At 64.0% G+C, this 461,373-nt stretch carries 354 protein-coding genes, 15 other RNA genes, 11 pseudogenes and 1 riboswitch (2 of these 381 only partly in view); of the genes and pseudogenes, 199 read left to right on the top strand and 181 right to left on the bottom strand.

The window, feature by feature from the left end; all coding sequences use genetic code 11:
- From atpG to ACCQ06_RS19160, 4 genes are all read left to right on the top strand, one after another.
- A protein-coding gene (atpG, locus tag ACCQ06_RS19175) for a F0F1 ATP synthase subunit gamma (RefSeq protein ID WP_005992067.1) crosses the window boundary here: on the top strand, positions 1-215 show its end. Its footprint begins 649 nt before the window's first position; 215 of the gene's 864 nt are visible here — the last part of the coding sequence; its start codon lies beyond the left edge, outside the window; its stop codon occupies positions 213-215.
- Positions 216-339: 124 nt separating this feature from the next.
- Positions 340-1,746 (top strand): F0F1 ATP synthase subunit beta, encoded by a 1,407-nt coding sequence (atpD, locus tag ACCQ06_RS19170; protein ID WP_104615069.1) that lies wholly within the window; start codon positions 340-342, stop codon positions 1,744-1,746.
- Positions 1,747-1,915: 169 nt separating this feature from the next.
- On the top strand, positions 1,916-2,338 hold the full coding sequence (locus ACCQ06_RS19165) for a F0F1 ATP synthase subunit epsilon (protein ID WP_002814084.1): 423 nt from the start codon (positions 1,916-1,918) through the stop codon (positions 2,336-2,338).
- Positions 2,339-2,564: 226 nt separating this feature from the next.
- On the top strand, positions 2,565-3,152 hold the full coding sequence (locus ACCQ06_RS19160; RefSeq protein ID WP_228323580.1) for a chorismate mutase: 588 nt from the start codon (positions 2,565-2,567) through the stop codon (positions 3,150-3,152).
- A 407-nt stretch (positions 3,153-3,559) separates the two neighbouring features.
- On the opposite strand, the gene ACCQ06_RS19155 is transcribed toward ACCQ06_RS19160, so the two are convergent.
- A complete protein-coding gene (locus ACCQ06_RS19155; RefSeq protein ID WP_104615071.1) occupies positions 3,560-3,946 on the bottom strand; it encodes a GtrA family protein in 387 nt (128 codons plus the stop codon).
- Between the two features lie 134 nt (positions 3,947-4,080).
- Between ACCQ06_RS19155 and ACCQ06_RS19150 the strand changes: the two genes are divergently transcribed.
- The 4 genes from ACCQ06_RS19150 to ACCQ06_RS19135 all read left to right on the top strand — a co-directional run bounded on the left by ACCQ06_RS19150 (position 4,081) and on the right by ACCQ06_RS19135 (position 6,808).
- Positions 4,081-4,156: non-coding RNA, sX9 sRNA (locus tag ACCQ06_RS19150), on the top strand.
- An 80-nt stretch (positions 4,157-4,236) separates the two neighbouring features.
- Positions 4,237-5,601, top strand: a complete 1,365-nt coding sequence (gene glmU / locus ACCQ06_RS19145) for a bifunctional UDP-N-acetylglucosamine diphosphorylase/glucosamine-1-phosphate N-acetyltransferase GlmU (protein WP_104615116.1) — start codon at positions 4,237-4,239, stop codon at positions 5,599-5,601.
- A gap of 195 nt (positions 5,602-5,796) precedes the next feature.
- A non-coding RNA gene (locus tag ACCQ06_RS19140) (sX9 sRNA) lies at positions 5,797-5,872 on the top strand.
- A gap of 15 nt (positions 5,873-5,887) precedes the next feature.
- Entirely contained in the window at positions 5,888-6,808 is a 921-nt protein-coding gene (locus ACCQ06_RS19135) for a right-handed parallel beta-helix repeat-containing protein (protein WP_228323644.1), read from the top strand.
- Between the two features lie 133 nt (positions 6,809-6,941).
- Here the strand turns inward: ACCQ06_RS19135 and ACCQ06_RS19130 are convergent, their stop codons facing one another.
- The 7 genes from ACCQ06_RS19130 to ACCQ06_RS19100 form a co-directional block, all read right to left on the bottom strand.
- Entirely contained in the window at positions 6,942-8,294 is a 1,353-nt protein-coding gene (locus tag ACCQ06_RS19130; RefSeq protein ID WP_104615117.1) for a sensor histidine kinase, read from the bottom strand.
- A gap of 8 nt (positions 8,295-8,302) precedes the next feature.
- Complete coding sequence (locus tag ACCQ06_RS19125; protein WP_316688741.1) at positions 8,303-9,646, bottom strand: sigma-54-dependent transcriptional regulator; 1,344 nt, start codon at positions 9,644-9,646, stop codon at positions 8,303-8,305.
- A 161-nt stretch (positions 9,647-9,807) separates the two neighbouring features.
- A complete protein-coding gene (locus ACCQ06_RS19120; protein ID WP_228323578.1) occupies positions 9,808-10,278 on the bottom strand; it encodes a PDZ domain-containing protein in 471 nt (156 codons plus the stop codon).
- Positions 10,279-10,398: 120 nt separating this feature from the next.
- Positions 10,399-11,607 (bottom strand): ABC transporter permease, encoded by a 1,209-nt coding sequence (locus tag ACCQ06_RS19115; RefSeq protein WP_316688740.1) that lies wholly within the window; start codon positions 11,605-11,607, stop codon positions 10,399-10,401.
- A 65-nt stretch (positions 11,608-11,672) separates the two neighbouring features.
- Complete coding sequence (locus ACCQ06_RS19110) at positions 11,673-12,968, bottom strand: ABC transporter permease (RefSeq protein WP_104615075.1); 1,296 nt, start codon at positions 12,966-12,968, stop codon at positions 11,673-11,675.
- 11 nt (positions 12,969-12,979) lie between these two features.
- On the bottom strand, positions 12,980-13,699 hold the full coding sequence (locus ACCQ06_RS19105) for an ABC transporter ATP-binding protein (RefSeq protein ID WP_104615076.1): 720 nt from the start codon (positions 13,697-13,699) through the stop codon (positions 12,980-12,982).
- A gap of 47 nt (positions 13,700-13,746) precedes the next feature.
- Positions 13,747-15,018 carry an efflux RND transporter periplasmic adaptor subunit gene (locus ACCQ06_RS19100; protein WP_104615077.1) on the bottom strand — a complete coding sequence of 424 codons (1,272 nt, stop codon included), beginning with the start codon at positions 15,016-15,018 and terminating at the stop codon, positions 13,747-13,749.
- Between the two features lie 206 nt (positions 15,019-15,224).
- On the opposite strand from ACCQ06_RS19100, the gene glmS reads away from it, so the two are divergent.
- From glmS to ACCQ06_RS19085, 3 genes are all read left to right on the top strand, one after another.
- The gene (gene glmS, locus ACCQ06_RS19095) at positions 15,225-17,054 is read left to right on the top strand and encodes a glutamine--fructose-6-phosphate transaminase (isomerizing) (RefSeq protein WP_228323576.1); all 1,830 of its coding nucleotides are present in this window, start codon (positions 15,225-15,227) and stop codon (positions 17,052-17,054) included.
- A 3,180-nt stretch (positions 17,055-20,234) separates the two neighbouring features.
- Positions 20,235-20,708 (top strand): hypothetical protein, encoded by a 474-nt coding sequence (locus ACCQ06_RS19090; protein WP_104615080.1) that lies wholly within the window; start codon positions 20,235-20,237, stop codon positions 20,706-20,708.
- A gap of 234 nt (positions 20,709-20,942) precedes the next feature.
- Positions 20,943-22,085, top strand: a complete 1,143-nt coding sequence (locus tag ACCQ06_RS19085; RefSeq protein ID WP_316688739.1) for a hypothetical protein — start codon at positions 20,943-20,945, stop codon at positions 22,083-22,085.
- Between the two features lie 134 nt (positions 22,086-22,219).
- On the opposite strand, the gene ACCQ06_RS19080 is transcribed toward ACCQ06_RS19085, so the two are convergent.
- From ACCQ06_RS19080 to ACCQ06_RS19055, 6 genes are all read right to left on the bottom strand, one after another.
- Positions 22,220-24,085, bottom strand: coding sequence for an XVIPCD domain-containing protein (locus ACCQ06_RS19080; protein WP_316688738.1), 1,866 nt, complete (start codon positions 24,083-24,085; stop codon positions 22,220-22,222).
- A 106-nt stretch (positions 24,086-24,191) separates the two neighbouring features.
- On the bottom strand, positions 24,192-24,950 hold the full coding sequence (locus tag ACCQ06_RS19075; RefSeq protein WP_104615083.1) for a hypothetical protein: 759 nt from the start codon (positions 24,948-24,950) through the stop codon (positions 24,192-24,194).
- Positions 24,951-25,297: 347 nt separating this feature from the next.
- Positions 25,298-25,822: a lactoylglutathione lyase gene (gene gloA, locus ACCQ06_RS19070; protein ID WP_228323572.1), complete on the bottom strand. Its 525-nt coding sequence runs from the start codon at positions 25,820-25,822 to the stop codon at positions 25,298-25,300.
- 225 nt (positions 25,823-26,047) lie between these two features.
- Entirely contained in the window at positions 26,048-27,085 is a 1,038-nt protein-coding gene (locus ACCQ06_RS19065; RefSeq protein WP_228323642.1) for a copper resistance protein B, read from the bottom strand.
- A 233-nt stretch (positions 27,086-27,318) separates the two neighbouring features.
- Positions 27,319-29,133, bottom strand: coding sequence for a copper resistance system multicopper oxidase (locus ACCQ06_RS19060; RefSeq protein WP_228323571.1), 1,815 nt, complete (start codon positions 29,131-29,133; stop codon positions 27,319-27,321).
- 225 nt (positions 29,134-29,358) lie between these two features.
- Positions 29,359-29,754: a CopL family metal-binding regulatory protein gene (locus ACCQ06_RS19055; RefSeq protein ID WP_228323570.1), complete on the bottom strand. Its 396-nt coding sequence runs from the start codon at positions 29,752-29,754 to the stop codon at positions 29,359-29,361.
- A 132-nt stretch (positions 29,755-29,886) separates the two neighbouring features.
- On the opposite strand from ACCQ06_RS19055, the gene ACCQ06_RS19050 reads away from it, so the two are divergent.
- From ACCQ06_RS19050 to ACCQ06_RS19040, 3 genes are all read left to right on the top strand, one after another.
- Positions 29,887-30,990, top strand: coding sequence for a PLP-dependent cysteine synthase family protein (locus ACCQ06_RS19050; protein WP_228323569.1), 1,104 nt, complete (start codon positions 29,887-29,889; stop codon positions 30,988-30,990).
- Positions 30,991-31,087: 97 nt separating this feature from the next.
- A complete protein-coding gene (locus ACCQ06_RS19045; protein ID WP_228323568.1) occupies positions 31,088-33,112 on the top strand; it encodes a M3 family metallopeptidase in 2,025 nt (674 codons plus the stop codon).
- Positions 33,113-33,264: 152 nt separating this feature from the next.
- A complete protein-coding gene (locus ACCQ06_RS19040) occupies positions 33,265-33,936 on the top strand; it encodes an SH3 domain-containing protein (RefSeq protein WP_104615119.1) in 672 nt (223 codons plus the stop codon).
- Positions 33,937-34,168: 232 nt separating this feature from the next.
- On the opposite strand, the gene fabB is transcribed toward ACCQ06_RS19040, so the two are convergent.
- Positions 34,169-35,377 carry a beta-ketoacyl-ACP synthase I gene (gene fabB / locus ACCQ06_RS19035; RefSeq protein WP_104615090.1) on the bottom strand — a complete coding sequence of 403 codons (1,209 nt, stop codon included), beginning with the start codon at positions 35,375-35,377 and terminating at the stop codon, positions 34,169-34,171.
- The gene (fabA, locus tag ACCQ06_RS19030; RefSeq protein WP_228323567.1) at positions 35,377-35,892 is read right to left on the bottom strand and encodes a 3-hydroxyacyl-[acyl-carrier-protein] dehydratase FabA; all 516 of its coding nucleotides are present in this window, start codon (positions 35,890-35,892) and stop codon (positions 35,377-35,379) included. The genes fabB and fabA overlap by 1 nt, the downstream gene beginning before the upstream one ends.
- 342 nt (positions 35,893-36,234) lie before the next feature.
- Between fabA and dinB the strand changes: the two genes are divergently transcribed.
- From dinB to gph, 3 genes are all read left to right on the top strand, one after another.
- The gene (dinB, locus tag ACCQ06_RS19025) at positions 36,235-37,314 is read left to right on the top strand and encodes a DNA polymerase IV (protein ID WP_228323566.1); all 1,080 of its coding nucleotides are present in this window, start codon (positions 36,235-36,237) and stop codon (positions 37,312-37,314) included.
- A gap of 93 nt (positions 37,315-37,407) precedes the next feature.
- Positions 37,408-37,483: non-coding RNA, sX9 sRNA (locus ACCQ06_RS19020), on the top strand.
- A 125-nt stretch (positions 37,484-37,608) separates the two neighbouring features.
- Entirely contained in the window at positions 37,609-38,259 is a 651-nt protein-coding gene (gene gph, locus ACCQ06_RS19015; protein ID WP_228323565.1) for a phosphoglycolate phosphatase, read from the top strand.
- 339 nt (positions 38,260-38,598) lie between these two features.
- Here the strand turns inward: gph and ACCQ06_RS19010 are convergent, their stop codons facing one another.
- Complete coding sequence (locus tag ACCQ06_RS19010) at positions 38,599-38,991, bottom strand: TfoX/Sxy family protein (protein ID WP_228323564.1); 393 nt, start codon at positions 38,989-38,991, stop codon at positions 38,599-38,601.
- Positions 38,988-39,470, bottom strand: coding sequence for a free L-methionine (R)-S-oxide reductase MsrC (gene msrC, locus ACCQ06_RS19005; protein ID WP_104615095.1), 483 nt, complete (start codon positions 39,468-39,470; stop codon positions 38,988-38,990). The genes ACCQ06_RS19010 and msrC overlap by 4 nt, the downstream gene beginning before the upstream one ends.
- 117 nt (positions 39,471-39,587) lie before the next feature.
- Between msrC and bioD the strand changes: the two genes are divergently transcribed.
- The gene (gene bioD / locus ACCQ06_RS19000) at positions 39,588-40,262 is read left to right on the top strand and encodes a dethiobiotin synthase (RefSeq protein ID WP_228323563.1); all 675 of its coding nucleotides are present in this window, start codon (positions 39,588-39,590) and stop codon (positions 40,260-40,262) included.
- Between the two features lie 163 nt (positions 40,263-40,425).
- On the opposite strand, the gene ACCQ06_RS18995 is transcribed toward bioD, so the two are convergent.
- The 3 genes from ACCQ06_RS18995 to ACCQ06_RS18985 all read right to left on the bottom strand — a co-directional run bounded on the left by ACCQ06_RS18995 (position 40,426) and on the right by ACCQ06_RS18985 (position 42,844).
- Positions 40,426-40,761, bottom strand: coding sequence for a phasin family protein (locus tag ACCQ06_RS18995; protein WP_228323562.1), 336 nt, complete (start codon positions 40,759-40,761; stop codon positions 40,426-40,428).
- 191 nt (positions 40,762-40,952) lie between these two features.
- Positions 40,953-41,306 (bottom strand): 6-carboxytetrahydropterin synthase QueD, encoded by a 354-nt coding sequence (gene queD / locus ACCQ06_RS18990; protein WP_228323561.1) that lies wholly within the window; start codon positions 41,304-41,306, stop codon positions 40,953-40,955.
- A 152-nt stretch (positions 41,307-41,458) separates the two neighbouring features.
- Positions 41,459-42,844: a DEAD/DEAH box helicase gene (locus tag ACCQ06_RS18985; RefSeq protein WP_055848080.1), complete on the bottom strand. Its 1,386-nt coding sequence runs from the start codon at positions 42,842-42,844 to the stop codon at positions 41,459-41,461.
- 306 nt (positions 42,845-43,150) lie between these two features.
- Between ACCQ06_RS18985 and ACCQ06_RS18980 the strand changes: the two genes are divergently transcribed.
- Positions 43,151-44,209: a fumarylacetoacetate hydrolase family protein gene (locus ACCQ06_RS18980; RefSeq protein ID WP_316692687.1), complete on the top strand. Its 1,059-nt coding sequence runs from the start codon at positions 43,151-43,153 to the stop codon at positions 44,207-44,209.
- A 43-nt stretch (positions 44,210-44,252) separates the two neighbouring features.
- A complete protein-coding gene (gene maiA / locus ACCQ06_RS18975) occupies positions 44,253-44,915 on the top strand; it encodes a maleylacetoacetate isomerase (protein ID WP_316688737.1) in 663 nt (220 codons plus the stop codon).
- Between the two features lie 281 nt (positions 44,916-45,196).
- On the opposite strand, the gene ACCQ06_RS18970 is transcribed toward maiA, so the two are convergent.
- The gene (locus ACCQ06_RS18970; RefSeq protein WP_104615100.1) at positions 45,197-46,330 is read right to left on the bottom strand and encodes a PilT/PilU family type 4a pilus ATPase; all 1,134 of its coding nucleotides are present in this window, start codon (positions 46,328-46,330) and stop codon (positions 45,197-45,199) included.
- A gap of 99 nt (positions 46,331-46,429) precedes the next feature.
- Here ACCQ06_RS18970 and ACCQ06_RS18965 point away from each other — a divergent pair, with 99 nt between their 5' ends.
- The 13 genes from ACCQ06_RS18965 (at position 46,430) to ACCQ06_RS18905 (ending at position 60,462) form a co-directional block, all read left to right on the top strand.
- Positions 46,430-46,813 (top strand): DUF4398 domain-containing protein, encoded by a 384-nt coding sequence (locus ACCQ06_RS18965; protein ID WP_104615101.1) that lies wholly within the window; start codon positions 46,430-46,432, stop codon positions 46,811-46,813.
- Complete coding sequence (locus tag ACCQ06_RS18960) at positions 46,810-47,700, top strand: coiled-coil domain-containing protein (RefSeq protein ID WP_316688734.1); 891 nt, start codon at positions 46,810-46,812, stop codon at positions 47,698-47,700. The genes ACCQ06_RS18965 and ACCQ06_RS18960 overlap by 4 nt, the downstream gene beginning before the upstream one ends.
- Before the next feature lie 353 nt (positions 47,701-48,053).
- Positions 48,054-48,272 carry an HP1242/YdcH family protein gene (locus tag ACCQ06_RS18955; protein WP_005991804.1) on the top strand — a complete coding sequence of 73 codons (219 nt, stop codon included), beginning with the start codon at positions 48,054-48,056 and terminating at the stop codon, positions 48,270-48,272.
- Between the two features lie 238 nt (positions 48,273-48,510).
- Positions 48,511-49,881: a pyridoxal-phosphate dependent enzyme gene (locus ACCQ06_RS18950; RefSeq protein ID WP_316688731.1), complete on the top strand. Its 1,371-nt coding sequence runs from the start codon at positions 48,511-48,513 to the stop codon at positions 49,879-49,881.
- Between the two features lie 89 nt (positions 49,882-49,970).
- Positions 49,971-51,167 (top strand): cystathionine gamma-synthase, encoded by a 1,197-nt coding sequence (locus ACCQ06_RS18945; RefSeq protein WP_316688729.1) that lies wholly within the window; start codon positions 49,971-49,973, stop codon positions 51,165-51,167.
- On the top strand, positions 51,164-52,003 hold the full coding sequence (locus tag ACCQ06_RS18940; RefSeq protein ID WP_316688727.1) for an ABC transporter permease: 840 nt from the start codon (positions 51,164-51,166) through the stop codon (positions 52,001-52,003). Before ACCQ06_RS18945 ends, ACCQ06_RS18940 begins: the two co-directional genes overlap by 4 nt.
- Positions 51,993-53,357 (top strand): ABC transporter ATP-binding protein, encoded by a 1,365-nt coding sequence (locus ACCQ06_RS18935; RefSeq protein WP_316688726.1) that lies wholly within the window; start codon positions 51,993-51,995, stop codon positions 53,355-53,357. The genes ACCQ06_RS18940 and ACCQ06_RS18935 overlap by 11 nt, the downstream gene beginning before the upstream one ends.
- Positions 53,354-53,986, top strand: a complete 633-nt coding sequence (locus tag ACCQ06_RS18930) for a CatB-related O-acetyltransferase (RefSeq protein WP_316688725.1) — start codon at positions 53,354-53,356, stop codon at positions 53,984-53,986. The genes ACCQ06_RS18935 and ACCQ06_RS18930 overlap by 4 nt, the downstream gene beginning before the upstream one ends.
- Positions 53,983-55,041, top strand: a complete 1,059-nt coding sequence (locus tag ACCQ06_RS18925) for a class I SAM-dependent methyltransferase (RefSeq protein WP_316688724.1) — start codon at positions 53,983-53,985, stop codon at positions 55,039-55,041. The genes ACCQ06_RS18930 and ACCQ06_RS18925 overlap by 4 nt, the downstream gene beginning before the upstream one ends.
- A gap of 171 nt (positions 55,042-55,212) precedes the next feature.
- Entirely contained in the window at positions 55,213-56,526 is a 1,314-nt protein-coding gene (locus ACCQ06_RS18920) for a glycosyltransferase WbsX family protein (protein WP_316688722.1), read from the top strand.
- Positions 56,514-58,220 (top strand): rhamnan synthesis F family protein, encoded by a 1,707-nt coding sequence (locus ACCQ06_RS18915; protein ID WP_316688720.1) that lies wholly within the window; start codon positions 56,514-56,516, stop codon positions 58,218-58,220. The genes ACCQ06_RS18920 and ACCQ06_RS18915 overlap by 13 nt, the downstream gene beginning before the upstream one ends.
- Before the next feature lie 25 nt (positions 58,221-58,245).
- Positions 58,246-59,091 (top strand): class I SAM-dependent methyltransferase, encoded by an 846-nt coding sequence (locus tag ACCQ06_RS18910; protein WP_316688719.1) that lies wholly within the window; start codon positions 58,246-58,248, stop codon positions 59,089-59,091.
- 390 nt (positions 59,092-59,481) lie between these two features.
- Positions 59,482-60,462 carry an IS5 family transposase gene (locus ACCQ06_RS18905; RefSeq protein WP_316688718.1) on the top strand — a complete coding sequence of 327 codons (981 nt, stop codon included), beginning with the start codon at positions 59,482-59,484 and terminating at the stop codon, positions 60,460-60,462.
- Between the two features lie 184 nt (positions 60,463-60,646).
- On the opposite strand, the gene ACCQ06_RS18900 is transcribed toward ACCQ06_RS18905, so the two are convergent.
- From ACCQ06_RS18900 to ACCQ06_RS18850, 11 genes and pseudogenes are all read right to left on the bottom strand, one after another.
- Complete coding sequence (locus tag ACCQ06_RS18900) at positions 60,647-62,374, bottom strand: hypothetical protein (RefSeq protein ID WP_316688717.1); 1,728 nt, start codon at positions 62,372-62,374, stop codon at positions 60,647-60,649.
- A 184-nt stretch (positions 62,375-62,558) separates the two neighbouring features.
- A complete protein-coding gene (locus ACCQ06_RS18895; protein ID WP_316688715.1) occupies positions 62,559-62,963 on the bottom strand; it encodes a GtrA family protein in 405 nt (134 codons plus the stop codon).
- A complete protein-coding gene (locus ACCQ06_RS18890) occupies positions 62,960-64,267 on the bottom strand; it encodes an NAD(P)/FAD-dependent oxidoreductase (RefSeq protein WP_316688714.1) in 1,308 nt (435 codons plus the stop codon). Before ACCQ06_RS18890 ends, ACCQ06_RS18895 begins: the two co-directional genes overlap by 4 nt.
- A 29-nt stretch (positions 64,268-64,296) precedes the next feature.
- The gene (locus tag ACCQ06_RS18885; RefSeq protein WP_316688713.1) at positions 64,297-65,238 is read right to left on the bottom strand and encodes an NAD-dependent epimerase/dehydratase family protein; all 942 of its coding nucleotides are present in this window, start codon (positions 65,236-65,238) and stop codon (positions 64,297-64,299) included.
- 280 nt (positions 65,239-65,518) lie between these two features.
- A pseudogene (locus tag ACCQ06_RS18880) lies at positions 65,519-67,654 on the bottom strand (hypothetical protein).
- Between the two features lie 106 nt (positions 67,655-67,760).
- On the bottom strand, positions 67,761-68,489 hold the full coding sequence (locus ACCQ06_RS18875) for an SDR family oxidoreductase (RefSeq protein ID WP_316688712.1): 729 nt from the start codon (positions 68,487-68,489) through the stop codon (positions 67,761-67,763).
- A gap of 2 nt (positions 68,490-68,491) precedes the next feature.
- Positions 68,492-69,793, bottom strand: coding sequence for an FAD-binding oxidoreductase (locus tag ACCQ06_RS18870; RefSeq protein ID WP_316688711.1), 1,302 nt, complete (start codon positions 69,791-69,793; stop codon positions 68,492-68,494).
- Positions 69,793-71,181, bottom strand: coding sequence for a UbiA family prenyltransferase (locus ACCQ06_RS18865; protein ID WP_316692686.1), 1,389 nt, complete (start codon positions 71,179-71,181; stop codon positions 69,793-69,795). Before ACCQ06_RS18865 ends, ACCQ06_RS18870 begins: the two co-directional genes overlap by 1 nt.
- A gap of 95 nt (positions 71,182-71,276) precedes the next feature.
- Entirely contained in the window at positions 71,277-72,272 is a 996-nt protein-coding gene (locus tag ACCQ06_RS18860; protein WP_316688710.1) for a lysylphosphatidylglycerol synthase transmembrane domain-containing protein, read from the bottom strand.
- A 159-nt stretch (positions 72,273-72,431) separates the two neighbouring features.
- Positions 72,432-73,376, bottom strand: coding sequence for an electron transfer flavoprotein subunit alpha/FixB family protein (locus ACCQ06_RS18855; protein ID WP_316688709.1), 945 nt, complete (start codon positions 73,374-73,376; stop codon positions 72,432-72,434).
- Positions 73,376-74,122 carry an electron transfer flavoprotein subunit beta/FixA family protein gene (locus ACCQ06_RS18850; RefSeq protein ID WP_104615412.1) on the bottom strand — a complete coding sequence of 249 codons (747 nt, stop codon included), beginning with the start codon at positions 74,120-74,122 and terminating at the stop codon, positions 73,376-73,378. Before ACCQ06_RS18850 ends, ACCQ06_RS18855 begins: the two co-directional genes overlap by 1 nt.
- A 230-nt stretch (positions 74,123-74,352) precedes the next feature.
- Here ACCQ06_RS18850 and rfbB point away from each other — a divergent pair, with 230 nt between their 5' ends.
- Genes rfbB through rfbD form a run of 4 tightly spaced genes read left to right on the top strand, consistent with a single transcriptional unit; the run spans position 74,353 to position 77,806 of the window.
- Positions 74,353-75,408, top strand: a complete 1,056-nt coding sequence (gene rfbB, locus ACCQ06_RS18845) for a dTDP-glucose 4,6-dehydratase (protein WP_316688708.1) — start codon at positions 74,353-74,355, stop codon at positions 75,406-75,408.
- A 51-nt stretch (positions 75,409-75,459) separates the two neighbouring features.
- Positions 75,460-76,347: a glucose-1-phosphate thymidylyltransferase RfbA gene (rfbA, locus tag ACCQ06_RS18840; RefSeq protein WP_316688707.1), complete on the top strand. Its 888-nt coding sequence runs from the start codon at positions 75,460-75,462 to the stop codon at positions 76,345-76,347.
- Complete coding sequence (rfbC, locus tag ACCQ06_RS18835; RefSeq protein ID WP_316688706.1) at positions 76,344-76,901, top strand: dTDP-4-dehydrorhamnose 3,5-epimerase; 558 nt, start codon at positions 76,344-76,346, stop codon at positions 76,899-76,901. The genes rfbA and rfbC overlap by 4 nt, the downstream gene beginning before the upstream one ends.
- Complete coding sequence (gene rfbD / locus ACCQ06_RS18830) at positions 76,898-77,806, top strand: dTDP-4-dehydrorhamnose reductase (RefSeq protein ID WP_316688705.1); 909 nt, start codon at positions 76,898-76,900, stop codon at positions 77,804-77,806. Before rfbC ends, rfbD begins: the two co-directional genes overlap by 4 nt.
- Before the next feature lie 104 nt (positions 77,807-77,910).
- On the opposite strand, the gene ACCQ06_RS18825 is transcribed toward rfbD, so the two are convergent.
- Positions 77,911-79,314: a mannose-1-phosphate guanylyltransferase/mannose-6-phosphate isomerase gene (locus tag ACCQ06_RS18825; RefSeq protein WP_316688704.1), complete on the bottom strand. Its 1,404-nt coding sequence runs from the start codon at positions 79,312-79,314 to the stop codon at positions 77,911-77,913.
- A gap of 49 nt (positions 79,315-79,363) precedes the next feature.
- Positions 79,364-80,710, bottom strand: a complete 1,347-nt coding sequence (locus ACCQ06_RS18820; protein ID WP_104615406.1) for a phosphohexomutase domain-containing protein — start codon at positions 80,708-80,710, stop codon at positions 79,364-79,366.
- A 134-nt stretch (positions 80,711-80,844) separates the two neighbouring features.
- Here ACCQ06_RS18820 and ACCQ06_RS18815 point away from each other — a divergent pair, with 134 nt between their 5' ends.
- Both ACCQ06_RS18815 and ACCQ06_RS18810 read left to right on the top strand, forming a co-directional pair.
- On the top strand, positions 80,845-81,576 hold the full coding sequence (locus ACCQ06_RS18815; RefSeq protein WP_104615405.1) for a CoA transferase subunit A: 732 nt from the start codon (positions 80,845-80,847) through the stop codon (positions 81,574-81,576).
- Positions 81,576-82,211, top strand: coding sequence for a CoA transferase subunit B (locus ACCQ06_RS18810; protein WP_316688702.1), 636 nt, complete (start codon positions 81,576-81,578; stop codon positions 82,209-82,211). Before ACCQ06_RS18815 ends, ACCQ06_RS18810 begins: the two co-directional genes overlap by 1 nt.
- 32 nt (positions 82,212-82,243) lie before the next feature.
- On the opposite strand, the gene ACCQ06_RS18805 is transcribed toward ACCQ06_RS18810, so the two are convergent.
- Both ACCQ06_RS18805 and ACCQ06_RS18800 read right to left on the bottom strand, forming a co-directional pair.
- A complete protein-coding gene (locus tag ACCQ06_RS18805; RefSeq protein WP_316688700.1) occupies positions 82,244-84,331 on the bottom strand; it encodes a glycoside hydrolase family 99-like domain-containing protein in 2,088 nt (695 codons plus the stop codon).
- On the bottom strand, positions 84,328-85,977 hold the full coding sequence (locus ACCQ06_RS18800; RefSeq protein WP_316688698.1) for an electron transfer flavoprotein-ubiquinone oxidoreductase: 1,650 nt from the start codon (positions 85,975-85,977) through the stop codon (positions 84,328-84,330). Before ACCQ06_RS18800 ends, ACCQ06_RS18805 begins: the two co-directional genes overlap by 4 nt.
- A 125-nt stretch (positions 85,978-86,102) precedes the next feature.
- Between ACCQ06_RS18800 and ACCQ06_RS18795 the strand changes: the two genes are divergently transcribed.
- Together ACCQ06_RS18795 and ACCQ06_RS18790 are read left to right on the top strand one after the other, a co-directional pair.
- Positions 86,103-86,702, top strand: coding sequence for an alpha-ketoglutarate-dependent dioxygenase AlkB family protein (locus ACCQ06_RS18795; RefSeq protein ID WP_170068590.1), 600 nt, complete (start codon positions 86,103-86,105; stop codon positions 86,700-86,702).
- Positions 86,703-87,201: 499 nt separating this feature from the next.
- Positions 87,202-87,276: non-coding RNA, sX9 sRNA (locus ACCQ06_RS18790), on the top strand.
- 22 nt (positions 87,277-87,298) lie between these two features.
- Here the strand turns inward: ACCQ06_RS18790 and ACCQ06_RS18785 are convergent.
- The 4 genes from ACCQ06_RS18785 to ACCQ06_RS18770 form a co-directional block, all read right to left on the bottom strand.
- Positions 87,299-87,943, bottom strand: a complete 645-nt coding sequence (locus ACCQ06_RS18785) for an ABC-type transport auxiliary lipoprotein family protein (protein WP_228323534.1) — start codon at positions 87,941-87,943, stop codon at positions 87,299-87,301.
- Entirely contained in the window at positions 87,940-88,866 is a 927-nt protein-coding gene (locus ACCQ06_RS18780; protein WP_005991785.1) for an MlaD family protein, read from the bottom strand. The genes ACCQ06_RS18785 and ACCQ06_RS18780 overlap by 4 nt, the downstream gene beginning before the upstream one ends.
- Before the next feature lie 2 nt (positions 88,867-88,868).
- Positions 88,869-89,720 carry an ABC transporter ATP-binding protein gene (locus ACCQ06_RS18775; protein ID WP_228323533.1) on the bottom strand — a complete coding sequence of 284 codons (852 nt, stop codon included), beginning with the start codon at positions 89,718-89,720 and terminating at the stop codon, positions 88,869-88,871.
- Between the two features lie 67 nt (positions 89,721-89,787).
- Positions 89,788-91,017, bottom strand: a complete 1,230-nt coding sequence (locus ACCQ06_RS18770; protein ID WP_228323532.1) for an ABC transporter permease — start codon at positions 91,015-91,017, stop codon at positions 89,788-89,790.
- A 49-nt stretch (positions 91,018-91,066) separates the two neighbouring features.
- Between ACCQ06_RS18770 and ACCQ06_RS18765 the strand changes: the two genes are divergently transcribed.
- Positions 91,067-92,326 carry a threonine/serine exporter family protein gene (locus ACCQ06_RS18765; RefSeq protein ID WP_104615397.1) on the top strand — a complete coding sequence of 420 codons (1,260 nt, stop codon included), beginning with the start codon at positions 91,067-91,069 and terminating at the stop codon, positions 92,324-92,326.
- Between the two features lie 58 nt (positions 92,327-92,384).
- On the opposite strand, the gene ACCQ06_RS18760 is transcribed toward ACCQ06_RS18765, so the two are convergent.
- From ACCQ06_RS18760 to ACCQ06_RS18750, 3 genes are all read right to left on the bottom strand, one after another.
- Positions 92,385-92,849 carry an H-NS histone family protein gene (locus ACCQ06_RS18760; RefSeq protein WP_228323531.1) on the bottom strand — a complete coding sequence of 155 codons (465 nt, stop codon included), beginning with the start codon at positions 92,847-92,849 and terminating at the stop codon, positions 92,385-92,387.
- Positions 92,850-92,993: 144 nt separating this feature from the next.
- Positions 92,994-94,688, bottom strand: a complete 1,695-nt coding sequence (locus ACCQ06_RS18755) for a proline--tRNA ligase (RefSeq protein ID WP_316688695.1) — start codon at positions 94,686-94,688, stop codon at positions 92,994-92,996.
- Between the two features lie 276 nt (positions 94,689-94,964).
- Positions 94,965-95,366, bottom strand: a complete 402-nt coding sequence (locus tag ACCQ06_RS18750; protein WP_316688693.1) for a DUF4124 domain-containing protein — start codon at positions 95,364-95,366, stop codon at positions 94,965-94,967.
- 123 nt (positions 95,367-95,489) lie between these two features.
- On the opposite strand from ACCQ06_RS18750, the gene pssA reads away from it, so the two are divergent.
- The 5 genes from pssA (at position 95,490) to ACCQ06_RS18725 (ending at position 100,568) form a co-directional block, all read left to right on the top strand.
- Positions 95,490-96,263 (top strand): CDP-diacylglycerol--serine O-phosphatidyltransferase, encoded by a 774-nt coding sequence (pssA, locus tag ACCQ06_RS18745; RefSeq protein WP_104615394.1) that lies wholly within the window; start codon positions 95,490-95,492, stop codon positions 96,261-96,263.
- Between the two features lie 22 nt (positions 96,264-96,285).
- Complete coding sequence (locus ACCQ06_RS18740) at positions 96,286-96,738, top strand: alanine acetyltransferase (protein ID WP_211287667.1); 453 nt, start codon at positions 96,286-96,288, stop codon at positions 96,736-96,738.
- Positions 96,735-97,217 carry a ribosomal protein S18-alanine N-acetyltransferase gene (gene rimI, locus ACCQ06_RS18735; RefSeq protein ID WP_170068587.1) on the top strand — a complete coding sequence of 161 codons (483 nt, stop codon included), beginning with the start codon at positions 96,735-96,737 and terminating at the stop codon, positions 97,215-97,217. Before ACCQ06_RS18740 ends, rimI begins: the two co-directional genes overlap by 4 nt.
- A gap of 833 nt (positions 97,218-98,050) precedes the next feature.
- The gene (locus tag ACCQ06_RS18730; RefSeq protein WP_228323528.1) at positions 98,051-99,184 is read left to right on the top strand and encodes a pectate lyase family protein; all 1,134 of its coding nucleotides are present in this window, start codon (positions 98,051-98,053) and stop codon (positions 99,182-99,184) included.
- A gap of 286 nt (positions 99,185-99,470) precedes the next feature.
- A complete protein-coding gene (locus tag ACCQ06_RS18725; protein WP_316692685.1) occupies positions 99,471-100,568 on the top strand; it encodes a pectate lyase family protein in 1,098 nt (365 codons plus the stop codon).
- A 301-nt stretch (positions 100,569-100,869) separates the two neighbouring features.
- Here ACCQ06_RS18725 and ACCQ06_RS18720 read toward each other — a convergent pair whose 3' ends face one another.
- The gene (locus tag ACCQ06_RS18720) at positions 100,870-102,843 is read right to left on the bottom strand and encodes a transglycosylase SLT domain-containing protein (RefSeq protein ID WP_316688692.1); all 1,974 of its coding nucleotides are present in this window, start codon (positions 102,841-102,843) and stop codon (positions 100,870-100,872) included.
- 271 nt (positions 102,844-103,114) lie between these two features.
- On the opposite strand from ACCQ06_RS18720, the gene ACCQ06_RS18715 reads away from it, so the two are divergent.
- Positions 103,115-105,994, top strand: coding sequence for a TonB-dependent receptor (locus ACCQ06_RS18715; protein WP_316688691.1), 2,880 nt, complete (start codon positions 103,115-103,117; stop codon positions 105,992-105,994).
- 196 nt (positions 105,995-106,190) lie between these two features.
- Here the strand turns inward: ACCQ06_RS18715 and ACCQ06_RS18710 are convergent, their stop codons facing one another.
- From ACCQ06_RS18710 to ACCQ06_RS18670, 9 genes are all read right to left on the bottom strand, one after another.
- The gene (locus ACCQ06_RS18710; protein WP_316688690.1) at positions 106,191-107,393 is read right to left on the bottom strand and encodes an FAD-dependent monooxygenase; all 1,203 of its coding nucleotides are present in this window, start codon (positions 107,391-107,393) and stop codon (positions 106,191-106,193) included.
- 58 nt (positions 107,394-107,451) lie between these two features.
- Positions 107,452-107,904 (bottom strand): MarR family winged helix-turn-helix transcriptional regulator, encoded by a 453-nt coding sequence (locus tag ACCQ06_RS18705; RefSeq protein ID WP_104615386.1) that lies wholly within the window; start codon positions 107,902-107,904, stop codon positions 107,452-107,454.
- Positions 107,905-108,096: 192 nt separating this feature from the next.
- A complete protein-coding gene (gene betA / locus ACCQ06_RS18700) occupies positions 108,097-109,767 on the bottom strand; it encodes a choline dehydrogenase (protein ID WP_316688689.1) in 1,671 nt (556 codons plus the stop codon).
- A gap of 148 nt (positions 109,768-109,915) precedes the next feature.
- Positions 109,916-111,388, bottom strand: a complete 1,473-nt coding sequence (betB, locus tag ACCQ06_RS18695) for a betaine-aldehyde dehydrogenase (protein ID WP_316688688.1) — start codon at positions 111,386-111,388, stop codon at positions 109,916-109,918.
- A gap of 38 nt (positions 111,389-111,426) precedes the next feature.
- Positions 111,427-113,406, bottom strand: a complete 1,980-nt coding sequence (betT, locus tag ACCQ06_RS18690) for a choline BCCT transporter BetT (protein ID WP_316688687.1) — start codon at positions 113,404-113,406, stop codon at positions 111,427-111,429.
- A gap of 134 nt (positions 113,407-113,540) precedes the next feature.
- Positions 113,541-114,278: an endonuclease/exonuclease/phosphatase family protein gene (locus tag ACCQ06_RS18685; RefSeq protein ID WP_228323638.1), complete on the bottom strand. Its 738-nt coding sequence runs from the start codon at positions 114,276-114,278 to the stop codon at positions 113,541-113,543.
- Positions 114,279-114,327: 49 nt separating this feature from the next.
- Positions 114,328-115,140 carry a thiol:disulfide interchange protein DsbA/DsbL gene (locus ACCQ06_RS18680; RefSeq protein WP_228323521.1) on the bottom strand — a complete coding sequence of 271 codons (813 nt, stop codon included), beginning with the start codon at positions 115,138-115,140 and terminating at the stop codon, positions 114,328-114,330.
- Between the two features lie 90 nt (positions 115,141-115,230).
- A complete protein-coding gene (locus ACCQ06_RS18675; RefSeq protein WP_104615382.1) occupies positions 115,231-115,881 on the bottom strand; it encodes a thiol:disulfide interchange protein DsbA/DsbL in 651 nt (216 codons plus the stop codon).
- Between the two features lie 96 nt (positions 115,882-115,977).
- Complete coding sequence (locus ACCQ06_RS18670; RefSeq protein WP_170068586.1) at positions 115,978-116,775, bottom strand: c-type cytochrome; 798 nt, start codon at positions 116,773-116,775, stop codon at positions 115,978-115,980.
- A 143-nt stretch (positions 116,776-116,918) separates the two neighbouring features.
- Here ACCQ06_RS18670 and yihA point away from each other — a divergent pair, with 143 nt between their 5' ends.
- Together yihA and ACCQ06_RS18660 are read left to right on the top strand one after the other, a co-directional pair.
- Positions 116,919-117,542, top strand: a complete 624-nt coding sequence (gene yihA / locus ACCQ06_RS18665; protein WP_104615381.1) for a ribosome biogenesis GTP-binding protein YihA/YsxC — start codon at positions 116,919-116,921, stop codon at positions 117,540-117,542.
- Positions 117,543-117,878: 336 nt separating this feature from the next.
- Positions 117,879-119,243, top strand: a complete 1,365-nt coding sequence (locus ACCQ06_RS18660) for a glutamate--cysteine ligase (protein WP_104615380.1) — start codon at positions 117,879-117,881, stop codon at positions 119,241-119,243.
- A gap of 288 nt (positions 119,244-119,531) precedes the next feature.
- Here ACCQ06_RS18660 and ACCQ06_RS18655 read toward each other — a convergent pair.
- The 3 genes and pseudogenes from ACCQ06_RS18655 to ACCQ06_RS18645 form a co-directional block, all read right to left on the bottom strand.
- Positions 119,532-120,548, bottom strand: a pseudogene (locus ACCQ06_RS18655) (ATP-binding protein); the annotation flags it as partial.
- Positions 120,549-120,676: 128 nt separating this feature from the next.
- Positions 120,677-121,016 (bottom strand): annotated as a pseudogene (locus ACCQ06_RS18650) (two-component sensor histidine kinase); the annotation flags it as partial.
- The gene (locus ACCQ06_RS18645; RefSeq protein ID WP_104615378.1) at positions 121,013-121,732 is read right to left on the bottom strand and encodes a response regulator; all 720 of its coding nucleotides are present in this window, start codon (positions 121,730-121,732) and stop codon (positions 121,013-121,015) included. The gene ACCQ06_RS18645 and the pseudogene ACCQ06_RS18650, both read right to left, overlap by 4 nt.
- A gap of 137 nt (positions 121,733-121,869) precedes the next feature.
- Here ACCQ06_RS18645 and ACCQ06_RS18640 point away from each other — a divergent pair, with 137 nt between their 5' ends.
- Entirely contained in the window at positions 121,870-122,970 is a 1,101-nt protein-coding gene (locus ACCQ06_RS18640; protein WP_316688686.1) for a glycosyltransferase, read from the top strand.
- Positions 122,971-123,280: 310 nt separating this feature from the next.
- Here the strand turns inward: ACCQ06_RS18640 and ACCQ06_RS18635 are convergent, their stop codons facing one another.
- Positions 123,281-124,453 carry a TDT family transporter gene (locus ACCQ06_RS18635; RefSeq protein ID WP_316688685.1) on the bottom strand — a complete coding sequence of 391 codons (1,173 nt, stop codon included), beginning with the start codon at positions 124,451-124,453 and terminating at the stop codon, positions 123,281-123,283.
- 107 nt (positions 124,454-124,560) lie between these two features.
- Here ACCQ06_RS18635 and ACCQ06_RS18630 point away from each other — a divergent pair, with 107 nt between their 5' ends.
- The 5 genes from ACCQ06_RS18630 to fghA all read left to right on the top strand — a co-directional run bounded on the left by ACCQ06_RS18630 (position 124,561) and on the right by fghA (position 128,676).
- Complete coding sequence (locus ACCQ06_RS18630; RefSeq protein ID WP_316688684.1) at positions 124,561-125,475, top strand: LysR family transcriptional regulator; 915 nt, start codon at positions 124,561-124,563, stop codon at positions 125,473-125,475.
- A gap of 219 nt (positions 125,476-125,694) precedes the next feature.
- Positions 125,695-125,970: a metal/formaldehyde-sensitive transcriptional repressor gene (locus tag ACCQ06_RS18625; RefSeq protein WP_046963271.1), complete on the top strand. Its 276-nt coding sequence runs from the start codon at positions 125,695-125,697 to the stop codon at positions 125,968-125,970.
- A gap of 64 nt (positions 125,971-126,034) precedes the next feature.
- Positions 126,035-127,144, top strand: coding sequence for an S-(hydroxymethyl)glutathione dehydrogenase/class III alcohol dehydrogenase (locus ACCQ06_RS18620; protein WP_104615373.1), 1,110 nt, complete (start codon positions 126,035-126,037; stop codon positions 127,142-127,144).
- Between the two features lie 67 nt (positions 127,145-127,211).
- Positions 127,212-127,787 carry an S-(hydroxymethyl)glutathione synthase gene (gene gfa / locus ACCQ06_RS18615; RefSeq protein WP_316692681.1) on the top strand — a complete coding sequence of 192 codons (576 nt, stop codon included), beginning with the start codon at positions 127,212-127,214 and terminating at the stop codon, positions 127,785-127,787.
- Positions 127,788-127,845: 58 nt separating this feature from the next.
- Positions 127,846-128,676 (top strand): S-formylglutathione hydrolase, encoded by an 831-nt coding sequence (gene fghA, locus ACCQ06_RS18610; protein WP_316688681.1) that lies wholly within the window; start codon positions 127,846-127,848, stop codon positions 128,674-128,676.
- 332 nt (positions 128,677-129,008) lie between these two features.
- On the opposite strand, the pseudogene ACCQ06_RS18605 reads toward fghA, so the two are convergent.
- Positions 129,009-129,134 (bottom strand): annotated as a pseudogene (locus ACCQ06_RS18605) (PLP-dependent aminotransferase family protein); the annotation flags it as partial.
- Here ACCQ06_RS18605 and ACCQ06_RS18600 point away from each other — a divergent pair.
- Positions 129,102-129,425 (top strand): annotated as a pseudogene (locus tag ACCQ06_RS18600) (EamA/RhaT family transporter); the annotation flags it as partial. The pseudogenes ACCQ06_RS18605 and ACCQ06_RS18600 overlap by 33 nt on opposite strands.
- 66 nt (positions 129,426-129,491) lie before the next feature.
- Here the strand turns inward: ACCQ06_RS18600 and ACCQ06_RS18595 are convergent.
- Both ACCQ06_RS18595 and ACCQ06_RS18590 read right to left on the bottom strand, forming a co-directional pair.
- Positions 129,492-129,830 carry a hypothetical protein gene (locus ACCQ06_RS18595; RefSeq protein WP_170068584.1) on the bottom strand — a complete coding sequence of 113 codons (339 nt, stop codon included), beginning with the start codon at positions 129,828-129,830 and terminating at the stop codon, positions 129,492-129,494.
- Between the two features lie 86 nt (positions 129,831-129,916).
- Entirely contained in the window at positions 129,917-130,861 is a 945-nt protein-coding gene (locus tag ACCQ06_RS18590; RefSeq protein WP_228323512.1) for a DegV family protein, read from the bottom strand.
- Positions 130,862-131,438: 577 nt separating this feature from the next.
- Here ACCQ06_RS18590 and ACCQ06_RS18585 point away from each other — a divergent pair.
- The gene (locus ACCQ06_RS18585; RefSeq protein ID WP_104615369.1) at positions 131,439-132,254 is read left to right on the top strand and encodes a GH12 family glycosyl hydrolase domain-containing protein; all 816 of its coding nucleotides are present in this window, start codon (positions 131,439-131,441) and stop codon (positions 132,252-132,254) included.
- A gap of 362 nt (positions 132,255-132,616) precedes the next feature.
- Positions 132,617-133,408, top strand: a complete 792-nt coding sequence (locus tag ACCQ06_RS18580; RefSeq protein ID WP_425611859.1) for a GH12 family glycosyl hydrolase domain-containing protein — start codon at positions 132,617-132,619, stop codon at positions 133,406-133,408.
- Between the two features lie 193 nt (positions 133,409-133,601).
- Here the strand turns inward: ACCQ06_RS18580 and ACCQ06_RS18575 are convergent, their stop codons facing one another.
- On the bottom strand, positions 133,602-135,203 hold the full coding sequence (locus ACCQ06_RS18575) for a rhamnogalacturonan lyase B N-terminal domain-containing protein (RefSeq protein WP_228323509.1): 1,602 nt from the start codon (positions 135,201-135,203) through the stop codon (positions 133,602-133,604).
- Between the two features lie 74 nt (positions 135,204-135,277).
- On the opposite strand from ACCQ06_RS18575, the gene ACCQ06_RS18570 reads away from it, so the two are divergent.
- A non-coding RNA gene (locus tag ACCQ06_RS18570) (sX9 sRNA) lies at positions 135,278-135,353 on the top strand.
- Between the two features lie 214 nt (positions 135,354-135,567).
- Here ACCQ06_RS18570 and ACCQ06_RS18565 read toward each other — a convergent pair.
- The 6 genes from ACCQ06_RS18565 to ACCQ06_RS18540 all read right to left on the bottom strand — a co-directional run bounded on the left by ACCQ06_RS18565 (position 135,568) and on the right by ACCQ06_RS18540 (position 140,643).
- Positions 135,568-135,909 carry a hypothetical protein gene (locus ACCQ06_RS18565; protein ID WP_104615426.1) on the bottom strand — a complete coding sequence of 114 codons (342 nt, stop codon included), beginning with the start codon at positions 135,907-135,909 and terminating at the stop codon, positions 135,568-135,570.
- Between the two features lie 22 nt (positions 135,910-135,931).
- Positions 135,932-136,687 carry a hypothetical protein gene (locus ACCQ06_RS18560; RefSeq protein ID WP_316688680.1) on the bottom strand — a complete coding sequence of 252 codons (756 nt, stop codon included), beginning with the start codon at positions 136,685-136,687 and terminating at the stop codon, positions 135,932-135,934.
- A gap of 19 nt (positions 136,688-136,706) precedes the next feature.
- Complete coding sequence (locus ACCQ06_RS18555) at positions 136,707-137,126, bottom strand: ribosomal maturation YjgA family protein (RefSeq protein ID WP_228324973.1); 420 nt, start codon at positions 137,124-137,126, stop codon at positions 136,707-136,709.
- On the bottom strand, positions 137,123-137,704 hold the full coding sequence (locus ACCQ06_RS18550) for a hypothetical protein (RefSeq protein WP_104615365.1): 582 nt from the start codon (positions 137,702-137,704) through the stop codon (positions 137,123-137,125). Before ACCQ06_RS18550 ends, ACCQ06_RS18555 begins: the two co-directional genes overlap by 4 nt.
- 264 nt (positions 137,705-137,968) lie before the next feature.
- Positions 137,969-139,249, bottom strand: coding sequence for an amidohydrolase family protein (locus tag ACCQ06_RS18545; protein ID WP_316688679.1), 1,281 nt, complete (start codon positions 139,247-139,249; stop codon positions 137,969-137,971).
- Positions 139,246-140,643, bottom strand: a complete 1,398-nt coding sequence (locus ACCQ06_RS18540) for an amidohydrolase (RefSeq protein WP_316688678.1) — start codon at positions 140,641-140,643, stop codon at positions 139,246-139,248. Before ACCQ06_RS18540 ends, ACCQ06_RS18545 begins: the two co-directional genes overlap by 4 nt.
- 140 nt (positions 140,644-140,783) lie before the next feature.
- Here ACCQ06_RS18540 and ACCQ06_RS18535 point away from each other — a divergent pair, with 140 nt between their 5' ends.
- A complete protein-coding gene (locus ACCQ06_RS18535) occupies positions 140,784-141,344 on the top strand; it encodes a DUF924 family protein (protein WP_316688677.1) in 561 nt (186 codons plus the stop codon).
- A 96-nt stretch (positions 141,345-141,440) separates the two neighbouring features.
- Here ACCQ06_RS18535 and ACCQ06_RS18530 read toward each other — a convergent pair whose 3' ends face one another.
- Positions 141,441-142,310, bottom strand: coding sequence for a hypothetical protein (locus ACCQ06_RS18530; protein ID WP_316688676.1), 870 nt, complete (start codon positions 142,308-142,310; stop codon positions 141,441-141,443).
- 97 nt (positions 142,311-142,407) lie between these two features.
- Positions 142,408-143,334: a Grx4 family monothiol glutaredoxin gene (grxD, locus tag ACCQ06_RS18525; RefSeq protein ID WP_104615360.1), complete on the bottom strand. Its 927-nt coding sequence runs from the start codon at positions 143,332-143,334 to the stop codon at positions 142,408-142,410.
- A 60-nt stretch (positions 143,335-143,394) separates the two neighbouring features.
- On the opposite strand from grxD, the gene ACCQ06_RS18520 reads away from it, so the two are divergent.
- The gene (locus ACCQ06_RS18520; protein WP_228324978.1) at positions 143,395-144,171 is read left to right on the top strand and encodes a polysaccharide deacetylase family protein; all 777 of its coding nucleotides are present in this window, start codon (positions 143,395-143,397) and stop codon (positions 144,169-144,171) included.
- Positions 144,172-144,596: 425 nt separating this feature from the next.
- Complete coding sequence (locus tag ACCQ06_RS18515) at positions 144,597-146,780, top strand: TonB-dependent siderophore receptor (RefSeq protein WP_316688675.1); 2,184 nt, start codon at positions 144,597-144,599, stop codon at positions 146,778-146,780.
- Positions 146,781-146,877: 97 nt separating this feature from the next.
- Here ACCQ06_RS18515 and ACCQ06_RS18510 read toward each other — a convergent pair whose 3' ends face one another.
- The 3 genes from ACCQ06_RS18510 to ACCQ06_RS18500 all read right to left on the bottom strand — a co-directional run bounded on the left by ACCQ06_RS18510 (position 146,878) and on the right by ACCQ06_RS18500 (position 149,606).
- Positions 146,878-147,549 carry a methyltransferase gene (locus tag ACCQ06_RS18510; RefSeq protein WP_316692676.1) on the bottom strand — a complete coding sequence of 224 codons (672 nt, stop codon included), beginning with the start codon at positions 147,547-147,549 and terminating at the stop codon, positions 146,878-146,880.
- 135 nt (positions 147,550-147,684) lie between these two features.
- Positions 147,685-148,335 (bottom strand): SGNH/GDSL hydrolase family protein, encoded by a 651-nt coding sequence (locus tag ACCQ06_RS18505; RefSeq protein ID WP_316688674.1) that lies wholly within the window; start codon positions 148,333-148,335, stop codon positions 147,685-147,687.
- The gene (locus ACCQ06_RS18500) at positions 148,335-149,606 is read right to left on the bottom strand and encodes a pyridoxal phosphate-dependent aminotransferase (protein ID WP_316688672.1); all 1,272 of its coding nucleotides are present in this window, start codon (positions 149,604-149,606) and stop codon (positions 148,335-148,337) included. Before ACCQ06_RS18500 ends, ACCQ06_RS18505 begins: the two co-directional genes overlap by 1 nt.
- A gap of 288 nt (positions 149,607-149,894) precedes the next feature.
- On the opposite strand from ACCQ06_RS18500, the gene ACCQ06_RS18495 reads away from it, so the two are divergent.
- From ACCQ06_RS18495 to ACCQ06_RS18460, 8 genes are all read left to right on the top strand, one after another.
- Positions 149,895-152,060: a type I secretion system permease/ATPase gene (locus ACCQ06_RS18495; protein WP_316688671.1), complete on the top strand. Its 2,166-nt coding sequence runs from the start codon at positions 149,895-149,897 to the stop codon at positions 152,058-152,060.
- Positions 152,057-153,478, top strand: a complete 1,422-nt coding sequence (locus ACCQ06_RS18490; RefSeq protein WP_316688669.1) for an HlyD family type I secretion periplasmic adaptor subunit — start codon at positions 152,057-152,059, stop codon at positions 153,476-153,478. Before ACCQ06_RS18495 ends, ACCQ06_RS18490 begins: the two co-directional genes overlap by 4 nt.
- A 52-nt stretch (positions 153,479-153,530) precedes the next feature.
- Positions 153,531-153,959, top strand: a complete 429-nt coding sequence (locus tag ACCQ06_RS18485; RefSeq protein WP_316688668.1) for a hypothetical protein — start codon at positions 153,531-153,533, stop codon at positions 153,957-153,959.
- Positions 153,960-154,032: 73 nt separating this feature from the next.
- Positions 154,033-154,359 carry a hypothetical protein gene (locus ACCQ06_RS18480; protein WP_316688667.1) on the top strand — a complete coding sequence of 109 codons (327 nt, stop codon included), beginning with the start codon at positions 154,033-154,035 and terminating at the stop codon, positions 154,357-154,359.
- A 171-nt stretch (positions 154,360-154,530) separates the two neighbouring features.
- Positions 154,531-159,474: a calcium-binding protein gene (locus tag ACCQ06_RS18475; protein ID WP_316688666.1), complete on the top strand. Its 4,944-nt coding sequence runs from the start codon at positions 154,531-154,533 to the stop codon at positions 159,472-159,474.
- A gap of 224 nt (positions 159,475-159,698) precedes the next feature.
- Positions 159,699-160,790 carry a ribosome small subunit-dependent GTPase A gene (gene rsgA / locus ACCQ06_RS18470; protein ID WP_228324987.1) on the top strand — a complete coding sequence of 364 codons (1,092 nt, stop codon included), beginning with the start codon at positions 159,699-159,701 and terminating at the stop codon, positions 160,788-160,790.
- Entirely contained in the window at positions 160,790-162,052 is a 1,263-nt protein-coding gene (locus tag ACCQ06_RS18465) for a flavohemoglobin expression-modulating QEGLA motif protein (RefSeq protein ID WP_228324988.1), read from the top strand. Before rsgA ends, ACCQ06_RS18465 begins: the two co-directional genes overlap by 1 nt.
- 160 nt (positions 162,053-162,212) lie before the next feature.
- Positions 162,213-162,893, top strand: a complete 681-nt coding sequence (locus tag ACCQ06_RS18460; RefSeq protein ID WP_055848341.1) for a type 1 glutamine amidotransferase domain-containing protein — start codon at positions 162,213-162,215, stop codon at positions 162,891-162,893.
- 756 nt (positions 162,894-163,649) lie between these two features.
- Here the strand turns inward: ACCQ06_RS18460 and ACCQ06_RS18455 are convergent.
- Entirely contained in the window at positions 163,650-165,569 is a 1,920-nt protein-coding gene (locus ACCQ06_RS18455) for an alpha-amylase family protein (protein WP_316688665.1), read from the bottom strand.
- 35 nt (positions 165,570-165,604) lie between these two features.
- Positions 165,605-168,058 (bottom strand): TonB-dependent receptor, encoded by a 2,454-nt coding sequence (locus ACCQ06_RS18450; protein WP_228324990.1) that lies wholly within the window; start codon positions 168,056-168,058, stop codon positions 165,605-165,607.
- A 266-nt stretch (positions 168,059-168,324) separates the two neighbouring features.
- Between ACCQ06_RS18450 and ACCQ06_RS18445 the strand changes: the two genes are divergently transcribed.
- Positions 168,325-169,644 (top strand): MFS transporter, encoded by a 1,320-nt coding sequence (locus ACCQ06_RS18445; protein WP_316688664.1) that lies wholly within the window; start codon positions 168,325-168,327, stop codon positions 169,642-169,644.
- Positions 169,645-169,759: 115 nt separating this feature from the next.
- On the opposite strand, the gene ACCQ06_RS18440 is transcribed toward ACCQ06_RS18445, so the two are convergent.
- The 5 genes from ACCQ06_RS18440 to ACCQ06_RS18420 all read right to left on the bottom strand — a co-directional run bounded on the left by ACCQ06_RS18440 (position 169,760) and on the right by ACCQ06_RS18420 (position 174,849).
- Positions 169,760-170,791: a LacI family DNA-binding transcriptional regulator gene (locus tag ACCQ06_RS18440; protein WP_104615347.1), complete on the bottom strand. Its 1,032-nt coding sequence runs from the start codon at positions 170,789-170,791 to the stop codon at positions 169,760-169,762.
- 204 nt (positions 170,792-170,995) lie between these two features.
- Positions 170,996-171,072: non-coding RNA, sX9 sRNA (locus ACCQ06_RS18435), on the bottom strand.
- Positions 171,073-171,196: 124 nt separating this feature from the next.
- Positions 171,197-171,937, bottom strand: coding sequence for an acetoacetyl-CoA reductase (gene phbB, locus ACCQ06_RS18430; RefSeq protein WP_055848354.1), 741 nt, complete (start codon positions 171,935-171,937; stop codon positions 171,197-171,199).
- A 169-nt stretch (positions 171,938-172,106) separates the two neighbouring features.
- On the bottom strand, positions 172,107-173,435 hold the full coding sequence (locus ACCQ06_RS18425; RefSeq protein ID WP_104615346.1) for a CitMHS family transporter: 1,329 nt from the start codon (positions 173,433-173,435) through the stop codon (positions 172,107-172,109).
- A 220-nt stretch (positions 173,436-173,655) separates the two neighbouring features.
- Positions 173,656-174,849 carry an OprO/OprP family phosphate-selective porin gene (locus ACCQ06_RS18420; protein ID WP_104615345.1) on the bottom strand — a complete coding sequence of 398 codons (1,194 nt, stop codon included), beginning with the start codon at positions 174,847-174,849 and terminating at the stop codon, positions 173,656-173,658.
- A gap of 256 nt (positions 174,850-175,105) precedes the next feature.
- Between ACCQ06_RS18420 and ACCQ06_RS18415 the strand changes: the two genes are divergently transcribed.
- The 9 genes from ACCQ06_RS18415 (at position 175,106) to ACCQ06_RS18375 (ending at position 184,625) form a co-directional block, all read left to right on the top strand.
- A complete protein-coding gene (locus ACCQ06_RS18415; protein WP_115528876.1) occupies positions 175,106-175,807 on the top strand; it encodes a response regulator transcription factor in 702 nt (233 codons plus the stop codon).
- On the top strand, positions 175,800-177,185 hold the full coding sequence (locus ACCQ06_RS18410) for a sensor histidine kinase N-terminal domain-containing protein (protein ID WP_316688659.1): 1,386 nt from the start codon (positions 175,800-175,802) through the stop codon (positions 177,183-177,185). The genes ACCQ06_RS18415 and ACCQ06_RS18410 overlap by 8 nt, the downstream gene beginning before the upstream one ends.
- Complete coding sequence (locus ACCQ06_RS18405) at positions 177,185-178,234, top strand: ABC transporter substrate-binding protein (protein WP_316692674.1); 1,050 nt, start codon at positions 177,185-177,187, stop codon at positions 178,232-178,234. Before ACCQ06_RS18410 ends, ACCQ06_RS18405 begins: the two co-directional genes overlap by 1 nt.
- A gap of 40 nt (positions 178,235-178,274) precedes the next feature.
- Complete coding sequence (locus ACCQ06_RS18400; protein ID WP_055850273.1) at positions 178,275-178,913, top strand: response regulator; 639 nt, start codon at positions 178,275-178,277, stop codon at positions 178,911-178,913.
- Between the two features lie 111 nt (positions 178,914-179,024).
- Positions 179,025-180,323, top strand: coding sequence for an HlyD family secretion protein (locus ACCQ06_RS18395; protein ID WP_316688655.1), 1,299 nt, complete (start codon positions 179,025-179,027; stop codon positions 180,321-180,323).
- Entirely contained in the window at positions 180,320-182,533 is a 2,214-nt protein-coding gene (locus tag ACCQ06_RS18390; RefSeq protein ID WP_316688653.1) for a peptidase domain-containing ABC transporter, read from the top strand. The genes ACCQ06_RS18395 and ACCQ06_RS18390 overlap by 4 nt, the downstream gene beginning before the upstream one ends.
- A 108-nt stretch (positions 182,534-182,641) precedes the next feature.
- On the top strand, positions 182,642-183,376 hold the full coding sequence (locus ACCQ06_RS18385; RefSeq protein WP_316688651.1) for a hypothetical protein: 735 nt from the start codon (positions 182,642-182,644) through the stop codon (positions 183,374-183,376).
- Positions 183,377-183,384: 8 nt separating this feature from the next.
- Positions 183,385-183,975 carry a hypothetical protein gene (locus ACCQ06_RS18380; RefSeq protein ID WP_316688650.1) on the top strand — a complete coding sequence of 197 codons (591 nt, stop codon included), beginning with the start codon at positions 183,385-183,387 and terminating at the stop codon, positions 183,973-183,975.
- Between the two features lie 32 nt (positions 183,976-184,007).
- The gene (locus ACCQ06_RS18375) at positions 184,008-184,625 is read left to right on the top strand and encodes a hypothetical protein (RefSeq protein WP_316688649.1); all 618 of its coding nucleotides are present in this window, start codon (positions 184,008-184,010) and stop codon (positions 184,623-184,625) included.
- Between the two features lie 149 nt (positions 184,626-184,774).
- Here the strand turns inward: ACCQ06_RS18375 and ACCQ06_RS18370 are convergent, their stop codons facing one another.
- The 3 genes from ACCQ06_RS18370 to ACCQ06_RS18360 form a co-directional block, all read right to left on the bottom strand.
- Positions 184,775-186,052, bottom strand: a complete 1,278-nt coding sequence (locus ACCQ06_RS18370) for an MFS transporter (RefSeq protein ID WP_316688648.1) — start codon at positions 186,050-186,052, stop codon at positions 184,775-184,777.
- 62 nt (positions 186,053-186,114) lie between these two features.
- Positions 186,115-186,546 (bottom strand): toxin-activating lysine-acyltransferase, encoded by a 432-nt coding sequence (locus ACCQ06_RS18365; RefSeq protein ID WP_316688646.1) that lies wholly within the window; start codon positions 186,544-186,546, stop codon positions 186,115-186,117.
- Positions 186,536-188,350, bottom strand: a complete 1,815-nt coding sequence (locus ACCQ06_RS18360) for a protein adenylyltransferase SelO family protein (RefSeq protein ID WP_372364406.1) — start codon at positions 188,348-188,350, stop codon at positions 186,536-186,538. The genes ACCQ06_RS18365 and ACCQ06_RS18360 overlap by 11 nt, the downstream gene beginning before the upstream one ends.
- 356 nt (positions 188,351-188,706) lie before the next feature.
- Here ACCQ06_RS18360 and ACCQ06_RS18355 point away from each other — a divergent pair, with 356 nt between their 5' ends.
- Positions 188,707-189,687: an IS5 family transposase gene (locus ACCQ06_RS18355; protein ID WP_316688643.1), complete on the top strand. Its 981-nt coding sequence runs from the start codon at positions 188,707-188,709 to the stop codon at positions 189,685-189,687.
- Between the two features lie 222 nt (positions 189,688-189,909).
- Here the strand turns inward: ACCQ06_RS18355 and ACCQ06_RS18350 are convergent, their stop codons facing one another.
- The 3 genes from ACCQ06_RS18350 to ACCQ06_RS18340 form a co-directional block, all read right to left on the bottom strand.
- Positions 189,910-190,980 (bottom strand): aldo/keto reductase, encoded by a 1,071-nt coding sequence (locus ACCQ06_RS18350; RefSeq protein ID WP_316688640.1) that lies wholly within the window; start codon positions 190,978-190,980, stop codon positions 189,910-189,912.
- Positions 190,981-191,371: 391 nt separating this feature from the next.
- A complete protein-coding gene (locus ACCQ06_RS18345) occupies positions 191,372-194,023 on the bottom strand; it encodes a hybrid sensor histidine kinase/response regulator (RefSeq protein ID WP_316688638.1) in 2,652 nt (883 codons plus the stop codon).
- Between the two features lie 205 nt (positions 194,024-194,228).
- Positions 194,229-195,401 carry an OprO/OprP family phosphate-selective porin gene (locus ACCQ06_RS18340; RefSeq protein ID WP_316688636.1) on the bottom strand — a complete coding sequence of 391 codons (1,173 nt, stop codon included), beginning with the start codon at positions 195,399-195,401 and terminating at the stop codon, positions 194,229-194,231.
- A gap of 285 nt (positions 195,402-195,686) precedes the next feature.
- Here ACCQ06_RS18340 and ACCQ06_RS18335 point away from each other — a divergent pair, with 285 nt between their 5' ends.
- Together ACCQ06_RS18335 and ACCQ06_RS18330 are read left to right on the top strand one after the other, a co-directional pair.
- Complete coding sequence (locus ACCQ06_RS18335) at positions 195,687-197,060, top strand: dicarboxylate/amino acid:cation symporter (protein WP_104615337.1); 1,374 nt, start codon at positions 195,687-195,689, stop codon at positions 197,058-197,060.
- A gap of 198 nt (positions 197,061-197,258) precedes the next feature.
- Positions 197,259-199,568 carry an NADP-dependent malic enzyme gene (locus ACCQ06_RS18330; protein WP_104615336.1) on the top strand — a complete coding sequence of 770 codons (2,310 nt, stop codon included), beginning with the start codon at positions 197,259-197,261 and terminating at the stop codon, positions 199,566-199,568.
- 515 nt (positions 199,569-200,083) lie between these two features.
- Here ACCQ06_RS18330 and ACCQ06_RS18325 read toward each other — a convergent pair.
- Positions 200,084-203,372, bottom strand: a pseudogene (locus ACCQ06_RS18325) (GH92 family glycosyl hydrolase).
- Between the two features lie 444 nt (positions 203,373-203,816).
- On the opposite strand from ACCQ06_RS18325, the gene ACCQ06_RS18320 reads away from it, so the two are divergent.
- The 4 genes from ACCQ06_RS18320 (at position 203,817) to ACCQ06_RS18305 (ending at position 206,793) form a co-directional block, all read left to right on the top strand.
- The gene (locus ACCQ06_RS18320; RefSeq protein WP_146091664.1) at positions 203,817-204,053 is read left to right on the top strand and encodes a hypothetical protein; all 237 of its coding nucleotides are present in this window, start codon (positions 203,817-203,819) and stop codon (positions 204,051-204,053) included.
- A gap of 104 nt (positions 204,054-204,157) precedes the next feature.
- A complete protein-coding gene (locus ACCQ06_RS18315) occupies positions 204,158-204,355 on the top strand; it encodes a zinc-finger domain-containing protein (protein ID WP_055848389.1) in 198 nt (65 codons plus the stop codon).
- Between the two features lie 10 nt (positions 204,356-204,365).
- Positions 204,366-205,478, top strand: a complete 1,113-nt coding sequence (locus ACCQ06_RS18310) for a glycosyltransferase (RefSeq protein ID WP_316688630.1) — start codon at positions 204,366-204,368, stop codon at positions 205,476-205,478.
- The gene (locus ACCQ06_RS18305) at positions 205,459-206,793 is read left to right on the top strand and encodes an O-antigen ligase family protein (RefSeq protein WP_316688629.1); all 1,335 of its coding nucleotides are present in this window, start codon (positions 205,459-205,461) and stop codon (positions 206,791-206,793) included. Before ACCQ06_RS18310 ends, ACCQ06_RS18305 begins: the two co-directional genes overlap by 20 nt.
- A gap of 85 nt (positions 206,794-206,878) precedes the next feature.
- Here ACCQ06_RS18305 and ACCQ06_RS18300 read toward each other — a convergent pair whose 3' ends face one another.
- Positions 206,879-207,799 carry an LpxL/LpxP family Kdo(2)-lipid IV(A) lauroyl/palmitoleoyl acyltransferase gene (locus tag ACCQ06_RS18300; RefSeq protein ID WP_316688628.1) on the bottom strand — a complete coding sequence of 307 codons (921 nt, stop codon included), beginning with the start codon at positions 207,797-207,799 and terminating at the stop codon, positions 206,879-206,881.
- A 76-nt stretch (positions 207,800-207,875) separates the two neighbouring features.
- Here ACCQ06_RS18300 and waaA point away from each other — a divergent pair, with 76 nt between their 5' ends.
- Positions 207,876-209,192, top strand: a complete 1,317-nt coding sequence (gene waaA / locus ACCQ06_RS18295) for a lipid IV(A) 3-deoxy-D-manno-octulosonic acid transferase (RefSeq protein WP_228324999.1) — start codon at positions 207,876-207,878, stop codon at positions 209,190-209,192.
- Between the two features lie 408 nt (positions 209,193-209,600).
- Here waaA and ACCQ06_RS18290 read toward each other — a convergent pair whose 3' ends face one another.
- The 3 genes from ACCQ06_RS18290 to ACCQ06_RS18280 form a co-directional block, all read right to left on the bottom strand.
- Positions 209,601-210,983 carry a TolC family outer membrane protein gene (locus ACCQ06_RS18290; RefSeq protein WP_104615331.1) on the bottom strand — a complete coding sequence of 461 codons (1,383 nt, stop codon included), beginning with the start codon at positions 210,981-210,983 and terminating at the stop codon, positions 209,601-209,603.
- 20 nt (positions 210,984-211,003) lie between these two features.
- Positions 211,004-211,660, bottom strand: coding sequence for a protein-L-isoaspartate O-methyltransferase family protein (locus tag ACCQ06_RS18285; RefSeq protein ID WP_104615420.1), 657 nt, complete (start codon positions 211,658-211,660; stop codon positions 211,004-211,006).
- A gap of 128 nt (positions 211,661-211,788) precedes the next feature.
- Positions 211,789-212,442 carry a TetR/AcrR family transcriptional regulator gene (locus ACCQ06_RS18280; protein ID WP_104615330.1) on the bottom strand — a complete coding sequence of 218 codons (654 nt, stop codon included), beginning with the start codon at positions 212,440-212,442 and terminating at the stop codon, positions 211,789-211,791.
- A 332-nt stretch (positions 212,443-212,774) separates the two neighbouring features.
- Here ACCQ06_RS18280 and ACCQ06_RS18275 point away from each other — a divergent pair, with 332 nt between their 5' ends.
- Positions 212,775-215,777 (top strand): two-component regulator propeller domain-containing protein, encoded by a 3,003-nt coding sequence (locus ACCQ06_RS18275; protein WP_316688625.1) that lies wholly within the window; start codon positions 212,775-212,777, stop codon positions 215,775-215,777.
- 87 nt (positions 215,778-215,864) lie between these two features.
- Here the strand turns inward: ACCQ06_RS18275 and ACCQ06_RS18270 are convergent, their stop codons facing one another.
- The gene (locus ACCQ06_RS18270; protein ID WP_228325002.1) at positions 215,865-216,749 is read right to left on the bottom strand and encodes a LysR family transcriptional regulator; all 885 of its coding nucleotides are present in this window, start codon (positions 216,747-216,749) and stop codon (positions 215,865-215,867) included.
- A 122-nt stretch (positions 216,750-216,871) separates the two neighbouring features.
- Between ACCQ06_RS18270 and leuC the strand changes: the two genes are divergently transcribed.
- From leuC to ACCQ06_RS18245, 5 genes are all read left to right on the top strand, one after another.
- Positions 216,872-218,317 carry a 3-isopropylmalate dehydratase large subunit gene (gene leuC, locus ACCQ06_RS18265; RefSeq protein ID WP_316688622.1) on the top strand — a complete coding sequence of 482 codons (1,446 nt, stop codon included), beginning with the start codon at positions 216,872-216,874 and terminating at the stop codon, positions 218,315-218,317.
- 66 nt (positions 218,318-218,383) lie between these two features.
- Positions 218,384-219,031: a 3-isopropylmalate dehydratase small subunit gene (gene leuD / locus ACCQ06_RS18260; RefSeq protein WP_316688620.1), complete on the top strand. Its 648-nt coding sequence runs from the start codon at positions 218,384-218,386 to the stop codon at positions 219,029-219,031.
- Entirely contained in the window at positions 219,028-219,813 is a 786-nt protein-coding gene (locus tag ACCQ06_RS18255; RefSeq protein WP_316688618.1) for a class I SAM-dependent methyltransferase, read from the top strand. The genes leuD and ACCQ06_RS18255 overlap by 4 nt, the downstream gene beginning before the upstream one ends.
- Positions 219,814-219,850: 37 nt before the next feature.
- A complete protein-coding gene (gene leuB, locus ACCQ06_RS18250) occupies positions 219,851-220,924 on the top strand; it encodes a 3-isopropylmalate dehydrogenase (protein WP_316688615.1) in 1,074 nt (357 codons plus the stop codon).
- 726 nt (positions 220,925-221,650) lie between these two features.
- Entirely contained in the window at positions 221,651-222,574 is a 924-nt protein-coding gene (locus ACCQ06_RS18245) for an IS110 family RNA-guided transposase (protein WP_323706598.1), read from the top strand.
- Between the two features lie 377 nt (positions 222,575-222,951).
- Here the strand turns inward: ACCQ06_RS18245 and ACCQ06_RS18240 are convergent, their stop codons facing one another.
- The 5 genes from ACCQ06_RS18240 to ilvC form a co-directional block, all read right to left on the bottom strand.
- Positions 222,952-224,514, bottom strand: a complete 1,563-nt coding sequence (locus ACCQ06_RS18240) for a 2-isopropylmalate synthase (RefSeq protein ID WP_228324650.1) — start codon at positions 224,512-224,514, stop codon at positions 222,952-222,954.
- Positions 224,511-225,629 carry a threonine dehydratase gene (locus ACCQ06_RS18235; protein ID WP_228324649.1) on the bottom strand — a complete coding sequence of 373 codons (1,119 nt, stop codon included), beginning with the start codon at positions 225,627-225,629 and terminating at the stop codon, positions 224,511-224,513. The genes ACCQ06_RS18240 and ACCQ06_RS18235 overlap by 4 nt, the downstream gene beginning before the upstream one ends.
- Before the next feature lie 75 nt (positions 225,630-225,704).
- Positions 225,705-225,962 carry an ACT domain-containing protein gene (locus tag ACCQ06_RS18230; protein WP_104617298.1) on the bottom strand — a complete coding sequence of 86 codons (258 nt, stop codon included), beginning with the start codon at positions 225,960-225,962 and terminating at the stop codon, positions 225,705-225,707.
- Positions 225,946-227,667, bottom strand: a complete 1,722-nt coding sequence (gene ilvG, locus ACCQ06_RS18225) for an acetolactate synthase 2 catalytic subunit (RefSeq protein WP_316688611.1) — start codon at positions 227,665-227,667, stop codon at positions 225,946-225,948. Before ilvG ends, ACCQ06_RS18230 begins: the two co-directional genes overlap by 17 nt.
- Before the next feature lie 44 nt (positions 227,668-227,711).
- Complete coding sequence (gene ilvC / locus ACCQ06_RS18220) at positions 227,712-228,713, bottom strand: ketol-acid reductoisomerase (RefSeq protein ID WP_104617296.1); 1,002 nt, start codon at positions 228,711-228,713, stop codon at positions 227,712-227,714.
- Positions 228,714-229,357: 644 nt separating this feature from the next.
- Here ilvC and ggt point away from each other — a divergent pair.
- Positions 229,358-231,068: pseudogene (ggt, locus tag ACCQ06_RS18215) on the top strand (gamma-glutamyltransferase).
- 79 nt (positions 231,069-231,147) lie between these two features.
- Positions 231,148-232,986 (top strand): methyl-accepting chemotaxis protein, encoded by a 1,839-nt coding sequence (locus ACCQ06_RS18210; protein ID WP_316688607.1) that lies wholly within the window; start codon positions 231,148-231,150, stop codon positions 232,984-232,986.
- 12 nt (positions 232,987-232,998) lie between these two features.
- Here the strand turns inward: ACCQ06_RS18210 and ACCQ06_RS18205 are convergent.
- Positions 232,999-234,969, bottom strand: a pseudogene (locus ACCQ06_RS18205) (S9 family peptidase).
- Positions 234,970-235,219: 250 nt separating this feature from the next.
- Positions 235,220-235,317: riboswitch (TPP riboswitch) on the top strand.
- 112 nt (positions 235,318-235,429) lie between these two features.
- Here ACCQ06_RS18205 and thiC point away from each other — a divergent pair.
- From thiC to ACCQ06_RS18180, 5 genes are all read left to right on the top strand, one after another.
- A complete protein-coding gene (thiC, locus tag ACCQ06_RS18200) occupies positions 235,430-237,307 on the top strand; it encodes a phosphomethylpyrimidine synthase ThiC (RefSeq protein WP_316688605.1) in 1,878 nt (625 codons plus the stop codon).
- A gap of 58 nt (positions 237,308-237,365) precedes the next feature.
- A non-coding RNA gene (locus ACCQ06_RS18195) (sX9 sRNA) lies at positions 237,366-237,442 on the top strand.
- 425 nt (positions 237,443-237,867) lie between these two features.
- On the top strand, positions 237,868-240,207 hold the full coding sequence (locus ACCQ06_RS18190; protein ID WP_316692668.1) for a winged helix-turn-helix domain-containing protein: 2,340 nt from the start codon (positions 237,868-237,870) through the stop codon (positions 240,205-240,207).
- Positions 240,208-240,317: 110 nt separating this feature from the next.
- Positions 240,318-241,211, top strand: coding sequence for a helix-turn-helix domain-containing protein (locus ACCQ06_RS18185; RefSeq protein ID WP_104617293.1), 894 nt, complete (start codon positions 240,318-240,320; stop codon positions 241,209-241,211).
- Positions 241,212-241,259: 48 nt separating this feature from the next.
- Positions 241,260-244,148, top strand: a complete 2,889-nt coding sequence (locus ACCQ06_RS18180; protein ID WP_316688600.1) for a TonB-dependent receptor plug domain-containing protein — start codon at positions 241,260-241,262, stop codon at positions 244,146-244,148.
- A 295-nt stretch (positions 244,149-244,443) separates the two neighbouring features.
- On the opposite strand, the gene ACCQ06_RS18175 is transcribed toward ACCQ06_RS18180, so the two are convergent.
- Together ACCQ06_RS18175 and ppa are read right to left on the bottom strand one after the other, a co-directional pair.
- The gene (locus ACCQ06_RS18175; protein ID WP_104617291.1) at positions 244,444-245,559 is read right to left on the bottom strand and encodes an HDOD domain-containing protein; all 1,116 of its coding nucleotides are present in this window, start codon (positions 245,557-245,559) and stop codon (positions 244,444-244,446) included.
- A gap of 147 nt (positions 245,560-245,706) precedes the next feature.
- Complete coding sequence (ppa, locus tag ACCQ06_RS18170) at positions 245,707-246,243, bottom strand: inorganic diphosphatase (protein WP_005990841.1); 537 nt, start codon at positions 246,241-246,243, stop codon at positions 245,707-245,709.
- Between the two features lie 196 nt (positions 246,244-246,439).
- Between ppa and ACCQ06_RS18165 the strand changes: the two genes are divergently transcribed.
- Entirely contained in the window at positions 246,440-246,922 is a 483-nt protein-coding gene (locus ACCQ06_RS18165) for a hypothetical protein (protein WP_316688585.1), read from the top strand.
- 206 nt (positions 246,923-247,128) lie between these two features.
- On the opposite strand, the gene ACCQ06_RS18160 is transcribed toward ACCQ06_RS18165, so the two are convergent.
- The gene (locus tag ACCQ06_RS18160) at positions 247,129-249,156 is read right to left on the bottom strand and encodes a sodium-translocating pyrophosphatase (protein WP_316688583.1); all 2,028 of its coding nucleotides are present in this window, start codon (positions 249,154-249,156) and stop codon (positions 247,129-247,131) included.
- Positions 249,157-249,404: 248 nt separating this feature from the next.
- Between ACCQ06_RS18160 and ACCQ06_RS18155 the strand changes: the two genes are divergently transcribed.
- The gene (locus ACCQ06_RS18155; protein ID WP_316692667.1) at positions 249,405-249,929 is read left to right on the top strand and encodes a hypothetical protein; all 525 of its coding nucleotides are present in this window, start codon (positions 249,405-249,407) and stop codon (positions 249,927-249,929) included.
- Positions 249,930-250,314: 385 nt separating this feature from the next.
- Positions 250,315-251,049 carry a PA4824 family protein gene (locus ACCQ06_RS18150; protein ID WP_374153109.1) on the top strand — a complete coding sequence of 245 codons (735 nt, stop codon included), beginning with the start codon at positions 250,315-250,317 and terminating at the stop codon, positions 251,047-251,049.
- A gap of 393 nt (positions 251,050-251,442) precedes the next feature.
- Here ACCQ06_RS18150 and ACCQ06_RS18145 read toward each other — a convergent pair whose 3' ends face one another.
- Complete coding sequence (locus ACCQ06_RS18145) at positions 251,443-252,240, bottom strand: hypothetical protein (protein ID WP_228324636.1); 798 nt, start codon at positions 252,238-252,240, stop codon at positions 251,443-251,445.
- A 270-nt stretch (positions 252,241-252,510) separates the two neighbouring features.
- A complete protein-coding gene (locus ACCQ06_RS18140; protein ID WP_316688577.1) occupies positions 252,511-253,767 on the bottom strand; it encodes a 6-phosphofructokinase in 1,257 nt (418 codons plus the stop codon).
- A 159-nt stretch (positions 253,768-253,926) separates the two neighbouring features.
- Between ACCQ06_RS18140 and ACCQ06_RS18135 the strand changes: the two genes are divergently transcribed.
- The 4 genes from ACCQ06_RS18135 (at position 253,927) to ACCQ06_RS18120 (ending at position 257,963) form a co-directional block, all read left to right on the top strand.
- A complete protein-coding gene (locus ACCQ06_RS18135) occupies positions 253,927-254,490 on the top strand; it encodes an adenylate kinase (RefSeq protein WP_316688575.1) in 564 nt (187 codons plus the stop codon).
- Positions 254,491-254,831: 341 nt separating this feature from the next.
- Positions 254,832-256,199, top strand: coding sequence for a UDP-N-acetylmuramate:L-alanyl-gamma-D-glutamyl-meso-diaminopimelate ligase (gene mpl / locus ACCQ06_RS18130; protein ID WP_228324633.1), 1,368 nt, complete (start codon positions 254,832-254,834; stop codon positions 256,197-256,199).
- Positions 256,199-256,795: an LON peptidase substrate-binding domain-containing protein gene (locus tag ACCQ06_RS18125; RefSeq protein WP_228324632.1), complete on the top strand. Its 597-nt coding sequence runs from the start codon at positions 256,199-256,201 to the stop codon at positions 256,793-256,795. The genes mpl and ACCQ06_RS18125 overlap by 1 nt, the downstream gene beginning before the upstream one ends.
- Positions 256,796-257,078: 283 nt before the next feature.
- Positions 257,079-257,963 carry a bestrophin family protein gene (locus tag ACCQ06_RS18120; RefSeq protein WP_228324631.1) on the top strand — a complete coding sequence of 295 codons (885 nt, stop codon included), beginning with the start codon at positions 257,079-257,081 and terminating at the stop codon, positions 257,961-257,963.
- 554 nt (positions 257,964-258,517) lie between these two features.
- On the opposite strand, the gene ACCQ06_RS18115 is transcribed toward ACCQ06_RS18120, so the two are convergent.
- Positions 258,518-260,605: a bifunctional DedA family/phosphatase PAP2 family protein gene (locus tag ACCQ06_RS18115; RefSeq protein ID WP_228324630.1), complete on the bottom strand. Its 2,088-nt coding sequence runs from the start codon at positions 260,603-260,605 to the stop codon at positions 258,518-258,520.
- A gap of 162 nt (positions 260,606-260,767) precedes the next feature.
- Between ACCQ06_RS18115 and ACCQ06_RS18110 the strand changes: the two genes are divergently transcribed.
- From ACCQ06_RS18110 to ACCQ06_RS18090, 5 genes are all read left to right on the top strand, one after another.
- Positions 260,768-261,427, top strand: coding sequence for a serine/threonine-protein kinase (locus ACCQ06_RS18110; RefSeq protein WP_228324629.1), 660 nt, complete (start codon positions 260,768-260,770; stop codon positions 261,425-261,427).
- A gap of 128 nt (positions 261,428-261,555) precedes the next feature.
- Positions 261,556-262,371, top strand: coding sequence for an SDR family oxidoreductase (locus tag ACCQ06_RS18105; RefSeq protein WP_228324628.1), 816 nt, complete (start codon positions 261,556-261,558; stop codon positions 262,369-262,371).
- 166 nt (positions 262,372-262,537) lie between these two features.
- Positions 262,538-262,681: a hypothetical protein gene (locus ACCQ06_RS18100; protein ID WP_228324627.1), complete on the top strand. Its 144-nt coding sequence runs from the start codon at positions 262,538-262,540 to the stop codon at positions 262,679-262,681.
- A gap of 21 nt (positions 262,682-262,702) precedes the next feature.
- A complete protein-coding gene (locus tag ACCQ06_RS18095; RefSeq protein ID WP_228324626.1) occupies positions 262,703-263,689 on the top strand; it encodes a YiiG family protein in 987 nt (328 codons plus the stop codon).
- Positions 263,690-263,809: 120 nt separating this feature from the next.
- Positions 263,810-264,751 (top strand): YiiG family protein, encoded by a 942-nt coding sequence (locus tag ACCQ06_RS18090; protein WP_228324625.1) that lies wholly within the window; start codon positions 263,810-263,812, stop codon positions 264,749-264,751.
- Positions 264,752-265,022: 271 nt separating this feature from the next.
- On the opposite strand, the gene ACCQ06_RS18085 is transcribed toward ACCQ06_RS18090, so the two are convergent.
- Positions 265,023-265,895, bottom strand: coding sequence for an ion transporter (locus tag ACCQ06_RS18085; protein WP_316692665.1), 873 nt, complete (start codon positions 265,893-265,895; stop codon positions 265,023-265,025).
- 72 nt (positions 265,896-265,967) lie between these two features.
- Here ACCQ06_RS18085 and ACCQ06_RS18080 point away from each other — a divergent pair, with 72 nt between their 5' ends.
- Complete coding sequence (locus ACCQ06_RS18080; RefSeq protein WP_316688564.1) at positions 265,968-267,194, top strand: acetylornithine transaminase; 1,227 nt, start codon at positions 265,968-265,970, stop codon at positions 267,192-267,194.
- A gap of 486 nt (positions 267,195-267,680) precedes the next feature.
- Here ACCQ06_RS18080 and ACCQ06_RS18075 read toward each other — a convergent pair whose 3' ends face one another.
- Complete coding sequence (locus ACCQ06_RS18075) at positions 267,681-268,298, bottom strand: HAD-IA family hydrolase (RefSeq protein WP_316688562.1); 618 nt, start codon at positions 268,296-268,298, stop codon at positions 267,681-267,683.
- Positions 268,299-268,691: 393 nt separating this feature from the next.
- Here ACCQ06_RS18075 and ACCQ06_RS18070 point away from each other — a divergent pair, with 393 nt between their 5' ends.
- The 6 genes from ACCQ06_RS18070 to azu all read left to right on the top strand — a co-directional run bounded on the left by ACCQ06_RS18070 (position 268,692) and on the right by azu (position 275,500).
- Entirely contained in the window at positions 268,692-270,974 is a 2,283-nt protein-coding gene (locus ACCQ06_RS18070; RefSeq protein WP_316692663.1) for a TonB-dependent receptor, read from the top strand.
- Between the two features lie 67 nt (positions 270,975-271,041).
- Positions 271,042-272,649 carry a flavin monoamine oxidase family protein gene (locus tag ACCQ06_RS18065; protein ID WP_316688561.1) on the top strand — a complete coding sequence of 536 codons (1,608 nt, stop codon included), beginning with the start codon at positions 271,042-271,044 and terminating at the stop codon, positions 272,647-272,649.
- Positions 272,646-273,071: a c-type cytochrome gene (locus ACCQ06_RS18060; protein WP_316688559.1), complete on the top strand. Its 426-nt coding sequence runs from the start codon at positions 272,646-272,648 to the stop codon at positions 273,069-273,071. Before ACCQ06_RS18065 ends, ACCQ06_RS18060 begins: the two co-directional genes overlap by 4 nt.
- Positions 273,072-273,093: 22 nt before the next feature.
- Positions 273,094-273,597, top strand: a complete 504-nt coding sequence (locus tag ACCQ06_RS18055; protein ID WP_228324620.1) for a RidA family protein — start codon at positions 273,094-273,096, stop codon at positions 273,595-273,597.
- A gap of 30 nt (positions 273,598-273,627) precedes the next feature.
- Positions 273,628-274,830 carry a pyridoxal phosphate-dependent aminotransferase gene (locus ACCQ06_RS18050; protein ID WP_316688557.1) on the top strand — a complete coding sequence of 401 codons (1,203 nt, stop codon included), beginning with the start codon at positions 273,628-273,630 and terminating at the stop codon, positions 274,828-274,830.
- Between the two features lie 220 nt (positions 274,831-275,050).
- The gene (azu, locus tag ACCQ06_RS18045) at positions 275,051-275,500 is read left to right on the top strand and encodes an azurin (protein ID WP_316688555.1); all 450 of its coding nucleotides are present in this window, start codon (positions 275,051-275,053) and stop codon (positions 275,498-275,500) included.
- A gap of 153 nt (positions 275,501-275,653) precedes the next feature.
- Here azu and ACCQ06_RS18040 read toward each other — a convergent pair whose 3' ends face one another.
- Together ACCQ06_RS18040 and hemL are read right to left on the bottom strand one after the other, a co-directional pair.
- Positions 275,654-278,422 carry a winged helix-turn-helix domain-containing protein gene (locus tag ACCQ06_RS18040; RefSeq protein WP_316688553.1) on the bottom strand — a complete coding sequence of 923 codons (2,769 nt, stop codon included), beginning with the start codon at positions 278,420-278,422 and terminating at the stop codon, positions 275,654-275,656.
- Positions 278,423-279,083: 661 nt separating this feature from the next.
- The gene (gene hemL, locus ACCQ06_RS18035) at positions 279,084-280,373 is read right to left on the bottom strand and encodes a glutamate-1-semialdehyde 2,1-aminomutase (RefSeq protein WP_316688552.1); all 1,290 of its coding nucleotides are present in this window, start codon (positions 280,371-280,373) and stop codon (positions 279,084-279,086) included.
- Positions 280,374-280,679: 306 nt separating this feature from the next.
- Between hemL and ACCQ06_RS18030 the strand changes: the two genes are divergently transcribed.
- Entirely contained in the window at positions 280,680-283,862 is a 3,183-nt protein-coding gene (locus tag ACCQ06_RS18030) for an outer membrane beta-barrel protein (protein WP_316688551.1), read from the top strand.
- Between the two features lie 736 nt (positions 283,863-284,598).
- Here ACCQ06_RS18030 and thiE read toward each other — a convergent pair.
- Positions 284,599-285,222, bottom strand: a complete 624-nt coding sequence (thiE, locus tag ACCQ06_RS18025) for a thiamine phosphate synthase (RefSeq protein ID WP_104616645.1) — start codon at positions 285,220-285,222, stop codon at positions 284,599-284,601.
- A gap of 51 nt (positions 285,223-285,273) precedes the next feature.
- Here thiE and ACCQ06_RS18020 point away from each other — a divergent pair, with 51 nt between their 5' ends.
- Positions 285,274-285,486, top strand: coding sequence for a rubredoxin (locus tag ACCQ06_RS18020; protein WP_372365861.1), 213 nt, complete (start codon positions 285,274-285,276; stop codon positions 285,484-285,486).
- A gap of 213 nt (positions 285,487-285,699) precedes the next feature.
- Entirely contained in the window at positions 285,700-286,155 is a 456-nt protein-coding gene (locus ACCQ06_RS18015; protein ID WP_316688548.1) for a hypothetical protein, read from the top strand.
- Between the two features lie 29 nt (positions 286,156-286,184).
- Here the strand turns inward: ACCQ06_RS18015 and ACCQ06_RS18010 are convergent, their stop codons facing one another.
- The 8 genes from ACCQ06_RS18010 to ACCQ06_RS17975 form a co-directional block, all read right to left on the bottom strand.
- A complete protein-coding gene (locus tag ACCQ06_RS18010) occupies positions 286,185-287,066 on the bottom strand; it encodes a SirB1 family protein (protein ID WP_316688546.1) in 882 nt (293 codons plus the stop codon).
- A gap of 40 nt (positions 287,067-287,106) precedes the next feature.
- Positions 287,107-287,553, bottom strand: a complete 447-nt coding sequence (locus ACCQ06_RS18005) for a DUF192 domain-containing protein (RefSeq protein ID WP_316688543.1) — start codon at positions 287,551-287,553, stop codon at positions 287,107-287,109.
- A gap of 252 nt (positions 287,554-287,805) precedes the next feature.
- On the bottom strand, positions 287,806-288,453 hold the full coding sequence (gene rpiA / locus ACCQ06_RS18000) for a ribose-5-phosphate isomerase RpiA (protein ID WP_316688541.1): 648 nt from the start codon (positions 288,451-288,453) through the stop codon (positions 287,806-287,808).
- Between the two features lie 99 nt (positions 288,454-288,552).
- Positions 288,553-289,023: an EVE domain-containing protein gene (locus ACCQ06_RS17995; protein WP_170068685.1), complete on the bottom strand. Its 471-nt coding sequence runs from the start codon at positions 289,021-289,023 to the stop codon at positions 288,553-288,555.
- Positions 289,020-289,610 (bottom strand): 5-formyltetrahydrofolate cyclo-ligase, encoded by a 591-nt coding sequence (locus ACCQ06_RS17990; protein ID WP_316688540.1) that lies wholly within the window; start codon positions 289,608-289,610, stop codon positions 289,020-289,022. The genes ACCQ06_RS17995 and ACCQ06_RS17990 overlap by 4 nt, the downstream gene beginning before the upstream one ends.
- A gap of 705 nt (positions 289,611-290,315) precedes the next feature.
- Positions 290,316-290,499, bottom strand: a non-coding RNA gene (gene ssrS, locus ACCQ06_RS17985) — 6S RNA.
- A gap of 96 nt (positions 290,500-290,595) precedes the next feature.
- The gene (locus ACCQ06_RS17980) at positions 290,596-290,895 is read right to left on the bottom strand and encodes a cell division protein ZapA (protein WP_104616637.1); all 300 of its coding nucleotides are present in this window, start codon (positions 290,893-290,895) and stop codon (positions 290,596-290,598) included.
- Positions 290,892-291,113 (bottom strand): TIGR02449 family protein, encoded by a 222-nt coding sequence (locus ACCQ06_RS17975; RefSeq protein WP_055850286.1) that lies wholly within the window; start codon positions 291,111-291,113, stop codon positions 290,892-290,894. The genes ACCQ06_RS17980 and ACCQ06_RS17975 overlap by 4 nt, the downstream gene beginning before the upstream one ends.
- 235 nt (positions 291,114-291,348) lie before the next feature.
- Between ACCQ06_RS17975 and ACCQ06_RS17970 the strand changes: the two genes are divergently transcribed.
- The 3 genes from ACCQ06_RS17970 to ACCQ06_RS17960 all read left to right on the top strand — a co-directional run bounded on the left by ACCQ06_RS17970 (position 291,349) and on the right by ACCQ06_RS17960 (position 293,523).
- Positions 291,349-291,891 (top strand): YecA/YgfB family protein, encoded by a 543-nt coding sequence (locus ACCQ06_RS17970; RefSeq protein WP_316688538.1) that lies wholly within the window; start codon positions 291,349-291,351, stop codon positions 291,889-291,891.
- A gap of 13 nt (positions 291,892-291,904) precedes the next feature.
- The gene (locus ACCQ06_RS17965) at positions 291,905-293,236 is read left to right on the top strand and encodes an aminopeptidase P N-terminal domain-containing protein (protein WP_316688536.1); all 1,332 of its coding nucleotides are present in this window, start codon (positions 291,905-291,907) and stop codon (positions 293,234-293,236) included.
- Between the two features lie 210 nt (positions 293,237-293,446).
- Positions 293,447-293,523: non-coding RNA, sX9 sRNA (locus ACCQ06_RS17960), on the top strand.
- 99 nt (positions 293,524-293,622) lie between these two features.
- Here the strand turns inward: ACCQ06_RS17960 and ACCQ06_RS17955 are convergent.
- The 8 genes from ACCQ06_RS17955 to rph form a co-directional block, all read right to left on the bottom strand.
- Entirely contained in the window at positions 293,623-294,018 is a 396-nt protein-coding gene (locus ACCQ06_RS17955) for an XVIPCD domain-containing protein (RefSeq protein WP_228324611.1), read from the bottom strand.
- A 23-nt stretch (positions 294,019-294,041) separates the two neighbouring features.
- On the bottom strand, positions 294,042-295,367 hold the full coding sequence (gene pepQ, locus ACCQ06_RS17950) for a Xaa-Pro dipeptidase (RefSeq protein ID WP_316688534.1): 1,326 nt from the start codon (positions 295,365-295,367) through the stop codon (positions 294,042-294,044).
- A gap of 60 nt (positions 295,368-295,427) precedes the next feature.
- Positions 295,428-295,775 carry a PilZ domain-containing protein gene (locus tag ACCQ06_RS17945; protein ID WP_104616633.1) on the bottom strand — a complete coding sequence of 116 codons (348 nt, stop codon included), beginning with the start codon at positions 295,773-295,775 and terminating at the stop codon, positions 295,428-295,430.
- Positions 295,772-298,198 carry a DUF1631 domain-containing protein gene (locus ACCQ06_RS17940; RefSeq protein WP_316688531.1) on the bottom strand — a complete coding sequence of 809 codons (2,427 nt, stop codon included), beginning with the start codon at positions 298,196-298,198 and terminating at the stop codon, positions 295,772-295,774. Before ACCQ06_RS17940 ends, ACCQ06_RS17945 begins: the two co-directional genes overlap by 4 nt.
- A 196-nt stretch (positions 298,199-298,394) precedes the next feature.
- Positions 298,395-299,552 (bottom strand): radical SAM family heme chaperone HemW, encoded by a 1,158-nt coding sequence (gene hemW / locus ACCQ06_RS17935; protein ID WP_104616631.1) that lies wholly within the window; start codon positions 299,550-299,552, stop codon positions 298,395-298,397.
- 16 nt (positions 299,553-299,568) lie between these two features.
- Positions 299,569-300,168 (bottom strand): RdgB/HAM1 family non-canonical purine NTP pyrophosphatase, encoded by a 600-nt coding sequence (gene rdgB / locus ACCQ06_RS17930; RefSeq protein ID WP_228324608.1) that lies wholly within the window; start codon positions 300,166-300,168, stop codon positions 299,569-299,571.
- Positions 300,165-300,557: a VOC family protein gene (locus ACCQ06_RS17925; protein WP_316688527.1), complete on the bottom strand. Its 393-nt coding sequence runs from the start codon at positions 300,555-300,557 to the stop codon at positions 300,165-300,167. Before ACCQ06_RS17925 ends, rdgB begins: the two co-directional genes overlap by 4 nt.
- The gene (rph, locus tag ACCQ06_RS17920; protein WP_316688524.1) at positions 300,554-301,279 is read right to left on the bottom strand and encodes a ribonuclease PH; all 726 of its coding nucleotides are present in this window, start codon (positions 301,277-301,279) and stop codon (positions 300,554-300,556) included. The genes ACCQ06_RS17925 and rph overlap by 4 nt, the downstream gene beginning before the upstream one ends.
- A 113-nt stretch (positions 301,280-301,392) precedes the next feature.
- Between rph and ACCQ06_RS17915 the strand changes: the two genes are divergently transcribed.
- The 3 genes from ACCQ06_RS17915 (at position 301,393) to rpoZ (ending at position 303,585) form a co-directional block, all read left to right on the top strand.
- Positions 301,393-302,253, top strand: a complete 861-nt coding sequence (locus ACCQ06_RS17915) for a YicC/YloC family endoribonuclease (RefSeq protein ID WP_055848598.1) — start codon at positions 301,393-301,395, stop codon at positions 302,251-302,253.
- 111 nt (positions 302,254-302,364) lie between these two features.
- On the top strand, positions 302,365-302,976 hold the full coding sequence (gmk, locus tag ACCQ06_RS17910) for a guanylate kinase (protein ID WP_055848600.1): 612 nt from the start codon (positions 302,365-302,367) through the stop codon (positions 302,974-302,976).
- A gap of 309 nt (positions 302,977-303,285) precedes the next feature.
- Positions 303,286-303,585, top strand: a complete 300-nt coding sequence (rpoZ, locus tag ACCQ06_RS17905; protein ID WP_002812428.1) for a DNA-directed RNA polymerase subunit omega — start codon at positions 303,286-303,288, stop codon at positions 303,583-303,585.
- A gap of 525 nt (positions 303,586-304,110) precedes the next feature.
- Here rpoZ and ACCQ06_RS17900 read toward each other — a convergent pair.
- From ACCQ06_RS17900 to ACCQ06_RS17860, 9 genes are all read right to left on the bottom strand, one after another.
- Positions 304,111-305,772, bottom strand: coding sequence for an FGGY-family carbohydrate kinase (locus ACCQ06_RS17900; RefSeq protein WP_316688266.1), 1,662 nt, complete (start codon positions 305,770-305,772; stop codon positions 304,111-304,113).
- Between the two features lie 3 nt (positions 305,773-305,775).
- Entirely contained in the window at positions 305,776-306,549 is a 774-nt protein-coding gene (locus ACCQ06_RS17895; protein WP_316688263.1) for an SDR family NAD(P)-dependent oxidoreductase, read from the bottom strand.
- 76 nt (positions 306,550-306,625) lie between these two features.
- Positions 306,626-307,645, bottom strand: coding sequence for an ABC transporter ATP-binding protein (locus ACCQ06_RS17890; RefSeq protein ID WP_316688262.1), 1,020 nt, complete (start codon positions 307,643-307,645; stop codon positions 306,626-306,628).
- A gap of 25 nt (positions 307,646-307,670) precedes the next feature.
- Positions 307,671-308,501: a carbohydrate ABC transporter permease gene (locus ACCQ06_RS17885; protein WP_316688260.1), complete on the bottom strand. Its 831-nt coding sequence runs from the start codon at positions 308,499-308,501 to the stop codon at positions 307,671-307,673.
- Between the two features lies 1 nt (position 308,502).
- Complete coding sequence (locus tag ACCQ06_RS17880; protein WP_316688255.1) at positions 308,503-309,372, bottom strand: carbohydrate ABC transporter permease; 870 nt, start codon at positions 309,370-309,372, stop codon at positions 308,503-308,505.
- A 102-nt stretch (positions 309,373-309,474) separates the two neighbouring features.
- Positions 309,475-310,770 carry a carbohydrate porin gene (locus tag ACCQ06_RS17875; protein WP_228324604.1) on the bottom strand — a complete coding sequence of 432 codons (1,296 nt, stop codon included), beginning with the start codon at positions 310,768-310,770 and terminating at the stop codon, positions 309,475-309,477.
- 130 nt (positions 310,771-310,900) lie between these two features.
- The gene (locus tag ACCQ06_RS17870; RefSeq protein ID WP_228324603.1) at positions 310,901-312,244 is read right to left on the bottom strand and encodes an ABC transporter substrate-binding protein; all 1,344 of its coding nucleotides are present in this window, start codon (positions 312,242-312,244) and stop codon (positions 310,901-310,903) included.
- A gap of 184 nt (positions 312,245-312,428) precedes the next feature.
- A complete protein-coding gene (locus ACCQ06_RS17865) occupies positions 312,429-313,382 on the bottom strand; it encodes a sugar-binding transcriptional regulator (RefSeq protein WP_104616620.1) in 954 nt (317 codons plus the stop codon).
- Positions 313,383-313,407: 25 nt separating this feature from the next.
- Complete coding sequence (locus ACCQ06_RS17860; protein WP_104616619.1) at positions 313,408-314,106, bottom strand: HAD family hydrolase; 699 nt, start codon at positions 314,104-314,106, stop codon at positions 313,408-313,410.
- A gap of 199 nt (positions 314,107-314,305) precedes the next feature.
- On the opposite strand from ACCQ06_RS17860, the gene ACCQ06_RS17855 reads away from it, so the two are divergent.
- On the top strand, positions 314,306-316,477 hold the full coding sequence (locus tag ACCQ06_RS17855; protein ID WP_104616618.1) for a RelA/SpoT family protein: 2,172 nt from the start codon (positions 314,306-314,308) through the stop codon (positions 316,475-316,477).
- 61 nt (positions 316,478-316,538) lie between these two features.
- Positions 316,539-316,615: non-coding RNA, sX9 sRNA (locus tag ACCQ06_RS17850), on the top strand.
- An 84-nt stretch (positions 316,616-316,699) separates the two neighbouring features.
- Here the strand turns inward: ACCQ06_RS17850 and ACCQ06_RS17845 are convergent.
- Complete coding sequence (locus ACCQ06_RS17845; RefSeq protein ID WP_055848622.1) at positions 316,700-317,569, bottom strand: LysR family transcriptional regulator; 870 nt, start codon at positions 317,567-317,569, stop codon at positions 316,700-316,702.
- Between the two features lie 297 nt (positions 317,570-317,866).
- Here ACCQ06_RS17845 and kdgD point away from each other — a divergent pair, with 297 nt between their 5' ends.
- The 12 genes from kdgD (at position 317,867) to ACCQ06_RS17785 (ending at position 332,370) form a co-directional block, all read left to right on the top strand.
- Positions 317,867-318,784, top strand: a complete 918-nt coding sequence (kdgD, locus tag ACCQ06_RS17840; protein WP_316688244.1) for a 5-dehydro-4-deoxyglucarate dehydratase — start codon at positions 317,867-317,869, stop codon at positions 318,782-318,784.
- Positions 318,784-320,364 carry an aldehyde dehydrogenase (NADP(+)) gene (locus ACCQ06_RS17835; RefSeq protein WP_316688242.1) on the top strand — a complete coding sequence of 527 codons (1,581 nt, stop codon included), beginning with the start codon at positions 318,784-318,786 and terminating at the stop codon, positions 320,362-320,364. Before kdgD ends, ACCQ06_RS17835 begins: the two co-directional genes overlap by 1 nt.
- Before the next feature lie 116 nt (positions 320,365-320,480).
- Positions 320,481-321,860 (top strand): MFS transporter, encoded by a 1,380-nt coding sequence (locus ACCQ06_RS17830; RefSeq protein ID WP_104617244.1) that lies wholly within the window; start codon positions 320,481-320,483, stop codon positions 321,858-321,860.
- Between the two features lie 19 nt (positions 321,861-321,879).
- Positions 321,880-323,235 (top strand): glucarate dehydratase, encoded by a 1,356-nt coding sequence (gene gudD / locus ACCQ06_RS17825; protein ID WP_316688239.1) that lies wholly within the window; start codon positions 321,880-321,882, stop codon positions 323,233-323,235.
- Between the two features lie 76 nt (positions 323,236-323,311).
- Positions 323,312-324,583: an OprD family porin gene (locus ACCQ06_RS17820; protein ID WP_316688236.1), complete on the top strand. Its 1,272-nt coding sequence runs from the start codon at positions 323,312-323,314 to the stop codon at positions 324,581-324,583.
- 35 nt (positions 324,584-324,618) lie between these two features.
- Positions 324,619-326,160, top strand: a complete 1,542-nt coding sequence (garD, locus tag ACCQ06_RS17815) for a galactarate dehydratase (RefSeq protein WP_316688234.1) — start codon at positions 324,619-324,621, stop codon at positions 326,158-326,160.
- Positions 326,161-326,613: 453 nt separating this feature from the next.
- Positions 326,614-326,877, top strand: a complete 264-nt coding sequence (locus ACCQ06_RS17810; RefSeq protein ID WP_316688232.1) for a hypothetical protein — start codon at positions 326,614-326,616, stop codon at positions 326,875-326,877.
- A 10-nt stretch (positions 326,878-326,887) separates the two neighbouring features.
- Positions 326,888-327,268: a RidA family protein gene (locus ACCQ06_RS17805; RefSeq protein ID WP_022972872.1), complete on the top strand. Its 381-nt coding sequence runs from the start codon at positions 326,888-326,890 to the stop codon at positions 327,266-327,268.
- 39 nt (positions 327,269-327,307) lie between these two features.
- Positions 327,308-329,452 carry an ATP-dependent DNA helicase RecG gene (gene recG / locus ACCQ06_RS17800; RefSeq protein ID WP_316688226.1) on the top strand — a complete coding sequence of 715 codons (2,145 nt, stop codon included), beginning with the start codon at positions 327,308-327,310 and terminating at the stop codon, positions 329,450-329,452.
- A gap of 146 nt (positions 329,453-329,598) precedes the next feature.
- Positions 329,599-330,537, top strand: coding sequence for a nucleoside hydrolase (locus tag ACCQ06_RS17795; RefSeq protein ID WP_316688224.1), 939 nt, complete (start codon positions 329,599-329,601; stop codon positions 330,535-330,537).
- Positions 330,538-330,608: 71 nt separating this feature from the next.
- On the top strand, positions 330,609-330,851 hold the full coding sequence (locus ACCQ06_RS17790) for a type B 50S ribosomal protein L31 (protein WP_104617249.1): 243 nt from the start codon (positions 330,609-330,611) through the stop codon (positions 330,849-330,851).
- Positions 330,852-331,080: 229 nt separating this feature from the next.
- Positions 331,081-332,370, top strand: a complete 1,290-nt coding sequence (locus ACCQ06_RS17785; protein WP_039409911.1) for a citrate synthase — start codon at positions 331,081-331,083, stop codon at positions 332,368-332,370.
- Between the two features lie 210 nt (positions 332,371-332,580).
- Here ACCQ06_RS17785 and ACCQ06_RS17780 read toward each other — a convergent pair whose 3' ends face one another.
- Both ACCQ06_RS17780 and ACCQ06_RS17775 read right to left on the bottom strand, forming a co-directional pair.
- Positions 332,581-333,228 carry a hypothetical protein gene (locus ACCQ06_RS17780; protein WP_228324595.1) on the bottom strand — a complete coding sequence of 216 codons (648 nt, stop codon included), beginning with the start codon at positions 333,226-333,228 and terminating at the stop codon, positions 332,581-332,583.
- A gap of 498 nt (positions 333,229-333,726) precedes the next feature.
- Positions 333,727-336,156, bottom strand: a complete 2,430-nt coding sequence (locus tag ACCQ06_RS17775; RefSeq protein WP_445206138.1) for a penicillin-binding protein 1A — start codon at positions 336,154-336,156, stop codon at positions 333,727-333,729.
- Between the two features lie 215 nt (positions 336,157-336,371).
- On the opposite strand from ACCQ06_RS17775, the gene ACCQ06_RS17770 reads away from it, so the two are divergent.
- From ACCQ06_RS17770 to ACCQ06_RS17720, 11 genes are all read left to right on the top strand, one after another.
- Positions 336,372-337,430, top strand: coding sequence for a pilus assembly protein PilM (locus ACCQ06_RS17770; RefSeq protein WP_039423791.1), 1,059 nt, complete (start codon positions 336,372-336,374; stop codon positions 337,428-337,430).
- Entirely contained in the window at positions 337,430-338,215 is a 786-nt protein-coding gene (locus ACCQ06_RS17765; protein WP_316688206.1) for a PilN domain-containing protein, read from the top strand. The genes ACCQ06_RS17770 and ACCQ06_RS17765 overlap by 1 nt, the downstream gene beginning before the upstream one ends.
- The gene (locus ACCQ06_RS17760) at positions 338,212-338,877 is read left to right on the top strand and encodes a type IV pilus inner membrane component PilO (protein ID WP_316688203.1); all 666 of its coding nucleotides are present in this window, start codon (positions 338,212-338,214) and stop codon (positions 338,875-338,877) included. The genes ACCQ06_RS17765 and ACCQ06_RS17760 overlap by 4 nt, the downstream gene beginning before the upstream one ends.
- Positions 338,874-339,407, top strand: a complete 534-nt coding sequence (locus ACCQ06_RS17755) for a pilus assembly protein PilP (protein ID WP_316688200.1) — start codon at positions 338,874-338,876, stop codon at positions 339,405-339,407. The genes ACCQ06_RS17760 and ACCQ06_RS17755 overlap by 4 nt, the downstream gene beginning before the upstream one ends.
- 19 nt (positions 339,408-339,426) lie before the next feature.
- A complete protein-coding gene (locus ACCQ06_RS17750) occupies positions 339,427-341,313 on the top strand; it encodes a type IV pilus secretin PilQ (RefSeq protein WP_228324494.1) in 1,887 nt (628 codons plus the stop codon).
- Positions 341,314-341,485: 172 nt separating this feature from the next.
- Complete coding sequence (locus ACCQ06_RS17745; RefSeq protein WP_104617256.1) at positions 341,486-342,505, top strand: AAA family ATPase; 1,020 nt, start codon at positions 341,486-341,488, stop codon at positions 342,503-342,505.
- Between the two features lie 22 nt (positions 342,506-342,527).
- Positions 342,528-343,490, top strand: a complete 963-nt coding sequence (locus tag ACCQ06_RS17740) for a DUF58 domain-containing protein (RefSeq protein WP_316688196.1) — start codon at positions 342,528-342,530, stop codon at positions 343,488-343,490.
- Positions 343,491-343,492: 2 nt separating this feature from the next.
- Positions 343,493-343,954, top strand: a complete 462-nt coding sequence (locus ACCQ06_RS17735) for a DUF4381 domain-containing protein (protein WP_104617258.1) — start codon at positions 343,493-343,495, stop codon at positions 343,952-343,954.
- A complete protein-coding gene (locus tag ACCQ06_RS17730; protein ID WP_316688195.1) occupies positions 343,951-344,958 on the top strand; it encodes a vWA domain-containing protein in 1,008 nt (335 codons plus the stop codon). Before ACCQ06_RS17735 ends, ACCQ06_RS17730 begins: the two co-directional genes overlap by 4 nt.
- Positions 344,955-346,781, top strand: a complete 1,827-nt coding sequence (locus tag ACCQ06_RS17725) for a VWA domain-containing protein (RefSeq protein ID WP_316688194.1) — start codon at positions 344,955-344,957, stop codon at positions 346,779-346,781. Before ACCQ06_RS17730 ends, ACCQ06_RS17725 begins: the two co-directional genes overlap by 4 nt.
- Positions 346,778-348,556, top strand: coding sequence for a BatD family protein (locus ACCQ06_RS17720; protein WP_316688192.1), 1,779 nt, complete (start codon positions 346,778-346,780; stop codon positions 348,554-348,556). Before ACCQ06_RS17725 ends, ACCQ06_RS17720 begins: the two co-directional genes overlap by 4 nt.
- 667 nt (positions 348,557-349,223) lie before the next feature.
- Here the strand turns inward: ACCQ06_RS17720 and ACCQ06_RS17715 are convergent.
- Positions 349,224-350,147, bottom strand: coding sequence for an IS110 family RNA-guided transposase (locus tag ACCQ06_RS17715; RefSeq protein WP_316688190.1), 924 nt, complete (start codon positions 350,145-350,147; stop codon positions 349,224-349,226).
- Between the two features lie 979 nt (positions 350,148-351,126).
- Between ACCQ06_RS17715 and ACCQ06_RS17710 the strand changes: the two genes are divergently transcribed.
- The 3 genes from ACCQ06_RS17710 (at position 351,127) to fhuE (ending at position 357,219) form a co-directional block, all read left to right on the top strand.
- Positions 351,127-352,407, top strand: a complete 1,281-nt coding sequence (locus ACCQ06_RS17710; protein WP_115513753.1) for a dicarboxylate/amino acid:cation symporter — start codon at positions 351,127-351,129, stop codon at positions 352,405-352,407.
- Between the two features lie 235 nt (positions 352,408-352,642).
- Positions 352,643-354,643, top strand: coding sequence for a transketolase (tkt, locus tag ACCQ06_RS17705; RefSeq protein ID WP_104616565.1), 2,001 nt, complete (start codon positions 352,643-352,645; stop codon positions 354,641-354,643).
- Positions 354,644-355,035: 392 nt separating this feature from the next.
- Entirely contained in the window at positions 355,036-357,219 is a 2,184-nt protein-coding gene (gene fhuE / locus ACCQ06_RS17700; RefSeq protein ID WP_316688188.1) for a ferric-rhodotorulic acid/ferric-coprogen receptor FhuE, read from the top strand.
- A gap of 279 nt (positions 357,220-357,498) precedes the next feature.
- Here the strand turns inward: fhuE and ACCQ06_RS17695 are convergent, their stop codons facing one another.
- On the bottom strand, positions 357,499-358,476 hold the full coding sequence (locus tag ACCQ06_RS17695; RefSeq protein WP_170068676.1) for a LysR family transcriptional regulator: 978 nt from the start codon (positions 358,474-358,476) through the stop codon (positions 357,499-357,501).
- A 33-nt stretch (positions 358,477-358,509) separates the two neighbouring features.
- On the opposite strand from ACCQ06_RS17695, the gene ACCQ06_RS17690 reads away from it, so the two are divergent.
- Entirely contained in the window at positions 358,510-359,274 is a 765-nt protein-coding gene (locus ACCQ06_RS17690) for an SDR family NAD(P)-dependent oxidoreductase (protein ID WP_316688183.1), read from the top strand.
- A gap of 119 nt (positions 359,275-359,393) precedes the next feature.
- Here ACCQ06_RS17690 and ACCQ06_RS17685 read toward each other — a convergent pair whose 3' ends face one another.
- The 6 genes from ACCQ06_RS17685 to ACCQ06_RS17660 form a co-directional block, all read right to left on the bottom strand.
- Positions 359,394-360,116 (bottom strand): M23 family metallopeptidase, encoded by a 723-nt coding sequence (locus ACCQ06_RS17685; protein ID WP_316688181.1) that lies wholly within the window; start codon positions 360,114-360,116, stop codon positions 359,394-359,396.
- 2 nt (positions 360,117-360,118) lie between these two features.
- Positions 360,119-361,105, bottom strand: coding sequence for a L,D-transpeptidase family protein (locus ACCQ06_RS17680; RefSeq protein ID WP_316688178.1), 987 nt, complete (start codon positions 361,103-361,105; stop codon positions 360,119-360,121).
- Positions 361,106-361,422: 317 nt separating this feature from the next.
- Positions 361,423-364,137: a TonB-dependent receptor gene (locus ACCQ06_RS17675; protein WP_316688176.1), complete on the bottom strand. Its 2,715-nt coding sequence runs from the start codon at positions 364,135-364,137 to the stop codon at positions 361,423-361,425.
- 130 nt (positions 364,138-364,267) lie between these two features.
- A complete protein-coding gene (locus ACCQ06_RS17670) occupies positions 364,268-365,443 on the bottom strand; it encodes a phosphatidylinositol-specific phospholipase C1-like protein (protein WP_372364403.1) in 1,176 nt (391 codons plus the stop codon).
- A gap of 129 nt (positions 365,444-365,572) precedes the next feature.
- A non-coding RNA gene (locus tag ACCQ06_RS17665) (sX9 sRNA) lies at positions 365,573-365,649 on the bottom strand.
- Between the two features lie 80 nt (positions 365,650-365,729).
- A complete protein-coding gene (locus tag ACCQ06_RS17660) occupies positions 365,730-367,688 on the bottom strand; it encodes an acetyl-CoA hydrolase/transferase C-terminal domain-containing protein (protein WP_316692656.1) in 1,959 nt (652 codons plus the stop codon).
- Positions 367,689-367,830: 142 nt separating this feature from the next.
- Between ACCQ06_RS17660 and ACCQ06_RS17655 the strand changes: the two genes are divergently transcribed.
- The 10 genes from ACCQ06_RS17655 (at position 367,831) to ACCQ06_RS17610 (ending at position 376,753) form a co-directional block, all read left to right on the top strand.
- Positions 367,831-368,514, top strand: coding sequence for a thermostable hemolysin (locus ACCQ06_RS17655; RefSeq protein WP_372364402.1), 684 nt, complete (start codon positions 367,831-367,833; stop codon positions 368,512-368,514).
- On the top strand, positions 368,511-370,007 hold the full coding sequence (locus ACCQ06_RS17650; protein ID WP_316688173.1) for an AMP-binding protein: 1,497 nt from the start codon (positions 368,511-368,513) through the stop codon (positions 370,005-370,007). Before ACCQ06_RS17655 ends, ACCQ06_RS17650 begins: the two co-directional genes overlap by 4 nt.
- A complete protein-coding gene (locus ACCQ06_RS17645; RefSeq protein ID WP_316688170.1) occupies positions 370,004-370,678 on the top strand; it encodes an iron-containing redox enzyme family protein in 675 nt (224 codons plus the stop codon). Before ACCQ06_RS17650 ends, ACCQ06_RS17645 begins: the two co-directional genes overlap by 4 nt.
- Entirely contained in the window at positions 370,678-371,511 is an 834-nt protein-coding gene (locus tag ACCQ06_RS17640; RefSeq protein WP_316688168.1) for an SDR family oxidoreductase, read from the top strand. The genes ACCQ06_RS17645 and ACCQ06_RS17640 overlap by 1 nt, the downstream gene beginning before the upstream one ends.
- Entirely contained in the window at positions 371,498-372,160 is a 663-nt protein-coding gene (locus ACCQ06_RS17635; RefSeq protein ID WP_228324481.1) for a hypothetical protein, read from the top strand. The genes ACCQ06_RS17640 and ACCQ06_RS17635 overlap by 14 nt, the downstream gene beginning before the upstream one ends.
- A 22-nt stretch (positions 372,161-372,182) precedes the next feature.
- Positions 372,183-372,872 carry a response regulator transcription factor gene (locus ACCQ06_RS17630; RefSeq protein ID WP_104616555.1) on the top strand — a complete coding sequence of 230 codons (690 nt, stop codon included), beginning with the start codon at positions 372,183-372,185 and terminating at the stop codon, positions 372,870-372,872.
- 17 nt (positions 372,873-372,889) lie between these two features.
- Positions 372,890-374,251, top strand: coding sequence for an ATP-binding protein (locus tag ACCQ06_RS17625; protein WP_228324502.1), 1,362 nt, complete (start codon positions 372,890-372,892; stop codon positions 374,249-374,251).
- Positions 374,252-374,527: 276 nt separating this feature from the next.
- Positions 374,528-374,893: a BlaI/MecI/CopY family transcriptional regulator gene (locus ACCQ06_RS17620; RefSeq protein ID WP_228324480.1), complete on the top strand. Its 366-nt coding sequence runs from the start codon at positions 374,528-374,530 to the stop codon at positions 374,891-374,893.
- Entirely contained in the window at positions 374,883-376,160 is a 1,278-nt protein-coding gene (locus ACCQ06_RS17615; RefSeq protein WP_228324479.1) for a TonB family protein, read from the top strand. The genes ACCQ06_RS17620 and ACCQ06_RS17615 overlap by 11 nt, the downstream gene beginning before the upstream one ends.
- 8 nt (positions 376,161-376,168) lie before the next feature.
- Positions 376,169-376,753, top strand: coding sequence for a hypothetical protein (locus tag ACCQ06_RS17610; RefSeq protein ID WP_316692654.1), 585 nt, complete (start codon positions 376,169-376,171; stop codon positions 376,751-376,753).
- A gap of 230 nt (positions 376,754-376,983) precedes the next feature.
- Here the strand turns inward: ACCQ06_RS17610 and modC are convergent, their stop codons facing one another.
- The 9 genes from modC to ACCQ06_RS17565 form a co-directional block, all read right to left on the bottom strand.
- Positions 376,984-377,598 carry a molybdenum ABC transporter ATP-binding protein gene (gene modC / locus ACCQ06_RS17605; RefSeq protein WP_316688158.1) on the bottom strand — a complete coding sequence of 205 codons (615 nt, stop codon included), beginning with the start codon at positions 377,596-377,598 and terminating at the stop codon, positions 376,984-376,986.
- Positions 377,598-378,284: a molybdate ABC transporter permease subunit gene (gene modB, locus ACCQ06_RS17600; protein WP_316688156.1), complete on the bottom strand. Its 687-nt coding sequence runs from the start codon at positions 378,282-378,284 to the stop codon at positions 377,598-377,600. Before modB ends, modC begins: the two co-directional genes overlap by 1 nt.
- A gap of 16 nt (positions 378,285-378,300) precedes the next feature.
- Complete coding sequence (gene modA / locus ACCQ06_RS17595; RefSeq protein ID WP_228324475.1) at positions 378,301-379,077, bottom strand: molybdate ABC transporter substrate-binding protein; 777 nt, start codon at positions 379,075-379,077, stop codon at positions 378,301-378,303.
- 73 nt (positions 379,078-379,150) lie between these two features.
- Entirely contained in the window at positions 379,151-379,975 is an 825-nt protein-coding gene (locus tag ACCQ06_RS17590) for an MBL fold metallo-hydrolase (protein ID WP_228324474.1), read from the bottom strand.
- A gap of 14 nt (positions 379,976-379,989) precedes the next feature.
- Complete coding sequence (locus tag ACCQ06_RS17585; RefSeq protein WP_228324473.1) at positions 379,990-380,805, bottom strand: S1/P1 nuclease; 816 nt, start codon at positions 380,803-380,805, stop codon at positions 379,990-379,992.
- A 77-nt stretch (positions 380,806-380,882) separates the two neighbouring features.
- Positions 380,883-381,497, bottom strand: a complete 615-nt coding sequence (locus ACCQ06_RS17580) for an OmpW/AlkL family protein (protein WP_228324472.1) — start codon at positions 381,495-381,497, stop codon at positions 380,883-380,885.
- 126 nt (positions 381,498-381,623) lie between these two features.
- Positions 381,624-381,700, bottom strand: a non-coding RNA gene (locus ACCQ06_RS17575) — sX9 sRNA.
- A gap of 61 nt (positions 381,701-381,761) precedes the next feature.
- A complete protein-coding gene (locus ACCQ06_RS17570) occupies positions 381,762-382,385 on the bottom strand; it encodes an OmpW/AlkL family protein (RefSeq protein WP_104616545.1) in 624 nt (207 codons plus the stop codon).
- A gap of 302 nt (positions 382,386-382,687) precedes the next feature.
- The gene (locus ACCQ06_RS17565; RefSeq protein WP_104616544.1) at positions 382,688-383,200 is read right to left on the bottom strand and encodes an SgcJ/EcaC family oxidoreductase; all 513 of its coding nucleotides are present in this window, start codon (positions 383,198-383,200) and stop codon (positions 382,688-382,690) included.
- A gap of 454 nt (positions 383,201-383,654) precedes the next feature.
- Between ACCQ06_RS17565 and gap the strand changes: the two genes are divergently transcribed.
- Positions 383,655-384,656: a type I glyceraldehyde-3-phosphate dehydrogenase gene (gene gap, locus ACCQ06_RS17560; RefSeq protein WP_005988872.1), complete on the top strand. Its 1,002-nt coding sequence runs from the start codon at positions 383,655-383,657 to the stop codon at positions 384,654-384,656.
- A 74-nt stretch (positions 384,657-384,730) separates the two neighbouring features.
- On the opposite strand, the gene ACCQ06_RS17555 is transcribed toward gap, so the two are convergent.
- Both ACCQ06_RS17555 and ACCQ06_RS17550 read right to left on the bottom strand, forming a co-directional pair.
- A complete protein-coding gene (locus ACCQ06_RS17555) occupies positions 384,731-385,111 on the bottom strand; it encodes a hypothetical protein (RefSeq protein ID WP_228324501.1) in 381 nt (126 codons plus the stop codon).
- 125 nt (positions 385,112-385,236) lie between these two features.
- Complete coding sequence (locus ACCQ06_RS17550; RefSeq protein ID WP_228324471.1) at positions 385,237-385,719, bottom strand: hypothetical protein; 483 nt, start codon at positions 385,717-385,719, stop codon at positions 385,237-385,239.
- 333 nt (positions 385,720-386,052) lie between these two features.
- Here ACCQ06_RS17550 and ACCQ06_RS17545 point away from each other — a divergent pair, with 333 nt between their 5' ends.
- The 8 genes from ACCQ06_RS17545 to ACCQ06_RS17510 all read left to right on the top strand — a co-directional run bounded on the left by ACCQ06_RS17545 (position 386,053) and on the right by ACCQ06_RS17510 (position 396,161).
- A complete protein-coding gene (locus ACCQ06_RS17545) occupies positions 386,053-388,857 on the top strand; it encodes a DUF2339 domain-containing protein (protein WP_316688146.1) in 2,805 nt (934 codons plus the stop codon).
- Entirely contained in the window at positions 388,854-390,200 is a 1,347-nt protein-coding gene (locus ACCQ06_RS17540; RefSeq protein WP_316688144.1) for a DUF3999 domain-containing protein, read from the top strand. Before ACCQ06_RS17545 ends, ACCQ06_RS17540 begins: the two co-directional genes overlap by 4 nt.
- 449 nt (positions 390,201-390,649) lie before the next feature.
- Positions 390,650-391,825 (top strand): phosphoglycerate kinase, encoded by a 1,176-nt coding sequence (locus ACCQ06_RS17535; RefSeq protein ID WP_104616541.1) that lies wholly within the window; start codon positions 390,650-390,652, stop codon positions 391,823-391,825.
- Entirely contained in the window at positions 391,822-392,469 is a 648-nt protein-coding gene (locus ACCQ06_RS17530; RefSeq protein WP_228324468.1) for an HAD family hydrolase, read from the top strand. Before ACCQ06_RS17535 ends, ACCQ06_RS17530 begins: the two co-directional genes overlap by 4 nt.
- A gap of 256 nt (positions 392,470-392,725) precedes the next feature.
- A complete protein-coding gene (gene pyk, locus ACCQ06_RS17525; RefSeq protein ID WP_104616539.1) occupies positions 392,726-394,192 on the top strand; it encodes a pyruvate kinase in 1,467 nt (488 codons plus the stop codon).
- A gap of 219 nt (positions 394,193-394,411) precedes the next feature.
- Positions 394,412-394,549, top strand: a complete 138-nt coding sequence (locus tag ACCQ06_RS17520; protein ID WP_316688140.1) for a hypothetical protein — start codon at positions 394,412-394,414, stop codon at positions 394,547-394,549.
- A gap of 342 nt (positions 394,550-394,891) precedes the next feature.
- Positions 394,892-395,896: a class I fructose-bisphosphate aldolase gene (locus ACCQ06_RS17515; RefSeq protein WP_104616537.1), complete on the top strand. Its 1,005-nt coding sequence runs from the start codon at positions 394,892-394,894 to the stop codon at positions 395,894-395,896.
- A gap of 193 nt (positions 395,897-396,089) precedes the next feature.
- Positions 396,090-396,161: non-coding RNA, sX9 sRNA (locus ACCQ06_RS17510), on the top strand.
- 148 nt (positions 396,162-396,309) lie between these two features.
- Here ACCQ06_RS17510 and ACCQ06_RS17505 read toward each other — a convergent pair.
- The 4 genes from ACCQ06_RS17505 to cobA all read right to left on the bottom strand — a co-directional run bounded on the left by ACCQ06_RS17505 (position 396,310) and on the right by cobA (position 400,493).
- A complete protein-coding gene (locus ACCQ06_RS17505) occupies positions 396,310-396,849 on the bottom strand; it encodes an O-acetyl-ADP-ribose deacetylase (RefSeq protein ID WP_228324467.1) in 540 nt (179 codons plus the stop codon).
- Between the two features lie 267 nt (positions 396,850-397,116).
- Positions 397,117-397,623 carry a methyltransferase family protein gene (locus ACCQ06_RS17500; RefSeq protein ID WP_104616571.1) on the bottom strand — a complete coding sequence of 169 codons (507 nt, stop codon included), beginning with the start codon at positions 397,621-397,623 and terminating at the stop codon, positions 397,117-397,119.
- A gap of 692 nt (positions 397,624-398,315) precedes the next feature.
- Entirely contained in the window at positions 398,316-399,275 is a 960-nt protein-coding gene (gene cysK / locus ACCQ06_RS17495) for a cysteine synthase A (RefSeq protein WP_228324466.1), read from the bottom strand.
- 15 nt (positions 399,276-399,290) lie between these two features.
- Positions 399,291-400,493 carry a uroporphyrinogen-III C-methyltransferase gene (cobA, locus tag ACCQ06_RS17490; RefSeq protein ID WP_316688134.1) on the bottom strand — a complete coding sequence of 401 codons (1,203 nt, stop codon included), beginning with the start codon at positions 400,491-400,493 and terminating at the stop codon, positions 399,291-399,293.
- Between the two features lie 163 nt (positions 400,494-400,656).
- Here cobA and ACCQ06_RS17485 point away from each other — a divergent pair, with 163 nt between their 5' ends.
- A complete protein-coding gene (locus tag ACCQ06_RS17485) occupies positions 400,657-401,637 on the top strand; it encodes a LysR family transcriptional regulator (protein WP_104616533.1) in 981 nt (326 codons plus the stop codon).
- A 10-nt stretch (positions 401,638-401,647) separates the two neighbouring features.
- Complete coding sequence (locus ACCQ06_RS17480) at positions 401,648-401,932, top strand: hypothetical protein (protein WP_316688131.1); 285 nt, start codon at positions 401,648-401,650, stop codon at positions 401,930-401,932.
- A gap of 658 nt (positions 401,933-402,590) precedes the next feature.
- Here the strand turns inward: ACCQ06_RS17480 and ACCQ06_RS17475 are convergent.
- Positions 402,591-403,787, bottom strand: coding sequence for a GAF domain-containing sensor histidine kinase (locus ACCQ06_RS17475; RefSeq protein WP_316688129.1), 1,197 nt, complete (start codon positions 403,785-403,787; stop codon positions 402,591-402,593).
- Positions 403,788-404,091: 304 nt separating this feature from the next.
- On the opposite strand from ACCQ06_RS17475, the gene ACCQ06_RS17470 reads away from it, so the two are divergent.
- The 3 genes from ACCQ06_RS17470 to ACCQ06_RS17460 all read left to right on the top strand — a co-directional run bounded on the left by ACCQ06_RS17470 (position 404,092) and on the right by ACCQ06_RS17460 (position 408,137).
- Complete coding sequence (locus ACCQ06_RS17470; RefSeq protein ID WP_104616569.1) at positions 404,092-404,526, top strand: DUF2946 family protein; 435 nt, start codon at positions 404,092-404,094, stop codon at positions 404,524-404,526.
- Between the two features lie 192 nt (positions 404,527-404,718).
- Positions 404,719-406,722 carry a TonB-dependent receptor gene (locus ACCQ06_RS17465; protein ID WP_228324500.1) on the top strand — a complete coding sequence of 668 codons (2,004 nt, stop codon included), beginning with the start codon at positions 404,719-404,721 and terminating at the stop codon, positions 406,720-406,722.
- A complete protein-coding gene (locus tag ACCQ06_RS17460) occupies positions 406,722-408,137 on the top strand; it encodes a PepSY-associated TM helix domain-containing protein (protein WP_316688128.1) in 1,416 nt (471 codons plus the stop codon). Before ACCQ06_RS17465 ends, ACCQ06_RS17460 begins: the two co-directional genes overlap by 1 nt.
- A gap of 27 nt (positions 408,138-408,164) precedes the next feature.
- Here the strand turns inward: ACCQ06_RS17460 and ACCQ06_RS17455 are convergent, their stop codons facing one another.
- The 3 genes from ACCQ06_RS17455 to ACCQ06_RS17445 form a co-directional block, all read right to left on the bottom strand.
- On the bottom strand, positions 408,165-408,890 hold the full coding sequence (locus ACCQ06_RS17455) for a phosphoadenylyl-sulfate reductase (protein WP_316688127.1): 726 nt from the start codon (positions 408,888-408,890) through the stop codon (positions 408,165-408,167).
- Positions 408,887-410,593: an assimilatory sulfite reductase (NADPH) hemoprotein subunit gene (gene cysI, locus ACCQ06_RS17450; RefSeq protein ID WP_316688125.1), complete on the bottom strand. Its 1,707-nt coding sequence runs from the start codon at positions 410,591-410,593 to the stop codon at positions 408,887-408,889. Before cysI ends, ACCQ06_RS17455 begins: the two co-directional genes overlap by 4 nt.
- A 108-nt stretch (positions 410,594-410,701) precedes the next feature.
- Complete coding sequence (locus ACCQ06_RS17445) at positions 410,702-412,549, bottom strand: assimilatory sulfite reductase (NADPH) flavoprotein subunit (RefSeq protein WP_316688123.1); 1,848 nt, start codon at positions 412,547-412,549, stop codon at positions 410,702-410,704.
- 182 nt (positions 412,550-412,731) lie between these two features.
- Between ACCQ06_RS17445 and cysD the strand changes: the two genes are divergently transcribed.
- From cysD to ACCQ06_RS17425, 4 genes are all read left to right on the top strand, one after another.
- On the top strand, positions 412,732-413,640 hold the full coding sequence (cysD, locus tag ACCQ06_RS17440) for a sulfate adenylyltransferase subunit CysD (RefSeq protein ID WP_104616568.1): 909 nt from the start codon (positions 412,732-412,734) through the stop codon (positions 413,638-413,640).
- A gap of 92 nt (positions 413,641-413,732) precedes the next feature.
- Complete coding sequence (gene cysN, locus ACCQ06_RS17435; protein ID WP_372365856.1) at positions 413,733-415,652, top strand: sulfate adenylyltransferase subunit CysN; 1,920 nt, start codon at positions 413,733-413,735, stop codon at positions 415,650-415,652.
- A 253-nt stretch (positions 415,653-415,905) separates the two neighbouring features.
- Positions 415,906-416,976 carry an efflux RND transporter periplasmic adaptor subunit gene (locus ACCQ06_RS17430; RefSeq protein ID WP_104616524.1) on the top strand — a complete coding sequence of 357 codons (1,071 nt, stop codon included), beginning with the start codon at positions 415,906-415,908 and terminating at the stop codon, positions 416,974-416,976.
- Positions 416,973-420,098 (top strand): efflux RND transporter permease subunit, encoded by a 3,126-nt coding sequence (locus ACCQ06_RS17425; protein WP_316688118.1) that lies wholly within the window; start codon positions 416,973-416,975, stop codon positions 420,096-420,098. The genes ACCQ06_RS17430 and ACCQ06_RS17425 overlap by 4 nt, the downstream gene beginning before the upstream one ends.
- A gap of 124 nt (positions 420,099-420,222) precedes the next feature.
- Here the strand turns inward: ACCQ06_RS17425 and ACCQ06_RS17420 are convergent, their stop codons facing one another.
- The 6 genes and pseudogenes from ACCQ06_RS17420 to ACCQ06_RS17395 form a co-directional block, all read right to left on the bottom strand.
- Positions 420,223-420,948 (bottom strand): hypothetical protein, encoded by a 726-nt coding sequence (locus tag ACCQ06_RS17420; RefSeq protein ID WP_316692651.1) that lies wholly within the window; start codon positions 420,946-420,948, stop codon positions 420,223-420,225.
- Positions 420,902-424,615, bottom strand: coding sequence for a hypothetical protein (locus ACCQ06_RS17415; protein ID WP_316692649.1), 3,714 nt, complete (start codon positions 424,613-424,615; stop codon positions 420,902-420,904). The genes ACCQ06_RS17420 and ACCQ06_RS17415 overlap by 47 nt, the downstream gene beginning before the upstream one ends.
- Before the next feature lie 319 nt (positions 424,616-424,934).
- Positions 424,935-425,567 carry an imm11 family protein gene (locus ACCQ06_RS17410; RefSeq protein WP_228324458.1) on the bottom strand — a complete coding sequence of 211 codons (633 nt, stop codon included), beginning with the start codon at positions 425,565-425,567 and terminating at the stop codon, positions 424,935-424,937.
- A gap of 43 nt (positions 425,568-425,610) precedes the next feature.
- Positions 425,611-426,861, bottom strand: a pseudogene (locus ACCQ06_RS17405) (hypothetical protein); the annotation flags it as partial.
- Between the two features lie 741 nt (positions 426,862-427,602).
- Positions 427,603-428,247 carry a DUF1629 domain-containing protein gene (locus tag ACCQ06_RS17400; RefSeq protein ID WP_316688116.1) on the bottom strand — a complete coding sequence of 215 codons (645 nt, stop codon included), beginning with the start codon at positions 428,245-428,247 and terminating at the stop codon, positions 427,603-427,605.
- Positions 428,248-428,335: 88 nt separating this feature from the next.
- Positions 428,336-429,215 (bottom strand): annotated as a pseudogene (locus ACCQ06_RS17395) (hypothetical protein); the annotation flags it as partial.
- 99 nt (positions 429,216-429,314) lie between these two features.
- Between ACCQ06_RS17395 and ACCQ06_RS17390 the strand changes: the two are divergent.
- The 5 genes from ACCQ06_RS17390 (at position 429,315) to ACCQ06_RS17370 (ending at position 436,264) form a co-directional block, all read left to right on the top strand.
- Positions 429,315-431,990 carry a M1 family metallopeptidase gene (locus tag ACCQ06_RS17390; RefSeq protein ID WP_316688114.1) on the top strand — a complete coding sequence of 892 codons (2,676 nt, stop codon included), beginning with the start codon at positions 429,315-429,317 and terminating at the stop codon, positions 431,988-431,990.
- A 68-nt stretch (positions 431,991-432,058) separates the two neighbouring features.
- Positions 432,059-432,141: non-coding RNA, sX9 sRNA (locus ACCQ06_RS17385), on the top strand.
- Positions 432,142-432,357: 216 nt separating this feature from the next.
- Positions 432,358-433,851, top strand: a complete 1,494-nt coding sequence (locus ACCQ06_RS17380; RefSeq protein WP_228324456.1) for an alanine/glycine:cation symporter family protein — start codon at positions 432,358-432,360, stop codon at positions 433,849-433,851.
- Positions 433,848-434,753, top strand: a complete 906-nt coding sequence (locus tag ACCQ06_RS17375) for a TrmH family RNA methyltransferase (protein ID WP_316688112.1) — start codon at positions 433,848-433,850, stop codon at positions 434,751-434,753. Before ACCQ06_RS17380 ends, ACCQ06_RS17375 begins: the two co-directional genes overlap by 4 nt.
- Complete coding sequence (locus tag ACCQ06_RS17370) at positions 434,753-436,264, top strand: carboxylesterase/lipase family protein (protein WP_372364401.1); 1,512 nt, start codon at positions 434,753-434,755, stop codon at positions 436,262-436,264. The genes ACCQ06_RS17375 and ACCQ06_RS17370 overlap by 1 nt, the downstream gene beginning before the upstream one ends.
- Before the next feature lie 270 nt (positions 436,265-436,534).
- Here ACCQ06_RS17370 and ACCQ06_RS17365 read toward each other — a convergent pair whose 3' ends face one another.
- A complete protein-coding gene (locus ACCQ06_RS17365) occupies positions 436,535-438,025 on the bottom strand; it encodes a neprosin family prolyl endopeptidase (protein ID WP_316688110.1) in 1,491 nt (496 codons plus the stop codon).
- Between the two features lie 446 nt (positions 438,026-438,471).
- Positions 438,472-440,436: a glycoside hydrolase family 97 protein gene (locus ACCQ06_RS17360; RefSeq protein ID WP_316688108.1), complete on the bottom strand. Its 1,965-nt coding sequence runs from the start codon at positions 440,434-440,436 to the stop codon at positions 438,472-438,474.
- Between the two features lie 217 nt (positions 440,437-440,653).
- Here ACCQ06_RS17360 and ACCQ06_RS17355 point away from each other — a divergent pair, with 217 nt between their 5' ends.
- The 4 genes and pseudogenes from ACCQ06_RS17355 to ACCQ06_RS17340 form a co-directional block, all read left to right on the top strand.
- The gene (locus ACCQ06_RS17355) at positions 440,654-444,124 is read left to right on the top strand and encodes a glycosyl hydrolase 2 galactose-binding domain-containing protein (protein WP_316688106.1); all 3,471 of its coding nucleotides are present in this window, start codon (positions 440,654-440,656) and stop codon (positions 444,122-444,124) included.
- Between the two features lie 141 nt (positions 444,125-444,265).
- Complete coding sequence (locus tag ACCQ06_RS17350) at positions 444,266-447,202, top strand: TonB-dependent receptor (RefSeq protein WP_316688105.1); 2,937 nt, start codon at positions 444,266-444,268, stop codon at positions 447,200-447,202.
- A 746-nt stretch (positions 447,203-447,948) separates the two neighbouring features.
- Positions 447,949-449,592 carry a glycoside hydrolase family 6 protein gene (locus ACCQ06_RS17345; protein WP_316692648.1) on the top strand — a complete coding sequence of 548 codons (1,644 nt, stop codon included), beginning with the start codon at positions 447,949-447,951 and terminating at the stop codon, positions 449,590-449,592.
- A gap of 268 nt (positions 449,593-449,860) precedes the next feature.
- Positions 449,861-450,436, top strand: a pseudogene (locus tag ACCQ06_RS17340) (cytochrome P450); the annotation flags it as partial.
- 165 nt (positions 450,437-450,601) lie between these two features.
- On the opposite strand, the gene ACCQ06_RS17335 reads toward ACCQ06_RS17340, so the two are convergent.
- A complete protein-coding gene (locus ACCQ06_RS17335; protein WP_316688104.1) occupies positions 450,602-451,654 on the bottom strand; it encodes a LacI family DNA-binding transcriptional regulator in 1,053 nt (350 codons plus the stop codon).
- An 83-nt stretch (positions 451,655-451,737) separates the two neighbouring features.
- On the opposite strand from ACCQ06_RS17335, the gene ACCQ06_RS17330 reads away from it, so the two are divergent.
- A non-coding RNA gene (locus tag ACCQ06_RS17330) (sX9 sRNA) lies at positions 451,738-451,813 on the top strand.
- Between the two features lie 37 nt (positions 451,814-451,850).
- On the opposite strand, the gene ACCQ06_RS17325 is transcribed toward ACCQ06_RS17330, so the two are convergent.
- From ACCQ06_RS17325 to ACCQ06_RS17310, 4 genes are all read right to left on the bottom strand, one after another.
- Positions 451,851-453,269 carry a M20/M25/M40 family metallo-hydrolase gene (locus ACCQ06_RS17325; protein WP_316688103.1) on the bottom strand — a complete coding sequence of 473 codons (1,419 nt, stop codon included), beginning with the start codon at positions 453,267-453,269 and terminating at the stop codon, positions 451,851-451,853.
- 109 nt (positions 453,270-453,378) lie between these two features.
- Positions 453,379-453,810 carry a large-conductance mechanosensitive channel protein MscL gene (mscL, locus tag ACCQ06_RS17320; RefSeq protein ID WP_115562733.1) on the bottom strand — a complete coding sequence of 144 codons (432 nt, stop codon included), beginning with the start codon at positions 453,808-453,810 and terminating at the stop codon, positions 453,379-453,381.
- A gap of 61 nt (positions 453,811-453,871) precedes the next feature.
- Complete coding sequence (locus tag ACCQ06_RS17315; protein WP_228324447.1) at positions 453,872-454,585, bottom strand: fumarylacetoacetate hydrolase family protein; 714 nt, start codon at positions 454,583-454,585, stop codon at positions 453,872-453,874.
- 224 nt (positions 454,586-454,809) lie between these two features.
- Positions 454,810-455,085: a hypothetical protein gene (locus ACCQ06_RS17310; protein ID WP_104617508.1), complete on the bottom strand. Its 276-nt coding sequence runs from the start codon at positions 455,083-455,085 to the stop codon at positions 454,810-454,812.
- A gap of 263 nt (positions 455,086-455,348) precedes the next feature.
- Here ACCQ06_RS17310 and ACCQ06_RS17305 point away from each other — a divergent pair, with 263 nt between their 5' ends.
- Complete coding sequence (locus tag ACCQ06_RS17305; protein WP_104617509.1) at positions 455,349-455,690, top strand: Rieske (2Fe-2S) protein; 342 nt, start codon at positions 455,349-455,351, stop codon at positions 455,688-455,690.
- Between the two features lie 158 nt (positions 455,691-455,848).
- Here ACCQ06_RS17305 and ACCQ06_RS17300 read toward each other — a convergent pair whose 3' ends face one another.
- From ACCQ06_RS17300 to thiS, 4 genes are all read right to left on the bottom strand, one after another.
- Entirely contained in the window at positions 455,849-457,711 is a 1,863-nt protein-coding gene (locus ACCQ06_RS17300; protein WP_104617510.1) for an SLC13 family permease, read from the bottom strand.
- A gap of 65 nt (positions 457,712-457,776) precedes the next feature.
- Complete coding sequence (gene trmB, locus ACCQ06_RS17295) at positions 457,777-458,562, bottom strand: tRNA (guanosine(46)-N7)-methyltransferase TrmB (RefSeq protein WP_316688095.1); 786 nt, start codon at positions 458,560-458,562, stop codon at positions 457,777-457,779.
- A gap of 260 nt (positions 458,563-458,822) precedes the next feature.
- On the bottom strand, positions 458,823-459,617 hold the full coding sequence (locus ACCQ06_RS17290) for a thiazole synthase (protein ID WP_104617513.1): 795 nt from the start codon (positions 459,615-459,617) through the stop codon (positions 458,823-458,825).
- Positions 459,618-459,665: 48 nt separating this feature from the next.
- On the bottom strand, positions 459,666-459,866 hold the full coding sequence (gene thiS / locus ACCQ06_RS17285) for a sulfur carrier protein ThiS (protein WP_104617514.1): 201 nt from the start codon (positions 459,864-459,866) through the stop codon (positions 459,666-459,668).
- 187 nt (positions 459,867-460,053) lie between these two features.
- Here thiS and ACCQ06_RS17280 point away from each other — a divergent pair, with 187 nt between their 5' ends.
- Positions 460,054-461,373, top strand: partial view of an autotransporter outer membrane beta-barrel domain-containing protein gene (locus ACCQ06_RS17280; protein ID WP_316692647.1) — the 5' portion only. Its footprint extends 465 nt past the window's final position; the window shows 1,320 of its 1,785 coding nt (coding positions 1-1,320); its start codon is at positions 460,054-460,056; its stop codon lies beyond the right edge, outside the window.

Here is a 461,373-nt window from a genome sequence, read left to right as displayed (position 1 = left end):
AGCACGTGATGACGCGTTACATCGAGTCGCTGGTGTACCAGGCCGTGCTGGAAAACGTGGCATCCGAACATGCCGCGCGGATGGTGGCGATGAAGGCCGCCAGCGACAACGCCAACAAGATGATCGGCACCTTGCAACTGGTCTACAACAAGGCACGTCAGGCGGCGATCACCCAGGAAATTTCGGAAATCGTCAGCGGCGCGGCCGCTGTCTAGCCGGGAATGGAGAATCGTGAAACGGGAATAGGCAAGGCTTCGGTGCTCTTGATCTTCCCATTCCCCATTCTCGATTTCCCATTCCCGACACAAGAATCGAACAGACATGAGTGGAGTTATCCAAATGAGTCAGGGCAAGATCGTTCAGATCATCGGCGCGGTCGTCGACGTCGAGTTCCAGCGCAATGAAGTACCCAAGGTCTATCACGCGCTGAAGGTCGAGGGCACCGCCATCACCCTGGAAGTGCAGCAGCAGCTCGGCGACGGCGTGGTGCGCACCATTGCGCTCGGCTCCACCGACGGCCTGAAGCGCAACCTGTTGGCGACCAACACCGAGCGTGCCATTTCGGTGCCGGTCGGTGCGGGTACGCTGGGTCGCATCATGGACGTGCTGGGTCGTCCGATCGACGAAGCTGGCGAGGTGCAGGCATCGGACCATTGGGAAATCCACCGCGCCGCACCGTCGTACGAAGACCAGTCGTCCAGCACCGAACTGCTGGAAACCGGCATCAAGGTCATCGACCTGATGTGTCCGTTCGCCAAGGGCGGCAAGGTCGGCCTGTTCGGCGGCGCCGGCGTCGGCAAGACCGTCAACATGATGGAACTGATCAACAACATCGCCAAGGCGCACTCGGGTCTGTCCGTGTTTGCCGGCGTGGGCGAGCGTACCCGCGAGGGCAACGACTTCTACCACGAGATGAAGGACTCCAACGTTCTGGACAAGGTCGCGATGGTGTACGGCCAGATGAACGAGCCGCCGGGCAACCGTCTGCGCGTGGCGCTGACCGGTCTGACCATGGCCGAGTACTTCCGCGACGAGAAGGACGAGAACGGCAAGGGCAAGGACGTGTTGTTGTTCGTCGACAACATCTACCGCTACACGCTGGCCGGTACCGAAGTGTCCGCGCTGCTCGGCCGTATGCCGTCGGCGGTGGGTTACCAGCCGACCCTGGCCGAAGAAATGGGCGTGTTGCAGGAGCGCATCACCTCGACCAAGAGCGGTTCGATCACCTCGATCCAGGCCGTGTACGTGCCTGCGGACGACCTGACCGACCCGTCGCCAGCGACCACCTTCGCCCACTTGGATTCCACCGTCACGCTGAGCCGTAACATCGCCTCGCTGGGCATCTACCCGGCCGTGGATCCGCTGGATTCCACCAGCCGCCAGATGGACCCGCTGGTGATCGGCCACGAGCATTACGACACCGCCCAGCGCGTCCAGCAGACCTTGCAGAAGTACAAGGAACTGAAGGACATCATCGCGATCCTGGGTATGGACGAGCTGAGCGAAGAAGACAAGCAGTCGGTGTCGCGCGCACGCAAGATCGAGCGCTTCTTCAGCCAGCCGTTCCACGTGGCCGAAGTGTTCACCGGCTCGCCGGGCAAGTACGTGTCGCTGAAGGACACCATCCGTGGCTTCAAGGCGATCTGCGATGGCGAGTACGATCACCTGCCGGAGCAGGCGTTCTACATGGTCGGCAGCATCGAAGAAGCCGTCGAGAAAGCCAACAAGATGAGCACCAAGGCCTGATTGATCCCAGCCGCCATGCGGCTGGAATCGGGAATCGGGAATCGGGAATCGTAAAGGCGGGTTTTAGGTGAGTTGGAAGTCACGAGAATCTGGAAGTGCGCGCAGTCAGGCGCTCTTCCGATTCCCGACTCCCGATTCCCGATTCCCCGCCTCACTACAGTGAGGCACCATGAGCACTATTCGTTGCGACATCGTCAGCGCCGAGAAGGAAATCTTCCACGGTGAGGCGACGCTGGTCGTGGCCACCGGCGAACTGGGCGAGCTGGGCATTGCGCCCAAGCACGCGCCGCTGATCACCCGCCTGAAGCCGGGCAAGGTGGTGGTCACCACCGCCAGTGGCGAACAGCTGGATTTCGCCATCTCCGGCGGCATCCTGGAAGTGCAGCCGCAGGTGGTGACCGTGCTGGTCGACACCGCGGTGCGTGCGCAGGACATCGATGAGGCTGCAGTTCGCAAGGTCAAGGAAGAAGCCGAGCGTCTGCTGGCCAACCGTGGCGACACGGTGGACGTGGCGCAGGCGCAGCGTCAGCTGGCCGAGGCGACGGTGCAGTTGCAGGCGCTGGAGCGGTTGCGACGCACCCTCAAGCACTGATCGATCGCCTGGCCCATTGCGTGGGCAAGCGACTTGCTTCAGCTGTAATGCCGGATGCAGATGTGGATTGAAAACGCCGACCTTCGTGTCGGCGTTTTCGTTTTTGGAGATGCGCCTGCGTGGCACAAGGCCGCGTGTTGCCGACAGCGCGCACACTGCGTGGCTGGTTGCCATGCAGCGCTTCATTGCGCCATGGCATGATCACCCCCGACATTGAGGACACCCCATGACTCGCTCGATCGATGGCTTCCGCGGTTATGCACTGACTTGCACGCTTGCGGTTGCACTGCTGGGCTGCGCGCTTCCGGCACGCAGCCAGCCGCCGCTGGATCCGCTGCTGGATCGCATCGTGCAACGCAATGCGATCGGCGATGCGGTGGCGCTGAGCAAGTGGGATAGCGGCAAGCCGGTACTGGACCAGACGCGCGAAGCGGCGGTGCTGCAGAGCGTGCGCGATCAGGCGCCGGCGCATGGACTGGATGCCGACGATGCAGCGCGCTTCTTTGCGGCGCAGATCGAGGCCAATAAATCGGTGCAGTACGCGCTGCTGAACCATTGGCACGAACGTGGGCGTGCGCCGGACACCGCACGCCCGGATCTGGCCGCACTGCGCGCGCGCCTGGACCAACTGCAGGGCGAGTTGCTCGATGCGCTGGCCGATGCCGCAGCGGCGCGCTCGGCACCGCAATGCGCCGCCAACACGGCACGGTCCGCGTCGCACTACGCGGCGCAATGGCAGCTGGATGCCTTGCACCGTGCGGCACTGGTGCGTGGCCTGGGCGACTTTTGCCAGCAGGCACCCGCCAAGAGCTAGCGCGGCGTTGTTGCTGCAGTGCGTGGCGAGGCAACGCGCTTGCGGTGATGATGTATCGGCAAGGTCGACGCACCTTCTAAGCGACCACGCCGCTGCATCGTGCCGCGCGGCTTCCACCTCGATCGCAATCGGGCTGGAACACGTAATCGGGTGATGAAGTCGCCAGCGGGGCAAGGTGCCCCGCGTGGTGGCTGCCCGGTTCCCGCAGCAGATTGGGTGTGCTGTCGCCGGGGTACCCAAGGGCGGTACATGGGCTTGAGCCTCGATCACGTCGCATGTGCGCAGCTCAAGCTTGGCAAGCGCCAGCAGTGCGCGCGTTGCTTGGCAGCATGAAACGGTAAACAGCCGGCCACCTTGGTTTGACGACGCATGCTGGCGCGCGCTCCAACCTCGCTTGCCGCGCGCCCTCAGCGATACACCACATGCCGGCCGAGAAAGAACGACACGATCGCCAGCCCGCCCTCGACCAGTGGCTTGGCCAGCCAGGCCTGGCGCAGGCCGACCAGATCCACCGTTGCCGACAGCAGCCAGGTGCTGATCAGCGTCAGCGCCAGCCACATCACCGCAAAGCGGCGGAAGCGCTGCCAGCCCAGCCGCGCGCCGCCGCCCTGCTGGGCGAAGGTGTAGCGGCCGTTGAGCCAGAAACCCAGCACCGCGCCGCTGATGCGCCCGAGCAGATTGGCCGGCACCGTCGGCATGCCGGCGGCGGTGGCGGCGATAAAGATGCCGCAATCCACGGCCAATTGCAGGCCGCCAATCAGGGTGAACTGGCTGCCTTGGCGAAACAGGCTCATGCGTGACGGGGACGAAGAAAGGGCGCCCATCCTAGCGGCCGCAGTGCTAAAAAAGTTGTCATCGCGTGTTTAAGAGCAGCTAACAAAATGACTGTGCTCACCGCCAGGCGGGCGCGGCCGGTGCTCGGTGCGGCATGTACCACTTGTCCACTCCGGTTCCTCCGCGCCGCCCGCACCCACCTGACGACTGCTCGCTACGTGTTGTTAGCCGCTCTAAGACATCGATCGAGCACGCGGTTTTGCATGGCTGCGACTAGAATTTGGCCTATCTCCCGCCTTTGGAATTCTTGATGACCCTGCCCCTGCACGTCGTGATCCTGGCTGCGGGCGAGGGCAAGCGCATGCGCTCGTCCCTGCCCAAGGTGCTGCAGCCGTTGGCGGGCCAGCCGATGTTGGCGCATGTCATCGCCACCGCACGGCAGCTGCAGCCGGCCGCGATCCATATCGTCTACGGGCACGGCGGCGATCAGGTGCGCGCGGCATTTGCCGGGCAGGCCGATCTGCAGTGGGCCGAGCAACAGCAGCAACTGGGCACCGGCCACGCCGTGCAGCAGGCGATGGATGCGATTCCGGATGCGGCCACCGTGCTGGTGCTGTACGGCGATGTGCCGCTGATCCAGAGCGAGAGCCTGCTGCAGTTGCTGCATGCGCCCGGCCGGATGGCGGTGCTGGTGGCCGAGCTTGCCAACCCCACCGGCTACGGACGCATCCTGCGCGATGCCGAAGGCAAGGTGGCGGCGATCGTCGAGCAGAAGGACGCCAACGACGAGCAGCGACGCATCCGCACCATCAACACTGGCATCCTCACCGCCGAATCCACTGCACTGCGGCGTTGGCTGGGTGGCTTGTCCAACAACAATGCGCAGGGCGAGTTCTATCTCACCGACGTGTTTGCCAGCGCCGCCGGCGACTTCACCCCGGCCGACATGGTGCATGTGGGCGACCCACAGGATGTGGAAGGTGCCAACGACCCCTGGCAACTCGCTCAGCTCGAACGCGCCTGGCAGCTGCGTGCGGCGCGTGCGTTATGCCTGCAGGGCGTGCGCATGGCCGACCCGGCGCGCGTGGAGCAGCGCGGCACGGTGCAGGTGGGGCGCGATGTACAACTGGACATCGATGTGATTCTGGAAGGCGATGTGACGCTGGGCGATGACGTGGTGATTGGCCCGTTCGTACGCTTGCGCGATGTGACGCTGGGTGCCGGCACGCAAGTACGTGCGCACTGCGATCTGGAAGGCGTGGTGACCGAGGGTGCGGTAATGATCGGCCCGTTCGCGCGGTTGCGTCCGGGCACGCTGTTGGCCGATGGGGTGCATATCGGCAACTTCGTCGAGACCAAGAAGGTCACGATGGGGGTGGGCAGCAAGGCCAACCACCTCACTTACCTGGGCGATGCAACGATCGGCAGCAAGGTCAACATCGGCGCCGGGACCATCACCTGCAACTACGATGGCGTGAACAAGTCGCAGACCACCATCGGCGATAACGCGTTCGTCGGCTCCAACAGCGCGTTGGTGGCGCCGATCGAGATCGGCGCCAATGCCACCATCGGTGCCGGCTCTGTGATCACCCGCGACGCGCCGGCCGGCCAGCTCAGCGTGGCGCGGCCGCGTCAGACCGTGATCGAAGGCTGGGAGCGGCCGACCAAGAAGTAGCATGGAGTGGTGTCGTGGTGCGCGGGTGGGTGACGCTACGCAGCCGCAGCACGGCGATGCTTGGCTGTGCCGCGGGTAACGACTGAAGGTGCACGATGCAGCGACGACCAGACACGTTATTGATCCTGCTCCTGAGAGCGGCCAACACCCGACTGTGCAGCCGTCAGGCGGGCGTGGCCTTTTCTCGGAAGCGGCATGGACCACGCCTGCACTCCGGCTCCTGTGCGCTGTCCGTAACCACATGACGATTCCTCGCTACGTGTTGTTGGCCGCTCTTGGCGTGCTGATGCTGCAGCCGGGTACTGCAGCGGCGTCCAGTTACCGGCTGTATCTGGCGCCCGATGGCAACGATGCGGCGGCAGGTACCGAACCTTCGACCGCATTGCGCAGTCTCGGTGCTGCCCAGCAACGCCTGGTCGAACGACGACCGGCAGGGGAGGTGGAAGTGGTTATCGCCCCGGGCACCTATCTTCAACAGTCGGTGCAATGGACCTTTGCCAATGGCGCGCCCATCCGTTTTATCGCCGCTCCCGGCGCTGCCACGCCGCCGCTCTTCGACGGACGCGGCGGCGCGACCTGGTTCGCCTTGAAAGGCGGTCGGAATGTACCGACGCGCCTGACCTTCGATGGGCTGAAGGTCAGCAATTACTGGATGGCGCTGGATCTGGGCAGCAGCAAGACCGATGAAGACGGCAATGGTGGCAACACGATCCGCAACATGCAGTTCGAGCGGATCGGCGGGCGCTACGGCCGCAGTGACGAGGCCGCGTATTCGTTTGCAGCGATCCGGCTGCAACAGTCGCGCGACAACCGCATCGAACACAATCGCTTTGTGTCGATCGAAAACGATACCGACACCTCGGGTTTCATCCATGCGCTGTATCTGGCGCGGCACTCGTCCGGTAACCGGATCGAGGGCAATACGTTTGTGGACGTCAACGGCGACGCAATACGCACGCGCGATGCCTCGGACCGGACCTATGTCGGCGGTAACCACTTTCTCAGGGCCGGCAAGTACGCCGCGTTTTCGGATTGGTTCAAAGCCGATGGCGAGTGCCCGTCGCAGGGCGGTGAGTTTGTTGGCAATACCGTGGGTATCGGGTATTACCGCGCCATCGAGGCGACACGTACCACCGGTGCAGACGATGCATGTGGTGCGCTCAAACGGCCGCGCATCGCTGAACGCGGTACGTCGAACCCCGATTGACGACGCTGTGATCGCAACGCGATTGTGCGCGTTTGTTGCAGCGACTACCTGCGCATTGGGTGGCCCGCCGGACCCGGCAAACGATCAGTACGCTGCGCTAGAAGGCGCGTTCGATCGTGTCGAATGTGGTTGACTAGGCAGCCGATGCCGAGGGCAGCAACAAGGTCACGCACAGGCCGCCGTGCTCGCGGTTGTGCAGCGAAATACGCCCGCCATGCGCTTCGGCAATCTCGCGGGTGAGCGCAAGCCCCAGCCCGGTTCCATTGCGTTTGGTCGAGTAGAACGGCATCAGGGCATTGTGCAAGACCGCTTCGTTCATGCCATTACCGCGATCAAGCACTTCGATCCGCAGCCACTGCGATACGCGTGTCACGCGCACGGCGACGTCGCTATTGGGCGGCTGCGCTTCGCTGCAGGCCTCATGTGCGTTCTTGAGCAGATTGAGCATGGCCTGTTCGATCTGCGCTGCATCGATGCGGCTGCTGACATCGCTGATCTCGCCCTGCATCTGGAACGGGATCTGCTGTTGCAGGCGTTCGAGAAATGGCGCCCAGGCGATGGTCTGCAATTGCGGCTGCGGCAGCTTGGCAAAGCGCGCATAGCCGCGAATAAAGCCTTCCAGATGACGCGCGCGTTCTTCGATGGTTTCGAAAACCGTGCCCAGGCGGTCGGTGCGTTCGCGCCGTAGCAGCTCGGCGCCGGAATGCGCCAGCGAGGCGATCGGTGCGAGCGAGTTATTCAATTCGTGGCTGATCACGCGGATGACCTTCTTCCAGGTCTGCACTTCCTGCCGTCGCAATTCGGTGGTCAGGGTGCGGATCAACAGCAATTCATGGCCGCGACCATTGAGGTGGAAGCTGCGCCGCGACAGGTGATAGATCTGCTCATCGTCTTCGTCATCGCCATCCTCGCGCACAGCGAACAGGCAGTCGCCGCCGCGTGCCAATGCGTCGCGCAGCTCGCCAGGCATGCGTTCGAGCACATCGTCCAGATGCTGGCCTTCGAGCTTGCGTCCCCCGTAGAGAAGTTTGCGCGCGGCGTTGTTGGAAAAGCCGATGCGGCGCAGCCCATCGCCGCCGGCCACCACCAACAGCATCGCGACAGGCGTGTTCTGCAGCATGGTGTCGAGCATCAATTCGCGCTGCACCAGATCGCGCCGCTGCGCGCGTAGCACGTCGCCGAGTTCGGCATGTGCCTGCACCAACTGCGCCAGTTCGTCGGTGCCGCGCCAATACACGCCGAAGTTGTATTCGCCATCGCGGTAACTGCTGGTGGTGCCGGCCAGCGCGCGGAACAACGAGCGCATCGGTGCGGTGGCGCGGTTGAGGCTGAACCACATCGCGGCCAGCAAAACGACGACCGAAATCGCAGCCACCTGCCAGCCGCGATCCAGCCAGTACGCGATGAACCAGGGCAGCGCGGCGGCCAGTGCCAGCACCGGCAACAGCCGTAAGAACAGGGTGAGTGTGAAGGAACGATGCCGCATGCGGAGATTCATTCCGATTTGATGCCGTAACGGTCCATGCGCCGATATAGCGCCTGCCGGCTCAGTCCCAGGTCGGCGGCGGCCTGGGCGATCACGCCTTGCGCGCGCGCCAACGCCTGTTCGATGCGCGCGCGATCGGGCTCGCCGGCGACTGCCGCCACCGGCCGCGCCGCTGCGGCGCGTGGCAGGTTCAGATCGCTGGCTTCGATGCGCGCACCTTGCGCGAGCAGCGACGCACGTTGCAGCACGTTGCGCAGCTCGCGCACATTGCCCGGCCACGCGTGCCGTTGCAGCGCATCGCGCGCCTGTGCAGACAACGGCTTGCCGCCCGCCAGGAAATGCTCGGCCAGTGGCGCGATGTCGCCCGGACGCTCGGCCAGTGCGGGCAGCGCGATCTCCACGGTGTTGAGGCGGTAGTAGAGATCCTCGCGGAAGCTGCCATCGCGGATCATCGACTGCAGGTCGGCATTGGTGGCGCTGATCACGCGCACCTTGGCATGCCGCTCGCGATTGGAACCCAGCCGCTCATAGCGCCCGGTTTCCAGTACGCGCAGCAGTTTCATCTGGCCCGCCAGCGGCAGGTTGCCGATTTCGTCCAGGAACAGCGTGCCGCCATCGGCCGCTTCGAACTTGCCTTCGCGCGCCTTGTTGGCACCGGTATAGGCGCCGGCGTCGGCACCGAACAATTCTGCCTCGATCAAGTCGCCCGGCAGGGCGCCGCAATTGAGCGCGATGAAGGGGCCATGTTTGGTCGCCGAGTTGGCCTGGATGATCTCGGCGATCTTTTCCTTGCCGCTGCCATTGGGGCCGGTGATCAGCACAGGGAGTTCCGAGCGTGCGACCTGACAGGCGAGCGCGATGGCCCGCTCGCTGGCGGGGTCGGCGAAGACCGCGCCGCGCAAATCGTAGCGCTGGGTCAGTTGCTCGCGGCCGCGGTGCTCGCGTTCGCGACGGCGTGCGAGTTCGCGCCGCGCTTCGGAGAGTTCGAGCAGATTGTTGACCGTGGTCAGCAGCTTGGTGTCGTCCCACGGTTTGGCGATGTAGTCGGCGGCGCCGGCCTTGACCAGGCCTACCGCACTGCCCAGATGGGTCCAGGCGGTGAGCAAAATCACCGGCAGATCCGGATGACGCTGGCGGATCTGGGTAAACAGCGCCTCGCCTTCTTCACCGGAGGTGGTGTCGGCGGTGAAGTTCATGTCCTGGATCACCAGATCGAACGCCTGCTCGTCCAGCAGCGCCAATCCGGCTTGCGGCGATGACGCATGCCGCGCTTCGATGTCGTGCAACGAAAACAGCACCTCCAGCGCGGTGGCCACGGCGGTGTTGTCGTCGATGATCAGGATCTGCGGCATTGCGCGCTCGAGAGGCGAAAGGTATCGGGGGAGGTGCTCGCCACAGCATACGGCGCAAGCCGGTGTCGATGGCAACGGACGTTGCGACGGGGCAATGCGCCGGAGTAGTTGACGCTGGACTTGCGACAGGCTGGCGCGCATGCCCCGGCTGCAAGCGATGGCTACCGCAGCGCTTGTGGTGGTGCCGGTGGCGCAGGCGGCAATGGTGGCAGCAGCGATGCATACATCTGCGCGGTCCAGGTAAGGCTCAAGGGTGCCTGACCGCGTGCCACCTGGACCTGCACTGGACGGCCGGCTGCAGCGCGTAATGCGTGCAGCAGTTCTTCCACGGTGGCGATGCCGCGGCCATCGGCTGCGCGCAGGGTATCGCCCTTGCGCAGCTGCAGTGCCAGCGACTCGCTGGCCTGCGTGACCAGCAGGCCGGCGTCTGTGGCGGTCAGCACCAGCGTCTGTGCGTTGTGGCGCCAGCGCAGCTGATGATCGTCGATGCGCAGTGCGGTGCGCTCAGTCACTTGGCTACGCGTCTGCGCAGTGGGGCGTACGGAGGCGTCACTGCCGGCATGCAGCGCGCCGCTCATCGCAGCGATGGCGAGTACAGCGGCGACGCTGCGGGGATAGACGATCTGACGCATAGGGAGAGAGTCCTTGGGAGGGAAGTATCGCGGTTTGTCGGCATGCGCAGTTGACCTGCGGCCGGCATCGCCGGGCGCCAGGGTGTGGTGATGGGCTTGAGGCAGCGTCCCATGGCCTGCTCAGGCGCTGCGCGTAGCGACTGCCGGCGGCACCAGCGCCGCGCGACGTGCCGGCCAGAACACGGCGATCTGGCCCAGCAGCCACAATGTGAGCGCGCCGATCGGCAGGTAGATCAACGGCAGGCGTGGCAATTCGTAGCGCGCCATCAACCACAGGTTGATCGAGTAGGCCATCAACATGCCGAGCACGATCCCGATCGAGGCCAACAGGAAATTCTCGATCTGGAAGTAGCGCAGGATCTGCCCGCGCGTGGCGCCCAGTGCACGGCGAATGCCGATCTGCTTGGTGCGCTGCTGCACCCAGAAGCTGGCAAGACCGACGATGCCCAGCGCGGTGACGATCAGCAGGGCGATGCTCATGGTGACCAGTAGCCAGGACATGGAGCGATCCTGGCGATAGAAGTCGCGACGCATTTCTTCCAGCGTCTTTTTCTTCTGGATGATGCGACTGTTGCTGTTCTTCTCCAGGATCGCGACCGCTTGACGCAATACCTCCTGGCGTCGGTCCGGATCGGTCCTCAGCAGGTAACGATGTCCCTCGCTGTAGGCAATTTTGACAGGGGACAGCATCGAGTCGTCGTAGACAGTCGCCCCACCGTAGTCGTTGACACGCGCCAGGTGCTCCACGATGCCGACGATCTTGCTCGGCGTGTCTCCGGTGTAGATGGATTTACCCAATGCCGATTGCCCGGGAAACAATTTTTCCGCTGCGCTCTTGGTCAGGATGACGCTGGGAACCGTGGCCTTCTTGTCATTGCTCCAGCTGAATTCGCCTTCGGTGAAACGCCGCCCCTGCACCAGCCGCAGGCCGAGCGTATCGAGCATTTGGGAATCGCCGGTGTAGGCGTTGAGGTCAGCGGTCGGGACCCGTTGATCAGCGGTCAGGTTGATACCGGTGACCCACATGTTATCGCCGAACGGGACCTGGCTGACCGAGGAGGCAAACTTCACTCCCGGGATGTTGCGTAGCGCAGCCAGGTCGGTTTCGGTCAGTGCATTGGCGTTTTGATCTTCGCCGATGCCAGCGATGCTGATGCTCACGATTTCGTTTTCGGCCAGGCCGCTGGGGCGCTGTATACGCTCTATCCGGTTGCCGATGAGGAACAACGCGTTGGAGATGATGGCGCAGCTTAGTGCGATCTCAAGCACGATCAACGCAGCAGCGGTCTTGTGCCGTTGCAGCGTGGACAGGATGGGGCGGATTTCCATGAGAGTGTCCTTTCTGGTTGCTGGCTGCGTCCGATGCGACGAAGGTCGCACCGGACGCCAAGGCGTCACTGGGACTTGAGTTGAATGGCCGGCGCGACCTGGCAGGCTCGCCATGCCGGCAGCATTCCAGCCAGGATGCTGGCGAGCAGAGCCATCACAAAGGTGCTCAGCAGCATGGCTGGATCCAGATACGCGAGATCGGCGTAGCTGCTGGGCTGTTGTCGTACGGCCCAGAGCCCCAGGCCGGCCAGGCCGAGACCCAGCAGGCCGCCGGTCAATCCGATCGTCCCGGCCTCCACCAGCGCTTGCGCAAAGATGCTGCGTTTGGTCGCGCCAAGCGCCCTGCGCACACCGATCTCCCCGCTGCGCCGCAAAAATTTGGCCAGCATCAGGCCGATGGTGTTGACCAGGCAGACCAGCAGAAACCCGAATGCAAGCCAGGTCTGCAGGCGGACATCGCTGGGCACCACTTTCATGAAGTCCAGCCATTCCATCAGGCTACGCAGCTCTACATTGTTGGGTCGCTCGAAGCGACCGGCACGCCGTTGCAGATCCGAATAGTTTTCCAGGTATTGGCGGTAAGCGATGGCCTTCTGGGGAGTGTCCAGCTGGACCCAATACTGGACCCATACACAGGGCTCATCGATGCCTTTTTTCTCCGCGCTGCTCGACCCCCAGCAGGAACGCGAGCCACTGGTGGCAAATTTCAACTCCATCGCGGTGCTGAAGGGAATGAAGATCTGTTCGAGCTTGGCATAGCTCCCTTTGTTGAGGTCGTAAAATTTCGGAGTCGGACGCCAGTCCTTGAGGACACCGACGACGCGCAACGCGTTGCGATTCACGCGCACGGTGCGGCCCACGCTGTTTTCGCCGTTGAAGAGCTTCTTGTTCAGCGTTTCTGACAGCACTGCCACGCGCGCGCGGCTGCCGTCATCGCTGGTCGACCAGGCGCCGCCATAGAGAAAAGGCGCGTCGAACATCGGGAAAAAATCGGTAGAGGTGTAGCGCGCGTCAAGCGAAAACGGTCGCAGGGATGCATTGTCCGGTTCCACAGCAACGTCACCGCCGCTCATCATCGCCTGTCGATCGGCGCGTTTCTCGCGGAGCAAGGCTTCTGCGTCGAACCGTGTGAACTGCTCGAGTGCTTCCGTACTCCGGTGATCAAGCGAGCGTGCATCCAGTTGCGGAATGAAGATGGTCTGGCTCTTGCCGGGCAGTGGATCGCCAGACAGGATGTAGAACACCGTCAAGGTGGTCATGCTGGCGCCGATGCCCAGCGCGATCGCCAGCACCATCAGCGCGGTGAGCACCTTGTTGCGGCGGAAGCTGCGCAGCGCGAGATTGAAGTAATAGCCGAACATGGGGGCGCTCCTCATTCGGCCAGGCTTGCAGTGGCGGCGGGCGCGCGCATGAGGCTGGGATTGCGTTCCAGATCGGTGGCCTGGCCGTCGACGATGTGCACGTTGCGCTGCGCGCGTGCGGCCAGTTCCGGGTCGTGGGTGACCATCACGATGGTGGTGCCCTGGCTGTTGATTTCTTCCAACAGCTCCATCACCCCGCGTGCCATTTGCGAGTCGAGGTTGCCGGTGGGTTCGTCGGCCAGCAGCAGACGCGGGCTGCCGGCCAGCGCGCGTGCAATGGCGGCGCGCTGCTGCTGGCCGCCCGACAGTTCGGTGGGGTAATGCTTCAGGCGCGAACCCAACCCGACCTTGGTCAAGGCTTCTTCGATGCGCTGCTTGCGCTCGGACGCGGGCATGCCGCGATAGCGCAGCGGCACGTCGACGTTGTCGAACAGGTTGAGGTCGGGGATCAGATTGAAGCCCTGGAAGATGAAACCGATCTTCTGATTGCGCAACCGCGAACGCGCGTCGTCGGAGAGATGGCTGACGTCTTCGCCATCCAGCAGATACTGCCCGCTGGTAAAGGTCTCCAGCAGTCCCGCCAGGTTGAGGAAGGTGGTCTTGCCCGAACCCGACGGCCCGGTCACCGCGACGAATTCGCCTTCGCGCACATGCAGGTCCAACGAGCGCAGCGCGTGCGTTTCCACCTGTTCGGTGCGGAAGACCTTGGAGACCGCTTGCATCTTGAGCATTGCCGATTCCTTTGCGAAAGAGAGTGCGACGAAGAGGATTGAACGAATCAGTGAACGGTGACGCGCGGCGCGTCGCCAAAATTATCTGCACCGGACACCACCACGCGGTCGCCGACCTGCAGCCCGGACAGCACCTGCACTTCGCCCAGGCTGCTGACGCCGATGCGCACGGGGCGGCGCACCGCGGTATTGCCCTCCATCACGTAGGCGTAGCTGCCGCCGGATTGCTCGACAAACGGGCCGCGCTCGACCTTGAGCACATTGCGACGCGTATCCATCACCACACGCGCGCTCATGCGCTGGCTCTGGCGCAGCCCCGGCGGCTGCTTGTCGGCAAAGCGGATGCGTGCGGTGACTTCGCCGTTGACCACTTCCGGCGACACCGCCGAGATGGCGCCGGGGAACGGTTCGCCGCTGCCGCTGGTGAGCTGGGCCGGCATGCCGATCGCCAGATCGCGCGCGAAGCTTTCCGGCACCTTGATCTCCACTTCGAACTTGGACAGATCCACCACCCCCAGGATCGGTGCGTTCGCCGCCACCTGGGTGTGTTGCACCGCCTGCACCTGGCCGACCTGACCATCGAACGGCGACAGCAGCGTGAGTGCGTCGACCTGGCGTTGCACTTCGGCCACCACGGCGCGTTGGCGGTCGGCCAGCAAACGTTTGTTGCGCGAATCCAGATCCGCACCCTGGCTCTTCAACGACGCATCCCGCTCGGCGTGCTGCAAATCGATGTCGGTTTTCTTCAAGGTGTCCTGCGCCTTGGCCAGCTCCACCTGCGGCACCGCGCCGCCATCGAAGCCGCGCTGATAGCGCTCCAGGTCGCGTGCGGCGGCCTGCTTGTCGATCTTGGCCTGGTCGGTGAGCTTGCTGGCGTTGGCACGGGCGAGCGTGGCGTCCAGCCCTGCGCGGCTGGACTCGGCTTCCAGTCCGGCCAACGTGGCTTGTTCCTGCGCCAGCTTGCTGCGTAGCTCGGGGCTGTCGATGCGCGCCAGCTCCTGGCCCTGCTTGACCACATCGCCGGCCACCACGCTCAGCGTTACTGTGCCGGCCGAGATGGCGTACAGCACCGGGCTGTTGGCGGCGATCACCCGGCCGTCGGCGGCGATGTCGCGCACCAGATCGCCCTGGCTCACCGTGGCGATCCGCACCCGGCTGGCATCGAACGAACTGCTGCCCGCGCTCCACGCGCTGATCGCCCAACCGATACCGGCCAGCACCGCCACGGTGGCGACGCCGGGCCACAGCCAACGACGCCACGGCGCGTTGCCGGCGTGGGTACGGAGAACCTGGTCCTGGGCAGAAGTATCACGAATCATGGTCGGCGTGCTCGGTGGCGTCGGGTTGACAAAGCAGGGTGCGTGCCAACTTCCAAGTGATTGATATAAAAGAAATTCGGGGCGGTCAGGTAAGTGTCCGCAGTGTCCGCGGACACCGGCGCGGACACGCTGTCCGGGCACGGTCATGCAGTGGACAACAGCGGACACGCTAAAATGTCGGCCTTCTTTCCTCATGAGCTGTCCCTATGTGCGGCATTGTCGGAGCGATCGCCGGGCGCGATGTGGTCCCGGTCCTGATCGAAGGACTCAAGCGCCTGGAATACCGGGGCTACGATTCTTCCGGCATTGCGGTGCTCGATGGCGCGCAGGTGCGCCGGGTGCGGCGGACCGGGCGGGTGGTCGAGATGGCGCAGGCGGCGCAGGCCGAACAGTTCGGCGCAACGCTGGGTATCGGCCATACGCGCTGGGCCACCCATGGCGGCGTCACCGAAGCCAACGCGCACCCGCACATCAGTGCCGGCGTGGCGCTGGTGCATAACGGCATCATCGAAAACCACGAAGAACAGCGCGAAAAGCTGCGTGCGCTCGGCTACAGCTTCGAGTCGCAGACCGACACCGAAGTCATCGCGCATCTGATCCATCACCACCTGGCCGGCGCGGGCGATTTGCTCAGCGCGCTGCAGCGCACGGTCAAGGAACTTACCGGCGCCTACGCGTTGGCGGTGATGAGCCAGGCCGAGCCGGAACGGTTCGTCTGTGCGCGCATGGGCTGCCCGTTGTTGATCGGCGTGGGCGAGGGCGAAAACTTCGTCGCCTCCGATGTCTCGGCCATCGTGCAGGCCACCCGCCAGGTGATCTTCCTGGAAGAAGGTGATACCGCCGAGCTGCGTCGCGAGGGCGTGCGCATCTTCGATGCCAACGACGCGCCGGTCGAGCGCTCGCTGCATCTGTCCGATGTGTCGCTGGCATCGCTGGAGCTGGGGCCGTTCCGCCATTTCATGCAGAAGGAAATCCACGAGCAGCCGCGCGCGCTGGCCGATACCATCGAAGCGGCGATCGATGCGAAGGGCTTCCCGGCGTCGCTGTTCGGCGCCAACGCCGAAGCGGTGTTGCGCGATGTCGAAGGCGTGCAGATCCTGGCCTGCGGCACCAGCTATTACGCCGGCATGACCGCGCGCTACTGGATCGAAGCCATTGCCGGGCTGCCGTGCAGCGTGGAGATCGCCAGCGAATACCGTTACCGCGCCGCGTACGCCAATCCCAAGCATCTGATCGTCACCATTTCGCAGTCGGGCGAAACGCTGGATACGATGGAGGCGCTGAAATACGCAAAATCGCTGGGCCATCTGCATACGTTGTCGATCTGCAACGTGCCCGAGAGCGCGATCCCGCGCGCCAGCGAACTGGTTTGCTACACACGCGCAGGCGCCGAAATCGGGGTGGCCTCGACCAAGGCCTTCACCACCCAGCTGGCGGTGCTGTTCCAGCTCACCATGGTGCTGGGCAAGCTGCAGGGCCGCATCAGCGAGGCTGAAGAGGCCGATTATCTGGAGCAGCTGCGCTTCCTGCCCGGCAGCGTGCAACACGCCTTGAATCTGGAACCGCAGATCATGGCCTGGGCCGAGCGCTTCTCACCGAAGGAAAATGCGCTGTTTCTCGGCCGTGGCCTGCATTACCCGATCGCGCTGGAAGGCGCGCTCAAGCTCAAGGAAATCTCCTATATCCACGCCGAAGCGTATCCGGCCGGCGAGTTGAAGCACGGCCCGCTGGCGCTGGTGGATGCGGCGATGCCGGTGGTGGTGATCGCACCGAACGACCGGCTGCTGGAAAAGGTCAAATCCAATATGCAGGAAGTGCGCGCACGCGGCGGCGAGCTGTTCGTGTTCGCCGACCAGGACAGCCACTTCAGCGAGTCCGAAGGCGTGCACGTGATCCGCACCCCGCGCCACGCCGGCGTGCTGTCGCCGGTGATCCACACCATCCCGGTGCAGCTGCTGGCGTATCACACCGCACTGGCGCGCGGCACCGACGTGGACAAGCCGCGTAACCTGGCCAAGTCGGTGACGGTGGAGTAACGCCAGCGCTGCGTGCGTGCAGCGCCGGCGTCCATCCGGGAGTGCGCGCCAGCGGTTCAGTACCGCGCAGGTGCTGGCGTCAGTGCTTGTGCAAAGCATGTTGCCGTTGCCAGGGCGGGGCTCATTGATCAAGCGCTGCGGTTCGCCTCCGCCTGCAGTGCGATTGGCGCGGATCAGCGAGTCTTTGACGTTTTCATTCTGAATTCGAAACGCCGGGACGATGTTGTTCTCCAGCAGCGAATTGCTCACCCGATCCCACAGCCCAACGCTGCCGCTCGCACCGGTGGCAAACCGGTTGTTGCGGATGATGGCGGTACTGAGAACGGAGCCTGTGTACGTGCGGTTCTGCAGATCTTCGCCTTGGGTGATCATCCAATTGCTGCCTTGTACGTTGAATGTTGCGGTCGAGTCTTGCGAGGACAATGGATTCGTCGCCGCCTCGGCGGTGACCTCATTGTTGAGCATTTGCGAATGCCAACCGGGTAGCAGCGCTTGGGCATCGGTGTAAAAACCGTTCGCCTGCACCAGGCTCCCGCCGAAGCGATTAAAACGGTTGTACGCATGGATCACATCAGCGGATGGATAGAAGTTGGTGACAGGGCCGGACCCGTTGTAATCGTTGTTGACGAACAGCATCCTGCCATTGGTCGTCACGATGCTCAGATCCGATTGCTGATCAGGGGGGATCTGCCAGGCGCTGTCTAGGGTGACGGTGTTGCCGAGAGTCAGCGGGTTGCCTGTCAGGTAGCGCTGCTGTCCGGTGCCTCTTCCAGCAACGATCATCGCTGAGTTGCCGTCGGCATCGCAGCGGTACGCCACATCGATGGCTTGCCTTGCCAATGTCAGTTGCTTCCCCGAGACCGCAGCAGCCTTCCCGAAGTAGTTGCCCGTGCCTTCGTCCATCGTGAGCTGCCACGGTGGGGGCTCGGCGTCGACTGGGTATTGATTGGCGTTGTTGGCGTAATACACATCCCGGCTTGGCGCGCTGAATTGCAGTTCCGACGGTGTACCGTAATAGGGCGCCCCTGCGGAAATGTTCCTGTTGTGGGTGATGAGCGCGTTCTGCGCGTCGTGGTTGAACGCCAGCGCCGTCTCGTGCCAACGCAAGGTATTGCCCTGCACTGTCACGCCATACACATTGCCGTCCATGAAAATCGGTTTGCTACTGGTGATGTCGTTGCCGGCGATCTGCAAGTTGGACGTATCGCTGGCCTTGATGCCGGTCGTGTGCGGATCGGTTCTTGTCCGATCTGACGGCTTGCCGAGTGTGATGATTGAGTCGCGTACGAACGGAATCGAGTGCAGGTCTTCGACGGACATGTGTTCGAACAGGATTGCACTGCCTTCGCGCAGGTTCGGCGCGTTGATGGAGAGATCGCGTACGCCATACACGCCAGCGGCATAATTGATCGGGCGGCCACATTTAGGTTGTTTGGCCTGGTTGTAGGCAGTGGAGCCACCCTTGAAGATCACCGCCTGTGCATCCTTGCTGCCGACCACCTGCGGAAAGTTCAGCACGGTTGCCTGTTTGCCCGCACCTGCGATGACGGTGTGGTTGGGGATGTTGTCGAAGCCTCGGCCGGACAAGGTGTAGCTGCCCGCAGGAATGGACACCACGCCACCCTTTGCATTGGCCGCGCAGGCGAATGCGGCCGCAAAGCTGGCGTCGTCCGAAGCGCCGTTGCCGATGGGCGGCGCGACGTTGCATCGGGTTTGCGGCCAATTGGTGGCAGACCCGATGTTGATGCTGGTGATGGTAGTGCGCGGCGCCGTGCGATCCGGTCCGCTGCCGAAATTCTGATAACGGCTCCACGCGCTTGGGCCACCGGAGCCATTGTGTAGATACAGCTCATAATCGCCTTGCGGCACGTCGGCGGGAATGGCAAAACTCTGCACATACATGCCTTCCTTCGGATTGGAGGGATCTGCGCTCAGGATTCGCTGCACGCTTCCGTTTCTGACCAATGCGATCCGTACCGGTTGGCTCGATGCCGACATCCTGCCCAGTGCCGTGCCGAAGACGTTGAGTCTGCCGCCCGGAGACGCACCACCGCCGACGTTGCCTTGCACGAACCAGATATCCGGCGCATTCACCAGCGTTGTCGCACCGGTCCCGCTGCCGGTGACGATCCGATACGCGTAGACGCCGCGCGCACGATCAGGTAGCTGAAACTTGAGTGATTGCTCGGTGGCCTGGCTCGGCACCACGTCGATCCAACCGCTATTGCTGCTGTCGGCGACATCCAACGGGCTGCCTACTGCGCCATCGTCGAGCCGGGTAAGGTGCACTGTGGCGGTTGGGCTGAGATTGCCGCCGCTCACGACGACCGTCTCGTTGCGATCGACCGGCTGCGATGCCCAGAACGTCATTGCGGTACCTGGCGGCACCTCGTCATGCCGTGGATAGGCAAGCGATGCAGGAGAAGCCGCGCGTCCGGCGCGTGCTTGGTCAGTGCCCAGATCAGGCCGTTGGGATGCGCTGCCATCAGTGCTGGCAACGCAAAGGGTCACTGCGATAAAGGTCGTAAGTTTGGAGGTTTTTACACCCATGTCGGATCACTCCTGATGCGGAAGCGAAGGGCTTCCGGAACGTGCGACCACCACGCGATGCGTTGCGCAAGGATCGTGCAAGACGGTTCAACGGTTGTTGCTGGATGACGACAGCGGTGCATCGCACACGCGCATGCACCTGCTAGAACCGCAGAACCATGATGCTCAGTGGCGTGGGGCTCGCCGAGCAGCGGCCATCCTAGAGATGCATAGCTGTTTGAATGCGAACAGATGTCACACAGTTGTGCTCGCTTGGTTCCAATGTCTCGCTGCGGGAGCCAAGTCACTCTTTGAGGAATGTGGTGGCGATGTGGGGTGGTCGCGCGCTGCCGCATCGCGCTGAGAAATCGTTCGCTTCCATCCGCCCTCGCGACGGAATCATTCTGCGATGCGATGCGATGCGATCGGCAAGGCAGCGATCGCGAGTGGCGCGTGCATCGCCGTGGTTGTGCCGTGGTCGCAAGGCGCAGACGTCTCTGCTGTTGCGAGTAGCGCAGGTCGATATACGTGCCTGACGGCCGGCAGCAGCTTGGTCAGCGGTTTCTGGCGCTCGACCACAGCCTCTGCCAACGCTTTGGCCCAGGTTATGCGTAAGCTTCTTGCGAGGGTCAACACCACGCAGGAGGACGTATGCACGAGTCTTTCAAACAGGGGGCGCCGGCCGAATTGTGGCAGGCGTTGGTGCGCGAGGCGGGGCAGCGGATCGCACGTCCGCTGGACGAGTCGCGCGAGCATTATCTGGTCTTCGTGTTGCTGCGCTTTCAGCGCGATGCGCATCTGTTGTCGCGCACGCAGGCATTGGCGTGGTTGCACGCGCAGGAGCAGGTCGGCAGTGTGCGTGCCGATTTGTTGCGGGATGTGGGCGATGGCTGTCTGCTGATTGCCGGGCTGTTTCCCGGCCTGGCACAACGCCGCCGGGTCAGCGTGGATTACTTCATCGATCTCGGGCGCGGCGCCTATTCCGACGTCGCCGACACCCGCTGCAGCGATGCAAGCCTGTTCGCGCAACTGGCCGACAGTTATCGCGAGTTGGTTCGCATCCTTGCTGCGTTACGCACGCCACCCAATTGGCAACCTGGAGCGGGCGGGATCTTGCATGCCTGAGCAGTGAGCCTGGGCAGGGGTGGTCCCGACACACGCGTCGGGCCCGCCCCGACTGCGATTGCCCGCGTCTGCGCGCACACTACCCCGGCAGGCAGATCCGCCGGGTAAGTGCCATTACCCCATGATCAATGCCCTGCAGTGTTGATCGTCGTAGCGTCGATGCGCTGCGGCGCATCGTGCGCGCAGCATGGGGGACATGCTGCGCGCCGCAATCATCCAGAGGGACGTGGATTCATGAAGACGTGTATCGCGGCGGTGCTGTTGGCACTGTCCGGGCTTGCTGTTGCACAAGACCTGCCGCCGGGCTATGCCGGTGAGGGCGGAATGACGCTGCAGGAAATCGACCCTGCCATCTATGCGTATCACTACGACCACGGCTTCGTTGGCGAAGATGCGATGGGCTGGGATCCTGCACTGCAGTTCGTCTGGTCGCGCATCGCCGCTGCCGAGGTCTGTGCACAGCAACCGCCATCGGATGTTGTGATCGGCAAGCTGGTGGAGCAGTACGGCAAGGATGCCGTGGTGCACCAGATCAACGGTGTCGGTTTCCATGCAGCGCAGATGCGTGCTTCCAGTACGTTCTGTACCCCGACGCGTCATGCAGAAGCTGTCGCGGTAGTGCCCGCGTTTGCTGCCGGGGACCTTTCTACCTCAATCGCGTATGTCGCTGCTGCAAAGGCGGGGACGCTAGTGGTGGTAGCAGACGGACAATCCTCGTCACAGGCGCAGGCCGATGCAGCCGCGGTCGTTGCACCGTCGGCAGATTGGGCGTTGCTGCTGCCGTTGCATGCCACCATGCGGGTCGGCTCGAACGGTCTGCCTAACGGCGATGAAATGCTGCGCGTGGTGCGCCGCGGTCATACCGGCGCGATGGTGGGATTGCAGGTCGCCACCAGTCTGTTCGCGCGCGGCGTTGTAGCGTCTTCCTTCGGCAAGGACCAGCTGAAAGGCGAGAAGATGGAAGGCGTCGGCAATCCCGGCTATCAATTGCAGCGCGATGCGGTCAATGCACATCTGAAGAGCTACTTCACCGGTCATCCTGCAGCACTGCCAGTGGATCCGTTCCCGCTGCAGGTGTTGATGTCCGACTGGCTGCTTGTTTACCAGAGCCTGGCCGACACCAAATCGCCTTACGAACTGCGCTACGCAGTGACGATCGGCGGCGAGCGCAGCGGCTTTTTGAAGCGCAATGCAAGCCCGGTTTCGATGGACTGCATACCAACCCCGCGCACCGCATCGCTGGAAGAGTGGGAAGCAAACGATTACGCGATGGTCAAAGAAGCCGCGCAGGCTTATAGCGACGAATGCGCTGCAAAATTCGCCGAGCAGTTGCCGCAGTGGTTTCCCGACAGAGCGACTGTGACTGCCTCGAACTGATCTTCAGATCGGGTGAGGTCGGACATGCGGCCGCTACGGTGATCTGTAAAAATCGGCATCAGCGCATCCTTAAACCAAAACGGGCACTGATCCATCGATCAGTGCCCGTTCCGCCTTTCGGAATTGCAGATGCATCAGCCTACATTGCGTGCCTGGCTGCGTTGCTGCTCTTGCTGATCCTGGACCTGCGTTTGCGTCTGCGCGTCCTGCCGCACGGCATTGCTGCTTTGCTCCAACGGGCGCTCTGCAGCGGCTGCCTTGTCCGCATAGATCCGCTGGTGCGCCGGGTCGCTCGGCTGACCCTGCACTGCGAACAGTCCGGTGCCGTCCTTGCTTGGCATCACCGCGTCGATGCGCTGCAGACCGCTCACCTTGGCTTCGAAGGCCAATGAACCCGCTGCATTCTCCAAGGCGCGACGGTCGGCGAATGCATTCGGACCCAGCTGTTCCAGCTTGCTCACGGCCTGGTTGTAGAGCGGATGATCGGGATTGGTCTTTTCCGACAGCAGTGGCGTCTTCTCGGCCTGCTTCAGTGCCTTGAGCGTATCGCCACCCACTACGCCATCATCCTGCAGCCCGTGTGCACGCTGAAAGGCCTTGACCGCTTCACCCGTTCGCTGACCATAGGCGCCGTCGGCATCGAGCGCATTGCCCTTTGCGTCCTTGTAGCCCAACTGCTGCAAGGTCTGCTGCACTTTCAAAACCTCAGTGCCGTGCGCCTTGTCGCGCAGCACCCCGGATGTTTCTGCCACAGCCTGCGCATGCGCCGGTTTGGGTGCGTTACCGTCGTGAGACTGCTGCTTGCTCTGGCTGCGGTCCTGTAGCAACTCGCGCGCCTCGGACAGCGGGTCGCTGGCATAGAGCTTGACGCCCTTGGCATGCTTACGCTCAAGGTAAGAATCCAGCGAGCTGAGCTCGACGCCCTCACCACCACGCGACTGGCTGATCTTGAGCTCGCCATCCTTGGGATCACGTACCACCATGGTGATGTGGTCAATGCCCTTGTAGCGCCCCTTGTCCCAACTCTGGGGGCCATTGTCCTCCCCGATGATCATGCCTTCTTTGAGGTTCTGGGCAGTGACGTCTTTGCCTTGGATCAGGACACCAGAGCGTTGTTCGGCCTTGCGCAGCAGTTCGGATGCACTATCGAAACCAGGGCTGAACTTCTCGTCCTTAGTGAAGATGACCTTGCCGGCGCCCTCGTTGATTTCACCCATGGTCGCGTTCTGCATCTCGACCACCCAGCCAGAACAATCGACCCTGCCTTTGTCCGGATCTTTTGCTCCCAGGCCGTACTTGACGTTGTCGTATTTGTTGGTGAGGTCATAGGCAGCGTGTAGCGCGATGCCGTGCGCTGCAGCTTTCTCCGGCTGTGCAGGTGCGGACTGCGATGGCGCAGCTTGCGACGGCGCCTGCTGCGTGGCAGAAATCGGCTCAATGCCTTTTTCAGGGATACGGATACGGTCCATCTTCGTATCCCAGTACTGCACAAACGTCTGTGCCATGTCCTTGTCCGACATGCGCTGGAACGTCGCCGAATCGACGCCCGTCAGAGACTTCAGTTCTTTCTCGCCGACATTGTTGAGGATGTTGGCGCGAGTGCTCTCAAGCCCGAAAGATCCTGTGGCAATCGCGGTCTGAAGTGAGCGGTAACCGCTAGCGCCTTGTTGATGGGCCATGTACATGTCCAGGCCATCAGGCGTCGGCTTGCCCGACAGGTAAGGCCGGCCGTCGCGCTCGTGCCGGTCGACCAGGCTCGTCCGGTTATCCAGATACAGCCGCGCTGCTGCGTCGGTGTTGGCCACTGCGTCCAACTCGCGCCCAGCGATGCCGTATTGCTCGGCGGTGCGGGGAGTGAACTGAAATAGCCCTTTCGCACCACCGGCTCCGCGACTGGCCAACTCGTCGAAGTTGCCGCCAGTCTCCACGTGCGCAAACCGCAGGAAGTCGTCACGCGGAATATTCCGCTCGGTTGCTTCGCGTTCGATGATGTCGAGCACTTGGGCTCGTGAGTAGTTCGTCGGCATCGCTCAAGGTCCTTGATTGAGTGCTGCAGCCACGTGGCTGCAGCGGTACGCCGCCCGAACCAATTCCTTTGGTTCTGTATTAAGGGGTCGGCAAATACGATTTCTGGGCTGCATCGTAGCGGTATTCAACCGTTTCGTCACCCCCGCTCGTCGGCGAGTCTGCAGACACCGTCACCCGCAGCATGGGTAGGCCGGGCTGCTGGACAAACGCAAGCGTACTGCTGTTTTTGACGCAAGGAATCTTCCCAGGCGCCTCCTCGCCACAATTTGCACTGTTGTCCTCACCAGCCGGGATGTTGCCGATATACGTCCAATGCTTGTCGTTGACGTCATCTGTTTCCTTCGGGTTGAACACGAGTGCGTCGTAGGAAAGGATCCGTACGCCCGACTGCAGGCTCCACGTCGGCACGGCCAGGACCAGCCGGCCGTCGTCGGTGACGAGGGTCTGTGGCTTACGTGTCGTGTCGACGGTGTTGCCTTGTTCCATTCCTCCGAATTCGCCGATGTAGGGCTCTGCGCCAAGAAGCTTCCATGGCGACTTGCTACCCGGTTCGCTGGTGACGAAGGTGGCGTGTGCCAAGGTCACCTTGGTGCCAGGCGCGGGATAGTGGTTTTCGCGCTCTGCGCCGAAGAGCTCGGGCGTTTCCCAGGCGAAGCCGGTGTAATAACGCGTACCGCCAAGTTCGAACTGAAAGCCGTACCAGTAATTAATCCAGCTGCCGTTGGCCACTTCGTAGGAAAGTGCGCCGTCGCCATCCACATTGCTGATGAAGTACAGCACGCTGTCGGGACGGGGCGGCTGTAGTTGCTGGGTGGATCCCTGGGTTGCGTCCTGCATGGGAGAAGCATCCTTGTCTGAAGGTTTTGGGGCGGTAATGGCTGCGGGGGGAGTCGCCTTCGAAGCCGCGGCATCCGGTGGCGCCGGCTTGCAGGCGGCGATCATCGCTAACGCAAGGATCAGTGGGATCTTCCTGACGAGCATGGGTGTGCATCCATTGCGGAGGGCGGCGAAAGTCTACTCCAGCGCGGCGAGGTGTCCAGTCGTCGCGCCGAGTATCGCCAGGCCAGGGGGCCTGATGGGCGTCGCGCTTCCAAGCGAGGTAGTGCGTGGGTGCTCAGGTCTGCATCCCGTCAGTTGCATCGCTCGTCCGCAGAAACCTCAGGAGGGCTCAGTATCAGTCGTACTTACGCCAGCGGTGTATTGGAAATGATCTCCACCCAATAGCCGTCCGGGTCCTTGATGAAAGCCAGGTGCTTCATACGGCCGTCTTCCAGGCGTTTTTGGTATGCCACGCCGAGGCTGTCGAAGCGTGCGCAGGCGGCGTGGATGTCCGGTACCGAGACGCAAATGTGGCCGAAGCCGCGTGGGTCGCTGTTGCCGTCGTGATAGACCGGGCCGTCCTGGGTTTCGGTGCCGTGGTTGTGGGTGAGTTCCAGCACGCCGGGGATGCCGGCCATCCACAGACGGCGCGCTGCGTCGTCGTCGGGAATCGATGTGCCTTCCGGGGTTAATGCGAGAAAGTACAGGCTGAACTGCGCTTCGGCGAAGTGGCGCGCATCCAGCAGGCGGAAGCCGAGCACGCGCGTGTAGAAGTCCAGCGAGCGTTGCGCATCCTTGATGCGCAGCATGGTGTGGTTGAACACGAAACCGCTGGTTTCGGGGGGCGCGGCGCTAGCGCCGGGAACGTGTTGCAGATCGGTCAGAGGCATTGTTGGGTTCCTTGTTGAAATCGGGGCACAGGTCAGTGCTGCAGTGTGGGCCGATGTTAGCGAGGCAAGGGTTGTCGGCGTGTCTGCATTACGCGCGTCGGTGATCTGGCCGCCACGCGCTGTAGTCGATCATTGCTTTATATCTGCGTTTGCCTGCGTTTGCCTGCGTACAGGCCGTGCGCATGGGCCGGAGCGTCCAGGTCCATGCGCACGGCTGTGGCCATCTCAAAACCAGATGCGCACGCCGGCGATGAAGCGGCTGTCGCGTGCCGGTTCGTCGTCCATCGTGGCGCGCTGGGCCCGGTTGCCGAAGCTGCGCTGATGCACCCAGCCGATGTAGGGCGCAAACCGGCGCGTGAATTCGTAGCGGAGGCGCACACCCGCTTCGAGCTGCTCCAGTCCACTGTCGATGCCGCGCTGCGTATCCTCGCTCAGTGCGATGTTTGCTTCCACGCGCGGCTGCAGGATCAGGCGGTTGGTGAGCAGGACGTCGTATTCGCCTTCCAGTCGCAGGGCCGCGCGACCGCCGCTGGCCACGAAGAGGGTGGCCTCGGTTCCGAACTTGTACGGCGCCAGGCCTTGCACGCCGAACGCTGCCCAACTGCGATGATCGGTGCCGATGTCCTGACGCACGCCCACCAGCACGTCCCACCAGGGCGAGACGGCATGGCCGTAGAACGCTTCGACCGACGCGTCTTGCGTGCGCCCCTGTTGTCGCTCGCCTTCGCTGCGTAGCCACAGACGGTTGATATCGCCGCCGATCCACGCGCGCGCCTCCCATTCCTGGCCGCTGCCGCGATCGGTGTCGAACGCCTCCAGTCGATCGAGCAGCACATACCGGTTGACTCCTGTCCCATGCATCGCATGGCTCTGCAACGGGGCGAAGGCCGCTGCGATGTCCTCGGCGGTCGGCTCCGGAATCGGCTCGCGTGGCAATGCTGTGCTGTGGGTGGAGGCCTGCGTTTGCATCGGCACGTTGGCTTGTGCGTCGTGCTGCATCTGCGCATGGTCCATGGTTGTGTGATCCATTGGCGTCTGCTGCGCGGGGGCTTCATCCATCGATGCGTGATTCATCGCCGCGTGATCCATGGAGCCATGCTCCATGCCTGCGTGCGACATGTGACTGTCACCTGCAGGCGGCTTCACTGCGGTTTCCTGCATCTGAGCATGCTGCAACACCGATGCATCGGTGCGTGCCACAGACGTTGCGGCGTCGCGAGTAGATGCCTTTGCAGGCTTTGGCATCTCGTCGGTGTGCTGCATGTGCGCGTGTGACATCTCCATGGCAGGCAGCATGTCCTGTGCAGTTGCCGACTCCGCATGAAGCGGTTTTGCCGTTTGCAAATCGGTATCGTCAGCCTCGGCCGTCATCTGCATCGCATGCACAGGCGGGTCGTGCGCTGTGTCGTTGCTCGGCGCATCCGCGTGCTGCTGTGCGGCCAACGATGCACTGAACAACCACGTGCTCACGAACAGTGGGCGTAGACGTAACGCGCTCATGCGTCCACCCGCACTTCGCGCATCATGCCCGCTTCCATGTGGTACAGCAGATGGCAGTGGTAAGCCCAGCGGCCGAGCGCATCTGCACGCACCCGGTAGGTGCGGCGCGTACCGGGCGGCATGTCGATGGTGTGCTTGCGCACCTGGAAATTGCCGTCGGCATCTTCCAGGTCGCTCCACATGCCGTGCAGGTGAATCGGGTGTTGCATCATGGTGTCGTTGACCAGCACGATGCGTAGCCGCTCGCCGTAACGCAGCCGCAGCGGGTCGGCCGAGGCGAAGGCGATGCCGTCGAAGGACCATGCGAATTTTTCCATGTGGCCGGTCAGATGCAGCTCGATCTCGCGGCCGGGTTCGCGGCCATCCGGGTCGTCGAACAGGCTATGCAGATCGCCGTAACACAGCACGCGACGGCCGTTATCGCGCAGGCCTATGCCAGGGTCGTCCAGGCGCGATGCAGTGGCATTGCTGCGCATGTCGATCAACGGATTGCCTGTTTCGCTGGCGGAGTGGTGCGGTGCCTTGTCCGACGCGCTGTCCGGCGTGTGCGCATGCTGGGCCGGCATCGGCATCGGCATCGGCATGGCGTGTGAGGCATGCGGGTCGCTTTGCATGGCATCGCCAGCGTGCATGGAGTGATCGGCGTGCCCCGTGCCACCGCCATGCGCCATGTCCTGCATGGTTAGGATCGCGCGTGGGTCCAGTGGGGGAATTGGCGCCCGCAGGCCATGCCGTACCGCCAGCGTGCCGCAGGCGAATCCGGTGCGGCCCATGTCCTGCGCAAACAACGTAAACGCGTCCTGGCCGGTCGGCTCGATGAGCACATCGAAGGTTTCGGCTGCGGCAATGCGCAGCTCGTCCACGCTGACCGGATGCACGTATTGGCCGTCGGCCGCGACCACGGTCATGCGCAGGCCGGGGATGCGGATGTCGAAGTAGGTCATCGACGAGCCATTGATGAAACGCAGCAACACCTTTTCGCCGGGGGTGAACAAGCCGGTCCAGTTGCCGGCCGGCGCCACGCCGTTGAGCAGATAGGTGTAGGTGTTGGCGTTGACGTCCGACAGGTCGGTGGGGGTCATGCGCATGCGCCCCCACATGCCGCGGTCGGCCAGTGTCGCGCGCAAGCCATCTTCGCGCGCATCGCGCACAAAATCGCCCACCGTGCGCTGCGCGTAATTGTCGTGGCTGGGCATCTGTTTCAAACGACGGAACAGCGCCGCCGGGTCCAGATCGGTCCAGTCCGACAACAGCACCACATGTTCGCGATCAAAGCGGTACGGCGGCGGCGTCAGCGGGTCGATGACGATGGCGCCGTACAGGCCGGCCTGCTCCTGGAACATCGAGTGGCTGTGGTACCAGTAGGTGCCGGATTGGCGCAGCGCGAAGCGGTAGTGATACTCCTGGCCCGGCGCGATGCCATCGAAGCTCATGCCCGGCACGCCGTCCATGTTGGCGGGCAGCAGCAGGCCATGCCAATGCACCGAGGTGGGCTGGTCGGTCAGCGCATTACGCACACGCACGCTCACCGTGTCGCCCTCGCGCCAGCGCAGCGTTGGCGCAGGCAGGCTCTGATTGACGGTGATGGCAGGGCGCGTGCGCCCGGTGAAATTGACCGGCAGGCGGCCGATCTGCAGCGACTGGCTACTGCCGCGCAGGACCGGCGTGGAGACCGTGCCGGCCGCACGCGCATCGGTGCGCCACAGCCCGGCGCCTGCGGCAAGCCCGCCCAGGGCCAGGCCTTGCACAAAACGGCGCCGGCTGATGGCGGGCGTGGATGTTGGATCGAACACAGGGGAATCGGAAGACATGTCACCTCCGGCGCGTCTGCAACAGCAGGCAGACGTAGCGCATCGCTGAGAAATCCCGCGTGCAAGGACGCGGGGCGAAGCATGCGTGGAATGGCCGATGGACGCGGCGCGCGATCGTCAGATCAGACGGACGACGCACGGATCGTCGAAGCGTTCGCGCAGCCCCTGCCGATGCTGAGCAGCGGCGACGCAGCGCTGATGAAGCGCGTCGTGTCGTATCGGCCGTTAGCCGATGGGAGGTCGAACCGGTTGTTCGTACGCCGGGCTGGCACGGCCTTCGTCCAGGGCGGCAGGCACGGCGGAATGACCGAGCAGCCCCGCCGGGACCGCAGGCAGGGTCAGCAAGGCCAGACTGCAGTGCTGCAGGCAGTCGCAGCTGCCCAGCTTGCAGCAGTCGCTTGCGTGCGCGTGTTGGGTCTTGTCGGGCAACGGCGCCATATCGGGCGCTGGCATGGCGTCATGGCAAGGCATTGCTGCTGCCATGCGCGCCGGCATCGCGTGCGTTGCCGCCTGCGGTATGGCCGTGTCCGGCATCGCCATGCCCACCGACGCCCACGCGCCGGTGGCCGTATTGGCGACCAGGCACAGGCACAGCAGCAGGCGGAGCAGGCAACGCAGCACGGGCGGTCGGGGCTGGCAAAGGACGTTGCGAGCATACCACCGGCCCGCAACTGTCCGCCCGATGACTGCCTGCCCCGGGTGCGCGCCAGGCGGCGGTAGAATCGACGTCTCTTTCGCATCACGTCCGTGCCCATGTCGCAGCGCCAGTGGGTGGCCGCCGCCATCCAGAAGATCGAGGCCGATTTCAATCGTTCGGCCGACACCCATCTGATTCCGATGGGCCTGCCGGGCTATCCGGGCATCGACCTGTATTTCAAGGACGAGTCCAGCCACCCCACCGGCAGCCTCAAGCACCGCTTGGCGCGCTCGCTGTTTCTGTATGCGCTGACCAATGGCTGGTTGCGTGCAGGGCGCCCGGTGATCGAGGCGTCCAGCGGGTCGACTGCGATTTCCGAAGCCTATTTCGCGCGCTTGCTGGGGGTGCCCTTCATCGCGGTGATGCCGGCCTCGACCTCGCCGGAGAAGATCGCCGCGATCGAATTCCAGGGCGGCCGCTGCCATCTGGTGGAGCGTGCCTGCGACCTGGACAGCGCCTCTCATCAGCTCGCGCGCGAGACCGGCGGGCATTTCATGGACCAGTTCACCTACGCCGAGCGCGCTACCGACTGGCGCGCCAACAACAACATCGCCGAATCGATCTTCAAGCAGCTGGCCGAAGAACCGCACCCCATCCCCGACTGGATCGTCTGCAGCCCCGGCACCGGCGGCACCAGCGCCACCTTGGGGCGCTATGTGCGCTATCGCCGCCATCACACCCGCATCCTGTGCGTGGACCCGGAAGTATCGGTGTTCTTCGACGGCTATTGCCGCGCGGTGGACGGGCAGTGCCCCAAGGAGCTGGCGATCACCGGCGGCTCGCGCATCGAAGGCATCGGCCGGCCGCGGGTGGAATCGAGCTTCATCCCCAGCTGCGTGGATGAAATGATCAAGGTGCCCGATGCTTTGAGCCTGGCCGCGATGCGCCACGTCAGCGCCACCCTGGGCCGTCGCGTGGGCGGTTCCACTGGCACCAACTTCATCGGCGTGCTGCACGCCGCGCAGCGGATGCGCGAGGAAGGCCGTCAGGGCTCCATCGTCAGCATCCTGTGCGATGCCGGCGAGCGCTACGCGCACAGTTACTACAACCCGGCCTGGTATGTGGAACGCGCGATCGATGTCACCGACAGCGATGCGGCGATTGCCAGCGCGGTCAACGGCGGCGCATTGCCGCAGCTGCCTTGTGCTGCGCTGGAATGATCGCCATATCGGGAGCCTGCTGACGCGCGCCGCGTGTCGGTAGGTATCGCCACACATCATTCGTCATCCCTGATCCAGTCCACCGCCGGAGCGCTCCATGACCAACCCGCTGCTCGACCTGTCTGGACTGCCGTCCTTCGATGCCATCCGCCCCGAACATGTGGGCCCGGCGATCGACCAACTGCTGGCCGAGGCGGAAGCGGCGGTGAAGGTGGCCGAGCAGGTCAGCCCGGTGAGCTGGAACAGCTTCGTGGTGCCGCTGGACGATGCCACCGAGCGGCTGTGGCGCGCGTGGGGGCAGGTCGGCCATCTGCAGGCGGTGATGAACACGCCCGAGCTACGCGAGGCCTACAACAGCAATCTGCCCAAGGTCAGCCGCTTCGGCAGCGCGTTGGGCCAGAACCTGGCCTTGTACGCGCAGTACAAGGCGCTGGCGCAATCGCCGGAAGCGGCCGATTACGATGAGGCACGCCGCAAGGTACTGGATAACGCGCTACGCGATTTTCGTCTGGGCGGCGCCGAGCTGGACGACGAGGCCAAGGCGCGCTTTGCGCAGATCCAGGAAGAGCTGTCCGCGTTGGCGGCCAAGTTTTCGCAGAACGTGCTCGATGCCACCGACGCATGGTCGTACGTCACCGAAGACCAGACGCAGTTGTCGGGGCTGCCGGCCGAAGTGATCGCCGCCGCCCGCGCTGCCGCCGAAAAAGACGGCGTGCCGGGCTGGAAGTTCACCTTGCAGATGCCGTGCTATCTGCCGGTGCAAAGCGATGCCGACAGTCGCGACCTGCGCGCGCTGCTGTATCGCGCCAACGCCGAGCGCGCGTCCGAATTCGGCGATGCCGCGCTGGACAACAGCGCCAATATCGATCGCATTCTCGCCCTGCGCGCAGAGCTGGCGCAGCTGCTTGGGTTTGACGGGTATGCCGACTATTCGGTGGCCACCAAGATGGCGCAAAGCCCGGATGAAGTGATGGGCTTTCTGCGCGACCTGGCGGTGCGCGCCAAGCCGTATGCGCAACGCGACCGCGCCGAACTCGAAGCCTTTGCGCGCGACGAACTTGGCCTGGACGAACTGCAGGCCTGGGACCTGGCCTACGTCAGCGAAAAGCTCAAGCAGGCGCGCTACAGCTTCTCCGAGCAGGAAGTGAAGCAGTATTTCACCGAGCCGAAAGTGTTGGCCGGCCTATTCGATGTGATCCACAGCTTGTACGGCCTGCGCGTCAAGCCGGACAGCGCGCCGGTCTGGCATGAGGATGTGCGTTTTTACCGGCTCGAAGATGCGCAAGGCGCGTTGGTCGGCCAGTTCTATCTGGATCTGTACGCGCGCGAAGGCAAGCGCGGTGGCGCGTGGATGGACGATTGCCGCAACCGCCGCGAGACCGCCAAGGGCGTGCAGACACCGCTGGTGTATCTGGTGTGCAACTTCGGCCGTGGCAGCGGCGATGCACCGGCCACGTTCCGGCATGGCGAAGTCACCACGTTGTTCCATGAGATGGGCCATGGCCTGCATCAGCTGCTCACCCGCATCGGCGAGCTGGGTGTGGCCGGGATCAACGGCGTGGAATGGGACGCGGTGGAATTGCCCAGCCAGTTCATGGAGAACTTCTGCTGGGAATGGGAGCGCGTGCAGGCGATGACCGCGCATGTGCAGACCGGCGAGCCTTTGCCGCGCAACCTGTTCGACCGGCTGCTGGCCGCGCGCAATTTCCAGAGCGGCATGTTTACCGTGCGGCAGCTGGAATTCGCATTGTTCGACATGCAATTGCACAGCAGTTTCGACCCGGCCCAGGACAGCGTGCTGCAGCTGATCGAGCGCGTGCGCGACGAGGTCGCCGTCAATCGTCCGCCGGCGTGGAATCGCTTCCCGCATCAGTTCAGCCACATCTTTGCCGGCGGTTATGCGGCTGGTTACTACAGCTACAAATGGGCCGAAGTACTCAGCGCCGACGCCTACGCCGCGTTCGAAGAAGCACCCGAGCAGGTTGCCGAGACCGGCGCGCGGTTCCGCGTTGAGGTGCTGTCGCGTGGCGGAAGCCGTAGCGCTGCCGACAACTTCCGCGCCTTCCGTGGTCGCGCGCCCAGCATCGATGCGCTGCTGCGGCATAACGGCATGGCGGGCTGAGCGGGTCAGTCGCGCGCCTGCCATCGCTGGCAGGCGCTGCGTTCGCAGGGCATGCGTTCGCAGTGCAGTGAGGTGGATTGTCGTATAAGCGCAGCAGCGTGGTCGCCCCGGTGACCGATGCGCCACTGGATCAGCACATCAAGGAACGTGCAATGCAGCGACGTCTGTCATGGAGTGTGGTGGTGTTGATGGCCGCGGCGGTACCGGCCGCGGCGCAGCATGCCGGTCACGCCAGTAGTCTGGCTGGCCTGCGCGCAGGCCCAGGCGAGGAATACCGGCGTGTGGGCGAGGCCAGCGCCGGCAACGCGCTCACGGTCTATGGGTGCCTGAAGAACGGCAGATGGTGCGATGTGCGTGCGCCGGATGCGCGTGGCTGGATGCCTGCGCAAGCGATCGCACTGGAGCGCGGCGATCTGAGCCGCGTGGTGCCGAAACTCGAGTTTTCGCTGGACGCGTATTGGGACGCGCATTACCGCGGCCGCGAATGGACCGTGGAGAGTGAGCGCGCGCTGTGGCGCGACCATTCACCCGGCAACTCGCCAGCGCTGGAAGTGCTTGCGCCCGGTGAGGGCCTGCCGCAAGCCGGCGACCCCTCCATCGCAAGACGCGTCAAGCAGGAGACACGCGTAAACACCGAACGGACCAACCGCGAGCGGGCCGAGATTGATGCGGCCCGGAGCTTGCAGTTCAAGCGCGATCAGGCCCGGACGGCGTGCCGCAGCAGGCAGCGCGCACAAGAGCAGAGCGCTGCCAGGGACGCGAAGGGCCAGCCCGCCAGCAGCGGGACCTCGATGGAAGATTGCGACCGCTTGCGGGACGAATAAGACACCGCACCTGCGCCTTGGCGCAGGGCGGTAACGCGTGATTGCACGTCGCTGCTTTCACATAGGCATGTCGTCAACATGCGTGCTGGCAACGCTGTTCTGTCGCATCGCGGTTGCTTGAAGTTGCACCGCCCGTCTTCCACTGATGGACCCCTTGCACGGCGCGGACACGGATCGACTCTCCGTACCCGCGTGGCTGCACAACGCGATTACACGCGTTTGCATGCAGCCATCACGCCCGCCCGAACACCAGGGTGCCGTTGGTCCCGCCAAAGCCGAAGCTGTTGGACATCACCGTGTTCAAGGTGGCTTCCTGTGTCTGCCGCAGGATCGGGAAGCCTTCGGCGCGCGGGTCGAGTTCGTCGATATGCGCCGAGCCGGCCATGAAGCCATCGCGCAACATCAGCAGGCTGTAGATCGCCTCGTGCACGCTGGCTGCGCCCAGCGAATGACCGGACAGCGCCTTGGTCGACGACAGCGGCGGCACGTTGTCGCCGAACACCGCGCGCACTGCGCCCAGTTCGGTGACATCGCCCAGCGGTGTCGAGGTGCCGTGCGTGTTGAGGTAATCGATCGGGCGATCCAGCCCCTGCATGGCCATGTGCATGCAGCGCACCGCGCCTTCGCCGCTGGGCGCCACCATGTCCGCACCATCGGAGGTCACGCCATAGCCGAGCAGCTCGGCATGGATGCGTGCGCCGCGTGCGACGGCGTGGTCGTAGTCTTCCAGCACCAACATGCCGCCGCCGCTACCGATGACGAAGCCATCGCGCTGCGCATCGTACGGACGCGAGGCCACTGCCGGGCGATCGTTGAAGCCGGTGGACAGTGCGCCCATCGCATCGAACATCACGCTCATGGTCCAGTGCAGTTCTTCGCCGCCGCCGGCGAACATCACATCCTGCGCGCCGTGCCGGATCAGATCGGCCGCCGCGCCGATGCAATGCGCCGAGGTCGCGCAGGCGGCCGACAGCGAATAGCTCAGGCCGCGGATCTTGAACGCGGTGGCCAGCGAGGCCGACACCGCCGAGCACATGGTGCGCGGCACCATGTACGGGCCCACCTTGCGCACGCCGCGGTTGCGCAGCAGGTCGGCGGTTTCCACCTGCCATTGGCTGGACCCGCCGCCGGAACCGGCGATTACGCCGGTGCGCACGTCGCTGACCTGTTCGGCGCTCAGGCCCGCATCGGCAATCGCATCGCGCATGGCCAGATACGCGTACGCGCAGGCGTCGCCCATGAAGCGTTTGAGCTTGCGGTCGATCAGTGCTTCCAGATCCAGCGTGACTGCGCCGCCCACCTGGCTGCGCAGACCGGCCTCGGCATGGTCGGGCAGGGCGGTGATGCCGGAGCGGCTTTCGCGCAATGCGATGGAGACGGTGTCCAGGTCATTGCCCAGACACGAATTGATGCCCATTCCGGTGACGACGACACGACGCATCAGAAGTTCTCCGTCGAAGTGAACATGCCCACGCGCAGATCCTTGGCGGTATAGATTTCGCGCCCGTCTACCAGCATGCGCGCATCGGTCTGCGCCATCACCAGCTTGCGGTTGATCACGCGGCTCACATCGATCTCGTAGCTCACCAGCTTGGCGCTGGGCAGCACCTGGCCGGTGAACTTGACCTCCCCGCAACCCAGCGCGCGGCCGCGGCCTGCAGCGCCGATCCAGGTCAGGAAGAAGCCGGTCAGCTGCCACATCGCATCCAGCCCCAGGCAGCCGGGCATCACCGGGTCGCCGATGAAATGGCAACCGAAAAACCACAGGTCGGGGCGCACATCCAGCTCGGCGCGAATCACGCCCTTGCCGTACGCGCCGCCGGTGTCGCTGATCTCGGTGATGCGGTCGAACATCAGCATCGGGTCGTTCGGCAGCCTGCCGCTGTCGGGTCCGAACAATTCACCGCGCGCGCTGGCCAGCAATTGGTCGCGCGAATACGCACTTTGACGAGTCATCACAAACGTTTCCTGCAAGGAGCGAATGGCGAAGCCGGCAAGGGTGCATGAGCCGGCGCGGTTCAATCAAACGTTTTATCCGTACGCATGCGTGCTGTTTTCAGCCGATTGCGTGGTGCGGCGCGCGATGTGGTGCATGGGCACCTCGCGTCTGCGCACGCAGGCCGGTCGTGACCAACGGCCGGATTAGGTGCGGCGCCATGAGCATCCAGAGCGATGGCGAAGACAAGAACTGCCGGCGGTCGCGCCCGTTTCGCGCCGCTTTGCCGTGAGTACTGGATCAAGGCGTGAGACGCGGCTGTCTTATCATGGCCGCATCCTGAGTGGAGAGACGCCAGCTTGATGCGCAAGATCGTGCACGTGGACATGGATGCGTTCTACGCGTCCGTGGAGCAACGTGACGATCCCGGCCTGCGCGGCAAGCCGGTGGTGGTGGCCTGGCGCGGCGCGCGCTCGGTGGTCTGCGCCGCCTCCTACGAAGCACGCACCTTCGGCATCCGCTCGGCGATGCCGGCGCTACGTGCAGAACGGCTCTGCCCGGATGCGGTGTTCGTGCCGCCGGATTTTGCGCGTTACAAGGCGGTGTCGCGGCAGGTGCGCGAGATCTTTCATCGGCATACCGATCTGGTCGAGCCGTTGTCGCTGGACGAAGCCTATCTGGACGTCACGCACGCCAAGACCGGCATGCTGCTGGCCACCGAAATCGCGCAGCTGATCCGCACCCAGATCCGCGACGAAACCGGGCTCACCGCATCGGCCGGCATCGCGCCGAACAAGTTCCTGGCCAAGATCGCCTCGGACTGGCGCAAGCCCGATGGCCAGTTCGTCATCGCACCCAGTCGCGTGGATGCGTTCCTGCTGCCGCTCAGGGTCAATCGCATTCCAGGCGTGGGCAAGGTGATGGACGGCAAGCTGGCGGCGTTGGGCATCGTCACTGTGGCCGATCTGCGACTGCGTCCGCTGGAAGAATTGCAGGCGCATTTCGGCAGCTTCGGACACAGCCTGTATCGCCGCGCGCGCGGCATCGACGATCGCCCGGTGGAGCCGGATCAGGAAGTGCAGTCGGTCTCTTCGGAAGACACCTTCAGCGAGGATCTGGCGCTCGATGCACTGGACCCGCATATCCTGCGCCTGGCCGAAAAAACCTGGCTCGCCACGCGGCGCACCGAACGGATCGGGCGCACGGTGGTGCTGAAGCTGAAGACCTCGAACTTTCGCATCCTGACCCGTTCGTACACGCCGGAGCAGCCGCCGGCTTCCTTTGATGCATTGGCGCAGATTGCGCTGGCACTGACCAAGCGCGTGGAGCTGCCCGACGACACGCGTTATCGCCTGGTCGGTGTGGGGCTGAGCGGTTTCAGCGATGCCGAAGAGGGCGCGGTGCAGGGCGAGTTGTTCGGCGAGATGCCGCAGGCGCAGTGAGTGCGACGTCGTGCCTGCGATGCCGTGTGGTAGAGCAGCCACCAAAACGACTGTGCTCACCGCCGGGCGGGCGTAGCCGGTGTTCGGTGCGGCATTACCACGCGAGCACTCCGGGTCTGAGCGCGCCGTCCACCCACACCTGACGACTGCTCGCTACGTTGTGGTAGCCGCCCTCAGCCTGATGCATGCAGCGATGACTGCAGCACGCATCACGCATCTTCGTCGTGCACGCTGACACGGTCTGAATCCAGCCGCTCGTACACTGCAGGCCGCTCCCCCAACGAGGCGTTGTGCATGTTTCCGTATCCGCTGGTGATCTTCGACCTGGATGGCACGCTGGTGGACAGCGCACCCAATATCGCCGAAGCGCTCAACGCCACCTTGCACGAACTCGGGTTGCAGCAGTTCAGCGAGGCGACGATCCGCGGCTGGATCGGCGAAGGCGTGCACGTGCTGCTTGCCACCGCCTTGCGCGAAGCCGGCGGCACGCACGATGCCGATACCGCGATGCCGGTGATGATGCGTCACTACGAAGCCAGCCTGCTGCACAACCCGCAGCTCTATCCCGGTGTCGGCGAGGCGTTGGTTGGCCTGCGCGAGGCCGGCGCCACGCTGGCGTTGTGCACCAACAAACCGTCGCGGTTCATCGCGCCGCTGCTGGAACATCTGGGCATCGCTGCGCACTTCAGCAGCGTACTCGGTGGCGATTCGCTGCCGCAGCGCAAGCCCGATGCCGCGCCGCTGCTGCACCTGGCCAGGCAATTCCAGCACGCACCGCAGCAGTGCCTGATGGTTGGCGATTCGGCCACCGATGCGGCCGCCGCAAACGCAGCGGCAATGCCCTTGGCGATGGTGCGCTACGGCTATCTGCGCGGCTTCGACGTGCACAGCTCCGGCGCGGTGGCGGTCATGGATGACATGCGCGAGCTGCTGGCATTGACCTAGAGCGACCGACAAAACGACTGCGCGGCTGCCAGGCGGACGTGATCGGTGATCGGTGTAGTGCGTCCTGTTTCCTTACCTGCGGTTCTGAGCGTAGCGTCCGCATCCAACCGACGATCGCTTCGTAGATGCTGTTAGCTGCGTTTGGTGTTTGGCGCGACGCGACAACGCGGTCGACAGCGGAGTGGGTGCGCTGGCTGGAGTTCGCAGCGGGGGTTTTGCGTGGTGTGCCGCCGACGTTGCGACCAAGCGCTGCGCGCAACGCGCGCAGCCATCGTGTCAGGCGCTACCGCACGGCGCCGATACCAAAAGATGCAGCGGCGCTCCACCCATGGTGTGCGCTCAATCCTCGCGGGTCTGGCTCGGGTCCGCAGCGTCATCGTGTCCTTCGATCATGTCGCCATGCGTATCGTCGTTGTCCGCCCGCGCGTAGTGAACGGTTTCCACCGGCCCGGCGACCGCGCGGCCGCGCACCGGCAACAGCGCACTGGCCGCTTCGTATTCGGCCAGCAAGGCATGCCGACGCGCTTCCGGTACGTCCTGCCAATGGCAATCGGTCAAGGCGCCTTCCAGCGAATACAGCAGATTGAGGCTGGGTCTGAAACCGGCGCGGCGCACTTTGACGAAGGCGCCCACCGCGCCCACCGCCTGCAGATCCTGCTGCGTACGCAAACCCACCTGGCGCAGCCACGCCGCACTTTTCGGTCCGATGTTGCGCAGCCGTTCGGTGGTCACGTCAACGCGCCGACGAAGATTTGCGCGATGGCTTCCAGGCCCTGCTGATCGTCGGCGTCGAAGCGATCCAGCTCCGGGCTGTCCAGATCCAGCACGCCGATCAAGGTCTCGCCCTTGACCAATGGAATCACCAGCTCCGAGCGCGACGCCGAATCGCAGGCGATATGCCCGGGAAACGCGTCCACGTCGGCAATGCGCTGGCTCTGTCGGGTGCTGGCGGCCGCACCGCACACGCCCTTGTCCAGCGGAATGCGAACGCAGGCCGGCAAGCCCTGGAACGGCCCCACCACCAGCTCGCGGCCATCGTAGAAATAGAAGCCGGCCCAGTTGAGCGACGGCAGCGAATTGAAGATCAGTGCGGCCAGATTGGCGGCATTGGCGATCCGATCCGGCTCGCCGTGCACCAGGGCCTGGGCCTGGGCGGTGAGCTGGGCATATTGTTCCGGCTTGCTGCCGGTGAGCGACGAGGTGGCGAACATGGCAGAAGTTTAGCAGCGGCCATCCGCAGCGGCATTGCGACTCAGCCGCGCGTTCGGATCCGCACGTTATGCTGCCAGCCCTCTCGGCAATGGCGGCCCGGCCGCAGGATCGAACGCATGCAGCACCCGGCGTTGTACGTCACCGGCACCGACACCGGCGTCGGCAAGACCATGGGCAGCACGGCGTTGCTGCATGCGCTACGCGCGCGCGGCCACACCGCGGTGGGGATGAAGCCGGTCGCCAGTGGCTGCGAACAAACGCCGGATGGCTGGCGCAATGAAGACGCGCTGGCGCTGCAGGCGGCCAGCGACCCGCAACCGGATTACGCCACCCTCAACCCGTACGCCTTGCCCGCACCGTTGGCACCGGAGCTGGCCGCCGCCGACGTCGGCGTGACCCTGTCGCTGGACCCGATCGCCCGCGCCTTTGCGCAATTGCGTCGCCAGGCCGAGGTGGTGGTGGTCGAAGGTGTCGGTGGTTGGGCCGCGCCGCTCAGCGCCGATCTGGACCAGGCCGATCTGGTGCGCGCGCTGCAACTGCCGGTGGTGCTGGTGGTCGGCGTGCGGCTGGGCTGCATCAACCACGCGCGCCTGACCACCGCCGCCATCGCCGCCGACGGGCTGGAGTGCATCGGCTGGATCGCCAACGAAATCGACCCGCAGATGGAGCGCGTCGAAGAGAACATCCAGATGCTGCACCAGCGGCTGTCGATGCCGTGCTGGGGGCGGATCCGCTGGCGCCCGGGCGCCGATGCCGCCAGCCAGGCGCAGGAGCTGCGGCTACCTATTTAGCCGCGCCGGCCGCAAACACGGCAGTGCCACTCGCCGCGCGCAAGCCGCTGCGACAGATGGCCGGCAAACGCACAATAAAAAAGCCCGACAGAGGGAGGGATCTGTCGGGCCGGATTGCATGGGGGGAGGGACCCATGCAAAGACGCTGAATTTTTGGTGGCGGTTAGCTGCGCCGTGTCTTGCCTGCTGCGCCGGCCTGCTCGCTGCCGGTGTCGAACTGCTGCTTGGCAAACTGCCCAAGCTCGCTGGACATCTTCAAACCCATCCCGACCACTTCCTGGTTGGCCGAGGCCAAACGCTCCAGGTTGTCGCGGGCCAGTTGCAGCCCTTTCGGCCAGAGCGTCTGGTAGGCACCCAGGTCGCGTGCCTGCGCAAACTCACCGAAGAAGCTGGTGGTGGCATTGACGTTCTGCTTCAGCATGTCCAATGCCAACTGATTGGCACGTGCTGCGGCAGAGGCGAACTGACTGGTGAAGCTGTTATCGAACTGCGCCGACATTGCGAACCCCTTGGGGAAAGCCGTGACCGTTTGTTGCGTTGCAGCATACGCGCATATTGGTGCGATGCAACACGTTTCCTGAAATTTTCCAAAACATTGTTCAAATTCATTTGAATTCAATCGGTTGGAAAGACGTCAAAAACGATGAAGCCGCCCATCAGGCGGCTTCGGGTCGAACAGTGCGCATGCGGTCAACCGCGATAGCGGCAGCCGGACGTGCAGGTTTCATGCACCACGATTTCGCTCAACTGCGGCAAGGCCGGCTTGAGCTGCTGCCAGATCCAGATCGCCAGCCGTTCGCTGGTCGGGTTCTCCAACCCCTCGATGTCATTGAGGTAGTGGTGGTCCAGGCGGTCGTAGATCGGCTGGAAGGCCGCCTTGATATCGCCGAAATCCATGATCCAGCCGGTGTCGGCACCCGGTTCGCCGCTGACGTGCAGCTCGACCCGGAACGAATGCCCATGCAGCCGGGCGCACTTGTGGCCGGGCGGCACATTGGGAAGCCGATGCGCGGCTTCGAGCGTAAAGATTTTGAAGATATCCATGACGGTGATCGGCAAGCAGTAACGAAAGGGAAGGGCACGTGCCGGCGTGGTACCGGATCACGCAAGGGTCCGGAGCGGCCGGGTCCGATACAACGCGGGCCTGATACAACAAGGGCCGCATGGCGGCCCTTGTGCTCAGCAGACGCCGTTTATCAGGCGCCGCGGTTGGCCGGACGGCCAGCCCCGCCACGGCTGTCGCGCCGGCCGGCACCTGCGCCCGCATTGGCCTGACGCGGCCCGGCACTGCGCTGGCCACCCGGCTTCTTCGGGCCGGCATGCGCATGCGCCTGACGCGGTGCATCGCCGTGCGGACGACGCGCGTGGCTCTTGCGCGGTGCGCGATCGCCGCCCGGCTGTTCGGCACGGCCCGGGGCGCTATTACCCCAGCGGATCGGGGTCTGCGGCTCGTAGCCCGGCACGTCGCGGATTTCCACGTCGCGGCCCAGCATGCGCACGATCTGACGCAGCAGCTTGGCTTCGTCCTGCGCCACCAGCGAAATCGCCTCGCCGGTGGAGCCGTTACGGCCGGTACGGCCGATCCGGTGCACGTAGTCCTCGGCCACCATCGGCAGATCGTAGTTGATGACCTTCGGCAGCTGGTCGATATCGATACCGCGTGCGGCGATATCGGTGGCCACCAGCACGGTGACGCGGCCGGCCTTGAAGTCGCTCAGTGCACGCATGCGCTGGCCCTGGCTCTTGTTGCCGTGGATCGCCGCGGTCTTGATGCCGGACTTTTCCAGGAACAGCGCCAGCTTGTCGCTGCCATGCTTGGTGCGCGCGAAGACCAGGGTCTGCTCGCGGCTGTCCTGCGCCAACAGGTGCAGCAGCAGATCGCGCTTGCGCGCGCCATCGACCGGGTGCACGCGGTGGGTGATGCTCTCGGCCACGGTGTTGCTCGGGGTGACCTGGATCTGCATCGGGTTGCGCATGAACTCCAGCGCCAGCTGCTTGATGTTCTCTTCGAACGTGGCCGAGAACAGCAGGGTCTGACGGTCCTGGCGCGGCAGCTTGGTCAGGATGCGCTTGATCGACGGCAAAAAGCCCATGTCGAGCATGCGGTCGGCTTCGTCCAGGATCAGCACTTCGATGCCGGACAGGTCCACGCTGCGACGCTCGATATGGTCGATCAGACGGCCCGGGCAGGCGATCAGCAGGTCCACGCCACGACGCAGGGTGTCGAGCTGGTTGCCCATGCCCACGCCGCCGTAGATCACCGCGCTGGGAATGCGCAGGTACTTGCTATAGCCGCGCAGGCTGTCGTGCACCTGGGTAGCCAGTTCGCGGGTCGGGGTCAGGATCAGCGCGCGCGGCTTGCGCGGGCCATTGACCGGCTGCGGGGTGGTGCCCAGGTGCTGCAGCAGCGGCAGGCCGAACGCGGCGGTCTTGCCGGTACCGGTCTGCGCGCCGGCCAGCAGGTCGTGACCGGCCAGCACCAGCGGGATCGCCTGCTGCTGGATCGCAGTGGGGGTTTCATAGCCCTGCTCGGCCAACGCGCGCAGCAGGAAGGGCGCAAGGCCCAGGGATTCAAAAGACATCAGGAAGCTCCAAGTAAAGCGTCGCCACCAGGCCAGGCCCGGAGCGCAAACGCATTGCAGATGCAAAAAGTGAGGCTCGGAGCGTTCCCGTGAACCGCGCTGCGAGATGGTGGAACAACCCGATCAAGAAGCGATGGGTTTGTCGGCACCACGAAAGGCGTCGGGTGGGGCGGGCGAGCGGATCGATCGATCCTGGCCTCGCCGGCGGTCCCAAAGGGAAACGGACGGCCGCATGCAGACCGGGCTAGTGTACGCGCGTTTGGCGCGCTGCACAAAATTTCGGCATTGCATTGTGCTGCGGGTCAGCTGTTTCAATCGCAACCATTGTTGCGCCAGGTCGTACAATCGCCCGATCAGCCACAGCACAGGATCGTCATGAAGCTAGGTTCCCTGAAGGAAGGCGGCCGCGATGGCAGCCTGATCGTGGTCTCACGCGACCTGAGCAAGGCCGTGCATGCCGCCGGCATCGCGCCGACGCTGCAGCGCGCGCTGGAAGACTGGAGCAACGTCGCGCCACGGCTGAACGCCTTGTCTGCCTCGCTCGACGACGGCAGCGCCGATGGCGTCTTCGATCTGGATCTGCAGGCGCTGGCCGCGCCGCTCCCGCGCGCTTACGAATTCGTCGATGGCAGCGCCTACCTGCCGCATGTGGAGCGGGTGCGTCGCGCGCGCAATGCCGAGGTACCGGAGAGCTTCTACACCGACCCGCTGATGTACCAGGCCACCAGTGCCGGCTTCTACGGCCCGCGCGATGCCATCAAGGTGATCAGCGAGGACCACGGCATCGATCTGGAGGCCGAAATCGTGGTCATCACCGACGACGTGCCGATGGCGGCCTCACCCGAACAGGCGGCCGCGCATATCCAGCTGATCGGCCTGGTCAACGATGTCTCGCTGCGCAACCTGATTCCGGCCGAGCTCGCCAAGGGCTTTGGCTTTGTGCAATCCAAGCCGCGCTCGGCGTTGTCGCCGGTGTTCGTCACCCCCGACGAGCTGGGCGATGCGTGGCGCGACAGCAAGGTGCACCTGCCGCTGGTGACCCACGTCAACGGTGCCTGGTTCGGTGCGCCGGAAGCGGGCAAAGACATGCAGTTCGATTTCGCCCAGCTGATCGCCCATGCTGCCAAGACCCGTCCGTTGTCGGCCGGCACGATTGTCGGCTCCGGCACCATCGCCAATCAGGACACCACGCTGGGTGCGTCGTGTTTTGCCGAACAGCGCGTGGTCGAGACCTTGCGCGATGGCAAGCCGAGTACGCCGTTCATGGCGTTCGGCGATGTGGTGCGGATCGAGATGTTCGATGCCAGCGGCGCCAGCATCTTCGGCGCGATCGAGCAGCGCGTCGAACGGCAGCCAGTGCCATGACGCGCAGCGTCCTGCCGGCGGGCGCGGTGACTGGCGGCCGCGCATGAGCGCGGCGCTGGAGCTGTTTTCGTACTGGCGTTCGAGCGCGGCGTATCGCGTGCGCATCGGGCTGCACCTGAAGTCGCTGGCCTATGTCACGCACCCGGTGCATCTGGTGCGCGATGGCGGCGAGCAGCATGCCGCCGCCTACGCGAAACTCAATCCGCAGGAGCTGGTGCCGACGCTGCGCCACGGCGCAGTGGTGATCCCGCAGTCGCTGGCGATTCTGGAATATCTGGAAGAGGCCTTTGCGGACAGCGCACAGCTGTTGCCAGCAGCCCCGGCCGACCGCGCCCGCGTGCGCGCGCTGGCGCAGGTCATCGCCTGCGATGTGCATCCGCTCAACAATCTGCGCGTCACCCGCTACCTGGAGCGCGGGGTTGCGCTGGACGCGGCGCAACGCCAGCAGTGGACACAGCACTGGATGCAGTGCGGCTTCAGCGCGCTGGAAGCGCAACTTGCGCAAGACCCGCGCACCGGCACGTTCTGCCATGGCGAGACGCCGGGCCTGGCCGACTGCGTGCTGATCCCGCAGCTCTACAACGCGCGTCGGTTCGAGGTCGATCTGACACCGTATCCCACCTTGCAACGGATCGAACGACAGTGCCTGGCACTCCCGCAATTCGGCGCTGCCCGGCCAGAGGCCCAGCCCGACGCGGCGGTGTGAGTGCAGCGAGATGTTCGACGGTGGCCTCAGTCCTTGGGCCATCGTTTCCCACAGGCAGGGGACGTGCGGCGCGTTGAAGCGGTGCCTAGTGTTGAAGCGGTGCCGAGTAAGGAGAGGCTTGAACAACGGCCCTGATCAGCGCCAAACCCCAGCGACGGGCCGCGGCAGAAGCAGATCAGTCACAGCGCGCCGCAACGCGTGCGTCCGGTGCCCATGTCCTTCTCCCGCTCGCGGGAGAAGGTGGCGCGCAGCGCCGGATGAGGGCGCTGCCGCATTCCAGATTAAATAAACCCGTGACTGATCTTCGGCGCCGACGCCGACTCGTAATCCGCGTATGGGTCGTGCTCGCCGGAGCCGCCTTCGGACAGCCGGAACTTCAGCGCCAGGCCATCGCGCGAATCGGCTGCACGCAGCGCTTCTTCCTGCTCGATCTCACCGGTCTTGACCATGCGGAACAGGCATTGGTCGAAGGTCTGCATGCCTTCTTCCAACGACTCTTCCATCGCCGCCTTGACCTCGTGCACCTGGCCACGACGCAGCAGGTCGCGGATCATCGGGGTATTGAGCAACACCTCGGTGGCGGGGCGGCGGCGTCCATCCACGCCCTTGACCAGACGCTGCGAGACCACCGCGCGCAGATTCAGCGCCAGGTTCATCAGCACGTTCTTGTGCGCGCTTTCCGGGAAGAAATTGAGGATGCGTTCGATGGTCTGGTCGGCGTTGTTGGAGTGCAACGTCGCCAGGCACAGGTGGCCGGTCTCGGCGAAGGCGATGGCCGCCTCCATGGTCTCGGCATCCAGGATTTCGCCGATCAGGATCACGTCCGGCGCTTCGCGCATCGCGTTCTTCAGCGCACTCTGGAAGGCGTGCGTGTCCAGGCCCACCTCGCGCTGGTTCACGATCGACATCTTGTGCTTGTGCAGATATTCGATCGGGTCCTCGATGGTGAGGATGTGCCCGGTGGTGGTGCTGTTGCGGTGGTCGATCATCGACGCCAGCGAGGTCGACTTGCCGGAGCCGGTCGAACCGACCACCAGCACCAGCCCGCGCGGGGTCATGATGACGTCCTTGAGCACCTGCGGCAGGTTGAGCTCTTCGATGCTCGGGATCCGGCTGCGGATGGCGCGGATTACCATGCCCACCTCGCCACGCTGCTTGAACACGTTCACGCGGAAGCGGCCGGCATCGGACAGGGCGATGGCCATGTTGAGCTCGAGCTCGCGCTCGAACTGCGGCACCTGGCCTTCGTCCATCAATGAGTAAGCGATTTTCTTGACCATCCCCGGCGGCAACCCCGTGTTGCCGAGCGGGTAGAGCTTGCCTTCGATCTTGATGTACACCGGCGCGCCGGTGGTCAAGAACATGTCCGAGGCATTCTTTTCGGTCATCAGCTTCAGGAAGTAGCCGATATCCATGCGCAATGGTTCCCCAACAAACAGCAGCGTCTCGTTGCAAGTCCGCCGCAGGCTTCCGACAATGGCCGTGCTCGAGACTTCCTCGCTACGGCTCCCCTAATGACGGCTAGCTTCGCATACTTGCGGCGATCCCTGTATGGCATCGCCTGTTTCATGGTTCTTTCCTCTCCGGCCGCCGCCCAGGTGGCACCGGAGCTCACTGCCGCCGAACAGGCCGTGCAACGCGCCACCCAGGCCGATGCCGACCAATACGCCCCGGATCTGGTCAACCTGGCCCGCCAGGAATTGATGCAGGCCCAGCAGGCGCAACTGGACAAACGCCAGCGCAAGGAGGTGCCGCAGCTCGCACTGCGCGCCGCCGCCGATGCCGATCTGGCCAAGGCGCGCAGCGAAGAGGCCGTGGTCAGTGCCCAGCTGGAGCAACGTCGCAAGGAAGTGGCGCAGCTGCAGAACACCCTCAACACCGGGGAGAACGGCCGATGAAACTGCGCCCCCTCCTTTATATCGGTGTGCTGAGCCTGGCCACGCTGCCGTCGCTGGCGATGGCGGCCAAGGACGACCCGCAGGTCGACGCGCTCAATCGGCGCCTGGCAGCGTTGCAGAACGACCCACAGACCAGCGATCTGGCTCGCTACGAGCGGCTGCAGGCCCAGCAAAGCGTGGCGGCACTGGCCGAGGCCAAGCGCCGCGACCGCGATGCGCTGGTGTTTCTGGCCGACCGCCGGGTCGAGATCGCCGAGCTCACCGCCCGCACCGCGCTGGCCCGGCGCGAGCTGGACCGCCTGGAAGGCACCCGCAACGATCTGCTGATCGAGGCCAGCCGCCGTGACGCCTCGCGCGCCCGGCAGGAGGCCGAGCGGCTGCGTGTGCAGGCGCAGATCCAGGCCGAGGAGGCTGAGCGCATGCGGCAGGCCGCCGAACAGGAAACCCTGGCTCGCCAGGATGCCGAGCTGGCGCTGACCAGCGTGGCCGGCAAGCAGACCGCCAAGCTCAACGCCGCCCAGCAAAAGGCCCTTCAGCTCGCCCATGAAGAAGCCGAGCTGGTGGCCGGTGCCAAGCTGCCCTCGTCCAGGGTGGACAGCCGCGGCGAAGTGTTCTCGCTGGGCAGCGGTGCGTTCGGCGGCAAGGCGGCGTTGTCCGGCGATGCGGCCGGGCAGGCCAAGGCACTGGCCGAGTATCTGAACATCGGCAAGAAGGGCCGGGTCAGCATCGTCGGCTTCGACAGCGATGCGGGCACAGCCAAGAAGCGTGCCGAAGCGCTTCGCGACGCTCTGGTCGCCGCCGGTGTTGCGGAATCGCGGTTGCAGGTCAGTGGCAGCAAGGGTGCCGCCAGCAAGACGCGCGCGGCGGAGGTCGTCGTCGCGCCCTAATGCAAGTGGTTGGAAGTTAAGGTCTTTTAACCCAGGCATGACGCCCGGTTGAACCGCGGTCACTGATTGACGCAGGGAACGGCAAAACCAGCCGTTCCGGCCTTGAACCCCCTCCGCGACCGGCGTAGGGTCGTACCTCCGGGCAGCAACTCCGCCGCCCGGAAAGTACGGAGGGCCGGGTCAGTGACGCAAGGGCACGCAGAGACGCACGCAGTTGCAACAGGTAGTGGTTTTACCAGTGCGTCTACCGTGATGACCTTTGCCAACGTGACGCGCGGGTCTTCGATTCCCAAGCAGCGCCCTGTGCCGTTCGCGGCCGGGGCGTTCTTGTTTTAAGTGAAGGAGGTAACGCCATGTTCGAAGGGCAACCGCAGACCGAAATCGACGCATTGATCAAGTCCGATCCCGAGTTCAAGCAGCTGTACCAACGCCACAAGCTCTTGAACAAGAAATGCATGGATGCCGAACTTGGGGTGCTTCCCATCGACGACGTGACCTTGGGCCAGATGAAACGCGAAAAATTGCAGGCCAAAGAGAAGCTCACCCGGATGTACGACCAGCTCACGCACTGATCCTTCCCCACCGTTACAACAAGTTCACCGCCGCGGGCGGTGGCGGCCTCCTCGTCGGCTTGCCACCGTCCGCGTCTTTCGTTTTGGCCGATGCCTGCGCCGTGACGCGTGGCCTGTCAGGCAGCTGAGCACGCTCGTTCATAGGCGAGCACGATCGTTTCCCGCCTGAATGAGCATTCCCCGGCCGTTCGTCGGATAATGACCGGTCTAGCCCGCGCGGCGCAGCGACGATATCCCGATGGCGATTCATTCCTCCGTACTCGAACTGATTGGCAACACGCCGATCGTCAAGGCCCAGCGCCTGGACACCGGCGTCTGCGAGCTGTTCCTCAAGCTGGAGGCGAACAATCCCGGCGGGTCGATCAAGGATCGCATCGGCCTGTCGATGATCGAAGCGGCCGAGCAGCGCGGCGACCTCACCCCTGGCGCCACGCTGGTGGAAGGCACCGCCGGCAATACCGGCCTGGGCCTGGCGCTGGTAGCGCAGCAAAAGGGCTACCAGCTGATCCTGGTGGTGCCGGACAAGATGAGCCGCGAGAAGATCTTCAATCTCAAGGCCATGGGCGCCAACGTGGTGCTGACCCGGTCGGACGTGGCCAAGGGCCACCCGGAGTACTACCAGGACCTGGCCGCCAAGATCGCCGCCGAAACCCCCGGTGCGTACTTCATCAATCAGTTCGGCAACCCGGACAACCCGGCTGCGCACGAATTCGGCACCGGCCCGGAAATCCTGGCGCAGATGGACGGCCAGCTGGACGCGATCGTGTTCGGCTGCGGCAGCTCCGGCACCATGACCGGCCTGTCGCGCGCCTTCGCCACCGCCTCGCCGCACACCGAACTGGTGCTGGCCGACCCGGTGGGCTCGATCCTGACCCAGTACATCGAAGAAGGCACGGTCAGCGAGAAGTCCGGCAGCTGGCTGGTCGAAGGCATCGGCGAAGATTTTCTGCCGGATATCTCGGATTTTTCGCGGGTCAAGAAGGCGTATTCGATCAGCGATGCCGAAAGCTTCCACACCGCGCGCGAGCTACTGGCCAAAGAAGGCATCCTCGGAGGCTCGTCCACCGGCACCTTGCTGGCCGCAGCGCTGAAGTATTGCCGCGAGCAGACCACGCCCAAGCGCGTGCTGGTGTTCGTATGCGATACCGGCAACAAGTATCTGTCGAAGATGTACAACGACTACTGGATGCTCGACAACGGCTTCCTGGAGCGCCCGCAACACGGCGACCTGCGCGACCTGATCCTGCGCCCGTACAATAAGCGCGACACCGTGGTGGTGGGCCCGAAGGACCTGCTGACCACCGCCTACCAGCGCATGAAGCTGTACGACGTGTCGCAGCTACCGGTGATCGACGACGGCGAACTGGTCGGCATCGTCGACGAGAGCGACGTGCTGCTGCACGTGTATGGCGACGAAGCGCGTTTTCGCGATCCGATTTCCACCGCCATGGTCAGCAAGCTCGACCGCCTGGATGTCGCCTCGCCGATCGAGGCGCTGCTGCCGGTGTTCGATCGCGGCCAGGTCGCCATCGTCATGGACGGCACGCAGTTTCTCGGCCTGATCACCCGCATCGACCTGCTCAACTACCTGCGCCGCCGCGTGCAGTGATCGCGCAAGCCCGCGCGTGTCAGTGAGACGCGCGGGCTTGGCCGTTCAGACCTGCTTGTTACAATCCGCCACTTTTTCCGGGAACCTCCATGTCCAACCGCATTACCAAGAGCCACGATGGCGAGCGCGCATTGGCGCTTGCAACGCTGGCGATCCATGGAGGGCAGTCGCCAGATCCCAGCACCGGCGCAGTGATGCCGCCGATCTATGCGACGTCCACCTACGCGCAGTCCAGCCCCGGCGAGCATCAGGGTTTCGAGTACTCGCGGACCCATAACCCGACGCGGTTTGCCTACGAGCGCTGCGTTGCCGCTCTGGAAGGCGGCACGCGCGCGTTCGCGTTTGCCTCGGGCATGGCCGCCACCTCAACCGTGATGGAACTGCTGGATGCCGGCAGCCACGTGGTGGCGATGGACGACCTGTATGGCGGCACCTTCCGCCTGTTCGAGCGCGTGCGCCGCCGCACCGCCGGCCTGGATTTCAGCTTCGTCGACCTGACCGACCCGGCCGCCTTCGAAGCCGCGATCCGTCCCGACACCAAGATGGTGTGGATCGAAACCCCGACCAACCCGATGCTCAAGCTGGTCGACATCGCCGCGATTGCTGCCATCGCCCGCAAGCACGGCCTGCTGATCGTGGTCGACAACACCTTCGCCTCGCCGATGCTGCAACGCCCGCTTGAGCTGGGCGCCGACATCGTCGTGCATTCGGCCACCAAGTACCTCAACGGCCACTCCGACATGGTCGGCGGCATCGCGGTAGTTGGCGACAACGCAGAACTTGCCGAACAACTGGCCTTCCTGCAGAACTCCATCGGCGGCGTACAAGGTCCGTTCGACAGCTTCCTCGCCCTACGCGGATTGAAGACCTTGCCGCTGCGCATGCGCGCGCATTGCGAGAACGCCCTGGCGCTGGCGCAATGGCTGGAAACCCATCCCGCCATCGAAAAGGTGATCTACCCCGGCCTGGCCTCGCACCCGCAGCACGCACTGGCCAAGCGCCAGATGTCCGGCTTCGGCGGCATCGTCTCCATCGTGCTCAAAGGCGGCTTCGACGCAGCCAAGCGCTTCTGCGAAAAGACCGAACTGTTCACCCTGGCCGAATCGCTGGGCGGCGTGGAAAGCCTGGTCAATCATCCCGCCGTCATGACGCACGCCTCCATCCCGGTGGCCCGCCGCGAACAGCTCGGTATCAGCGATGCGCTGGTGCGGCTGAGCGTGGGGGTTGAGGATTTGGGGGATTTGCGTGGGGATCTCGCCGCGGCACTCTCCGGAGTCGCCGCATGAATCAGATGCTTTCGTCTTCCATCGTCGCCTCGGGTTCCCCCTTGGCGATGGTGCGCAGTTTTGTCAGCAATCGCGTGCTCATCTACCAACTGGCCAAGCGTGAAGTCATTAGCCGTTATCGTGGCTCGCTGATGGGTCTGGCTTGGTCGTTTTTCAATCCGCTCCTGATGCTTGCGGTCTACACTTTCGTATTCTCGGTTGTGTTTAACGCGCGCTGGGGTGTGGAAACGGCACACAAAGGCGATTTTGCCATCATCTTATTCGCTGGCATTTTAGTGCATGGCATTTTTGCCGAATGCGTAAACCGCGCCCCCACCCTGATTGTCGGCAATGCAAGCTATGTCAAGCGGGTCATTTTTCCGTTGGAGACGCTTCCTTGGGTGGCAATGGGGGCTGCGTTGTTCCATGCGTTGGTATCGTTAGCGGTATTGCTGCTTGCACAATTGTTGATTCGCGGGATGTTGCCGATGACGGTGATATATCTCCCGCTGGTACTGTTTCCGCTGGTGATGCTGACCATGGGGTTGGCATGGATGCTGTCAGCACTCGGTGTATTCGTTCGCGACATCGGACAGATGACGGGCATTTTGACCACGATCCTGTTGTTTCTGGCGCCGGTTTTCTATCCTGTGACGTCGCTGCCGGAGGGGTTGCGTAAATGGATCTACCTCAATCCACTTACCTTCATCATCGAACAAACGCGAAATGTCCTGATATGGGGTATCGCACCTGACTTCCTCGGGTTATTCAAATACATAGTATTTGCTGCGTTCTTGGCCTGGTTTGGCTATTTGTGCTTTCAGAAGCTACGCCGAGGATTTGCTGATGTCATCTAAGCAATCAGTCCACAGTCAGGCAGATTTGGCGATCTGCGTGTCGGATGTCACCAAGTGCTACCAGGTCTACTCGCAACCGCAGGATCGGCTAAAACAGGCAATCCTGCCGCGCCTGTCCCGTTTTCTGGGTAAGCCTGGTCATACCCACTATCGAGAGTTTTGGGCGCTGAAAGGCGTTAACTTTGAAGTCCGCCGTGGTGATACGGTGGGTATTATTGGGCGCAACGGCTCGGGTAAATCTACCTTATTGCAGATCATTTGCGGCACCTTGCAACCGACCACCGGCGACGTCGCTGTGCGTGGCCGTGTCGCTGCGCTGTTGGAGCTTGGTGCTGGCTTTAACCCTGAATTCACGGGGCGCGAGAACGTGTACATGAGCGCTTCGATTCTCGGCTTGTCGCGGGAGCAGACCGATAGCAAGTACGACGACATCGTGGCATTCGCAGACATAGGAGATTTTTTAGAGCAGCCGGTCAAGACATACTCAAGTGGCATGTATGTGCGACTGGCGTTCGCCGTGATTGCTCATGTCGATGCAGACATTCTGGTGATCGATGAAGCATTGGCGGTGGGTGATGCCATCTTCGTACAGAAATGTATGCGCTTCCTGCGCAAATTCCGCGAAAACGGCACGCTCCTGTTCGTCAGTCATGACACGTCTTCGGTGCTTAATTTCTGCCAGAGTGCCGTCTGGCTAGATCGTGGTGAAATGCGGATGCATGGTACGGCGCAGGATACCTGCAATGCGTACATCGAATACTGCTCCCAGGAAGTTTACGGCGATACAGTCAAGCTGCAGTCGCGCCAGACAGGGAAAGGCGAGTCAAAGGCGCCGTCTCCGATGCGCATTGAAAAGGACTTGAAGGTCGAGTTGTTCGACAACGTGGCCAACTCGGGTGGATGGCAGTCTGGCGTTGCCAGCATCGACTCGGTGACGCTCTGCAACGATCAGGGCGAAGCCTTCACTTCTTTTGCAGGTGGCGAAGATGTCGTATTGAAGATTCGGGCCACTGCTCACCAGTCGCTGCAGAGTCCGCTCATCGGCTTCTTCGTCAAGGACCGGCTCGGCCAGTCGTTGTTTGGCGAACACACCTATACATATGTGCAACCGCCCATGCAGGTAGAGGCTGACACCGGCTTGGAGGCATCCTTCCGCTTTACCCTGCCGCTTCTGCCCAATGGCGAATACTCCATGACGGTCTCCATCGCCGATGGTGATCCGTACGCCAATACCCAGCATGCCTGGCTGCATGACGCAGTGTTGATTCGTGTTGCCTCGCCCCGCTTGCGCTATGGGCTGGTGGGAATCCCGTTCGATGAGGTGACAATGAAGCGGATAGGTGTCACGCCATGAACGACGGATTCGCTCTGCCATCGATAACGGAGCGCGGCGGATTCATTCCGCCACTGGTAACGGACGATCCGCGAATTTCCGTTGGGCGTTTCACCTATGGAAATCCGCAATTCAAAGTATGGAGCGAGGGTGAACGCATCGATATAGGCGCATTTTGTTCGATTGCTGACGGTGTTCTCATCTTCGGTGGTGGCGAACATCGCCTGGATTGGGTTACCACTTACCCACTAAGGATCGCACTGAATTCCCCGGGGGGCGGCCAGGATGGACATCCGCATACGAAGGGGCCGACTGTCATAGGTAACGACGTCTGGATCGGGCATGGTGCCATTGTGGTTTCCGGCGTCACCGTGGGCGATGGTGTATGCATCGGTGCTGGTGCCGTCGTTAGCAAGGACGTGCCGCCTTATGCCATTGTTGCTGGCAATCCAGCGCGCGTTGTACGCATGCGCTTTGACGAGCAGGTCGTCGCACGGTTGTTGGAGATCCGTTGGTGGCAATGGCCAATTGAAAAAATCCGCGCATTCGAGTCCCTTCTATGCTCCGATGATATCGGTGCTTTTATCGCCGCTGCATCTCCCGGCGATGATTCCATTTCTTCTCATTTCGCCAACCAGACCGTTTCATGATCGACTTTCCATTATCTCCCAGCATGTTGATCGCTCCGCGGTCGGTCCCCTTCAGTGCATGGCTGGGGCATGTCCCGTTCGCGTCTTGGCTTGTGCAGCAACTTCGTCCACAGTCTATTGTGGAGCTGGGCACGCATAGCGGTGCATCCTTTCTCGCTTTCTGCCAAGCGGTCGAGGAGCAGGAGCTGACGTCCCGCGTGTTCGCAGTTGACAGCTGGGAAGGGGACGAGCACGCCGGCTTCTACGGCGACGATATCTATAACCAATTGCGTGGCTATCAGCAGCGTAATTATCCCGGTATCTCCGAAATGCTGCGGATGCGCTTCAGCGAAGCGCTAGAGTACTTCGCCGATGCTTCCATCGACTTGCTGCACATCGATGGCTTACACACCTATGAAGCGGTCCGTGAAGATTTTGAGACATGGCTTCCAAAGCTAACCAGTCGCGCCGTCGTGCTATTTCATGATACCTGTGTGCGTGAGCGTGGTTTTGGTGTCTGGAAGTACTGGGCTGAAATCAGTCAGCAATACCCGGCATTTGAGTTTACCCATACACATGGTTTGGGTGTCCTGTTGGTCGGCGGTCAGCGCAACTCCGCATTGCTGGAGTTGGCGGACGCCTCTGCGGCCGGCGGATTTGCGCTGATCAATCGGGTGTTCGACGTGCTTGGTCGCAATGTCAAGAACATGGAGGAGCTTGAACGCGTCTATGCGGGTCTCGCAGATGCGCGTGGTCAGGTTGTAGCCCTGACCCAGCAGGAGCAAATGCGTCAGCAGCGTATCCTGCAACTTGAGCAGCAGGTTCAGCAGTTGGAGCGGCAGGTCCAGCAACACGTCCAGCAGTCTCAGCAGCAGTCTCTGCATTCCCAGCAGTTGGAACAGCAGATTCATCAGCTTACACAGGATTCGTTAGCGTCTGCAGAGCTGCAGCGAACAATTGCAGAAGATCGCGCGCAAGCGATGGCCGAGGTGAAAGCCTTGATGCTGCGGCGTTTGGAGAGTAGTGAGGATAAATTGGATAAGTTGCTTCTTCAGCAGCGTTGGTGGCGTCGCTGATTAGCCGCTGATCTTGCTTTTCACCCTGGTCTTGTTGCTTGCTGGCAACCAGACTAGGCTAGGGAAAGTCCCTGGTCATGTAAGATCAATCAGTCTGTAGCGGGGTATTTTCTGCTTCCAGCCTGAAATGTGTCCCGCTAACAGGGATCTATCCGAATTTTTGGGATAACAATGTCGACTGTAAAGCCAATTGCGTTTTATCTGCCACAATACCATCCAGTGGCTGAAAACTCAGAGTGGTGGGGGCCTGGATTCACCGAGTGGACCAATGTAGCCAAGGGGCGGCCGAACTTCGTTGGCCATTATCAACCGCACGTTCCTCGCGAGCTTGGTTTCTATGATCTTCGCCTTGTCGACAACATGCGAGCGCAGGCCGAGCTCGCGAAGCTGTATGGTGTCCACGGATTCTGCTTCTACTACTACTGGTTCGATGGGCGCCGAATTCTCGAGCTGCCAATCGATAACTACCTGAAGAGCGACATCGATTTTCCCTTCTGTATCTGCTGGGCGAATGAGAACTGGACGCGAACCTGGGACGGCATGGAGAAGGACGTGCTGTTGGAGCAGAAGCATGGCGAAGATGAAGATCGCCGGTTCCTCGAGGACATCCTCCCGCTGCTGAGCGACCGCCGGGCGATCCGGGTGGACGGCAAGCCGATGCTGCTCGTCTACCGTGCAGACCTATTCCCCGATTCGAAACAGACCGCCGAGCGCTGGCGCGATGTCGCGCGGCAGCACGGCATTGGCGAGATCCACCTGGTCGCCGTGCAGTTCTACGGTATCGTCGACCCTCGCGACTGGGGTTTCGACGCTGCCGTCGAATTTCCACCTCACACCTTCCTCGGTTCCGAAAACCGGGTGACCCATCATGTCGATATGATCAACCCGGACTTCCGGGGCGGCATGGCCGACTACCGGAAAGTCGTCGCGCAGTCGATCAGTCGCGACAAGCCCGATTTTCGCTGGTATCGCGGAATCGTACCTTCGTGGGACAACACCGCACGGCGTCAGCACACTTCCCATATCCTGTTGAATTCATCGCCATCGATCTATCAGTACTGGCTTGGTCGGCTGGTGGAATATACGCGTGTCAATAATGCACCCGAAGATCAACTGATCTTCATCAATGCGTGGAATGAGTGGGGAGAGGGCTGCCATCTCGAGCCCGATCTGAAGCATGGCCTAGCCTATCTTGAAGCAACACATGCGGCTGTGACAGGAGGACGCACCGATCTTGACGATCTCCTCAAAGACGGTACGCTGCTTCGTGCGCTCGGTGGCGAACGTACGACGCAGCTGCTGGATGACCGTGACCGTCTCGTCAACGAAATAGTTCTGCTCTCCGCAGAGTTGCGCCGTGCCAAGCCCCTGGAAACTCCTCTCATTAAACCCTCTCGGGTGCGTTCCCTGGTCGGAAGGGTATTGCGGCCATTTCCGCGATTTCGTGAGTTCGCCGTCCAGGTTTACCAGGTATGGAACCGATGACCGCCGCGCGTCGGGTTGCGGTCGTCGCCCACTTCGATGCCGAAGGCCTGCTCACAGAGTTCACTCGGCGCCTGCTCGATGAGTTGTTGCTGCACGCCGAGCGGATTGTCTTGGTATCGACACGGCTGGCACCCGAACAGGCTATGGGTCTAGATCAGCGGATCACGGTAATCCTGCGTGAAAATGTCGGTTATGATTTTTACTCGTTTCGTACAGGCATCTTTGCCGTCGAGGCGCTGTACTCCTACGATGAGCTGATCATCGCCAATGACAGCGTAGTTACAATCGATCGAGGTGGTATCGGCAAGGCTTTCGCACAGATGCGCGATGTCGAATGCGATGTTTGGGGAATGACCGAGTCGTTGCAGGTCAGTCGCCATCTCCAGTCCTATTTTCTTGTTTTTCGCAAGAGCGCTTTCTTCAGTCATTACTTTGACCGGTTCTGGAGAAATGTCCGCGTACTGGACGATAAGTGGGAAATCATCCTTTCCTATGAAGTCGGCTTGACCCAATGGCTGCTCAGTCATGGTGCGAAGATCGAGGTTGCGTATCGCCCTGACGCAACCGCAAAGCGGGTGGCAGCGGCTAGAATAAAGCGCAAGCGGCTGCGCGAAGGTGTCAACGCTCTTATCGCAGCGCCGAGCAAGCAGGGAGTGCTCCAGGCCAATCCTGCTCATTACCACTGGGACGAGTTGTATCGCCGGTTTGGTTTTATCAAGAGCGAAGTGCTTCGCGAAGATCCGAACGGCGTGCTCGACGTGGAGTTGGCAAGCGTCATACCCGATGCGGATGCGCGGACGATGATAGAGCGTGAAGTCGCGCGGATGCGCCAGACACGCAAGAACATCATGCCGATCGTTACTGGAGACGATTCTCCCGCTTCGGATGAGCTGGAACGTTACGGCGTGGGAGCAATAGATGCAGAAAGTCTAAGCTCACGTTTTGCGATCGTCCTGCACCTATTTCATATCGATCTGATCGATTCGATTTGTGCCTATATGCGTAATGTGATCGTCGATTACGATGTCTTCGTGTCTGTGAAGTCAATTTCCGACCGGCGAATTGCGGTTCGTTACTTTCAGGAACATAAGATTCGCGCGTCCGTATTCATCCATCCCAATATTGGACGCGATGTTGGGCCATTCATCAGCCTGCTCAACACAGGGTTGCTCGATCGCTACGACGCAGTCTGCAAGATACATTCAAAGAAGAGTGTCTACCACGATGGCGGCGGCCAGTGGCGCGATGATCTGATGAAGGCGTTGCTGGGATCGTCATTGGACGTTCTGAAAGTGCTTCGCGCTTTTGACGATCATCCGGCATGCGGCATCGTCGGTCCCGAATCGGCTTACCTCAGCAACGTAAGATTTTGGGGGGGCAATGAGGAGCGCCTGCGTGTGCTTGCAGCCGAGACCGGCATCGAAGAAAAGCGGATACGTCTTGGTTTTTTCGCAGGTACGATGTTCTGGTTCCGTCCCGCAGCGCTGAGTGCACTTCGGGCGCGAAGCATCGGATTAAGCGAGTTCGACCCGGAGGCAGGCCAGCGGGATGCTACGCTGGCGCATGTGATTGAGCGCTTGTTCGTGCTTTGGGTGGAACAGGCGGGTTTTTTTGCGGCTACCACGCGTTCGCCAAACGCTGCTTTACGACACGAAAGTTACGAAAATCAGGGGATTTTCGTCCTGCCTTCCTAACTGATTCGCTCAACGGAGCATGGCAATGGATGATCAGCAGTGGTATGAGCGTCTTCTCCGTTCAATCAATGACCCCTCGCTCGGGTTGCCCGGTTTCCCGTCTGTCTATCAGCAGGAGGTGTTCGTTGGAAAATCCAACGAAGTTGCCTTAGCCGAGGCATTCACGTTCTACAAAATCGTGAAATCTGGCAGTTATCCTTTGCACCGCAGCTCACGTGTGCTCGATTTCGGCGTTGGTTGGGGGCGCATCATCCGGTTTTTCCTTAATGATGTGGATGCATCCAACCTGCACGGGGTTGACGTCGACGACGCCATTCTTGAGGTTGCCCGTTCCACCGGGGTGAGGGGCAACCTAAGCCGGATCGGTCCAAACGCGCGACTGCTTTACAGCGATAGCCACTTCGACGTCGTTTACGCCTTTTCCGTGTTCTCGCACTTGTCCGCCGCATCTGCTACGTTCTGGTTGTCCGAATTGATGCGGGTGCTCAGGCCGGGCGGTACGCTGGTGATGACAACCACTACGGATCATTTCCTCGAGCTCTGCCAAGCGTGTTCGTTGAAGGCGAGCGGACGCAACCAGTACGAGGAAGACTACGCAAGGATGTTTGCCGATCCTGCGGAAGCTCGCCGCCGTTATGCCGCAGGTGAGCATGTGTACGCGGCCGTCGCCGGGAATGCAGACGTGCTACAGGCATCTAACTACGGTTGGGCAGCGATGCCGCCGGCGTTCGTGGAAAGGCAGATAGGACCCTTGGCTGAATCGGTCGCATTCGTCGACGATCCCAGCGTGTTGCCGCAGGGTTACTTCGTTGTCCGCAAGCATGCAAACCTTGCGCAACGGATAGCACGGAAGTTGCGCTCCCTAGTATAGGCGTCATACTGATTTAGAGCAGGCCAAAACAATCAACTTTCCTTGCGAAACTTATGTCAAATTCCTTTTCAGGGCGATCATTATGTGTGGTCAAAAAACGGGACATCAGGAAATGGATGGACATTGCAAACGCAACACGCTGACTCGAATCACGGCAAGATGTGGTGGTTCTGTGTCACATTCGGCGGGAACTTACTTGCCAATCAGATGAGGTTTTTTCTGTGCCGACCACTCATGGTCGGACGCAATGTGCATCACAGTGTCCGAACACCTGAGATTTTATGAGGATATCGTCCTTATCTTCGGCCTTTGGGAATGGGGCGCTAGGGAACCTCTGAACAAAGCACGGCAGATGCGCGACACTACCCGCCTCGTGTTGAGGAATCATCCATGCAACTGACGTTCGGTGACGCTGAGGGCCTGGGCAAGCGCAAGCAGACCCGGCGCGAGATCTTTCTGGCCGAGATGGAGCAGGTCGTTCCGTGGCAGCAATTGCTCGGTCTGATCGCTGCACACTACCCGGTGTCGGGACGGCCAGGTCGGCAGCCGTACGTACTGGCGACGATGTTGCGGATTCATTTTCTGCAGCAGTGGTATGCGTTGAGCGATCCGGCGATGGAAGAAGCGCTGCACGAGATTCCGACCTTGCGGCGCTTTGCCCAGCTCGGTGGGTTGGACGACATTCCGGATGAGACCACGATTCTCAACTTTCGGCGCCTGCTGGAGACCCATGGCCTTGCCGCACGGATGCTGGAAGCGGTCAACGCGCATCTGGCGCGCAAGGGCCAGAGCCTGCGCTCCGGCACGATCGTCGATGCGACGCTGATCGCTGCACCCAGCTCGACCAAGAATGCCGACCATGCGCGCGACCCTGAGATGCATCAGACCAGGAAGGGCAATCAGTGGTATCTCGGGATGAAGGCGCACATCGGCGTGGATGAGTTTTCCGGGTTGGTGCACCACGTCCATTGCACAGCGGCCAATGTCGCCGATGTCACGGTGATGCACACGTTGCTGCATGGCAAGGAAGACAGCGTGTTCGGCGACAGCGGCTACACCGGCGCGGACAAACGCGGCGAACTGCAGGACTGCGACGCTGCATTCTTCATCGCCGCCAGGCCCTGGACGATCCACGCCATCGGCAACAAGCGCGAGCGTGCTCGGGTACAGCGTTGGGAACACGTCAAGGCCAGCGTGCGCGCGAAGGTGGAGCATCCATTCCGGGTGATCAAGCGCCAGTTCGGTTACACCAAGGTCCGCTATCGCGGCCTGGCCAAGAACACCGCACACGTGCTGACCTTGTTTGCGCTGTCAAACCTGTGGATGAAGCGAAAGCAATTACTGCCTGCGATGGGGAGCGTGCGCCTGTGATCCGTGGAATTCCCACGGAAAGCGCCAGAAATGGCGAAACTCCGAAGATCCAAACGCGATTCTCCGGAACGATGCGGACATTCTGCCCTCTTAGGCCTCGTTGTTCAGACCTTCCCTAGATCAGGTGGCAGCCCGCAATCAGGTCAGGCGCGATAGGTGAAGGGGCTGAGCTTGTCAGGGCAATTCAAGGCCTGAAATCGATATTCGAAGCCAGCGGACAGAACCGCCCTTGCGTATAGAGCCATGCGCTCACTTGGCCGTTGGCGGAGATCACGTAGCCACGCCAGCCGGTCGTGCCGGAGGCGCCTGCCACGGCCTGGGCAACGTCAGGGCGTACCTCACCGAGCACACCATATCCCACAGTGGCGTCATCCTGGCCGGTAAGCACGATAAGCTTTGCCTTCCGGTCTCCTTCGGCCAATGCCCAACCGTTGAGCAACCAGGCGCCATCGATGTGCTTGGCATCATCCAGCGAGCCTTTGCATGCGGTGACGTCCACCCGATCGCGCGAGAATTCAAGCGTTCCAATGTTTCGAACCCAATCCTTGCCGTAGACAGTCAATCCTTCCTTATCGGCATAATTCATCAGTGATACGACGATATCCTGCCCGTTGCGCGGGTACATCCAGTCGATATAGCTGCCATCCCGGATCCCCATCTTGACGCCCAGCACTGCAACATCACGGTAGAACGGTTGCGGCGGCATGGTCATCATGATGCGCTGGCTCCATAAACCAGCAGGCAATACCAGCACTCCAAGTACCGCGACGACAGTCCAGAAGCGCGTCTTGCTGGCAACATCGGCAAACAGCAGAAACGCACTTAGCCAGGCGATCAATGCAGGAGTGGTATAGCGGCTAGTAACCGCGGTATCGAGGCCAAGGTTGTATCGGCCACTGCCTGCCAACAGCGCTGCTGCCGCCGCGAACGCGAAGGCGGCTCCGATGTATAAGCGATAGCTGTTGAGCTCGCCACGCCGCACCAGCAAAACACTCATAGTCGTCACTGCCATCAGTAGCAGCGTGCCGACGATCATTGGGGCATGCAGGCCAGCGCCAAGAAATGCCGCTGGCGAACCCAGAAAATTCAGCGCGTAATGGATGACCTCGACCGGATGGTGCAGGATGCCGTCCACCGGAGATGCATGATAAGGCGGGCTTCGGTAGCCATGAAAATACAGTGCCCACGCAACGCTCATGGCCGCAATCGCGACGAGGCGGTGGCTCCATTTCAACCGCAGCATGAAGGACATGACTACCAAAACGGGAAACGCGATAAGGCCATTGCTCATGCTGAGCATGGAGGTAAGTGCCAGCACCAGACCAAGAAACTGAGGTGTCAAGGGTCCTTCCCGACTGGATCGGCTGTAGGCAAGGAATGAGGCGATGGCAAAGAGGTAGACGGAGATGAACTGACTCTGGAAACCCCATGTCAGGTTGTCGTCCTGCATCCACAGAAAACGTCCGGTAAGCACTATGCCGACGATGACGGCAAGTGAGTGGCGCTGCGTGGCAAAGCGAATATATGCAACGATGAAAACGGCAGCGATGGCCAAGTGCAAAATCACATTTGCCGGAATCAGCAAGTAGCCCTGCCCTTTGAAAAAGTGCAGGTCCAGCCAGAACAGGGCGCGGGTCAACACGATCCGATGTTCATTGTGCTGTGCCCACCATGCGCTCGTGTCTCCATTGCCAAGCTTCTGCCAGAACCCAATCATCCCGTCCCACTCGTCCATATAGATCGTGGACGAAAAGTGCTGCGCGACGCCCAAAATCGTGCTGAACAGAATGACCAGGCCACCAAGCAGCCACCAAGCAGAAAGCAGGCCCCGCCAGTGGCCCAGGCTCCGCTCGGACAGCGGTGGCAGTGGTTTCGAGGCAGTAAATCGATTGTCGGAACTGTTTTGGTTCACCGGAAGTTTTCCCTGCTCAAAGTGGCGATCAATGTGACATGCCGCGCTCCGGTAACTTCAACGCCCGCCTTCGACCACAGGATACGTAGCAACTGCCCTGCGCTGTGTGACGCCTGCTCAGCTGCCGCGTGGAATGCCAGCTTGCGAGCTTTGTCAGGAATGCCCGCCGGTGTGCGAACGTGGTTCATGTTCTGAACGAAAATCGCTTATGCCCGAGGTAACTGGTGATCACCGGCACGACGACGCCGACGCTGTGGGCGATGGTCTCATTGTGGAAATCCACACCGATGGTAGGCAGCAGCCATCGTGCAAGCAGGAGACTGATTACGATCGTCTGCACCACCGCCACCAGATTGATCAAGATGAACCACATGACCTGATGGTGGAGACGATTGCGAGCTTCGCTGAAAACGAACAGCTTGTTGAGCATGAATGCCGACATCATACCCAACAGGTAAGCAATGATGATCGAAGGCACATAGTCCATCCAGTGGCTAAGAGCGATGCGCGAGCCGAAGTTGACCGCCGCGGCAAGACCGCCTGCAAACAGGAACATGATGAACTGACGAGACGGAATGGTAGCCTTCACTTGCCGGCAGCACCCTGGGCTGCCAAGCGGGCCAACACCTGGCCTACGGCGATGCTTTCGTTGATCGAGCGGTCCTCCGGGTAGTAGTAGGCCGTGTCCGCCATGAAGAATCCCGCAAGAGGAGACTGCATCGACGGCAGCATGTCTTGGAAGCCTGGCGGACAGATTGTCTGCGCGTACTCATACCGGTGGCAATGGGTTGCACGGATCCATTCCGGCTTGAATGCTGGATTGATCATCGGCAAGTAGCTGATCACCTCGTCGATGAGCTGCTGGTTGGCCCATCGCCACTTGGGATGGGTCTTGGGCATGTAGTAAGGCGCATACACGATGTGCTCCCCCGGACCCCTGCCGGGGTTGAGGTTGCTGTATTCGATCATGCCAGGGATGTCGATACGCTCATCGCTGATGTTCATCCAGAAGTTTTCGCTGACCGGGTGCGACAATTTCAGGATCACGCAAGCTACGGGGATGTTGTCGATGACAGCGATCTTGTCGGTATAGTCTTTAGGCAGACCGGGGGCCAGCTTGGGGACGTACTGGATGGGTGCGGTGGAAATCACATTGGTATAAGCCTTGTGCGTTTCCGGCGTGAGGATGCCTGTTACCTTGCCGCCCTTGGACGTGACCTCCTCAATCGGCTGGCTCAGTAGGATGTTGCCGCCAAGGCGACGGACCTCTGTCGCCATCCGGTCGAGCAGCACTGCTGACCCGCCCTCCAAGTAACCCATGCTTTCATTCAAAAGATTGCGCCGCGACAGCGCCACACGCTTGATGCGTGTGCCGATCCAGGATGCTGACAAGTCATTTTGGTACTCGAAGAACTTTAGTGCGAAGGCTTTCTCCCACATTACCTTGTAGGCCTTGGGGCCGATCCAGCGGGTGATCCAGTCGCGCGCGTTCTCCTTGTCCAAGGCTGCCCAGTCCTTGATGCCCTTGGTATGCATCACGTGCAGCGCATAACGTACCTTGTCCACCAGCCCCAAATGCGGGAAGCCGAGCAACGCGAAGGGTGTGCCCCACTTGTGCAGTTTACCTTGGTAAAAATACCCCATCTTGGTGTCCGTCCAGTGCAGACGGTCCGAAATCTGCATCTCATCGAGCAGCGAAAACAGCGGGTAGTCTGTCTTGCATATGAAGTGGTAATAACGCTCGATGCGCAGGCCATCGAAATCGAAGTCGGCCGACATGCCGCCTATACGGTCGTCGCGTTCATACACGTCGACCTGGTGGCCCTGCTTGAGTAGCTCCAGCGCTGCCATGAGGCCCATGGGGCCGCTTCCGATGATGGCGAATGTGCTCATTGATGTGGTTCCGTCTATATTCTGTCTGGTCAGCGCTGCAACACGATGTGGCTATAGCGCGGGTCGGTATAGCTTTCACGAATGGCGTCTTCGAACGATGTCTGACGTACACCGAACACCGCTTCGGTGTCGATCCCCTTGAAGTCGTCTCCCGCGCTCAGTGCCTTGAGCTGGTCTGCTGTGAAAGGAGGCTTGCTTGTGAACAGTGAGTAGGTGCGCAGAAGGAATGCAAAGAAGCCGATTGGGACGTGCACGATGATGGTGCGGAGATTCTTGACCCGCTTGATGGTGCGGATGATATCGACGTAGTCCACGCGGGTGTCGCCGACGATGTCGTAGGTGCCTTCCGGTTCGGTTTCGATGCACTTGGCGATGCAGCGACAGAAGTCACGCTCGTACAACGGCTGGCGCATGAAGCGGCCATCGCCGGGAATCGGGAACACGGGCGTGCGCTCCATAAAGCGAGAAAGCCAGCCTAGATGCTTGGGATCGAACCAGCCGAACATCAGCGTCGGGCGCAGCACGCAATGATGCTGGCCACTGGTCACCACGATCTCTTCCTGGGCGCGCTTTGTGTTGGTGTAGTCATCGTTGGCAACCGAGTTCACCACCGATGAGCTGATGTGCACCATATAAGGCACTGCGGCCGCCTTGCAGGCGGCCAATACGTGTGCCGTGGCCGTCTGGTTGTTGCGAACGAATTGATCGGTGCTCTTGCCTGTGATCTGTGCGTGTAGCTGGACTACCAGCCGCGCATCCCGGAAGGCTTCGGCCCACTCGCCTGGCTCGGCAAGATCTGCATGGATAGTCTTAACGTCTGGATGTAGGTTTTGCATGATGCCCAAGTTATGCGCATGCTTGTCGATGGCGACCAGCTGGGTATAACCCTGTTGCTTCATCTCGACGATTAGGTTCTGCCCTACCAGGCCTGCGGCGCCTGTCAGGATGATTTTGTCATTCTTCTGTGCCATGGATGGACTCGAAAACGGATGGAATGAAATGCGCGTTGGCAATGTCATGGGTGGCGCTTCGGTATAGCTAAACGTGCCATGCTGGCGTCATGATGCGATCGACTTGCCGACTGAGCAATCATTGCCAGTCGCAGTATTTATTGGCGGCAGCATGGATCGGCAATCTTTGCTTTTAGAGGTTGCAGTTTTATAAATGACACCTGGCATGGCATTCGACTCGTCGTTGATAGGTTTTTTGCAGCAGGATCAATGGGTATCACGGATAGTCTTTGGGAAATGATCATGTTGGCAGGTCGATTGATCGGCTATCACTGCGGTCCCTCGTAGAGGCAAACGATGCGAATAGCAAGCCGCCGCAGAAAAATATGGTTCCCAATAGATAAAGCGCTTGCAGGTCAGGCAGGAAATGTCTGTCCAATATATAAATGAAAAGCGCGACCACGACGTTGGCGGCGCAGATCGGATAAAAAAGATAAGCGCTGCTGCGCCAGGCAGCAGCTAAGACCACAAGTTGCAGTAGCAACGTGCCTGCATAAGCGCCTGTATGGATTGTCGTCGACCCGCCTTTAAATAGCGCGGTGACCCAGATGAACATGGTAAGGATGATTGTCGCTGCCATTTGCAGCATGTCCTTGAATGCGGGATCGGCATATCTGCTGCGTCGGGAACGCAAGTAAATAAACGCCAAGCAGGGCAGTAGCAATAATGGCGTGGAAAACCACATCGAATGGAATGTATAGAAGAAGTCGTCATCGATGAAGCGCGACGCTATTGCTGGGTCTTGCTGTGTGATGGTCTGCATTGATTCGTAGGGGCTTGATAGTGCGCCCTTGAGGATCGTGGAAAAATTCTGCATCCGGCCAGAAATCCATGCGGCAGGTGTCAGTTGTGAGTAGGCGCTGGCGATGGCATGCATTGCGCTTTCATCACTGACAGGGATTTTGCCGGCGAAATGCCACTTGAGCAGGCGGTCTCCTGGTGGGTCAACGAGCCGTTGATACGCAATCCAGGGAAGATAGAGGACGATGGCAATTGAGCCGGCCCGCACCAACATGGCCACGCTCTGACGGCGGTAAAAAGCAAGATGCACGAGGGAGGCGCCTACCAGGAAAAACAATGAGCCGCCATGGGCAAGCAGTGCCATCGCTGCTGCGATGCCTGCTTGACCCCATCGCCTGGGCATGCGTTCGCCCGGGAAAAGCGCTAGATAGTAGATCAGGGAAAAGGCTGCCGCAAAAAGCTTGGGCCAGACGAAAAGCGTATTGATTAGCATCGACGCGGAAAGGCAGAGCACGAGCAACGCAATTGCCTGCGCCCTGGTGTTCACTAGACGAGCGAGCAACGAAGCCAAGGGTAGCAACACCAAAGCCTGTGCCCAAGTCGATATGCCTTGGTAAACCAGTGCACGCGTCTCGGGCAATACCTTGTACAGCATGAGGTACAGCCCTACCTGGAGGGGAGGGCGGTCACTACTGAGCCAATCGCCTACCATCGGTACGTCGATTTTGCCGCGTGCCAGCATGTCGCCAAAGAGTAACGGGAGCCAGGCATCTGTCGACAGGTGAGACCACCGGATGGCGGGGTCGCCATTGGGCTGCCCGTCCCAGTGGAACGGGAACAGACCGACCCAGAGCGTCAGACCTGCGAACATGAGCATAGGCAGCAGTGCCTTTTGCATGTCGGCAAGCTCATTTGGCAGCGTGTGGCGTCGCCAACCGAGCAGCAGCGCAGCAGGGAAAGGCAAGATCAGAAACAATGACGCCATCACACCACCCAATTGGGGCGATGCGACGTAGCCAATGAAGATCAGCAGCCAGGCGCAGCTGCCGGCAAGCAGGCCTTGGAGCAGCCGATCGCGAGGGTGACCGACTCCAGCTCCAGAAAAGCACAAGCACACTGCGATCAGCCACGTGTTGCCCAACAGCACGGCCGCCAACATGGGCAGCAAACCGTTTGCAAAGGCCTTGGCAGGGCCAACATTTGAAGCGCCAATTCCCGCCCAGCCAAAATGGTCAACGGATCGATCTTCAATACGGATCCGAAATCCGGTCTGCGAAACACGGGGCGGGATCTTTAGCATTACGCGTTGCCAGCGCTCTCACGGCTGGGGAGGGAAAAGGGTGAACGTCGCGTTCCCTGCATTGGCAACCGCACTAATGGTCACGCCCGGGGTATTTGGGTAGCCGGTCAGCATGACTTCGACGTTTCGCGTGCCTGGCGGATAGGGCTGGGATTCAATCGTGCCGGTCCAGCCGTCACCGCCCTCGCAATATGTAATACGGCCATCAACCGTTGGGTCAGGCGGCAGGAAAGGAGAGCTTGTTGCAGCACACCCGCCTTTGGTGTCCAAAACCGGATCTTTATAGGCACTGCATCCGTTAACGAACAACAGACAAGCGAGCAGCAGGCCCTTCAGGATGTAGAGGGGGAGGTTCCCGATAGTGCCGGGGGAAACAACGCTGTGATCAACAAGGCCAGTAGCATTGGTGCTGAAGACCGCAATAGCGTGTCTGCCGATCATGTCAGAGCTTGATCCTGCGGAAAACGAATTCGGGAATGGATTTGATGACCAACATGATTGCCCACCAAAAGCCCGGCAGATAGGCCACGGCGCGGCGGCTATCGACGGCGCACACAATGCCCTTGGCGATCTGGTCTGGCTTGGCCCACAACGCGCCCTTCTTGAAGGCAGCGGTCATCGGCGTATCAACGAAACCGGGTTTGATCGTGAGCACATTGACGCCTTCCGGGCGCAGGCGCTGCCCAAGGCCGCTGAGGTAGGCGGTCACTGCCGCTTTGGCGCTGCCATACAGGTAGTTACTTGCGCGGCCGCGATCGCCTGCAACAGACGAGATCACCGCAAGCGTGGCACCTGCGGTCAAGCGCGGCACGATCGCCGCGCACAACGCGATCGTGGACGTGCCATTGGTCGCAAACTCGCGTAGCGACAGTTCGATCGATGCATTGCAGGCTGCCTGATCGGGCAACGTGCCATGTGCGATCAGCACGACATCAACGCCACCAAGCGCCGCCCAGGCGGCGTCCAGTATTTCGCCGTGACGTGCGCTGTCGTTGACGTCGAGGACGCCGATGCTGCTCTTGGCGCCGCGTGTGGTCAGGTCCGCCGCGATGGTCTCCAGGCGGCCTGCCTGTCTACCAAGCAGGTGGATGGCCGCCCCGCGTGCGGCGTAGCGTCGGGCGGTTGCTTCAGCGATGGCCGAGGTGGCCCCGATGATGAGGACGCGTTGCATGTCTACTCCGTGACCCGGCGCCAGAAGCCGGAAGAAAAACGTGGATCGAGATAGCCGCTGAATTCGCGCCAGCGGCCGTAGGCGCGCTGAAACGAATGCGCAGCCATACGTGCGTCTTTGGCAGGGTACAGAGCGCCGCCAGTCTCGTCGACGATACGGTCGAGGCGTTCGAGCAGACTCAACACAGCAGGGCCGGTATTGGGAAAATCCAGTGCCAGCGTGGTGCCCGGCCTGGGAAAGGACAGCATGCCCAGCGACGGTGCGTTGCCGAACTCCTTCAGCACAGCCAGGAACGAGCCGCTACCGCTGCGTGCGATTTCACCCAGTAACGCGTCGACGCCATCACGTGAGGCGTTCGGCGGCAGCACACACTGGTATTGCAGGAAGCCTGCGGGTCCGTACATGCGGTTCCAGTCGCGGATGCCGTCCAGCGGATAGAAGAACGGCAGCAAATGACTGACAGCGCGCTTGCGCGGTGCGGGCTGGCGCCAGTAGTAGAGCGTGTTGAAGGGCCGCAGCGAGAGCTTGTTCACCAACGACATCGGTGGCGTGATCGGCATGGACAGGCCCGTGCCCGGGGATTTCGGCCGTTCCTGGGCAAGCCCGGTGCAATGATCGGCTCGGGTGAAATGCCCACGGCCGCGCGCCTTGCCACTTGCCAGGCAATCGATCCAGGCGACGCTGTATTCATGGCTGTCGGCCGATGCAGCCGACAATCCGAAGAACTCATCGAGCGAGCCGAAGCGGATGTTTTCCGTTTCCAGCGCCGGGCTGGCGACGCGGCGCAGTTGAATTTCGGCCCAGGTGATCAGGCCGGTCAGTCCCAGCCCTCCCACGGTGGCTGCGAACCAGCCATCGGCATCGTGCGGCGTGCAGAGGCGACGCTCGCCATCGCTGCGCAGCAATTCGAATGCGCGCACGTGGTGGCCGAAGCTGCCGGTGCGATGATGATTCTTGCCGTGCACGTCATTGGCGATCGCACCGGCGACGGTCACATAGCGTGTGCCCGGCGTGACCGGCAGAAACCAGCCCTGCGGCAGCACCAGCTCGATGATGTCGGCCAGGGTGACGCCGGCTTCGCAACGCAGCACGCCAGTGGCCGGATCGAAGGCGATGAAGCGGTCGAGTCCGCGCGCGCACAGCAGTGCGCCATCCGGGTTCAGGCAACTGTCGCCGTAACTGCGTCCATTGCCGCGAGGCAGGGCCTGGCCATCGAAGGCGGGCAGGCTTGCCGCGCGATCGTTGACCGGTAGCAGCGTCTGCTGTGCCCTGGGGTAGCGCCCCCACGACTGCCCCGCAGCCATCAGATGGCGCTCAGGGCGAACAACCCGCACAGCATGACAACGATCTGGCTCACCCGGTCGGTGGCCGCGAAGACGATCGGGTCATCGTGCATCTCTCCACGATGCGCGACGATCCAGACCCGGCTGACCCAGTAGAGCAGCACCGGGCATACCAGCCACAGCAGTTTTGGATTGCGATAGAGCTCCACACTCTCGGGACTGTTGATGTACAGCGCCATCACCATCACCGCGATGTAGCCAGCCGCCGCGCCCATCGACTGCAACAGTGAAAGATCCTCCACCGAGTATGCGCGCCCACTGGCCTTGGTCTTGCCGCTGCTCAACATGGCATGCAGTTCGGTGTAGCGCTTGAGCAGGGCCAGCGACAAGAACATGAACATCGAAAATGCCAGCAGCCAGAACGAAAGCTCGACGCCGATCGCCATCGCTCCACCGATGATGCGCACGGTATACAGCGCTGCAAGCAGCACCACATCGATCATCACGATGCGCTTCAAACGCAGAGAATAGGCGAGGGTCATGACGTAATAGGCCAACAACACCAGCGTGAACTCGATGCTGCAGGCCAGGGAAAGCAGCAGTCCGGCGATGGTGAGCGCAGGCGCGACAAGCAGTCCTTGCAGCAAGGGCAGTCGGCCAGCGGCGAACGGCCGCTTGCGCTTGCGCGGATGCTGGCGGTCGGGGGTCAGATCTAGCAGATCATTGAGAACATATACGCCGGATGCGCACAGCCCGAATGCCACCAGTGCAATCGTGGATTGCAATACCGATTCCAGATCCAGGAAGCGGTGTGCGGTGAGCAGCGGGACGAACACCAGCAGATTCTTCAACCATTGATGCAGCCGCAGGGCCTTGAGCCACGCGCCAGCGCGCGATGGAGCTGGCCAGTGCGCATGCACGGTCGTACGTTGTGCGGCGGCCTTTGCGAGCGCGGTGCCATTGTTCACGACCCAGGCGCCGCCGGCCTTTTCCCACACGTGCAAGTCGACGCTGCCGTTGCCGGCGTAATCGAAGTTGCCCTGGCCGAACGTCTCAACCAGCACATCTGCTTTGTTGCGGCCGGACAGATTGCGTTTGCCGTCGCTGGCGATCACTTCTTCGAACAAGCCAAGATGCGCTGCTATAGGCATCACCAACAGTGCGTCGGAGGCAGTGCACAGCACCCGCGGCCGCTGTGTCGTGGTCCGCAGCAGCTCCAGCACCTGGGGGTTGTAAGGCAGGGTGTCTGCGGGCAATGCCACGCGCGAGGCCAGCTCGCGCTTCAGCGCCGCCTTGCCGCGCAACAGCCACAGCGGCAGCAGGAACACGTACAGCGGGTTGCGCGCCAGCAAGGCGAGCACCGACTCATACAGAATGTCCGAGTTCAAAAGCGTGCCATCCAGATCCACGCACAAGGCGCGTCCCGAAACAACCGGACGAGTGGAACTGCTGGTAGGGGCGGACATCGACGGCCTGGCGATCCACTGCGGGGCCGCGATTATACCTAGTCGACCAGGCTTGCCTCGTTTTGCTGGACAAATTCGGCCATCGACATGGCCACCGCGCCAACCACAATCGCGTACCAGAGCGTGACTAGGCGCGCTGCGACAGCGACAGCAATTGCGTCTGCGGCAGAGATCCCTAGCCGATCGAGCATCAAAACAATGGCCAGCTCGGTGGTGCCGACACCTCCCGGAACGAAAGATAATGCACCAATCAGCATCGCCAGTGGATAGATACCGAACGCGACCACTGGATCCAGCGGCAAGCCCATCCCGGTGCATAATCCTACGAACACAGCCGACGTCAGCCCCCAAGCGATCGACCCGACAAGCATGCTTTGCGCGAATGCTTGAGGGTCTAGACAGCTTCTTAGTTCCAGCACTGCGGCGAGGCCAAAACGAGTCAGACGTCGCAACCATGTGCTAGGCAAGCGCTCGCTCAAGCTGGTCAATCGATTGAGCAAAGCGGGCCAGGCTGCTGCGCCGAACAACACACAGACAAATCCTAGTACCACTGCAGCCAGTGCGGCCAGGGTCGGGAACACCGGTGCAGCCAGGAGTGACAAGGACAGGATCACCAACAAATCAGAGGCGCGTTCGAAGACGAAGACCCCAAGTGTGCGCTCGGGAGGAATGCCCATGCGCGCGAAGTAGCGAATGCGCATCAGCTCACCGGCTTTCCCGGGCGTAGCAGTCAGCGCGAAGCCCGCCAGATAGCTGACCATACCGCGCAGGAAAGGTACTCGATGTCCCTTTCTGCGCAGCAACCAGCGCCATCGCCAATATCGAAACAAATAAGTGATGGATACCGGCACGATTGCGAGCGACATCAACTGCCAGACATCGCTTAGCTTGGAGAATGTGCCGTTGCCGTGATCCACCCACAGCAGCGCAGCCACGTACCCCGCGCACAGCACAAGCACGAAAGCGGCCAAATAATCCAGACGATGTCGCGGCTTGGCGGCATCGCTGATGTTTGGTGGCGAGGGTGAAGCCATTGCAGCCGACAGGACCTTAGAAAGGCTAACGAAACGTCGGGGACAGTCGCCGGGCAGGTTAGCGCGGTGCGCAGTACCCGCAGTGTACGAATCGTACGTGCCGCACTGAGCACTGCTTGCGCCGTTCTGGCGACTGCGCTGACGTTTCGTCAGTCGCCCTTAGCCCAGCGCAGCCTCCAACTCAGGCAGCAACGCAAACAAATCCCCCACCAACCCGATGTCCGCAATCTCGAAGATCGGCGACTCCGGATCCTTGTTGATGGCCACGATGGTGCCAGCGTCCTTGATGCCGGTCAGATGCTGGATGGCACCGCTGATGCCGATCGCCACGTACAGCTCGGGCGCGATGATCTTGCCGGTCTGGCCGACCTGCAGCTCGTTGGGGACGTAGCCGGCATCGACTGCCGCGCGCGAGGCACCGACGGCGGCGCCGAGTTTGTCGGCCAGGCTGTAGATATGTTTGAAGTTTTCTGCCGAGCCGACGCCGCGGCCGCCGGACACCACACGCTTGGCGCTCTGCAGGTCGGGGCGGTCGGAGTTGCCCGCAGCCAGGTCGATGAAGCGGGTGTGGGTGGGCAGCGCGACATCGATGCTGACGGACTCGACTGTTGCACTTCCTCCTCTAGCCGCTTCCGGCCATGAGGCGCTGCGCACGGTCGCCACCACGATCTGGTCGGCCGGGGCCTTCACGGTGATGATGGCATTGCCTGCGTAGATCGGGCGCTTGAAGGTGTAGGCATCTTCGACGGTCATCAGGTCGGAGATCTGGTTCACGCCCAGCAGCGCAGCCACCACCGGCATCAGGTCCTTGCCGAAGGTGGTGGAGGGGCCGAAGACATGGGTGTAACCCTGGCCTGCGAGCTGCGCGATCTGGGGTCCAAGCACCTGAGCAAGCGCGTGTTCGTTGGCGGCGTTGGCCACGGTCAGCACGCGGGCGACACCGGCCAGCTGTGCGGCCTGGGCTGCAACGGCGGCAGGATCGGCCGCCAGCACCACCACGTCGATCGACTCGGCCGATACCGCCAGCGCGGCGCTCAGGGTCTTGGCGGTGGCCGCGTTGAGCTGGCCGTTGAGGTGTTCGGCGACGACAAGAATCTTGGCCATTACAGCAACCCCTTCTGCTTGAGTGCGGCCACCAGTTCGGCGGCGTCCTTGACCATCACACCGCGGCTGCGCTTGGCCGGCGCCGCATAGTGGGTGGTGGTGAGACTGTCGTGCGCGTCCACGCCCAGATCAGCGAATGCCAGGGTTTCCATCGGCTTGCTCTTGGCCTTCATGATGTCCGGCAGCTTGATGAAGCGCGGCTCGTTCAGGCGCAGATCGGTGGTGATCACCGCCGGCAGGTCCACTTCCAGGGTTTCCAGGCCGGCATCGACCTCGCGGGTCACCGTGGCCTTGCCATCGGCGACCACCAGCTTGCCGGCGAAGGTCGCCTGCGGGCGGCCCCACAAGGTTGCCAGCATTTGGCCGGTCTGGTTGGCGTCGTCGTCGATGGCCTGCTTGCCGAGGATGACCAGGTCCGGCTGCTCTTTCTCGACCAGTTTCAGCAGGGCACGTGCGGCGGTCAGCGGCTGGATGGCCGCATCGGTGACCACGTGGATAGCGCGGTTGGCACCCATCGCCAGGCCGTTGCGCAGATGTGCGGCGGCATCGGCCGGGGCAAGGGTGGCGACCACCACCTCGGTGGCAATGCCGGCATCGCGCAGGCGCAGCGCCTCTTCCAGGGCGATTTCGTCGAACGGGTTGGGCGAGAGCTTGACGCCGTCGGTCACCACGCCGGAGCCATCCGGCTTGACCTGAATGCGGACGTTGTAGTCCACCACGCGCTTGTAGGCGACGAGGATTTTCATCGTGTACGAGATCCTTCAGCTATTGCGGGAAGGCCCGGCCGCAGCGGCAGGCTCGGGAGTGCGCCCATTCTAACCGGGGAGCATCCACCATGCGATGGCGTATGGATGCTGCGGTGCGTCAGGGGAGCCATGCGGAGTCGCTCGCGCTTAAGCCCGATATTGCCGTGAGCGTATATCCTGTGTGGCTTAAAAACGCAGCGCGTTTGGCGCGCGACCAGGAGGGGTAGACAGTGGCGACATGGCTAGTAACCGGCGGTGCCGGCTTCATCGGCGGCAATTTTGTTCTTGAGGCGGTCTCCCGCGGGGTTCGCGTGGTCAATCTGGACGCGTTGACCTATGCAGGAAATCTGAACACGTTGGCGTCGCTGGAAGGCAACGCGGACCATGTCTTCGTGAAAGGCGATATCGGCGACGGAGCGCTCGTCACTCGCCTGCTGCAGGAACACCAGCCCGATGCGGTGCTGAACTTCGCAGCCGAAAGCCATGTAGACCGCTCGATCGAAGGTCCGGGTGCCTTCATCCAGACCAACGTGGTCGGCACTCTGGCGTTGCTCGAGGCCGTTCGCGACTACTGGAAGGCATTGCCGGATGGGCGCCGAGACGCGTTCCGTTTTCTGCACGTGTCCACCGACGAGGTCTACGGCACGCTCGGAGAGACCGGCAAGTTCACCGAAACCACGCCCTACGCGCCCAATTCGCCGTACTCGGCCTCCAAGGCCGCCTCGGATCATCTGGTGCGTGCGTTCCACCACACCTACGGGCTGCCGGTGCTGACCACCAATTGCTCGAACAACTACGGCCCGTATCACTTCCCTGAAAAGCTCATCCCGCTGGTCATCGCCAAGGCACTGGCGGGCGAACCGCTGCCGGTCTACGGCGATGGCAAGCAGGTGCGCGACTGGCTGTTCGTCAGCGACCATTGCGAGGCGATCCGGACCGTATTGGCCAAGGGCAAGGTGGGCGAGACCTACAACGTGGGCGGTAACTCCGAGCGCCAGAACATCGAGGTCGTGCAGGCGATCTGCGCGCTGCTGGATCAACATCGTCCGCGCGAAGACGGCAAGCCGCGTGCGAGCCAGATCACCTACGTCACCGATCGTCCAGGGCATGACCGTCGCTACGCGATCGACGCCTCCAAGTTGAAGAACGAACTGGGTTGGGAGCCTGCTTATACCTTCGAGCAAGGGATTGCGCAGACGATCGAGTGGTACCTGACCAATCAGGCGTGGGTACAGGGTGTATTGGATGGAAGCTATCGCCTGGAACGCATCGGCGCGACCGCATAACACTCCATCTTCAATGTCCGCACAGGTATACGGACCCCCAAGGAAGCTCTCATGACACAACGCAAAGGCATCATTCTGGCGGGTGGATCCGGCACGCGCCTGTATCCGATCACCAAGGGCGTCAGCAAGCAGCTGCTGCCGGTGTACGACAAGCCGATGATCTACTACCCGCTCAGTGTTCTGATGCTGGCGGGCATCCGGGATATCCTGATCATCAATACACCACACGAGCAGGCGCTGTTTCAGTCGCTGTTGGGCGATGGTTCGCAATGGGGCGTCAATATTCAATATGCCGTGCAACCGAGTCCCGATGGACTGGCGCAGGCGTATCTGATCGGTCGCGATTTCGTCGATGGCAAGCCGAGCTGCCTGGTATTGGGGGACAATATTTTTCATGGGCATGGCTTGACCGAGACGCTGCAGCGTGCCGATGCGCGTGAGCAGGGGGCGACAGTCTTCGGTTACTGGGTCAATGATCCGGAGCGTTACGGCGTTGCCGAATTCGATCAGCACGGCAAGGTTATCGATATTGCCGAAAAGCCGGAAAAACCCCGCTCCAATTACGCGGTCACCGGTCTGTATTTCTACGATGGCAAGGCCAGCGACTACGCTGCCGCGCTGAAGCCATCGCCACGCGGCGAGCTGGAGATCACCGATCTCAATCGCTGCTATCTCGATGCCGGCAACCTGCATCTTGAGCCGCTCGGGCGTGGCTATGCGTGGCTGGATACAGGTACGCATCAGTCGTTGCACGAAGCAGCCAATTTCATCGAGACCATCCAGATGCGGCAGGGTCTGCAGGTGTGTTGCCCTGAAGAAATCGCATTTGGCCAAGGCTGGATCGATGCCGAGCAACTGGAGCGTCTGGCTGCGCCGTTGCGAAAGAACGACTACGGCAAGTATCTGCACGATTTGGCGTTACGAGGAGTTGTTCCATGAAAGTGATTGAAACCAAGCTGTCTGGCTGCGTAGTGATCGAGCCGGCGGTGTTTGGCGATGAACGTGGCTATTTTTTCGAAACCTGGAACGCAGAACGCTTTGGTCAACAGGGCTTGCCGACACGGTTCGTGCAAAGCAACGTGTCGACGTCGGCCAAAGGCGTGTTGCGCGGCCTGCACTACCAGTGGCCGCGGCCGCAGGGCAAGCTGGTCAGCGTGCTCGAAGGCGAGGTTTACGACGTGGCTGTCGACGTACGTCATGGATCGCCCACCTTCGGTCAGTGGGCGGCAGTGGTATTGAGCGCAGAAAACAAAAAGCAATTCTGGATTCCGGAAGGCTTTGCGCACGGCTTTGCGGTGCTGTCAGAGCGCGCGGTTTTCAGCTATCTATGCACTGACGTCTACGTCAAGGAAGCCGATGCAGGCGTACGGTGGGACGACGCGGCGATCGGGATCGACTGGCCGATCAGCGATCCTGTGCTCTCCGCCAAGGATGCAACTGCGCCATTCCTGACCGATGTGCCGGTCGAGCGCCTGCCGGTGTTTTCGCCGTGACCACCTTGGTCTTTGGCGCAAACGGGCAGGTCGGTACCGAATTGTTGCGCGCATTTACAGCCGATGGCGCGGTAATCGCGACGACACGCAGTGGTCAATTGCCTGATGGTAGCGCCTGCGAAATCGCGGATTTCGACGTGCCGGACACGTTGACCGGTTTGCTGGATCGCCTCCATCCGACGGCTGTGGTCAATGCCGCCGCTTACACGGCGGTAGATCGTGCCGAGCAGGACCGCGACAGCGCCATGCGTGCAAATGCGCAATCTCCCGGCGTTATCGCGCAATGGTGTGCCGCGCACGATGTGCCATTGGTGCATTACTCCACCGATTACGTCTTCGACGGGCAAGGCAGCGCGCCCTATCGCGAAGAGTCGCAAACTTCGCCGCTGGGTGTGTATGGCGAAACCAAGCTCGCTGGCGAGCAGGCGATCCGCGCGTCAGGTGTCGAACACTTGATCCTGCGTACCGCCTGGGTGTACGCCTCGCATGGTGCCAACTTCCTGCGCACGATGTTGCGCGTGGGTGCAGAGCGCGATGAGCTGCGCGTGGTGGCCGACCAGATCGGTACGCCAACACCCGCGGCCTTGATTGCCGATGTCACCGCGCAGCTGCTGCGTCAACGCAGTCCTGGCACATCGGGCACCTGGCACCTTACGGCTGCTGGCCAGACCAGTTGGCACGGATTTGCCGAGGCCATCTTCGAGCAGGCCGTCGCGGCAGGCTTACTGGCGCGCGCCCCGCGTGTCGTGCCGATCACCACAGCGGACTACCCGACGCCAGCAAAGCGACCGGCATATTCGCGGTTATCGATCGACAAGCTGCAGAACGATTTCGGCATTGTGTTGCCGCAGTGGCAGGCCGGGTTGCAGCAGGTGATTGCCGAGTTGGCTGCGGCAAAACGTTAAAAGCAGCGCCCAGGTTGCGGTGATTCCACGCACCCGATCCGTAACGAAAAACAGCCGGGAATCCCGGCTGTTTTTTGTGCGAAACATATAGCCCAAGCGACCGATCAGGCGCGCCCGTAGGTATCTTCAAAACGCACGATGTCGTCTTCGCCCAGATAGCTGCCAGACTGTACTTCGATCAGCTCCAGCGGCAGCTTGCCCGGATTGCGCAGGCGGTGGGTCACACCCAGCGGGATGTAGGTACTTTGGTTTTCGGTCAGTAGCAGCACCTCGTCGCCACGGGTGACTTCGGCGGTACCGCTCACCACGATCCAGTGTTCGGCGCGATGGTGGTGCATCTGCAGGCTCAGCACCGCACCGGGTTTGACGGTGATGCGCTTGACCTGGTGACGTTGGCCCATGTCGATCGAATCGTAGGCACCCCAGGGACGATAGACCTTGCGGTGCCAGGTGGCTTCGGACCGGCCGTCGGCCTTGATGCGGCCGACCACGTCCTTGACCTCCTGGATGCGATCGCGGTGACCGACCAGCACAGCGTCCGGCGTCTCGACGACGACCACGTCTTCCAGGCCGACCATAGCGATCAGGCGCGAGCCGTAGGCGTAAGTATTGCGGCAGTCGACCTGGATCACGTCGCCATGATGCGCATTGCCGTGGGCGTCCTGCTCGGACACGTCCAGCAGCGACGACCACGAACCGACATCGTTCCAGCCGGCGTCCAGCGGGACCACCACCGCATCGGCGGTCTTTTCCATCACCGCGTAGTCGATCGAATCCGACGGGCTGGCCGCGAACGCGTCCTTGTCCAGGCGGGTGAAGTCGGCATCGCGCTTGCCGTTTTCCCAGGCTTTCTGGCAAGCATCGGCAATGGCCGGGTGGAACTTGCGCAGTTCCTCCAGGTAACGCGAGGCGCGGAACAGGAACATGCCGCTGTTCCAGTAGTACTCGCCGCTGGCGAGGTAACCCTGCGCGGTGGCCAGGTCCGGCTTCTCGACGAAACGCTCAACGGCAGTGGCGCCGGTACCGCTACCGGCCTTGATATAGCCGTAGCCGGTCTCGGGCGCTGTTGGCTTGATGCCGAAGGTGACCAGCTTGCCTTGCTCGGCCGCAGCAGCTGCTGCCGTCACCGCCGCCTGAAACGCGGCTTCATTCTGAATCACGTGATCGGACGGAAGGACCAGCAGCAGCGGGTCGGCGCCGTTGCGCATGGCTTCCAGCGCCGCTACCGCGATCGCCGGGGCCGTGTTGCGTCCATTGGGCTCCAGCAGAATGGCAGAGGGCTTCACGCCCAGCTGCTGCAATTGCTCTGCTGCCATGAACCGATGCTCTTCGTTGGCAACCACGATCGGTGCATGGCCTGCCACCGGAGCCGAGCGCAGCCAGGTGGCCTGCAGCATGCTCTTGTCGCCGACCAGCGGCAGAAACTGCTTGGGATAGGATTCGCGCGACAGCGGCCACAGGCGCGTGCCGGAACCGCCGGACAAAATGATGGGTAGGACGTCGCTCATGGGCGGGGGAAACTCCAAAGTGCGTCTATAGGTGGGAGAGGAGAGTGAATCAACCGCGCAGCAAGTCGGAAATCTCTTGCGTGCGGCTTTCCAGCAGTGCGGCATCGCCGCGCGTTTCCACGTTCAGGCGCAACAGCGGCTCAGTGTTGGAGCTGCGCAGGTTGAAGCGCCACTGGCCGAAATCCGCACTGATGCCGTCGGTGTAGTCCAGCTCGGGCGACAGGTCGGCGTAGTGTTCCATCACGCGGGCGACCGACGCCTTGGCATCGGCGACCTTGAAGTTGATCTCGCCGCTGCACGGGAACTTCTGCATGCGCGCTTCGACCAGATCGGCCAGCGAGCGTCCGGACTGCGAGACCAGCTCGGCGATCAATAACCACGGGATCATCCCGGAATCGGCATAGGCGAATTCGCGGAAGTAATGGTGCGCGCTCATTTCGCCGCCATACACGGCGTTTTCGCTGCGCATCTTTTCCTTGATGAAGGCATGGCCGCTCTTGCACAGCACCGGAATGCCGCCGGCTTCTTCGACCTGCTCGACCGTATTCCAGGTCAGGCGCGGGTCGTGCACGACCTTGCCGCCGGGCTGCTTGGCCAAAATGGCCTGCGCCAGCAAACCGACCAGGTAATAGCCTTCGATGAAGCGGCCGGTGTGATCGAAGAAGAAGCAGCGGTCGAAATCGCCATCCCATGCGATGCCGAAATCTGCGCCGTGATCCTTGACCGCCTTGGCGGTGGCGGCGCGGTTTTCCGGCAGCAGCGGGTTGGGAATGCCGTTGGGGAAGTTGCCATCGGGCTCATGGAACACGCGCACGAATTCGAACGGCAGGTGCGGTGCAAGCAGGTCCACGATCAGGCCCGCGCCGCCATTGCCCGCATTGACCACCAGCTTGAGCGGCTTGAGCGTGCTGCGGTCGACGTAGCTGAGCAGGTGCTCCAAGTATGCGGTCTTGTCGGTGCGGCTCTGCTCGCTTGCAGTGGGCTCGCCGGCTGCGGCGGTATCGGCAGCGACCGTGTCGCGGATCGCGAACAGGCCGGTATCGGAACTGATCGGCTTGGCCTGCTCGCGCACCAGCTTCATGCCGTTGTAGTCCATCGGATTGTGGCTGGCGGTGACCATCACGCCGCCGGCGGCCTTGAGGTAATCGGTCTGGAAATAGACCTCCTCGGTGCCGCACAGGCCGATGTCGATCACCTCGCGGCCGCTGGCGCGCAGGCCTGCCGACAGCGCTTCCTGCAAGGCCGGGCTGGCCAGGCGCACATCGTGGCCCAGGACCACGGGCCCTTGATCCAGCTGCGCCGCCAGTGCCACGCCGATCCGGCGGGCCAAGTCCTCGTTGAGTTCATCCGGCACGCGGCCGCGAATATCGTAGGCCTTGAAGGCGGGTAGCGTCATGGGCAATTCCTGAGGTGGGGGACACTCGAGTTTAGCGGGTGCGCCGTGTCTTGGGTGTGGCGGAATTGCGACCGGGGACAGGGAACAGTCAGCGGATAGAATGGCCGCTTCACATCAGCGAGGTGAGGGCGGTGATGCGCAGCAATGAAGAGGGTAAGGCAGGCGGTAAACGCTATGCCGATGCAACGACGGCGCTGGATGGCCTGTTGGCCGATGGCCAGACGCTGGCGGTGGGCGGCTTTGGTTTGTGCGGGATTCCCGAAGCGCTGATCGCTGCCGTACGCGACAGCGGGGTCGGTGGATTGACGGTGATTTCCAACAACGCCGGCGTCGATGGATTCGGGCTTGGTCAACTATTGGCCACCCGACAGATCCGCAAGATGATTTCGTCCTACGTGGGCGAAAACAAGGAATTCGAACGCCAATATCTGGCTGGCGAACTCGAGCTTGAGTTCAATCCGCAAGGCACCCTGGCCGAGCGCCTGCGTGCGGGCGGTGCGGGAATTCCCGCGTTCTACACCGCTACCGGCTACGGCACCATCGTGGCCGATGGCAAGGAAACCCGCGAATTCGACGGCAAGCATTACGTTCTGGAAACAGCGCTGCATGCCGATGTCGCGCTGGTCAAGGCGTGGCGCGCCGATACCGCCGGCAACCTGGTATTTCGCAAGACCGCGCGCAATTTCAACCCGGCCTGCGCCATGGCCGGCCGCGTCTGCATTGCCGAGGTCGAAGAGATCGTGGCGCTTGGCAGCATCGATCCGGACCACGTGCATCTGCCGGGCATCTACGTCGACCGACTGGTGCTCAACACGGCGCCGGAAAAACGCATCGAACAGCGCACCGTGCGCGAAGGACAGCAGTAATGGCCTGGACCCGAGATCAGATGGCCGCACGCGCGGCGCGCGAGTTGACCGACGGCGCCTACGTCAACTTGGGGATCGGCCTGCCGACGCTGGTGGCCAATCACATCCCCGACGGCGTGGACGTGTGGTTGCAATCGGAAAACGGCCTGCTCGGCATTGGCCCGTTCCCCACCGAAGATGAAGTGGACGCAGACCTGATCAATGCCGGCAAACAGACGGTGACTGCGCGTGCCGGTGCCAGTTATTTCGGCAGCCATGACTCGTTCGGGATGATCCGCGGCGGCCATATCGATCTGGCGATTCTTGGCGCGATGCAGGTCACCGACCGCGGCGACCTGGCCAACTGGATGGTGCCCGGCAAGATGGTCAAGGGCATGGGCGGCGCGATGGACCTGGTGGCCGGCGTCAAGCGCGTGGTGGTGCTGATGGAGCACGTGGCCAAGGATGGCAGCCACAAGATCCTGCCGGCGTGCGACCTGCCATTGACTGGCGTGGGTGTGGTCGATCGCATCATCACCGACCTGGCCGTGTTCGATGTCACCGCCGACGGATTGGTCTTGGTGGAGGCGGCCGATGGGGTGGGACTGGAGGAGTTGCGGGCCAAGACTGGCGTGAATTTCACCGCGCAGCGATAAGATCGGCCGAGCTGACTGCCCGCAGAGCGCCGTTATGGCGCCTTGCGGGCGTAGCGATAAGGGGTTGCCGATAGAGGCTCGCTCACTCCTAGAACCTGTTCGATCGTCGTGAGCCGGTGTCCGGACTGCGCCACCGTAACCCCAACGAAACGTTCGATCGCATGTGCCAGGGTTCCGTCGATCTGGCCTTGCTCGCTCTCAAATTCGCTTGGATGCAGATGCGCATCGAGCAGTGGACGCAGCGCTTCGAGTCGGACCCAGAACATGCTGCCCGACGCAAACCGGCTTTGCTCTACCACTGCGGTGGTGCCGGTGCGAACGGCGAGGTAATCCAGGGCGTCGGCATTGGCCCCGACAAAGTCGGCGACCGGCAAGACATGGTCTGCGGGCGCGACGAGCCCCAACAAAGGGTCGATCGCAAACGCATCCATGATTGCACTGACGTGGCGTTGTGCCAACAGCGCTGCAAGCATTTCACGTCGCCAGGCTTCGCCGTCGTTGCGATGGGTCGATTTTTTTGTATGCAGCTTGACTATCAGTTGTTCGCCTTCGTCCAGCAGCCGATTGGCAACATGCAGAAAAGGCAGAACGTCACGGCCACGGTTCTCGAAGCCTTCCACCTCAGCGTGTAGTTCACGTTGCTCCACGCGCTGACGTACTTGCTTGGCCAGCGTGGGTTCGGTGGTGATCACAAGTCGCAGCGGTACATCCACTTGAACGATTGCATCGAGCATTTCGTCCAAAACGTCAAGATACCAAGCGTGCAAGACGATGCAAAATGTATGTTTGCCTGACATTGCAGTACGTTCGGTTGGAGCAAGCAACGCTTGCCGTGTTGCCTCCAGCCAGGCATATCCGAGACGCGTATCGGGTTCGAGCACCGCGCCTTCTGCCCATTCGTTCCAGGCATTGATAAAGACCGTGCGGTGCACTGGTGGTGCGTCGGCGAGGCGATGCTGCACGGTGTGCGATAACCAGTCGCGATATCGGCGAGGTGATGCGTGCAGAAAGGCGCGTCCTTTTCCCGAGCGACGCGGCTCATTGTCCCAACCCGGATTGACGCCGGGATAGAGCGTGTAGTCGCGCAACGGACGCTGTTCCATGTCGTGCGCCAGCTCTCGCCAGTCGAGCACTTCACCGTTGAAGTCGAAATTTATCAGGCGCTGCTTGGCGGCGACCGACGGCGGAGTACTCATGTTCGGCGGAAACTCGACAGCTGCATCAAAGCCGATATCGCGTGGATCGGGGCGTTCGAATCCCTGTACGTAGGCAAGATGGATTTCGCCGATGCCGTTGTCACGACACCAGGCGCGCCAGCGCGCTGCCGTTTGCGCTGGCTCGGGTAGCAAATGGGGGCGGTAGACGAGCAAAAGTGGATGCCCATCCACACGCAGGTACTTCGGGTTGCGCATGTAGGACGCGACATGCGCGATGAAAGCGAGATCGTCATCGGCATCATGCGCCTGATCGATCAGGATATCGTCGCCGCGCCCGTCCCAGCGACGTGCCCACTTCTCGTTTGCCCAGCAAAGGCAAAAAGGCAGCGTGATCGAGTGATCTTCGTGCCATTGGCGGATTGGCATTTCCAGCAGCGTCTTGCCGCCGAACCAGTAGAAATAAAAGCAAAACGCACCTAGGCCGTATTCCTGTGCCAGCCGCGCTTGCTCACGCAGGATTTGAGGATTTCGAAGGTCGTAAAAGCCCAGGTCAGCGGGCAACCTGGGTTGCTGATGCCCCTCGAACTGGGGAAGGGCGCGGGTCACATTGCGCCATTCGGTGAATCCTTTTCCCCACCAGGCATCGTTCTCCGGGATGGGGTGAAATTGCGGCAAATAGAATGCAACCAGTGTGGCTGGAAGCGTCGCAGGCAGGGTAACCCGGCGATACGGAACGTAGCCGATCGCTGCTTCATCGCCACGGATAACGGCGCGTCGCGATGCACCGTCGCCTGTGCGTCCTCGCACGGGCGCCGGCACCCACCCAGAGTGCCTGTCCAGAAACCACAGGCGCCAGCGGTCACGCGTTGCTTCGCTCAACGGAAGTGCACGAAACGCAGCGCGCAACAGCCCGAATAATTGCGTACGCGCGCGCGAGCGCACAGACCGACCAGATGCACTCACAAGTTCTGGTAGTTCGGCCCCGAACCACCCTCCGGTGTGACCCAGGTGATGATCTCGTAAGGGTCCTTGATGTCGCAGGTCTTGCAGTGCACGCAGTTGGCGGCGTTGATCTGCAGGCGCTTGCCGGTTGGGCTGGCGGTGTCTGCGACCATTTCGTAGACGTTGGCCGGGCAGAAGCGGGTGCAGGGGTTGTCGTACTCCTCCACGCAGCGGGTGGCGCAGACATCGGTGTCCAGGACTTTCAGATGCACCGGTTGGTCTTCGTCGTGTTCGGTGGCGGCGAAGTAGACCGCCTGCAGGCGGTCGCGCGGGGCCAGTTCGCGGGTGACGTAGTCGCGCTTGGGTTGTTCGTAGTCGCCGAGCTTGTGCAGCGCCGACCAGTCCGCCTTGTTCTTCAGCGTCCACGGCGAGGCGCCCTTGAGTGCAGTTTCCCAGGCGGCATTGAGCAGGCCGAACCACAGCCCTTTCTTGAACCCGGGTTTGATATTGCGGACTTCCTTCAGCTCCGCCATCGCGTCCGAGGCGCGCAGTTTTGCGTCGAAGCCCTGGGGGGCCAGCTGCGATTGCACCAGGTGTTCGGCGGCCAGCATGCCGCTGCGAATAGCCTGATGGGTGCCCTTGATCTTGGGCACGTTGAGCAGGCCGGCGGTGTCGCCGATCAGCAGCGCACCGGGCATCTCGACTTTGGGTAGCGACTGCCAGCCGCCGGTGACGATGGCGCGCGCACCGGCCGACAGGATGCTGCCGCCTTCCAGCAGCGACTTGATCAGCATGTGGTTTTTCCATTGCTGGAAGGCTTCCCACGGCTGGTATTTCGGGTCGCTGTAATCCAGTCCGCTGACGTAGCCAAGCGCGATCTGGTTGTTGTCCAGGTGATACAGAAAGCTGCCACCGTAGGTGCGGTTGTCCGCAGGCCAGCCGATGGTGTGCACGATCTTGCCGGGCGTCACGCGGCCTTCGGGCACCTGCCACAGCTCCTTGATGCCGATGGAATAGCCCTGCGGGTCGCTGTCTGCGGTGAGGTCGAAGCGCTTGAGCAGGCGCTTGGTCAGATGCCCGCGCGCGCCTTCGGCCAGCACGGTGACCTTGGCGCGGATGTCGATACCGGCGGTGTAGCCGGGCTTGTGCGCGCCGTCCTTGGCCACGCCCATGTCACCGATGCGCACGCCCACCACCTGGCCGCTGTCGTCTTGCAGCGTTTCGGCGGCGGCAAAGCCGGGGTAGATTTCCACGCCCAGCGCTTCGGCCTGCGGCGCGAGCCAGGCGCACATCGCCCCTAAGCTGACGATGAAGTTGCCGTGGTTGCGCATGCCCGGCGGTACCACCGGGAACTTGCGCGCGCTGTCCTTGCCGAGGAACCAGAATTCGTCGTCGGTGGCGGCCACGCAGATCGGCGGCGGGTTGTCGCGCCAGCCGGGCAGCAAGGCGTCCAACGGGCCGGGTTCGATCACTGCGCCGGAGAGGATATGCGCGCCGATGGTGCTGGATTTTTCGATCACGCACACACTCAGCTCGGGGTTGAGCTGCTTGAGCCGGATCGCGAACGATAGCCCGGCCGGACCGGCACCGACGGTGACGACGTCGTATTCCATGACATCGCGCTCGACCGTCTCTGACGCTTGCGCGCCGATTCCCGCTTCCGACATTGCTCCGCTCCCGTTGGCTCGATGGCTGGCGCGTATTTTCCGGGATTGCATGTGATGGCGGCAAATCGCGTCGATTCATCCACGTCTGACGGCGCGCTCCGGCACGCGCATGCTAGCGTTTGCGCATGAAACTGCGCGTTGCATTGCCGGGAGCTCAGATCCATTGGTGTCGTGGCTGGTTGCAGGCCGCGCAGGCCGATGCGCTGCTGCAGGCGTTGCTGGACCAAGTGCAATGGGAGGTGCACCGCATCCGCATGTTCGGGCGGGTGGTGGATTCGCCGCGTCTGAGCAGCTGGATCGGCGATGCCGATGCCAGCTATCGCTACTCCGGCACGCAGTTTGCGCCGCAGCCGTGGCTGGAGGCGCTGCAGCCGGTGCGCGCCCGTCTGCAGCATGAAACCGGTTGCCCGTTCAACAGCGTGCTGGTCAACCGCTACCGCAGCGGAGCCGACGCGATGGGCTGGCATAGCGACGACGAGCCAGAGCTGGGCGCGCAACCGGTGATCGCATCGCTCAGCCTGGGGGCGGTGCGGCGCTTTGCATTCAAGCATCGCGATGATGCATCCCTGAAGCAGACGCTGGACCTGGGGCACGGCGATCTGCTGGTGATGGGCGGAGATACCCAGCGCCATTACAAGCACGCCTTGCCGCGCACCGTAAAGCCGGTCGGCGAACGCATCAATTTGACCTTTCGTCAGATTGCGATGCGCGCGTCCCGGCGATAGGAGCGCTACCAAAACGTAACAAGCGCTCGCCTGGCGATGCGCGTAGGTCTTTTTGTCAGCCTTATCGTGGTGGATGCAGCCAGAAGTGCGGGTCAGACGCTGAGTTGGTCGAGTGCGCGGTGCCCTCATCGCTCGCGGGACACGCCGTGAATCCGTCCATGGAGGCTCGGTGGCGGCATCCATGCCGCCACACGGTCCCGCGAGCGGCGAGGACACCGCACCAGATCGTTTGCTGGTGTTTTTGCTGAAGAACGAAACCACCGCGTCGTGCGGTTTGCTGGTTGTTGTGCTGAAACTTTACGCACCGACCATCGTGACTGGTCTTTGCCCGCTTACCGTCGCGGGACCCTTGGCGCATGGATGCCGCCACGGAGCTTACGAGGACGTACTTGCAGCGTGTCCCGCGAGGGTGGGCGGGCAAGGGCCTTGCAGCCAGCCCCCGCAGATCAGCCGCCTTGCGGCAGCCAACAGGCGGGCGCGGCCGGTGCTAGAAGTCGGTATGTCCCACTCGTAAACTCCGGTTCCACGCATTGTCCGCACCCACCTAACGACTGCTCACTAGGTGTTGTCAGCAGCTCCAAGTCCGTCGCTTGCGCTTACAACGAACGCGGCAAGTTCTGGCTGTCCTGTTGCCCGGTGGTCAGCGTCCAGCCGACCAGCTCGGTGGTGACCTGGGTCAGCGCCTGCTCGAAGGCGACGGCCACCGCAGCGGTGTCGGTGCTGGTGGACGGGCGTGCGACCAGGAAGGTGCGCGAGGCGGCCACGCGTTGATCGGACGAATGCAATAGCTTGGCGTTGAGTTCGATGGTGGCCGAGGGCACCGACTGGCCGGCGTAATCGGCTTCAAAGCGGCGCACGTCGATCGCCAACTTGTAGTCCGAGCGGATCCCGGCGCCGATGCGCGCAACCCCCGCGATCTTGCCGGAGTCTTCGAACGCGCGCACCACGCTGTCTTCCAGCATGTCGGTGGCCGGTTGCGCCCAACCGGCGCCTTGGTAGACCTGCACTTCGCCCGGCGTGGGGCGCACGTTGATGCGCGGGCTGTCGATGATGCGTGCAGCGCTCGGCTTGGCGACCGACAGCTGCCAGGTCACCTGCGGCCAGGCGGGATTGGGCGTGACGCGCACGGTGGGGGCGTAAATCGTGGCCGGCTTCTTGTCGCCACCGGTCAGGACCGAGCAGCCGCCCAACGCCAGCAACGAGACGCACAGCAGGGGACGCAACAGGCGCATGGCAGTCATTTCGGTTCGAACTCCTTGGGTGCGTCGCGGCCGAGCAGGTAGCGCGCAGGGTTGTTGTCCAGTTTGTCGCTGACCCGGCGCAGGTCGCGGATCAGGCCGCGCAATTCGGTCAACGTCGGTCCGAGCTGGCCCAGGCCGTCGTTGGCGAAGCTGTTGATGGCCGCGCGGTTTTCGCCAAGGATGTTGTCGGCGTTGCCGGCGGCCGAATCCAGCTTGACCAGCGTGGCGTCCAGCTTGTTCAAGATGCCCGGCAGCTGCTGCACCAGATTCTGATCCAGCCGCTTGATGGTGCCGTTGGTGGTGGTCAGGGTGGTGTCCAGATTGCGCGCGGCATCGCGCGCGCTGACGATCAGCGCCTGCATGCCTTCGTCGCGGTCGGCGATGCCGCCGCTGATCTTTTCCAGGTTCTGCAGCGTGGCCGAAATGCTGGCCACGTTCTTGTCCGAGAGCATTTCGTCCATGCGCTCGACGATGCGGTTGGCGGTATCGGTGATGTTCTGCAGCGCCGAGGGCGTGGTCTGGATGATCGGTGCGTCGCTCTTGTCGATGGTGGTCAGCGACGGCGCCTCGGGCGTGCCGCCGGAGAGCTGGATGATCGACGGGCCGGTGAGGCTGGTGATGGCCAGCTTGGCGCGGGTATCGCTCTTGATCGGTGTGGTGGAGTTGACGCGCACGTGTGCGACCACCTGGCGTGGGTCGTTGGGGGCCAGCGTCAGTTCGGTGATCGAGCCCACCGCGATGCCGTTGTATTGCACCGGGCTGCCGACCGACAGGCCGGTGACCGCCTCGCGGAACACCACCCGGTACTGCTGCCAGGTGCGATCGGACGAATATTTGGCGGCCCACAGACCGAACAGCAGCAAGGCCAGGCCTGCCACGATAGTGAAGGCGCCGATCAGGACGTAATTGGCTTTTGTTTCCATGCTCAGGCGGTCTCGGTGGAGTCGGTCTTGGCCGCGCGCGCGGCGCGGGCGCGCGGACCGTGGAAATATTCCTGGATCCAGGGGTGATCGATCTGCTCGACCTCGGCCAGCGGCGCGTTGGCGATCACCTTGCGATCGGCCAGCACCGCGATGCGGTCGCAGATGGCGTACAGCGTATCCAGGTCATGGGTGATCAGGAACACGGTCAGGCCCAGCGCCTGCTGCAGCGTGCGGATCAGGCGGTCGAAAGCGGCCGCGCCGATCGGGTCCAGCCCGGCGGTGGGCTCGTCCAGAAACAGCAGCGGCGGGTCCAGCGCCAGTGCACGCGCCAGGCCGGCGCGCTTGCGCATGCCGCCGGACAATTGCGAAGGCAGCTTGTCCAACGCATCGGCCGGCAAGCCGGCCAGCTTGATCTTCAGCAGCGCCAGTTCGAAATACCAGCGCTCCGGGAACTCGCCATGGTGTTCCTTCAACGGCACCTGCACGTTTTCGCCAACGGTCATCGACGAAAACAGCGCCCCGTCCTGGAACAGCACCCCGGTGTTGCGAGTGATGTGCTGGCGGTCGACAAAACGCCCGGAGCGCGCATCCGCGCCCAGCACCTGGATGCTGCCGGCATCGGGCTCGCGCAGGCCCAGGATGCTGCGCATCAACACCGACTTGCCGGTGCCCGAGCCGCCGACCACGCCCAGGATCTCGCCGCGTCGCACGTCCAGGTCGAGATCCTCGTGCACGACCTGGCTACCGAACCGGTTGGTCAGCCCGCGCACGGAGATCGCCAGTTGGTCGTCTTCGTCCGTTTCGGGAATGAAGATGTGGGGTTCGGAATCGGTCACAGCACAGCACTCCCACATCTCAGCGCGCCAACAGCGCTCCTGCCTTGCACGAATCCCAAATCCCGACTGTCCAATCCCGGCTCCATCACCACCCCATCTTCATGAACCACAACGCCGCAATTGCGTCGAGGATGATGACCAAGGAAATCGTCTGTACCACCGACGAGGTGGTGCGTTCGCCCACCGACTGCGCGGTGCCGCTGACCTTCAACCCTTCCAGGCAACCGATCAGGCCGATCACCAGCGCAAACAGCGGCGCCTTCGACAAGCCGACCAGGAAATGCCGCAACTGGATGGTGTCGTGCATGCGCGCCAGATACATCTGCGGCGGGATATCCAGATCGAATGCGCCTACGGTCACGCCACCGGCCAGGCCGGCGATCATCGCGATGAAGGTCAGCAGCGGCAGGGTGAAGATCAGCGCCAGCAGACGCGGAATCACCAGCAGGTCGATCGGGTCCAGCCCCAGCGTGCGGATGGCATCCACCTCTTCGCGCGATTTCATCGCGCCGATCTGCGCGGTGAACGCGCTGGCGGTGCGCCCGGCCAGCACGATCGCGGTCAGCAGTACCGCAAATTCGCGCAGGAACGCGATGGACACCAACTCGACCACGTAAATTTCCGCGCCGAAGTCGCGCAGGATGGTCGAGCCCAAAAATGCGATCACCGCGCCGACCAGATACGACAGCAGCACCACCAGCGGCACCGCATCCAGCCCCACCTGTTCCATGTGGTGCACGGTGGAGGTGAGGCGGAAGCGGCGCGGCTCGTGGATCAGCCGCGCGATCTTGACCAGGTTCTCGCCCAGAAAACTGTTGAGTTCCAGAATGCCCTGGCCGACGCCATGGGTGGTGCGGCCCAGGCGATCCAGCGCGGCGACGAAGCCGAGATCGCGCTTGGGCTTGGGGCGCTCGTCGTTGAGTTCTTCGATGGTGCACACCAGCGCCTGGTGTTCATCGCGGAAATCGATGGCGTCTTCTTTCAGCCCCATGCGGCCGGCAAAGCGCAGCAGTTGCAGCACGCCGGCCGAATCCAGTTGCCCGATGCCGCGCGCGTCGATGCGACGCACCCCGTCGGGCACGGCTTGCAGCAGTTCGGCCTGGGGCAGCGCGGTCGCCAGGACCCAACTGCCGGAGAGTCGGACCTGTGCCTGATCCTGCGAGTCTTGTTCGATGCGTGGAGGTTGCGGTTTGATCATGGGTAGCCTGTCCGTGGCGCCAGCATACCGCGCCGGTGTGAGCGAAAGATGGGGACGCAACCGCAGCGATGTCCGTGCAGCCGCCAACGGAGGCACCGGCCACGCGCGCTGCGGCATACACTGGCGGCCTCGCCGCACGGCGTTTTTTCGATCCAACCCGCCACGCATGTCCGCTGCCACCGTCGTTCTCCCGTCCGCCAGTGCCACCTACGCCCAGCGCGTCGCCTTTGTGTCGGAAATCGCCGGGCGCCTGCATTCCTATGGCACCACGGCGCAACGCCTGGAGGCCGCGGTGATCGGGCTATCGCAAAAGCTGGGGCTGGATTGCGAGCCCTGGTCCAATCCCACCGGCATCATCTTGAGCTTCAGCGACCCGACCAAGGCGATCGGGTCCAGCGACATCACCCGTGTGATCCGGCTGGCGCCGGGCGAGAACGATCTCTATAAGCTCAGCGTGGCCGACTACGTGGCCGACAGCGTGGCCAACGGCCGCATGAGCATTGCGCAGGGCCATACCGCGCTGCGCCGCCTGGACCGTGAAGTCGACCGGCGCGGCAAGACCTTGCAGGTGCTGGCCTTCGGCCTGGCCGCGGCCGGCGTGGCCGGGTTGTGGAAGTTGCCCTGGCTGGATATCGCCACCGCTGGCGCGATCGGCATGTCGATCGGCCTGCTGACCCAGTACACCGACAAACGCGCCGCCACCAAGGAAGCCGGCGAAGCGCTGGCCGGCCTGCTGGCCGGCGTGGTTGCCGCACTGGTGGCATCGCTGGTCGGGCCGTTGAATCTCAATACGGTCATCATTGCCTCGCTGGTGGTGCTGTTGCCAGGCATGTCGCTGACCAATGCCTTCAACGAGCTGGCCAGCCAGCACTGGGTGTCCGGCACGGCGCGGCTGGCCGGTGCGGTGACCACGGTGCTCAAGCTCACGGTGGGCGCCGTGATTGCGGTGACGCTGACCCAATTGATGGGCCTGCACCCCCAGGTAGCTGCCTTGCGTCCGCAGGCCAGCTGGGTGGAATGGGCGTCGTTGCTGGTGGCCGCTTATGCGTTTGCGGTGTTGTTCAAGGCCAATCGGCGCGATTATTTATGGATCATGGCCGCAGCGATGTCCGGTTATGTCATTGCCCGTTATGCCGGGCATGCCTGGGGCGGTCCGGCCGGAGTATTTGCCTCGGCGATGGCATTGACTGCCGCCGGGAATCTGTTCGGGCGGGTGGTGCAAAAACCCGGTGCGCTGATTCGATTGCCGGGCATCATCATGCTGGTTCCCGGTAGCGTCAGCCTGCGGGGTTTTTTGACCCTGGTGCAACAGCAGGATGTCAGTGTGGGACAAGCCGCATTGTTGGCGGTCACCAATATCGTGATGGCATTGATGGCCGGTTTGCTGTTTGGAAACCTGCTGATTCCGGCGCGCAAGAATTTATGAGCGGCCAGAAAATCGTCCAATAAAAACGCCGGCATTGCCGGCGTTTTTATTGTCTGGATCAAGCGGCCTTGGACTTCTTGGTCGCGCGCTTGGTGACCGTCTTGCGTGCCGCGGCCTTCTTTGCCGATGCCTTCTTTGCACCGCCGCCAACCTTGCTGATCAGGAAGTCTTCCACCTTCTTGCCGGCAGCGGTCAGTTCGGCCAGCCAGCGCGGCTGCTTGCCACGGCCGGTCCAGGTTTCCTGGATGTTGGCCGGGTTGCGGTATTTCGGCGCAACCTTGCCCAGCTTGCGGCCGGCGCGCGGACCCGGCTTGCCGGCAGCGGCCGGACGACCCGGGCCGGCACTGGCGGCGGTACCAAACAATTCTTCGATGGAATAACCCTGGGCTTTCGCCGCGCGGGTCAGCTGTGTGCGAACCTTGGCGATCGGGGCGCGCTTGGCAACCACGGTCTGCTGCTTCTTTGCATTTTTGATCAGTGCGCTCAACTGCTTGGCCGACAGGCCAGAAAGATCGATCGACATCGCGACTCCGGAAGATTGAGAGAGAAAGAATGCCGATCCTTGGCAGCGGCGGCCATCATAATGTCAGAAAACCCCCATGACAAATGCGCCGAAATACATCGGCGCCTTGTGTTCATGCAATTTGAGCGTGATTGCCCGGTTTGATCAGCACCCCAGGCGGGAGAATAATCCAGCCTTATCCAGGTTTTCTGCCGATTCGGCGGTGCGGGCGCGATATTCAAATGTGCCGGCCGCCAATCCACGTTCCGAGACCACCACCCGATGCGGAATGCCCAATAGTTCCATATCGGCAAACATGGCGCCCGGACGCAGGCCGCGGTCGTCCAATGCGGCGTCCAGACCGGCGGCGATCAATTCGTCCAGCAACGCCTGGGCGGCGGCGACCACCTGGGCATCCTGCTTGGGATTGATCACGCACACCACCACCTGCCACGGCGCCATCGGGGCCGGCCAGAGGATGCCGGCGTCGTCATGGTTCTGTTCGATTGCCGCGGCCACGATGCGCGAAATGCCGATGCCATAACAGCCCATCTTCATCACCGCGACCTTGCCGTTTTCGTCGATGACGGTGGCCTGCAACGCCTGCGCGTACTGGCTACCGAGCTGGAACACGTGACCCACTTCGATGCCGCGGGCCAGGCGCAGCTCGCCGCCATCGGCAGCGCGTTCGCCGTCGATGACGTTGCGCACATCGGCCACCGTCTCCGGCTCGGGCAGGTCGCGGCCCCAGTTGACGCCGGCAAGGTGGGCGCCGGCCACATTGGCGCCGACCACGAAATCGGCCATGGCCGCGACATCGCGATCGGCCACCACACGCACCGGCCGGGCAGTGTTGACCGGCCCCAGGAAGCCTGGCTCACAGCCGAGGTGGTCGCGGATTTCGGCCTCGTTGGCCAGGCGATAGTCGGCCAGGCCGGCCACCTTGCCCAGCTTGATCTCGTTGACCGCGTGGTCGCCGCGCACCAGCACCAGCACGAAGCCGGCGTCAGTCATCACCGCCACCGACTTGACCGTGCGCTGCAGCGCGATGCCCAGCAGCTGGGCGACGTCTTCGCAGGTCTTCTGGGTGGGTGTGTCGACCTGGCGCATGCTCTCGGCGGCGTCCGGACGCGGGCCCGGCAGCGCGGCGCTGGCGGTTTCCACGTTGGCGGCGTAGTCGGACGCCGTGGAGAACGCCAGCGAGTCTTCGCCGGAGTCGGCGATGACGTGGAATTCCTGCGAGGCATCGCCACCGATCGCGCCGGAGTCGGCCTGCACCGCGCGGAACTCCAGCCCCAGGCGGGTGAAGATGCGGGTGTACGCCGCACGCATGTTGTCGTATTCGCGCGCCATGTCCGCATCGGTGAGATGGAACGAATAGGCGTCCTTCATCAGGAACTCGCGCGCGCGCATCACCCCGAAGCGGGGGCGGATCTCATCGCGGAACTTGGTCTGGATCTGATAGAAGTTGAGCGGCAACTGCTTGTAGCTGTTGATCTCCTGGCGCGCGAAGTCGGCCGCGGCCTCTTCGGCGGTGGGGCTGTAGCAAAACTCCTGCTGCTTGCGGTCGCTGATCTTGAGCAACTGCCCGCCGAATTTTTCCCAACGCCCGGTGGCGTCCCACAGCTCGCGGGGCTGGATGGTGGGGAACAGCACCTCCACGGCGCCGGCGCGGTTCATTTCCTCGCGCACGATCGCCTCGACCTTGCGCAGCACGCGCAGGCCCAGCGGCGACCAGGTGTACAGCCCGGAGGCCAGCTTGCGGATCATGCCCGCGCGCAGCATCAGACGGTGGCTGACCAGCTCGGCGTCGGCCGGGGTTTCCTTGGTGGTGTGCAGGTGGAACTGGGAAAGACGCATCGGGCTTCGCTTGGGCGGAAAGCCCCTAGTTTGCCAGTGTCGCGCCCTGCCGGTCATCGGCCAGTGGCTGCGCGGTGCTACGCAGCGGGAGAATGGTAGACGTTCGGCTTGGCTGATCAGGCGGGTCGTGACGCCGGAGCGTCGGCCCGCGGTGCGAGCCCGGCCACAGGGCTGCGGATGTGCCGGCGCCGCCTTCGGCAGGCAGCGCGCCAACGTTGCGGTGGGTTATTTCACTACTGAAACGGCCCGACAGCCGCTCACGCTGTCCTGCTGAACTCAGCTGGCCGGAGCGCCGGTCGCTGCCGGCTTGCAATAGGCCTTGGCGGCGGCTTCGGCCAGATTGCGCTGCGCGGCGCGGGCGTCCGGATCCAGTGGCGTGCCGGGCTTGCCGTCGGTGCCGGCGCCCATGGTCACCTCGCCCTTACCGCTGAGCAGCTCCAGGTTGCGGCGTGCGGTGAGGCAGTCGGCCGATTCGGGCGTGGCGGTCTCTGGCGTGGCGATGGCCGCGGTGCCGCTGCGTGCGTCGATCCGGCGCGATTCGTAGCGCTGGCCGGTCGGTGGCGGGGTTTCGGTGTAGTGGGTCACGCCCTTGGCGTCCTTCCACTTATAGAGCTCGGTGGCGCCTGCAGTGGCGCTGAGCAGCAGCAACAGGGCGCAAAGCCCGGACGACAGGTGCATGTGGCTTCCCCTGGATGATTCCCGCCGCGATTGCAGCATCCACGGCCCGCGCTGGCAAGTGATCGCGCGCCGCGGGTGCGGGCGCGCTACCGCCGGACGGACCTCAGGCCCTACACTTGCCGGATGGATGAAATGAGACCGCCCCCGCGCTCGCGCACGATTTACCTGCTGCCGAACCTGTTCACCACCGCCGGGCTGTTTTCCGGTTTCTACGCCATCATCGCCGCCGCCAATGGTCAGTTCGTCCAGGCGGCGATGGCGGTATTCGTGGCGGCGGTGATGGACGGGTTGGACGGCCGGGTCGCGCGCCTGACCAATACCAGCAGCGAATTCGGTGTGCAGTACGACTCGCTGGCCGATCTGGTCAGCTTCGGCATGGCCCCGGCGCTGGTGATGTACCACTGGTCGCTGTCGGCGCTGAAATACGACAGCAACGTGATGGGCCGGGTCGGCTGGTCGGCCGCCTTCTTGTATGCGGCCTGCGCGGCGCTGCGGCTGGCGCGCTTCAATACCCAGGTCGGCGTGGTCGACAAACGCTGGTTCATCGGCCTGGCCAGCCCGGCCGCGGCCGGCTTGATGATGTCTTTTGTGTGGGCGTTCGCCGACGACAGCCTGGGCTTCGATGGCGAGCAGCTGCGCTACGTGGCACTGGCGGTCACGGTGGTGTCGGCACTGTTGATGGTCAGCCGGATTCGCTTCTGGAGCTTCAAGGGCGGCGCGCGTGGCACGCGTGCCGACCGTGTGCCGTTTCTGGCATTGGCGGTCGCTACGGTGGTGATCGCGCTGTTGGTGATCGATCTGGCGCGGTCGCTGCTGGTGATCGGCGTGCTGTATGCGTTGTCCGGCCCGGCGATGTGGCTGTGGCGGCGCTGGCGGCGCGTGCCCGAGCTGCCATGAGCCGGCACGCATGAGCGAGTCTGTGCACGAGCCGGTGTGGTCGGATCTGCAGGTGTCGTGCCTGCAGGCGATGGGGCACACCGTGTACCTGGATCGCGACACCGCCGATACGCCGCCTGCGCCGGTCGACGTTGTAGAGCACGCGCCAGCGCCCGCACCAGTGCGTGCGCAACGTGTCACGCCGGCGGCTCCGGTTGCTGCACCGCCGGCCCGGCGCTCGGCTCCCACCGCGCCGCCCGACGCGGGTGCACCTGGCACGCGCTCGGCAGCTGCGCCGCAACGACGCAGCCGCGTTGGTCTACCCGACCGTTTGCAGATGGCGCTGCTGCGCGCGTCCGGTTGCGACCCGGGCGATCCGTCGACCCAAGCCTTGATGGCCTCCTGGCCGCTGGCCGAGTTGCGTGGCAACCCGGCCGCCAAGCGCGCGCTGTGGCCGCAGCTGCGCGCGCTGCGTCGCCGTCAGGGCCCGGCGTGAGCGCGATGAACGCCCCGCTGCCCACGTCACTGCGTGCCATGCGCGAAAGCGATCTGGACGCGGTGATGGAGATCGAGCTGCGTGCCTATCCGTTTCCCTGGACGCGCAGCATCTTTCGCGATTGCCTGCAGGCCGGTTACCCGGGTTGGGTGATGGAGCAGGGCGGCCAGGTCATCGGTTACGGCATCATCAGCGTCGCCGCCGACGAGGCACATATTCTCAATGTCTGCATTGCGCCAGAAGCGCAGTCGCAAGGACACGGCCGCGTGTTGTTGCGTGCGCTGGTCAAGGGCGCCTGCGACCGCGGCGCGCGGCGCGCATTTTTGGAAGTGCGCCCGTCCAATCCCTCGGCGATTGCGCTGTATCACGCCGAAGGCTTCAATGAGATCGGCCGGCGCCCACGCTACTACCCCTCCCACACCGGACGCGAAGATGCGCTGGTGATGGCGATCGAGTTGTTTTTCGAAGGGTTTTCCTAAGCGCTGCGGCAGCCTCGTCTTCGTAGGCTGCCCATCATCGAATCGACTGCAGGTACCGACAGCATGCATGACGTATGCGTCGGCTGGCGGCTGTGCGCATGAAACGTGCGCGCCTGCCTGAGGGCGCTTAAGTCCCCGCAGTCAATCTTGTCTGAGTGTGGCATGCGTACTGGTTGTTGCAGGCGGAGGCGACGCAGAGTGGCACGTTCTCTCTAGCCCATCGCGACACCAGCAGCGAGGTCGGTCGTTGTGTTGTTTTCGATCGCGCGGTCTTGCGCATGGCTTGCATCAAACAGTGCAGATGTGCAGATGCGTCTCCATCCGGTCGGCTGCATCACAGGTGTTCTACGTGTGCTTGTTGGCTGGCACTGCACATAGCGATTTCGGTGCCTGTCGCGGCGTGATGCGGTGCGTTCGTATCGATGCCTCAAGCGTGTGTGCAGCGCACACGCGCTTGTCGGCACACGCGATTGTCATCAGCGCGTTGCAGCGATGTTTTTCCAGAAAAAGCGCGCACATGTGATTTCAACAGCACGCGGCGTTGAATGCATATCCAGCTGCACTGCAGCACCCATCATGCTGCGCTGCAGTGTCCCTGGCGCTGTCTCTGCGTGTCTTGATTACAGCGTTTTGTCTTCTCTTTGGTGTCTCGCAACCGTTTGCGTGACTGCGCGTGCACATCGATGCATTGCCTAGATACAAGCGATTGCGATGCTCCTAGTATCGTTTTCGCGGAACTGAACATTACAGAGATGAAAAGTACGTTCCGCAGTCGATAGACGAGGAATGTGCCGCCGCGCGGCGCATCGAACCCATTCGAGGGAGACATCAAGATGAAGCCGAAATTTTCGACGGCGGCCGCCGCGTCGCTGTTTGTCGGGTCGTTGCTGCTCACTGGCGTTGCAAGCGCCGATCCTGCGCTGGAAGTGGCGACCACTGGGTGGGCGACACAGAACGGCGGCACCAAGGGCGGCTCCAAAGCTGCTGGTGCCGATATCTACACGGTCACTAACGCGGCCGATCTGAAGAAGGCGCTCAAGGCCAGCGCAGGCAGCAACGGACGCATCATCAAGATCAGCGGCATCATCGATGTCAGCGAAGGCAAGCCTTACACCAAGACCTCGGACATGAAGACGCGTGCGCGTCTGGATATCCCGACCAAAACCACGTTGATCGGCATCACCAGCAACGCCGAAATCCGCGAAGGCTATTTCTACGTCAAGGCTAACGACGTCATCATCCGTAACCTCACCATCGAAAATCCATGGGACCCGGAGCCGGTTTGGGATCCGGATGACGGTAGCGCCGGCAACTGGAACTCCGAGTACGACGGCCTGACCGTGGAAGGCGCCAGCAACGTGTGGGTGGACCACGTGACCTTTACCGATGGTCGCCGCACCGACGATCAGAACGGCACCGCCAACGGCCGCCCCAAGCAACATCACGACGGCGCAATGGACGTCAAGAAGGGCGCCAACTTCGTGACCATCTCGTACTCGGCATTCAAGTCGCATGAGAAGAACGACTTGATCGGCTCCAGCGACAGCGCTTCGAGCACCGACAGCGGCAAGCTCAAGGTGACCATCCACAACACCTTGTTCGAAAACATCTCCGCGCGAGCCCCGCGGGTGCGTTTTGGCCAGGTGCATTTGTACAACAACTACCACGTGGGCAGCACCAGCAATAAGGTCTACCCGTTCTCGCATGCGCATGGCGTGGGTAAGGAATCGAAGATCTTTTCCGAGCGCAACGTGTTCGAGATCAGTGGCGTGAGCAGCTGCGACAAGATCGCAGCCGACTACGGTGGCAGCGTATATCGCGATCAGGGCTCGCTGCTCAATGGCAAGGCCTTGAGCTGCTCCTGGAACAGCAATATCGGTTGGACTCCGCCTTACACCTACAGCCTGCTGTCGGCCGACAAGGTGGCTGCGGACGTCAAGGCAAAAGCCGGCGCCGGCAAGCTGTAAACGATCGCATCTGCTGAAGACGTTGCCACGCGCAGTGCACGACAACGTGCGCTGCGCGTGGCGCGTCGCCATTCCAAAAACGCAGGTGCAACATAGTAAAAATGTACTTTTAAATAATGTACATAAGCATTAGGATCGGTCCGGTTCGCTAGGGGACTGGCCTGTTGGCCTGGGCGAACGCACGGGGAGCACGCCGCGCAGCGGCGTGTCACGCATCACTCATTCAAGAGACTTCATCACCATGTCGAACGTATCGACTGTTGTGGGACGTACCGTTGTGGGCGTTATGTTGAGCGCCGCGTTGTTGTCGACCACCGCTTATGCAGCAGACCCCGCGCTGGAGGTTGCCACCACCGGCTGGGCCACCCAGAACGGCGGCACCAAAGGCGGTTCCAAGGCCTCCGCAGCGGACACCTATACCGTCAGCAACGCAGCGCAGTTGAAGGCTGCGCTGAAGGCTAGTGCGGGTAGTAACGGGCGCATCATCAAGGTCAAGGGTGTCATCGACATCAGCGAAGGCAAGGCATACACCAAGACCTCGGACATGAAGACGCGTGCGCGTCTGGATATCCCCACCAAGACCACCTTGATCGGCGTCGGCACCAACGCCGAAATCCGCGAAGGCTATTTCTACGTCAAGGCCAACGACGTCATCGTGCGCAACCTCACCATCGAAAATCCGTGGGATCCGGAACCGAAGTGGGATGCCGACGATGGCGACAACGGCAACTGGAATTCCGAGTACGACGGTCTGACCGTGGAAGGCGCCAGCAACGTGTGGGTGGACCACGTCACCTTTACCGATGGCCGCCGCACCGACGATCAGAACGGCACCGCCAACGGCCGGCCGAAGCAGCACCACGACGGCGCAATGGACGTCAAGAAGGGCGCCAACTTCGTGACCATCTCGTACTCGGTCTTCAAGTCGCACGAGAAGAACAGCCTGATCGGCTCCAGCGACAGCGCCTCCAGCACCGACAGCGGCAAGCTCAAGGTAACCATCCACAACACCTTGTTCGAAAACATCTCCGCGCGCGCGCCGCGGGTACGTTTCGGCCAGGTGCATCTGTACAACAACTACCACGTGGGCAGCACCAGCAATAAGGTCTACCCGTTCTCGCACGCGCATGGCGTGGGCAAGGAATCGAAGATCTTCTCCGAGAACAATGCCTTCGACATCAGCGGTGTGAGCAGTTGCGACAAGATCGCCGCCGATTACAAGGGCAGCGTGTACCGCGACCAGGGCTCTCTGCTCAATGGCAAGGCGTTGAGCTGCTCCTGGAACAGCAACATCGGCTGGAAGCCGCCGTATACCTACAATCTGCTGTCTGCCAACAAGGTGGCTGCCGACGTCAAGGCCAAGGCCGGTGCAGGCAAACTATAACTGACGCCACATGCAGCGCTGCGAGGGTTGCAGCGCTGTACGCAATGACACAACGCCCGCAGCGATGCGGGCGTTGTGCGTTTACGCGCTGCCATCGACGTCCGGGTGTTCCGCTTGAGGATAGTCAGCGATGCGATGAGGTGATAGCGCGATGCCGCCACGCTGCAAAGGTCACAATCGCGCCGTGTCCTGCACGCGGTCAGGGCATCGCACTTCGATCAAAGCAAAGACCGAGTAGAACAACGCAACGGCGCAAACGCGCCCGCTTCGCCAGGCGGCATACGCGTCGGCAAAAGTGCACTCAGTCCTGCGTTGCGTTGCTCGCACTCTGGCCCGGCGTGCACACCGGCGTTTGACGCTTGTCCACCAGCTTGCCCATCAGCCGGTCGCTCAGCGGCAGCATGTCGCCGTTGAGGCGCCAGTCGTAGATCACGCTGAAAGCCAGGACACGCGCAACGTACTCGCGGGTTTCCTTGTAGCTGATGGTCTCGATCCAGAAGTCCGGTTCGAAGCCCGGCCGTTGCGATTGCCAGCGGCCGGTCGGGCCGGGTCCGGCGTTATACGCGGCGATGGTCAGATACGGCAAGCCATAGGTGTTGAGCAACTGGCGCAGGTACGCGGTGCCGATGGCAATGTTGGTGTCCGGTTCGTACAGACTGGCGGCACCCGCGTAGCCGGGCAGGGCGATGCCCTTGGCGACCGCCGCACCGGTGCCGGGCAACACCTGCATCAGGCCCATCGCATTGGCCGGCGAACGCGCACGTGGATTGAAGATGCTTTCGGCGCGGATCTCCGCGGCAACCCAGGCCGGATCGATGGCGTTCTTTGCGGCTTCGCGGCGAATGCTCTCATCGTGATGCAGCGGGAAGCGCAGCGCATACAGCCGTTGCTCGTCCGGCTGTTTGCCGAGCGCAAACACCGCGCGATCGAACCAGCCGTTGTCGCTGGCCACCTCCACCGCCAGGCGGCGCTGGGTGTCGTCGAAACGGCTGGCGGCATCGTTCCACTCCGCCACCGCCCAACCGGGGCGATCGATCTGGAACAACGCAATCGCACGGGTCAATGCCGGGTCGCGCGCCACTGCGGCCTTGGCCTGCGGGCTGTCCTTGGGCTCCCATGGGCACAGCCGATACGGCTGCTGCAGGCGGTCGGCGGCCAGGAGGCCGTGGAAGGTGGGCGACTGCGCAGCGGCGCGATACAACGGCTGTGCCGCCGCCGCCGAACCGGTCTTCTCGGTGAGGCGCGCTTCGAAATACTGCCAGCGCGAATCGGCGCGCTGGCTGGCCGGCATCTTGCGGATGGCGGCCAAGGCTGCAGGCCAATCGCCACGCGACATCGCCTCGCGCGCGCGCCATTCGTGCAGGCGCTCGTCGTAGGCCGCATCGGGCACCGCGTTGAGCCTGCGCGCCGAATCCGGCAGGTAGGACGCCACCGTCCACAACGCAATCTGATACAGCACCTGCCCGCGCTGCGCGTCGCTGAAACCCAACGCGCTGGCGAACTGCGGCAACTGGTGCTCGGCGCCGTCCGGGTCGGTCTTGGCCAGCTTGGCCAGGCCATCGACGGCGATGCGGCGGCTGCGCTCGGTCTTGGGCCAACCCAGTGCACGCGGGTGGACCTTGTCGAGAAAGGCAGCGTAATCGGTGGCCAGTGCCAGCTCGGCCGCCGGCAAGCCACGCGCCGCCGCACGCATCACCGCAGGCAGCTGCGCATCGGCAGCGGCTTCCACACGTTCCCAGCGCAGTGCCGGAGTGAGTTCGCCGCGCGACTCCAGCCCCGCCACCACCGGTTCGCACGCATCCGGCAACGCCTTGCCGTTGCGCCACAGGGTGAGCGCATCGCGGCTCCACTGTGCGTCCAGCTTGCCGGTGGCCTGGCGCGCGGTCAGCTGCGCGCAGCGCAGCCCTACGTTATCGGTGGTCTTCCAGTTGGCCAGCAACGTGGTCCAGTCCTGGCGGCGTGCGACCGCCGGCAACCAGGTGCTGCGGAAGCTTTCGGCGACCGGTTGGCCGGCGTAACGCTGCAAGAATCCCTGCGCCTGCGCGTTGGAGACGTTGTCGATGTTGCGCTTGAGCGTGGCGTACTCCAGCCAGCCGTACAGCGGATGGCGGCTCAATGCCGAGAGCTGGGCGGGATCGGATTGGCCGCGCTCTGCGGCGGCGATCGCATCGCGCATGGCAGTCAATTGCGGATCCAGGCTTTGCGCATGCAGCGCAGTGCTGCCAAGGCACAACAGGCCGACGAAAACAGTGGCAAGACGCGGGAAATAAGTCATCGCGCGACTATACCGAAGCACGCCTGAGCGCTTGAGTGAATACGCATCGCGCCTGACAGCGCATGTCCTGTCGATGCCGCTGTGCGTTCGTCGTCTGGACGATGCGCTTGCGCGTCTGCATCGGCATCCGCGCTCACACCATGCACTGCGACGCGCATCGCAGTGCTGCACCGCCAGATTGCGGTGCGTTAAGGTTTCGTTTACAACTTGGGCCGGACCGCAGGGCACGGGGGCGTGCGGACACTTAAAGATCCTTCTGGAGAGAGAAAGGATGAAGCGTCTGATTGGCCCGTCTCGGTCATGCCTGGCCGTGCAGTTGTCGTTGTGTCTGATTCCCACGCTGGCCTGGGCGCAACAGCCCGAGGCGACCCCCGGTACGCGCACGCTCGATAGCGTGCAAGTCACCGGCACCCGCATCAGGACTGCCGAGCTGCAAGGCCAGGTGCCGATCCAGACGCTCAACCGCGCCGACATCGAGCGCACCGGCCTGACCTCGATCGGCGAAGTGCTGCAGGAACTCACCGCGTCCGGTTCGGCGCTCAACGCCAAGTTCAATTCGTCCGGCAATTTCGGCTTTCCGCCCGACGGCGGCGGCGTGGGCGCGGGTTCGGCGCAGGTGGATCTGCGCCACCTCGGCTCCAAGCGCGTGCTGGTGCTGGTCGATGGCATCCGCTGGGTCAACGAGTCGTCCGCCTCGGGTGTGGGTTCGTCGACCGACCTCAATACCATTCCGCTGGCGATCGTCGAACGCATCGAAGTGCTCGAAGACGGCGCCTCGTCGTTATACGGATCCGATGCGATTGCCGGTGTGGTCAACATCATCACCCGACGCAGCTTCGACGGTGCGCAGGTCACGCTCAACTACGGCCAGTACGGCAAGGGCGATGGCGCCAACCAGGGCGTGGATCTGGCCTGGGGCACAAGCGGCGAGGATTTCAGCCTGTTTTTAGGCGCCAGCTACGTCAAGCAGGACCCGATCTATGCGCGCGACCGTGCGCAGGCACGCTTCCCGATCCCGGGCACCGGCCTGACCTTCGGCAGCTCGGCCACCCCGGATGGGCGCTTTCAGTTCGTCGACCCCACGACCGGCGCGCGCCAGAACCTCACGCCCAATGCCGGCGTGGGCACGCCGCAATACGACGGCAGCGCGGGATGCACGCGCAGCGACGACTACCACTGCTTCGGCACCGCAGACCGCTACAACTTCGCCGAGCAGAATCTGCTGCTGACACCGTCCGAGCGCAAGGGCGTGTTTGCGCAATTCCGCTATTACTTCAACGACGACGTGCAGTGGTACGTCAAGGCGTTGGGCAATCGGCGCGAGTCGACCAACCAGGCCGCGCCGGAGCCGATCTTTCTCGGCCCCGATGCCGGCACCGGCAATCCGCTCGCCGACAACATCGTGATTTCCGGATTGAATCCGTTCAATCCGTTCGGCTTCGATCTGAATTCGGCCACCAACCTGATCCAGATCGGCCGGCGTCCGGTGGAAGGCGGGCCGCGTCGTTACGAGCAGCAGGTGGATACGCAGTACTTCGGCACCGGACTGGTGGGCACCTTCGAAGCGGCCGCGCGCACCTGGTATTGGGACGTCAACGGCATGTACAGCAAGAACAAGGCCGAGCAGACCAACTACGGCAGCTACAACCTGTTCAACATCAATCTGGCGTTGGGCGATCCGGCTGCATGCGCGGCGGTGGCCGGCTGCGTGCCGCTGGACATCTTCAGCGGGGCGGGCAGCATCACGCCGGACATGCTGCGCTGGATCCAGCCGGTGGTGCGCGACCGCAGCCAGAACGAGTTGAGCCTGTTCACCGCCAACCTCAGCAGCGAATTGTTCCAGCTGCCGGGCGGCGCGGTGTCGTTTGCCAGCGGCTACGAATACCGCAAGTACGAGGGCTCATATCAGCCCGATCCGCTCACCGTGGCCGGCCGCTACAACGGCGTGCCGTCGTTGCCGACCTCCGGTAGCTACGACGTCAACGAGGCGTATCTCGAACTCAATATTCCGATCTTCGCCAACTCGTCGTTGGGCGACAAACTCGATCTGAATATCGCCGGGCGCTATTCGGATTACTCCACCTTCGGCGGCGAATTCACGCCGAAGTACGGCCTGCGTTGGCAGGTCACCGACGAGTTGGTGTTGCGGACCAGCTACGCCGAAGGCTTCCGTGCACCGACCATCGGCGAGCTGTTCGGTTCGGCCGCGCGCGCCGACCTGCAGCTATCCGATCCATGCTCGATCGGCCTGGGCGGCACCGCCCCGCGCGGCAGTGCGGCCAACTGCGCCGCACTCGGCGTGCCGGGCGGTTACCAGCAGGCCAACCAGCAGATCTCGGTGACCACCGGCGGCAACGAGCAGCTGGACCCGGAGCGCTCGCGCAGCTTCAGCGCCGGCTTTGTGTTCAGCCCGGGCTTTGCCAGCAACGCCAGCTGGTCCGACCGGCTGGACATGGAAGTGACGTTCTATCGCCATCATGTCGACGGCGCGATCCAGGCCATCAATGCGCAGACGCAGCTGGATCTGTGCGTGGACACGCTGGATGCGCTGTACTGCGACGGCATCGGGCGCGCGTCCACCGGCGGCATCAACGCCTTCAACAACCGGCTGACCAATCTAGGCTCGATCAAGACCGATGGTTGGGACGTGGATCTGTTCTGGACGCTGCCGGAAAGCGCGTTCGGCCGCTTCAAGGTGTCGTGGCAAAACACTTTCGTGGGCCGTTACGAAGCGCTGGGTGCGGCCGGCCAGCGGCAGCCGCAGGGGCCGGGCATCGAAGTGGTCGACAGTGCGATTCCCGAGTGGACCAGCAATGCCGTGCTGGATTGGTCGTTGGGTCACTGGACCGCATCGTGGACGGCGCGCCACATCTCCAAGCTCACCGAGCAATGCGGCGATGCGGTGGAGTTTGCGGTGTGCTCCAATCCTGCCGTGGGCACCAATCGGCTGGACGCGATCACGTATCACGATGCGCAGGTGGGGTATCGCGTCGATTGGCTCAAGGGCCTGCAACTCACGGCTGGCTTGAACAACGTGTTCGACAAAGATCCGCCGCTCTGCCTGTCGTGCTCACTCAATGGCTATGACTCATCCACTTACGACATTCCCGGTGGGCGCTTCTGGTATGCGCGTGTGGATTTGAAGTTCTAGGGGCGGCTGGATGTTGCGTGGTGCTTCCGTGAGAACCACGCTGGCTGATTGGGTAATCGAAGCGCTACGAAGCTGTCGTCTTCGCAGCGCTTCTGGTCTTGGCCTGTGGTGCGCAGGTGCCGGTTGCCTGCGGATCGCAGCGGCGCACTGCAGCGCGGGCGCGTTGTCGTGTTGTCTATTGGTGACAACACCTGTTTCAGCGTGGCTCTACCGGCCGATAGTCTGGCAAGGCGATGCTGTTGGAATCGCGCGCAAAACTGTTGTTGATGACGCGTCGGACAAGCGGGGTGCCTGCCAGACGCATCGCGCCGCGCAGCAGCGTCAGCCCGACAGTGGAGTGCGGCCAGAGCAGGCGAGGGACGATCTTGGGAACGTTCTGCCCCTCTTTGACGAACGGGCGCATGATCCGTTCGTAGTGCGTAAACGCTTGCGTCGGTGCGCTGGCCTGGGCAAGTTCGCCCGCCAGTACGTAGCTGCCGACCATCGCCAGCGTCGTGCCGATGCCCGACAGCGATGTGGGGCACCACGCGGCATCGCCGGTCAACACTACCCGGCCGGCAGACCAGCGCGGCATGCGCACCTGCCGCAGTACCTCGAAGTAGAAATCGTCGACATCCTTCATCGCCTCGAGAATGCGCGGGAACTCCCAGCCGTCGTTGGCAAATTGCGCTTGCATGTAGTGCCGTTGCCGCTCCAGGCTCCACGCGTTCTCGCCCTCGGGCCGCTTCTGCAGGCCGAGATACGCGCCCAGCTTGCCGTCCAGGGCAGGCTTCAACGTCGCGCCGCGCCCACCCACCGTGTTGTATTGCCTGGCATAGGCACTGTCGTGCGGGAGTCGGGGGATGCTGAAGTAGGCGATGGTCATGTCCATCCAGTACGGCACGTTCTCGCCGGGAAACACCAGCTCACGCGTGTGCGCGCCAACGCCTTCAGCGACGATGACAGCGTCGTAGCGTGCGGAGCGGCCGCTGTGGAAAGTGATGTCGACGCCGTCCTGGTCCTGGGCGAGGTCGCAAATGCTGTCGCCGAAGCGATAGGGCACGCGCTCGCAGGTGGCGTCATACAGGATGCGCGCGAGGTCGCCGCGACGGATTTCCAGATCGGCAGTAGGCCCGCCGTCGGTATCGGACTCGTCTGCCTTGAAGCGCGCAATGACGCGATTGTCTTCGCTCACCCAATCGGTGCCGAGTTCCTTGGTGCTACGTTCGAATGCACGCGCTTCCAGTCCCATGCGGCGCAGCACCTCACGCCCATTGCCGCGCACGTCGACGTTCTGGCCGCCATCACGAAACGCCGGCGCGCGTTCGACGACCTCGACCTCGACTCCATAAGCATCGAGCCACCATGCCGCAGTGGTTCCAGCGACGCTTGCGCCACTGATGAGTATCCGACGGGGCATGGTGCCGCTCCTGCAGTGAATATATATCACGTATGATACTTAAATATCATGTGTGATTCTATTCGCTTGCGGCGGTTTCCAGATTGTCGATCAGTCGGCCAAGCAGAACGGTCAGCAGTGCGGCTTCCTCGCTGGAAAAGCCCGAGACGCCGACGGCATTGAAGTGAAGCAGCGCGGTGCGCCCGGTGGCAGCAGCGTCTTGGCCGGCATCGGTCAGCCGAACAGTGGCGGCGCGTTTGTCGCTGGACAACGCCTCGCGCGCAATCAGCGCCATCGCTTCGAGCTTGTCCAGCAGCGCCACCATCGCAGGCTGCTTCACTGCGGAGTGGCGCACCAGGTCCCGCTGCAGCATCGGGCCTTTCCACGACAGCAGCAGCAACGGCGCAATCAGCGCAAGTGTCAGCCCGTGTTCGCGCAGGCGCGCGTCGACACTGCGATTGAAGACGCGCGCGGCATGGTTGGCCAGATAGCCGGGCGCGATGGCGGCTTCCGGGTGGATGTCCGAGTTCATGCTCGAAGCATATCCCACGCGTGCGGGGCGATGGCACCGCGCGACTGGGCTATCGCGCGGTGGGGCAGCGTGGCTGGCACGTCACGGCAAGGCGCATGTCATCGACGATGCCGCAATGCTTGCGATGGGCTGCGGATGCGCGACGCGTCAGAACGCACCCGTGTATCCGCAGTCTTCCATCCTGGCCGATCCCTATCGACGCACCGGCGCATCGCCGGCGATGTAGTAATCGGCCCTGCTGCGCGCCAATGGCGCACGTCCTCGCATGCGGTCGGCGATCTTCTCGGCGATCATGATGGTGGTGGCGTTGAGGTTGCCTGTGATGATGCGCGGCATGATCGAGGCATCGATGACGCGCAGGCCTTCCATGCCATGCACGCGGCCTTGTCCATCCACCACGGCCATGTCATCGGTGCCCATCGCACACGAGCACGACGGGTGATACGCGGTTTCTGCACGTGAGCGTACGAACGCGTCCAGCTCGGCGTCGGTCTTGCAATCGGCGCTGGGGCTGATCTCGCGTCCGCGGTAAGCGTCCAGTGCGGGCTGCGCGATGATCTCGCGGGTGATGCGGATCGCATCGCGAAATTCCTGCCAGTCCTGATCGGTGGACTGGTAGTTGAAGAGGATGGACGGATGCTGGCGCGGGTCGCGCGACTTGGCGTGCACGCGCCCGCGGCTGGGCGTGCGCATCGAGCCCACATGCGCTTGAAACCCATGTTCCTTCACCGCATTGCTGCCGTTGTAATTGATCGCCACCGGCAGGAAGTGGTACTGGATGTTGGGCCAGTCGAACTCCTCGCGCGTGCGGATAAAGCCGCCGGCTTCGAACTGATTGCTGGCGCCGGTGCCGGTGCCGGCAAACAGCCACTCGGCGCCAATCGCAGGCTGGTTCCACCATTGCAGCGCCGGATACAACGACACCGGCTTGGTGCAGGCGTACTGAATATAGACCTCCAGATGATCCTGCAGATTCTGGCCGACGCCGGGCAGGTCGTGGACCAGCTGCACGTCGAGTGCGCGCAGCAGATCCGGTGCGCCGACGCCGGAGCGCTGCAACAGCTGCGGTGAGGCGATGGCGCCGGCACAGACCAGCACTTCGCGGCGTGCATGCGCATCGATGCCCTCGCTGCTGTTGCCGACCAGGTAATGCACGCCGATCGCGCGCTTGCCGGCAAACAGGATGCGGTCCGTGGTGGCGTGGGTGACGATGTGCAGGCCATCGCGCGGCTTTGCCATGTCCAGATACCCGCGCGCCGTGCTCGCACGACGGCCCTGTGGCGTCACGGTGCGGTCCATGGGCCCGAAGCCTTCCTGCTGGTAGCCATTGAGATCGTCGGTACGCGGATAGCCTGCCTGTACACCGGCGTCGACCATCGCCTGGAACAGCACGTTGTTGTCGTTCTTCGGCGTGGCCACGCTGACCGGGCCTTCGCCGCCGTGATAATCGTTGGCGCCGATGTCGCGCGTCTCGGCCTTGCGGAAGTAGGGCAACACGTCGCGGTAGCTCCAGTCTTCCAGGCCCGGGCGTTTGGCCCAGTGGTCGAAGTCGAGCGCGTTGCCGCGGATGTAGCACATGCCATTGATCAGCGACGAACCGCCCAGGCCTTTGCCGCGCCCGCATTCCATGCGCCGGTTGTCCATATGCGGCTCCGGCTCGGTTTCATAGGCCCAGTTATAGCGGCGGCCCTGCAGCGGGAATGCCAGTGCGGCCGGCATCTGGGTGCGGAAATCCAGCCGATAATCTGGCCCGCCCGCTTCGAGCAGGAGCACCGTTACGCCGGGGTCTTCGGTCAGACGTGCAGCCAGCACGTTGCCTGCCGAGCCGGCGCCGATGATGATGTAGTCGTATTCGCGTTGCATGGTGGTCTCCTGATGCGTGTGCGGTGCAGCGGCAGTCAAGGCACCGCGCAGTCGCTGTTCTGTGCGCGGCAACGTGCCGGTGCACGCAGCGCGTGTGTCGGGCGCAACGCACGCATTCATCGATCGCGTGCGTTGCGGCGTAGGCCGCTTAAAACACCGATCCGTAGCGTTCCAGCTCGACCTGGACCGACTTGGTGCGCGTATACGCCTGCAGGGTCGCCAGGCCATTTTCGCGCCCCACGCCGGACTGCTTGTAACCGCCCACCGGCATTGGCGCAGGCGACTCGCCCCAGGTATTGATCCAGCAGATGCCCGCTTCCAGGCGATGGATCAGCCGGTGCGCACGCGCCAGATCGGGCGTGACCACACCGGCGGCCAATCCGTAGGTTGTCGCATTGGCGCGGGTTAGCGCTTCGTCTTCGTCGTCGTAGGTGAGCAGGCTCAGCACCGGCCCGAAGATTTCCTCGCGCACGATCGTCATCACGTCGGTGCAATCGCTGAAGATCGTCGGTGCCACGTAATAGCCCTGCGCCAGCGCACCGTCGCGTAGCCGCTCGCCACCGCAGAGCAGGCGCGCGCCTTCGGCCTTGCCCTGGGCGATGTAGTCGAGCACGCGCTGCATATGCGCGGCGCTGACCATCGGCCCAAACGTCGTGCTCGTATCGAGCGGGTCGCCGATATGGATACGTTGCACGCGCGTCAGCAGCCGCGCTTCGAAGGCGGTGCGCAGCGCACGCGGCACGAACACGCGGGTACCGTTGGTGCACACCTGCCCGGAGCTGTAGAAGTTGGCCATCATCGCGATGTCGGCGGCCAGATCCAGATCGGCATCGGCGCACACGATCAACGGCGATTTGCCGCCCAGCTCCATGGTCACGTCTTTCAATGACGAACTCGATGCGCTGGCCATCACCTTGCGCCCGGTCGCGGTACCGCCGGTGAAGCTGATCTTTTCGATCTGCGGGTGTTCGGTGAGTGCGTTGCCTACGCTGGCGCCGTCGCCGGGCAGCACGTTGAACACACCATCGGGCAGGCCGGCTTCAGTGAAGATTTCGGCCAGCTTGAGTGCGGTAAGCGGCGTTACCTCGCTGGGTTTGAAGATCATTGCATTGCCAGCCGCCAGCGCGGGCGCGGCCTTCCACAGCGCGATCTGGATCGGGTAATTCCACGCGCCGATAGCGCCGACCACGCCTAGCGGCTCGTGCCGGGTGTAGAAGAAGCTGCCTTCGCGTAACGGCACTTGTGCACCTTGCAGCGCCTGCGACACGCCAGCGTAATACTCCAGCACGTCGGCACCGGTGACGATGTCCACGCTGCGCGTTTCGCTCAGCGGCTTGCCGGTGTTGAGCGTCTCCAGCTCGGCCAGTGCGTCGTTGCGCTCGCGCAGCAACGCCACCGCGCGCAGCAGGATGCGCGAGCGCTCCACCGTCGTCAGCGCGGCCCACACGCGTTGGCCGGCCTGGGCGCTATCGACCGCCGCGTCCAGATCGTCGGCGCCCGCGTTGTGCACGTTGGCCAACACCTCGCCGGTGGCAGGGTTGATCACTTCGAACGTGTGGCCGCCGCGGGCGGGAACATAACGGCCGCCGATGTACAGCAGCTGGTCGGGGAAACGTGGCATGACAAACCTCCTTGGGACGGTCGCCGCAGCGACGCAACTCAACGCGTGAGGTGCAAAAACTGCAGGTGACGCTCGTATTGATCGATGATGTCGTTGATGATTTGTTCGCGGCTGTAGCCGACCAGGTCGTAGTCCTGACTGCCTTCGTACAGATAGACTTCGGCGCGGTAATAGCGCTGGTTGCGCAAGCGCTGCGCCGCAAACGACGGGGTGAGATACCCGCGCATCACCACCTGGTAGCGGAAGCCTTGTTGTTCGCCGTGATCGACGCTGATTTCCATGTCGCCGTCGTCGATCCGGCTGCTGACGTTCCAGCCTTCTTCCTGCAACTGCGTGGTCACCGCCTCGATCGCCGGGCGCACCTGGTCGTGCATGAACCGGTAAACCTCATCGCGCGCCGGGAAGTGCATCGCCTGGCCCAGGCGCTGGCGCCAGCCACCGTGATGACGCGATTGCCCGATGAGCGGGCTGGGGCTGTAGAGTTGCGCACGTTTGCGCTGCGATTCTTCGCTCAGCGCGCGCGACAGACCCCATGCCATCAGCAGCAACACCGCAGAAAACGGCAGAGATGCCAATACCACTGCCGATTTCAGCGCGTCCATGCTACCGGCCAGCAATAAACCTGCAGTGACCACGGCGGTGAGCACGCCCCAGAACACGCGCAGCCAGCGCGGGCCGTCGTCGTGCGGCTCGCCACCGTGCGAGGACAGCGTGGACAGCACCACCGTGCCGGAGTCGGCCGAGGTGACAAAGAACACGAAGCTGATCGCCACCGTCACCGTGATCACGGTACGGCTCCACGGGTAGTTTTGCAGCAGCGAGTACAGCACCGTCTGCGGCGCATCGATGGCCTGTTGCGCCAATGCGCCCTGGCCATGATGGAGCAACTGATCCAGCGCGCTATTGCCGAAGATCGACAGCCACGCCAGGGTGAATCCCAGAGGGATCAGCAACACGCCCAGTACGAATTCGCGAATGGTGCGGCCGCGCGAGATGCGCGCGATGAACAAGCCGACGAAGGGTGCCCAGCCGATCCACCACGCCCAATAGAACACCGTCCAGTTGCCCAACCAGTCGGCACGGCCGCCATAGGCATAGACGTCGAAACTCTTGCCGACCACGCTGCCCAGGTAATCGCCCAGGTTCTGCATCAAGGCATTGAGCAGGTATTGCGTGGGGCCGGCAAACAGCATGAACAACAGCAGCGCGATCGCCAGCAGCATGTTGATGTCCGACATCCAGCGCACGCCTTTTTCCACGCCCGATACCGCCACCACAATCGCCGCGCCCATCATCGCCACGATCAGCGCGACCTGCACCCAATGCGTGTGCGGCACATCGAACAAGGTGCTCAGCCCGGCGTTGAGATGCAGCACGCCAAAGCCCATGTCGGCGCCGATGCCGAACACCGTCGCCACGATGCCCAGCGCATCCACGGTGTAGCCGATCGGCCCGTTGATGCGCTTGCCGATCAGTGGATACAGCGCCGAGCGCAAGGCCAGCGGCAGGTTGTGGCGAAAGGCGAAATACGCCAGCGCCATGGCCGCAAGCGCGAACACGCCCCAGCCGTGCAGGCCCCAATGCAGAAACAGCAACTGCATTGCCTGACGTGCGGACGCTTCACCGCTGCCGGTGCCGCCTTGAGGCGGCTGCAGATAATGGGTCAGCGGTTCGGAGACGCAGAAGAAGAACAGCGTGATGCTGATGCCGGCCGCGAACAACATGCCGGCCCAGGAGAGATAGCTGAATTCCGGCTCGTCGTGATCGGCGCCGAGCTTGATGTTGCCGTAGCTGGAGAGCGCAGTGCCCAGCACGAACACCAGATACAACGTCATCGCCAGCAGGTAGTACCAACCGACATTGCGCGAGGCCCAGTTCTGCGCATCCAGCAGCACGCGGCCTGCGTCCAGCGGAAACAGCGCAACCAGCAAGGCGAATGTGCACACCACCGTCGCTGCCAGCAAAAACACCGGCCGCAAGGTGCGCACCGGTAACGACTGCGGTTCGACTGCACTCATACCGACGCACTCATAGGATGCGTATCACGTGACGTGCTCCCAACGAAAAACCGCCTGCGTTATCGCACGGGCGGTGTCGAGGGGGTGTCGTCGGTCGAGTTCGCCAGTGCGAACCCGTCGGCACTTTGCGTGCGCTAGCGCAGCAACTGCAGCGGAACGCGGATATCCATACCCACTGCCAGGTGATCGGAGAACGCGGCAGGAATCGCTTCGGTGTGCTCGATCACCAGACTGTCGCTGACCAGGATATGGTCGATCGCCCGGTCCGGGCGCCAGCTTGGGAAGGTGTGCACCACGCAGCTCGGCGGCTGCAATCGCGTATGCCGATACAACGCCTGCATCTCTGGACGGTCGGCCACGCAGTTGAAGTCGCCCATCAGCATCGCGTTGGGATGCTCGGAGAGCAGCTCGGCGATGAAGGCCAATTGGGCCATGCGCGAATTGGCGCCCAGCGACAAATGCGCCACCGCCACCGCCAGCCCGTCGCTGCCTTGCCCGAACTTGGCCAGCAGGATGCCGCGTCCGCCGATGCGGCCGGGCAATGCATGGTCCTGGACTTCGAGCGGTTCCAGCTTGCTCAGCAAGCCGTTGGCGCTGGAGGCCACCCCGCCCATGCGGCGGTTGGGTTGGTGGCTCCAGTAATGGAAGCCGGCACGCTCGGCCAGATAGTGGGTCTGGTTGGTGAAGCCCGAGCGCAGGCTGCCCGGGTCGGCCTCCTGCAGGCCGACGATGTCGCGGTCGCCGGCCAGCTTGGCGATGCTGTCCAGGCTGGTGCGTTTGGCTCCCAGCGGTAACGCGTGCGACCAGCTGCGGGTCACATAATCGCTGTAACGGCGGGTGCTGGAGCCGGCCTGGATATTGGCGGTCAGCACCCGCAGGGTGCGCGAGTCCGAAGCGTTCACGATGCGGCGGTCGCCCGGCTCACTTGGCCAGGGTGGCGCGTTCGCGCGCGATCAGGTGATCGGCCACGCGCAGCATGTCCGGGAAGCTCTTGCCCTTGACCAGGTACTTGCCATTGACGATCAGCGACGGCGTGCCGGTGATCTGGCTACGGGTGGCGAACTGCTTGGCGCGGTTGGTCTTGGCCGAGACGCCGAAGCTGCTCATGGTGTCGATGAAGGTCTTCTGGTCCACGCCGTACTTGGCGTAGAACGCGGCGATGTCCTGCACCGAATCCTTGCCGCGCTCGCCCTTGAGGGTCTGGTCGACGTGGATGGCCTTGTACAGCGCTTCGTGGGTCTTTTCCTGCACGCCCAGGGTCTCGGCGGCGTAGAACGCACGCGCATAGTCATCCCACGGGCCACCGAACATCGCCGGCACGTAGACGAAATGCACGTCCGACGGCAGCCCGGCCTTCCACGGCCCGACCAGCGGTTGGAACGCATTGCAGGCCGGGCAGACATAGCCAAAGACTTCGGCCACTTCGATCTTGCCGGCGGCCTGCTGGTACGGCTGGCCTGCCTGGATGTCCACATAGTCGGTGCCGGCGACCGGCTCGGGGCCGTTCGGTGCGCGCGGAGCGGCACTGGGCGCGGCGGCCGGCGGCGCGGCGGCGCTTTCGCCAACCGCAGGCGGGGCGGCCGGATCGGTAGCCGGGGCAGCTGCAGGTGCAGGCTCCGTCTCGGCAGCCGGCGTTGCGGCGGCAGGTGCGGTGTCGGACGAGCCGTCCTGGGCCTTGCAGGCGACCAGGATCGGCAGCAGCGCCATCAGCGTCAGGGCGAAGCGGGTCTTCATCGGATTGGATCTCCAGCGTGGGGCGAGGAAAGGGCCGGACGGCCGCGGGGCGCATGATGCCACGGCGACCGTCGGTGGCGGTTACGCGGTTCAGCGCTTGGCAGGCGCGGCGTGCTCGCGGGCGATGAGGTAGTCGGCCACGCGCAGCATGTCCGGGTAATTGCGCGCGCCGATCAGGTAACGCCCGTTGACGATGATGGCCGGGGTGCCGGGCAGCTTGCTGCGCTTGGCGAAGTCGCGCGCGGCATCCAGCTTGGCGTCCACCGCCTGGCTCTTGTAGGTCTCGACGAAGCGCTGCTGCGGCACGCCGTAGTTGGCATAGAACGCAGCCAGTTCTTCCGGCGCCACGTTCTGGGTCGGCACGCTCTGTTTTTCGTGGATGGCATCGAACATGGCGCGGTGGCTGCGCTTGGCCACACCGAGGATGTCGGCGGCGAAGTACGCGCGCGCAAACGTGTCCCAGAACCCGCCGAAAGCGGCCGGCACCGGGGTGAAGCGCACGTAGGACGGTTGCTTGGCCGCCCAGGCTTCCAGCGTCGGCTCGAAGTGCGCGCAATGCGGGCAGGTGTAGCCGAACACTTCCACCACTTCGACCTTGCCGGCCAGTGGCGCATACGGCTGGCCACCGTCGATCAGGGTGTAGTCCTCGCCTTCGACCGGCGGCGCCGTCTTGTCGGCGGCGCAGGCCGCCAGTGGCACCAGGATCAACAACAGCAGGGACAGGCGGGAAAGCAGATTCATGCAGGCTCCGTGGGGATCTAAAGAGGGGGGCGGGAAACGACGACGCCGGTCGCGGGACCGGCGTCGTGACACGGTGGGGCAGGTGGGCGCCTCAACTCATGAGCGCGCCGGTGTGCCGGCAGGCGTCTGTGCAGCGGCGGCATCGTCGGCGCGGTCGTGCAGGCCTTGCAGATAGCTGGACAGCGCCTGGATCTCCTGCTCGCTCAGCGGGCGTGCCACCTGCGCCATGATATTGAACAGCGCCGGATTGCGCTCCTGGGTGGTGCCGGCCTGGTAGTCCTTCAGGCGCCGCGCCACGTAGTCGGCATGCTGGCCGCCCAGGCGCGGATACGCCGGGCCCGGATTGCCGCCGCCGGATGGGCCGTGGCACGCCATGCAGGCCGGCACGCCACGCGCGATGTCGCCACCGCGGTAGAGCTTTTCGCCGACCTCGTAGAACTTCATGCCCTGATACGGGCCCTCGGCGATCACTGCGTCGTCGGCGACCCCGGCGGATGCCTTCTGGGTGGCGAAGTAGGCGCCCAGGTCGCGCATGTCCTGCGCGGTGAGGTCCTTGACGAACGGCACCATCACCGCCGACATCCCGGTATTGCGCTCGCCGCTGGCGATCAGGGCCACCTGATGCGCCACATAGCGCTCGGTTTGCCCGGCGATGCGCGGGTACATCGCCACCGCCGGATTGCCGTCCGGGCCGTGGCAGGCTGCGCAGGCGGCCGCCTTGGCCTGGCCGGCCTTGGCATCGCCCCAGGTGGTCTTGGCCAGATCCACCTCCAGCGGCGCAACGCGCACAGGCGGTGGATCGGGGATCGGCGTGACCGCCGATTGCGCAAACGCCACGGCGGCAATGACCGGCACGGCGAGGGCGGTGAGGACTAGCACACGAGCATGGCGCATCAGCTAAAGCTCCGTATGGACCCGGCCCGCGCGCGTTGGGTGCTGGCAGTGGCAGGCATGCTTCGATTATCGACACGCCTTTGCGCCAGGGTCAACGAACAGTGCAGCAAAACCGCCGGGCCCGAACGTGCGATCCTAGTGAGATGTCGCTCCTTATCGAACAAGCCCGCTACCACCTGTCCGCCCATAACGCCCGGCAATTGCCCGACGATGGCGGTTACGAGGTGGCCTTCGCCGGCCGCTCCAACGCCGGAAAATCCAGCGCACTCAATGCGCTGACCCGCCAGAACGCGCTCGCCCGCGTGTCCAAGACCCCGGGCCGCACCCAGCAGCTGGTGTTCTTCCAGATCCAGCCCGAGCGCTATCTGGTGGATCTGCCCGGTTACGGCTACGCCAAGGTGCCGCAGGACCTGCAGGCGCACTGGCAGGCCTTCATCGACCGCTATTTCCGCACCCGCGAGGCGCTGCGCGGCCTGGTGGTGGTGATGGACATCCGCCATCCGCTCAAGGATTACGACCTGCAGATGCTCGGTTACGCCGCCGAACGCGGACTGCCCGCGCACGGCTTGTTGACCAAGGCCGACAAGCTCGGCCGTGGCCAGCAGATGCAGACCCTGCAGAAGGTCAAGAAGGAAGTGACCTCGCGCTTCGGCGACAGCGTGACCGTGCAGACCTACTCCGGCGAATCGCGCCAGGGCGTGGACGAATTGCGCGGCATTGTCGGCGGCTGGCTGGGCCTGGGTGTGGAAACGCCCGTCGTCGAGTGATGCCTGGCGGCCGTTATGGCCGCGTCCTTTTGATGCGATGCAAGAAGGCGAGCCAGTGCTCGCCGTCCTCGTGTGTGCCGGTCGGTACGGGCCGGTCGGCAGCCAGGGTCGACCGGTGTACCGGTTGCGGCCGCCTGATCGCAACAGGTGTGGCGGCGGAAGCGTTGACTGCTGAGATGCGCACTGCGGCACATCCTGCGGCGTGCGCATGGATGGAAATCTCAGACCCGGCTGATGGCGGCAATACTTGCATGCCCTACGGGTATAGTGCGGGCCTTGCGGTGGCCGGGGAGTATCCCCACATCGTCCCACCCCTTCACGTTTGCGAGCCTGCCCTTGTCGAGTCCCAGCCACGTTGCCGAAACGCCGATCACCGAACGCGCGGAACTGGTCCAGGTGCTCGCCTCCGGCGAGAAGCCCAGCGCGGACTGGCGGATCGGGACCGAGCACGAGAAGTTCGGCTTCCAGCTCGATGATCTGCGCGCGCCCACTTTCGAAGGCGCGCGTGGCATTCAAGCCTTGCTGACCGGGTTGACCCGGTTCGGCTGGGAGCCGGTGCAGGAAAACGGCCACACCATCGCGCTGCTGCGCGACGGCGCCTCGGTGACGCTGGAGCCGGCTGGCCAGCTGGAATTGTCCGGCGCGGCGGTGGAAACCCTGCATGACACCTGCGTGGAAACCGGCACCCATCTGGACGAAGTGGCCCAGGTCGCCGGCGAGTTGCAGCTTGGGTTCCTGGGCATGGGCTTCCAGCCCAAGTGGCGGCGCGACCAGATGCCGTGGATGCCCAAGGGCCGCTACCAGATCATGAAGAACTACATGCCCAAGGTCGGCTCGCTCGGCCTGGACATGATGACGCGCACCTGCACGGTGCAGGTCAATCTGGATTACGCCACCGAAGCGGACATGGTGCAGAAGTTCCGCGTGTCGCTGGCGTTGCAGCCGATCGCCACCGCCTTGTTCGCCGATTCGCCGTTCACCGAGGGCAAGCCCAACGGCTACCTGAGCTATCGCTCGCACATCTGGACCGACACCGACGCCGATCGCACCGGCATGCTGGATTTCGTGTTCGAAGACGGTTTCAGCTACGAGCGCTACGTCGATTACCTGCTCGATGTGCCGATGTATTTTTCGTATCGCAACGGCGTCTATGTCGATGCCAGCGGGCAGAGCTTCCGCGATTTCATGCAAGGCAAGCTGCCGGCATTGCCGGGTGCGTTGCCGACGCTGCGCGACTGGTCGGACCACATGACCACCGCGTTTCCCGAAGTGCGCCTGAAGAAGTATCTGGAAATGCGTGGCGCCGATGCCGGCCCGTGGAATCGCCTGTGCGCGCTGTCGGCGTTCTGGGTGGGGCTGTTGTACGACCAGACCGCGCTCGATGCGGCCTGGGACCTGGTCAAGGATTTCAGCCCCACCGAACGTCACGCCTTGCGCGACGGCGTACCCAAGCACGCGCTGGGCCTGCCATTCCGCAACGGCACCGTGCGCGATCTGGCGGTGGAGGCGGTCAACATCGCCCGCGAAGGCCTGCGCCGGCGCGCGCGCTTGAATGGCGATGGCCAGGACGAAACCGGCTTTGTCGACGTGATCGCCGAGATCGCCGAGAGCGGCGTTACCGCTGCCGAGCGCAAGCTGGCGCTGTATCACGGCGCATGGAACGGCGATATCGACCGCGTCTTCCGCGAGTTTGCGTACTGAGGAAGCGATTAGCCGAACGCACCGTGATGCGGCGCGTTTTGCTGTGCGTGGATGCGTATGCGGCGAGTTGTCGGTGATGCAGCCTTGATTGCGCGGCTTCCACCCTGGCGCCCTGATGCGCACGGTCGGCCGCAGTCTCGGTTTGGTTTGCCGATGAGTGCGTTACCGGCACTGGATCAGCGCGATGGCGGGCCAGCTGGCGGACTGCGTTGCGCCGCAAGGCGTGCGACGCGGCCGCTATTGGCCTTGTGCCTTGATCGCATATTCCCCGCCGGCTGCTGTCTGCGCTCAGCGCCGCTCCGGCATGCACGGCAGGCGTACTGTCACGCGCAGGCCGCCTGCCGTGCGATTGTCCAGGCGCAGGTCGCCGCCATGCGCCAGCACGATGCTATGGGTGACCGACAAGCCCAGGCCGATGCCACCGGTGCCACGATTGCGCGAAGACTCGCCACGCACGAACGGCAGTAGCAGTTGTTCGCGCTGGCTGGGGTCGATGCCGGGGCCGTCATCGTCGATCCACAGCACGCCATCCTCGCCATCGCGGGTGAGCTGCAGGCGCGCGCACTTGCCGTATTTCAGGGCGTTTTCGAGCAGATTCATTACCGCGCGGCGCAAGGCCAGCGGGTCGCCATCCAGGGTGATGGTCGGGCCGGGCAGCAGCACTGCGTCGGCGCCGATATCGGTGGCGTTGTCGACCACACTCTCCACCAGCAAGCGCAGATCCAGCGGCGCGCGTTCGCCGCGATGGCGGTCGTTCTGGATGAAGTCCAGCGCCGCGGAAATCATCGCCTTCATCTCGTCGATATCGGCCAGCGCCTTTTCGCGCAGCGGCGGTTGCAGGTCGTCCAGTCGAAACGACAACCGCGCCAGCGGGGTGCGCAGGTCGTGCGCGATGGCCGCCACCATATGGGTGCGCTCGTTGATCAGCCGGTTCAGGCGCGCCTGCATCGCATTGAACGAATCGGCGGCGCGGACGATTTCCGGTGGGCCGCTGCGTTGCAGTGCGGCGGCGTGGGGATTGCGGCCCAGCCGGTCGGCGGCTTCGGCAAAGCGCTTGATCGGCGCCGACAGCGCGCGCGAGAACCACCATGCCAGCGGCCCGTTGGCGAGCAGGCCGGCCAGGAACAACAGCACGATATGGGTCTTGAATTCGGCCGACAGCCGCCGCCGCGGCGATTCCACCGTGCGCCAGCGGCCATCGGGCTGCTGCAGTGCGGCGGTGAAGCCATCCAGCAGCGGCACGCCGGGTGTCAGGCGTTCGCTTTCCCAGTCATCGGGGGCCTGATCCGGGCGCAGCCCGTTGCCGAACGGCGAGTCGCCGGCGTTGCGGTCGGACGCCCAGTCGGGCGACATCCGTTGCCGGCCGTCGCTGCCTGTGGCATCGGTGGCGTGCAGCTGGCCGGGCAGATGCCGCGGTCGGTCGGCGGCCAGTCGCGGGCTTTCGCGGTCGTCGGCACTGCGATAGAACCGCACGCGCTGCGCATCGACATCCAGCCAGTGCGCCAGCAGCATTTCCGCGAAGGCATCGCGCACCTGGCCGGGCGGTGCGGACGGCGGCTGCGCGCCGTCGTGCACCTTCAGGGTCTGGGTGCCGGCGGGCATGCGCGTGGACAGCAGCGCCACCACTTCCGGCGGGTGCACCGGCGGCTCGTAGACAGGGGTGCGCATCACCAGCAGGGCGATGCCGATGACCTGGGCGGTGAGCAGGGCCACCGCCAGCAGGACGAACGTGCGGGCAAAGATCGACAGCCCGCGACGTGCCGGTTTGCTCACAGACGCGAGACGCCCGGCAGCAGCATGTAGCCTTCGTTGCGTACGGTGCGAATCAACTCGGTATGGACGCGCTCATTGATCTTGCGGCGCAGGCGGCTGATCTGGCTGTCGATGGCGCGGTCGTAGACGTTGGTATCGCGGCCGCGTGCGTAGTCCAGCAGCTGGTCGCGGCTGAGCACGCGTTGCGGATGCTCGACGAAGGTGCGCAGCAACGCGAATTCGCCGTCGGAGAGATTGATGAAGATGCCGGTGGGGTCGCGCAGGTCGCGGCGCACCACGTCCAGCCGCCAGCCGGCGAATTCGTAGACGTTTCCGCGCTGGTCGGCCTGCTCGTTGCTGGCCTGGCTGCGGCGCAGCAAGGCGCGCACCCGCGCCAGCAGTTCGCGCGGGTTGCAGGGTTTGGCCAGGTAGTCGTCGGCGCCCACTTCCAGGCCGATGATGCGGTCGGTATCGTTGCCCAGCGCACTGAGCATGATGACTGCCGGCGAACCGCGTTCGCTGGCCAGGGCGCGCGCTGCGCTCAGCCCATCTTCTCCCGGCATCATCACGTCGAGTACGATGAGGTCCGGACGGCGCTGCGCCATGCGCGTGCGCATGTCCGCCACGTTTTCGGCAACGTCCACCTGGTACCCGTGGGCGCTCAGAAATTCGCCGATGAGCTTGCGCAGGTCCGGGTCGTCGTCGACCACAAGAACGCAGGGTTGTTGCATATCCATGGAGGTCATCGTCGGTGGCGCGGAGGTTGGCCCGCGCAGGGTGGTGGCTACCGGATACATGGTGCTCGCAGTTGCAAGGCTGGAACACACATCATAATGATCAAATTTGTCAATTATTGGCACACGTGCAAGGCAACATGACGGGACGGGACATCACGCAGGACACCATCGCTTCGACACTGCGCCATCCCGATGGCGGGTGCGTGCATGACAAGGCGTTTCCGATGATGCGGGTGATCAGCCGCGATAACGGCGTGGGCCTGACCCGCGACATGGTACTGATGGCGCAGACCCTGCGCGCCGGCGGCGTGCCCGTGCAGGAGCTGGGGTTCACCAGCCAGCGGTTGCAGGACACCGGACGCGAGGTGCGCTTGTGGGCCAGTCGCGCGCTGTTCGGGCGGGTGCCGGTGCAGATTTTTTCCGAGCGCGTGTATGCGCGCTGCCTGCCGCTGGGGCAGATCAACCTGCTGGTGCCCAATCCGGAATGGCTGCTGCCCAAATGGCTGCCGTTGCTGCCGAAATTCGACGCGGTGCTGTGCAAGACCCACCATGCCGAGCGGATTTTCCAGAGCCTGGGCTGCACCACGCGTTTCATCGGCTTTACCAGTCCGGATCGCTACGACGCCCGGGTGCCGCGCCAGCGGGCCTTTTTTCATCTGGCCGGGCGCAGTACCGCCAAGGGCACCCGCGTGCTGCTGGACACCTGGAAGCAGCATCCGGAGTGGCCGCTGCTGACGGTGGTGCAGAGTCCGCGGACCGCCGGCAAGCCGGTGGTGGCGCCGAATATCGATCACCGCGTGCGCTATCTCGACGATGCGGAATTGCGGCGGCTGCAGAATGCGCATCTTTTCCACCTCTGTCCTTCCGAGGCCGAAGGCTTCGGCCACTACCTGATGGAAGCGCTGAGCGTGGGGGCGGTGACCTTGGCCACCGATGGCGAGCCGATGAACGAGCTGGTCAGGCCGGAGCATGGTGTGCTGATTCCGGTGGGAGACGTGCGCCAGCGGCGCCTGGCGTCGTATTACTACGTGGACGCAGCGGGAATCGCGCAAGCGGTGGAGGCTGCGCTTGCGATGCCGCAGGCCGCAGTGGATGCGCTCTCTGCCAATGCGCGTGCGTTCTATCAGGCCAACGATGCCGCATTTGCAGCGCGCTTTTGCAGCGCGGTACTGGCGTCGCTGCCGGACCATGCGCCGCAACACGCTGTGGGCATTGCGCCGGTCGTGGTCGATCGTTGATGGGTTGATGCGCCTGGCCGCGCCTGCGGTCGTGCATGACTTGGTCCCGCCACCGGTTGGTGCCAAAAAGCGCTAGCGCATCTTGGTCTCGCATGGTTTCAGGCAAACGTTGCTGCCGACAGGGCGCAGCGGTATTGGCGTTGTGCCGTTCACTTTAGTTGCTCAATGTTGCGCTGATGGGCCTGCTCGGTACGCAGAGTCATGGCGCCGACTGCATGCGATGCACATCGAGTAGTCGCCGGCTGGTTAGAGCGCAGCGGTGCCGGAATCCAATGGCAACGAATCGATCAAGCACTCTTGACTGCACCGCTCACCGCGCAGTCGTTTCGCTGTGCAGTGCCGCAATGCAGGGCGACACGAACAGGTTGCCGCGATATGCGCCTGCCAGGGTCCTGGCCGCGACGACTGCCCAGACCACGCCAAGCACGGCCACCAGCGCGACGCCTAGCATATTGAAGAACAGTAGCTGCACTAGCGCGCCAAGTTTCAAGGTGGCCACGGCGTAGACGCCAAGTGGAAAGGTAAAGCCCCACCAGCCCAGATTGAATGGCACCTCGGCACGGAAATAGCGCGCGGTGATCAGCACCGACAGCAGCAGCCACCAGGCGCCCAGACCCCAGAACAGCACGCCGCCGATCACGCCGATGCCCGCGGCGATGTGCCCGAGCTCGGCCAGCCCGTGTGCGGCGAAGATCGCCGGGGCGTTGGCGCCCATCACCAGCATGCCCAGCGCACCGGTGCCGATCGGGCCGAGCGACAACCAGCTCGATGCCGCCATATTGGCCGGCGGCAATTGATGCAAGGCCATGCGCAACAGCAGGATGACCAGGATGCTCATCGCCACCGGCACCGAATACGCCCACAACGCATAGCTGGCGATCAGCACCGCGAACCGCGTGCCCGCATCGGCAAGGTGCGGAGCCAGCAACCCGCCGCTGGCCGCTGCCACTTCGGCGGCCACCACCGGCAACAGCCACACCGCGGTCATCTGCTCGATGCGGTGCTGCTGCCGGGTGAACATCAAATACGGCACGCCCACTCCGCAGGCCACTGCCATTGCCACGTCCACCCACCACAAGGCCTCGGCCAGCGGCAACACAGCGCTGCCCCAACGTGGCACGCCGTAGAGCAACAGACCGTTGATGATGGTCGCCAGGCCCATCGGGATGGTGCCCAGGAACATCGAGGCGCTGGCGTGCGCGAAGATCCGTTTGGCTTCATCGAAGAACAGTACCCAACGCGAGGCATACAGCAGCGCGAAGACGACAAACAGCGCAACGTTGAACATCCACAGGCGCTCGCCGACCACCGCCAAGCCTGGAACGTGCCACGGCAGTTGACCGAGCGCCAACGCGAAAATGCCGGTGCCCATGGTGGCAGCGAACCAGTTCGGGGTGAACTGGCGGATGACCTCGCGCGGGTCGGACAACGCCTTGAAGGGGCGCAGCCTTTGGATGACGGGCAGTGCAGTCGCAGTGGACATGGCGGTGGGTGGCACGTTGGAGAGGACAGTGGCATCAGTGTCGAGCGATAGGACGTAGCTGTAAAACGGGTAATATCGCTATCAGATACTTGTAAAGCAGGTAAATCGTGCGCCTGACGTTGCGGCAACTGCAGATCTTTTGCGCCATCGCCCAACATGGCAGCACCACCAGCGCCGGGTTGGCGGTGGCGTTGTCGCAGTCGGCCACCAGTGCAGCGCTCAATGAGCTGGAGCATGCGTTGGGGACGCAGTTGTTCGATCGCGTCGGCAAACGTTTGGTGCTCAACGATGTGGGCACGGCGCTGGTGCCGCAGGCGCGCAAGCTGCTCGATGGCGCGCAGCAGATCGAGGCGGGATTCGAACCGGGTGCTGCGTCTTCTACAGCTCGCTTGAAGATCGGTTGCAGCACGACAATCGGCAATCATGTGTTGCCGCTGGTGCTGCATGCGCTACGCAAGCAGGCGCCAGCGCTGCGCGTGGATATGGAAAGTGCCAATAGCAGCGCGATCGCGCGCAAGGTGGCCAACTTCGAGCTGGACATAGGCTTGATCGAAGGGCCTTGTCATCTGCCGGAACTGCGTGCCGAGCCGTGGCTGGTGGACGAGTTGCTGGTCGTGGTCGGTCGGCGGCATGCGTTGGCCAAGCAGACCAAGGTCACGTTGGCCGACCTGCGCGACGCCGACTGGCTATTGCGCGAGCCGGGCTCCGGTACGCGTGAAGAGGTCGAGCAGCTGCTGCTGCGGCATCTGCATGCGTTGTCCGATACGCGGCAGATCGGCAGCTCGGAAGCGATCAAGAACATGGTGGTGCACGGGCTGGGGGTGAGTTGCCTATCGCGCTGGGTGGTGGATGAGCTGGTCGCAACGAAGAAGTTGAAGCCGTTGACCGGTGGGCTGCCGCGACTGACCCGGCGGTTTTTTCTGGTCGCCCATCGCGACAAGTTTTTTTCGCCCGCTCTCGAGCGCTTTCACGCCACCTGCCTGCAATTCAAGCGCGAGCGCGAGCAGCGCTCGCAACGTTAGCCGCGAGTACGCCACGCTGCGCAATCGCTTGCGGCAATGCAGCAGGATGATGCGCGCAGCAAGGCCTGGATGTGACGCGAAGGCAGGGCGACGATGATGTGAGCGCGGTCACTTTCTGTTTGCGTGCAGCGTGTGTATCGACTGCTCGACAGCCCTCGGCATCGCTTTTTCCATACAGATGCCTATACTGCCCCCCAGTATCTTGGGTCGAGGGCCGGCATGCCGCATTCGCCGCTGGAAAAGAAACGCGCACTGGCGCGAGTACGGCGGTTGCGGGGGCAGTGCGACGCACTTGAGCGTGCGTTGCAATCGGGCGCAGACTGCGCCCCGGTGCTACAGCAGATCGCCGCGATCCGGGGGGCCGTCAATGGGTTGATGTCGCAGGTGCTTGAAGCGCATATCCGTGAAGACTTCGGACATGCTGCTGCGTCCGATGCGCAACGCGCCGAGCGGGTACAGGACCTGCTCGGCCTGGTCCGGTCTTACCTCAAATGAACTCCCACCGGGCCGGCGCATGCCGCGCCCGTCCTCGAACATCCTCGTCAGGAGCGCTATCCCAATGAAATCCCGTGCAGCAGTCGCATTCGGACCCGGCAAGCCGCTGGAAATCGTCGAGATCGACGTCGCACCGCCGAAGGCCGGCGAAGTGCTGGTCCGCATCACCCACACCGGCGTGTGCCATACCGATGCCTTCACGCTGTCCGGCGATGACCCGGAAGGTATCTTCCCGTCGGTGCTGGGCCACGAAGGCGGCGGCATCGTCGAGCAGATCGGCGAAGGCGTGACCAGCGTCAAGGTCGGCGACCACGTGATCCCGCTGTACACGGCCGAATGCCGCAAGTGCAAATTCTGTCTATCCGGCAAGACCAACCTGTGTCAGGCGGTGCGTGCCACGCAGGGCAAGGGCCTGATGCCGGACGGCACCACGCGCTTCTCCTACAACGGCGAGCCGATCTTCCACTACATGGGCTGCAGCACCTTCAGCGAATACACCGTGGTGCCGGAAATCTCGCTGGCGGTGGTCAATCCCGAAGCGCCGTTGGAAAAGGTCTGCCTGCTCGGCTGCGGCGTCACCACCGGCATCGGCGCGGTGCACAACACCGCCAAGGTCAAGCCGGGCGAAAGCGTGGCCGTGTTCGGCTTGGGCGGCATTGGTCTTGCGGTCATCCAGGGTGCGGTGCAGGCCAAGGCCGGGCGCATCCTGGCCATCGATACCAACCCGGGCAAGTTCGACCTGGCGCGCAGCATGGGCGCCACCGATTGCATCAACCCGAAGGACTACGACAAGCCGATCCAGGAAGTGATCGTGGAGTTGACCGATGGCGGCGTGGATTTCAGCTTCGAGTGCATCGGCAACGTCAACGTGATGCGTTCGGCGCTGGAGTGCTGCCACAAGGGCTGGGGCGAGAGCGTCATCATCGGCGTGGCCGGCGCCGGCCAGGAAATCAGCACCCGTCCGTTCCAACTGGTCACCGGCCGCGTGTGGCGCGGCAGCGCCTTCGGTGGCGTCAAGGGGCGCACGCAATTGCCGGGCATGGTGGAGCAGTCGATGAAGGGCGAGATCGATCTCGATCCGTTCATCACCCACACCATGCCGCTGGAAGAGATCAACGAGGCCTTCGACCTGATGCATGAAGGCAAGTCGATCCGTACCGTGATTCATTTCTGACCACACGGCCAGGAGCGGCGCGCGGCCGCTTCCGCGCACGTGGGACCGAGACTCCGGGAGGGGCATGATGGCTAACGTGTCGATTCATCCTTTGGTAGATGGTGGCGTTGCGCGAGGTGGTGCAGAAAATTTTCAAGGGGGAACCCTCGAATGCCACTGCGCCAGCGACAAGGTGGTGGTGGAAGTGGGTGCGCAGACCGCACACAACCACGCATGCGGCTGCAGTAAATGCTGGAAACCCGAGGGCGCGACGTTTTCCGTGATTGCGGTGGCGCCGCGCGACAAGGTCAAGGTGCTGGCGCACGGAGAAAAGCTGAAGATCGTCGATGAAAGCGCGACGATCCAGCGACACGCCTGCACGGCATGCGGCGTGCACCTGATCGGCCGGATCGAGAACAAGGAGCATGCGTTCTACGGGCTGGATTTCGTGCACACCGAGCTGTCCAAGCAGCAGGGGTGGTCGGCGCCGGGCTTTGCCGCATTCGTCTCGTCCATCATCGAAACCGGCACCCCGCCGGATCAGATGGATGGCGTGCGCGCGCGTCTGACCGAGCTGGGGTTGACGCCCTACGACTGCCTGTCGCCGGCGTTGATGGATGCGCTGTCGACGCAGGTGGCGCGCAAGAAGGGCTTGTTGCACTGATGGTCCAACCCTGCGCCCGGTCTCCGGGCGCAGGGTTTTCTCTTCGTAAGGAATCTTCATGGAACGTATCGAACACCGTGCCTGTTTTGGCGGTTGGCAGGATGTGTATCGGCATCAGTCGCAGAGCCTGGGTTGCAGCATGCAGGTGGGCGTGTATCTGCCGCCGCAGGCGGCCGCTGGTCCGTTGCCGGTGCTGTACTGGCTCAGCGGCCTGACCTGCACCGAGCAGAACTTCATCAGTAAGGCCGGTGCGCAGCGCTATGCCGCCGAACATGGGGTGATTCTGGTCGCGCCGGATACCAGCCCGCGTGGCGACGATGTGGCCGATGCAGAGGGCTACGACATCGGCAAGGGCGCCGGTTTCTACGTCGATGCGACGCAGCAGCCATGGGCTGCGCACTACCGCATGTACGACTACGTGGTGAACGAATTACCGGCGCTGATCGAAGCGCACTTTGCCACCACCGGTGCGCGCGCGATCAGCGGCCACTCGATGGGCGGGCATGGCGCATTGACCATCGCACTCAAAAACCCGGGGCGCTATCGCAGCGTGTCTGCATTTTCGCCCATCGTGGCACCCAGCCAGGTGCCGTGGGGCGAGAAAGCGTTTGGGCAGTATCTGGGCGACGATCGCAACAGCTGGAAGGCATATGACGCCACCGCGTTGATCGCGCAGGCGCAGGAGCGTTTGCCGCTGTTGATCGATCAGGGCGGGGCGGACGAATTTCTGGAAAATCAGCTGAAAACCGGGTTATTCGAAGACGCGGCCAAGGCTGCGGCGTATCCGGTGACCGTGCGCATGCAGCCTGGGTACGACCATAGCTATTACTTCATCTCCAGCTTCATCGGCGAGCATATTGCGCATCATGCTGCGGCATTGCGTGGTTGATTGTGTTGTTGTTGCGGTGGCAAGCGACGGTGTTCCGGAATGCGCTCGCCGTTGATGCATGTGCACCCTGCCGCATGTGTTGCGGTCGCCATTTGCTGCCGCTTGGCGCGTAGTTCCCTTCTCCCATCGGGAGAATGTGCCCCGTAGGGGCGGGTGAGGGTACGCGCGCAGCTCGGTGCAGAGAGTGATTGCGTGAGTGGCTTCGCACCGCACCCTCACCCCAACCCCTCTCCCGGTGGGAGAGGGGTTTGACGCGGCACGATGCGTCCGACTTCCTTCTCCCATCGGGAAAAGGGCTTGTGCGCTCACTTTTCGCCAGACATGACCGGTGGCTAGCGCAGCTGCTGCGCAGCGAGTCTGCCCAAGTGGCGCATGGCTGTTTCCAGGCGGTCGCTCCAGGGTTGGCCGCAGCTCAGGCGCAGGTGATCGGTGTAGTCACTGCGGCTCGAATACGGATGCCGATGCTGATCCTGGCGGCGGTGCTGCAAGGCGAGCGCACGCGCCGAAGCGACCTGGGCTGGACGCTGCTGGCCTTTGTCGGCGTGGCGTGCTCGACCGATCCGGCGCGGTTGTGGCATCGCGCCGATCGCGGTTATCCGTTCGGGATTGCGCTGACCCTGCTGGCGGCGCCGCTCTTGATGTCGCGGCGTATCAGCCGCGAACGGCCACTGGCGGTGGTGCCGGTGCAGTGGCTGGGTCTGGCGATGATCGTGCTCGGCGCGCTGGCGGTCAATCTCAAATGGCGTTGACCACGCGGCGCATTGGCGCGGGCATGACCGCGCGCCGCCACGCATGCAGCGTGGCGGCGCACAGGGTCAACGCACGTCGCGCATTTGCCAGTGGTGGCCGGCCAGGGCTTGCATGCGCTGTTTGAACAGGTCTCCGGGAATGCTGGTGGTGGCGACCAGGTCGATGCGCAGATCGTCCTGCTTGCCGGTGACGGTGGCCGACGGATCGGTGATGCCCAGCGCAGGATCCACTTCGTCCGGGTCGGCCTGTAGCTGGCGCCAGCGATCGAACCAGGCCGGGTCACGCAGTGCGGCCTGCAACTGTTCGGCGAACGCCTCGGCGCCGTTGGCGGTGAAGCTCACCGATGGCGCGCTGCCGCGGGCGAGCTTGGGGTCGGGCAGGCTGATCGAGTAGCTGACAGGCATGGACACACTCCGTTGAATGACGGCGGCACACTAGCCGAGGGCGGGTGAGAACGCCGTCGAAGGCCATGTGCCGCCAAGCGCTTGCTTCAGGCGGAAAAACGATGCGGTTCTGCGGCGAAGGCCACCGCCAGCGCGCCCTTGCCCACGTTGACCATGCCGGTCAGGCTCATCACGCTTTCGAACAGGTCCACGCCATGGCTCTGGCAGGCGGCCTGCAACGCGGCATAGCCGGGCAGGGCATGCAGCTCGGCCAGCTCGCCGCCATAGCCGACGCACACGGTGGGCGTCATCAGGCCCTCGCGGAGCTTGCGCACGGTAAAGCCGAACAGCTTCTCGGCCGACGGTTCGAAGCCCTTGAGCTTGGCCACCGGTTCGGTGACGCCGCGATAGGCACGCAGCACCGGCTTGATATCCAGCGCACTGCCCAGCGCCGCGCCGATCAGGCCTACGCTGCGATCGCCTTTGGTGCGTGCACGTGCGCGCAGGTAATACAGATCGCGCGGAATCATGTAGCCATAGGTGTGCTCGGCCAGCTGCTCCAGGCGCGTACGGATCGCTGCAACACCCTGGCCCTGCTCGCGCAGGCGCACCGCTTCCACCGCGGTGATGCCCTGGCCGGCAAACAGGTTCAAGGTATCGATCACGCGCAATGCGAAGGGCGAGCTGTGCCCCGCGGCCTGACGGATCGGCTTGTAGTCGTTGAGGATCGCGAAGCTGGCCTGCATGGCATTGTCGTAGATCTGGCTGCGCAGCTTGGAGATGGTCAGGCAGAACACGTGGTCGTAATCGATGACCAGGCGCTGCAGGAACAGATCGCGGATCTGGTTGACCGAAAACGGTGTGGTCTCTGCTTCGTGCCCACGCTCGGCCACATGCGCCTGCAGAAAACTCAGCGTGGCTTCTTCATCGCGATGATCGGCCAGCACGGCCTCGCCGATACGGACGCTGATCGGCAGCACGATCACGTTGTTGCGTTGGATGAAGTCCTGCGGCAAATCGCACGCACTGTCCACCACGATTCCGATGCGCATCGTCGCCCCCTCCGGCTGTTGCGTCGTTCCTAATTGCGAACGCTATCGCAAAACCGCCGCCGCGCGTAGAGCCAGCGGTCGGCCCGGCCGGGCCGGTGCGGGGCAAGCGGCGCAAAACCTGTCTGTCGAAGGGCGGTGCTTCACGATGTCCGTGGTGCTCTGCGCGTCGGGCGTGTGGTGCTTGGGCAGATTGGACACGGCATCGTCGGTCCAGCTGGACTGGCGGGGACAGTGCACCGCAGCCAGGAGGCAGACGGCCGCGTCCGCCGAGCGCCGCCGTCGGCTACCCGGGTCGGTACGAGCACACGACCATGTGGCTCTGCACCATTGGCGTGCGGCGCCAGGCCACGCACCTGAGCGGTACATGCCGGACCGACAGGAAGTTGGGTGTGAACTGAGGACCAGGGCACGTTCGGGATGCAAGGTAGCGCCCGCTATCGCGCTTGGCGCGGCTGTCCTGCCGGAATCGCTATAGCTCCTGCCGCAGCGCCGCTGCTAGGGTCGGCCGCACCGCTGCAGGGCGGGTCCCGGGGGCGCCGCACTGGCGCCGCCGCGCTGAACACCATGGAGAGTCAACATGCACACCACCCCATCCAACACCCTCACACTGACCGGTGCGCAGGCGCCCACCACACGGCGGCGCGCATCGCGCTGGTGGAAGGCCGCGCTGGCCATTGGTCTGGTGGCGCTGGCACCGGCGGCACTGGCTGGGCCGTACAAGATCTTTGGCAACCACTATGCGTGGGTCAATAATTTCAACGATCCCAACAACATCATCCAGGGCACCTTCGGTACCGGTACCACGCCGGAGCTCACCGTCACTTTCAACTTCGCCGACTACAACCTGTATGGGTATCCGGCGATCGTGCGCGGCTGGCACTACGACTGGAATCCGACCAGCGACACGTTGTTCCCAAAACAGATTTCCTCGATTTCCTCGCTCCCGTTCAAGTTCAACTACAGCGCCGGCGGCACCAATCTGGCGGGCGACTTTGCCTACGACATCTTCTTCCGCTGGGATACCGCCAAGGGCAATCCGCAGCTGGAAGTGATGATCTGGGGCGACCACAACTCCTGGCCGATCGGCACGGTCACCGCCACCAAGGTGATCACTGCGGGCGGGCGTACCTTCGATCTGTGGGAAGGCTTCAACTCCGGTGCCGGCTATTACGTGTACACCTTCATCCCGACCGGCACCGCCGGCCAGCCGACGCTCAAGACCAGCGGCAATCTCAACATCGATGCCAAGCCGTTCTTGACCTGGCTGCAGAACAACCGCTCCAAGGATGGCCGCTACAGCAACAGCATGTATCTGCATGCGGCCGAAGCGGGGTTTGAAGTGGTGCGCGGCAATGGCTGGGCCAAGGTCAGCGCCACGATGGATGCCAAGTAAGCGCATCCGGTGAGTCGTGCGTGGACCGCCAGCGCAGCGGTCGGTCCACGCAGCGGTGTGTCGTTGACGGTATGTGCCGTCGTGCGCGCGCCGCTACTTGGTGGAGACTGCTGCCGGGTTCACTCGAATCTCAACAATGAAGTGGTCGTCTGTGCGGCGCATGCAATGGATGCGCCGCACATCGGATGAGGCCACGGTGATCGGTCTGCAGGGATGGCCATGTTCGCGCCCCGTCAGTGCGCGGGCATTCGGCGTGGCGCGAAGGCGTCATTGCGCCGGATGCGTCCACGGTCATCGCCCACCCGCTGGCGTGTTGCCAGAGGGCGCGCGTGGCCCTCCCACCCATCATCGGAGTTCACCTCATGCACGTGCACGCTCGTTTCCGTTTGCCTCTGCGTTGCGGCGTTTTGCCGCGCGCCGCTGGACTGGCCCTGGTACTGGTTGCCGCCGGCGCCAGCGCCGCGACCGGCGAGACCAAGGTCTACGGCACGCAATACGCTTACAACAATAATTTCAACGACAACACCAACAACATCAAAGCGACCTTCGGCTCCGGCAGCACGCCCAGCCTGACGATCTCCTACAACTTGCCCAGTGGGCAGTTGTACGGCTATCCGGCCATCTGCCGCGGCTGGCATTACACGATGAACCCGGCCACCGACAGCTATTTTCCGCATCAGGTCTCGAAGGTGAGCAGCCTGAGCGGCACGCTGGCCTTTACCACCAACGGCAGCGGGCAGACCGGCGACTTTGCCTACGATCTGTTTTTTCGCAAGGACACCAGCAAGGGCGATCCGCAGCTGGAAGTGATGATCTGGGGCGCCAATAATTCGTACCCGCTGGGCACGCTGACTGCGTCCAATGCATTCACCTCCGGCGGCGTGACCTACGATCTGTGGGAAGGCAACAACGCGTCCGCTGGCTACTACGTCTACACCTTCATCCCGCATGGCAGCGCCGGCAACAGCAACGCGCTTCCGGCCAAGGGCAACCTCAATGTGGACGTCAAGGCGTTTTTGACCAGATTGCAGGCGCTACGCGGTGGCGATGGCCGCTACAGCAGCGATCTGTATCTTGAGGTGGTGGAGGGCGGTTTCGAGGTCACCGGCGGGATGGGGAAGGTATCGCTGAGCGGCTCGATTGCGGCCAAGTAGACGCGTCATTGGCCATCTATGCGATCTGCGATGACATGGGTGATGCATGCATCGTTGCAAGCGCGGGGGGCTGCGCACAACGCCTGATGCGCCAGCATCCAGCGATGGCAACGCCAACTTGAACCATGTCCACCACTGCACGTGCAGTCGCGCAGTGGTGGCCATGCAGGTGTTTCCAGCACGCGCGACGGATCTAGAGCGCCACCAACTGGAGGCTATCGAACACCACCGCCGGGCTGAGGTAGCCGTTGTCCGGAGATCCTGATGCAAGCCCGATCTCGATGCGGTTGCTGCCGACCTGCAGCGCCGAGGCGGGGATGTCCACCTCATACAGCGTGTTGTTGCCGCGCGTGGTGCCACGGGTGATGCCGCGCGTCTTCGGCTGGTTGGGTGCGGCAGGAAGCGGGCCATTCCAGCGCGCGTTGACGGCAATCTGCGGGCGCGCGCTGACCTGCGCCAGCGGCACGAAAATCCGTAGGCGATAGCCGCGAACCTCGCTGGACGCCAGGGTGAAGTCGATCCGGGTTGGCGTGTTGATGCTGCGCCACTGTACGGCCGGAAAACTCACCGCGCTGCTCGACCCGACGGTGTAGGTGACCGGCGCCCAGCGCATGCGTGTGTCGGAAGGATGCGCGCGCGGCAGCAGGTCGGCATGGCGAAATCCGGCCGGCGTGCCGTCGGGCACACCGATCTGCCATTTCAGCGTGCCGGGCAAGACCACGGCCTGCAATGCCGCCTGCGCGGTCGCATTGGCGAATACTTCGACATCGCGTTGCGCTACTTCCAGCTCGTTCTGGTACAGCGTCATGCGGTAGCGGCCCGGGCGCACGCCGGTAACCTGGTAATCGCCGCTGCCGTTGGCAGTGGCCCAGTACTGCGTCTGGTCATTGCGCAGGCCGATTACGGCCGGCTGGCCGGACAGCACGCCGCTGACCCGCCCGCTCACCGCACCACGCCCGCTGTCGGCCAGATAGCCGCTCACCCCCAACGTGGCATCGACAAAGTCGGTGCTCAGCTGCGCACTGCTCGGTGCGCCGCCATCGGTAAACAGCAGACCGTAGACGCCATGCAGGCCGCCGCGAAACGCTTCGGTCTGGGTGTGGTCGGAATACATGTAGTTGTAGAGCTCATGCGTCACGCTGGTTTTTTGCGTGGCGATGTCCTTGAAGAACGGCCCGCCGGAACTGCGCTCGCGGTTGCCCATCAGCATGAACACTGCAACCCCCGCGCCGCTGACCCCATGCACCTGATCGTCGATCATGCGCCGCGCCGAATAGAACTTGGAGCTGGTGCGCCCATCCGGTAGCAGAAACACGTCTTCGCTTTCGACCATGGTACCGACATTGGAGTCGGGCTCCTGCTGCGCGGTGGGCAACTTGGCGACGTTCAAGCGCGCGACGAAGCGTAGTTCGCCCACCGGCAGCAGGGTCGGTGCGTAGGTAGCCATGTAGATCGCATTCCGGCCCTTGCGTGCGATGTAGTACTGGGTCAGATCGCCGGCCTTGGCCGACACCACGATCGCCCCGTCCACCAGGCGCGCGTCCACGCTGGCGCTGCCCAGGCCCGAGGCGATATGCGAGCCCTTGGACTCGGTGGTCTGCAGCTCGTTGTCGCGGTAGCGCATCGACACGATGTCGCCGTTGTTGGCATTGACCGAAAACACCAGCTCGGCGCCGGTGTCCACCACCAGGCGGTCGCCGCTGCGGGTGAATCCAAAGGCGGCCATGGCCGGTGCGCTGACGCCGCCGTACAGACACAGCGCGCATGCCAGCATGCGCAAGGTGGAGTGGAGCATGTTCGGTTCCTTGGAGCAGCTAACAAACCTAGTGTGCTCATCGCCAGGTGGGCGCGGCCGGTGCTCGGTGCGGCATATGCCACGCGTCGACTCCGGTTCCTTCGCGCCGTCCACACCCATCTGACGACTGCTCGTTACGTTGTGTTGGCCGCTTAGAGTTGAGGGGGAGGATGTGGCCGTGATGCCGCTGCGCGATGCTAGGCGGACGCGACCTGTGCTGCGACTGCCGAAGATGCAGAGCGTGCACCCGGTTCAAACTTCAGCCATGAATCTAAGTGCGGGTCACGCTTGCACTGCGACCTGGAGACGGGGTGTTGATGCATGACTGCGATGACTGCGATGACTGCGTTTGGTGGCAGGTGTTTTAAGGCTGCTCGGCTTGGCTCAGCGCGTCGCGTGCGCTGGTAATGGCGGCGATCCATTGGTCGCGCTTGCCGATCACAAAGCGGTACTCGTCGTCGTTGTCCACCTGCACGGCCAGCGATGTCGGCGCCACCGGCAGCAGCCCGAACAGCCGGGTCCAGCGCGGTTGCAGCGACACGATGGTGCGCAGTGGGACAGCAAGCGAACGCGTTTGCACATTGAACGCGTGCGGCTGGAACAGCAGCGTGTCGGCAGTGAGGATGAGGCGTCCGCCCACCGCCTCGATCCCGCGCTGCAGATTGGCCGGCGCCTGGCGCAGCACCACGCTTTGAATCGAGCGCAATCCGCCGCCTGCAAATATCATCTCACCGACCTGCGTCGCTGGCGTCGCAGGCGCGGCGCGGCTGCCAGTTCCATGCGCCTTGCGCGTTGGCCAGACGAACCTGCCAGTGCTGGGTGTCGTCGCTCAGGCAGGTTGCCGTGGCCTGCAGTTGCGTGCCGAACCACTGTGGCGCGCTCAGTTCGGCGATACCGGTGGTGGCATCCTGGCTGAGCAGCATGCTGGTGGTGGTGATCAGCGTGCGCTGGTTGAAATCCAGGACGCGCCACTGCGCGCCGTCCATACCGTCGACTTGTACAACGGCCAGATAGCGGCTGCGGTCCGGCGAAATCACCACCTGGGTGCCGCCGGGGAGCTGTTTACCGCTGCGGGTGTCGATCAACACGCCGGCAAAGCTGTCGCCATCACGGTGATGCAGCAACACGTAGGCATCGCGGCGATCGCAATAGCGGTACTCGGCGCCATCCAGCGGCGCATCGTAGGGCGGGCTGTCGGTGAACACCTGCGTGCCCGCATCGGTTGCCACTTCCAGCCGATGCGCGCCCACACGCCGCACGCGATCGCCGGCGCCTGCGGCAAGGGCGGCGGCCTCCTGCGCTGCATCGTCCAGATCTTCGCAGTGCAGCGTCAGTGCTGTGCGGGTAGGCGTCGTGGCGGCAGCCGCGATCGCCCCGGCACTCGATGGCGGTGCAGACCCGGTTTCGCGACCACAGGCGCCCAGCGCAAGCAGGGTGGCAAGGGCAGCGCGGCGAGCGATGGTTGAAGACAGACGGGTCGGCATGGCATTCCAGGAAACGGGATCAATCGACCAGCGGCGCTGCGGGCGTTGCATGCTGACGCGGTCGCAACAGCGCATCGCAGCCAAAGGACATCACGCCGCCGATGGCATACATCAGCACGTCGTGCAGCGTTGCGGTGTTGCCGAGCGCGATGTAGGCCGCACTGCCTGGGCGCAGGCCGAGCCGGTCGGCCAGATGGATGGCCTGCAAGCCTTCGATCGCGCAGCCGATACCGATGGCCAGGAGGCAGGCCCATCGGGCCGGGCAGCCGAACACGCCGCGCAGGCCGCAGTAGACCAGCGCTACGGCGAGCACATCGCCCAGGCTGCCGCGTACCCACGCACCGCCGATCCATCCGGCAGCGATCGCCACTTCGATCAGCAACAGCGCAACGGCCACCAACACGTAGCCCGCACGCGCACGCAACGACGGCGTGTTCATGGCGTCTTTGCGGGCTGCCGCTGGCGGCCCATGGTGAAGGTGCTGATAAGCGGAATGAGGACGCCGCGCTGGCGGTCGTTGACGGTGACCTGTACCTGCCAGCGGCCGGGCGGGTCGCTGGCTTCCGCACGCACGGCCAGACTGACCTGCGCCAGATAGACATGCCGCGGGTCGCCTTCGATCTGCGTCTGCAGGCACGGCGCATCGACGGTGTTCTGCGCGGCATGCCCGGTGGGGTCGATGACGCGGATGCTGCACACCACATCGGCGCGCCGTTGCGCATCCAGCCCCGGGTTGGACAGGAAAATCAGCACGAACAGCGTGTCGCCGGTGGCGACGTGATCGGCCTCGTTGAAATGCGGAGCGGTGTCGCTGGGCGTGTTCCACTTCTGTTGCCAGTCCGCATCCGGGGTCAGCAGCAGGCCGGCGCCCATGTCTTGCACGGTCTTGCGGCTGGGCGATTCTGCAACCGAGTCGCCCTGCGCGTTGATCCATCCCGATTGCGCCATGCTAGAGAGCGGCATCAAGCCCAGGGAGGCAGCGATGATGGATGGCATCAGGCGGCGCGGCAGGCGCATCGGCAGTCCTTGCGAGTGATGCCGGCACGCTGCCGGCAAGGGTGGATGCGCAGGCCGACGCATGCGCAGGCCTGCGCTGGCGAAACCATTGCTATACACGCTCGCACCGACACAGGCAGCACTGGGAGCAGCTGAGGCGAGCAAGCGAGTCTCAGCGCCAGCGTAGCCGGCGCGGAAGAAATCGCAGTGTACGAGCCGTACATGTCGATTCAGAGCGCCGACCGTGCCGGCATTGCAGCCGCCCAGTGGTTGTGTTCGCTGGTCTTATTTCAGATACGCACGCGGTAGCGGTCCAGCCTGCTGCATGTAGCGGTCGCGCAGTTCGGTCTGACGCGAGCGCATCGGCATCTCGTGCCCGCCCAGCCACACCTGCTCGGCGTAATGCGCCACATCCAGCGGGTCGCCTTCCCAGAGCACCAGATCGGCCTGCTTGCCCACCGCAATGCTGCCGATACGATCGGCCACGCCGAAGATCTCCGCAGGCACGCGGGTCAGCCCGGCCAGGCCGGAGTCCCACGGAAGGCCATTGGCCACCGCATTGCCGGCCAGCTGGCGCAGCTTGCGCGCGTTGTGCGAGGCATCGCCGCTCTGGGTGAAGCTGACCTCCACACCAGCGGCGCGCAGGCGCGCAGCGTTTTCCAGCGTGGCGCCGATCTGATCGAAGGTCGCCGGCAGATCCGCCAAGGCGTTCACCAATACCGGCACCTTGGCCTGCGCCAGTTGCGGCGCCAGCTTCCACGCTTCGGCGCCACCGGCGATGGCGATGCGCACCTTCTCGCGCTGCGCCCAGCGCAACAACTGACGGATGTCGGCGGCGCGTTCCACTTGCACCACGATGCGACCTTGCCCGGCCAGATACTTGGCCAGCACGCTGCGGCCCATCGGGGTCAGCAAGGCATGCGGCGAATCGGCCGGCACGCGGCCGCGCGCTTCGGCCACCAGCTGATCGAGCAGCATCCATTGCGCTGCACGCGAGCTGCCGGTGAGATCGGATGCTGCCGCGCCAATCCGGATGAACAACGCATGCGGGCCGACCGGGTCCGGGCTACCGTCCAGTCGCACGATGCCGCCCTGGCCGGCGATGAAAGCACCACTGGTGGTGGCGCCGAGCGCGGTGAAGCCGATGCCTTCCAGGCGCGCTACCGGCACCAGCACCGAGTCGGGGTTGTAGGCCAGGGTGACGTCGAACTCGGGGCGCATCGGTTGCTCGGCCAGCTTCAGGCCGCTGTCCACGGTGCTGTCTTCGCCGGACACTTCTTCGATACCGATCTCGGTGATACCGCCGAACAAGGCCGGCGTCAGCGGGCGTCCCTTGGCATCGACCACGCGGCCATCGGCAGGCGCGGCGAGGTTGCTGCCGATCGCGCGGATCACGCCGTTTTGCACCAGCACATCGGTGTGTTGCAGCGTGCCCCGCGCGGTGGCGGTGTGCACGGTGGCATCGCGGATCAGCACCTGCTGTGCGACGGCAGGCAGTGCCAGCGCGGCCATGACCAGCGCGCTCAACGCGCGCAGACGCGGGCGTGCGAACCAGGCGCGGCTCATCGTGCCACCTCCTGGCCCAGCATGAAGTCCGACACCGGCTGCAGGGCGCGGTTATGCCGGTCGTAGACCTGCGCGCCGTCGATATACACCTGTTCGGCCAACGCGTAGGAGCTGAAGGGATTGCCGTTCCACACCACCACATCGCCCATCTTGCCCGGCTCCAGTGCGCCGGTTTGCTTCTCGATGCCCAGCGCCTTGGCGGCGTTGCTGGTGAGCCAGCGGATCGCGCGCTCGGGTGCAATCTCGGTGCCGCTGCGGCGCGCGTTGGCGATCACCTTGGCGGCCTCCTGGTTCAAGCGCTGGATGCCTTCTTCCGAATCCGAATGCACGATGGCGCAGCTATTGGCCGGGCGGTCGACCATGGCGATGTTTTCCTGGATGCCGTCGAAGGCTTCCATCTTGAAGCCCCACCAATCGGCCCACAGCGCACCGCAGACGTTTTCCTGCGCCAGCCGGTCGGCCAACTTGTAGGCCTCCACGCCGTGGTGGAAGGCGGTGATGTGGAAGCCGAATTCCTTGGACAGGTCGAGCATGGTCGCCATTTCGTCGGCGCGGTAGCAATGGATGTGCACGCGGATATCGCCGTTGATGGCGCCGGCCAGCGTGTCGAGTTTGAGGTCGCGTTTGCCGCCGGCATCGCCGCTGCTGTCGTTGTCGCCGCCGCTGCTCCACCAGTGGCGCTTCTTGGTGGTCTTTTTCGGTGCGTTCTTCTGCAGATACTCGGCCGCATCGATGAACGCGGCGCGGTAGCCGGCCACATTGCCCATGCGGGTGGCGGGCCCGCCCTTTTCGCCGTAGACGCGCTTGGGGTTTTCGCCGCAGGCCATCTTCAGACCCCACGGCGCGCCGGGAAACTTCATGCCCTGGTAAGTGGTGGAGGCCACGTTCTTGAGCGTGACGCCGCGCCCGCCGATCAGATTGGCTGAGCCCGGCAGGATCTGCAGCGAGGTGATGCCGCCGGCCAGCGCGGTGCCGAAGCCCGGGTCCTGCGGCCAGATCGAATGTTCGGCCCACACGTTGGGCGTGACCGGTGCGGTCATCTCGTTGCCATCGCTATGCGCGCTGACGCCTGGGCTGGGATACACGCCCAGATGCGAGTGCACGTCGATGATGCCGGGGGTGACCCACTTGCCGGTGCCATCGATGCGGCGCGCGTCGGCGGGCGCTTGAAGTGCGCGGCCCACCGCGGCCACCTTGCCGTCGCGCAGCAGTACGTCGGCATCGTCCAGCCGCTGCCCGGTGCCGGTCAGTACCGTGGCGTGCTGGATCAGCACCGGACCGGACGCGAGCGCGTGGTAGGTGCTGGGGTAGGGGTCTTGCACAAACCGCGATGCCGCAGACGCAGGTCCGCACAGCAGCGCCGCGCCAAGGGCGGCGAACAGAATGGAACGCATGGATTTCCCCGGTGAAACGAAAGCGTAGGCCGCAAACCTAGCCGCCAGCGCCGTGCTTGCCAAGTGCTGGACGTCGGGGAGCAGTGGCCTCATCACATGCGCACGTGCATGCTGTGCCGTATTCGTCAGGGGGAACGTCGATGATTGCCAAAACAGAGCGCAACAAACAGGCCGATGTGGTACTGGCCTTCTGGGAACTGGCCGGCTCCGCGCGCTGGTTCACGCATAACGATGCGTTCGATGCCAACTTTCGCCAGCACTTCAGCGAGCAGCATTTTGCCGCCGCCCGCGGCGACTACGCGGACTGGATGGCGCGTGCCGAAGACGCACTGGCGCTGTTGATTCTGCTGGATCAATTCCCGCGCAATGCGTTCCGGGGCAGTGCGCACGCCTACGCCACCGACGGACTGGCGTTGCGTTACGCCAAGCAGGCGCTCGAACGGGGGTTCGATCAACAGGTCTCGGCGCAATTACGGCTGTTTTTCTATCTGCCGTTCGGGCACGCAGAGGATCTGCAGGAGCAGGCGCGCGCCATGCAGCTGACCGCTGCACTGGACGATGCCGAAGCCACGCGCTGGGCGGCGGAGCATCAGCAGATCATCCAGCGCTTTGGCCGCTTTCCGCACCGCAATACGGTGCTGGGACGCGAGACCACCGCCGAAGAGCAGCAATTTCTCGATGAAGGTGGATTTGCCGGTTAATCACTGGCGTGGCGTGTCTGCGCCACGCATGTGGATGCTGCGTCTGCGCCGATGCGCGATGCCGCAACCGGCAGCGCGCAGGTGGCGGCAACCCGATCAGCAGCCGCCCGGCAATCCTTCCGAGCGCCAGCCGGTGCCTTCGCCGAGCAGCAGAGAGAAGCCGTAGCTTTCGTAGCCGCTCTCGGACAGCACGAAGTCGAGCGTGCCGTTGCCGTCGATATCGCCGAACTGCAGCAGGTGCGTGCGCAGCGGCAGGTCTTCGCAATCGTCGCAGCCGCTGGCCGCGCTGCCGCTGCGGAACTGCCAGCGGTTGCCGTCGTGTTCGAAGATCGCCAGCACGACGAGCACGCCGGTCGGATTGTCCGGGTTGCCGGTCTTGGTCGGGTGGTTGGAGGTGAGCACCGCCACGCGCCGCTGCGGCTGCTGTGCATCGGTCACGATCTGCAACGATGCCGTGTCCTGCGCACGGTCCGCAGCGAAGGCCGCCAGCGCTTTGGCCAATTCCGCCGGCTTGACGGTCTTGCGCAACTGCGCGGTGTCGCCGGCCTGACGCAGCAACTCGGTCTGTTCGGCAGCGGTGGCGGTGCGGCCGGCGAAACGCTTGCCCGGATTCAGATCCACCGTCGACAACAGCGGCGAGTGCGACAGCGCGGGGTTGCCCGTCAAGCGCAGTTTCGCGGTGCCGCCGCACATGCTGTTGTCGTCCACGGTCAGTGCAGCAAGCCGCACGTTGGCGGTGGAGACACCGTTATCGAAGGCCTGCAGCGGCTGGCTCAGCAGCGACTTGGGCAGGGTGGAATCTTTGGCCACGGTCTTGCCCAGCCACACCGGAATGTATTCCAGCGGATCCTCGGACGGCTGGCTGTCGTAGGTCTGCACCAGCAGCACAGCGCGGGTGGGTTCGGCGGCCTGTGCGGCCAGCGGCAACAGGGCGGCCAGGGCGAGCGCGATCAGACGGGTTTGCATGTAGCGAAGTCCTTGTAGGTGTTGATCCATGAAAAAACGGGCGCTCCATGGAGCGCCCGTTTCGGTATGCAGTGGTGCGTGGCGCGCCTGGCCGCGCTCAGTATTTCGCCACGCCGTTGTCCACCTCGTCCGACCAGGCGTCGATGCCGCCGGTGACGTTGTAGACGTTGCTGAAGCCCAGCCCGCGGAAATGCTCGGCCGCTTGCAGGCTGCGCCCGCCGCGATGGCACAGGAACGCCAGCGGGGTGTCCTTGGGCAGTTGTTCGATCGCCTGGCGCTCGTGCGCATCCAGGGTGCGGAACGGTGCATTGACCGTCGCCAGTGCACGTTCGTCGGCCGGACGGACATCCACCAGGGTCAGGCTGCCGGCCTTGAGGCGGTCGTCGGCATCGCGCACCGACAGCTCCTGCACCGGCTTGGGCGCGTTGGGATTGTCGATGGCCAGGCCACGGCCACGGATGTCGTCCACCCAGTCGATGGTGATGCCCTCGGCGCGACGTGCGCTGGCCAGATCGAACTGCACGCGCAGGCCGTTGGATTCGGCCGCGATGGCGTTCGGGTTGGTCGGCGCCAGCTGGAAGTTCGGCTGGAAGTTCGCATCGATGGCCAGCGTCAGCGACGCATCCGGGGCATCGGCCAGCGCGCCCTTGAGCATGTCCACTGCGGCCGGGGTGATGGTGATCTTCGGCGGGCTGCGATCCGGCGCCTGCAGGCCGAGCATCGTGCTCAGCTCGCCGCTGTCTGCCATCTGCAAAATGATGTCACTGCCGCCGATCAACTCGCCATCCACGTACAGCTGCGGAATGGTCGGCCAGTCGCCGTAGGCCTTGATGCCCTCGCGGATCTCCTGGTCGGCCAGCACGTTGACGTGGGCATAGTCGATGCCCAGCCCGTCCAGCACGCCGATTGCCTTGGCCGAAAAACCGCACTGCGGCATGCTGGGCTGGCCTTTCATGAAGAGCACCACGCGGCTGGATTGCAGCAGCGTATCGATACGGGAACGCAGGGCGGGGTCGAGGGACATGGCAGCACTTCGGTGAGAGCGTGGAGACTGGGCATTCTACGCCGCGTGGCATCATGCGGCATGACCACGCCGGAAACGCTGTATCGCATCCCCTCCCACCCCTACCGCTGGGTGGGCTTGCTTGCCCTCTCGCAGCTGGCGGTGGCGGTGCTGTGGTGGCATCTGGGATGGGCCTGGGGCCTGCCGGCGCTGCTGCTGTCGCATGCACTGTTCGTGGTGCCGGTCTTTCTGCCGCGCGCACGCTTGTACGCGCCGGTGCTGGCGCGATTGCCGGGTCGCGCGCCGCAGGTGTGGCTGACCATCGACGATGGCCCGTCCGACGACACCCCGGCCATGCTCGAACTGCTCGATGCCTACGATGCCAAGGCCACCTTCTTTGTGGTCGGCGCGCGCGCCGAGCAGCGGCCGGAGCTGGTGCGCGAGATCGTGCGCCGCGGGCACGGTATCGGCAACCACAGCCATACCCATCCGCAGGCCTGGTTCTGGGCATTGGGGCCGCGCCGCATGGCGCAGGAAATCGGCCTGGCGCAGCGCACCCTGGCCAGTATCACCGGGCAGGCGCCGCGGCTGTACCGCTCGGTGGTCGGCATGACCAACCCCTTCGTCGCCTCGCCGCTGCGTGCGCACGGGCTGACCCGCGTGGCCTGGAGCGCACGCGGCTTCGACGGTGTGCGTTGCGAACCGGACGCCACTGTGGCGCGGATCGTGCGCGACCTGCGCCCCGGCGCGATCGTGCTGCTGCACGAAGGCGCCGCGCACGGCCATAACCTGACCATCCTGCGTGGCGTGCTGGAGGCGATACGGTTGCGTGGGCTGGTGGGGCGGCGCCCGGATTGAGGTGACGCGCGCGGATGTCGCGCGCGCTGCAGCGGACTTGCGATCGGAATGCAGGCGGTGCATCGCCTACGGCGTCAATTTGCGTGACCTTTGCTGCAACCAAGCGCGGCCAGCCAGGCATAACGGCCACCTGTCCCGTGCGCGTGGATGGACTGTCCGAGGCCGTCAGTCATGGCGTGACACGCGGCGGCGTCGGCCCAAACTGATGTGCGTATTGCCGCGCGCCTGCTCGTTACTTCGGGTACGCGGAACAGCACTTTTGCCGTGGATTGCAGAGCATCCGACATACGCCTCTATTGACAGCGCTCTGGCCCGGATCGACCATGCGCGCCCCAGCCAGCTATTGGGCCGCACCGTGCACGGTGTGACCGCGCCAGCCTCAGTCGCCGTCATCGACGGCAGTTTTCGATCATGAGGCCGACACCATGTTCTATCGCCCCGCTTTCGTGCGCGCCGCTGTGCGTGTGGATCTGAGTGTGCCGCGCGCCGGGATGACGCGGTCTTTGTTGGCGCTGGCCTATGCGTGGCCCGCGCTGGCCGCCGCGCAGGCGAATACCAGCGATCCGGTGGATCTGGATCGCATGCAGATCCTGGCGCAACGCAGTGCCGCCACCGAAAGTACCGACGCCTATACCGCCAGCATTGCGCGCAGTTCGACCAAGCTGGAACTGTCGTTGCGCGACACGCCGCAGTCGGTGGTGGTGGTGACGCGCCAGCAGATCATCGACCGCAATCTACAATCGCTGCAGGACGTCACCGACACCGTGGCCGGCTTCAACTCTCCCACTTGGGACACCGAGCGCACCTACATCACCGCCCGCGGCTTCGAGGTGGATTACTACCGCATCGATGGCATTCCCACCGACTACACCGGCGATGTACAGCAGAACATGGCCATCTACGACCGTGTCGAGATCGTCCGTGGGGCCAATGGGCTGACCTCTGGTGCGGGCAGCCCGGCCGCGTCGATCGATCTGCTGCGCAAGCATGCCGACAGCGATGCGTTCACCGGTCGTGTGGATCTGTCGGCAGGGCGCTGGGACCGCTATCGCGGCACCGTCGACCTGCAATCGCCATTGAACACGGCAGGCAACGTGCGTGGTCGGGTGGTGACCAGTTACGAAGACAAACAGTCGTTTCGCGATTACTACAGCAAGCAATCGTCGTTGTTCTACGGCATTGTCGATGCCGATTTCAGCAATGCCACCAGCGGTTACATCGGCATCAACAAACAGCGCAACGACGGTCGCGGTACCACCTGGGGTGGGGTGCCGGCGTACTTTAGCGATGGCAGTCGCACGAATTTTGCGCGCTCGGATTCGTTCACTCCGCGCTGGGCGCGCGGCGTGGCCGACACCACCAATGCGTTCGCCGGGCTGACCCATCGTTTCGACAACGGTGCGCAGCTACACGTGGAGTATTCGCATCAGCGTTTCGAGGCCGATTGGAAATCGGTGCTGTTCGGCTACCTTGATTACCCGGACAGGGACACCGGCCTGGGCCTTGCCAGCAACTTTGGTGGCCGCTATCCCGCACTGAGTGCGCAGAACAGTCTGGATGCCTACGCCACGGTGCCGCTGACGCTGTGGGGTCGCGAGCACGAGCTTGTGGCCGGCGCCACTTGGATGCATCGCAACGTGCGCAGCTGGTCCAACGCGCCGCTGCAACCGTTGGCCGCGGAAAGCGTCTACGCCTGGACCGGCACGATGGCGCAACCGCAGTGGAGCGCGCTGACCAAGGGCGAAGACCGCGATGTGCGTCAGGTCGCCGCCTATGCGGCCGGACGTTTCCAGCTCAGCGATACCTTGAAGGCGATTCTCGGTGCACGCATCACCGACTGGAAAAATACCGACCAGCTTGTACCGGCCAATTCGTACGAGCGCCGCGGCCGTACCACGCCGTACGCTGGTCTGATCTTCGATGTGGACGATCGCCATTCGCTGTATGCCAGCTACACCGGCATCTTCAAACCACAGAACAACCGCGACCGTGGTGGCCGCTCTCTCGCCCCTCTGGAAGGCAACAGCTACGAAGTCGGCGCCAAGGGCGAGTATCTCGGCGGCCAGCTCAATGCCGCAGTGGCGCTGTTCCGCATCGAGCAGGACAACCTGGCCGTCAACGATCCGGGGCAACTGGTGCCGGGCACTACCACCCAGGCCTATCTCGCCGCCAAGGGCACGGTCAGCCAAGGCGTGGAGTTCCAGCTCGATGGGCAGCTGTCAGAGCAATGGCGCATCGCGTTCGGGTTTGCCCAGTTCGATGCCAATGATGCCAGTGGTGTGGACGTCAACCCGACCAGCCCGCGCCGCGAAGCCACGTTGTTCACCAGCTGGCAGACCGGGCCGTGGCGGCTCGGCGGTGGGTTGAGCTGGCAGTCGGCCATCCACGAGCTGATGGCGGGGCCGCAAGGCACGACGCAGCGGCTGACCCAGGGCAGCGTGGTGCTGGCCACTGCGATGGCGCGCTACGACATCACTCAGAACTGGTCGGCGCAACTCAATGTGCGCAATCTGTTCGACCGGCGTTACTACGCCAACATCGTCTACCAGAGCCAGTTGATTTACGGCGACCCACGCGATGTGGAACTGACGTTGTCCTGGAAGTTCTAGTGAACACCTTGCGTGCGTCCAAAGCACGCATCAGCGCTGGAGACGGTGCATGCAGACGGCGCATCCGCTTGCACCGTTGTCGCCAAGACGGCAGTGCTCAGCGCGGCTCGGCCACGATCAACCAGTTGTTGAACGGTGTGTTGCCGTACAGCGGCGCAAAGCTCGCACGCAGGCCGGCCGCATCCAGGTGCGCCTGCAGGTTGTCGCGGGTGGGGTAGCTGCGCGGCATGCGCTGCATCCAGCCGCTCAGATGCGCCAGCACGTCGGTCACGCGGCTGGTGCGTCCGCGGCCGCTGGCATCGCCCAAGGCGCTGCGAATCACCAGCTTGGCACCGGGCGTGAGCATCTGCGCCACGCTGCGCAGCAGGCTGGCCTGCATGTCCGACTGCAGATATTGCAGCACGTCCAGAATGGTGACACTGCCCTGATGCTGCGGCCACGCGATGCTCAGATCGACTACGTCGAACGTGGTATCGCCCAACTGCGAGCGTTGCGCGATGTGCTGCGCGCGGCGGATCTTGGAAGCATCCACATCCACGCCGTGATACGCCAGCGCCTGGCCATCGGCACGCAATGCATGCGCCAGCAAGCCCAGCCCGCAGCCCAGATCCAGCACCGGCGCAGTGGTGCTGCGCAGCTCGGCCAGCACACCGGGATACAACGGGTCGGTGCGTAGCTTGGCTTGCGTGTAGTAGTAATCGTAGCGGTTGCCGAGCGGATGCTTGGGCAAAAACGCGCGTGCGATCGCCAGCGCTTGGGCGCGGCTCATCGGTTGGGTGGCGGTGCTGTGCAATGTCGTTCCTTGGCAATCAGGCGTGCTGCGCGGCTAGCTTAGAGCCAGTCGCCCCGATTGCGGTAGGCCCGGTTGGCGGTTTCGCGATGCGCGGCTGCGCGTCGGGGCGCTTTAGGCAGGCGTGTCCACAGATCCGACAGCGCCCAGCGCATCGCGCGCTGCAGGCAGCGCCATCGCTGCCCAACGCGCATACATCGCACCGGAGGGATGCAGGCCATCGTCGACCAGCATGTCGACAGCATCGCCGCCGTCGCGACTGGTGGCAGTGATGTCGACAAATCGCACGGCGCGCGCTGCGCAACGCTCTGCCGCCACGCTGTTGAAAGCGTCGATCTGCGCCGCGATCAGCCCCGCATCGCCGCCTTGCGCATGCGCGAATGGTGTCAGTCCCCAATCCGGAATCGACAGCACAACCACGCGCGCGGCATGACCGCCGGCAGACCCGATCGCACGCTGCAACAACGTATCGAACTGGCTACGGTATTCGTCCAGCGAGCGCCCGCGGTACTGGTTGTTGACGCCAATCAGCAGACTGACCAGATCGAACGTGCCCTGCGGTGCGGCCGCGTCGATACCGGCCTGCAATTCGTCGGTGGTCCAGCCAGTGGTGGCGATGATCTGAGGTGGCGCCACGTTCCAGCCGTGGGCACGCAGACCATCGACCAACTGCATCGGCCAGCGCTGCGCAAGCTCGACGCCTTCGCCGATGGTGTACGAATCGCCCAGCGCCAGATAGCGCAGCGGCGTACCAGGCGCCGCCATCAAGCGACGCTGCGCGACTTGAGTGGCACCACTTTGGTCACGGCCTCGGCACGGCGTGCCAGTGCGCGGTCGATGCGCGCGAACACATCGCGCATGACGCTGGCTTCCGGCATCAAGGTCACGCGGAAGTGATGGCGGTATGGCACGTTGAAGCTGGAGCCGGGCACGACCAGCACGCCTTCTTCGTTCATCAGGTCCAGCGCGAATGCGTGATCGTCGAAATTGCGTGCGGCCGCACCGACCACCGCCGGGAATGCGTACAGCGCCCCGGCCGGTGCCACCAGCTGCAGATGCTCGCTGGCCGCGCAGGCCTCGATCACCGCACGGCGGGTTTCGTACAAACGGCCACCGGGCGCGCACAACGCGGAAATAGTGTCCGGCCCGTTGACCGCCGCATCGATGGCGTACTGGCCCGGCACGTTGGCGCACAGGCGCAAGGCGCCGAGCAGGTCCATTGCGTTACGCAGGTCGTTGATGCGCGATTGCTCGCCCGACAGCAGCGCCCACCCCACTCGCCAGCCGCAGGCGCGGTGCACCTTGCTCAGCCCGCTGAAGGTGATGCACGGGTGCGCACCGGCCAGCGGCGCCACCGGCACGAACGCCGCGCCGTCGTAAAGCACCTGGTCGTAGATTTCGTCGACCATCAGCAGCAGGTTGTGCTTGATCGCAATCGCCACGATACGCTCCAGCAACTCGCGCGAATAACTCGCGCCGCTGGGATTGTTCGGATTGATCAGCACGATGGCGCGGGTGCGCGAGGACACCAGCGTCTCGATCTCCACCGGGTCCGGCTGGAAGCCGTTTTCCGGCGCGCAGCGGTAATACACCGGGCGGCCATCGTTGAGGATGGTGGCCGCCGACCACAGCGGGTAATCGGGCGAGGGCACCAGCACTTCGTCGCCGGGGTTGAGCAGGGCGCGCAGCGACAGGTCGATCAGCTCGCTGACCCCGTTACCGACAAAGATGCGGTCCGGGTGGGCGTCGGGATGCTGACGACGCGAATACGCCTTGGCGATCGCCTCGCGCGCTTCCGGCAGGCCCTGCTGATGGGTATAGGGATCGGTGCGCCCCATGTCGTCGGCAATCGCGCGCTGCAGATGCTCCGGCGCGCGGAACCCGAATGCCCCCGGGTTGCCGATATTGAGCTTGATCAGCTTGCGGCCCTGCGCCTCCAACTCCCGCGCTCGTCGCGCCAGCTCGCCCCGGATCTCGTAGCGGACTTCGGACAGACGCTCGCGGATGGCGAGCGGCTTTTGCGGGGCAGTGGACATGCGACGGGCCGGTGGTAGGCGTGAGGCTTGGCATGGTAGCGGAAATATGACAGGCGGACATGCTTGCATCGGCAACGATGTCAAGTGGGGCCACCCCTGCTGCTCACTATTAGTAGGTATGGCCATTGAGGAATGACCCGACCGCCATCAGTGGCTGCGTCTCAACCTGAGAGACGCCCGATTGAGAAAATAGATCGTCAGCGAGGGGTTGGCTGATTGACAGTTTCTTAACATCCCAAGATTCTATTCCGTCACTTGAGCCCGTCGGCTCTCAGCAAGGATCGCGTTATGTCAGGGGGAAGTGCGTCGCTCTCGTTAGTCGAGGGCGGCTCGTCGGTGGATGATCGACCGGATCTGGGGCTGCAGGGACTCGTCCTTCTGGCGCAGTTTCACGGAATCGCAGCCGATGCGGCGCAGCTGGCCCATGGCTTTGGCCGTGGGGGCGAGCCATTTGACGAGACCACGTTGCTGCTGGCGGCCAAACAACTGGGCTTGAAAGCCAAGGTCGTTGCTCAACCGGCCGCGCGCATTGGCATGGCTGCCTTGCCGGCTCTGGCACTGGTGCCGGACGGGGACGCCTTCATCGTGGCCAAGGTCGGTGCGGATCAGATCCTCATCCACGACCTGGTCGAAAAACGGCCGCGCTCCATCTCGCCCGCCGAGTTCGAGGCACGCTATCAGGGGCGGCTGCTGCAGGTGGCTTCGCGGGCATCAGTGCTTGGTGACCTTGCCAAGTTCGACTTCAGCTGGTTCATCCCGGCGGTGGTCAAGTACCGCAAATTGATGCTCGAAGTCTTCCTTGTCTCGTTTTTCATCCAACTGTTCGCACTGATCACGCCGCTGTTCTATCAGGTGGTGATGGACAAGGTGCTGGTCCATAACGGGCTGACAACGCTGGATGTCATCGCGATCGGGCTGGTCTCGATGGCCGTGTTCGACGTAGTGCTGTCGGGCTTGCGCACGTATGTCTTCGCCCACACCACCAGCAAGATCGATGTGGAGCTGGGAGCGCGGCTGTTCCGGCACGTGCTGTCGTTGCCGCTGGCATATTTCGAGTCGCGGCGCGTCGGCGACACCATCGCGCGCGTTCGGGAGTTGGAGAACATCCGTAACTTCCTGACCGGGCAGGCGCTTACTTCGGTGCTGGACCTGTTCTTTACCGTTGTGTTCCTGTCGGTGATGTTCTGGTACAGCGGCTGGCTGACCTTGATCGTGGTGCTGTCGCTGCCGTTGTACGCGACCATCTCGGGCCTGATCACTCCTGTGCTGCGCAAGCGTTTGAACGACAAGTTCGCGCGCGGCGCCGACAACCAATCCTTTCTGGTGGAGACGGTCAGCGGCATCGGCACGGTCAAGGCGATGGCGGTCGATCCACGCGTGACGCGGACCTGGGACAACCAGTTGGCCGGATATGTCAGCGCCGGATTCAACGTCACTCGTATCGCCACGCTGGGCCAGCAAGGTGTGCAACTGGTACAGAAGCTCACTGCTGTGGCAGTGCTGTTCTGGGGTGCCAAGCTGGTGATGGAGGGCAAGCTGTCGATCGGTCAGTTGATCGCCTTCAATATGCTGTCGGGACAGGTCACCGCGCCGATCATTCGCCTGGCTCAGCTGTGGCAAGACTTTCAGCAGGTGGGTATCTCGGTCGAGCGGCTGGGCGACATTCTCAATACCCGCACGGAGGTGCCGGGTAGCCGGCTGGCCTTGCCGCCGATTCGCGGGCAGGTGACCTTTGAACGGGTGACCTTCCGTTATCGGCCAGACGCGCCGGAAGTGCTCAACAGCATCGAACTGGACATCCGCCCTGGCGAGATCATCGGCATCGTCGGGCGCTCCGGCTCCGGCAAGAGCACCCTGACCAAACTGGTGCAGCGGCTCTACACACCGGAGCGTGGACGGGTACTGATCGATGGTCAGGATCTGGCGCTGGCTGATCCTGCGTGGCTGCGCCGTCAGCTAGGCGTGGTCTTGCAAGAGAATTTCCTGTTCAACCGCAGCGTGCGCGAGAACATCGCGTTGTCCGATCCCGGCATGCCGTTGGAGCGGGTGATTCATGCCGCCAAGCTGGCCGGCGCCCATGAATTCATCCTGGAATTACCCGAAGGCTACGACACCACGGTTGGCGAACACGGCGCTGGTCTATCCGGCGGGCAACGCCAGCGCATCGCCATCGCCCGGGCATTGATCGGCGACCCGCGCATCCTGATTCTGGATGAAGCCACCAGCGCACTGGACTACGAGTCCGAACATGCGGTGATGAGCAACATGCGCGCCATCTGCAAGGGCCGCACCGTGCTGATCATCGCCCATCGCTTGTCCACCGTACGGCATGCCAACCGCATCGTCGTGGTGGAGAAGGGCCGCATCATCGAGAGCGGCTCGCATGCCGAGCTGGTCGACCGGCCGGAAGGCCAGTACGCACATCTCTATCGACTGCAACAGGGGACACCATGAAGCACCTGCTCCAGGGATGGCGCGATTTCTTTCTGCGTTACTTCAAGATCTTCAAGTCGGCCTGGGCGGTACGCCGCCAGCTCGACCCGCCTGCGCGCAGCGCCGACGAGCGTGCGTTTTTGCCTGCCCATCTTGAACTGACGGAAACCCCGGTCTCGCCCACCGCACGTTGGACCATGCGCATCATCATCGGCTTCTTCTGCGTCGCGCTGCTGTGGGCGTGCCTGGGCAAGCTCGATATCGTCGCCGTGGCGCCGGGCAAGACCGTGGTCGATTCACGGACCAAGGTGGTGCAGACCGCAGAGACTGCGGTCGTGCGCAGAATCCTCGTACGCGATGGCCAAGCGGTGAAGAAAGGCCAGCTGCTGGTCGAACTCGATGCCACCGCCACCGGTGCCGAGTTCGCGCAGGCCGGCGACGCCTTGATCAACGCACGTCTCGCCGCGCTACGCCAGGCAGCATTGGCGGCCGCCATCGCCACCGGGCAACCACCGCAACTGGAGTCGGCGGCGGATCTCCCCGAAGGGCGCGTCGCCAACGAGCAGCAACTGGTCAGCAGCCAGTTCGATGCCTTCCAGGCACGGCGACACAATCTGCAAGCCAGCATTGCCCAGCGGCAGGCCGAACTGCAGACGACGCAAGACGCGATCGAACCACTGGCCGAATCGGCACGGATCGCGAAAGTGCGCGCAGAAGATTACGGCCGGCTGGTCGAAGGCAAGTACGTTGGCCGTCACGACTATCTGCTGCGCGAACAGGAACGCATCGCCGCAGAAAGCCAGCTCGCTACACAGCGCAACCGCCTGCAGGAAATCCGTTCGGCGATCAGTGCAGCGCAGGAAGAGTTGCGCGTGCTTGTCACCGACACACGCCAGCAGGCATTGGATGCCCTGCGCCAGGCAAGCGAGCAAGCCGGCCAGCTGACCCAGGACGTTGCCAAGACCGGCCAGCGCGACAAGCTGATGGCCCTGCACGCCCCCGTGGACGGCACCATCCAGCAAATGGCTGTCCATACCGTCGGCGGTGTAGTCACGCCCGCACAGCCGTTACTCGTGGTTGTGCCGGCAGAAGAAGCACTGGAGGTTGAAGTCACCGTCCTCAACAAGGACATCGGCTTCATGCGGCCGGGCCAACCGGTCACCGTCAAGGTCGACAGCTTCCCCTACACCCGCTACGGCTATCTGACCGGAACGGTCGCCAGCGTCTCCCACGATGCCGCACAGGACGAAAAGCTGGGCCTGGTGTTCCCCGCGCGCATCAAATTGAACGGCAGCACGCTGGAAATCGATGGGGTCAAGGTGCGGATGAGTGCCGGGATGAGCTTGAGTGCGGAGGTTAAAACTGGAAAGCGGCGGGTGATTGATTATCTGCTTAGCCCACTCCGTCAGCATGGATCCGAGTCGTTGAGGGAGCGTTAATCGCCTGATTCTGCTTATTTAAAGTCAACAAGTATAGGTATTGGAGAAGGGGATGAAGGGTGCGATATTTTTTTTCGTAGCAATACTCTGCGTCGGACTTACTGCTCTAAAAGGCTTTTATCCCTCAAGTCAGTCTGGGCAATACGCACAAAGTTTTTCTGATTCATTGATCGCGTGGGGGTTGCTTTTGACATCATTGGTCGCAGCTGTATGTATTGGTAAGTTCGTAATAAAGAAGAATGGCGCGTCTAGCGCTCTGCTGGGATTTTTCTCGTTAGTGCTTTATGCGCCGGCTTTGTATGCTGCTTCTACTGGTTGGGTTCGGATATTTGCACGAGCAGGAAAATTTTCTGATTACGCGGTCATGGAGAGTCCCGAGCCATATTGGATGGCCTTTTTGATTTATTTATTGGCTGGGTCGACCTTGCTGGCATGCTCAATTGCTGGAATGCAGGGTGGTGCTCGGAAAGGTGGTGGGTGAGTTCTTATAAAAAAAATAACTAATTTAAGTATTTTTTTAAATTTCGAAGCTAAAACATAAAGGATTTGTGATTATGGAAAGCGGTTCTCAGGCCCCATCGAAACCCGAAAAAGAGGTTGGAATTATTCTGCGAGAATATGCGCAGTTCGTAATAGATTTCTCACAAGACTATGATGCGTTCCATAAAGGTTTAAAAGCTGGCCTCGAAACTTATCTTGTTAACGGTCAGGTGGCACTCAACGATGCAAGAGGTGTCTTTGCTGCGCAGTACTCCGGCTTTGCCAATTCTGCAATGACCGCTGCCACAAACGCTGCAAATGCAGGTTCTTCAGCGGAAGCCGGATACTGGACGAATATTGCTAACCACTATAGTGGTCGTGCATCCGCACTGATGGATTAAACCCTTGATGCGCAACAGGCATTTGCTGGTGTCATGTCAGATTATGGACGTGGCGTAGCCACCGCCTCGAAATGGGGTGGAGAAGTACTTGGTCCTATCGGCAATGGGGTACAAGTAGTTACCGGAATAGCTACCGGTGATACTGACTTGGTAGGCGCTGCTATAGGTGGAATGTTGATTGATGCTGTTCTTGCTGGTTTGGGTGCTGCTGGAGCAGCTATCGCTGGAGTCTCGGTCGCACCAGCTATCGCAGTAGCTGGCGTAGTTGCCGCAATACTAAACCTTTCCGGCGCGGATAAATGGTTGTGGGAAAATTATTTAAAAGAAAAATTTAGGTGGGTTTCTGAAAGAATTTTAACGCCTGATCAGTGGTATGCATTGTTCGATAGCATTCCTGGACTAAGCCAGGATATCCCAAAAAATTTCGAGGATGCTCGAAGATTCGTTCCGCGACGTGATCCACTATTTCTTGATCTTGACGGCGATGGTATTGAGACGGTAGCCGCTACCGGTTCTATTCTATTCGATCACGATGGAGACGGCGTCCGGAGCGGCACTGGTTGGGTATCAGCAGACGACGGATTTCTAGTTTTTGATAGAAACAAAAATGGATTTATTGACAATGGTTCTGAATTGTTTGGCGTTGATACTATTCGTTCTGACGGAAGTAATGCCAGCTCCGGGTTCTCTGCTCTGGCAGACTTAGATTCTGATAAAAACGGAATATTTGATTCGCGCGATGGGGAATTCTCAAATGTAAGAGTTTGGAGAGACCTGAATCAGGATGGAGTATCTCAATCCGCAGAGCTGTTTAAGCTCGCAGATCTTGGTGTGGCTTCGATCGAATTGGTTCCCACGATTACTGAGGATCTTGATCTAGGTAACGGAAATGTAGTTGACAATCGTGGAGCCTACACGCGAATCGATGGCACAGTTGGCTTGGCTGGTGATCTTCAGCTGGCAATGAATAACTATTTCCGCGATTTTAGTGGCTCGCTTGATAAGGTGGAAGTGAGTTATGAAGCAAATCGCTTGCCAGGTGTTAAAGGTAGTGGCGCAGTTCGTGATTTAAAAGAAGCTGCAACCCTCTCTACCGAGCTGCTTGCATCCATCCAAGCCTTAGTGCCTGGAACTTCACGCGACGCAATGAAAAGTTCGCTCGACACGATACTGGCGCGCTGGGCGGCGACCTCCACAATGCAAAGCAGTGAAGAGATGCTTGAATCTGTTGGGGGAGTGCGCGAGCTATACTACCGCGGGGTTCTCCCAGCGGATATCGCGGCTCAGAGCCCTGAAGCTATAGACAATTGGATCAAGCAGCAGCATGCAGAGCTTGGTCCAATGATCGCCATCTTGGAAAAATTCAATGGTTCCAGTCTGATTAGCTATCGCTATGATCAAGCATCGACAGGCGGCAGTACATACACTTGGGGTGAGCTGTCAGAGTTGGATGGCACCAAGAAGCAAGTGATGAACATCCTGTTGCAGCCGGAACAGATCGAAGCACTCAAGGCTGCGTACACGGCCTTGAAGGAATCTGTGTACGCAGGCTTGGTAATGCAGACACGCCTTAAAGGCTATCTGGACAAGATAGATAGCCGGTTTTTAGATGGAGTTTTGAAATTTAATTACTCGCAGCTTGACGCTATGCTGGAGTTGAAGCGTAGCAGTCAACTTGATGAGGCATTTCAAGATATCGTTGAATTGCACAGATATGGAGGAGCTTTTCTTAAAGATTCCGGTTGGAGATTCGGTGAGATTATTGATGCCTGGATTGGCGAGGCAGTATCAAGTTCTAGTGGCATGGCCGCAATGGCTGCTGCAAATATAAAAATAGTTGATGGAACATTTGCAGGTTCCGGCGCCGATGACTTGGTCTGGGGTGCAGCCGAGAACGATGTTATAACGGGTGATGCCGGCGCTGACCTGATCGGTGGCGGTTCTGGGAATGATCTTTTAAGTGGAGGGAAAGGAAATGACCAGCTTTTCGGCGGTGCAGGTGATGATGTCCTAGATGGTGGTGATGGCAACGATGTTCTGGTGGGTGGAAACGGCAACGACACCTTATACGGCGGTGACGGCGGGACCGATCGTCTGGAAGGCGGTGCAGGCGATGATGCGTTATTCGTGTACTCGCAGTCCCGCGACAGCGTCTTGGCTGGCGGCACGGGCAACGACACGCTCAACGGCAGCTGGTACTCGGACACCTATGTGTTCAACAAGGGCGATGGCCACGACACAGTGGTAGAGACCTCGTACTACACCGGTGCGGTGGACAAGGTGGTCTTTGGCGAAGGCATCGCTGCTGGCGATGTGCGTGTGCTGCGCCAAGGTGCTGATGTGGTGTTGGATCTGGGCAACGGAACCGATTCGGTGCGGCTGAAGGGTTGGCTCATCGGCGGCAATGAAAACGATTCGGCGAGTATCGAGCAGCTGGTGTTTGCCGATGGCACGATCTGGACGCCAGCGACCTTGCGTACGATGGGTCTCACCACGCTGGGTACCGATGCGGCTGATACATTGACTGGCTGGAATGGCAACGATGTTCTGCTGGGTGGAAACGGCAACGACACCTTATACGGCGGTGACGGCGGGACTGATCGTCTGGAAGGCGGTGCAGGCGACGATGCGTTGTCGGTGGCTTCCGGCGCCAACAACAGCGTTTTGGCTGGTGGCACCGGCAATGACATGCTAAGTGGCAGCTGGCGCTCGGACACCTACCTCTTCAACAAGGGCGATGGCCACGACACAGTGGTGGAGACCTCGTACTACACCGGTGCGGTGGACAAGGTGGTCTTTGGCGAAGGCATCGCTGCTGGCGATGTGCGTGTGCTGCGCCAAGGTCTCGATGTCGTGTTGGATCTTGGCAACGGGACCGACTCGGTGCGGTTGAAAGATTGGCTCTCGGGTGGCAATGAAAACGAGTCGACAAGTATTGAGCAGTTTGTGTTTTCCGACGGCACGGTCTGGACACCAGCGACCTTGCGTGCGATGGGTCTCACCACACTGGGCACCGATACGGCTGATACGTTGACCGGCTGGAACGGCAACGACCTGCTGCTCGGCGGAAACGGCAACGACACCTTATACGGCGGTGATGGCGGGACCGATCGTTTGGAAGGAGGTGCAGGCGACGATGCGTTGTCGGTGGCTTCCGGCGCCAACAACAGCGTTTTGGCTGGCGGCACCGGCAATGACACGCTAAGTGGCAGCTGGCGCTCGGACACCTACCTCTTCAACAAGGGCGATGGCCACGACACAGTGGTAGAGACCTCGTACTACACCGGTGCGGTGGACAAGGTGGTCTTTGGCGAAGGCATCGCTGCTGGCGATGTGCGTGTGCTGCGCCAAGGTCTCGATGTCGTGTTGGATCTTGGCAACGGGACCGACTCGGTGCGGTTGAAAGATTGGCTCTCGGGTGGCAATGAAAACGAGTCGACAAGTATTGAGCAGTTTGTGTTTGCCGACGGCACGGTCTGGACGCCAGCGACCTTGCGTGCGATGGGTCTCACCACGGTGGGTACCGATGCGGCTGATACGTTGACCGGCTGGAACGGCAACGATCTGCTGCTCGGTGGAGACGGCAACGACACCTTGTCTGGTGGTACCGGCACAGACCGTCTGGTTGGTGGCGCAGGTGACGACGTGTTGTCGATGAACTCGCAGGCACGCGATAGCGTGTTGATCGGTGGCACGGGCAACGACACGCTCAACGGCAGCTGGTACTCGGACACCTACCTCTTCAACAAGGGCGATGGCCACGACACGGTCGTGGAGACCTCGACCTACAGCGGTGCAGTGGACAGGATCGTGTTCGGCGAAGGTATCGTTGCCAGCGAGGTGCGTGTGCTGCGCCAAGGTCTGGATGTCGTGTTGGATCTGGGTACCGGTACTGACTCGGTGCGTTTGAAGGATTGGCTAACCTCGAGTGGCACTGAAAACGATTCGGCGAGTATTGAGCAGCTGGTGTTTGCCGATGGCACGATCTGGACACCCGCAACCTTGCGTGCGATGGGTCTCACCACACTAGGTACCGATGCGGCTGATACGTTGACCGGCCGGAACGGCAACGACCTGCTGTTGGGTGGCGACGGCAATGACACCTTGTCCGGCGGTGGCGGTGGTACTGATCGTCTGGAAGGGGGTGCTGGCGACGATGTGTTGTCGGTGAACTCGCAATCTCGCGATAGCGTGTTGATCGGTGGCACGGGTAACGACACGCTCAACGGCAGCTGGTACTCGGACACCTACGTGTTCAACAAGGGCGATGGCCACGACACAGTGGTAGAGACCTCGACCTACAGTGGTGCGGTGGATCGGGTCGTGTTCGGCGAAGGCATCGCTGCTGGCGATGTGCGTGTGCTGCGCCAAGGTGCTGATGTGGTGTTGGATCTGGGCAACGGAACCGATTCGGTGCGGCTGAAGGACTGGCTCTCGGGCGCCAGCGAAAACGATTCGGCGAGTATCGAGCAGCTGGTGTTTGCCGATGGCACGATCTGGACGCCAGCGACCTTGCGTGCGATGGGTCTCACCACGGTGGGTACCGATGCGGCTGATACGTTGACCGGCTGGAACGGCAACGACCTGCTGCTCGGTGGAGACGGCAACGACACCTTGTCTGGTGGTACCGGCACAGACCGTCTGGTCGGTGGTGCAGGTGACGACGTGTTGTCGATGAACTCGCAGGCACGCGATAGCGTGTTGGTCGGTGGCACGGGCAACGACACGCTCAACGGCAGCTGGTACTCGGACACCTACGTGTTCAACAAGGGCGATGGCCACGACACAGTGGTGGAGACCTCGACCTACAGTGGTGCGGTGGATCGAGTAAAGTTTGGAAGTGAGATCAATCTATCTGACACTTTCTTCACTCGATCTGGGAACAATCTCTTTATCACTTTGAGGGATGGCGATGATCGGCTTGCAGTAGCAGGTTGGTTCGGTTCGGAATCAGCGCAGGTTGAGTATCTGGACTTCCAAGACCGATCAGTGGCCGCAACTGAGGTGTCCAGTTTGATTGATGCGATGGCAGTCGCAAATGCGTCTTCTGAATCATTTGTTCCGGCCCCTAATGCGCAGGAGACGAAGCCGATGTTGGCGAGTTCAGCTATCTAGTAAAAATTAATAATAGTTGATTCAGGGGCCTCGCTTATAGCGAGGCCTTTTACATTCGATAACCAGAAATCACAAGCTACCCAAGCTCTTGGGTCAACATCCCTATGTCTAATGTAGTTCTGCTAGCTCAGAAGCGAAGGGCTAGAAGCTCACGTGGCTGACCGATGGACGTGGACCCATTCGTTAAGCATGGCAAAAGCCACCGCAACCCCTAGAATCCCCCGATGAGCGACACATCCCCCAACTACCCCACCCTCCAATCCATCGGCTGGCCCTGGCCCGGTCCTCCTGAGGAGGCTGCCTGGCAGGCGGTGTTTGCCGCGCATCCGCAGGCGTTGCCGGCGCGGGTGGTGGAGCAGCACCGTACCGGCTATGTGGTGGCCGATACGCCGGAGGCCAGCCTCAAGGCCGAGTCGTTGCCGGAGTGGCAGCGGCCTCGCTTCCCGAGCCATGAGCGGGCAGCGGTGGGCGATTGGGTGCTGATGGAGGGCAAGCGCATCGTGGCGCTGCTGCCGCGGCGCACCTCGATCAAGCGCGGGGCGGCCGGGGAGCATTACCACCAGCAGGTGATCGCAGCCAATATCGATACGGTGTTCATCGTGTGCGGGCTGGATGCGGACTTCAATCCGCGCCGCATCGAACGCTATCTGCTGCTGGTAGGGGGCGGTGGCGCGCAGCCGGTGGTGGTGCTGACCAAGGCCGATCAGACCGAGTACGCCGCCGATGCGTTGGCGGTGCTGGAAGAGCTGGAGGCGCAGAACATCCCGCTGCGTGCGGTCAATGCCAAGGATCCAGAGAGCGTGGCAGCGCTGCGGCCGTGGTTGGGCGACGGGCGCACGGCGGTGCTGGTGGGCTCGTCCGGTGCGGGCAAGTCGACGCTGACCAATACCTTGCTCGGCACGCAGAAGATGAAGACCAATGCAGTGCGCGAAAACGATTCGCGTGGCCGGCATACCACCACCTACCGTGCGTTGATCCCATTGCCGACCGGCGCCTGCCTGATCGATACGCCCGGCATGCGCGAGCTCAAGCCAACCGGTGAGGAAGACCTGGCCGAAGGCGGTTTCTCTGATGTGGAAGCGTTGGCGGCGCAGTGCCGCTTCAACGATTGCGCGCATATTGCCGAGCCCGGTTGCGCAGTGCGCGCGGCGATCGATGCCGATACGCTGGATCCGGAGCGTGTGGCCAATTACATGAAGCTGCGCGAGGAAGTGGCCAGCGCGGCCGAAAAGCTTGCCACCCGTGTTGCGCAGAACAATCGCGGCAAGGGCTCGGGCAAGCGGCCGGCCAGCGTCGATCGTCCCGGACGGCGCTGATGCCATCGCGCAAGGGGCCGCCGGACATCGTCCATCACGCGGCGCTGGATGCGCGCCTGGTCAAGGCCGTGCGCGGGGTGCGCCTGCTCGCCCTGGCGAGCTGGCCGCGCTCGCTGCAGGAGCCGTTTCTGCAGAGTGTGGCGCGCGGGCAGCCGGAGCTGCCGCAGGTGGACTATCCGGCGCTGGATTTTGGCGACACCCGGCGCGAGCTGGCCGCGATTGCGAAAGCCGCCGACCCGCATCACCCGATCGGCGCGTATCTGATCGATTCGACGCATAGCTGGAGCCTGGCGGCCGGTCTGCTGGAATCGCTGGGCACCAGTGCGGTCAGCGACTATTCGGCGCAGTTGTTCGGCGTGCCCGACGACCCTATGCCGGGCAACGGGCCGACCACGCGCGAAGCGGCGCGGCATTTCATCCAGATCGCGCAGGAACTCGATCGCGAATTGCTTGCACCGGAAGAGCAGGTGCCGGTATCTGCCACCGCCTTGCGTATGCAGCTGCAGAACGACCTGGATGCGTTCTTCGAAGGGCGCGTCATCACCGTGACGCTCGATCCTGATCTGCTCGCCAAGGCCGCAGCCGGCGCGCACCGGATCCGTTTGCGCACCGGCGCCACCTTCAGCGATTACGACCGTGCGCAGCTGTTTCATCACGAAGCGCTGGTGCATTCGCTCACTGCGCTCAATGGCCGCGCGCAGGTGCATCTGCCCAGCCTGGGCATTTCATCGCCACGCACCACCGCAACTCAGGAAGGCCTGGCGACGTTTGCGGAGCAGATCACCGGCAGCATCGATATCGAACGTATGAAACGCATCAGCCTGCGCATCGAAGCGATTGCGATGGCGCGCTCGGGCGCCGACTTCATCGAGGTGTTCCGCTATTTCACCGAGAGCGGGCAGAGCGCAACCGAAAGTTTTTCGTCCGCGCAACGCGTGTTCCGCGGTGTGCCGACGGCAGGCGGCGGTGCGTTTACCAAGGACACCGTGTACCTGCGCGGCCTGGTCGCGGTGCACACCTTCTTCCGGCATGCCTTGCAGCGCGACCAGCTGCAGCTATGCCGGTATCTGTTCGCCGGCAAGATGGCATTGGGCGATGTGGCGCGCTTTGCGCCCCTGTTCGATAGCGGGGTGTTGGTCGCGCCGCGCTGGTTGCCGCCGTGGGTGAGCCGGGTCAGCGGGCTGGCCGGCATGCTGGCGTTTTCGTTGTTTGCCAATCGCATCCGCATGGATCAGTTGCAACCGCCGGCAATGAATGTCTGAGATGGCACACAGCGTTCGATGAAATGCGCGTGCGCGATCACATGGTGATCGCGTCGGTGAACCTGCGCATGCAAGCCCGCGCGTTCTACACGATGTTGCAACGAACCGGACTGCACACTGCACGCCTCGCCCGTTCTGGGCCATAACACGAGGCAATGCGATGAAAATCTTGATGGTGCTCACGTCCCACGACCAGCTGGGCGATACCGGCAAGAAGACCGGCTTCTGGCTGGAAGAATTCGCCGCGCCGTACTACGTTTTCAAGGACGCTGGCGCCGACATCACCGTGGTCTCGCCCAAGGGCGGCCAGCCGCCGCTGGACCCGAAGAGCGACGAGCCCGATGCGCAGACCGAGGCCACCAAGCGCTTCAAGCAGGATAGTGATGCGCAGAAGGTGTTGGCCACCACGCATCGTCTTGCCGACGTCAAAGCCGACGATTTCGATGCGCTGTTCTATCCGGGCGGCCATGGCCCGCTGTGGGATCTGGCCGAAGACAAGCAGTCGATCGCGCTGATCGAAGCCTTTGCCGCAGCCGACAAGCCGCACGGCCTGGTCTGCCATGCGCCGGGCGCACTGCGTCATGTCAAGGGCAGCGATGGCAAGCCGCTGGTCAATGGCCGCCGCGTCACCGGGTTCACCAATGGCGAAGAAGAGGCAGTCGGTCTGACCAAGATCGTGCCATTCCTAGTGGAAGACGTGCTGACCGAACTTGGTGGAAAGTACGAAAAGAAGGCCGATTGGGCAGTACATGTCATTGCCGACGGCACCCTGGTGACCGGCCAGAACCCGGCGTCATCGGAAAAGACTGCGGAAACCCTGCTGACGCTGTTGAAGGGTTGAGTGAGAGCGGCCAAGAAGCGTAGCGACTAGTCGTCACGCATGGGCGGCGCGCTTAGGACCCGACCTGTACGAGTGGTACATGTCGATTCCGGGTACCGTCCGCGTTTGCCTGGCGGCTACGCGCTAGCTTTGTCGGCTGCTCTTAGCTGTCTACGCGTTGTCGAGGCGCTGTATTAGAGGTGTGCGTGGTTTGTGCAGCAGCGTTCGCGGATGCGTGTCGCTGCTGCAAACTCAAGCTCGGCTGAGTGAGTAACGCTATCGCACGCGTGATAGCGAATAGGCACTTCTGCATGGTTGGTGCCGAATCCTGGGAGGCCTAGCCATTCCCGCGCAAGACACCCCAGCGCAGTGGCTCAAGACATTCCAGCGCAGTGGGTCTAAGACGCGCCCACGCGATGACGTAAGCACGCGTGGTACCAATGCAGTAACGCTAGCCCCTCTCCCGTCGGGAGAGGGGTTGGGGTGAGGGTACGGTTGACGCATTGCCAAGACCCCGCATCCGCATTGTTCAAAAAAAAACGCACCAATCGGCTCCTGTACTACAGGCAGTGCGAGGCGCGGGTCACCGACCAAGACCGGCAAGTGCCTCGCTCAAGCAAAACATACCAACCAGCGCCCGTACTGCAGGCAGTGCGAGGCGCAGGTCATCGACAAAGAACCGTAATTGCCTCACTCAAGCAACATGTTTCAACTAGGGCGCATATTGCAAGCAGGGCACGGCGCAGGTCATCGACCAGCACCCCGCACCCGCATCGCTCAGTCGATACGTTGCAACCAGCGCACCGCATACCCAGGCAGCGCAAGACGCAGATCATCGCCTAGCGGCTCTGCAACTGCATCGTGCTTGTCGGCCAATACCTGCCACCGGCCACTCAACGTGCCGGAAAACGCCACATCGAGTAATTGATCGCTGAAGTTATGGACGGCGACAAAGCTGTCGCCACGCGTCAGCGCAAACAGGTGCGCGTTCTCCAACGCCACACTGCCCAACGGTTGATCCGCAGCAAGTGCCGGTAGTGCGGTGCGTCGCTGGATCAATGCGTGCAAGCGCTGATAGACCTGCCCGCTCACGCTGCTGCTGTCGTGGCGCTGCGCGGCACGTTGCCAGTTCATCGCCGGACGATGCAACCAGCGGCCTTCGTGCTGGCGCTGTGCATCCATGCGGTAGCTGATGTCGTTGGGCAAGGCAAGTTCGTCGCCCATGTAGATCAGCGGCACGCCCGGCATCGCCAGGGCAACCGCGTAGAGCAGCACCAGTCGATCCACTGCCATGGCCAAGGCTGCCAAATCGCCCGCATCGTGCGCCGCCTGGATGCCGGCGAGTGCGGCCGCCATGCCGTTGGTGCCGTGCACACCATCGCCGCTGCTCTGGAAGCTTTCGCCACGCGCGTAGCTGCCCGGTAGCTCATTTGCGTAGAAGCGCGCGACATCGCGCAGCGAAAACGCCGGTTGCATGGCATTGCCCGCGGCTTCGTGCTGCAACACATTCCAGCCGATGTCGTCGTGGCAACGCACGTAGCTTAGCCACGCGCAGTTGGTGGGCAACGGCGGGCTATGCGCAATGACCTGATGCAGGATGTCGCCGCGTTGCAGCGCCAGTGCCGACCACCCGGCTGCCATCAGCGTGCTGTGGTAGGCCAGGTGGCATTCGTGGCCCTGATCGGCGCCGCTGCCGAAGTAGGGCGGCAGCTGGCTCATCGGCACGATGGCTTCGGCCTTCATCGCCACCGAAGGCGCAACGATGTCGGCAACCGCACGCAGCGCCACCAGCAAGGTATGCGCCTCGGGCTGGTTCATGCAGTCGGTGCCGGTGCGCTTCCACAGATAGGCGGTGGAATCCAGACGGAACGCCTCTACCCCGAGGTTGGCCAGCTGCAGCATCGCCAGCGCCATGTCGCCGAACACGGCCGGGTTGCTCCAGTTCAAATCCCATTGGTAGGGATAGAACGTGGTCCACATCCATTGTGCGGTGTCGTCCACCCAGGTGAAGTTGCCCGGTGCGGTATGCGGAAACACCTGCGCCAGCGTTGTTTCGTACTGATCGGGCAGGCTGCGGTCGGCGAAGTGATGGTAGTAATCGAGATAGCGTGCATCGCCCGCGCGTGCGGCTTGCGCCCAGGCGTGATCGTCGGCGGTGTGGTTGAGCACGAAGTCCGCACACAGGCTGATGCCCGATGCGCGCAGCCGGGTGGTGAGCGCAACCAGGTCGTCGTTGCTACCCAGGCTCGGCTCCACCTGGCCGTAGTCGCTGACCGCGAAGCCGCCGTCGTTGTCGCCGGCGCGTGCGCGCAGAAACGGCAGCAGATGCAGATAGTGCACGCCCAGTTCCTGCAGATACGGCACGCGCTCGGACACGCCCTGCAAGGTGCCGGCGAAGCGGTCCACGTAGGCGCTGTAGCCCAGCATGTGCTGTGCGCCGAACCAGCCCGGCTTGCGGGTGGCATCGAGCTGTTGCAACGCCTGCGGGCGCTGTTGCGCGCTGCTGCCGAGCGCGCCCAGCCACTGCGTCAACCAGGCTGCGTAATCGGGGCGTTGCCCATACAGCGAATGCAGTGCATGCAGCAGACGTGGTGCATGTTCGTCAAAGCGCGCCAACAACGGCGCGGCGTGCTGTGCATCCAGGGGCGCGGCAAAGGCCGCGCGCAGAGCGGTGGAATCGATGGGGGAGGTGCTCATTGGAAGCCGCCGGGCCTGGGCCCGGCGCGGGGTCCTTAGAAGTCGTAACGCAGGCTGATGCTGGTGGTGCGGCCGGCAATCGAACGCGCGCGGATGATGCCGTTGGCCGGAATCGTGGCTTCTTCGGCTTCGGTCAGGCCAAAGGTGTTGAACAGGTTGTTGACGTTGAGCGCGACGGTGAGCGAATCGGTCACGCGGTAGTCGCCGAACAGGTTGACCTGCGTATAGCCGGGCATCTTCAGCTGGTTGGAATCCTGCGTATAGGCATCGGTGGTGCCGATCAGATTCACGCCGAACTGGTAGCCGTCGCCGCGATAGCTCGGGGTGAGCTGCCAGATCACGTCGGCTTGACGACGCGGCACATTGCCGGTGTTTTCCGGGGTGATCTGGTCGCGGGAAATTTCTGCATCGGTCCAGGTCAGGCCGCCGTTGACGGTGAAGCCCTCGTAGCGGTAGCTGGCTTCCAGCTCTACGCCGTGCGCTTTGTAGCTGCGGTTGAAGAAGCGCTGGCTGGTGACTTCGAAGTTCTGTTCCTGGGTACGTGCGGAGAAGGCGGTGGCGAACAGGCTCAGACCGTCGCGGCGCCACTTCAAGCCGGCTTCGGCCTGCCGCACCACGTTGACGCCTTCATCGGACGACACCGAGCCGTCGTCGCGCACCACGCCGAACAACAGGCGATCCGCGTTGGCGCGCGCACCGCGGCTGATGCGTGCGAATGCGCCAAGGTCGTCGCTAATCAGGTAATTGCTGCCCAACGAATACGACAGGTAGTTCCAGTCGTAGTCCACCGGGCGTGCGTTGGCGGTGTCCACGGTGGCCACGCGCTGTTCCACCGGCTGGATCACGCCATCGCCGTTGACGTCCAGGTTTTGCGCAATCGCGGTGCCGCTATAGTTGCCGCGCGCATCGCCCATGTCGTAACGCAGGCTGCCGTCGATGCTGAACTTGCCGCTGTCGAAGGTCAGTGCGACATAGGGCGCGTTGACGTCGTAGCGCACGTCGTAGCTACGGGTGTTACAGCAATCGCCCCAGAACGGCACGCCGTAGGCGTACAAGCCGTTTTGCGAGCGCGATACGCCGCCGGCATCGACCACGTTGAGCAGGCGCGAGTCGCGACCCAGGCTTTGCACGTAGGAGTTCCAGGTCCAGTCCATGTCGATGGTCTGGCGCGAGCTGTAATAGCCCATGCGCAGATTCAGCGTGCGGCCGTCGCCATCGAACTCGCGCGAGAGGCTCAGGTCGTTGGTGACGTTGCCCAGATCGTTGATGGCGACATTGAACAGATGCGTGCGGATGGCATTGCCGGTGTAGGCCTGGCCGACATTCGGGCCGCCTGCCTGCACCAGCTGCGCGCCAGCGCCGCCGATGGACGATGCCAGCGAGGCAGCATCGGTGACTTCGGCCGGGAACGGACTGACGAAGCGGCCGCTGTTGTCGGCGATGCGGAATTTCTCGCTCAGGTTCCAGCCACTGCCCAGGTCGAACCAGGCTTCGGCGCCGATGGTGCGCGAGATCGGGTGCATGCCGTCGCCCAGGTCGGTGCGGCGCGGCTGGTTGTTGCCATCCAGGCCGACATCGGTGCGGAAATTGCGGCTGTACAAGGTGTCGTTGCCGGGATCGAACCCGGGGAAGCCACCCAGGTCCGGCGAGCCGTCGCGGCCACGCACCGAGGTGGGCACAGGCAGATAGCCGGCGGCGCGGTCGTTGAGGTATTTGCCGTACACCCGCACGTAGCCGTTCTCGAACAGACGGGTGAGGTTGGCCTTGAGTTGGCCGCCCTTGTCGGTGGTGTAGCCGGCATCGCGCACGCCATCGCCCTGGCGGAAGAAACCGCCGATGTTGAACTGCCAGTGCTCGGCGAACGGCGCGCCGTAATTGAAGTCGATGCGGGTGTTGTCGTAGTCCAGACCGCGACTGACGCCGACGCTGCCGCCTTCCGTGTCGCCGGTCTTGCTGATGAAGTTGATAATGCCGCCGGGCGCATTGCTGGTGAACGTCGACGCCGAGCCGCCGCGGATGGCTTCGATGCGATCCATCGTGAAATCCGAGCGCAGGAAGATATCGGCGTTGCCGAAGGCGATATCGCCGAACTCCATCACCGGCAAGCCGTCTTCCTGCAGCTGCAGGAACTTGGCGCCACCGGAGGCCACCGGCAGACCGCGCACGGCGATGTTGGCGTTGCCTTCGCCACCGCTGGACTCGGAGCGGATGCCTGGAATGTTGCGGAAGATTTCCGCAGTGCTACGCGGCGCCGACTGCTCGATCGCCTCGGCACCGACGGTGCTGACCGACACGCTGGACTTCAATTTGGTGGTGGCGGTGGAGGTGCCGGTGACGAACACCGAATCCAGATTGACCGCGGCGCTGTCGGCAGCCGGCGGAGTGGCGGGTGCGGCGGCGGTGTCCTGGGCCAGCGCGGCGGGCGCGCACAGGCAGGAAACGACCGCGCAGGCCAGGGCATGCAGGCGCAGGGTGTGCAAGGTGGACATCGCGATTCTCTCTCTCACAGGTGGTGGTATGCCGACGCCTGCATCGTCCCCTCCCAGGGAATGGCCGAGCGGCCTGCAGTGCGAGCGCAGTAATACGCGCGAATACAATCGATTGCAATCTTGCGTTGCAACATTTGAATCGGAAAGCGAAGTATCAATTTTCGCCGCTGCCGCGTGTTGCGGCGCAGCGTTACAATCGATTGCATCATCGGCAGGGTACAGTGCGCTGCGGCCACTGGGAGCCGCACCGATGCCCAAGGCCTTGCATGTCGTCGACCGTTCCTTCGCTCTCTTTCGCGCGCATCCTGGCGCTCAACGCCGGTTTCTTCGGTGTGCAGTACAGCTTCGGGTTGCAGCAAAGCAACATGAGCCCGATCTACAACTACCTGGGCGCCGACCACGCCAGCCTGCCGTATCTGTGGCTGGCCGGCCCGATCACCGGGCTGGTGCTGCAGCCATTCGTTGGCGCGTGGAGCGACCGCTCGGTCACGCGCTGGGGCCGCCGCATGCCGTACATGGTGGTGGGCGCGCTGGTGTGCAGCCTGTGCTTGCTGGCGATGCCGTTCAGCACCGCGCTGTGGATGGCGGTGTGCCTGCTGTGGGTGCTGGATGCGGCCAACAACGTGGCGATGGAGCCCTACCGTGCGTTGGTCAGCGACGTGCTCGCACCACCTCAGCGGCCACTCGGGTATCTCACGCAGAGCGCGTTCACCGGCCTGGCGCAGACGTTGGCGTATCTGACTCCGCCGCTGCTGGTGTGGTTCGGCATGAATCAGGATGCCGCCAACGCGCACCATATTCCCTACGTCACCATTGCTGCGTTCGTGATCGGTGCGGGGTTTTCGGCCGCGTCCATCCTGCTTACCGCGCGCAGCGTGCGCGAGCCTGCAATTGCGCCGGCAGAGATCGCGCGCATGCGTCAGACCGGTGCAGGGCTGGGCGCAACGGTGCGCGAAATCGGCAGCGCCCTGCGCGCGATGCCGCCAACCATGCGTCAGCTGGCGCCGGTGATGTTGTTCCAGTGGTACGGGATTTTCTGCTACTGGCAGTACATCGTGCTGTCGCTGTCGACCACCTTGTTCGGCACCACCGACGCCACCTCGCACGGGTTTCGCGAGGCCGGTCTGGTCAATGGGCAGATCGGTGGATTCTACAATTTCATCGCGTTTCTGGCGGCATTTGCGATGGTGCCGGTGGTGCGCCGCTTCGGCCCCAAATACACGCATGCGGCCTGTCTGCTGGCGGCCGGCGTCGGTATGTGGGTGTTGCCGGGCATCGAGAACCGTTGGTTGTTGTTGTTGCCGATGATCGGAATCGGGCTGGCCTGGGCCAGCATGATGGGCAATCCGTATCTGATGCTCGCCGACAGCATTCCGCCCGAGCGCACCGGCGTGTACATGGGCTTGTTCAACCTGTTTATCGTGCTGCCGATGCTGATCCAGATCGTCACCCTGCCGCTGTATTACGAGCGGTTGCTGCACGGCGACCCGCGCAATGTGATCCGCCTGGCCGGTGCATTGATGCTGGCTGCAGCGGTGGCAATGCTATGCGTGCGCATTCGCAAGCCCAAGGCTGTCGCGGCGTAACCGCTCGTTTGCGTTGTTATGCCGGCCACAATAGCGAGTGTGAGCGCGCCGCCGCCGCACAGCGCGCACCCTCTTACGATTCCCGATTCCCGATTCCCGATTCCCGATTCCAGCCTCACGCCGACTCGCGCACCACCAGTTTCACCGGCATTTCAACCGATTGCACCGCCTCGCCCGCGATCAGCGCCAGCAGCCGGTCCACCAGCAAGCGCGCGGCCAGGCCCAGATCCTGCCGCACGGTGGTCAGCGGTGGCTGGCTGTAGGCGGCCAGCGGAATATCGTCGAAACCTACCAGCGAGATGTCCTGCGGCACGCGATGGCCGGCTTCGACCAGGGCGCGGATGGCGCCCACGGCAATCACATCGGAGGCCGCAAACAGGCCATCCGGCGGGTCGGTCTTCTTGAGCATGGCGCGGGTGAGGCGGTAGGCGTCTTCGCTGACGAAATGGCTGCGCGCATGCAGGCGGGTGTCGAATTCCAGCCCGTGCTGCTCCAATGCATGACGGTAACCGGCAAACCGCGGCGCCACTTCGGGTAACTGGTCGTCGCCCAGAAACGCGATGCGCTTGCGGCCGCTGGCGATCAGGTGTTCGGTGGCGAGCGCGCCGCCCTGGAAGTTGTCGCTGCCGACGCTGATATAGGCCTGCCCGTCGATGCGGCTGCCCCATACGGCCATCGGCAGGCCATCACGCGCGGCTTTGTCCAGTGCGGCATGTTCGGAACTCTGCCCCAGCACGATCACGCCATCGGAGCGGCTGCCGCGGGCAAGCTGTTCCACCCAGCCATCCTGGTGCCGGTCCAGCTTGGACAGCAGCATGCTGTAGCCGCGCCCGGTGAGTTCTTCGGCCAGCAACGCCAGCATGGTCATCAGAAACGGATCGGATAGCGGTTGATCCAGCGCGTGCATCATCGGCACCGCAACGCTCACCGTGTTGGAGCGTTTGGCACGCAAGCTGCGTGCGACCGGGTCGACCTGGTAGCCGGCGTCGGCGGCAATCTGCTTGATATAGGCGCGGGTGCGCTCTGCCACTACCGGGCTGCCGGCAAGGGCGCGCGACACGGTGGACTCGGACACGCCCGCCATGCGGGCGATGTCGGCCATCTGCGGGCGGGCATTCTGCGGGGTGCGTTCTGAGGGTTTGGCCATGGCAGCGCACTGCGGAAAAACCAGAGTGTAATCAGTTCGCACTAGAGGCGGGTTGTTCGCGCAGTGGCGGCCGCTTGTGCGCAACGGCGCAACGCCATCGCGCACACGCGTCCTAGCCTTGCGATCGCGGTTGCGTGGCGAGTGCCGGGAGAGTGCTGCGGCTGGACAGCGCATCATTGTGCATCCGGACATGGGGCGAAGAACCGTCAACAAAACGTAGCGGGCGGCTGCCAGGCGGGTGTGGGCGGCGTACAGGAACCGGAGTGTGATGGGTCGTACCTGCCGATGCCGAGCATCGGCCGCTCCTGTTTGCTGGTCGCGTCGTCGTTTGGTTGGTCGCGTTGCGTGATCGCGGCTTGCGTGCCGAGGTGCACTCCGACAACCGCTTGCAGACCACTGTCGGTGTCATCCCATATACAGGCCGCCGTTGACCGCATAGTCGGCGCCGGTCACATAGGCGGCATCGTCGGAGGCCAGCCATGCGCACAGGCCGGCGACTTCTGCAGGCTTGCCCAGCCGACGCATCGGCACCGAGGTGGCCAGGCGATCGAGCACGTCCGGCGGAAAACTGCTGATCGATGCACTGGCGATATAACCGGGCGAAATGGTGTTGACGGTGACCCCGCGCGAGGCCACTTCCTGCGCCAGCGCACGGCTGAAGCCATGCATCGCGGCCTTGGCGGTGGCGAAGTTGATTTGTCCGATCTGGCCCTTGTGCGCGCTGACCGAGCCGATGTTGACGATGCGCCCCCAACCGCGCGACGTCATGCCATCCACCACCTGCTTGGAGATGTTGAACAGCGAATGCAGGTTGCTGGCGATCACTGCATTCCAGTCGTCGCGCGTCATCTGGCGGAACAAGGTGTCGCGGCTACCGCCTGCGTTGTTGACCAGCACATCGATCTCGCCGACTTCGGCCTTGACCTTGGCAAAGGCCGCCACCGTGGAATCCCAATCGGCGGCATTGCCTTCGGAGGCGACGAAGTCGAAGCCCTGCTCGCGCTGCTCGCGCAACCAGGCCGACTTACGCGGCGAATTGGGCCCGCAACCGGCAACCACGGTGTGCCCGCTGCGCGCCAGCTTCTGGCAGATCGCGGTGCCGACACTGCCCATGCCGCTGGTGACGTATGCGATGCGAAGCGTCATTGGTGTAACTCCTTTGGAGTTGGGAATGGGGAATCGGGAGTGGGGAATCGGTAGCGCAGGAAGCCGCCTTTGCGGTCGGCGTTCTCCATGTGGAAGTCAGGAACCGTCACGACAGCACAGCGCCGCTCTTACGATTCCCCATTTCCGATTCCGCATTCCCGGCGCGCGATCAGCGCGCCAATGGAAACAAGCCAAACAACAACCCGCCGCCAAGCATCAGCATCGAAATCAACACCGCCCACTTCAGCGTGAAGCGTTGATGGTCGGCAAAGTCGACCTTGGCCAGGCCGACCAGCAGATAGGTCGAGGGCACCAACGGGCTGAGCAGATGCACCGGCTGGCCGGCAAGCGAGGCGCGGGCCATTTCCACCGGTGTGATGCCGTAGTGGCCGGCCGCCTCGGACAGGATCGGCAGCACGCCGAAGTAGAACGCGTCGTTAGACATGAAGAACGTAAACGGCATGCTGACGATCGCCGTGATCACCGCCAGATACGGGCCCCAGCTGTCCGGGATCACTGCCAGAAAACTGCGCGACATCGCTTCCACCATGCCGGTGTTGGACAGGATGCCGGTGAAGATGCCGGCGGCAAAGATCAGCGACACCACCGACAGTACGTTGCCGGCGTGATTGACCAGGCGGCGGCGTTGTTCGGCCAGGTTGGGGTAGTTGATCATCAATGCCAGTGCGAAGCCGATCATGAACAGCACCGGCATCGGCAGGATGCCCACCACCAGTGCGGCCATCAGCGCCAGGGTCAGAATCAGATTGACCCACAGCAGCTTGGGACGCTTCATGTCCTCGGTGTCTTCCACGCGCGGCAAGGCGTCGTTGTCTTCGGGGATGCTGGTGTCCAGCCAATTGCCATCGGCCGGCAGGCGCACCACGCCCAGGCGGCGGCGCTCGCGCATGCCCAGATACCACGCCAGCGCGATGATGCCGGCAATCGCCAGCAACATTGCCGGCACCAGCGGCACGAACACATCGCCCGCATCCACGTGCAGGGCAGTAGCGGCGCGTGCGGTCGGGCCGCCCCACGGAGTGAGATTCATCACGCCGCTGGCCAAGATGGTCACGCAAGTGAGGTTGAGCGCATTCATGCCCAGGCGCTGGTACAGCGGCAGCATCGCCGACACGGTGATCATGTAGGTGGTGGAGCCGTCGCCATCGAGTGAGATCAGCATTGCCAGGACCGCGGTGCCCATCACGATCTTCAGCGGGTCGCCCTTGACCAGCCGCAGGATGCGCCCGACCAGTGGATCGAACAGCCCGGCATCGATCATCACCCCGAAGTAGAGGATGGCGAACATCAGCATCACGCCGGTGGGCGCGATCTTCTTGATGCCCTCGAGCATCATGTCGTTGATGCCGGTACCGAAGCCGCCCAGCAGTGCGAACACGATCGGCACCGTGATCAGAGCCACCAGCGGCGACAGCCGCTTGCTCATGATCAGGTACATGAAGGTGATCACCATTCCGAAACCGAGCGCGGTCAGCATGCGGGCAAATCCTTTGGGGCGTGCAGCAGGGAGAGGGTGGAGCGCACCGTTGCGCAGGAGACGGCGCAGTGGTGATACACAAGAAACGTAAAAATGCTGCTCATTGCGTCACTGCCGCAATGGCAAAAGCGACAATCTTCGTGCGTGCACGGCGCTTGCGCCGCATCGCGGCGACGCCTGCGGACATACGTTTGGAACCGTGGCGCCACGCAGCAGTGCATCAGAAGTCGTACTGAAACCGGCCGGTGACCGCCAGCGTGTGATCGACCAACGCATTCATCGTGCGGTCGCGGTTACGGCTGTCGATCACGTTGAGCATGACGCGCAGATTAGGCTTGAAATACCAGTTGCCACCCAAGGTCCACGACTGCGTGCTGGCATCTATGAAGTTGGGCTGGCCATCCAGATGTTGGTCGCCGCGCATGTAGTCGTAGCGCAATGCCAGCTCGAACGCGCCGCTGGGGCGATTGGGCGTTTTGATACGGCTGAACCGGCCGGTCTTGCGATCGTAGCCGCGCGATTCGCCGGTCACGAACCAGCTGACTAGGCCATAGCTTGCCAACACCTTGGCGTGCTGGCTGCCATCGTCGAGCAGGCCGCCACTGAATTCGCTCTGCCACGACCAGGGGCCAAGGACTTCGGCATATTCCAACGACCACTTGTCGAAGTCGGTATCGCGGCCATCGGCGAACCGCGCCAGGGTGATGCGGCTATTGTTGGCCAGGTCGTTTTCCGGGCGCGGGCGGATCAACAGCGATGCCGCACCGTCGCTGCCCGGATGCGAATAGCGCTCATGCGCCAGTGAAATACCGAGGTGACGCAGGCGTGCTTCGCCCATCTCCGGTGCAAAGGTCAGGCGTGTGCCCAGCGCGCCGCCCTTGGTGGACGAGTTGTCGATGCTTTCCAGGCTGTAGAGCGCCGTGGACCAGGTGGCATCCGGGCGATTGGCCTGCCAGGAAATGGCCTTGCGATAGATCGGTGCCAGCGTGGTGGAGGCATAGCCGCGTTCCAGGAACGGGCCATAGTTGGACCCGGTGCGATCGTCCAGCGAAAAGTATTGCTTGAACTGGCCCACGGTCAGCGTACCGGCGGAAAACTTCTTGGCGATGTACACATCGCGCGCCAGGATGCCGCGGCCGCCGGCTTCGTATTGCAGGCCGGCAAATTCGGCCTCGGCCTTGTAATTGAAGCCATAGAACTTGCCTGCCACATCGAGCCACACACGGCGGAACTGGGTGTCGTTGCGCTCGGGCGTGCCGCGGTCGTCGTTGTCGAACATGGTGAAATCCCAGTGCACCCGTCCGCCCAGTTCGGCGGTGACCGGGCCCGCGTCATCGGCCGCGCGCGCTGCCGGTGCCAGGCAGATCGCCGCGCAGGCGGTGAAGGCGCGCAGACGCAAAGTGTCGTTGCTCACAGACCCTCCCAGGTGCATGTGTGAATCACGTTCAGCGATGCACCACGACGATCGCCGTGGCGCGTTGGCTGCAGCCTAGTCCCGCGAAGCTGTCATGGACCTGTCGTTTTGGGGCGGGAATGGGGAGTCGGGAATGGGGAATCGCAACAGCGCAATCGCCAAAGCGGAAGAGCTTTTGTCTGCCTAGCCTGTTACCTTCCGGCCGCAACAACATGCTGTTCCGATTCCCCATTCCCTATTCACGATTCCCCGCCCAATGCGCCTGCTGCTAGTCGAAGACAATGCCGATCTCGCCGATGCCATCGTGCGGCGCATGCGCCGTAGCGGGCATGCGGTGGATTGGCAGGCCGACGGGTTGGCGGCGGCCAGCGTGCTGCGCTATCAGAGCTTCGATCTGGTGGTGCTGGATATCGGCCTGCCCAAGCTCGATGGGCTGCGCGTGCTGGCCGGGATGCGCGAGCGTGGCGATACCACGCCGGTGCTGATGCTTACCGCGCGCGATGGCATCGAAGACCGCGTGCAGGCGCTGGACGTGGGCGCGGACGATTACCTCGGCAAGCCGTTCGATTTCCGCGAATTCGAGGCGCGCTGCCGTGTGTTGCTGCGCCGCAATCGCGGCCAGGCCAGCGAAGTGGTGCAAATCGGCGGATTCGTGTTCGACAACGCTGCGCACACGGTGATGCTCGATGGCGCGCCGATCGAATTGCCCAACCGCGAATACCGCCTGCTGGAAATCCTGATCGGGCGGCTGGGTCAGGTGGTCGGCAAGGACGAAATCGGCAACGGGCTGTTCGGCTTCGACGACGATGCCGGGCCCAATGCGATCGAGCTGTATGTCGGCCGTCTGCGCCGCAAGCTGGCCAGCGCGCCGTTGCGCATCGTCACCGTGCGCGGTGCCGGCTACAAACTCGAAGAAGCCGACCCGCATGCGCCGGTGGAGCCGGGCAGCGATGGCTGAGCCGCTGACGGTGGCGCCGTCGATCCGGCGCACCTTGCTGCTGTATCTGGGCAGCCTGTCGCTGCTGGGGGCGGTGGTGCTGTTTTTTGCGGCACGCGATTATGGCGAGCGTGCCGCCAATCGGTCCTACGATCACCTGTTGGTGTCCTCGGCGCTGTCCATCATCGATAGCGTGGCGCTGGTCGGTGGCGACTGGCAGGTGGATCTGCCTTACGCCTCGCTGGATCTGCTTGGCATGGCGCCGGAAGATCGCGTGTTCTACCGCGTGTTCGATGCGCAGGGCCGCACCATCACCGGCGAAGACGCCTTGCCGTTGCCGGCGCGCGCGCCCAGCGATGAGCGCCCGTTGCTGTTCGATGCGCAGTACAGCGGCGAGCCGGTGCGCTTTGCGGTGGTGATGCATCGGGTGGCCTCGGCGTCCGGGCAGGGCGAGGTGCGGGTGCAGGTGGGCCAGACACGGCGCGCGCGCGATGCGGTGGCGCGCGATGTGGTGCTCAATGCATTGGTCGCGATCGCTGTGTTGTCGCTGCTGGCGTTGGGGTTGGTCTGGCTGGGCGTGTACCGCGCATTGCGGCCATTGCAACGCATCGAGCGCGACCTGTCGCGTCGCGAGCCATCGGATCTCAAACCGCTCAACGTGCCGGCGCCGCAGGAAATGCAGTTGATGGTGACCGCGCTCAATCGCTTCATGGCGCGGCTGTCGTCCAGCAACGAGACCTTGCGTGCGTTCATGGCCGAGGCCGCGCACCAGATGCGCACGCCCCTGGCCGCATTGCGCGCGCAGGCGCAGCTGGCCATGGACGACGACGACCCGCGCGACATGCAACGCAGCCTGGCCGCGATCGAGCGCAACGCCAGCCACATGAGCCGCCTGCTCAATCAATTGCTCAGCGATGCCAGCGTGATCCATCGCTCCAACCTGCAGCGTTTTGCCACGGTGGACCTGGCCGAGGTGCTGCACCAGGCATTGCATGAAGCACTGCCGCGCAGCGACGGCGCGCCACGTGTGCAACTGGCCATCGACCCGCAACCGGCGCTGCTGCGCGGCGACGCGTTGCTGCTGCGCGAAGCGCTCAAGAATCTGATCGACAACGCCTGCAAATACGGTGGCGCCGCGCCGCTGCAGGTGGCTTTGACCAGCGACGGTAATCAGCACGTGCTGACCATCGCCGACCACGGCCCGGGCATTCCGGCCGCCGAAGCCGAGCGCGTGTTCGAGCGTTTCGTGCGCGGTCCGGATGCACCTGCGGGCGGCGCGGGCCTGGGGCTTGCCATCGTCAAGCGCGTGGTCGAAGCGCATGGCGGGCGTATCGATCTGGCCAATCGCATCGGTGGCGGATTGATCGCCTCGTTGCATTTCCCCGGGGGAACCGCATGATGCGCAGGCTGTGGGCAATGGTGCTGCTGCTGGTGCACGGTTTGGCCTGGGCAGCGCCGGGCGATGTGCGGCGCTTCCCCGCGCAGGGGCCGATGCATGCGCAGCTCCGCGTGCAGGGGTCCACTGATCTGGAAGTCTTCGGCGCGGTCATTCAGGACTACCAACGCCTGCATCCCGGTACCGAGGTGATCTACGAGGATGTGATTGCCTGGGACATCTATGATCACTATCTGCATCCGGGTGCCGGTGCGCCGACGGCGGACATGCTGATCAGCGCCAGCATGGATCTGCAGACCAAGCTGGTGAACGACGGGCACGCGCTGGCTCACCGCTCCGCGCAGACCGAAGCGCTGCCGGCCTGGGCGCAATGGCGGCATGAAGTGTTCGGCATCAGCTACGAGCCGGTGGCCATCGTCTACAACACGCGCAAACTCGACGCCGCACGCGTCCCGCGCACGCGCCGCCAGCTGCTGGCCTTATTGCGCGCGCCCGATGCGCCGTTGCGCGGCAAGGTGGGCACCTACGATGTGGAGCGCAGCGGCGTGGGCTACTTGTTCGCCACCCAGGACGGGCAGGTGGGCAGCATTGCCGGCGCGTTGCTGGCCGCGTTGGGCGCAAATCAGGTCAAGCTGGAAGAGCGCACCGGCACCTTGCTCGACCGTGTCAGTCGCGGCGAACTGCTGTTGGCCTACAACGTGCTTGGTTCCTACGCGCAGGCGCGTATCGATGCCGGTGCGCCGCTGGGCATCGTGCAGCCGCAGGACTACACGCTGGTGGCGCTGCGCACCGCGGTGATTCCCAAGACCGCACCGCATGCGCCGGAAGCGCGCAGGTTTCTCGACTATCTGCTGTCGCCCCGCGGGCAGCAGGTGCTCTCGCGCGAAGCGCGGCTGATGCCGATCCTGCCGTCCGCCGGTGGCCGTGGCGGCTCGGCGCAACCGCCGTTCCGGCCGATTCCGCTCGGCCCCGGTTTGCTGGTGTATCTGGACAAGCTCAAACGCCGCCAGTTCCTGGAAGCGTGGCGTGCGAGTACGCAACCGCCGCGGTAGGGCAGCGGCATCGATGGCGCCCATGTGCCAGACTTGGCAGATGGCCGATCTCACCATTCTCGTCGCCGACGACCACCCGCTGTTCCGTGCCGCCGTGATCCACGTGCTGCAGCAAACCCTGCCGCAGGCGCAGGTGGTGGAAGCCTCCAGCGCCGCCACGCTGAGCGCGATGTTGCGCTCGCACCCGCAGGCAGAGCTGGTACTGCTGGATCTGGCCATGCCGGGCGCGCGCGGCTTCTCGGCGCTGTTGCATGTGCGCGGCGAGCATCCGGATATCCCGGTGGTGGTGATCTCCTCCAACGATCACCCGCGGGTGATCCGGCGTGCGCAGCAGTTTGGCGCGGCCGGCTTCATTCCCAAATCCACGCCGGCCGAATCCATCGGCACCGCCGTGGCCAGTGTGCTGGACGGCGGCACCTGGTTTCCGCCAATGACCGCCGAGCGCTCGGAGGCGGACGCGCAACTGGCATCCAAGCTCGCCCAGCTCACTCCACAGCAGTTCCGCGTGCTGCTGAGCCTGGCCGATGGCCTGCTCAACAAGCAGATCGCCCACGAACTCGGTCTGGCCGAAAACACCGTCAAGGTGCACGTCACCGCCATCTTGAAAAAGCTCGACTGCTACAGCCGCACGCAAGCGGCGGTGCTGGTCAAGGCGCTGGAGCCGGAGGGCGAGGGCTGAGGGCTGGCGTTACTCTCAACGCCAGAGCAACAAAACGCAAATGTAATTTTAATGTCTGCGCGGGTAGCCTCAAACCACACAAGTTGTGCAGTAGATTTGGATGTAGGTGCTATGGATAGCGAATCAAGTCAGATGGATGACGCAGAACAACCGCTCTTTCGCAAGCGAAAGGGGCCGGAGGCAACGTCCACACTCGGTGATCTGAAAGATGCATTTCCCTCGTCCATCCGGATCTGGATTGGCTGTGGCTGTGTGCTTTTCCTCTTGCTGGCCACGTTTGTTCTGACCGCGTCCTACTCAAAGCGTGAGCATGTATCGGGCCAAATCATTTCGACGCATGGGCGAGTGGATATTCGTAGTGCAACGCCTGGCCTCATCTTGTCGACGACGTTGAAGCCCAATGCCTTGGTCAAGAAGGGCCAAGTGCTCGCGGAGCTCTCAGCCGACATCACCGACGAAGCGGGTCGCTCTTTGTCCGATGAGACGATCAAGCGTGCGCTCACCCGATCAGAAGAGCTGACCAAAGAGCAATTGCAGACGCATGACTTTTCCGGCCAGCGCGAGCGGGAACTGACGCGTCAGGTCGAAGAAACGAGCGGTGCGATGCAGGAAGTCGCTCGCAAGATCTCAATCTTGGAAAAGAAATACGCCAAGAACAAAGAACTCTTGAAGACCATTGAGCCGCTGCTTGCCGAGAAGTACGTGTCCAAATACACCTACCTCACCTACGAAAATGCTCTCTTGGATGCAGAGGCGGAGATCCAGGATGCCCGCGCGCAGCAGTCCACACTTCGCAATCAACGTGCCGCATTGCTGGGTGAGATTACTGAGATAAAGACAACGGCCAGCAGGCAAGCAAGCGAAATTGAGCGTGAAAAATCCACGATCGAAGATCAAGTGGCAAGAGCCAAGTCCGATCGTCTGCAAACCATCACTTCACCCTTGAGCGGCACCGTTGCAGCAATCTATGCATCCCAAGGTCAGCGCATTGGTACCGACTCGATCATCGCGTCCATCACCCCAAGCGAGTCGGTGTTCGAAGCTGAAATTCTTATTCCTTCCAGGGCCATCGGACATGTGAATGTCGGCACCGAGGTGCTGCTCAACATCGCCGCATTCCCGAAAGCAAAATATGGCGCCATCCAGGGGCGCATCGCATCGCTGTCGACGCAAACGAGTCCCCTCGGGGAGTTGGAGCGTCGCTATGGTCGCCAGTCGCCCACTGAGCCGGTTTACACCGCCAAGGTGGCCTTGCCTTCCCAGACTATCGGAGTTGCCCAAGGAGCGAAGTCCTTCCTACCGGGGATGGAAGTGGACGCGGAACTGATCTTGGAGGGCCGCAAGATCTGGGAGTGGATGTTTGACCCCTTCCAAACCATGGGATCACGCTTGACGGGTGAAAAGCAATGAAGGACGTCTTGACGCCATCAGCCAATGGCGATGCCGAGATGGATCGCTCTGCTGAACCAAGCCTGGTGTTTTCCTCGAAGCGCCGTGTGCCGCATATCCGCCAAACCGAGTCGAGTGAGTGCGGCCTGGCCTGCATTGCGATGCTGCTCTCCTACTACGGCCATGAAACGAGTCTTGGGGAGCTTCGCAACCGCTTTACGGTGTCAACCAGTGGGGCAACGCTCGCCTCCCTGATTGAAATCGCTGATGCCAACGGGCTCACGACGCGTCCGCTTCGCTTGGAGCTTTACGAACTGCCCAAGCTGTCGTTGCCTTGCATGGTCCACCTACACCACGGGCACTTTGTCGTGCTGACGGCGGTGAGGGGAGGGCACGTGCACATCAGCGATCCCGCAACGGGCGTCAAAAAAATCAAGCTCGATGAGTTCGATGAGCTTTTTAGCGGCATTGCGTTGGAGGCGCATCCGGGTCCGGCCTTCAAGAAGATCAAGAGCGTGCCATCGGTGTCGCTTCGCGATCTGGCAGGCTCGCTTCGGTCCCTGGTGCCCGCGTTCTGGGGTGTGGGCATCTTGGCGCTCTTCTTGGAAGGCTGTGCGCTGATTGCGCCGCAATATCTAAGACTGACCATGGATCAGGTGCTCAGCGTCAAGGACGATGGTCTGGTCACCACATTGGCGATCGGCTTTTCGATCGTGCTCCTGGTCCAGCTCGTCTTGACCGTTGCCAGGAAGTGGACCTTGCTGTGGATCTCTTCGACCACTGGCTTACGGTGGAGCAGCAATTTGTTCCGTCACCTCGTGTCGCTACCCCAGTCGTATTTCGTAAAGCGGCACACCGGGGATATTTCAAGCCGCTTTCAGTCGATCTACTCCATCCAGCAGTCACTCACGACGAAGATGATGGAAGCGGTCATCGATGGGGTGATGTCTTTCCTCATGTTGTTGCTCTTGATGAGCTACGACGCGCCGCTTGCCTTCGCTTTGTTGGCTTTCACCATTGCTTATGTGGGTTCGCGCTACGCCTACTACGCCAAACTGAAAGAAGCCAACCTCGATCAGATCAACATTGATGCACGCCGGCAAAGTTTTCTCTACGAAACGGTCCGAAGCATCCAGCCCATCAAGCTGTTCAACAAGTCAGCGCTCTGGGCGTCGCGCTTCACGAACTACAGCGCGAAAGCAACCAATGCGACCATCGGGGCCGAGCGTATCCGCATTGGGTTCGATTCTGTCCAGCTTCTCATCCAAGGCCTGTGCCGCATTTTCGTGATCTGGGAGGGCACCCGGCTGGTGCTCAGTGGGGATATGACGGTCGGGGGGCTGACGGTCTTTTTGATCTACGCAACCCAGTTCAGCCAACGCAGCATCAACCTAGCCGACTACTTGATGCAGCTCCGGCTGCTTCGCTTGCACACAGAGCGCATTTCAGACATCACGCACAGCGAGCCTGAGTCGTTTTTGCATGGCAACTGCGCACTGGAAGACGCTGCGCCCGCCATTGCAATTGCCAACGGCTATTTCCGCTACTCGTCTACGGACAAGTGGATCATGAGTGCCTTGCAGCTCAGGGCACCGGCAGGCCAGGTGATTGCAATTGTCGGGAACTCAGGCGTGGGTAAGACCACACTCATCCGCGTTCTGGCGGGGCTTGAAGATCTTCAAGTCGGGGACTTCTTAGTCAATGGAGAGGATCTGCGCAAAGTCGGTAAGTCGAGCTATCGGAGCAAGGTCAGCATCGTCATGCAGGGAGACAATCTGTTGTCGGGAACGCTGTCGGAAAACATCTCTATGTTCGATGAGCATATCGACCAAGAACGTCTCGTGCAGGCTGCTAAATTGGCGTGCATCCACGACGATATTCAGCGCATGCCAATGGGCTTCAACACCAGAGTCGGTGACTTGGGAAACACGCTGTCAGGCGGTCAAAAACAACGGATCTTCTTGGCGAGAGCCTTCTACAGGCGCACCAAGTTGTTGTTGATGGATGAGCCAACGACTGGGGTTGATGAGCAGATGGGCATACAGCTGATGAAGAACATCAGGAGCATCGGTGCAACCACAGTCATTGTGACGCATGACAAGAATATCTCTCGGATGTGCGATATGCACTATCTCTTTGTGGGCGGGATCCTAAGGCCATTGATCAAAGAGCAGTCCAGCAAATTTGAACAGGACGATCCCGAAGGAGCGGCTGAAAAGTCCGCTCAATAATGAGGAGTTGCGACGCTTATCAAAATAAGTTAAACGAAAGATCGATATGGCACATTCAATGAAAAAAAATATTAGGAACAAAGTCTACTCACAGGATGGAGCGCTGTAATGAGAGAACTAACAAACGAAGAGCTATTCTTAGTGGCAGGCGCGGCTGCTGCTGCGGATGTTGATCCAAGCGAACCTCCCACGGAGATTCCACCAATTGTTGTCAACCCGCCTACAAGTCCACCTCCGACTATTCCTCCTTCACCACCCGTTGAGCAGCCGGGACCAATAACACCCCCGGGGGGAGGTGGTGGTGCACCAACTCCTCCGCCACCTCTGGTGAGTGGGCTCGGTGCGGGGGCAGACGCATATCTGAATAAAAGCGAAGATGTGAAGAGCTTGCTCTCAAAATATATAGCAAGCGGCGCCGACGTGGAATTTAAAGACCTCGGAGTAGTCAAAGGCGAGGTCGATGCGGGAAATATCTATCTGGATGATGACCTTAAAGGCACCTCCCTCCAAGCCGCAACCGTACTAAGTCATGAGCTTTATCATGTCTATAATACTGTAACTTACGGCACGACAAACCCAACTCAGGAGCAATATGTCAACGCATGGCTCAACAATGAAGCGGGCTCAGTCATGTTTGAATTAAATTTTGTCAAGCAGGTTGAGGCAACTAGTATTACCCAGTATCCAGCTGATCTGACTAGCATTTATAACCAAATCGGCACCACGCTAACGACGGAACAGGCGACCGCCAAGATAGCAGAGTGGTATGGTAATCAGGACCATGGTGGTGGCCAAACTGTGAAGCAATACTACGAATATGTTTACAATTCAAATAAAAAATAGGTGAAATTATGAGATTTTATCTCGGCCGTCCTCTTCCATTGGTCATTTTAATCGCTATGTTTTTAATGCCGGCACTGGCATTTGGGGGGGCTTTTGGCTCCGATAAAAAAATCAGAAACTTAATATCGTTGTTCAGCTCTGGCGTTGATGTCGAGCAGCCTCAAGTTGAGAAACTGATTGGAGTTGATATGGCTAAGGTCGAGATTACAAGGGATGAACCCCTTCGTCGCCACTACCGGGTCTCTTTAGATGACCCGAAATCTCAAGTGACTGCATTGAGCTTCGGAGCTCATCGTAGTGACGCAGGCTCTCAGGTATGGAAAATAGCTGCGTTGGCAGCCATTTACGCTGACAAAAAAATCCCAGGGTGTGAAAAATACGACGATATTGTGAAGAAGTATGGCTTCATTGAAAGCATTCGTGAACCCCGATCAGTGATAAAGGGTGCGGCTTGGACGCAACCGGCGACGTTGACCAAAGGGCCGTATAAAATTTATGTGTCAACCACGGACGTCACGTCGCCTTGTATTTCTGGATTTAGTGTCTCCACGAAGTCGACTGACAGCTCTTCTACTTCGAGCAAACATATAGGAAGCTAGTCTTCACCTTGCATCGGTCAATCATTTTGTGGTTGACCGATGCAATCTGGTGCATTGAGTCGATCGCCATTTTTATAAATAATTATGCCGGCAACTTTTGTTGGCGTTTAGTTGCTAGGGTGGTTGGTTTTATGGGTGTGAGATTGGCTTCTATAAACGCGTTAGTTATTGCGATCGCGGTTTGCGCATATGCTGAAGCTGAGAATTCGTTAGTAAGCTTTGATGAGGTTGTTGATGAATTTTATAATTCCGAAAAACCTAAAAACTTTGAATTTTTTCGGGAATTTTGGTTTCGCGATTTTCACCAAGTGAGTTCGAGTCGGTCTTTGAATATTGCTTTCCGTTCAAGTGCGCTCAGGACGCTAGATCAATATGAAATCGCCTTTGTTGAATTTAGGGTTCCGCCTGAACTCGATAAAGGAGTGGGCTTCGCATATATGGAGTTGGCCCCGGGGCGCTGTTATGAGGTGTCTAAGATAAAGAAAAAGTTTGCGCTTACTCCATATATCTTGCCCCCAAATCCCCATGAGCCAATCGCCAACATTAGTAAGGATATCTTCTATAAAACCAATCTTGGTGAAACGTCGGTGTATCTAAAGGCGAGTTCGAAGGGCAAGTGCTTGCTTGGTCTCACGAGAAGTCGAAACTGATGAGGTTCGCTGCCACTAGCCAATTAGTTGTCTAATTGGCTAGTGCTAAGCTGGACTACTAATAGGGTCCGCGTGAGATAAATGTGCTCAGGCGTTACACGTTCTCGTGAACAACCCAAGATCATTGCAAGGCAACAGCGTGATGGCACTTACGGCTCTGGTCGCTCCTTCAAGTTATTCCGAATGATGAGCAAGTAGACGAGGAGGGCGGGCACGCACGTCAGGCAGATGCCAATGAAAAACGTGCCATAGCCCTGGCTTTGTCCATGGAGCGTGGTGAGATAAGCCACTGCAAGGCCTGAAAAGCCGGCAAGCACCCTGCCGAAGATGGAGTAGAAGCTGGTTAGCCAAGCGTAGTGCTCACCTGCTCGTCCAAGCGTGACCAGCTTTGACATGTAAGCAACCAGGGCTATGCCGGTATAGCTACTGGCAAGGTTTTGAAGAATTACGCTAGCCCAAAGCAGTTCAGCAGACCGCTCGTTCGACGAAAGCAATGCAAGAACGAGGAGGGCAAGGGCTTGGAGCGCTGCTCCGACAAGGATGGTCGTACTCAGGCACATGCGTTTCAAGCTTGTGCCTGCAGCCAAAATTCCGACAAAGGCTGCTGGGATCCCAAGCCAGATGTGCAGGGATCCGACCATACTTTTCCCGATGCCAAGGGCATAGAAAAAGGGATTGATCATGGGACCCAGAAGAATGTCCGGTAGGCGATAGCAGCCGATGAAGACGACCACTGCAATCCATCCTCGGAGCGTGGAGGGTCGAAGCGACACCAACAGAGCCCCCTGCTTCTCCGCACTCATGCGACCTGTGGTGAGGACGCCATCGGGGGCAGATCGCAGAAAGAGCGTTCCGCAGATAGGCACCAACATCAGGGGAAGCAGAAGTGCATAAGCAACTTGCCAGGACAGCCGCGCTGCGAGCAAGAACACCAGACCGTCGCTCAACAGCAGAGCAATGCGGTAGCCAAATTGATAGGCCGTGAGGAGTTTGGCTGGCTGCTGGTGCACTGCCTCTTGTTCGATGCGAAACGCATCGACTGAGGCATCCAGCGTCGCACCGCCAAAGGCGGCTGCGATGCAGCTCAGTGCAATCAGCGGAAGGCTCCCGGAGACGACGCTCAGGACAAGGCCCAGGAGAGAGAAGGCGACCATGACCGAAGACAAGACAATCCATCCTTGACGGTGCGACATGGTGCTTCCAACGACCGGCGCACGACGTTGGTCGAGATGGCGGGCCCATAGGAATTTGAGGGAGTAGGGAAGTACGGTCCAAGCCAAGGCACCGATGACTGCGATCGAAAGCGACTTTTCGCTGAGCCAATAGCCTAGGGTGCTGCCGATCAGCGGATAAGGCAAACCAGAGCCGAAACCCAGCAACAAAAATCCAGTCCAGGCCTTGGTCGGCCTTGATGTCACTTCGTGCATGGGCTGCAACTGCCTTGTCGCTTCGGTTCGTCCATTCGTATCAAGGAAGCAACGTGTCTTCCTCAGCCGTCTTTGCGAATTGTGTAAGCCTTGGCTCCCAGCATAGCGCCGGTCTTATCTCGCACCAAGCGATGCGCTTGCTTGAAGTGAGGACGCAAGCGGTGCCGGAGTGCTCTCGCCAGGCGTCGGCGATGCCCTGGCATAGCCACGAAATCCAAGATCCAGAGTTGATCACCTTCGTTCCAGTCGCTAATCGGCAAGAACGGGGGATCTTGCAGAACCAAATGACTGGCGGTTTCAGGCGTCAGATAAGCCCATAAAGCGTAGCCGGTCCATACCCCATCGTCGTCCTCGATCGTGACGAGCTGGCCTAGGCGAATTGCAGGCCATAGCCACACATAAGCCGCTGCGATACTGAACTTCTTGCGGTCAGTCTTGAACAGGAGTTGCATCGCCAGGCCAAGCGCCTGTGCATCAACGGCATTAGGTTGCATGGGCGGTGGTTGAGCTAAATGTCTGCGCTGCAACGGCAGCGTCTGGGAAGGTGAGCAGTGCGGCAGGAATCGATGCATGCCCGTTCAAGCTTAGACCTCTCAGGTAGCTGGTGGGGTCGCAGTCGACAAGCACGACGGTTTCATGGCCAGAACTGGTGATGCCGAGTGTCTTATCTGCAACTTCGGCACCGAAGACCAGCGTTCCCCCATGCACGCGCGGCCCCGCCAGCTGGACGGCATAGGCCATGCGCTGCGTATCAAAGAAATACAAGGCGGTGGACACTTGATCGCTTGCGTAGCCTAGGACAAGCCAGTGCGACGGTAGGCCTTTCCAAATACGCCGCGAGACCGCGACTTCGGTTGCGATAAAGGCCGAGAGCCGCTCGGGTCCCGACGACTGATCGGCAAGGATCGACCGTACTAGCTTGATCGCCCGGTGCTTGGAGACGCGATAGGAAAGGCGAGGTCGTGGTCTCAGCCAGCGGTTGGCCGCACAAAGATGAAGGACCGTACTTGGAAGTGCGCGCAGGAGCGCTGTGATCTCTTCACCAATCTGGGACTCAGAGGTTGCTTTGCCTCTGATGTGATCGAAGAGCCAATCGTGACGTTCAGTGTGCTTTGTGGGTTGATCAAATGCATAGTCAATGCGCTGTTGTTCGCGGTAGTAGCGCGCAAGGAGGTCTTTGAAATGGGCCGTCTCCGGGCTTGACTCAGGTAAGGCACAGGCTTCTGCACAGTGATTGAGAAATGCAGCTTCCATATGCTGCTCAATCTGGGTGAGCAGCTGGTCGATGTCGGAAATTGCCTTGTCGAAGCGGGAATACTTCTTGAAGAAGTAGGCAAGTGATGGAAGTGAGTGACGGACATCGCGCATTTCATTGCCGAAGAAGTGACCATGTCCATCGGTGCCATACTTCCAGCTGGGAACTGCGCGGAAGCCGCCGAAATCCAGGAACTGCGCGTTCGATGTGATGTTGTCGCTTGTCGGGCGCCCAGTCCAGAGGCGATGCGCGCGACTTGCGGCAATCTGCTCGGCAAGGCGCAGATAGAGCTGAGACAGGTCAAAGCCTAGGCCATTGGAATGACCGGCATCGTGTTGTGCTTGTTCTTCGGCAAAGTGGACGGCATCTCTGACGCGCAAGCTATCTTGAAATTGATCACTGCCTGAGCTGCCTGATGTTCCGAAATAAAGGCTGCGCTCGAAATGCGCCAAGCGCAGGAAGGCGGGCCTGATCAGAATGGCACAACGCTCCGGTTCGTCTGCATCGGTACGCGCTAGGGAAAAGCCGGCATCAATGATGGCAACGATGGGGACTACGCCGTGTGGGAGCTCTGCATTGAGGATCTCGCTAGCGACTGCCTCGCGAATGGCATCGTAGAGATAAAGACAGCCATGCGAGTGTGACCAATCGTGGGCTTCGGAGACCAGTGGCGTGGGGCCGGTTCCTTTAGCAATGAGCGTGCCATCGGAGCCGCAGCGCCCACTCCCGCCGTGGATTGCCCCACCGCTCCCACCATACCGATCAGCGCCCAGCGTTTGTCCGCCGAAGCTGCCGGCAACGCAGTGAGTTGGGAGGGAGGTCACGGCGAAGCGTTCAAGTAAGGAAGCTGAGACACGTGCCCGAGTTGGCTCTTCGTGGATAGCCATGCCTAAGTCATGAAACCAGCGCTCGTTGAGCCAGAGCAAAGAAGCGTCTGGTAGCCTACCAACCGGAAAGGGTACGAGCATCGCTGTGCTCACACAGGCGAGGTTCAATAGTTGCGAGCTCCTCCCATCATCCATGTGCCAGCGTGTATTTGGCATCTTTCCTACTTCTTTTTGCGGCTGTCGCGATTTTACGTTGAAACTCCGCCGCTGATGCTAGCAACCCTCGATGAACTCGGTCTCCAGGTGTCCCGGGTTTTCCGGTCGGCAGGGACGTTGTCGCTGAGACGCTGCTTCGGCTGTCTACCGGAGTCGTGGATGATCCAGACCACGCCAGGCGAATGCAGCATATTTAAAGTTTCCGCTATCGCCAAAGTCTAGGTATGCACCCGCAGTATCGACGATGCGCATGTTGCACGGCTACATCATGTGGCTGTCGCGTTAGCGTTTAAGGAACCTCTGAACAAAGCACGGCAGATGCGCGACACTACCCGCCTCGTGTTGAGGAATCATCCATGCAACTGACGTTCGGCGACGCTGAGGGCCTGGGCAAGCGCAAGCAGACCCGGCGCGAGATCTTTCTGGCCGAGATGGAGCAGGTCGTTCCGTGGCAGCAATTGCTCGGTCTGATCGGTGCACACTACCCGGTGTCGGGACGGCCAGGTCGGCAGCCGTACGCACTGGCGACGATGTTGCGGATTCATCTGCTGCAGCAGTGGTATGCGTTGAGCGATCCGGCGATGGAAGAAGCGCTGCACGAGATTCCGACCTTGCGGCGCTTTGCTCAGCTCGGTGGGTTGGACGACATTCCCGACGAGACCACGATTCTCAACTTTCGGCGCCTGCTGGAGACCCATGGCCTTGCCGCACGGATGCTGGAAGCGGTCAACGCGCATCTGGCGCGCAAGGGCCAGAGCCTGCGCTCCGGCACGATCGTCGATGCGACCCTGATCGCTGCACCCAGCTCGACCAAGAATGCCGACCATGCACGCGATCCTGAGATGCATCAGACCAGGAAGGGCAATCAGTGGTATTTCGGGATGAAGGCGCACATCGGCGTGGATGAGTTTTCAGGGTTGGTGCACCACGTCCATTGCACAGCGGCCAATGTCGCCGATGTCACGGTGATGCACACGTTGCTGCATGGCAAAGAAGACAGCGTGTTCGGCGACAGCGGCTACACCGGCGCGGACAAACGCGGCGAACTGCAGGACTGCGACGCTGCATTCTTCATCGCCGCCAGGCCCTGGACGATCCACGCCATCGGCAACAAGCGCGAGCGTGCTCGGGCACAGCGTTGGGAACACGTCAAGGCCAGCGTGCGCGCGAAGGTGGAGCATCCATTCCGGGTGATCAAGCGCCAGTTCGGCTACACCAAGGTCCGCTATCGCGGCCTGGCCAAGAACACGGCACACGTGCTGACCTTGTTTGCGCTGTCAAACCTGTGGATGAAGCGAAAGCAGTTACTGCCTGCGATGGGGGGCGTGCGCCTGTGATCCGTGGAATTCCCACGGAAAGCGCCAAAAATGGCGAAACTCCGAAGATCCAAACGCGACTCTCCGGAACGATGCGGACATTCTGCCCTCTTAGGCCTCGTTGTTCAGACCTTCCTTAATGGATCCCGAGGCATTCACCTCGACACAGGCAATGAAAGACGCAACGAAGACAAGCAGTACACCACGATGGCGGATGGTCTGGTCATGTGGTGCTCCTTTGCGTCAGCTGCGCAGTTGCAGCGCGTGCCTGCCGTAGATCAGCTGCTGCGCCATCGGCCGGCCGATGAAACGCTCCGGGAAGATCGGCGCCAGGCCGCTGACCTGATCCAGCTGCGCCAGCTGGTCGTCGCTGAACACGATCTCCAGCGCGCCGAAGTTGTCTTCGGCCTGTTGCAGCGTGCGTGCGCCCATTACCGGCGAAACGACCGCCGGATTGCGCAAGGTCCAGGCAAGCGCCACTTGCGCGCGCGAGGCGCCCAACTCGTTGGCCACCGTGCCAACTACATCGGCGATCTCCAGCGAGCGCGCAGTGAGATGCCCGGTCGAGGTGATCACGCCCTTGCGGCTTGTGGACACATCCGCCGCGTTGTCGTCGGACAGATCCGCGCGGCTGTACTTGCCGGTCAGGATGCCGCCTCCCAGTGGCGACCACGGCAATACGCCCAGGCCCAGCTCGCGCGCCATCGGTAGCAACTCATGTTCGACGGTGCGTTCGACCAGGCTGTATTCGATCTGCAGCGCGACCAAGGGCGACCAGCCGCGCAGATCGGCCAGCGTCTGCAATTGCGCCACGCGCCATGCGGGCGTGTTGCAGATGCCGATGTACAGAACTTTGCCCGACTGCACCAGATGCTCCAGCCCGCGCATCACTTCGTCCGGCGAGGTAGTGAAGTCCCATGCGTGCAGATACAACAGGTCGATGCGATCGGTGTCGAGTTGACGCAGGCTGGTCTCCACCGAGCGGATCAGGTTGAGACGGTGATTGCCGCCGGAATTGATGTTGTCCGCATCGCGCGCCATGGTGAATTTTGTCGCCACCACAAAGCGCTCGCGACGCGGCTTGATCAGGCTGCCGACGATGCGCTCGGAGCCGCCGTTGGTGTAATTGACCGCGGTGTCGATGAAATTACCGCCGCGGTCTACATAGGCATCGAAGATACGCTTGGCTTCGCCTGCATCCGCGCCCCAGCCCCATTCCTCGCCGAAGGTCATGGTGCCCAGCGATAGCGGCGAGACGCGCAGCCCGGAGCGGCCGAGCAGGCGATAGTGGTCCAGAGAAAGTGTCTGATTCATGGGTTGTATCTCCCGGCAGTGGTGTCGTGCGTCATGCGACGTACTGTGCCGCCGGCCGGTGAGTCAGCGTGAGCCTGGTGATCCGGCATCCTTGCCTGATCGTCCGGATCGTGCGCGCCGCACCTTGACGCAGCGTGGCGCAATGCCTGGCAGGCCGTGCAGCGTTCGGTTGGATGGGTGTGGTGCGCCTGCCGTGTCGATCGCAAGGTACTAACGCGCATGCACGTTGTGGTCGCGCGTCTCAAAGAGACCTCAATGTGCGCTGTCCTGGCGCGGCGCGTGAACGATCACGCCCGCATCCGCCGCGTTCTCGATGCGCAAGAGCAGATCCGAGATGACGCGAATCGGCAGCTGCTGATCTCGCTACGGAAACCAGAGTCCCGCGACCGAATCACCCACGCCGCAGCAGCATCTGCGTCATCAGCGCGCGCAGCGCAGGCGGGCGGACCGGCTTGGACAGAAAGCCCCAGCCCAATTCCTGTGCATATTCACGCAGGGCCGGGTCGGGCTCGGCGGTGACCAGGATGATGCGTGGCTCGCGCTGCCAGCAGCCCACCAATTGCGGCAGCAGCATCGGGCCGTAGTGCGCGCCCATGCGCACATCCAGCAGCAGCAATTCCGGTGCGTCGTCGGCGCTGGCGCTGGCCAGCGCTTCGTCCGGGCCGCCGGAAAAATCCACGCGGCATTCCCAGCGTTCCAGCAGGGCGCGGGTGGCCTCGCAGACACGCGGGTCGTCGTCCACGCACCACACCCGGCAGCCGTGCAGGATGGGGTCGTTGCCGTGTTCGGCGGTGGCGGTGACGGTGGGCGGCGGCAACTGCGTGGCGATGGCGGCGCGTTCGCCGATCGGCACGCTGACCGAAAACACGCTGCCGCTGCCGAGCGTTGAATGCAGGCCGATGCGGTGGCCCAGCAGACGGCCGATCCGCTCGACAATCGCCAGCCCCAGCCCGGCGCCGCGGTCGTTGGCCACGCCATCGTCCAGACGGCGGAATTCTTCGAAGATTTCGTGCTGCAAGGCATCCGGAATGCCGGGGCCCTGGTCATGCACTTCGATGCGCAGCCAGCCATCGCGCCGACGGCAGCCGATCAGCACGCGCCCGCGCGGCGTGTAGCGGATCGCGTTGGACAAAAAATTCTGCAGGATGCGGCGCAGCAGGGTTGCGTCGCTCAACACCACCACCGATGTCGGTACCCACTCCAGCACCAGGCCGCGATCTTCGGCCAGGATGCCGAACTCGCGCGCCAGCGTTTCCAGCAAGGGTGCCAGTGCGAAGTCGCGCACCTGCGTCTTCAGGCTGCCGGCTTCCAGACGCGAGATGTCGAGCAGGCTGTTGAGGATGGCGTCCTGCGCGGCGAGTGCGCCGTCGATGTTGTCGACCACGCGTGCACTGCCGGGCTCGCGCACCTGCCCGCGCAACACCGACACGAACATGCGCGCGGCATTGAGCGGCTGCAGCAGGTCGTGCACGGCGGAGGCGACAAAGCGGGTCTTGTAGCGGTTGGCGCTTTCGGCCTCGCGTTTGGCGGCGGCCAGATCGCGGGTGCGCTCGGCCACGCGATGTTCCAGTGCATCGGCCAGCGAGCGCAGTTCGCGCGCGGCGTTCTTGTAGCTGGTGATGTCGGCGTAGCTGGTGACGAACCCGCCATCGGGCAGCGGGTTGCCGCGGATTTCCAGAACCGTGCCGTCTTCCTTCTCGCTTTCGCGCATGTGCGGTTTGCCGCTGCGCAGATGCTTGAGTCGCCGCTCGATGGCCGCCTCGATCGGCCCCGGCCCCAGCAGCCCGCGGCGGGCATTGAAGCGGAATAGGTCTTCGATCGGCCGGCCGATCTTGAGCAACTCCGGCGGGAAGCGGAACAACTCCACATAGCGCGAATTCCATGCCACCAGATTGAGCGCCTCGTCGATCACCACCACGCCTTGTGGCAGATGTTCCAGGCTGCGGCTTAGGCCGGCGTTGGATTGCTGCGCGGCGGTGACCACGCCGTCCTGGGCGGTGCGCAGTTCTTCGGCATGTTGTTGCAGCAGGGTTTCCAGCTCATGCCGGCTGCGCTGACGCAGCGCCGACAGCCGCCGGCGCTGCTGCACGAACAACCATAGCAACGCCAGCGCCAGCCACGCACCGGCCGCAGCGATGGCCGCCGCGCGCCCGGCCGCGGCGCTGGCGCGGGTGTCGTGCAGTAGATGCAGGCGCCAGCCGCTTTCGGGAACTTCCAGCGTCTGCCACAGCACTGGCGCGGCCAGTGGCGGGTCGCGCACCTCGGCCAGCACACCGCCGTTGCCGGTCTGTTCGATCAAGCGCCGGCGCAGCGGCAGCAGCCCCTGATTGGCGTACTGGCGGGTGCTCTGCAACTCGGTGCGGTCGCGCGGGGTGAGCGGCGCCAGCATGCGGTAGCGCCAGCTGGCGCGGCTGGCCAGAAACACCACGCCATGCGCATCCGAGGCCAGCACGATATCCGGCGTTTGCAGCCATTCGCGCTCCAGTGCGGCCAGCGCGATCTTGATCACCACCACGCCCTGCACCTGACCGGCAGCATCGACGATGGCCTGCGACAGGAAATAGCCCGGCTCGCTGGTGGTCATGCCGATGCCGTAAAAACTGCCGCTGCCGGTGGCCAGCGCCTGCTGGTAATACGGGCGGAAGGCGTAATCCACACCGACATTGCTGCGCACCGCGCGCCAGTTGCTGGCCGCCAGCGCAATGCCGCTGCGGTCGATCAGCGTTAGCGTGGACGACTGGGTGACATTGTTGGCACGTTCGAGTTTGCGATTGAGTTGCTGCACCTGTGCCGGCGACAACGGGCCGGCGACCGCTGCGCGCAGCTCCGGGTCCAGCGCCAGAATCTGCGGCAGCGTGCGATAACGGTCGATGCGTTGTTGCAGCGCCTGCGCATACAGGCGCAGCTGACGGTGCACGGTGGCGCTTTCTTCGCGCAGTGCGTTCTGTTCGACAAAGTGCCCGGCCGCCAGCATGGCCACGACCATCCCGCCCAGCACGATGACCAGGGTGAGCAGCAGACGGCGGCGTTGCGAGGCATACATGCCGTCAAGTATGGCGTTCTGCTCCCGCACGCGCAGCCATCGCTCGATCGCGCGACAGACACGCGCGCCCAAACGACAACGGCCGCACCCGTGACAGGATGCGGCCGTATCGGAACATCGGCTGCCGTCTAAGACGACAGCAGCCCGTGAATCACACCAGCGTGTGGCTGTGCATTGCCCGCGCGCTGGATTGCGTCAGCGATGCTTAGAACTGCACCTGCGCGCGCAGCTCCATCACATGCGGGGTTTCATGCACGCCGTTGCGCGAGGAATCCACCCAGCTGTAGTTGGCCTGGAACTTGAAGTGGCTGGTGAGGTACCAGTTGGCGCCGATGGTGGTGTCGTGCTGACGGCCGCCGTGGACGTTGTTGTCTTCCAGATTCAGGCGGCTGTAGCGGGCGGTCAGTTCGACGGCGCCGTAGTCGTGTGCAGGCTTGATGTTGCCCGGCACGCCGCCGGCATAGCTGCGCGACTCGCCGGTCAGCGACCAGGTGCCGTACACGTACTGGCCCTGGGCAATGAAGTGCGGCTGGCCGGCATTACGCGCCACTTCGGCACGCAGCGCTTCGCTCTGCAGCGAGAACGGGCCATGGATCCAGACCGCTTCCAGGCCGGTGCGGATCACGTGGTCCACGTCGAGAATGGTGCCGGTGTCGATCAGGCGCACATCGGTCAGGCCGGCTTCCGGGCGGGCACGCAGGCGCACGCGCGGGCTGAAGGACACGCCGCGGCCGTCGCTGAAACCGCGCGGGTTTTCGACCGAGCCGGCGATGCCCAGGTGCAGCACGTCGCCTTCGGCCTTGAACGGGGTCCATGCCGCATGCACGGCTTGGGTGGTGCCCGGGTTGTCGCCCTGCAGATCCTTGCCGCCATACGCGCCGGCCTGCAGGAGGTACTGCGGACGCTCCAGGGTCCATTCCACGCCGGTCCGGCGGCCCTGGAACACGGCCTGCACCGGCAGGCCCAGCTCCATGAAGCTGCCCGCACGCGAACTCTGCACCGCTTCCAGACCCACCGGCACCTTCATGTAGCCCATACGCACGCGGCCGTAATCCTGGCCCAGCAGCGCCTTGGTCTCGAAGCGATAGAACACGTCCAGCCACAGCTTGGCTTCGAAGTCGAAATACACCATGGCGTCGTAGACGCCTTTCTTCTTGATGGTGGCGCCGAATTCCTTGCGGCGGAAATCATTGCGGTCTTCCAGGCGGTCGTCGCCGGAGAAGTTGTTGTCGTCGTAGGCGTAGTTGCCGGTCAGGCCCAGCTCGGTGCCGTCACCGAAGGTGTACTTGGTCGGCCAGTTTTCGATCGAGGTGGCTGCATTGGCAGCGGCGGGGACGATGGCGATAGCCAACGCCAGAACAAGCAGATTGAGGCGCATAGGGAATGGTCTTCGGCAATGAAAGGGGTCGGGCGTCCTGCCATGGCGGTCGCGGTGAACAGCTTCAGCAAGCGCGCAGGTCCGGGCGGCGACGGCACAGAAACGTCGGTGTCTGCGTTAAATGGAATTAACGGCCGGTGGCGGCGCGGCTGAAGTGTAAGGCGAGGTTCAGCTCACCGACAGTGCGTAGTACCAATGGGTTATCGGCCCGGCCTGTGACGTGCGCCCAGAATGCCTGCACCGGGTGCCTGCTCAGGCACCCTCCAGTTCCCTCGGAGTGGTGTCATGCACATCAGCAAGCCTGCCGGCCCGGTGCCGGCGCCCGTGCCCTTCTACCGCCAGCTGTATTTCCAGGTGGTGGTGGCCATCGTCCTCGGCGCCCTGTTGGGCCACTTCGAGCCGGCTTTCGCCGAAAGCCTCAAGCCGCTGGGCGACGCCTTCATCAAGCTGGTGAAGATGATCATCGCCCCGGTGATCTTCCTGACCATCGTCACCGGCATTGCCGGCATGACCCACCTCAAGACGGTGGGCCGAGTGTTCGGCAAGGCGATGGTCTACTTCCTGTTCTTCTCCACGCTGGCACTGGTGGTGGGCCTGATCGTGGCGCACGTGGTGCAGCCCGGCGCCGGCATGAACATCAATCCGGCCGATCTGGACCAGAGCGCGGTCAAGAGTTATGTCGAGAAGTCGCACGACCTGACCCTGGTCGGGTTCCTGATGGACATCATTCCCAACTCGCTGATCGGCGCCTTCACCGGCGACCAGGTCGTCAACGGCAAGCTGGCCGGGCCCAACATCCTGCAGGTGCTGTTCGTGGCCGTGCTGTTCGGCGTCTCGCTGGCGCTGGTGGGCGAGCGCGGCAAGCCGGTGTTGCACTTTCTGGAAGCGCTGATCGCGCCGGTGTTCAAGCTGGTGCACATCCTGATGCGCGCCGCGCCGCTCGGTGCGTTCGGCGCGATCGCCTTCACCATCGGCAAGTACGGGGTGGAATCGCTGGTCAACCTGGCCTGGCTGGTGGGCTCGTTTTACCTGACCTCGCTGTTGTTCGTGCTGGTGATCCTGGGTCTGGTGTGTCGTCTGTGCGGTTTTTCGGTGCTCAAGCTGATCCGCTACCTCAAGGCCGAGTTGCTGCTGGTGCTGGGCACCTCCTCGTCGGAGTCGGCGTTGCCGTCGCTGATGGAAAAGATGGAGAAGGCCGGCTGCGAGAAGTCGGTGGTGGGCCTGGTGGTGCCGACCGGCTATTCGTTCAATCTGGACGGCACCAACATCTACATGACCCTGGCGGCGCTGTTCATTGCCCAGGCCACCAACACCGAGCTGACCCTCGGTCATCAGATCGCGTTGCTGGCGGTGGCGATGCTCAGCTCCAAGGGCGCGGCTGGCGTCACCGGTGCCGGCTTCATCACCCTGGCCGCCACCTTGGCCGTGGTGCCGGAAGTGCCGGTGGCCGGCATGGCGCTGATCCTGGGCGTGGACCGCTTCATGAGCGAGTGCCGCTCGCTGACCAACTTCATCGGCAATGCAGTGGCCACGGTGGTGGTGTCGCGCTGGGAAAATGCGCTGGACCGCGACCAGCTGAAGCTGGCGCTGGATGGCGGCGAGCCGCCGCTGCAGGCGCCGGTCGGACAGCCGGGCACCGCGCCGGCCAGCCTGCGCTGATGTTTCCTACGGCCCTGTATTCCGTCGGTCATGCCGGCGGGATGCAGGGCCGTTCTGCGTTGACCGCAAGCGCGGCCGCAGCGCAAGACGCGCCGCAGCATGCAATCTCCCTGCCGCGCTGACAGCTGCGCGACAGGCCCTTGTTCAGGCAGGAGGGTAGAATTCAGCTCTCCTGCGCCTTCGAGACTCACACAGCCGATGTCCAACGACGACTTCAAACAGGCCGCCCTCGACTATCACCGCCAGCAGCCGGCCGGCAAGATCAAGGTCACCGCGACCAAGCCGATGCTGACCCAGCGCGATCTGTCGCTGGCGTATTCGCCGGGCGTGGCCTTCGCCTGTGAGGCGATCGTCGAAGAACCCACCCAGGCCAGCGAACTCACCGCGCGCGGCAATCTGGTGGCGGTCATCACCAACGGCACCGCCGTGCTGGGCCTTGGCAACATCGGCCCGCTGGCGTCCAAGCCGGTGATGGAAGGCAAGGGCGTGCTGTTCCAGAAGTTCGCTGGCATCGATGTGTTCGACATCGAAATCAACGAGAACGACCCGGACAAGCTGGTGGACATCATCGCCAGCCTGGAGCCGACCTTCGGCGGCATCAACCTGGAAGACATCAAGGCGCCGGAGTGCTTCATCGTCGAGCGCAAGCTGCGCGAGCGCATGAACATCCCGGTGTTCCATGACGACCAGCACGGCACCGCGATCATCGTTGGCGCCGCGGTGCTCAACGCGCTGGTGGTCACCGGCAAGAAGATCGAAGAGGTCAAGCTGGCCACCACCGGCATGGGCGCGGCCGGTATTTCCTGCGTCAACATGCTGGTCTCGCTGGGCCTGAAGCCTGAGAACATTCTGGCGCTGGACCGCGATGGCGTGATCCACACCGGCCGCACCGATCTGGATCCGGACAAGCAGCGCTACGCCCGCGATACCGACAAGCGCACCCTGGCCGAAATCGTCGAAGGTGCGGATATTTTCCTGGGCCTGTCGGCGGCCGGCATCCTCAAGCCGGAAATGGTCGCCACGATGGCGCGCCAGCCGGTGATCTTCGCGCTGGCCAATCCCAACCCGGAGATCACCCCGGAAGCGGCCAAGGCAGTGCGTCCGGATTGCATCATCGGCACCGGCCGCTCGGACTATCCGAACCAGATCAACAACGTGCTGTGTTTCCCGTATCTGTTCCGCGGCGCACTGGACGTGGGTGCCACCGGCATCAACGAAGAGATGAAGATCGCCTGCGTCAAGGCGATTGCGGCGATGGCGCGCCGCGAGGCCTCCGACCTGGGCGCGGCCTATGGCGGCGAGACCCCGAGCTTCGGTCCGGAGTATCTGATTCCGCGTCCGCTGGACCCGCGTCTACTGGTGGAGCTGTCGTCGGCGGTTGCGCAGGCGGCGATGGAGTCGGGCGTGGCCACGCGCCCGATCGCCGACATGGAAGCCTACCGCGACAAGCTCGGCCAGTTCGTCTACCGCACCAGCCTGATGATGAAGCCGGTCTACGACCGCGCGCGCGCCGACAAGCAGCGCGTGGTGTATGCCGAAGGCGAAGAAGAAGTGGTGTTGCGTGCGGTGCAGAACGTGGTCGACGAAGGCCTGGCCTTCCCGATCCTGATCGGCCGCCCGGACGTGATCGAAGCGCGTATCGAACGCATGGGCCTGCGCCTGACCGCCGGGGTGGACTTCGAGATCACCAATATTCTCGACGACCCTCGCTTCAACGAATACTGGCAGTACTACCACGCGCTCACCGAACGTCGCGGCGTCACCGTCACTGCTGCCAAGGAGCTGATGCGCTCACGCCCGACCCTGATCGCCGCGGTGATGGTGGCGCGCGGCGAAGCCGATGCGATGCTGTCCGGCGTGGTGGGGCGCTTCCACAAGAAGCTGGGCTACGCCCGCAGCGTGATCCCGCTGGAGCCGCGCGTGAGTTCCACCTCGGCGATGACCGGAGTGATCAACCAGCTGGGCGTGTTCTTCTTCCTGGACACGCACGTGCAGGAAGACCCCACTGTCGAACAGGTGGTCGAAGCCACCCTGCAGGCCGCCTATCGCCTCAAGTTGTTCGGTATCGAGCCCAACATCGCGCTGCTGTCGCACTCCAACTTCGGCAGCCACGACTCGCGCGACGCGCTGAAGATGCGCCATGTGCGCGAGGCGCTGCTCAAGCGCAAGCCCGAGCTCAACATCGACGGCGAAATGCAGGGCGACACCGCCTGGGACGAAGCGCTGCGCAAGCAGATCATGCCCAACAGCACCTTGAAGGGCCGCGCCAACCTGTTCGTGCTGCCGAATCTGGAAGCGGCCAATATCGCCTACAACCTGGTGCGCGTGTTCACCGACGGCGTAGCGATCGGCCCGATCCTGATGGGTATCTCCAAGCCGGTGCACATCCTCACCACCAGCGCCACCTCGCGCCGGGTGATGAACATGACCGCGATCGCGGCGGTGGATGCGCAGATCCGCAGGCAACGCGATGCGGAAAAAGCGGCGGCTGAGAAGGGCAACGCTTGAGTTGATGCGGTAACGAGTGGGTTGTGCTGGTAAGCATTCGATCGACAGGGCAATGGTTGATCGAGTGTTGGTAGTCGGCCGCAAGGCGACGGCTATCGACGTGCTAGCAATCAGCCGACGAGGCAATGGCTGAGCGACGTGCCAACAGTCGGCCGAAAAGGGGCAGTTGATCTGAAGTGCCAGCAGTCAGCCGACAAGGAGCCGTTGATCCGAAGTGGTAGCAGTCAGCCGACAAAGAGCAGTTGATCCGAAGTGGCAAGCGCTCGGTCGACAGGGTAACGACGGAACCCTGTCGAGAACCTTGTTGCTACAAGGCATCGAGCCGCTCAGCACCCAGTGCGCAGTCACTGCCTGAAAGCCCCTCTCCCCTCGGGAGAGGGGTTGGGGTGAGGGGACGATCCACCCTCAGCAGCGAATCAGCGTTGCAACCCACTGAAACGCTGATCAACGACGCAAGCAACAACGCTAGCGATCCCGCATCACTCAAAAACGATCACGCCAGCAAGCATCCCCTCTCACCGCGCATCCGGCGCAGCACCCAACACCTCGATTTCCGCCAGCTGCGCACGCGCGGGCAGCGCCAGCCGCAGCCGATACTGCGCATACGCGCCAGGCGTCGCAATCCGAAACGGGCGCGTCTGTAACGGCCACTGAAAGCGCTCGTCGCTGCGCTGATCGACCACGCGCCACGCACCACCTGCTGTGCGTGCTTCCAACGTCCAGCCAGCTGCAGCAATCGCCGCACTGCCATTGGTCAAGGTGTACAGCGTCGCCGTGCCAGCTTCCAGCCCACTCAGCGTCAACGTCGACACGGCCGATAGCGCACTGACCGTGCCTGCATCGTCATCATGCAGCGCCGCGATATCGCGGCCATCGTCCAACGCAATGCGTGCGGTGGCACCCAGCAGATCGTGTAGCGGAGCAGGGCGCTGCCCCGCTGGCGTCAATGACGGCGGCACATCGTTCGGCCCGCTCCCCCAGCGCGATGGCGTGGGGCCCATCACGAACTCCAGCGTCGCGCCGTGGGCGATGTCCGCATGCGCCAACCAGGTCTTGTGCCACGGCTTGCCGTTGAGAGTGAGCGATTGCACATACACATTTTGCGGCGAGTTCTGCGGCGCATTGACGACCAGCGTACCGCCATCGGGCAAGCGCACCTGCGCATGCTTGAACAACGGCGAGCCGATCACGTACTCCGGTGCGCCCATGCGCAACGGGTACAGCCCCAGCGCTGCGAACAGATACCACGCCGACATCTCGCCGTTGTCTTCATCGCCGGCATAGCCCTGGCCGATCTCGCTGCCCAGATACAGGCGGGCAAGGATGTCGCGTGTGATGCGTTGCGTTTTCCATGGCTGCCCGGCATACAGATACATCCACGGGATATGGTGTGCGGTCTGGTTGCTGTGCGCATACATGCCCAGGCGCACGTCGCGCGCCTCGGTCATTTCGTGGATGGTGTCTCCGTAAGAGCCGGCAAATTTTTCCTCGGCGGTTTCCGGGGTGGCAAAGAAAGTATCCAGTTTTGCCGCCAATGCGGCGCGCCCGCCATAGAGCGAGGCCAACCCTTCGCCATCGTGCGGCGCGGTGAACGCGAACGTCCAGCCGCTGGATTCGGTGTAGTCGTTGCCCCAGACGCGCGGGTCGTAGTGCGCCTTATCCACACGCCAGCGTCCATCCGCGTTTCGCCCCTGAAAAAAACCGATTGCCGGATCGAACAACGCCGAATACCCGGCTGCACGCTGGCGGAAATACATCGCCTCGGTCGCATAGCGCTCGCGCACGTTCGCGTTGGTCGCCTGCCTCGCTAATGCATCGGCCATGTTGGCGATGCCGAAGTCGTTGAGCGCGCCTTCCATCGACCACGACATGCCTTCGTGCGTGTCGGTATCGGCGTAGCCGCGGAAGGTTGAACGCGCCGTGCCCTTGCGGCCTACGTGACGATCCGGCGCCACCACGGTGGCGTTCTTGAGCGCAGCGGCGTACGCCTCTGCCGGGTCGAAGCCCTGCACGCCCTTGAGCCAGGCATCGGCAAACGCCACGTCCGAACTGGTACCGACCATCAGGTCGGCGTAGCCCGGCGAAGACCAACGCGCAATCCATCCCCCCGCACGCGCTTGCTCGATAAAGCCCTGCACAAAGGTTCCGGCAGCGTCGGGCGCAAACAGCGCATACGCCGGCCACGCGGTGCGAAAGGTGTCCCACAGTCCATTGTTGACGTAGACCCGGCCATCGCGGATCGGCGCAAAACTGCGCACCGCGCTACCGTCGATGTTGTCGTCCGACCAGCTGTTCTGGCTTGCGTAACGCCAGTCGGGTGCGTCTGCATTCCCTGCGTTTTCATGCGCGGAGTTCGGGTACAGATGCAGCCGATAGAGATTGGAATACAGCGTGGTTTTCTGGTCGGCCGTCGCATCGGGCACATCGAACCGCCCCAGCAACGCATCCCACGCCTCCTGCGCCTGCGCGGCGATCTGCTCGAACGACGCGTGCGGTGCGATTTCCAATGCCAGGTTGTGTCTGGCCTGTTCCAGCGAGATCAACGAGGTGGCGATGCGCATCTGCACCTGGCGCGCATCGCCTGCATCGAACTTGATCCAGCCGGTGGGTCGCCCGGTATCGATGCGGCCGCTGGCTTTCCACGGCCGATCGAAGCTCGCATATACATACATGCGTGTCGCACCGGTCGACAGCCCGCTGCGCACATCGGTGTAACCGGACAGCGTCTGCGTCGCGGCATCCAGACGCAGCCCGCCACGCGCATCCACATTGTCGAACAGCAGATTGGCATCGCCGTGATCCGGGAAACGAAAGCGGAACAGCGCGGCGTGGTCGGTCGGTGCGATCTCGGCGTGCAGGCCATTGTCGAACTGCACTGCGTAGCGGTACGGGCGCGCCACTTCATTGGCATGCGAAAACGCCAGTGCACGCTTGCCGCGATCGGCTTCGGGCACGCCCGCGCCGAGCGAGGGCATGACTTGAAAGGTCTGCCGGTCGCCCATCCACGGACTGGGTTGATGACTCAGCGCCAGTGCCTGCAGGCGTGGCCGGTTGTCGGCATCGTTCTGCTCGTTCCAGCGGTACAGCCAGGTCCAGCGTTCCCGCATCGGTTACCGGCGTCCAGAAGTTGAATCCATGCGGCACTGCCGTGGCGGGGAAATTGTTGCCGCGCGAAAACGTGCCGTTGGACTGCGTACCCCGCGTGGTCAATATCCAATCCGAGGGGCGTGCCGGCGTCGGCAGCGGCACTTCGCCCAGCGCGATGTCGTCGATCCAGCCGGCCGCTGGTGCGCCCGCGGGCGGTGCGAGCTCCAGCTCGATCGCACGCACACGACGCCCGCGCAGGCCGGCCACCTCACCCAGTCGCACTTCCTTGCGTGACCACTGCTGCGGGTACAAGGTCTTCGACTGCCCTTGCACACGCGCGCCCGTCGCCACGCCATGCTGGTCGTGCGCCTGGCTCGCCGACAACCGCGTGCCATCGTCGAAGACCAGATCCAGCGACACATAGGTCGAGGCAACATGATCGTTGCCGACGCTTTCGGGAAGCACCATCCACGACAGCGTGGTGTCCGTATCGACCGCGATGTCGGTGCTGAACAGACGGATGCGGTGGTGTGCGCCGGCAAGGCTGTAGCGCAAGGCATGGGCGCCGCTGTAGCCCGCATCTGGCTTGGCGGCGAAGGGGGCGTTGGGGCCGGTGCCGACAGTCACGCTGAGGCGCTGTGTCGCATCCGTGGCCGGCGCAGGTTCTCCGCGCTCAAACGAGGTGAAGAACGCGGGTGGCGTGTCTGCCTGGGCCATCAGCGGCGTCAAAACGAAGAGCGATGCGAGCAGGCTGGCGTGTGCAATGACGGATCGAATCACGTTAGGCGGGTCCTGAACGAGAGTGCCGCGACGGGCGGGTGCGGCGGAAGCGGGATGGATGCATGGTCAACTGCGGCGCTCGCGCCATCACCGAAGACACCGCGCCCCGATGCTGGTCAAAGATGCCCGGACAGGCAAGCGAGCGGGGCCAGATCCCTGCACGCCTCGCTGCCATCGGGTGCGCTGCCTTCGGGTGCGCTTGAGCAAGGCCGCGTCCTGCAGGAATTCCTTCCGCACGCGTCGCTGTCGGACAGGGCTCCGGTGTGATATGTCTGCAGTGGTCACGGTCGGATTTTGTATGACGATCCAGGCGTCGACGATCAAGAAGGTGATTGAAACGGAGCTGGCACAATGACGTGGTCGATGGGGTTCAGGAGCGCCGTGATAGCGGCCAGCATGCTGCTGTCGGGCTGCGCGAGTGACGATTGGCAGACGGCGGGCGCCTCGTCTCCGCCTGCCGATTGTCTGGTGGGCAACGACGATGGCCCAGTGGCGCCGGCCGGCGCAACGGGTGCGCGCAGCCAGCGCGACGCACGCTGCGATCCCACCAGGCAAGCGCAGTCCACCGGCATGCCTGCCGATCCGATCAAGCCGAACTTCGGCAAGCGGCAGGAGTGAGGCGCCAAGCGGCGGGCTGCGGCATCAATCGGCGCCGCAGCCGCTCTTGCAACGTCTAGCGCTGCTAGAATGCTGCCCGTTCCCCCCCGCCTGCGATGTACGCCATGAGCCAGACCGCCACCGCGCCCGCCAATGCCGAAAAGCGTTACACCGTGCAGCGGGCAGACCTGCCGCTGAGCTGCCCGACGCCGCAGATGGCGCTGTGGAACTCGCATCCGCGCGTGTATCTGCCGATCGAAGACGAACCCAACGGCGAAGCCAAGTGCCCGTATTGCGGCTCGCTGTTCGTACTCGCCGACTGATCCTGGCTGCATGCACCGCCTGACCGTGGTGCAATTGCTGCCGGCGCTGCAGTCCGGCGGCGTGGAACGCTCCACCCTGGAAGTGACTGCTGCGCTGGTGCGCGCCGGCCATCGCGCCGTGGTCGTATCGGCTGGCGGGCGCCTGGTCCCGCAGTTGCTGGAAGCCGGCGGTGAACACCTCACCCTGGATATCGGCCGCAAGTCGCTGCTGACCCTGCGTCACGTGGTCGGCCTGCGCCGTCTGTTTACCGAACTCGATGCCGACATCGTACACGCGCGTTCGCGGCTGCCGGCCTGGCTGGGGTGGTACGCGCTGCGCGGGATGCCCGCAGCCACACGCCCGCGCTTGGTCACCACCGTGCATGGGCTCAATTCGCCAAGCCGCTACAGCGCGGTCATGACCTATGGCGAACGCGTCATCTGCGTCTCGCAGACCGTGCGCGACTATGTCTGCACGCACTATCCGCAGACCGATCCGGCGCATCTGCGCACGATTCCGCGTGGCGTCGACATCGCGCAGTTTCCGCGCCGCTTGCGACCGGGTCGGCGTGCCCGCAGCTGGGCGCAGACCCTGTTGCCTGGGCTGCCGTCCGACGCACCACTGTTGCTGCTGCCGGGGCGCGGCACGCGCCTGAAGGGCCATGCCGATGGTCTGCAACTGCTGGCCGATGTGCGCGCCGCCGGCGTGCCGGCCTGGCTGTGGCTGCCGGGTGCGCGCGAACCCGGACGCGAGGCGTATGTGCGCGAGCTGGAAGCCGAAGCAGCGCGGTTGGGGGTGGCCGAGGCGGTCGCCTTCACCGAGCCCACCACGCGCATTGCCGATGCCTATGCCGCCAGCGATCTGGTGCTGCAGCTGTCGCGCAAGCCCGAAGCCTTCGGCCGTACCGTGGTCGAGGCTTTGTCGGTGGGCCGGCCGGTCCTGGGCTGGCAGCATGGCGGCGCTGGCGAATTGCTTGCCGAGCTGCAGCCCGACGGCGCGGTGCCGGCCTTCGATGCCGATGCGCTGTGCGCTCAGGCACTGCAGCTTCTGCAGCACCCGCCCACACCGCCGGCGGTTCTCCCCTATACGTTGCAGGCCATGCAATCGGCCACCTTGAAGGTCTATGACGAACTCCGCCGCTGACGCTCCAATAAGCGCGCCCGCATTGACGCCCGATGCCGGGCGCTGGGCGCCGCTATGGGTACTCCTGTTTGTCGCGCTGTGGCCCACGCCCGGCTTGGCCGAAACCGTGCTGTCGCTGGGCGCGTTGTTCGCGGCGTACCGCTTGCTGCACGCACGTTTTCGCGGTGGCACACGCCTGCTCAGTGGCGCGGCCTGGGCGCTGACCAGCGTGTTGTTCTTTGCGTACTGGCTGCCGCAGATGCTGTCCGCGTTCGATGCGATGGATGTCGGTCGCGCGCTGCGCAAGTCGGCCACCGACCTGCGCTATCTGCCTTTCATGTGGCTGTGCGCGATTGCGGTTGCCAATGCGCAGCGGCGACGCCGCACCTTCAACGGCCTGGCGGTGATCGGCGGGGTGTGGACGCTGGACGCGCTATTGCAGGCCTCCATCGGCAGCAGCCCCTTGTTCTTCGCGCTGGATCAACTCAAGCAGCTGATCAGCGGCCACGGGCTGTGCACGCCGCAGGAGCTGGCGCTGGCCGATCGCCTCAGCGGCGTGCTGGGGCCGTGCAATCTCAAGTTCGGGCAGACCCTGGCCAGCCTGTCGCCCTTTCTGTTGCTGGCACTGGGGCGGCGCAACGTCTGGGCCTGGGCGGGCGCGGCGGCGGCGGTCGGCGTGGTGCTGGTGTTGGCGGGGTCGCGCGCCTCGTGGATCACTTACGGCGTCATCGTGCTGCTGTCCGGCTGGCAACTGCTGGGTGGCCGGCGCCTGCTGGTGGTGGCGGTGGCTGGCGTGCTGCTGGCTGGTGGCGTGGTGGCGGTGGCACCGCAGGCGCGTGAGCGTATCCAGCGCACCACCCTGGCATTTGGCAATGGCGAACAGGGCGTGGACCAGGCCTTGTCCGGGCGCGGCCAGATCTGGGGCGCAGCGCTGTGCATGATCCGTGCGCATCCGCTCAATGGGGTGGGCGCGCGCGGGTTTCGACAGGCATATCCAGCCTGCAATCCGGCCCCTGCACAGGTGCCGGCCTGGGGCGATGGCCCGGCCTTCCACGCGCATCAGATCGTGCTGGAAATCCTGGCCGAAACCGGTGTGATCGGCTTGCTGCTATGGCTGGCCGGTGCGGCGCAGGCGTGGCGCGCGTGGCGCTATTCAAGTGTTGCCGCGCGCGAGCAGGCGCGGCCGGCGATGATCGCGCTGGTGGCCACCGTCTTCCCGCTTAATACCCATCTGGCGTTCTATTCCAGCTTCTGGGGCGGCTTGAGTCTGATGCTGGCCGGGTTGTATGCCGGCGCGTTGCTCAACGACGACGCGGATCAGCCGCCGCTGGACTGAGCCGCTTGCACCGTGATCGCGGGTGTCGGGCAGGGGAAACCTGTGCGCCACGCGCCATCATCGGCGCGCCACCTGCGGCGACAGCTCACTGATAGAACGCGCTGCGTCCACCTGGCTGACGCTTGAAGCGGCGATGGATCCACAGGTATTGATCCGGCGCTTCGCGCACCATGTCCTCGATCGCCGCATTGACCTGCGTGGTATCGGCGATCACATCCTCCGACGGAATGCCTGCCAGCGGAGGCGCGATCTTGAGGATGTAGCGGCCGCCTTCGCGGCGATGGAAATACGGCACCACCGCGCAACCGGTCAGCCGTGCCAGCTGATGGGTGGCTGTGATGGTGGAGGCCGGGTGCCCGAAAAATGGCACGAACACGGTGTCCTTGCCGCGCATGTCCTGGTCCGGCGCATACCACAGAAAACCGCCGCGCTTGAGGTGCTTGATGGTGGCGCGCAGATCCTCGTTGGCGAACATGTGCGTGGCATAGCGCAAGCGGCCGCGCTTGACCGCCCATTCGAACACCGGGTTTCGGTGCTTGCGGTACATGCCGGCCAGCGGTATGTGGTCGCACAGTAGCCGCCCGCACATTTCCAGCGTCATGAAGTGGCCGGACACCAGCAGCACGCCGCGCTTTTGTTCCTGCAGCTGCTGCAGATGCTCCAGTCCTTCGATCTGCACGCCTGGGCGAATGGCGTCGATGCTGCCCCACCACGCACGCGCGAATTCGAACAGGCCCACGCCCAGCGCGTCGAAACTATCGCGCAGCAGTCGCGCTCGCCACGCATCGTCCTGCTCGGGAAAGCACAGTTTGAGGTTGACCTCGGCAGCGCGCCGACGCGTGCCCGCCACGCGCATCGCGATCCAGCCCACGCCACGGCCCACCGCGCGTTGCAGCGTCCAGGGCAGGCGCCCGGCCAGTACCATCACCGCAAGGCCCAGGTACATGGGCCAATGCTTTGGGTTGCGCAGGGAGGGGTGGACGGCGACGTTGGCGGACTCGGACATGCACCAATTCTAAGGGATCGTGCGCATCGGGCAGCGTGCACATGCGCACGTGCAGGCGCTCCCGTATCCTGCACGCATGCGGAAAGACCCGATCGAATGGCTGTTGCGCGGGCTGTACTCGGCGCTGCTCTACCTGTTGTTGCCGGTCACGGTGTACCACCTGGTGTGGCGCGGTTTCCGCGTGCGCGAATACTTCAACCGCTGGAACGAGCGCTATGCGTCGTACACGCATGCCTGCGGCCGCCCACGGGTGTGGGTGCATGCGGTGTCGGTGGGCGAGGTCAATGCCGCCGCGCCGCTGGTCAACGCCTTGCGTGCGCAACGCCCGGATATCCGCTGGGTCATCACTACCATCACGCCCACCGGTTCCGAGCGCGTACGCGCGGTGTGGGGCGATGCGGTCGACCATGTGTATCTGCCGTACGACGTGCCCGGCAGCGTGGGTCGGTTTCTGGAGCATTTTCGCCCGCGCCTGGCGTTGATCCTGGAAACCGAGCTATGGCCGAACATGTTGTTCGGCTGCCGCGACCGCCAGATTCCGCTGTACATCCTCAACGCACGCTTGTCGGCGCGTTCGCTACGCGGCTACCGCGTGCTGGCGCCATTGATCAGCCGCGCACTGCGCACGGTGACCTGCGTGGCGGCGCAGTCGCAGGACGATGCGGAGCGCTTCATCACCCTTGGCGCGCGTCCAGACCAGGTGGTGGCGCTGGGCAATCTCAAATTCGATATCGCCGCGCCCGACCAATTGCACGCCCTGGTCGCGCAGTTCCGCACCCATGTGCCGGCAACCCGGCCGGTATGGATTGCCGCCAGCACGCATGAAGGCGAAGAAGCGGCGGTGGCCGAGATCCATGCGCAGTTGCTGACCCGGTTTCCCGATCTGCTGCTGCTGTGGGCACCACGCCATCCCGAGCGCTTTCCAAAGGTCGAGGCGTTGGCACGCGAGCGTGGCTGGCGCGTGGGCACACGCAAGGCACAGCAGTGGCCACAGGCGCGCGATACGGTCTTCGTCATCGATACCTTGGGCGAGCTGATGAGTTTTTATGCATGCGCGCAGGTCGCTTTCGTCGGCGGTAGCCTGCAGCCGATCGGCGGGCACAATCTGCTCGAACCTGCGGCAGTCGGTACACCTGCGGTCACCGGCCCGCATCTGCATAATTTTTCGGAAATCTCGCGACGCATGCGCGAGGCCGATGCGGTGACCATCTGCGAAGATGCCGACAGCGTGTATCACAATCTTGCGCGTCTGCTCGGCGAACCAGCCCAGCGTGAGGCGATGGCTACCGCAGGGTTGGCGCTGGTCGCCAACGGCAAGGGCGCGGTCGCTCGCACGCTGGTGCAGATCGCGCCTGATTTGCCGCCGGTGGTTGGGGATGGTGTGGCGTCTTGAAAGATCTCACCGCGCGCGTGCTGCATCATTGCAGAGAACCTATTGCAGGCATTCCAAGTCACGTCATTAAGCGGTCTTGGAGCGACCAATCAAACGTGGCGATCGCGCGGTCGTTTCGTTAGCCGCTGTTTGGCGTCATCTGGAGAGTCTCAAGCCGCATTGGTCGAGGGCACGGTGCCCTCACCACTTCCGGGACACGCCGCAAGTACGCCCGTGTAGGCGTTTACGCGGCATCTATGCCGCGCACGGTCCCGCGACGGTGGGCGGGCAAGGGCCCTCCATCCAAGCGGCAGATCATCCGCTGATGCGGCAGTCATCGCAGGTATGGCACGCAGCCAGGTACGCGCTTGCATCTGACATGAAAAAGGCGGGCCTTCGCCCGCCTTTTTAGTGACCTATCCGCTCCCATTACTGCAGCGAGCCGCTGCCCTGCAGCTTGGCTTCGGCATCCTGCGACAGCAGGCGATTCACATCCTGCAGGTCGGTGATGTCGAGCTTGCCGATGGCCTGGCCGAGCAGCAGGCGATTCTGCAGGAAGGTGTAGCGCGACTGCGCGTAGTTCAACTGCGCCTGGAACAAGGTGCGCTGGTTCTGCACCACGTCCAGCACGGTCCGCGTACCGACTTCCAGGCCAACCTGCGAGGCATCGTAGGCGGCCTGCGCGGAAACCACTGCAAGCCGACGCGCTTCTACTTCGCTGATACCGGCCACCACGGTCTGATAGGCATTGCGCGTATTGCGGTCCAACGCGCGCTTCTGCTGCTCGTAGGTGTCCTGCTGGATATCGCGACGCGATAGCGCCTGACGCACGGCCGACTGCGTTGCGCCGCCAGCGAAGATCGGGATCGACAAGGTGATGCCGATCGAATCAGTGTCGATATTGCGATTGTCGGTCGTGAAGTTTCCTGCCGTCGTATCGATTTCGCTGCCTCCGCCCCAGCTATTGGTGCGGCCCATGCTGCCTGACAGATTGAGCGTCGGGTAATGGCCAGCACGCGCGGCATTGACCTGTGCCTCGGCTGCACTGACCTGCAGCTGCTGCGCCTTCAACGCCGGGTTGTCGGCGATGGCGGTGGACACCAGCTGATCGACATTGCTGTAAGCCGCCGGGACTTCCGGGCGGAAGTCTTCCGGCAGTGCGCGCAGGCCGACCACCGGTTGACCGGTGAGTTCGGTCAATGCCTGATAGTAATCCTTCAAGGTATTACGTGCGTTGATGGTGTCGGCACGCGCTTGGTCGTACTGGGCACGTGCCTCGTGTACGTCGGTGATCGGTGCTAGGCCCACTTCCAGACGCTTGTCGGCGTAGTCGAACTGCTTCTTGGCGGCTGCTTCATTGGTTTCTGCTGCGGCCAGAGACTCGATGCCCACCAAGACCTGGAAGTATGCAGCTGAAGTGCGCGTGATCAGGTCGTTGTTCGCCGATTCCAGGGTGAAATCTGCCGCCTTGGCGACGTCGCGTTGCGCACGAACATTGGCGAACTGCGCCCAGTTGAAAATGGTCTGGCTACCCTGGATCGCGTACTGGCGTTGTTTGGTCGTGGAGCGACCTGGGACGCCTTCCAATTCGCGATGCGATTGGGTGAAACCGGCCGAGCCGTCCAGCTGCGGCAACAACGCCGCACGCGCCTGCACCTGTCCCTCCCGATTCACCAGCCGCGTGGACTCGGCCACGGCCAGCTGCGGGTCGCCGTTGCGGGCCATTTCGTAGACCTGCAGCAGGTCGGTGGCGTGCGCGGCCATCGGTGACAGGGCGGCGGCCAGGGCCAGGGCGAGGGATCGGCGGATCATCGGGGAAGCTTCCTTGGGAATCAGAATTGGAATCGGGGCGTCGGTGCGGCGCCCTGGAGATAGGCGAGGTCGGTTTCGAACAACGATTCGATGCGCGGGGCGTTGACGTCGCCACGTACCAGGACCGCTTCCATCACCGGTGCGTGACCGCGCACCACAAACAGCCGGCCGTTCGGGCGCAACCACTGCAGCCACTGGGTCGGCAGCGTATCGACCGCGCCGGTCACGCAGATGGCATCGAAGCGACGCTCGCTCTGCCAGCCGAACACGTCGGCAGTTTCGATACGGACATTGCTGCCCAGACCGGTTGCATCCAGGTTGGCGTGCGCGGCGGCGGCCAGTACCGGGTCGATCTCCAGGCTGACCACTTCGCGCGCGAGTGCGGCCAGGCAGGCGGTGGAAAACCCGGTGCCGGTGCCGATTTCCAGCACGTCTTCGCCCGGCTGCAGATCCAGCGCCTGCAACATGCGGCCTTCGACCACCGGCTTCATCATCTTGTCGCCGGCCGACAGCGGAATTTCCACGTCGACATAGGCCAGAGTCTTGTAGGCGTCCGGCACGAAGGCTTCGCGCGGCAGGCGCGCCAGCACGTCGAGCACGCGCAGGTCCAGCACGTCCCACGGCCGGATCTGCTGTTCGACCATCTTTTCGCGGGCCTGGGTGAAATCGATCGTCATGGTGCGGTTATCCAACGCGGTGGGGCGAACATTTTACCGGTGCACGGGGCAACTGGCGCATCTAGCATCGCTGCGTGCCGGCCGCTGGCGCAGTGCCGGAAGTCATCGCCACCAAAGGCCGGGGGCGATCAACGGGGCACATACGCCCTCAAAAAGAAGTCCACGCTGGATTGAATGTGCTCATCCACCTGCGCGCGGGTGGGCTGGCCGTGCAGGCCGCACATCATCAGAGCATACAGTTCGCCCTTGAGCAGGCAGAAGAATTGCGAGGCGGCGCGTGCCAGATCGGCGATGTCGAGCTGGCCGTCGGCCACGCGCGCCGACAAAAAATCCGCCAATGCCAGTTGGGTCCGCTTGGGGCCGGCTTCCCAGAACATTTCGCGCACATGCACATCGCCGGTGCCGGGCGCCATCATCATGCGGTGGGTGGAAATGGCCGATTCGGTGCTGACCATGGCAAAGAACGCGTGCGCGATTTCGATCAACTGGTCGCGCAGCGCGCCCTCGGGGGCGTGATCGAACAGGTCGTCCGGCATCATCTGCTGACATTGCGCGCGGATCGCCTCGGAAAACAGGCTCTCTTTGTCGCCAAAGTGGCTGTAGACGGTGAGCTTGGAGACGCCGGCCTTGGCGGCAATGCCATCCATGCTGACTCCGGCATAGCCTTGCTCCATAAAGAGCGCGCGGGCAGCACCCAGGATGGCGGCACGTTTCCCAAGATCCTTGGGACGCCCGGGGCCGTTGCTCTTGGCCTTGGACTTGAGGGAGGGCGAGCTGGACATACGGCCAATACTAGACCATCGGGTTCTATATTTATACTCGACGGCCTGAACGCATCAGTGCGCCGGTGCTTTCGCTGGTCGAGCCTGGGCGCAACCGAGGCAACGGGCTACGCCGCAGCGAAGCGACGACACCGATGGCGCAATGCCCCAACGCCATGTCGATGATGATGGCCGTTCATTGTTTCAGTTGAATGCTCCCGGTGTCATGGTTGGCCCGGCAGCTGTGGGGAATCCACCTAGGGCGGCCTGAAAACCCCGGTGATAGATTGCCGCAGGCCTGCCGATACATACCGGCACGCATGGTCAACGGCACGGACGAGGGGACGGAGAACGTGGACAGGGTCGGGGCGCAAGCGCATGCACGCTGCGTTCGCAGTGCACGTGTGCTGCGGGCGGCCCTTGTGTGGCTGTGGTTTGGGCTGTGCTGCTGGGTCTTGGGCACGCCCGCGGCTGGCGCGCAGGCGCTCGATCACACTGCATATCACACCGTCACGCGCTGGAACATGGACGACGGCCTGCCGCATAACCTGGTGCACGCCGTGGCCCAGGGCGAAGACGGGCTGATCTGGTTGGGCACCTGGGAGGGCGTGGCGCGCTTCAACGGCCGCGATTTCACCGTGTACGACCGCCAGAACACGCCGGGCGCCGAATTGGGCGGTGTGTTCGTGGTGGTGCGCGACAGCACCGGCGGCATGTTGTTCGGCACCGCGTTCGACGGGGTCTACCACTATCAGGACGGGCACTGGCAGCAACTGGGCGACGCGACGGCGCGCCATCTGGCGGTCAGCGCCTTGCTGCGTCGTGTCGACGGTGCCTTATGGGTGGGCACGCCGCAGACGCTGTATCGGCTCGAAGCCGATGGGCGCCTGGTCGACGTAGGGCGCCAGGCCGACCTGCCGCGCGCGCGCATCACCGCGTTGTCGGCCGACGACAATGGCGATCTGTGGGTGGGCACCGAGGTTGGCTTGTATCGCCTGCCTCGCAATGGCTCTACTGCCGAGGCATGGGGCAAGACGCATGGCATGCAGGCGGTGCCGGTGCGCCGGCTTGCCAGCGATCGTCAGGGCGGCTTGCTGGTCGCCGGCGATGACGGTGTGTGGTGGTGGAGTCGCGGCGGCGGGCTGCAGCGGTTTCGCCAGGGGCAGCGGGTGGATGCTCTGCTGCTGGATCGGCGCGGGCATCTGTGGATGAGCATGCCCAGCGGCACCTTGGTGGTGCACAGCGGCGCGGGTGTGCCGGACGAGCAGATTTCGATCACCGGCGTCGCCAGCCCGGCACTGCTGGAAGATGCCGAAGGCCTGATCTGGGTCGGCAGCACGCACGGCTTGTTTCGGATTGCCGAAGGCGCCGCGCACGGCGTGACCCATGAGGACGGCCTTGCCTCCGATTACGTACGCACCGTGCTGCAGACCGGCAATGGCACGGTGTGGGTGGGCAGCGCGGTGGGCCTGGACCGCTGGCGCGACGATCAGATCAATCGCATCGCACTGTCGCCGGCCGAAGGTGGCCGGGTACTGGAGCAGTCGGTGTTGTCGCTGGCCGATGCCGGCGACGGCGGGGTCTGGGCCGGTACCTATAGTCAGGGTGTGCTGCGGCTGGATGCGCAAGGCAAGGTGCTGGTGCGCATCGGCGCGGGCGATGGCCTGCCGTCGTTGTCGGTGCGCGCGGTGTTGCCCGATGGCGACGATCTGTGGATCGGCACCACCGGCGGGTTGGTGCGCTGGCGGCATGGCAAGGCGCGCCGCTACAGCGCCGCCGATGGCGTGCCCGACGGCTCGGTGCAGGCGCTGTATCGCGATACGCAGGGCATCGTCTGGATCGGCACCGATCGCGGCATGACCGGGCTGTCGCCGGGCGGCAGCACGCGCGCGTGGCTGGGCGAACAGGACTTCCCCGGGCAGAACGCCTTCGACTTTTTGCGCGATGCCGCTGGCGATCTCTGGATCGCCAGCGATCGCGGCCTGCTGCGCCTGCAGGGCGACCACTTCCGCGTCTACGACCATCGCGTCGGATTACCGCGCGACAAGGTGTTCCGCGTGATCGACGACGGCCGCGGCTACCTGTGGCTGTCCAGCAACCACGGCGTCTTCCGCATCGCGCGCAGCGACTTCGACCAGATCGATGCCGGTACCCGCGAACAATTGAGTGTGGAAGTGGTGGACCGCAGCGATGGCATGCCCAGCAATCAGGGCAACGGCAGCAGCGCACCGGCCGGTTGGCTGACACAGGCCGGGCAGTTGTTGTTTCCCACCTCGGCCGGGCTGGGCGTGATCGATCCGGCGCGTGTCGGCACCTTGCAAGGCCATCGCGTGCCGATCGTGTTCGAGCGCTTGCTGGTCGACGGCATGGTGCAACCGTTGAGCGGCCCGCACCAGCTCGGCGCGGAGACCCGCCGCATTGCAATCACCTATGCCGGCCTGAATTTCCGTGGCCCGGACAAGGTGCGTTACCGCTATCGCCTGGACGGCTTCGACCCGGATTGGGTGGATGCCGACAACGCCACCGAGGCGGTGTACACCAACCTGCCGCCGGGCCGTTTTCGCTTCCGCGTGCAGGCGATGTCGCTGCCGGTGGATTGGCGTCAGACCGCGCTGCTGGGGGAATCCAGTCTGGTCATCGCGTTGGCGCCGCCCTGGTGGCGCCGTGGCGAAGTGATCGCATTGGGCATCCTTGCGCTTGCGAGCCTGGTCTACGGGTTTTATCTGTGGCGCACGGCCAGCTATCGGCGCAGCCAGCGCCAACTCAATACCGTGATCGACAAGCGCACCCGCGAACTGAGCGACAAGAATCTCGCGCTGCAACAGGCCAGCCAGGAGCGCGAAGCCTTGATGCGCCAGCTGGAATACCGCGCCAGCCACGATGTGCTGACCGCATTGCCCAACCGGCGCGAAGCCGAGCGCGTGCTGCAGCAATGGTTCGACGATGCGCGTAGCGGTGGTGCCGCGCTGGCGCTGGCCTTGATGGATATCGACCACTTCAAGCACATCAACGACGAGTACGGCCACGACGTTGGCGATGCGGTATTGAGCGCGCTGGGCGAGGCATTGAGCGACCAGGATCAGGCGCAGTGTTTCGCTGCACGCCATGGCGGCGAAGAGTTTCTGCTGGCCGCCACTGGGCTGGATGCCGCGCATGCGCAGGCGTTGTTCGAGCGCATGCGGCAACGGCTGGCAACAATCGAAGTCGATGCGCAGGGCATCACGGTGCGGTGTACCGCCAGCATGGGCATGGCGATGAGCGATGAAGCGCCGACCCGGCGTGAACTGCTCGCGTTGGCAGACCGCCGGCTGTATCAGGCCAAGCGGCAGGGGCGCGATCGATTGATCGATCGGTAGTGCGATGGCACGCTGGTGCGTTGAAGAAGGCGCAGTGACGCAGGTGCGCGCGTTCCAGGCGCGGGGTGTTGTATCCAATCGTGATGCTCAGGGAGTCTCCGCATCCGCATCCGCCTGCAACAACGCAACAAATGCCTGCGCCGCACGCGATAACGTGCGTCCGCCGTGCGTGACGCATCCCAACTCGCGCGACAGCGCTACATCGGCCAGCGGCAGCGCCACGATCTGATGATCGATCATGCGTTCGGGCAGGACGCTCCAGGCCAGCCCCACCGAGACCAGCATCTTGATCGTCTCCAGATAGTTGGTGGTCATGCGCAGGTGCGGCACCAGGCCGCGCTCGGCAAACAGGCCGGCGACGATGCGATGAGTAAACGTGCCAGGGTCGGGCAGCACCGCCGGATGCGCCACCACATCGTCCAGCGTCACCTTGCGCAATGCGGCCAGCGGGTGGTCGGGCGCTACGACGCATTGCAGGCGGTCGTGCCAGATCGGTTGCGCACGCAGCGGTGCACGCGTGTCCGGCGCCAGCGTGGTCACTGCCAGCTCCACCTCGCCGCGCAGCACCGCCGCGTAGGCCAGTTCCGAATCCAGAAACTGGATATCCAGCGCCGCCTGTGGATGTTGCACGGCAAAACGACGCAGCAACACCGGCAACCGGTGCAGGCCGACGTGGTGGCTGGTGGCCAGGCTCAGGCGCCCGCCAACCGACGCGCCCAGATGCTCCAGCACACGACGTGTGTCTTCCAGTTCGGCAAGGATGCGTTGGGCGCGCGGCAACAAGGCGTGGCCGGCCTCGGTCAGCACCACCTGGCGGCCCAGGCGGTCGAACAGCCGTGCCGACAATTGCCCTTCCAGCAAGGCGATGCGTTTGCTCACCGCAGGCTGGGTGAGATGCAGCGCCTCGCCGGCCGCCGAAAAGCTGCCGCTGTCAGCAATTGCGACGAACGCGCTGAGACTTGCCAGATCCATGCCATTCCTGAAATTCATTTGTTGAATAAACAATATGAATTTGCGTTATCCAATTCAAGCTCCTAGCATCGAACGCAGCCAGGTGGTGCACCCACCAACCGCCACTCCATCGGATCGCCGCGATGACTGCCACTGCCAAGACCCTGTACGACAAATTGTGGGACCTGCACGAGGTCACCCGCCGCGACGATGGTTCGTCGCTGATCTATATCGACCGCCACATCCTGCATGAAGTGACCTCGCCGCAGGCCTTCGAAGGCCTGCGACTGGCCGGCCGCAAGCCGTGGCGCATCGACGCCAACATCGCCACACCCGACCACAACGTGCCGACCACGCGCGCCGAGCGGCAGGGGGGCCTGGAGTCGATAACCGATGAAGTCTCGCGCCTGCAGGTACAGACCCTGGACGAGAACTGCGACGACTTCGGCATCCTCGAGTTTAAGATGAACGATGCGCGCCAGGGCATCGTGCATGTGGTCGGCCCAGAGCAGGGCGCCACCTTGCCGGGCATGACCGTGGTCTGCGGCGATTCGCACACCTCCACGCATGGCGCGTTCGGCGCGCTGGCGCACGGCATCGGTACCTCCGAGGTCGAGCATGTGCTGGCCACGCAGTGCCTGATCGCCCAGAAGATGAAGAACATGCAGGTGCGTGTCGACGGCACGCTGCCGTTCGGCGTGACTGCCAAAGACATCGTGCTGGCGGTGATCGGCAAGATCGGCACAGCCGGTGGCAACGGCCACGCGCTGGAATTTGCCGGGAGCGCCATTGAAGCGCTGTCGATGGAAGGGCGCATGACCATCTGCAACATGTCCATCGAAGCCGGTGCGCGCGTGGGCATGGTGGCGGTGGACGACAAGACGATTTCGTACGTCGAAGGCCGCCCGTTCGCGCCCAAGGGTGCGAACTGGGATGCCGCCGTTGCACTGTGGAAGACGCTGGTCTCCGACCCGGGGGCGCACTTCGACACCGTGGTGGAGATGCGTGCCGAAGACATCAAGCCGCAGGTGAGCTGGGGCACCTCGCCGGAAATGGTGCTGGCGGTGGATCAGCAGATACCTGACCCGGCAGCCGAACACGACCCGACCAAGCGCGACTCGATCGAGCGCGCGCTCAAATACATGGGCCTGAAGGCCAATCAGTCGATCACCGACATCCGCCTGGACCGAGTGTTCATCGGTTCGTGCACCAACTCGCGCATCGAAGACCTGCGCGCTGCCGCCGCAGTGGCCAAGGGCCGCAAGGTGGCGTCCACGATCAAGCAGGCACTGGTGGTGCCGGGCTCGGGTCTGGTCAAGGCGCAGGCCGAGTCCGAAGGCCTGGACAAGATCTTTCTGGAGGCCGGTTTCGAATGGCGCGAGCCGGGTTGCTCGATGTGTCTGGCGATGAATCCGGACAAGCTCGGCAGCGGCGAGCATTGCGCGTCCACTTCCAATCGCAATTTCGAAGGCCGCCAGGGCGCTGGCGGACGCACCCACCTGGTCAGCCCGGCAATGGCCGCAGCGGCAGCGGTGAGCGGTCATTTTGTCGATGTGCGTGAGCTGCAGGGAATCGAGAATCGGGAATAGGGAATCGCCACGCCCCGTTTCGCTCTGCCTATTCCCTATTTCCCACTCCCAATTCCCGGCCTTTCTATGACTCCTTTTACGCAACACACCGGACTGGTGGCGCCGCTGGATCGCGCCAATGTCGATACCGACCAGATCATTCCAAAGCAATTCCTCAAGTCGATCAAACGCACCGGCTTCGGTCCGAACCTGTTCGACGAATGGCGCTATCTGGATATCGGCGAGCCTGGGCGCGATAACAGCCAGCGGCCGATCAACCCGGAGTTCGTGCTCAATTTTCCGCGCTATCAAGGCGCCAGCGTGTTGCTGACACGCAAGAATTTCGGCTGCGGCTCCTCACGCGAACATGCGCCTTGGGCGCTGGACGAATACGGGTTTCGTGCGGTGATTGCCCCGAGCTTTGCCGACATCTTCTTCAACAACAGTTTCAAGAACGGCCTGCTGCCGATCGTGCTGGCCGAAGCAGAAGTCGACGCCTTGTTCGAACAATGCGTTTCCACCGAGGGCTACCAACTCACCGTGGATCTGGCCGCTCAACGCGTGCACCGCCCCGATGGCGTGGAGTACACCTTCGAGATCGATGCATTCCGCAAGCACTGTCTGCTCAACGGGCTGGACGACATCGGCCTGACCTTGCAGGATGCCGATGCGATCGGCCGCTTCGAACAAGGCCATCGCGCGCGCCAACCGTGGTTGTTCGGCGCACTGCAGTGAACGCGATTGCCAACACCACCGATACGCGGGCACTGGGCGAACATGTCGCTGCGCAGTTCGGGCCGCAGGCGCACGCGTATCTGCATAGCGAGGTGCATGCGCAAGGCACCGAGTTCGCCGAGCTCCGCGCAGGTCTGGCGGATCATCGCGAAGGGCGATTGCTCGACCTTGGCTGCGGTGCCGGGCATGTGAGTTTCCAGCTGGCGCCGCTGATGGCCGAGGTGGTGGCCTACGATTTGTCTACCGATATGCTCACCATCGTGGCGGCCACCGCTGCCGAGCGTGGGCTGACGCAGGTGCGCACTGTGCAAGGTGTTGCCGAGCGCTTGCCGTTCGAGACCGGTAGCCTGGATGCAGTGGTCAGCCGCTACTCGGCGCATCACTGGAGCGACGTGGGACAGGCGCTGCGGGAAGTGCGGCGCGTATTGCGTCCCGGCGGCGTTGCCGCCTTTATCGATGTGGTCGCGCCGGGGTTGCCATTGCTGGACACGCACCTGCAGGCCATCGAGGTGTTGCGCGACACCAGTCATGTGCGCGACTACAGTGTTGCGCAGTGGTTGCAGATGCTGGGCGATGCCGGTTTGCAGGTGCAGCGTCATCATTGCCAACGGCTACAGCTGGACTATCTGAGCTGGGTCGACCGCATGCGCACGCCTGAGGTATTGCGCGTAGCCATTCGCGCCTTGCAGGACGCGGCGGTAGACGAGGTGCGCGATTACTTTCAGATTGCAGCCGATGGCTCCTTCAGCAGCGACGTGCTGGTGGTCTGGGCAGCACGTTGATTTTCAGGGCGCTACGGCGCCAACTCACGAGGATTGCATGAGCAAGCAGATTTTGATTCTTCCTGGCGACGGCATCGGCCCGGAGATCATGGCCGAAGCGGTCAAGGTGTTGACGCGGATCGACGCACAACATGGCCTGGGTTTCAGCCTGGTGTACGACGAACTGGGCGGCGCGGCCTACGACAAGTACGGCAGCCCGCTGGCCGACGAAACGCTGGAGCGCGCGCGCGCTGCCGACGCGGTGCTGCTGGGCGCAGTGGGTGGGCCGCAATGGGACAGCATCGATCCATCGCTGCGTCCGGAACGTGGGTTGCTCAAGATCCGCTCGCAGTTGGGTTTGTTCGCCAACTTGCGTCCGGCGCTGTTGTATCCGCAGTTGGCCGACGCCTCCACGCTCAAGCCGGAAGTTGTTGCGGGACTGGATCTGCTGATCCTGCGCGAGCTCACCGGCGGCATCTACTTTGGCCAGCCGCGCGGCAATCGCACGCTGGACAATGGCGAGCGTCAGGCCTACGACACCTTGCCTTACAGCGAAAGCGAGATTCGTCGCATCGCCAAGGCCGGCTTCGAGATGGCGCGGTTACGCAGCAAGAAGCTGTGCTCGGTCGACAAGGCCAACGTGTTGGCATCGAGCCAGTTGTGGCGCGCGGTGGTGGAAGAAGTGGCCAAGGATTATCCGGACATTGCGTTGTCGCATATGTACGTGGACAACGCGGCCATGCAATTGGTGCGCGCGCCCAAGCAGTTCGATGTGATCGTGACCGACAACATGTTCGGCGACATTCTGTCCGACCAGGCGTCGATGCTCACCGGCTCCATCGGCATGCTGCCATCTGCCTCGCTGGATGCCAACAGCAAGGGCATGTACGAGCCCTGCCACGGCTCGGCGCCGGATATCGCAGGGCAGGGCATCGCCAATCCGCTGGCCACCATCCTGTCGGTGGCAATGATGCTGCGCTACACCTTCGCGCAGGCTGCCGCTGCGGATGCGATCGAGAAGGCCGTCGGCAAGGTGCTCGACCAGGGCCTGCGCACCGCCGACATCTGGTCAGAAGGCACCACCAAGGTTGGCACGGTCGCGATGGGTGATGCGGTGGTGGCTGCGCTGTAACAGCGCTCGCTTCCCCGAGGCGTCGTGGCTGTACTGGTGGCTATCGTTCTTCTGACGATAGCCACTTTCGTTTGGTTGACCGATTCGTGATCACATCATTCGAGCGAGGCGCTGGCATGAAATCGGCGGATGTCGTGCGCAGTACTGGTCGTCATGCGGGGTCGGTCGGTGGCGCGGCGCCGCATCCGGCGTCGGGACACGCCGTGAATCCATCCCTGGAGGCTCGGTGGCGGCATCCATGCCGCCACACGGTCCCGCCCCCGCAGGCGGCACCACGCTCCCAGCATTGCTACTGCTGATCGGCAAGCAATGCGTCAATCACGTGTTGATGCCTGTGGACTCCGTGGCCGATGTAATCGGCAAGCCATCCATCTGCTGTCACGCCGCCAGGAATGGACGCTTGGAAAAAGTGCAGCTCATCTGACTGTTCACATTTCTTTCCGCAACCGATACCAACCGGTGGTGCTTGCGCGGGTGCCGGCATGGGACCTTGAGCGGCATGGATGCCGCGCCAGAGCCTTATCTGTTCGGAATCTGGCAGTTTAGGTGTCGAGAGCCGGCGTGGGCTGCCGTCAGAGCCTGGATCTCAGCGATCGCCATGTAGTTTGGTACCCACGCCGGATTCTCCCTTGATTCGCCCGAACAGTTGCCCGAGCTGACACTCGAAACGATAAGACTGGGCAAGCGAGGGAGCTCTCGACATTTTTAGCCTAGCGGAGATTTCCCATGAGCGGAATCGGGATCGATGTGTGCAAACACTTTCTGGACGTTGCCGTTTTTCGAGGCCAAACCCGTCAGTTCACCAACACTGCAGGCGGTCATCGGAAGCGTGTCGATTGGCTGAAGACGCTGTCGGTGCGGCAGGTGGTGCTGGAGGCGACCGGGGGCTACGAGCTGGCAGCGCTGGATGCCTTGCATCACGCCGCACTGCCGGTAGCGCGCGTCAATGCACAACGGGCACGCAACCTGGCCAACGGTTTGGGACTGGCCAAGACTGACCGGCTGGACGCGGCCATGTTGGCCTGCATGGCCGAGAAGATGGAACTCCATCGGTATGTTCCACTGGAACCCTGGCAGCGCGATCTGGGCGAGCATGTACGTGCCCGTCGGCAACTGGTCGAACTGCTGAAAGCAGCAAGGCAGCAGTTGCTGCAGGTTGCGGAAAAAGCGCTACGAAAGATCCTGCAGGGCAACGTGAACCAGCTTGTGCGCAGCGTGGCGCGGCTAGACAACCTGATCGCCGGGCAGCTGAAGACGCTGCTCATCGAGCAACCGCACCTGGCCGCGTTGAAGACGCTCAAAGGGGTCGGTCCGGTGCTGCTGGCCGTGCTGGTGTCCCGGTTACCGGAGCTTGGGACGCTCAGCGGAAAGCAAATCTCCCGATTGGTTGGCGTTGCCCCGCTCTCGCGCGACAGCGGCGCGATGCGTGGTAAACGGGGGATCGGCGGAGGCCAAGCCGATATCCGGCAGGCGCTGTATATGGCGGCGATGTCCTCGGCTCGGCACGAGCCAGGTCTGCGCGATTTTTACAGATCGCTGCGCACACGCGGCAAGGAAGGCAAGGTCGCCCTCGTGGCGGTGATGCGCAAGATGCTGGTCATCCTCAATGCGCGCGTGCGCGATCAAAGAGCCGCTCTGCAGCCCACCTGAGCGCACTCGGCGGCCGTGAGTAAACGCAAAAGCGTGCTAGCCAGCGGCCGGCACCTACCGATGAACACGCCCGAAGGAAACTGATCAAAGGTCGCGGATTGAGGTCCTGACCAACACAGTTGCTACATGGACGTACTTGCGGCGTGTCCTGCGATGGTGGGCGGGCAAGGGCCCGCAGCAAACCGGAGCATTCGTACAAAGCCGGCAGATCTAGTGTGCGAGGTTGTTCTGTGTCGGTACGAGTGCAAGCGCTCGCAGCAACCCGACGCACTTGCAAGAAAGTTGCAACACCAAACACCAAACACCAAACACCAAAACGGCCAGCAGATCGCTCCGCTGGCCGTCAGGTCTATCGCAAGCTGTCAGTCGCTGCGGCGTTACGCCACCGCAGCGGTCTTGCCGGCGACCACGCCGCGCTCGCGTTGACGCAGTAGTCGGTTGGCCACGTCCAGCCATGCCAGCGCGCTGGCCTCGATGATGTCCTTGCTGGTGCCGGTGCCTTCGTACTCCACACCATCGTGGCGCACGCTCAGACTAGCTTCGCCACGCGCGTCTGCGCCGATACCCACGCTGTGGACCTGGTAGCTGTCCAGCTCCAGCTTCACGCCGGTGGCCGACGCCAATGCACCGAACAAGGCATCGACCGGGCCATTGCCCTGCGCGGTTTCCGCCACCCGATTGCCATCCGGATCCGATAGCTCCACCAACGCATTGGCGCGGCTGCCGACGTCGCTGATGGTCATCGAAGCCAGACGGTAGCCTTCCTGCACGGTCGCGTCCTGCATCAATGCCTGCAGGTCGGCATCGGTGACCACGCGCTGCTTCTCGCACAGCGCCTTGAATTGTTCGAAGACCAGCTTGACCTCTTCTTCCTCCAACAAATAGCCCAATGCACGCAGGCGCTGCTCGACCGCTGCGCGGCCGCTGTGGCGGCCCAGCACCATCTGCGACGATTCCCAGCCCACATCTTCCGGGCGCATGATTTCGTAGGTGCCGCGGTGACGCAGCATGCCGTGCTGGTGGATGCCCGATTCATGTGCAAATGCGTTGCCGCCGACCACGGCCTTGTTGCGCTGCACCGGCATGCCAACCAGGCGCTGCAATAACTGCGAGGTCGACACGATGCGCGGTGTGTTGATCGCCGAATCGATGTTGTAGAACGCACCACGCACCTTCAGCGCCATGGTGATTTCTTCCAGCGCACAGTTGCCGGCGCGCTCGCCGATGCCGTTGATGGTGCATTCCACCTGACGCGCGCCGCCTTCGATGGCTGCCAGCGAATTGGCCACCGCCAGGCCCAGATCGTTGTGGCAGTGCGCGCTGAAGATCACCTTGTCGGCACCGTCCACACTGGCGATCAACCGCGCGAACATGCCGCGGATTTCTTCCGGCGTGGTGAAGCCGACCGTGTCCGGCAGATTGATCGTGGTGGCACCGGCGGCGATCGCCACACGGGTGACTTCGGCCAGGAAATCTTCTTCGGTACGGGTTGCATCTTCGGCAGAGAACTCGACGTCATCAATGTAACCGCGCGCCAGCGTCACGTGCTTGTGCACCGACTCCAGCACCTGCTCGCGGCTCATGCGCAGCTTGTGCTCGCGGTGCAGCGGGCTGGTGGACAGGAACACATGCAGGCGCGGGTTGGCCGCAGCTTCCAGCGTCTTTGCCGAGGTTTCGATATCGGCCTGCAGGCAGCGCGACAACACCGCCAGGGTGGGGCGGCGCAGCTCGCGGCCGATCATCGCGACAGCTTCGCGGTCGGAGTGGGAACTGGCCGGGAAGCCGGTTTCGATGATGTCCACGCCGAGTTCGTCCAGCGCGCGCGCCATGACCAGCTTCTGCTGGGGCGTCATGCTGCAGCCGGGGGATTGCTCGCCGTCGCGCAGGGTGGTGTCGAAAATTCGGATACGCGGGGTCTGGTTGGATACGGTCGTGTTCACCAGGAAGACTCCTCTACGGCGATGGCGGTGACAGGCGTTGAAGCGACTGCGGATGGGCGGGAAAGAGCGGGTGTTTGGGGTGGAGGCTTGACGCTACGTTCGTTACGAAGTCGCTCGGTATTGCGACGCCGCGGTTTGCGTGGCGGACGCGGCCGCACCTCGGACAAGAGTGCGGCCAGAACGGTTGCGTCGATATTACCGCCAGAGACCACCGCACATTTGCGTTTACCCGCAACACGGCGACCGGCGGCCAATGCCAGGGCGCCGGCGCCTTCGGCGATGACGTGTTCTTCCAGTGCCAGACGCACCAGGGTTTCGCGGAGTTCGGCTTCACGCACGATCACTACATCGTCGAGCAGGCTCGCGCACAGGCGGCGAGTCAGGAAGCCGGGAATCTTGACCTTGACGCCGTCGGCCAACGTGGCGACGGGGCTGATTTCACGGAAGTCGCCACGCACCGCACGTGCCATCGAGTCGACGCCCTCGACCTGCGCGCCGACAATGCGCACGCCTTGCGATTTCAACGCCAGCGCCACGCCGGAGGCCAGGCCGCCGCCGCCGATCGGCACGATCACCACATCCGGTGCGTGCGCGGCCAGTTCGATGCCGACCGTGCCTTGCCCGGCAATCACGTCCGGGTCGTCGAAGGCCGACAGGAAGCGATAGCCGTTCTGGTCGGCCAGCTCACGGGCGAATGCAAACGCTTCGTCGTAGCTGTTGCCGTGTTGCCGCACGGTGGCGCCCCAGTGCGCGACGCCGGCGATCTTGGTTTGCGGTGCGCCGTACGGCATCACCGTGATGGCCTGCACGCCCAGCCGATACGCCGACCACGCCACACCTTGTGCATGGTTGCCGGCCGACGCGCAAATCACCGGACGCTCGTCGCCGCGTTCCAGCCCCGCCAGCAGTGCATTCAGTGCGCCGCGCACCTTGTAAGAGCCGGTGCGCTGCAGGTTTTCCAGCTTAAGCCACACGCCGAAACGCTCGGCGTAGTGCAGCGGCGTGGGCGATAGGTACTTGCGCAGACGCGCTTGCGCGGCCAGCACGTCGGCCACGCTGACGGCCACGTCGCCTACGTCTGGTTCCTGCGAAGAGGAGCGGCCGGAGTCAGGCATTGCGGCACGCGCACGGCCGATCCGGAAGAAGACACCTCCGGATGGCAGTCTGATGGTCGCGCGAGGTCTGCATGCTCATGCGGCCGCCTCGACCGATTCCAGCGCCGTAATCATCACCGACTCGCAGTCGTAGACCTTTTCCAGCTGCAGGCGCAGCGTTTCCGGCGGCCGGCTGCTGTCCACATCCAGCTGCAGATGCCAGCGACCGGCATCGTCGGGCGCGGCCGCGCCCTGGATGGCGCACGGGCGAAACCCGCGGCGCTCGGTCATACCGATCACGCGCACCAGTGCGCCTTCGGCCGGCTTCAGCACCAGGTCAAGCCGGTAACGCATGTGTCGTCTCCTTGACCGCATGTGCGGGATTGCTGTCCAGCATGGTGCTATTGGCGTTGTTGGGCGGCACCAGCGGCCACACGTTGGCGCGTGCGTCGATGGTCACATGCAGCAGGCCGGGGCCCGGCTGGGCCAGCAACTCCGCCAGTGCCGCATCCACATCGCCACGCGCGATGATGCGCTTGGCCGGAATACCGAACACCTGCGCCAGCGCGGCGAAATCCGGGTTGTCGGACAGATCGATCTCGCTGTAGCGCTCGGCAAAGAACAGTTCCTGCCACTGGCGCACCATGCCCAGCGAGCTGTTATCCAGCAGCACGATCTTCACCGGCAGCTTGCAGCGCGCGATGGTCACCAGCTCCTGCACGTTCATCATGAAACTGCCGTCGCCGGAGACCAGCACCACGGTGCGATCGGGGCAGGCGAACTGCGCGCCCATTGCCGCTGGCAGGCCGAAGCCCATGGTGCCGAGTGCGCCGCTGGTGAGGTGATTGCGCGGATCGTTGAAGCGGCAATGCTGGGCCACCCACATCTGATGTTGGCCCACATCGCAGGCGATGATGGTGTCGGGCGGCGCCACCTCGCTCAGGCGCTTCAGCAGCGCCGGTGCGTAGATATCGGTACCGGGCGCGTCGTAGCGGGTAGCGAATTTTTCGCGATTGGCAAAACAGCGCGTACGCCATGCCTGGCAGTTGGCGCGTGCTGCGCTCAAGGCCTTGAGGCTGGTTGCCACATCGCCGGGCACGGCAACGTCGGCGGTGCGCAGCTTGGAAATTTCATACGCATCGGCATCCAGATGGATGACGCGTGCGAACGGTGCGAATTCGCTCAATTTGCCGGTGGCGCGGTCGTCGAAACGGGCACCGACCACCACCAACAGATCGCATTCCTGGATGGCCATATTGGCGGCCCGCGTGCCGTGCATGCCCAGCATGCCCAGGTAATCCGGATGCGCATGCGGCAATGCACCCAGCCCGCGCAAGGTCAGCGCGGTCGGGATGCCGGTGGCTTCGACAAACCGCCGGAATGCGTCCACCGCATTGGCCAGCGCAATCCCGCCGCCGCCGTACACCACCGGGCGCTCGGCACTGGCAATGGCGGCCAGCGCGTCGGCCAGTTTCGCGTCCGCCGGTGCCGGTGGCGGCAGCACCGCCGCCGGCACATGCACTGGCAGATGCGAGGCGTCGGCGATCTGCACGTCCTTCGGCAGGTCGATCAACACCGGGCCCGGGCGGCCTTCGCGCGCGATGCGAAACGCCTCGCGCACCATCTCCGGCAACTGGTCCACGCTACGCACCAGAAAGCTGTGCTTGACGATCGGCATGGTCATGCCGAACACGTCCAGTTCCTGGAACGCATCGGTGCCCAGCAGCGGTGTGGCGACCTGACCGGTCAGGCACACCATCGGCACCGAATCGAGCATCGCGTCTGCAATGCCGGTGACCAGATTGGACGCGCCCGGGCCGGACGTCGCCACGCACACGCCGACCTTGCCGCTGGCACGGGCGTAGCCGTTGGCGGCGAGGGCGGCGCCCTGTTCGTGACGGACCAGGATGTGTTTGAGCCTGGAATCCACCAGGGCGTCGTAGAACGGCATGATGGTGCCGCCCGGATAACCGAACAGCGTTTCCACGCCCTCGGCTTCCAGGGCCTGCGTCAGCCAGCGCGCGCCGTTGCGGGGCGTGCTGTGTGCGGAGGTGTTCATGCGTTGCGGACCTTCGGTGTTAAGCGGTGGGGGATGCGGCGGCGTTATGCCGCTTGTTGATTCGCTGGTGCGGCAGCGGCTTGCTGTTCGCCGTTGAGCCAGACCATCTTGGCGCGCAGTTTCTTGCCCACTTCCTCGATCGGGTGTTCCAGGTCGGCCTGCTTGAACTTGGTGTAGTTCGGCAGACCGGCCTCGTATTCGGCCACCCAGTTCTTGGTGAAGGTGCCGTTCTGGATGTCGGTCAGCACGTCCTTCATGCGCGCCTTGGTGCTGGCGTCGATCACGCGCGGGCCGCTGACATAGTCGCCGTATTGTGCGGTTTCGGACACGAATTCCAGCATGCGGGTGATGCCGCCTTCGTAGAACAGGTCCACGATCAACTTCAATTCGTGCAGTACTTCGTAATACGCGATTTCCGGCTGGTAACCGGCCTCCACCAGCACTTCGAAACCGGCCTGCACCAGCGAGGACGCACCGCCGCACAGGACCGCCTGCTCGCCGAACAGATCGGTTTCGGTTTCTTCCTTAAAGGTGGTCTTGATGATGTTGGCGCGCGCGCCGCCCAGGCCGCCGGCATAGGTCAGCGCAAACTGCTCGGCCTTGCCGCTAGTGTCCTGGTACACCGCATAGATGCACGGCACGCCGCGGCCGATTTCATACTCCCGACGCACCAGCGCGCCCGGGCCCTTTGGCGCGACCAGCACCACGTCCAGATCGGCGCGCGGGGTGATCATGTCGAAATGCACGTTCAAACCATGCGCGAACAGCAGGCAGGCGCCTTGTTTCATGTTCGGCGCGATGACCTCTTCGTAGAGCTTCTTCTGCACCATGTCCGGGGTCAGGATCGCGACCAGGTCGGCGGTCTTCACCGCGTCGGCCGGCGCCACCACGGTGAAGCCGTCGGCCTGCGCCTTGGATTCGGTCGGGCCACCGGGACGCAGGCCGACGGTGACGTCGAAGCCGGAATCGCGCAGGTTCAGCGCATGCGCGCGGCCCTGGCTGCCGTAGCCGATGATCGCGATTTTCGGTTGGGTGTCGTTGCTCATGAAGTAATCCTTGCGGGGTTGGCAGTGAGAAAGGGATCAGCCGGCAGCGCAGAGGCTGGTTGGCCGAGCAAAGCGGGGATGAGCGAGGGCACCGTGCACGTAGACGCTTGCCGCAGCGCTGTTGCTGGCGCTGATGGAAGTAGTTGGCGCGATATTGGTGCTGTCGTTCATGTCATTCGAAACTTTTGGGGGTCCCTGAAACGCGAAACCCCGCGCCGTTGCCGGTGCGGGGTCTGATCGAAGCCTTGTGTGTCTGTCGCCTACACGAAGTCTCGTCCCGCACCGGTTGGCGAGGTAATAAGTACGAGCACGAGAAGCGACGCTGCCAACGCGCCGGAGGGCGCGGACATCAGAGCGTTCGTGGTGGCGGTGCGTTGCTGCATGGACTGAGATAACCATTGCCGCCGGTAGGGTGTCAACCCTTGCGGGTGAAACATCTGGATCAGCGCTGTTTACCGAGCGCGAAGCCTCATGGCAGCAGCATGGTTTCCATTGAAACCGGATCGCCGGCCGGCCGACATCGCAGATTTGCATCGCTAACTGCGCGGTTTTGTTGCTTCAGTGCGACCGTGATCGAACGCTGTGACGGAGGCCGCTGTTATGGTTGGTGTTTCATTCGTTGTGTCATGGGGGAGCTCTTGATCATGCGTCGCGTACCCGTCTTATTGGTGTCTGCTCTGGCGCTGCTCGCGCCGCCTCTTGGCGCCGCTGACCGTGTCACCGGACAAGCCTTCGCCACCCGCTCCGAAGTGATCGCCCCGCATGCGATGGCGGCGACCTCGCAACCGCTGGCCACCCAGATCGCGTTGGATGTGATGAAAAACGGCGGTTCGGCGGTGGACGCGGCGATCGCCGCCAATGCGGCGTTGGGCTTGATGGAGCCGACCGGCAATGGGGTGGGTGGGGATCTGTTCGCCATCGTCTGGGATCCCAAGACCAGCAAGCTTTACGGTTACAACGGCTCCGGTCGTTCGCCCAAGTCGCTGACCCTGGCCGAGTTTCAGCGGCGCGGGCTGAAAGACATTCCGCCGACCGGGCCGCTGCCGGTGTCGGTACCGGGCGCGGTGGATGGCTGGTTTGCGCTGCATGAGCGCTTCGGTCGCAAGCCGATGGCGCAGAACCTGGCTCCGGCGATCCGCTACGCGCGCGAAGGCCATCCGGTGGCCGAAACCATTGCCTATTACTGGGACCGCTCGGTACCGCGGCTGTCGCAATACCCCGGCTTCAAGGAGCAGTTCACCATCGACGGGCACGCCCCGCGCAAGGGCGAGCTGTGGAAGAACCCGAACCTGGCCAACACCTTGCAGCAGATCGCCGACGGCGGCCGCGACGCGTTCTACAAGGGGCCGATCGCACGCACCATCGGCGCCTACTTCAAGGCCAATGGCGGCTACCTGAGTTACGAGGACATGGCCAGCCATCAGGGCGAATGGGTCGAGCCGGTGAGCACCAATTACCGCGGTTATGACGTGTGGGAGCTGCCACCCAACAGCCAGGGCATCGCGGCGTTGCAGATGCTCAACATCCTGGAAGGCTACGATTTTTCCAAGATCCCGTTCGGCTCGGCCGAGCACGTGCATCTGTTCACCGAGGCCAAGAAGCTGGCCTTTGCCGACCGTGCGCGCTTCTATGCCGACCCTGCCTTCCAGCCGGCACCGCTGGCCAAGCTGGTGTCCAAGGAGTACGCCGCCCAGCGCCGGTCGCTCATTTCCATGGACAAGGCCTTGAAGGAAGTGCAGCCCGGCACGCCCAAACAACTGGAAGAGGGCGACACCATCTACATGACCGTCGCCGATGCCGACGGCATGAATGGTGTCGCTGATCCAGTCCAACTATCGCGGCATGGGCAGTGGCATGGCGCCGCCGGGGCTGGGCTTCATCCTGCAGGACCGTGGCGAGATGTTCGTGCTGAAGAAGGACCACCCCAACGGCTACGCGCCGGGCAAGCGGCCGTTCCAGACCATCATCCCGGCGTTCGTCACCAAGGACGGCAAGCCGTGGCTGAGCTTTGGCGTGATGGGCGGGGCGATGCAGCCGCAAGGGCACGTGCAGATCGTGATGAACCTGGTGGATTTCCATATGAATCTGCAGGAAGCCGGCGATGCCCCGCGCATCCAGCACGAGGGCTCTACCGAGCCCACCGGCCAGGCCACCGCGATGAGCGACGGCGGCGAGCTCAATCTGGAGACCGGGTTCTCCTACGACACCATTCGCGCACTGATGCGCAAAGGCCACAGGGTGATCTTTGCCGACGGCCCGTACGGCGGCTATCAGGCGATTGCCCGTGATCCGGCCAATGGCGTGTATTACGGCGCCTCGGAAAGTCGCAAGGATGGGCAGGCCGCCGGCTACTGAGCCAGCCGCCACGGATGAGTGCGCCGCTCAATTCTGCCCGCCGCGCGCCGCTAACGACACTGATGGTTTAGGAATCCCCATGAGCTCGATGCAATCGCCTGACCTGCCGTCGCACACGCGTGCGGCCCTGCTCCCCGACGCGCCGGTCGCCTTGCTGCGGCTGTCGGCCGAGGCGTGTGTGGTGGCCTGCAATCGCGCTGGCCTGGACGTGCTTGGCAAGACCGCCAATGAATTGGATGGCTTGCCGGCAACCGTATTGTGGGGATTGAGCGCCACCGACCTGGTCGGCGACGAAGGAGTATGGGCCGCGCCGGGCGACGACCCGGCCCGGCGCGTGCGTTACATCCGCGACCGCGAGCATGGCGGCTGGATGCTGTCGTTACCGCATGTGGAAACCGCAACCTTATTGCGCGAAGCCACGCGATTGGCCGACGGTAGCCGCCCGGTGCCGATCTCGCCGCTGCTGCAGCCCCTGGTGGCACGCCTGCAGGCCGAGCACGAAGACCGCACGGTGCTGGAGCGCACCGCGCAGGCGCTGGCCGGCTGCGAGCTGGATCTGCTGTTGCCAACGGGCCTGGCAGACACCGACATGGGCCGCCGGCTGCAGGCCGGCTTCGGCAATCTGGCCGAAGCGATCCGCCAGGCTGTGGCGCTGTCGGTGCAGATCGCCGCCGAAGTGCCGCCGTTGGTGGCCGAAAACGACGAGATGGTGCGCCAATCGCAGGCGCAGACCGAAGCGCTGGACGGTGCACGCACGGCCGTGGAGCGGTTGTCGTCGAGCCTGCAGGACGTCAATGCCGAACTGGCGCAGGTCATTGCGCTGGCCGCCAGCGCCGACGACAGCGCGCGCCAGGGTGTGGCCGCGGCACATGCGCTGGGTCAGGCCATGCATGAAGTGGAGCGCCGCGCGGCACGTGCCGGCGAGGTCATCGAAGTCATCGACTCGGTGGCGTTTCAGACCAATATTCTGTCGATCAACGCCAGCATCGAAGCGGCGCACGCCGGCGATGCCGGGCGCGGCTTTGCGGTGGTCGCCACCGAAATCCGCCGCCTGGCCGAACGTGCCGCCGCGGCAGCGCGCGATGTGCGCGCGATCCTGGCCGAAACCAGCGCCGCAGTGGGCGAGGGTGCGGCCTCCGCGCGCGGGACCGAGGCGGTGCTCGATGGCATCACCCGTGTGCTTGGGCAGGCCAGTAGCGCGATGACCACGGTGGCCGGACGCATCCAGGCGCAGGACGGCGAGATTCGCGGCATCGAGCGTGCGGTGGATGGCGTGGTGGCGTTGGGCCGCAGCAACCTGCAGCACGCCGCGCACGTGGCCGAACGCAGCGAAGCGCTGGAACGCGGCACCGAAACCCTGCGCGACTGCGTAGGCCTGTTCCGCCTGCCGCCCGATCCACTGCAGGTGCCCAGGCACGCGCGCGTCAAGGAACTCGCCGTTGCCACGGCGGGCAAGATCGGCACCGCATTGGCGCAGGCCATCGCGCGTGGGCAGATCGACGAAGCGGCGTTGTTCGCGCGCACCTACACCCCGATTGCCGGTGTGGAGCCGCCCAAGTTCAGCACCGACTTCGACGCGGTGTGCGATCACGTGCTGCCTCCGTTGCAGGAACCCTTGCTGGATGCGCATCCGTGGATCGTGTTCGCGATCTGCGCCAATCCCGACGGCTATGTGCCTACCCACAATCTGCGTTTCACCCAGCCGCTCACCGGCGACCCCAAGCGCGATCTGGTCGGCAACCGCACCAAGCGCAAGTTCTCCGACCGAGTTGGCCGCAGCGTCGGTGCACATACCGACCCATACCGCCTGCAGGTCTACCGCCGCGATACCGGCCAGATCATGTTCGATCTGTCTGCCCCGATCTTCGTCGGCCGCAAGCATTGGGGCGGCCTGCGGGTGGGCTATACGCTGGAGTGACGTGCGCCGGCGTTACTGCGGCGTGGTCGGCGTGGTGCCGCCCGCCGCTGCGGTTGTCGGATTACCCAACTGCCTGGCCAGGAAGCGTTCTAGGGTGCGGTAAAAGGCGATCTGGTTGGCGTCCTTGTAAAACCCGTGGCCTTCCTTGGGCACCGCCATCCATTCGGGCGCGTTGCCGCTACGCGTGAGCGCAGCACGCAGGCTCTTGGCCTGGGCAAAGGGCGCACGCTCATCCTCTTCGCCGTGGACCAACAGCACGGGCGCCTTGATGCGCTCGGCCAGCGAAACCGGCGAGTGCGCGGCAAGGTCGGCTGCGTCGCGGCCGATCACGCGTTGCAGGTAATTGGTGCCGGACGCGCTCTGATTGATGTCGCCTTTGGTGTACATCATCTGCAGGTCGTAGATGCCGGCCACCCCCACCGCGCAGCGGAACAGGTCCGGTGCCTTCACCTGCACCATCATCGCTGCGTAAGCCCCAAAACTGGCGCCGTAGCTGCAGATGCGCGAGCGATCGGCCAGGCCCTGGTCGATCGCCCAACGCACGCCATCCACCAGATCGTCCTGGATCCGTTCGCCCCACTGGCGGTAGCCCGCGCGTTCGAAGGCATTGCCTCGGCCGGTGCCGCCGCGATAGTTGACCTGCAACACCAGGTAGCCGCGGTTGGCGAGAAATTGCGCATCGGTATCGAACGCCCAACCGTCGCCGTCGGCATGCGGGCCGCCGTGCGGCAGCAGGATCATCGGCAGTGGCGCGCCCTGGCCGGCCGTCGCCGGAACGGTCAGTACGCCGTCCAGCATGAGCCCGTCGCGGGCCTTGAACTTCACCATCCGCCGCTCGCCCATCAGTGCTGCGGGCAGGGCGCTGCGGGACTTGATGACCAGCTTGAGCGTATTGGTCGGGCGATTGAAGATGTACCAGGCGCCGGCATCGCGGTCGCTATAGGCCTTCAGCAGCACGGCGCTGCCATCTTCGGTGAAGTTGACGAAATCCACGTACTGACCCGCCAAGGTCTCGCTGAGGCTGCGATGCAGCTGCGCCGGTGCGCTGTCGGGCGCGATCTAGCGCAGCGCGGGCCGGCCCGGTCCCAGTCGGGCCGCGAACGGCGCAAATGGCGCCAATCCCCATTGCAGATCATCCACGTCGTAGAACGGGTCGGACGCCAGTACGCTGCGCTGCTGTCCGTCCGGATCGCTGGACACCAATGCCGCCGGGCCGCCGGTGACGCTGTACCAGCCATAGACACGACCGGGTTGTTCGGCAAACGCAATCGGGCGCCAGTTGGACTGGACCTGCGTCAGTGGTGTCCAGCCGTTGCCGTTACGGCGGAACAGCAGCGAATTGTCGTCGTCATCGGTGCCGTAGGCGTACTGCGCCACATCATCGTTGTCGAGGATGAACCTCAGGCGCGGCACGTCGATGTCGGCCATTAACCGATGTGTGGTGGTACTCGCGTCCACGTCGTACAGCATCGAATGGCGCGAATCCAGCGACAGCCGCCGCATGTAGAAGTGCCCGTTACGCCGGCTCGGCAGCCCTTCGATGTAGCCGAAGCCGCGCTCCAGCCCCGCATTGCGCGTGCTTTGCTGGTAGCCGTAGACGTAGCGCTGATTGCCGCCATCCAGGTCGGTGGCGATGATCTCGCCCATCGGCACCGGTTCTTCCAGCGAGCCGAGCTTGCGGCCCTTGCCGATCACCATACGCCGATCGCTGACCCAGGCAATGCGCACCGGCAACTCGTAGCGCGGCAGGCGCAACATGGTGGTGGATTGCATGTCGGCGATGCGGTACACCACTAGCGCGTAGCTGCCATCCCCGAGATCGGCGCTGACCGCCAGATGCTTGCCGTCCGGCGACATCGCGGGCGAGGAAATCGGGCCGGATTCGACGAATACTTCCGCTGCTAGCGGCTCGGCCGCTGCACCAGGTCCCACCGCTGCGATCAGCACTGCCACGATCCACGCACACCGTCGCATCCATTGCATTCGCGTCGTCCATCCATGTTTTCACGCGACGATAACGAAGCGGAGCCGTCGGCCGCAAGGGGGGCGATAAAAAATGCCGCCGGGATGCGGCGGCAAGGAGAGAGGGCAGGTTTCTGGTTGTTGTGTGACCACGCTAGCGAGCCCATGTGCCGCGAACATGTCTGGGCATGTCAGCTGCATTGCTGCGTTCATCGGGCGGCTCTGTCACGCAACCGTGCATGCGCCCGCCAGCGGCGATGTGGTTTAATCGCCGCCGAAGTGGGGGTACCGCAGTGCGCTGCGGTTGAGATAGTCCCTTCGAACCTGATCCGGCTCATACCGGCGTAGGGAAGCTTCGTAAGATGCGATGGTCCGTGCCTGCACGGTTCGTCATATTGAGCGCCGCCGCTTCGTCCGCACTGCGACTTCTTCGCAGAGCCAGCGCCATTGGTGCTGGTCACCAGCACACAGGACGAACGCCATGAATGCCGCGCCTACCGTTTTGCAGCAACAAGCCCAATCGTTATCCGAGGCTGTGACCCAGCCGATTCCCGGTTCCCGCAAGATCTTCGTGCCCGGTTCGCGTGCCGATCTGCAGGTGCCGATGCGCGAGATCGCACTGACGCGCACGCCGACGCTGTTCGGCGGCGAAGACAATGCGCCGCTCAGTGTCTACGACACCTCCGGGCCGTATACCGATCCGCGGGCAGCGATCGATCTTGCTGCCGGCCTTGCGCCGTTGCGCGCCGACTGGATTGCCGAACGTGGCGATACGGTGGCGCTGGACACCTTGAGTTCGCACTTCGGGCGCGGCCGCGAACACGATGCGCGGCTGGATGCGGTGCGCTTCCCCGCACGGCGCCTGCCACGGGTGGCGCGCGCCGGCGCCAATGTCACCCAGATGCATTACGCACGGCGTGGCATCGTCACTCCGGAGATGGAGTTCGTGGCGATCCGCGAGAACCAGCGTCTGGAGGCCGTCACCGACGCAATGCTGCGCAAGCAACATCCCGGTGAATCGTTCGGTGCGTCGATCCAGCAACGCATCACGCCGGAATTCGTTCGTGATGAGATCGCACGCGGCCGCGCGATCCTTCCCAACAACATCAATCATCCCGAGAGCGAACCGATGATCATCGGTCGCAATTTCCTGACCAAGATCAACGCCAACATCGGCAACAGCGCGGTGTCGTCTGGCATTGCCGAGGAAGTGGAGAAACTGGTGTGGTCGATCCGCTGGGGCGGCGACACGGTGATGGATCTGTCCACCGGCAAGCACATCCATGAAACGCGCGAGTGGATCATCCGCAACTCGCCGGTGCCGATCGGCACGGTGCCGATCTATCAGGCGCTGGAAAAAGTCGATGGCCGTGCAGAAGAGCTGACCTGGGAGATCTTTCGCGACACCTTGATCGAGCAGGCCGAGCAGGGCGTGGATTACTTCACCATCCACGCCGGTGTGCTGCTGCGCTATGTGCCGCTCACTGCGAAGCGGGTGACGGGCATCGTCTCGCGCGGCGGCTCGATCATGGCCAAGTGGTGTCTGGCGCACCACAAGGAGAACTTTCTCTACACGCATTTCGAAGACATCTGCCAGATCATGAAGGCCTACGACGTGGCGTTTTCACTGGGCGATGGGTTGCGCCCGGGCTGCATCGCCGACGCCAACGATGCCGCGCAGTTCGGCGAACTGGAAACGCTCGGCGAGCTGACCAAACTCGCCTGGAAGCACGACGTGCAGACCATGATCGAAGGGCCGGGCCATGTGCCGATGCAGTTGATCAAGGAAAACATGGACAAGCAGCTGCGCGAATGCGGCGAAGCGCCGTTCTACACGCTGGGGCCGCTCACCACCGATATCGCGCCTGGCTACGACCACATCACCAGCGCCATCGGCGCGGCGATGATCGGCTGGTTCGGTACCGCGATGCTCTGCTATGTCACGCCCAAGGAACATCTGGGCCTGCCCAACCGGCAGGACGTGCGCGACGGCATCATGGCCTACAAGATTGCCGCGCATGCGGCCGATCTGGCCAAGGGACATCCCGGCGCGCAGGTGCGCGACAACGCCCTGAGCAAGGCGCGCTTCGAGTTCCGGTGGGACGACCAGTTCCATCTCGGGCTGGATCCGGAAAAGGCCAAGGAGTTTCACGACGAAACCCTGCCCAAGGACGCGCACAAGCTGGCGCACTTTTGCTCGATGTGCGGGCCGCATTTTTGTTCGATGAAGATCACCCAGGACGTGCGCGACTACGCGGCCGAGCACGGCATGGGCGAAGAGCACGCCTTGTCGGCTGGTATGGAAGAGAAGGCCTCGCAGTTTCTGGCGCAGGGTGCGCAGGTCTATCGCCCCTCTTAGAACAGCTGACAAAACGACTGTGCAGCCGCCAGGCGGCGCGGCCGGTGCTCGGTGCGGCATGTACCACTCGCATACTCCGGTTCTGAGCGCGCGCTCCACACCCACCTGGCGACTGCTCGCGACGTTTTGTCAGCCACTCTTGGCTCGCGAGCCTGCATTAGATTGCCCGCAGTGCATGGCTCGCTTATCAAAAATTCAGCTTCGTTGCACCAGATCGCATCGCTGTGCGCAAGTGCCGCGATGCGATCGCGTTGCAAGCGGTTACAGCGCATAAGGGCTTGCAGCGTTTTAGCTGAATCGCAGATAAAAAAATCGCGCCAGAAGGCGCGAAGGGAACATCGTAATTATTTGAATTCGTCGGCGAGAGAGAGAGAGCCTGACGTCGCCGCCCTTTATAGGAAGCAACGGGGCATAGAGTAAAATTTGCGCCAACTGGATGCATGACACAGTTGGTCGTGGTCCTTTGCTGAATTTGGCGTTTCGCACTGAGTGCGATGCGTTTTTGTAGTCCTTGCATGCCGACGCGTGTTTTGCCGATGAGTGTTCCTCCTGCTACTGCAATGCCATCTGGCCGGCTGCGTGTCGGGCCGTGTGTGGTCGATCTTGCCTCGCGCGAAGTACACGCACCGGGCGCACGGCGGGCGTTGCGGTTGCCACCCAAATCGTTAGCGGTGCTGCTGACACTGGCGCGACAGCCAGGGCAGGTAGTGACGCGTGAGCAGCTGCTCGCCGAGGTATGGCCTGACACCTTGCCCACCAACGATGTGGTGACCCAGGCAGTGACGCAGCTGCGTAAGGCGTTTGCCAGCAGCGGCAGCCAGCGGTCCGAGTACATCGAGACGATTGCCAAGACCGGTTATCGCCTGATGGCGCCGGTGGCGTGGGAGGCGTATGCGGACGCAGCGGCGACGCTGACGCAGACGGCGTCCTCGCTAGAGTCGCCAGGCGTGCAGCAGGCCACGCAGGAAGCGCCGCTCGCGACAGATGCGGTCAGCGCTACAGCGGAGGCCAGTCATCGCACGTCGGAACAAGTTTCAGCGCCGTTGCCTGCTGCAGCAATGACGCCGCGCCGACATCGTTGGATGGCATTGGCCTTCGCGAGTCTGGCGCTGGTGGTGGTGCTAGGCCTTGCGGCACGCACGCTGTGGCTGCGCGCGCCGGCAATGGAGATTGCGACGTCCACCGCTGTCCCCGGCAGCCCCAAGCGGCCGTACCAGGTCATCACCGCGGGCGGCGGATTCGATCTCACGCCCAGCCTCTCGCCCGACGGCAAAATGGTGGCCTACGCCTCGCTGACCAGCGATCGGCCGGGGACCTCGATCCTGGTCAAGACGACCGACAACGCGTATCCGCGGGTGCTGGAAGCGCCTGCGCCCGGCGTCTCCGACCGACTGCCTGCCTGGTCGCCGGATGGGCGCGAAATCGCGTTTTCCCGGCAATCGCCGGACGGCAGTTGCAGGATCATGATCGCCGCTGCGGTAGGGCAGTCCGCAGCACGCGAAGTGGTGCGCTGCGATGGCGCGGACATGCTCAGTTTCAGCTGGTCGCCCGACGGCCGCGCGTTGTTGTTCGGCAGCATGACCGGCGCGCAAGGTGCGCCCCGAATCCGGCGTCTGGATCTTGAGACCGGGCAATGGCAGGGATTGACCTACAGCGCGCAACCGACTGATTTCGACTACGCACCGCGCTATTCCCCGGACGGGCAATGGATCGTGTTTCTGCGTAATCCGCAGCTGGGCGATCTGTGGCGGATACCCGCGCAAGGCGGCAGCGCGGAGCGATTGACGCACGACAATGCCGATATCCGTGGCTGGAGCTGGTTGCCGGACGGCAGTGGGCTGATCTTCGGGCGTCGCGTGGATAGTGAGGCGCGTTTGTATCGGCTCGATCTGATCGCTCGCAGCCTGCACGATCTGGGCGTGGACGATGCGCAGGCGCCGGACGTGGCGCACGGGCATCTGGTCTTCGTGCAGCGCAAGCCGCAGTTCGGGGTGTATCAGGTCATCCACGACCCCATGAACGGTGGCTACATTCGGCGTCGCCTGTTTCCTTCCAATGGGCGCGACGATCAACCGATGATTGCGCCCGACGGGCATCAACTCATCTTCGCGTCCAATCGCTCCGGTGCGTATGGGTTGTGGTGGGGCGATGTCACCAATCAAGGCTCGGTGCGGTTGATCGAAGGGATCCGCCCGGATGCGCGACAGGCTGCCGATTGGTCGGCCGATTCGCGGCAAGTGCTGGTCAGCGGCAGCGATGCCGATGGACAGGCTGCGCTCTTTGAAGTGACCCCGAGCACCGGCAAGACGGTACGCCTGCCGGTACCGCAAGCGCGGCCATTGCAGGCGATCCATCTTCCCGATCCCAACCGGTTGCTGGTCGTGGCTGCGGCCGACGATGGGCATACCTTTGCCACGCTATACGACCGCAGCAGCAGCCCCTGGCGCGCGCTGGCCACGCTGCAGGATGTCTCGCAGGTACGCCTGGATCGCATCAGCGGGCAGGTGCTGTTGACGCATCTGAGCGGGGCAGGGCTTTGGCAGGTTGCGCCAACCCTGGCTGCCGATACCGTGCAGCCGGTGGACGCGCAGCAACCATCGCGCTGGCGCTATCGCAGCTGGGCGCCGGGCACCCAGGGTCAGGTGCATTACCTGTCGTCCAATGACAGTTGCGCGACGCACGACAGTGCGCTCGGCGGCGGTCGCGCGCAGTGCCTGGACGCGGCGAAGTTCACCACCATCAACGGTTTCAGCCTGGATCAGCGCAGCGGTGCGATGTATGTGGCGCTGGCCGAAGAAGACGGCAGCGCGATCGCCTACATGCCGTTGCCGGAGCAGCCATCGGTGTCCGTCGGCTTCATCTCCAACCTGTTGATGATGTTGAGAAAAGTGGCCTCGTAACTCCTTCGGAAAGGCTTCGTGGCAATTTCGGCAGAGCTTCGTGGAAACGTCCTGACTCACGCCAGATTCGGCAAAACACTACGCCCTCTTTTGTACAAGAGGCTGCCAACATGCAACAGGTCATCACTGCCGATCGCGGGCTCGCACTCTGCCTGGACGGTGCCAGCGACTCGACATCGACCACCTGTCTGGCTGTCTCGCGTCTGGGTAGCATCCGTACCGCCGCTGCGACATTTACCTTGTGGGTGCAGTTGCGGGGCCGCGCCTGGGTGGAATCCAAGGAAGGCCGTTTCCGGCTGCGCGCCGGCGACTGGATCGCCTTCGACAAGGACTCGCACCCCACCGTGCAGGCGGATCGCAGCGCGTTGTGCGTCGGCGTCAGCCTGGATGGCACCAGCTTGCAGTCGTTGGCCGAGTTGACCGACGCCACGCTGTATCCAGGTCGCAGCCAGCTGTCGCGCAGCGACCTGCGCATTGCGCTGCGGCTGTGGCGTAATGCGGCGCTGCAGAGCGGCAGCGCATCGGCGCGCCCGTTGTTGCTGCATCTGGCCGCGATGCAGCACGACTTCGTCGAGCAGGAGCAGCGTTGCCCGGGGCGTTCGCGTAGCCGTCGCCGTCAGGTGTTCGGCCGCATGCAACGGGCCCGGCTGTATCTGGAAGGCAACAGCGACCGCGTGGTGCGCATCAGCGAACTGGCGCAGCTGACCAACTTCTCCAGTTGGTATGTGTCCAAGACATTCCAGAGCCTGTACGAAGAAAGCCCGCAGGCGCTGTCGGCACGCTTGCGGCTGGAGCGGGCCTCCGACTTGCTGCGCGATACCTCGATGATGATCGGTGAGGTTGCGGCCGCCAGCGGCTTCGACAATTGCTGCAGCTTCGCACGCGCATTTCGTGCGCGTTTTGGCGTCTCCGCATCGCATTATCGCGAGCAGACGACCAATCCGCCAGATTCGGCAAAGCCACGGAACGTGACGCGCAAAGCGACGGCGTTCACGCAAACGTAATTTGCACGGGGGCGCTTAACGCGCCACTAACGAACCCTGGAGAGATTGATGAACCTTCGCACCTCCGCAGTGCGGCTGGGCCTGTTGCCCGCCGGTATTGCGATCGCGTTGACGCCGGCTTTTGCCGCCAACGCACAAGAGCAGTCCGCCCCGTCGACCACGACGCTGGACCGCATCGAAATCACCGGCTCGCGCATCCGCTCGGTCGACGTCGAAACCGCACAGCCGGTCTTCACCGTCTCCCAGCAGGACATTCAGAAGTCCGGCCTGGTGAGCGTTGGTGACATCCTCCAGAACCTGTCGATTGCCGGTACGCAGACTTACAGCAAGGCTGCTGTGCTGACCTCGGACCCGGAACAGGGCGGCCAGTACGTCAACCTCTACAACCTGGGTGAAAACCGTACCCTGGTGTTGGTGAACGGCAAGCGTTGGACCAGCAGCCTGAACGGCCTGACCGACATGTCCACCATCCCGAGCTCGCTCATCGAGCGCATCGAAGTCCTGAAGGACGGCGCCTCGGCGATCTACGGCTCCGACGCTGTGGCCGGTGTGGTCAACATCATCCTGCGTCAGAACTACGACGGTGCAGAAGCCTCGGCGTACTTCGGCCAGAACGGTCGTGGCGACGGTTCCAAGGAGCAGTACTCCTTCACCGCCGGCACCACCACCGACCGCGCCTCGCTGGTGTTCGGTGTCAACTACACCAACGAAGACCCGGTGTGGGCCAAGGATCGTGCGCTGACCCGTTACTCGGCCGGCCCGAACCACATCGAAGATGGTCTGAGTGCAACCGGCCCGTGGGGTCGCTTCACCTCCAACGACCAGACCTACATCCTCAATCACACCGGTTCGTTCGACGGTAAGGGCGTAGGTGCGGATTCACGCAATCTGGCCAACTACCACAACGACATCACCACCGACGACTACTTCAATTCCGTCGATCAGATGATGTTGCAGCAGTCCAGCCGCAACAAGTCGATCTTCACGACCGGCAGCTACAACCTGACCGACAGCGTGACCTTCAAGTCGACCGCGATGTACTCCGAGCGCGACTCGAACCGTCAGATCGCCGGCTACCCGCTGCAGGCTTCTTCGCAGCCGCAGTTCCCGGTGGCGATCAGTGGCAGCAGCTACTACAACCCGGTTGGCCAGGACATCAACAGCTGGTTCCGTCGTACGGTTGAATTGCCGCGCACCACCGAAAGCAACGTCAAGACCCTGCATTTCGATGCAGCGCTGGAAGGCGTGTTCGACGTCGGCAGCCACGGCTGGAACTGGGACGTTGGCTTCAACTACAACAAGTACGATGTGACGCAGGTTTCGCGCGGCAACATCAACTTGCTGGCGCTGCAGAAGGCGCTGGGCCCGTCGTTCCTCAATGCACAGGGTCAGGTGCAGTGCGGTACCGCAGCGGCTCCGATCGCGCTGGGTACCAGCAATGCGCTGGGCCAGTGCACCCCGTTCAACATCCTGGGTGGCCCGTCGGCCTCCACGCCGAACGCGCTGCAGTACATCAATGCGCTGGGTCAGGCCACCCAGCAGAGCCTGAGCAAGCAGTGGACCGCCAACGTGACCGGTGGTCTGTTCGATCTGCCGGCCGGTGAGCTGGGCTTCGCCGCAGGCGTCGAGCACCGCGAAATCAGCGGTTACGACTATCCGGATCAGCTGTCCAGCGCCGGTTACACCACCGACCTGGCGGCACAGGCCACCGAAGGTCGCTACCAGACCAACGAAGCCTACCTGGAGCTGTTGATTCCGGTGCTGAAGGATCTGCCGGGCGCCAAGGAACTGTCGTTCGACGTGGCCGCCCGTTACAGCAACTACAGCCGCTTCGGCGACACCACCAACAGCAAGTTCAGCTTCACCTGGAAGCCGATCGACGACCTGCTGGTGCGCGGTACCTACGGCACCGGTTTCCGTGCGCCGACCCTGTCGGACACCTTCGGTGGCGGCTCGCAGACGTTCGATACCTTCACCGATCCGTGCGACGCCACCTTCGGCTCGCTGGGCACCGCAGGCGTGGCAGCACGTTGCACCGCTGAAGGCCTGCCGGCGGGTTTCCGTCAGACCGATACCGCAGGCAACCCGGTCACGCGCCGCGACGTGCAGGGCAACGCACCGTTCAACTCGGGCGTGGGCAATGCAGAGCTTGAGCCGGAATACAGCATCACCCGCACCGTGGGCATGGTGTACAGCCCGCATTGGGTGCAGGGCCTGGACTTCTCGCTCGACTGGTACCGCATTTCCATCTCCAACATCATCACCGCCCTGTCGGCCAATGATGTGTTGAACAACTGTTACCTCAACAATCTGGCCAGCTACTGCGCCGACTACGGTCGCGACGCGGTCACCGGCCAGGTCACCACGCTGAGCCGCGGCAACGTCAACCTGGGCCGTCTGGAAACCGAAGGCTACAACTTCGGTGTGCGTTACCGCATGCCGGAAACCGCGTACGGCAAGTTTGCCGTCAACCTGGACACCAACTACCTGGCGACCTACAAGTCGCAGGCAGAAGCCGGTGCCGAGTGGGCGAACTCCGCAGGCTACTGGAACTTCCCGCGCGTGCGTGCCACCTTGGGCCTGGACTGGTCGCTGGGCGCGTTGTCGGCGAACTGGAACCTGCGTTACTACGGCGGCTTCCGCGATTACTGCTGGGATGCAGCGTCAGGCATCGAGTGCAACAACCCGAATTACCAGACCCCGAATCCGGGCTGGGGCGGCGGTACCGGTTCCAACAAGAAGGGCTCGATCTCCTATCAGGACGTCTCTGTCACCTGGCAGGCTCCGTGGGATGGCAGCGTGACCGTTGGTGCCCGCAACATCTGGAACAAGCAGCCGCCGGTGACCTACTCGATCACCAACAGCAGCACTGCGGCGATCGATCCGATGCTGGATTACGACCGCTTCCTGTTCGTGCAGTACAACCAGCGCTTCTGATCATCGAAGCGTCGTAACGAAAAGCGGGCCGAAAGGCCCGCTTTTTTTATGTCCGTCATTCCTGGTGCCGGGATGCGACGAACACAACGCTCCTGCGTTGTGTCGTGCGCGAGCGCTGCGTAGAAACCTGCATAGCCACCTGGAAGGGCACATCCCGTTGTCCAGGGCAACCATGCGAAACTGCATGCTGTAACAGCTGCTGCACCCCTTCGCGTTATCTGCAGCGCCAACGAAAAAGGCGCGAATATCTCGCACCTTTTCTCGTTTCACTATTCGCACCAAGTGGTGCCGTAACTCACGCCTCGGCAAGCCCCAGCAACGTCTCGGCCTGCTCGCGCCAGGTCGGCAGTCGGGAAATGACGCCGACCTTGGACAGATACTCTTCGTCCACCGTCTCGCCGCTGGCCAGTGCCGTGGCGACATGCACCGCACCGGTCACCCAGAAGCTGCGCAGGCTGGAGCGCTGCGGATGGCGATGGAAGGCCACCGCTTCGATGATCGGCATCGGAAGGCCCCACAGGCCAAGCAGATACGCGCCGGCTTCGGTATGGCCCAGGCGCTCGTCGCCGCCTTCCAGTGGCGGTTCGCGCTCGTCGCGCACGCCCGGCAACAGCAGGCCGATGTCGGCCAGCAAGGCGGCGGTGGAGCCGAGTTCGGCGCTGGTGGGGGGCAATACTTTCGCCGCCAGTCGCGAAGAGAGCAGGGCGCGGCGCTGCATCGCGCTACGCTCGGCCGGGGTCAACGTCTGCACCGAGAACACTTCGCTGGCCAGCACCAGGTCGCGCAGCGTCGCCACGCCCAGGCGAGTCACAGCGGTGCGCAGATCGGTGATGCTGCGGCCGCCGGAAAAGAATGCCGAATTGCACAGCTGCAGCACTTTGGCCGCAATCGCCGGGTCGCCGGCGATGAGCTTGGCGATGTCGGCCGCGTCGGCGCCATCGTCTTCTTCCAGCGCATGCATCAGGCTCAGATACAGATGCGGCGGCGAGGGCAGCTTTTCGATGCGCCCGATCGCCGCGCGCAAGCGCGGATTGCCCAGCAGGTCGCGCAGTTCTTCCAGGCTGGTGACGGCCTCGAGCAGGACTTCCGGCGCCAGCGGCATCGGCAGGAAACGATGGGCTACACCGATGATGCGGGCCGGCGGCGTCCGCTGGCCGTCCTGGGCATCGATCAGCGCGATGCGGATGGTGTCCGGGCGCAACGTGCGGATCTGCCCCAGCAACGTGGCGGCAGTCAGGTCCGGCAACACCGGGGCAACGATGACCGCATCGAAGGGCGACAGGGCCGCAGCTTCGATCGCCGAATTTCCATCGGCCACCTGCTGCGCCTGCCACTGGTCGCCGAGATCGGCGACGTAGTCGACCAGGTCGGACGGAAGACTGGCTTCGTCCCCAACAAACAGAATACGCAAGACACTTCCCCAGAAGTCACCGACGGCGGACGCCGGCCAAACGCAACTCGGTAATGTACCCAATCTACCGGCAGCGGTCACCGGGATCACGGCAAAAGCGTGATCCCGGTTGCTCCGCACGTGCAGAGCAGTGTTACAGCCAACGGCTTAGGGCGCGTCGGAATTATAGCGTTCCACCGATTCGACCAGGATGCGCTTGGCCTCGGCCGCGCCGCCCCAGCCGTCGAGCTTGACCCACTTACCCTTCTCCAGGTCCTTGTAGTGCTCGAAGAAGTGACCGATGCGCTCCATCCAGTGGCTGGACACCTGGTTGATATCTTCGATGTGCGCGTAGCCGGAGAAGATCTTCTCGATCGGCACCGCCAGGATCTTTTCGTCGCTGCCTGCCTCGTCGCTCATGCGCAGCACGCCGACCGGACGGCAGCGCACCACCGACCCCGGAACCAGCGGCAGCGGCAGGACCACCAGCACGTCGGCCGGATCGCCGTCGCCGCACAGGGTGTTGGGCACGTAGCCGTAGTTGCAGGGGTAACGCATCGGCGTCGACAGGATGCGGTCGACGAAGATCGCACCGCTGGCCTTGTCCACTTCGTACTTGACCGGCTCCGAATCCTTGGGGATTTCGATGACGACGTTGATTTCTTCCGGCAGATTCTTGCCAGAGGTGACCAGTTCAAGGCCCATGCGGGTAGCTCCGAGGCGTCAGCAGTGTGTAGAACGCGATTCTACGCGTTCGGCTGTTGCGCTGCAGCGACACTGAATGGGCAATCTTCTGAGGGCCCGGCGCGGCATAGCCTGCATTCATCGCGGGCAGCCGGCTGATCGTGGCGCCCGGGGGCGCGGTGCACGCTGCAGACTCATCCACTGCTCGGGAAATACCATGTCCAGGCTCGCACGCTTGCTCGTCGTACTGCTGCTCTCCTTCACCGCCCAGGCGGCCGTTGCCGCAGCGCCACTCCCCACTTACGTGGACGCGGTGGACTGGCCGGCCAATGCCGAAGGCTGGGAGGCCTTCATCGACTTGGAGCAGCGGCTGGACCGTGATTTCGACAATATCTGCGGCGATACCTTCTGCGGAGGCGAATTCAGCGACTACCAGCCGTTGCGCTTTCGCTGCTCGGTCCACCGCGTCACCGGCGTGGTGCGCAGCTGCATCTGGACCTTCGGTGCCAGCGAAGTGAGTGTGGATCCCCGCAGCGGCTACCTTCGCTCGGACAGCCGCGTCTGGCGCTGCACCGCACCGCTGAAAGCCGGCACGCGCCTGGACGAGATGTACCGTGTGCTTGCGGTGACCAACCCCTTGTTCGAGCCGCTGCCGGGCGGCGCGCCGCCGATCTATGATGGCCTGATTGGCTGTCTTTGAGAGATGGCAGCGGAGGGTGTCGTTGCTGGCCACGTTGTCGCCTGTGGCGGCGCGTGCTGGCAGCGTCGCAGGGACGCCAAACGACCGCCAATACGTTCGCTGGGGAGACAATGACGTCAGTATTGTCCGTCGCGGTAGCCAGCTTTCCCGCGCAATGACCTGCGGCCCTATGGCCGCAGGTCCGAGATCCCTGCGGGCATGCCTTGCTATAACAGCGGCACCAGCAGCAGCGCCACGATGTTGATGATCTTGATCAACGGATTGATTGCCGGCCCGGCGGTGTCCTTGTACGGGTCGCCGACGGTGTCGCCGGTGATTGCCGCCTTATGCGCTTCGCTGCCCTTGCCGCCGAAATGGCCGTCCTCGATGTACTTCTTGGCGTTGTCCCAGGCCCCGCCGCCGGTGGTCATCGAAATGGCCAGAAACAGCCCGGTGACAATGGTGCCGATCAACAATCCGCCCAATGCGCGCGGCCCCAGCAGCAGCCCGACCACGATCGGGACCACCACCGGCAACAACGAGGGCACGATCATTTCGCGGATCGCCGAGCGGGTCAGCATGTCCACGGCGCGGTCGTACTGCGGCTTGGCGGTGCCGGCCATGATGCCGGGGATCTCGCGGAACTGACGGCGCACTTCTTCGACCACTGCGCCCGCCGCGCGGCCCACCGCTTCCATCGCCATTGCGCCGAACAGATAGGGGATCAATCCGCCGATTAATAGACCGATGATCACGGTGTGGTCCGACAGATCGAAGGCGAACACTTCAGCGGGATTGGCCGCCTGCAGGTTGTGGGTGTAGTCGGCAAACAGCACCAGTGCCGCTAGCGCGGCCGAGCCGATCGCATAGCCTTTGGTGACCGCCTTGGTGGTGTTGCCGACCGCATCCAATGGGTCGGTGATGGCGCGCACTTCCGGTGGCAGTTCGGCCATTTCGGCGATGCCGCCGGCGTTGTCGGTGATGGGGCCATACGCATCCAGCGCCACGATCATGCCAGCCATCGACAGCATCGCCGTGGCCGCGATCGCAATGCCGTACAGCCCGCCAAAGTGAAACGCGCCCCAGATCGCTGCGCACACCGCGATCACCGGCAGCGCGGTGGACTTCATCGAGATACCGAGGCCGGCGATGATGTTGGTGCCGTGCCCGGTGGTGCTGGCAGAGGCCACGTGCTGCACCGGCGCGTATTGGGTGCCGGTGTAGTACTCGGTGATCCACACGATCAGGCCGGTGAGCACCAGGCCGATCAATGCGCAGGCATAGAGCGAGGTCGCGCCATGGCTGTTGTCGCGCATCAGGCTCTGGGTGATCGGCCAATAGGCCAGCGCAGCCAGCACGCCGGAGACGATCACGCCCTTGTAGAGCGCCCCCATGATCGAGCCGCCTGCTTTGACCTTGACGAAAGCCGCACCCACGATCGAGGCGATGATCGAGACACCGCCCAACACCAGCGGATACAGCACCGCATGCAGCCCGGTCTCGGCCAGGGTCAGGCTGCCGAGCAGCATCGTGGCGATCACGGTGACGGCATAGGTTTCGAACAGATCCGCTGCCATGCCCGCGCAGTCGCCCACGTTATCGCCGACGTTGTCGGCAATCACCGCAGGATTGCGCGGGTCGTCTTCGGGGATGCCGGCCTCGACCTTGCCAACCAGATCCGCCCCCACATCTGCCCCCTTGGTGAAAATGCCGCCACCCAGACGCGCGAAGATCGAAATCAACGATGAGCCAAACGCCAGGCCCACCAGGGCATGCAGGTTCTGCTCCAGCGGCAGACCCATGGCTTGCAGCACGGCGTAGTAACCGGCCACGCCCAGCAAGCCCAGCCCCACCACCAACATGCCGGTGATGGCGCCGCCCCGGAACGCCACATCCATCGCACGGCCGATGCCATGCCGTGCGGCTTCTGCGGTGCGCACGTTGGCGCGCACCGACACGTTCATGCCGATATAGCCGGCCAACCCCGACAGCACCGCGCCGAGCGCAAACCCGATTGCCGTGTACCAGCTCAGAAACAGCCCGACCAATACGAACAGCACGCCGCCGGCGATCGAAATCGTGAGGTACTGCCGATTGAGATACGCGCGAGCGCCTTCCTGGATCGCCGCGGCGATCTCCTGCATGCGCGCGTTACCGCTTGGCTGCGCGACCACCCAGCGCGCCGACACGATCCCGTACAAAATTGCCAATACCGCACAGCCCAGCGCAAGCCCTAACCCGTAGTGTTCCAGCATGACCCCTCCCAAGAGAATGGATGTCATCCGGTCGGGACGAACCAAGGGCGACGCACGCAACGAGTGACAACGAATAAGGACTCGGCGGCCAAAAGGGCCGTAATGCGCGTCGCGATGTTCAGGTGGCCGGATCGCGATCGAGTATGCGCCGCAGCTTGCAGGGGTGCCACCACTGCGGCTTTGGCGCGTGGTTCAGTCGCGACATGACAGCCTGCGGCCAACGTGACCGAGCCGATCCAGGAGTAACTATGTCGAAAGATGCCGCGTCAAGGTACGCCGCTGTGCTGGCCGCCATGCTGTTTACCGGTAGCGCAATCGCTGCAGATCCAACGCCGGAGTTGAAGGCTCGCCCGCCTGGCACTGCGCAAGCCGTCGGTGCAGTACACACTTTGCGACAGATTCCAGAAGCCTGTGCACGCCTGGAAGGTGTGTTCACCGGCAATGCTGCACAGCCCTACACGTTCTCGGTCGTGCGCAGCAGCCCCACCTGTCAGCCACGTGCGCGCTTTGTGGACTACGCCAAAGCGGCACCCAGTGTTGCGGCGGGCTGGATCTTCAACGACGTGATTCGCGTCCCAAGCGCAGCCTGCCCAAGTCAGCAGGCGGTCGTACGCGTGTGGCGCAAACCGGTCGATGCCAAACCGCAGCTCGACGGACAAGGCCAGTCACGCATTTACCTTGAAGATGCCAAGCAACAGGCCGCTGCCGGCAAAGTCCCGCAGGTGCCGATGTTTGCTGCGCAGCAGACGATGGAGGGCAAGGCTTGCCAGTGACGGGTGCGGCATCGACGCGGGTGCGTTACGGCTGTTTGAGTGGTACAGGCGTCGCATGGCATGGCGCTCCGTAACGGCATGCCATGCAGCTGACGCGCGTCGATAAGGAAGTGACGCCGGTGTTGCTATCGATGCTGCGGCCTTGTCTGTGCATTCACATCGACGCAGTGATCCAAGCATCGCTCAAGCTTTAAGAAGCACCTTCGCACCGGCTTGCATTTACGGATGGTCACCGCCCTGCGCATTTGGAGCGACCACTGGTACTGCGAACCAAAACGCGTGTTGCCGCCGGTTAGCGGTTTAGTGGTCGGCGTCGGCTTGTGCCGCGCGTACACTCGGGACCCGGCACGCCAGTCGCCCGCATCTGATCGGCGCTGGCAACGATATGTCGTTGCGTTTGGCGCTGTACAGAGTTGTGCAGCAGCCCTGCTGTTTTTTGAGAACGTCTATGAAGGTATTGCGTTGTTCCCCGGGCCTGCTTGCCTTCTTCGCACTGTGGCACCCGGTGCCGGTGCGCGCAGCGGCGAGCATGGTGGTCGACGATGCAGGCGTCACGCCGCGTGGCCAATGCCAGCTGGAAGCCTGGTGGCGTGCAACGCCAGGTGGTGCATCGGCCACGGTGGTACCTGCCTGCAATGTTCTGGGTACGGAATTTTCCTTCGGAATAACCGGTCTCCGGCATGGATCTGCCGCGCTTGATCTCGGGGCCAAGCACACGCTGCGCGATCCGGAGCAGCATGTCTGGGGGCTGGCAGTCACGGTCGGGCTGCAGCGTGCCTGGCAGGAACCACAGCAACGCGCGAGTTATCTCACCGTTCCGCTGACATGGTCGCTTGGCTCAGATGCGGCCACGCGGATTCATTTCAACCTTGGTGTTGTCGCAATGCATGCCGGGTCCGATGCCACCACTGCGGGGGTCGGTCTGGAGCAGGTGCTTACGCCCAAATGGACAGTGTTGGCCGAAGCGTCCGGAGACGATCACAACGGGCAGGGCGCACAATTTGGCATGCGCCGGCTGATGGGCAAGGCGTCGAGCTTCGATCTGGTGGTCGGGCGTGACCACCCAGCAGCACCACGCGGATGGATCACGCTGGGGGTCAATCTGGCGATGTCGCCGTGATCTTTCTTGTCTCAGCGCATCTCAGCGCAAGTCGGTAGGGCCTGGCTTCCATCCGCACGCGCTGCGCCGGTTCATTAAAGGCGAGGTCCTGTTGTCGCTCTTCGATTGCGGTGGTCTGCATTCCGGACCATGCCGCGCATTGCAGCAGGCAGAGGAAGGAGTGCACGCGCAGTTCTACGAAGCCAGGCCTCTCACGCGCGCGGGAGGCACTCTGCACAGTGCGTCAGCAAATTTCGTGACGAAGGCCTGAGTCAGTCGCTGGAATGGTGAAGACTGAGTCGCCGTTTCTCCACCCCAGCACGCGATGTAAACCAACATCCATAAGCATCTGTCCACAAAAAAAACACCCCGGCTAGACCGGGGTGTTTTTGGATGATCGCGAGGTGTTCTGAATCAGTTCCCGCGGCAATCGCGCAGCCAGAGAACTTTCAGAATCTGGTCGTAATGGTCCACGACACCGGTCAGTGTCACCTTCTCCTTCGGGCGCAGCGACAACGCATAGGCAGCCTGGTTGGCAGCGAACGAGCAGGTAATGGCAACGGTATCGAACGTATTGTCGCCCTGGAGCACGTCGAAGCCGATGTTATAGCGGCCGCTGTCTTTCAGTACGCCACCTTGATTGATCTTACCGGTGATGCGGTAGACCTTGTTGGCATAGCGCGCTTCGATCGCAGCCGGATTGTCCTTGTGCTGATTGCGCAGCTGGAAGCCAAACTTGTCGGCGGTGATTTCCACCGGTGCGGTGTCGAGGGTCTTCTTTGCAAACTGTTCGCCTGCCGCGCCGGGCTTGACCTGGTTCAGTAGTTTGCACATCTCTGTACGGGCGCTGTCAGTAGATGCGATAGCCCCCTTGTTCACCTTGAGGAGCAAATTGACCGTGCCGACGCCATCGACTGCGCTTGCCGAGACGATCATCGGGAGCGGCTTGTGCGACATGGTCTCTGGCTCTTCGATCAACATCGAGCCGGCGTCTGCATCCTCGCTCAGCACATCCATCTTGGCTTGCTTGGCGATCACCCGCATCTGGCCGATGGCGCTGCGCACGGTCAGGCCGGGGTGGCTGACCGAAACAGAAAACTGGGTGCCGACGAAGGGATTGCCCTTCTTCTGGAAGCTCTCTTCGCAGGTTGCAGCAAAGACGGGGGCCGAGGCTGCGAGCAGTAGGGCGGCGCCGAGATAACGAAATTTCATGGGTAACATCCTTGATCGGAGATGGGCAGCTGCAAAGGCTGTCGCCCGTTGGAAGCGGACGTTAGAGGCGCAGATGGCGTTCCCCCGCATCCTTGCGCAGCGGATTATGTCAGTGGGCTTCCTGCTCGGCAATCGGGAGGTTCCCTATACCGGATGGCCCGGCAGGCAACCGCCTCCTGATGGCGGTTTCCTGCGTTATAGAGCACTGCAGTCGGAGATGCCGCAGACGGCCCAGCGCCCGTTAGCGCGGGGCGCCGCACTGGGGCGGCCTTATCCCTCCCAAGCCGGCAATTTCTTCGCCACCGCCACGTTCTTCAGGCTCACATACTTCGGCAACCCATCGCTACCATAGGCCAGCGGGGCTTCGCCCTTGATCAGTGGGGCGAAATAGCGGCGGGCGCGGTCGGTGATGCCGAATCCGTCCTTGCGCAGGAAGCTGGGTGGCATCTTCTTTTCGTGATTGGCCACCTTGTGCAGCGGGGCGGGCACGATCTTCCAGCGGTAGGGGGCGTCGCTGACGCGTTCGATCACCGGGATCACCGCATTCATGCCTTTGATTGCGTATTGCACGGCGGCCTTGCCGACGGCCTGGGCCTGTTCCCAGTCGGTCTTGGAGGCGAGGTGGCGTGCGGAACGCTGTAGGTAATCCGGCAGGGTCCAGTGCACCTTGTAGCTCAGTTCCTGTTTGACCTGTGCAGCCAGGAAGGCGGCCACACCGCCCAGTTGCGCGTGGCCGAATGAGTCGGCTGCGCCGCCGGCATCGGCGACGAAGTTGCCGTGTGCGTCCTGGATGCCTTCGCTGGCGACCACCACGCACCAGCCGACCTTTTCGACGACCTGTTTCACCTTGGCCAGGAACGCGGCTTCGTCGTAGGCGCGCTCGGGCAGCAGGATGATCTGCGGTGCATCGTCCGGCCCCTGACCTGCGAGCCCCGCTGCCGCCGCAAGCCAACCGGCGTGGCGCCCCATCGCTTCGTAGATGAAGACCTTGGTGGAGGTGTCGGCCATCGCAGCGACATCCAGTGCGGCTTCGCGCACCGATACCGCGGTGTATTTGGCCGCCGAGCCGAAGCCGGGGCAGGTATCGGTCACCGCAAGATCGTTGTCGATGGTCTTGGGCACGCCGATGCAGTGCAGCGGGTAGCCGTAGGCCTTGGCCAGCTGCGACACCTTCCATGCGGTGTCGGCCGAATCGTTGCCGCCGTTGTAGAGGAACCAGCGCACGTCATGTGCGCGCAGCACGTCGAGCAGGCGTTCGTACTTGGCGCTGTCCTGTTCGAGCGACTTGAGCTTGTAGCGGCACGAGCCGAACGCGCCGCCGGGTGTCTGTGCCAGTGCGGCGATCGCGGCGGCGGATTCTTTGGAGGTGTCGATCAACTCTTCGCGCAGCGCGCCCAGGATGCCATTGCGGGCGGCCAATACCTTGATCTTGCGCGCACGCGCTTCGGTGATGACGCCGGCAGCGGTAGCGTTGATGACGGCGGTGACACCGCCGGATTGGGCATACAACAAGTTGCCAGTGGACATAGGGGGACGGACTCCTCACATGGAAACATGGCGCAGGGGACAGTGCCGGGACATTCCCCGGATGGGGTAAGCTGCACGACCATACGGTCAGCGCCGGCGAAGGCTTGAGTCTAACGCCGCCAACCGCAACGCGTTTTTATTCGAAAGTGGAGTCCACTGATGCGATTGGTTCTGTTGGGACCGCCCGGTTCGGGCAAGGGCACCCAGGCGACACGTCTCAAAGACACGTTTGAGATCCCGCACATTTCCACCGGCGACCTGCTGCGTGCCGAAGTGGCCGCCGGCTCGCCGCTCGGCCTGAAGGCCAAGGAAGTCATGGCACGCGGCGATCTGGTGTCCGACGACATCCTGCTCGGCATGCTGGAGTCGCGGCTCGGTCAGGCCGATGTCGCCAAGGGGTTCATCCTCGATGGCTATCCGCGCAATGTGGCGCAGGCCAATGCGCTGGACAGCCTGCTCAGCAAGATCGGTCAGCCACTGGATGCAGTGGTGCAACTGGACGTCGCCAGCGAGTTGCTGGTCGAGCGCATCGCCGGGCGCGCCAAGGCCGAAGGCCGTGAGGACGACAATCCGGAATCGGTGCGCAAGCGTCTGCAGGTCTATACCGATTCCACCGCGCCGGTGATCGGCTTCTACGAGCAGCGCGGCAAGTTGGCGCGTGTGGATGGCGTTGGGTCGCTGGACGAAGTGCTGGAACGCGTCAGCAAGGCGCTCGGCCGCTGAGTCACCCGGACTGGGCGCAACGCCCGGTCTGTGTTCACTGCGTGCCTGTTGGCCGCGCCGTCTTCAAGTCCAGACCCCGGAAAAGAAAAACCCCGGCCATACGAGATGACCGGGGCAGAATAACGCCAGTAATGAGCTTGCTCAGAGCCCCAACAGCATGAGCTCCCTGGGGAATGGTCTCTTGGGGAGTAGAACCAAAGGGTGCTGCGACTGGCGTTCAGCATAGTGATAGATGTGACGCAGTTCGCATATCGGGAAATTCCCGACAGTACGGTAGGAGTTTCCCGACAACAACGCCGGGTGCGGATCGGAATGTCCTGCAACTCCGGTGATCGGCGACAATGTGCTCCATGAGCAAACTCCACATCCTCGGCGTCGCCGGGACTTTCATGGGCGGTGTGGCCGCCCTGGCACGCGAGCTGGGCTGGCAGGTAGAAGGCAGCGACCAGGCCATCTATCCACCGATGTCCACCCAGCTGGAAACGCTCGGGATTTCGCTGGCCCAGGGCTACGCGCCGTCCAATATTTCCGCCGACGCCACCGAGGTGGTCATCGGCAACGCCTTGTCGCGCGGCAATCCGGCCGTGGAAGCGGTGCTCGATGCAGGCCGCCGCTATAGCTCAGGCGCCCAATGGCTGGCCGAGCAGGTGCTGCCGGGCCGCGACACGCTGGCGGTCGCCGGTACCCATGGCAAGACCACCACCACCACCATCCTGAGCTATCTGCTGGAGGCGGCCGGACGCGCGCCGGGCTTTTTGATCGGCGGCGTGGCCGAGGATTTCGGCGTGTCGGCGCGGCTAGGGCAGGGGCGTGCGTTCGTGGTGGAAGCCGACGAATACGACACCGCCTTCTTCGACAAGCGCAGCAAGTTCGTGCACTACCGGCCGCTGGTGGCGATCCTCAACAACCTCGAATACGACCACGCCGATATCTTCCCGGACGTGGCCGCCATCCAGCGGCAGTTCCATCATCTGGTCCGCACCGTGCCGGCGCGCGGGCGGCTGATCGTCAATGGCGAAGACGCGCGGCTTGCCGAGGTGTTGGCGATGGGCTGCTGGACGCCGGTAGAGCGCTTCGGTTTCGATGCGGCGCTGGAGTGGAGCGCGCGCTTGATTGCCGCCGATGGCAGCGTATTTGCGGTGGCGCATCGCGGCGTGGAGATCGGCCAGGTGCAGTGGCCGCTGGTGGGCCGGCACAACGTGCTCAACGGATTGGCTGCACTGGCGGCTGTGCATGCGGTGGGCGTGGATCCGGTAACGGTGATGCCGGCGCTGGCGCACTTTCAGAGCGTCAAACGCCGACTGGAAGTGTTGGGGCAGGCGCGCGGCATCACCGTTTACGACGACTTCGCGCATCATCCCACCGCCATTGCGACCACCTTGCAGGGGCTGCGTGCGAAGGTGGGCGCGGCGCGTGTGCTGGTGGCGATGGAGCCGCGCAGCAATTCGATGCGGTTGGGCGCGCATGCGCAGGCGCTGGCGCCGTCGCTGCACGATGCCGATGCGGTGGTGTTTCTGCATCGCCCCGAATTGCCATGGGATGCGGCGCCGATCATCGCGCAGGTACGCGGGCAGGCACACGTGGCGCATGACGTGGAGGCGTTGCTGCAGACGCTGGGCGACATCGCGCAGCCGGGCGACCATGTGGTGTTCATGTCCAATGGCGGATTCGACGGCGCGCCGCGTCGCTTCCTGGCGCAGCTGTCGTGATGGCATCGATCCCCGACACTGCCGAGACCAGCGCCTTGCCGCTGTTTCCGTTGCACAGCGTGTTGTTGCCGGGCGCGGCGATGGGGCTGCGCGTATTCGAGCGCCGCTATCTGGATCTGGTGCGCGAATGCGGGCGCAATGGCACCAGCTTCGGCGTGTGCCTGATCCTGGAGGGCAATGAGGTGGGCGTACCGGCAACGCCGGCGGCGTTCGGCACCGAGGTGCGCATCGAGGATTTCGATGTGGGTGCCGATGGCGTGTTGGTGCTGCGCTTACGCGGCACGCGTCGCTTTCATGTGCAGCGCTCGCGCATCCGCGACAACGGTCTGTTGGTGGGCGAGGTGAGCTGGTGCGAGCCGGACCCCGACGACGAATTGCGCCCCGAGCACAGCCTGCTGGCAACCGTGCTCGAGCGCATGCTTGAGCAGGTGGGCGGCGAATTTGCCTCGGTCGGTCCTGGGTTGCTGGATCAGTCCGCGTGGGTGGGTTGGCGGCTGGCCGAGTTGTTGCCATTGACCGAGCAGCAACGCTTGTCGTTGTTGCAGCAGGACGACCCGCATCAGCGTCTGGAGCAGTTGCTGGCCTGGATGCCCTGAGCGCGGGCAATCACGTAGCGCGGCCAATCAGCGGGCGCCGCTGCGCATCGGGTGCGAAGGAGACGAACGTGGATAGCACTGCATGTCGCTTCCGGGCATCGGCCGCACCTAATCAATGATCGCGCAGAAGTGTTTTGCGCTCGCGAGGCACTGCTTCTATCGCCCCATCACCGCACTTGCACCGCTGTGGCGACAAACTTCTCTCGCTTGAGTGCGCTAGCGATGGCATCCATGCACTGGATGCGCGCAAGGGCGATACGCGTTTTTAGTGAGGGAGTGTGCCTTGATCATCGATGTCAAACCGCGTGTGGCGGATGTAGTCAGTCAGGTCTGGCGGACCCTGGCGGTGTTGTTTGTCTGGGACGTGTTGATCACGATCATCTATTACGTGCTGCCGTTCCGCGCTCCGGCATTGCCGTTGACCATCTTCGGCTCGGCACTGGCGTTATTCCTGGGCTTTCGCGCCAATTCCACTTATCAACGCTGGTGGGAAGGACGTGTGTTGTGGGGCCAGATGATCAATGCATCGCGCAACCTGGTGCGCCTGAGCGTCAGCATCCTGTCTGCGCCGGAAGCTGCGGCGCTGGGGCGCACGATCGCGCTACGGCAGATCGCCTACGTCAATGCATTACGCTGCCAGCTGCGGCGGTTGCCGGTGGCGATGGCACTGGAACCGCGGCTGGATGCCGACGAAGTGGCAGCGGTGATCACGCGTACGAACGTGGCCAATGGCTTGCTCGACACGACCGGCCGCGCCGTGGAACAGGCACGCCGCAATGGCTGGATCGACAGCATCCAGCAGGCCAGCGTCGAGCGCATTCTGGTGGATATCGCCAACGCGCAGGGCGGCATGGAGCGGCTGAAAAATACGCCGCTGCCGTATCAGTACCGCTTCTATCCGAACCTGTTTACACGGCTGTTTTGCGTGCTGTTGCCGATCGGTCTGGTGGAAACGCTGCAGTACGCCACGCCGGTGGGATCGACAGTCGCCGGCTTGATGTTTTTGGCGGTGCTGAAGATCGGCGATGAGCTGGTCGACCCGTTCGCCAACACCATCCACGACCTGCCGCTGGACACCATGTGCCGCACAGTGGAAATCGACGCCCTGCAGGCGATTGGCGAACCCGCACCGGAGCCGATGCAGCCGGTGGATGGGGTGTTGTGGTGAGTGCATCGCGCCCCTGACCAGTGCGGCTTGTGCGCATCCAAATGGCGCTGAAGCACAAGCTCTCGGTCACCTTGAGAGGTAATGGAACGGCGCGGATGCGTTGGTTGTAGAGCGGCTGATTTGCTGCTTGGGTGCAGGGCCCTTGCCCGCCCACCATCACGGGACACGCCGTGAATCCGTCCCTGGAGGCTCTTACGCGGCATCCATGCCGCGTAAGGTCCCGCGACGGTGGGCGGGCAAGGGCCGGTCGAGATGGTCGGTGTGCATGGTTGCAAGTAGGACATGACGTGCGTTGTTTGGATGACGCTGGGTCCGATCAGCTTCCTAACGCAAACCGAGCAACAGGCAGGCGTTCAAAGAAACCGCCGACCAACGTCCTGGTGCGGCGAGGGCACCGCGCGCTCGACGAGCTAAGCTTTTACCCTGAAATTCAGCGGCCCCCAGACGACGCCAGCACACTATCGCCATCGAGACAGTGTTCAAGAGGTGCTGCTGGCACCCCATATCTACAGGGCTGCGCGATCACTGGCCGATCGTCGTTGTTGTCCGATCGATCAACGGCGCTGTTGTGACGGATGCGATGCAGCCGGGTCGGACGCAGTGGTTTCCGTCTTCGGTGCAGCGTTGTCTTTGTCCTCTCGCCGCACCGCATTTCCCGACGTACTGTCGATCAAGATCACCGGCACCTGCGAGCGGCGACGCTGCTCCACGCGATGCGGCATCGGGCCGAGTGCGTCGCGCAACGCGCTCAGTGCAGGGTCCACGCCGCGTAATGGGTACCACAGGCCGATCAGGCTGAAGTGGCGGCTGTAGCGCAAGGTCTGCGTGCTGCCTACCCACAGCGGTTGCGCGTTGGGTTGCAACCGTGCGGCTGCTGGCCACAGCCGTAACACATGCACGTGCCCGGGCGCGGCGTGACGTACCATCAGCAGGGCTTCCACTTGTGTGTCCAGCGTGGCCGGCAGAATCGGTACTTCGTCCGGGCGGCCGCTGACATCCAGCAGATGCAATGCCTGCTCCCAGCCGGCCTGCGGTTGTGTCCGCCAGCCGCGTGCTTCGAGCTGGCGTTGCAGCGGCGCGAGCGGGCCGGCCACTTGTACGTCCAGTGGCCAGCGCTGGTCGTCGTCGAATTCATTGCGACGTGCCGGCAGCAGCCGCCATTGCCCCTCCCACCAGTCGCTGGCGGGCAGGTCCATCAGCAGCGGCGGTGGCGGTTCGAACTTGGCCAGCTTGGTGCCGAGATTACGTGGCGCAAAGAAGATCGCGCAGCTCACGAACACGCCGTAGAAGATCCACGACACCGGCTTGACCCAGAACGCGCGGGTGGCGCGGCGGCGATACGCAATGCCCAGGACCAGTAGCCAGAAGATGCCGAACAACATGCCGCCGACCACGTCGCTGAGCCAATGCGCGCCCAGGTACAGGCGCGCAAAGCCGATCAGCGAGACGATGGCGCCACTGACCAGATACGGCCAGACGCGGCGGCGGCCGGGCAGTTCGCGTGCGATCAACAGCGCGAAAAACCCGAACCCGATCGTGGCCATCGTGACCGCCACCGACGGAAATCCGAACCCGCTGCTGGCGGCCGGCGGGCGCACCACCTGCACGGTGGCGCCCAGCAACTGCGTCAGGGCCAGGCCAAACGCCAGTGCGATCACCCAATGCGCCACCGCCATCCAGCGCCGACGCCAGGCCAGGTAGCCCATCGCTGCGGCGATCGCCGGCAACAACACCTGCCAATCGCCCAGCGAGGCCAGAGCCACCATCGGGTAGTCGGCCAGCGGGTTGCGCAGCGCCAGCATCAAATCGTGCACGGCCAGGTCCACGCGCAGCGGTTCGCCATGCGCCAGCACCACCATCAGTAACACGAACCAACCCCAGCCCAGCAGCAACAGCATCAGCGCCATCATCGCCAGCGGGACCGACTCGCGCCGGCGTGGGTCGAACACGCTGACCGACCAGTTGCCCAGCACCGGGTGCCGATGCGACCACTCCAGCAACCGCGCCAGCAGGGCATCCAGATGGCCTGCCGACCAGCGGTACGAATACAGCACCACCGCCCAGGCCAAGCCGATCACCGCAGCCAGCAAGGTAACCACCACGAACAGGCGCCCGGCGACTGCGGCGACCGCGTCGTAGGCGGTGCCCAACACCCAGCCCGGCACCAGAAACAGCAGCGCCCACGACACGCAGGCCAGCCCGCTGGCAAACAGATAGCGCTTGAACGGCATGTGCGACATGCCGGCGATGGCGGGCACGAACGGCCGCACCGCGCCGACATAGCGCGCGATCAGAATGCTCTTGAAGGCATTGCGTCGGAACAGCAGCTCGCCGCGTTCCAGCAACTGGGGATAGCGGCGAAACGGCCAATACGTGTGCAGCTGGTGGCCCCAGCGATGGCCCACCCAGAAGCTCAACGCATCGCCGACGAACGCGCCCAAGGCCGCGCACACCATTGCATACGGGCCGTTGATCTGGCCGAGCCCGATCAGCACGCCGATGGCGAACAGCAGCGGCAGCGCGGGCACGATGGCACCAAGCACGATCACCGCATCGCAGAATGCGATGGCAAAGATCACCACGCCAGCCAAGGTGGGGTGGTGTCCGATCCACTCCAGCGTGGCGTCGATCCATGAGTTCATTCCCGAATTATAGGTGGGCAGGGCGACGACTGACTTGCGCCATGCTCACATCGGGCGGTTGGCTTCACCTGAGGTTGCAACCAGGTCACGGTGCGGGCGTGTGTCTTCGGCACGCTCTGCAACGGCAGTACGGCGATGCGGGCTGCCCGCCTACAATGGGGAATGAGTCACGAGCCCGCCGACAATCTCCCGCTGAAGTCCGATACGTTCGGGCGCATTTTGTTGATCCGCGACGCCGGCCGGGTGTTCGTGCGGCGCGACCTGAGCGTGGCGCCCTGGGGCCTGCGTGGTGTGGCCTGGTGGCTGGCACGTCGCGAAGCGCTGGCGCTGCGGCAGCTGGATGGCCTGCCGCACACGCCACGCTTGTTGCATTGGGATGGGCGCCATCTGGACCGCAGCTATCTGGCCGGCGATGCGATGTACCAACGCCCGCCGCGCGGTGATCTGGCGTATTTCAGGCAGGCGCGCAGGCTGTTGCAGCAGCTGCATCGGTGTGGCGTGGCCCACAACGATCTGGCCAAGGAAGCCAACTGGCTGGTGCAGGACGATGGCAGCCCGGCGGTGATCGATTTCCAGCTGGCGGTGCGCGGCCACCCACGCGCGCGCTGGATGCGTCTGCTTGCACGCGAGGACCTGCGCCACCTGCTCAAGCACAAGCGCATGTATTGCCCGGCCGCGATCACGCCGGTGGAACGTCGCGTGCTCAAGCGCAGGTCATGGATGCGCGAGCTGTGGTTCGCCACCGGCAAACCGGTCTACCGCTTTGTGACCCGGCGCATCTTGCATTGGGAAGACAACGAAGGGCAGGGGCCGAAGCCCTGAGGGGCTGGTAATCGGGAATCGAGAATGGGGAATCGGTAGAGCGTATCGCGTGAGTTGATTGTTCGTCGGCTGCTGGACGTTCAAGGCGCTAAGCTTTTGCGATTCCCCATTCCCCATTCCCCATTCCCATGACGCTAAAAGACAAAACGCTCTTCATCACTGGTGCCTCGCGTGGGATTGGTTTGGCGATTGCGTTGCGGGCGGCGCGCGATGGGGCGAATGTGGTCATCGCGGCCAAATCGGCGGTGGCCAATCCCAAGTTGCCCGGCACCATCCACAGCGCTGCCTCAGCAGTGGTTGCGGCCGGTGGAAAGGCGCTGGCGCTCAAATGCGATATCCGCGACGCAGCGCAGGTGCACGCCGCCGTTGCCGCCGCCGTGGAGGCGTTTGGCGGCATCGATATCCTGGTCAACAACGCCAGCGCGATCTGGTTGCGCGGCACCTTGGACACGCCGATGAAGCGCTTCGACCTGATGCAACAGGTCAACGCGCGCGGCAGCTTTGTGTGCGCGCAAGCCTGCCTGCCGCATCTGTTGAAGGCGTCCAATCCGCACATCCTCAGCCTTGCCCCACCGCCATCGTTGAACCCGGCGTGGTGGGGCGCGCATACCGGCTACACGCTGGCCAAGATGGGGATGAGTCTGGTGACACTGGGGCTGGCCGCTGAGTTCGGCCCGCAGGGCGTGGCGGTCAATGCGTTGTGGCCGCGCACGGTGATTGCCACCGATGCGGTCAACATGCTGCCGGGCGTGGACGCCGCTGCCTGCCGTCGCCCGGAGATCGTGGCCGATGCGGCGCATGCGGTGCTGACCCGCACTGCGGCCGGTTTCCACGGGCAGTTTCTGATCGACGAAGAGGTGCTGACGCAGGCCGGCGTCACCGACTTCAGCGGTTATGCGGTCGATCCGTCACGGAGCCTGTTGCCGGATCTGTTTCTCGACTGAGTGGCTTACAGAACGACTGCGTAGCCGACAGGCGGGCGCGGCCGGTGCTCGGCGCGGCGTGTACGACGCATACGCTGCGGTGCTGGGGGCGTCGTCCACACCTGTCTGTCGATTGCTCGCTCTGGTCCTTGTCGCCCGGTGCAGGTGGCCGTGCGCCGATACATCGATGCAGACGCTGCGAGTCATTCGTCCACGAAAAGCCGGATTGACCTTGCGCGCATTACCGCCTGCCGCGCAGACGAACGCCGCCGTCCACTTCGCTGCCGAGCACGATGATTTCACGCCGCAGTTTGCTATCGTGCGCGGCTGAAATCGTTTCCAACAAGGACGTTTGCCTGTGTTCCTGAAGCCCGGTGCGTTTGCGCCTGCCCTGTTCGTGCTTGCGCTCTGCGCCGGCTGCAGCAAACAGACCACGCCGACCAGCAACGCGGCTGCCAGCAAGCGCGCCGATGCGCCGAGCGATGCGCAGCATGCGCTCAAAGCCAAACTGGGTGCGTATATCGATTGCTTCAACCGCGTCGATCTGCCGGTGCATACCGGTGCCAAGCATTACATCGGTTCGATTGACGATGCAGCCGCCGGCCCCAGCGGGCGCGAAACGCGCGTGGCCGGCCCCTACGACATCAGTGACTTCGACATGAAGGAGTGCGATGCGCCGGTCAGCGCGGCGGCTGCGGCGCAACCGTCGCTGCCGGCACTGGATGCGGCGGCCCGGCAGTATTACGCGGCCTTGCAGGCGCTGCGGCCGATCAGTCACCAGGTGGCCGATTACTACGCGCGTCAGGATGATGAAGACGACCAGTTCGCCAAGGGCAAGCGACTGCACGCGCCGTTGATGGCGGCGCTGGAGCGTTATGCCGAGGCCAGCAGCGCATTCGGTGCCGAGCTGGAAGCGCAGAATGATGCAGCGCATCGCGAAACGCTCAAGACGCTGGAGCGCGAGGAGGGACGCACGCGCGAGTATTACCGGCTGTCGATGATGCTCGATGCCAAGCAACTGACCGACGTACTGCAGGAAGAGCAGTTCGACACCGCGCGTGCACACATGCTGCTGGACGGCTTCAACCGCCTCTCCGACGAGGCGCATGCCAAGGTGGCCGACCAGGAGCCGGACAAACTAAAATGGAACAGCTTCGAAACCGCTGCGGAAGACTTCCGCAGGCAGGCCAAGGCGCGGGTAAAACGCGTGGTCGACAACACGCCCTACAGCCGCATCGAAGAGGGCTGGCTCGATAGCCCCTCGCTGGCGCCGGAAGGATCGCCGCGCAAGTTGCTCAATACCTACAACGCGTTGGTGTCCGAGAGCAATCGACAGTAGTTGCCAGCGTCATCGCACGATGCAGCGCGTGCGGCCATACGCCCGGCGCTGGCGACAACGCGCGCGATCGACCGTTGCTCACCTCACCTCATTTCTTCACCACTGCACAGGAACTACCGCATGCGCCATCCACGTCGTTACGCACCGCTCAGCGCAGCGGTTGCACTTGCCGCGCTGCTCGCCGGCTGCCAGAAAGATGCGCCGGTTGCGGCTGCGCCCGATGCCGACAAGATCAATGCCTACATCGCCTGCTTCAACGGTGTCCAGCAGCCGCTGCATGAGAGTTACCAGACCTACACCGGCTGGATGAAGGACCCGCAGGCCGGGCCAACGGGCAAGGAAGAAAATATCCGTGCACCGGGAACGGTGCTGTCGCATCGGGTCGAGGCCTGCGGCGCACCGATGACTGCCGCACTGGCGCAGCAACCGGCCAACGCCGAACTCGACCCGGTAGCAAAGACCTATCAGCAGCGGTTTGCCACGCTCAATGAGCGCATCGGCGAAGCGGTACGGTATTACGATCGCGAGGATTATCTGCGCGACGACGGCAAGGGCATGCGTGCGCTGCATGCGCCGTTGATGCAGGCCTACACAGCGTTCTTCGAAGCGGGCGACGCGATGAATGCGGCGCTGGACCGCAACGAAGACACCCGGCGTCAGGCGCGCATCGATGCGATCGAAAAGGAAGAAGGCCGCAGCGCGTCGTGGTATCACTTGAAGATCACCGGCGAAGGCAAGCATCTGGTGCAGGTGTTGGATAGCAATGCACCGGATCTTGCGGCAGCGCAACGCCAGCTCGCGCGTTACCAGAGCATTCTGGAAGAGGCGCAGAAAGCCAAGGTGGGCCAGGGCGATGCGATGTGGGGGCACATGGAACGCGCTGCCGATAAGCTGGCGCGCGAGTCCGGACGCCTGGTCGAGCGCGTCCGCACCAACACACCGCTGAGCAAGAGCGAGCAGATGCTGCTGGAAAGCGGCTCGATCCCGCCGGGAGGCACGCGTGAGGCGGTGCTGGCCAGCTACAACGATCTGATCGACATGAGTAACCGCATGTCGCAGTAAGCGCGACCTGCACCGGCTGCGCTCAACACCTGGCGCGCTCTTTCGGGTGCCAGGGCTGCATGGGCGGGACGTGGGTTGCTTGGGTCAGACGATCCGCAACGGGCCGGCGATGGCGCGCCGGTTGTTGGTTGGCCACTGCCAGACGGATGCGCCGACCTCGTGCTGCGGCAGTGTGAGCGGCGATTGCCTGCGCACCGGTCACACAGCTTACGGTGGTGATGCCCACCACGTGATTCGCCTCCCGGCGCTGCCTGCGCGCTGCCGCCCTGCATCAGCCGTTGGCGATATCCGGCAGCGGCTCGGCGCATTGCCGGCAATAGCGCGCGTCCGATGCGTGGCCTTCCAGCCCGCAACGGGCGCAGTTGCGAATGTCGCGCCGACCGGTGTGGCCGCCTTCGCGCAATGTGGTGGCAAGTTCGGCGGTGTAGATGCCGGTGGGCACGGCGATGATGCTGTAGCCGATCAGGATCAGCGCCGAGGTGACGAAGCGGCCCAGCGTGGTTTGCGGCACCAGATCGCCAAAGCCCACCGTGGCCATGGTGACGATGGCCCAGTACATGCTGGTCGGGATGCTGGTGAAACCGTGTTGCGGGCCTTCGATGACATACATCGTGGCGCCGGCGATCACGGTGATGGTGAGCACGGTGAACAGGAACACCAGCACCTTGCGGCGGCTGCGCCATAACGCGTCCACCAATTGCCCGCTTTCCTGGATATAGCGGGTGAGCTTGAGGATGCGGAACAGGCGCAGGATGCGCAGCACGCGCACGACCAGCAGCGTCTGTGCGCCCGGCACGAAGAACGACAGATAGCTGGGCAGGATCGACAGCAGGTCGATCACGCCCCACACGCTGAGCGCGTAGTGCAGCGGGCGCCGCACCACCGCCAGGCGCGCCGCGTATTCGACGGTGAACAGCACCGTGAATGCCCATTCCAGCGGCACCAGCCAGTGCGCCGAATGCGCATGGATGCGCGGCACGCTGTCGATCATGATCACGATCACGCTGGTCAGGATCGCCACCACTAGCATCAGGTCGAAATTGCGCGATGGGCGCGTGTCGTGGCGGTAGATGATGTCGAACCACTGCCGGCGCCAGCCGTCGGCGGTGGCGGGAGTGAGCTGAGGATCGGAGAAAGGGCGCATATGCCCATTGTGCCGCAGGCCGGCGAATGCGCGAGAATGCATGTTCTCCCTCCGCTTCTGCGACCCACCATCATGAGCACCGCTGCCGATTCGCCCCTGTCCCTCGCGCACTACTACCTGCCGGTGTATCGCCCGCGCCAGGTGGTGCTGGAGCGCGGTCAGGGCAGTCGCGTCTGGGATGACGCAGGGCGCGAGTATCTGGATCTGTCCTCCGGCATCGCGGTGAGCGGGCTGGGCCACAACGATGCGGATCTGGTCGCCGCGCTCACCGAGCAGGCGGGCAAGCTGTGGCACACCAGCAACATCTTCTACAGCGAGCCGCCGTTGCGGCTGGCCGAGGAACTGGTCGGCGCGTCGCGTTTTGCCGAAAAGGTCTTTCTGTGCAACTCCGGCACCGAAGCCAACGAGGCGGCCATCAAGCTGGTGCGCAAGTGGGCCAGCAATCAAGGCCGCCCAGCCGACAAGCGCGTCATCGTGACGTTCCGTGGCAGCTTCCACGGCCGCACGCTGGCCTCGGTCACCGCCACCGCGCAGCCGAAATATCAGGAAGGCTACGAGCCGCTGCCAGGCGGATTCCGCTATGTGGATTTCAACGATGTGGCGGCGCTGGAAGCGGCGATGGCCAGCGGCGACGTCGCCGCGGTGATGCTGGAGCCGATCCAGGGCGAGGGCGGGGTGATGCCGGCGGCGCCGGGCTTCCTGGCGCAGGTGCGTGCACTGTGCGATCGACACGATGCCTTGCTAGTGCTGGACGAAATTCAATGCGGCATGGGCCGCACCGGCACGTTGTTCGCGCATTGGCAGGAGCAGGTGACGCCGGACATCGTGACGTTGGCCAAGGCGCTGGGTGGCGGGTTCCCGATCGGCGCGATGCTGGCCGGCCCCAAGGTCGCCGAGACCATGCAGTTCGGTGCGCATGGCACCACCTTCGGCGGCAATCCGCTGGCTGCTGCGGTGGCGCGCGTGGCGCTGCGCAAGCTCGCTTCGCCGCAGATTGCCGAAAATGTGGAGCGGCAGTCGGCGGCGTTGCGTGCGGGCCTGGACGCGCTCAATGCCGAGTTCGGCCTGTTCGCACAGGTGCGCGGGCGTGGGTTGATGCTCGGCGCGGTACTGGCACCGGCGCATGCCGGGCAGGCTGGTGCGCTACTGGATCTGGCAGCCAAGCATGGCTTGTTGGTATTGCAGGCCGGCCCGGATGTGCTGCGTTTTGTGCCGGCACTCAATCTGACCGACGCCGAGCTGGCCGACGGCCTGGCGCGTCTGCGCCTGGCGATTGCCGAGTACGCCGCGCAGCGGTGATGGGTTTGGTCGGTTGCGTGTTGGTGGCTGGTAGGGCGCTGATTGGTGAGGCGTGTGACGCGTGAGCGGGTGCGTTTGTGGATTGCGTAAGGCGGGGTCTAGGTGACGGCCCTGTATCGCAACACCGTACCCTCACCCCAACCCCTCTCCCGACGGGAGAGGGGCTAGTTGGTGCAGTTGGGTTTTGCTGCGACTGCTCTGGTTGCGTATTTGTGCACGATTGACCGTGTTTTCTCGCGCGTGCGCGGAGGAGTGCACGCACGCGGGCGGGTGACTTCGATAATCGCGTGCTCGGCCTGATCCATCGTAGCCTGGCCAGCGTGCGTCCACTCGGGTGGCGCAGTACTCGGCAGCGTGTTCGCGTGCAGATGTAGCCACCGCTGGCCGCTCGGCAAATGGTTGATTTCTCACGCAGGTCGCCGAACGCTGATCCGACTCCCGACTCCCGACTCCCGACTCCCCATTCCCCATTCCCCATTCCCCATCTCACCCCAATCCATACCGCTTCAACACCCGTCGCAATGCACGGGCATCGCGCACGGTATCGGCATGTAGTCCGGCGGCGCGGGCGCCGCGGACGTTGACGAACAGGTCATCGACGAACAAGGTGCGTGCCGGTTCCGCACCTAGCTGCGCAAGCGCGCGCTGATACACCTCCAGCTGCGGTTTTCTGCCGCCCAGCGCACCGCTGCACAGCACGCGGCCCTGCAATAACGGAAACAGCGACGGCACCAGTTGTGCGATCGCCTCGGCCATCAGCGGGCCGTTGTTGGTGAGCACCGCCACCGCGGTCGTCGCCGACACCGCCAGCACCTGCGCCACCACCGCGGGGTCTGCGCGGCACGCTGCAACGCGTGCCGCGATCCAGGTGGCGCGGTCGATCGGAAGTCCAAGCCCGTCGCTCAATTGCGTCAGATAGGCCTGCGTGTCGAGCTCACCGGCATCGTAGGCACGCTCCAGTCCCTGTTCGAACAGGACCTGCTGTACGCGCTGCGGCGTGCATGCAGCTGCAGTCGCCAATGCGGCCAGCCGGCGCGGACGCGAATAGCTGGCCAACACGCCATCGAAATCCAGCAGCAGCAAGGACGGGGGTGCAGACGGCATGGGTGTGCTCATGAGGTGGGCACGCAGCGTTGTCGATCTGCCGCCGCATCGCAAGCATGCGGGATCTGCTATGCGCGGATACGCGCAAACGGGTAGGCGCGCGGCATGCGACCTCGATACGCCCGCGCATGGCGCGCGCGAACGCCTGATCGCCAACGCCTGGCGCCTGCACAAGCAGACCGACCTGAGCATGTTCGCTACGGATTCAAACGTTCTATCTCGGTAAGAACCTACCCGCACGCGCAGACCCTACCCTCCGCACCGCGTCTGCGGCGCAACTTCGCTGGGTATGGTCGATCCATGCCGCATGTGCGGTATCAGCCGGTCTTGGGGAGCGGGTCCGGTCACTCAACACGCACCATCTTCCAGGGGGTCGATTGCATGCCTAAGCGCTTGAATACCGATCAGTTGGCGACCGCGATGGCCGCCATTCTCACCGCCGCCACGCGTCGTCGCGCGCTCGCCTCGATGACCCTGCTGATGTCCGGCGCGCACAGCCTGCCGGCACTGGCGCAGGAGGCGCGCACCCTGGATGCGGTCAGCGTGGTCGGCACCGGCTCCACGCGCACCACCGCCTCCATTTCGATGGACGAGATCCAGGCCCAGGTACCGGGCGTGGCGCCGCAACAGCTGCTGGCCAGTCTGCCCGGCGTCAATGTGCAGACCACCGATCCGTTCGGGCTGTACGAGTTCGGCGATTCGATGACCATCCGCGGATTTTCCGCCAACCAGATCGGCGTGACGCTGGACGGCATTCCGATCGAAACCTTCGACACCCGCGAAGGCGGGCCGATCACGCGCTACGTCTCCAGCGAAAACCTGCTCGATGTGACGGTGTCCGCCGGCTCGGGCGATGTCACCCAGCCCTCCTATCACGCACTCGGTGGTGCGATCCGCTACACCAGCCTGCCACCCAAGGGCGGCGATAGCTGGAGCGGCAATCTCACCCAGACCATCGGCTCGGACGATCTGGTGCGCAGTTTTATCCGTCTGGATACGCCGGAGTGGTGGCAAGGCGGGCCGAGCGCGTACATCTCCGCATCGCGTACGCAGGGCGGTGTGTGGGACATGGAACCGGCCACGCAGAAGAGCGATCACTTCGAAGCCAAGGTGCGCCAGGCCTGGGATGCCGGCAGCCTGACGTTGGGCTGGATCTACAACAACCGCAAGGATTACGACGTGCAGTCGTACAACTCCGACGGTTCGGTGTCGTGGGATCTGCACGAACGCATCACCGGCAATCCGGAAGTGGATGCCGAGCATTACAGCGAATGGCAGAACGGCCGCCGCGATTCGCTGCTCAGCCTGCACGGCGATTTCATGTTCAACGACGCCATTGGCGTCACCTTCACCGGCTACTACGAAAACAAGCACGGCTACGGTGTCGGCGGCACGCCGCCGAGTACCGCTACCGGGTTGTACAACGATGCGATTGCCGGTACCCCAGGGCGCACCGATATCGCCATCAACGACCCGCAGATCGTCGATGCCGATGGCACTGTCACCCGCGTCGGTGCGATGACGCGCCGCGAAGAAATCATGGGCGGCGATCGCTACGGTTTGACCACGGCCGTGGCGTGGGAGACCGAGCACAACAAGCTGGAAGTGGGCGCCTGGTACGAGAGTTATGACTTCGATCAGGTGCGCCCGCTGTACAACCTGGACCCGGCCACCGGCGCCTTGCTCAAGAACGCCTTGCCGATCGTGATCTATTACGACAACCACTTCTCTACCGAGGTGAAACAGCTCTACGTCAAGGACACGCTGCGCCTGCTCGATGATCGGTTGACGATGGAGTTCGGTGCCAAGGGGCTGGATGTCAAACGCGACTACAACGGGATCGCCAATCTGGACGACTTCAACGTCGGTGTGCGCCGCGCTGTGACCATCAAGAACAGCGACTGGTTTCAGCCACAGGTCGGTGCCAGCTTCCAGCTGGCCGAGGGCGTGCAGGTGTTTGCCAACTACGCGGAAAACTTCAGTTCCGCGCCGCGGTTGGCGCTGACCTCCGGTGCGTTCAATCCGGATATCGCGCCGGAAGAATCCACCAACATCGATATCGGTATCCGTGCCGAATCCACGCAGTGGAGCGGTTATCTGGCCGCCTACAAGATCGATTATTCCAACCGCATCATCGCGCTGACCGACCCGGACCCGCTGGTGGTGGCGCCCACCGTGTACGCCAACGTCGGCGACGTGCAGACCTATGGTGCGGAACTGTCTGGTATGTGGAAGCCGGCGCCGGGCTGGCGGCTCGGTGCATCGTTGACCTGGAACACATCCGAGTTCCAGGACAACTATTTCGGCCCGGTCAGCGGCGCGCTGGTGCAGGTGGAAGGCAACGACGTACCGGATGCGCCCAAGGTGATGTTCAGCGTCAACGGCGGTTGGGAAGGCGAGCGCTTCTTCGCCAACCTCGACACCAAATACACCGGCAAGCGCTACGGCGACACGCGCAATACCGACCAGGTGGATGCCACCTTCATCGTCAACGGCAGCGTTGGGTATCAAGGCGGCGATGCTGGCTTTCTTGCCGGTGGCCGCTTGCAATTGTCGGCCTACAACCTGTTCGACAAGGACGATGCGATCGGCGCGGTGTTTCCCAACGAAAGTTCTGGCTCGTACCAGCTGATCGCACCGCGCCAGCTGTTCGCAAGCCTGTCTTACCGATTTTGAGTGATCGACGCGGCCGGCAGTGCGGCCGGCCGCGCGACTGTCCATGACATGCAGGGGATGTGCGTTGATGCAAGGCAATCACACTGGGGCGATGACGCGGCGGCAATTGCTGGCGCGCATCGGCATGACCGCCGGCGGGGCGATGATGTATCAGGCGATGAGCAGCCTGGGCATGGCGGCCGAATCGCGTTTTACAGGGCCATTGCAGCTGGATGGCGACCCGAAGGGTGCATCGGTGCTGATTCTGGGTGCGGGCTTGGCCGGGATGACCGCGGCCTTCGAATTGCGCAAGGCCGGGTATCGCGTGCAGGTGCTGGAATACAACGGCCGCCCCGGTGGCCGTAACTGGACGCTGCGCGGCGGCGATCGCTATACGGAACTGGGTGGTGCCACGCAGCACTGCCAGTTCGACGATGGGTTGTATCTCAATCCGGGGCCGTGGCGCATTCCGCATCACCACAAGGCGGTGTTGGGTTACTGCAAACAGTTCGGTGTGGCGTTGGAAGCCTTCAACCAGGTCAACTTCAACGCGTTGCTGCATAGCCAGAACGGCTTCGGCGGAAAGCCGCAGCGGTTCCGCGCGATCGATGCCGATTACAAGGGCCATGTCTCCGAGTTGCTGGCCAAGTGCACACAGCAGCACGCACTGGATACGGCAGTCAGCCGCGAAGATCAGGAAGTGCTGCTGGAATCGCTACGCAGCTGGGGCGCGCTCGATCGCAACTTCGGCTACGTCAAAGGCAAGGACAGCAGCGAACGGCGTGGCTTTGCGCGCTACCCCGGTGGTGGCTTGTCGGGTAAACCGGAATTCTCAGATCCCTTCAGCGTGCAGGACGTGCTGCGTTCGCGGCTGTGGACCACGCTGGCGGCCGGCAACAACTACGAAATGCAGACCACCATGTTTCAGCCGGTGGGCGGCATGGACCAGATCGGCAAGGCGTTCGCGCGCCAGCTCGGCGATGCCATCACCTACAACGCCAAGGTCACCAAGATCGATCAGGACGGCAGCGGCGTGCGCGTGTCCTGGCAGGACGCCACGCGCGGTGGCGAAGAACGCTTGGCCAGTGCGGACTGGTGCATCTGCACGATTCCGTTGTCGGTGCTCAGCCGGATTCCCACCACCGCCAGCGACGCGATGACCACCGCGATCGGCAAGGTGCCGTATGCCGCGTCGGTCAAGGTGGGCCTGCAATTCAAACGACGTTTCTGGGAAGAGGACGAGGCCATCTACGGCGGCATCAGCTACACCGATCTGCCGATCACCTTGATCAGCTATCCCAGCACCGGGTATCACAGCGCCGGCAAGGGGGTGCTGCTCGGGGCGTACGTGTGGGGGCTGGATGCCTATCAGTTCACTTCGATGAGTCCCGAGCAGCGGGTGCGCAAGGCCGTCGAATACGGCACGCAATTGCACCCGCAATATCCGCGCGAATTCGAAAACGGTATTGCAGTCGGTTGGCATCGCGTGCCGTTCACGCATGGCTGCTTCGGCATGTGGAGCGAGCAGGCGCGTGCCGAACATTACGAGCCGCTTTGTCAGATCGACGGCCGCCTGGCGCTGGCGGGCGAGCACGTGTCCTATATCCCGGCCTGGCAGGAGGGCGCGATCCTGTCGGCGCACGATGTCGTCGGCCGCCTGCATCGCAAGGTCCTTGCCGGGGGAGGTCGCGCATGAGTCTGTTGCCACGTATGTGTGCTGCGGCCGTTGCGCTGGTCATCGGCGCTGCGCTGCTTCCGCCCGGTCTGCGCGATGCGCAGGCGCAAAGTTCCGACGCCACGGCGCTGTATCCGCAAAAGGGGTTCGCCACCGCCTCCGGCGAGCATGTCTACCGCGCGGTCTGCCAGGGCTGCCATATGCCGGCCGGCAGCGGTGCGCAAGGCGCCGGCGAATACCCGGCGCTTGCGAATAACCCCAAGCTGGCGGCCGCGCCCTACGTCACCATGATGGTGCTGGACGGCAATGCCGGCATGCCGGGATTTGGCGACATGCTCACAGATCGTCAGGTGGCCGAGGTAGTGAGCTATGTGCGCACCCATTTCGGCAACGACCATGCCGAGCGTGTCACCGCCGACGACGTCAAACTGCTGCGCCACTGATTCTTTCTTCCAAGGAGTTGCCATGTTCCGTCCCGCCGTCAATGCCCTCGTCGCTACCGTCGTGTTGTCTGCAGGCCTCAGCGCTGCAACTGCTGCCGAGGTGATTCGCCACAAGATTCCCAACAGCGATTTCCCCATTGCCGCGGCGGTGGAAATACCCGCCGGCAAGGCCACCGTGTATGTCAGCGGCAAAGTGCCTGCGGTGGTGGACACCAGCGCGCCGAAGGATTCTGCGGCCGCCTACGGCGACACCAAGGCGCAGACGGTGAGCGTGTTGAAGCAGATCCAGGACCAGCTCAAATCGCTCGGCCTGGGCATGGGCGATGTGGTGAAGATGCAGGTGTTTCTGGTCGGCGACCCGGCGATGGGCGGCAAGATGGATTTCAACGGATTCATGGAAGGCTACCGTCAGTTCTTCGGCACCAAGGAACAGCCCAATCTGCCGGCGCGCTCGGCCTTCCAGATTGCCGCGCTGGGCAATCCGCTGTATCGGGTGGAGATCGAAGTGGTCGCCGTGCGTCCTTGAAGTTGCGTCGTTGCCTTGCTGGAGAGCGCCATGAAGACCGCCGTATCGCGTCGCAGATTCCTGCGTGATTCCGCCTTGTTTGCCGGTGCCGCCGGGACCGGCGCATTGCCGCTGCTTGCCAGCGCCGCCGAACGCACGACCGCCATCACCCCGCCCACCGCCAGCGCGCTGTCGCCGGTGATGATCGGCTCCAACGAGTTTCCGGATGGCCCGTCCGCAGCAGCGGTCAGGGCCATTGCGCAGATCGCACCGCAGGGCGGGCGCTATCTGCGCGAGGTGCAGATGGAACTGATGACCACGCTGGCGGCCGAGCTCAAGCTGCCGGTGAACCATCTGATGGCCTATGCCGGTTCTACCGAGCCGCTGGATTACACGATGCTGGCCTTCACCTCGCCCAGTGCCGCGCTGGTCACTGCCGACCCGACCTACGAATCGGGGTGGCGCGCTGCCACGCGCAATGGCGCTACGTTGATCAAGGTGCCATTGCGCAAGGATTTTTCGCACGACGTGCAGGCGATGTGCGCCGCCGACGCCAATGCCGGCGTGATCTACATCTGCAACCCCAACAATCCCACCGGCTCGGTCACCGCACGCAAGGATCTGGAGTACGCATTGGCGCACAAGCCCAAGGGCAGCGTGCTGGTGGTGGACGAGGCCTATATCCACTTCGCGCGCAGCACCCGCAGCGTGGTGGATATGGTCGCTGCCGGCGAGGACGTGGTGGTGTTGCGCACCTTTTCCAAGCTCTACGGCATGGCCGGCATCCGGCTGGGTTATGCAGCCGCGCGCCCGGAGCTGCTTGCCAAGCTGATGTTCTACAGCGTCAATAGCTTGCCGGTGACGGCGGCCGCTGCAGGTCTGGCCAGCTTGCGCGATCCTGATCTGGTGCCGCAGCGCCGTGCACGCACTGCAGCCACGCGGCAGGACGTCATCGATTTCCTCAGTCAGCAGGGCTATGCCTGCACGGCATCGGAGAGCAACTGCTTCATGGTCGATGTGAAGCGGCCCGCAGCAGGTTTCAAGGACGACATGGCGACCTTTGGCGTGTTCATCGGCCGCAGTTGGCCGGTATGGCCCACCTGGTCGCGGATCACGGTGGGGACCGAGGCGGAGATGGCGCGCTTCAAGCAGGCGTTTGTGCAGGTGATGGCCGGCAAGCGCGGCCCGCTGCCGCTGCCGCAGGCCACAGCCGATGTGCACGACCCAATGCGGGACTTCTTCCGCTATGCGTAGGGTCGTCTGCGCGACTGGCACATGGTGATCCTGTCGGCGCGGCGGTCGCCTGATGCGCTGGACGGTTAGCGTCGGCGCATCTCGATCGCCGCGTGCAGTGGATCGTGCGGCGGCGCAGCACTGCATTGGCAACGGCAAGGCGGTACTCTGACCGTACTGGCGCAGGCGCGAGCGTCGGTCGCTTGCACATACCGCGCTTTCTTATTGCAGGAGGACTGCCTTGAAGCTGTTTTCGACGATTGCTGTGATTGGCTTGATAGCGATGGCGCCCTCGGCCTGGGCGCGGACCTGCGCGGTGACCATCACCGGCAACGACCAGATGAAGTTCGATCAGAGCGCCATCACGATTGCACCCGATTGCACCCAGGTGGACGTGACGCTCAAGCACGCCGGCAAGATGGCCGCCACGGTGATGGGGCACAACTGGGTGCTGACCAAGTCCGCAGATTTCCAGGCGGTGGCCAATGCCGGTGTGCGCTCGACCATTGCCGACAGTTATCTGCCCAAGGCCGATGCGCGTGTGATCGCGCATACCAAGGTGGTCGGTGGCGGCGAAAGCACCACGGTCAGCTTTGCAACCAGTAAACTTACCAAGGGCGGCGCCTACACGTTCTTCTGCTCGTTCCCCGGGCACTGGGCGATGATGAAAGGCACGTTGAAGTTTGGGTGATGCTGGGGCGCGTGGAGCCTGTCTCCAGCGCCCTTCGCCGCGTTGACGCAGCTGTATCAATCAGGAGCCAGCCACCGCATCGCCACGCATGCGTGATTGTTCTTCGCGATCACAGGCGTGCGCATCAGCGATGCATGATGATGCGCACGCCGCTCAATGCGGCGGCGTATCCGATGTCTGCTGCGTGTCCTCGCCGCGCAACACTCCGCGCTGCAGCGCCTGCGCCAAGGCACTTTCGCGGCTGCGCGCGTCGAGCTTGCGATACAGATTCTTCAGATGGAATTTGACCGTGTTTTCCGACAGGTGCAGGTGGCGGGCGATCTGCTTGTTGGAATAACCGCGCGCCAGTTGCGCCAGCACTTCCAACTCGCGTTCGCTGAACACATCGCTGGCGGGATCGTCGTCACCACTGAGGCGTTCGAGCAGCTCCTGGATGGTCAATGCGCGCGTGGTACCGCCGACGGTGTGCGGGTCGTGCTGACGCAGCGAACGCAGCATCGCCTTGGCCGGCAAGCCGAGCTCGACGATCGCCTGCCAGCTCTGCGTCAGCGCCACATGATCCAGCACGCTGTACAAGTGCGGCAGGGCAGCGAGCAGTTCGCCGCGCTGCTGCAGCACCAACGCGATGCGGGCGCGGGTGCGCGCGAGATGGCAGGCGTTATCGCTGCTCAGACAAGCCTGCTCGATCTGGCCGAGAATGGTCAGCGCCGTATGGCTGCGCCCGGCCAGGCGATGCCAACGGGCCAATGCGAAGCCCATCGCCGCACGATCGCGCCAGCGATGCGCCGAGCGCAGGGTGTGCGCCAGCCCGGACTCGCCGCCAGTGCGCGCGATCACCACATCGATTGCGGCGTTGCCGGGGTGCTCCAGCAGCAACATCAAGCGCCATGCCGACGCCAGCTCGGACAGTCGCCCCAGCTTGCGCCCATGCGCGATCTGCTCGACATGCTCAAGCAACACCAGCGCACTGCGCCCGCTGTGATCGCGCACGCGTTCCAGGCCCAGCGCGGTGTCGTAGGCGGCCGCCAGCACGTCCACGCCGCCGTCGTGCTGCTCCAGCAGTTCCAGCGCCGGATGCAGCAGGTCGGCAGCATCGTCGTGGTGGCCGCGCTCGTAGTGCACTTGCGCGAGCAGACAGTTGCCGGCCGCTTCCAGCACACGGTCCAGTTGCGGCGTGCGTGCGCACCAGCTCAGCGCTTGCCGATAACAGGCTTCGGCATCGCCGAGCCGCCCACGGTAGAAAAAACTCTGGCCGAGCGAGAGCAGCGCTTGGGCTGCGCCAAGATCGCTGCCGCCGCGGTGCATCGCATCGCGCGCGCCCATGGCATAGCGTTCGGCCACGGCAAACCCGCCCTGTGCCAGCGCAGTCGTAGCGCAGATGCACAGCAAGGTGCCGCGGCCCAGATGATCGTCTTCGTCCAATGCGCTCGCCTGTGCGGCAATCTGGGTCAGGCCATGCGGATTGCCGCAGATCTCGTCCAGGCGGTCGCGCAGCAATGCCACCACCACGGTGTAGTCGCGCTGCAGCGGCTCGCGCACGGCGGCCGGGAAATCGCGGAAGCGTTCCAGCAACAGGCGCGCATGACTGAACTCGCCCAGTTTCAGATGCAGATACGCCTGGGTGAGATTCAGTGCGGGCGTGTCGCGGATGCTGCGGTGCTCGAAATGGCGCAGCAACGCGCGCACTTCATGCATGCCGTGGGTGAGCAGTAATTGCCAGGTGCCGGCGCGCGCGATGTAACTGGCAGCCAGGTCGCCGCACTCGCCACGCGCGGCATGGCGCACGGCGTCGGCCAGATGCTGGTGCTCGCCGAACCAGCGCGCCGCGCGCTGATGCAGTTGCACGGCCTGGCCGGGATGGTCGCGATCGAGCCATTGCTGCAGGAAATCGGCAAACAACGGGTGATAGCGGAACCATTCGCGCTCGCCATCCAGCGGCACCAGCAGGCCATTGAAATGGTCCAGCCGCGCCAGCAGCCGGCCGCTGTCGTCGCGTTGGCGCACGGCGTCGGCCAGGGCGGCGTTGACGCGCTCTAACAGGCTGGTGCGCAACAGCAGATCGCGCGTGTCGGCATCGAGATCGTTGACGACCTGTTCGGCCAGATACGCGGCAATCTGCGTGCTGCGCCCGGAAAAACGTGCGGCGACCTCCTGCTGACGTTGCGCATCGCCTTCCAGCCACAGTCGCGCCAGATGCAGGGCGACCGGCCAGCCCTCGGTGTAGCGCAACAGCTCGTCGACCACCGGTGGGGGGATGTGCGGTCCCAGCAGCGCGCGCGCTTCGTCGTTGTCCAGTGCCAGTTGCACGCTGCCAAGGCGGCTGAGGTGCGCCTGCAGATCCAGCCGCGCCAGCGGCAACGCCGGCACGCGACGCGTGGCGAGCAACAGATGCAGGCGCCCGCCACTGTGTTCGACCAGGCGTAACACGAGCTCATCGACCGGGCCGTGACCGAGCCGGTCGTAGTCGTCGAGGATCACGCTGATACGCCGCGGTGCGCTGCGCAGGGCGCGGATCAACACGGTGGCCGCATCGCGTGGGTCCTGGTCGCGGTTGTGCATCACGCTGGCGCATAGCGCCGGATCGGCACCGGCACACTGCAGCGCCAGCGCAAGATGGTCAAGAAAACGCGCCGCATCGGCATCTTCTTCATCCAGCGACAGCCACGCCACCGCATCGTCGTGTGCGCGCCGCCGCGCATGCCATTGCGCAAGCAGTGTGGTCTTGCCGAACCCAGGTGGGGCCAGCAGCAGTGTGAGCGGGCGTAGCTGCGCCTGATCCAGCGCCGTCAGCAAGACCTCGCGCACCACCGCACCCGGGCGCGGCAATGGCGGATCCAGTTTGCTGGCAAGCAGCCAATCGGGAAGCGCGTGGTCGCGCGATGGCGACGGGCGCGGGGTGAGCAACGCAACAGGCTTGAGCATGAGGCGAGGGCGGCCCTGACAAGCGTCAGCAGCGCGCCGGCTCGACACGCTGCACAACCAGAGTGAAACAGCGGCGACGGCCGGCATGTCGCCGCGACGGCGACAACGACGGATCGGCTGCTTCGAGGGTCCCCACCCATGCCCATCCGTGAGCACCTTTCAGAAAGGTATGACAGCCGCAAGACAAAAGCAAAGCGTGCTGGGGCTGACTGCGGTCGCCGTCGCCGTCGCCGTCGCCGTCGCAGGCGAGCGTGCAGGCTGTGCGCTGGGTCAAGCACCGTTCGCCCTGGTGGGCTGTTCCGTGCGGACGGGTTGGAACGTGGCAGCGCCTATTCATCGCAGCCAGCGCGCGTCGGCGGCTCCGCGAGCCCCGGCCGGTTACTTGCGGTTCGCATCGCCGCGCGGGCGCTGCGGAGCCTTTTCAGTTGTCTCCGGTGCCACTGGGCAACCAGGCACGTCCGCTTAGAGCGGCTGAAGCGAATGGGCAGTACAGGCTCACCGCGTGCAGATGCATCGCGTGCCACGTAGGCGATGCCCGCGGCCTGCAGCAGCGCCTCAACGCTTGCAACTGCAAGTGTGGCGTCGATGCCGTGGCCCATCGCCGGCGTGGGCTGGCCACCGCCGGCGATCACTGTGGCAACGCGTATCGGCGCAGGCGCGCTTAGCGTGCCACTTCGGCAAATGCCTCGCGCGCTGCCGCGAGCGTGGCGTCGATCACCGACGCATCGTGTGCGCTGGACATGAAGCCGGCTTCGTACGCCGACGGCGCCAGATACACGCCCCGCTGCAGCATCGCGTGGAAGAAGCGATTGAAGCTGGTGGTGTCGCACGCAGTGGCCTGCGCGTAGCTGTCCACGATTTCGTCGGTGAAGAACAGCCCGAACATGCCGCCGACCTGATTGGTGGTGACTGCGATTCCGGCGGCGTGGGCGGCATCTTCCAGGCCTTCGCACAGCGCGCTGGTGGCCTCGCTCAGACGTGCGTGGAAGCCTGGCTCCTGCACCAGCTCCAGCATCGCCAGGCCCGCCGCCATCGCAACCGGATTGCCCGACAAGGTGCCGGCCTGATAGATCGGCCCGGCCGGAGCGATCTGCTCCATCAGGTGGCGACGGCCGCCATACGCGCCCACCGGCATGCCGCCGCCGATGATCTTGCCGAAGGTGGTCAGGTCCGGCGTCACCCCGTACAGCGCCTGCGCGCCCCCCAGTGCCACGCGGAAGCCGGTCATCACTTCGTCGAAGATCAGCAGCGCGCCATGCCGCGTGCACAGCGTGCGCAGATGCTGCAGGTAGCCGGCCAGCGGCGGAATGCAGTTGGCGTTGCCCACCACCGGTTCGACGATCACTGCCGCCACGTCGGCGCCGATCTCGTCGAACAGCGCGGTGGCGCCTTCGAAGTCGTTGAAGCTGAGCGTGGCGGTCAGCTCGCTCAAGCCCACCGGCACGCCTGGCGAGGTGGGTACGCCCAAGGTCAGCATGCCGCTGCCGGCCTTGACCAGGAACGAGTCGCCGTGGCCGTGATAGCAGCCTTCGAACTTGATGATGCGATTGCGCCCGGTCGCTCCGCGCGCCAGCCGCACCGCCGACAGCGTGGCCTCGGTGCCGGAGTTGACCATGCGCACCATCTCGCACGACGGCACCAGCCGGGTGATGGTTTCGGCCATGGTGACTTCTGCCGCGCAGGGCGCACCGAACGACAGCCCATCGCGGATCGCCCGTTCCACCGCGTCGCGCACGGCAGGGTGGTTGTGGCCGGCGATCATCGGGCCCCACGAGCCGACGTAATCGATGTAGCGGTTGTCGTCGACGTCATAGAGATACGGGCCATCGGCGCGCGCCACGAAGAACGGCTCGCCGCCGACCGACTTGAACGCCCGCACGGGTGAATTGACGCCCCCGGGCAACAGCGTCTGCGCCTGGGCGAACAGGGCGTGGGAGCGGGTGTGATTCATGCGCGCAGATCCTTGAGGAATACCGATGGGGGGCATCGATGCCCGGCAGCGGGCATCGCGTCCGCCATTGTCAGGCCTGCGGCCGCGCGCGCCTACCCGGCAGAGGCTCCCCTACCCGTCGGAGCCGCCGGGTAGGGGAACTTGGCTGCCTATGATCGAACGCGACGGTATCGACAGTTTGGGCATCAGCTGATGGCGTGCGGTCATTGGCGCCCCGCTGCCGATGTTCAGAAAGTGTGATTGCGGTGGCCGTTGGCCCCGTTCATTTAGCCGCGTTGCCGGCAGTTTCCATCTTGGGGAGAACGCATGAACCGTAGTATCCAGAAGCGTGCTTTGGCGTTGGCGTTGGTTGCGGCCATCGGCAGTGCACACGCGCAGTCGACCACCGGCAGCATCGTCGGCAGCGTGGGGCAAGGCAATGGCACCAGCGTGGTGGTGGAAAACAACAGCGGCCTCAGTCGCGAAGTGCCGGTGGATGCGCGCGGCCGTTACACCGCCGGCAATCTGCCGTTGGGCACCTACAGGGTGACGGTCAAGCGCGACGGCGCGGTGGTGGAAACCCGCGAGAACGTGGCCATCACCGTCGGCGCCAACACCGATGTGTCGTTTGCCGCCGCCAACGCCGCGGGGAGCGGTATGCAGACGATGGACAGCGTCACCGTCACCGCTGCCGGCCTGACCACCATCGACGTCAGCAGTGTGGACACGCGCACCGTGATCACCGCCGAACAGCTGCAGCAACTGCCGCTGGGCCGCACCGCCGAGGCGATCGCGCTGCTGGCGCCGGGCGTGGTGGTCAATAGCGGCGGCTTCGACAATGGCCCGCTCGGTGGTTCGCTGCCCAGCTTCGGCGGCTCTGCCGCCAGCGAAAACGCGTATTACCTCAACGGCTTCAACACCACCACCATCAGCAACAACCTGGGTGGTCTGACCCTGCCGTACGGCGCCATCGACCAGCAGGAAATCTTCACCGGCGGCTACGGCGCGCAATACGGCCGCGCCAATGGGGGTGTGATCAACCAGATCGGCAAGCGCGGCACCAACGAATGGAAGTTCGGCGCAGCGGTCATCTGGGAGCCGAACGGCTTGCGCGCCAATCAGCGCGATATCTACTGGCGCCCGGACAGCCAGGGCAGTACCGTCAACAACGCCGCTTACCGCTACGCGCGAGCGGCCAACGGCCTGTACCAGCCGGCCAGCGAGGCCGAAGCCAACCAGACCACCTACAGCGCCTACGTCGGCGGGCCGATCATCCAGGACAAATTGTTCTTCTTCCTGGCCGCCGAGCAGGTGGATTCGGACGGCGTGCGCGTGGGCACCAATCGCGACACCGACAACGGCCGCACCGGTGGCCTCACCGACTACGACTACAAGCAAAAGCGCTGGTACGCCAAGGTGGACTGGAACATCACCGACAACCACCTGATCGAGGTGACCGGTGCCAGCGACAAGGCAGAAACCAACGGCTCGATCTATCGCTACGACTATCTGGCGCGCGAGCGCGGCAGCTACTTCACCGATGAATCCACCTGGAAAACCGGCCCCACGCTGTTCACCGGCAAGTACACCGGCTACCTGGGCGATAACCTCACCGTGACTGCGCTGTACGGCAAGATGACAACGCCCGACGAACTGACTCCGTTCAACTACGACGCCGCTGGTGGCCCTGTCATCAACAGCGCCGCACTGCAGAACCCGGCGTATACCGGCGGCACACCACGCATCGGCAACCAGCTGGTCACCTCGGTCAGCTCGCCCGACCGCGAGTACAAAAAAGACAATCAGCGCCTGAATCTGGAATGGCGTCTCGGCCACCACACGCTCAACTTCGGTATCGACAACCAGAAGTCCGAAGGCATCGATGTCGGCTCGGTGCTGTCCGGCCCCGGCTTTGCGTGGACCTACGGCCAGACCAACGATCCCAACGGACTGGCGACCGGCGGATTAGTCAGCCAGTCGGCCAACGAAGCCGGTGGCATCGGCGCACCAAGCCCGGGCCTGGTCGATCCGGTCAACGGCTCCAGCGGTTATTACGTGGTGCGCAATATCAACACCAGCCTGTACTCGTACGAGGCCAAGCAACGCGCCTATTACATCGAGGACAAGTGGCAGGTCACCGACAACCTGCTGTTGAGCATCGGCCTGCGCAAGGACGAGTTCACCAACTACACCCCGTTCGGCGACCCATATATCGAAGTGGACAATGCCTGGGCACCGCGATTGGGCTTCAGCTGGGACGTCAACGGCGATTCCAGCCTGAAGGTGTTCGGTAATCTCGGTCGTTATTACCTCGGTCTGCCGCTGTCGGCGGTGAGCCTGTTCACCCCGGCCACCACCACCGACACCTACTTCACCTACAGCGGCATCAATGCCGATGGTACGCCGGTGCTGGCGCAGCAATTGGGCTCTGCGGTGTCGGCCAACTCGCGTTTCGGCCGCATCGCCGATGTGCGCACCGCGGTGGCCAAGGACATCGAAGGCGAGAATCAGGACGAGGTCATCCTCGGCTTTACCAAGCAACTCGAAAGTGGCTGGGTGCTGGGCGTGCGCGGCACGCATCGTCGTCTCAATGCCGGCATCGACGACCAGAACTACGACGTCTCCAACACGGCGCTGATCAACGCCGCGGCGGCGCAAGGCGTCACCATCGACTTCTCGCAAGTGGCCGGTGCATCGCTGATCAATCCGGGCCAGACCAATACCTGGGGCGTGATCGGCACCGATGGCCAGTTCCACGAAGTGTCGGTGAGCCGTGAGGCGGCGGGCTTCCCGAAGTTCAAGCGCAACTATTCGGCGGTGGAATTCAACCTGGAGCGTCCGTTCGACGGCCAGTGGTATGCCAAGGTCAACTACGTCTGGTCGCATAGCTACGGCACCACCGAAGGCCAGGTGCGTTCGGACCTGTGGCGCACCGGCGGCGCGTTGGGCAGCTATCAGGGCCAGGCCTCGGTGTCGACCACGCAGAGCTGGGACCATGCGGCGTTGATGGAGCACTTCAACGGCGATCAATCCAACGACCACCGTCATCAGCTCAAGCTGTTCGGCTTCTACCAGTTCAATCCGCAGTGGGGCGCTTCGGCCAATTTCAGCCTGATCTCCGGCGCGCCGCATAACTGCCTGGGCAACTACTACGGCACCGAGTACAGCGGCCGCGATCCGGCCGGCTATGGCGGCAGTGCGATCACTGGCGGGCCGTACCACTACTGCTACAACCCGGAAACCGGCACTGGCAGTGCATCGCCCCCCGGTTCGCAGGGCCGCCTGGGCTGGATCGCCCAGCTCGACATGGGCGTGACCTACAAGCCTGCATTCGCCGACGGCAAGCTGGCGCTGCGCTTCGAAGTGTTCAACATCACCAACGAGCAGACCGCAACCAACATCTACCCGTTCTCGCAATTGCCCGACAACACCACCAACCCGCTGTGGGACCAGGTCGTGGCCTACCAGGCACCGCGCTCGGGCCGGGTGACATTGAGTTACGACTTCTAAACGCACCGCGCGATAACGTCACTTCCGGCAGCGACGCGTGATGGCACGCGTCGCTGTTTTTTGTTGTGCGGGATGGCGGCCCGATCGGCGATGCTTTGATGAGAGAGGCACGCTGGTTGGCTGGTGGCTTGGCCGAGGACGTTGCACTCAATCCGTGGTGAAGTCTTGGAGCTGCAGATCTGCGACTTGGCTGGGCACTTGCCCGCCCGCCATCGCAGGACACGCCGCAAGTATGTCCCTGTAGCTCTTTTGCGGCATCCATGCCGCCAAAGGTCCCGCGAGGGCGGGCAAGGACTTGTCGAGATGGTCGGTGTGCGTGGTGCGATCGGCGCACTACGTTTGTGGTGCGTACGAGATGAGGTGCCAGCTTTACGCATCTCTGCGTCAGCGCCTGTCGAATGCGATCACGCAGTCGCCTGCATCTGCAAGCGCGTTTGCCACGCGCTGCGATCAGCTTTTTCATACAAGCACCGACCATCGTTCTGGCGCGGTGTCCTCGCCGCTTGCGGTACCGTTGGCGGCATGGATGCCGCCATCGAGCCCCCAGGGATGGGTTCACGGCGTATCCCGCGAGCGGCGAGGGCACCGTGCCCGCGACACTGCGGTGTTGCTCTGGCTTTCGATCGCACCCAGACAAAACAACGCTTCACAAGCGCGTTTGCACAAGTATTCAAGACGTTAGTTTTCTGTCTGGAATGGCGCGGTCCACCCGTAACGCTGTCATCCGTCAGCGAAACTACTGCGCAAATCCGGCCCGATACGCCCGCAGTGCTGCGACCGGATCCGCCGCTGCATACACACCGCTGACCACGGCAATCAACTCGGCGCCTGCAGCGACCAGCTCACCGACCTGCGGCGGCGCGATCCCGCCGATGGCCACCCGTGGCAGGCCGAGATCGGCCGCCTGTTGCAGCAGCGCGGGCGTGGCGCGACGGGTCGTCTGTTTGGTGGTGGTGGGGAAAAACGCGCCGAACGCCACGTAGCTGGCGCCTGCGGTGGCCGCGACGCGCGCACGATCGATCTCGTCGTAACACGACACCCCGATAATCGCCTGCGGCCCCAGCAGCGCACGTGCCGCCGCCACATCGCCATCGTCTTCGCCCAGGTGCACGCCATGCGCGCCGACCTGCGCTGCCAGCTGCGCATCGTCGTTGATGATCAGCGGCACGCCATGGGCCGCGCAGACCTCGCGCAGGGCACTGGCCTGCTGCAGCCGTAGTGCCGCGTCCGCCTGCTTGTTGCGGTACTGCAGCCAGGTGATGCCCGACAACAGCGGTGCGGTACGCGCAAGCAGGCGCGGCGTATCGGTGTCATCGGGGGTGATCAGGTAGACGCCGCGGGCGTCTTGCAGCTGGGGCATGGCAGCGCTTCCGAAAGCGGTGGGTGGGATGGGACAATGCAGGTCCCACCGTTGCGTGACCGCGATTATCCAATGAGCGACACATCCACCACCACCTACCGCACCTGGATGTGCGTGGTCTGCGGATTTCTCTATCACGAGGCCGACGGCATCCCCGAAGAAGGCATCGCCCCCGGCACCGCCTGGCAAGACGTGCCCGACACCTGGACCTGCCCGGATTGCGGCGTGACAAAGGACGACTTCGAGATGGTGGAGATCGATTGAAGAGACGCTGGTAGAGAAATTTTAGTGATCTTGTCTTTGGAGACTAATGGAATGATCTTCCTGGATAAGAGCTGTGCGGAATTGGAAATGCGACTTTCACAAGAGTAACCTCGCGGGGTAGCCAGCAATCGCTGCAATAATTGCCTTTGTTTTTCGGCTGGCACCTGTGCTGCATGAGGTGCCGAAATCGTTTCAATACTGAAAAGGATTTTTATGTTGAAAGTATCGCTACGCGCGACGATCTTGGTCTTGGCCCTTGCAGCTCCATTCGGGGCGATTGCGTCCACGGCCGACCAACCGTCCCTGATTCAGGGCTTGGGTGAGCGGTTGCCGGCGGGTAAGGCGAATCTGAGCCTATCACCGCGTTTTAAAGCCTACGTTTTCGAAAAGGCTGGGCTTAAATTTCTTCAGATCAATGCGCTGAATGACGATGTGATGGCGGTGCTATCGCTTGTGCCGGGCACTGCATCCCAACTGCCCATAGCAACGAGTGCGCAAGACGCTACGCTGCAATCGAATGGAACGCTGACAGCCCGGGCAAATTGTCCTTGCCATGCGCACGTGGTTTACAGCGATGCCAATTATAATAATATCGTTATATATGGCGCGAACGGCGAGTATATAACCGCGTATCAGCTGCCACGGTCGGCTCAAGGCAAGCCCCACTAGTGGGTGGGGCTGTTTCCTGACGGCAACAGTCAGTGCGAGCGAGCGCGCTGACTGTTCAATTCCACCAGATGCTCGTGCAGGTTTGCGGCATCCTGCGCGCTTGGGTTGAGCAGCAGATAACGCGTCAGGTCATGCCGTGCGCCGTTGCGGTGGCCAAGGTGCAGGTACGCCATGCCGCGGTCGCGCAGCGCTTCGGGTTGGTCGGGCACCAGCTTCAGGATGCGGTCGGCGCTGCGTGCGGCGCGGTCCCAGTGTTCGGCATCGGCGTAGACACCGTGCAGATTGCGCAGGATGCGGATCAGGATCGCCCGGTGTGGTGCGGGGTCGAGAATCTGCGCCATTGCGCGGTCGTCGGGGATTTCGCCGCCCAGATGCGGGCGCGCGCGTTCGCGCAGCTCGTCCACGCCCAACGGGCGACCGCCATTGAACGGGTCCATCACCAGCACGCCGTCGTCCACCGGCAGCCGCACCAGAAAATGGCCCGGAAACGACACGCCCGCCAGGGGGATGCCCAGGCGCCGGGCGACTTCGATCTGCACCATCGCCAGCGAGATCGGATTGCCCAGCCGGCGCTCGAATACCTGGTTGAGATAGCTGTTGCGCGGGTCGTAGTACTCGTCGTGATTGCCCGAGTAGCCCAGCTCATCGAACAGGTAGCGATTGACCGCGGCCATCTTCAACGGCCACAGATCGATCGCATCCACCTCGCGGCGCAGATGCTCGACGTGGCTTTGCACCAGCGTGTCGTACAACTCGGCGTCCAGCTGCGGATATTCGTCGCGCGCGATCAGCAGCGCGGTGGACATCAACGGCACCGCATCGTCGTCCAGGCTGGCGAGCGCGGTCCAATGGGGAAGTGGGAGCATATCGACCATGCCGACAAGAGTGTCGGCAAGCGGCGCGAGGTTCAAGTCCGGTACTTCCTGACAGGAGACACCGCATCGCTGTGAATCACTTCAGCTTGGGAATATCCGGACTGAAAACAAGTTCTGCCCCGTCCTGCAGGTTTAGCTTGGCCGCCTGGCCGGCGTTGAGCTCCAGCACATAGCGGGCCGGCGCCTTGCTGGGGTAGGGCGGGCAGGCGTCGCCGGCCGAACACGGCGGCACGTCGCGCTGCTGCGACACCAGCCGGCGCTGGTTGTCGAAATAAAGGATATCCAGTGCGATCTTGGTGTTCTTCATCCAGTACGCCATCGGCTCCTGGCGGTCGTGGATGAACAGCATGCCGCGATCTTCGTCCATGGCATCGCGGAACATCAGCCCCTTGATGCGATCGGCATCGTTCTGCGCCAGCTCCACCTGATAGCGCGCGCCGGCCAGTTCCACCCACGGACCGCTGCTGGCGCAGCCGCCGAGCAGGATCAGACACGCAAGAACGAGGAAGCGGACAGGGCGCATACGGCATACCGACGGGGCGAAGGATGGCGCACCTTCTGCCATGCACCGGCGTGCGTCAAGCCGGCGCATGGGTGCGCGCATTGGTCGCGCACGCGCCGAAGTCGATTCGGTGGCTGATCTGCCGCTTGGCGGCTGCGCCGCTGCCCGCCTACCGGCACGGACGCGCCATGGACCCATCCAAGGAGGCGCGTAGGCGGCATCCATGCCGCAGCTGAAGGTCCCGCGCCGGTAGGCGGGCAACGGCCAGCCGCGTCAGAGTACGCGCGGCGGCTCGCCGCCGACGATCACCACATCGGCCGGGCGGCGCGCGAACAACCCAACGCAGACCACGCCGGGAATCTGGTTCACGCTGCGCTCCAGCGCCACCGGGTCGGTGATCTGCAGGTTGTGCACGTCCAGCACCACGTTGCCGTTGTCGGTAATCACGCCGTCGCGCCACACCGGCTGGCCGCCGGTCATTGCCAGGATCTGGCGGGCTACCAGGCTGCGCGCCATCGGAATCACTTCCACCGGCAGCGGAAATTTGCCCAGCATCGGCACCTGCTTGCTCGGGTCCACGATGCAGATGAAGCGCTCACTGGCTTCGGCAATGATCTTCTCGCGCGTCAGCGCCGCACCGCCGCCCTTGATCAGGCAGCGGTTCGGGTCGCACTCGTCGGCGCCATCCACGTACAGCGACAGCGTGCCGGTGTGGTTGAGATCCAGCACCTCGATGCCGTGCTGGCGCAGGCGCGCGGTGCTTTGTTCGGAGCTGGACACCGCCCCCTTGATGCGATGGCCGATCCGTCCCAGCGCATCGATGAAGTAGGCCACCGTCGAACCGGTGCCGACACCGACGATCATGCCGTCTTCCACGTAATCGATTGCCTTCTCGGCGGCCAGGCGTTTTGCTTCGGACATGTTGGGGCTCGGGATTAGGGAGTCGGGAGTCGGGAATCGCAAGAGCGGCTGGGCTGGGCCGGGATTTGCAAATCGCAAATCCCGAATCCCTACTCCCGGCTACTCCATCGCCAGCAACAATTTCCACTGCGCGGCAGTCACCGGCAGGATCGACAGCCGGTTGCCGCGTGCGATCAGCGGGAAGCCTTCGCCCAGCGCATCGGCGTGCTGCTTGATCTCGTCCAGCGAAATCGTGCGTTTGAGTTTGCGCTCGAACGCCACGTCCACCAGCATCCAGCGCGGGTCTTCGCGGTTGGCCTTGGGGTCGTGGTAGTCGGACGTGGGGTCGAACTGGGTGTCGTCCGGGTACGCCGCGCTCGCCACCTTGGCGATGCCGACGATGCCGGGCACCTTGCAGTTGGAGTGATAGAACAACACGCCATCGCCGACCTGCATGCCGTCGCGCATGAAATTGCGCGCCTGGTAATTGCGTACGCCGTTCCACGGCTCGGTGCCGACGCGCTCCAGATCATCGATGGAAAACGTGTCCGGCTCGGACTTCATCAACCAGTAGCGCTTGCGGGCAGTCATACAGAGAGGGTGTCGTCTTTCAGGAAAGTGGCGTGTTCGGTACAGATGGCATCCATCGCCACGTCCCAGGATTCGGTCGGCAACGCAGGTACCTGTTGCGCAGCGAAGCCGACGCCGACCAGCCAGGGCGGTGGCGCCTGGCGATGCCGGAACGCGAAGCTGCGATCATACCAGCCGCCCCCCATGCCCAGCCGCCGACACGCGGCGTCGAAGCCGGTGAGCGGGGTCACCACCAGCGCCATGTCCTCGGGGGCCAGCGTGTCGGCACGGTCCACGTCCGGCTCGGGAATGCCGTAGCGATTGCTGACCAGGCCCTGGCCCGGCCGCCAGGGCGCAAAGCGCAACACGCGGCCGTCCAGCACCGGCAGGCAATACTGCACGCCGTCCGGCAGGCTCAGTTGCCAGCGATGCAAGGCGATTTCGCCATCCATCGCCCAATACCCGGCCACCGCGCCGGTCTGCGGCGCAAACGGCAGCGCCAGCAAGCGCTCCGACAAGGCATCGGCAGCGGCCAGACGCTGCGCCGCCGGCAGGCTGCGCCGCTGCGCGCGCAACTGCTGGCGCAACGCCTCTCGGTCCTCGGTCATTGGGGTCTCGCGGCGGTGAGGGAGACACATTGTCGGTGGCAGGCGTCCACCTGCCTAGCGGTGTGTCCGGAATGGCGCGCTGGCAGTCCGTTGCCTTTCACGCGAGCCGATCTTTTTGGCGGTGTCGTCGTGCGGATCACGCTCACGACAGGCCACCTGATCGCATCGCGTGCGCGACGTCATGCGCGGGTGGTTATGCACGCGGTCGCGCCATCGGCGCGTGGACCATCCTCGCAGGAGCGCTTGGCGCGATGGGTTGGACCGCTGCCTGCGGCAGGGATCTGGCGTCGTCACTGGAAGAGCCGGCGCTGCGGATCCGCCAACTGGGCTTCATTGGAGATCGAACCGACGAAAGGAGATGAGTTCAGGTGCGACCAGGCCTAAGTGCAGCGGTGCAAGGCGCACGCATCGCATTCGGTGCCGATTCGGCGGTGTTGGGTTCGGGTTCGCGTACCTGCGATCCCAGCACGGAGTCGGTGGGCAGTGGCATCGTCGCGGCATCCGGCGATGCGTCGCACCATTGCGGTATCAATCGGCGTAAACGCGCCAGGGCGTACCTGCGCGAGCGCAGATAGCGTGCGACCGCACATGGCAGCACTGCCGCAAGGTCATGCTCACGTTTCCAGTTGCAAGCGGCGGTGGCACACACAGACAGGCTTCGAACGCACAAAAAGAAACGACGCCCGAAGGCGCCGTTTCAGATTTGCATTCTCCGCCGTGACGATGCGGGCGAAACGACCTTGAACCCGGGGTTCAAGTGGGGACGTTGTGAGGCCATCGGGCTTCCCGCGACAAGGCGGACTTGCACTCCCGGCTTCGTCGCGCCCCCGTGGTCGTAATTAAGGGACAAGGCGAATGTTTTGCACGCTGTCGTTTACAGCAGAGAACGCAACTGAATTATAGACCTCTGCCGCGCGATGGCTAGCCCATTCGTCGGCGCGCGCCCTGCAAAGTTCATCTTTGCGACGGCAGTGCGACGTACGCCTCAACGCGGCGTGTCGGTAACGCTGTCCAGACGGCGATTCAAGGTGTCGAGCGTATTGGCCAGTTCGCGATCGTAGAGCGCCTGCTGATCGCGCAACTGCTGCAGCTCGTGCGCAAGATTGAGTGCGGCCAGTACCGCGACGCGGTCTACCGCCGCCATGCGGTTGCTGCCACGGATCTCGCGCATGCGCAGATCCAGCAGCCGCGCTGCGGCGGTGAGACTCTCGCGCTCGTCCGCAGTGACGCCAACCGTGTATTCACGATCCAGAATACGCACGCTGACCGGCTCGGTGGTGCTCACGTGTGCTGCTCCAATGACTTCAACCGCACGATCATCGCTTCCACCCGCGAGCGCGCCTGCTCGTTCTTGGTCAGCAGTTGCGAACGCTCGCCGATCAACTGTTCCTGTTGATGCCGCAGGCTGCGGTTTTCGTCGGTCAGCCGTTGAGTCCGCTCGACCAGCGCTTCCACGCGGGCGGCAAGTGCGCGGAGTTGGGCGAGGGCGGCAGCGTTGTCCATGCGCTCACGATAGGGGCGCGTGCGCGCGGCGGTCAAGCGCCGGACGACCGCTGGCTTGCGCGCCTTCAGGCCAGGCCCGCCAAGGCCTGGGGCCGGGTCGTGCCAGCCCGGCGCAGCGCGTCTGGAACGCTGCATGGAACCTCGCGGTAGCGGCCGACGCGGGGTGCCTTGATACACTGGGAAGTCTGATCGCCCGCCTGCGCGGGTGCCTTCTGCCCTTAGCCTGGATGACTCGATGGATCTGCCTGACGTAACCGCTGTGCAAACTGAAAGTCGTCAGCTCGCACTGGCGTCCTCTGCGGCGGAACTGCACGGCGGCTTATGCGGATGGCTGTCCGGCGGTGGCGCCGACAGCGGCGACTGGTTGGCGCGCGTCCTGGCCGACACCGCGCAGGTCGCGCCCAAGCAGGGGGGCGCACTGGACCAGATGCGCCAGGCCACGGTGGCGCAGCTGGAAGATCGCGATTTCGCCTTTGAGCTGCTGTTGGTCGAAGACGGCGCTCCACTGCCGGCACGCACCGACGCCTTGTTCGATTGGTGCCGCGCGTTTCTGGGCGGTTTCGGGTTGGCCGCGCAGCAGCGCCCGGCGCTGAGCGAAGAGGGCGAGGAAGCGTTGCAGGATCTGGCGCGTCTGGCGCAGGCCTCCAGCGACGACTTCGATGCCGGCGAAGAAGACGACACCGCGCTGGCCGAGATCGAAGAGTTCGTGCGCGTGGCAGTGCTGTTGCTGCATGGCGACTGCGTGATGGGGCCGCGTTTCCGTCAACGCCTGAACTGATCGCCGCACCGCCATGAAAAAGCTCACCGGGATCGGCGCAGCCGAATATGCGCGCCGGCGCAAGCAGCTCATGCAGATGGCCGGCGAGAAGGCCATCCTGATCCTGCCGGCTGCGCCGGAGCGCATCCGCAGCCACGACACCCATTACCCGTATCGGCAGGATTCGGACTTCTGGTATCTGAGCGGGTTTCCCGAGCCGGAGGCAGTGCTGGTGTTGGTGCCCGGGCGCAAGCATGGCGAGGCGATCCTGTTCTGCCGCGAGCGCGATGCCGAGCGCGAAGCTTGGGATGGTCCACGCGAGGGCCAGGAAGGGGCGGTGGAATGCTACGGCATGGACGATGCGTACCCAATCGACGACGTGGACGAGATCCTGCCGGGTCTGCTCGAGGGCCGCACCCGGGTCTATTACCACTTCGGGCGCGATGTCGATTTCGATCTCAAGTTGATCGGCTGGCTCAAGCGCGTGCGCGAGCAGGTGCGTCATGGCGCGCAGCCGCCGCACGAATTTCTGGAGCTTGGCCATCTGCTGCACGAGCAGCGCCTGTTCAAATCGCGCGACGAAATCGCCTTGATGCAGCAGGCCGCCGACATCAGCGTGCGTGCGCACCGTGCGGCGATGCGGCTGGCGCGCCCGGGCGTGCACGAGTACGAACTGCAGGCCGAGGTGGAGCGCGAATTTCGCGCTGCCGATGCATGGCCGGCGTACGGCAGCATCGTCGGCGCCGGCAGCAACGCGTGTGTGCTGCATTACCGCGCCAACAACGCGCGCAGCCGCGAGGGCGACCTGGTGCTGATCGATGCCGGTGCCGAATACCGCGGTTATGCGGCCGATATCACCCGTACCTTTCCGGTCAACGGCCGCTTCACGCCCGCGCAGCGTGCGCTGCACGCGCTGGTCGGCGCGGCGCAGGCGGCTGCGCTCGCACAGGCGCGTCCCGGCGTGGCGTACGAGGCCGGCCACGTGGCTGCGGTGGAAACCCTGACCGAGGGGCTGCTGCGCCTGGGCCTGCTCAAGGGCAAGTTGGAGCGCAACATTGCCGAGGAGCAGTACAAGCGGTTCTATCGGCACAAGACCGGGCATTGGCTGGGTCTGGATGTGCACGACGTCGGCGATTACCGCTTGGCCGGCGACTCGCGCCTGCTGGAGCCCGGCATGGTGTTCACCATCGAGCCTGGGCTGTACGTCTCCGCCGACGATACCAGCGTGGATGCCAAGTGGCGCGGCATCGGCATCCGCACCGAAGACAATGTGCTGATCACCGCCGATGGCCATCGCGTGCTCACCGATGCGCTTGCGCGCAGCGCCGATGAGATCGAAGCGGAGATGGCCGGCGTGCGCGTGTAGTTGCTGACAGGTCGATCGTCTGGATCGCCAGCCGCGTTGCCGTCAGTACTTTCACGCAGATGCTGGACGCTTGGCATTGCGATGCATCACCGCAAGCGACTGGTGGGCCGGCGTAACCGCACACGCAACTCAAGATGCGCGATGGACTTGGAGCAGCCAACAAGACGACTGTGCAGTAGCTATGCGGGCTTGGCTGGTGCTCGGTGCGGCATGTAGCGCTCGTGCACTTCGTTTCTGAGTGCGTCGTCCTCATCCACCTGACGATGACTCGCTACGTTGTGTGAGCCGATCTCAATGATTCGCGCCGAGCGTGCTTCCAACCAGCGCATGCGCCGTCGAGGTGACCTTGCCTGACGCGGCGTAAGCACGACGCGCCGGCAGTGTCACTAGCCCAGCTGCGGTGTCTGCGTGCGCTCTGGCTGTTGCAGTGCGTCGCCAGGTGCGGCGATCTGCCGCGCGCGCTCGAATGACTGTTCTTCGGGCGTGGCCAGTGCCTGCGCGGTTTTCATGTGCGCGCGCAGATGTGCCGGGTTGGCGGGGTCGCCCTGCACCACGAACACGTTTTCGCCGCCGTGCACGCCGGTCTTGTTCGCTTCGCTCATCAACACGTGATCCACGCGCGACAGCCCGCCTTCCTTGGCCAGCGGCAGCAAGGCGGCAGTGAGTCGCGCACTGGTCTGGTCTGGAGCGCGGCCGTGCGCGGCGTCGATCGCATGCACGCCGCGTTCGATCTGCTGGTACATCGGGTGGTCGGGGTGCGAGGTTTGGCGTGGATCGTTCATGGCGATGCTCCGTGCTGTGCTGATCAGGGTGCGGCAAACACCGGGCGGGTCAGGTTTTCCGGTGCGTCGTCGGTGCACACCACTTCGTCTTCGATGCGGATGCCGCCGTAGGGCTTGAACTGCTCCACGCGCTGCCAGTCGACGCTGGCGGCGTGGCCGTTCTGTTTGACCTCGTCCAGCAGCATGTCGATGAAATACACGCCTGGCTCGATGGTCACCACCATGCCCGGTTCCAGGACGCGGGTCAGGCGCAGGTACGGGTGGCCTGCCGGGCGTTCGATGCGGCCGCCGCGGTCGCTGGCGGCGAAGCCGGCCACATCGTGCACCTGCAGGCCGATCAGGTGGCCCAGGCCGTGCGGGAAGAACGCGGCGCTGACGCCGGTGGCCAGTGCGGCTTCGGCCGACACGGTGAGGATGCCGAAATCCTTGAGGATGCCCATCAGGGCCAGATGCGCGTCCACATGCAGTTGCTTGTAATCCACCCCGGCGCGCACGCTCTGGCCCATGCGCACCTGTGCGGCATCGACGGCGTCGATCAACGCCTGAAACTCGCTGCCGGGGTCGGCGGCATAGGTGCGGGTGATGTCGCTTGCGTAACCCTCTGCCGACGCGCCGGCGTCGATCAGAAAGCTGCGCAGCGGTTGCGGCGCGTGCTGGCCCAGTTCGGTGTAGTGCAGCACTGCGCCATGTTCGTTGAGCGCGATGATGTTGCCGTACGGCAGCGTGTTGGCGTCCTGGCCCACTGCTGCGCAGTAGGCCATATGGATGCCGAATTCGCTCTGGCCAGCGCGAAACGCCGCTTCGGCCGCGCGATGCCCACGCACCGCCAGTTGCTGGGCGATGCGCATCAGCGCCAGTTCGTACGGCGTCTTGAAGGCGCGCTGATAGTCCAGGTAATCGATGACCGGCTGCGGGTTGTTCGGCACGTAGGCGCCCAATGCGCTCTGCGCTTCACCGAGGATGGCGCAGCGTTCGCTGCGCGCGGGCAGCAGCGTCAACGCCTCGTCCGGAGTGCGGATGATGTGGATGTCGCAATGCTCCACCCACCAGCCGCTGGGGGCGTCGGGCACCACGTGCCAGTAGTCGAACGGTTGATAGAAGAGCACCGTCGGGCGCTGGCCCGGGGTGTAGATCAGCCAGCTGTTGGGAATGCGCGTCAGCGGCACCCAGGTCTTGAACTGCGGGTTGACCGCGAACGGGTAATCGCGGTCGTCGAACAGCTGGTAGTGCGTGGTGCCGCTGGGCACCACCAGGTGATCGAAGCCGCCGCGCTGCAATGCTTCATCGGCGCGCGCGCTGAGCGTGCGCAGGTGGTAGGAATACAGGCGGCTCATGGAAGGCTGGGTCATGCGGAACTCGGTCGGCGATGCAAGGCAGGCCACAAGTTTGCCGCAAAGCCTGTGAATCGGTCAGCCGATCATGTGTTCTTCGGCGATCCAGGCGCGCAGGCGCAGGCGATGCGGCTCGGACATGCTCAGGAAACGAAAGCCGGCCCAGGCCTGACCGGGCGCATGTGCGGCTTCGGACCACAGCAGATGCACGCCGACATCGATTTCGGTGGCGCGGCCGATGCGCTCGGGCAGGCTGAAACGCAGCTGATACAGCGCGTCGTCGTGCAACGGAACCGAGGCCAGCAGCAGCATGCCGGTTTCGGAGACATTGCCGACCCGGCCGATCTGCGCGTCGCTGAGCATGTCGACCACCGGCACCATGTCGCTGGGCTGGCGGCGCGGGGCGCGGCGGGTGTCCTGGATCATGCGGATGCCTCGGTGGGGGAGTGCCCGGCCAGGCTGCGTAGCGTGCGCACGGTGGCATGCCAGGCGCGATCGATCAGCCGCGATTTTTCTTCCACCAGCAAGCGTGCCTGGCCGCTGGCCATCAGCCGCGCCAGACCATCCAGCGATTGCTCGCCGAGCTTTTGTCCGCGCTGATTGACGAACAACGCGTTGCCGGTCATCGGGCTGTACCAGGACAGGCGCTGCCGGCGCAGGTCGCCTTGTTGATTGATCACGAATTCGAACCAGGTGCCGAAGGGCAGGCTGCGCAGCTGCATGTAGCAGGCGTCCTCGTCCGGCGTTCGCGGCGTGATGGCCGGCTTGCGCGCGGCGGTGTCGCCCTGGTCGCCCAGCCGCGCGCGCGCCTTGAGTTTGGCGGTGAGCTCGGTGCGCGAGGTCAGTTCATCGTCGCCACCGGGAGTGGACAGACGCCGCGCGATCGCAGCCGCTTCATCGTGGTGATAGCCGACCTGCAGCAACGCGGTTTCGACGTCGGTGCCCAGCGCAACGTCGGTCGGCAAGCCCTTGCTGCGGCAGGTGACTTCGGCGATGCGCGCTGTCAGGGCCTGGCGCTCGTCCCATTCGGGCGATTGTTCGCCTTGCCGCAGCAGGGTGAGCGTGAGCACGTCCGACCACGCCTGGCGCAGCAGCGATTGCACGAAGCGCGGCGGCGCGCTGTCTTCGCAGAGTTGCTCGATGCGCGCTTGCGCCTGCTGCTTGGCCGATTCCAGCCGTTCCTTGCCGCGTGCGGCATCCACGTGCCGGCGTTCGGCCACCTCGGCCTTGCGCGCCAGGTTGCGCAGATGGCTCTGGATGTCGTCGTTGGCGGCCGCAAACACCGCCTCGTCGCCCTGGTAGTCGTTGACGATCTTGTCGACCGCGCTGCCGAGCTTGTGCAACAGCTGCGGGTCGACGTCGTCGTCGCCCAGCCACACCGCGCCGGACTCGGCCACGGTATTGAGCAACTCGCGCACCGGGTGCTGGTCGCGCACGAAGAAGTGCGTGTCGGCCAACGCGGCGCGCACTACCGGCACCTGCAGCTTGGCGAGTAGGGCCTGCGCAGGCGTGTGCTCGCGCACTTCACGCTGCATCTGCGCGTAGAGCAGGCCGAGCAGGTCGAAGGTGTCGTTGTCCTGCGGCGATAGCGCGGCCTGTGTACCGTGCTCGGCGCGCAACAGCTCCAGCACCTGACGCTGTACCGCATCGATGCCGGCGGCCTGTGGGGTTGCCGCTGCTTGCGCACTCAGTGCGCCCTGCAGGCTGGCCAGCGCCTCGCCGAGCGCCGCCGTGGGGACGCTGACCGGGGCAGGGCCGGAGGGCTGCGCAGAGGACTGTACAGACGGTTGTGCAGCGGCGGCCTGCACCAGGCTGCCCGGCGTGCCGCCCTGATGCGCAGCAGCGCCGCCCGCGGCCTGCGCCTGGCGGGCCGAGGACATCAGGCCGCCCAGCGCATGTGCCACGTCGTCCAGTGCGGGTGAGGTCGATTGCGCGCTTGTCGATGCGGTGGGCGCAACCGCGGAAGTACCGTGCGCATCGAGTAGCGCGCTCTGCCATGCGGTTGGCGCGGATTGGCCTGCCCATGCGGTGGCCGGGCGCGCGCCGGGTTGCGCGGCGCCGGGCGTGCCAGAGGTTGCAGCGTTCCTGGGAGCGCCTGCGCTGTCCGGCAAGGTGCGACGTGTCTGCACCTGCGTGGGTCTGACCAGATACGGGTGGTAGATCAGCCCGGGCAGGATGCCTTCCTGCGCCAGGGTGACGTTGGCGCTTTCGTACAGGTCGCCCAGGCGATCCATCACCTGGTGCTCGAACACCTTGTACAACGCCAGCTGCCCATCCAGGTTGAGGCCCAGCAGCTGGCCGCACTCGCGCACGATCCGGCACAGCGCGTAGGGGCCAAGCGGCAAGGCGTCCAGCTCGAACTCCGGCACCGCGCCGATCACCGCCAGCCGCTGTGCCAGCAATTGCAGCGCATCGGCACGGCGTGCCGTTTCGCGGCGGGCGATCTCGCTGAGCACGATATCGCGGTCGATATCGGTGTCTTCCACCAGGGTCAGCATCTGCGGCTGGGCTGCGGTCTCGGCCGGCGGTGTCAGGCTGGGGCGATCGCGCAGCGTTGCCAGATCCTGCGCCAGATGCTGCAGGAACAGCTGCGGAAAGTGGTCGATGTGATCGCGCAGCCCACGCATCTGCGCGTAGGTATCGGCCTGGATCTGGCTGTTGCGCGCATGTTCGGCCCTGTGCAGCAGGGCGCGCTCCAGCTCGACGATGGTCAACCGCAGCGGGCCATTGAGCGCCTGCACGCAGTGCGCATGCAGCATGCCCAGCAGGCGACGGCCACGCGCGGACACGGGTGCCTCGGCGATCGGGCCGCTGAGTGTGGGCTGCAGGGAGGAAACGGGCGTGGACATCCGGGAGGGTGGGCTCGATGCGAAGCGTGAGCTATGTAGCATGTTTTCCCAGTGCCCAGCGACCCTATGGGGCGCCGGCAGTCGATGCGTCGCTGTCTGTGCGTGTGCGTCGGCAGGAGCGTGCGCCTTTAGCTGCAGCGTTGCCAGCTGTCGTATCAACGTGCTGCCGACAACGCCTGCATGGCGACGTGCGCGGTCAGCTCAGGAACAGTTCGACCACATCGTTGGTAAAGCGGCGGCCCAGTTCGGTGGGCACCACACGTCCGTGCTGCTCGATCAACCACCCCTGTGCCACCGCACGCGCCACCGGCGCAGCGATGGCCGCGGCAGCCAGACCGGTCGATGCCTCGAAATCGCTCAGGCGAAACCCTTCGTGCAGCCGCAACAGATTGAGCATGTATTCGAACGGCAAGCGCTCGCGCGGCACGACTTCATCGCCGCCGATCGACGCGGCGGTGCCGGCGCTGGCCAGGTAGGGTTGCGGGTGTTTGTGCTTCCAGCGACGCAGCACGTGCTGCTCGGCGCCGGAACTGATCTTGCCGTGCGCGCCGGCACCGATGCCCAGGTAATCGCCGAAGCGCCAGTAATTGAGGTTGTGCGCGCACTGTCGCCCGGGTTTGGCGTAGGCGCTGACTTCGTACTGCGCGTAGCCGGCGTCGGCGAGCAACGCTTGGCAATGTTCCTGGATATCCCAGGCAGCATCGTCGTCGGGAATGCCCTTGGGCGGACGCGCGAAGAACACCGTATTCGGTTCCAGCGTGAGCTGGTAGTGCGACATGTGCGTGGGCTGCAGCGCGAAGGCGCGCTCAAGATCGTGCTCGGCCTGCAGCAGCGTCTGCTCGGGCAACGCATACATCAGGTCGATGTTGAAATTGTCGTAGCCGGCATCCTGCGCCAGCTTGATCGCACGCTCGGCGTCGGCGCTGTCATGGATGCGGCCCAGCCGCTGCAATGCCACATCGTCGAAGGTCTGCACCCCGAAGCTCAGCCGGTTCACGCCGGCCGCGCGGTAGTGCTCGAAGCGGCCGTGTTCGGCCGTGCCCGGGTTGGTTTCCAGGGTGATTTCAAGGTTCGGTGCAAACCGCAGCCGCGCCGCTGCGGCCTGCAAAAAGCGGTCGATCGCCTCGGCCGGAAACAGGCTGGGCGTGCCGCCACCGAAGAACACCGAATGCACCACGCGTCCCCATACCAGCGGCAGATCCGCATCCAGGTCGCGGATCAATGCATCTACGTAGTCCTCGAACGGCAATACGCCCTTGGCCGCATGCGAGTTGAAATCGCAGTACGGGCATTTGCGCACGCACCAGGGCAGGTGCACGTAGAGCGAGAGCGGGGGCGGGATCAGGTCGGGCACTGCGTGAGGTCGTCCGTTACATCGCGAGCGCGTGCAGTTTGTGCTGCAGCGTGGCCAGCGCCACTGCGCGGTGGCTGAGGCGGTTCTTCAGCTCGCTGTCCATTTCCGCTGCGGTCAGGCCGTAGACGGGGTCCAGGAACACCGGGTTGTAACCAAAGCCGCCATCGCCGCGCGGTTGCGTGGTGATCACGCCTTCCCAGCTGCCTTCGGCGATCAACGGCTGCGGATCTTCCGGGTGACGCAGCAGCACGATCACCGCGTAGAAACGCGCGCTGCGGCGTTCGGCGGGCACATCGCGCATGGCATCGAGCAACTTTGCGTTGTTGGCCTGCGCATTGGTCGGGCTGCCGGCATAGCGCGCGCTGTACAAACCGGGCGCACCGCCAAGCGCATCGACGATCAGACCAGAATCATCGGCCAGCGCCGGCAGGCCGGTGACGGCGCTGGCATGACGTGCCTTGATCAGCGCGTTCTCGACGAAGGTCAGGCCGGTTTCCGGCACGTCTTCCACTCCGAGTTCGCCTTGCGCGACGATGCGCAGCGGCAGTGCGGCCAGCATCGCGCGCAGTTCTTCCAGCTTGCCGGCGTTGCCGCTGGCCAGGACCAGTTGTTTCATTGCTTGGGCTCCAGCAAATCCCACTTGGTGCCGTACAGATCGCGGAACACCACGACCGTGCCGTACGGTTCTTCGCGCGGGGTTTCCAGAAATTCAACGCCAAACACCTGCATCGCCGCGTGGTCGCGCCAGAAGTCGTCGGTGTAGAGAAAATGATCCACCCGCCCACCGGTCTGGTCGCCGATGCGCGCCTGCTGCGTGGCGTCGGCCGGCTGCGCAAGCAGCAAGCCGGCGTCCTGCGCGCTGCCCGGGCCGATCACCACCCAGCGTTTGCCGTCGCCCAGCGCGCGATCTTCCAGCACCTGGAAGCCCAGCGCGCCGGTGTACCAGGCAATGGCCGCATCGTAATCGGCGACCAGCAGCGTGGTCAGGGCAATGCGCCGGCTCATCCGGCCAGCGCAGCGCGTTGCAGTGCGAACAGTTCGCCCATGCCCTTCTCGGCCAGGGCGAGCAGCGCATTGAGTTCTTCGCGGCGGAACGCGTGACCTTCGGCGGTGCCCTGCAGCTCGATGAAGCCGCCGCCATCGTTCATCACCACATTCATGTCGGTGTCGCAGTCGCTGTCTTCCGGGTAATCCAGATCCAGCACCGGCTCGCCGCGATAGATGCCCACCGACACCGCAGCGACGGCGCCGATCAACGGATGCTTCTTGATGTCGCCGCGCTTGAGCAGCAGGTTCACCGAATCGACCAGCGCCACGTAGGCGCCGGTGATCGCAGCGGTACGGGTGCCGCCGTCGGCCTGCAGCACGTCGCAGTCCAGGGTGATGGTGCGTTCGCCCAGTGCGTTGCGATCCACGCAGGCGCGCAAGGCGCGGCCGATCAGGCGCTGGATTTCCAGCGTGCGCCCGCCCTGCTTGCCGCGTGCGGCTTCGCGGTCGGAGCGTGTGTGGGTGGAGCGCGGCAACATGCCGTATTCGGCGGTGACCCAGCCTTCGCCCTTGCCGCGCAGGAAGTTCGGCACGCGGTTTTCCACGCTGGCGGTGCACAGCACGCGGGTGTCGCCGAAGCTCACCAGCACCGAGCCTTCGGCATGGCGGGTGAAGGAGCGTTCGATGCGCACCGGGCGCAGCTGATCGGCCATGCGGCCGCTGGGACGGGAAAAGGTCATGCGATGAGTCCGGAAGTCGGGAGGTGGGTCTTGGCGCCAATGCACGGCGGGCAGCAGCCGGCCGGTGTGGGCGGCTAGGGTACCATTCGCGCTTTGACGGCACGGGATTGACGATGATCCGAAGCATGACCGCGTTTGCTGGCGGCGAACGCATCACGCCCTGGGGCACGCTTGGTTGCGAGCTGCGCTCGGTCAACCACCGCTTTCTGGAAGTGGGCGTGCGCCTGCCCGAAGAACTGCGTGCGCTGGAGCCGCTGCTGCGCGAACGCGTGGCAGCCAAGAACAGCCGCGGCAAGCTGGACCTGACGCTGCGCTTGCGCGCGCCGGACAACGCACAGACGCTGGCGGTCAACGAATCGCTGCTGCAGGAACTGGGTGCGCTGGCCACGCGGCTGGACGGGCTGTTTCCCAAGTTGCAGGTGGGCTTTACCGATCTGCTGCAGCTGCCCGGCGTGTTGCAGGTACAGGACGTGGATGCGCCCGCGCTGCAGGCCCAGGCGCTGGCCTTGCTCGACGAAGTGGTCGACAGTTTTGTGGTTGCGCGCGAGCGCGAAGGCGGCAAGCTGGCCGAGGCGATCAGCGAGCGTGTGGATGCGATCGAACGCATCGCCGCCGAGGTGCGCGTTTTGATCCCGGCGATCCGCGAGGGACAGCGCGCCAAGCTGGCGGCACGCCTGGCCGATCTGCCGCATCCGGTGGACCCGGGCCGCGCCGAGCAGGAACTGGTGCTGTGGCTGCAGAAGCTCGATGTGGACGAGGAGCTGGACCGTCTGTCCAGCCACATTTCCGAAATCCGCCGCGTGCTCAAGCAGCGCGAACCGGTCGGCCGCCGGCTGGACTTTCTGCTGCAGGAGTTCAACCGCGAAGCCAATACGCTTGGCTCCAAGTCGGTGGACAGCCGCACCTCCAACGCCGCGGTGGATCTGAAGGTGCTGATCGATCAGATTCGCGAGCAGGTGCAGAACATCGAATAGCCGTGAATAGGCAATCGGGAATGGGGAATCGTCAAAGCAGGTACGATTCCCCACGGCCTGCTTGCTCCGCGCGGTGCCCCATTCCCTATTCTCGACTCCCTATTCCCTAAAATGCGCGGCACCCTCTATATCGTTGCGGCCCCCTCGGGCGCCGGCAAGAGCAGCATCGTCAACGCCACGTTGGCGCGCGACCCGAAGATCGCGTTGTCGATCTCGTTCACCTCGCGCGCGCCGCGGCCGGGCGAGCGGCATGCCGAGCACTACCATTTCGTCTCGGCCGACGAGTTCCAGGGCATGATCGAAGCGGGCGACTTTTTCGAATATGCGCGGGTGCATGGCGACTGGAAGGGCACCGCGCGGCAGTCGGTGGAGCCGCAGTTGGCCGCCGGCCACGATGTGCTGCTGGAGATCGATTGGCAGGGCGCACGCCAGGTCCGCCAGAAAGTGCCCGATGCGGTGAGCGTGTTCATCCTGCCGCCGTCGCGCCAGGCGCTGGACGAGCGCATGCGCAAGCGCGGGCAGGACAGCGAAGACGTGATGGCGCAGCGGCTGGCCGCCGCACGCGAAGAAATGCTGCATTTCGAAGAGTTCGATTACGTGATCATCAACGAGACCTTCGACACCGCGGTCTCGGAGATGTGCGCCATCTTCACTGCCAGCCGGCTGCGTCGGCAGGCCCAGCAGCAGCGGCATGCCGGCTTGATCCAGGCATTGCTGGACTGAGCCCGCCGGGTGGGCGCTTGCACGCGTGTGATGCACGCTGCCCGCAGCGGTTGCTCTGACGCCATAACGCGGCAGGTCGACGACCGGCATGCGTGCAGGTGTGGATGACCTGGGATGGCGGCTGAGCGGCCGGATCTGCAGGGGTGTTCTGCGCACCGGGGCGCTGGTGTGGGGTGGTCGATGTGGTCCAAGTGGCTGATTCCAAAGCAAACTGAATGGCCGCCGGTTGCCCGCCCAGCGACGTCGGCGTACACTCCGCCCCCTTTCCCTCATTCGATGCGCGGCCGTTGCTGGTCGCCGGGAGCCCGCATGGCCCGCATTACCGTAGAAGATTGCCTGGAAGTCGTGAACAACCGTTTCGAGCTGGTCATGATGGCCTCCAAGCGCGCCCGTCAGCTCGCCAACGGCGTGCAGCCGTTGATCGAAAACGCAGACGCCAGCGACAAGCCCACCGTGATGGCGCTGCGCGAGATCGCTGCCCGCCGGATCGACAACGCGCTGATCGATGAAGTCGAGAAGGCCGAACGCGAGCGTGCCGAGCGCGAAGCGCTGGAATGGGCCGCCGCCGAAGTGGTCGCCGACGAAGACATGTCCAAGAACGACGACTGATCGTCAGCCGCCACTACGGTGGCCGACGATGACGATGTCCAGACAGCCCGCCTTGTGCGGGCTGTTTGCGTTTTGGGGCCTGTAGCGCGATCAGCAGAATCACGGCGCTTCGATGACGCGTGTCTGGCCGTCACGCGCTGCATCGCCGTGTGCCGCGCATGCCCTCCGGTTCCCGCGCGTCGCAGGCGTTGCCCGACGGCTGCTCGCGACAGCGCGTCGGCAGTTTTCATCGACGTCGATGCGCCGCAGATTCTCGCCGATCGCGTGACGCGTGCTTCAGGCGTCGTCGCCCCATCCCCAGCGGCGCAGCTGCCGGTCCAGTGCGCTCAATCGGCGCGCTGGTCGTCATGCCTTCGCCCACCGCTGCACGCTTCGCCGATCACGCGACGCACCCTTCAAGAGTTGTCTGCCGACACCTGGGCTATCTCGCGTCGCAGGCGACGATGCAGCGCCCCCGGCCGGCGCGCTGGTGGGCATGCCTGCATCAACTGCCGCCAGGCGCTGGTTGATCGCGCGTCGCAGGCATCAATCGTCGTCCGCCGGCAGCTGCGCCATCTCATGACGCAGGCTTCGGTCCAGCGCCTGCATGGCCTGGTAGCCACGTCGCTTCGCGGCATGCAGGCGCGCGATGGGCACCGGCGTCGCGGCAGTGCTCGCGCCCAGGCCGCTCATCGCCGACATGGCTGCCGGCAGATCGGCAAAGCCACCGCTGGCCACTGCGGCCAGCATTGCGCTGCCCAGCAGCACCGGTTCGGCGGTAGCCGCGACCTGCACCGGCACGCCGCACGCATCGGCCATCAGTTGGCGGACCAGGCGACTGTGGCTGGCGCCGCCACTCATGATCACGCTGTCGAACCTCACCCCCTGCGCGCGCAACGCATCGATGATCTCGGCCAGCCCGTAGCCCAGGCCGCAGACGCCGGCCACGTACAGCGCTTCCAGACCTTGCAGGTCGTGGTCGATGGTCAGCCCGGCGATCATGGCGCGGGCGTTGGGGTCGGCATCGGGCGAGCGGTTGCCCAGATAGTCCGGCAGCACATGCAGACCGCGCGCCAGCACAGCGGCCTGGGACGCGCTGCCGACGCGCGCGAGCACGCGTTCTTCCAGCCACTGCAGCACATCCTGGCCTGCGGCGGTGGCCTGTGCGTTGGCGTCGGCATAGTCCGGATGCGAGCGCACCAGGGTGTCGATTGCCACGCCGGCGGCAGATTGGCCGCCCTCGTTGAGCCATAGCCCCGGGACCAGTGCGGAGCCGTAAGGCCCCCAGACCCCGGGCGTGAAGCAGGGGGTCTGGGTGCTGGCCAGCACGCAGGCCGAGGTGCCGAAGATATAGGCCAATCGCGCAGTGATCGGCATCGGCTGGCCATCTGCGGACGGGCTGGCGAGCGTGCCGATGGCACCGGCATGCGCGTCGATCAACGCCGCGCCCACCGCGATGCCGGCACGCAGGCCCAATTCGTCGGCAGCCTGCGCCGAAAGCCCCTGGCCCAGCGCTGTGCCCGGCGGCACGACCTCGCTGCCGATCCGCGCCGCCGCATCGTCCAGCAGGTCGGCCAGGCCGATGCGTTCGAAGTAACGCCGGCTCCAGCCGCCGTCGTGCTGCACGTAGGTCCACTTGCAGGTCACCGTGCACAGCGAGCGGGCGGTGCTGCCGGTGGCGCGCCAGCTCAGCCAGTCGGCCAGATCGAAAAAGTGCGCCGCGCGCGCGTAGCTGTCGGGAAGGTGCTGCTTGAGCCACAGCAGCTTGGGGGTCTGCATTTCCGGCGAAATCTGCCCGCCGACATAGCGCAGCACCGGCTCGTCGGTGGCGTTGATGTGCGCGGCCTGGGCGATGGCGCGGTGGTCCATCCACACGATCACATCGCGGTCGGCCTGGCCGCTGGGGCTGACGCACACCGGCCCGCCGTCGGCGGCCACCGCCACCAGCGAGCAGGTGGCATCGAAGCCGATGCCCGCCACCCGCGCGACGTCCACGCCGGTGTGCGCCAGCGCGGCGCGGATCGCCTGCACGCAGGCCTGCCAGATGTCTGCGGAGGACTGCTCGACCATCTCGCCGGGCAGGTACCAGGTCTGGATGGCATGGCGCGCGGTGCCGAGCAACTGGCCGCGCGCGTCGAACAGCCCGGCGCGCGCGCTGCCGGTGCCCACGTCCACGCCGATATAGATCGCCTCGTTGGTCGGTTGCATGGCTTACCAGCAGGTATAGCCGCCGTCGGCCAGCACGATACTGCCGGTCATCAGGCTGGCGGCAGGAGATGCCAGAAACAGCGCCACCGAGGCGATTTCTTCCACTTCGCCCAGCCGTCCCATCGGCGTGCCGCCGATCCAGGCGTCGTACATCGCCGGGTCTTCCTTGACGAAAGCATTGAGTGGCGTGGCGATATAGGTCGGCGCGACGGCATTGACGCGCACGCCGCGTGCGCCCCATTCGGCGGCCAGCGATTTGGTCAGGTGATGCACGGCTGCCTTGGAGGCGTTGTAGTAGGCCTGCGCCTGCGGTTTGTTGACGATGAAGCCGGACATCGAGCCGACGTTGACGATCACGCCATCGCCGCTTTGCAGCATGTGCCTGCCGAACGCACGGCAGCACCAGAACGTGCCATTGAGGTTGACGTCGATGACATTGAGCCAGTGCTCGTCGGTGACCGTTTCGGCCGGGGTCTGGCTACGGGCGATGCCGGCGTTGTTGACCAGGATGTCCACCTTGCCGAACTGCGCGTTCAATGTATCGGCAACGCTGGTGACGCGTGCCGAATCGGTCACGTCCATCTGCACGATCTGCGCGTCCAGGCCCTTGCTGCGCAGGGTGGCCAGGCCTTGCTCGGCCACAGCGGCATCGTGATCGGCAATGACCACCTTGGCGCCGGCTTCGGCCAGCGCCTCGCAAATCGCCAGGCCGATCGCGCGGCCGCCGCCGGTGACGACCGCCACGCGGCCATCGAGTTTGAACTTGTCCAGATACATCGGCATATCTCCTGCTGGTCTTGATCGTGGGGGAGGAGCGAAAACGGGGGAGGAACGAGGGGGATGGAGCGCGCGCTCAGCGCATGGCCTGTTGCTGCGCGTCGAAGCGGTGCAGATGCTGCGGGTCGGGGACCAAGGTCACCGTTTCGCCGACGTGCACACGCAGATCGCCGGTGCAACGCGCATCGACCGTGCCCACGCCGGGGATCTCCACGTACACGAAGGTGTCGCTGCCCAGATGCTCGGCCTGGATCACGCTGCCCTGCCAGGCATCGCCGGTGCCGGTTGCGGGGCTGCCGCGCTGCACGGCGATGTGCTCCGGGCGCACCCCGAGTGTCACCGCACCATGGCGCGCAGCCACCTCGCCCTGCAGCAGATTCATGCGCGGCGAGCCGATGAAGCCGGCCACGAATACGTTGGCAGGGCGTTCGTACAATTCCAGCGGCGTGCCGACCTGTTCGATGCGTCCGGCCTGCAGCACCACGATCTCGTCGGCCATGGTCATCGCTTCGACCTGGTCGTGGGTGACATACACCGCAGTGGTCTTGAGCTGCTTTTGCAGGCGGGTGACTTCCAGGCGCATCTGCACGCGCAAGGCCGCGTCGAGATTGGAGAGCGGTTCGTCGAACAGAAAGCCCATGGGCTCGCGCACGATGGCGCGGCCGATCGCCACGCGCTGGCGCTGGCCGCCGGACAACTGCCCGGGCTTGCGGTCGAGATACTCGGTGAGGTTGAGCACCGTAGCGGCCTGCGCCACGCGTCGCTCGATCTCGGCACTGGGCACGCGCGCCATCTTCAGGCCGAAGGCAATGTTCTTGCGCACGCTCATGTGCGGATACAGCGCATACGACTGAAACACCATCGACAAGCCACGCTTGGCCGGCGCCAGACCGGTCACGTCCTGGCCGTCGATGAGGATGCGCCCGCCGCTGACGTCTTCCAGCCCGGCGATCAAGCGCAATAGCGTGGTCTTGCCGCAGCCGGAAGGGCCGACGAAGACCACGAACTTGCCGTCGTCGATCTCCAGATCCGCGCCATGGATGACCTGTGTGTCGTCGAAGGATTTGCTGACACCTTGCAGCGTGATGCGTCCCATGAACCACCTATCAAAGTTGAGTGATCTACTTCACCGCGCCGAAGGTGAGCCCGCGCACGAGCTGCTTCTGGCAGAACCAGCCCAGCACCAGGATCGGCGCGATGGCCATCGTCGAGGCGGCCGACAACTTGGCCCAGAACAGGCCTTCCGGACTCGAATACGAGGCGATGAACGCGGTCAACGGCGAGGCCTGCGAGGAGGACAGATTCAACGACCAGAACGCCTCGTTCCAGGCCAGGATCACGTTGAGCAGCAGCGAAGACGCGATGCCGGGAACCGCCATCGGCGCCAGGATGTAGAGGATCTCCTTGCCGATGGTGGCGCCATCCATGCGCGCCGCTTCCAGGATGTCCTTGGGGATGTCCTTGAAGTAGTTGAACAGCATCCAGACCATGATCGGCAGGTTGCTCAGGCACAGCACGATGATCAGGCCCAGTTGCGTATCCAGCAGCCCGGAGTCGCGGTACAGCAGGTAGATCGGCACCAGCACGCCCACCGGCGGCAGCATCTTGGTGGATAGCATCCACAGCAAAATCCCGCGTGTGCGCTTGGTGGGCGAGAACGCCATCGACCACGCGGCAGGGATGGCGATGACCAGCGCGATCAGGGTGGACCCCAGCGAGACCGCCACCGAATTCCAGGCATGCGCGAAGTAGTCGCTGCGTCCTTGCACGGCGACGTAGTTTTCCAGTGTCCAATGGAAGAACACGAAGCTGGGCGGGCTGGAAAACGCATCGACCTCGGTCTTGAAGCTGGTCAGCAGCAGCCACAGGATCGGGAAGAAGATCACGCCGCCGACCCCCCATGCGGCAACCGTGGTGACGAGGATTTGCAACGTGGACGTACGACGTGCCATCTCAGGTCTCCAGGTTCTTGCCGACGATGCGCACCAGGAAGATGGCCGCGATATTGGCCAGTACCACGGCGATCAATCCGCCTGCCGATGCGGCGCCCACGTCGTACTGCAGCAGTGCCTGCGAGTAGATCAGGTACGCCAGGTTGGTGGTCTGCAGGCCGGGCCCGCCGCCGGTGGTGACGTAGATCTCCACGAACACGGTGAGCAGGAAGATGGTTTCGATCAGCACCACGATGGTCAGCGGGCGCGCCAGATGCGGCAGGGTCAGATGGAAGAAGCGGTCGAACGCACCGGCGCCATCCATCAGCGCGGCTTCCTGTTGTTCTTCATCCAACGACTGCAGTGCGGTCAGCAGGATCAGCACCGCAAACGGCAACCATTGCCAGGCCACGATGACGATGATGGAGAACATCGGGTACTGGGTGAACCAGTCGATCGGGGTCAGGCCAATGCTCTGCCATAGCCATGCCAACAGCCCGGACACCGGATGCATCAGCAGGTTCTTCCAGATCAGCGCGCTCACCGTCGGCATCACGAAGAACGGTGCGATCAGCATCAAGCGCACGATGCGACGCCCCACGAACACCTGGTCCAGCAGCAGCGCGATCAACACGCCGAACACCGCCGTGATCGCCAGTACCGAGCCGACCAGCAACAAGGTATTGCCCAGCGAAGAGAGAAACGCCGGGTTGCCCAGGAAGTAGCGGTAATTGCCCAGCCCGACAAAGGTCTGTTCCGGGTTGAGCAGGTTGTAGTTCAACGTGGAAAACCACACCGTCATCGCCAGCGGCACGATCATCCAGGCGAGCAACAGCACGATCGACGGGGCGATCAGGAACCGTGCGAGTTTTTGCGTTTGATGGGTGGCCATCGGCAAGGTCCAGGGTGGAGGCAGGCAGCGCGCCTGCAGTGCATGGCAGTGGCCGGATGCGTCGACGCATGGATACGCGTCGAACGCACCGCCGGTGGGGCGTCAGAAATTCAGGCTGACCTGCAGGCCGAAAATGGTGGCGTTGTCGCCATCCAGTCCACCCGGATGACGGATGTACTGCACGCTGGGCATGACTTCGATCCCGCGGCTGACGGCGATGTTGTAATTGAGCTCGATGGGGTATTCGTAGCGCTGCACGCCAATGGCCGCCGTGCCCGCGGGCAAGCGCTGGTTGTAGCGGGTTTGCGCCGCACGCAAACGATCGCTGAGCGCATTGCGGCCGACGGCCACGCCGATGCGATCGTTCGGTCGCGCAGCGGAAAGTCCTTTCCAGAACCCGCCGATCGCCATAACCTGGCCCACGGTGCTGACCTCGTCGTCGGCGTCGATGACGCTTGCGAACAGCCGCAAGCCGCCCCCGGCGCCATTGCTGGTGACCTGTTGTTCGAAATTGGCGTAGAACGCGCGATCGGTGTCCTGCAGCGCTGCCGGATCGGTGCCGAGGCTGCTCGGCACGCCCGAGCGGGTGTAGACGCGCAGTTGATCGTTGCTGTTGCGGGTCGCACCGATGCGGTAGTCGCCATCGATGCCGTTACCGTAGTCGGGCTTGTACTCCACTTCGGCCACCAGCAGGGTGCCGTGGTCGTCGCCGGAGGTGCCGAGCTTGAGGCCTTGGTCGGTGGATCGGTTCTGCGGGTTGGCATCGTAGCCGCCAACGCGGAAAAACCAGCGTTTGTCCGGGCTGAAAGTGACCACGCCGCCCCAGGCGCTGAGCGGGTCGCCATACCAGTTGTTGCTGATGTAGTTGGACGAGCCGCCGCTGCAGAAGGTCAGGTGCTGGTAGTTGCAGTTGAGCGCAAAGAAATCGGCGCTGGGATACAGGCGGCCGGCTTTCAGCGTCAGCTTGTCGTCGAACAGGCGCTGGGTCAGCGAGAACTGGGTCAGGCGCGTCACATCGCCGCGTCCGAAGATCTGCTGCGACTGCAATAGCGTGGGGATGCCGGCGGTGTTGTTGATCAACTCGCCGTTGCGATTGGTGATCTCCAGTTTGAAATCGGCGCCGGACCAGCCCCACAGCCGTTCCAGATCGAAGTACCCACCCAGAAAGAATTGGTCGGCATAGGCGGTGCGCTCTCGGAGTCCGCCGGAGGTGTTGTGGGCGGTCTGGCTGAAGTGCGCCAGTTTGAACTGGATACCGTCATCGGCCAGTTTGCTGCGCAGGCCGCCCCAGTCGCCGCCGATGTGTTTGTCCGGATCGAAAGCCTGGGCGCTGGCCTGTGTGCAGGCCAGGCCGGCGAGCAACATCGTCAGCGCAGGTGTGGTGTGCCTGATCTTCATCGATTGCCTCGTAGGAAGGTGCGGCGCCGTAACGCCGGAGCATGGCTGTGGCCAGGGGCGGGCCGGGCAGGGTCCCCGGCCCAGCGGACCTGTACTTGGAGCAGCTGATAAAACCTAGCGAGCGCTGCGCTTAGCGCTTGGGGTAGCCGGCCCGCTGCATCTCGCGCTCGGTGGCGGCCTGCGCGTTCTTCAATGCCTCATCCACGCTGATCGAGCCGGTGAGCGCCGCGGAAAACTGCTGGCCCACCGTGGTGCCGATCGACTGGAACTCGGGGATGGCCGCGTACTGCACGCCGACGTAAGGCACCGGCTTGACCGTGGGGTGATGGGTGTCGGCGCCCTGGATGGCGGCCAGCGTCTGCTTGGCGAAGGGGGCGGCCTTGAGATACGCGGCCGTGGCGTACAGCGACTGGCGCGTGCCCGGCGGCACATTGCCCCAGCCTTCCTTGCCGGCCACCAGTTCGGTGTAGTGCTTGCTGGTGGCCCAGGCGATGAATGCCTGCGCCTTGTCGGCCTTTTTCGAACTTGCCGGGATGGCCAGATTCCAGGCCCATAGCCAGCCGGTGGTCTTGCCCTTGCCGGCATCCGGCGCCGCAGCGAAACCGACCTTGTCCGACACCTTCGATTCGCTCGGGTTGCTGATGAACGATGCGGCCACCGTGGCATCGACCCACATCGCGCACTTGCCTGCAGTGAACAGTGCAAGGTTCTCGTTGAAGCCATTGGACGCGGCACCCGGCGGGCCGGCGTCTTTCATGACATCCACATAGGTCTGCAGTGCGGCCTTCCATTCCGGCTGGTCGAACTGCGGTTTCCATTGTTCGTCGAACCAGCGCGCACCGAAGGCATTGCCCATCGAGCTGATCAAGGCCATGTTCTCGCCCCAGCCGGCCTTGCCGCGCAGGCAGATGCCGTAGATGCCGGCCTGCTTGTCGGTCATCTTGCGGGCGGCCTCGGCCACGAAGCTCCACGACGGCTGCGTCGGCATGCTCAGGCCGGCCTTCTGCAGCAGGTCGGTGCGGTACATCAGCATCGAGCCTTCGGCATAGAACGGCGCTGCGTACAGCTGCCCCTTGTGACTGACCGCATCGCGGATCTGCGGGATCAGATCGTCCACCTGATAGTCCGCATCGAAGGTGAGCGGCTTGAGCCAGCCGCGCTCGGCCCAGATCGGCACCTCGTAGGTGCCGATGGTCAGCACATCGAACTGGCCGCCCTTGGTGGCGATGTCGGTGGTGACGCGCTGGCGCAGCACGTTCTCTTCCAGGGTGACCCACTCGAGCTTGATCTGCGGATGGGTGGCGGTGAAATCCGAGGTCAGCTTCTGCATGCGGATCATGTCGCCGTTGTTGACGGTGGCGATGACCAGGGTGTCCTGCTTGGACGCAGCGTCGCTGTTGTTCGCGCCTCCGCCGCATGCCGCCAGTGATGCGCTCAGTGTCGCGCAGATCAGGGTCTTGATCGAAGTGTTCATACCGGTGCCTCAGCTTGAGGTTGGTTGAGCAAATGCCCGTGTGGTGCGCATATGCCCATGACCTCGCCACGCTGTAAAGCACTTTCGATCTTGCAGCGCAGCATCGCAGCGCACGCCAAGGTGCCCGCGCATGCCGGAAAATCTCAGCAATGAACTGCCATCACGCCCGCTGCGATTGCGCCGCTCAGCTGGCGAGCAAGGCCTTGGCAGTGTGCTCGTCGGTGATCAGGCCGTTGAGGATGCGGCCCTTCAGCGCGGCCTTGATCGGGCCAACCTTGGCGTTGCCCACGGCCACGCCGATCGACAGGCTGGTGGCCGGCACCGGATGCGGCACGCTGGTCAAACGCAGGTTGGTGCCTGCATCGATGATGTCGCCGGCTGCGGTAAGCGCCCAGCCGATCACTTCGCCCACCGCGCCCAGCCGGATCAGGTCCAGCAGTTCGGTGCGGCTGATGAAGCCATCCACATGCAGCGGTGCGGTCTGATCGAGCTGGCCGACACCGACCAGGCGCAGATCGGCCTTTGCAGCGATCGCGCGGACCCGGCGCACTGCTTCGATCCCCAGCAGCATTTCGCGTTCTTCCTGCGAGGACAGAAACACCGGCAGCGGCATCGGGTAGTGCTGCGCGCCGGTCAGATCGGCCAGGCGCGCCACTGCGTCGAACGGGCTGGCCGAGCCATCCGGGGAAATGTTGCCGACCAGCGAAACCAGCTGATGATTGCGCGTCTGCATCGCAGGAATGCGCTCCACCGCCGCGCGCATGGCACGGCCGGTGCCGATGCCGATGATGCTCGGACTATCGCTGCGCAAGGTAGATTCCAGCAGCGCTGCCGCGCGTTCGGCGACGCCGGTGACCAGATGCGGGTCGGCCGGATCGGTGGGCGCGACCTCGCAATAGCGCATGCCGAAGCGGTCCTGCAACTGTGCGGCCAGATCCATGCAGGCGGCGATCGGATGTTCCAGCCGGAAGGTGATCAAGCGCTGGCTCAGGCACAACGACACCAGGCGCTGCGCGGTGGCGCGCGAGACCTTGAGCTTGCGCGCGATCTCGTCCTGGGTGTTGCCGGCGATGTAGTACAGCCAGCCCGCTCTGGCTGCGGCATCGAGTCGGCTGGTGTCGTTATCGGGGTTGGCCATCGTCACATCTGTCTGCGTGGAAGTCTCAGCCTAACGTAGTGCCCAGGCGCTTGGTGCCGATGGCGCCCAGTGCGGTGGCGATGGCCGGCATGTCTGCAAACACCTGTGATGCGCCTGCGGTAACGAGCAGCGCGGCGGCCGCAGCGCTTGCGCGGTGATGGCCGCCGCCGGTGAATCCCCACACCTGCATCCCGGCCGCGCATGCGGCCTGCACGCCGCTGGGGCTGTCTTCGATCACCAGGCAGGCCGCGGGCGCCACCTGCATGCGTTCGGCGGCGAGCAGGAATAGGTCCGGCGCAGGCTTGCCGCGCGCGACCAGCTCGGCGGTGTAGATGTGCGCACCGACATGCCCCGCCAGGCCGGTGACCTGCAGGCACAGGCGCACACGCTCAAGATGGCTGGACGAGGCCACGCACCGCGGTGTCTGCACTGCGTCCAGCAGCGCGGCCACGCCAGGGATCGGCTGCAACTCGGTGCCAAAGCGGGCCAGCAATGCGGCATTGAGGTCGCGCTCGAAGGTGTCCGGCAGGGTGCGCCCCAGCGTCTGCACATGCGCGCGCACGCTGCCCAGGCTGCGCCCAAGGAAGTACTGCTGGACCCCGTCGATATCGATGTCCACGCCGTGTTGTTGCAGTGCCTGGGCCAGTACCGCGCACGCCAACGGCTCGCTGTCGACCAGCACGCCGTCGCAGTCGAAGATCAGCAGGTCGGGCGGAGCGTGCATGGGTGGGGTCCCTGGGGCGATACGGGCCGGAGTGTAGCAGTCGGGCAAATATCGCTGCGCTGGGCAAAGTTGCAGGTCTTGCGCCTGTGGCCGCTGCGGCTGGCGTGGAGCGGTCGTGCCGCGCCCGATCACCTGCCGCCAGCGCGTGCGGCGCGCATGCCGCGTTGCCGCAAACCGGCCACTGGCATAGTCTTCGCGCATGAACCCAGGCCCCACTGCCCAGGCGACCGTGGCGACGTCCCCGTCTTCCGACCCGGCCATCCCCGACTACGTCCTGCACCTCGAACGCGCGGCCAGCTACCTTCCCAAGGAGCAGCTGCCGATCCTGCGCCGTGCCTGGGAAGTCGGCGCCATTGCGCATGCCGGCCAGACCCGCAAGTCCGGCGAGCCCTATATCACCCATCCGGTGGCTGTGGCCGGCGTGCTCGCCGAGCTGGGCCTGGACATGGAATCGCTGATCGCCGCGATCCTGCACGACACCATCGAAGACACGCCGCTGACGCGCGAAGAACTGGCGTCCGAATTCGGCGAAGCGGTGGCCGAGCTGGTCGATGGCGTCACCAAGCTGGACAAGCTCAAGTTCCGCGACCGCCAGGAAGCGGCGGCCGAAAGCTTCCGCAAGATGTTGCTGGCGATGTCGCGCGACCTGCGCGTGATCATGATCAAGCTGGCCGACCGCCTGCATAACATGCGCACGCTCGGCGCGCAGAGCACCGAAGCGCGCGGCCGCATCGCGCGCGAAACCCTGGAAATCTACGCGCCCATCGCCCAGCGCCTGGGCATGAGCCTGATCAAGTCCGAGTTGCAGAACCTGGGCTTCCGCGCGTTGTATCCGTGGCGCCACGCCATCATCGAAAAACATATCCGCAGCCAGCCGGTGGTGCGGCGCGAATCGATGGCGCAGGTGGAAGTGCAGCTGTCGCAGCGACTGGCCAAGGAAGGGCTGGAACATCGGCTGGTCAGCCGCATCAAGACGCCCTGGAGCATCTATTCCAAGATGCACGAAGAGAACAAATCCTTCGACCAGGTAATGGACGTGTTCGGCTTCCGGCTGGTGGTGCGCACGGTGGCCGATTGCTATCACGCCCTCGGCGCGGTACATGCCACCTTCAAGCCGCTGGACGGGCGCTTCCGCGATTTCATCGCGATTCCCAAGGCCAATGGCTACCAGTCGCTGCACACAGTGCTGTTCGGCCCTTACGGCTCGCCGATCGAAGTGCAGATCCGCACCGAAGAAATGGACCTGATCGCCGAGCGCGGCGTGGCCGCGCACTGGACCTACAAGGTCGGCTCGACCTCGCCCAACAGTGCGCAGAGCCGTGCGCACGACTGGATCGTGGAGCTGATCGACTCGCAGCGCGCTGCAGGCTCGTCGCTGGAGTTCCTGGACAACGTCAAGGTGGACCTGTTTCCGGACGAGGTCTACCTGTTTACGCCCAAGGGCAAAATCCTGGCGTTGCCGCGCAATTCCACTGCGCTGGATTTTGCCTACGCCGTGCATACCGACGTGGGCAACCGCGCGGTGGCCTCGCGCGTGGACAAGAAGCTGGTGCCCTTGCGCACCAAGCTGGTCAGCGGGCAGGCGGTAGAAATCATCACCGCGCGCTCGGCCACGCCCAAGCCGCAGTGGCTGGAGTTTGTGGTCAGCAGCAAGGCGCGTACCGCGATCCGCCACCAGCTCAAGCAGCTCGAACACGAAGATGCCGTGCAGCTGGGCCATCGCATGCTCGATCGCGCGCTGGAAGCGATGGATTCTTCGCTGGAACGCCTGCCCAAGGGCCGGCTGGATGCCTTCCTCAACGAACACCGTTACCCGCGGCTGGAAGCGCTGCTCGCCGATGTCGCGCTGGGCAACTGGATGCCCACCCAGGCCGCACAGGCCTTGATGGCGTACGCGGAATTGCGCGGCGGCGGGCACTCCAAGCACTCGCACGAAAAGATCCTGATCGACGGCAGCGAGCGCGGCGTGATCAGTTTCGCCAACTGTTGTCAGCCGATTCCCGGCGACGAAATCATGGGCTACCACACCGCCGGCAAGGGCATCGTGGTGCACCGTCTGGATTGCCCCAACCTGGCCGAGCTGCGCAAATCGCCCGAGCGCTGGGTACCGATCGATTGGGATTCCAACGTCACCGGCGACTACGACACCGCGTTGGTGGTGGAAGTGGAAAACCGCACCGGCGTGCTGGCGCAGTTGGCCGCGGCGATTGCGCAAAGCAAATCCAATATCGAACGTGTGGACTACCTGGACCGCGACTTCAATGCGGCGGTGTTGCGCTTCAATATCCAGGTGCGCGACCGCCGCCATCTGGCCGAAGTGATGCGCCGGCTGCGGCGCCTGCATGTGGTGCAGAGCGTGGGGCGCCAGTAAGAGCATCTAACAAACCGACTGTGCTCACCGCCAGGCGGGTGCGGGCGGTGCTCGGTGCGGCATGTACCGCGCGTACTTTCCGGTTCCGAGCGCGCCGTCCACAGCCACGTGACGACTGCTCGTTACGTGGTGTTAGCCGCTCTAGATCGGATCGACGCGTTTGGCAGTGGATGCGCTGCAGCGGCCGTGTGACAGCGCAAGCGCGTTGCCCGGCTCAGGCGATCAGGCGATCAACCGACGCAGCGCAGGGTTGTCGTTGTCCTGCTTCCATACCAGATGCAGCTCCACCGGCGTGGCAGGCGTTTCATCGCGCAGCGGCAGGTACACGATGCCGGCATAACGCAGGCCGCTGGCGCCTTCGGGCACCAGTGCCATGCCCATGCCGCCGCGCACCAGCGCCAACACCGAGTGGATCTGGCTGACGTACTGCACCGAGCGCGGCGCGATGCCGCGCGCACCGAACAACTGCGCCAGCAGATCGTAGAAATAGCGCGCTTCATCGGGTGCGTAATTGACCAGCGGCTGCCCGTCGAAATCCTGCAGGCGCAGGCTGTCGTGTTGCGCCAGTGGGGAGTCTTCCGGCAACGCGGCGATCAGCGGTTCGCGTGCCACGCAGCGGCTGTGCAGACCCTGGCGCTGGATCGGTGGGCGCAGCAGGCCGATATCCAGCCGGCCGGCGTCCAGCGCGTCCAGTTGCGCCAGGCTGACCATCTCCTTGAGTTGCAGGTCCACATCCGGGGCTTGCCTGCGCCACCGCGCGATGGCCTCGGGCAGGAAGCGGTAACTGGCACCGGCGGTGAAGCCCACCGACACGCTGCCGGCATCGCCGGTGCCGATCCGGCGCGCACGTAGCCCGGCATTCTCGGCCATGCGCAAGATCGCGCGCGCTTCGGCCAGCAGACTGCGGCCAGCCTGGGTCAGTCGCACATGCCGGCTGTTGCGCTCCAGCAGCGCGGTGCCGACGCTGTGTTCCAGCAGCTGAATCTGCCGGCTGAGCGGCGGCTGGGTCATGTTCAGGCGCTCGGCCGCGCGCCGGAAGTGCAGTTCGTCGGCGACGGCGACAAAGCAACGCAGTTGCTGCAGATCGAACATGCCGGGAGGGCCTCGCGTTGCAAAACAGGGGAATTGAATGCTGCACCCGCAACATCCCGGCGCGGCCAGCACGAATGAATAGGCCACGCCCGGCCAGAAAGGACGATGGCTTACGCAACCATCCATCATTACGTCGCGTCGAAAAAGCGTTGCAAAGCAGCCATTTGCGGCGCATTACGTCGGTCTGTGATGCGATTGATTCAACTTGTGTATCAAACAATACGTCCTTTGGTTTGGACCAGCAACGATCTGCATTTCTAGGATCAACCGCATCCCCCGCCCAGGAGCGTTTGTCCGATGAGCAGCAGATACACCCCGTCCGAAATGGCCCAAGCGCTTGGCGCCGGGCTGTTGTCGTTTCCGGTGACCCATTTCGATGCCGACCTGGCCTTCGACGAGGCCGCCTACCGCAGCAATCTGGACTGGCTGTCCTCGCATCCGGCCGCCGGCCTGTTTGCGGCGGGCGGCACCGGCGAGCTGTTTTCGCTGACGCTGGACGAAGTGAACCGCGCCGTGCGCTCAGCCGTCACCGAGACTGCCGGCCGCATGCCGGTGATCGCCCCGGCCGGCTATGGCACTGCGATTGCGATCGAGATGGCGCAGGCCGCCGAGCGCAACGATGCCGACGGCATCCTGCTGTTTCCGCCGTACCTCACCGAGTGCGATGCCGACGGCGTGGCCGACCATGTCGAGCGCGTTTGCAAGGCGACCAGCCTGGGCGTGATCGTCTACGGCCGCGCCAACGCCAAGCTCGACGATGTGACACTGGCGCGCGTGGCCGAGCGGTGCCCCAACCTGGTGGGCTACAAGGACGGCATCGGCGATGTGGATCGCATGACCCGCATCTATGCGCGGCTGGGCGACCGGCTGTTGTACGTGGGCGGCCTGCCCACCGCCGAAACCTTCGCGCTGCCGTATCTGGAAATGGGCGTGACCACGTATTCGTCGGCCATCTTCAATTTCCTGCCCGAGTGGGCGCTGGCGTTCTATGCGGCGGTGCGCGCGCGCGACCACGTCACCATCTACCGCGAGCTCAACGACTTCGTGTTGCCGTACACGGTGCTGCGCAATCGTCGCGCCGGGTATGCGGTGTCCATCGTCAAGGCCGGCATGCGCGCGGTCGGCCGCCCGGCCGGTCCGGTACGCACGCCATTGGCTGACCTCAACGAAGACGAATTCGCCCAGCTCAAACAACTGATCGGAGGCCGTCGCTGATGCACACCATCAAGGGCGAATCGCTGATCGGGCAGCGCGGCGTGCGCGGCGCCGGCGCGGAATTTCATGCGGTGGATGCGGCCAGCGGCGCGGCATTGCAGCCGGCGTTCGGCTCGGTGAGCTCACAGGATCTGCAGCAGGCCTGCGCGCTGGCGCAGGCGGCGTTCGACACCTACCGCGAAACGCCGCTGGAAGCGCGCGCGGTTTTTCTGGAAACCATCGCCGAGCAGATTCTGGCGTTGGGCGATGCATTGATCGAACGTGCCATGCACGAAAGCGGCCTGCCGCGCCCGCGTCTGGAAGGCGAGCGCGGACGCACCGTTGGCCAGCTGCGTCTGTTCGCCAACGTGGTGCGCGAAGGCAGCTGGCTGCAGGCCCGCATCGACCCCGCGCTGCCGCAACGCACGCCCTTGCCGCGCGCAGATCTGCGCCAGCGGCATATCGCACTGGGGCCGGTGGCGGTGTTCGGCGCCAGCAATTTCCCGCTCGCATTCTCTGTGGCCGGCGGCGATACCGCGTCGGCATTGGCGGCCGGTTGCCCGGTGGTGGTCAAGGCGCACAGCGCGCATCCGGGCACGTCCGAATTGGTGGGCCGTGCGATCCAGGCGGCGGTGGCGCAGTGCGGGCTGCCCGAAGGCGTGTTCTCGCTGCTGTTCGACGCCGGCATCGAGATCGGCGCGCACCTGGTGGCCGACGCGCGCATCAAGGCGGTGGGTTTCACCGGTTCGCGCGCCGGCGGCATGGCGTTGGTCAAGATCGCTTCCGCACGCCGCGAGCCGATTCCGGTGTATGCGGAGATGAGTGCGATCAACCCGGTGTATCTGCTGCCGCAGGCGCTACAGGCGCGTGCATCCGATCTGGGCAAAGCGTTCGTCGGCTCGCTGACCTTGGGCGCGGGGCAGTTCTGCACCAACCCCGGCTTGCTGCTGGCGATCGATTCGCCGGCGCTGGATGCGTTTATCGCGTCGGCCACGCAAACGCTGCAAGCGGTGTCGCCGGCAGCAATGCTCACCGCAGGCATTGGCCAGGCCTATGCGCAGGGTGTGCAGCGTCTGGCCGCGCATCCGCAGGTCAGCACGCTGGCACGTGGCGCCGCACCGGAAGCGGGTCGCTGCCCGGCCGCATTGTTCGGCACCGACGCCGATGCCTTTCTGGCCGACGAAGCGCTGCAGGCCGAAGTCTTCGGTGCCTCCTCGCTGCTGGTGCGTTGCAAGGACATCGCTCAGCTGCGCGCGCTGAGCGAGCACCTGGAAGGCCAGCTCACCGCCACCTTGCACATGGATGCAGCCGATACCGACCTGGCCGGCGCGTTGCTGCCGGTGCTGGAACGCAAGGCCGGGCGCATCCTGGTCAACGACTGGCCCACCGGTGTGGAGGTCTGCCACGCGGTGGTGCATGGCGGCCCGTTCCCGGCTACCTCCGACAGCCGCAGCACTTCGGTGGGCACGCTGGCGATCGATCGCTTCCTGCGCCCGGTCTGCTACCAGGATCTGCCGGCCGCGCTGCTGCCCGCTGCAGTGGCGCACGGCAACCCGCTCGGGCTGTGGCGACGCGTCGATGGCGCGCTGGGACACGACTGACAACGGCGGCGGCAACGATGCCTGAGGCGTGCCGGAGGAGGGTCCGGTGCGCCATCTGCAGGCGCCACTTGGAGTACCGGAGCGCAGTGCGCTTCCATCGTCATAGGTGAGGAACGATGATGGCTATCGATTCAAAGACAGTCGGTTCAACGACGGTTCCGCGCAGGCGCTACTTGATCTTGCTGATGTTGTTCGTGGTGACCACGATCAACTATGCAGATCGCGCCACCTTGTCCATCGCCGGTTCCGCGGTCCAGGATGCCCTGGGCATCGACGCGCTGCAGATGGGCTTCATTTTTTCTGCGTTCGGTTGGGCGTATGTGGCCGGGCAGATTCCCGGCGGCTGGTTGCTCGATCGCTTCGGCTCGCGGCGCGTGTACGGCCTGTCGCTGCTGATCTGGTCGCTGTTCACCGCCTTGCAAGGCTTTATCGACTGGGTGCCGGTGACCTGGGCGGTCACCACGCTGTTCGTGCTGCGCTTTCTGGTCGGCATTGCCGAAGCGCCATCGTTCCCGGGCAATAGCCGCATCGTGGCGGCCTGGTTCCCCACCGCCGAGCGCGGCCTGGCCGCGTCGATCTTCAATTCTGCGCAGTACTTCGCCACCGTGGCCTTCGCGCCGCTGATGGGCTGGCTGGTGCACGCCTGGGGATGGGAACACGTGTTTCTGGTGATGGGCGCGGCGGGCGTGTTGCTGGCGCTGGTGTGGCGCAAGACCATCTACGCACCGCGCGAACATCCGCGCTTGAGCGCGCAGGAGCTGGACTATATCCAGCGCAACGGCGCGCTGGTGGACATGGAGCAGGGCAACAAGCCCGGTCGCCAGCCCAAGGGCACGCAATGGCATTACGCCAAACAGCTGTTGTGCAACCGCATGTTGCTGGGCGTGTACATCGGCCAGTACTGCATCACCACGCTGACGTACTTCTTCCTGACCTGGTTTCCGGTGTATCTGGTCAAGGAGCGCGGCATGTCGATCCTGGAAGCGGGCTTCGTGGCCTCGTTGCCGGCGGTGTGCGGCTTTATCGGCGGCGTGCTGGGCGGCTATGTGTCCGACCGCATGGTACGGCGTGGCTATTCGCTCACCGTCTCGCGCAAGACGCCGATTGTGGTCGGCATGTTGATGTCGGTGACGATGATCGGCTGCAACTACGTGCAGGCCGAATGGATGGTGGTGGGGCTGATGGCGCTGGCCTTCTTCGGCAAGGGCATCGGCGCACTCGGCTGGGCGGTGGTGGCCGACACCTCGCCCAAGGAAATCGCCGGCCTGTCCGGTGGCCTGTTCAATACCTTCGGCAACATCGCCGGCATCACCACGCCGATCGTGATCGGCTACATCGTGTCCACCACCGGCACCTTCGAATGGGCGCTGGTGTTCGTCGGGCTCAATGCCTTGCTGGCGGTGGTGTCGTATCTGGTGGTGGTGGGCGAAATCAAGCGCGTGGAACTCAAGGCCCCGCCCGGCGGCCCGTCCATGCCCGTGCCCGCACCGCTGTGACCATCTTCGGAGATTTTCGATGAATATCCACACCGCACCTGCAAGCATCGGCGCCACCCCGCGCATCACCGACATCCGCGTGGTACCGGTCGCCGGCCAGGACAGCATGCTGCTGAACCTCAGTGGCGCGCACGCCCCGTATTTCACCCGCAACGTGCTGGTGCTGCGCGATTCGTCCGGCCGCACCGGCGTGGGCGAAGTGCCAGGCGGCGCGGCCATCGCCGGCTTGCTGCACGAGGCAGCGCCGCTCATTCGCGACCGCTCCATCGCCGAGTATCAACGCATCCTCAATCAGGTGCGCACCGCGTTTGCCGATCGCGACAGCGCCGGACGTGGTCTGCAGACCTTCGATCTGCGCATCACCATCCACGCAGTGACCGCCATCGAATCGGCGTTGCTGGATCTGCTGGGGCAATTCCTCGATCAACCGGTCGCTGCCCTGCTCGGCGAAGGCCAGCAACGCGATGCGGTGGATGTGCTGGGCTACCTGTTTTTCATCGGCGACCGGCGCAAGACCGGGTTCGACTATCGCGACGGCAGCGGTGCCCGCGATGACTGGGAGGCAGTGCGCGACCAGGAAGCCTTGACGCCGGCATCGGTCGTGCGCCTGGCCGAAGCGGCCTACGAAAAATACGGCTTTCGCGATTTCAAGCTCAAAGGCGGCGTATTGCGTGGCGAAGACGAAATCGAGGCCATTGTCGCGTTGCACGAGCGTTTTCCGCAGGCGCGCATCACGCTGGACCCCAATGGCGCGTGGTCGCTGGATCAGGCCATCGCGCTGTGCCGCGACATGCACGGTGTGATGGCCTATGCCGAAGACCCGTGCGGTGCGCAGGAGGGGTATTCCGGCCGCGAGATCATGGCCGAGTTCCGTCGCGCCACCGGCTTGCCGACCGCCACCAACATGATCGCCACCGACTGGCGGCAGATGGGCCACGCCATCCAGTTGCAGTCGGTGGATATCCCGCTGGCCGACCCGCATTTCTGGACGTTGCAAGGCTCGGTGCGGGTGGCGCAACTGTGCCGCGACTGGGGCCTGACCTGGGGCTCGCATTCCAACAACCATTTCGATGTTTCGCTGGCGATGTTCACCCACGTGGCCGCCGCAGCGCCGGGGCAGGTGACCGCGATCGACACGCACTGGATCTGGCAGGACGGCCAACGCCTGACCCATCACCCGTTGCAGATCGTCTGCGGCCAGATCCAGGTGCCGGCAAAGCCCGGTTTAGGTGTCGAACTCGATATGGATGCGCTGGAAGCGGCGCATCGCACTTACCAAAATCTGAGCCTGGGCGCGCGCGACGATGCTGCCGCGATGCAGGCCTTGATTCCCAACTGGACCTTCGACAACAAGCGCCCGTGCCTGGTGCGCTAACCGTGCGGTGGCTGCAGCCGAATGCACGGCATGCAGCGGCTGCGTCGAAGAGGTCTGGCAGGTGGAGAGCTGGTCGATGAAACATGTAATGGCACTCGGCAGCGCGGCGCTGCTGGCGGTCGGTGCGGGCGGACGTGCGCGTGCGCAGGAACCGGACGCAGGATTCTGGAATGGCGCAACGGCCGAGGTCACCGCGCTCAACTTCTATTACAACCGCGATTTCCGCAGCGGCGAAGGGCAGGGCAAGCGTGCCGAATGGGCGCAGGGCGTCGTGGTGGATGCCAAGAGCGGTTACACGCACGGCCCGATCGGAGTAGGGTTGGATCTGCTCGGCATCGGCGATTTCAAGCTCGATGGCGTCCGCGCCGAAGGCGGCACCGGCCTGCTGCCCAATAACGACGACGGCACCGCGCAACATGCACTGACGCGCGTGGCACCCACGCTCAAGCTGCGCGCCTCGCAAACCGAAGTGAAGTGGGGCAGCTTCATCCCCAACGAGCCGCTGGTACGCGCCAGCATCACCCGCATCATGCCGGAGACGTTTCAAGGCGTAACGCTGGAATCCAAGGACGTGCCCAAGCTCGATCTGCTGCTGGCCCGCTTCACCAGCGCCTGGTATCGCGACGGCGATTCGCGTGTGCCAATCACCTTGACCAACAAGAACCGTCGCTTTCTGGGCACGCCGGATTCGGATGCGTTGAATCTGGTCTCGGCCACCTACAGCGTTGCACCCGGCACGCAGCTGCGCTATCAGGGCGCGGTGATGGAAGACATCTACCGGCAGCAGCTCTACAACCTGATCCAGACCCATACATTCGGCAAGGATCAGTTGCGTGTGGACCTGCGCTATTTCCGCACCGACGATGTCGGCCAATCGCGTGCCGGGTTGATCGACAACCGCATGTTCAGCAGCATGCTGTCCTGGCGCACGGGTGGGCAGGAATTCGGTGCCGGCTATCAACGCCTGTCCGGCCCCAGCGCCATGCCCTGGCCGGGCGGCACCGATGGCAATGTCTTCAACTGGACCTTCATCAACGACTTTCTCGAACGCGGCGAGCGCAGCTGGCAGCTGCGTTACAGCATCGATGGCAAGAGCATTGGCATCCCCGGGCTCAGCGTCATGGCGCGCTACATCAGCGGCGACCATGCACAGCCGGCAACCTATGCCGGCGAAGGCCGCGAATGGGCCCGCGATGTCTTGACCACCTATCAATTCCAGAGCGAGCGCTTCAAGCATGTGAGCGTCATCTGGTTCAACGGCACCTTCCGATCCAATTACCAGCGCAATGTCGATGAAAACCGTTTGATCCTGCAGTACCGCCGTCAGTTCGACAGCCCCGACCGGTAATGCACTCCATCCCCGTTTTGCAAGGTAGCCCCACGATGTCCGCAACCCCGCAACCCACCCGTTGGCTCAGCATTCGCGCGCATGCGCGCGACAACGTCGCCATCGTCGTCAACGATGACGGCGCGCCGGCCGGTGCCACTTTTCCGGACGGGCTCACCGCCATCGAACATATTCCGCAGGGCCACAAGATGGCGCTGTTCGACCTGCCCGCCGGTGCGCCGGTGATCCGCCTGGGCGCAGTGATCGGCACCGCCAATGCCGACATCGCGCGCGGCGCCTGGGTGAGCGAGCACCTGCTGGACATGCCCGAAGCGCCCGATCTGGCTGCGCTGGATCTGTCGCTGCAAGCGTCGCCCGTACCCGAGCCCCTGGAGGGCTACACCTTCCAGGGGTATCGCAACCGCGATGGCAGCGTCGGCACGCGCAACATCCTGGGCATCATGACCAGCGTGCAGTGCGTGGTGGGTGTGCTCGGTCACGCGGTGGAGCGCATTCGCACCGAGTTGCTGCCCAAGTATCCCAATGTCGACGATGTGGTGGCGGTCAATCACGTTTACGGTTGTGGCGTGGCGATCACCGCGCCCGAAGCCATCATCCCCATCCGCACGTTGCGCAACATCGCGCGCAGCCCCAACTTCGGCGGGCAGGCGCTGATCGTGGGCCTGGGCTGCGAAAAACTCGCGCCCGAGCGCCTGTTGCCGGACGATGCCAGCGCCGACGACAGCGCCGTCTACCGCCTGCAGGAAGCCAGTCTGGGGTTTGCCGACATGGTGGGCTCGATCATGGCCATGGCCGAAGAGCGCCTACGCCATCTGGACCTGCGTCGCCGCGAAACCGTGCCGGCCAGCGAACTGGTGGTGGGCATGCAATGCGGCGGCAGCGATGCGTTTTCCGGCGTCACCGCCAACCCGGGTCTGGGCGTGGCTGCCGACCTGTTGGTGCGCGCCGGTGCCACGGTGATGTTCTCGGAAAATACCGAAGTGCGCGACGGCATCCACCTGCTGGTGCCGCGCGCCGCCACTGCCGAGGTGGCCAAGGCGCTGGTGCGCGAAATGGCCTGGTACGACGCCTACCTGGCGCGCGGCCAGGCCGACCGCAGCGCCAACACCACGCCCGGCAACAAGAAGGGCGGGCTGGCCAATATCGTCGAAAAGGCAATGGGCTCGATCGCCAAATCCGGCGCCTCGCCGATCAATGGCGTGGTGCCGCCCGGCGAGCGCGTCAAAGGACGCGGGCTGCAGTACTGCGCCACCCCGGCCAGCGATTTCGTTTGCGGCACGTTGCAGGTGGCGGCCGGCATGAACCTGCACGTCTTCACCACCGGGCGCGGCACGCCGTACGGCCTGGGCATGGTGCCGGTGATCAAGGTCGCCACCCGCAGCGAACTGGCGCAGCGCTGGTCCGACCTGATGGACATCGACGCCGGCGGCGTGGCGACCGGCGCCAAGACGCTGGAGCAATTGGGCTGGGAGTTGTTCCAACGCTATCTGGACGTGGCCAGCGGCCAGCGCACCTGGACCGAACATCACCGCCTGCATAACGATCTGGCCTTGTTCAATCCGGCGCCGATTACCTAATCCTGCTGGGTTGCGCGTCTCTGCGTTCCCGGGCGGCGGCACGACGCAACACTTGGCGCGACTGTTCCGCTGCCGCAGGCGTGGTCGGTTTTTCTGAGTCGGTGTGGACTGTGCAGAGTCGGTGTGGACGGTGTGGGGCTGCGCGTCCTCGGTGTCGTGAGCGAATCCGCGCGTCGTGACGACTGCGCGCCATCTCTCGCATCCCTGGAGCATCGCGGCGACGCAGCGCTTGCCGCGCCATGGCGCCACTCACTTGGCGTGGTTTCGCCTGGACCCTCACCCCAACCCTCTCCCGCAGAAGAGGGCCTAGCCGTTCCCAGCGACAAAGGGGCTCGCCACTTCCCTTCTCCAATCGGCAGAAGATGCCCTCGGGGCGGGTGAGGGCTCGCCGTTCCCTTCTCCCGCCGGGAGAAGGTGCCCCGCAGGGGCGGATGAGGGTACGTGCGCAGCCTCATGCGCCACGTCACGCAGCCGCCAACAACGCACACGTACAGCCGCACCGAAACCATCGCGCGTAGGCGAAAACAAGCAGCCACGGCCACCATCACCATCACCATCACCATCACCATCACCATCACCATCACCGCAAGATACCCAACCCACCACGCAACCCGTCGCTACGCCACCAGCCAACGCCCGCGCGCCGTCACCGCACATCCTCCCATTCGCCCGTCAACGGCATGCGCCGATACAATGCGCGTTCGTTTTCAGTGTTGACGGAGTCGCCATGTCCCAGATCATCCATACCGACCAGGCGCCTGCCGCCATCGGCCCTTACTCGCAGGCAGTGCGCGCCGGCAACACCGTGTATTTCTCCGGGCAGATCCCGCTGGATCCGGCCACCGGCGAGATCGTGCCGGGCGACATCGGTGCGCAGGCACGCCGCGCGTTCGACAACCTCAAGGCCGTGGCCGAAGCCGCCGGTGGTTCGCTCGACAAGATCGTGCGTCTGGGCCTGTATCTCACCGACCTGGGCCAGTTCGCTGCCGTCAATGCGGTGATGCAGGACTACTTCCAGGCCCCGTTCCCGGCGCGTTCCACCATCGAAGTCTCCGGCCTGCCGAAGGGCGCCGGTTTCGAAGTCGATGCGGTGATGGTGCTCGAGTGATGGTGCTCGGGTAATCCGGCGCGACTGATCCGACCCGCCGTGCCGCGCGCGCGCGTCGCCACGCCGAGCCTGGCCGTCGCCGGCCAGGCTCCGCTGTCCAGCCTGCCCGGCGTCGGCCCGAAAGTGGCCGACAAGTTCGCCGCGCGCGGCATCCTGAGCGTGCAGGACCTGTGGCTGCATCTGCCGCTGCGGTATGAAGACCGCACCCGGCTGACCACGATCGCGCAGCTGCAAAGCGGCGTGCCGGCGCAGATCGAAGGGCGGGTGGAGGCGGTGGAGCGCGGCTTTCGCTTCCGTCCGGTGCTGCGCGTGGCGATCTCGGACGCCTCGCACGGTAGCGTGGTGCTGCGTTTCTTCCATTTTCGCGCCGCGCAGGTCGCGCAGTTTGCGGTCGGCACGCGCGTGCGCGTGTTCGGCACGCCCAAGCCCGGCCAGAACGGTTGGGAAATTGTCCATCCCAGTTACCGCGTGCTCGCGGCGGATGAAGACGCACAACTGGGCGACAGCCTGGACCCGGTCTATCCGGTGCTCGAAGGCGTCGGCCCGGCCACGCTGCGCAAACTCATCGGCCAGGCGCTCGAGCGGTTGCCGCCGGAGGCCGCACTCGAATTGCTGCCGCCGCATTGGCTGCAGGACGAACACCTGCCTTCGCTGCGCACTGCATTACTGACCATGCACCGCCCACCGGTGAACACCGACCCGCAGCAGCTGCTCGCCGGCGGGCATCCGGCACAGCAGCGGTTGGCGCTCGAAGAACTGCTTGCGCACCAACTCAGCCTGCGTCGCCAACGCATCGCCCTGCAGCGGTTTCATGCGCCCGTGTTGCCCGGCAACGGCACGCTGGTGCAGCGCTTGCGCGCCGCATTGCCGTTTCAGCTCACCGGCGCGCAGCAACGCGTGTTCGAACAGATCGCGCACGACCTGGCGCAGCCCTCGCCGATGCTGCGGCTGGTGCAGGGCGATGTCGGCAGCGGCAAGACCGTGGTCGCGGCCCTGGCGGCGATGCTGGCGGTGGAGCAGGGCAAGCAGGTCGCACTGGCCGCGCCCACCGAACTGCTGGCCGAGCAACACCTCACCAACCTGCGCGGCTGGCTCGAGCCGCTTGGCGTGCGCATCGTCTGGCTGGCCGGCAAGGTCACCGGCAAGGCGCGCGCCGCGGCGATGGCCGAGGTCGCCTCCGGCCAGGCCCAGGTGGTGGTCGGCACGCATGCCTTGATGCAGGAAGCGGTGGTCTTCCACGACCTGGCGCTGGCCATCATCGACGAGCAGCACCGCTTCGGTGTGCATCAGCGTCTGGCGCTGCGCGACAAGGGGGCGGGCGCCGGCAGCGTGCCGCATCAGCTGGTGATGACTGCCACGCCGATCCCGCGCACCCTGGCGATGTCGACCTACGCGGATCTGGACGTGTCGGCCATCGACGAGTTGCCGCCCGGCCGCACGCCGGTGCAGACCATTGTCCTGAGCGCAGAACGGCGCCCGGATCTGGTCGAACGCATCCGCGCCGCCTGCGCCGAAGGGCGGCAGGCGTATTGGGTGTGCACGCTCATCGAAGAAAGCGAAGACCCCGGCAAGGCCGCACCGGCTGGCCCGCCGCGCATCGAAGCGCAGGCTGCCGAGGTCACGTTCGAGGCTTTATCGGCGCAGTTGCCCGGCGTGCGCGTCGCGCTCGTGCATGGCCGCATGAAGCCCGCCGAAAAGCAGAAGGCCATGCTCGATTTCAAGCAGCGCCGCAGCGATCTGCTGGTCGCCACCACGGTGATCGAAGTCGGCGTGGACGTGCCCAACGCCTCGCTGATGATCATCGAAAACGCCGAGCGTCTTGGCCTGGCGCAGCTGCATCAATTGCGTGGCCGGGTCGGCCGCGGCGCCGCAGCGTCCAGTTGCGTGCTGCTGTATCAGGCGCCGCTGTCGATGATGGCACGCCAACGCCTGGAAACCATGCGCCAGACCAACGATGGGTTTGTGATTGCAGAAAAGGATCTGGAATTGCGCGGTCCCGGCGAATTGCTCGGTACCCGCCAGACCGGCCTGGCCAGCTTCCGCATTGCCGATCTGGCGCGCGATGCCAGCCTGCTGCCGCGCGTGCAGGTGCTGGCCGAGCGGTTGCTGGCCGAAGCGCCGGAGATCGCCGACCGTGTCGTCGCACGCTGGATCGGCAGCGCGGTGCGGTATGCCGCCGCTTGAGTGGCGGGGAGTGGGGAATCGGGAATCGGGAATCGTAAAAACAAAGGCTGCTGCCTGCTGTCCATCCTGGGCGTTCGCGTGACCGGCCGATCCTTGCGAAGATGCTGCAACGAATCCCGACTGCCCAATCCCGACTCCCGACTCCCATGACAAAAAAGATACCGCTGCTGATCGACACCGACCCGGGCGTGGATGACGCGCTGGCGCTGCTGATGGCCTTCAACGACACCCGTCACGAGGTGGTTGGCCTGACCATCGCGGCCGGCAACGTGGGGCTGGAGCACACCGTGCGCAACGCCTTGAAGGTCTGCGAGGTCGCCGGCCGCGCCGATGTGCCGGTGTACGCCGGCTGCCCGCAGCCGCTGTTGCACCCCTCGGTCGATGCGGCGCACGTGCACGGCATCGATGGCTTCGGCGATGTCGGCCTGCCGGCGGCCAAGCGCAGCGCCGAGGCCGAGCATGCCGCGCTCGCCATCCTGCGCCTGTCGCACGACTACGCGGGCGAGCTATTGCTGGTCGCCCTGGGGCCACTGACCAATCTGGCCCTGGCGCTGACCCTGGACCCGACCCTGCCGCAGCGCGTCGGCCGGCTGGTGGTGATGGGTGGGGCGTTGACCGGGCACGGCAACATCACCGCGGCGGCCGAATTCAACATCGGCTTCGACCCGGAGGCCGCCCACATCGTGTTCCGTGGCTTCCCGCAGTTCGACGTGGCCGACTGGGAAGCCACCATCGCGCACGGCCTGCTGCATCGCGATGTCGAGCAATGGCTGGCGGCCGATAGCGCCTGCGCCCGCTTCTACGAAGAAATCTCGCGCAAGACCCGTTTATGGTCCGAAGACAGCCGTGGCGAGTTCTGGTACGCCGCCGACGCACTGGCGATGGCGTTCGCCCTGCACCCGGAAGGCGCCCAGCGCCTGGAGCAGCGCCCGGTCCATATCGAACTGTCCGGCACGCATACCCGCGGCATGACGGTGGTGGACTGGAACCGTCGCGACCAGACTCCTGAGAACGCCAATCTGCTGATGGAGTACGACCGCCAGCAGTTCTATGGCTTGGTCAGGGCAGCATTGGCGGCCGGCTAGGGCCACCTTGCGCCGGGCGAGCGGAGGCCGCTATAATGACCGGCTTATCCAGGCAGCCCGGCGCCAAGTCCATGAAAGATAACGTGCATCCCAACTACGAAGACGTCGTCTTTCACGACGTGACGTCCGATTTCAAGATTCTGACCCGCTCCACCATGGGCTCGAAAGAGACCGTGAAGTGGGAAGACGGCAAGGAATATCCGCTGATCAAGGTGGAAATTTCCTCGGCGTCGCACCCGTTCTATACCGGCAAGCACAAGGTGATCGACACCGGCGGCCGTATCGACAAGTTCCAGAAGCGCTACGCGCGCTGAACTTGCAGGACGGGCTGTACCGACAACGGCCGCGCATTGCGCGGCCGTTGTTTTTTGGGGCGTAGGCGCTTCGTTTGCGTGGTCCCGACAGGTGCGTCTACGACTTCTGTCCAAGCGACGGCCAAAATGCTGCTGTGCGATAATGACGTGATCCGAGGCGATGCCTTGGACTTCCATCACGTGCCTGCCCATGTGGGATCAGGCGCCTTCCACTGAAGGAGCGTACACAGTGTCCGATCTTGATCAGGTCACGCTCAACGCCGGCGACAAGTCGGTCGTTCTGCCGGTTCTCAAGCCCACGTTGGGCAATGATTGCGTCGATATTTCCAAGCTGACCAAAGAAACCGGTCTGTTCACCTACGACTCGGGCTTCACCGCCACCGCCAGCTGCAAGTCGGCCATCACCTACATCGATGGCGACAACGGCGTGTTGTTGTACCGCGGCTATCCGATCGAACAGCTCGCCGAGAAATCCAGCTTCCTGGAAGTTTCGTACCTGCTGATGAACGGCGAACTCCCCACGGCGGACGAATTCAAGAAGTTCGACCACGAGGTGACGCATCACACGATGATGCACGAGTCGCTGAAGAACTTCCTCGGCGGTTTCCGCCACGACGCGCACCCGATGGCCATGCTGGCCGGTTCGGTCGCCTCGCTGTCGGCGTTCTACCACGACACCCTGGACCTCAACGATCCGGAGCAGCGCCGTCAGGCCGCCATCCGTCTGATCGCCAAGGTGCCGACCCTGGCAGCTGCGGCGTATCGTTACTCGATCGGCTGGCCGATCCGCTATCCGCGCAACAACCTGAACTACGTCGACCGCTTCCTGCACATGATGTTCGAAGTGCCGAGCGAGCCGCTGGAGATCAACCCGGTTGTTGCCAAGGCACTGGACCTGCTGTTCATTCTGCACGCCGATCACGAGCAGAACGCCTCGACCTCGACCGTGCGTCTGGTCGGTTCGACCGGTGCCAATCCGTACGCGTCGGTCGCTGCCGGCATCACCGCACTGTGGGGCCCGGCACACGGCGGCGCCAACGAAGCGGTGCTGAAGATGCTGGAAGAGATCGGCACTGCCGATAACGTCGAGTCGGCCGTGGCCAAGGCCAAGGACAAGAACTCCTCGTTCCGTCTGATGGGCTTCGGTCACCGCGTCTACAAGAACTTCGACCCGCGCGCCAAGATCATCCGCGAGATGACCCACAAGGTGCTGGGCGAGCTGGGCGTCAACGACCCACTGCTGGAAGTGGCGTTGAAGCTGGAAGAAGCGGCATTGAAGGACGACTACTTCGTGCAGCGCAAGCTCTACCCGAACGTGGACTTCTACTCCGGCCTGATCTACAAGGCGCTCAATATCCCGGTGGAAATGTTCACCGTGATGTTTGCCATCGCACGCACCGCCGGCTGGGTGTCGCATTGGCTGGAGCAGCAGGTCGACCCGGAAATGAAGATCGGCCGTCCGCGCCAGATCTACACCGGCTACGACAAGCGCGACTACACCGACAGCGCCAAGCGTTAATCGGCTCAAAGTTGTCTGCGTAAACGAACGCCCCGCACTTGCGGGGCGTTTTCGTTGTTGCGTGGAGCCGTTACAGGAGCCAGGACGGGCCGGGCATCATTGGAACCAGTCATCGCGCCGCTGTTATCGCCCTCGGTGCGGTTGCACGAGATGGCGGGCAGTGGGGGGACGCACGCATGCGGACAGTGCGCCGGGCATGGTGCGTGCCGCTCAACTGCTTTGCTGATAAGCGGCGTTGTCCTGCTCGGCAAGCAACTGCCGCAGCTGTGCAGCCGAGGCGCGTTGCATCGGCTTTTCGTCCAGCTGCGACAGTGGCGCCTGGCGCAAGGCGTCGTAGGGCAACACGGTCAGATCGAAGGTCAGTTCCTCGGCACTGAACAGCCAGACCGGAAAATCGCCGTTGCGCTCGCGGTCCAGCCGCAGGCGGCGCGTGCGCGCCTCGGCAGGGATGCGGTGTTCTTCCAGAAACCGCTGCACCGCGTCCGGGTCGTCGCTATGCAACTGCAATTGCACTGGCGCGTTGGCATCGGCGGTGCCGTCCAGGACCGGGCCGGTCAACCGCGGCTGGAACGGGCTCAGGAATTCCAGCGCACGCAGGGCCGCCTCGCGGCGTTGGCGCAACCGCGCTGCGTGGTCGGGCCCGGCGAACAGACGCTGGTATTCGCGTAGCGCGTCTTCGATCTCGCGATTGCGCGGCAGCGATGCGTCGTCGTGGATGCCGAGCCGGCTGGCGGCCTTGAGCTTGGCCTGGTGGAAATCGCGGATACCGCCTTCGGCCATCAATCTGGCTGCCTCGTGGGCGAGCCGATGACGGCGTTCCCGGGTGCGCGTATCGGCGTGTTGGCGTGCGTGATGCATGACCGGGCTCCCCAGATGAACCTGCGTTCGACTCTACAACAGCCACATGAAGACGTGGCGAATGCTGACGTCTTATTCCGCTAAGGCAACGGCGCAGCAGCGCGATGCCGATGCGCTCCGTCTCGCAGTCCACGGCCGATGCTTCGGCAGCAATGCATCAGCCGTGGTGGACTGCTGCGCTGACCCACCGGCAGGCAAGTCTGTAGCGCGTCGCGATGGCGCATGGTCGAGCAGCTGTTGGGTTTGGCGCATCGCACGAGATCGGTCAAGGCCGTGCGTGGGTGGCCAAGCTGATGCGTAGCGTGGAGCAGCCAATAGCCTCGTCGCTGTGTCCGGCTTGCCAAGGATGGCAGCCCGGAATCGACCTGCCTGACGCGTCGCGCCTGGCTACCCCAAGCTTGCTCGCACATCGCGCGGCTGCGTTACTCGCAAAAAAATTAGGGAATCGGACAGCCAAGCCGTCACGATTCCCCATTTCCCATTTCCGATTCCCCGCCGTCAGAAGATATCGAACGCCTTCTCGTCCTGCTGTTCCTGCAGGCCGTAGTCGTAATCCTGCAGGCGATCCAGATCTTCGTTCTTGACCCATTCGACCGCGCCATTGATGGTGGCCTGGGTCATGCCCTCGGGTGGGTCGTTGGCGGCAATCGGCTTGTCCTTCAGTGCCACGCGCATGTAGTCGATCCAGATCGGCAGTGCGGCCTTGCCGCCGTACTCGCGATAGCCGAGCGAGCGGAAGTCGTCGCGGCCCACCCACACGGTGGTGGCGTATGGGCCGCCGAAGCCGGAGAACCAGGCGTCGCGGTGGTCGTTGGTCGAGCCGGTCTTGCCGCCCACGTCTTCGCGTCCCAGCACCTTGGCCGCCGTGCCGGTGCCGCGCTGAACCACATCGCGCATCATCGACACCAACTGGTAAGCGGTACGCGCATCGATGGCACGCGGCGCGATCTTGGTTTCGGCGATTGCCGCTGGCGCGGTTTCTGCTGGCGTGGGCGCCGTATCGGTGGCCGGAGCCGCGGGCGGGGTGGCCGGCGCCTGGGCGCCGAAGTTGAACCCGTCCACTACCTGGCTCACCGGCGCGGCGGTGCCGCCCTGCAAGGCGCAGGTGCGGCAGGCCACCGCTGGCACTTCCTTGAACACCACATTGCCGTCGCGGTCTTTCACTTCGTCCACGATCCAGGTGTCCACGCGCGAGCCGCCATTGGCGAACACCGCGTAGCCGCGCGCCACCGACAGCGGCGTCAGTGACGCGGTGCCCAGCGACATCGACAGGTTGGGCGGCAACTCGGCTTCCTGGAAACCGAACTGGCTGATGTATTTACGTGCAAAATCGACGCCGATCGCATCCAGCAGGCGCACCGACACCAGGTTGCGCGATTGCACCAGCGCCTCGCGCAGCCGCATCGGGCCGCGGAAGCCGCCGCCATCGTTCTGCGGCGACCAGGTCTTGCCACGGCGATCGCGGAACACCACCGGCGCATCCAGCACGATCGAGGCCGGGTTGAAGCCCTTCTCGAACGCCGATGCATACACGAACGGCTTGAAGCTGGAACCTGGCTGGCGGCGTGCCTGGGTGGCGCGATTGAACTTGTTGCCGGCAAAGCTGAAGCCGCCGACCAGCGCGCGCAGTGCGCCGCTGTTGGCATCCAGCGACACCAGCGCCGCCTGGCCGCGCGGCAGCTGGTCGATGATCCATTCGCCGTCCTTCTCGCCAGCGCGGATGCGGGTCAGGTCGCCGCGCGTCAGCAACTTGGCCGGGGTCTTGTTGGTCCAGCGGCTGGCGCTGGCCGGCAGGGTCAGCTCGGTCTTGTCGCTCTGCACGACTGTGACGCCGCCGTCGGCATTGGTGCGCGCCACGATCACTGCGCGCAGGCCGCCCTGGGTAAACGCGCCCGACAGATGCTTGGCCAGTGCCGGCGCATCCGCATCGGCGGCAACATCGAAATGCTGCTCCACACCGTGCCAGCCGTGGCGGTGGTCGTACAGGCGCAGGCCTTCGGCAATCGCCGCATCGGCACCGGTCTGCAAGGTGGAATCGATGGTGGTGGTGACGTGGTAGCCCTTGTTGAGTACATCGCCGCCATATTTGGCGATCATCTCCTGGCGCACCAGTTCGGCCACGTAGGGGGCGTACACCTCGACCGGCGGCTCATGCGGCTTGGCGTGCATCGGCACCGCCTTGGCGGCGTCGGACTCGGCCTGGGTCACGAAGCCCAGGTCGGCCATGCGCTGCAGCACGTAGTAGTCGCGGCGTTCGCGCGCGCGCTCGGGATTGCTGATCGGATTGCCGCTGGACGGGAACTTGGGGATACCAGCCAGCGAGGCCATCTCGTCCAGGCTCAACTCGCTCATCTTCTTGCCGTAGTAGTACTCGGCCGCAGCACCGACGCCGTAGGCGCGGTTGCCGAAGAAGCTCTTGTTGAGATACAGCTCGAAGATCTCGTCCTTGCTCAGCTCGCTTTCGATCTTGCGCGCCAGCAGGATCTCGGCCAGCTTGCGGGTGTAGCTGTATTCGGAACTGAGGAAGAACTGCCGCGCCACCTGCTGGGTGATGGTCGAGCCGCCCGGCACGCGCTTGGCGTCGGTACTGGCCAGCAGCCACACCGCGCGGGCGATGCCCTTGTAGTCCACGCCCCCGTGCTCGTAGAAGCGCGCGTCCTCGGTCGCCAGGAAGGCCTGCTTCAAGCGCAGCGGCACGTCCTTCATCTGGATCGGATAGCGCCGGGTCTCGCCATAGACGGCCATCAGGCGGCCGTCGCTGGAATAGACGTACATCGGCTCCTGCAGCTCGACCTGCTTGAGCGACTGCACGTCCGGCAACTTCGAGGAAATGGCGTAATACAGGCCGCCGGCAGCAATAGCGCCGAGCAGTGCGAGCACAACGAGCGTGGCCAGGATCCAGCCCAGCCAACGGCGAATACGGGGCATGTAAGAGAGATTCCGATTGCAGATTTCTTGGTCACAGAGTATAGATGACGCCGAGTTTGGCTGGGGCCGAACTCTGGGGATCGCAGACGACAGCACTGGGGTCACGTTCGCGAGGTCATTGCCTTGCGCGTGAAGGGCTTGTCAACTGTTAAAATTTGATTATTAATACGAGGGCGCAGACATGCGTCCAAGTGCCCGTCGGCAGGGGAGTTACCGTGGGGCTTTTACCCAAGAGTCAGTCGCCACTCATTGGTGTCGACATCAGTTCTACTGCCGTGAAGCTCTTGCAGCTGTCGCGCAGCGGGAACCGTTTTCGCGTGGAACATTACGCGGTGGAACCATTGCCGCCGAATGCGGTGGTGGAAAAGAACATCGTCGAAGTGGAGGCGGTGGGCGAAGCCATTCGCCGCGCCATCAATCGCTCCGGCAGCAAGGCCAAGAACGCGGCTGCGGCCGTGGCCGGTTCGGCGGTGATCACCAAGTTGATCCCGATGCCGGCCGATCTGGACGACAGCGATCTGGAAGCTCAGGTCGAACTGGAAGCCACCAATTACATTCCGTACCCGATCGAGGAAGTGAATCTCGATTTCGAGGTGCTCGGCCCGATGCCCAACAGCCCGGACATGGTCCAGGTGCTGCTGGCCGCCTCGCGCTCGGAGAATGTGGAGCTGCGCCAATCGGCGCTGGAACTCGGTGGTCTGACCGCCAAGGTGATGGACGTGGAGGCCTTCGCGGTCGAAAACGCCTTTGCCCTGGTCGCCAGCGAACTGCCGGTGGCTGCCGATGCGGTGGTCGCCCTGGTCGACATCGGCGCCACCATGACCACGCTGAGCGTGCTGCGCTCTGGCCGTAGCCTGTATAGCCGCGAACAGGTGTTCGGCGGCAAGCAGCTCACCGACGAAGTGATGCGCCGCTATGGCCTGACCTACGAAGAGGCCGGCCTGGCCAAGCGTCAGGGCGGCCTGCCGGAGAGCTACGAGGTCGAAGTGCTGGAGCCGTTCAAGGAAGCGACGGTGCAGCAGATCAGCCGTTTGCTGCAGTTCTTCTATGCAGGCAGCGAGTTCAATCGCGTCGACTGCATCGTGCTGGCCGGCGGTTGCGCCGCGCTGTCGCGCCTGCCGGAGATGGTGGAAGAGCAGCTGGGCGTGACCACCGTGGTCGCCAACCCGCTTGCGCAGATGACGCTGGGTCCGAAGGTTCAGGCCCATGCGCTGGCGCTGGATGCGCCTGCATTGATGATTGCCACCGGCCTGGCCCTGAGGAGCTTTGACTGATGGCAAGAATCAATCTATTGCCCTGGCGCGCCGAGCGCCGGAAGGCGCGCGAGCGTGAGTTCTATTCCATGCTCGGCTTCGCCGCGCTCGGCGGCGTGTTGTTGTCGGCGCTGATCTGGTTCTACTACGACGCGCAGATCAGCGGCCAGACCGAGCGCAATGCGTTCCTGACCGCCGAGATCGACAAGGTCAAGGCGCAGAACGAAGAGATCAAGGAACTCGACAAGAAGAAGGACCGCCTGCTTGCGCGCAAGAAGGTGATCGAGGAACTGCAGGCCAACCGGTCGCAGATGGTGCACCTGTTCGATTCGCTGGTCCGCACCATTCCCGATGGCGTGGCGCTGACCAACATCAAGCAGGACGGCGACATCCTGACCCTGGAAGGCCGCTCGCAGTCCAACGCGCGCGTTAGTGCCTACATGCGCAACCTGGAAGGTTCGGGTTGGATGACCAATCCGGACCTGTCGATCATCGAAGCCAAGAGCCAGGACAAGGCGGCCGGTCAGCCTGCAACCTCGTCGATGGACACCAAGGCCTTGCCTTACGTGTTCACGCTGAAGGTCAAGCTGGCCAATCCGAACGAGGCCGACAAGAACGGTGCCGCGCCCGCAGTGGTGGATCCGGCCGCGCCGGGTACCGCTGCACCGGGTGCAGCGCCGGCTGGTACGACGCCTGCTGCTCCGGCAGCGGCGCCTGCGCCTGCAACGCCGCCGAGCGCACCTGCAGCTGCACCGCAGGCAGCGCCGGCGCCTGCCAATCGGCCGCAGGAGGGGGCGGCGTCATGAGTAAGAAATCATTCAAGCTCAGCGATCTGGACTTCAACAACATCGGCGGTTGGCCGCAGCAGGCACGTATCGTGTTCTGCGTGGTGGTCGGCCTGTTCATCATGGTGCTGGCCTGGTTCCTGCTCATCAGCAGCAAGCGCGATGAACTGGAAGGGCTGGAAGGGACCGAGTCCCAGCTGCGCACCGAGTTCGAGACCCAGCAGGGGCGGGCAGTGAATCTGGAGCCGCTTAAGCAGCAGCTCGCGCAGATGGAACAGGTGCTGCAGCAGATGCTGCGTCAGCTGCCCAGCAAGACCGAAATGCCGGACCTGATCATCGACATCTCGCAGACCGCGCTGTCCAGCGGCTTGTCGAACGAGTTGTTCCAGCCGGGCCCGGAATCGCCGAAGGAGTTCTACGCCGAGAAGCCGATCGCTCTGCGCATGGTGGGCAGTTACCACCAGTTCGGTGCCTTCGTCAGCGGCGTGGCCTCGTTGCCGCGCGTGGTGATCCTGACCATGCACGACATCAACCTCAAGCCCAGGGATGCCAAGGCCGGCATCACGCCGCGCGGTGCACTGGAGCTGTCCGGCACGGTCAAGACCTATCGTTATCTGGACGATGAGGAAATGGCCGTGCAGGAGAAGGCTGCGGCCGACGCTGCGAAGAAGGGCGGCCAATGACCATGAAATTGCTCAAGATATTGTCCTGCGTGGCGCTAATTGCAGTATTGCCGGCGTGTACGCGTGGCGTGACCAGCACGCCCGGCGATGCGCCGAATCTAGAGGCCTGGGTGGCCGAAGTGCGTGCGCGTCCTGCGCCACCGCTGGAGCCGCTGCCGGTGATGCAGCAGTTCGAGACCTTCGAATACTCGGCGCAAGTGATGCGCGACCCGTTCAGCGATGCCTGGGTCAGCGCGGAAGGCAGCAACGGGACGCGTCCGGACCCGAACCGGCGCAAGGAACCGTTGGAAGCCTTCCCGCTCGACGCCCTCGACATGGTGGGGACCATTGGAGGCGGCTCGGGCCTGATCGCGCTGGTAATGGCACCGGACAAGGTGACTTACCGGGTGCGGCCGGGTGTGTATCTGGGACAGAGCGATGGCCGGGTAACCGGGGTCTACGAAGACCGCATCGAGCTGATTGAACTTGTGCCGGACGGTGCGGGTGGATGGCTTGAACGGCCGGCCGCGCTCGCATTGGATGATCAATAAAGTGATAGGGGATAGCACGATGACGTTTTCCAATGCACAGCGACTGCGTCCGGTTCGACGCCACGCGATGCTCCAGGCTTGCGCGTTGGGGTTCGCGCTGGCGCTGGCCAGTGGCAGCTCCTTCGCCGCCGCCGCGCTGACCCAGCCTGCGCAGGACCCGGCCAAGGCCGCTCCGGCGAGCCTGACGGTGTCCAAGATCGATTTCAAACGCGGCGAAGATGGCGCTGGCCGTCTGATCCTGAAGTTCGACGGCCAGGGCGCCAGTCCGGACCTGCGCACTCAGGGCGACAGCGTGCTGGTGGATATCAGCAACGCCAAGTTGCCGCCGGAACTGCAGCGCCCCCTCAACGTCACCGACTTCGCAACGCCGGTGCAGCGGGTGGAGGTCAAGCCGTCTGGCTCGGGCTCGCAACTGGTGCTGTCGACCAAGGGCGCGTTCGACTCGCTGGCCTATCAGACCGGTAACGAGTACGTGGTCGAGATAACCCCGCGCAAGGGCCAGCCGGCCGTCGGCGGCGTGAGCTCGGCAGCGGTGACCCAGGCTGCTGCGCAGATTGCAGCGCGCGGCTACAGCGGTCGCCCGGTGACGTTCAACTTCCAGGACGTGCCGGTGCGCACCGTGCTGCAGCTGATCGCCGAGGAATCCAACCTCAACATCGTCGCCTCCGACACCGTGCAGGGCAATGTCACGCTGCGCTTGATGAACGTGCCGTGGGATCAGGCGCTGGACATCGTGCTGCGTGCCAAGGGTCTGGACAAGCGCCGCGACGGTGGTGTGGTGTGGGTCGCCCCGCAGCCGGAGCTGGCCAAGTTCGAGCAGGACAAGGAAGACGCTCGCATCGCGATTGAAAACCGCGAGGATTTGATCACCGACTACGTGCAGATCAATTACCACAATGCCTCCGCCATCTTTAAAGCGCTGACTGAGGCGAAAGGGATTGGTGGTGGTGGCGGTGGTGGCGGACAAGGCGGACAAGGCGGTGCAGGTCAGCAGGACAACGGTTTCCTCTCGCCACGTGGCCGTTTGGTGGCCGATGAACGCACCAATACGCTGATGATTAGCGATATTCCGAAGAAGGTCGCGCAGATGCGCGAGTTGATCTCGCATATCGATCGTCCGGTGGACCAAGTGTTGATCGAAGGCCGTATCGTCATCGCAACCGATACGTTTGCGCGCGATCTTGGTGCGAAGTTCGGCCTTGGTGGCACGCATACCTATGGTGATAACGTTGCCACGATCGGAAGTGGAGCGACTGGCGGCGGCGTTGCAGCTGGCAGAGGTTTGAATGTAAATCTGCCTACAGGCGCGTTCACAAGCGGTGCCACTGCGCCGAGTCTTGCCTATACGCTCCTTGGCTCCAACTTCAATCTCGACCTTGAATTGTCCGCCCTACAGCAGGAAGGGCGAGGTGAGGTCATCTCAAACCCCAGAATTGTGACGTCCAACCAGCGCGAGGGTGTTATCAAGCAAGGTCGCGAGATTGGTTACGTTACGATCACCGGCGGCACTGGTGGTCAAGCCGCAACGCCTAACGTCCAGTTCAAGGAAGTCTTGCTCGAGCTCAAGGTGACGCCGACCATCACCAACGACAATCGTGTTTTCTTGAACATGAACGTCAAAAAAGATGAAGTTGATCAGCTGATCGAACTGCCGAATTACGGCACCGTTCCGTCAATCAATCGTCGTGAGATCAATACCGCCGTACTGGTGGATGATGGGCAAACTGTCGTCATTGGCGGTGTCTACGAGTTCACCGATCGAGCCAGTGTGAATAAGGTTCCGTTTTTGGGGGATTTGCCTTTCCTTGGCAATCTCTTCAAGAGTCGCGGTCGTAGCAAGAGCAAGGCAGAACTTTTGATCTTCATCACGCCAAAAGTGCTGCGCGTGGCGTCAGCGGTGCGCTGATCCAGCGATTCGCTTGCTAATGTCGCGCAAAGTTTAAAGGCCAGGCATGTCTACATGTCTGGCCTTTTTCTTTGAATCGTCGGCAGCTCGATGGATATGCGCTGCACCGCACACTGAATATCCTGATGTCATTGAGTGAACCAATCGCGTTCGAATCGGTCACACTGGGTCTATGAACGCACCGCCGCTACTCCCCCCCGAAGCCGCTGCCGCGCCCGCTGAGGACCGGCTGCATCGTCAATTCACCTCCCTGCGCGAGTCGTTGGCGCAGCGCATCGTCGGTCAGTCGGCGCTGGTCGAGCGGCTGCTGATCGCTTTGCTGGCCGATGGCCATTTACTGGTCGAGGGCGCGCCCGGGCTGGCCAAAACCACCGCGATCCGTGCGCTGGCCGCGCGACTGGAAGCCGACTTCGCGCGGGTGCAGTTCACTCCGGACCTGCTGCCCTCCGATCTGACCGGTACCGAAATCTGGCGTCCGCAGGACAGCCGTTTCGAGTTCATGCCAGGGCCGATCTTCCATCCCATCCTGCTGGCCGACGAGATCAACCGTGCGCCCGCCAAGGTGCAGTCGGCGTTGCTGGAAGCGATGGGCGAGCGGCAGGTCACTGTCGGTCGTCATACCTATGCGCTGCCGCAGCTGTTTTTGGTGATGGCGACGCAGAACCCGATCGAGCAGGAAGGCACGTTCCCGTTGCCCGAGGCGCAGCTGGATCGGTTCCTGATGCATGTGCGCATCGGTTATCCGCAGGCCGATGCGGAGGCGGAAATCCTGCGTCTGGCACGCGAAGCGGCGCGCGACACGCTGGAAAAGCACGAGACCGTGCCGGACAAGATTCCGCTCGAAGACGTCTTCGCTGCACGACGTGTGGTGCTGGATGTGCATCTGGCGCCGCAGCTCGAGCGCTATCTCATTGAAATCGTGCTGGCCTCGCGCGATCCGCAACGCTACGACCCTGCATTGGCACGACGGATTGCCTGGGGCGCGAGCCCGCGCGGCTCGATTGCGTTGGAGCGCTGCGCGCGTGCGCGTGCGTGGCTGGCCGGGCGCGACTACGTGACCCCGGACGACATTCGCGCCATCGCGCCGGATGTGCTGCGCCACCGCGTATTGCCCAGTTACGAGGCCACGGCGGAAGGCTGGGATGGCGAACGCCTGGTTGCTGCGTTGCTGGACAAGATTCCGCTGCCCTGATCGGGCAGCGGGTTGCCGAGGGATGCCGCCCTCTCGCCCGACTCCGATGTCTTCGATGCCGTCTTCCTCCCCCGCCAATCCTGCCTCGTCCGTTACCGGCGATGGCCTGCGCCCGAGCCTTGCCGAGTTGATCGCATTGCGCGGCACCGCGTTGCATCGCGGGCAGCCGGGGAGTGGCCGACACGGGCTGCTGGGGCCAGTGCCGGCCGCCACCCGCGGGCGTGGCATGGAGTACGCCGAGTCGCGCGAATATGTAGCCGGCGACGATGCGCGGCATATCGATTGGCGCGTCACCGCACGGACCGGGCGTGCGCATACCAAATTGTTTCAGGCCGAGCGCGAACGCTTGAGTCTGATCGTTGCCGATACCTCGCCTGCGCTCTTTTTCGGGACGCGGGTGCGCTACAAGTCGGTGCAGGCGGCGCGCGCCGGCGCGGTGGCAGCATGGCTGGCGCAGCGGCAGGGCGACCGGATTGCCGCGTTGCGCGGTACTGCCAGCGAAGCGCCGATTGCACCGCGTTCGGGCCAACGCGGTGTGCTGCCGGTGCTGGATGCATTGGCGCGCTGGTACGCGCAACCGCCCTCTGGCGATGCCGGGCTGGAGGTTGCGTTGGACCATGCCGCGCGGCTGCTGCGTCCCGGTGCGCGCCTGACGGTGCTGGCCGATGCGCGAAGTGCCAGCAAGATTTCTGCGACGCGCTGGTCCGGTCTGGCGTTGCATCACGAGGTGGTGGTGATCGTGCTGGTCGATCCCCTGGAACTGTCGCCGCCCGCGCGGGCGCTGAGCTTCGATGTGCGAGGCGAGCGCATTGCGGTGGACCTCGGAAGCCAGGCCGCGCGTGCGCGTTGGCAGGCCGAGTTCGTCGCGCCCCTGCAACAGCTGGCTGCGCTGTTGCAATCGCGCGGTGTGCGCTTGCATCGCCTATCCACCGACGATGCCAGCGATGCGTGGTTGAGCGGCGGCACGCTGATGCGGGGCGCATGAAGATGGCACCGCAATCGCTTCCGCTGCGCGATGTCCATCTGCCGCCGTCGCCGTCGTGGTGGCCGCTGGCGCCGGGGTGGTGGCTGGTGATCGCTGTGGTCGTGCTGATGCTGGCGGGTGCGTGGTTCTGGTGGTGGCGCCGTCGTCGGCAGCAGCGCGGCTGGTTGGCTGCCTTCGATGCCGAGTTGCAGCGTGCGACAACGCCCGCGCAGCGCCTGGCGACCTTGTCGATGCTGTTGCGCCGCGCGGCGCGCACGGTGGATGCGCAGGCCGACCGCTTGCAGGGCGAGGCCTGGCTGCAGTTTCTGGATGGGCGCAAAAGTAAGACGCAAGCGTTTTCGCAGGGGCCGGGACGGGCCTTGCTCGAAGGTGGGTTTCAACGCGCACCGGCGGTGACCGATCTGGATGCCGTGCAGGCCTTGGCGCGGCAACGTTTCGTGTGGTTGATGCGGGGCCAGCGATGAACTGGCTGCAGTGGTCGCACTGGCAGGACGCGTTGGCGCATTGCGCCTGGCCATGGGCGTGGTGGTTGATGCCGCTGCCGCTGCTGATGTGGTTCTGGCCGCAGCGCCGTGCCGACACGGCCGCGCTGCGTGTGCCGTATGCCGATCAATTGCATGCAGTTGCTCAGGCACGCCGCGTGCCGGCCTTGCGCATGCCGCGCTGGCTGGCGTGGCTGGGCTGGTTTCTGTTGTGCGCCGCGCTGGCGCGTCCGCAGCAATTGGGTGAGGTGATCCAGCCGCCGCGGGAGGCGCGGCAGATGATGCTGGCGGTGGATCTGTCCGGCAGCATGAGCGAGCCGGACATGGTGCTCGGCGGCAATGTGGTCGACCGCCTCACCGCCGCCAAGGCCGTGTTGTCGGACTTTCTGGATCGGCGCGACGGCGACCGCGTCGGCCTGCTGGTGTTCGGCCAGCGTGCCTATGCGCTGACCCCGCTCACCGCCGACCTGACCTCGGTGCGCGACCAGCTGGCCGACAGCGTGGTGGGGCTGGCCGGGCGCGAGACCGCCATCGGCGATGCGATCGCGTTGTCGGTCAAACGGCTGCGCGAGCAAAAGCAGGGCCAGCGCGTGGTGGTGTTGCTCACCGATGGCGTCAATACCGCCGGTGTGCTCAATCCGCTGAAAGCGGCCGAATTGGCCAAGGCAGAGGGCGTGCGTGTACACACCATCGCTTTCGGCGGCAGCGGCGGTTATTCGTTGTTCGGTGTGCCGATTCCGGCCGGCGGCAACGACGATATCGATGAAGCGGGCTTGCGCAAGATTGCCGAGCAGACCGGCGGGCGCTTCTTCCGCGCCCGCGATACCGAAGAGCTGGCCGGCATCTATGCCGAGCTGGATCGGCTGGAGCCGGTCAAGGCGCTCGGCCCATCGCTGCAGCCGCGCGTGGAGCGCTATTACTGGCCAATGGGCGCTGCCATGCTGGTTGCCTTGCTCGCCTATGGACTGCCGCGGAGATGGCGATGAACGCGCTGTCTGAAGCACTGGCCGCACTGCATCTGCTGCGCCCGGATTGGCTGTGGGCGCTGTTGCTGATCGTGCCGGCCGCGTTGCTGTGGCACCTGCGTCGACGCAGCGCCAATGCGTGGCGTCACAGCGTGGACGCGCATCTGTTGCCGGCCTTGCTGGTTGCCGGTGGCCGCCGGGGCTGGTGGGGCTTCGTGCTGGCCGCGCTGACCTATGCGCTTGCGGTGGCGGCGATGAGCGGGCCGAGCTGGCGGCAGGTCGAGCGCCCGGTGTTTCAATCGAGCATGCCATTAGTGGTGGTGCTGGATCTGTCGTCCAGTAGCAATGCGACCGATCTGCCGCCATCGCGCCTGCTGCAGGCCCGCGCCAAACTGGCCACGCTGCTGCGCAAGCGCGCCGGCGGCGAGGTTGCCTTGCTGGCGTACGCCGGCGAGAGCTTTACCGTTGCGCCATTGACCGAAGACGCGGCCAACGTAGCGCTGTTTCTGGATGCGCTGTCGCCGTCGGTGATGCCGGTGGACGGCAAACGTGCCGACAGGGCCATCGATGCGGCCGCCCGGCTGTTGCAGCAGGCCGGCTTCAAACAGGGCGATATCCTGCTGCTCAGCGACAGTGCCGACGGCTCGGCGGAAAGCGCTGCACGCACCGCACGCGCAGGTGGGTTCCATGTTTCCGCACTCGGCGTAGGCAGCCCGCGTGGCGCCGCCTACCGCACCGCCAGCGGCGAGATCGCGCAGGCAAAACTGGACGAAGCAAGCCTGCGCGATCTGGCCGGGCAGGGCGGTGGGCGCTACGCGCGCATCGCGCCGGACGACGCCGATCTGCAAGCGTTGGGGGTGCTCGATCCCGCGCAACAGCCGCTGGCCGATGAAACCTCAGAAGCCAACGGCGGCAAGACCTGGCTCGACGAAGGCTACTGGCTGGTGCTGCCGGTGATGCTGTTTGCGCTGTTGGCGTTCCGACGCCGCGCGGTGGTGGCAATGGTCGCGTTGATGTGCGTGTTGCCACTGGCGCAGCCTGCACAGGCGGCCGACGGCACCTTGTGGCAGCGCGCCGATCAAGTGCAGCAGCAGCGCCTGGATGCCGGCGTGCAGGCGTACCGCAAGGGCGACTTTGCCGCTGCGCAAAAGGCATTCGAAGGCGTGCCGACCGACGAGGGACTGTACAACCTGGGCAATGCGCTGGCGCGACAAGGCCAGTACGACGAGGCGATTGCGGCCTACGATCGTGCGCTCAAGCAGCATCCCAAGCAGGCCGATGCGATCGCCAATCGCGCGGCGGTCGATGCAGCGCGCAAGCGGCAGCAGAACGACAAGGATGGCAAAGGCCAGTCCAAGCAGCAGAACCCCTCGGGCAAGAACACGCCCGGTCAGGAGTCGTCCGGGCAAGATCAGCAAAACGCTAAAAACGCCGGCAAGGACGGGCAGAACACCCCAGGCGAGCAAGCCAAGCAGGACGGCAAGGATCCACCGTCCGACGCGCAGACACCGCAGGACGGCAAGTCGCAGGAGCAACCGTCCAAGGACGGCAAGGGCGAGCAAAGCAAGCAAGACACGCCACCGCAATCGGCCGATGCAAAGGCGCAGCAGCAGGCCGACGAGGCGCAGCGTCGCAAGATGCAGCAAGCCATGGCGCAGGCCGGCGACAAGGGCGCCGAGGCGAAGGGCAAGCCGGAGGACGCGATGGCAAATGAGACGCCGGAGCAGCGCGAGCAACGCCAGGCGGTGGATGCGTGGTTACGGCGGGTGCCGGACGATCCGGGCAGCCTGTTGCGCACCAAATTCAGGCTGGAATACGAACGCAGACAACGGGACGGACGATGATCGGCACACACCACTTGCGCCGCGGCGCGATCGGCATGCTGGCGAGCATGATGCTGCTCGTTTGCACGCCAGTGGGTGCGGTCACACGCGCCTGGCTGGACCGCGACAGCGCCAATGCCGGCGATGTTGTCATGTTGAATATCGAAACCGACCAACGCGGCGTCGATCCGGATTACACGCCGTTGCGCAACGATTTTGCGCTGGGCGCCAAGAGCGCCAATCAGCAGATGCAGGTCACCAATGGGTCGGTCACAGTGCGGGCGTTATTCGGCGTGGTGTTGACGCCGCGCAGGAGCGGCGAGCTGATCGTGCCCGCGATCCGGGTCGGCAACGAACGTACCGAGCCGCTGCGGCTGCAGGTGGTGGCCTCGGCGAACGATCCGGCAAGCAATAGCACTGGAAATCGCAGTGGTGGTGGCAACGGTAACGGCAGCGCCGCTGCCAGCGTGCCAAGCGAGGCGCAGGGCAATGAAGAGGTCTTCGTCCAGACGCAGGTGGACGACCCGCAGCCCTACGTGCAGCAAAGTGTGGGCGTGGTGGTGCGGTTGTACTTCGCCAATCAGCTGGCCTCCGGCGAGCTGGATCTGGAAGCGCCCGATGGCGCATCGCTGCAACGCATCGGCGATGACGTCAGTTCGGTCAAGCTGGTCAACGGACGCCAGTACAACGTGGTGGAGCGGCGCTATCTGCTGGTGCCCGAGCGCAGCGGCCGCTTGCTGTTGCCGTCGGCGCACTTCAATGGACGCTCGGTGGGCGGTTTCTTCGACGATTATTTCGGTCGCGGCAATGGCGAACTGAGTGCGCGCAGCGCCAGCATTCCGCTGCAGGTGCGTGCGCAGCCGGCCACTGCGCCGCAGCCGTGGCTGCCGCTGCGTAGCCTGCAGTTGCGTTATACGGCCACCCCGCAACGCGCAACCGCCGGGGAAGCGACGCAGTTCGTGGTGGAAGCCAGCGCGCGTGGCGCCACCCAGGCACAGTTCCCCGAGTTGCCCACGCCGAGCGTGCCCGATGCGCAGGTGTTCGCTGAGCCGCCGCAATACGAAGAACGGTTTGTGGATGGCTCGCCGCAGCTGCGGCTGACCCGTCGCTATTCGATCGTGCCCAACCGCGCCGGCCCGTTGGTCGTGCCCGGTCTGCAGGTGGCGTGGTGGGACGTCGGTGCGGGCGCGGCAAAGACGGCCTCGGTGCCGGATCTGACCTTGGATGTGGCCGCGGGGAGTGGCGCTTTCGCGGCGCCTGCGCCTGCACCCGCCGCAAGCCCGTCGAGCACTGGTGCAGCGCCTGCGCCCACGGCTGGCACGCTGAGTTTGCAGCCACCACCGCCCGCGCAACGGCCATGGGGCTGGATCGCTGCGTCGGTGGGTTTTGCGTTGCTATGGGTCGTTACGCTGGTGTGGGCGTTGTTGCGTAAGCGCGGTGGCCTGCACAGTGCTCCCGGTGCCAACGGCGGCGATGCGCCCGTGCCTGGCCGGCGCGTGACACATGGCGTTGCCGAGTTGCGCCGCGCGCTGGATAGCGGTGGCATGGACGATGTGGCCACCGTGCTGTGCGGCATGGCGGGCGTGGCCGATATCGACAGCGTGCTGGCGGCGCTGACGGATCCTGCCCAACGCGCTGCGGTGGCACGCATGCAGCGCGCGCGCTGGGCCGGCGATGGCGATGTGGCGGGCGCGCGGGCGGCATTGCGCGAGGCCTTTGCCAAGGGACCACGCTGGCGGCACGCGAGCGCTGCAGAACCTGAGGTGCTGGCGCCGTTGTATCCGCCAGCGACTTGATCGCCTTCGCGGCATCGGCGGCGGTCGACAGGTCATGAAGCGGCGGCTTAGTTGTGCATCGCTGCGGCTCTCAGAGCAGCTAATAGCGCGTGTGCGGTCGCCAGTCGGCGCGGCTGGCGCTCTGAACTCAGATCTCGTTCGGACACTTCGGTTCTAAGCGCGTCGTCGACTCATGCGCCTGAACATTGTTTTCTAGGTTGTGTTCGTAGCTTCTAGTTCCGGAGATCAGCTGCGTTGCCGAAAACACGGTATTGCGGCTGCGATTTGGCTGCGAGGCCCTTGCCCGCCCACCATCGCGGGACACGCTGCAAGTACGTCCTTGTAAGCTCTTACGCGGCATCCATGCCGCGTAAGGTCCCGCGACGGTGAGCGGGCAAGGACCAATCAATAGTGTCGGTGTGCATGGTGCAAGCAAGGCATGACGCCTGCGTTCGGATAACGGCGCGTTTTGTCATCCTTCCAACGCAAGCAGATCAACGGCCACTTCGCTGCAGGGCCCTTGCCCACCCACCATCGCGGGACACGCCGCAAGTACGTCCGTGTAGCAACTGTGTTGGTCAGGACCTCAATCCGCGACCGTTGATCGGTTTCCTTCGGGCGTGTTCATCGGTAGGTGCCGGCCGCTGGCTGGCACGCTTTTGCGGTTACTCACGGCCGCCGAGAGCGCTCAGGCGGGGTGCATGGCGGCTCTTTGATCGCGCACGCGCGCATTGAGGATGACCAGCATCTTGCGCATCACCGCCACGAGGGCGACCTTGCCTTCCTTGCCGCGTGTGCGCAGCGATCTGTAAAAATCGCGCAGACCTGGCTCGTGCCGAGCCGAGGACATCGCCGCCATATACAGCGCCTGCCGGATATCGGCTCGGCCTCCGCCGATCCCCCGTTTACCACGCATCGCGCCGCTGTCACGCGAGAGCGGGGCAACGCCAACCAATCGGGAGATTTGCTTTCCGCTGAGCGTCCCAAGCTCCGGTAACCGGGACACCAGCACGGCCAGCAGCACCGGACCGACCCCTTTGAGCGTCTTCAACGCGGCCAGGTGCGGTTGCTCGATGAGCAGCGTCTTCAGCTGCCCGGCGATCAGGTTGTCTAGCCGCGCCACGCTGCGCACAAGCTGGTTCACGTTGCCCTGCAGGATCTTTCGTAGCGCTTTTTCCGCAACCTGCAGCAACTGCTGCCTTGCTGCTTTCAGCAGTTCGACCAGTTGCCGACGGGCACGTACATGCTCGCCCAGATCGCGCTGCCAGGGTTCCAGTGGAACGTACCGATGGAGTTCCATCTTCTCGGCCATGCAGGCCAACATGGCCGCGTCCAGCCGGTCAGTCTTGGCCAGTCCCAAACCGTTGGCCAGGTTGCGTGCCCGTTGTGCATTGACGCGCGCTACCGGCAGTGCGGCGTGATGCAAGGCATCCAGCGCTGCCAGCTCGTAGCCCCCGGTCGCCTCCAGCACCACCTGCCGCACCGACAGCGTCTTCAGCCAATCGACAAGCTTCCGATGACCGCCTGCGGTGTTGGTGAACTGACGGGTTTGGCCTCGAAAAACGGCAACGTCCAGAAAGTGTTTGCACACATCGATCCCGATTCCGCTCATGGGAAATCTCCGCTAGGCTAAAAATGTCGAGAGCTCCCTCGCTTGCCCAGTCTTATCGTTTCGAGTGTCAGCTCGGGCAACTGTTCGGGCGAATCAAGGGAGAATCCGGCGTGGGTACCAAGCTACATGGCGATCGCTGAGATCCAGGCTCTGACGGCAGCCCACGCCGGCTCTCGACACCTAAACTGCCAGATTCCGAACAGATAAGGCTCGGTGGCGGCATCCATGCCGCCAAAGGTCCCGCGACGGTAAGCGGGCAAGGGCCGGTCACGATGGTCTGTGTGCATGGGCGAGTAATGCGTAAGTTCGCTCTGCGATCCATGGTGCTCGCTAGCGCTACCTTTTTGTGCCTACGTTTGCTGAAGTCGATAACGCAGTCACTTGCATCGGCAAACTAGCGTGCCACGCGCTGCGATCAGCTTTTTCAGGCAAACACCGACCAACGTTGATGGTGCGGTGTCCTCGCCGCTTGCGGGACCGTGTGGCGGCATGGATGCCGCCACCGAGCCTCCAAGGACGGATTTACGGCGTGTCCCGGAAGTGGTGAGGGCACCGCGCCCTCGACCGGCTTGGCTTTAGAAGAGTCATCCGGTGTCAAAGCTCAAGGCCTCAGCCGCAGTGAAATGAGTTGATGCCAAGTCCAAAGTCCCAGGCCCCGGCGCCAACCGCCAACCGCCAAGCGCAATGGCAGCCTGCATCGACACGAGCATCCAAGCGCGAGCATTCGACAAAGCAACCCACGAGCGCGTGCTGCAGTACAAGCGCGTGCTGCAGTAAGGGAATCGCTTCCTGATTCAAGCCGAGCCGGTCACTGGCCGGACCTGCCAGGCCTTGCGCGCGATGCGTGTGTTGCCGTCGCAACGCTCGCAGCAACCGCCCTTGAGAGGTACACCTACCCTCGGGCAGGTGCAGCGCGGCGTGGCTGCCTCGATGGCGTTTGTTAAGCTCCGACCTTTGTGTCCAGATCAAGGCCGACCAGATGACTGCATCCCCAGCCGCACGCCGCCCGGGCCTGCCCCTGCATTGGAAGATGGGCATTGGCTTCGCCGTCGGCCTGTTGTTGGGTCTGGCCGTCTACTATCTGGCCGGCAGCGACGCCGAGTGGGTGCGGCTGGCGACCAAGTACGTGACCACGCCGTTCTCGCAGATCTTCCTCAATCTGATCTTCATGCTGATCGTGCCGCTGCTGTTTTCGGCGCTGGTGATGGGCATCTCCGAGATGGGCGACATCCGCGCGCTGGGCCGCGTGGGCTGGCGCACGTTGGGCTACACCGTCGTGCTGTCCGGCATCGCGGTGCTGCTCGGTCTGGTGCTGGTCAATGTGCTCAAGCCCGGTGCGGGCGTGGACCCGCAGCTGGCCAATCAGCTGATCCAAGAAAATGCCGAACGCACCCGCGAGATCATCTCCAGTTCCGGCACCCAGCCGCAGGGCATGGACATGCTGTTGTCGATCGTGCCCAACAACGTGGTCGCGGCCGCCTCGAGCAATGGCGCGATCCTGTCGCTGATGTTCTTTGCAGTGATGTTCGGCGTCGGCATGGTGCTGACCGCCGACGAAAAGGTCGCCACGCTCAAGCGCGGCATCGAAGGCATCTTCGAAATTTCGATGACATTGATCGGGTTGGTGATCCGTCTGGCCCCGTATGCGGTGGCCTGCTTCATGTTCAACCTGGCCGCGCTGTTCGGGTTCGATCTGCTGATCCGCCTGGGCGCCTACGTGGGCGTGGTGGTGTTGGCGCTGGGCCTGCACATGGTGGTCAGCTACGGACTGGCGGTGAAGTTTGCCGGGCGCTCGCCGCTGGGCTTCTTCAAGCAGACCCAGGAGGCCACGATGATGGCGTTCTCCACTGCCTCCAGTAATGCAACACTGCCCACCGCCCTGCGCGTGGCCGATGAAATGGGCCTGCCGCCGCGCGTGTCGCGCTTTGTGCTCACCGTCGGCGCCACCGCAAACCAGAACGGCACCGCGCTGTTCGAGGGCGTGACGGTGATCTTCCTGGCGCAGTTCTTCAATGTCGACCTGAGCATCGGCCAGCAGTTCATGGTGATGCTGGTCTGCATCCTGGGCGGGATCGGCACCGCCGGCGTGCCGTCGGGCTCGCTGCCGGTGGTGGCGCTGATCTGCGCCATGGTCGGGGTCAACCCGGTCGGCATCGGCATGATATTGGGCGTGAACCATTTCCTGGATATGTGCCGCACCGCGCTCAATGTCACCGGCGATCTGGCGTTGACGACATTGGTGGCCAAGGGGGAGGAATAGGGAATCGGGAATCGGGAATGGGTAAGAGCGGGCTGGTGCGATCGGGACGTGTGATGTGAGGGTCTGTCGCAGCGGTGGCGGCGGTGCGAGCGGCGTTAGCGGCCAAGCTGCAACACTGCATCCGATTCCCAAGTCCCGATTCTCTATTCCCGACTCCCCATCCCGCTAACACGCTCTGTGGGAGAATAGGTGTCTCCGCTTCCAGCGGTGTTCCCCTCCGCTTCCATAGACGCCCATGACCCAGCCCACCCGCCGCCAGCTGGCCAACGCCATCCGTTTTCTCGCCGCAGATGCGGTCGAAGCCGCCAAATCCGGCCATCCAGGCATGCCCATGGGCATGGCCGATATCGCCGAAGTGCTGTGGAACGATTATTTCCGGCACAACCCGAACAACCCGCAGTGGTTCAACCGCGACCGCTTCGTGCTGTCCAACGGCCACGGCTCGATGCTGCAGTACGCGCTGCTGCACCTGACCGGTTACGACTTGCCGATCGAGCAGCTCAAGCAGTTCCGTCAGTTGCACAGCAAGACCGCCGGCCACCCCGAGCGCAGCGAAACCCCCGGCGTGGAGACCACCACCGGTCCGCTGGGGCAGGGGTTCGCCAATGCCGTGGGCTTTGCGCTTGCCGAGAAGTTGCTGGCGCAGCGCTACAACCGCCCGGAGCTGCAGATCGTCGACCACCGCACCTGGGTGTTCATGGGCGACGGTTGCCTGATGGAAGGCATCTCGCACGAAGCCGCCTCGCTGGCCGGCACCTGGGGCTTGGGCAAGCTGGTGGCGTTCTGGGACAACAACCATATCTCCATCGACGGCAACACCGACGGCTGGTTCAGCGACAACACACCGGCACGTTTCGAGGCCTATGGCTGGCACGTGATCCGCGATGTGGACGGGCATGACGCCGACAAGATCAAGGCGGCGATCGAAGCCGCGCTGGAAAACAGCGACAAGCCGACCCTGATCTGCTGCCGCACCAAGATCGGCTTCGGTGCGCCCACCAAGGCCGGCAAGGAATCTGCGCACGGTGCACCGCTGGGCAAGGAAGAGCTGGAAGGTGCGCGCAAGGCGCTGGAGTGGCCGTACGGCCCGTTCGAAATTCCCGAGGAGATCTACGCCGGCTGGCGCGCAGGTGGCACCGGCACGCTGCGTCAGGCCGAGTGGGAGCAGTTGTTCGACAAGTACGGCAAGCAGTACGCGGCCGAAGCTGCCGAACTGACCCGTCGCTCGCATGGCGAGCTGCCGGCCGACTTCATCGCCCGGGCCGATGCCTACATCGCCAAGGCGCAGGAAGACGGCCAGACCATCGCCTCGCGCAAGGCCTCGCAGCTGGCGATCGAAGCATTTGCGCCGCTGTTGCCCGAGTTGATCGGCGGTTCGGCCGATCTGGCGCATTCCAACCTGACCCTGTGGAAGGCCAGCAAGTCGGTGGCCACCGACGACCCGGACGCCAACTACGTGTATTACGGCGTGCGCGAGTTCGGTATGACCGCCATTGCCAATGGTCTGGCGCTGCATGGCGGCTTCATTCCGTTCGACGCCACCTTCCTGGTGTTCAGCGACTATGCGCGTAATGGCGTGCGCATGAGCGCGTTGAATCCGGCGCATGCCATCCACGTGTACACGCACGACTCGATCGGCCTGGGCGAAGACGGCCCGACCCATCAGCCCGTGGAGCATCTGGCGTCGCTGCGCTACATCCCCAACAACGATGTATGGCGCCCGGGCGATGCGGTGGAGTCGGCGGTGAGCTGGAAGGCCGCGATCACCCGCAAGGACGGCCCGAGCTGCCTGATCTTCAGCCGCCAGAATCTGCAGCACCAGCCGCGCAGCGCCGAGCAGATCAAGCTGATCGAACGCGGTGGCTACGTGCTGGCCGATGCCGAAGGCGGCACGCCCGACGTGATCCTGATCGGCACCGGCTCGGAAGTGGGCCTGGCGGTGGAAGCCAAGAAGACGCTGGATGCGGCCGGCTTGAAGACACGCGTGGTGTCGATGCCGTCTACCGATGTGTTCGATCGCCAGGATGCGGCGTATCGCGAATCGGTGTTGCCCAATGCAGTGCGCAAGCGCGTGGCGGTGGAAGCGGGTGTGACCGGCTTCTGGCGCAAGTACGTCGGCCTGGATGGCGATGTGGTCGGTATCGACACCTTCGGCGCCTCGGCCCCGGCCGATCAGCTGTACGCGTACTTCAAGATCACCGCCGAGCACGTGGTGCAGGCGGCGAAGGCGCTGTAAGCGCGCAGCGTTGCGGATCAGAAAAACGCCGGCCAATGCCGGCGTTTTTTGTTGTGGCTGCCAGTGACGTCCTGCGCTGCTCAATGCATGAGTGCTAAGGAATTGTGGGTCGTGGCCAACGTGACGGTGGGGGCGTACGACGCGGATGTGGTCGGTTGGCAAGTGCACGACGCGGCGATGTGCATCAAGGCGTCTTGGCAAGGCCAGTAGTCCACCAAGGCTGTGGCGTTCGCTTGAGCCAGCCTTCCTGCCGGCCGACCCTGATGCTGCCTATTTAAAATGTGAATCATTCCCATTAAAATGTTGCACTGCCGCAGTTTCGCGGCGTGTCCTCCCCTGTTGACCGCCGCCGCCGCGTGGCGGCTGCCCTCGATTTCTGCGCCGGAGCTGTAATGAACCGTCCTACCGTAATGCGTCTTCTTCTCATTGGGCCGCGCCCGCGCGCGCTGTCGCATGCGGTGTTCGCCGCGCTGTGCACATTGTCGGCAGGTCAGGCCATGGCCGAAACGCCGGCCGGCGATGCCGAGGTCACCACGCTGGACCGGCTCAACGTGCAGGGCGAGCTGGTCAAGGGTTATACGGTGGAAAAGACCACGGCCGGCACACGCATGAATCTGTCGCTGCGCGAGATTCCGCAGTCGGTCAGCGTGATCACGCGCGACCGCATGGACGACCAGAACCTGCAGAGCATCACCGATGTGCTCAACAACGTCTCCGGCATCTCGGTGGCCCAAAGCGATAGCGAGCGGCTGGAGTTCTACGCGCGCGGTTTCTACATCGACAACTACCAATTCGATGGCATTCCGGCGTACATGGAGCAGGCCTGGAGCTATGGCGATTCGGCGTTGGACGTGGCGTTGTACGACCGGGTGGAAGTGGTGCGTGGCGCCACCGGCCTGCTGACCGGCTCGGGCAACCCGTCGGCCTCGATCAATCTGGCGCGCAAGCATGCGGTGAGCCGCGACTTCACCGGTACCGTGTCGGTGGGCGGTGGCGACGTCAACAAGACCCGTAGCGTGGCCGATGTCACCGTGCCGCTGAGCCCCGAAGGCACCGTGCGCGCACGCGTGGTCGGCGTGTATCAGGACGGCGAATCCGATATGGATCGCTACAACCTGCGCAAGAAGATCGGCTCGGCGATCATCGATGCCGACCTTACCGACAGCACCTTGCTGAGCGTGGGTTACGAATACCAGAAGAAGGAATCCGACGACGTCACCTGGGGCGGCTTCCCACTTTTCTACAGCGATGGCACCCGCACCAACTACGACCGCTCGTTCAATCCCGCCGCCGACTGGACGTTCTGGGACACGCGTCTGCAGCGCACCTTCGCCAGCCTGCAACAGAGCTTCGACAACGGTTGGATGCTCAAAGCCAATGTGAGCCACGAGAAGACCGAAGCGTCCAATCACCTGTTCTATCCGTTCTATACGATCTTCGGCTTCGACCGCACCACCGGCGGTGGCGTGGTGCCGTATTCGGGCAACTACCAGACCGAGCGCAAGGCCGATGGCGCCGACGTCTACGCGGAAGGCCCGTTCCAGTTGTTCGGCCGCGAGCATCATCTGGTGGCCGGCGCCAGCTACAACCGCCGCGAGTACGTCAACAACGGCACCTTCGATTTCCCGGCGCCGCTGGACAGCTACTTCGGCTGGAATGGCGCGTACCCGGAACCCAACTGGAGCCCGCGCACGGTGCAGAGCGAAGGCACCATCAAGCAGAAAGCCGCCTACGTGGCCGCACGCTTTTCGCTGGCCGAGCCGCTGACGCTGCTGGTGGGCGCGCGCTATACCGATTGGCAAATCGATGGTGGCAACGCCGATGCGGCGCAGGGGCTGGTACCGTTCTCCGATAGCCAGACCGAGGTCACCCCGTACGCGGGTCTGGTCTACGACATCGACGATGTGTGGTCGACCTACGTCAGCTACACCGAAATCTTCAACCCGCAGACCTTGCGCGATGCCAATGGCGGCTATCTCGATCCGCTGAGCGGCAAGGGCTACGAAGCCGGCGTCAAAGCCGCCTGGTTCGACGACCAGCTCAATGCCTCGCTGGCGCTGTTCCGCATCGAGCAGGACAACCTGGGCGTGGCCACCGGCGGCTTTGTGCCGGGCAGCAGCGAGTCTGCTTATGAGGCGGCCAATGGCGTGGTCAGCGAAGGCTTCGACTTCGAGTTGTCCGGCCGTCTGACCGCCGGCTGGAATGCGATCTTCGGTGCCTCGCACTACACCGCCCGCGATGACGGCGGCACGTCGATCAATACGCATCTGCCGCGCACCACCATCAAGTTGTTCAACAGCTACACCCCGCAAGGTGCGTGGAGCGACCTGACCGTGGGCGGCGGTATCAACTGGCAGAACCGTTCGTACTACGTGGACCCGGTGTACGGCACGTTCCAGCAGAGTGCCTACGCCCTGGTCAGCGCATTCGCCCGCTACCGTCTGTCGCCGCAGTTCTCGGTGCAGCTCAATGTCGACAACCTGCTCGACAAGCGCTACTACGCGCAATTCAATGGCGGCTACGGCGCATGGGGCGCATCGCGCAACGGCATGCTGACCTTCAACTACAACTTCTGATCGAGGGCGACGTCAGCTGGTTTGACGTTCGATCCTGCTGAAGCGACACAGGCACCTGCACCGGTGCCTGTGTTTTTTGTGTGTCGGGTCGCTCTGTGCTGACGGAGCGCGGTGCTTGCGGTGGCGCTGGAAAATCCGCGCGGCATGCCGCAACGCTGGTCGCAGCCGTTGCCAGGAATGCAGTCAGAGCGCTGCAGGAGTGATGCGCGAGTTTCATCGTTGGATCGAAACGCAGCATCGTCTCCACGCGATCGAAATCGCAACTGCAATCGCACTCTCTCAAGGCAACAACGGCTGCAACTGCGGCGCCATCACGTCGGCCACCCAGTCCATGAAGGCACGTACGCGCTGCGGCAGATGGCGGCGTTGCGCGTAGAGCAACGTGACCGGCATCGGCTCGGGTGCAAGCTCGGCCAGCACTTCGATCAGTGCGCCGCTGTCCAGATGCGGGCGTAACGGGCTGGCTGGCGCCTGGATGATGCCCAGCCCCGCCAACGCAGCCGCCAGATACGCATCGCCATTGTTGACCGTCACCGGGCCGCGCATGGGCAGCAGCTGGTAGCGCTGCCCATCGTGATACTCGAAGCCGGGCGAGCGTTGCCCGAGCGTCGGCACGTAATGCACCAGATCGTGCTGCGCCATATCGTCCAGGCACGTTGGCATGCCGCGGCGCGCAAGATACTCGGCGCTGGCGCAGCTGACGATGCGGAACGCGCCCAGCGGGCGTGCGACCAGGCTGGTGTCTTCCAGCGTGCCCACACGCAGCACGCAGTCGAACCCCTCCCGCACCATATCCACGCGGCGGTCGGTGCCGCTGATTTCCACTTCCAGCTGTGGATGCCGTGTCAGAAATGCGGGCAAGGCGGGGATCACGAAATGACGCGCGATGCCCGCCGACATGTCCACGCGAAGGCGACCGCGTAGCTGCCCATGCTCGCGCTGAAACATGCTGTGCAACTCGTCCATGTCGTCGAGCAGGTCGCGGCTGCGCTGATAGAACGCCGTGCCGTCGCCGGTGAGTTGCACACGGCGTGTGGTGCGATGCAAAAGCTGCGTGCCGAGAGATGCTTCCAGCCGCTGCACGGCGGTGGAGACACTGGCCTTGGGCAGGCCAAGGGTATCGGCGGCGCGGGTGAAACTGCCCAGCTCGGCAACGCGCAGAAAGGCGCGCAAGGATTCCATGGTGTCCATCGATTGGTCGATTATCTTGAACGGTGCAATCAGCGTGAGCCGATTTATGTAGTGCAGCAAGCGCAATAGCCTGGGCCACACCCACTACGGAGCGTGCCGATGTCGACCACCACCACACCCATCACCGTGATCACCGGCGGCAGTCGCGGCCTGGGCCGCAATGCCGCGCTTGCGCTCGCTGCCGAAGGTAACGATATCGTGCTGACGTATCGCAGCCAGGCCGATGAAGCCGCGACCGTGGTGGCCGAGATCCAGGCGCTGGGCCGGCGCGCGCAGGCGTTGCCGCTGGATGTTGCGCAGGCCGAGACCTTCAGCGCATTCGCCGCGCAGCTGAAGGACGTGCTCGCCGATTGGGGGCGTACGCAGTTCGATGCGCTGGTCAACAACGCGGGCACCGGACTGCATGCGGCCATTGCCGATACCACGCCGGCGCAGTTCGATACGCTGGTCAATATCCATCTCAAAGGGCCGTATTTCCTGACCCAGGCGCTGCTGCCGCTGATCGCCGATGGCGGGCGCATCCTCAATGTGTCGAGCGGCCTTGCGCGCTTCGCGCTGCCAGGTGCGTCGGCCTACGCCATGATGAAGGGCGGGGTGGAGGTGTTCACCCGCTATCTTGCAAAAGAGTTGGGCGCACGCGGCATTCGCGCAAATACGCTGGCGCCGGGCGCCATCGAAACCGACTTCAACGGCGGCAGCGTGCGCGACAACGCGCAGGTCAACGCGATGGTGTCCTCGGTCACCGCACTGGGCCGGCCTGGTCTGCCGGACGACATCGGGCCGGTGGTGGCGGCGTTGCTCGCACCCGGCACCGGATGGATCAATGCACAGCGCATCGAGGTCTCGGGCGGGATGTTGATTTGATTTGATGCGTCAGACAGTGCGGCGATGCTGTTCGACGGCATCGCCGCTCGCAAGCCAGTGCACTGCAGTCAGCGCGATGACGATGCGCGGCGATGTATGCCGGGCGTTGCGTCGTTGCCTCACTGTAGGGGCTGATCGCCATGCAGGACGGGATAGGGATTCAACGCCTCTCCCTTCCACCATTGCTTTTCCGGACCCAGGCGATGGATCTCGAAGTGCAGATGCGGTGCGGCCGGATCGGCATTGCCGGTGCTGCCGACATAGCCGATGACCTGGCCACGTTTGATGGACTGTTTTTCGGCCAAACCATCGGCGTAGCGTTGCAGATGCGCGTAGTAGTAGCAGTACGTGCCGCCAGGCTCGAACTGGTACACGGTCAGCCCACCGCGTTCGCTGTCGAACAGTTTTTCGACCGTGCCATCTGCCACAGCAAGCACCGGCGTACCGGCCGGCGCCAGGATATCGATGGCGTCATGCACGCGGCCCTCGCTGCGTGCATCGGTGAAGGTGTCCTGCAATTTGCTGCGGTCGATGCCCTGTACCGGGATCAGCAGGCCAGTGCCCGCCGATGCCACATCGGCCGCGGAAGCAGTCGCAGGCGGTGCAGGTGCAGGTGCAGGTGTCGCCGGGCTCGGCTCTGCAGGCACGGCATCCGATGGCAGCGATGTCGGTGCGGGTTGCGCAGCAGGTGCAGCAACCACTGCAGTGTCGGTGGGCTGCGCAACCACCGTCGCCGCACTCGCCGACGGCGTGACCGTTGCTTCCGGCGCGCCGCGTTCCAGCCACCAATAGCCGCCTGCACCGATCGCCACGCCCGCAACCAGAATCATCAGCAGTTTCATGCTTACTCCTGCATCACCACCGGGACCGACGGGCCGACCACGCTGGCCAGATTGACCACGTCCCAATTGGTCAGACGCACGCAGCCGTGCGATTCGGTCTTGCCGACATGGCCGGGCTCCGGCGTCCCGTGCAGACCGTAATGCGGTTTGGACAGGTCGATCCATACCCGGCCAACCGGATTGTTCGGACCTGCCGGCAACGTGGCTTTTTGATCGCCTTTTTTCGCGTCCCAGAACAGCTTGGGGTTGTACTTGAACACCGGTTCGCGCGAGATGCCCAGGATCTTCCAGCGCCCGATCGGCAATGGATCGTGCTTGCTGCCCGACGACACCGGGAACTGCGCGTAGACCTTACCGTCGGCATCGAACAGGCGCAGAGTGGAGTCGGATTTGTCCACGACCAGTTTGGCCGGTTTGGCCAGCGGAGCAACGCCATCGATGTTGGGAACCTGGATCACGCCGCCGGCCTTGCCGAGATCCACGCCGGGGTTGAGCTGGCGTAGCAGGGCCGGGTCGGCGTGGAAGCGCTCGCCCAGGGACTCATCCACCGAGGTATAGCCAAGCGACGGCAGCTTGGCTTGCTCTGCGGGACCCTTGGGAATCGGCTGGAACGGGCCGGCAACGTCGGCATCGGTGAGCGTGTATTGCACCAGCGCCGGCGTGCTGTCGGCCTGCAGTGCCTGCCAGGTGGCATCATCCAGCTCGCCGGTCACCTTGATGTTGTGCGCGGCCTGAAACCCGGACACCGCGCGCTTTTGGTTCGAGCCGCGTTCGCCATCGATCTGGCCCGGCGAGAAATGCGCGCGGTCCAGCAGTACCTGTGCATGCAGATCCGAGCGTGCGCCGGTCGCGACAGTCTTGGCGGCAGGCATCGCCGTCGGCGCAGCTGCGGCGGCAGGCGCGGGTTGCTGTGCCTGTGCCAACGCAGATAACGAAGCGCTCAACGACAGAGCGAGCAAACAAACGCAAGCGTAGGAGCGTGGTGGCATGTGCACATCCAGGAAAGGCATGCGCGCACCTTGCCCGAGCGGGCTGCGCTTTCTGCGTGAAATGGCTGCACGCCGACTGACTCGAGACCTGGTATCGCTGCGGCCAGTGGTCGATCACGGCGATACGGTGCTGCGTTGCACGGCCGCCTGCGCGACACCGCCACGTTGCGCGTGGTGTCGTGTGCAGGCTCGCTTGTGCGATCTCGCATCACGCATCGGGAACCGATCGCCTGCGTCATGCGCAGACAATCGGTCGATGACGTGTGCACCCACGTGCGAGCGCACGCAACTGGCCGCGTGCCGCACATGCTTGGTCGTCAGTAGGTATAGCCCAGTGTCAGCAGGTACGTCCGTCCGGTCTGCACATAAGCGCCATCGGCGCCGGGGTCGTAGGCCATGTAGCGGTCGGACTTGCCCTGGGTTTCGTAGAACGTGGCGGCATTGAGCAGGTTCTTGGCCGACACGCCCACGTCGACGTGGTGCGGTAGGTGATAGGTGGCGCTGAAGTCCAACGACTTGACCGGCTGCAGGTAGTAATTGAGCCGGTCGCTGGTCAGCCCCAGCAATTGCAGGCCGGTGTAGTGGTAGCTCAGGTCTGCGCGCAGGTGCGCATCGTCGTAAAACAGATCCAGGTTGTAGATGCGCTCGGGCGCACGCGGTAACCAGGTTTTTTCCGGTTGGTCGGCCCGTTTGCTGTCTGCTTCGCTGCGTTGCATCGTGAGGTTGGCGGTGACGCCAAGGTTGCTCCAGATGCCCGGCAAATCCTGCAAGCGCTTGCTACCGGCCAGCTCCAGCCCGCACAGCGTGGCGGTGCCGCCGTTCTGCGGCATGGTCACTGGTACGCCGTTTTCGAAGGTGGTGCCGGTGGGCACCAATCCGCCGAGTGTGTTGTCGTTGCTGGTGGCCGACTGCGAGGTATAGATGAAGCCGGTGATGCGCTTGTAGTAGGTCGAGGCACTGAGCACGCCGCCGTTGTGGTCGTAAAACTCGGCCGACAGGTCGGCGTTGTCGGCCTTGCTCGGCTGCAGATCGGGGTTGGGTTTGGAAATGCCGACCACGCGCTGGGTGTCGTCGATGGTGTACACCGTCTCGCCGGAAATCAGGCCAAAGGCCGGGCGGCTGAAACTGCGGCGTAGCGAGGCGCGGTAGACGGTGAGATCGTCGGGCCGATAGTTGATGCTGATGCCGGGCAACACTTGCCCATAGGTACTGCCGGTGCCGACGAAATTGCCGCTGTTGCCGTCGCCGCTGGATTGCCAGGAATCGGCCGAGTAGCGGGTCAACTCATAGCGCACGCCGGGCAGGATGCTGACCTGGCCGATGTGCAGCGCGGCCATCGCGTAGCCCGAATAGATCGCTTCGGTGCTGGAGGTGGTGTTGGCGTTGTAGTCGTTGGCGGTATAGGCGCCCGCGCCGTTCGGGTCGCCGATGTATTTGTAGGGCAGGGCTTGTGCGCGCATCCAGTTGCGGTCCAGCAGTTTGAACAGGCCTGCGTAATGCCCATCGAAGGCGTTGTAGGTCAGGCGTCCGGGAATGGCGCTCAGCGGCGGTCCGCCCGCGGTGGGGAAGGCGTAATTGGGGCCGCCGAAGTACGGCCCGTTGGTAACGAAGTTGCCGTCCTTGTGGAAGAACGGGTGATCGTAGGCGCCGCGGTCGGAGTGATCGGCAGACAGGCCGACCTTGACGCTGTCCAGCACATCTCCATCGACCTGGTAGGTGATATCGGTATGCGCGTTGATGCGATTGTCGTGACTTCCGGCATCGTGGCCTTGCACCTTCCACAGCAGCGACGAATCCAGATTGTAGAAGAAGTCCTTCAACGCCGCCGCGCTGGGGCCGATGCTGGGGTAGGTCGGGTCGCTGAGGTCGAAGGCGAAGCTACCCGGGGTAAAGCCATACAGACTGGCCGACACATAATCCGGCCGGCTGCGCGTACCACGCCCCACCGAAGCGCCGTAGTCCAAGCGCAAACGGTCCAATGTGGTCTGCCCGCCAAGCTGCAAGGTCGCCAGCTTCTCGTCGATGTCGTGGGTATTGAAATAGCCGCCGCGCACCGCCGTGGGTTGGTTGAGATAGGTTTCCAGGCGTGCGCTGGATTGATCCTGCTGCCCAGTGACGCCGTAGCTGCCGTAGATGGCGCGCGCATAGAGCGCACTGGTGTCGCCTTGCCAATCCAGCGAGAGGTTGCCGCCATAGCGTTCGATCTGGCTGGTGTACAGGCTGTATTTGTAGCGCGTGCTGATCAACGGGCCGGCAGCGCGCAGATCGGTTGCATTGGCCAGCGCGGGATCGGCCGGCACGTATTTGCTGTTGGGTGCCGGTGCCTGCGCCATGTTGTTGTTCTTGCCGTAATAGGCCGATGCGTAAACGCCAAACGCATGGTCGCTGCCGAATTTCCAGGCGATTTCCTGCTGGAACGTGCCGCCGGTGTGCTTGCCGCCCAGGTGCGAGGCCAGTGCGTTGAGCTGGCCTTGCGCGGTGCTCCTGACAGACACGTCCTGGTCGAAATCGAATGCATTGGGCGTGCGCATGTCGATCGCACCGCCGATCGCATCGCCGGGCATGTCAGGTGTGGGCGATTTGGATACCTGCACCGACTGGATGCCGAACGGCGCCAGCATGTTCAAGGAGATCGCGCGCGTCGACGCATCGGTTTCCGGCATGCCGAAGCCGTTGAGCGTGTACGCGTTGTAGCTGGCGTCCATGCCGCGGATGCTGACGTAGGCGTTCTCGCCGGTGGTGGCCTGGCCCAGATGCATATCGCTGTACGACGACAGACCCGGCAGATGCGCCACGACATCGGCGATGCCGCCGGAGGGGATGGCGTCGATCTGCTGCTTGCTCATCACGCTGTTGACGCTGCTGGACAGGCGTTGCTCGTTGAGCGAGCCGGGCGTGGCGGCATGCTTGGCCTGTACGTTGACCGAATCCAGCGTGGTGGTGGCCAGCTCGGGCGTCTCGGCCAATACGGGTGCAGACAGCACCAATGCGATGGCGCAGCTCAGGCGATGGAGGGTGCGGGGAGTGTGCATACGGGGGACTCGCGTCAGTGAAAGGGGCCGCCTGGCCGTGACGCGGGCGCAGGCGTGCAGTGCCGATGCCTTCCATTGCGGCGGGTCTGTGTGTGCGTCTATGCGTGTGCGCCAACGTCAGTGACGCCGATCAGTGACTCAGATCGACGCCCTTGCAGCGCGTTGGCGGCCGCTGCGGATTGCAGCGCGCCACCGCATCGCCATCCAAGCGCACCTCGTAACCGGTGCTGGCCGGTTCGTGTGCGGGAAAGTCGGTGCTCAGCAACTGCGCACCACTGGCCAGCATGCTGTCGCGGCGGGTGGTGTCGTGTTGCTGGGCTTCTTTCAGGTCTGCGTCGGTTCGTGTGCGCACCAGGTAGCCGGCTTTCACCAGCTGCGTGATCATGTCGGCAGGCCCGTCGTTGAGTTCGGTGAATGCGGCATCGTCCTGGCCAGGCACGGCATTGGTGAAACAGACCCGGCCACGCAGCGACGGATGCCCGGGCAGGTAGCTCGCCCCGGCGTTACGTTGGTCGAGCAGAAACACCACCTTGCCGCGCGTGTCGGCCAGCGACGGCCAGCCATGCGCACGCACCGCCGCGTTGAGCGTGCGCGCGCTGCCACGCACCTGATCGGGGCTGACGTATTCGCCCGGTCGAAAGACCGAGCGCAGTTCGGCATCCAATGCATCCATGGTGTTTGCATCGAACGGCTCAGGCTGCACGCAGGGAAAGCCCAGCTGCACGGGCGCCTGCTTGGTTTCCAGCAGGATGAAGATCGGCACGTGCCCGGGGTGTTGCCTGGACCAGGCGCGCACCTGCCGCAGGCAGGCGATCAGCGGCTGGCAGTTGCTGCGTTGATCCACGTCCTGCACGTGCATGACCTTGAAGCCGGGTGCGTCCATCACGCCGTCGGGCGCGCTGGCCGGTGCTGGCGGCAGCCCGGCCTTGGCCATCTGCGCGGCGATCGCCGGGTGCGCGTAGCGACCACCCTGGGCATCGGCAAATACGTCCAGTTCCAGTTGCCTGACGCCATCGTCCAGTTGTTGCGTCAGCGGCGGATGGCGGTAATCCAGTGCCGCGAACAACGCGGGATTGAGCTGTTTCAGCAGCGTGGCCTCGCTGGGTGCAAACCCGGCGTGGTAGCTGTTGTGGCTGCCGACGTATTGCAGGTCGGTGAGACGCGGCGCTGCAGCTAGCGCAAGATTGCTGGTGATCAACGCGGCAAACAGTGCAGCGTTTGGCAGTGCGCTTCGTTTGATGCGCCACTGCTTCGCTTTGCGGTGAATGACTGAACAACGTGCGGGAAAAACCCGGAAAAAACCCATGCGGCGATGCCAGGAAACAAGGTGGTCGCCATCATCCGGGCGTAGCTTGACGCACATCTTTCCGCAGTGTTGCCGTCGTGCGTCAGTCGCTTCGATGCGTGCAAGCGAATCTGGTTAATCGCTAAGAGCGGCTAATAAAACCTAGCGAGCAGTCGTCAGATGGGTACGGGCGGCGCACTCAAAACCGGAGTGCACGCGTGGTACATGCCACACCGAGCACCGAGCACCGACTGCGCCCGCCTGGCGGTGAGCACAGTCTTTTTTTAACTGCTCTACATGACTAGTTTCATTGTGGTGTTGTTCGGCGCAGCGCATAGGCCAGCAATCGTGCCTGCAGACGCTCGCCAACCGTGCGCGGTGTGTCCAATGCCATGCGCTGCAGGCAGGCCGCGTCGTCGGCCGTGTCAGTAGCGCGCGATGTCATTGCACGCGCCAGCGTCGCCAGCGTCGCGCCCTTGCTGGCGGTGGCGCGTTTGAGCCATGTCAGTGCGCGTAGCAAGCGTTGTTCGATCGCGGTGAAATCGCTGCCAAGCGGATAATCGGGCAGGCTGCCATCGCGTCGAAATGGCGCCAGCGCCTGTTCAAGCGCGTCGGGCGTGTTGCGTTGTGTGCGCGCAGGTAACACGGGTGCCGTGCGCAGCTTGCGTGACTGGGCGGCCTGCGCAAGCAGCGCGTCCTGAAAGCGCGCATCGCAGATGCCGGCCATTTCCAGCACGCACTCCTGATCGGTCTTGTGGCGCAGATCGGCGATGCCGTACTCGGTGATGTAGATGTCGCGCAGATGGCGGGGAATCGTGGTGTGGCCATAATTCCAGCGCACATTACTGGCGGCAGCTGTGCCGGCCTCGCGGGTGGCACGCAGCATCAAGGTGCTGCGTGCCTGCGGCAGTGCATGCGCCATTGCGACAAAGTTGTATTGCCCGCCGACGCCGGAGACCACGCGGCCATCTTCCAGGCCGTCGGACACCGCCGCACCGAGCGCGGTGGCCATCATGCAGGAGTTGAAGAAGCGCGCATCGCGGCGCTGCAGCCGTTCCAGTGTTTCATTGCCGCCATACAACTGATTGATCTCGCTGATGCGGCGCATGCCGATGGCGTTGCGGGTGCCCGCATCCAGATCGCGTAGCCATTGATAGAAGTCCGGCGAGCCGAGATAGAACGCGCCATGCAGGAATTCGCCTTCGCTTGCCAGGCGCGCATGGTCGTCGGCATCCGCGCTGCCATCGGCGATGCGTTGCATCAGCGGTAGATCGTCGTGCACCTTGCGGCGGATCACGCCGCTGTCCACCAATTGCTTGAAGCCTTCGTTGAGCATTTCGCTGCAGCCATACAAGCCAATCGCAAACGGCTCAAGGCCGCCGCTGGCACGCACGCTGGGGTGCGCCTCCAGGGTTGGATCCAGCGCCTGCAGCACGCGGCGATAGGTCGCATTGTCGGTATGCCGCAGTACCAAGGCATGGCTCAATGCGTCGGCCAGCGTGCCGATGCCGATCTGCAAGGTGCCGCCATCGCGCACCAGCGTGCTTGCATACAGGCCGATGGCGTAATCGACGGTCGTCACCGGTTGCCGCGGCAGGCCGAACAGACGCGGCGAAGGGCCGGGCAGGTCGATGACCAGGTCGAAGAACGCTGCATCCACTGCGGCAGCGCCCCCCATCCACGGCAGCTGCGGGTCCACTTCGGCCACCAGCAGCGGGCGTGGCAGGCCCAATGCCTGCACGGCGTCCAGCGTGTCCTGGGTGATGTCGTTGTTGCACGACAGCGACAGCCGCGTACCACCGGGTTCGCGCGCAACTTTCTGCGCGATCAGGTTCGGCGCGCGCTGCGCCACTGCGGCCGCGGCATGCGTGTAGTTCAAGCTGGTGTAATCGGCCTGCGCCTGCGTGGACTGCAGCAGACCGCCGGACTGCATGTAGAACTCTTCCACCTGCACATGCGCCGGCAAGGCATCGCGCAGCATGGCATCGACATACGCAAGCCGCGGGAAGTCCTCGCCGAAGTGACGTGCGATAAAACCAGTCGCAAAGCGCGCCTCTAGCCCCTTGCCCGGCCTCGGCGGATTGAGCGACAGCGCGGTGTACAACGCCAGCGGACGTGCGGGCGTGTTCTCGATCTGCGCGTACAACGCGTTCAACAGCCGATGCGGCTTGCCGATGCCCAGCGGTGCCCCCATCCGCAACGGACCGTCGATGCGTTGCAGGAGCTGCGCGACCGCAGTGTCCAGATCAGTGACGTATGTAGGCATGCGCGAGAGCGTAGCCGAAAGCGCTGTGGTGGCGACACCGACAATCGTCGGGCGACTCCCGACAGTGCGCAACGAATCGCTTCTGCAGAAATTACAATTAGGTAACAACTGGCTCATGGTCACGTAATCGAGCGCGCCCAGGATGCGCAGCATGATCACGTCAACCACCCCCGCCGGTTTTTGCTCCCGCCATGGATTTGCCAGTGCCAGTCTGGTCGAGGCCACGCATGCACAGCGGCAGGAGGTGGAACAGTTCATCGCGGCGGTTTATCTGCGTCGCTATGGCGCGCAGCTGCGCAGCTTCTTGCCACACTTGCTGGCTTATCGCGATACCAATGGAGTGCTGCTGGCGGCGGTAGGCGTGCGGCTCGGCAGTGCCGGTCGCCTGTTTGTGGAGCAATATCTGGATGGCCCGGCCGAGTCGGCGCTGGCTGGGCGGATGGCGGTGCCTGTCGCGCGCTCGGGCCTGGCCGAAGTCGGCAACTTCGCCGCGATCAGCTCCGGCAGTGCGCGCGCGCTGATCCCGCAGATGACCCATGCGCTGCATCACGCGGGCGTACGTTGGGTGTTGTTTACCGCAACCCGGACCTTGCGCAATACCTTCGATCGGCTGCAGCTGCAGCCGGTGGCCTTAGCGCCAGCGTTGCAGTCGCGTGTGAAAGACGACGGCACCGAGTGGGGCAGTTACTACGCCACCCATCCACATGTCCTGTGCGGCGATGTCGCCGCCGGTCATGCGTTCCTGCTTTCGCGGCAGGCGCTGCATCCGCAGGCCGCGCGCTGGGGTGTCGAGACGACGCTTTGCCAGGCCGGAGTAGGCGCATGAGCGCGCGGTTCGCCGCGCTGCTCGGCGCCCTGCATGGCCATGCGCCGCGCGTGCTGACCGCCGCAGGCAGCCTGGATGCGCAGGACCTGTCCGATGCCGTGGTGGGGCTGGCCGCACGCCTGCAGACAGCGGGGCTGACGTGTGTCGCCAGCCGTCTGGACAACGGCCCGGGCTGGTTGATCCTGGATCTGGCGCTGCGCCTGATCGATGCGGTGCACGTACCGTTGCCGACATTCTTTTCAGATGCGCAGGTGGTGCATGCGTTGATGTCCAGCGGCGCGCAATGCGTCGTGACCGACGCAGCCGCCGCCGCGCCTCCAGGCACCCATGGCGCGATGGCGGCGCTGCAGTTCGATGCACTGCGCGCCTGGCGGGTGGAAGCGCTCGCGCAGACCATCGTGCTGCCGGCCGACACCGCCTGCATCACCTACACCTCAGGCACCACCGGCCGTCCCAAGGGCGTGTGTCTGTCGGCCGACAGCCTGTTGGCGGTGGCCGGCGCGTTGGTGGATGCATCGGCCGCGATCGCGCCGCGTCGGCATCTGTGCCTGATGCCGTTGTCCACCTTGCTGGAAAACGTCGCCGGGCTCTACGCGACCTTGCTGTCCGGGGCGCAGGTTGCGCTGCCGTCGCTGGCGGAAATCGGCTACAGCGGCGCCAGCGGGCTGGATGTGCCGACGCTGCTGCGGTGCCTGCAGCGTTATCAACCGGAGAGCGTGATCCTGGTTCCGCAGTTGTTGTTGGCATTGGTCGGTGCGGCGGAGCAGGGCGTGGCGTTGCCTGCATCGTTGCGCTATATCGCCGTTGGCGGCGGCCACATCGGCCCGAGTCTGCTGGCGCGCGCCGCAGCGTTGGGCCTGCCGGTGTTCGAAGGCTATGGGCTGACCGAATGCGGCTCGGTGGTCTGTCTCAACCGTCCCGGCGCGCTGCGTCCCGGCAGCGTCGGGCAGCCGCTGGCGCACGCCCAGGTGCAGATCGTCGATGGCGAGATTCACGTCGCCGGCGTGCGTGCGCTGGGCTATCTGGGCGAACAGCCGATGCCGTCGGGACCGGTGCGCACGGGCGATCTCGGGCGGGTGGACAGCGATGGGTTCGTCCATATCACCGGGCGGCGCAAACATGTCTTCATCACCGCGTTCGGGCGTAACGTCTCGCCGGAGTGGGTGGAAAGCGAATTGCTGCAGCATCCGTTGCTCGCCCAGGCCGTGGTCTGGGGCGAAGCGCAGGCCGACAACGTCGCGGTGCTGTGGCCGCGTCGTCCCGATACCAATGATGCGGCGATCGCCCGGGCGCTGGCCGAGGTCAACGCCGGCCTGCCCGACTACGCACGCGTGGCGCGTTTCGTGCGCGCCGATGCTCCTTTCAGCGCACATGACGGCCTGCTCACGGCCAACGGCCGCCCCCGGCGCGACGCAATCCTGGCGCGCTACCAATCCGACGTCGATCGCAGCTATCGATGGCCGGCCACTGTTTCTCTCGGAGTTTCACCATGACCTTCTACACCTCCCTGCTGGCGCAGACCCAGGCCGAGCGCGAACGCATGACGCAGGTGCCGATCATCCAGGCCGCACTCGTCGGGCAGATTGCGCGCGCCGATTACGTGGCGTTTCTCGCGCAGGCCTACCACCACGTGCGGCATACCGTGCCGCTGCTGATGGCCTGCGGCGCGCGGTTGCCGGCGCGGCTGGAATGGCTACGCGAAGCCATCGGCGAATACATCGAAGAAGAGATGGGCCATCAGGAGTGGATCCTGGACGATCTGGTGGCGTGCGGCCAGGCGCGTGAAGTGACCGTCCTCGCCGGGCCATCGCTGGCAACCGAACTGATGGTCAGCTACGCCTACGACACCATCCAGCGCGGCAATCCGGTCGGTTTCTTCGGCATGGTGCTGGTGCTGGAAGGCACCAGCGTGGCATTGGCCACGCGCGCGGCCAATCAGATTGCCCAGTCGCTGGAATTGCCGCGCAACGCCTTCAGCTACCTGCTCTCGCATGGCGATCTGGATATCGAGCACGCCGGTTTCTTCGAAGGCCTGATGAATCGCCTCGACGACCCGCTCGACCAGCAGGCGGTCGTGTATGCGGCCAAGCGCTTCTACGTGTTGTACGGCGATCTGTTTCGCACCTTGCGCGCCGATGGCGTGCGTCTGGCGGAGGCGGCGTAATGGATCTTCGGGGCAGGTGCGTGATTCTCACCGGGGCCAGTGGCGGTATCGGCAGCGCGTTGTGCGCGCAGTTGGTGGAGGCGGGTGCGACGGTGGTGGCGGTCGGGCGTACGCCGGCGACCTTGCAGCGCCTGGCCGACATGCAGCCGGCTGGTCGCGTGCTGCCGGTAGCGGCGGATCTTGCCAGCGCAGCGGGCCGTGCGTTGCTGCTGACGCGGATACAAGCGCTGCAGCCCGCACCCTCGGTGCTGGTCCTTGCGCATGCGCAAAGCCACTTCGGGCTGTTGCAGGAGCAGGATCCGGCCGCCCTGGAGGCGTTGGTGCATTTGAACCTGACCGCGCCCATGCTGCTGGTGCAGGCGCTGTTGCCACTCTTCTTGAGGCAGCCGGAAGCGGCGATGGTGGCGGTCGGTTCCACGTTCGGCAGCATCGGTTTTGCCGGTTTTGCCGGCTATAGCGCGAGCAAATTCGGGTTGCGCGGGCTGTTCGAGGCCTTGGCCCGCGAACATGCAGATACGCAGGTGCGCTTTCAGTATCTGGCGCCGCGCGCCACTGCTACCAGCTTCAATCCTGCCGCTGTCGATGCGCTCAACGTGGCGTTGGGTACGGCCGTGGACCGGGCGGAGGACGTCGCGGCAGCGCTGTTGCAGTCCATTGTGCGTGGCGATGCGCGTCGGCAGTTGGGCTGGCCGGAAAAACTGTTTGCCCGGCTCAACGGTGTGCTGCCCGAATTGGTGGACCGTGCGTTGCGCAAAAAACTTCCCCTCATCCGCCGCCATGCGCGGCCCGGCAGCGTGGCTGCCACACAGGAGCTTTCGCATGAATCGCAATGACTGTCGGCTGCGCATCTTGGCCGCACTGGCGATGTGGGTGACGACCGGTGCCAGTTGGGCGGCCGGTCCGGCGCCGCAGGTGGCGCAGCTACAGGATCGCTGGGCGGTGATCACCTACCAAACTTCCAAACCAGAGCGGGTTGCGGCGCTGGAAGCGCTTGCGCGGCAATCCGAGCAGGTCCGTCATGCCTTGCCGGACGATGCCGATGCCTTGATCTGGGACGGCATCGTGCGCTCCAGTCTGGCAGGCGAAAAAGGCGGTCTGGGCGCATTGGCGCAGGTCAAACTCGCACGCACGGATTTCGAGGAGGCGATCAAGCGCGCACCGCGCGCGCTCGATGGCGCGGCCTACACCAGCCTGGGTGCGCTGTATTACCAGGTGCCTGGTTGGCCGATCGGATTCGGCGACGACGCCAAGGCGCGCACCTTGTTGTATCAGGGTCTGGCGATCGACCCTGACGGGCTCGACAGCAATTATTTTGTCGGCGATTTTCTGCGTGATCAAAAGGATTGGGCCGGTGCCGCAAAGGCCTTCGAGAAAGCCGCTGCTGCGGCGCCCAGACCAGGCCGGCAGATTGCCGATGCCGGCCGCCGCAAGGAGCTGGCCGCCAGGTTGGCAGATGTGCGCGCGCAGCTTGCCAAGCACTGAGCCGCCTTACAGACTGGCTCACATGCGCATCTTGTTGGTCGAAGACGATCTTTCGCTGGGCGAAGGCATCCGCACCGCCTTGCGGCGCGCCGCCTATGCGGTGGACTGGGTACATGACGGTGTCAGTGCGTTGATGGCCTTGCAGGAAGACACCCTGGACCTGGTGATCCTGGACCTGGGGTTGCCGCGCATGGATGGGATCGAGGTCATTCGCACCGCCCGCGCCCGCGCGCTGGATACGCCGATCCTGGTGCTCAGCGCACGCGAGCGCGCCGCCGATCGTGCGCTGGGCCTGGATGTGGGTGCCGACGATTACCTTGGCAAGCCCTTCGATATCAACGAGCTGCTGGCGCGCACGCGCGCACTGCTGCGACGTGCGGCCGGGCGTGCGCAACCAACCCTGCAGGCCGGCGCGCTGCGGCTGGATCCGGCCGGGATGTCGGTGCGCTGGCACGGCCGCGATCTGGATCTGACCCGGCGCGAATTTGCCCTGCTGTGGCTGCTGATGGAGCAGCACGGTCGGCCGATCGGACGCGAACGCATCCAGCAACATCTCTATGGGTGGGACGAGGACGTCGCCAGCAATGCAGTGGACGTGCATGTGCATCAGCTGCGTCGAAAACTCTCTCCAGCGCTGATCCGTACCGTGCGCGGCATCGGTTACGCGCTCGACGAACAGGCCGCCCAGGCCGCCGCCGTGCCGCCGCAATGAATTCGATCCGTCGCGTGCTGTTGCTGGCCTTGCTCGGCGTACTGTCGTTGCTGATGTTGGCTGCAGCTGGTTTCAGCTATCGCGCCGGCCTGCAGGAAGCTGGCGAAATGTTCGATGCACGCCTGGTGCAATCGGCGCGCGTGCTGGTGTCGTTGGTGGACGAACCGTTGGGCGATCTGCCGCAGGGCGAGCCGATCGTAATCCGTGGATGGCACGGGCAGGCGCAAGGCGTGGGCGACGCGCTGGCGTTCAAGGACGGCCATGCCTACGAAACCAAACTGGCGTTTCAGGTGCGCAATGCGGGCGGCGCGTTGCTGTTGCGCTCTGACAGTGCGCCTGCGCAGGCAATGGCGCCGCTGCACGCCGGCTATGCAGATGTGCAACTGCCCGATGGGCAATGGCGTACGTTTACCTTGCACTCGGCGGGTGGGCGTTGGTTTCAATCGGCCGAACGCGCCGACATCCGCGAAGAGCTTGCCGAAGATATTGCGCTGGGCACGTTGTTGCCGTTGCTGATGGCATTGCCGTTGATGGCGCTGTTGATCTGGGCCGTGGTGAACTGGGCCACGCGCTCGCTGGTACGGGTCTCCGACGAGATCGGCGAACGCGACCCGAAGCGTCTGCAGCCGCTGCAGCCGCAGCACATGCCGCGCGAAGTGCATGGCTTGGTACGTGCGGTCAACGGGTTGATGGACCGCGTGCAGGAAGGGTTGGAGCGCGAACGTCGCTTTATCGCCGATGCTGCGCACGAACTACGCACACCGATTGCGGCGTTGAAAGTGCATGCGGCCAATCTGCGCCTGGCCGCCGACGCGCAGGAACGTGACGAATCGCAGCAGCAACTCGATGCCAATGTGCTCCGCATCGAACGCATGGTGGCGCAATTGCTTGCCTTGAGTCGGGTCGAAGCAGTCACTGCCTTGCCACGGCGCAGCGTGAGCCTGGATACCTTGGTGCGCAGCGAATCCGAAGACGTGTTGGCGGTTGCGTTGCAGCGACAGCAAGACGTGGAACTGGCACTGCAGCCGGTGCTGGTGCTCGCAGACGAATCCGCACTGTCGCTGCTGTTGCGCAACCTGCTGGAAAACGCGGTGCGCTACACACCGCCGGGTGGCCGCATCCGGATCAGCACACACGCCGAACCGGTACCGATGTTGGTCGTGGAAGATTCCGGGCCGGGCATTCCGGAAGCTGCGCGCGGACGTGTCTTCGACCGCTTCCATCGAGAGCTGGGCACCGGCGTGGAGGGCAGCGGCCTGGGTCTTTCGATCGTCCAGGACATTGCCCAGGCGCACGCAGCGCAGGTCCAGCTGGACGACGCGCCAACGCTCGGTGGCTTGCGTGTCAGTGTGCGATTTGTGGACAGTTCCGCCGACTGAAGTATCCAGGTGTTACGCCGTGCGTCTGGCTTGGGAGCCACGGCCGGTGCCCAGTGCACGTCGCAGAGAGTGCCGAAATAGCGGCCCTGCGCAGCGATGTCGTGAGGATGTTGCTGCGCATCGACGCGCATACGCAGATACCCGCCCACAGGCATGCCAAAAGAGTGCAGTGCAGGCAAGGCCGGCGCTGGTGGATCCCGCCAAAAAAAGCGTGACTCATGCTTGACAAAGTCTTCGTTCACAGCTGTAATCGTTAAAAATTACAAGCGTAATCGAATGACGATCAGCGATGCGGAAGCGGTGGTGATGCAGGTGCTCTGGGACCAGGCACCGCGCACGGCGGACGAGGTGGTTGCCGCGCTGGCGCAGACCCATTGGGCCGAGCCAACCGTCAAGACCTTGCTCAACCGGTTGCTCAACAAGGGCGCCATCGCAGCGCAAAAAGAGGGGCGCAAATACCTCTACACGCCGCTGTTGCAGCGCGACCATTGGGTGCAGCAGCAAAGCGAAGGGCTGCTGCAACGCCTGTTCGGTGGGCGGGTTGCGCCGCTGGTGGCGCACTTCAGCGAACGCGGAAAGCTCAGCGCCTCCGACATTGCCGAATTGAAGCGTCTGCTCAAGGAACTGGACGATGAGTCCTGATGCGCTGATGTGGCTGCGCGCCACGCTATACACCACGGTTGCGTTGCTGGCGTGCCTGCTGCTGCGCCGTCCGCTGCGTACCCAGCTGGGCGCCACGGCAGCCTATGCACTCTGGGCGAGCGTGCCGCTCGCGTTGCTGGCGGCAGTGCTGCCTGGCCCGCCGATGGGCGCGGTGGTAGTGCAGCTGCCGGCGCTGGCTGCCATCCCGTTCGCATCGGATACCGGCACTGGCGCGCCAGGCGTGCAGCAATGGCTGATTGCGGTGTGGCTGGCGGGCGCCGTACTGAGCGCGGTCATCATGTGGCGTGGCCAGCGGCGCTTCATGCGCAGTCTCGGTGCGCTGCATGCGTTGGACAAGACGCTGTGGCTGGCCACGCATGATGTCGGTCTGCCCGCTTCGTTGGGGGTCTTGCGGCCACGGATTGTGCTGCCGATCGATTTCACAACGCGTTACAGCGCCGATGAGCGTGCCTTGATCCTGGCCCACGAGCGCTTGCATCTGCGCCGTGGCGATCTGCAGGCCAACCTGCTGGCGACCGTGCTGCTGTGCATCGGCTGGTTCAATCCGCTCCTGCATCTGGCGTGGCGTGCGTTCCGGCTGGATCAGGAACTTGCGTGCGATGCCGCCGTGCTTGCGCGGCATCCGGACAAGCGTCGCAGCTATGCCGGCGCGATGCTCAAATGCCAGCTGGGCGACAGATGGTCGCCGTTGGCGTGCCACTGGGCCGCGACGCATCCGTTGACCCAGCGCATTGCCGCGCTACGTGCGCCTGCGCTGGAGGTGCGGCGTGCACGGTGGAACGTGCGTATGGTGGTCTCGCTTGTGGCCGTCGCCAGTCTTGCCTGTTGGGTCATCCAGCCTGCGCGTCTGAACGCGACACCGACGCCCGGCACTGCAGTGGATTTCAGTACGATGCAACCGCCCAGTTACCCAGCCGAAGCGATCGCTGCAAACCTTGCAGGCCTTGTCGAGTTGCAGATCGACGTCAGCCCGAGCGGTGCGCCCGACCATGTCGTGATCGTGCACAGCCGGCCGGCCGGGGTATTCGATCAGGCCGTGCTCGAGGCAGCGCGTCACTGGCACTTCAAGCCCGCGATTGCAGACGGCAAGCCAGTCGCTTCCCGGGTACGTGTGCCGGTCCGGTTCGAGCTGGATTCACCGGAACAGGTGGGTGCATCCAGCGATGTGGGCGGCGACCAGCGCCTTGCGTCGCAATCCAGTCGCACCGATGACTGCGTGGCATCCACAGGATGCGAAAAAAAATGAGCACTGCAATGAAGTACGGTCTGGCATGGTGCAGCCTCGTCGCGCTGAGCCTGTGCGGATGCGCAACGCAGCGCATGGTGGAGCAGGAGCGTAGCCAGCGTGAGGATTCGGTGGATCAACGCATGCTGCCGCCGCAATCGGGTGGCGGTGGCGCTGCTGCGATAGCCGCGTACACGCTTGCGGAAACGCAGCGGTTCCGCATGCCGCGCGCCTTGCGCAGCGAAGCCCCGGTGCTGCCGGCCGATTCGCCACGACAGACCTTGCCGGCAACCACGGTATGCGCGCATGTGATTCTTGCCGCCGACGGCGCAGTGCAGCGCGTGGACCCCCTGTCCTATCGCGACGAGTGCGTGGCCGGGCGACTGCCGGAGAACGCCGACCTGCTGCAGGCCGTGCGCACGACCGTGCAGCACTGGCAGTTCGTGCCGGCCGCACTGTGCACGTATGCACCGGGTGTCGCACAGCCTGCGGCACTGGATGATTGCACCGGCGCAACGCATGAAGAACCGGTACCGGTGACGTTGTCGTTCGCGTTTACCTTCGAAGTGCGGCAAGGCAAGGTGAGTGTGCGTACCGGCAAGGTTGCGCAATGACGGGGCGTGATTGCGACGTTTGATTTGCGCGTGCGCAGTAACGGCTGTCTCGAGCAGTGAAGAACAACCATTCGTCATGCAGGCACTGGCTTGGCTAAAGAAGTAGCGCAGCGATCGTCTGCAATGTGCGGACGATAAATCGCGGATCACCGTGATGGGTGTCGGCTCGACACCCGCGCCTGCCGCATCAACAGGCCGTCCGCACCGCCGCCTTGTCGCTTATCACCGTCTCACTCCAGCACATGCACGCTGTCGGCAATGCGCTGCACTTCGTCCGGGTTGTGGCTGACGTACAGCATCGGCAGACGGATCTCGTCGCGCACGCGCTGCAGGTAAGGGATCAATTCCTCGCGACGCGCCTGGTCCAGTGCGGACAACGGTTCGTCGAACAACAGGATGGCCGGTTGCGACAACAAGGCGCGGCCGATGGCCACACGCTGCGCCTCACCACCGGACAGGTTGCGCGGGCGGCGATGCAGCAGCGGGGCGATACCGAGCAGGGCCACCACGTCGTCGAATCCGAACGGCGCCGCACCACGCGCATGCCGGCCGTAGTGCAGGTTGCGCCGCACATCCAGATGCGGGAACAGCCGCGCATCCTGAAACACATAGCCAATGCTGCGTCGATGCGTCGGCACGTCCACACCCTGCGCGTGATCGAACAGGCAGCGCCCATCGATGCGGATATGCCCGGCCCGCGGCCGCACCAGGCCGGCGATGGCATTGAGCACGCTGGTCTTGCCGGCGCCGGAGGGGCCAACCAATGCCACCACGCGTGCGTCGTCCTGGATACGGATGCGCCGCTGAAAATGGCCGCGTTGCAGGTGCAGATCGAGATCCAGCATCACTCGTCCTCGCGTCGGTACTGTCTGCGTACCAACCACTCCGACAACAGCAGCGCCGCCAGCGAGATCGCCAGCGCCACGCCGGCCAGACGCCACACGCCCGACTCCATGCCCGGCACCTGCATCAATCCATAGATGGCTGAGGACAGCGTCTGCGTTTGGCCTGGGATATTCGACACGAAGGTGATCGTCGCGCCGAATTCGCCAAGCGCCTTGGCAAACGCCAGCACCACGCCGGCCACCAGGCCCGGCCAGGCCAGCGGCAGGGTGATGCTGAAAAACACCCGCCACGGCCCCGCGCCGAGGGTGGCGGCGGCCGCTTCCAGGCGGCGGTCGGTGGCCTCGATCGACAACCGGATCGCGCGCACCATCAACGGGAATCCCATCACCGCGCAGGCCAATGCCGCACCAGTCCAGCGGAACGCAAACTGCACGCCAAAATAGTCCAGCAGCCAGCTGCCGATCGGCCCCTGCGTGCCCAGCATCACCAGCAACGCATACCCGGTGACCACCGGCGGCATCACCAGCGGCAGATGCAGCAATGCGTCCAGCAGCGCCTTGCCCGGAAAACGGCGCCGCGCCAGCAGCCAGCCGCAGGCGATGCCCGGCGGCAGGCTGGCGATGGCGGCAACCAGCGCGACCTTCAGGCTCAGGCCGATCGCGGTGACTTCTTCAGCGGTGAACATCGACAGGCAGGGTGCCTCACTCCTTCAACGAAAAGCCGCGACGCACGAAGATCGCCTTGGCCGGCTTGCTGCTCAGCCACTGCACAAACTTGGTGGCATCGGGCGTGCTGCTGTTTTTCAGGACCGCCACCGGATACACGATGGCGTCGTGGCTGTCTGCGGGGAAGGTGGCGACCACGCGCACCTTGGACTCGGCGCGGGCATCCGAGCCATAGACGATGCCCAGCGGCGCTTCGCCGCGCGAAACCAGCATCAGTGCGGCGCGCACGCTCTCCGATTCGGCCAGGCGGTTGCTCAGCCCATCCCACTGGCCCAGCTTGTGCAGCGAGGCGGCGGCGTACTTGCCGGCCGGCACGCTGTTGGTCTGGCCCACCGCCAGGCGTCCATTCTCGCCAAGCGCCTTGACGATGGCGCCGGGTGTGCGTGGATCCACCCGTACCTTACTGGTGGCCGGTGCGATCAGTACCAGCGTGTTGCCGAGCAGGTTGCGGCGCTGCGCCGGCACGACCAGGCCGCGCTGTTGCAGGTAGTCCATCCATTCCAGGTCGGCCGAGAAAAATACATCTGCCGGCGCGCCTTGTTCGATCTGCCGCGCCAAGGCGGAACTCGCCGCATACGACACCCGCACCGGCGTACCGGAGGCTTTTTCGTAAGCGGCGGCGGCCTCGTCCATCGACTCCTTGAGGCTGGCTGCGGCGAATACGGTGACCGGCGGGGTCTGCGCAGCGGCCAGGACGGGCAAAGCGAGCATCAACGCACACAGGGCGCGTTGCCAGAAGCCGATGGTACGCATGGGAATGTCCAACCGAGGGAAGGCACCGATCATAGCGGCTGCGCCCGGCCGGCGTGGCGAACGCCAACGGGCGCTAGGGAGCCACGTGCTCGCAACGGCCCGCCTGAAGGTTTGCCTGCAATGCGGGCCGGATCAGTTTCGGCTCGGACAGGGTGGCGTCGCGTGCCTGCCGTTGGGCGACGAATGCTTCGACATCGACGCCATCGCGCACATGGACATTGCTGCGCCGCTGCTCGCCAATGGTGGTCTGATGCGCCACTGCCCGGCCACCGGGGCCATAGTCATGGCAGACGAACACGCGGGTGTCGTCGGCAAGCGCGTACAGGCGCTGGATCGATGCGTACAGTTGCCGCGCATCGCCGCCGGGAAAGTCGCAGCGCGCCGTGCCCGCGTCGGGCATGAACAACGAATCGCCGGGAAACAGCGCATCGCCGATCAGATACGCAATGCTGTCGCTGGTGTGCCCGGGCACCGCAATGACGCGTACCTCGATGCCGCCAAGCAGAAAGCGGTCGTCATCGGCAAACAGATGGTCGAACTGCGAGCCATCGGCGCGAAAGCCCTGCGGTAATGCATAGCGCGGCGCCAGCGTCTGCTGTACCTGACGGATTCCCTCGCCGATCCCGACCCGCGCCTGGGGCCACTGTTGCTTCAGCCATTGCGCGGCCGACAGATGATCGGCATGCGCGTGGGTTTCCAGCAACCAGTCCACGTGCCAGCCGCGTTGCCGGATGGCATCGACGATGGCCTGCGCGGTGTGCGTCCCGACGGCGCCGGTGTCGGCTGTATAGTCCAGCGCCGGGTCGATCACCACTGCCGCGCCGGACGCCGCATCGGCAACCACGTAGGTGAAGGTGTTGCTGTCGGCATGGAAGAACGCAAGAACCTCGGGTTGCATCGCTTATCTCCGTCTCAGGGTGTGGCCAGTGCTGCATTGAGCACGGCGGCCAGTCGGTCGCCTGCCAGCCGCAACTGCGTCTCGGCGATCGGACGATAGGTGGCGATGTAGTTGGCCGGCAACACGTGCGCGGCGGGATAGACGCCCGGCGTGATGGCGATCTTGCACGACGCTTGCGCCCATGCCGCAGCCGGCGGCGGCAGCGTTGCAGCGACCGCGCTGGCGGCCGGCAACGCCAGCAGGCGTCGCAGATAGGCATCGTCGCTGAGATGGCGGTCGTTGAGCATGCCGCTATCCCACAATGCGTGCAGGTTGCTGCCCTTGCCATCGACCTGCAGCTGAAAATCGTTGCCGCCCTTGTCGTGCGCGTAACCGGCGTGCATGGGCTGATGGATATCGCCGACAAAATGCACCACAAACTTCAACGCCTGACGACGCGCGTCCAGCGGCTGGCTGCGGTCGGCAAGCACGGCTGTCTGGCGGTCGAGTGCGGCGATCACGCAGTTGCCATCCGGGCAATCGCGCGGCGGCGCATAGCCGCAGTCGTGTTCGGCGAGGTTGACGTAATGCCACGGCCCCGAACGCTTGCCCAGATCCGGATCGTGTTCGCGGACTTCATCGGCCCAGCTTGCGACTCCGTGCAGGGTCGGATCCGGCTCGCCGGCAAGCAATTGCGCCACTTGCGCGCGCGCCTGCGGGCTCAATTCGGTTTCGGCAATACGCGCCACCAGGCGGTGGCCCTGCGGGCCCCAGGCGAATGCGGTGACGGGCTGAATGGCCGCGGTCAGCGCCACGGCAAGCACAACGAACGAAGGAGAGAAGGTTTTCATCCCTCGATTGTACGCAACCGTCCGCGACCGTTTGATGGCTGTCGTTGCCGCGCAGCAGCGCGACGGCGGCAACGCGATCAGTAATAGACCAGGTACGAGATGCCATAGGTCAACGGATCGATCCGCGCCTTGCCAAGCCGCGTGCCGTTGAAATCGACATTGCTGCGCGAATCGGTCCAGCGTGCATCCACGCGCAGCCCGCTGCGGTCGTTGAAGATGAAGTCCACACCGACATGCGCGGTGGCGCCGACCGAGTCGCCAAACCGCAGCTCGCTATTGCCGAACGCTTGCTCGGTGTCTTCGCCCAGGAAGGTGGTGTAGTTGATGCCGACGCCGACGAACGGCGACACCGTGCCGTAGCCATTGATGTGGTACTGCAACAACACGCTGGGCGGCACCGACCAATAGCTCCCCACCTTGCCGACGCCTTCCAGCTCGAGATCGTGCTTGCCGGCAACGGCGGCATGCACCTCGATACCGAGGTTGTTGCGGATGAAGTATTCGTAGGTAAACGACAACGTAGGCGCGCCTTTGATCTCGGCGCGTGCGCCGCCGAAGTTGCCGCTGTCGGACTTGGGCGAGACGTAGCCCGCGCCGTAGCCGGTCGTCCAGTGGCCGGCCGACTGTGCAAGCACGGGAGTGGCCGAAGCGGCCAATGCGATGGCGAGGGCGGTGCGGATGAACATGCTCATGGAATCCCCGGTAGGTCGGACAGGCGTTCGACGTGACCGACCTGTCCGCAACTCCGGCGGTGGATGCACGTCCCTGGACGTCAAGTGTGCCAGAGATGCACCGCGCTTGCCGCTGCGACTCAGAGTGGCTGATAGAACCTGGCGAGCAGTCGTCAGGTGGGTGTGGACGGCGCGGAGGAACCGGAAGTGTGCGCGTGGTCCATGCCGCACCGAGCACCGGCCGCGCCCGCCTGGCGGTGAGCACAGTCGGTTTGTTAGCGGCTCTTAGAACCGGTAGACGTACGCCGCGCCGTAGACCAGCGGGTCGATATTGACCGTGCCGATGCGGGTGCCGTCGAGGCGTGCTTCGCTATCGATGTCGATCCAGCGTGCGTTGACGCGCAGCGCGCCGCGCTCGCTGAGCTTGAAGTCCAGCCCGGCATGCAGGGCCAGGCCCCACGAATCGTCCAGTTCCAGCTCGCTGCCGGCCAGCGCGCCGCGGGTATCGGTGCTGAAGAACCGCGTGTAATTGATGCCGGCGCCGACGAAGGGCGACACCTTGCCCTGGCTATTGAAGTGGTACTGCAGCGACACTACCGGCGGCAGATGTTTGGTGCTGCCGACGCGGCCCAGCCCGCGCAGGGCGATGTCGTGCTCGAACGGCAGCGCTGCCAGTATCTCGATGCCCAGGTTGTCTGCGATGAAGTATTCGGCCGTAAAGGTCGGTTTGATGTCCTTGCCCACGTCCGCTTCGAGCGTGCCGCCGACCAGACGGCCATTGTCGGATTTGGGAGCAACCTGGTGCGCGCCGACGGCAACGGTCCAGTCGCCTTTGGATTGAGCCAGTGCGGGGACGCTGGCCAGGCTGGCGGCCAGGCCGGCGAGCAGAAAGGTAGAGCGCATGCGCATAAAGAGTCTCGTTGTGTGGAGTGGATGGACAAAGTCTTGTGGGTTTGCGCCGCGGCCGCCTTGATCCTGATCAAACCAGGGCCGCGACCATCCGGCTCACCGCGATGCCGGTGGTGATGGGTCGACGGCAGCGTCGCTGCGCAGTGACAGCAATGTTGGGTGTCCTGGCGCTTGTCGCAGGCAGGCCGCATGTTGGATGTGCGGTGCGCTACAGATCGCGCCACCGTCGGCGGGGGAGGTGTACCGACGGTGATATGCAGCAGGCCGCAGACAGCGGGCGGCGTCCTCCTAGGCGCCCGCACTTACTTGGTCTTGGCGACCTGCGGGGCATCCACTTCCGGCATCGCCGAGCTGTGGTGGTTGATGATCAGCCACTTGCCGTCGCGCTTTTCGTACACGAAGGTGTAGCGCGCCTGCACATTGCTCTTCTTGCCGGCCTTGTCGGTCAGCGTGAAGGTGTACACGCCCGCATCCACCGCGCTGTCGTCATCGAGCACGCGCACGGTGCGGTAATTGACCACGCCCTGCGGCTTTTTGGTCAGGAACATCTCGAAGTACTTTTCGATCTGCTCGCGCGAGGCACGCACTTCGTTGGAGACCGTCGGCAGCAGCACGCCATCGGGTGCATACAGATCGGCCACCTTGTGCGGGTTGCCCGTCGCCAGCGCGGCGTTCCAGGTATCGAACAGCGCGGCGACTTCACGTGCTTCACCGTCGACAGGCAGCGCTGCCTTTTCGGTGTAATGCATCACGCCGGCGGCCAGCGCCGGGGTGGCAGCCAGAGCCAAAGCCAGAGAGAACAGGGTGCGACGCATGGGGAATCTCCGTGTAGTTGATTGGGTGCCTCAGCAGGCAGGGCCAGTATCGAAATCCACGGAGCGCCGAAATGCTGCTGTTCGGCATATGCATGAATACGCTTTTCGGCGTAGTTGGTTGAATTGCAAGTGTTTGAAAATTAAATATTTTCGTATGATCTTTTGCGTGCGGTGCCGTTTATCGTTGATGCGTCGAACTGCCTATTGGGTGCGGCAGGGACCATGGGTGCGCACGCTCGGGCGAGCACGCGACGCGACCCAGCCAGGCACCAGCTCACTGCTGCATCCGCGAAGCGAGCGAAGCACGCCACAGATCGGTCGGGCACGCAGAGTAAGCGGTGCCTGCTCCTCGATCATCGCCGCACGCAACTGCACGGCCGTCCAGGGAGGACGCTGTTAGAATGTCAGCCCCTTTCCATCCGCCGCGCTGTCGCGGCCGCAGGAGCTAGTGAACATGGCAATCAAGGTTGGCATCAACGGATTCGGTCGCATCGGACGCAACGTGCTGCGCTCTGCGGTGCAGAACTTCGCCAATGACATCGAGATCGTGGCCATCAATGACCTGCTCGAGCCCGACTACCTGGCCTACATGCTGCAGTACGACTCGGTGCACGGCCGCTTCAAGGCCGAGGTGTCGGTCGACGGCAACACCCTGATCGTCAACGGCAAGAAGATCCGCCTGACCCAGGAGCGCGACCCGGCCAACCTCAAGTGGGATGCCGTGGGCGCCGACGTGGTGATCGAGTCCACCGGTCTTTTCCTGACCAAGGAAACCGCGCAGAAGCATATCGACGCAGGCGCCAAGAAGGTGATCCTGTCGGCCCCGTCCAAGGACGACACACCGATGTTCGTCTACGGCGTCAACGACAAGACCTACAAGGGTGAGGCGATCGTCTCCAACGCCTCGTGCACCACCAACTGCTTGGCGCCGTTGGCCAAGGTCATCAACGACAAGTGGGGCATCAAGCGCGGCCTGATGACCACCGTGCACGCGGCCACGGCCACGCAGAAGACCGTTGACGGCCCGTCGAACAAAGACTGGCGCGGCGGCCGCGGCATCCTGGAAAACATCATTCCGTCCTCCACCGGCGCTGCCAAGGCCGTGGGCGTGGTGATTCCCGAGCTCAACAAGAAGCTCACCGGCATGAGCTTCCGCGTGCCGACCTCGGACGTCTCGGTGGTCGACTTGACGGTCGAACTGGAAAAGCCGGCCACCTACGCCGAGATCTGCGCTGAAGTGAAGGCACAGAGCGAAGGCGCGCTGAAGGGCATCCTCGGCTATACCGAAGACAAGGTCGTGGCCACCGATTTCCGTGGCGAGACCTGCACCTCGGTGTTCGACGCCGACGCCGGCATCGCGCTGGACTCCACCTTCGTCAAGCTGGTGTCCTGGTACGACAACGAGTGGGGCTACTCCAACAAGTGCCTGGAAATGGTGCGTGTTGTTGCGAAGTAATCTGCTTTTTCGGATGAAATAAAAAAGCGCCTTCGGGCGCTTTTTTATTTGACATCATGATTTCTTGCAGGCGTTTATTCCGCAGTGATACGCATGTCCTCGCCCTTGCCCGTGACCGCGACCCGGCTACCAACTGCAAGGCCGGAGACTTCCGCGCTGGGCTTTGTCACGACAACCTGCGACTTGTTATCGAAACGAATCTTCAGCATGTAGTGCGAGGCGACACCGTTGCCGACAACCTTGTCGGCAACCTGTGTGCCGGCATACGTACCTGCCGCTACTCCGGCTTCTGCACCAACTTGGCTATTGGCTTTGAGGCCAAGGAAACTGCCCGCAATGCCGCCAAAGTTCGAGGCTGCGTTCTTAAGCCTCTTGTTGCGTTCGGGAACATTTTCGCCCTTGTTTTCAATGGGTTCCAATGCCGCAATGGTGCCGTGCCGTGCCGATTCGGCCATGACCGGTATGGCAATGGTCCACTGCGCGAGTGCAAGCGTGAGCCATGCAGTACGGCGAATCCAGTTCCTTGTTTTCATCCAGGGCGTTCCTTGGTTGGTAGATCGAGGTCGGGCGAGTGACGGCGTTATTTCTTTTTCGGACGGCCCCAGCTGCGCACATGGTCATTGCACTTGCTACCAGCGAAATCGTATCGGGTAATGACACCTTCGGAGTTGGCGACGAAGGTGATTTCGCAATGATGTTCGGCGGGCACGAAGACTTTCTCGCTATGCTGGTTTTCCTGAAAAATCGGGGTGCGCGCCACGCCATTGCCTCCGCCGGCCATGCCGATAATTCCGCCTTGTGTGGTCCAATAATTGGTGCGGTAGTGCGCTTCTATGCCGAAGTTGTAAGTGTAGGCAGTTTCCTGCGTCTCGGTGTTCTCGGACGTATAGAGCCCTTTTCCTACCGGCCATTGCATTATCAGTTCGCTGGCGTCGTGACCGATCCAGCTTCGGGCGACGTTTTCAGCGGTGCCGAATACATCTGCAGATGCCTGCTGTGCGTTCGTCAGCAGGACGATTGCGCAAATTGCAGGCAGCGAGTAACAGCGAAAGAAAGCGAGCATTGTGATGCGTCCTTGCAGGGCAGTAATGCCATTTGTCCTTGCGGATGTGGGTGTTAACCCGCGCGCTGGCGCGTTTTTTAGCATTCTGGGGCAGGGTTCGGCAAGTCGGCTATTTGTCTTCCTGCAAGACGAATCAGCGTAGACATCGGCGGGTGCACGAATCTCACACTGGCCAGTGGCGGCGGAATGCTCGCTGCGTGGCGTCTATTCCGGTACCTAAGGGCCATCCAGCTCGCTGACACTCCTTTCGCCTCAAGGCCCACCTGACCAGGGGATAGGCTGAGGCTGTATGGTGCGCTCAGTCGGCCGGACGCCGGTTTCAGGGGCAATGCATTGGAAACACTGATTGGGTTGGTCGTACTGGTGCTGCTCGCTGTGCCGGTAGGCGTCATCATCGCGCTTGTGTGGATTGCTGGACTGCGGCGGCGCGTGGATGTGCTTGAGCACAGGCTTGCACACTGGCATGCCGAGAATGCGGCGGTGACGGCGCCGACGGCTACCGGGAACGTGGCAGAGCCTATCCCCTCGGTACAGTCATGGACAGGCCCTGACCAACCCGAGGCGGCGCAAACGCCCACCATTGATGCATCGGCGCGGGTCACTACTGACAGTGCAGCTGCGGTCGAGGTCGCATTGCAAAGAGGCGTAGTGACTCCGTTGCCGCCGGTACTTGCTGCCGCAGGATGTGCGGATTCGGCGTTAGATGGAACTGCAGCCCCCTCGCAGATATCCGCTGTCCGTGCGCATCCCCCTCACTCAGAACAGCCAGAGTCACTGCAGGCTCCACAGGCACCCACCGAACCGGACCCGATCACGCGCGCCATCGGCGCGGTGAAGCGCTGGTTCACCGAAGGCAATGTGCCGGTCAAGGTGGGCATGCTGGTGTTGCTGGCTGGCGTGGCGTCGTTGTTGAAGTACGCCAGCGATCAGGGCTGGATGCGCATGCCGGTCGAGCTGCGGTTGGCCGGCATCAGCGTGCTGGCGCTGGTCGGTCTGGTATTTGGCTGGAAGCAGCGGTTGCAGCGGCCCGGGTTTGCGTTGGCGTTGCAGGGCGGTGCCATCGGCGGCTTGTTGCTGACTGTGTTTGCGGCATTCAAGTTGTACAGCTTGCTGGGCGCCGGGCTGGCGATGGGCATCAGCGTGGTGCTGATTGCCGGCATGTGCGTGCTGGCGGTGGTACAGGATTCGCGCACGCTGGCGGTGTTGGGCGTGCTTGCCGGGTTTCTTGCGCCAATCTGGTTATCCACCGGCAGCGGCAATCATGTCGGGCTGTTTTCGTATTACGCCGTGCTCAACGCCGGCATCGTGGCGATTGCGTGGACGCGGCCGTGGCGCGTGCTCAACCTGCTTGGGTTCGCCTTTACCTTCGGCATCGGCACGCTGTGGGGCGCGCTGCAGTACACCCCGGCAAAATTCGCCAGCACCGAGCCGTTCTTGTTGCTGTTCTTCGCCATGTATGTCGCGATTCCGGTACTGCATGCGCGGCGCGGCGACGGCAGTGCGGGCAAGCTCATCGATGGCAGCCTGTTGTTCGGCACGCCCTTGGTCGCCTTTGCGTTGCAGGCGCGTTTGCTGGAAGGCGATCGCCTGCCGTTGGCGTTGTGCGCCGTCGCCGTGGCGGCGTTGTATGCAGGTCTTGCGAGCTGGTTGCTGCGGCGTGCATCCACACGCTTGCTGGGCCAGGCGCACGCGATGCTGGCCGTCGGCTTTGCGACGCTGGCAGTGCCGTTGGCGTTGTCGGCGCGTGCCACCGCCAGCGTGTTCGCGCTGGAAGGCGTGGGGCTGTTGTGGCTGGGCCTGCGCCAGCAGCGACGCATTCCGCAGATCAGCGGTGTGGCCTTGCAGCTGATGGCAGCGGTGGGGGTGGCCTTCGGTGTGGATGCGTGGCGTTACGACAACGTGGCGGTGGCCAATGCCACCTGCATGAGCAGCTTGCTGATCGCCATTGCCGGCTGGGCCAGTGCCTGGTTCCTGCGCGATGCGGGTCATCGGCGGAGCGCGCTGGTGGCGTATCTGTGGGGGCTGGGCTGGTGGACCATGTGCGGGGTACACGAAATCCTGCGCTTTGCCGGCGATCTGCGCAGCGAGCCGGATCTGCTGCTGGGCTTCGTCGCGTTCAGCGTGTGGCTGGTGGCCGAGGTGCACCGCCGTCGCCCTGCCGCTGCATTGGTGTGGACGGTCATGGCGGGTCTGGCGCTGGCCGCGCCGTTGGCGCTGTGGCAGAACCATGCGCATACGCAGCCCTTCGCGCATTGGGGTACTCTGGCCTGGCTGGCGTTTGCGCTGGCAGGCGCGCGGGCATTGTGGTGCCTGCGGATGCAGCCTGGCGCAGGCGCCGTGGTCGCGCAGTTCATCTGGTGGCTGTTGTGGCCGTCGGTGGTGTCGTTGGGTGCGGTCTGGCTGGCCGATGCGTTCGCGCTTGCCAACGGCTGGCGCTGCGCCTTGCTGGCGGTGCCGTGGCTTGCCGTGGCGACCGTGGGCTTGCTGCGCTGGCCGTGGCTGACCTGGCCGCAGGGGGCGCGCTTCGATCCTGCGCGCACCGGGTTGCTGAGCTGCGTGTTCGCGGTATTGGGTATCGGTTGGCTGCTCGCATTGCTGGATCCGGTCAGCGCCGCGCCATTGCCCTGGGTGCCCTTGCTCAACCCGGCCGAACTGGCGCAGCTGGCGGTGCTTGCCTTGGTCGCGCGCTGGGCGTGGTCGACGCACGCGCCGGCGATCCTGCAATGTCGGCGCGTTACTGCGCTCGGTGTGCTGGGCTGGGTGTTGATCACCGGCAGCACCTTGCACAGCGTGCATCACTGGGGCGGTGTGCCGTGGAATGCAGTGTTGGTGGGCGCGACGGTGTCGCAGACCAGTCTGACCATCGTCTGGAGCGTGCTGGGTGTGCTGGGTTGGGTGGTCGGCTCGCGTCGCGGGCAGCGCGGACTGTGGCTGGGCGGTGCCTTGTTGATGGGTCTGGTGCTGGCCAAGCTGGTGCTGGTCGATCGCCAGCATCTGGGCAATCTGCTCGGCATCGGCTCGTTCATGGCCTACGGCCTGTTGTGTACGGTGGTGGGGTATCTGGCGCCGGCGCCGCCGCGTCCGGCGATTGAAGAGCGCGCTGTCGACGACGATGGCGCGGCAAAGGATCAGGCATGAGTACGAAGCATTGGGGATGGTTGCTGCTGGTGCCGCTGATGGCGCAGGCGGCCGATGTGCGGCAGGACTATCGGCAACAATGGCCGCTGCAGGTGGCCGGCTCCGATGCCGGCCTGTACCAGCTGAGCTTGAGCGAGGCGGTTTATCGCAGCGCAGTCGATGCGGAATTAGGCGATGTCACGGTGATCGACACGCGTGGCGAAGAAATGCCCACCGCGCCGCTGCCGGTCGCCGCTGAGCCGTCCTCATCGCGTCGGCAGCGGTTGCCGTTGTTCGCATTGCCGGAAGGCGCTGCGCCGGCCAACGGCGATCTGCAGTTGATCGCCGAGCGCGATGCCAGCGGGGCGGTACGGCGGCTGGAAGGGCGCTTTGCAACCGGTGCGCCCGCAGCGCCCGGCGTCGGCGGCAGCTGGTTGATCGACGCCAGCGCATTACGCGATCGCCCGCGTGCGTTGTTGCTGGATTGGGAGGGCAATACGCCGGTGCAGGCGCAGCTGCGTGTGGAGGGCAGCGACGATCTGCGCGACTGGCGTTTGCTCGCTTCCGATGCAACGGTGATGGCCTTGGACAACCAGGCGCAGCGGCTGCAGCAACGCCGCATTGCGCTGGACGACGGCGCAAAGTACCTGCGCATCGTGCCGATATCGGGCACCCTGCCGCCGTTGCGCGCGGTCGATGCGGAAGTGGATGGCGTTGTCGCGCCCACCCAACTGTCCTGGCTGGACTTGCAGGGCACTGCTCAGGACACCGGCGTGACCTATGTCGTGCCGGGTCGCTTTCCGATCACCCAGCTGGATGTCGGCGGCGGTCTGGCCGAAGCGGTGGAATGGATTGTGGAAAGCCGCGATGCCGACGACGCGCCGTGGTCGCGTCGTGCCGGGCCATGGTTGGCGTATCGGCTTGGCAATGGGGCCTCGCCACCGCAGCTGTTGTCCGCACCCGTGCGCGATCGTCAGTGGCGATTGGTGGCTGCCCAGGGCCGCAGCACCGCGGTGCCGACCTTGCGCGCGGGGTATCAACCGGAGCGATTGATGTTTCTTGCGCAGGGGCAGCCGCCGTATGCGCTCGTCGCTGGCAGCGCGCGCGTGCAACGTGGCGACGCGCCATTGGCCTCGATGCTGCAGGCGCTGCGGCAGGAGCGCGGAATGCAGTGGCAGCCCGTGCAGGCCAGTATGGCCGCGCAGGCACAGCCGCTTGCCGGCGATGCGGCACTGCAGCCGGCCGCCACGCCGCGCGACTGGAAACAATGGCTGCTCTGGGCGCTGCTGGTCGGTGGCGCCTTGCTGGTCGGCGGTTTTGCGGTCAGTCTGCTGCGCAAATCCGGTACGGAGCGGCCGCTGTAACGCTTCGCTATCGCACGCTCGCCAGATCTGTGCGGGCGATGCGGGTTTGCCGCTTTGCTGCGAAGGCCGGACAATGGGTATCCCCCGTCGCCCAGGCAGCCGCATTGCCCGTCGTGTTCGACCGATCAGAGTTGGCGCCATCCGCATGTACGGCAGCGCCCGTCCGGCGCACTGCCTCGTTGCGGTACGGCGCGCCGATCCCGAATCATGATTGTCCAATCCCCGCCGCCAAGGCGGTCGCATTGCGCGTCGTCTCCGGTCGACTGCCGTTCGTGTCTGCCGCAGTTGCAATGGCGGCATTTTTGCAAGGTGCTGCTCCGTCAAGGCGGCGCAGTAGCGTGATTTCCTCCGCGCACAGAAGGTGCACGCACGCGTCCAACGCAGGCGCGGCGCCGTGTACCAATCCCCCCTTCCGATTCCCGAATTCCAAGACTTAGCGAGCCAAGCCCATGTCCATTGTCCGTATGACCGACCTCGATCTCTCCGGCAAGCGCGTGCTGATCCGCCAGGATCTCAACGTGCCGATCGATAACGGCCAGATCACCTCCGAGCAGCGCATCACCGCCTCGGTGCCCACCCTCAAGCTGGCGCTGGAAAAAGGCGCGGCGGTGATGGTCACCTCGCACCTGGGCCGCCCGAAGGAAGGCAGCTGGAGCGAAGAAGATTCGCTGGCGCCGGTCGCTGCGCGGCTGACCACCTTGCTGGGTGTCGAAGTCAGCCTGGTGCGCGATTGGGTGGACGGTGTGGAGGTCGCGCCGGGCCAGGTGGTGCTGTTGGAAAATTGCCGCATGAATGTCGGCGAGGGCAAGGACGACGAGACCCTTGCACGTAAATATGCCGCGCTGTGCGATGTGTTCGTCATGGATGCCTTTGGCACCGCGCATCGCGCGCAGGCGTCCACGCATGGGGTGATCCGCTTCGCGCCGGTGGCCGCCGGTGGCCCGCTGTTGATGGCCGAACTCGACGCGCTGGCCAAGGCGCTGGACAACCCGGCCAAGCCGCTGCTGGCGATCGTGGCCGGCAGCAAGGTCTCGACCAAGCTGGAGCTGCTCTCCAACCTGGTCAACAAGGTCGACCAGCTGATCGTCGGTGGCGGTATCGCCAACACCTTCATCGCCGCCGCCGGGTATGCGGTGGGCAAGTCCTTGAACGAGCCGGATCTGATTCCGACCGCCAACCAGATCGTGGCCGATGCCAAAACGCGCGGCGCGGAGATTCCGCTGCCCACCGACGTGGTCGTCGCCAAGCAATTCCTGCCCGATGCGCAAGCCACGGTGAAGCCGCTCGACGCCGTCGAGGCGGACGATCTGATTCTCGACATCGGCCCGCAGACCGCCCAGCACTATGCCGAGATGATCGCCAATGCCGGCACGGTGGTGTGGAACGGCCCGGTCGGTGTGTTCGAATTCGAGCCCTTCAGCCATGGCACCGAAACCCTGGCACGCGCGATCGCCGCATCCAAGGCGTTTTCCATCGCCGGCGGCGGCGACACCCTGGCGGCGGTGGACAAGTACGACATCGCCAAAGACGTCACCTACATTTCCACCGGTGGCGGCGCGTTCCTGGAATTTCTGGAAGGCAAAACCTTGCCGGCCGTTGCCGCGCTCGAGGCCCGCGGCAAGTGAGTGCAGCCACGCTGTTCTTCGATCTGGACGGCACGCTGGTGGATTCGGAGCCGGGCATCGTCGCCAGCATCGTGCATGCCTTCGATGCCGTCGGCCAGCCGCGTCCATCGCCTCAGACCTTGCGTGCCTGGATCGGCCCGCCGTTGCGCGACAGCTTTGCCGAGTGTTTTCCGCAGGACCCGGAGCTGGTGCAGCGCGCGCTGGGCCTCTACCGCGAGCGCTACGACGCGGTGGGCTGGACCGAACTCAGCGTGTTCGATGGCATCGGTGAGGTGGTCACCGGCCTGCAACGCGCCGGCCATCGCCTGGCCGTGGTCACCTCCAAGAACGAGCGGTACGCACGCCGCATCGTCGAGCACCTGCCGTTCGGTGCATGCTTCGAGAACGTGATCGGTGCCAGCGAAGATGGCGAACGCCGCTTCAAGCCGGACCTGATCGCCGAAGCACTGCGCCGCCTTGAGATCGACAAGACCGGCTGTGTGATGATCGGCGACCGTCGCATGGATATCGATGGCGCCAATCACCACGGCATCCACAGCATCGGTGTGTTGTGGGGCTTTGGCGACGAGGCCGAGCTGCGCGCTGCAGGCGCCGGCGCGATTGCGCACACGCCGGCGCAACTGACGCAGTTGATCCCCGCGTGAGCGCCGCGCATCGGCGATGGCGCTCGCTTGGGCGCCGCTGGCGCGCTGCGCGAGGTGATGCAACAGATTGCTCTTCACTGCCACCGGGTTAGGGTGGCGACCGCATCGCGTTGCCCCGTGCAACGCGTGCGTAAACGGACGTACTGTCCCGCACTGTCTGTAAGACATGCCGGAATAGGAGGGTGGCTATGCCGCAATGCCATCCTCGGTACGTGACGTGTGTGTTAAGTTTCGCGGCTTTTACAGGGAGGCCATCATGAAAGAACGTCAACGCCGCACCAAGATCCTCGCCACCCTCGGACCGGCAACGGACGCGCCCGGTGTGCTGGACGCTTTGTTCAAGGCGGGCGTCAACGTGGTGCGCCTCAACTTCAGCCACGGCGACCCGTCCGGACAGGCCAAGCGTGCCGCCGAAGTGCGTGCCGCCGCTGCACGCGCCGGTGCCGAAGTGGGCATCCTGGCCGACCTGCCGGGCCCGAAGATCCGTATCGAACGCTTCGCCGAAGGCAAGATCAAGCTGACCATGGGCGCGCGCTTCGACCTGGTGGCCGATGCCAATGCGCCGGCCGGCGACCAGAATCAAGTGGGCGTGAGCTACCTGGGTCTGCCGCAGGACGTGGCGGCCGGCGATGTGCTGCTGCTCGACGATGGCCTGGTGCAGTTGCAGGTCACCGACGTGCAGGGCGCACGCATCGTCACCACCGTGCTCAACGATGGCGTGCTGTCCGACCGCAAGGGCTTGAACAAGCAGGGCGGCGGTCTGTCGCTGGGCGCGCTGACCGAGCGCGACAAGGAGCTGATCGGCATCGTCGCCAAGATCGGCGTGGACTTCATCGCGGTGTCGTTCTGCCGCAATGCGCAGGACATGCACGACGCGCGTCAGATCGCCCAGCAGCACGGCTGCGATGCGCAGCTGGTGTCCAAGATCGAGCGCACTGAAGCGATCGAAAATCTGGTCGAAATCGTCGAAGCCTCCGATGTGGTGATGGTGGCGCGCGGCGATCTGGGCGTGGAAATCGGCGATGCCGAATTGCCGGGCCTGCAGAAGAAGATCATTCGCGAGTCGCTGGCGCAGAACAAGGTGGTGATCACCGCCACGCAGATGCTGCAGTCGATGGTCGAAAGCCCGATCCCGACCCGCGCCGAAGTGCTGGACGTGGCCAACGCGGTCATCGACGGTACCGACGCGGTGATGTTGTCAGCCGAAACCGCCGCCGGCGCTTATCCGGTGCGCGCGGTGGAAGCGATGGCACGCATCTGCCTGGGCGCCGAGCACCAGTTCGAATTCGATACCGACTTCGAAGCGGCGCAACGCAACCTGCAGCGCGCCGATCAGGCGATCGCCATGGCGACCATGTTCCTGTCCGAGCACATCGGCCTGGGCGGCGTGGTGGCGTTGACCGAATCCGGCGGCACGCCGCGCTTCCTGTCGCGCTTCCGCTCCAACATGCCGATCTACGCCTTCACCCGTCACGATGGCGCGCGTCGCCAGATGGCGATGATGCGCGGCGTGTTCCCGATCAGCTTCGACAGCCGTGGCCTGACCCCGCGCGAAGCCGCACGTGCGGCCATCCGCCTGCTGGTGGAAAACGAGCGCATGGGCCCGGGCGACCGCGTGGTGTTCACCAGCGGCGAGCACATGGAAATGCACGGCGCCACCAACACGCTGCGCCTGCTGGAAGTGGGCGAAGACGGCCGCGCCACCGGTCTGGGCGAGCTGTAACGCACTGCCGGCCATCCGCGGACGTCGATTGACGTCCGCGGCGGGTTGAACAGCACGCATCCTGTACAGCGGCGGCCTTCGGGTCGCCGTTGTGCTGTGTGCGGTTCGGTGCGTCAGGTGTTATGGCATTCGGCATGCACTGGCCTGCGTGCCGTGTGGCGTACGCACCGCGGGTGCGTTGCATGTCGCTGATCGCACACGCATTCCATCGTGCGTGGCTTGATTCAGCTGGCCTGGATCATCGGCGGCATCTGCTTGGCGGCCATCGCGCTCCAAGCGGCGGCGATGCTGCCGACAAAGCTGCTGTCGCGCGGCACGTCTTCGCAGGGACGCGACCTGCGCCCGTCCACGTGTTGACGTGATCGATCGACGCGGCAACCGCGATGCCGGCACGTTCGACGCACACGATTGCGCATGCAGATCGGCCGTTCTACGCGCGCTGCTGCGGTGATCGCGGCGCAAGTGCAGGGCTGCCTGCAACATGGCGGTCATGCATGCCGACGCGATGGCCGCATGCGCTTGTGCAAGCGATGGCAATCACGCGACACATCGACCCTGCCTTCTGCAGCGCGATGCGAGCGGCGCCACACATCCTGTCACGCAGGCAAGGTGTAATCGGTTGCAGGCATTCCGTGAAGGAATGTGTACGACTTTCGTCGCTATACTTTCGTTCTCCCCCGCAGCTGCCACAGGAACTACATGAGCATCGAACAGCTTGCCGAAACCGCCCAGGCCATGGTCGCCCCGGGCAAGGGCATCATCGCCATCGACGAGTCGACCAGCACGATCGCAAAGCGTTTTGCCAGCGTCGGCATCGAGAACATCGAAGAAAACCGCCGCGCTTACCGCGAACTGCTGCTGACCACACCCAAGCTGAGCGATTACATCTCCGGCGCCATCCTGTTCGACGAGACCATCCGTCAGAAGACCAAGGACGGCGTGCCGTTCGCCAAGTACATGGCCGAGCACGGCATCATCCCGGGCATCAAGGTCGACAAGGGCGCCCAGCCGCTGGCCGGCATGCCGGGCGAACTGGTTACCGAAGGTCTGGACGGCCTGCGTGCACGTCTGGAGGAGTACTACACGCTGGGCGCGCGGTTCGCCAAGTGGCGTGCGGTCATCAACATCGGCGAAGACATCCCGTCCGGCACCTGCATCGAAGCCAACTCGCATGCGCTGGCGCGTTACGCCGCGCTGTGTCAGGAGCAGGGCCTGGTGCCGATGGTCGAGCCGGAAGTGATCATGGACGGCAGCCACGACATCGAGACCTGCTACGAAGTGACCGAAGCCACGCTGCGCTCGCTGTTCGGCGCGCTGTATGAGCAGAACGTCGTGCTCGAAGGCACCATCCTGAAGGCCTCGATGGTCATCTCCGGCAAGGGCTGCGAAGAGCAGGCCAGCGTCGAGGAAGTGGCCGAGTCGACCGTGATGTGCCTGAAGTCGACCGTGCCGGCGATCCTGCCGGGCATCGTGTTTCTGTCCGGCGGTCAGACCGATGAGCAGTCCACCGCGCACCTCAACGAAATGCACCAGCTCGGCAACCTGCCGTGGCCGCTGAGCTTCTCCTACGGCCGCGCGATGCAGCAGGCTGCACTGCAGTTGTGGGCCAAGGACATGACCGGCAACTTCGCCAAGGCGCAGCAGATCATCTATGAGCGCGCCAAGGAAAACGGCCTGGCGGCACTGGGCAAGTGGAAGGGCTGATCGAGTGATGGCGGCCGCAAGGCTGCATCGCCGGTAAGACCAAAGCGCCGGCAGCGATGCCGGCGTTTTTTATTGGGTGTCGACGTGCGGGTTGACTGTGCCCAGGTGCGGACCAGCTCGGCGCAACGCAGCCGCAACGCACGAAACACTGCGGCGCCGTCGGCGGGTATGGCCGGCCGGTGCCTGGATCGGCATGCACCGGTGCGGGCACCGTAGTTCCTCGGTGCTGTGCGCACTCGTCTGACGCTCGCTCCGTTTGTCAGCCGCTCCTGGTGCGATCGGGCGAGCTAAGGTTGTGCATCAGGACTGCTGCACAGTAGTGGCGCGGTTGAAAGACGACGACGGGATTCCACTGACCAAAACGCAACGAGCGCCTTGCGGCGCTCGTCAGTGCAACCTGCATTGCGTAGCGATCAGGCGGCCGCGGTGTCCTGCGTTGCCAGTGCCTGCTGATACGCCTTGTAGGTCGCCTCGTTATAGGCCACCAGCACGATGTGCTTGGGTACCTTGTGCGAGCGCTGCCAGTCACGGGTTTCAGTCACGGCAATCCGTGCGGCCTGGTACAGCGGGTAACCGTAGATGCCGCAGCTGATGGCCGGGAACGCGATCGAATGCAGCATCATCTGCTCGGCAAGTTTGAGCGACTGCCAATAACAGTTGGCCAGTTGCTCCGGCTCGTTGTGCTTGCCGTCGCGCCACACCGGGCCCACGGTATGAAACACATGGCGCGCCTTCAGATCGAAGCCTTCGGTGATGCGGATTTCGCCGGTGGGGCAGCGTACGCCCGGGCGCACCTGCGGCAGCGCTTCGCAAGCGTGCAGCAGACGTGGGCCGGCAGCACGATGGATGGCGCCATCGACGCCACCGCCACCCAGCAGTGATGCGTTTGCCGCGTTGACGATGACGTCAACGTCGAGTTCGGTGATGTCGCCTTGCCAGACTTCGATTCTCATAGCGCGATAGTTATGGGATTTGAATGATGAACGCGTGATGGGGTCAGGCGTTGCGGAGCCCCACGCTAGGGCCCATTCATCTCACACGCTGCGACAGCCTCCGACGGTGCCGGAGGCGCAGAAAAAGATCGGCCGGAATCGCGTTTTTGGGCGAAACAGTCGCGGCAACGATTGGAAGAATTTATCGCTGGCGCAAGCGCCTCTGGCGGCCCTGGCTGCCAAACCGCTGCCGCATCGCGAGATGCGGCGCCACCCGCGCGTTGCGCGTCAGAGCCAGCGGCGGACGCGCGTGCAGTATTCGCTGTAGGCGCGGCCGAATTCGGCGCGCAGGCGGCCTTCTTCGAACGGGATCAGATAGAACTGCAGCGCCAGCCACGGCAGCGGCAGCAACAGCACGCCCCATAGATAGCCCATCTGCACGGTCAGGCCCAGATAGCTCAGAATCAGGGCCAGATACATCGGGTTACGGGTGAAGCGGTACGGCCCGGTCAGGACCAGCTGCGAGGGATGGCCGCTCGGCAGGATGGTGGTGCGACGGCGCGCGAACAGCACAAAGCAATTCACCGCCAATGCAAGTCCCAGGCAGGCGACGATGCCGCCAAGCAGTTCGATCCAGGCCAACAGGTCCGGCGGCGGCAAGGGCAGGTCGAACCGCCGCTGCAGCCAGGCGCCCAGCGCCAGCGTCGCAGCGAAGTGCACGGGCGAGGTGATCTTCACCAGCCACGGCGCGCGTGCGCTGCGTGTGCCGCCGTGTCCATACGATTGCTTGCTCACCACACTCTCCCTGCAGAACGGCGGACATCCTAACGTTTCCTTGACAGGGAGGGGAGTGCATTCATCGCAATGCAATGTGTGGCTGGGAGTACGCTGAGGCAGGACCCCTGGTGACCGCTAAAGTGGGGGTGCGGCGCGTTGCGATGGCGCGCTCTTCCATGGGGTGGAGCTCTGCTTGTCTGACGCGCACGTGCGTGCGGCTTCGCTGTCGCAATGCGATGGCATCTTGCGGTGATTGATCCGCTGGTACGGCGCGTTTCGATTGCATACCAGCCATCAGGGTTTCGAGTTGATCGCGCGATGTGCGGCGATGATGGGTGTGGCGCCTACCACCTACCACCTACCACCTACCGTCTATGGCGATGCGAACTCCCCTCCACGGTTGGCTAACGCGCTGTGCCCGGTTCGGCTGCTGACTTTCTTCTCAAGGCGCTCGTCACGGCTGCGCTTGGCGCTGTTGCGCGAGCGCGATTGCTTCGGCAATCAGCAGCCCGGCATGTGGTCCGCGTTGCAACGCACTCCAGCGCGCACGATCGAAATGGTGGTCGCGCTTCGCTCAGTGGTGGCCGTGGTTAAAACGAGCAGGACTATTCCAGTCTGCCGATCGACCGCGCTTCCCATATTCCCGGTCCCGAAACAAACAAGGCCGCACCAGATGCGCGGCCTTCCAGTGTCGACCAGCCAATCGCCGATCAGGGCAGGCCAGCCAGCCAATCGTCGTCCGAGCCTTCGTTGATGTCGGCGAACAGCGGGGTGGAGAAGTAGCGCTCGCCGGTATCGGGCAGCATGGCCAGGATCACCGCGCCGGGCGCGGCAGACTCGGCCACGCGCAGCGCCGTGGCGACAGTGGCGCCGCCGGAGATGCCAGTGAAGATGCCTTCTTCGGCAGCCAGACGGCGGGCGATGGTGATCGCATCGCTGTCTTCCACGCTCAGTACCTCGTGCGCGACCTCGCGATTGAGCACCTCGGGGATGAAGTCCGGGGTCCAGCCCTGGATCTTGTGCGGCTTCCAGTCCTGGCCCTGCAACAGCGCCGCGCCGGCTGGTTCGCTGGCGGTGATGCGCACTTCCGGGCGGGCAACGCGCAGCACTTCGCCCACGCCGGTGAGCGTGCCGCCGGTGCCCCAGCCGGTGACGAAATGGTCCAGCCGGTGGCCGGCGAAGTCGCGCAGGATTTCGGCGGCGGTGGTGTTGCGGTGATAGGCCGGATTGGCCGGATTGGCGAACTGGCTGGCCAGGAACCAGCCATGCTGCTCGGCCAGTTCCCTGGCCTTGCGCACCATGCCGCTGCCACGCTCGGCGGCCGGGGTCAGGATGACCTTGGCGCCGTAGGCGCGCATCAGCTTGCGGCGCTCGATGGAGAAGGTTTCCACCATGGTGGCGACGAACTTGTAGCCGCGCGCGGCCGCCACCATGGCCAACGCCACGCCGGTGTTGCCGGAGGTGGCTTCGACGATGGTGTCGCCGGGCTTGAGCAGGCCGCGCTGCTCGGCATCGAGGATGATCGCCAGCGCCAGGCGGTCCTTGACCGAGCCGCCCGGATTGAACGCCTCGACCTTGACGTACAAGGTGACGTTGTCCGGGGCGAGGCGGTGAAGTTTGACCACCGGGGTGCGGCCGATGGTGTCGAGGATGTTGTCGTACAGGGCCATGGGGTCTCCGTCGAATCAGGCTGCGTGGGCCAGTGTGGGCGTGTCGGGCGTTGCGATGGGTGAGTGTGGCAGCGGCGCGCTGAGCGGTGCAGCGCCAAACCAGTGCAGCGCCGGCGCCAGCGCGGTCACTTCGCCCAGGATCAGCAGAGCGGGCGCCTGCACCTTGAACTGCCGTGCGCTGCTGGCCAGGGTGGCGAGCGTGCCGGTGATCACCCGCTGCTGCGGGCGCGAGCCGTTTTCCACCAAGGCGAATGGCGTGGTGGGCGCGCGGCCGGCCTGCAGCAGGCGCTGCTGGATCCCGTCCAGGCCCGCCACGCCCATGTAGAAGGCCAGCGTCTGGCGCTCCTGGCCCAGCGCGTGCCAGTCCAGTGTGTCCAGCGAATCCTTGCAGTGCGCGGTGATCAGGCGCAGCGACTGCGCGTGATCGCGATGGGTGAGGGGGATGCCGGCATAGGCGGCGCAGGCGATGGCGGCAGTGATGCCGGGGACAACCTGAAAGCCGATGCCGTGTGCGCGCAGGAATTCCAGCTCTTCGCCGCCACGGCCGAACACGAACGGGTCGCCACCCTTCAGCCGCACCACCCGGCGCCCGGAGCGGGCATGTTCCAGCATCAGCGCATGGATCTGTTCCTGGCGGGTGCTATGGCCTTGCGCGGCCTTGCCGACTTCCACGCGCACTGCGCCGCTTCGGGCCAGTTGCAGGATCTGCGGGCTGACCAAGCGGTCGTACAGCACCACCTCGGCCTGCCGGAGCGCGCGCACCGCGTGGCGCGTGAGCAGGCCGGGATCGCCGGGGCCGGCACCGACCAGGGTCACGCTGCCGGGGGAGAGTGGCGCGACACCTGTCTGCGGCGCGGGGGAGGGCGCCGGCGCAGTTGCGGATGCGGCCGGTGCCGCGCTATGGGTCAACAAGCGGTGGCGGCTTGCTGCGGCGCGCAGGGCAGCGTTGTGTTCCGGCTGCTCGCTGGCGGCGATGGTGAGCCAGACGGGGGAATCGGGTAGTGCCAGCCAGGCGGGGTCGAAGTGGCCGGTCAGCCACCGAAGCCGGCCGGCCCGCGCCCACTGCTGCAACTGTGGGGTCAGCTGCGGGGCGCCAACCAGCGGCAGCGCCCCTGCCTGCAGCAGGTTGGCGGTGGCGCGTTCGGCATCGGCACCGCCACCGACCACCAGGACGGCACGGCCACGCAGGTCGGCAAGGAGCGGGAACGCAGAGGTCACGGACCGGGGCATCGAAAGGGAGGGCCAGACCGTAACGCCGGCTTATAGCCGTCGGAAATGACTTCATGCGCCCTAAAAATAGCGTTCGGTTATAAGCTGGGCCGTCGAACTCCTCTACAGTCAAAGTCCTTGTGGCGCCTCGCGCTTTTTTGGACATAAGCCCATGACGCTGACCCAACTTCGCTACCTGGTGGCCATCGCCGATGCCGAGCTGAACATCACGCTGGCGGCAGCGCGTGTGCACGCGACCCAGCCCGGCCTGTCCAAGCAGCTCAAGCAGCTGGAAGACGAGCTGGGCTTTTTGTTGTTCGTGCGCAAGGGACGCAGCCTGGACGCGGTGACGCCGGCCGGGGTGGAAGTGATCGAGCGGGCACGCGCGGTGCTGTCGGAAGCCAACAACATCCGCACCTACGCCGCCAACCAGCGCCGCGAAAGCCAGGGCCAGCTGACCCTCACCACCACACACACCCAGGCGCGCTTCGTGTTGCCGCCGGCGGTGGCGCAGATCAAGCACGCCTACCCGCAGGTAAGCGTGCATCTGCAGCAGGCGGCCGAAAGCGCGGCGCTGGATCTGCTCAGCCAGGGCGATGCGGATATCGCGGTGGTCAGCACCGCCGGCGGCGAGCCCAGTGCCGGCATTGCGGTGCCGCTGTATCGCTGGCGGCGGCTGGTGGTGGTGCCGCGCGGGCATGCGCTGGACACGCGGGTGGCGCCGGACATGCAGGCGCTGTCCGAGCACCCGCTGATCAGCTACGAATCGTCCACCCGGCCGGGCTCGTCGCTGCAGCGGGCGTTTGCGCAGGTCGGGCTGGAGCCGAGCATCGCGTTGACCGCGCTGGATGCGGACCTGATCAAGACTTATGTGCGTGCCGGGCTCGGTGTGGGGTTAGTAGCCGAGATGGCGGTCAACGCCCAGGACGAGGACCTGCGTGCCTGGCCGGCGCCAGCGCCGATCGCCGAGTGCATCGCCTGGGCGGTGCTGCCGCGCGACCGGGTGCTGCGCGACTACGCGCTGGATCTGGTGCACGTGCTGGCGCCGCAGATCGACAAGCGCGACCTGCGCCGCGTACTGGACGGCAACCAGGCGCCGAACTGGCCGCTGCCGCCGACCTGGGAATCGCTGACCCAGACCATCACCAGTTGAGCGCTACGCGATGACTAAGCCAGTACGTCCGTCCCTCAGCAGACTGTGGTCGCCCGAACCCGATGGCGGCATATCGTTGCAACTGTCGGCAAACATCGACGGACGCGAGCACGCCATGCTGACGGTGCTGGCCGACCCGCAGGACGAATCGCTGTGGGTAGCGCTGCAGGCCGGCGCAACGCCGGTGCAGATTCCGCTGGTCGTGCTGCGTCAGCTGCTGGACGTGGCAGCAGAGGACGTGCATTCGGCGGCGTGGTTTGCGCAGCAAGGGGATGAGGCCGGGATTGGAGATTAGGGAGTTGGAATTCCTAACAGCGGTTTCTGCCACGTCGTGGTGGCGCGTTACGTGCTGTTGTTGTGTCCGCTAACGCGCATTGCATGCTGCACTGCAGCGTAGAGTGGCGCGAAAATTCTCTTTGCAATCAATGTGATGCGAGCGCTGGGCAATGTGCCGCGCGTGTTGCTGTCAGTGATTCTCCCTACACGTGTCAGGGCCGTCTTAGCGGTGTTTTCGAGGCCCATCAAGTTGGGCGCGGCGCTGTCGTAAACCCTTATAGCAACCATGACGCGACACTTCGGACGTCTAGGGGTGGACGGCGCAGGACCGGCGATGCAGGTATCGCTTCACCGGTGTGATCAGTGGTGTCGTCGAAAGGTTGCTAGCGCTGTCGCATCACTGTTGCGCGAGGCTGCGCACACAGCGCGACTGGCGCACCCGGGTCCCTGGGGAGAGGCCTGGCGTGTTTGGCGGCGGATCCGGGTCGGGAGCTCGGGTCCGCCTTTTTTTTGCCGATTTTTCGCCGAAACAAGCGCAGCACGCGCCGGCGGCCGAGCTGGGTTGGCCGCTCTTGGCGAGCGCCGGATACTCGAATCAACGCCTATGAAGCGACGTGCGCCAGGTCTGCTGCACAGCTGCGCGGTCGCACATCGCCACGCAGTTGCGCGCGAGCGCGTCAGGCCAACGGAATGCGAACCGAAAAACAGGTGCCGCCTTCCGAACGTGGCCGTACCTTCACCTCGCACCCCAGCGTCTCGGCGGTGCGGTGCACGATCCATAGCCCGATGCCCAGACCGTCGCTGCGTGGGTCGGCCTGGCGAAACGCCTGAAAGACCTGCTCGGGCTGCTCAAGATTCAGGCCGATGCCGCTGTCGATGATTTCCACCACTGCATAGCCGGGGCGGCGGCGGGTGCCGACCAGCACGCGTCCACGCTCGGTGTATTTGATCGCGTTGCCGACCAGATTGCCGATCAGGGTGGTCAACAAGGTCGGGTGGCTGCGCACGCGCAGCGAGGTCGGTACGTGGCGCAGCGACAGACACTTGTCGATGGCAGGCTGGCGCCAGACGCCGAGCACCGAATGCAGCACGTCTTCCAGCTGCAGCGGCTGCAGATCCGGCATGGCGGACTTGCTTGCGGCGGCCAGCGTGGCCAGTTCGTCCAGGCTGCGACCGACCAGGCTGATCGCGTCGCGCGCAGTCACCAAGGTCGGGATGGAATCGACGTTGGCATGCCGACGCATCTTGTCGATGGCGTAGGCAGCGGTGCGCAGCGGAGTCTTCAGATCGTGCCCGGCAATGGCCATCAAGCGGCTGCGGTAGCGGTCGGATTCTTCCGCGATCAGCAGCGCACGGCGCAATTCCAGCTGCGCCATGGTCTGGCGCGCGAGCGCGCGCAGCGCTTCGACCTGTTCGTCGCTGAGCTTGCGTGGCTGACGGTCGAGCACGCAGACGGTGCCTAACGGCAGGCCGTCCGGCGTCTTCAACAGCGCACCGGCATAGAAATACAGCGGCGCTTCGCCGGTCACCAGCGGGTTGCGCGAAAAGCGGCTGTCTTCGCGCGTGTCCGGCACCACCAGCACGTCGCTGTCGAGCAGCGCATGCGCGCACATCGACTTGAACAACGGCGTCTCGCGCTCGCCCATGCCGAGCTCGCTCTTGAACCACTGGCGGTCCGCGTCCACCAGGCTGATCAGGGCGATCGGAGTCTGGCAGATGATCGACGCCAGCCGGGTGATGTCTTCGAAGGCCGCCTCGCGCGGCGTATCGAGGATGCCGTAGCTGCGCAGGGCCTGAAGGCGCAGCGCCTCGCTGGGCGGTTTGGGCGCGCAGGGAAGTGGCTCAGCCGCTGGATCGGACAGGACAGTACTCATGCGCGGGCAGGATGAATGGGATGACACCCAAGCATAGGGCATGGCGACGCCTCGCATGCGCGCAGCCTTATACGCATCGGTAGAACTGTGACTGCCGGCCTGGACAATGGAGCGGCAGTGATATTCAGGTGATGGCCTGTGCTTCATCGATTCGGCCATGGCGGTGGCTGGTGGGGCGCAGGTCGACAGGCGGCAGCGTGCGATGTTGGTCCGCCCGGACGCCTGCGCGGGTTTGGGTGCGACATCCGGTCGCGCACCGGCCGCTCCCATCGCTCCTGCCGACATGGCGGCTTACACTGCGGCGATGCCCGCGCTTCATCGCCATCGTCTGTTGCACCTGCTCGCCTGCCTGGCAGTGGCGCTGATGCTGTTGGCGCCGTTGATCAGCCGCTGGAGCCAGGCGCGCATGCTCGAGCCGATGTGCATGAGTGGCCCGGCGCTTGGCACCAGCGCTGCAGTGCATGCGAGCCACGCGCCTGCGCAAGCGTACAGCGCAGTGCCTCGGGATCACGGCATGCCCGGCGCCCCGCAACGTGCCGGCGACCATGACGCCGCGCTGCACGGCGAAGCCTGCGACTACTGCATGTTGGCCGCGCGCCTGCTGCCCTGGCTGGCACTGCTGGTGCTGTGTCTGCTGCAGCGACGTCCGGTGCCGATACCGCTGCCTGCCGCGGTGCGGGCATGGTCGGCCTTGCGTTGGACCGCCCTCGGAGCGCGTGGGCCACCGTTGTACGCCTGAGCCTTGCCCCGTTGCGGGCGTCCGTTCTGCTGCAGCCTGTCTGCGCCTGATGCGTTGGCGTGCCTGCGCGCACGCGATGGACGACGCATTCTTTTGAACGAAGCCGGTGCTCGCCCTGTGGGGCGGGGCACGGCGGCATTGCCGTGGTGTCACGGCAAAGGGTTGGTCATGCGGTTACGGTTGTTGAAAACGATGTGGTACGCGCCGTCGTTGGCGCTGGTGTGTGGCCACGCCTGGCAGGTGCAGGCGCAGGATGCGGCATTGACGCTGGGCAAGGTGCAGGTGAGCGAGCACGCGCAGCGCACGCCGAGTACGGCGCGCGTGCTGAGTTCGGTGGATGTGATCGGTGGTGCGCTGCTGCACGATCAGCACGTGGATTACAGCTGGGAACTGCTGATGCGCGCGCCCGGCGTGCAGGTGACCCAATTCCGCATGGGCACCGATGCAGGGCGGTTTTCGTTCCGTGGTTTCAATGGCGAGGGGCGGATCAACGCGGTCAAGCTGCTGATCGACGGCATCCCCAGCAACGACAACGCCGGTGCCATGCCCTATCTGGATGCGGTGTTTCCGCAGGACATCAGTGCGATCGAAATCGTGCGCGGTACCAACGATGCGCGGTATGGCTTGAACGCCATCGCCGGCAGCGTGGATGTGCTGACCCGCACCGGTGGCAACGATGGCCGCCTCAGCGTGACCGCGGGCAGTTTCGGTGCGCGCGAAGTGCAGCTGGGCAAGGGATTCGAGCGCGGCCCGTGGAGCCAGAACTATGTGCTGGCCTGGCGCGATTCCGATGGCTATCGCGCGCACGCCGATGCGCGCAAACGCAGCGTCGCCGGCAAGTGGTTCTACACCGACCCGGATGGCGCCTTCCGTGCCGGGCTGACCACGCGCTACTACGACAACCACGCGCTGGAGGCGGGGTATCTGGATGCGGCCAGTGCGCGTGCGGCGCCGCGCAGTTCGCCGGCCTATGCGCAGGACGATCGCAGCGAGCGCCGTGTGCGTCAGACCGCATTGCATGCCGATGGCACGCTGGGCGCGGATGCGCAGTGGAGCGCAAAGGCCTACCAGAACGACTATCGCAATCAACGCTGGGTGCGTTTTTCCGCGGCCGGCCTGCAGCAGGAGCGCGATACCGATGAAACCCATCGCGGCGTGCTGCTGCGCGGCAACTGGCAGCCCGACTGGGGCCTCTGGAATGCGGCGCTGGAAGCTGGTGCGGATGCGCAGTGGCAGGACAACCGGTCGCAGCGCTACCGCACCGTCGCACGCGTGCGCGGCGCGCAACTGCGCGACTGGAACTACGATCTGCACACCCAAGGTGCCTATGTGCAGGCGGTGCTGAGCCCGGTCGACCGCTTGCAACTGGTGCCGGGGTATCGCATCGATCGTGTCGATGGCACCTTGCATGACCTGCTGGCCGGTGTCTGGGCGCCGAGCTACGACTACGGCACCATCAAGCAACCCAAGTTCAGTGCCAGCTACCGCGTGGGCGAACAGAGCAGCGTGTACGCCAACTGGGGACGCACCTTCCAGATCGGCAGCGGCGATGGTGCCTACCGTCGCCAGCCGGGCAATCTCGGGCCATCGATCAACGATGGCTGGGAAGCCGGCTTCAAATTCGCCCCGTCGGCACTGCTGGATGGGCGGGTGGCGTATTGGGAACAACGTGCGTCTGGCGAAGTGGCCACCATTCTCGGTGTCAATGGCGTGGCCGGCATCGGCGATGTAGCCAACGTCGGGCGGACGCTGCGGCGCGGTTGGGATGCGCAACTGAACCTGCAGCCTGCCGAGCATTGGCGTGCGTGGATGTCGTATTCGCGGCAGAAGGCCAGCATCGCCACGCCCGACCCCAGCGCGCCGGCCACGCGCGGCAAGGAGATCGAAAACGTGCCGCACTGGCTGGCCACCGCCGGGCTGGAGTGGCAGGTGAGTGCAGCCGTGCAGCTCAGCGCCTGGGGCAATGCGCAGGGCGATTACTACCTGGAGCGCAGCAATACCCTGGGTCGCACCGGCGGCTATGCCTTGCTCAATCTTGGCGCGCGCTGGAACGTGGATGCGCGTAATGCGCTCAGCGTGCAATTGCGCAATGTCACCGATCGCGCCTATGTCTACGCGTGGTACGACAGCGGCAGTTCCGGCTATTCGCCAGGCGATGGCCGCGCACTGTCGGTGTCCTGGGATTGGAGTTTCTGATGCGTACACACACTGGGACCGCCAGCGTCGACATCCTGCCGCGCGATGGCCGCTGGCGGTTCTATCGGGCCGTGTGGCGCTGGCATTTCTATGCCGGGCTGCTGGTGCTGCCTTTCATCATCTGGCTGGCGCTGACCGGCGCGGCGTTTCTGTATCAGGATGCCATCGATCGCACCGTGCACCACGGTTTGAAAGTGGTGCCGGTGGGCGCGGTGCGCGCGTCCGCACAGCAACTGGTGGAGGTGGCGCAGCGTGGCGATGGTGGGACGTTGTTCCGCTACACCACGCCCAAACGCGCCGATGCCAGTGCCGAGATCGGCCTGGTGGACGCGCATGGCACCCGCACGGTGGTGTATGTGGACCCGTATCGCGTGCGTGTGCTGGGTCGCTTGCCCGAGCACGGCACGATGGCCTGGACGATTCGCCGGCTGCACAGCCTGGAGTTGATCGGCCCGTTCGCGCGGGGGCTGATCGAAATGGCGGCGGGGTGGGCGATCGTGCTGGTGCTCACGGGTGTGTACCTGTGGTGGCCGCGCGGACGGCGTGGTGGGGTGGTCAACGTCCGTGGCACGCCGACACAGCGGCTGTTCTGGCGCGACCTGCACGCGGTGACCGGTGCCGGTGTGGGTGCGGTCCTGTTATTTCTGGCGCTGACCGGCATGCCGTGGTCGTGGTTGTGGGGCGCACAGGTCAATCGCTGGGCCAACGGGCATGATTTTGGATATCCGGCCGGGCTGCGGGTGCAGCAGCCGATGTCGGAGCAGCGCTTATCCGAGACCACCGAACCGGCGTGGTCGTTACGGCAGGCACGTATTCCGGAGTCTGCCGTGCCTGGTGCTGATGCGATGCATGCAGCGCACGGTGGCGCCGGCAGTGTCGCTGCGCCGGGGATGGGCGCGATTGGTCTGGACGCGGCGATGGCGCGGTTCGATGCGCTCGGCATTGCGCCGGGGTATAGCGTGTCGCCGCCGCGTGGTGCGCGCGGTGTGTATACGGCATCGGTGTATCCGGCCGATTTGCAGCAGCAACGGGTGATCCATCTGGATCAGTACAGCGGCGCGGTGCTGCTGGACATGCGTTATCGCGACTACGGGCCGGTGGGGCGTGCGCTGGAATGGGGCATCAATGTGCACCTGGGCCAGCAATACGGCACTGCCAATCAGTTGATCCTGCTGGTTGCCTGCGCGGCGATCGTGCTGTTGTGCGTCAGTGCCGCGGTGATGTGGTGGAAGCGGCGGCCGGTGGGTGGCCTGGGCGTGCCGCCGTTGCCCGCCGACCCACGCACCCTGCGCGGATTGCTAGTGCTGCTGGTGCTGTGCGGGTTGCTCTTTCCGCTGGTCGGGCTGTCGTTATTGCTGATGTGGTTGTTCGATCGTTACTGGATGCAGCGCGCGCAAGCGAATGCGGTGGCGTGATGCGATGGCTGCGTGTGCAGCCACCGCTCAGATGTCCTCGTGAATCCCGCACTCGCGCTTGAGGCCGAAGAAGCGGGTGTCTTCTTCGCGCATGCCCGGTTCCCAGCGGCGGGTGGTGTGGAAATCGCCGATCGAGACGTAGCCCTGTTCCCACAGCGGGTGATACGGCAGGTCGTGCGCCTGCAGGTATTGCCAGACATCGCGGTCGGTCCAGTCGGCGATCGGGCTGATCTTGTAGCGGTCGCCACGCTTCTGCACGATCGACGTCTGTGCGCGTCCGCCGGACTGGCTACGGCGCAGGCCGGTGAACCAGGTGCCGACATTGAGCTCGTCCAGTGCGCGCCGCATCGGCTCGACCTTGCGCAGGTTGTTGTACTGGTCGATGCCGACCATGCCCTGTTCCCACAAGCGGCCATGGCGCGCTTCCATCCAGGCGCGGCTGACCAGCGGGCGATAGACCTTGAGGTTGAGTTTGAGCCGATCGGTCAACGCGTCGGCAAAGCGATAGGTTTCCGGAAACAGATAGCCGGTATCGATCAGGATCACCGGAATATCCGGGCGCTGCTGGGTGAGCAGATGCAGCGTCACCGCCGATTGCGCGCCGAAGCTGGACGACAGCGCGGCGTCCTGCGGGCCATGCTCTAGCGCCCAGGCCACGCGTTCGTCGGCACGCAGGGTTTCCAGCTGCGCGTTGAGCGCGTCCAGATCGTCCAACGCGGAAGAGGTGATCGATGCAGCAGGCAACGCGGTCATGCGAGCAGTTCCAGGTCGAGGTGACGGTGCGTGGGGTAGGGCGGCAGGGCGATCAGGCCGCTGCGGTGCAGGAAATCGCCGAAGCCTTCATCGCTGGTCTGGTCGCGTTCTGCGGCATAACGGGCCAGTAGTGGCTCCAGCGCGGCCAGGATCTCTGCTTCAGTGATGTTTTCGCGATACAAGGTGTTGAGCCGCTGGCCGCGACGGTCGCCGCCCAGCATCAGGTTGTAGCGACCAGGCGCCTTGCCCACCAGCGCGATCTCCGCCAGATATGGACGCGAGCAGCCGTTGGGGCAACCGGACAGGCGCAGCACGATGGGGGTGTCGGCCAGGCCGTGTTGTTCCAGCAACGGTTGCAAGGCCGCGCTGAAGTCGGGCAGATAACGCTCGGCTTCGGCCATCGCCAGGCCGCAGGTTGGCAGTGCCACGCAGGCCATCGCGCCGCGCGCCAAGGCGGTGCCGGCATGGTTGCCCGCATCCAGCGCGTACTGCGCAACCAGCGCATCGATCTGCGCGCGCTGCTGTGCAGGGACGCCGGCGATGACCAGGTTCTGGTTGGGCGTCATCCGGAACTCGCCCACGTTCAACTGCGCAATCGCGCGCAGCCCGCTCAGATGCGCGGCGGTGTCGGTGTCGGCAATGCGGCCGGCCGGTAGCGACAGGGTCAGATGCCACAGGCCGTCTTCGCCTGCGACCCAGCCATAGCGGTCGCCGTTGTGGTCGAACGCAAACTGCCTTGCAGGCTGCAACGAAAAACCGGCACGGCGTTGGATCTCGGCCACGATGGTGTCCAGGCCATGATCGTCGATGGTGTACTTGAAGCGCGCGCGCTTACGCACTGCGCGATTGCCGAAGTCGCGCTGCGTGGTGACCACGGCGGTTGCCAGATCCAGCAACTGATCGCGGGTCACAAATCCAATGACGTTGGCCACACGCGGCCAGGTCTCCGCGTCGCCGTGGCTGGCGCCCATGCCGCCGCCGATGCTGACGTTGTAGCCGAGCAGCTCGCCGTCGCGCAGGATGGCGATGAAGCCCAGGTCGTTGGCGAACACGTCCACGTCGTTGAGCGGCGGTGCGGCGAAGCCGATCTTGAACTTGCGCGGCAGATACCGGTCGCCGTAGATCGGCTCGTCTTCGCTGCCGGAACCGGATACGCGCTCTTCGTCCAGCCAGATTTCGTAGTACGCACGCGTGTTGGGCAGCAGATGCTCGGACACGCGCGCGGCATCGGCGTACAGCGTGGCATGCGCCTGCGACAACAAGGGGTTGGCCGCCACCTGCACATTGCGATTGACGTCGCCGCACGCCGCCAGCGTATCGATCAAAGTAGCGTTGATCGCCTGCATGGTCGCCTTGAGTTCGCGCTTGATCACACCATGGAACTGGAACGCCTGGCGCGTGGTGATACGCAGCGAATGGTTGGCGTAACGCGTGGCGATGCCATCCAGCGCCAGCCACTGGCTGGGCGAAATCACCCCGCCCGGCGTGCGCGTGCGGATCATGAACTGATACGCCGGCTCGAGCTTCTGCCGACGCCGCTCATCGCGGATATCGCGATCGTCCTGCTGGTAGCTGCCGTGGTACTTGATCAGCGTCTGATCGTCCTCGCGCAGCGCCCCGGTGACCGGGTCGGCCAGGCTCTGCTGCAGCGACCCGCGCAGACGGCGGCTTTCGGATTTGATGTCTTCGACAGAGTGGCTCATGGGAATCGGGAATGGGGAATAGGGAATCGTAAAAAGCGGCTTGGTCTGCCAGGAAAAGTCAGGTGAGGGCTGTACCAATTCCCGATTCCCCACTCCCGATTCCCGGCACTAATACACATCGCGCGCATATCGCCCCTCCACCTGCAGCTGAGTGAGATATGCGGCGGCGTCTTCGGCGCTGCGGGCGCCGTGGGTGGTGACGACGTCCAGCAAGGCGGCGTGCACATCCTTGCCCATGCCGATGGCGCCGCAGACATAGACATGCGCGCCGCCCTGCAGCCAGGCGTAGACCTCGGCGCCGCGTTCGCGCAGGCGGTGTTGCACGTAGATTTTTTCGGCATGGTCGCGCGAGAACGCCAGGTCCAGCGCGTGCAGCTCGCCGCGTTGCAAGGCCTGCTGCCACTCGGCCTGATACAGGAAATCGGTATTGAAATGCTGGGCGCCGAAGAATAGCCAGTTGCGGCCCTTGGCGCCGGTTTCGGCCCGTTCCTGCACGAAACCGCGGAACGGCGCCACGCCGGTGCCCGGGCCGATCATCAGGATGTCGCGGTCGGCGTCGGCCGGCACGCGGAAGCGGGCGTTGGGTTCGATATAGACCGGTGCGGTATCGCCTTCGGCAAGCGCGGCGAGAAAACCGCTGGCCGACCCCAGATGCGCGTGCCCGTGCGCCTGGTAGTTGAGTTCATCCACCGCCAGATGCACTTCATCGCCCACGCGCTTGCGGCTGGAGGCGATCGAGTACAGCCGCGGGGTGAGCGGGCGCAGCGTGTCCAGCAGGCTGGCGTGGTCCCAATCCGCCGGCCAGCGTCGCAGCACGTCGATCACTTGATGATCGGAGAGCAACGACGCCAGGCCGGCAGTCTGGGTGGGGGTGAGCAGCGCCTGCAGCTCGTCTGCGCCTGCGCGTTCGGCATGGGCAGTGAGAAACGGCCGCGACAGCTTGGTCAGTTCGCGCCGGGTGGCCAGCCACTCGTTCAAGGCCAGCGTCTGGTCGCCGACGGTGACCGCGGCATGACCATCCAGCCGCAAGGTCTGCAGCACCGCGTCCACCAGCGCCGGCGGGTTGCGATGCACGATGCCCAGCGCATCGCCGGGCTCGTAATTCAGGCCGCTACCTTCCAGCGAAAATTCCAGATGCCGCACCCGCTTGCCGGGCTGTGCATAGACGCGAAAGCCCGGGCCCTTGAAGTCGCGCCCGCTGATGATCTGGTTGGCCAGCAGCTCGGCGCCAAACGGGTGCTGGTGCGACCACGTCGGCGCCACCGGGTTGCTGCGCAACGGTGTGACCGTGGCCGAGTGCGGGGCGCTCTTGAGCAGCTCGCGCGCATGCGTGAGCGCTTGCGCGCGCCATGGGTCGGCGATGCTGTCGATGTCCAGGTCGGCTTCGCCACGCGGCTGCACGCGGCTGGCGCCGAGCTCGGCCAGACGGTCGTCGATGCGCCGCGCAATGCCGCAGAACTCCGCATAGCTGGAATCGCCCAGGCCCAGCACCGCGTACTTGAGCTCGGGCAGCTTGGGCGCGCGGCGGCCGGCCAGGAATTCGACCAGGCCGATCGCATCGTCCGGCGGGTCGCCTTCGCCCTGGGTGCTGATCACCACGTACAACAGGCGTTCGTTAGCCAGTTCGCGGGTGGGGTAGGCATCGGCGCGCAGCAGCCGCACGCTCAGCCCGGCGGCCTCGGCATCGGCGGCCAGCTGCTCGGCCTGGCGGCGCGCATTGCCGGTCTGGCTGCCGTACAGCACGGTCAGGCGCTGGCTGTCCTGCGCAGCTGCCTGCGGTTGCCCGCCCGGCAGCACCGCCAGCGAGCGCGGCGGATGACCCTGCGCCAGCCCGGCGGTGTAGCCGGACAGCCACCACAGCGCTGCGGTATCCAGACCCTCGACCAACCGTTCCAGCAGCGCCTTGCGCTCGTCGGGCAAGGGGCTGGGCGGTAGCGCGGAACTGGCGGCGGTCATTCGGATCCAGGGGCGGGGGATTTGGATAAACGATGTTAGGGAAGCGTTCGCGCGTTCAGAAAGGATCACCCGTTATCGCGTTATGCCGCCCGCTTATTTCAAGCAGACATCTGCCCGCCACACACTGCGCTGCCTTGGCCTACCATCGGCTGGTCTTGCCCGCCGCCGCTCCCGACACCCTGATGACCCTGCCCCCGTTGTCCCATCTCGACCGGCTCGAAGCCGAAAGCATCCACATCCTGCGCGAGGTCGCCGCCGAGTTTCGGGCCCCGGTGATGCTGTATTCGGTCGGCAAGGACAGCTCGGTACTGCTGCATCTGTTGCTCAAGGCGTTTGCGCCGTCGCCGCCGCCGATCCCGCTGCTGCACGTGGACACGCGCTGGAAATTCCGCGAGATGATCGCCTTCCGCGACCGCCGCGCGGCCGAAACCGGGGTGGATCTGCGCGTGCACATCAACCCCGATGGCATCGCGCAGGACATCGGCCCGATCACTCACGGCGCCGCGGTGCACACCGACATCATGAAGACCCAGGGCCTGAAGCAGGCGCTGGAGCAGGGCGCGTTCGATGCGGCGATCGGCGGTGCACGGCGCGACGAAGAAAAATCGCGCGCCAAGGAGCGGGTGTTTTCGTTCCGCAACGCGCGCCATCGCTGGGACCCGAAAAACCAGCGTCCGGAACTGTGGAACCTCTACAACGCCCGTACCAAACCCGGCGAGAGCGTGCGCGTGTTTCCGTTGTCCAACTGGACCGAGCTGGATATCTGGCTGTACATCTACCGCGAAAAGATCCCGGTGGTGCCGCTGTATTTCGCCGCAGCGCGCCCGGTCGTGGAGCGCGACGGTGCGTTGATCATGGTCGACGACGAGCGCCTGCCACTGCAGCCGGGCGAAACCCCGCAGCTGCGCTCGGTGCGCTTCCGCACGCTGGGTTGTTACCCGCTGACCGGCGCGATCGACTCCACCGCCGACACCCTGGAAGCGGTGATCGCCGAAATGCTGGTCAGCACCAGCTCCGAACGCCAGGGTCGCATGATCGACCACGCACCCGGCGCATCGATGGAACAGAAAAAGCTCGAGGGGTATTTCTGATGGGCAGTGAATGGGAAAATGGGAATGGAGATGCCGGGACCGGGGACCGGGGACTCGGGACCCGGGAACACCAGTGTCATGCCGACGGCGCGATCGCCTCTGGCTTTTTCGGGTCCCCGGTCCCCGGTCCCGAGTCCCGAGAGAGCGACTCCATCGACACTTACCTCCAGCAGCACGAATCCAAACCGCTGCTGCGCTTCATCACCTGCGGCAGCGTGGACGATGGCAAGAGCACCTTGATCGGACGCTTGCTTTACGACAGTAAGCGCTTGTTCGACGATCAGCTGGCGGCGCTGGAAAGCGATAGCCGGCGGCACGGCACGCAAGGCGAGGGCATCGATTACGCGTTGCTGATGGACGGGCTGGCGGCCGAGCGCGAGCAGGGCATCACCATCGATGTGGCGTACCGCTATTTCGATACCGACCAACGCAAATTCATCGTCGCCGACTGCCCCGGCCACGAGCAATACACGCGCAACATGGCCACCGGCGCATCCACCGCCGATGTGGCGGTGGTGCTGGTGGACGCGCGCAAGGGCCTGCTCGCGCAGACGCGCCGGCACAGCTACATCGTGTCGTTGCTGGGCATCCGCCACGTGGTGCTGGCGGTCAACAAGATGGATCTGGTGGACTACGACGCCGATGTCTTCAGCGCCATCGCCGAGGGCTACCGCGCGCTGGCGGCGCAGCTGGGCATTGCCGATGTGCAGTGCATCCCGTTGTCGGCGCTGGCCGGCGAGAACCTGTCCAGCGCCTCCACCCGCATGCCGTGGTACAGCGGCCCGCATCTGCTGCAGCATCTGGACAGCGTGCAAATCGAGCCGCCCGAGGCCGGCAGCGGCCTGCGCTTGCCGGTGCAGTGGGTCAACCGCCCCAACTCACAGTTCCGCGGCTATGCCGGCACCATCGCGTCCGGCCAGGTGCGCGTGGGCGATGCCGTGGTGGTGGTGCCATCGGGGCGGCGTTCGCAGGTGGCTGCGGTGCTGGATGCCAATGGCGCGGTGGCCAGCGCACGCGCAGGGCAGGCGGTGACGCTGACGCTACGCGACGAGATCGATATCAGCCGTGGCGACATCGTCGCCGCCATCGACGACCCGCCGGAAGTGGCCGACCAGTTCGCCGCGCATCTGCTGTGGATGGACGATGCCGCGCTGCTGCCCGGCCGCCCGTACTGGCTCAAGATCGGCACCCGCACGGTCACCGTGAGCGTCAGCGAGATCAAGCACAAGGTCGATGTGAATACGCAGGAGCGGCTGGCGGCCAAGCGGCTGGAACTCAACGAAGTGGGCTACTGCAATCTCGCCTTGGACGAGCCCATCGCCTTCGCGCCGTACGCCCGCAACCGCGCGCTCGGCGGCTTCATCCTGATCGACCGGCAAAGCAATGCCACCGTGGCAGCGGGCACGCTGGAGTTTGCGTTGCGCCGCGCCGGCAATGTGCATTGGCAGCATCTGGAGGTGGACCGCAGCGCCCGTGCGCGCATCAAGGGCCAGGCGCCGCGCGTGCTGTGGTTCACCGGCCTGTCGGGCGCGGGCAAATCCACTGTCGCCAACCTGGTCGACAAGCAGCTGCATGCGTTGGGCTATCACACCTTCATCCTGGATGGCGATAACGTGCGCCATGGGCTCAACCGCGATCTGGGCTTTACCGACGAAGACCGCGTGGAAAATATCCGCCGCGTGGCGGAAGTGGCGCGGCTGATGGCCGATGCCGGCCTGATCGTGCTGGTCAGTTTCATCTCGCCGTTCCGTGCCGAGCGGCAACTGGCGCGCGAGCGTTTCGATACGGGCGAGTTTGTCGAAGTGTTCGTGGATGTGCCGCTGGCGGTGGCGGAAGCGCGCGACGTGAAGGGGTTGTACCGCAAGGCGCGGGCCGGGCAGATCCCCAATTTCACCGGAATCGACTCGCCGTACGAGGCGCCCGAGACGCCGGAGATCCATCTTCACGCCGATGGTGAGAATGTAGAGGCGCTGGCGCGCCACGTGCTCGAGTTTCTGGGGCTGGAGCGCTGAGCGCAGGCATCAGGACGTGGCACCCCGTCTCCCGCGTAGTGCGCGTGGCGCCAGACCCCAGCGTGGAGTGACCGCGCGGGTTTGCGCCATCGGGCGTGCCCGGGCGGTGGTATGCAGTGTCGAGGGCCGCGCCGACCAGCGCATCATGACGACGACGGCAAGGGTCGTTGGTCATGGTGCAAAGCGCGCCCTTTCTGTCAACGCATGGCGGTGAGGTCGGTACACTTTCGCGGTACCCCGCCAGGATGTTCTGATGCTTGTTCTGCCCAGCGCGCGCAGTTGCGCCGCGCTCTTGTTGGCCGTGTGGCTGTCCGGTTGTGCCCGTCAGGCCAGCGCGCCGGCCGCTGCCAAGCCCATCCCGGTGGTGGTGCAGCCGGTGGCGGTGCAGCCCTGGAACTCCACCGTGCAATCGATCGCCACCGTACGTGCGCGCGAATCGGTCGCGCTCACTGCAGCGGTCAGCGATGTGGTCGAGCAGGTCAATTTCGACAGCGGCGATGAGGTCAAGGCGGGGCAGTTGCTGCTGCGGCTGCGCGGCAATTCGCAGCAGGCCGCGTTGACCGCCGCGCAAGCCACCTTTGAGGAAACCGACCAGCTCTACCGTCGCCAGTTGAGTCTGGTTGGCCAGCAATTGGTCGCCAAGTCCACGGTCGACACCCAGCGCGCCCTGCGCGACGCGGCGCAGGCGCGGGTGCAGCAGATGCGCGCGGAAATCACCGACCGCGAAGTGCGCGCGCCGTTCTCCGGCGTGCTGGGCATCCGCCAGATCAGCCCGGGGTCGTTGATCACCTCGACCACCGTGATCGCCACGTTGGACGATGTGGCGCGCATGTACGTGGATTTTCAGGTGCCGGAATCGCAGTTCGGCCTGGTGCAGCTCGGCAATACCGTCAATGGCACCGCGGCGGCGTATCCGGGTGCGCGCTTCGACGGCATCGTTGCCGCGATCGATTCGCGCATCGACGAGACCACCCGCTCGGTGACCGTGCGGGCCGATTTCCCCAACGACGATCGGCGCCTGCGTCCGGGCATGCTGCTGGATGTGCGGCTGCTGCAGCCGGCGCGGCAGGCGCTGGTGATCCCGGAGATTGCGGTGGTGCAGGTGGGGCGCGAGTCGTACGTGTTCCGGGTCAAACCCGACAGCAGCGTGGAGCGTGCCGATGTGCGGCTGGGCGAGCGGCGCGATGGCAAGGTGGAGGTTCTGGAGGGCGTCACGGCCGGTGAGCGCATCGTGGTGGACGGCACCGGCAAGCTGCGTCCGGGCCTGAAGGTGGTCGACCAGGCCGCGCCCGCGTCGGTGCGTCCGCAGGCAGCGGCACAATGAAGCTCTCCGACCTGTCCATTACCCGCCCGGTGATGGCGGTGGTGATGAGTCTGTTGCTGATCGTGCTGGGAGTGATGTCGTTCACCCGCCTCACGCTGCGAGAACTGCCGGCGATCGACCCACCCATCGTCTCGGTGGATGTGGAATACACCGGCGCCTCGGCAGCGGTGGTGGAAAGCCGCATCACCCAGGTGCTGGAAGACGCGCTGGCCGGTATCGAGGGTATCGCCACCATCGAAGCGCGCAGTCGTAACGGTTCGTCCGACATCAGTATCGAGTTCGTGCAATCGCGCGATGTGGAAGCGGCCGCCAACGACGTGCGCGATGCGGTCAGCCGCGTCTCCGACCGCATGCCCGACCAGGCGCGCCCGCCGGAAATCTCCAAGGTCGAAGCCGACGCCGACCCCATCCTGTGGCTCAACATGAGCTCCAGCACGATGGACACGCTGCAGCTGTCCGACTACGCCGAGCGCTATGTCGTTGACCGCTTTTCCAGCCTGGATGGCGTGGCGCAGGTGCGCATCGGCGGACGCCAGCGCTATGCGATGCGCATCTGGCTGGACCGCGACCAACTGGCCGCACGCGCACTCACCGTGGCCGATGTCGAAACGGCGCTGCAGAACGAAAACGTGGAGTTGCCGGCCGGCAGCATCGAATCGGCGCAGCGCGATTTCACCTTGCGTGTGGAGCGCAGCTACCTCAAGCCGGAAGATTTCGCCAAGCTGCCGCTCAGCAAGGGCGAGGGCGGCTATGTGGTGCGCTTGGGCGACGTGGCCAAGGTGGAGTTGACCTCGGCCGAACGACGCGCCTATTTCCAGAGCAATGGCGTGCCCAACGTGGGCCTGGGCATCGTGCGCAACTCCACCGCCAACGCGCTGGATGTCGCGCGTGAGGCGCGCGCGCAGGCCGAAGAAGTGCAGAAGTCGCTGCCGAAGGGCACCAACATCTTTGTCGCCTTCGACACCACCACCTTCATCGACGCGGCGGTGGAGCGCGTCTATCACACGCTGATCGAAGCGGTGGTGCTGGTGCTGGTGGTGATCTGGGTGTTTCTGGGTAGCGCACGTGCGGCGCTGATTCCGGCGGTCACGGTGCCGGTGTGTCTGATCGTCGCATTCATTGCGCTGTACGCGTTCGATTTCTCGATCAACCTGCTCACCTTGCTGGCGCTGGTGCTGTGTATCGGCCTGGTGGTGGACGATGCCATCGTGGTGGTGGAAAACATCCAGCGCCGCATCGATCTGGGCGAGCCACCCTTGGTGGCCGCCAGACGCGGCACCGGGCAGGTGGCATTCGCGGTGATCGCCACCACCGCCGTATTGGTGGCGGTGTTTCTGCCGGTGGGATTTCTGGAAGGCAATACCGGGCGCTTGTTCCGCGAGTTGGCGGTGGCGTTGGCCGCGGCGGTGGCGATCTCGGCATTCGTGGCGCTGACGCTGACGCCGATGATGTCGTCCAAGCTGCTGCGCTCGCACAGCGTGGCCAAACCCAATCGGTTCCATCATTGGTTCAACGGGCGCATGCAGGCGGTGTCCGGCGCGTACGGGCGCTCGCTGGAGCGTCACGTGCACCGCACCTGGATTTTCGCGCTGCTCATGCTGCTGGCCTTGGGGGCGAGCGCCTGGTTGATGAGCCGTATTCCGTCCGAACTGGCGCCAGCGGAAGATCGCGGCAATTTCCAGATCATGATCGACGGCCCCGAAGGCGCCGGCTTCGATTACACCGTCGGGCAGATGCATCAGGTCGAAGACATCCTGCGCCCGTACGTGGGCCCGGACAAACCCATCGTGCGCGCCAACCCGCGCGTGCCCGGCGGCTTCGGCAGCAGCGAGGAAATGCACACCGGCCGCGTCAGCGTGTTCTTGCAGGACTGGGAAAAACGCACACGCCCCACCACCGAAGTGGCCGATGAGCTGCAACAAAAGCTCAGCGTGCTCAGCGGCGTGCGTGCGCGCACGCAGGTCAGTGGCGGCCTGGTGCGCAGCCGTGGCCAACCATTCCAGTTGGTGCTCGGTGGCCCGGACTATGCCGAGATCGCGCAGTGGCGCGACCGCATCCTGCAGCGCATGGAAGCCAATCCCGGCCTGGTCGGCCCGGACTCGGATTACAAGGAAACCCGCCCGCAAATGCGCGTCAACATCGACCGCCTGCGCGCGGCCGATCTGGGCGTGCCGGTGACCGCCATCGGTGGCGCGCTGGAGGCGATGATGGGCTCGCGCCGCGTCACCACTTTCGTCGACAACGGCGAGGAATACGACGTGATGTTGCAGGCCGGGCGCGAAGGCCGCATGTCGCCGGAGGACCTTACCGCCATCCGCGTGCGCTCCAGCCGTGGCGAGCTGATTCCGCTGTCCAACCTGGTGAGCTTGAGCGAAGTGGCCGAAGCCGGCACCTTGAACCGCTTCAATCGCCTGCGCGCGATCACCATTACCGCTGGTCTGGCGCCGGGCTACCCGTTGGGCGATGCCATCGCCTGGGCGCAGCAGGCCGCGCAGGAAGAACTGCCGGAATACGCGCAGCTGGACTGGAAGGGCGAATCGCGCGAATACCAGCAATCCGGCAGCGCGGTATTGCTGACCTTCGGCATGGCCTTGCTGGTGGTGTATCTGGTGCTGGCTGCGCAGTTCGAAAGCTTCGCCCATCCGCTGGTGATCATGCTCACCGTGCCGCTGGCGGTGCTGGGTGCATTGGTCGGGCTGTGGCTCACCGGCGGCACGCTCAACCTGTTCAGTCAGATCGGCATCGTGATGCTGGTGGGCCTGGCGGCGAAGAACGGCATTTTGATTGTGGAGTTCGCCAATCAATTGCGCGACGAAGGCCGCAGCGTGCATCAGGCCATTGTGGAATCGGCCTCGGTGCGGTTGCGCCCGATCCTGATGACGTCGATCGCCACGGTGGTCGGCGCGATTCCGCTGGTAGTGGCCGGCGGGCCCGGCTCGGCCAGCCGCGCCACCATCGGTGTGGTGGTGATCTTCGGTGTGTCGCTGTCCACGTTGCTGTCGCTGTACGTGGTGCCGGCGTTCTACAGCCTGATCGCCCCGTACACCAAGTCGCCGGAAGCGGTCGCACGCGAGCTGGAAACCCTGGAGGCAACCACGCCATCGGTGGGCGGGCACGCATAAGCGCGGCCGTCAGCGCCTGCGTCTCTTTCCGCTTCATGCCATCGCATTTTGGAGAGCGCGCAACTCCAGAAGCAGGCCCTTTGTCGCAGCCGTTTGGGCAACAGGATCAATGCTGGTTGCAGTATTACTGCGCAGTTGGTGCGGCGCGCAAGTTGATCGCTCTGTATTGCCTCTGATTGCCGTAACGCGGTCCGTTCTTCTCGAACGTGGCGCAGAGCCGATCCTCTCCGCAAGGGGCCAAGTCCGCGCGTGCGACTCGCTCCCAATAATCGATCGAGGCGCGAAGCTGCACCAGCTCGTTGCGTTTCTCATCGATGATGCCAATCGAGTAAGCCACCGCACCAAGGCCCAAGACGCCCGACACCAACAGAGCGATCGATGCGATCCACATGCGCCGCGTTGCCGTTGTTTCCAGAGCGTGCTGTGCGTGGACATAGCGCTGGGTGGCCTGCTGGACCGCCTGCTCCGCGTTTGCCAGCTTCTCGTTGAATCGCTCGGCTGCCGGTTCCAGCGTCTGCGTCAGCGCCTGATTGCTCAATTGCGTTAGCCGGGGCAGCGCATTTTCCACCAAGCCAGTGACGCGCTGATCGGCGTGTTTGACGGCAATTTGCAGAAGCTGCAGCTGCTCTTGCACTAGATCTTCCAATGCGTGCTCTCGCCGCTGCAGCACCCCGATCACCGCCGCCATGGCGTGGATCGATTCTTTTAGTGTGCGTTCGGACCCGTTGACATCGGGCGGCGCGGAGGTGTTCTGCATGTCCATAGTGTTCTCTCGATGATTCAACTTGCTGCACGTGTTCCGGCTAGCCGCCACCACCGCCGCCGCCTCCACCTCCACCTCCACCGCCATCTCCGCCACCACCACCGTCACCCTGTGGACCTTGCATCGCCGGTCCGTTGGCGAACTGCGGCAGTGTCATCACCATCACCGGGCCACGGCTGGTCTGCACCTCTGTCGAGACGTCCATGTTCAGTGCCTGGCGTGTGCTCGCCTGCTCCTGAGCTTCCTGCATCGCCTGGGCATCCAGAAACTCGTGCCCTTGCTTGGCAAGGGCCTGGCTGTAGGGACTGTTGGCGACCCGTTTCAAGGCTTGTTCGATCGCCAGTTCGTCCTTGCAGTCGATGGCGTACAGCAACTCGTCCACATCCGGATCGCCGGTGATGGTTTTACGCGTCGGCTGCGGCCGATCTTCGTGCTCGCCAGCGGCAAGAGACTGTGGCGCGGTGTCTGCCGGCGGGGCGCGTGGTGGTCTCAGTCCCGAGGGACCATCCGGATCGTACCCATCACGCAATTCCAACTCGGTAAACGGCCGCTCACCACGGTCCACGCGCGCCTGTCGCGCTTCTGCGATGCGGTTTTCTGTTTCGAGATCCTGTTCGAGTTGGATGCGCAGCTCACGCATGGAGCGCTCTATTTCCTCCCAGGAGTCCGGATCGGCGGGCACAGCGGCAGGACGGTCCTGCGCATCTGCCAGGGATGCAGAAAGCGGCTCGCGCGCATCGGCCGCGCCCTCGGGTGCGTCGGCAGAGCGGCCAACGGTCGGCATGTCCAGCGATGGCCCTGTCGCTTGCGCGAGGTGTGCGGACAAGGGCAACGCTGCAGGAGTATCTGGTGCTTCCGGTGCTTGAGCGTGTGGCGTGCGCGCCTGTTGATCGTCGTGCTGTTCTGCGGCCACTGGCGTGGCGAGCGATGGCGCGGTCGCTGCCTGGGCCAGGTACGCGTCCGCCGGCTGCTCGGGCTGCTGGGCAGGTGCATCTTGCTGCGCATCCGAGGCCGGCGCCGTCATCGACCGTTGGCCGCTGTGCAGGTCCGCAACCTGCTGCTGATCTGCCGGTGCTGTCTGCGCGCTCGCCGCGCTTTGCGCTGTCTGCTGCTGGACTTCCTGCGGGCGCACTTCTTGCGCTCGTTGGCTTTCACGCTGCTGCTGCGCTACGTCAAATGCGTGTGTTTGCGCAGGTTCTGCCAGCCGCTCCTGGGGCCGTTGGACGACGTCATCCGGGGTAGACCGCTGCTCGGGCTGGCGCGGCGATGTGTCCTGCGCATGGAGCGACGACGGCTCGCGCGAGACGGCTTCCTGTGCCGGCTCCTGCTCGCGTTGTGGAGCCGCTCGGGCGTGCAGCGGCTGTTGCTCGGCATGTTGCACCGTCTGCGCCTGCAGGCGTTCCTGCTGGCTCTGCTGGGCGTCCTGTGCCTGGCGTGTTTCCTGCTCGCGCTGCTGCGTCTCCCGGGCCTGCTGCTGCGCTTGTTCGCGCTGCTCGGTGTCGTGCGCCTGCTGCTGGACTTGTTCGCGTTGCTGGGCAGCCTGTGTCTGGCGTTCTTGCTGCTCCAGCTGTTGCGACTCTTGCTGGCGAAGCTCCTGCAATGCATGCGCCTGCAGCGCCTGGGTGGCCTGCGTCCGGTCTTCGTGCGAGGCTTGTTCCTGCAGCGTGTGAGCGCGTGCCTGCGCCAGCTGCTGGTCTTGCGCCTGCTGGTCCTGCTGTTGCTGTTCCTGACGCGCCTGCGCTGCGCTTGCGGCCTGTATCCGCGCCTGCACATCCAGCACCAGTTGCGGGCTGAACGATGCGTTGGCGCTCGATGCATCGCTGTCGGACGATCCGTCCGCTGGTCGCGCGGTGACAGTGAGGTGCGGTGCTGGCTGGTCCAGCGAGACGGGCTGGGTCTGCTGCTGTGTTCGCACCTGCTGCAACGCCTGGCGGATGTCCTCGCTGCTGGTGACCGCCGCGATGCGCTCCACGCCATCGGCACCGCGCTGCAGATGCGCGATCGGGCTATCGGCGCCGAAGCTCCCACCAGGGCCACGCTGCAACTGCAACGCGCTATCGCCGGTGAGTCCCTCTGTCTCGCGCGTGCGCTGCGTCGCCAGGTCGATCGCTTCGCGCCATTGCGGCTGCAACTCGGTGCCGACGATGCGATAGCGGTACTGCGTTTCCTCGCGCTGCAGATCCTGCGCTGACGGCGGCGATTGGCGGATGGCTGCAATCGCCTGCGCCTGCTCAGCCAGTGCCGGTTGCAGCAGTGCGCGCGTGGTTTCCAGTTCCAGTATGCGATTGCCATCGGGTGGGTCACCGTTGCTGGTCCACCGGCCCTCCATGTCGCGGTAATAGCGCTGGCCGTCTGAGGCAGTCAACGCGTCCGGGTCGGGCAGCGCCTGCTGCACGGCCGGCGACATCGGCAGCCCATCGGCCGCCCAGCCGTTGCGGTGATGCGCAAGTTCGTAGCGCGCAGCAACCGCGCCGGGACTGTTGGCGATGTTGCGGGCGATGACGTCTTGCGCTTGCGCATCGAGTTCGGCCGCACGGGGCGGCAGGGCGGTTTCCTGCACGTAACTGCCACGATCGTTGGCGCCCGATACCTCGGTCTTGACCAGCCGATGCCACTGGCCGTCCGCTGCATCGCGTCGCCAGTCGGCGCTGCTCAGGCTGGGACGGTCAGTGGCATTGGCCGGCTGCTGATACGGATCCTGCGGAGTGGGCGCATCCTTCAAGACCAGCGCGGCAGCGGCGTTGGTCGCCTGGTAATTGAGTTCGCGCGCCTTTTGGTAGCTGGCGACGATCGGCGTCGCTGTGGAGTTGTCCACGCCATCGTTGGTGGTGTCGGCCTTGCCCTCGCGTGCCCAGGCGACGCCGTTGAACGACCACTGCGTACCCTCGCGATCGGTCTGGGTGTAGATGGCGCGGTTATCCAGCAACGCGGCGGCTTTTTCGCCAGCGGTACTCAAGAAATACGCATCGGCCGCGATCAGCACCATCGGCCCGGCACCAGAGCTACCCAGCGCATACGCAGCGGCAGTGCCGCCGGCCCAGCCACCGACGTTGCGGCCGGCGAAGTGGGCAAGCTCCGATTGTGCGGCGAGCGGGTTGTATTCCCCGAGGAACCGTGTTGCGCGCTGGCCAGTCATCACCGTGTCGGCGGCGGTGGCGAGCAGGCCGGCGGTGCGAAGTACCTGGCCGGGTGATAGATCGCCTGCGAGTAGCTCTGCGGTGGCGAAGCCGCGTTGCGAGACTGGTGTGTACGGCGCATGCGGTGTAGCGGCTGCGCCTTGGCGAATGCTGCGTGCAGTACCGCCGATGGTTGTCGGCGTGTCATCCAATACCTGCTGGACCACTGCCGCATTGGACTCGGACAGCGTTATTCGGCCGGCATCCTCTGCGTGCGCGATAGCCATGCGAAATTCCTCGCGGCCGGCGATCTCGCGGACAACGGCATCGCGTTCATCGGGGACAGCGACCAGATTTTTGCCGGTCGTGCGTGCGTCATCGATTATTGTTGCGATCCGCTGCTCGGAGCGGGTGATCGCAGCCCATTCGGATTCGACAGTGCTCATCGAGCGCAGCGTCTTCAGCTGGTCGGCATGGGCAGTGCGGTATTGCTCGTACTCGGAGAGGGTGCTGCGGTTTTGCGCGTTGGTCTCGGCCTTGGTCAAGTGATCCGGGGTGGTTGCGAACATATCGCCATTGATCAGGGCGACTTTGAGGGTGTCTTGCAGGTCGTGGACTTGGGCGGCGACGCGCTTCAATGCAGCAGCGTCGTTGGACATAGCGGCGTCGCCGTCTGGCGAGTTAAGGAGCTTGTCAAGATAATCCCCAGTTACATCCGTATAAGACCTTCGCGTGCGTCCTCGGTGGGGGGATGTTTCCAATTCATCTGCCAGCTTGCCATCTACCGGAAGATACAGGCGATTGATCGATACATCCTTGTCGATCAAGCCATGATCGGCCAACTTTTTGAGCAAGTCATGCTTGCGAAAGATGGTGTTTTCAATGACATGATGACTTTCAAGGATGACGTTACTGGCCGGCATGTGTGCTTACTCCAAAATCCATGCAGAGAAATTTTTATCCGTAATTTGCTGCGTCGATTAGCCGAACGCCACGCTTCCTTGGTGCTTTGCCGAATCCCTGGGAAATCAGGGTGTCGCGCAAGAAACGATCGCAAAAAGCATCTGCCGTATAAGGTGTTCTGAAGACATGTGCGGTCCCGACCACATCTTTGTTGAATGCAAACTCTGCGCCTCCCGTAACATCGTAGTATTTTCCGTTACGGTATCCGGTCAACACTTTTACAGTGGATGCCTCCTCGTCGATGGCTTCGATAATTCGCACCACCTCACAAAGATAGTGCGGTGCTCCAGGCGTACCGTCTTCCAATCGGAAGTCGCAGAGCGCAAAGGCAAAGCCCTCCGGGTCCGCAGCTTCGAAGATCTGCTTCAATGGCTCGGAGACCAGCCAATACCGCTTGAATCCACTATCAAGGTCATCGGGCATATCGCCGATGCGGCTGTCGTAGCGCAGGCGCGGGGTCTCCTTCAATGCAGCTAGCCCCGCGTCCTCGCCTGGGCGGCTATAGGCAATGGGGAACGGCACTGCATCTTCGTTCTCGAATTCCACGCCATGCCCGCGACCGCCCCCACCCATATCGGACCTGAGGATGTAGAACTCGCCTTTCCTGGGTGCATTCTGAGTAGACACTTTTTTCTCCAAGACGCTATTGCGATCAAGCGTAGCAAACTGTCCGCTTGAGATGGCCGGGCTGGCTATCGGCGCCAAAGGTGCCACCAGGGCCACGCTGCAACTGCAACGCGCTATCGCCGGTGAGTCCCTCTGTCTCGCGCGTGCGCTGCGTCGCCAGGTCGATCGCTTCGCGCCATTGCGGCTGCAACTCGGTGCCGACGATGCGATAGCGGTAGAGCGTTTGCTCGCCCTGGACGTCCTGCGGCGACTGCCGGATGGCGGCAATCGCCTGTGCCTGCTCAGCCAGTGCCGGTTGCAGCAGTGCGCGCGTGGTTTCCAGTTCCAGTATGCGATTGCCATCGGGTGGGGCACCGTTGCTGGTCCACCGGCCCTCCATGTCGCGGTAATAGCGCTGGCCGTCGGAGGCAGTCAACGCATCCGGGTCGGGCAGCGCCTGTTGCACGGCCGGCGACATCGGCAGCCCATCGGCCGCCCAGCCGTTGCGGTGATGCGCAAGTTCGTAGCGCGCAGCAACCGCGCCGGGACTGTTGGCGATGTTGCGGGCGATGACGTCTTGCGCTTGCGCGTCCAGTTCGGCTGCGCGTTGCGGCAAGGCGGTTTCCTGCACGTAACTGCCGCGATCGTTGGCACCCGACACATCGGTCTTGACCAGCCGATGCCACTGGCCGTCCGCTGCATCGCGTCGCCAGTCGGCGCTGCTCAGGCCGGGACGGTCAGTGGCATTGGCCGGCTGGCGATACGGATCCTGCGGGGTGGGCGCATCCTTCAAGGCCAACGCGGCAGCGGCGTTGGTGACCTGGTAATTGAGTTCGCGCGCCTTTTGGTAGCTGGCGACGATGGGCGTGGAGGTGGGGTTGTTGACGCCATCGTTGGTGGTGTCGGCCTTGCCGTCGCGCGCCCAGGCGCGGCCATCGAACGACCACTGCGTGCCCGCGCGATCGGTCTGGGTGTAGATGGCGCGGTTATCCAGCAACGCGGCGGCTTTTTCGCCAGCGGTACTCAAGAAATACGCATCGGCCGCGATCAGCACCATCGGCCCGGCACCAGAGCTACCCAGCGCATACGCAGCGGCAGTGCCGCCGGCCCAGCCGCCGACGTTGCGGCCGGCGAAGTGCGCCAACTCGGACTGTGCGGCGAGCGGGTTGTCCTGCCCGAGTAAGTGTGTGGCGCGCTGACCGGTCATCACCGTGTCGGCGGCGGTGGCGAGTAGCCCGGTAGTGCGCAGCGCCTGGCCTGCGGACAGGTCGCCGACCAGTAGCTCGGCGGTGGCGAAGCCGCGTTGGCCTGGCGGAGTGCGTAATGGTCGCACTGCTTCTTCGCCGAGCACATTTTCGACCTGCAGGATGCCTTGGTCGGAAAGTGTCAGTCGGCCTGCGGCATGGGCTTGTGCGATCGCTTGGGAAAGTGAATTTCGACCAATCTCTGGATCGCCGCCTTTGGTGAGGTTACTGCTGGATTGCTCTACGTATTGAAGTGTAGATATGACGCGCTGCTCGGAGTGGACGATTGATGACCAGCCAAGCTCTGGTTTTTGTAGCGTTGGAACTGCGTCGATCTGAGATGAAAGCCTCTTGTCGTAGCTCCGCGCGTCTTTGAAAAACGCATTGATGCCAGGCCGCATGTCATCTGCAACCATGCCGATTGGGGCATTGGTGTAGAGATCCGCATTAACTAGACCTACTCTCATTGTATCGACCAGTCGATCAACCTTTGGCGCAATTCTTGCGATAGCGTCTTGATCGCCCGAAATCGCCAGTTGACCGTCTAAGGTCTGCGACAAACGCCTCAATCGAGAGATTGTTCCATCTTGGTAATCCCGTATCGGGCCTCCGCTATGCGGAGATATTCCGATTGCCCGCGCTAGCGCTGGATCACTTGGCATATAAATCAGATTGCGCTGCGCATCCATTTCAAAATAATTTGCTTCCTGAAGAACCTCAAGCAGCCGGCTATTACGCAGCGTTTGTCTTTCAGTAATATGATGCTCTTGAAAAATTGTTCGCTTAGCCATGGCGGAAATTCCTTATAGAAATTAAGAACTCTTCCAGTTCGATGCATCTCTAAACCAAAGCCCATCTGAAACTCCATCCACTCCAATTCCCGCATCCCTCACCGCATCTCTCATAATTTTGTCGCAGAACACACAGTCGCCAGAGTATTTCAAAATAAAAACGTGCGATTCATCTATAACATCTTTTCGAAATTTCAATTTTGCACCCCCAGTGAAATCATAGAATTTTCCGTTGACGAATTCGTCGCTAACCTCGATCTCAACTTCCGATTGGTCTTCATCTAGCGCGTCCAAGACTCGCACGACATCGCATAAAAAATAGCGAGGGCCTTTACTTCCATCAGTCATACGAAAGTCGCACTCGACGAAGCTAAATCCCTCTGGATCGACGGTCGAAAACACGCGATGTAACCGCTCGGATACGAGCCAATAGCCACTGAATCCTGCTTCCAGGTCCTTAGGCATAGCACCTTTCGACGAGTCATAGATCAGGCGTGGCTTTTCCTCTAGCGCTGGGAAACCTCCTTCGTTTGGTCTCAAAATCAGTCGAGGAGGCACGAGAAGTTTTTTCACGTTCTCAAACAGAACCCCGACTTCAGGACCGCATTCAAGATCAGGCATCAGGATGTAGAAATCTCCCTTCTGCGGCTTATTTTCCAAGGTCATTTCAGCTTCCCTTGCATCATTTCTTCGAGTTTTCACTATGCATCAGCAATGTTGCAATGTTCAATATTCCCAACGCTATCTTGCAGCCGCCAGCGGCAACCCATCGGCCGCGGTGATGCGCCAGTTCGTAGCGCGCAGCAACCGCGCCGGGACTGTTGGCGATGTTGCGGGCGATGACGTCTTGCGCTTGCGCGTCCAGTTCGGCTGCGCGTTGCGGCAAGGCGGTTTCCTGCACGTAACTGCCGCGATCGTTGGCACCCGACACATCGGTCTTGACCAGCCGATGCCACTGGCCGTCCGCTGCATCGCGTCGCCAGTCGGCGCTGCTCAGGCTGGGACGGTCAGTGGCATTGGCCGGCTGGCGATACGGATCCTGCGGGGTGGGCGCATCCTTCAAGGCCAACGCGGCAGCGGCGTTGGTGGCCTGGTAATTGAGTTCGCGCGCCTTTTGGTAGCTGGCGACGATGGGCGTGGAGGTGGGGTTGTTGACGCCATCGTTGGTGGTGTCGGCCTTGCCGTCGCGCGCCCAGGCGCGGCCATCGAACGACCACTGCGTGCCCGCGCGATCGGTCTGGGTGTAGATGGCGCGGTTATCCAGCAACGCGGCGGCTTTTTCGCCAGCGGTACTCAAGAAATACGCATCGGCCGCGATCAGCACCATCGGCCCGGCACCAGAGCTACCCAGCGCATACGCAGCGGCAGTGCCGCCGGCCCAGCCGCCGACGTTGCGGCCGGCGAAGTGGGCAAGCTCCGATTGCGCGGCGAGCGGGTTGTTCTCACCGAGAAAGCGTGTGGCGCGTTGGCCGGTCATCACCGTGTCGGCGGCGGTGGCGGCGGCAAACAAGCCGGCAGTGCGTAGCACCTGACCAAGCCGATCGGTCGCCGACCACCAACTCGGCAGTGGAAACGCTGCGTTGCCAGAGCGGTGTATACGACGGACGCGGAGCTGTGTCGGCGCTTTGGAGAATTCAGAGCTGTGCCTGCCCAACCCGCGCAATGACTAAGGTCACATGACAGTCATGCCCCGCTGTGGTCGACTTCGGCGGTTACCCTGACCGGAATTGCCCATGCGTCGTCTTGCCTGCCTGCTTGCTCCTTCCCTCCTTGCGCTGTGTTGCGGCAACGCACTTGCGCAGACGTCCGCCGAGCCGGTGCCCAATGGCCGATTGCCGACCTGGGCGGTGCCCGAGCGCTACAGCCTGGCGATCAAGGTCGACCCGGAGCAGGCGCAGTTCAGTGGCCGCACCACCATTCGCGTGCAGCTCAAGCAGGCGTCCGACCATCTGTGGCTGCACGGCAAGGAGCTGAAGGTCAGCAAGGCCACGGTCAAGCCGGCCAAGGGCAAGGCGCTCACCGCGCGCTATGTCGACGCCGATGCGCACACCGGTGTGGTTCGCCTTGAGTTCGGGCGCACGCTCAAACCGCAGACGCTCACCGTGGACATCACCTACAGCGCGCCGCTCAACCAGCAGCTGCAGGGCCTGTATCAGGTGAAGTACCAGGGCAAGGCGTATGCGATGACGCAGATGGAGCCGATCAGTGCGCGCTACGCGTTCCCGGGCTTCGATGAGCCGGCATTCAAGACCCCGTTCGACCTGAGCCTGACCGTACCCAGCGACGATCAGGCGCTGGCCAACACCATCGCTACCTCGACCAAGCCGGCGGGCAAGGGCTGGAAGACGGTGACCTTTGCGCCGACCGTGCCGTTGCCGACCTATCTGGTCGCCTACGCCGCCGGCCCGTGGGATGTGGTAGATGTGCCTGCAATGCCGGCCACCCCGCAGCGCCCCAATGCCACGCCGCTGCGCGGTATCGCCGCCCAGGGCCAGGGCCCGCGCATCACCCCGGCGCTGGACCAGACCCCGGCGATCATCGCCGCGCTGGAGGACTACTACGCCTTCGGTTATCCGTTCGACAAACTCGATCTGGTCGCCGCACCGGATTTCAGTGCCGGTGCGATGGAAAACCCGGGGTTTGTGACCTTCCGCGACTGGTTGCTGTTACTGGACAAGGATTCGCCGGCCGAAAACGTGCAGCGCTCCTTCAACACCAACGCGCACGAGCTGGCGCATCAGTGGACCGGCGACACCGTGACCATGGAATGGTGGGACGACCTGTGGCTCAACGAAGCCTTCGCCACCTGGATGCAGCAGAAAATCACCATGCAGCTGCACCCGGAGTATCACGCCAACCTGGATCGCATCGGTGGCGCGCAGTACGCGATGAATAACGACAGCCTGGTCAGCGCACGCAAGATCCGCCAGCCGATCACCGGTAACGGCGATATCGAAACCGCCTTCGACGGCATCACCTATCAGAAGGGTGCGGCGGTGCTGGCGATGTTCGAAGCCTTCGTTGGCGAGGATGTGTTCCGCGAAGGCATGCGCGCCTACATCGCCAAGCATCAGTTCGGCAGCGCCACCGCCGACGATCTGGTCGATGCGATCGCCGAAGCCGCCGGCAAGGGCGAAGACTTCAAGGCGGCATTTCGCAGCTTCTTGAATCAGCCGGGTGTGCCGTACCTGCAGACCCAGGTGGCGCGCGAAGGCGGCAAGACCGTGGTCAAGCTGCAGCAGCAGCGGTATTTGCCGCTGGGTTCGACCGGCTCCACCGCGCAGCAGTGGGGCGTGCCGGTGTGCGTGAAGTACGGCAAGGGCAAAAACCAGGTCGGTACCGCCTGCCAGTTGCTGGAAGACGGCAGCGGCAGCATCGTGCTGGACGGCGCCGGCAAGAACACCTGGGTGTTCCCGAACGCGCATGGCGCCGGCTATTACCGTTTCAGCCTGCCGAAGAAGCAGCTGGCTGCACTCGGCAAGCAGGTTGCGCAACTCGACGATAACGAGCAGCTGGCCTACGCCGATGCCATCGATGCGGCCTACCGCCACGGCGATGCCGACAGCGATGCGGTGTTGATGGCGTTCAAGCAGCTGGCACCGTCCGCATCGGCCGATGTTTCGACCGCGCTGGTGGATCGCTTCGTATGGATCTGGCGCTACCAGGCCAGCACCGAGGCGCAGCGCGGCGCGTTGCGCAAGGCCGCCGAACAGGCATATCTGCCGCGTCTACGCCAGCTGGGTTACGTGCGGCGCAGCGGCGAATCGGTCGACGACACTGCGCTGCGTTCGTCGCTGGCCGGGATGTTTGGGTTACGCCTGCAGAATGCGGAAGTGCGCAAGGCGCTGCTTGCCCAGGGCGATGCGGTGCTTGCCGGTGGCACCGGGGCGCTGGATTTCTCTGCGGCCAACCCGGATCTGCTCGGCAGCGTGCTGGCGGTCACCGTGCAGGAACGCGGCGCCCCCGCCGTCCAGACCCTGATCGCGGCATTGCGCAGCCACGCCGACCCCGCGCAGCGTAACGCCATGATCGCGGCACTAGGTGCGGTGCAGGACCCGGCGTTGCTCAAGCAGGTGCGCGATTTTGCGTTGACCGATGCCATCAAGGTCGGCGAGATGAAGAGCATGCTGATGCGTGGGAACAGCTATGAGGGGTCGCATGCGTCGATGTGGCCGTGGTTCACCGCCAACTTCGACCGCATCGTGCAGCGCAGCGGGTCGTTCGACGGCGGCGGTCTGCCGGCGCTCGGCGCATCCGGTGGCTGCAGCGTGGAAGAAGCCGACCGCCTGGATGCGTTCTTCCAGCCGCGCCTGGCCAAGCTCAGCGGCGCCGACCGCGGTCTGGCGCAGACCGGCGAAACCATCCGCCTGTGCGCCGCGCTCAAGCAGGCACAGACCGCCAAGCGCTGAGCGCCAGGAGCGGTCAACAAAGCGACTGCGCAGCCGCCAGGCGGCTGCGGTCGCTGCTCGGAACCGGCATGTGCCCTGCGCACACGCCGGTTCTGAGCGCACCGTCCACAGCGATCCGATGACCGCTCGCGACGTGCATCCGGTCTCGGCCAAGCTGCCGCACACCACTGGCATCGTTGCCTATTGGATGCGACCCGCAGCGCCGATGCCCCACGATGGTGCGCACGGCCTGTACATGCGCCTCCGGCAGGTTGGCGCGCGCTGACGGCGCAGCACGCACGCACGTCGCATCGGGCGGCGCTTTCGGCCAGAATCGACCCACTCCCCACGGCGCTGGGGTTCACGATCCAGCACTCGGGGAGATTGCGTGGAAGCACTCATCAATGGCATCAACGGCATCGTCTGGAGCAAGGCACTGATCTTCATGTGCCTGGGCGCAGGCGTTTATTTCACCATCCGCACCCGTTTCATGCAGGTACGCGGGTTCGTGGAAATGATCCGCCTCACCGTGGGCGGGCAGAAATCCGATGCCGGGGTGTCTTCGTTCCAGGCGCTGGCGATGTCGATGGCCGGGCGTATCGGCATCGGCAACATCGCCGGCGTCGCTACCGCCATCGCCTTCGGTGGGCCGGGCGCGATCTTCTGGATGTGGGTGATGGGCTTTCTCGGCGCGTCCACGTCGTACGTGGAATCGACGCTGGCGCAGATCTACAAGATCAAGGATGCCGATGGCCGTTATCGCGGCGGCCCGGCGTACTACATCGAAAAGGCGATGGGTCTGAAGTGGTACGCGCTCACCTTCGCGGTGGCCACCATCATCGCCACCGGCTTTCTGATGCCGGGCGTCCAGGCCAATGCGATTGCCGACAGCGCCATCAACGCCTGCCGGGGCACCAGCCTGTGCGGTGCGATGGACGGGCAGTGGATGGGCCTGCCGATGCGCGATGCGGCCAAGCTGGGCATCGGCATTCTGGTGGCGTGCATGCTGGCGGTGATCATCTTCGGCGGCGTCAAGCGCATCGCCAACTTCGCCGAAATCGTGGTGCCGTTCATGGCGATGGGCTACATCCTGATGGCGCTGGTCATCATGGTGCTCAATGCCGAGCGCGTGCCGGACATGTTCGCCACCATCTTCAGCAGTGCCTTCGGCAGCCATGCCGCGTTCGGCGCCCTGCTGGGGCTGGCGGTGGAATGGGGCGTCAAGCGCGGCATCTACGCCAACGAAGCCGGGCAGGGCACCGGGCCGCATGCTGCGGCAGCGGCAGAGGTGTCGCATCCGGCCAAGCAAGGCTACGTGCAGGCGTTTGCGATCTACTTCGATACCATGATGGTGTGCACCGCCACCGCGTTCCTGATCCTCACCACCGGCAAGTACAACGTGTACGCGCCCGACGGTGCCAAGCCGGGCCTGTACGCCGGCCTGAGCGGGGTGGAAGAAGGCCCCGGTTATGCGCAGGCGGCAGTGGAATCGGTGCTGCCGGGCTGGGGCGCGGGCTTTGTGGCGGTGGCGCTGTTCTTCTTCGCCTTCACTACCATCATGGCCTATTACTACATGGCCGAAACCAACCTGAGCTACATCAATGGCAGCCGCCGCCGACCGCTCACCGTGCTGCTGTTGCGCCTGGGGATCATGGGCATGGTGATCTTCGGCGCGTTCCACAATGCGCAGCTGGCCTGGGCGCTGGGCGACATCGGCGTCGGCGTCATGGCCTGGCTCAACATCATCGCCATCCTGATCCTGCACAAGCCGGCCATGCTGGCCTTGAAGGATTACGAACGGCAAAAACGCCAGGGGCTGGATCCGGTCTTCGATCCGGTGTCGCTCGGCATCAAGAACGCGGATTTCTGGACACAACGATGAAACAGCATGATGGACGTGGCGCGCGACCGCCACGCGACAACACCGGCAGTGGCGCTGCGCCGCGCAATCCGTGGGGCCGTGCGGCGCCACGTGCGCCCGCACCGGCTGCGCCTGCAGCACGCACCGCTGCCGCCGCACCGGCCGCTGCCAACGCCAACACCGCGCGCGAGCTGCGCCTGTACGGCATCAATGCGGTCCAGGCCGTATTCAAGGCGCGTCCGCAGGCGCTGCGCAAGCTCTATCTGACCGAGGCGCGGATTCCGCAATTCAAGGCCTTGCTGGCCTGGTGCGTCGCACAGCGCATCGGCTACCGCGTGGTCGAGGACGCCGACCTCACCAAGCTGGCGGCCAGTACGCATCACGAAGGCATCGTGGCCGAGGTGTTGCGGGTGTCGCCGCAGCCGTTGCAGGAGTGGCTGGCGGTGTTGCCGCAGGGCCCGGTGCTGGCGCTGTGGCTGGATGGCGTGGGCAACCCGCATAACTTCGGCGCGATCTTGCGCTCGTCGGCGCATTTCGGCGTTGCCGGTTTGCTGCTGCCGGCCGGCTCCGCGCTGGGCCTGTCCGGCGCCGCCGCACGCGTGGCCGAAGGCGGTGCCGAAGCCGTGCCGCTGGTGCAATTGCCCGAGACCGCAGTGGCGATGACGCAGCTGCGCCAGGCCGGCTTTGCGATCGCGGCCACGCTGGTCGACGGTGGGCACGATGTCTTTGCCGCCGCGTTGCCGCAGCGCCTGGTGTACGTGATGGGTGCCGAAAGCGCAGGCATGGACCGCCAGTTCGCCCGCGAGTGCGATCTGCAGCTCTCCATCCGCGGCAGCGGCAAGGTCGAAAGCCTCAACGTAGCCTCGGCCACTGCCGTGTTCCAGGCCGCCTGGCGCGCCCGCGTCGACCCCGGAGCGCTGTGATGCGTGTGTCTGCCTGCTTGCTTGCTGCCCTCTGCACGCTCAGTAGCAGCGTGTCTGCCGCTGTATCCACCGCTCCTGCAACGCCGCCGGACGTGCGCACCGATCATGGCGTGGTGCGCGGGCAATGGCAGGACGACGGCAGTGCGGTGTTTCGTGCCATCCCCTTCGCTGCGCCGCCGCTGGGTGCGCTGCGCTGGCGCCCGCCGCAACCGGCCGCCGCATGGACGCAGGTGCGTGACGCCACGCAGGCGGCCACACCGTGCGTGCAGCCCGCGCTGGGCTGGAACGATGCGATGGCCAGGCGCGGCAGCGAAGACTGCCTCTACGTCGAAGTGCAGACACCCACGCTGCAGCCGGCAACTCCGTTGCCGGTATTTGTGTGGATCCATGGCGGCGCCAATGTCGCCGGCGGCGCGGATGGGCATCTGCCCACCAATCTCGTCGCGCAGAACATGCTGGTGGTGACGCTGCAATACCGGCTGGGCGCGTTGGGCTTCCTGTCGCTGCCGGAACTGCGCGATGGCGACAACGAAGCGGCCGGCAACTACGCTTTGCTCGATCAGATTGCCGCGCTGCGCTGGGTGCGCGACAACATTGCGCAGTTCGGTGGCGACCCTGCGCGGGTCACCATCGCCGGGCAATCGGCCGGTGGCCAGGATGTGGGCTTGCTGATGCTCAGCCCGCTCGCGCGCGGGCTGTTTTCTGCGGCGATCGAACAAAGCGGCACCGCCGGTTTCGGGCTGCCGGCGCGCAGTCTGGAAGATAATCGCGCGTTGGGCGTTGCCATCGCCAAACGCGCCCGTATCGACGATGCGGCCACGCGCCTAAGCCAATTGCGCGCGTTGCCGGTGGAACAGGTGCTCAAGGCCGGGCATGGCGTCGACGTGCCGGCCTTGGACGACGACGGCTACATCTGGCTGCAAGCCGTTGTCGATGGGCGCGTGCTGCCGCGCGCACCGGCCGAGCTGCTGGCCAGTGGCGCACAGGCCAAGGTGCCGCTGTTGATCGGCTACGTGGTGCAGGAGCTCACCTACGGCGGCGACCAGGGCGCACAGGCGCGTCTGCGTCGCGACTATCCCGAGCGTGCCGAGGCGGTGTTGCAGGCGCAACGGACGCATGCGGCGCAGCGTGCCGAGCGCCAGGGTAATGCGGCGATGCAACTGTCCACCGATCTCACCTTCCGCTGCCCGGCGGTGACTGTGGCGCAGCGCCAGGCCGCGCTCGGTGTGCCGGTGTGGCATTACGTGTTCGACACCGCCGCGCCGGGTGGGCAGGTGACCCATAGCGCCGAGCTGCCGTTCCTGTTCAAGAACCTGCCCATCGGTCAGCCACCGGTGAGCTTGCAGAAGTATTGGGCGGCATTCGTGCAGCGCGGGAATCCCAACGCCAAGGGCTTGCCCGCGTGGCCGGCATTCGCGCCGAAACATGCGGCGCTGCAGTTCGATGCGCATGGCGTGCAGCAGATCAAGGATGCACGCCCGGCCCTGTGCGCAGGCGTGGATTTGCCGTAAGCCGGCGTCCATTGCCACGGCCAGTGGAGTGGCGAGTCCTTGCCGGCTGTGACGCTGGCAAGGATGCGTTGCAACCGCAGGCGCCCTGCCGTGGTGAGCATCCTGCACTGGGCACGCCGACAAACCACCACCGCTTGGCCGCAGGCCGAAGTGGTGGTGGCAGTTCCGGCGTTTCAGCATGCAGCGCACAACTGTGCAACCGCATGCGTGCTCGTGTGGTGGCCACCAAGCGAACGCGCGCGCTGCAGCAGTGCGCGCGTTCGCATGGACTCAGCGAGCGCAGCCTGGCCCGCCGAAGTAAATGCCGCCGTTCTGCATCTCCGGCGACACGCTGGTACGGGAGACGCCGTCTCCCAATGCATACGGATAGCTGTAGCCGGCAATCGCCAACGTGTAGCACGACGGCTGCTTCACATTCATCGATGACAACCGTTGTGCAGGCCGGGTGGCCATGGCCGCGTCGCGATAAAAATGATTTGCCTGGAACGCGGCCTGCCGGTAGCCGGCCGATGCGAACTGCCCACTGCCCATCGGTGCGCTGGGACGACCATCCCGGGTGGAAATTTCGCCACCGGCCGAGATGAAGATGTTGGCGCTGCCTTCGGCAATGTCGCCGGCATACAGCTCGGCCTTGTAATAGCCGATCCATTCGCCATTCAAGCCGAACCACCAGTGGCCGTCGGCATTGCGCTGGTATTCCACATGCAGCATGGCTTGCTTGCCGCCGGCCGTGCTGAAGCCGCCGGCGGGCGCTGTGCCGAGCACATTCGCCGTGCTGGTCTGCACGAAGTCGGCGCAATCCAGGTTATGGCAACCGGTGCTGATATAGCCGTCCTGCGTGGAATAGATGAACAGGATCGGCGTGTCGCCCCAGCCTGCGCCTGGTTGGGTTTGCCAACCGGCTTCCAGGGTCTGGATCTGCCCTTGCGGGGTGTATCCACCCAGCCAGATCTGGCTGATCGACTGCACATCGTTGGCGCGAACGGCCGGCACCCAGGTGTTGAGGTCGGCACCGGCGCCGGTCACGGGCGAACCGGCGGTGTCCAGATAGATGGTGGAGTAGTAATGCACCACCGACGCGGCATCCTGCGCGGCGGGCAGCAGAGTGGGCTGGTCAGGTGTGGTCGCCCGCAGTGCGGCACCGCGCAAGAACGCCTGCAGCGTTGTGTATTGGCTCATCTCTGCCAGGCCGATGCGCTGCAACGGCACGCTGCCAGCGTCGCAGCGTTGCGCCGCATCGAGTGGAGCGCTGCTGCTGACCCCGGCCGCAATGCCGGGCGGCATGGCAGGCGCGCTGCCATCGCGCAACGCGGGTTGCTGTGCGAGCAGGATGCAGTCGAACACCTTGTCGCGCTGATGCACGCTGCGCAGCACGGTCAGACCGTTGTAGCGATTGAACAGATAACGCTGCATCTGCGCGAATGCCGCTGGGTCGCTGACTTTGGCGGTGACCTCGCGCGTGGCGTAGCTGCGCTGTGCCTGCGCGTCCAGAAATTGCTTGAACTCCTGCGTGACCAACGGAAATGCAAGCGATACCGCAGTCGTGTTGCGCTGCATGCCTGCACGCTGCTCGGGCGCCACATGTGGGGTGGCGGGTGTACGCAGCAGCGGCGGCATCAGCGCATCGATACGTTGATCGTCGGCGGCCGAGATGGAGGGCGACTGCAATGTGCCTGCAAGACACGCCGGCGCTGTGGTGCAAATGGCAAGCGCAACAACGGCGCGGCCGATCGACATCGGTCGCTTGGAACGAAACGTCATGGGATTTTTTCCTGGCGCCGGAATGAAACGGCCCGCATGCGGCGAACCATGCAGGCCGCGCTATCACGTCGCAGGGCGAGACCGGGAGACAGCCGGCGGCGCACATCTGCGGTGAAGGCGCGCGCATCCTAAATCGGATGCGATGCAGAATTATCTGCACGCATTGATTGCGTGACGCCAGACACACGGCAAGCGCAATGTGCTAAGCGGATGTCCATTGCGCAGGCGTGCTTGACCATGTGCGCCGCGGCGCCGCTGCGCAACGGTGCGCACGATCACGCGCGCGGCGCTGCAGTGTTTCAGCAATGCCCAGCTGCTGACGACCTGTCATCCGACAGGTCGAGCGCGATAGCAGGGGTCGTCTCTGCGCATCGTCGTCGTCTCCTCACTCACTCCTCTCCAGATGGGAGAGGGGATGGTGTTGCATCGCACCCTGGTCGCTGCGCTTATTTCTGTTGCAGCCGCACTGCCGCGCCGCCGCTTGCAGCCAGTTCCAGTTGCAGGCTGTCGTGACGGGTGAGCTTGCGGGTCTCGATGCGGACCTCGGTCGGCGCCTGGCCATCGGCATAGATCGTTGCGGTCCAGCTGCCCTTGCCCAGGAACGACAGCGGCAGCGTCAACGTGCGCGCTTGCTCGTTGGTCATCGCGCCCACGTACCAGTCCTTGCCGCTGCGCCGCGCCAGTGCGATGTGCTCGCCGATGGCGCCTTCCAGTGCACGGGTTTCGTCCCAGCTCGCCGGGACATCGCGCAGAAACTGCGCTGCGGGCACGTTTTCGTATTGCTCGGGGCTATCCGCCACCACCGCGAACGGGCTCTCGTACACCACGTACATCGCCAGCTGCTGCGCACGTGTGGTCATCACTTGCGGTGCGATGTGCTGCATCTTGAACTCGGCCGGGCGCACATTGCGGAAGCCGCCCGGCGTGTAGTCCATCGGCCCAAGCAACATGCGCGTGAACGGCAGCGTCAGGTTATGCGTGGCGGTGATGCGCGTGGTCCACTTGTTGTATTCGGCGCCGAGCACGCCTTCTTGCGTCAGATAATTGGGATAGGTACGGGTCAGGCCGGTCGGGTGATACGCACCATGCAGGTCCACCAGCAGTTTATGTTCGGCGGCCTTGCTCAGCAGGCGGTGGTAGAAGTCCACCATCTGCTGGTCGTCGCGGTCCATGAAGTCGACCTTGATGCCCTTGATGCCGATTTTTTGATACCAGGCCAGCGCCTCGTCCATGTGCGCATCGAGTGCGCGCCAGTGCGCCCACAGCCACAACCCCACATCGCGCTTGCGTGCATAGGTCACCAGACCCTGCAGGTCGAGTTGCTCTACGGGGCGACGGATATCGGCATCGCTGTTGTATTGCCCGTCGCCGGTGCTGCCGTAATACCAGCCGTCGTCGATCAACATGTATTGCAGCTTCAACTGCTGCGCGTGATCGATGTAACGCTGGATCGTGGCGGTATTCATGCCGGGATGTTCCACCCCGCCGGCAAGGTTGCCCGACCACCAATCCCACGCCGATTTACCCGCGCGCACCCAGCGCGCATCGAAGGCCGGCGGTGGATTGAGCGCAGAAATCATGGTGGATTCGATCAGGCTCGCCGGGCTGTCGCCCAGCATGATCACCCGCCACGGTGTTGCGAAATCGCGTCCCTTCGCGTCGAACGTGACCGCCATCTTCGGTTCGTCCAGGCGCGGCGACAACTTTGCCGACACGCCCAATCCGCCATCGGCGCGGCCGGTGAGATACAGGCCTGCGTAGTCGCGCAGATTCGCCTCGCCGATCGCCAGCGTGGTGCCGCGTGCATCGGTCTGGCACACCAGCGGTAACTCAAGCAGATTGTGAGGGCGCAACTTGGACGCGGCGATGGCGTCGTACTCACCCTCGTGGCTGGTTCCGAACCGGCCCAGGTTCAAGGTCCAGCATGAGTAGTCGCGTGGAAACGCAAAGCTGGTGAGCTCGTCGCGGATGCGTACCTCGCCGGCATCGGGCAGCACGTAGCGCAGCGCCACGCCATCGTCGTACGCGCGCAATTCAACGGTGAGTCGGCGTTGTTGTTGATCGGTCAACTGCACGCGCAATTGACGATAGTGATCGCGTACCTGTTGGGTCTTGCCAACCGGTAACGTAAACGTGCTGTCGTGCGTGTCGGTGCTGCTGCCCTGCACGGTCATGTTGCGGCCGAGTTTTCCGGCCTTGCCAAGATCCAGTCCGAGCGGTGCGTCGTCGAGCACCAACGTGTTGCGGTACAGCACGCGATAGCTGGGGACGCCGCCGTCGCGTAGCGTGAATTCCACTTCGGTACGTGCATCGGGCGATTGCACACGCAGGCGCTGCGCGGTTGCTGGCGTTGCGATCACACACAGCAATGCGCATGCCGCCGGTAGTGCGGACTGGATCAGGTTTCGCATAAGTCCCTCCTCCTGGGAACGCCAACCCTAACGCAGAAAGTGTTGTCGTCGATATCGCCTTGGGGTAACGTTACCTCGCACCATGGTCGCTGAAACAGGGGCGGCAGCCACGGGCGGCATCACCGGATACAACTGCGCTACGTCGATTGGATGTATGCCGGTTGCACAGAGGTGGTGTGCACCGTTGTGTGGCAGTAGAGCTTGGGAGAGGCCTCTAATGCTGATGGTTCGCAAGGCGTTCCGCCGTGGAGCGCTGTGGCTGTTGTGTGGGTGCATCGGTTGGACCGCAGTGGAGGCTGCCCCTGCCGAGATGGCCGCGCCAGGTCCTTACGATGTCCGCGTGCTTGCGGGCGGGATGGGGTTGGCAAAGACGTTCGCCGCAGATATGCCATTGCTTGCCGCCAACGCGGACTGGAGCCTGTCGGGCTGGGTGCGTCCATCGCGTGCGACGACCGGCGCAGCGTTGATTGCCGGCATTGGCGATCCGCACGCTGCGGGCCGTTACTTTGCGATCGACAACGGCACGCTCGGCTTTGTGCAGGGCGCCGACACCGTGCTGCGCAGCAAGCAGGCGCTGCCTTCCGGCACGTGGACGCACGTGACTGCGGTGGCACAAGGCAGCCGTTTGACGCTGTATGCCAATGGGCGACAGGTCGCCAGTGGTGCGGTGCGTCAAGCGGCGGCTGCACCGGTGCTGATGTTTGGTCCGCGCGAGCAGCCTGCGGCGTACACGCAGCACTTCGGTGGCGAGATTGCCGACTTCGTCGCGCGATCTGGCGCGCTGGAGACAGCGGCCATTGCGCAGCTGGCAGCGCATGCGCCCGACCCGGCGCTGCAACGGTTTGAAGATGCATCGCCGGCATGGCCGGTGCAGGTCAAGCAGATGGCCGGTCAGTTGGCACCGCAGGCCGCTGCCACCTTGCCGCGCAGCACTGCTGCATTTTCTGCACCGGTTGCCAAGCCGGCGCAGGCCGCGCCTGCATTGCAGCCGCTGGACGATGCCGCATGGCGTGTCGGTGCGTGGCAGTTGGCCGCTGCGCCGGAACTTGGCCAGGTAACGGGTGCAACGCTGTCGCGCAGCGATACGGACGCCGGCAATGCCGCCTGGCGTGTGGCGACGGTGCCGGGCACGGTGCTCACCACGCTGGTCGATCGCGGCGTGTATCCGGACCCGGATATCGGCCTCAATAACATGGCCATTCCCGAATCGCTGAGCCGGCACGACTGGTGGTACCGCAGCAGTTTCGATCTGCCTGCAGCCGCGCAAGGCAAGCGGCTGGAGTTGCTGTTCAACGGCATCAACTATGCCGGCGAAATCTGGGTCAACGGCACCCAGGTCGGACGCACCCGCGGTGCATTTGCACGCGGTCGCTTCGACGTCAGCAAGCAGCTCAGAGCCGGCCGCAATGTTATTGCGGTGCGCGTCTCGCCACCGCCGCATCCGGGTATTGCGCATGAGCAATCGATGACGGCGGGCGTGGGCGAAAACGGCGGTATGCAGGCGCTGGACGGCCCCACGTTTATCGCCAGCGAAGGCTGGGACTGGATTCCTGCGGTGCGCGATCGCAATGCTGGTCTGTGGCAGGACGTGCAACTGCACGCCAGCGGGCCGGTGACCATCGGCGACACCCAGGTAGTGACGGCGCGCCTGGCGCCGGATCACCGCCGTGCCGAACTCGACGTCACTGTGCCGCTGCGCAACGAGAGCGGCGCTGCCGTGCAGGGCAATGTCCAGTTGGCCATCGGCGATGTGCGCATCCAGCGGCAGGTCAACGTGCCCGCTGGCGGCAGCACGCTCAAGTTCACCGCGGCCGACACGCCGCAGCTGGTCATCGCCAATCCGCGCTTGTGGTGGCCCAACGGTTATGGCGAGCCGGCGCTGTATTCGCTGCAGGTTGGCGTCGATGTGGCCGGTGCGCGATCGGACGCACAGCAGCTGCGCTTCGGCATTCGCGAGGTGACCTACGAACTGTCCCTGTTCGACCAAGATGGCGCGCTGCGCCGGGTGCTGGTCGATCTCAACCAGGCACGCCGACGTGGCGAGCGCATCGTCGATGTACGGCATGAGGCGATCCGCGCGGTACCGGGCGGCAAGGCGCAATCGTTGTATCCAGGCGCACTGGCCTCGCCGGCAGTGCAGCAACTGCAAGACACCACGCTGGCGCCGCATCTGGTGCTGCGCATCAACGGCGTGCGTATTGCAGTCAAGGGCGGCAACTGGGGCATGGACGACTGGCGCAAGCGCGTCTCGCGCGAGCGGCTGGAGCCGTACTTTCGGTTGCAACGCGACGCGCATTTCAACGTGGTGCGCAATTGGGTGGGCCAGAACACCGAAGCCAGCTTTTTCGATCTGGCCGACGAATACGGCATGTTGGTGCTCAACGACTTCTGGCAGTCCACCCAGAACTACAACATGGAGCCGGCCGATGCGGCCCTGTTTCTGGACAACGCGGCTGAGGTGATCAAGCGCTTCCGCAATCATCCGTCCATCGTGTTGTGGTTCGGGCGCAACGAGGGCGTGCCGGCTCCCATCCTCAACGAAGGTCTGGACAAACTGGTTGCCGACCTAGATGGCACACGCTGGTACACCGGCAGCTCCAACGAGGTCAATCTGCAGGGCAGCGGGCCGTACAACTATCGCGAGCCGGCGGCCTATTTCAATGCGTTGGCGCAGGGCTTTTCGGTGGAAGTGGGCACGCCGTCGTTCTCCACGCTGGAGTCGTTCAAGGCGTCGGTGCCGTCAGTCGGCGACCAGTGGCCGATCGGCGATGCCTGGGCGTATCACGACTGGCATCAGTCAGGGAATGGCGATACCGCCAGTTTCATGCGGTCGCTCACCGACAAGCTGGGCGCACCGACCAGCCTGGAGGATTTCGAGCGCAAGGCGCAGCTGCTCAACTACGACACCCACCGCGCCATCTTCGAAGGCTTCAACGCCCAGCTATGGACCAAGAACAGCGGGCGTCTGTTGTGGATGAGCCATCCGGCGTGGCCCAGCAATATGTGGCAGATCTATAGCCACGATTACGACACCCACGCCGCGTACTACGGCGTGCGCAACGCGGCAGAGACCTTGCATGTGCAGATGAATCTGCCCGGTCACGAGGTGGTGGTGGTCAATAACGCGGCCGAGCCGGTGCGCGGCTTGCGCGTGCGTGCAGAGGTCTACGGCAGCGACGGCAAACTGCTGCAGCAGCGCGAACAGGCGCTGGATGCGGCCGCAGTTGCGGTCTCTGCGCCGGTACTGCAATTGGCGCCGTTGCTCAAGGACACCAATGGCCTGGGGTTTGTGCGCCTGCAATTGCTCGACCGCGATGCAGTGGTGCGCTCGCGCAACTTCTATTGGGTGGCGCGCGATGCCGCCGCCATGCGTGGGCTGGATGCGCTGGCCAAGGTACCGCTGCAGCTCACCACCCAGGTACAGGACGCCGCCGAGCCGGTGTTGCGCGCCAGCGTGCGCAATGCATCGCAACAGGTGGCACTCAATACCAAGTTGACCCTGGTGGATGCGCAAGGCCAACGCATCCTGCCGGCGTACTACAGCGACAACTATCTGAGCCTGGTGCCGGGCGAGCAGCGCGAGGTGGAAATCCGTGGGCCGTCTGCGGACACCTTGCGTAACGCCACGCTGCAAATGCGTGGCTGGAATGTCGAACCATCAACCGGCGCTGCCAACGGGCTTCCGTAGCAGCGCCAGCACGTTGCCACGCCGTGCACGTGCACGGCGTCTGCACTGACCCGCCGATCGGCGCGTCAGCCATTACTGCAGTGCCCCCCGGCATTGCCATTCGAAACGCTCGTGGATTGTCGTCATCCCTGGGAGGGGACCATGAACAAGCTGCATCGCAGTATGTGTCACACCCCGCTGGCCGCCGCGCTAGCGGCTGCACTCACCTTGGTCGCGGCAACTGCCGCAGCGCAGGAAGCCGGCAGCACCGCCGGCGTCACCGAGTTGGACAAGGTCATGGTCAAGGGCGTGCGCGGCGCGCAAGCCGAGGCCATCGAAAACAAGCGCACGGCCGCGCAGATCATCGACTCGATCTCGGCCGAAGATATCGGCAAGCTGCCTGACGTCACCATCACCGATTCGTTGCAGCGCGTGCCCGGCGTGCAGATCCGGCGTTCGGCCGGCGAGGGCTCGCAGCTCAACATCCGCGGCATGCCGCAGGTGCAGACCACGATGAACGGCGAACTGTATCTGAGCGCCGGTGGCGGCGACCAGTTCGGCCAACCGAATATCGGTCGCGCACAACCGGATTTTGTCGACATCCCGCCGACGTTGTTCAGCGGCGTGGATGTGATCAAGTCGCCCACCGCTGCCGATCTGGATGGCGGCATCAGCGGCACGGTGTCGCTCAAGACACGCCGCCCGTTCGATCTGCCCGAAGGCTGGACCTTCAGCGGCCAGGCCGAAGGGTCCTACGGCGACCGCGTGCAGGAACTCAACGAGCTGTACTCGGGGCTGGCCAGCTTCCGCACCGAGCGCTGGGGCGCATTGCTGGCGGTGTCGTACTCGGATGCCACGCTGGAAAACAAGCACCCCAGCGTGTATTCCAACGGCGCGCAGAAATCGACCGAGCAGAACGTAGGCTTCGACTTCAACGGCGACGGCCGCATCGGCAGCAATACCGATCCGTCCAATCTGCCGCGCGACTATTTCTACAACTGGGTCGCCACCGAACTGGATAACCGCAGCACTGACCGCCAGCGCACCGGCGTCAACGGCTCGTTCCAGTTCAACATCAACGACTCCTGGACGGTGCTGGCCGATGCGGCCTATACCAAGCTCGAAGATCACGACACGTCGGTGGCCGCGCAGCTGCACACCGGCTGGGCCACCAATCAGTTGCAGCCGGGATCGGTGGTCGATTCCAATGGCGTGCTCGAATACGGCCAGTTCCGCTACAACCGCTTCCAGGCGCACTCGATGGCGGGCGTCGCCGATTCGGATTCGCTCAACACCAACCTGGAACTACGCTTCGATGATGGCGGACCGTTCCGTGCGTCGTTCCGCTGGGTGCATGGCGATGCGCAGCGCACCTACGACGAAGCGCGTGCCGATGCGGTGGTGACACGTGGCGATCAGATCACGCGTGCCGGCGGCGTCACCCAATGGGCGAACGCGAACGGCTTGCCGGTGGTCGATGCCTCGGTGGATTTCCGCGGCACCTACCCGGCGGTCAACCTCGGCACCGATGTGTCCAATCCGGATAACTGGCAGCTGATGTCCACCTGGGCGCAGGGAAACAAGATCGAAGCCACGATGGATGCATTCCGCGCCGATGGCACCTTCGAGTTCGACGAAGGCGTGGTGCGCGGCTTCCAGTTCGGCATCCGCTATGGCGAGCGCGAGGTCAAGCTGGACACCTATCGCTACCTGTCGCCGGTGTCGACTGCCTGTGCAGACCCCAACCGCTCGCTGTACTACTTCAAGGACCCGCTGATTGTCGACACCTGCAGCGGCGTGTCCGAAGCGCGCCTGCTGCCGTTCAATTCCATCCCCGGCTACTGGGCGTACTTCAACGACTTCGATCCGCTCAAGGTCACCGGCCTGGGCAGTCAGGGCCTGCCGGCGATCAACCCACAGGTCATGAAAGACCCGGTGGCCTATCTCAACAGCCTGTATCCGGGCAACGTGGCCTATCAGCAGGCTGCCGATTCGTACAAGGTCACCGAAAAAAGTACCGCGGCGTATTTCCTGGCGAATCTGGAAGGCGGCACCGGCAGTGCGGTGCCGTGGACGGCCAATATCGGCGCACGCATCGTGCAGACCAAACTCGCCATCGATCAGTATCTGAGCAGCGGCAATGTGTTTATCGGCAATGTCGAATGGAACGGCGTCAGCCCGGCGATCGGTACCAATCGTCTGAATCGTCAGTACACCGATGTATTGCCTACCGCCAACCTGTCGCTGGATATCACCGATGCGCAGAAGCTGCGCTTTGCCTACAACAAGGCGGTAGCACGTCAGGATCTGCCCGATCTCGGCCGCGGCCTGGTGAGTTTCTATGCGGTCAATGGCACGCCACCGCGTAATCCCGCGCTGCCCTCCGATGCGGTGCTGTTCCTCAATGGCCGCTCCGGCAACCCGGATCTGGATCCGTACCGCGCCACCAACTACAACGCGTCGTGGGAATGGTATTTCTCCGATGCGTCGTTGCTCAGCGTGGGCGCGTTCCTGATCGACGTGAAGTCGTTCCCCACCACGGTGACCAACATAGAGCCGCAGCCCGATGCCGACGGCGTGGTGCGGCTTGGCGGCCCGGTGGAGCGCATCGTCAATGGCGGTGGCGGCAAGATCAAGGGCTTCGAAATCGGCTATCAACAGGCTTTCGATTTTCTGCCGGGTTGGCTGAGCGGTTTCGGTACCAACATCAACTACACCTTCTCCGATGCCGATACCGACAACACCGATATCGAGGGCAACACGCTTCCGATCGGCGACAACTCCAAGCACCAGGCCAATGCGGTGCTGTGGTATCAAAAGGACAAGCTGCAGGCGCGCGTGGCCTACAACTGGCGCAGCAAGCGGTTCAGTCAGGTCAATAGCGGTGCGTGGGGCGATGAGCTGGCGATCTGGAACGACGATGTCGGTTATCTGGATGCATCCTTCAGCTACGACGTCAACGATCATCTGACGCTCTACGCCCAGGCCACCAACCTCACCGGCGAAAGCGAGCGGCGTTACGCGCAGTGGACCAACCACTACTACGATCAAAACATCTTCGAGCGTCGTTACTACGCCGGTCTGCGTCTGCGCTTTTGATGTGATGTCCTGATGTGATGTCCCGATGTGCGACACGGCGCACCCCCCGCGTCGTGCCGCACATGATCTTCTGTTGTCCCTCTCCAAGCGGTCATTTCGCTTTCTTCCCGTCACCGGCATCCCGGTGCTGCAAGACGCCCGACGGCAACGTCGAGCACCCTCCCATTCGGCTGCATCGTCGGGAAGCGATGCAGCCGTTTTTTTGTGCGTGATGGCACATACATTTGTGTAGTAATGCCTGCAGTCGAAATGTCGCTATGGACAGTCTTTGGATCTGTGCCCAACCGCAATGTTTGGCGATTGCGTCTAACGGATATGCAGCGTAGTTTCCGCATGGCGAACTCACCACCCCGTTCGCAGGCACAGCATTCCACGCTGATCGCTCAATCGCTCCCTGGAGATACTCCGCATAGCACGAAGGCAACCGTTGCGACGACGACGTCGAAGCGGCCGCATCAGCCTTCAACGAATCTGAACTATTAGGTTATGTCTCGGGACACAAGCGGGCCATTGGCTTGAGTGTCTTTGTGAGGGCATGGCCCAGGTTATGCCATGCAAATGCTCTTCGGCGGGACGCCGACGGAGCGTGTTTGAGTGGCTCCGGATATTTCTGATGGGTGCCCTGAAGAGGAATAACGCAGGCCACGAAGCAGTGCTTCATGGATTTTGAATCAACACCATCCGATCACTACTAGGTGAATCTCATGAAATTCAGTAAGGGCATCCGTCATAATCTCACGCGCTCGATGGCGCTATCGCTGTTGGCATTGAATCCGTTATTTGTCGCTAGCGTCTGCGCGCAGGTGCATGTCGACAACCCCTTCGTGGGCGCAAGCGGTTATGTGAATCCCGATTACGCCAAAAAAGTCGATGCATCGATTGCCAAGGTGAAAGGCGCGCCGTTGAAGGCCAAGATGGGCGTGGTGAAGACCTTTCCCACCGCGGTCTGGCTGGATCGCATTGCCGCGATTTCCGGCGGATCGCAGAATGCCGGGCGGCTTGGGTTGAGGGGGCATCTGGATGCCGCATTGGCACAGAAAAAGGCCAATACGCCGATCACCGCCAGCTTTGTGATCTATGATCTGCCGGGCCGCGATTGTCACGCCTTGGCGTCCAATGGCGAATTGCCGCTGACACCGGCGGCGCTGGAACGCTACAAGAAAGAATATATCGACGTCATCGCGGCGATCTTCGCGGACCCAAAATACAAGGATATCCGCATCGTCAATGTGATCGAGCCAGATAGCCTGCCGAACCTTGTCACCAATTTGAACGACATGCGTTGCGCGCTGGCCAATTCCACGGGTATTTACGAGGAAGGCATCAAATACGCACTCAACAAGCTGCACGCCGTTCCCAATACCTACAACTACCTGGATATCGGTCACTCGGGTTGGTTGGGCTGGGATAGCAACCGCGGCCCGTCGATTTCGCTATATACCCGTGTGGTCCAGGGAACGAGCGCCGGGCTGGCAAGCGTCGATGGTTTTGTCACCAACACCGCCAATACCACGCCGTTGAACGAACCCAATTTGCCCAACCCCGAGTTGAGCGTGAACGGGCAGCCGATCAAGTCGTCGAAATACTACGAATGGAATCCCTATTTCGACGAGACCGATTTTACCCAGGCCCTCTACAACGGCTTTGTCGGCGCGGGCTGGCCCAGCACGATCGGCTTTATCGTCGATACCGGCCGTAACGGCTGGGGCGGGCCGAATCGTCCCGCCGTTGCGTCCGGTAGCGACATCAATACCTACGTCAACACCGGCCGCATCGACCGTCGCCTGCATCGCGGCAACTGGTGCAATCAGAGCGGGGCAGGCATTGGTGCGCTCCCCACCGCAGCGCCTGGCCCGCATCTGGATGCGTATGCGTGGGTCAAGCCGCCGGGTGAGTCCGATGGCTCCAGCACGCTCATTTCCAATAACGAAGGCAAGGGCTTCGACCGGATGTGCGACCCCACCTACACCACGGTCGATGGCGTGTTGACCGGTGCACTGGCTGGCGCGCCGATCTCCGGCGCGTGGTTCCACAATCAGTTCGTCGAGCTGGTGAACAATGCCTACCCGGCGATCGCAACCGCCAGCACTGCGGTGGCTACCTTTGCACCGATCGCGGCGCCTAGCGCAACGCGCGGCCTCACCGCCACCGTCGGCGACAGCCGGGTCAAGCTGAGCTGGTCGCCGGTGCTGGGAGCAACCAGCTACACGGTGCTGCGTCGCGCAGGTGCCGCGGGTGCGTTCAGCACGGTCGGTTCCAATGTTGCAGCGGCCTCGTATGTCGATGAGTCCGTCGCCAATGGCGCGGACTACGACTACGTGGTCACCGCAAACAGCGCGGCCGGAACCAGTACGCCATCGGCTGTGGTGCGTGCCAAGCCGACCAGGTGATGTGCGCGGTGGACATCGGTACGCCGGTGTCCACCCGTCATGGGCGGCACGCGTGGTCGCGATGACACCATCGCTGTGGTGACCTGATGATGTGTTGAACCCATGGCGGCCATCTGGCCGCCATGGTCGTTTGTGCGAAATGCGGAGTCATGTACGTCAAAGCGTGCAGTGCGGCAATGCGTTGCTGCAGGGTGAGGAATCTGTGCGCGCACGCAATGTTCTTCCCTGATCGCGTGGCGTAGCAAGCGCAATCAGGCCGCTCACGCTGCAGGCCAACGCGTCGGCGCTTGCGACAGTGACTGCGGCCGCAGACGGCTATGATGCGCGCCGCTTCGCCATGGGCTTGTATCGACGAACCGCCGCACCGGTGTGCTTCACCATTTCCACGTTGGTCGCCAACGCACTGTGGCTGGGATCGCCATTCGATCCTGCCAGTTCCAGCCGAAATATCGTCTACGAATCGCTGCGTCTGTTGCCGCCCTCCTGGAACATCTTGCGCAACGCATCGCCGGAGTATCCGCTGCTCGATCCCCGCATCGGTGTGCAAGACGACGTGTTGGTATTGCCACTCCTAAGCCACCGCGATCCTGCGCTGTGGAATTCGCCCGATGTATTTCGTCCGGAGCGCTGGGACCAGCTGGATCCCGATCAGCAGCCCGGCTATCTCCCGTTCGGGCACGCGTCGGAGCGCTGTTGGGGCAGGCACATGGTGATGCCCCTGGCCGAGCAGCTGTTTGACAGCGTGCGCCGTCAGGGATTGGCTGTCAGCCCGCGGCAGCGCCAGGCGCAGGTGCCGTTGGCGGGGCTGCTCGGTGTGTCTGAGGTCGATGTCGTGCGTTGCTAGCGTTACGCAGCTCGCTTGCCTGCATGCACGCCGCAGCGGGCGCATTGCAGCGGCACGGCTCGGATACCCGAAAGGTGCTGCCGATAGCGCGCGCACGCGCACGCACACGCCACGCTCGCAGCATCCAGCGTCAGCCAAACCGCTCCAGGTTCGCGCCTCAGCGTGTCATTCCTTGGGCGGCCCAGCCGTCGAGCCGCGCTTGACCAGGGTGTACTTCATCACCTGATGCACGCCCTGCACGGTATCGCCCTTGCGCCGCTGACGAATCGCATCTGCCAGTAACGACACGGCCGCGCGCCCCATTGCGGCGACCGGTTGATGCACGGTGGTGAGTTCGGGCCAGATGGTGGTGGCCACCGGCGTGTCGTCGAAACCGGCAACCGAAACATCTTCGGGCACACGCAAGCCCAGTCCGTGCGCGACCGCAACCGCGGCAGCCGCCATGTCGTCGTTGCTGCAGAAAATCGCCGTCGGTGGTTTGGGGTGTGCCAGCAGGCTGCGTGCGGCGAGCAGGCCCGAGTGATAGGTAAACAGTCCGTCGGCGATCAGGGTCTCTGTAATCTCCAATCCTGCAGCCTGCAAACTGTCGAGATAGCCGTTGGCGCGCAGCGCGCTCGGTGTGTGTTTGGGGTCGCCCTTGATCAGCGCGATACGGCGGTGCCCGAGTTCGATCAGATGCGCGACGATGGCGCGCGCGGCCTGATAGTCATCGATGCGCACCGAGCTGATTTGCGCCATCGGCGCGCCGCTGGCCACCGCCACCACCGGGATGCCGCGTGCATCCAGTTCGCTGATGGTCTGACGCGAATCGCACAACGGTGGCGGCAGGATCACGCCGTCCACGCCGGCCGCCAGCAAGCGCTCGGTGGCGGCGCGCTGGCTACGGATGGCGCCGCATTTTTCCACCAGCACCTGGCTGCCGTTGAGGCTGCTTTGCTCCAGCAGCCCGAGCATGAATTGATTGAGATACGCAGCGCTGGGGTTGCTGTACAACACGCCGATGCGCAACAGCCCGCTGGTGCGCAGCGAGCGGCCGGCAAGATTGGGCCGGTAGCCCAAGGCCTGCACTGAAGCTTCCACGCGTACGCGCATGTCCTGCCCGACATGCGGGTGCCGGTTGATGACGCGCGAGGCGGTCATCGGCGAGACGCCGGCATGCTTGGCGACGTCCAGCAACGTCGCCGCTGTGTTCGCACTGCGTTGCCGCTTGACCGCCATCGTGTGTGCTCGTCCTGGAGTAAGAGCCGCTAACAAAAGAACTGCGCGGCCGCCAGGCGGGCGCGGCCGGTGCTCGGAGCGGCATGTACCACTTGTACACTCCGGTTCCTCCGCGCCGGCCACACCCACCTGACGACCGCTCGCTACGTGTTGCTAGCCGCTTTAAAAAACGCATTCGCAGCGCTGCGTTGCCAGATTACTCGTTCGGCGGTTGCACAGACTTGGCGCGGCTGCCGAAATCGCCATCGGCTTCGGCCGCCAGGTACGCAAAGACGGTGTAGGCGGCGACATTCTGCGCGAGCGCCTTGGGGTCGATCTTGTCCAGCGTGTCGTCGGCGGTGTGGTGCAGGTCGAAGTAGTCGGTGCCGTCCTGCGCCAGCCATGCCCACGCGCCACCCTTGGCAGAGATCGGGCCGACATCCGGGCCGGGGCCGCCCTTGCTAGGCTCATACGCGATGCCCAGCGGTGCCAGCACCTCGGCAATCTGCTTGGTTGCTGCGCGCGACGCTTCCGGCGCAGCCGCGCCGGTGTTGAATGCATAGATGCGCCCGGCACCGAAGTCGCTCTCCGCGCCGATCTGATGCAGCGCCATGTCCTTGGCATTCTTGCCGTGCGCGGCCGCATAGGCCTTGCCGCCGTAAAGCCCTTGTTCTTCGTTGGCGAAGGCCACCACGCGGATGCTGCGCTTGGGTGCCTGCTTGAGCTGCCCGATCAGATGCCCGGCGGCCATGGTGATGGCCACGCCGGCGCCATCGTCGATCGCACCGGTGCCCAGATCCCAGGAATCCAGATGCCCGCCGATCACTACCACTTCCTTGGGCTTGCTGCGCCCGGTGATCTCGCCGATTACGTTGTACGAGGTCGCGGTGCCGTCCCAACCGCAATCCAGCGCCAGCCGGATACGTGTGGTGCCCAACGCGGCAAGACGTGCCAGCTGGTTGGCATCGGGTACCGACAAGGCGGCGGCGGGTACCGGCGTCAGGCCCTGATCGAACCGGGTGATGCCGGTATGCGGCACGCGATGCGAATCGGTGCCGGCCGAGCGCATCACAAAGCCGATCGCGCCCTTGGCAATCGCCTCGGACGGACCCTTGCTGCGCACCGCGCCGCCATTGCCGTAGTCCTTGCCATCACGCGCCTTGACCATCTGGTAATCGACAAACGCGATCTTGCCGGTCAGCGATCCTGCAGGCGCTGCCTGCAGCGCGGCCAGGGTGTCGAAGCGCACTACCTCACCTTCGACGCTGCCCCCCGGGCTGCCGCCCAATGCGGTGATGGTCAACGGTTGCGCGTGTGCACCCAGCACCGCAGCGTGTTCGCTACGACGTTCCCACTTGGGAAAGATCACCGGCTCGGTCCACACCTTGTCGAAGCCCAGCGACTGGAATTTGGCTTTGGCCCACGCCACCGCGCGCGGATCGGCGTCGCCACCGGCAATGCGTGGACCCACTTCGGTGGTGAGCGATTCCACCACTGCAAAGCCGGTGGTGTCGGCCAGGGCCTGCTCACGCAACTGCGCAGCGGTGCGCAGCGCGCTATCGGCAAGGGTGGTTTGTGCGGCAAGCGCGGGGGAACAGGCGAGCAGGGCGGAGATGGCAACAGCGAGGCGACGCATGCAGGGCGGCTCCAACGACAAGGGGGACCCCGAGCTTATCAGCGGCAGGTCCCCCGTCGGCGTGCGAAAAGTCATCCTTGTGCGCGAAGCGCACGGTGGATGTGTCCGCTTACAACGTGCCTGGCGGCTTGAGCGTGTCGTTTTTCAGCGAGTCGCGAATCTCGCGCAGCAACAGCACTTCTTCGCTCGGGCCTTTGGGAGCGTCCGGCTTGCGCTGGGTGAGGCGATTGATCAGCTTGACCACCAGAAAGATCGCGAAGGCAATGATCACGAACTGCACGACGGTGTTGATGAAGTCGCCATAGCCGATCGCCACGGCGGGAATGTCCTTGCCGGTGGCATCGACGCCGGCGGGTTTGAGCACCCACGCCAACCGCGAAAAATCCACATTGCCGATGGCCCAGCCGATCGGCGGCATGATGATTTTTTCCACCAGCGCGGTGACGATCTTGCCGAACGCCGCGCCGATGACCACACCGACCGCAAGATCGACAACGTTGCCGCGCATCGCGAATTGCTTGAATTCGCTGACCATTCCCATGACGCACTCCAGAGGCGGACGCGGACCGACTGCCGCTGTGCTGATCCTAGCCCGGCCGATGTCAGCCCGCGATGATGCCGTGGCGTTCGGCTACATTTTCCAGGCGCGCACTGAACTGATCGCCCGGCAGCAACGGACCGACGCCGGCCGGTGTGCCCATGAAGATCAGGTCGCCTGCGCGCAGTGCATACAGCTTGGATAGCTCATGCAGAATTTCCGGCACGTTCCAGATCATCTGATCCAGCAACGATTGCTGACGTACCTGTCCGTTGACCTCCAGCGACAGGTTCAACGCCTCCAGCGCGCCCACTTCGCCGGCGTGCACCAGCTCGCTGATCGGTGCGGAGTGATCGAACCCTTTGGCGATGTCCCACGGCAGGCCCTTGGCCTTGGCCGCGGCCTGCAGATCGCGACGGGTCAGGTCCAGGCCCACGCCATAGCCATAGATCAGGCCTTCGGCTTGCGCTAGCGGCAACTCACCGGCCGGCGCGTCGCTGCCCAAGGCCACCACCAGCTCCACTTCGTGATGCAGCTCCTTGGTGCCGGGCGGGTAGGGGATCTGGTCGCCGTGGCCAACCACGATGGCATCGGCAGGCTTCATGAAAAAGGTCGGCTGGCCTCGCTCGGCCTTGGAGGCCGGTGCGGTGGCGCCCATCTCGCGCGCGTGATCGGCAAAGTTACGGCCTACGCAGTAGATGCGGTGGACCGGAAAGTTGCCGCCACCCACCACCGGAATGCGCGGAACATCGGCAGCGGGAATCACATCGTGGGTCATGCACGCATCCTCGGAACGGGACGCGTGAGTCTAGCCGCTTGGCCGTGTACGACGGAACCTTCGCTAGTGAAGTGTGCGGCAGCTCATTCGCTGGCACTGCAGACCGCTGTAACCATCAGCGACCAAAAACGCGAATCGGCATGCCCGCAGACATGCCGATTTAAGATGTCGACGATGTGCAGCCCGGCGCAAGACGCGCCGGGTATGCGGCGAGCGCGACGCGCTCAGTGCGACATCGGCAGCGCGGGTTTGCGCACCACGCGGTATTCGGCCTCGACAACGCGCGCTTGCTGCGGCGTGCGTCGGTTCGACTTGCTCAACAGTTTCCAGGCGACGCCGCCCAGAATCATTGCCGCGCCGACGAACACACTGAAGAAGATCAGCACCGCAAGGATCACCAAACCTGCGAGACCGGCGGCAACGCGCACCAACGGGTGGCGCGGCTTGCGTGGCGCAAACAGGTGGTGGAGGTTGCCGAATTGGAAGATACGTGCAGGCATGGCGGTGGGCTGCCGGGCAGGAAACAAGCGCGCAGTATCGTTGCGGTTTCATGTCATTGAGTGAAAAGTTCGTTAATTCGATCGCTGTTTTGTTAAGTGCATCACGCTGCGTGTGCTGGTCGGAGTCTGCCGTGGCGTCTGAATGACGGGTGTTTACAGGCCAGCTTGCTTGTGCCGCCTGCACCGACAGGGCGCTGCGCTGCGCACAGTGCCTGTGCTGACACATGCCACAATCGGCGACCGTTCTTCGCACTCGTTGCCCCATGTCATCGTCCTTACCGACCGCGCTCGCCACTTTGGCGCAGATTCCCGATGCCGGATTTCTGGAAGTGGAAGCCGCCTGGGAAGACAGCCCGGAGTCGCTGGTGCTGTATCGCGAAGGTGCACAGGTCCGTGCATGGTTGAACGTCTGCCCGCATGCCGGACGCCGGCTGGATTGGGCGCCGGGTCAGTTCCTCAAGACCAAGGACGGCCATCTGGTCTGCGCTGCGCATGGCGCCGCGTTCGAGCTGGTCGCGGGGCAATGCATCAGCGGCCCGTGTCGCGGTCAATCGCTCGTCGCCGTGCCGGTACGCATCGACGGCGAGCACGTAGTGCTCGGATAGAAGCCGACAACGCGCTCGCGCTGCAGCCCGATGGGTGTGCACCGCGGCGCTTGGTGTGAGGGAAATCGAGGATGCGCTGTCGCAAGCAGGTCGGTGCGCGTGAGGTCATGCGGTGTCAGCATCCGCCGATGACTGGCAAACCCGCAGCACGCCAATCCTCAGCGCGCCGCCCACCAGAACATCAGATTGATCATCGACACCATCACCACGATGTAGATCAGCGACAGCGGTGCGCCCACGCGCCACAACTCGCGCGGCTGATAGTTGGCCGGGCCGGCCACCATCGAGATCACCGGGTTGGAGGCGGTCATCAGATTGTTGGACGCCGACAACGCCACGATCAGCGCAAACGCAGTGGGGTTGCCGTTGGCCGCCAGCGCCAGATTGACCGCAATCGGCACCATCACGATGGTTGCGCCCACATGGCTGATGACCAATGAAAATGCGGTCGTCAACAACGCCAGGCTGATTTCCAGCGCCCACACCGGAACGCCTTCGGGCAGGCGGTCGATGGTGTGACCGGCCACCCAGGCTGCGGTGCCGCTGCTGTCCATCGCCCAGCCGAGCGGAATCAAGCCGGCCATCATGAAGATGGTCTTCCAGTTGATCGAGGCGTAGGCCTCGTCCATGCGCAACACGCCGCTGACCAGCATGCAGGCCACACCGGTCATCAGCGTCAGCGCTACCGGCAGGCGCGAGGTCAGCGCGATCAGGATGGTGAAGGCGAAGATCGCCATCGCGATCTTGAACTTGTGCGGACGCTGCTCACCCTTGGGAAAGTCGGTGACCGGCACGAAGTCGCGGCTTTCCGCCGCCTGCGCCAGGTCCTGCCAGATGCTGTGGAACACCAGCATGTCGCCGGCGCGCAGCGGCTCGTTGCGCACGTCTTCGCGGATCACCTGCTTGTCGCGGTTGATCGCCAGCAGGCTGATGCCGCTCTGCTTGCGCAAGCGCAGTTCGCCGGCGCTCTTGCCGATCAGGCGCGAGTTGGGCGGAATCACCGCTTCGGAAATACCCGCAAGGCTGGGGTTGAACAGGTCGCCCAGGTTGCGCAGCCGCGAGGACATGCGCAGGAAGTGGTTCTGCGCAAAGTCTGTCACCTCCTGGCGCTTGCCCATCGCACCCAGCACGCTGCCGACCCAGATGCGCATGTCCGCTGGCGGGGCAAGTCGGGTGTCGTTGCCGGTCTTCAGGGCCAGCAGCAGCGGCGCGTCGTGAATGGCTTCGGCTTCGCCCAGGGTCATGCCGACCAGCGGGCTCTCGGCGGTCACGGTGAGCTCGAACACATCGCCGTCGATGCCGTAGGTCTTGGCGAAATAGCTTTCGGTGCGCGATGGCGTGACGCCTTCGTTGATCAGGCTTTCCTCTTCGATCAGCTTGCGATCGCCGTAGAAGCGGAAGTACAGCAGCGCGGCGATCAGCAAGGCCAGGCCGATCGGCAAGGGCGCGAACATCGTCAACGGCTCGATGCTGGCCATGCCCGAGGGCAGGTTGTTGTTGGCCGAGACCAACAGATCGTTGAGCAGAATCAACGGCGAATTGCCCACCATGGTGAGCGCGCCGCCCATCACGATGGCTGCAGCGATGGGCAACAACATGCGTTGCAGGGTCAGCCCGGTGCGCGCCGCCAGCCGCGAAGCCACCGGCAGATACAAGGCCATCACCGACGGGTTTTGCATGAACGAGGAGTTCAAGCCGGAGATGGCCAGCGTCATCATCATCAAGCGCTGCTCGCTGCCGTGCGAACGCCGCAGCAGCCAGGTGGCCAGCCGGTTCAACGCGCCGGTGCGCTCCAACCCGGCACCAAGAATGGTGGTGGCGATGATGCTCATCACCGCATTACCGGAAAAGCCGCCGAACAATTCTTCCGGCGCCACCAGCCCGGTGACGCCCAGCACCACCAGCACGATCAAGGCCACCACATCGGCGCGGATGCGCTCGAACAGAAACATCGCCATCGTGAAACCGACCAGCCCGAGGACGAGCTTCATATCGTTGGTCAGTGTCAGCGCGGTATCCATTGGGGGCCGGGAATGGGGAGTCGGGAATGGGGAATGGAAAAAGCGAAGACGCTGACGCTGGCAAATTATCCGGGCGCCGCTGCCGTGTGCCCTTGCGATTCCCCATTCCCTATTCCCCATTCCCTGTCGTAGAGCAGATCCCAGACGCCGTGGCCGAGTTTCTGGCCGCGGGTTTCGAAGTGGGTCTGCGGGCGCCAGGCTGGGCGTTCGACGTGACCGCGCGGTCCGGCGCGATTGACCAGGCCCGCTGTGGCGTCGAGGACGTCCCACATCTGTTCGGCGTAATCGGCCCAATCGGTGGCGGCATGCAGACGGCCGCCCTCGCGCAGCTTGCGCACCAGCAACTGTGCGAAGGCCGGCTGGATCAGGCGACGCTTGTTGTGGCGTTTTTTGTGCCACGGGTCGGGGAAGTAGATGCGCACTTCATCCAGCGCGCCATCGGCGATCTCGTGCTCGAGCACTTCCACCGCATCGTGGTGATACAGACGCACATGCGTGCTGCCGTCATCGTCCAGCGCATTGAGCAGCCGGCCGACGCCGGGCGCATGCACTTCGATACCGATGTAGTCGCGGCTGGGGTCGTGCTGCGCGGCAAAGCGCAACGCCGTGCCATTGCCGAAGCCGATTTCCAGCACCTTGGGCGCGGGACGGCCGAACGTAGCATCCAGGTCGCGACGCTCCCCGGTGTAATCCAGCCCGAAGCGTGGCCACAACTCATCGAAGGCGCGCTGCTGCGCGGGCGTGAAGCGGCCCTGGCGCAGCACGAAGCTGCGCACCTGGCGGCGCCCCTCTTCGATGGTGAAGGGCTTGGGCGGCATCTTGGCGCCGTCGCTGGTGAAAGGGTCTGTCATGAAATGTCAGTCACATCGGAAAACAAAAGCCCCTCTCCCGTCGGGGGCGAGGAGGCACAGCTTGCGCGCCGTAGGCGCGCGTGCATAGGAGCACCCGCGACGCAGGCGCGGGCCGGGCCGGGGCGCGGAGCGGGGGGTGGGGTGAGGGTCCGGCGTGCCGAGGGCACTCGCAGCAACGCGCGATCCAGCAACGGCAACACCCGGCACGTCACACGGCCAATCACTGCGCATCGACTGCAATATCAGCGCAGCACAGCCACTCATCCGATCACACCATCGACCGGGCTCGACGCCGAGGCATAGCGCTTGCGCGGAATCCGCCCGGCCAGAAACGCCTCGCGCCCGGCCTCGATCGCCTTGCGCATCGCGCTGGCCATCAGGATCGGATCGCGCGCCCCGGCAATGGCGGTATTCATCAACACGCCGTCGCAGCCCAGCTCCATCGCAATCGCCGCGTCCGATGCCGTGCCCACGCCGGCATCGACGATGATCGGCACCTTGGCGTTTTCGATGATTTCCAGCAGGTTGTACTTGTTCTGGATGCCCAGGCCCGAGCCGATCGGCGCGGCCAGCGGCATCACTGCCACGCAGCCGATCTCTTCCAGGCGCTTGGCCAGGATCGGGTCGTCGGAGGTATAGACCATCACCTCGAAGCCATCGGCCACCAACTGCTCGGCGGCCTTGAGCGTCTGCACCACGTCCGGGTACAGCGTGCGCGCGTCGCCCAGCACTTCCAGCTTGGTGAGGTTGTGGCCGTCGAGCAGCTCGCGGGCCAGCCGGCAGGTGCGCACCGCGTCTTCGGCGGTGTAGCAGCCGGCGGTATTGGGCAGCAGCGTGTAGCGATCCGGCGGCAGCACATCGAGCAGGCTGGGCGCGTTGGGGTCCTGGCCGATGTTCACGCGGCGGATCGCCACGGTCACGATCTCGGCGGCGGCGGCCTCGGTGGCCAGGCGGGTTTCGTCCAGATCCTTGAACTTGCCGGTGCCGGTCAGCAGGCGCGAACGGTAGCGTTTGCCGGCGATGACCAGCGCATCAGAGGGGGCGGAATTCGTCATCCGGCAATTATCACCGATCGGGCGCGAATGCGCCGACCGCGCAGGCCATCAACCGCCCCCCAATGCGTGCACGATCTCCACCACATCGCCCTCGCGCAATGCATGCTCGGCGTGCCGTCCGCGCGACACGATTTCGCCATTGACCTCTACTGCCACACGTCGCTGTGCAAGCCCTTCCTGCTCGAGCAGGGCCGCCAGCGGCAGGTGATCGGGAAGCGTGCGCGGGCTGCCGTTGAGTTGAATGTTCATGTCATCATTGTGGCATCGCGCGCCGTCAGGACGCGCGTTTTGCGTTATGCGGCGGTGCAGCGTGAGCGCGGGCGGCGAGGGTGAAACCATTGCCATTCGCCGGCGTACGTATGCAGCCAGGTCCGGTCCCATCCACTTTCAAGCAGGCACTCCCATGGCTTCAACACTTCGCCCGATCCGCTCCCTGATGGCCGTTGCCATCGCTATCGCGGCCACCCCGGCCATGGCCGAGTCGGCCTTCGACCAGACCGTCTTCTTCGGCGACAGCCTCACCGACAGCGGCTACTACAACCCGCTGCTGCCGGCCGCCTCGCGCGCAGTCACAGGCAAGTTCACCACCAACCCGGGTTGGGTGTGGGCCGAATATGTCGGCGACCACTTCGGCACTAATGCTGCGCCCAACGGCAATGGCCAGACCGGCGACAACTACGCTGCCGGCGGCGCGCGCATCCAGGCCAGCTCGGTCAGCGCGCTCGGCGCCGCCCCGTCGGTGACCAGTCAGATCAACACCTACCTCACCGCCAACGGCGGCCGCGCCAACCCGAATGCGCTCTACACCGTGTGGGGCGGCGCCAACGATCTGCTCGCCGCAGCCGCCGCGCCGGCACAGGCGCAGGCCATCATCGGCAGCGCGGTGACCGCTCAGGTCGGCGCCGTGGCGACCTTGCAGAATGCCGGCGCGCGTTACGTCATGGTGCCGACCATTCCGGACGTCGGTATCACCCCGCGCTTCCGCGCTGGCGGCGCCGTCGCAATGGCCCAGGGCACTGGCGCTGCGACCGCTTACAACACCGCGCTGTTCAACGGCCTGCAGTCGGCCGGTCTGCGTGTGATCCCGGTCGACACCTTCCACATGGTGCAGGAAATCGTCGCCGCACCGGGCACCTTCGGCTTTACCAACGTCACCAACACCGCCTGCAACCCGGCCGTGCCGCTGCCAGCATGCAACCCGACCAGCCTGGTCGCGGCCAACGCGCAAAACACCTATGTGTTCGCCGACGGCATCCACCCGACTACTGCGGTCCATAAGATCCTGGGCCAGTACGCGATCTCGCTGCTGGAAGCGCCGCGTCTGCAGCAGGTGCTGACCCATTCGGCGCAGGCCGGTGGCCGCGCGCGTGCCGACCAGGTGGCCTGGCATCTGGACGGCAAGCCGGACGCCGATGGTCTGCGCTGGTGGGGTAGCGTGCGTGGCGACATGCAGCGCTACGACCACGCCGATCTGTACGACGGCATGGCGCCGGCCGGCCTGTTCGGCGTGGATTGGAGCGCTGGCGACCTGGTGTTCGGCGGCTTTGCCGGCTTTGGCCGCATGGACGCCGACTTCGGCAACCGTAACGGCAGCTTCAAGCAGGACGACACCACCCTGGGCGGCTTCTTCGGCTGGTACACCGGCCCGGTGTGGGTCAACGCGCAGCTCAGCTACAGCTGGCTGAGCTACGACGTGGACCGCGAAGTCCAGCTCGGGCCGGCCACCCGCGTGCACAGCGGCTCGCCGGACGGCAGC

The sequence above is a fragment of the Xanthomonas sp. NCPPB 4467 genome (genome assembly GCF_041475665.2).
Taxonomy (GTDB): domain Bacteria; phylum Pseudomonadota; class Gammaproteobacteria; order Xanthomonadales; family Xanthomonadaceae; genus Xanthomonas; species Xanthomonas dyei.
The sequence above is the reverse complement of the archived record's forward strand: the minus strand, read 5'-3'. Positions and strand labels throughout refer to the sequence as shown.

What these genes read in the sequence shown, in the direction of transcription:
- ACCQ06_RS18860 (WP_316688710.1), bottom strand. Translation starts at nt 72,272, where the DNA reads ATGGCTTCACCCTCGCCACCAAACATCAGCGATGCCGCCAAGCCGCGA.
- ACCQ06_RS18940 (WP_316688727.1), top strand. Translation starts at nt 51,164, where the DNA reads ATGAATCAGATGCTTTCGTCTTCCATCGTCGCCTCGGGTTCCCCCTTG.
- ACCQ06_RS17630 (WP_104616555.1), top strand. Translation starts at nt 372,183, where the DNA reads ATGCGCATCTTGTTGGTCGAAGACGATCTTTCGCTGGGCGAAGGCATC.
- ACCQ06_RS18680 (WP_228323521.1), bottom strand. Translation starts at nt 115,140, where the DNA reads ATGAAGACCCGCTTCGCCCTGACGCTGATGGCGCTGCTGCCGATCCTG.
- ACCQ06_RS18090 (WP_228324625.1), top strand. Translation starts at nt 263,810, where the DNA reads ATGCGCCATCCACGTCGTTACGCACCGCTCAGCGCAGCGGTTGCACTT.
- ACCQ06_RS18890 (WP_316688714.1), bottom strand. Translation starts at nt 64,267, where the DNA reads ATGAGCACATTCGCCATCATCGGAAGCGGCCCCATGGGCCTCATGGCA.
- ACCQ06_RS18305 (WP_316688629.1), top strand. Translation starts at nt 205,459, where the DNA reads ATGACGAACTCCGCCGCTGACGCTCCAATAAGCGCGCCCGCATTGACG.
- rpiA (WP_316688541.1), bottom strand. Translation starts at nt 288,453, where the DNA reads ATGTCCGAAGCAAAACGCCTGGCCGCCGAGAAGGCAATCGATTACGTG.
- ACCQ06_RS18635 (WP_316688685.1), bottom strand. Translation starts at nt 124,453, where the DNA reads ATGTCCACTGCGACTGCACTGCCCGTCATCCAAAGGCTGCGCCCCTTC.
- ACCQ06_RS18725 (WP_316692685.1), top strand. Translation starts at nt 99,471, where the DNA reads ATGTTGAGCGCCGCGTTGTTGTCGACCACCGCTTATGCAGCAGACCCC.
- ACCQ06_RS18360 (WP_372364406.1), bottom strand. Translation starts at nt 188,350, where the DNA reads ATGCCAAATACACGCTGGCACATGGATGATGGGAGGAGCTCGCAACTA.
- ACCQ06_RS18750 (WP_316688693.1), bottom strand. Translation starts at nt 95,366, where the DNA reads ATGCACCTGTCGTCCGGGCTTTGCGCCCTGTTGCTGCTGCTCAGCGCC.
- ACCQ06_RS19040 (WP_104615119.1), top strand. Translation starts at nt 33,265, where the DNA reads ATGCAGCGACGTCTGTCATGGAGTGTGGTGGTGTTGATGGCCGCGGCG.
- bioD (WP_228323563.1), top strand. Translation starts at nt 39,588, where the DNA reads ATGCAGCACCCGGCGTTGTACGTCACCGGCACCGACACCGGCGTCGGC.
- ACCQ06_RS18530 (WP_316688676.1), bottom strand. Translation starts at nt 142,310, where the DNA reads ATGCAAACCCGTCTGATCGCGCTCGCCCTGGCCGCCCTGTTGCCGCTG.
- ACCQ06_RS17465 (WP_228324500.1), top strand. Translation starts at nt 404,719, where the DNA reads ATGTGGTACGCGCCGTCGTTGGCGCTGGTGTGTGGCCACGCCTGGCAG.
- glmU (WP_104615116.1), top strand. Translation starts at nt 4,237, where the DNA reads ATGACCCTGCCCCTGCACGTCGTGATCCTGGCTGCGGGCGAGGGCAAG.
- ACCQ06_RS18905 (WP_316688718.1), top strand. Translation starts at nt 59,482, where the DNA reads ATGCAACTGACGTTCGGTGACGCTGAGGGCCTGGGCAAGCGCAAGCAG.
- tkt (WP_104616565.1), top strand. Translation starts at nt 352,643, where the DNA reads ATGACCCAGCCCACCCGCCGCCAGCTGGCCAACGCCATCCGTTTTCTC.
- ACCQ06_RS18780 (WP_005991785.1), bottom strand. Translation starts at nt 88,866, where the DNA reads ATGGAAACAAAAGCCAATTACGTCCTGATCGGCGCCTTCACTATCGTG.
- fabB (WP_104615090.1), bottom strand. Translation starts at nt 35,377, where the DNA reads ATGCGTCGTGTCGTCGTCACCGGAATGGGCATCAATTCGTGTCTGGGC.
- ACCQ06_RS18765 (WP_104615397.1), top strand. Translation starts at nt 91,067, where the DNA reads ATGTCCGCTGCCACCGTCGTTCTCCCGTCCGCCAGTGCCACCTACGCC.
- ACCQ06_RS18850 (WP_104615412.1), bottom strand. Translation starts at nt 74,122, where the DNA reads ATGAAAATCCTCGTCGCCTACAAGCGCGTGGTGGACTACAACGTCCGC.
- ACCQ06_RS17335 (WP_316688104.1), bottom strand. Translation starts at nt 451,654, where the DNA reads ATGGCGGTCAAGCGGCAACGCAGTGCGAACACAGCGGCGACGTTGCTG.
- ACCQ06_RS18575 (WP_228323509.1), bottom strand. Translation starts at nt 135,203, where the DNA reads ATGCTCCACTCCACCTTGCGCATGCTGGCATGCGCGCTGTGTCTGTAC.
- leuC (WP_316688622.1), top strand. Translation starts at nt 216,872, where the DNA reads ATGACTGCCACTGCCAAGACCCTGTACGACAAATTGTGGGACCTGCAC.
- ACCQ06_RS17660 (WP_316692656.1), bottom strand. Translation starts at nt 367,688, where the DNA reads ATGCCTACATACGTCACTGATCTGGACACTGCGGTCGCGCAGCTCCTG.
- ACCQ06_RS18625 (WP_046963271.1), top strand. Translation starts at nt 125,695, where the DNA reads ATGCCGCATTCGCCGCTGGAAAAGAAACGCGCACTGGCGCGAGTACGG.
- rfbC (WP_316688706.1), top strand. Translation starts at nt 76,344, where the DNA reads ATGAAAGTGATTGAAACCAAGCTGTCTGGCTGCGTAGTGATCGAGCCG.
- ACCQ06_RS18825 (WP_316688704.1), bottom strand. Translation starts at nt 79,314, where the DNA reads ATGAGCGACGTCCTACCCATCATTTTGTCCGGCGGTTCCGGCACGCGC.
- ACCQ06_RS17355 (WP_316688106.1), top strand. Translation starts at nt 440,654, where the DNA reads ATGCTGATGGTTCGCAAGGCGTTCCGCCGTGGAGCGCTGTGGCTGTTG.
- ACCQ06_RS17730 (WP_316688195.1), top strand. Translation starts at nt 343,951, where the DNA reads ATGAACTGGCTGCAGTGGTCGCACTGGCAGGACGCGTTGGCGCATTGC.
- ACCQ06_RS18330 (WP_104615336.1), top strand. Translation starts at nt 197,259, where the DNA reads ATGTCCAACGACGACTTCAAACAGGCCGCCCTCGACTATCACCGCCAG.
- ACCQ06_RS18535 (WP_316688677.1), top strand. Translation starts at nt 140,784, where the DNA reads ATGATTGCCAAAACAGAGCGCAACAAACAGGCCGATGTGGTACTGGCC.
- ACCQ06_RS18495 (WP_316688671.1), top strand. Translation starts at nt 149,895, where the DNA reads ATGTCAGGGGGAAGTGCGTCGCTCTCGTTAGTCGAGGGCGGCTCGTCG.
- ACCQ06_RS17970 (WP_316688538.1), top strand. Translation starts at nt 291,349, where the DNA reads ATGGATCTGCCTGACGTAACCGCTGTGCAAACTGAAAGTCGTCAGCTC.
- ACCQ06_RS18245 (WP_323706598.1), top strand. Translation starts at nt 221,651, where the DNA reads ATGAGCGGAATCGGGATCGATGTGTGCAAACACTTTCTGGACGTTGCC.
- ACCQ06_RS17925 (WP_316688527.1), bottom strand. Translation starts at nt 300,557, where the DNA reads ATGAGCCGGCGCATTGCCCTGACCACGCTGCTGGTCGCCGATTACGAT.
- ACCQ06_RS19075 (WP_104615083.1), bottom strand. Translation starts at nt 24,950, where the DNA reads ATGCAGGACGCAACCCAGGGATCCACCCAGCAACTACAGCCGCCCCGT.
- ACCQ06_RS17685 (WP_316688181.1), bottom strand. Translation starts at nt 360,116, where the DNA reads ATGAAACTGCTGATGATTCTGGTTGCGGGCGTGGCGATCGGTGCAGGC.
- ACCQ06_RS18270 (WP_228325002.1), bottom strand. Translation starts at nt 216,749, where the DNA reads ATGGATCTGGCAAGTCTCAGCGCGTTCGTCGCAATTGCTGACAGCGGC.
- ACCQ06_RS18505 (WP_316688674.1), bottom strand. Translation starts at nt 148,335, where the DNA reads ATGGCGGCGCCTGGTACGCCGCTGCGCTATCTGGCGCTGGGCGATTCG.
- ACCQ06_RS17550 (WP_228324471.1), bottom strand. Translation starts at nt 385,719, where the DNA reads ATGCTCGCTTTCTTTCGCTGTTACTCGCTGCCTGCAATTTGCGCAATC.
- ACCQ06_RS18475 (WP_316688666.1), top strand. Translation starts at nt 154,531, where the DNA reads ATGTTGATTGATGCTGTTCTTGCTGGTTTGGGTGCTGCTGGAGCAGCT.
- ACCQ06_RS18485 (WP_316688668.1), top strand. Translation starts at nt 153,531, where the DNA reads ATGAAGGGTGCGATATTTTTTTTCGTAGCAATACTCTGCGTCGGACTT.
- ACCQ06_RS18590 (WP_228323512.1), bottom strand. Translation starts at nt 130,861, where the DNA reads ATGCGCATCGGAATCGTGGTGGACAGTGCGTGCGATTTGCCGCAGGAC.
- ACCQ06_RS18490 (WP_316688669.1), top strand. Translation starts at nt 152,057, where the DNA reads ATGAAGCACCTGCTCCAGGGATGGCGCGATTTCTTTCTGCGTTACTTC.
- ACCQ06_RS17865 (WP_104616620.1), bottom strand. Translation starts at nt 313,382, where the DNA reads ATGGCCAACCCCGATAACGACACCAGCCGACTCGATGCCGCAGCCAGA.
- grxD (WP_104615360.1), bottom strand. Translation starts at nt 143,334, where the DNA reads ATGTCCCTCGACCCCGCCCTGCGTTCCCGTATCGATACGCTGCTGCAA.
- ACCQ06_RS19115 (WP_316688740.1), bottom strand. Translation starts at nt 11,607, where the DNA reads ATGGAAATCCGCCCCATCCTGTCCACGCTGCAACGGCACAAGACCGCT.
- ACCQ06_RS18945 (WP_316688729.1), top strand. Translation starts at nt 49,971, where the DNA reads ATGTCCAACCGCATTACCAAGAGCCACGATGGCGAGCGCGCATTGGCG.
- ACCQ06_RS17725 (WP_316688194.1), top strand. Translation starts at nt 344,955, where the DNA reads ATGAACGCGCTGTCTGAAGCACTGGCCGCACTGCATCTGCTGCGCCCG.
- ACCQ06_RS17375 (WP_316688112.1), top strand. Translation starts at nt 433,848, where the DNA reads ATGAAACAGCATGATGGACGTGGCGCGCGACCGCCACGCGACAACACC.
- ACCQ06_RS17690 (WP_316688183.1), top strand. Translation starts at nt 358,510, where the DNA reads ATGTCGACCACCACCACACCCATCACCGTGATCACCGGCGGCAGTCGC.
- ACCQ06_RS17620 (WP_228324480.1), top strand. Translation starts at nt 374,528, where the DNA reads ATGACGATCAGCGATGCGGAAGCGGTGGTGATGCAGGTGCTCTGGGAC.
- ACCQ06_RS17460 (WP_316688128.1), top strand. Translation starts at nt 406,722, where the DNA reads ATGCGTACACACACTGGGACCGCCAGCGTCGACATCCTGCCGCGCGAT.
- ACCQ06_RS18380 (WP_316688650.1), top strand. Translation starts at nt 183,385, where the DNA reads ATGAGATTTTATCTCGGCCGTCCTCTTCCATTGGTCATTTTAATCGCT.
- ACCQ06_RS17585 (WP_228324473.1), bottom strand. Translation starts at nt 380,805, where the DNA reads ATGAAAACCTTCTCTCCTTCGTTCGTTGTGCTTGCCGTGGCGCTGACC.
- ACCQ06_RS17755 (WP_316688200.1), top strand. Translation starts at nt 338,874, where the DNA reads ATGACCATGAAATTGCTCAAGATATTGTCCTGCGTGGCGCTAATTGCA.
- ACCQ06_RS18230 (WP_104617298.1), bottom strand. Translation starts at nt 225,962, where the DNA reads ATGCGTTACCGGCTTGACCTGGTGCTGAAGCCGGCCGAAGGCGCACTG.
- ACCQ06_RS18210 (WP_316688607.1), top strand. Translation starts at nt 231,148, where the DNA reads ATGAGCTCGATGCAATCGCCTGACCTGCCGTCGCACACGCGTGCGGCC.
- gudD (WP_316688239.1), top strand. Translation starts at nt 321,880, where the DNA reads ATGAATATCCACACCGCACCTGCAAGCATCGGCGCCACCCCGCGCATC.
- ACCQ06_RS18855 (WP_316688709.1), bottom strand. Translation starts at nt 73,376, where the DNA reads ATGGCCAAGATTCTTGTCGTCGCCGAACACCTCAACGGCCAGCTCAAC.
- betT (WP_316688687.1), bottom strand. Translation starts at nt 113,406, where the DNA reads ATGAGTGCAGTCGAACCGCAGTCGTTACCGGTGCGCACCTTGCGGCCG.
- ACCQ06_RS18965 (WP_104615101.1), top strand. Translation starts at nt 46,430, where the DNA reads ATGACGGCTAGCTTCGCATACTTGCGGCGATCCCTGTATGGCATCGCC.
- ACCQ06_RS17870 (WP_228324603.1), bottom strand. Translation starts at nt 312,244, where the DNA reads ATGAACACTTCGATCAAGACCCTGATCTGCGCGACACTGAGCGCATCA.
- gap (WP_005988872.1), top strand. Translation starts at nt 383,655, where the DNA reads ATGGCAATCAAGGTTGGCATCAACGGATTCGGTCGCATCGGACGCAAC.
- ACCQ06_RS17895 (WP_316688263.1), bottom strand. Translation starts at nt 306,549, where the DNA reads ATGTATCTGGACAAGTTCAAACTCGATGGCCGCGTGGCGGTCGTCACC.
- ACCQ06_RS18140 (WP_316688577.1), bottom strand. Translation starts at nt 253,767, where the DNA reads ATGTCCACTGGCAACTTGTTGTATGCCCAATCCGGCGGTGTCACCGCC.
- atpD (WP_104615069.1), top strand. Translation starts at nt 340, where the DNA reads ATGAGTCAGGGCAAGATCGTTCAGATCATCGGCGCGGTCGTCGACGTC.
- rfbA (WP_316688707.1), top strand. Translation starts at nt 75,460, where the DNA reads ATGACACAACGCAAAGGCATCATTCTGGCGGGTGGATCCGGCACGCGC.
- ACCQ06_RS18875 (WP_316688712.1), bottom strand. Translation starts at nt 68,489, where the DNA reads ATGCAACGCGTCCTCATCATCGGGGCCACCTCGGCCATCGCTGAAGCA.
- ACCQ06_RS18705 (WP_104615386.1), bottom strand. Translation starts at nt 107,904, where the DNA reads ATGAACTCGGACATCCACCCGGAAGCCGCCATCGCGCCCGGCTATCTG.
- ACCQ06_RS17955 (WP_228324611.1), bottom strand. Translation starts at nt 294,018, where the DNA reads ATGAACGATCCACGCCAAACCTCGCACCCCGACCACCCGATGTACCAG.
- ACCQ06_RS17455 (WP_316688127.1), bottom strand. Translation starts at nt 408,890, where the DNA reads ATGACCGCGTTGCCTGCTGCATCGATCACCTCTTCCGCGTTGGACGAT.
- ACCQ06_RS17880 (WP_316688255.1), bottom strand. Translation starts at nt 309,372, where the DNA reads ATGGCCACCCATCAAACGCAAAAACTCGCACGGTTCCTGATCGCCCCG.
- ACCQ06_RS17615 (WP_228324479.1), top strand. Translation starts at nt 374,883, where the DNA reads ATGAGTCCTGATGCGCTGATGTGGCTGCGCGCCACGCTATACACCACG.
- thiS (WP_104617514.1), bottom strand. Translation starts at nt 459,866, where the DNA reads ATGAACATTCAACTCAACGGCAGCCCGCGCACGCTTCCCGATCACCTG.
- msrC (WP_104615095.1), bottom strand. Translation starts at nt 39,470, where the DNA reads ATGTTCGCCACCTCGTCGCTCACCGGCAGCAAGCCGGAACAATATGCC.
- ACCQ06_RS18315 (WP_055848389.1), top strand. Translation starts at nt 204,158, where the DNA reads ATGAGCCAGACCGCCACCGCGCCCGCCAATGCCGAAAAGCGTTACACC.
- ACCQ06_RS17565 (WP_104616544.1), bottom strand. Translation starts at nt 383,200, where the DNA reads ATGCGTCGCACCCTGTTCTCTCTGGCTTTGGCTCTGGCTGCCACCCCG.
- ACCQ06_RS18075 (WP_316688562.1), bottom strand. Translation starts at nt 268,298, where the DNA reads ATGCCGTCTGCACCCCCGTCCTTGCTGCTGCTGGATTTCGATGGCGTG.
- ACCQ06_RS18040 (WP_316688553.1), bottom strand. Translation starts at nt 278,422, where the DNA reads ATGCTCAAGCCTGTTGCGTTGCTCACCCCGCGCCCGTCGCCATCGCGC.
- ACCQ06_RS18970 (WP_104615100.1), bottom strand. Translation starts at nt 46,330, where the DNA reads ATGGATATCGGCTACTTCCTGAAGCTGATGACCGAAAAGAATGCCTCG.
- ACCQ06_RS18930 (WP_316688725.1), top strand. Translation starts at nt 53,354, where the DNA reads ATGAACGACGGATTCGCTCTGCCATCGATAACGGAGCGCGGCGGATTC.
- pepQ (WP_316688534.1), bottom strand. Translation starts at nt 295,367, where the DNA reads ATGACCCAGCCTTCCATGAGCCGCCTGTATTCCTACCACCTGCGCACG.
- ACCQ06_RS18455 (WP_316688665.1), bottom strand. Translation starts at nt 165,569, where the DNA reads ATGAGCACCTCCCCCATCGATTCCACCGCTCTGCGCGCGGCCTTTGCC.
- ACCQ06_RS18870 (WP_316688711.1), bottom strand. Translation starts at nt 69,793, where the DNA reads ATGGCTGCGGGGCAGTCGTGGGGGCGCTACCCCAGGGCACAGCAGACG.
- trmB (WP_316688095.1), bottom strand. Translation starts at nt 458,562, where the DNA reads ATGACAGACCCTTTCACCAGCGACGGCGCCAAGATGCCGCCCAAGCCC.
- ACCQ06_RS17740 (WP_316688196.1), top strand. Translation starts at nt 342,528, where the DNA reads ATGCCGCCCTCTCGCCCGACTCCGATGTCTTCGATGCCGTCTTCCTCC.
- rdgB (WP_228324608.1), bottom strand. Translation starts at nt 300,168, where the DNA reads ATGAAACAACTGGTCCTGGCCAGCGGCAACGCCGGCAAGCTGGAAGAA.
- ACCQ06_RS19130 (WP_104615117.1), bottom strand. Translation starts at nt 8,294, where the DNA reads ATGCGGCATCGTTCCTTCACACTCACCCTGTTCTTACGGCTGTTGCCG.
- ACCQ06_RS18520 (WP_228324978.1), top strand. Translation starts at nt 143,395, where the DNA reads ATGACCACGCCGGAAACGCTGTATCGCATCCCCTCCCACCCCTACCGC.
- leuB (WP_316688615.1), top strand. Translation starts at nt 219,851, where the DNA reads ATGAGCAAGCAGATTTTGATTCTTCCTGGCGACGGCATCGGCCCGGAG.
- ACCQ06_RS18235 (WP_228324649.1), bottom strand. Translation starts at nt 225,629, where the DNA reads ATGCCTGACTCCGGCCGCTCCTCTTCGCAGGAACCAGACGTAGGCGAC.
- ACCQ06_RS17505 (WP_228324467.1), bottom strand. Translation starts at nt 396,849, where the DNA reads ATGAGAATCGAAGTCTGGCAAGGCGACATCACCGAACTCGACGTTGAC.
- ACCQ06_RS18580 (WP_425611859.1), top strand. Translation starts at nt 132,617, where the DNA reads ATGCACGTGCACGCTCGTTTCCGTTTGCCTCTGCGTTGCGGCGTTTTG.
- ACCQ06_RS18065 (WP_316688561.1), top strand. Translation starts at nt 271,042, where the DNA reads ATGCAAGGCAATCACACTGGGGCGATGACGCGGCGGCAATTGCTGGCG.
- ACCQ06_RS19065 (WP_228323642.1), bottom strand. Translation starts at nt 27,085, where the DNA reads ATGCAGCACACCGACGAGATGCCAAAGCCTGCAAAGGCATCTACTCGC.
- ACCQ06_RS18080 (WP_316688564.1), top strand. Translation starts at nt 265,968, where the DNA reads ATGAGCACCGCTGCCGATTCGCCCCTGTCCCTCGCGCACTACTACCTG.
- ACCQ06_RS17650 (WP_316688173.1), top strand. Translation starts at nt 368,511, where the DNA reads ATGAGCGCGCGGTTCGCCGCGCTGCTCGGCGCCCTGCATGGCCATGCG.
- ACCQ06_RS18985 (WP_055848080.1), bottom strand. Translation starts at nt 42,844, where the DNA reads ATGTCTTTTGAATCCCTGGGCCTTGCGCCCTTCCTGCTGCGCGCGTTG.
- ACCQ06_RS18820 (WP_104615406.1), bottom strand. Translation starts at nt 80,710, where the DNA reads ATGACGCTACCCGCCTTCAAGGCCTACGATATTCGCGGCCGCGTGCCG.
- rpoZ (WP_002812428.1), top strand. Translation starts at nt 303,286, where the DNA reads ATGGCCCGCATTACCGTAGAAGATTGCCTGGAAGTCGTGAACAACCGT.
- ACCQ06_RS18515 (WP_316688675.1), top strand. Translation starts at nt 144,597, where the DNA reads ATGTTCTATCGCCCCGCTTTCGTGCGCGCCGCTGTGCGTGTGGATCTG.
- ACCQ06_RS19045 (WP_228323568.1), top strand. Translation starts at nt 31,088, where the DNA reads ATGACCAACCCGCTGCTCGACCTGTCTGGACTGCCGTCCTTCGATGCC.
- ACCQ06_RS18555 (WP_228324973.1), bottom strand. Translation starts at nt 137,126, where the DNA reads ATGAACACGCCGTCGTTGCGTGCGCGTGCGGGCTACGTGTTGGTGGCC.
- ACCQ06_RS18335 (WP_104615337.1), top strand. Translation starts at nt 195,687, where the DNA reads ATGCACATCAGCAAGCCTGCCGGCCCGGTGCCGGCGCCCGTGCCCTTC.
- ACCQ06_RS17350 (WP_316688105.1), top strand. Translation starts at nt 444,266, where the DNA reads ATGAACAAGCTGCATCGCAGTATGTGTCACACCCCGCTGGCCGCCGCG.
- leuD (WP_316688620.1), top strand. Translation starts at nt 218,384, where the DNA reads ATGACTCCTTTTACGCAACACACCGGACTGGTGGCGCCGCTGGATCGC.
- ACCQ06_RS18710 (WP_316688690.1), bottom strand. Translation starts at nt 107,393, where the DNA reads ATGCCCCGTCGGATACTCATCAGTGGCGCAAGCGTCGCTGGAACCACT.
- pyk (WP_104616539.1), top strand. Translation starts at nt 392,726, where the DNA reads ATGAAAGAACGTCAACGCCGCACCAAGATCCTCGCCACCCTCGGACCG.
- ACCQ06_RS19090 (WP_104615080.1), top strand. Translation starts at nt 20,235, where the DNA reads ATGCACGAGTCTTTCAAACAGGGGGCGCCGGCCGAATTGTGGCAGGCG.
- ACCQ06_RS18465 (WP_228324988.1), top strand. Translation starts at nt 160,790, where the DNA reads ATGCCATCGCGCAAGGGGCCGCCGGACATCGTCCATCACGCGGCGCTG.
- ACCQ06_RS17485 (WP_104616533.1), top strand. Translation starts at nt 400,657, where the DNA reads ATGACGCTGACCCAACTTCGCTACCTGGTGGCCATCGCCGATGCCGAG.
- mpl (WP_228324633.1), top strand. Translation starts at nt 254,832, where the DNA reads ATGTGCTCCATGAGCAAACTCCACATCCTCGGCGTCGCCGGGACTTTC.
- ACCQ06_RS17590 (WP_228324474.1), bottom strand. Translation starts at nt 379,975, where the DNA reads ATGCAACCCGAGGTTCTTGCGTTCTTCCATGCCGACAGCAACACCTTC.
- fghA (WP_316688681.1), top strand. Translation starts at nt 127,846, where the DNA reads ATGGAACGTATCGAACACCGTGCCTGTTTTGGCGGTTGGCAGGATGTG.
- ACCQ06_RS18405 (WP_316692674.1), top strand. Translation starts at nt 177,185, where the DNA reads ATGCGCAGGCTGTGGGCAATGGTGCTGCTGCTGGTGCACGGTTTGGCC.
- phbB (WP_055848354.1), bottom strand. Translation starts at nt 171,937, where the DNA reads ATGACGCTTCGCATCGCATACGTCACCAGCGGCATGGGCAGTGTCGGC.
- garD (WP_316688234.1), top strand. Translation starts at nt 324,619, where the DNA reads ATGTCCGCAACCCCGCAACCCACCCGTTGGCTCAGCATTCGCGCGCAT.
- ACCQ06_RS19050 (WP_228323569.1), top strand. Translation starts at nt 29,887, where the DNA reads ATGTCGCAGCGCCAGTGGGTGGCCGCCGCCATCCAGAAGATCGAGGCC.
- ACCQ06_RS17425 (WP_316688118.1), top strand. Translation starts at nt 416,973, where the DNA reads ATGAAGCTCTCCGACCTGTCCATTACCCGCCCGGTGATGGCGGTGGTG.
- thiC (WP_316688605.1), top strand. Translation starts at nt 235,430, where the DNA reads ATGAATGCCGCGCCTACCGTTTTGCAGCAACAAGCCCAATCGTTATCC.
- ACCQ06_RS17325 (WP_316688103.1), bottom strand. Translation starts at nt 453,269, where the DNA reads ATGCGTCGCCTCGCTGTTGCCATCTCCGCCCTGCTCGCCTGTTCCCCC.
- ACCQ06_RS18190 (WP_316692668.1), top strand. Translation starts at nt 237,868, where the DNA reads ATGCCATCTGGCCGGCTGCGTGTCGGGCCGTGTGTGGTCGATCTTGCC.
- ACCQ06_RS18400 (WP_055850273.1), top strand. Translation starts at nt 178,275, where the DNA reads ATGGCCGATCTCACCATTCTCGTCGCCGACGACCACCCGCTGTTCCGT.
- ACCQ06_RS18720 (WP_316688692.1), bottom strand. Translation starts at nt 102,843, where the DNA reads ATGACTTATTTCCCGCGTCTTGCCACTGTTTTCGTCGGCCTGTTGTGC.
- ACCQ06_RS18885 (WP_316688713.1), bottom strand. Translation starts at nt 65,238, where the DNA reads ATGGCACAGAAGAATGACAAAATCATCCTGACAGGCGCCGCAGGCCTG.
- hemL (WP_316688552.1), bottom strand. Translation starts at nt 280,373, where the DNA reads ATGAATCACACCCGCTCCCACGCCCTGTTCGCCCAGGCGCAGACGCTG.
- fabA (WP_228323567.1), bottom strand. Translation starts at nt 35,892, where the DNA reads ATGACTCGTCAAAGTGCGTATTCGCGCGACCAATTGCTGGCCAGCGCG.
- ACCQ06_RS18390 (WP_316688653.1), top strand. Translation starts at nt 180,320, where the DNA reads ATGAAGGACGTCTTGACGCCATCAGCCAATGGCGATGCCGAGATGGAT.
- fhuE (WP_316688188.1), top strand. Translation starts at nt 355,036, where the DNA reads ATGAACCGTCCTACCGTAATGCGTCTTCTTCTCATTGGGCCGCGCCCG.
- ACCQ06_RS17400 (WP_316688116.1), bottom strand. Translation starts at nt 428,247, where the DNA reads ATGACCTTGGAAAATAAGCCGCAGAAGGGAGATTTCTACATCCTGATG.
- gfa (WP_316692681.1), top strand. Translation starts at nt 127,212, where the DNA reads ATGGCTAACGTGTCGATTCATCCTTTGGTAGATGGTGGCGTTGCGCGA.
- ACCQ06_RS17885 (WP_316688260.1), bottom strand. Translation starts at nt 308,501, where the DNA reads ATGGCACGTCGTACGTCCACGTTGCAAATCCTCGTCACCACGGTTGCC.
- gmk (WP_055848600.1), top strand. Translation starts at nt 302,365, where the DNA reads ATGCGCGGCACCCTCTATATCGTTGCGGCCCCCTCGGGCGCCGGCAAG.
- ACCQ06_RS17965 (WP_316688536.1), top strand. Translation starts at nt 291,905, where the DNA reads ATGAAAAAGCTCACCGGGATCGGCGCAGCCGAATATGCGCGCCGGCGC.
- ACCQ06_RS18055 (WP_228324620.1), top strand. Translation starts at nt 273,094, where the DNA reads ATGTTCCGTCCCGCCGTCAATGCCCTCGTCGCTACCGTCGTGTTGTCT.
- ACCQ06_RS18545 (WP_316688679.1), bottom strand. Translation starts at nt 139,249, where the DNA reads ATGAGCCGCGCCTGGTTCGCACGCCCGCGTCTGCGCGCGTTGAGCGCG.
- betB (WP_316688688.1), bottom strand. Translation starts at nt 111,388, where the DNA reads ATGCCACGTTTCCCCGACCAGCTGCTGTACATCGGCGGCCGTTATGTT.
- ACCQ06_RS18440 (WP_104615347.1), bottom strand. Translation starts at nt 170,791, where the DNA reads ATGGCCAAACCCTCAGAACGCACCCCGCAGAATGCCCGCCCGCAGATG.
- ACCQ06_RS18185 (WP_104617293.1), top strand. Translation starts at nt 240,318, where the DNA reads ATGCAACAGGTCATCACTGCCGATCGCGGGCTCGCACTCTGCCTGGAC.
- ACCQ06_RS17445 (WP_316688123.1), bottom strand. Translation starts at nt 412,549, where the DNA reads ATGACCGCCGCCAGTTCCGCGCTACCGCCCAGCCCCTTGCCCGACGAG.
- ACCQ06_RS18180 (WP_316688600.1), top strand. Translation starts at nt 241,260, where the DNA reads ATGAACCTTCGCACCTCCGCAGTGCGGCTGGGCCTGTTGCCCGCCGGT.
- ACCQ06_RS17370 (WP_372364401.1), top strand. Translation starts at nt 434,753, where the DNA reads ATGCGTGTGTCTGCCTGCTTGCTTGCTGCCCTCTGCACGCTCAGTAGC.
- modC (WP_316688158.1), bottom strand. Translation starts at nt 377,598, where the DNA reads ATGCTGGATCTCGATCTGCACCTGCAACGCGGCCATTTTCAGCGGCGC.
- ACCQ06_RS17820 (WP_316688236.1), top strand. Translation starts at nt 323,312, where the DNA reads ATGAAACATGTAATGGCACTCGGCAGCGCGGCGCTGCTGGCGGTCGGT.
- glmS (WP_228323576.1), top strand. Translation starts at nt 15,225, where the DNA reads ATGTGCGGCATTGTCGGAGCGATCGCCGGGCGCGATGTGGTCCCGGTC.
- ACCQ06_RS17875 (WP_228324604.1), bottom strand. Translation starts at nt 310,770, where the DNA reads ATGAAGATCAGGCACACCACACCTGCGCTGACGATGTTGCTCGCCGGC.
- ACCQ06_RS18145 (WP_228324636.1), bottom strand. Translation starts at nt 252,240, where the DNA reads ATGAAATTTCGTTATCTCGGCGCCGCCCTACTGCTCGCAGCCTCGGCC.
- ACCQ06_RS17315 (WP_228324447.1), bottom strand. Translation starts at nt 454,585, where the DNA reads ATGACCCACGATGTGATTCCCGCTGCCGATGTTCCGCGCATTCCGGTG.
- ilvG (WP_316688611.1), bottom strand. Translation starts at nt 227,667, where the DNA reads ATGAACACCTCCGCACACAGCACGCCCCGCAACGGCGCGCGCTGGCTG.
- kdgD (WP_316688244.1), top strand. Translation starts at nt 317,867, where the DNA reads ATGAGCAGCAGATACACCCCGTCCGAAATGGCCCAAGCGCTTGGCGCC.
- ACCQ06_RS18450 (WP_228324990.1), bottom strand. Translation starts at nt 168,058, where the DNA reads ATGTCCACCTTGCACACCCTGCGCCTGCATGCCCTGGCCTGCGCGGTC.
- ACCQ06_RS19085 (WP_316688739.1), top strand. Translation starts at nt 20,943, where the DNA reads ATGAAGACGTGTATCGCGGCGGTGCTGTTGGCACTGTCCGGGCTTGCT.
- ACCQ06_RS17915 (WP_055848598.1), top strand. Translation starts at nt 301,393, where the DNA reads ATGATCCGAAGCATGACCGCGTTTGCTGGCGGCGAACGCATCACGCCC.
- ACCQ06_RS18995 (WP_228323562.1), bottom strand. Translation starts at nt 40,761, where the DNA reads ATGTCGGCGCAGTTCGATAACAGCTTCACCAGTCAGTTCGCCTCTGCC.
- ACCQ06_RS18290 (WP_104615331.1), bottom strand. Translation starts at nt 210,983, where the DNA reads ATGATCCGCCGATCCCTCGCCCTGGCCCTGGCCGCCGCCCTGTCACCG.
- ACCQ06_RS17990 (WP_316688540.1), bottom strand. Translation starts at nt 289,610, where the DNA reads ATGACCGAGGACCGAGAGGCGTTGCGCCAGCAGTTGCGCGCGCAGCGG.
- ACCQ06_RS18960 (WP_316688734.1), top strand. Translation starts at nt 46,810, where the DNA reads ATGAAACTGCGCCCCCTCCTTTATATCGGTGTGCTGAGCCTGGCCACG.
- cysI (WP_316688125.1), bottom strand. Translation starts at nt 410,593, where the DNA reads ATGAGCCACTCTGTCGAAGACATCAAATCCGAAAGCCGCCGTCTGCGC.
- ACCQ06_RS17610 (WP_316692654.1), top strand. Translation starts at nt 376,169, where the DNA reads ATGAAGTACGGTCTGGCATGGTGCAGCCTCGTCGCGCTGAGCCTGTGC.
- ACCQ06_RS18385 (WP_316688651.1), top strand. Translation starts at nt 182,642, where the DNA reads ATGAGAGAACTAACAAACGAAGAGCTATTCTTAGTGGCAGGCGCGGCT.
- ACCQ06_RS18510 (WP_316692676.1), bottom strand. Translation starts at nt 147,549, where the DNA reads ATGAGCCGCGCCCAAGCGCTGGCGATCGCACGCGCGTTTTTGCCCAAG.
- ACCQ06_RS18050 (WP_316688557.1), top strand. Translation starts at nt 273,628, where the DNA reads ATGAAGACCGCCGTATCGCGTCGCAGATTCCTGCGTGATTCCGCCTTG.
- ACCQ06_RS18160 (WP_316688583.1), bottom strand. Translation starts at nt 249,156, where the DNA reads ATGCTGGAACACTACGGGTTAGGGCTTGCGCTGGGCTGTGCGGTATTG.
- ACCQ06_RS17360 (WP_316688108.1), bottom strand. Translation starts at nt 440,436, where the DNA reads ATGCGAAACCTGATCCAGTCCGCACTACCGGCGGCATGCGCATTGCTG.
- ACCQ06_RS18775 (WP_228323533.1), bottom strand. Translation starts at nt 89,720, where the DNA reads ATGTGGGAGTGCTGTGCTGTGACCGATTCCGAACCCCACATCTTCATT.
- ACCQ06_RS18675 (WP_104615382.1), bottom strand. Translation starts at nt 115,881, where the DNA reads ATGAATCTGCTTTCCCGCCTGTCCCTGCTGTTGTTGATCCTGGTGCCA.
- ACCQ06_RS19135 (WP_228323644.1), top strand. Translation starts at nt 5,888, where the DNA reads ATGCTGCAGCCGGGTACTGCAGCGGCGTCCAGTTACCGGCTGTATCTG.
- ACCQ06_RS18125 (WP_228324632.1), top strand. Translation starts at nt 256,199, where the DNA reads ATGGCATCGATCCCCGACACTGCCGAGACCAGCGCCTTGCCGCTGTTT.
- gloA (WP_228323572.1), bottom strand. Translation starts at nt 25,822, where the DNA reads ATGCCTCTGACCGATCTGCAACACGTTCCCGGCGCTAGCGCCGCGCCC.
- ilvC (WP_104617296.1), bottom strand. Translation starts at nt 228,713, where the DNA reads ATGAGCAACGACACCCAACCGAAAATCGCGATCATCGGCTACGGCAGC.
- ACCQ06_RS18920 (WP_316688722.1), top strand. Translation starts at nt 55,213, where the DNA reads ATGTCGACTGTAAAGCCAATTGCGTTTTATCTGCCACAATACCATCCA.
- ACCQ06_RS17760 (WP_316688203.1), top strand. Translation starts at nt 338,212, where the DNA reads ATGAGTAAGAAATCATTCAAGCTCAGCGATCTGGACTTCAACAACATC.
- waaA (WP_228324999.1), top strand. Translation starts at nt 207,876, where the DNA reads ATGCGGAAAGACCCGATCGAATGGCTGTTGCGCGGGCTGTACTCGGCG.
- ACCQ06_RS18910 (WP_316688719.1), top strand. Translation starts at nt 58,246, where the DNA reads ATGGATGATCAGCAGTGGTATGAGCGTCTTCTCCGTTCAATCAATGAC.
- ACCQ06_RS18800 (WP_316688698.1), bottom strand. Translation starts at nt 85,977, where the DNA reads ATGTCGGAAGCGGGAATCGGCGCGCAAGCGTCAGAGACGGTCGAGCGC.
- ACCQ06_RS18060 (WP_316688559.1), top strand. Translation starts at nt 272,646, where the DNA reads ATGAGTCTGTTGCCACGTATGTGTGCTGCGGCCGTTGCGCTGGTCATC.
- ACCQ06_RS17640 (WP_316688168.1), top strand. Translation starts at nt 370,678, where the DNA reads ATGGATCTTCGGGGCAGGTGCGTGATTCTCACCGGGGCCAGTGGCGGT.
- ACCQ06_RS18785 (WP_228323534.1), bottom strand. Translation starts at nt 87,943, where the DNA reads ATGACTGCCATGCGCCTGTTGCGTCCCCTGCTGTGCGTCTCGTTGCTG.
- ACCQ06_RS18150 (WP_374153109.1), top strand. Translation starts at nt 250,315, where the DNA reads ATGTCGTTGCGTTTGGCGCTGTACAGAGTTGTGCAGCAGCCCTGCTGT.
- ACCQ06_RS17750 (WP_228324494.1), top strand. Translation starts at nt 339,427, where the DNA reads ATGACGTTTTCCAATGCACAGCGACTGCGTCCGGTTCGACGCCACGCG.
- ACCQ06_RS17975 (WP_055850286.1), bottom strand. Translation starts at nt 291,113, where the DNA reads ATGGACAACGCTGCCGCCCTCGCCCAACTCCGCGCACTTGCCGCCCGC.
- ACCQ06_RS18105 (WP_228324628.1), top strand. Translation starts at nt 261,556, where the DNA reads ATGACGCTAAAAGACAAAACGCTCTTCATCACTGGTGCCTCGCGTGGG.
- ACCQ06_RS18810 (WP_316688702.1), top strand. Translation starts at nt 81,576, where the DNA reads ATGGCCTGGACCCGAGATCAGATGGCCGCACGCGCGGCGCGCGAGTTG.
- ACCQ06_RS18165 (WP_316688585.1), top strand. Translation starts at nt 246,440, where the DNA reads ATGTCCAGGCTCGCACGCTTGCTCGTCGTACTGCTGCTCTCCTTCACC.
- ACCQ06_RS17670 (WP_372364403.1), bottom strand. Translation starts at nt 365,443, where the DNA reads ATGGGTTTTTTCCGGGTTTTTCCCGCACGTTGTTCAGTCATTCACCGC.
- ACCQ06_RS18950 (WP_316688731.1), top strand. Translation starts at nt 48,511, where the DNA reads ATGGCGATTCATTCCTCCGTACTCGAACTGATTGGCAACACGCCGATC.
- ACCQ06_RS19160 (WP_228323580.1), top strand. Translation starts at nt 2,565, where the DNA reads ATGACTCGCTCGATCGATGGCTTCCGCGGTTATGCACTGACTTGCACG.
- betA (WP_316688689.1), bottom strand. Translation starts at nt 109,767, where the DNA reads ATGCAACGCGAATACGACTACATCATCATCGGCGCCGGCTCGGCAGGC.
- ACCQ06_RS18755 (WP_316688695.1), bottom strand. Translation starts at nt 94,688, where the DNA reads ATGCGTCTTTCCCAGTTCCACCTGCACACCACCAAGGAAACCCCGGCC.
- ACCQ06_RS17775 (WP_445206138.1), bottom strand. Translation starts at nt 336,156, where the DNA reads ATGCCCCGTATTCGCCGTTGGCTGGGCTGGATCCTGGCCACGCTCGTT.
- ACCQ06_RS17745 (WP_104617256.1), top strand. Translation starts at nt 341,486, where the DNA reads ATGAACGCACCGCCGCTACTCCCCCCCGAAGCCGCTGCCGCGCCCGCT.
- cysD (WP_104616568.1), top strand. Translation starts at nt 412,732, where the DNA reads ATGACCCTGCCCCCGTTGTCCCATCTCGACCGGCTCGAAGCCGAAAGC.
- thiE (WP_104616645.1), bottom strand. Translation starts at nt 285,222, where the DNA reads ATGCCCCAGCTGCAAGACGCCCGCGGCGTCTACCTGATCACCCCCGAT.
- mscL (WP_115562733.1), bottom strand. Translation starts at nt 453,810, where the DNA reads ATGGGAATGGTCAGCGAATTCAAGCAATTCGCGATGCGCGGCAACGTT.
- ACCQ06_RS19165 (WP_002814084.1), top strand. Translation starts at nt 1,916, where the DNA reads ATGAGCACTATTCGTTGCGACATCGTCAGCGCCGAGAAGGAAATCTTC.
- ACCQ06_RS18480 (WP_316688667.1), top strand. Translation starts at nt 154,033, where the DNA reads ATGGAAAGCGGTTCTCAGGCCCCATCGAAACCCGAAAAAGAGGTTGGA.
- ACCQ06_RS17830 (WP_104617244.1), top strand. Translation starts at nt 320,481, where the DNA reads ATGATGGCTATCGATTCAAAGACAGTCGGTTCAACGACGGTTCCGCGC.
- ppa (WP_005990841.1), bottom strand. Translation starts at nt 246,243, where the DNA reads ATGGGCCTTGAACTGGTCACCTCTGGCAAGAATCTGCCGGAAGAAATC.
- ACCQ06_RS17430 (WP_104616524.1), top strand. Translation starts at nt 415,906, where the DNA reads ATGCTTGTTCTGCCCAGCGCGCGCAGTTGCGCCGCGCTCTTGTTGGCC.
- ACCQ06_RS18015 (WP_316688548.1), top strand. Translation starts at nt 285,700, where the DNA reads ATGTTGAAAGTATCGCTACGCGCGACGATCTTGGTCTTGGCCCTTGCA.
- ACCQ06_RS18445 (WP_316688664.1), top strand. Translation starts at nt 168,325, where the DNA reads ATGTCGTCGACCGTTCCTTCGCTCTCTTTCGCGCGCATCCTGGCGCTC.
- ACCQ06_RS17890 (WP_316688262.1), bottom strand. Translation starts at nt 307,645, where the DNA reads ATGGGACGCATCACGCTGCAAGGTGTCAGCAAATCCTTCGACGACACA.
- ACCQ06_RS17835 (WP_316688242.1), top strand. Translation starts at nt 318,784, where the DNA reads ATGCACACCATCAAGGGCGAATCGCTGATCGGGCAGCGCGGCGTGCGC.
- ACCQ06_RS17735 (WP_104617258.1), top strand. Translation starts at nt 343,493, where the DNA reads ATGGCACCGCAATCGCTTCCGCTGCGCGATGTCCATCTGCCGCCGTCG.
- ACCQ06_RS18085 (WP_316692665.1), bottom strand. Translation starts at nt 265,895, where the DNA reads ATGCGCCCTTTCTCCGATCCTCAGCTCACTCCCGCCACCGCCGACGGC.
- ACCQ06_RS17345 (WP_316692648.1), top strand. Translation starts at nt 447,949, where the DNA reads ATGGCGCTATCGCTGTTGGCATTGAATCCGTTATTTGTCGCTAGCGTC.
- ACCQ06_RS17480 (WP_316688131.1), top strand. Translation starts at nt 401,648, where the DNA reads ATGACTAAGCCAGTACGTCCGTCCCTCAGCAGACTGTGGTCGCCCGAA.
- ACCQ06_RS17655 (WP_372364402.1), top strand. Translation starts at nt 367,831, where the DNA reads ATGCGCAGCATGATCACGTCAACCACCCCCGCCGGTTTTTGCTCCCGC.
- ACCQ06_RS18935 (WP_316688726.1), top strand. Translation starts at nt 51,993, where the DNA reads ATGTCATCTAAGCAATCAGTCCACAGTCAGGCAGATTTGGCGATCTGC.
- ACCQ06_RS18595 (WP_170068584.1), bottom strand. Translation starts at nt 129,830, where the DNA reads ATGCCTGTCAGCTACTCGATCAGCCTGCCCGACCCCAAGCTCGCCCGC.
- ACCQ06_RS17900 (WP_316688266.1), bottom strand. Translation starts at nt 305,772, where the DNA reads ATGCAACCGACCAACGAGGCGATCTATATCGGCGTGGACGTGGGCACC.
- ACCQ06_RS17805 (WP_022972872.1), top strand. Translation starts at nt 326,888, where the DNA reads ATGTCCCAGATCATCCATACCGACCAGGCGCCTGCCGCCATCGGCCCT.
- ACCQ06_RS17945 (WP_104616633.1), bottom strand. Translation starts at nt 295,775, where the DNA reads ATGATCCAGGACACCCGCCGCGCCCCGCGCCGCCAGCCCAGCGACATG.
- ACCQ06_RS17780 (WP_228324595.1), bottom strand. Translation starts at nt 333,228, where the DNA reads ATGCATCACGCACGCCAACACGCCGATACGCGCACCCGGGAACGCCGT.
- ACCQ06_RS18300 (WP_316688628.1), bottom strand. Translation starts at nt 207,799, where the DNA reads ATGTCCGAGTCCGCCAACGTCGCCGTCCACCCCTCCCTGCGCAACCCA.
- ACCQ06_RS18585 (WP_104615369.1), top strand. Translation starts at nt 131,439, where the DNA reads ATGCACACCACCCCATCCAACACCCTCACACTGACCGGTGCGCAGGCG.
- ACCQ06_RS18340 (WP_316688636.1), bottom strand. Translation starts at nt 195,401, where the DNA reads ATGCGCCTCAATCTGCTTGTTCTGGCGTTGGCTATCGCCATCGTCCCC.
- ACCQ06_RS18925 (WP_316688724.1), top strand. Translation starts at nt 53,983, where the DNA reads ATGATCGACTTTCCATTATCTCCCAGCATGTTGATCGCTCCGCGGTCG.
- ACCQ06_RS18640 (WP_316688686.1), top strand. Translation starts at nt 121,870, where the DNA reads ATGACGGGACGGGACATCACGCAGGACACCATCGCTTCGACACTGCGC.
- ACCQ06_RS17535 (WP_104616541.1), top strand. Translation starts at nt 390,650, where the DNA reads ATGTCCATTGTCCGTATGACCGACCTCGATCTCTCCGGCAAGCGCGTG.
- ACCQ06_RS19155 (WP_104615071.1), bottom strand. Translation starts at nt 3,946, where the DNA reads ATGAGCCTGTTTCGCCAAGGCAGCCAGTTCACCCTGATTGGCGGCCTG.
- ACCQ06_RS18540 (WP_316688678.1), bottom strand. Translation starts at nt 140,643, where the DNA reads ATGCGTTCCATTCTGTTCGCCGCCCTTGGCGCGGCGCTGCTGTGCGGA.
- ACCQ06_RS17720 (WP_316688192.1), top strand. Translation starts at nt 346,778, where the DNA reads ATGATCGGCACACACCACTTGCGCCGCGGCGCGATCGGCATGCTGGCG.
- ACCQ06_RS17365 (WP_316688110.1), bottom strand. Translation starts at nt 438,025, where the DNA reads ATGACGTTTCGTTCCAAGCGACCGATGTCGATCGGCCGCGCCGTTGTT.
- ACCQ06_RS18645 (WP_104615378.1), bottom strand. Translation starts at nt 121,732, where the DNA reads ATGGATATGCAACAACCCTGCGTTCTTGTGGTCGACGACGACCCGGAC.
- ACCQ06_RS18370 (WP_316688648.1), bottom strand. Translation starts at nt 186,052, where the DNA reads ATGCACGAAGTGACATCAAGGCCGACCAAGGCCTGGACTGGATTTTTG.
- ACCQ06_RS17845 (WP_055848622.1), bottom strand. Translation starts at nt 317,569, where the DNA reads ATGTTCGATCTGCAGCAACTGCGTTGCTTTGTCGCCGTCGCCGACGAA.
- ACCQ06_RS18620 (WP_104615373.1), top strand. Translation starts at nt 126,035, where the DNA reads ATGAAATCCCGTGCAGCAGTCGCATTCGGACCCGGCAAGCCGCTGGAA.
- ACCQ06_RS17470 (WP_104616569.1), top strand. Translation starts at nt 404,092, where the DNA reads ATGCCCGCGCTTCATCGCCATCGTCTGTTGCACCTGCTCGCCTGCCTG.
- ACCQ06_RS18005 (WP_316688543.1), bottom strand. Translation starts at nt 287,553, where the DNA reads ATGCGCCCTGTCCGCTTCCTCGTTCTTGCGTGTCTGATCCTGCTCGGC.
- ACCQ06_RS17680 (WP_316688178.1), bottom strand. Translation starts at nt 361,105, where the DNA reads ATGCCACCACGCTCCTACGCTTGCGTTTGTTTGCTCGCTCTGTCGTTG.
- ACCQ06_RS18460 (WP_055848341.1), top strand. Translation starts at nt 162,213, where the DNA reads ATGAAAATCTTGATGGTGCTCACGTCCCACGACCAGCTGGGCGATACC.
- ACCQ06_RS18345 (WP_316688638.1), bottom strand. Translation starts at nt 194,023, where the DNA reads ATGTATGCCTCGCAACGCCGCCGTCTGCTGCTCACCCTGGTCATCGTG.
- modB (WP_316688156.1), bottom strand. Translation starts at nt 378,284, where the DNA reads ATGTTCACCGCTGAAGAAGTCACCGCGATCGGCCTGAGCCTGAAGGTC.
- rsgA (WP_228324987.1), top strand. Translation starts at nt 159,699, where the DNA reads ATGAGCGACACATCCCCCAACTACCCCACCCTCCAATCCATCGGCTGG.
- ACCQ06_RS17810 (WP_316688232.1), top strand. Translation starts at nt 326,614, where the DNA reads ATGCGCCACGTCACGCAGCCGCCAACAACGCACACGTACAGCCGCACC.
- ACCQ06_RS18280 (WP_104615330.1), bottom strand. Translation starts at nt 212,442, where the DNA reads ATGTCCAGCTCGCCCTCCCTCAAGTCCAAGGCCAAGAGCAACGGCCCC.
- ACCQ06_RS19105 (WP_104615076.1), bottom strand. Translation starts at nt 13,699, where the DNA reads ATGCTCAAGATGCAAGCGGTCTCCAAGGTCTTCCGCACCGAACAGGTG.
- ACCQ06_RS18770 (WP_228323532.1), bottom strand. Translation starts at nt 91,017, where the DNA reads ATGCCGCAGCGCGCGTGGCCGGTGCCTCCGTTGGCGGCTGCACGGACA.
- ACCQ06_RS18155 (WP_316692667.1), top strand. Translation starts at nt 249,405, where the DNA reads ATGTCGAAAGATGCCGCGTCAAGGTACGCCGCTGTGCTGGCCGCCATG.
- ACCQ06_RS18415 (WP_115528876.1), top strand. Translation starts at nt 175,106, where the DNA reads ATGCGCCTGCTGCTAGTCGAAGACAATGCCGATCTCGCCGATGCCATC.
- ACCQ06_RS18760 (WP_228323531.1), bottom strand. Translation starts at nt 92,849, where the DNA reads ATGTCGATCGATCTTTCTGGCCTGTCGGCCAAGCAGTTGAGCGCACTG.
- ACCQ06_RS17475 (WP_316688129.1), bottom strand. Translation starts at nt 403,787, where the DNA reads ATGAGTACTGTCCTGTCCGATCCAGCGGCTGAGCCACTTCCCTGCGCG.
- ACCQ06_RS17305 (WP_104617509.1), top strand. Translation starts at nt 455,349, where the DNA reads ATGTCATCGTCCTTACCGACCGCGCTCGCCACTTTGGCGCAGATTCCC.
- ACCQ06_RS17940 (WP_316688531.1), bottom strand. Translation starts at nt 298,198, where the DNA reads ATGTCCACGCCCGTTTCCTCCCTGCAGCCCACACTCAGCGGCCCGATC.
- ACCQ06_RS19060 (WP_228323571.1), bottom strand. Translation starts at nt 29,133, where the DNA reads ATGTCTTCCGATTCCCCTGTGTTCGATCCAACATCCACGCCCGCCATC.
- ACCQ06_RS17555 (WP_228324501.1), bottom strand. Translation starts at nt 385,111, where the DNA reads ATGGCCGAATCGGCACGGCACGGCACCATTGCGGCATTGGAACCCATT.
- ACCQ06_RS18730 (WP_228323528.1), top strand. Translation starts at nt 98,051, where the DNA reads ATGAAGCCGAAATTTTCGACGGCGGCCGCCGCGTCGCTGTTTGTCGGG.
- ACCQ06_RS18795 (WP_170068590.1), top strand. Translation starts at nt 86,103, where the DNA reads ATGAAACTGCGCGTTGCATTGCCGGGAGCTCAGATCCATTGGTGTCGT.
- ACCQ06_RS17855 (WP_104616618.1), top strand. Translation starts at nt 314,306, where the DNA reads ATGAACCCAGGCCCCACTGCCCAGGCGACCGTGGCGACGTCCCCGTCT.
- ACCQ06_RS19120 (WP_228323578.1), bottom strand. Translation starts at nt 10,278, where the DNA reads ATGCGTCAGATCGTCTATCCCCGCAGCGTCGCCGCTGTACTCGCCATC.
- ACCQ06_RS18350 (WP_316688640.1), bottom strand. Translation starts at nt 190,980, where the DNA reads ATGAATCAGACACTTTCTCTGGACCACTATCGCCTGCTCGGCCGCTCC.
- ACCQ06_RS18030 (WP_316688551.1), top strand. Translation starts at nt 280,680, where the DNA reads ATGAACCGTAGTATCCAGAAGCGTGCTTTGGCGTTGGCGTTGGTTGCG.
- ACCQ06_RS18310 (WP_316688630.1), top strand. Translation starts at nt 204,366, where the DNA reads ATGCACCGCCTGACCGTGGTGCAATTGCTGCCGGCGCTGCAGTCCGGC.
- cysK (WP_228324466.1), bottom strand. Translation starts at nt 399,275, where the DNA reads ATGGCCCTGTACGACAACATCCTCGACACCATCGGCCGCACCCCGGTG.
- gph (WP_228323565.1), top strand. Translation starts at nt 37,609, where the DNA reads ATGTTTCCGTATCCGCTGGTGATCTTCGACCTGGATGGCACGCTGGTG.
- ACCQ06_RS18135 (WP_316688575.1), top strand. Translation starts at nt 253,927, where the DNA reads ATGCGATTGGTTCTGTTGGGACCGCCCGGTTCGGGCAAGGGCACCCAG.
- ACCQ06_RS17310 (WP_104617508.1), bottom strand. Translation starts at nt 455,085, where the DNA reads ATGCCTGCACGTATCTTCCAATTCGGCAACCTCCACCACCTGTTTGCG.
- ACCQ06_RS17715 (WP_316688190.1), bottom strand. Translation starts at nt 350,147, where the DNA reads ATGAGCGGAATCGGGATCGATGTGTGCAAACACTTTCTGGACGTTGCC.
- ACCQ06_RS18715 (WP_316688691.1), top strand. Translation starts at nt 103,115, where the DNA reads ATGAAGCGTCTGATTGGCCCGTCTCGGTCATGCCTGGCCGTGCAGTTG.
- ACCQ06_RS18365 (WP_316688646.1), bottom strand. Translation starts at nt 186,546, where the DNA reads ATGCAACCTAATGCCGTTGATGCACAGGCGCTTGGCCTGGCGATGCAA.
- ACCQ06_RS18670 (WP_170068586.1), bottom strand. Translation starts at nt 116,775, where the DNA reads ATGCGCCATGCTCGTGTGCTAGTCCTCACCGCCCTCGCCGTGCCGGTC.
- ACCQ06_RS18500 (WP_316688672.1), bottom strand. Translation starts at nt 149,606, where the DNA reads ATGTCCACTGCCCCGCAAAAGCCGCTCGCCATCCGCGAGCGTCTGTCC.
- ACCQ06_RS17580 (WP_228324472.1), bottom strand. Translation starts at nt 381,497, where the DNA reads ATGAGCATGTTCATCCGCACCGCCCTCGCCATCGCATTGGCCGCTTCG.
- ACCQ06_RS18955 (WP_005991804.1), top strand. Translation starts at nt 48,054, where the DNA reads ATGTTCGAAGGGCAACCGCAGACCGAAATCGACGCATTGATCAAGTCC.
- ACCQ06_RS17645 (WP_316688170.1), top strand. Translation starts at nt 370,004, where the DNA reads ATGACCTTCTACACCTCCCTGCTGGCGCAGACCCAGGCCGAGCGCGAA.
- ACCQ06_RS18355 (WP_316688643.1), top strand. Translation starts at nt 188,707, where the DNA reads ATGCAACTGACGTTCGGCGACGCTGAGGGCCTGGGCAAGCGCAAGCAG.
- ACCQ06_RS18115 (WP_228324630.1), bottom strand. Translation starts at nt 260,605, where the DNA reads ATGAACTCATGGATCGACGCCACGCTGGAGTGGATCGGACACCACCCC.
- ACCQ06_RS18100 (WP_228324627.1), top strand. Translation starts at nt 262,538, where the DNA reads ATGCAGACGCTGCGAGTCATTCGTCCACGAAAAGCCGGATTGACCTTG.
- ACCQ06_RS17540 (WP_316688144.1), top strand. Translation starts at nt 388,854, where the DNA reads ATGAGTACGAAGCATTGGGGATGGTTGCTGCTGGTGCCGCTGATGGCG.
- ACCQ06_RS17300 (WP_104617510.1), bottom strand. Translation starts at nt 457,711, where the DNA reads ATGGATACCGCGCTGACACTGACCAACGATATGAAGCTCGTCCTCGGG.
- pssA (WP_104615394.1), top strand. Translation starts at nt 95,490, where the DNA reads ATGGATGAAATGAGACCGCCCCCGCGCTCGCGCACGATTTACCTGCTG.
- ACCQ06_RS19110 (WP_104615075.1), bottom strand. Translation starts at nt 12,968, where the DNA reads ATGTTCGGCTATTACTTCAATCTCGCGCTGCGCAGCTTCCGCCGCAAC.
- ACCQ06_RS17390 (WP_316688114.1), top strand. Translation starts at nt 429,315, where the DNA reads ATGCGTCGTCTTGCCTGCCTGCTTGCTCCTTCCCTCCTTGCGCTGTGT.
- ACCQ06_RS17635 (WP_228324481.1), top strand. Translation starts at nt 371,498, where the DNA reads ATGAATCGCAATGACTGTCGGCTGCGCATCTTGGCCGCACTGGCGATG.
- yihA (WP_104615381.1), top strand. Translation starts at nt 116,919, where the DNA reads ATGTCGCTCCTTATCGAACAAGCCCGCTACCACCTGTCCGCCCATAAC.
- rph (WP_316688524.1), bottom strand. Translation starts at nt 301,279, where the DNA reads ATGACCTTTTCCCGTCCCAGCGGCCGCATGGCCGATCAGCTGCGCCCG.
- ACCQ06_RS17675 (WP_316688176.1), bottom strand. Translation starts at nt 364,137, where the DNA reads ATGCACACTCCCCGCACCCTCCATCGCCTGAGCTGCGCCATCGCATTG.
- ACCQ06_RS17995 (WP_170068685.1), bottom strand. Translation starts at nt 289,023, where the DNA reads ATGACTGCCCGCAAGCGCTACTGGTTGATGAAGTCCGAGCCGGACACG.
- dinB (WP_228323566.1), top strand. Translation starts at nt 36,235, where the DNA reads ATGCGCAAGATCGTGCACGTGGACATGGATGCGTTCTACGCGTCCGTG.
- ACCQ06_RS17795 (WP_316688224.1), top strand. Translation starts at nt 329,599, where the DNA reads ATGACAAAAAAGATACCGCTGCTGATCGACACCGACCCGGGCGTGGAT.
- ACCQ06_RS17290 (WP_104617513.1), bottom strand. Translation starts at nt 459,617, where the DNA reads ATGACGAATTCCGCCCCCTCTGATGCGCTGGTCATCGCCGGCAAACGC.
- ACCQ06_RS17570 (WP_104616545.1), bottom strand. Translation starts at nt 382,385, where the DNA reads ATGCGCATGCGCTCTACCTTTCTGCTCGCCGGCCTGGCCGCCAGCCTG.
- ACCQ06_RS18395 (WP_316688655.1), top strand. Translation starts at nt 179,025, where the DNA reads ATGGATAGCGAATCAAGTCAGATGGATGACGCAGAACAACCGCTCTTT.
- ACCQ06_RS17860 (WP_104616619.1), bottom strand. Translation starts at nt 314,106, where the DNA reads ATGCACGCTCCGCCCGACCTGCTGATCTTCGACTGCGACGGCGTGCTG.
- ACCQ06_RS17790 (WP_104617249.1), top strand. Translation starts at nt 330,609, where the DNA reads ATGAAAGATAACGTGCATCCCAACTACGAAGACGTCGTCTTTCACGAC.
- ACCQ06_RS18550 (WP_104615365.1), bottom strand. Translation starts at nt 137,704, where the DNA reads ATGCGCCTGCCGCGCCGCCTGATGCCATCCATCATCGCTGCCTCCCTG.
- ACCQ06_RS18110 (WP_228324629.1), top strand. Translation starts at nt 260,768, where the DNA reads ATGAGTCACGAGCCCGCCGACAATCTCCCGCTGAAGTCCGATACGTTC.
- queD (WP_228323561.1), bottom strand. Translation starts at nt 41,306, where the DNA reads ATGGATATCTTCAAAATCTTTACGCTCGAAGCCGCGCATCGGCTTCCC.
- ACCQ06_RS18425 (WP_104615346.1), bottom strand. Translation starts at nt 173,435, where the DNA reads ATGCTGACCGCGCTCGGTTTCGGAATGGTGATCACCTTCATGTACCTG.
- ACCQ06_RS17420 (WP_316692651.1), bottom strand. Translation starts at nt 420,948, where the DNA reads ATGGCGGTGGAGGTGGAGGTGGAGGCGGCGGCGGTGGTGGCGGCTAGC.
- ACCQ06_RS18815 (WP_104615405.1), top strand. Translation starts at nt 80,845, where the DNA reads ATGCGCAGCAATGAAGAGGGTAAGGCAGGCGGTAAACGCTATGCCGAT.
- ACCQ06_RS17515 (WP_104616537.1), top strand. Translation starts at nt 394,892, where the DNA reads ATGAGCATCGAACAGCTTGCCGAAACCGCCCAGGCCATGGTCGCCCCG.
- maiA (WP_316688737.1), top strand. Translation starts at nt 44,253, where the DNA reads ATGAGCGCGGCGCTGGAGCTGTTTTCGTACTGGCGTTCGAGCGCGGCG.
- modA (WP_228324475.1), bottom strand. Translation starts at nt 379,077, where the DNA reads ATGCGTACCATCGGCTTCTGGCAACGCGCCCTGTGTGCGTTGATGCTC.
- ACCQ06_RS18915 (WP_316688720.1), top strand. Translation starts at nt 56,514, where the DNA reads ATGGAACCGATGACCGCCGCGCGTCGGGTTGCGGTCGTCGCCCACTTC.
- ACCQ06_RS17710 (WP_115513753.1), top strand. Translation starts at nt 351,127, where the DNA reads ATGACTGCATCCCCAGCCGCACGCCGCCCGGGCCTGCCCCTGCATTGG.
- ACCQ06_RS19100 (WP_104615077.1), bottom strand. Translation starts at nt 15,018, where the DNA reads ATGATTCGTGATACTTCTGCCCAGGACCAGGTTCTCCGTACCCACGCC.
- ACCQ06_RS17765 (WP_316688206.1), top strand. Translation starts at nt 337,430, where the DNA reads ATGGCAAGAATCAATCTATTGCCCTGGCGCGCCGAGCGCCGGAAGGCG.
- ACCQ06_RS19125 (WP_316688741.1), bottom strand. Translation starts at nt 9,646, where the DNA reads ATGCCGCAGATCCTGATCATCGACGACAACACCGCCGTGGCCACCGCG.
- ACCQ06_RS18560 (WP_316688680.1), bottom strand. Translation starts at nt 136,687, where the DNA reads ATGCCGACCCGTCTGTCTTCAACCATCGCTCGCCGCGCTGCCCTTGCC.
- ACCQ06_RS18285 (WP_104615420.1), bottom strand. Translation starts at nt 211,660, where the DNA reads ATGACGATCGATTTCACCCAGGCCCGCGAAAAGATGGTCGAACAGCAG.
- ACCQ06_RS18410 (WP_316688659.1), top strand. Translation starts at nt 175,800, where the DNA reads ATGGCTGAGCCGCTGACGGTGGCGCCGTCGATCCGGCGCACCTTGCTG.